At 43.6% G+C, this 461,373-nt stretch carries 387 protein-coding genes, 9 pseudogenes and 1 CRISPR repeat array (1 of these 397 only partly in view); of the genes and pseudogenes, 334 read left to right on the top strand and 62 right to left on the bottom strand.

All coding sequences use genetic code 11. The features are described 5' to 3' along the window. From DXB91_RS05265 to DXB91_RS05240, 6 genes are all read left to right on the top strand, one after another. On the top strand, positions 1–184 hold the 3' end of the coding sequence (locus tag DXB91_RS05265; RefSeq protein ID WP_117874380.1) for a DUF6734 family protein. 662 nt of this gene lie to the left of the window's left edge; 184 of the gene's 846 nt are visible here — the last part of the coding sequence; its start codon lies beyond the left edge, outside the window; its stop codon occupies positions 182–184. Beyond that, positions 171–596, top strand: coding sequence for a GtrA family protein (locus DXB91_RS05260; protein WP_118016995.1), 426 nt, complete (start codon positions 171–173; stop codon positions 594–596). The genes DXB91_RS05265 and DXB91_RS05260 overlap by 14 nt, the downstream gene beginning before the upstream one ends. Before the next feature lie 141 nt (positions 597–737). Next, entirely contained in the window at positions 738–1,976 is a 1,239-nt protein-coding gene (gene fabF, locus DXB91_RS05255; RefSeq protein WP_117550046.1) for a beta-ketoacyl-ACP synthase II, read from the top strand. A gap of 5 nt (positions 1,977–1,981) precedes the next feature. Next, the gene (locus DXB91_RS05250; protein ID WP_015534523.1) at positions 1,982–3,718 is read left to right on the top strand and encodes an acetyl-CoA carboxylase carboxyl transferase subunit; all 1,737 of its coding nucleotides are present in this window, start codon (positions 1,982–1,984) and stop codon (positions 3,716–3,718) included. Between the two features lie 154 nt (positions 3,719–3,872). Beyond that, positions 3,873–4,925 (top strand): glycoside hydrolase family 5 protein, encoded by a 1,053-nt coding sequence (locus tag DXB91_RS05245; RefSeq protein WP_118016994.1) that lies wholly within the window; start codon positions 3,873–3,875, stop codon positions 4,923–4,925. A 33-nt stretch (positions 4,926–4,958) separates the two neighbouring features. Then, positions 4,959–5,921, top strand: a complete 963-nt coding sequence (locus DXB91_RS05240) for a beta-ketoacyl-ACP synthase III (protein WP_117550048.1) — start codon at positions 4,959–4,961, stop codon at positions 5,919–5,921. A 5-nt stretch (positions 5,922–5,926) separates the two neighbouring features. Here the strand turns inward: DXB91_RS05240 and DXB91_RS05235 are convergent, their stop codons facing one another. Together DXB91_RS05235 and DXB91_RS05230 are read right to left on the bottom strand one after the other, a co-directional pair. Next, on the bottom strand, positions 5,927–6,487 hold the full coding sequence (locus tag DXB91_RS05235; protein WP_118016993.1) for a M48 family metallopeptidase: 561 nt from the start codon (positions 6,485–6,487) through the stop codon (positions 5,927–5,929). A 6-nt stretch (positions 6,488–6,493) separates the two neighbouring features. Continuing rightward, positions 6,494–7,849, bottom strand: a complete 1,356-nt coding sequence (locus tag DXB91_RS05230; RefSeq protein WP_118016992.1) for a citrate synthase — start codon at positions 7,847–7,849, stop codon at positions 6,494–6,496. A gap of 147 nt (positions 7,850–7,996) precedes the next feature. Between DXB91_RS05230 and DXB91_RS05225 the strand changes: the two genes are divergently transcribed. Then, the gene (locus tag DXB91_RS05225; RefSeq protein ID WP_118016991.1) at positions 7,997–8,914 is read left to right on the top strand and encodes a hypothetical protein; all 918 of its coding nucleotides are present in this window, start codon (positions 7,997–7,999) and stop codon (positions 8,912–8,914) included. A gap of 98 nt (positions 8,915–9,012) precedes the next feature. Here the strand turns inward: DXB91_RS05225 and DXB91_RS05220 are convergent, their stop codons facing one another. After that, on the bottom strand, positions 9,013–10,287 hold the full coding sequence (locus DXB91_RS05220; protein ID WP_118016990.1) for a transglutaminase domain-containing protein: 1,275 nt from the start codon (positions 10,285–10,287) through the stop codon (positions 9,013–9,015). A gap of 174 nt (positions 10,288–10,461) precedes the next feature. Between DXB91_RS05220 and DXB91_RS14265 the strand changes: the two genes are divergently transcribed. After that, positions 10,462–10,638: a DUF6472 family protein gene (locus tag DXB91_RS14265; protein WP_165852774.1), complete on the top strand. Its 177-nt coding sequence runs from the start codon at positions 10,462–10,464 to the stop codon at positions 10,636–10,638. Between the two features lie 67 nt (positions 10,639–10,705). Here DXB91_RS14265 and DXB91_RS05215 read toward each other — a convergent pair whose 3' ends face one another. Next, the gene (locus tag DXB91_RS05215; RefSeq protein WP_055222319.1) at positions 10,706–12,538 is read right to left on the bottom strand and encodes an ABC-F family ATP-binding cassette domain-containing protein; all 1,833 of its coding nucleotides are present in this window, start codon (positions 12,536–12,538) and stop codon (positions 10,706–10,708) included. A 377-nt stretch (positions 12,539–12,915) separates the two neighbouring features. Here DXB91_RS05215 and DXB91_RS05210 point away from each other — a divergent pair, with 377 nt between their 5' ends. From DXB91_RS05210 to udp, 3 genes are all read left to right on the top strand, one after another. Then, positions 12,916–13,161, top strand: coding sequence for an HPr family phosphocarrier protein (locus DXB91_RS05210; protein WP_243003523.1), 246 nt, complete (start codon positions 12,916–12,918; stop codon positions 13,159–13,161). Between the two features lie 118 nt (positions 13,162–13,279). Then, positions 13,280–13,513 (top strand): HPr family phosphocarrier protein, encoded by a 234-nt coding sequence (locus DXB91_RS05205; RefSeq protein WP_117550059.1) that lies wholly within the window; start codon positions 13,280–13,282, stop codon positions 13,511–13,513. Between the two features lie 95 nt (positions 13,514–13,608). Continuing rightward, positions 13,609–14,376 carry a uridine phosphorylase gene (gene udp / locus DXB91_RS05200; protein WP_442872007.1) on the top strand — a complete coding sequence of 256 codons (768 nt, stop codon included), beginning with the start codon at positions 13,609–13,611 and terminating at the stop codon, positions 14,374–14,376. On the opposite strand, the gene DXB91_RS05195 is transcribed toward udp, so the two are convergent. From DXB91_RS05195 to DXB91_RS05185, 3 genes are all read right to left on the bottom strand, one after another. Beyond that, positions 14,366–14,932, bottom strand: a complete 567-nt coding sequence (locus DXB91_RS05195) for a TIGR00730 family Rossman fold protein (protein WP_118016987.1) — start codon at positions 14,930–14,932, stop codon at positions 14,366–14,368. The genes udp and DXB91_RS05195 overlap by 11 nt on opposite strands. 186 nt (positions 14,933–15,118) lie before the next feature. Next, positions 15,119–16,162 carry a hypothetical protein gene (locus DXB91_RS05190; protein ID WP_117550065.1) on the bottom strand — a complete coding sequence of 348 codons (1,044 nt, stop codon included), beginning with the start codon at positions 16,160–16,162 and terminating at the stop codon, positions 15,119–15,121. A gap of 39 nt (positions 16,163–16,201) precedes the next feature. Next, positions 16,202–16,453: an acyl carrier protein gene (locus DXB91_RS05185; RefSeq protein ID WP_015534536.1), complete on the bottom strand. Its 252-nt coding sequence runs from the start codon at positions 16,451–16,453 to the stop codon at positions 16,202–16,204. 257 nt (positions 16,454–16,710) lie between these two features. Here DXB91_RS05185 and DXB91_RS05180 point away from each other — a divergent pair, with 257 nt between their 5' ends. From DXB91_RS05180 to DXB91_RS05170, 3 genes are all read left to right on the top strand, one after another. Next, positions 16,711–17,664, top strand: coding sequence for a D-2-hydroxyacid dehydrogenase (locus DXB91_RS05180; protein WP_118016986.1), 954 nt, complete (start codon positions 16,711–16,713; stop codon positions 17,662–17,664). A gap of 62 nt (positions 17,665–17,726) precedes the next feature. Further along, positions 17,727–18,527, top strand: coding sequence for a DNA alkylation repair protein (locus DXB91_RS05175; RefSeq protein WP_015534538.1), 801 nt, complete (start codon positions 17,727–17,729; stop codon positions 18,525–18,527). 39 nt (positions 18,528–18,566) lie between these two features. Further along, positions 18,567–19,586: a PTS transporter subunit EIIB gene (locus tag DXB91_RS05170; protein WP_118016985.1), complete on the top strand. Its 1,020-nt coding sequence runs from the start codon at positions 18,567–18,569 to the stop codon at positions 19,584–19,586. 20 nt (positions 19,587–19,606) lie between these two features. Here DXB91_RS05170 and DXB91_RS05165 read toward each other — a convergent pair whose 3' ends face one another. Next, a complete protein-coding gene (locus DXB91_RS05165) occupies positions 19,607–20,140 on the bottom strand; it encodes a TetR/AcrR family transcriptional regulator (RefSeq protein ID WP_022215975.1) in 534 nt (177 codons plus the stop codon). Positions 20,141–20,453: 313 nt separating this feature from the next. Here DXB91_RS05165 and glgB point away from each other — a divergent pair, with 313 nt between their 5' ends. Both glgB and DXB91_RS05155 read left to right on the top strand, forming a co-directional pair. Then, positions 20,454–22,331 carry a 1,4-alpha-glucan branching protein GlgB gene (glgB, locus tag DXB91_RS05160; RefSeq protein ID WP_118016984.1) on the top strand — a complete coding sequence of 626 codons (1,878 nt, stop codon included), beginning with the start codon at positions 20,454–20,456 and terminating at the stop codon, positions 22,329–22,331. A 12-nt stretch (positions 22,332–22,343) separates the two neighbouring features. After that, a complete protein-coding gene (locus tag DXB91_RS05155) occupies positions 22,344–23,903 on the top strand; it encodes an ABC-F family ATP-binding cassette domain-containing protein (RefSeq protein ID WP_118016983.1) in 1,560 nt (519 codons plus the stop codon). A gap of 60 nt (positions 23,904–23,963) precedes the next feature. Here DXB91_RS05155 and DXB91_RS05150 read toward each other — a convergent pair whose 3' ends face one another. Further along, positions 23,964–25,238, bottom strand: a complete 1,275-nt coding sequence (locus tag DXB91_RS05150; protein ID WP_118016982.1) for an ATP-binding protein — start codon at positions 25,236–25,238, stop codon at positions 23,964–23,966. A 335-nt stretch (positions 25,239–25,573) separates the two neighbouring features. Between DXB91_RS05150 and DXB91_RS05145 the strand changes: the two genes are divergently transcribed. From DXB91_RS05145 to DXB91_RS05130, 4 genes are all read left to right on the top strand, one after another. Beyond that, a complete protein-coding gene (locus tag DXB91_RS05145) occupies positions 25,574–27,451 on the top strand; it encodes a bifunctional homocysteine S-methyltransferase/methylenetetrahydrofolate reductase (RefSeq protein WP_118016981.1) in 1,878 nt (625 codons plus the stop codon). A gap of 140 nt (positions 27,452–27,591) precedes the next feature. Next, positions 27,592–28,761 (top strand): NAD(P)-dependent malic enzyme, encoded by a 1,170-nt coding sequence (locus DXB91_RS05140; protein WP_022215972.1) that lies wholly within the window; start codon positions 27,592–27,594, stop codon positions 28,759–28,761. A gap of 154 nt (positions 28,762–28,915) precedes the next feature. After that, entirely contained in the window at positions 28,916–29,215 is a 300-nt protein-coding gene (locus tag DXB91_RS05135; RefSeq protein ID WP_022215971.1) for a helix-turn-helix domain-containing protein, read from the top strand. Then, positions 29,209–29,895: a LytTR family transcriptional regulator DNA-binding domain-containing protein gene (locus DXB91_RS05130; RefSeq protein ID WP_055272066.1), complete on the top strand. Its 687-nt coding sequence runs from the start codon at positions 29,209–29,211 to the stop codon at positions 29,893–29,895. The genes DXB91_RS05135 and DXB91_RS05130 overlap by 7 nt, the downstream gene beginning before the upstream one ends. Positions 29,896–29,906: 11 nt before the next feature. On the opposite strand, the gene DXB91_RS05125 is transcribed toward DXB91_RS05130, so the two are convergent. Together DXB91_RS05125 and DXB91_RS05115 are read right to left on the bottom strand one after the other, a co-directional pair. Then, positions 29,907–30,686 (bottom strand): YlmH/Sll1252 family protein, encoded by a 780-nt coding sequence (locus tag DXB91_RS05125; protein WP_117550071.1) that lies wholly within the window; start codon positions 30,684–30,686, stop codon positions 29,907–29,909. 529 nt (positions 30,687–31,215) lie between these two features. Continuing rightward, complete coding sequence (locus DXB91_RS05115) at positions 31,216–32,043, bottom strand: hypothetical protein (RefSeq protein ID WP_015534547.1); 828 nt, start codon at positions 32,041–32,043, stop codon at positions 31,216–31,218. Positions 32,044–32,161: 118 nt separating this feature from the next. Between DXB91_RS05115 and DXB91_RS05110 the strand changes: the two genes are divergently transcribed. From DXB91_RS05110 to DXB91_RS05060, 11 genes are all read left to right on the top strand, one after another. After that, a complete protein-coding gene (locus DXB91_RS05110; protein WP_117550073.1) occupies positions 32,162–32,746 on the top strand; it encodes a helix-turn-helix domain-containing protein in 585 nt (194 codons plus the stop codon). Between the two features lie 186 nt (positions 32,747–32,932). Next, positions 32,933–33,943 carry a LacI family DNA-binding transcriptional regulator gene (locus DXB91_RS05105; RefSeq protein WP_022217055.1) on the top strand — a complete coding sequence of 337 codons (1,011 nt, stop codon included), beginning with the start codon at positions 32,933–32,935 and terminating at the stop codon, positions 33,941–33,943. Between the two features lie 513 nt (positions 33,944–34,456). After that, positions 34,457–35,764 carry an extracellular solute-binding protein gene (locus tag DXB91_RS05100; protein ID WP_117550075.1) on the top strand — a complete coding sequence of 436 codons (1,308 nt, stop codon included), beginning with the start codon at positions 34,457–34,459 and terminating at the stop codon, positions 35,762–35,764. A 104-nt stretch (positions 35,765–35,868) separates the two neighbouring features. Beyond that, complete coding sequence (locus tag DXB91_RS05095; protein ID WP_117550077.1) at positions 35,869–37,305, top strand: carbohydrate ABC transporter permease; 1,437 nt, start codon at positions 35,869–35,871, stop codon at positions 37,303–37,305. Beyond that, a complete protein-coding gene (locus tag DXB91_RS05090) occupies positions 37,305–38,147 on the top strand; it encodes a sugar ABC transporter permease (RefSeq protein ID WP_118016979.1) in 843 nt (280 codons plus the stop codon). The genes DXB91_RS05095 and DXB91_RS05090 overlap by 1 nt, the downstream gene beginning before the upstream one ends. A 211-nt stretch (positions 38,148–38,358) precedes the next feature. Then, a complete protein-coding gene (locus DXB91_RS05085; protein WP_117550081.1) occupies positions 38,359–40,200 on the top strand; it encodes a hypothetical protein in 1,842 nt (613 codons plus the stop codon). After that, the gene (locus tag DXB91_RS05080; RefSeq protein WP_015534553.1) at positions 40,173–40,385 is read left to right on the top strand and encodes a hypothetical protein; all 213 of its coding nucleotides are present in this window, start codon (positions 40,173–40,175) and stop codon (positions 40,383–40,385) included. The genes DXB91_RS05085 and DXB91_RS05080 overlap by 28 nt, the downstream gene beginning before the upstream one ends. A gap of 141 nt (positions 40,386–40,526) precedes the next feature. Then, on the top strand, positions 40,527–41,654 hold the full coding sequence (locus DXB91_RS05075; RefSeq protein WP_118017093.1) for a glycoside hydrolase family 53 protein: 1,128 nt from the start codon (positions 40,527–40,529) through the stop codon (positions 41,652–41,654). A 213-nt stretch (positions 41,655–41,867) separates the two neighbouring features. Then, positions 41,868–43,940 carry a diguanylate cyclase gene (locus DXB91_RS05070; RefSeq protein WP_118016978.1) on the top strand — a complete coding sequence of 691 codons (2,073 nt, stop codon included), beginning with the start codon at positions 41,868–41,870 and terminating at the stop codon, positions 43,938–43,940. Between the two features lie 186 nt (positions 43,941–44,126). Next, positions 44,127–45,284 carry an FprA family A-type flavoprotein gene (locus tag DXB91_RS05065; protein WP_118016977.1) on the top strand — a complete coding sequence of 386 codons (1,158 nt, stop codon included), beginning with the start codon at positions 44,127–44,129 and terminating at the stop codon, positions 45,282–45,284. A gap of 294 nt (positions 45,285–45,578) precedes the next feature. Continuing rightward, entirely contained in the window at positions 45,579–46,928 is a 1,350-nt protein-coding gene (locus tag DXB91_RS05060; RefSeq protein ID WP_118016976.1) for an MATE family efflux transporter, read from the top strand. An 89-nt stretch (positions 46,929–47,017) separates the two neighbouring features. On the opposite strand, the gene DXB91_RS14400 is transcribed toward DXB91_RS05060, so the two are convergent. The 3 genes from DXB91_RS14400 to DXB91_RS05050 are packed head-to-tail and all read right to left on the bottom strand — an operon-like array spanning position 47,018 to position 48,589. After that, positions 47,018–47,245: a hypothetical protein gene (locus DXB91_RS14400; RefSeq protein WP_243003522.1), complete on the bottom strand. Its 228-nt coding sequence runs from the start codon at positions 47,243–47,245 to the stop codon at positions 47,018–47,020. A 15-nt stretch (positions 47,246–47,260) separates the two neighbouring features. Then, the gene (locus DXB91_RS05055; protein ID WP_243003521.1) at positions 47,261–47,920 is read right to left on the bottom strand and encodes a BRO-N domain-containing protein; all 660 of its coding nucleotides are present in this window, start codon (positions 47,918–47,920) and stop codon (positions 47,261–47,263) included. An 18-nt stretch (positions 47,921–47,938) separates the two neighbouring features. Next, a complete protein-coding gene (locus DXB91_RS05050; protein WP_187115862.1) occupies positions 47,939–48,589 on the bottom strand; it encodes a LexA family protein in 651 nt (216 codons plus the stop codon). A gap of 297 nt (positions 48,590–48,886) precedes the next feature. On the opposite strand from DXB91_RS05050, the gene DXB91_RS05045 reads away from it, so the two are divergent. The 3 genes from DXB91_RS05045 to DXB91_RS05035 all read left to right on the top strand — a co-directional run bounded on the left by DXB91_RS05045 (position 48,887) and on the right by DXB91_RS05035 (position 51,506). Beyond that, complete coding sequence (locus DXB91_RS05045) at positions 48,887–49,435, top strand: DUF4342 domain-containing protein (protein WP_243003520.1); 549 nt, start codon at positions 48,887–48,889, stop codon at positions 49,433–49,435. 16 nt (positions 49,436–49,451) lie between these two features. Then, entirely contained in the window at positions 49,452–50,129 is a 678-nt protein-coding gene (locus DXB91_RS05040; RefSeq protein WP_055222256.1) for a response regulator transcription factor, read from the top strand. A gap of 123 nt (positions 50,130–50,252) precedes the next feature. After that, the gene (locus DXB91_RS05035; RefSeq protein WP_118016974.1) at positions 50,253–51,506 is read left to right on the top strand and encodes a sensor histidine kinase; all 1,254 of its coding nucleotides are present in this window, start codon (positions 50,253–50,255) and stop codon (positions 51,504–51,506) included. A gap of 19 nt (positions 51,507–51,525) precedes the next feature. Here DXB91_RS05035 and DXB91_RS05030 read toward each other — a convergent pair whose 3' ends face one another. Genes DXB91_RS05030 through DXB91_RS05020 form a run of 3 tightly spaced genes read right to left on the bottom strand, consistent with a single transcriptional unit; the run spans position 51,526 to position 54,710 of the window. Then, positions 51,526–52,155 (bottom strand): hypothetical protein, encoded by a 630-nt coding sequence (locus DXB91_RS05030; RefSeq protein ID WP_118016973.1) that lies wholly within the window; start codon positions 52,153–52,155, stop codon positions 51,526–51,528. Positions 52,156–52,157: 2 nt separating this feature from the next. Continuing rightward, positions 52,158–52,916 (bottom strand): ATP-binding cassette domain-containing protein, encoded by a 759-nt coding sequence (locus tag DXB91_RS05025; protein ID WP_022217041.1) that lies wholly within the window; start codon positions 52,914–52,916, stop codon positions 52,158–52,160. Between the two features lie 36 nt (positions 52,917–52,952). Beyond that, positions 52,953–54,710 carry a hypothetical protein gene (locus DXB91_RS05020; protein ID WP_118016972.1) on the bottom strand — a complete coding sequence of 586 codons (1,758 nt, stop codon included), beginning with the start codon at positions 54,708–54,710 and terminating at the stop codon, positions 52,953–52,955. Positions 54,711–54,844: 134 nt separating this feature from the next. Here DXB91_RS05020 and DXB91_RS05015 point away from each other — a divergent pair, with 134 nt between their 5' ends. From DXB91_RS05015 to DXB91_RS04995, 5 genes are all read left to right on the top strand, one after another. Beyond that, positions 54,845–55,588 (top strand): LytR/AlgR family response regulator transcription factor, encoded by a 744-nt coding sequence (locus tag DXB91_RS05015; protein WP_118016971.1) that lies wholly within the window; start codon positions 54,845–54,847, stop codon positions 55,586–55,588. Between the two features lie 3 nt (positions 55,589–55,591). Continuing rightward, positions 55,592–56,881, top strand: coding sequence for a sensor histidine kinase (locus DXB91_RS05010; RefSeq protein ID WP_147343973.1), 1,290 nt, complete (start codon positions 55,592–55,594; stop codon positions 56,879–56,881). A gap of 62 nt (positions 56,882–56,943) precedes the next feature. Next, positions 56,944–57,201: a sporulation transcriptional regulator SpoIIID gene (gene spoIIID, locus DXB91_RS05005; protein WP_055222251.1), complete on the top strand. Its 258-nt coding sequence runs from the start codon at positions 56,944–56,946 to the stop codon at positions 57,199–57,201. A 117-nt stretch (positions 57,202–57,318) separates the two neighbouring features. Next, positions 57,319–58,371 (top strand): metallophosphoesterase family protein, encoded by a 1,053-nt coding sequence (locus DXB91_RS05000; RefSeq protein ID WP_118016969.1) that lies wholly within the window; start codon positions 57,319–57,321, stop codon positions 58,369–58,371. Continuing rightward, the gene (locus DXB91_RS04995) at positions 58,371–60,080 is read left to right on the top strand and encodes an ATP-binding protein (RefSeq protein ID WP_118016968.1); all 1,710 of its coding nucleotides are present in this window, start codon (positions 58,371–58,373) and stop codon (positions 60,078–60,080) included. The genes DXB91_RS05000 and DXB91_RS04995 overlap by 1 nt, the downstream gene beginning before the upstream one ends. 105 nt (positions 60,081–60,185) lie before the next feature. Here DXB91_RS04995 and DXB91_RS04990 read toward each other — a convergent pair whose 3' ends face one another. From DXB91_RS04990 to murC, 4 genes are all read right to left on the bottom strand, one after another. Beyond that, positions 60,186–61,385 carry a ribose-phosphate pyrophosphokinase gene (locus tag DXB91_RS04990; protein WP_117550099.1) on the bottom strand — a complete coding sequence of 400 codons (1,200 nt, stop codon included), beginning with the start codon at positions 61,383–61,385 and terminating at the stop codon, positions 60,186–60,188. A 31-nt stretch (positions 61,386–61,416) separates the two neighbouring features. Then, positions 61,417–62,418, bottom strand: coding sequence for an ATP-binding protein (locus tag DXB91_RS04985; RefSeq protein WP_015534566.1), 1,002 nt, complete (start codon positions 62,416–62,418; stop codon positions 61,417–61,419). A gap of 12 nt (positions 62,419–62,430) precedes the next feature. Then, a complete protein-coding gene (locus DXB91_RS04980) occupies positions 62,431–63,570 on the bottom strand; it encodes a DnaD domain protein (RefSeq protein WP_118017091.1) in 1,140 nt (379 codons plus the stop codon). A gap of 282 nt (positions 63,571–63,852) precedes the next feature. Further along, positions 63,853–65,235: a UDP-N-acetylmuramate--L-alanine ligase gene (gene murC / locus DXB91_RS04975; RefSeq protein ID WP_015534568.1), complete on the bottom strand. Its 1,383-nt coding sequence runs from the start codon at positions 65,233–65,235 to the stop codon at positions 63,853–63,855. 117 nt (positions 65,236–65,352) lie between these two features. On the opposite strand from murC, the gene DXB91_RS14105 reads away from it, so the two are divergent. From DXB91_RS14105 to hydE, 12 genes are all read left to right on the top strand, one after another. Next, a complete protein-coding gene (locus tag DXB91_RS14105) occupies positions 65,353–65,508 on the top strand; it encodes a hypothetical protein (protein WP_158547595.1) in 156 nt (51 codons plus the stop codon). A gap of 91 nt (positions 65,509–65,599) precedes the next feature. Next, a complete protein-coding gene (locus DXB91_RS04970) occupies positions 65,600–67,054 on the top strand; it encodes a 4Fe-4S dicluster domain-containing protein (protein WP_015534570.1) in 1,455 nt (484 codons plus the stop codon). Positions 67,055–67,072: 18 nt separating this feature from the next. Then, complete coding sequence (locus DXB91_RS14260) at positions 67,073–67,231, top strand: hypothetical protein (protein ID WP_165852775.1); 159 nt, start codon at positions 67,073–67,075, stop codon at positions 67,229–67,231. 428 nt (positions 67,232–67,659) lie between these two features. Continuing rightward, a complete protein-coding gene (locus DXB91_RS04965; protein ID WP_118016967.1) occupies positions 67,660–69,336 on the top strand; it encodes an AMP-binding protein in 1,677 nt (558 codons plus the stop codon). A gap of 21 nt (positions 69,337–69,357) precedes the next feature. Beyond that, on the top strand, positions 69,358–69,816 hold the full coding sequence (locus DXB91_RS04960) for an acyl-CoA thioesterase (protein ID WP_118016966.1): 459 nt from the start codon (positions 69,358–69,360) through the stop codon (positions 69,814–69,816). Positions 69,817–70,037: 221 nt separating this feature from the next. After that, positions 70,038–73,049, top strand: a complete 3,012-nt coding sequence (locus tag DXB91_RS04955) for an EAL domain-containing protein (protein ID WP_147343972.1) — start codon at positions 70,038–70,040, stop codon at positions 73,047–73,049. Positions 73,050–73,735: 686 nt separating this feature from the next. Then, entirely contained in the window at positions 73,736–75,724 is a 1,989-nt protein-coding gene (locus tag DXB91_RS04950; RefSeq protein ID WP_118016964.1) for a fibronectin type III domain-containing protein, read from the top strand. Positions 75,725–75,728: 4 nt separating this feature from the next. Then, on the top strand, positions 75,729–76,682 hold the full coding sequence (locus DXB91_RS04945; RefSeq protein ID WP_055147424.1) for a DUF4430 domain-containing protein: 954 nt from the start codon (positions 75,729–75,731) through the stop codon (positions 76,680–76,682). A gap of 59 nt (positions 76,683–76,741) precedes the next feature. Beyond that, entirely contained in the window at positions 76,742–77,623 is an 882-nt protein-coding gene (locus DXB91_RS04940; RefSeq protein WP_242857353.1) for an energy-coupling factor transporter transmembrane component T, read from the top strand. Between the two features lie 13 nt (positions 77,624–77,636). Next, positions 77,637–80,474, top strand: coding sequence for an ATP-binding cassette domain-containing protein (locus tag DXB91_RS14395; protein WP_147343971.1), 2,838 nt, complete (start codon positions 77,637–77,639; stop codon positions 80,472–80,474). Positions 80,475–80,505: 31 nt separating this feature from the next. Beyond that, positions 80,506–81,180: a YkgJ family cysteine cluster protein gene (locus DXB91_RS04930; RefSeq protein ID WP_055222243.1), complete on the top strand. Its 675-nt coding sequence runs from the start codon at positions 80,506–80,508 to the stop codon at positions 81,178–81,180. Positions 81,181–81,283: 103 nt separating this feature from the next. Next, a complete protein-coding gene (gene hydE, locus DXB91_RS04925; protein WP_015534576.1) occupies positions 81,284–82,375 on the top strand; it encodes a [FeFe] hydrogenase H-cluster radical SAM maturase HydE in 1,092 nt (363 codons plus the stop codon). A 122-nt stretch (positions 82,376–82,497) separates the two neighbouring features. Here hydE and DXB91_RS04920 read toward each other — a convergent pair whose 3' ends face one another. The 3 genes from DXB91_RS04920 to DXB91_RS04910 all read right to left on the bottom strand — a co-directional run bounded on the left by DXB91_RS04920 (position 82,498) and on the right by DXB91_RS04910 (position 85,369). Next, positions 82,498–83,169 (bottom strand): YoaK family protein, encoded by a 672-nt coding sequence (locus DXB91_RS04920; protein WP_015534577.1) that lies wholly within the window; start codon positions 83,167–83,169, stop codon positions 82,498–82,500. An 84-nt stretch (positions 83,170–83,253) separates the two neighbouring features. Further along, positions 83,254–84,621, bottom strand: a complete 1,368-nt coding sequence (locus DXB91_RS04915) for a threonine/serine ThrE exporter family protein (protein WP_118016962.1) — start codon at positions 84,619–84,621, stop codon at positions 83,254–83,256. Beyond that, positions 84,608–85,369 carry a DUF4866 domain-containing protein gene (locus DXB91_RS04910; protein ID WP_118016961.1) on the bottom strand — a complete coding sequence of 254 codons (762 nt, stop codon included), beginning with the start codon at positions 85,367–85,369 and terminating at the stop codon, positions 84,608–84,610. The genes DXB91_RS04915 and DXB91_RS04910 overlap by 14 nt, the downstream gene beginning before the upstream one ends. 203 nt (positions 85,370–85,572) lie before the next feature. Here DXB91_RS04910 and DXB91_RS04905 point away from each other — a divergent pair, with 203 nt between their 5' ends. The 5 genes from DXB91_RS04905 (at position 85,573) to DXB91_RS04880 (ending at position 92,544) form a co-directional block, all read left to right on the top strand. After that, entirely contained in the window at positions 85,573–86,463 is an 891-nt protein-coding gene (locus DXB91_RS04905) for a LysR family transcriptional regulator (protein ID WP_117550120.1), read from the top strand. 4 nt (positions 86,464–86,467) lie between these two features. Then, on the top strand, positions 86,468–87,520 hold the full coding sequence (locus DXB91_RS04900; protein ID WP_118016960.1) for a LysR family transcriptional regulator: 1,053 nt from the start codon (positions 86,468–86,470) through the stop codon (positions 87,518–87,520). Positions 87,521–87,745: 225 nt separating this feature from the next. Beyond that, positions 87,746–90,010 (top strand): 5-methyltetrahydropteroyltriglutamate--homocysteine S-methyltransferase, encoded by a 2,265-nt coding sequence (gene metE / locus DXB91_RS04895; RefSeq protein WP_118016959.1) that lies wholly within the window; start codon positions 87,746–87,748, stop codon positions 90,008–90,010. Positions 90,011–90,483: 473 nt separating this feature from the next. Further along, positions 90,484–91,848 (top strand): ATP-binding protein, encoded by a 1,365-nt coding sequence (locus DXB91_RS04885; protein WP_118016958.1) that lies wholly within the window; start codon positions 90,484–90,486, stop codon positions 91,846–91,848. Between the two features lie 51 nt (positions 91,849–91,899). Further along, positions 91,900–92,544 carry a phosphoribosylanthranilate isomerase gene (locus DXB91_RS04880; protein ID WP_118016957.1) on the top strand — a complete coding sequence of 215 codons (645 nt, stop codon included), beginning with the start codon at positions 91,900–91,902 and terminating at the stop codon, positions 92,542–92,544. A gap of 137 nt (positions 92,545–92,681) precedes the next feature. On the opposite strand, the gene DXB91_RS04875 is transcribed toward DXB91_RS04880, so the two are convergent. Next, positions 92,682–96,134, bottom strand: a complete 3,453-nt coding sequence (locus tag DXB91_RS04875; RefSeq protein ID WP_118016956.1) for a glycoside hydrolase family 2 TIM barrel-domain containing protein — start codon at positions 96,132–96,134, stop codon at positions 92,682–92,684. 293 nt (positions 96,135–96,427) lie between these two features. Between DXB91_RS04875 and DXB91_RS04870 the strand changes: the two genes are divergently transcribed. The 3 genes from DXB91_RS04870 to DXB91_RS04860 all read left to right on the top strand — a co-directional run bounded on the left by DXB91_RS04870 (position 96,428) and on the right by DXB91_RS04860 (position 98,237). Next, entirely contained in the window at positions 96,428–97,282 is an 855-nt protein-coding gene (locus tag DXB91_RS04870; RefSeq protein ID WP_118016955.1) for a helix-turn-helix domain-containing protein, read from the top strand. A gap of 97 nt (positions 97,283–97,379) precedes the next feature. Continuing rightward, on the top strand, positions 97,380–97,565 hold the full coding sequence (locus tag DXB91_RS04865) for a hypothetical protein (RefSeq protein ID WP_055272143.1): 186 nt from the start codon (positions 97,380–97,382) through the stop codon (positions 97,563–97,565). Positions 97,566–97,613: 48 nt separating this feature from the next. Further along, entirely contained in the window at positions 97,614–98,237 is a 624-nt protein-coding gene (locus tag DXB91_RS04860; RefSeq protein ID WP_118016954.1) for a flavodoxin family protein, read from the top strand. A 321-nt stretch (positions 98,238–98,558) separates the two neighbouring features. On the opposite strand, the gene DXB91_RS04855 is transcribed toward DXB91_RS04860, so the two are convergent. Continuing rightward, complete coding sequence (locus tag DXB91_RS04855; protein ID WP_243003519.1) at positions 98,559–98,900, bottom strand: helix-turn-helix domain-containing protein; 342 nt, start codon at positions 98,898–98,900, stop codon at positions 98,559–98,561. Between the two features lie 321 nt (positions 98,901–99,221). On the opposite strand from DXB91_RS04855, the gene DXB91_RS04850 reads away from it, so the two are divergent. Further along, the gene (locus DXB91_RS04850) at positions 99,222–99,434 is read left to right on the top strand and encodes a hypothetical protein (protein WP_015534587.1); all 213 of its coding nucleotides are present in this window, start codon (positions 99,222–99,224) and stop codon (positions 99,432–99,434) included. A 13-nt stretch (positions 99,435–99,447) separates the two neighbouring features. Then, positions 99,448–99,699 (top strand): hypothetical protein, encoded by a 252-nt coding sequence (locus tag DXB91_RS04845; RefSeq protein ID WP_055222234.1) that lies wholly within the window; start codon positions 99,448–99,450, stop codon positions 99,697–99,699. Positions 99,700–99,884: 185 nt separating this feature from the next. On the opposite strand, the gene DXB91_RS04840 is transcribed toward DXB91_RS04845, so the two are convergent. Next, entirely contained in the window at positions 99,885–100,775 is an 891-nt protein-coding gene (locus tag DXB91_RS04840) for an AraC family transcriptional regulator (RefSeq protein ID WP_118016952.1), read from the bottom strand. Between the two features lie 416 nt (positions 100,776–101,191). Here DXB91_RS04840 and DXB91_RS04830 point away from each other — a divergent pair, with 416 nt between their 5' ends. From DXB91_RS04830 to proC, 15 genes are all read left to right on the top strand, one after another. Continuing rightward, complete coding sequence (locus tag DXB91_RS04830) at positions 101,192–102,481, top strand: galactokinase (protein ID WP_118016951.1); 1,290 nt, start codon at positions 101,192–101,194, stop codon at positions 102,479–102,481. A gap of 135 nt (positions 102,482–102,616) precedes the next feature. Beyond that, complete coding sequence (gene galT, locus DXB91_RS04825) at positions 102,617–104,125, top strand: UDP-glucose--hexose-1-phosphate uridylyltransferase (RefSeq protein ID WP_055280173.1); 1,509 nt, start codon at positions 102,617–102,619, stop codon at positions 104,123–104,125. A 254-nt stretch (positions 104,126–104,379) separates the two neighbouring features. Beyond that, complete coding sequence (gene galE / locus DXB91_RS04820; RefSeq protein ID WP_022217011.1) at positions 104,380–105,396, top strand: UDP-glucose 4-epimerase GalE; 1,017 nt, start codon at positions 104,380–104,382, stop codon at positions 105,394–105,396. A 199-nt stretch (positions 105,397–105,595) separates the two neighbouring features. Then, entirely contained in the window at positions 105,596–106,381 is a 786-nt protein-coding gene (locus tag DXB91_RS04815) for a glycosyltransferase family A protein (RefSeq protein WP_242849669.1), read from the top strand. After that, positions 106,378–107,409, top strand: coding sequence for a glycosyltransferase family 2 protein (locus DXB91_RS04810; RefSeq protein ID WP_117874410.1), 1,032 nt, complete (start codon positions 106,378–106,380; stop codon positions 107,407–107,409). Before DXB91_RS04815 ends, DXB91_RS04810 begins: the two co-directional genes overlap by 4 nt. A 25-nt stretch (positions 107,410–107,434) precedes the next feature. Next, on the top strand, positions 107,435–108,223 hold the full coding sequence (locus tag DXB91_RS04805) for an ABC transporter permease (RefSeq protein WP_015534593.1): 789 nt from the start codon (positions 107,435–107,437) through the stop codon (positions 108,221–108,223). 12 nt (positions 108,224–108,235) lie between these two features. After that, the gene (locus DXB91_RS04800) at positions 108,236–109,096 is read left to right on the top strand and encodes an ABC transporter ATP-binding protein (RefSeq protein WP_330416317.1); all 861 of its coding nucleotides are present in this window, start codon (positions 108,236–108,238) and stop codon (positions 109,094–109,096) included. A gap of 48 nt (positions 109,097–109,144) precedes the next feature. Next, positions 109,145–110,977 (top strand): glycosyltransferase family 2 protein, encoded by a 1,833-nt coding sequence (locus DXB91_RS04795; RefSeq protein ID WP_118016950.1) that lies wholly within the window; start codon positions 109,145–109,147, stop codon positions 110,975–110,977. Between the two features lie 28 nt (positions 110,978–111,005). After that, on the top strand, positions 111,006–113,576 hold the full coding sequence (locus tag DXB91_RS04790) for a polysaccharide pyruvyl transferase family protein (protein WP_118016949.1): 2,571 nt from the start codon (positions 111,006–111,008) through the stop codon (positions 113,574–113,576). 5 nt (positions 113,577–113,581) lie between these two features. Then, positions 113,582–114,682: a UDP-galactopyranose mutase gene (glf, locus tag DXB91_RS04785; RefSeq protein ID WP_015534596.1), complete on the top strand. Its 1,101-nt coding sequence runs from the start codon at positions 113,582–113,584 to the stop codon at positions 114,680–114,682. A gap of 227 nt (positions 114,683–114,909) precedes the next feature. Continuing rightward, positions 114,910–118,707: an EAL domain-containing protein gene (locus DXB91_RS04780; protein WP_243003518.1), complete on the top strand. Its 3,798-nt coding sequence runs from the start codon at positions 114,910–114,912 to the stop codon at positions 118,705–118,707. Between the two features lie 97 nt (positions 118,708–118,804). Further along, complete coding sequence (locus DXB91_RS04775; protein WP_117550149.1) at positions 118,805–120,235, top strand: MBOAT family O-acyltransferase; 1,431 nt, start codon at positions 118,805–118,807, stop codon at positions 120,233–120,235. A gap of 12 nt (positions 120,236–120,247) precedes the next feature. Beyond that, the gene (locus tag DXB91_RS04770) at positions 120,248–121,690 is read left to right on the top strand and encodes a DHHW family protein (RefSeq protein ID WP_055272150.1); all 1,443 of its coding nucleotides are present in this window, start codon (positions 120,248–120,250) and stop codon (positions 121,688–121,690) included. Between the two features lie 36 nt (positions 121,691–121,726). Then, complete coding sequence (locus DXB91_RS14100) at positions 121,727–121,894, top strand: hypothetical protein (RefSeq protein ID WP_158547596.1); 168 nt, start codon at positions 121,727–121,729, stop codon at positions 121,892–121,894. Between the two features lie 52 nt (positions 121,895–121,946). Beyond that, positions 121,947–122,729: a pyrroline-5-carboxylate reductase gene (gene proC / locus DXB91_RS04765; RefSeq protein WP_055272153.1), complete on the top strand. Its 783-nt coding sequence runs from the start codon at positions 121,947–121,949 to the stop codon at positions 122,727–122,729. Between the two features lie 62 nt (positions 122,730–122,791). On the opposite strand, the gene DXB91_RS04760 is transcribed toward proC, so the two are convergent. Continuing rightward, a complete protein-coding gene (locus DXB91_RS04760) occupies positions 122,792–125,371 on the bottom strand; it encodes a hybrid sensor histidine kinase/response regulator (RefSeq protein WP_117550155.1) in 2,580 nt (859 codons plus the stop codon). A gap of 220 nt (positions 125,372–125,591) precedes the next feature. Here DXB91_RS04760 and DXB91_RS04755 point away from each other — a divergent pair, with 220 nt between their 5' ends. The 18 genes from DXB91_RS04755 to DXB91_RS04670 all read left to right on the top strand — a co-directional run bounded on the left by DXB91_RS04755 (position 125,592) and on the right by DXB91_RS04670 (position 145,262). After that, the gene (locus tag DXB91_RS04755; RefSeq protein WP_117550157.1) at positions 125,592–126,701 is read left to right on the top strand and encodes an HD domain-containing phosphohydrolase; all 1,110 of its coding nucleotides are present in this window, start codon (positions 125,592–125,594) and stop codon (positions 126,699–126,701) included. After that, the gene (locus DXB91_RS04750) at positions 126,698–127,045 is read left to right on the top strand and encodes an Hpt domain-containing protein (RefSeq protein ID WP_117550159.1); all 348 of its coding nucleotides are present in this window, start codon (positions 126,698–126,700) and stop codon (positions 127,043–127,045) included. The genes DXB91_RS04755 and DXB91_RS04750 overlap by 4 nt, the downstream gene beginning before the upstream one ends. Before the next feature lie 37 nt (positions 127,046–127,082). Further along, positions 127,083–127,337 (top strand): hypothetical protein, encoded by a 255-nt coding sequence (locus DXB91_RS04745; RefSeq protein ID WP_117550161.1) that lies wholly within the window; start codon positions 127,083–127,085, stop codon positions 127,335–127,337. Between the two features lie 71 nt (positions 127,338–127,408). Beyond that, complete coding sequence (locus DXB91_RS04740; protein WP_118016947.1) at positions 127,409–129,283, top strand: hybrid sensor histidine kinase/response regulator; 1,875 nt, start codon at positions 127,409–127,411, stop codon at positions 129,281–129,283. Between the two features lie 69 nt (positions 129,284–129,352). Continuing rightward, the gene (gene spoVT / locus DXB91_RS04735; protein WP_117550165.1) at positions 129,353–129,898 is read left to right on the top strand and encodes a stage V sporulation protein T; all 546 of its coding nucleotides are present in this window, start codon (positions 129,353–129,355) and stop codon (positions 129,896–129,898) included. Positions 129,899–130,086: 188 nt separating this feature from the next. Then, positions 130,087–130,359 (top strand): HU family DNA-binding protein, encoded by a 273-nt coding sequence (locus DXB91_RS04730; protein ID WP_015534609.1) that lies wholly within the window; start codon positions 130,087–130,089, stop codon positions 130,357–130,359. 16 nt (positions 130,360–130,375) lie between these two features. Next, on the top strand, positions 130,376–130,615 hold the full coding sequence (locus DXB91_RS04725; protein WP_117550167.1) for an RNA-binding S4 domain-containing protein: 240 nt from the start codon (positions 130,376–130,378) through the stop codon (positions 130,613–130,615). Between the two features lie 89 nt (positions 130,616–130,704). Continuing rightward, positions 130,705–130,977 (top strand): YabP/YqfC family sporulation protein, encoded by a 273-nt coding sequence (locus tag DXB91_RS04720; RefSeq protein WP_055272159.1) that lies wholly within the window; start codon positions 130,705–130,707, stop codon positions 130,975–130,977. After that, positions 130,977–131,318 (top strand): spore cortex biosynthesis protein YabQ, encoded by a 342-nt coding sequence (gene yabQ, locus DXB91_RS14740; RefSeq protein WP_118016946.1) that lies wholly within the window; start codon positions 130,977–130,979, stop codon positions 131,316–131,318. The genes DXB91_RS04720 and yabQ overlap by 1 nt, the downstream gene beginning before the upstream one ends. Positions 131,319–131,448: 130 nt before the next feature. Beyond that, positions 131,449–131,769 (top strand): FtsB family cell division protein, encoded by a 321-nt coding sequence (locus DXB91_RS04710; RefSeq protein WP_055145071.1) that lies wholly within the window; start codon positions 131,449–131,451, stop codon positions 131,767–131,769. A 101-nt stretch (positions 131,770–131,870) separates the two neighbouring features. Continuing rightward, positions 131,871–133,988 carry a SpoIIE family protein phosphatase gene (locus tag DXB91_RS04705; protein ID WP_201859048.1) on the top strand — a complete coding sequence of 706 codons (2,118 nt, stop codon included), beginning with the start codon at positions 131,871–131,873 and terminating at the stop codon, positions 133,986–133,988. Positions 133,989–134,039: 51 nt separating this feature from the next. After that, positions 134,040–135,500 carry a tRNA lysidine(34) synthetase TilS gene (gene tilS / locus DXB91_RS04700; protein ID WP_117550171.1) on the top strand — a complete coding sequence of 487 codons (1,461 nt, stop codon included), beginning with the start codon at positions 134,040–134,042 and terminating at the stop codon, positions 135,498–135,500. Next, positions 135,497–136,018, top strand: coding sequence for a hypoxanthine phosphoribosyltransferase (gene hpt / locus DXB91_RS04695; RefSeq protein WP_118016944.1), 522 nt, complete (start codon positions 135,497–135,499; stop codon positions 136,016–136,018). The genes tilS and hpt overlap by 4 nt, the downstream gene beginning before the upstream one ends. Positions 136,019–136,041: 23 nt before the next feature. Next, a complete protein-coding gene (gene ftsH / locus DXB91_RS04690; RefSeq protein WP_118016943.1) occupies positions 136,042–138,084 on the top strand; it encodes an ATP-dependent zinc metalloprotease FtsH in 2,043 nt (680 codons plus the stop codon). A gap of 83 nt (positions 138,085–138,167) precedes the next feature. Continuing rightward, a complete protein-coding gene (locus DXB91_RS04685; protein WP_117550176.1) occupies positions 138,168–139,517 on the top strand; it encodes an esterase/lipase family protein in 1,350 nt (449 codons plus the stop codon). Between the two features lie 395 nt (positions 139,518–139,912). Continuing rightward, positions 139,913–142,006 carry a glycoside hydrolase family 13 protein gene (locus tag DXB91_RS04680; RefSeq protein ID WP_015534618.1) on the top strand — a complete coding sequence of 698 codons (2,094 nt, stop codon included), beginning with the start codon at positions 139,913–139,915 and terminating at the stop codon, positions 142,004–142,006. Between the two features lie 353 nt (positions 142,007–142,359). Next, entirely contained in the window at positions 142,360–144,576 is a 2,217-nt protein-coding gene (locus tag DXB91_RS04675; protein ID WP_118016942.1) for an RNA ligase, read from the top strand. 134 nt (positions 144,577–144,710) lie between these two features. After that, the gene (locus tag DXB91_RS04670; protein WP_022216994.1) at positions 144,711–145,262 is read left to right on the top strand and encodes a metallophosphoesterase family protein; all 552 of its coding nucleotides are present in this window, start codon (positions 144,711–144,713) and stop codon (positions 145,260–145,262) included. Positions 145,263–145,597: 335 nt separating this feature from the next. Here the strand turns inward: DXB91_RS04670 and DXB91_RS04665 are convergent, their stop codons facing one another. Next, positions 145,598–146,230: a TetR/AcrR family transcriptional regulator gene (locus DXB91_RS04665; protein WP_055145091.1), complete on the bottom strand. Its 633-nt coding sequence runs from the start codon at positions 146,228–146,230 to the stop codon at positions 145,598–145,600. A 182-nt stretch (positions 146,231–146,412) separates the two neighbouring features. Here DXB91_RS04665 and DXB91_RS04660 point away from each other — a divergent pair, with 182 nt between their 5' ends. The 5 genes from DXB91_RS04660 to fabG all read left to right on the top strand — a co-directional run bounded on the left by DXB91_RS04660 (position 146,413) and on the right by fabG (position 153,519). Next, positions 146,413–148,530 (top strand): efflux RND transporter permease subunit, encoded by a 2,118-nt coding sequence (locus DXB91_RS04660; protein WP_118017087.1) that lies wholly within the window; start codon positions 146,413–146,415, stop codon positions 148,528–148,530. 57 nt (positions 148,531–148,587) lie between these two features. Further along, positions 148,588–150,942 (top strand): hypothetical protein, encoded by a 2,355-nt coding sequence (locus DXB91_RS04655; RefSeq protein ID WP_118016941.1) that lies wholly within the window; start codon positions 148,588–148,590, stop codon positions 150,940–150,942. Between the two features lie 110 nt (positions 150,943–151,052). Beyond that, positions 151,053–151,286, top strand: coding sequence for an acyl carrier protein (gene acpP, locus DXB91_RS04650; RefSeq protein WP_022216990.1), 234 nt, complete (start codon positions 151,053–151,055; stop codon positions 151,284–151,286). 576 nt (positions 151,287–151,862) lie between these two features. Continuing rightward, positions 151,863–152,786, top strand: a complete 924-nt coding sequence (gene fabD, locus DXB91_RS04645) for an ACP S-malonyltransferase (RefSeq protein WP_015534623.1) — start codon at positions 151,863–151,865, stop codon at positions 152,784–152,786. Then, complete coding sequence (gene fabG, locus DXB91_RS04640) at positions 152,779–153,519, top strand: 3-oxoacyl-[acyl-carrier-protein] reductase (RefSeq protein WP_055224018.1); 741 nt, start codon at positions 152,779–152,781, stop codon at positions 153,517–153,519. Before fabD ends, fabG begins: the two co-directional genes overlap by 8 nt. Before the next feature lie 102 nt (positions 153,520–153,621). Here fabG and DXB91_RS04635 read toward each other — a convergent pair whose 3' ends face one another. Next, positions 153,622–153,915: a helix-turn-helix domain-containing protein gene (locus DXB91_RS04635; protein ID WP_015534624.1), complete on the bottom strand. Its 294-nt coding sequence runs from the start codon at positions 153,913–153,915 to the stop codon at positions 153,622–153,624. Between the two features lie 322 nt (positions 153,916–154,237). Here DXB91_RS04635 and DXB91_RS04630 point away from each other — a divergent pair, with 322 nt between their 5' ends. The 14 genes from DXB91_RS04630 (at position 154,238) to DXB91_RS04565 (ending at position 170,207) form a co-directional block, all read left to right on the top strand. Beyond that, positions 154,238–154,573 (top strand): cupin domain-containing protein, encoded by a 336-nt coding sequence (locus DXB91_RS04630; RefSeq protein ID WP_022216987.1) that lies wholly within the window; start codon positions 154,238–154,240, stop codon positions 154,571–154,573. A gap of 20 nt (positions 154,574–154,593) precedes the next feature. Then, a complete protein-coding gene (locus DXB91_RS04625) occupies positions 154,594–155,844 on the top strand; it encodes a glycoside hydrolase family 3 protein (RefSeq protein ID WP_117550190.1) in 1,251 nt (416 codons plus the stop codon). A gap of 123 nt (positions 155,845–155,967) precedes the next feature. Beyond that, a complete protein-coding gene (gene fabF, locus DXB91_RS04620; protein ID WP_022216985.1) occupies positions 155,968–157,203 on the top strand; it encodes a beta-ketoacyl-ACP synthase II in 1,236 nt (411 codons plus the stop codon). Positions 157,204–157,539: 336 nt separating this feature from the next. Then, positions 157,540–158,889: an aspartate aminotransferase family protein gene (locus DXB91_RS04615; RefSeq protein ID WP_118016940.1), complete on the top strand. Its 1,350-nt coding sequence runs from the start codon at positions 157,540–157,542 to the stop codon at positions 158,887–158,889. Between the two features lie 26 nt (positions 158,890–158,915). Further along, a complete protein-coding gene (locus DXB91_RS04610; RefSeq protein ID WP_015534629.1) occupies positions 158,916–160,490 on the top strand; it encodes an ABC transporter substrate-binding protein in 1,575 nt (524 codons plus the stop codon). Between the two features lie 88 nt (positions 160,491–160,578). Continuing rightward, positions 160,579–161,508, top strand: a complete 930-nt coding sequence (locus DXB91_RS04605) for an ABC transporter permease (RefSeq protein ID WP_055145097.1) — start codon at positions 160,579–160,581, stop codon at positions 161,506–161,508. 2 nt (positions 161,509–161,510) lie between these two features. Further along, a complete protein-coding gene (locus tag DXB91_RS04600) occupies positions 161,511–162,368 on the top strand; it encodes an ABC transporter permease (protein ID WP_117550193.1) in 858 nt (285 codons plus the stop codon). Positions 162,369–162,380: 12 nt separating this feature from the next. After that, positions 162,381–163,406 (top strand): ABC transporter ATP-binding protein, encoded by a 1,026-nt coding sequence (locus DXB91_RS04595; RefSeq protein WP_118016939.1) that lies wholly within the window; start codon positions 162,381–162,383, stop codon positions 163,404–163,406. A 4-nt stretch (positions 163,407–163,410) separates the two neighbouring features. Then, positions 163,411–164,394, top strand: coding sequence for an ABC transporter ATP-binding protein (locus tag DXB91_RS04590; protein WP_015534632.1), 984 nt, complete (start codon positions 163,411–163,413; stop codon positions 164,392–164,394). 22 nt (positions 164,395–164,416) lie between these two features. Beyond that, on the top strand, positions 164,417–166,111 hold the full coding sequence (locus DXB91_RS04585) for an ammonium transporter (RefSeq protein WP_118016938.1): 1,695 nt from the start codon (positions 164,417–164,419) through the stop codon (positions 166,109–166,111). A 16-nt stretch (positions 166,112–166,127) separates the two neighbouring features. Continuing rightward, complete coding sequence (locus tag DXB91_RS04580) at positions 166,128–167,057, top strand: choline kinase family protein (protein ID WP_158564583.1); 930 nt, start codon at positions 166,128–166,130, stop codon at positions 167,055–167,057. A 51-nt stretch (positions 167,058–167,108) separates the two neighbouring features. After that, the gene (locus tag DXB91_RS04575) at positions 167,109–168,344 is read left to right on the top strand and encodes a M20 family metallopeptidase (RefSeq protein WP_158564582.1); all 1,236 of its coding nucleotides are present in this window, start codon (positions 167,109–167,111) and stop codon (positions 168,342–168,344) included. A 91-nt stretch (positions 168,345–168,435) separates the two neighbouring features. Next, positions 168,436–169,200, top strand: a complete 765-nt coding sequence (locus DXB91_RS04570; protein ID WP_117550200.1) for a DeoR/GlpR family DNA-binding transcription regulator — start codon at positions 168,436–168,438, stop codon at positions 169,198–169,200. Positions 169,201–169,316: 116 nt separating this feature from the next. Beyond that, entirely contained in the window at positions 169,317–170,207 is an 891-nt protein-coding gene (locus DXB91_RS04565) for a hypothetical protein (protein ID WP_055145109.1), read from the top strand. 37 nt (positions 170,208–170,244) lie between these two features. Here DXB91_RS04565 and DXB91_RS04560 read toward each other — a convergent pair whose 3' ends face one another. Beyond that, entirely contained in the window at positions 170,245–170,991 is a 747-nt protein-coding gene (locus DXB91_RS04560; protein ID WP_118016935.1) for a helix-turn-helix domain-containing protein, read from the bottom strand. Positions 170,992–171,828: 837 nt separating this feature from the next. Between DXB91_RS04560 and DXB91_RS04555 the strand changes: the two genes are divergently transcribed. From DXB91_RS04555 to DXB91_RS04485, 15 genes are all read left to right on the top strand, one after another. Continuing rightward, on the top strand, positions 171,829–172,302 hold the full coding sequence (locus tag DXB91_RS04555; protein WP_118016934.1) for an HAD domain-containing protein: 474 nt from the start codon (positions 171,829–171,831) through the stop codon (positions 172,300–172,302). Between the two features lie 272 nt (positions 172,303–172,574). Further along, positions 172,575–173,252, top strand: coding sequence for a F0F1 ATP synthase subunit A (locus DXB91_RS04550; protein WP_071849465.1), 678 nt, complete (start codon positions 172,575–172,577; stop codon positions 173,250–173,252). Between the two features lie 44 nt (positions 173,253–173,296). Then, the gene (atpE, locus tag DXB91_RS04545; RefSeq protein WP_004852001.1) at positions 173,297–173,521 is read left to right on the top strand and encodes an ATP synthase F0 subunit C; all 225 of its coding nucleotides are present in this window, start codon (positions 173,297–173,299) and stop codon (positions 173,519–173,521) included. A 103-nt stretch (positions 173,522–173,624) separates the two neighbouring features. Further along, positions 173,625–174,131 carry a F0F1 ATP synthase subunit B gene (gene atpF, locus DXB91_RS04540; protein WP_022216974.1) on the top strand — a complete coding sequence of 169 codons (507 nt, stop codon included), beginning with the start codon at positions 173,625–173,627 and terminating at the stop codon, positions 174,129–174,131. Then, positions 174,112–174,627 (top strand): ATP synthase F1 subunit delta, encoded by a 516-nt coding sequence (gene atpH / locus DXB91_RS04535; protein WP_055145112.1) that lies wholly within the window; start codon positions 174,112–174,114, stop codon positions 174,625–174,627. Before atpF ends, atpH begins: the two co-directional genes overlap by 20 nt. Positions 174,628–174,631: 4 nt before the next feature. Continuing rightward, entirely contained in the window at positions 174,632–176,134 is a 1,503-nt protein-coding gene (gene atpA / locus DXB91_RS04530; protein WP_022216972.1) for a F0F1 ATP synthase subunit alpha, read from the top strand. Positions 176,135–176,175: 41 nt separating this feature from the next. Further along, positions 176,176–177,060, top strand: a complete 885-nt coding sequence (gene atpG, locus DXB91_RS04525) for an ATP synthase F1 subunit gamma (RefSeq protein WP_022216971.1) — start codon at positions 176,176–176,178, stop codon at positions 177,058–177,060. A gap of 37 nt (positions 177,061–177,097) precedes the next feature. After that, positions 177,098–178,486 (top strand): F0F1 ATP synthase subunit beta, encoded by a 1,389-nt coding sequence (gene atpD / locus DXB91_RS04520; RefSeq protein WP_022216970.1) that lies wholly within the window; start codon positions 177,098–177,100, stop codon positions 178,484–178,486. A 13-nt stretch (positions 178,487–178,499) separates the two neighbouring features. Next, positions 178,500–178,904, top strand: coding sequence for an ATP synthase F1 subunit epsilon (gene atpC / locus DXB91_RS04515; protein WP_117550214.1), 405 nt, complete (start codon positions 178,500–178,502; stop codon positions 178,902–178,904). Positions 178,905–179,470: 566 nt separating this feature from the next. After that, complete coding sequence (locus DXB91_RS04510) at positions 179,471–180,196, top strand: lysophospholipid acyltransferase family protein (protein ID WP_022216968.1); 726 nt, start codon at positions 179,471–179,473, stop codon at positions 180,194–180,196. Between the two features lie 151 nt (positions 180,197–180,347). After that, entirely contained in the window at positions 180,348–180,974 is a 627-nt protein-coding gene (locus DXB91_RS04505) for a hypothetical protein (RefSeq protein ID WP_022216967.1), read from the top strand. 58 nt (positions 180,975–181,032) lie between these two features. Next, positions 181,033–182,451, top strand: a complete 1,419-nt coding sequence (gene hydG / locus DXB91_RS04500; RefSeq protein WP_015534643.1) for a [FeFe] hydrogenase H-cluster radical SAM maturase HydG — start codon at positions 181,033–181,035, stop codon at positions 182,449–182,451. A gap of 19 nt (positions 182,452–182,470) precedes the next feature. Beyond that, entirely contained in the window at positions 182,471–183,706 is a 1,236-nt protein-coding gene (gene hydF, locus DXB91_RS04495) for a [FeFe] hydrogenase H-cluster maturation GTPase HydF (protein ID WP_118016933.1), read from the top strand. A gap of 24 nt (positions 183,707–183,730) precedes the next feature. After that, positions 183,731–184,657 carry a patatin-like phospholipase family protein gene (locus tag DXB91_RS04490; protein WP_118016932.1) on the top strand — a complete coding sequence of 309 codons (927 nt, stop codon included), beginning with the start codon at positions 183,731–183,733 and terminating at the stop codon, positions 184,655–184,657. Further along, the gene (locus DXB91_RS04485; protein WP_118016931.1) at positions 184,611–186,050 is read left to right on the top strand and encodes an MATE family efflux transporter; all 1,440 of its coding nucleotides are present in this window, start codon (positions 184,611–184,613) and stop codon (positions 186,048–186,050) included. The genes DXB91_RS04490 and DXB91_RS04485 overlap by 47 nt, the downstream gene beginning before the upstream one ends. Here DXB91_RS04485 and DXB91_RS04480 read toward each other — a convergent pair. Beyond that, entirely contained in the window at positions 186,023–188,128 is a 2,106-nt protein-coding gene (locus tag DXB91_RS04480) for an LTA synthase family protein (protein WP_118016930.1), read from the bottom strand. The two genes, DXB91_RS04485 and DXB91_RS04480, sit on opposite strands and share 28 nt — an antisense overlap. 11 nt (positions 188,129–188,139) lie before the next feature. Next, positions 188,140–188,742, bottom strand: a complete 603-nt coding sequence (locus DXB91_RS04475) for an HAD family hydrolase (protein ID WP_117550224.1) — start codon at positions 188,740–188,742, stop codon at positions 188,140–188,142. Between the two features lie 195 nt (positions 188,743–188,937). Between DXB91_RS04475 and DXB91_RS04470 the strand changes: the two genes are divergently transcribed. The 8 genes from DXB91_RS04470 to DXB91_RS04435 all read left to right on the top strand — a co-directional run bounded on the left by DXB91_RS04470 (position 188,938) and on the right by DXB91_RS04435 (position 196,951). Continuing rightward, positions 188,938–189,588 carry a 3'-5' exonuclease gene (locus tag DXB91_RS04470; RefSeq protein ID WP_055224054.1) on the top strand — a complete coding sequence of 217 codons (651 nt, stop codon included), beginning with the start codon at positions 188,938–188,940 and terminating at the stop codon, positions 189,586–189,588. A gap of 53 nt (positions 189,589–189,641) precedes the next feature. Then, positions 189,642–191,051, top strand: coding sequence for an AI-2E family transporter (locus DXB91_RS04465; protein ID WP_118016929.1), 1,410 nt, complete (start codon positions 189,642–189,644; stop codon positions 191,049–191,051). Between the two features lie 64 nt (positions 191,052–191,115). Next, complete coding sequence (locus DXB91_RS04460) at positions 191,116–192,420, top strand: ATP-binding protein (RefSeq protein WP_118016928.1); 1,305 nt, start codon at positions 191,116–191,118, stop codon at positions 192,418–192,420. A 223-nt stretch (positions 192,421–192,643) separates the two neighbouring features. Continuing rightward, positions 192,644–193,648 (top strand): AIR synthase family protein, encoded by a 1,005-nt coding sequence (locus DXB91_RS04455; protein WP_118016927.1) that lies wholly within the window; start codon positions 192,644–192,646, stop codon positions 193,646–193,648. A gap of 10 nt (positions 193,649–193,658) precedes the next feature. Further along, positions 193,659–194,156: a tRNA (uridine(34)/cytosine(34)/5-carboxymethylaminomethyluridine(34)-2'-O)-methyltransferase TrmL gene (trmL, locus tag DXB91_RS04450; RefSeq protein WP_022216959.1), complete on the top strand. Its 498-nt coding sequence runs from the start codon at positions 193,659–193,661 to the stop codon at positions 194,154–194,156. A gap of 19 nt (positions 194,157–194,175) precedes the next feature. Further along, positions 194,176–195,243 (top strand): WYL domain-containing protein, encoded by a 1,068-nt coding sequence (locus DXB91_RS04445; RefSeq protein ID WP_055224063.1) that lies wholly within the window; start codon positions 194,176–194,178, stop codon positions 195,241–195,243. A gap of 115 nt (positions 195,244–195,358) precedes the next feature. Then, positions 195,359–195,895 (top strand): sigma-70 family RNA polymerase sigma factor, encoded by a 537-nt coding sequence (locus DXB91_RS04440; protein ID WP_055224066.1) that lies wholly within the window; start codon positions 195,359–195,361, stop codon positions 195,893–195,895. 15 nt (positions 195,896–195,910) lie between these two features. Then, complete coding sequence (locus DXB91_RS04435) at positions 195,911–196,951, top strand: hypothetical protein (protein WP_118016926.1); 1,041 nt, start codon at positions 195,911–195,913, stop codon at positions 196,949–196,951. A 69-nt stretch (positions 196,952–197,020) separates the two neighbouring features. Here the strand turns inward: DXB91_RS04435 and DXB91_RS04430 are convergent, their stop codons facing one another. The 3 genes from DXB91_RS04430 to DXB91_RS04420 form a co-directional block, all read right to left on the bottom strand. Beyond that, positions 197,021–198,589 carry a sensor histidine kinase gene (locus DXB91_RS04430; RefSeq protein ID WP_243003517.1) on the bottom strand — a complete coding sequence of 523 codons (1,569 nt, stop codon included), beginning with the start codon at positions 198,587–198,589 and terminating at the stop codon, positions 197,021–197,023. Continuing rightward, entirely contained in the window at positions 198,589–199,323 is a 735-nt protein-coding gene (locus DXB91_RS04425) for a response regulator transcription factor (RefSeq protein WP_015534659.1), read from the bottom strand. The genes DXB91_RS04430 and DXB91_RS04425 overlap by 1 nt, the downstream gene beginning before the upstream one ends. Before the next feature lie 86 nt (positions 199,324–199,409). Continuing rightward, entirely contained in the window at positions 199,410–201,875 is a 2,466-nt protein-coding gene (locus DXB91_RS04420) for an endonuclease MutS2 (protein ID WP_118016924.1), read from the bottom strand. Between the two features lie 420 nt (positions 201,876–202,295). Between DXB91_RS04420 and DXB91_RS04415 the strand changes: the two genes are divergently transcribed. The 6 genes from DXB91_RS04415 (at position 202,296) to DXB91_RS14245 (ending at position 207,319) form a co-directional block, all read left to right on the top strand. Next, positions 202,296–202,733 (top strand): hypothetical protein, encoded by a 438-nt coding sequence (locus DXB91_RS04415; RefSeq protein WP_022216954.1) that lies wholly within the window; start codon positions 202,296–202,298, stop codon positions 202,731–202,733. A gap of 139 nt (positions 202,734–202,872) precedes the next feature. After that, positions 202,873–203,817: a 3'-5' exoribonuclease YhaM family protein gene (locus tag DXB91_RS04410; protein WP_022216953.1), complete on the top strand. Its 945-nt coding sequence runs from the start codon at positions 202,873–202,875 to the stop codon at positions 203,815–203,817. Between the two features lie 27 nt (positions 203,818–203,844). Further along, a complete protein-coding gene (rlmD, locus tag DXB91_RS04405; protein WP_118016923.1) occupies positions 203,845–205,368 on the top strand; it encodes a 23S rRNA (uracil(1939)-C(5))-methyltransferase RlmD in 1,524 nt (507 codons plus the stop codon). Positions 205,369–205,643: 275 nt separating this feature from the next. After that, the gene (locus DXB91_RS04400; RefSeq protein ID WP_004851946.1) at positions 205,644–206,573 is read left to right on the top strand and encodes a hypothetical protein; all 930 of its coding nucleotides are present in this window, start codon (positions 205,644–205,646) and stop codon (positions 206,571–206,573) included. A 20-nt stretch (positions 206,574–206,593) separates the two neighbouring features. Beyond that, positions 206,594–207,079 carry a hypothetical protein gene (locus DXB91_RS04395; protein WP_118016922.1) on the top strand — a complete coding sequence of 162 codons (486 nt, stop codon included), beginning with the start codon at positions 206,594–206,596 and terminating at the stop codon, positions 207,077–207,079. 102 nt (positions 207,080–207,181) lie between these two features. After that, complete coding sequence (locus tag DXB91_RS14245; RefSeq protein WP_167530861.1) at positions 207,182–207,319, top strand: hypothetical protein; 138 nt, start codon at positions 207,182–207,184, stop codon at positions 207,317–207,319. Between the two features lie 151 nt (positions 207,320–207,470). On the opposite strand, the pseudogene DXB91_RS14735 reads toward DXB91_RS14245, so the two are convergent. Beyond that, positions 207,471–207,901 (bottom strand): annotated as a pseudogene (locus DXB91_RS14735) (phage portal protein); the annotation flags it as partial. A gap of 120 nt (positions 207,902–208,021) precedes the next feature. Between DXB91_RS14735 and DXB91_RS04385 the strand changes: the two are divergent. Beyond that, on the top strand, positions 208,022–208,327 hold the full coding sequence (locus DXB91_RS04385; protein WP_044998115.1) for a type II toxin-antitoxin system RelB/DinJ family antitoxin: 306 nt from the start codon (positions 208,022–208,024) through the stop codon (positions 208,325–208,327). Beyond that, positions 208,324–208,653 (top strand): type II toxin-antitoxin system RelE/ParE family toxin, encoded by a 330-nt coding sequence (locus tag DXB91_RS04380; protein ID WP_004851931.1) that lies wholly within the window; start codon positions 208,324–208,326, stop codon positions 208,651–208,653. Before DXB91_RS04385 ends, DXB91_RS04380 begins: the two co-directional genes overlap by 4 nt. A gap of 41 nt (positions 208,654–208,694) precedes the next feature. Here the strand turns inward: DXB91_RS04380 and DXB91_RS14385 are convergent. The 5 genes and pseudogenes from DXB91_RS14385 to DXB91_RS04350 all read right to left on the bottom strand — a co-directional run. Continuing rightward, positions 208,695–208,999 (bottom strand): annotated as a pseudogene (locus tag DXB91_RS14385) (terminase TerL endonuclease subunit); the annotation flags it as partial. After that, a pseudogene (locus tag DXB91_RS14730) lies at positions 208,993–209,211 on the bottom strand (hypothetical protein); the annotation flags it as partial. The pseudogenes DXB91_RS14385 and DXB91_RS14730, both read right to left, overlap by 7 nt. A gap of 476 nt (positions 209,212–209,687) precedes the next feature. Continuing rightward, positions 209,688–210,206, bottom strand: coding sequence for a DUF2800 domain-containing protein (locus DXB91_RS04355; protein WP_330416313.1), 519 nt, complete (start codon positions 210,204–210,206; stop codon positions 209,688–209,690). Then, on the bottom strand, positions 210,184–210,348 hold the full coding sequence (locus DXB91_RS14615) for a DUF2800 domain-containing protein (protein WP_004851918.1): 165 nt from the start codon (positions 210,346–210,348) through the stop codon (positions 210,184–210,186). Before DXB91_RS14615 ends, DXB91_RS04355 begins: the two co-directional genes overlap by 23 nt. Positions 210,349–210,637: 289 nt before the next feature. Next, positions 210,638–211,156 (bottom strand): helix-turn-helix transcriptional regulator, encoded by a 519-nt coding sequence (locus tag DXB91_RS04350; RefSeq protein ID WP_118016921.1) that lies wholly within the window; start codon positions 211,154–211,156, stop codon positions 210,638–210,640. 547 nt (positions 211,157–211,703) lie between these two features. On the opposite strand from DXB91_RS04350, the gene DXB91_RS04345 reads away from it, so the two are divergent. From DXB91_RS04345 to DXB91_RS04255, 20 genes and pseudogenes are all read left to right on the top strand, one after another. Continuing rightward, positions 211,704–211,898 (top strand): helix-turn-helix domain-containing protein, encoded by a 195-nt coding sequence (locus DXB91_RS04345; RefSeq protein ID WP_004851913.1) that lies wholly within the window; start codon positions 211,704–211,706, stop codon positions 211,896–211,898. Positions 211,899–211,934: 36 nt separating this feature from the next. Continuing rightward, positions 211,935–214,604: a type I restriction-modification system subunit M gene (locus tag DXB91_RS04340; protein ID WP_004851911.1), complete on the top strand. Its 2,670-nt coding sequence runs from the start codon at positions 211,935–211,937 to the stop codon at positions 214,602–214,604. Then, entirely contained in the window at positions 214,598–215,848 is a 1,251-nt protein-coding gene (locus DXB91_RS04335; RefSeq protein ID WP_118016920.1) for a restriction endonuclease subunit S, read from the top strand. The genes DXB91_RS04340 and DXB91_RS04335 overlap by 7 nt, the downstream gene beginning before the upstream one ends. Positions 215,849–215,862: 14 nt before the next feature. Next, positions 215,863–219,003, top strand: coding sequence for a type I restriction endonuclease subunit R (locus DXB91_RS04330; RefSeq protein WP_118016919.1), 3,141 nt, complete (start codon positions 215,863–215,865; stop codon positions 219,001–219,003). A gap of 3 nt (positions 219,004–219,006) precedes the next feature. Continuing rightward, complete coding sequence (locus DXB91_RS04325) at positions 219,007–221,556, top strand: YgjP-like metallopeptidase domain-containing protein (RefSeq protein WP_118016918.1); 2,550 nt, start codon at positions 219,007–219,009, stop codon at positions 221,554–221,556. A gap of 23 nt (positions 221,557–221,579) precedes the next feature. Further along, positions 221,580–224,066, top strand: coding sequence for an AAA family ATPase (locus DXB91_RS04320; RefSeq protein WP_118016917.1), 2,487 nt, complete (start codon positions 221,580–221,582; stop codon positions 224,064–224,066). Continuing rightward, entirely contained in the window at positions 224,063–225,100 is a 1,038-nt protein-coding gene (mcrC, locus tag DXB91_RS04315; protein ID WP_004851900.1) for a 5-methylcytosine-specific restriction endonuclease system specificity protein McrC, read from the top strand. The genes DXB91_RS04320 and mcrC overlap by 4 nt, the downstream gene beginning before the upstream one ends. 14 nt (positions 225,101–225,114) lie before the next feature. Next, the gene (locus DXB91_RS04310) at positions 225,115–226,152 is read left to right on the top strand and encodes a virulence RhuM family protein (RefSeq protein ID WP_118016916.1); all 1,038 of its coding nucleotides are present in this window, start codon (positions 225,115–225,117) and stop codon (positions 226,150–226,152) included. Between the two features lie 650 nt (positions 226,153–226,802). Further along, entirely contained in the window at positions 226,803–227,048 is a 246-nt protein-coding gene (locus tag DXB91_RS04305) for a hypothetical protein (protein ID WP_008402103.1), read from the top strand. Positions 227,049–227,066: 18 nt separating this feature from the next. Beyond that, positions 227,067–227,195 (top strand): annotated as a pseudogene (locus DXB91_RS04300) (ParA family protein); the annotation flags it as partial. Next, positions 227,179–227,550: a hypothetical protein gene (locus DXB91_RS04295; protein WP_243003516.1), complete on the top strand. Its 372-nt coding sequence runs from the start codon at positions 227,179–227,181 to the stop codon at positions 227,548–227,550. The pseudogene DXB91_RS04300 and the gene DXB91_RS04295, both read left to right, overlap by 17 nt. Further along, positions 227,547–228,101, top strand: coding sequence for a hypothetical protein (locus DXB91_RS14380; RefSeq protein WP_243003515.1), 555 nt, complete (start codon positions 227,547–227,549; stop codon positions 228,099–228,101). The genes DXB91_RS04295 and DXB91_RS14380 overlap by 4 nt, the downstream gene beginning before the upstream one ends. A gap of 85 nt (positions 228,102–228,186) precedes the next feature. Continuing rightward, the gene (locus DXB91_RS14375) at positions 228,187–228,549 is read left to right on the top strand and encodes a DUF6017 domain-containing protein (protein ID WP_243003514.1); all 363 of its coding nucleotides are present in this window, start codon (positions 228,187–228,189) and stop codon (positions 228,547–228,549) included. A gap of 170 nt (positions 228,550–228,719) precedes the next feature. Continuing rightward, entirely contained in the window at positions 228,720–229,130 is a 411-nt protein-coding gene (locus tag DXB91_RS04285) for a VOC family protein (protein WP_008400135.1), read from the top strand. A gap of 83 nt (positions 229,131–229,213) precedes the next feature. After that, positions 229,214–229,630, top strand: coding sequence for a GNAT family N-acetyltransferase (locus DXB91_RS04280; protein WP_118016915.1), 417 nt, complete (start codon positions 229,214–229,216; stop codon positions 229,628–229,630). A gap of 355 nt (positions 229,631–229,985) precedes the next feature. Beyond that, on the top strand, positions 229,986–230,699 hold the full coding sequence (locus DXB91_RS04275; RefSeq protein ID WP_005609481.1) for a lantibiotic protection ABC transporter ATP-binding protein: 714 nt from the start codon (positions 229,986–229,988) through the stop codon (positions 230,697–230,699). Next, positions 230,692–231,423, top strand: a complete 732-nt coding sequence (locus DXB91_RS04270) for a lantibiotic immunity ABC transporter MutE/EpiE family permease subunit (RefSeq protein WP_004853398.1) — start codon at positions 230,692–230,694, stop codon at positions 231,421–231,423. The genes DXB91_RS04275 and DXB91_RS04270 overlap by 8 nt, the downstream gene beginning before the upstream one ends. A gap of 1 nt (position 231,424) precedes the next feature. After that, on the top strand, positions 231,425–232,165 hold the full coding sequence (locus DXB91_RS04265) for a lantibiotic immunity ABC transporter MutG family permease subunit (RefSeq protein WP_117550258.1): 741 nt from the start codon (positions 231,425–231,427) through the stop codon (positions 232,163–232,165). 14 nt (positions 232,166–232,179) lie between these two features. After that, positions 232,180–232,842, top strand: a complete 663-nt coding sequence (locus DXB91_RS04260) for a response regulator transcription factor (RefSeq protein ID WP_118016914.1) — start codon at positions 232,180–232,182, stop codon at positions 232,840–232,842. After that, positions 232,830–234,206: a sensor histidine kinase gene (locus tag DXB91_RS04255; RefSeq protein WP_118016913.1), complete on the top strand. Its 1,377-nt coding sequence runs from the start codon at positions 232,830–232,832 to the stop codon at positions 234,204–234,206. Before DXB91_RS04260 ends, DXB91_RS04255 begins: the two co-directional genes overlap by 13 nt. Before the next feature lie 420 nt (positions 234,207–234,626). Here DXB91_RS04255 and DXB91_RS04245 read toward each other — a convergent pair whose 3' ends face one another. Further along, the gene (locus DXB91_RS04245) at positions 234,627–235,922 is read right to left on the bottom strand and encodes a tyrosine-type recombinase/integrase (RefSeq protein ID WP_118016912.1); all 1,296 of its coding nucleotides are present in this window, start codon (positions 235,920–235,922) and stop codon (positions 234,627–234,629) included. A gap of 160 nt (positions 235,923–236,082) precedes the next feature. Continuing rightward, positions 236,083–236,700 carry a helix-turn-helix domain-containing protein gene (locus tag DXB91_RS04240; RefSeq protein ID WP_015568633.1) on the bottom strand — a complete coding sequence of 206 codons (618 nt, stop codon included), beginning with the start codon at positions 236,698–236,700 and terminating at the stop codon, positions 236,083–236,085. A gap of 185 nt (positions 236,701–236,885) precedes the next feature. Between DXB91_RS04240 and DXB91_RS04235 the strand changes: the two genes are divergently transcribed. The 3 genes from DXB91_RS04235 to DXB91_RS04225 all read left to right on the top strand — a co-directional run bounded on the left by DXB91_RS04235 (position 236,886) and on the right by DXB91_RS04225 (position 243,992). Next, positions 236,886–237,116, top strand: a complete 231-nt coding sequence (locus tag DXB91_RS04235; RefSeq protein WP_008121334.1) for a helix-turn-helix domain-containing protein — start codon at positions 236,886–236,888, stop codon at positions 237,114–237,116. A 198-nt stretch (positions 237,117–237,314) separates the two neighbouring features. Further along, positions 237,315–239,078: a MobA/MobL family protein gene (locus DXB91_RS04230; protein ID WP_118016911.1), complete on the top strand. Its 1,764-nt coding sequence runs from the start codon at positions 237,315–237,317 to the stop codon at positions 239,076–239,078. 420 nt (positions 239,079–239,498) lie between these two features. Further along, the gene (locus tag DXB91_RS04225) at positions 239,499–243,992 is read left to right on the top strand and encodes a DUF6273 domain-containing protein (RefSeq protein ID WP_118016910.1); all 4,494 of its coding nucleotides are present in this window, start codon (positions 239,499–239,501) and stop codon (positions 243,990–243,992) included. A 111-nt stretch (positions 243,993–244,103) separates the two neighbouring features. Here the strand turns inward: DXB91_RS04225 and DXB91_RS04220 are convergent, their stop codons facing one another. Continuing rightward, complete coding sequence (locus DXB91_RS04220) at positions 244,104–244,331, bottom strand: DUF6061 family protein (protein ID WP_008119346.1); 228 nt, start codon at positions 244,329–244,331, stop codon at positions 244,104–244,106. A 321-nt stretch (positions 244,332–244,652) separates the two neighbouring features. Here DXB91_RS04220 and DXB91_RS04210 point away from each other — a divergent pair, with 321 nt between their 5' ends. From DXB91_RS04210 to DXB91_RS04110, 17 genes and pseudogenes are all read left to right on the top strand, one after another. Further along, entirely contained in the window at positions 244,653–245,237 is a 585-nt protein-coding gene (locus DXB91_RS04210) for a hypothetical protein (protein ID WP_118016909.1), read from the top strand. Positions 245,238–245,614: 377 nt separating this feature from the next. Beyond that, positions 245,615–245,809 carry a hypothetical protein gene (locus DXB91_RS04200; RefSeq protein WP_243003512.1) on the top strand — a complete coding sequence of 65 codons (195 nt, stop codon included), beginning with the start codon at positions 245,615–245,617 and terminating at the stop codon, positions 245,807–245,809. A gap of 127 nt (positions 245,810–245,936) precedes the next feature. Next, positions 245,937–246,911 (top strand): DUF4365 domain-containing protein, encoded by a 975-nt coding sequence (locus tag DXB91_RS04195; protein WP_118016908.1) that lies wholly within the window; start codon positions 245,937–245,939, stop codon positions 246,909–246,911. Between the two features lie 437 nt (positions 246,912–247,348). Continuing rightward, positions 247,349–247,660: pseudogene (locus tag DXB91_RS04185) on the top strand (phospholipase D family protein); the annotation flags it as partial. 24 nt (positions 247,661–247,684) lie between these two features. Beyond that, positions 247,685–248,356: a response regulator transcription factor gene (locus tag DXB91_RS04180; RefSeq protein WP_004851516.1), complete on the top strand. Its 672-nt coding sequence runs from the start codon at positions 247,685–247,687 to the stop codon at positions 248,354–248,356. After that, complete coding sequence (locus DXB91_RS04175) at positions 248,356–249,399, top strand: HAMP domain-containing sensor histidine kinase (RefSeq protein ID WP_117550266.1); 1,044 nt, start codon at positions 248,356–248,358, stop codon at positions 249,397–249,399. Before DXB91_RS04180 ends, DXB91_RS04175 begins: the two co-directional genes overlap by 1 nt. A gap of 33 nt (positions 249,400–249,432) precedes the next feature. After that, positions 249,433–250,482, top strand: a complete 1,050-nt coding sequence (locus tag DXB91_RS04170) for an FUSC family protein (RefSeq protein WP_118016907.1) — start codon at positions 249,433–249,435, stop codon at positions 250,480–250,482. A 589-nt stretch (positions 250,483–251,071) separates the two neighbouring features. Further along, the gene (locus DXB91_RS04160) at positions 251,072–252,511 is read left to right on the top strand and encodes an ABC transporter substrate-binding protein (RefSeq protein WP_118016906.1); all 1,440 of its coding nucleotides are present in this window, start codon (positions 251,072–251,074) and stop codon (positions 252,509–252,511) included. A gap of 145 nt (positions 252,512–252,656) precedes the next feature. Continuing rightward, on the top strand, positions 252,657–254,801 hold the full coding sequence (locus DXB91_RS04155; RefSeq protein WP_199413790.1) for an ATP-binding protein: 2,145 nt from the start codon (positions 252,657–252,659) through the stop codon (positions 254,799–254,801). Between the two features lie 1,131 nt (positions 254,802–255,932). Further along, the gene (locus DXB91_RS04145; protein ID WP_118016904.1) at positions 255,933–256,979 is read left to right on the top strand and encodes a virulence RhuM family protein; all 1,047 of its coding nucleotides are present in this window, start codon (positions 255,933–255,935) and stop codon (positions 256,977–256,979) included. A gap of 219 nt (positions 256,980–257,198) precedes the next feature. Beyond that, entirely contained in the window at positions 257,199–258,107 is a 909-nt protein-coding gene (locus DXB91_RS04140; protein ID WP_055280245.1) for a hypothetical protein, read from the top strand. 212 nt (positions 258,108–258,319) lie between these two features. Next, positions 258,320–258,814 (top strand): hypothetical protein, encoded by a 495-nt coding sequence (locus DXB91_RS04135; protein ID WP_021984481.1) that lies wholly within the window; start codon positions 258,320–258,322, stop codon positions 258,812–258,814. 420 nt (positions 258,815–259,234) lie between these two features. After that, on the top strand, positions 259,235–260,152 hold the full coding sequence (locus DXB91_RS04130; protein ID WP_118016903.1) for a hypothetical protein: 918 nt from the start codon (positions 259,235–259,237) through the stop codon (positions 260,150–260,152). A gap of 53 nt (positions 260,153–260,205) precedes the next feature. Continuing rightward, the gene (locus tag DXB91_RS04125; protein WP_015534670.1) at positions 260,206–260,457 is read left to right on the top strand and encodes a hypothetical protein; all 252 of its coding nucleotides are present in this window, start codon (positions 260,206–260,208) and stop codon (positions 260,455–260,457) included. Between the two features lie 62 nt (positions 260,458–260,519). Beyond that, positions 260,520–260,870 (top strand): arsenate reductase family protein, encoded by a 351-nt coding sequence (locus DXB91_RS04120; protein ID WP_015534671.1) that lies wholly within the window; start codon positions 260,520–260,522, stop codon positions 260,868–260,870. Between the two features lie 24 nt (positions 260,871–260,894). Beyond that, positions 260,895–263,372 (top strand): annotated as a pseudogene (locus tag DXB91_RS04115) (beta-mannosidase). A gap of 79 nt (positions 263,373–263,451) precedes the next feature. Further along, positions 263,452–263,919 carry an HAD domain-containing protein gene (locus tag DXB91_RS04110; RefSeq protein WP_118016902.1) on the top strand — a complete coding sequence of 156 codons (468 nt, stop codon included), beginning with the start codon at positions 263,452–263,454 and terminating at the stop codon, positions 263,917–263,919. Here DXB91_RS04110 and DXB91_RS04105 read toward each other — a convergent pair. Next, positions 263,909–265,054 (bottom strand): YkvI family membrane protein, encoded by a 1,146-nt coding sequence (locus DXB91_RS04105; RefSeq protein WP_118016901.1) that lies wholly within the window; start codon positions 265,052–265,054, stop codon positions 263,909–263,911. The genes DXB91_RS04110 and DXB91_RS04105 overlap by 11 nt on opposite strands. 30 nt (positions 265,055–265,084) lie before the next feature. Beyond that, complete coding sequence (locus DXB91_RS04100; protein WP_118016900.1) at positions 265,085–266,179, bottom strand: iron-containing alcohol dehydrogenase family protein; 1,095 nt, start codon at positions 266,177–266,179, stop codon at positions 265,085–265,087. A gap of 219 nt (positions 266,180–266,398) precedes the next feature. Between DXB91_RS04100 and DXB91_RS04095 the strand changes: the two genes are divergently transcribed. From DXB91_RS04095 to DXB91_RS04045, 11 genes are all read left to right on the top strand, one after another. Then, the gene (locus DXB91_RS04095) at positions 266,399–267,277 is read left to right on the top strand and encodes a helix-turn-helix domain-containing protein (RefSeq protein ID WP_243003511.1); all 879 of its coding nucleotides are present in this window, start codon (positions 266,399–266,401) and stop codon (positions 267,275–267,277) included. 78 nt (positions 267,278–267,355) lie between these two features. Continuing rightward, positions 267,356–269,392, top strand: coding sequence for a RecQ family ATP-dependent DNA helicase (locus tag DXB91_RS04090; protein ID WP_118016898.1), 2,037 nt, complete (start codon positions 267,356–267,358; stop codon positions 269,390–269,392). Positions 269,393–269,490: 98 nt separating this feature from the next. Continuing rightward, positions 269,491–269,925 (top strand): hypothetical protein, encoded by a 435-nt coding sequence (locus DXB91_RS04085; protein WP_133300880.1) that lies wholly within the window; start codon positions 269,491–269,493, stop codon positions 269,923–269,925. 26 nt (positions 269,926–269,951) lie between these two features. Then, complete coding sequence (locus tag DXB91_RS04080) at positions 269,952–270,431, top strand: GNAT family N-acetyltransferase (protein WP_004851846.1); 480 nt, start codon at positions 269,952–269,954, stop codon at positions 270,429–270,431. Between the two features lie 129 nt (positions 270,432–270,560). Then, complete coding sequence (locus DXB91_RS04075) at positions 270,561–271,130, top strand: cytidylate kinase-like family protein (RefSeq protein WP_118016897.1); 570 nt, start codon at positions 270,561–270,563, stop codon at positions 271,128–271,130. Between the two features lie 73 nt (positions 271,131–271,203). Beyond that, positions 271,204–272,970: a MutS-related protein gene (locus DXB91_RS04070; protein ID WP_118016896.1), complete on the top strand. Its 1,767-nt coding sequence runs from the start codon at positions 271,204–271,206 to the stop codon at positions 272,968–272,970. A gap of 103 nt (positions 272,971–273,073) precedes the next feature. Further along, on the top strand, positions 273,074–273,793 hold the full coding sequence (locus tag DXB91_RS04065; protein WP_015534677.1) for a response regulator transcription factor: 720 nt from the start codon (positions 273,074–273,076) through the stop codon (positions 273,791–273,793). Between the two features lie 67 nt (positions 273,794–273,860). Continuing rightward, positions 273,861–275,078: a sensor histidine kinase gene (locus tag DXB91_RS04060; RefSeq protein ID WP_022216824.1), complete on the top strand. Its 1,218-nt coding sequence runs from the start codon at positions 273,861–273,863 to the stop codon at positions 275,076–275,078. A gap of 107 nt (positions 275,079–275,185) precedes the next feature. Next, positions 275,186–275,947, top strand: a complete 762-nt coding sequence (locus tag DXB91_RS04055; protein ID WP_015534679.1) for an ABC transporter ATP-binding protein — start codon at positions 275,186–275,188, stop codon at positions 275,945–275,947. A 10-nt stretch (positions 275,948–275,957) separates the two neighbouring features. After that, positions 275,958–278,414, top strand: a complete 2,457-nt coding sequence (locus DXB91_RS04050; protein WP_118016894.1) for an ABC transporter permease — start codon at positions 275,958–275,960, stop codon at positions 278,412–278,414. 59 nt (positions 278,415–278,473) lie between these two features. Continuing rightward, positions 278,474–279,052, top strand: a complete 579-nt coding sequence (locus tag DXB91_RS04045) for a DUF1294 domain-containing protein (protein WP_118016893.1) — start codon at positions 278,474–278,476, stop codon at positions 279,050–279,052. On the opposite strand, the gene DXB91_RS04040 is transcribed toward DXB91_RS04045, so the two are convergent. Next, positions 279,039–279,557, bottom strand: coding sequence for a DUF6512 family protein (locus tag DXB91_RS04040; RefSeq protein ID WP_118016892.1), 519 nt, complete (start codon positions 279,555–279,557; stop codon positions 279,039–279,041). The genes DXB91_RS04045 and DXB91_RS04040 overlap by 14 nt on opposite strands. A gap of 171 nt (positions 279,558–279,728) precedes the next feature. Here DXB91_RS04040 and DXB91_RS04035 point away from each other — a divergent pair, with 171 nt between their 5' ends. The 3 genes from DXB91_RS04035 (at position 279,729) to DXB91_RS04025 (ending at position 284,126) form a co-directional block, all read left to right on the top strand. Next, positions 279,729–280,031 (top strand): hypothetical protein, encoded by a 303-nt coding sequence (locus DXB91_RS04035; protein WP_118016891.1) that lies wholly within the window; start codon positions 279,729–279,731, stop codon positions 280,029–280,031. Positions 280,032–280,094: 63 nt separating this feature from the next. Then, complete coding sequence (locus DXB91_RS04030; RefSeq protein ID WP_118016890.1) at positions 280,095–281,267, top strand: exonuclease SbcCD subunit D; 1,173 nt, start codon at positions 280,095–280,097, stop codon at positions 281,265–281,267. Positions 281,268–281,354: 87 nt separating this feature from the next. Beyond that, positions 281,355–284,126, top strand: coding sequence for an AAA family ATPase (locus DXB91_RS04025; RefSeq protein WP_118016889.1), 2,772 nt, complete (start codon positions 281,355–281,357; stop codon positions 284,124–284,126). A gap of 5 nt (positions 284,127–284,131) precedes the next feature. Here DXB91_RS04025 and DXB91_RS14725 read toward each other — a convergent pair. Then, a pseudogene (locus DXB91_RS14725) lies at positions 284,132–284,549 on the bottom strand (type III toxin-antitoxin system ToxN/AbiQ family toxin). A gap of 445 nt (positions 284,550–284,994) precedes the next feature. Here DXB91_RS14725 and DXB91_RS04015 point away from each other — a divergent pair. The 11 genes from DXB91_RS04015 (at position 284,995) to DXB91_RS03965 (ending at position 294,687) form a co-directional block, all read left to right on the top strand. After that, positions 284,995–285,546: an NUDIX hydrolase gene (locus DXB91_RS04015; RefSeq protein WP_118016888.1), complete on the top strand. Its 552-nt coding sequence runs from the start codon at positions 284,995–284,997 to the stop codon at positions 285,544–285,546. A 59-nt stretch (positions 285,547–285,605) separates the two neighbouring features. Next, entirely contained in the window at positions 285,606–286,205 is a 600-nt protein-coding gene (locus tag DXB91_RS04010) for a TetR/AcrR family transcriptional regulator (protein ID WP_117875458.1), read from the top strand. Positions 286,206–286,561: 356 nt separating this feature from the next. Next, entirely contained in the window at positions 286,562–287,383 is an 822-nt protein-coding gene (locus DXB91_RS04005; RefSeq protein ID WP_118016887.1) for a class I SAM-dependent methyltransferase, read from the top strand. Between the two features lie 83 nt (positions 287,384–287,466). After that, positions 287,467–287,892: a Fur family transcriptional regulator gene (locus tag DXB91_RS04000; RefSeq protein WP_015534691.1), complete on the top strand. Its 426-nt coding sequence runs from the start codon at positions 287,467–287,469 to the stop codon at positions 287,890–287,892. Positions 287,893–287,987: 95 nt separating this feature from the next. Beyond that, a complete protein-coding gene (locus DXB91_RS03995; RefSeq protein WP_118016886.1) occupies positions 287,988–288,281 on the top strand; it encodes a hypothetical protein in 294 nt (97 codons plus the stop codon). Between the two features lie 174 nt (positions 288,282–288,455). Beyond that, positions 288,456–289,472 carry a metal ABC transporter substrate-binding protein gene (locus DXB91_RS03990; RefSeq protein WP_118016885.1) on the top strand — a complete coding sequence of 339 codons (1,017 nt, stop codon included), beginning with the start codon at positions 288,456–288,458 and terminating at the stop codon, positions 289,470–289,472. Positions 289,473–289,515: 43 nt separating this feature from the next. Beyond that, positions 289,516–290,241: a metal ABC transporter ATP-binding protein gene (locus DXB91_RS03985; protein ID WP_118016884.1), complete on the top strand. Its 726-nt coding sequence runs from the start codon at positions 289,516–289,518 to the stop codon at positions 290,239–290,241. Between the two features lie 16 nt (positions 290,242–290,257). Further along, complete coding sequence (locus DXB91_RS03980) at positions 290,258–291,070, top strand: metal ABC transporter permease (RefSeq protein WP_055224537.1); 813 nt, start codon at positions 290,258–290,260, stop codon at positions 291,068–291,070. Positions 291,071–291,080: 10 nt separating this feature from the next. Next, complete coding sequence (locus DXB91_RS03975) at positions 291,081–291,806, top strand: hypothetical protein (RefSeq protein ID WP_147343970.1); 726 nt, start codon at positions 291,081–291,083, stop codon at positions 291,804–291,806. Between the two features lie 448 nt (positions 291,807–292,254). After that, positions 292,255–292,866, top strand: coding sequence for an NUDIX hydrolase (locus DXB91_RS03970; protein ID WP_118016882.1), 612 nt, complete (start codon positions 292,255–292,257; stop codon positions 292,864–292,866). A gap of 84 nt (positions 292,867–292,950) precedes the next feature. Further along, complete coding sequence (locus tag DXB91_RS03965) at positions 292,951–294,687, top strand: phospho-sugar mutase (RefSeq protein ID WP_022216152.1); 1,737 nt, start codon at positions 292,951–292,953, stop codon at positions 294,685–294,687. Positions 294,688–294,758: 71 nt separating this feature from the next. Here DXB91_RS03965 and DXB91_RS03960 read toward each other — a convergent pair whose 3' ends face one another. Then, complete coding sequence (locus DXB91_RS03960; protein ID WP_243003510.1) at positions 294,759–295,259, bottom strand: sensor histidine kinase; 501 nt, start codon at positions 295,257–295,259, stop codon at positions 294,759–294,761. Positions 295,260–295,499: 240 nt separating this feature from the next. Between DXB91_RS03960 and DXB91_RS03955 the strand changes: the two genes are divergently transcribed. The 5 genes from DXB91_RS03955 (at position 295,500) to DXB91_RS03935 (ending at position 303,487) form a co-directional block, all read left to right on the top strand. Beyond that, positions 295,500–297,224 carry a phospho-sugar mutase gene (locus tag DXB91_RS03955; protein ID WP_118016880.1) on the top strand — a complete coding sequence of 575 codons (1,725 nt, stop codon included), beginning with the start codon at positions 295,500–295,502 and terminating at the stop codon, positions 297,222–297,224. A 110-nt stretch (positions 297,225–297,334) separates the two neighbouring features. Continuing rightward, positions 297,335–299,098, top strand: coding sequence for a phospho-sugar mutase (locus tag DXB91_RS03950; protein WP_118016879.1), 1,764 nt, complete (start codon positions 297,335–297,337; stop codon positions 299,096–299,098). A 262-nt stretch (positions 299,099–299,360) separates the two neighbouring features. Continuing rightward, the gene (locus tag DXB91_RS03945; RefSeq protein ID WP_118016878.1) at positions 299,361–300,164 is read left to right on the top strand and encodes a hypothetical protein; all 804 of its coding nucleotides are present in this window, start codon (positions 299,361–299,363) and stop codon (positions 300,162–300,164) included. Positions 300,165–300,199: 35 nt separating this feature from the next. Next, positions 300,200–302,401, top strand: coding sequence for an alpha-galactosidase (locus tag DXB91_RS03940; protein WP_118016877.1), 2,202 nt, complete (start codon positions 300,200–300,202; stop codon positions 302,399–302,401). A gap of 60 nt (positions 302,402–302,461) precedes the next feature. Continuing rightward, the gene (locus DXB91_RS03935) at positions 302,462–303,487 is read left to right on the top strand and encodes a LacI family DNA-binding transcriptional regulator (protein ID WP_022216158.1); all 1,026 of its coding nucleotides are present in this window, start codon (positions 302,462–302,464) and stop codon (positions 303,485–303,487) included. Positions 303,488–303,510: 23 nt separating this feature from the next. Here DXB91_RS03935 and DXB91_RS03930 read toward each other — a convergent pair whose 3' ends face one another. After that, entirely contained in the window at positions 303,511–304,431 is a 921-nt protein-coding gene (locus DXB91_RS03930; protein WP_118016876.1) for a helix-turn-helix transcriptional regulator, read from the bottom strand. Between the two features lie 290 nt (positions 304,432–304,721). Between DXB91_RS03930 and DXB91_RS03925 the strand changes: the two genes are divergently transcribed. The 29 genes from DXB91_RS03925 (at position 304,722) to DXB91_RS03785 (ending at position 339,830) form a co-directional block, all read left to right on the top strand. Next, entirely contained in the window at positions 304,722–306,167 is a 1,446-nt protein-coding gene (locus tag DXB91_RS03925) for an ABC transporter substrate-binding protein (RefSeq protein WP_118016875.1), read from the top strand. 148 nt (positions 306,168–306,315) lie between these two features. Beyond that, positions 306,316–307,347, top strand: coding sequence for a carbohydrate ABC transporter permease (locus DXB91_RS03920; RefSeq protein WP_117875444.1), 1,032 nt, complete (start codon positions 306,316–306,318; stop codon positions 307,345–307,347). Between the two features lies 1 nt (position 307,348). Continuing rightward, positions 307,349–308,233: a carbohydrate ABC transporter permease gene (locus DXB91_RS03915; RefSeq protein WP_022216162.1), complete on the top strand. Its 885-nt coding sequence runs from the start codon at positions 307,349–307,351 to the stop codon at positions 308,231–308,233. A gap of 24 nt (positions 308,234–308,257) precedes the next feature. Then, positions 308,258–309,433, top strand: a complete 1,176-nt coding sequence (locus DXB91_RS03910) for an AGE family epimerase/isomerase (RefSeq protein WP_117875443.1) — start codon at positions 308,258–308,260, stop codon at positions 309,431–309,433. Between the two features lie 41 nt (positions 309,434–309,474). Next, the gene (locus DXB91_RS03905; protein ID WP_118016874.1) at positions 309,475–310,653 is read left to right on the top strand and encodes a glycoside hydrolase family 130 protein; all 1,179 of its coding nucleotides are present in this window, start codon (positions 309,475–309,477) and stop codon (positions 310,651–310,653) included. Positions 310,654–310,782: 129 nt separating this feature from the next. Continuing rightward, positions 310,783–311,808, top strand: a complete 1,026-nt coding sequence (locus tag DXB91_RS03900; protein ID WP_022216164.1) for a glycoside hydrolase family 130 protein — start codon at positions 310,783–310,785, stop codon at positions 311,806–311,808. Between the two features lie 568 nt (positions 311,809–312,376). After that, positions 312,377–313,324 (top strand): type I phosphomannose isomerase catalytic subunit, encoded by a 948-nt coding sequence (locus DXB91_RS03895; protein WP_022216165.1) that lies wholly within the window; start codon positions 312,377–312,379, stop codon positions 313,322–313,324. Positions 313,325–313,362: 38 nt separating this feature from the next. Further along, on the top strand, positions 313,363–315,336 hold the full coding sequence (locus tag DXB91_RS03890; RefSeq protein ID WP_243003509.1) for a GGDEF domain-containing protein: 1,974 nt from the start codon (positions 313,363–313,365) through the stop codon (positions 315,334–315,336). Between the two features lie 170 nt (positions 315,337–315,506). Next, positions 315,507–316,370 carry a DegV family protein gene (locus DXB91_RS03885; RefSeq protein WP_118016872.1) on the top strand — a complete coding sequence of 288 codons (864 nt, stop codon included), beginning with the start codon at positions 315,507–315,509 and terminating at the stop codon, positions 316,368–316,370. Between the two features lie 254 nt (positions 316,371–316,624). After that, positions 316,625–317,035: an RrF2 family transcriptional regulator gene (locus DXB91_RS03880; protein WP_015534709.1), complete on the top strand. Its 411-nt coding sequence runs from the start codon at positions 316,625–316,627 to the stop codon at positions 317,033–317,035. 109 nt (positions 317,036–317,144) lie between these two features. Next, a complete protein-coding gene (gene sufC / locus DXB91_RS03875) occupies positions 317,145–317,894 on the top strand; it encodes a Fe-S cluster assembly ATPase SufC (protein WP_004851768.1) in 750 nt (249 codons plus the stop codon). Between the two features lie 3 nt (positions 317,895–317,897). Beyond that, positions 317,898–319,304, top strand: coding sequence for a Fe-S cluster assembly protein SufB (gene sufB, locus DXB91_RS03870; protein ID WP_117875438.1), 1,407 nt, complete (start codon positions 317,898–317,900; stop codon positions 319,302–319,304). A gap of 14 nt (positions 319,305–319,318) precedes the next feature. After that, positions 319,319–320,386, top strand: a complete 1,068-nt coding sequence (locus tag DXB91_RS03865) for a SufB/SufD family protein (RefSeq protein ID WP_117875437.1) — start codon at positions 319,319–319,321, stop codon at positions 320,384–320,386. Further along, positions 320,367–321,584 carry an aminotransferase class V-fold PLP-dependent enzyme gene (locus DXB91_RS03860; protein ID WP_117550342.1) on the top strand — a complete coding sequence of 406 codons (1,218 nt, stop codon included), beginning with the start codon at positions 320,367–320,369 and terminating at the stop codon, positions 321,582–321,584. Before DXB91_RS03865 ends, DXB91_RS03860 begins: the two co-directional genes overlap by 20 nt. Beyond that, a complete protein-coding gene (gene sufU / locus DXB91_RS03855; protein WP_004851759.1) occupies positions 321,574–322,014 on the top strand; it encodes a Fe-S cluster assembly sulfur transfer protein SufU in 441 nt (146 codons plus the stop codon). Before DXB91_RS03860 ends, sufU begins: the two co-directional genes overlap by 11 nt. A 165-nt stretch (positions 322,015–322,179) precedes the next feature. After that, on the top strand, positions 322,180–323,292 hold the full coding sequence (locus DXB91_RS03850; RefSeq protein ID WP_330416307.1) for a sensor histidine kinase: 1,113 nt from the start codon (positions 322,180–322,182) through the stop codon (positions 323,290–323,292). Beyond that, complete coding sequence (locus tag DXB91_RS03845; protein WP_117550346.1) at positions 323,282–324,010, top strand: response regulator transcription factor; 729 nt, start codon at positions 323,282–323,284, stop codon at positions 324,008–324,010. Before DXB91_RS03850 ends, DXB91_RS03845 begins: the two co-directional genes overlap by 11 nt. A gap of 79 nt (positions 324,011–324,089) precedes the next feature. Further along, the gene (locus DXB91_RS03840) at positions 324,090–326,600 is read left to right on the top strand and encodes an Ig-like domain-containing protein (protein WP_117875436.1); all 2,511 of its coding nucleotides are present in this window, start codon (positions 324,090–324,092) and stop codon (positions 326,598–326,600) included. Positions 326,601–326,738: 138 nt separating this feature from the next. Continuing rightward, a complete protein-coding gene (locus tag DXB91_RS03835) occupies positions 326,739–329,222 on the top strand; it encodes an Ig-like domain-containing protein (protein WP_118016871.1) in 2,484 nt (827 codons plus the stop codon). A 220-nt stretch (positions 329,223–329,442) separates the two neighbouring features. After that, positions 329,443–330,066, top strand: a complete 624-nt coding sequence (locus tag DXB91_RS03830) for a GDSL-type esterase/lipase family protein (protein ID WP_118016870.1) — start codon at positions 329,443–329,445, stop codon at positions 330,064–330,066. 99 nt (positions 330,067–330,165) lie between these two features. Then, a complete protein-coding gene (gene cysK / locus DXB91_RS03825) occupies positions 330,166–331,098 on the top strand; it encodes a cysteine synthase A (protein ID WP_118016869.1) in 933 nt (310 codons plus the stop codon). Between the two features lie 108 nt (positions 331,099–331,206). Beyond that, the gene (locus DXB91_RS03820; protein WP_118017081.1) at positions 331,207–332,217 is read left to right on the top strand and encodes a sulfate ABC transporter substrate-binding protein; all 1,011 of its coding nucleotides are present in this window, start codon (positions 331,207–331,209) and stop codon (positions 332,215–332,217) included. A gap of 18 nt (positions 332,218–332,235) precedes the next feature. Continuing rightward, complete coding sequence (gene cysT, locus DXB91_RS03815) at positions 332,236–333,105, top strand: sulfate ABC transporter permease subunit CysT (protein WP_118016868.1); 870 nt, start codon at positions 332,236–332,238, stop codon at positions 333,103–333,105. Positions 333,106–333,127: 22 nt separating this feature from the next. Continuing rightward, positions 333,128–334,000 carry a sulfate ABC transporter permease gene (locus tag DXB91_RS03810; RefSeq protein WP_004851742.1) on the top strand — a complete coding sequence of 291 codons (873 nt, stop codon included), beginning with the start codon at positions 333,128–333,130 and terminating at the stop codon, positions 333,998–334,000. A 97-nt stretch (positions 334,001–334,097) separates the two neighbouring features. Next, positions 334,098–335,159 (top strand): ABC transporter ATP-binding protein, encoded by a 1,062-nt coding sequence (locus DXB91_RS03805; protein WP_004851740.1) that lies wholly within the window; start codon positions 334,098–334,100, stop codon positions 335,157–335,159. Positions 335,160–335,184: 25 nt separating this feature from the next. Continuing rightward, the gene (locus DXB91_RS03800; RefSeq protein ID WP_117875191.1) at positions 335,185–336,963 is read left to right on the top strand and encodes an adenylyl-sulfate reductase subunit alpha; all 1,779 of its coding nucleotides are present in this window, start codon (positions 335,185–335,187) and stop codon (positions 336,961–336,963) included. Beyond that, the gene (locus DXB91_RS03795; protein WP_004851736.1) at positions 336,944–337,258 is read left to right on the top strand and encodes a 4Fe-4S dicluster domain-containing protein; all 315 of its coding nucleotides are present in this window, start codon (positions 336,944–336,946) and stop codon (positions 337,256–337,258) included. Before DXB91_RS03800 ends, DXB91_RS03795 begins: the two co-directional genes overlap by 20 nt. Before the next feature lie 30 nt (positions 337,259–337,288). Further along, positions 337,289–338,188 carry a sulfate adenylyltransferase subunit CysD gene (cysD, locus tag DXB91_RS03790; protein WP_015534724.1) on the top strand — a complete coding sequence of 300 codons (900 nt, stop codon included), beginning with the start codon at positions 337,289–337,291 and terminating at the stop codon, positions 338,186–338,188. 1 nt (position 338,189) lies between these two features. Further along, positions 338,190–339,830: a sulfate adenylyltransferase subunit 1 gene (locus DXB91_RS03785; RefSeq protein WP_118016867.1), complete on the top strand. Its 1,641-nt coding sequence runs from the start codon at positions 338,190–338,192 to the stop codon at positions 339,828–339,830. A gap of 96 nt (positions 339,831–339,926) precedes the next feature. On the opposite strand, the gene DXB91_RS03780 is transcribed toward DXB91_RS03785, so the two are convergent. Further along, complete coding sequence (locus tag DXB91_RS03780) at positions 339,927–340,865, bottom strand: hypothetical protein (protein WP_118016866.1); 939 nt, start codon at positions 340,863–340,865, stop codon at positions 339,927–339,929. Positions 340,866–341,252: 387 nt separating this feature from the next. Here DXB91_RS03780 and cas9 point away from each other — a divergent pair, with 387 nt between their 5' ends. The 23 genes from cas9 to DXB91_RS03665 all read left to right on the top strand — a co-directional run bounded on the left by cas9 (position 341,253) and on the right by DXB91_RS03665 (position 365,486). Beyond that, on the top strand, positions 341,253–344,549 hold the full coding sequence (cas9, locus tag DXB91_RS03775; RefSeq protein ID WP_118016865.1) for a type II CRISPR RNA-guided endonuclease Cas9: 3,297 nt from the start codon (positions 341,253–341,255) through the stop codon (positions 344,547–344,549). Continuing rightward, entirely contained in the window at positions 344,550–345,449 is a 900-nt protein-coding gene (cas1, locus tag DXB91_RS03770) for a type II CRISPR-associated endonuclease Cas1 (protein WP_118016864.1), read from the top strand. Further along, complete coding sequence (cas2, locus tag DXB91_RS03765; protein WP_243003508.1) at positions 345,442–345,759, top strand: CRISPR-associated endonuclease Cas2; 318 nt, start codon at positions 345,442–345,444, stop codon at positions 345,757–345,759. Before cas1 ends, cas2 begins: the two co-directional genes overlap by 8 nt. A 56-nt stretch (positions 345,760–345,815) precedes the next feature. Continuing rightward, a CRISPR array of direct repeats spans positions 345,816–346,638; the repeat unit is 36 nt; unit sequence ATTATAACATACCAAGAATAAAAAGGGAAATATGAC. Beyond that, positions 346,639–346,926 (top strand): immunoglobulin-like domain-containing protein, encoded by a 288-nt coding sequence (locus DXB91_RS14845; RefSeq protein ID WP_118016862.1) that lies wholly within the window; start codon positions 346,639–346,641, stop codon positions 346,924–346,926. It abuts the feature before it with no gap. A gap of 270 nt (positions 346,927–347,196) precedes the next feature. Next, positions 347,197–348,486: an ATP-binding protein gene (locus DXB91_RS03755; protein WP_118016861.1), complete on the top strand. Its 1,290-nt coding sequence runs from the start codon at positions 347,197–347,199 to the stop codon at positions 348,484–348,486. Positions 348,487–348,565: 79 nt separating this feature from the next. Then, positions 348,566–348,919 carry a hypothetical protein gene (locus DXB91_RS03750; RefSeq protein WP_118016860.1) on the top strand — a complete coding sequence of 118 codons (354 nt, stop codon included), beginning with the start codon at positions 348,566–348,568 and terminating at the stop codon, positions 348,917–348,919. A 154-nt stretch (positions 348,920–349,073) separates the two neighbouring features. Further along, positions 349,074–350,447, top strand: a complete 1,374-nt coding sequence (locus DXB91_RS03745; protein ID WP_118016859.1) for an MATE family efflux transporter — start codon at positions 349,074–349,076, stop codon at positions 350,445–350,447. A gap of 611 nt (positions 350,448–351,058) precedes the next feature. After that, positions 351,059–352,282: an O-acetylhomoserine aminocarboxypropyltransferase/cysteine synthase family protein gene (locus tag DXB91_RS03740; RefSeq protein WP_118016858.1), complete on the top strand. Its 1,224-nt coding sequence runs from the start codon at positions 351,059–351,061 to the stop codon at positions 352,280–352,282. A gap of 27 nt (positions 352,283–352,309) precedes the next feature. Beyond that, positions 352,310–353,170: a 4Fe-4S binding protein gene (locus tag DXB91_RS03735; protein WP_118016857.1), complete on the top strand. Its 861-nt coding sequence runs from the start codon at positions 352,310–352,312 to the stop codon at positions 353,168–353,170. Next, the gene (locus tag DXB91_RS03730) at positions 353,163–353,408 is read left to right on the top strand and encodes a sulfurtransferase TusA family protein (RefSeq protein ID WP_004851723.1); all 246 of its coding nucleotides are present in this window, start codon (positions 353,163–353,165) and stop codon (positions 353,406–353,408) included. Before DXB91_RS03735 ends, DXB91_RS03730 begins: the two co-directional genes overlap by 8 nt. A 19-nt stretch (positions 353,409–353,427) precedes the next feature. Beyond that, entirely contained in the window at positions 353,428–353,745 is a 318-nt protein-coding gene (locus DXB91_RS03725; protein ID WP_118016856.1) for a thioredoxin family protein, read from the top strand. Positions 353,746–353,909: 164 nt separating this feature from the next. Next, the gene (gene thiS / locus DXB91_RS03720) at positions 353,910–354,119 is read left to right on the top strand and encodes a sulfur carrier protein ThiS (protein ID WP_015534732.1); all 210 of its coding nucleotides are present in this window, start codon (positions 353,910–353,912) and stop codon (positions 354,117–354,119) included. Further along, positions 354,119–354,928, top strand: coding sequence for a thiazole biosynthesis adenylyltransferase ThiF (gene thiF, locus DXB91_RS03715; RefSeq protein ID WP_004851717.1), 810 nt, complete (start codon positions 354,119–354,121; stop codon positions 354,926–354,928). Before thiS ends, thiF begins: the two co-directional genes overlap by 1 nt. 115 nt (positions 354,929–355,043) lie before the next feature. After that, entirely contained in the window at positions 355,044–355,460 is a 417-nt protein-coding gene (locus DXB91_RS03710; protein WP_118016855.1) for a M67 family metallopeptidase, read from the top strand. A 98-nt stretch (positions 355,461–355,558) separates the two neighbouring features. Then, positions 355,559–356,854, top strand: a complete 1,296-nt coding sequence (locus DXB91_RS03705) for a hypothetical protein (protein WP_118016854.1) — start codon at positions 355,559–355,561, stop codon at positions 356,852–356,854. A gap of 119 nt (positions 356,855–356,973) precedes the next feature. Next, complete coding sequence (locus tag DXB91_RS03700) at positions 356,974–357,573, top strand: precorrin-2 dehydrogenase/sirohydrochlorin ferrochelatase family protein (RefSeq protein WP_243002945.1); 600 nt, start codon at positions 356,974–356,976, stop codon at positions 357,571–357,573. Continuing rightward, complete coding sequence (gene hemC / locus DXB91_RS03695; RefSeq protein ID WP_118016853.1) at positions 357,563–358,615, top strand: hydroxymethylbilane synthase; 1,053 nt, start codon at positions 357,563–357,565, stop codon at positions 358,613–358,615. Before DXB91_RS03700 ends, hemC begins: the two co-directional genes overlap by 11 nt. 32 nt (positions 358,616–358,647) lie before the next feature. Beyond that, the gene (gene cobA / locus DXB91_RS03690; protein WP_118016852.1) at positions 358,648–360,240 is read left to right on the top strand and encodes a uroporphyrinogen-III C-methyltransferase; all 1,593 of its coding nucleotides are present in this window, start codon (positions 358,648–358,650) and stop codon (positions 360,238–360,240) included. A 1-nt stretch (position 360,241) separates the two neighbouring features. Beyond that, positions 360,242–361,213, top strand: a complete 972-nt coding sequence (gene hemB, locus DXB91_RS03685; protein ID WP_044998093.1) for a porphobilinogen synthase — start codon at positions 360,242–360,244, stop codon at positions 361,211–361,213. 119 nt (positions 361,214–361,332) lie between these two features. Next, entirely contained in the window at positions 361,333–362,610 is a 1,278-nt protein-coding gene (gene hemL / locus DXB91_RS03680; protein WP_118016851.1) for a glutamate-1-semialdehyde 2,1-aminomutase, read from the top strand. A 416-nt stretch (positions 362,611–363,026) separates the two neighbouring features. Beyond that, complete coding sequence (locus DXB91_RS03675) at positions 363,027–363,974, top strand: NAD(P)/FAD-dependent oxidoreductase (RefSeq protein WP_117875213.1); 948 nt, start codon at positions 363,027–363,029, stop codon at positions 363,972–363,974. A gap of 202 nt (positions 363,975–364,176) precedes the next feature. Then, complete coding sequence (locus DXB91_RS03670) at positions 364,177–364,611, top strand: RrF2 family transcriptional regulator (protein WP_015534740.1); 435 nt, start codon at positions 364,177–364,179, stop codon at positions 364,609–364,611. A 119-nt stretch (positions 364,612–364,730) separates the two neighbouring features. Continuing rightward, positions 364,731–365,486: a tRNA threonylcarbamoyladenosine dehydratase gene (locus DXB91_RS03665; RefSeq protein ID WP_004851697.1), complete on the top strand. Its 756-nt coding sequence runs from the start codon at positions 364,731–364,733 to the stop codon at positions 365,484–365,486. Positions 365,487–365,506: 20 nt separating this feature from the next. On the opposite strand, the gene DXB91_RS03660 is transcribed toward DXB91_RS03665, so the two are convergent. Beyond that, positions 365,507–365,935 carry a DUF3592 domain-containing protein gene (locus DXB91_RS03660; protein ID WP_015534741.1) on the bottom strand — a complete coding sequence of 143 codons (429 nt, stop codon included), beginning with the start codon at positions 365,933–365,935 and terminating at the stop codon, positions 365,507–365,509. 290 nt (positions 365,936–366,225) lie between these two features. Here DXB91_RS03660 and DXB91_RS03655 point away from each other — a divergent pair, with 290 nt between their 5' ends. From DXB91_RS03655 to DXB91_RS14715, 38 genes and pseudogenes are all read left to right on the top strand, one after another. After that, positions 366,226–367,083 carry a DUF3737 family protein gene (locus tag DXB91_RS03655; protein WP_118016850.1) on the top strand — a complete coding sequence of 286 codons (858 nt, stop codon included), beginning with the start codon at positions 366,226–366,228 and terminating at the stop codon, positions 367,081–367,083. Positions 367,084–367,364: 281 nt separating this feature from the next. Beyond that, a complete protein-coding gene (locus DXB91_RS03650; protein ID WP_118016849.1) occupies positions 367,365–368,585 on the top strand; it encodes a MalY/PatB family protein in 1,221 nt (406 codons plus the stop codon). After that, positions 368,578–370,107, top strand: a complete 1,530-nt coding sequence (locus DXB91_RS03645; RefSeq protein WP_015534744.1) for an MATE family efflux transporter — start codon at positions 368,578–368,580, stop codon at positions 370,105–370,107. The genes DXB91_RS03650 and DXB91_RS03645 overlap by 8 nt, the downstream gene beginning before the upstream one ends. 69 nt (positions 370,108–370,176) lie before the next feature. After that, the gene (locus DXB91_RS03640; RefSeq protein WP_118016848.1) at positions 370,177–371,667 is read left to right on the top strand and encodes an AAA family ATPase; all 1,491 of its coding nucleotides are present in this window, start codon (positions 370,177–370,179) and stop codon (positions 371,665–371,667) included. A gap of 111 nt (positions 371,668–371,778) precedes the next feature. Further along, a complete protein-coding gene (locus tag DXB91_RS03635; RefSeq protein ID WP_055145491.1) occupies positions 371,779–372,840 on the top strand; it encodes a LacI family DNA-binding transcriptional regulator in 1,062 nt (353 codons plus the stop codon). A gap of 280 nt (positions 372,841–373,120) precedes the next feature. After that, positions 373,121–374,599: an ABC transporter substrate-binding protein gene (locus tag DXB91_RS03630; protein WP_118016847.1), complete on the top strand. Its 1,479-nt coding sequence runs from the start codon at positions 373,121–373,123 to the stop codon at positions 374,597–374,599. Between the two features lie 113 nt (positions 374,600–374,712). Beyond that, on the top strand, positions 374,713–375,609 hold the full coding sequence (locus DXB91_RS03625) for a carbohydrate ABC transporter permease (RefSeq protein WP_044998090.1): 897 nt from the start codon (positions 374,713–374,715) through the stop codon (positions 375,607–375,609). Next, the gene (locus DXB91_RS03620) at positions 375,609–376,445 is read left to right on the top strand and encodes a carbohydrate ABC transporter permease (RefSeq protein ID WP_015534748.1); all 837 of its coding nucleotides are present in this window, start codon (positions 375,609–375,611) and stop codon (positions 376,443–376,445) included. The genes DXB91_RS03625 and DXB91_RS03620 overlap by 1 nt, the downstream gene beginning before the upstream one ends. Positions 376,446–376,454: 9 nt before the next feature. Then, complete coding sequence (locus tag DXB91_RS03615; protein WP_118016846.1) at positions 376,455–378,152, top strand: alpha-glucosidase; 1,698 nt, start codon at positions 376,455–376,457, stop codon at positions 378,150–378,152. A gap of 386 nt (positions 378,153–378,538) precedes the next feature. Further along, positions 378,539–380,863: an alpha-galactosidase gene (locus DXB91_RS03610; RefSeq protein ID WP_118016845.1), complete on the top strand. Its 2,325-nt coding sequence runs from the start codon at positions 378,539–378,541 to the stop codon at positions 380,861–380,863. A 226-nt stretch (positions 380,864–381,089) separates the two neighbouring features. Beyond that, positions 381,090–381,182 (top strand): annotated as a pseudogene (locus DXB91_RS14840) (L-serine ammonia-lyase, iron-sulfur-dependent subunit beta); the annotation flags it as partial. Between the two features lie 202 nt (positions 381,183–381,384). Further along, a complete protein-coding gene (locus DXB91_RS03605) occupies positions 381,385–385,194 on the top strand; it encodes an EAL domain-containing protein (RefSeq protein ID WP_118016844.1) in 3,810 nt (1,269 codons plus the stop codon). A gap of 22 nt (positions 385,195–385,216) precedes the next feature. Then, entirely contained in the window at positions 385,217–386,497 is a 1,281-nt protein-coding gene (locus DXB91_RS03600; protein WP_015534752.1) for an O-acetylhomoserine aminocarboxypropyltransferase/cysteine synthase family protein, read from the top strand. Next, positions 386,494–387,351 carry a TrmH family RNA methyltransferase gene (locus DXB91_RS03595; RefSeq protein WP_117875235.1) on the top strand — a complete coding sequence of 286 codons (858 nt, stop codon included), beginning with the start codon at positions 386,494–386,496 and terminating at the stop codon, positions 387,349–387,351. Before DXB91_RS03600 ends, DXB91_RS03595 begins: the two co-directional genes overlap by 4 nt. Before the next feature lie 131 nt (positions 387,352–387,482). After that, positions 387,483–388,238, top strand: a complete 756-nt coding sequence (locus tag DXB91_RS03590) for a hypothetical protein (protein WP_015534754.1) — start codon at positions 387,483–387,485, stop codon at positions 388,236–388,238. A gap of 263 nt (positions 388,239–388,501) precedes the next feature. Continuing rightward, the gene (locus DXB91_RS03585) at positions 388,502–389,215 is read left to right on the top strand and encodes a CpsB/CapC family capsule biosynthesis tyrosine phosphatase (protein WP_118016843.1); all 714 of its coding nucleotides are present in this window, start codon (positions 388,502–388,504) and stop codon (positions 389,213–389,215) included. 55 nt (positions 389,216–389,270) lie between these two features. Then, positions 389,271–389,396, top strand: a complete 126-nt coding sequence (locus DXB91_RS14540) for a hypothetical protein (protein ID WP_015534756.1) — start codon at positions 389,271–389,273, stop codon at positions 389,394–389,396. 28 nt (positions 389,397–389,424) lie between these two features. Further along, positions 389,425–390,435, top strand: a complete 1,011-nt coding sequence (locus DXB91_RS03580; protein ID WP_055145509.1) for an LCP family protein — start codon at positions 389,425–389,427, stop codon at positions 390,433–390,435. A 54-nt stretch (positions 390,436–390,489) separates the two neighbouring features. Continuing rightward, a complete protein-coding gene (locus tag DXB91_RS03575; RefSeq protein WP_118016842.1) occupies positions 390,490–391,308 on the top strand; it encodes a YveK family protein in 819 nt (272 codons plus the stop codon). Further along, complete coding sequence (locus DXB91_RS03570) at positions 391,305–392,057, top strand: CpsD/CapB family tyrosine-protein kinase (protein ID WP_117550425.1); 753 nt, start codon at positions 391,305–391,307, stop codon at positions 392,055–392,057. The genes DXB91_RS03575 and DXB91_RS03570 overlap by 4 nt, the downstream gene beginning before the upstream one ends. 93 nt (positions 392,058–392,150) lie before the next feature. Then, positions 392,151–392,921: a hypothetical protein gene (locus DXB91_RS03565; protein WP_022217119.1), complete on the top strand. Its 771-nt coding sequence runs from the start codon at positions 392,151–392,153 to the stop codon at positions 392,919–392,921. 246 nt (positions 392,922–393,167) lie between these two features. Then, positions 393,168–394,619 (top strand): sugar transferase, encoded by a 1,452-nt coding sequence (locus tag DXB91_RS03560; protein WP_118016841.1) that lies wholly within the window; start codon positions 393,168–393,170, stop codon positions 394,617–394,619. 97 nt (positions 394,620–394,716) lie between these two features. Beyond that, positions 394,717–395,613: a glucose-1-phosphate thymidylyltransferase RfbA gene (rfbA, locus tag DXB91_RS03555; RefSeq protein ID WP_118016840.1), complete on the top strand. Its 897-nt coding sequence runs from the start codon at positions 394,717–394,719 to the stop codon at positions 395,611–395,613. Positions 395,614–395,689: 76 nt separating this feature from the next. Then, entirely contained in the window at positions 395,690–396,709 is a 1,020-nt protein-coding gene (rfbB, locus tag DXB91_RS03550) for a dTDP-glucose 4,6-dehydratase (protein ID WP_118016839.1), read from the top strand. Between the two features lie 84 nt (positions 396,710–396,793). Then, complete coding sequence (gene rfbD / locus DXB91_RS03545) at positions 396,794–397,705, top strand: dTDP-4-dehydrorhamnose reductase (RefSeq protein ID WP_118016838.1); 912 nt, start codon at positions 396,794–396,796, stop codon at positions 397,703–397,705. Between the two features lie 115 nt (positions 397,706–397,820). Next, the gene (gene rfbC, locus DXB91_RS03540; RefSeq protein ID WP_118016837.1) at positions 397,821–398,429 is read left to right on the top strand and encodes a dTDP-4-dehydrorhamnose 3,5-epimerase; all 609 of its coding nucleotides are present in this window, start codon (positions 397,821–397,823) and stop codon (positions 398,427–398,429) included. A 59-nt stretch (positions 398,430–398,488) separates the two neighbouring features. Next, positions 398,489–399,421 (top strand): NAD-dependent epimerase/dehydratase family protein, encoded by a 933-nt coding sequence (locus DXB91_RS03535; protein WP_118016836.1) that lies wholly within the window; start codon positions 398,489–398,491, stop codon positions 399,419–399,421. Then, complete coding sequence (locus DXB91_RS03530; protein WP_118016835.1) at positions 399,421–400,518, top strand: glycosyltransferase; 1,098 nt, start codon at positions 399,421–399,423, stop codon at positions 400,516–400,518. Before DXB91_RS03535 ends, DXB91_RS03530 begins: the two co-directional genes overlap by 1 nt. Beyond that, positions 400,515–401,393: a glycosyltransferase family 2 protein gene (locus tag DXB91_RS03525; protein WP_118016834.1), complete on the top strand. Its 879-nt coding sequence runs from the start codon at positions 400,515–400,517 to the stop codon at positions 401,391–401,393. The genes DXB91_RS03530 and DXB91_RS03525 overlap by 4 nt, the downstream gene beginning before the upstream one ends. A 34-nt stretch (positions 401,394–401,427) precedes the next feature. Continuing rightward, complete coding sequence (locus DXB91_RS03520; protein WP_118016833.1) at positions 401,428–402,798, top strand: O-antigen polymerase; 1,371 nt, start codon at positions 401,428–401,430, stop codon at positions 402,796–402,798. Positions 402,799–402,814: 16 nt separating this feature from the next. Beyond that, positions 402,815–403,720 (top strand): glycosyltransferase, encoded by a 906-nt coding sequence (locus DXB91_RS03515; protein ID WP_118016832.1) that lies wholly within the window; start codon positions 402,815–402,817, stop codon positions 403,718–403,720. Positions 403,721–403,731: 11 nt separating this feature from the next. Further along, positions 403,732–405,045 carry a polysaccharide pyruvyl transferase family protein gene (locus DXB91_RS03510; protein ID WP_158564580.1) on the top strand — a complete coding sequence of 438 codons (1,314 nt, stop codon included), beginning with the start codon at positions 403,732–403,734 and terminating at the stop codon, positions 405,043–405,045. 12 nt (positions 405,046–405,057) lie between these two features. Then, positions 405,058–406,470: a lipopolysaccharide biosynthesis protein gene (locus DXB91_RS03505; RefSeq protein WP_118016830.1), complete on the top strand. Its 1,413-nt coding sequence runs from the start codon at positions 405,058–405,060 to the stop codon at positions 406,468–406,470. A 213-nt stretch (positions 406,471–406,683) separates the two neighbouring features. Continuing rightward, positions 406,684–407,586, top strand: a complete 903-nt coding sequence (locus DXB91_RS03500; protein WP_118016829.1) for a sugar phosphate nucleotidyltransferase — start codon at positions 406,684–406,686, stop codon at positions 407,584–407,586. A gap of 263 nt (positions 407,587–407,849) precedes the next feature. Then, positions 407,850–407,996 (top strand): abortive infection family protein, encoded by a 147-nt coding sequence (locus DXB91_RS14720; RefSeq protein WP_118016828.1) that lies wholly within the window; start codon positions 407,850–407,852, stop codon positions 407,994–407,996. A 4-nt stretch (positions 407,997–408,000) separates the two neighbouring features. Then, positions 408,001–408,174 (top strand): hypothetical protein, encoded by a 174-nt coding sequence (locus tag DXB91_RS14090; RefSeq protein WP_158564579.1) that lies wholly within the window; start codon positions 408,001–408,003, stop codon positions 408,172–408,174. Positions 408,175–408,315: 141 nt separating this feature from the next. Next, positions 408,316–409,995, top strand: a complete 1,680-nt coding sequence (locus DXB91_RS03490) for an ATP-dependent nuclease (protein ID WP_118016827.1) — start codon at positions 408,316–408,318, stop codon at positions 409,993–409,995. Positions 409,996–411,729: 1,734 nt separating this feature from the next. Then, positions 411,730–411,825: pseudogene (locus tag DXB91_RS14715) on the top strand (SEC-C metal-binding domain-containing protein); the annotation flags it as partial. 508 nt (positions 411,826–412,333) lie between these two features. Here DXB91_RS14715 and DXB91_RS03480 read toward each other — a convergent pair. From DXB91_RS03480 to istA, 3 genes are read right to left on the bottom strand one after another with little or no spacing between them, the layout of a single operon-like run. Continuing rightward, a complete protein-coding gene (locus DXB91_RS03480; protein ID WP_117551230.1) occupies positions 412,334–412,513 on the bottom strand; it encodes a hypothetical protein in 180 nt (59 codons plus the stop codon). Next, positions 412,506–413,279, bottom strand: coding sequence for an IS21-like element helper ATPase IstB (gene istB, locus DXB91_RS03475; RefSeq protein ID WP_117551228.1), 774 nt, complete (start codon positions 413,277–413,279; stop codon positions 412,506–412,508). The genes DXB91_RS03480 and istB overlap by 8 nt, the downstream gene beginning before the upstream one ends. Then, positions 413,279–414,751, bottom strand: a complete 1,473-nt coding sequence (gene istA, locus DXB91_RS03470) for an IS21 family transposase (protein WP_117551226.1) — start codon at positions 414,749–414,751, stop codon at positions 413,279–413,281. The genes istB and istA overlap by 1 nt, the downstream gene beginning before the upstream one ends. Positions 414,752–414,969: 218 nt before the next feature. Here istA and DXB91_RS03465 point away from each other — a divergent pair, with 218 nt between their 5' ends. Continuing rightward, complete coding sequence (locus DXB91_RS03465) at positions 414,970–417,375, top strand: dCMP deaminase (protein ID WP_118016826.1); 2,406 nt, start codon at positions 414,970–414,972, stop codon at positions 417,373–417,375. 345 nt (positions 417,376–417,720) lie between these two features. Here the strand turns inward: DXB91_RS03465 and DXB91_RS03460 are convergent, their stop codons facing one another. After that, positions 417,721–418,965, bottom strand: a complete 1,245-nt coding sequence (locus DXB91_RS03460; protein WP_118016825.1) for an IS256 family transposase — start codon at positions 418,963–418,965, stop codon at positions 417,721–417,723. Between the two features lie 169 nt (positions 418,966–419,134). After that, a complete protein-coding gene (locus tag DXB91_RS03455; protein WP_118016824.1) occupies positions 419,135–419,641 on the bottom strand; it encodes a toll/interleukin-1 receptor domain-containing protein in 507 nt (168 codons plus the stop codon). Positions 419,642–419,966: 325 nt separating this feature from the next. Here DXB91_RS03455 and DXB91_RS03450 point away from each other — a divergent pair, with 325 nt between their 5' ends. The 6 genes from DXB91_RS03450 to DXB91_RS03425 all read left to right on the top strand — a co-directional run bounded on the left by DXB91_RS03450 (position 419,967) and on the right by DXB91_RS03425 (position 426,767). Next, complete coding sequence (locus tag DXB91_RS03450; protein ID WP_118016823.1) at positions 419,967–421,247, top strand: hypothetical protein; 1,281 nt, start codon at positions 419,967–419,969, stop codon at positions 421,245–421,247. Then, positions 421,228–421,530 (top strand): hypothetical protein, encoded by a 303-nt coding sequence (locus tag DXB91_RS03445; protein WP_118016822.1) that lies wholly within the window; start codon positions 421,228–421,230, stop codon positions 421,528–421,530. Before DXB91_RS03450 ends, DXB91_RS03445 begins: the two co-directional genes overlap by 20 nt. 10 nt (positions 421,531–421,540) lie before the next feature. Beyond that, positions 421,541–422,491, top strand: a complete 951-nt coding sequence (locus tag DXB91_RS03440; protein ID WP_118016821.1) for a hypothetical protein — start codon at positions 421,541–421,543, stop codon at positions 422,489–422,491. 224 nt (positions 422,492–422,715) lie between these two features. Next, a complete protein-coding gene (locus DXB91_RS03435; RefSeq protein WP_118016820.1) occupies positions 422,716–425,034 on the top strand; it encodes an ATP-binding protein in 2,319 nt (772 codons plus the stop codon). A gap of 95 nt (positions 425,035–425,129) precedes the next feature. After that, positions 425,130–425,636 carry a hypothetical protein gene (locus DXB91_RS03430; RefSeq protein WP_147343969.1) on the top strand — a complete coding sequence of 169 codons (507 nt, stop codon included), beginning with the start codon at positions 425,130–425,132 and terminating at the stop codon, positions 425,634–425,636. A gap of 210 nt (positions 425,637–425,846) precedes the next feature. Beyond that, positions 425,847–426,767: a hypothetical protein gene (locus DXB91_RS03425; RefSeq protein WP_055223542.1), complete on the top strand. Its 921-nt coding sequence runs from the start codon at positions 425,847–425,849 to the stop codon at positions 426,765–426,767. A 99-nt stretch (positions 426,768–426,866) separates the two neighbouring features. Here the strand turns inward: DXB91_RS03425 and DXB91_RS03420 are convergent, their stop codons facing one another. Both DXB91_RS03420 and DXB91_RS03415 read right to left on the bottom strand, forming a co-directional pair. Then, positions 426,867–428,348 carry a nucleotide sugar dehydrogenase gene (locus DXB91_RS03420; protein WP_022215939.1) on the bottom strand — a complete coding sequence of 494 codons (1,482 nt, stop codon included), beginning with the start codon at positions 428,346–428,348 and terminating at the stop codon, positions 426,867–426,869. Between the two features lie 209 nt (positions 428,349–428,557). After that, entirely contained in the window at positions 428,558–429,661 is a 1,104-nt protein-coding gene (locus DXB91_RS03415) for an endonuclease/exonuclease/phosphatase family protein (protein WP_118016818.1), read from the bottom strand. A gap of 392 nt (positions 429,662–430,053) precedes the next feature. Between DXB91_RS03415 and DXB91_RS03410 the strand changes: the two genes are divergently transcribed. Both DXB91_RS03410 and DXB91_RS03405 read left to right on the top strand, forming a co-directional pair. Further along, complete coding sequence (locus DXB91_RS03410; protein WP_118016817.1) at positions 430,054–430,626, top strand: VanZ family protein; 573 nt, start codon at positions 430,054–430,056, stop codon at positions 430,624–430,626. A 3-nt stretch (positions 430,627–430,629) separates the two neighbouring features. Then, on the top strand, positions 430,630–432,108 hold the full coding sequence (locus DXB91_RS03405; protein WP_118016816.1) for a C69 family dipeptidase: 1,479 nt from the start codon (positions 430,630–430,632) through the stop codon (positions 432,106–432,108). Positions 432,109–432,126: 18 nt separating this feature from the next. On the opposite strand, the gene DXB91_RS03400 is transcribed toward DXB91_RS03405, so the two are convergent. Next, positions 432,127–433,014, bottom strand: coding sequence for an AraC family transcriptional regulator (locus tag DXB91_RS03400; protein ID WP_055223552.1), 888 nt, complete (start codon positions 433,012–433,014; stop codon positions 432,127–432,129). Between the two features lie 171 nt (positions 433,015–433,185). On the opposite strand from DXB91_RS03400, the gene malQ reads away from it, so the two are divergent. The 14 genes from malQ to DXB91_RS03330 all read left to right on the top strand — a co-directional run bounded on the left by malQ (position 433,186) and on the right by DXB91_RS03330 (position 456,106). Then, positions 433,186–434,679 (top strand): 4-alpha-glucanotransferase, encoded by a 1,494-nt coding sequence (gene malQ, locus DXB91_RS14365; RefSeq protein ID WP_243003505.1) that lies wholly within the window; start codon positions 433,186–433,188, stop codon positions 434,677–434,679. Positions 434,680–434,796: 117 nt separating this feature from the next. After that, positions 434,797–437,046 carry a glycogen/starch/alpha-glucan phosphorylase gene (locus DXB91_RS14360; RefSeq protein WP_119201403.1) on the top strand — a complete coding sequence of 750 codons (2,250 nt, stop codon included), beginning with the start codon at positions 434,797–434,799 and terminating at the stop codon, positions 437,044–437,046. A 172-nt stretch (positions 437,047–437,218) separates the two neighbouring features. After that, positions 437,219–438,736, top strand: coding sequence for a response regulator transcription factor (locus DXB91_RS03390; RefSeq protein WP_118016815.1), 1,518 nt, complete (start codon positions 437,219–437,221; stop codon positions 438,734–438,736). Positions 438,737–438,794: 58 nt separating this feature from the next. After that, positions 438,795–440,507 carry a sensor histidine kinase gene (locus tag DXB91_RS03385; RefSeq protein ID WP_118016814.1) on the top strand — a complete coding sequence of 571 codons (1,713 nt, stop codon included), beginning with the start codon at positions 438,795–438,797 and terminating at the stop codon, positions 440,505–440,507. Between the two features lie 611 nt (positions 440,508–441,118). After that, positions 441,119–442,423: an extracellular solute-binding protein gene (locus DXB91_RS03380; RefSeq protein WP_022215948.1), complete on the top strand. Its 1,305-nt coding sequence runs from the start codon at positions 441,119–441,121 to the stop codon at positions 442,421–442,423. Positions 442,424–442,529: 106 nt separating this feature from the next. Further along, positions 442,530–443,924: a carbohydrate ABC transporter permease gene (locus DXB91_RS03375; RefSeq protein WP_118016813.1), complete on the top strand. Its 1,395-nt coding sequence runs from the start codon at positions 442,530–442,532 to the stop codon at positions 443,922–443,924. Then, positions 443,924–444,802, top strand: a complete 879-nt coding sequence (locus tag DXB91_RS03370) for a sugar ABC transporter permease (RefSeq protein ID WP_117550505.1) — start codon at positions 443,924–443,926, stop codon at positions 444,800–444,802. The genes DXB91_RS03375 and DXB91_RS03370 overlap by 1 nt, the downstream gene beginning before the upstream one ends. 50 nt (positions 444,803–444,852) lie before the next feature. Continuing rightward, complete coding sequence (locus DXB91_RS03365; RefSeq protein WP_118016812.1) at positions 444,853–446,562, top strand: extracellular solute-binding protein; 1,710 nt, start codon at positions 444,853–444,855, stop codon at positions 446,560–446,562. Positions 446,563–446,564: 2 nt separating this feature from the next. Continuing rightward, on the top strand, positions 446,565–447,263 hold the full coding sequence (locus DXB91_RS03360; protein WP_118016811.1) for an HAD family hydrolase: 699 nt from the start codon (positions 446,565–446,567) through the stop codon (positions 447,261–447,263). A 379-nt stretch (positions 447,264–447,642) separates the two neighbouring features. Next, a complete protein-coding gene (locus DXB91_RS03350; RefSeq protein ID WP_004851555.1) occupies positions 447,643–448,443 on the top strand; it encodes an SDR family NAD(P)-dependent oxidoreductase in 801 nt (266 codons plus the stop codon). Positions 448,444–448,773: 330 nt separating this feature from the next. Next, positions 448,774–451,263, top strand: coding sequence for a cation-translocating P-type ATPase (locus DXB91_RS03345; RefSeq protein ID WP_199414257.1), 2,490 nt, complete (start codon positions 448,774–448,776; stop codon positions 451,261–451,263). A 121-nt stretch (positions 451,264–451,384) separates the two neighbouring features. After that, a complete protein-coding gene (locus DXB91_RS03340; RefSeq protein ID WP_118016810.1) occupies positions 451,385–451,945 on the top strand; it encodes a TetR/AcrR family transcriptional regulator in 561 nt (186 codons plus the stop codon). Positions 451,946–452,006: 61 nt separating this feature from the next. Then, complete coding sequence (locus tag DXB91_RS03335; protein WP_118016809.1) at positions 452,007–453,857, top strand: GGDEF domain-containing protein; 1,851 nt, start codon at positions 452,007–452,009, stop codon at positions 453,855–453,857. Between the two features lie 284 nt (positions 453,858–454,141). After that, positions 454,142–456,106, top strand: a complete 1,965-nt coding sequence (locus DXB91_RS03330; RefSeq protein WP_118016808.1) for an oleate hydratase — start codon at positions 454,142–454,144, stop codon at positions 456,104–456,106. Between the two features lie 97 nt (positions 456,107–456,203). Here the strand turns inward: DXB91_RS03330 and DXB91_RS03325 are convergent, their stop codons facing one another. Then, entirely contained in the window at positions 456,204–456,905 is a 702-nt protein-coding gene (locus DXB91_RS03325) for a DUF6796 family protein (protein ID WP_004851544.1), read from the bottom strand. Positions 456,906–457,098: 193 nt separating this feature from the next. Between DXB91_RS03325 and DXB91_RS03320 the strand changes: the two genes are divergently transcribed. From DXB91_RS03320 to DXB91_RS03290, 7 genes are all read left to right on the top strand, one after another. Then, positions 457,099–457,872: a hypothetical protein gene (locus DXB91_RS03320; RefSeq protein ID WP_055272442.1), complete on the top strand. Its 774-nt coding sequence runs from the start codon at positions 457,099–457,101 to the stop codon at positions 457,870–457,872. Between the two features lie 53 nt (positions 457,873–457,925). After that, positions 457,926–458,849, top strand: coding sequence for a DMT family transporter (locus DXB91_RS03315; protein WP_118016807.1), 924 nt, complete (start codon positions 457,926–457,928; stop codon positions 458,847–458,849). Positions 458,850–458,870: 21 nt separating this feature from the next. Then, positions 458,871–459,332 carry an NUDIX hydrolase gene (locus DXB91_RS03310; RefSeq protein ID WP_055145633.1) on the top strand — a complete coding sequence of 154 codons (462 nt, stop codon included), beginning with the start codon at positions 458,871–458,873 and terminating at the stop codon, positions 459,330–459,332. 36 nt (positions 459,333–459,368) lie between these two features. Next, positions 459,369–459,995, top strand: a complete 627-nt coding sequence (locus DXB91_RS03305) for an alpha/beta fold hydrolase (protein WP_004853450.1) — start codon at positions 459,369–459,371, stop codon at positions 459,993–459,995. A gap of 45 nt (positions 459,996–460,040) precedes the next feature. Further along, positions 460,041–460,487 carry a hypothetical protein gene (locus tag DXB91_RS03300; protein WP_004853452.1) on the top strand — a complete coding sequence of 149 codons (447 nt, stop codon included), beginning with the start codon at positions 460,041–460,043 and terminating at the stop codon, positions 460,485–460,487. Next, positions 460,484–460,753, top strand: coding sequence for a hypothetical protein (locus tag DXB91_RS03295; RefSeq protein ID WP_022216317.1), 270 nt, complete (start codon positions 460,484–460,486; stop codon positions 460,751–460,753). Before DXB91_RS03300 ends, DXB91_RS03295 begins: the two co-directional genes overlap by 4 nt. 119 nt (positions 460,754–460,872) lie before the next feature. Continuing rightward, positions 460,873–461,289 carry a hypothetical protein gene (locus tag DXB91_RS03290; protein ID WP_022216316.1) on the top strand — a complete coding sequence of 139 codons (417 nt, stop codon included), beginning with the start codon at positions 460,873–460,875 and terminating at the stop codon, positions 461,287–461,289. Positions 461,290–461,373 lie beyond the last annotated feature (84 nt).

Below are 461,373 nucleotides of genomic sequence, written 5' to 3'. Positions count from 1 at the left end.
ATTTTTTCCTGAGGCGGCGGATATAGAGAGACAGGATGTGTTCACACATTTGTGGGGATATAAGAATATTCTGAAGTTTAACTATGGGAAAAGGGTTGAGTTTAACGGGCGTCTCTGCGAGCGGATAGAGCGGGAGTTTCCGGAAGAGGCGGATGTTATAAGGGAGTTACATGTTTGTAGATAAAGTGCTGAAGAAGATACCCAGGGAGATATACATATATATACTGTGGGGAATTGTCGTGGGAGCGGTAAATCTTGGCTCCGCCTGGATATTCATGTACAAATGCGGGATAGAACCTGTCAGGGCCAACTTCCTGGCATGGATACTGTACAATTTTGTGTCATTCATAACAAATAGAAAATCGGTGTTCCACACTGTCGCAGAGACTGCGTGGGAGTTCATAAAAGAACTGGTGTCATTCTACGTGAGCAGGGTGTTCACACTGGTGGTGGAGGAGGGCCTGATCTATATACTGGTTGACAGGCTTCACCTGTGGGCGATGGGCATAAAGACGTTTACATCAGTGCTGGTGATATTCCTCAATTATTATATAAGCAAGAAGTTTATATTCAGAAAGGTAAAGGAAAAACTGTAAGGGATATGTATAAATGCGAATGTTTATCGAAATTTTATAGAAAAACATGGACACAATTACTTCCAAACATTTGACAGTTGGAGTATAATTGAGTAGTTAAATATGTATAAAAAGCAGAATAAGTAATGCAAGGAGATAAGTATGAAGAAGAGAGTAGTAATAACAGGCATAGGAGCCATAACTCCAGTCGGCAATACAGTTGACGAGTATTGGGATTCACTTAAGGAAGGAAAGCATGGCTTCGGACCTATTACACAGTTTGACGCTTCAGCATACAAGTGCAAGCTTGTCGGCGAGGTTAAGAACTTTGTAGCAAAGGACTACATTGATCCAAAGTCTGCAAGACGTATGGCTAGATTCACACAGTTTGCTGTGAAGGCAACGCAGGAGGCTATGGCAGATTCAGGACTTGATATGACAAAGGAAGATGCTTACAGAGTTGGTACATGTATTGGTTCAGGTGTTGGTTCACTTCAGGAGCTTGAGAACGCATATGGAACCATACTTACAAAGGGACCACTTCGTGTAAGTCCATTCGTAGTTCCTATGATGATCAGCAACATCGCAGCAGGTAACGTTGCGATCCAGTTTGGTCTCAAGGGCAAGAGTATAGATGTTGTAACAGCATGTGCTTCAGGAACAAACAGTATCGGTGAGGCATTCAGAACTATCCAGTACGGAGACGCTGATGTCATGGTAGCCGGCGGATGTGAGGCAGCAGTTTCACCTATCGGTATATCAACATTTGATTCACTTACAGCACTTACATCATCAACAGATCCAGACAGATGTTCTATTCCATTTGATAAGGACAGAAGCGGATTCGTTCTCGGTGAGGGTGCAGGTATTGTTATTCTTGAGGAGCTTGAGCACGCAAAGGCAAGAGGTGCAAAGATCTACGCAGAGCTTTCAGGTTACGGATGTTCAAGTGATGCACACCACATCACAGCACCTGAGGAGTCAGGTGAGGGACCAGCAGTTGCCATGACCAATGCGGTTAAGGATGCAGGACTTCCACTTGATGCGGTTCAGTACATCAATGCTCATGGTACAAGCACACATCTGAACGATCTTGTTGAGACACGTGCTATCAAGAAGGCATTTGGCGATCACGCAAAGGACATCAAGATCAATTCAACAAAGTCTATGACAGGACATCTTCTCGGTGCAGCAGGAGCCATCGAGTGTATTGCCTGTGTCAAGAGTATAGAGGAAGGTTATATCCACAGAACAAGAGGCCTTGTGGAGAGCGAGGAGGAGCTTGATCTGGATTATTGTAAGGAGCCATGCGAGATGGACGTTGATGTTGCGATCAGCAACTCACTTGGATTTGGCGGACACAATGCATGTATCGTCTTACAGAAGTATAAGGAGCAGTAAATATCATGTTATTTATCAAAAAAAAGGCAAAGGATGCCGAGATAATTGCAGCAAAGGCTGCAGAGGAGGCAAAGGCTGCTGAGGGAATTCAGGAAGCACCAAAGGTGGAGCTTGTAAAGTGCCCTAAGTGCGGAAGAGAAGTTGAGAAGGAAAGAGTGAAGAACGCAAAGTACATTTGTTATGAGTGCGGTTCTTACTTCAGAGTTAAGACCAAGAATAGAATAAGAATGGTCACAGATCCAAAGTCATTTGAGCCATGGTTTGAGGATATGCCAAGCTCAAATCCTCTTGGAACAGAGGGCTATGAGGATAAGGTTGCGGCTGCACAGGCCAAGACAAACCTCAAGGAGGCTGTTACTATAGGAAAGGCAACCATCAATGGTGAGCCTGCTGTAGTTGGTGTATGTGATGCAAGATTCCTCATGAGCAGCATGGGATATGTTGTGGGTGAGAAGATTGCCAGAGCTGTCGAGAAGGCTACAGAGGAGAAGCTTCCGGTATTCATGTTCTGCTGTTCAGGCGGTGCACGTATGCAGGAGGGAATCATTTCTCTGATGCAGATGGCCAAGACATCCGCTGCATTCAAGAAACATTCTGATGCAGGACTTCTGTATGTATCTATTCTTACAGATCCTACAACAGGTGGTGTTACAGCCAGCTTTGCAATGCTTGGAGATATTATCCTTGGAGAGCCAGGTGCGCTCGTAGGATTTGCAGGACCACGAGTTATCAAGCAGACTATTGGTCAGGAGCTTCCAGAGGGCTTCCAGAGATCAGAGTTCCTTGTTGAGCATGGTATCATAGATGGCATAATCACAAGAGACAAGATGAAGGACACAATGTATGATCTCATCGTCACACATAAGCAGAGACAGGGCTATGCTAACTTTGACAGTGCTGTTGAAGATGAGAAATTTGACATAAGCGAGATCCTCAAGGAGAGACTCAAGGATGACGAGCCTAAGACTCCGTGGGAGAAGCTCAGAGGTGCTCGTCAGATGAGCAGACCTTCAGGTTTCGACTATGTGAAGTATATATGCGATGATTTCCGTGAGATCCACGGAGACAGAACCATGAATGATGACAGAGCCATTGTGGGTGGTATCGGTCATATAGATGGACAGCCTGTAACAGTTATATCACAGGTCAAGGGAGCTTCCATGGCAGAGTGCATGGAGAGAAACTTTGGTATGCCTCTTCCTGATGGCTACAGAAAGGCTCTTCGTCTGATGAAGCAGGCTGAGAAGTTCGGCAGACCTATCATTACATTTGTAAATACACCGGGTGCGTTCTGTGGACTTGAGGCTGAGGAGCGAGGAATGGGTGAAGCCATAGCGAGAAATCTCTATGAGATGTCATCACTCAAGGTTCCTGTACTCTGTATCCTTATCGGAGAAGGCGGAAGCGGTGGAGCACTTGCCCTTGCAGTCGGCAATGAGGTATGGATGCTTGAGAATGCGACATACTCAATCCTTTCACCTGAGGGATATGCGTCTATCCTCTGGAAGGACAGCAATAGAGCTGAGGAGGCTGCAGAAGTTATGCAGATTACAGCGCAGGATCTCAAGAGACTGAACGTTATCGAGCAGGTCGTACCTGAGTACGGCGGAGCAGATGAGCAGTCAGTTCCATATATAGGCAAGTACCTTAAGATGAACATTAAGGAATTCCTCAAGAAGTATTCAGACAAGACTCCTGAGGAGATTGCACAGGACAGATACGACAGATTCAGAAATCTGTAGATCACAGATATACTATAGATGAAAGGCATTTCTCAAGTGAGAAATTTATCTCACGGGGAATGCCTTTTATTCATGCATATGTTGAAGTGATGGTGTTTTTTTGGTAAACTTTATGTATATGGCTGAAGATACAGCTTGAATTGGAGGAGCGTTTATGAAGAAACAGATAAAGGTTACTTTGATAGTTATCGTGGCCGCCATCATTGCGGCAGCAATCATATGGTACGTGATGTACCTGCGGGGCAAGGAGCAGGATCTGCTGACACCTGTGGGAACACGTGCAGAATTTATCGGTGATACAGACAAATATCCTACCATGCTTACAGCGAAGGGGACTCAGATCCTGAATGCAGACGGAGAACAGGTTGTTCTCAAGGGTGTGATGGTTCCAGAGCCGCGCAGTCTGTATGAGGAGAAGAAGTTTAATGAGGATTTCTACAAGGATGTATTTGCCAAGGGTGGTAATGCCATAAGGGTGCCAATAAGCCCTGTGGAGTACAAGAATGACGATTACTATATGTGGAGATATCTTGACCGCATAGTTACCTGGGCCGGAGAGAACGATAACTATGTTATTCTCGACTGGGATTATACAGGTAACCCGATAGATGGTTCCGGGGATGAGATGCCGGATCTCGACGAGAATCCGCTGGATTATTCTGCTGAATTCTGGAAGAACATTGCGGATTATTTCAAGAACACTCCAAATGTTATATTTGAGATATACAATGAGCCGGTTGGCATGAGTGATTCAGAGTGGAAGAGATGCGCGGAGAGCCTTATAGGAGTTATAAGGGATGCCGGCGCAAAGCAGCTTATAATCGTTGGAAGTCCGGATTACTGTTATGATCTCGGATGGCTTGACGAGCTCGGCGTGAAGAATGACAATACTGCGTTCTCTGTTCATGTTTATCCGGACAAGGTGTTCTGGCAGAAGTTCCTGTCGGGCTATGTGACAAGTTATCCTCTTATAGTGACAGAGTGGGGATATGCAGACGATGATGTCGAGGTCAAGAATGAGAAGCTGAAGGGCACCAGAAATGTGTTTGGAATAAAATTTACCAGATATCTGGAAAAGCATGATATAGGATGGATTGCAGTTGGATATGACGATACGGTGGAGCCATCCATGTTTACTAAGGGATATAAGAAACTCACAAAATGGGGCGAGTATGTGACTGAGCTGCTTGGAGACAAGGAAGAATAAAGAGAATAACGGATAAAAGGGAGAAAATATATAATGGCAATCAGAATATTAGGAACAGGAAGCTACCTTGCGGAGAAAGAGGTATCAAATGATGAGCTTGCAAAGTATGTTGATACATCTGATGAGTGGATATCTTCAAGAACAGGTATAAAGAACAGAAGAATAGCTGTTAAGGAGACAACGACGAGCATGGCTGCTGAGGCTGCTGAGAGAGCACTTGAGATGGCAGGGAAGTCCGCAGAGAATGTGGAGCTTATAGTGCTTGCCACAGTCACTCCGGATTATTACACACCAAGCGGGGCGTGTCAGGTTCAGGCGGCTATAGGTGCGGATAAGGCGATTGCGTTTGATGTGAATGCGGCATGCTCGGGCTTTGTATTTGCCCTCAATGTTGCAAAGATGTATATAGAGACAGGGTTTGTGAAGAATGCTCTTGTAATAGGTTCGGAGACGCTGTCAAAGATACTTGACTGGAATGACAGAGGTACATGCGTATTGTTTGGAGATGGCGCAGGTGCCGCTTATATAGAGGAGTCTGACAAGGGAATCATAAGCATTGTCCAGGGTTCAATCGGCAAGAAGGGTATGGTGCTCAACTGCGAGAGCAGAAAGACCAACAATATATTTGTAAAAGATGAGATCAATCATGACTATCTGTATATGGATGGACAGGAGGTGTACAAGTTTGCGGTGAGACAGTGTCCTAAGTGCCTCCAGGAGGCTCTTGACAAGGCTGGAATGACCGTTGACGATGTGGATTACTTCGTACTCCACCAGGCAAATGTAAGAATTATTGAATCTGTTGCCAAGAGACTTAAGGCACCGCTTGAGAAGTTCCCTACGACTCTCGACTACACAGGAAATATGTCTGCGGCGAGTGTACCTGTACTTCTCGACCAGCTCGTGAGGGAGCACGGCCTGAAGCGCGGCGACAAGATCGCCATGTCGGCATTCGGCGCAGGGCTCACATACGGCGCTGTGGTTATGGAGTGGTAGAGGCTTTAACACCTGTAATTTTTGAGGGCGGAACGGAGCTCCTTGTAGTTTGGGAGTACTTTTTCTACCTCGGCCCAGAAAAGTGCGGAGTGGTTCATCTGCTTTCTGTGACACAGCTCGTGGACTACCACGTAGTCTATGATTTCGGGAGTGGTGTTCATCAGTGCACAGTTGAAATTCAGGTTACCGGAGGAGTTGCAGCTTCCCCAGCGAGTCTTCTGATGCCTGATGGTGATCCTTCCGTAGGTCACGCCTATTATCTGAGCAAAATGTTCTACACGTGAAGGAATATATATCCGAGCCTGTTCTGACAGTGCCTTTATATCGGCATCTGTCAGGGCAGTGCTTGGATTTTTTTCGTCTGACATATTGGAAATTCTTTTCTGCATGATTTCCAGATGGCTGCGGATCCAGTTTTGTCTGGAATCCACAAAGCTTTGGATCTGACTGTCGGTCATTCTGAGGGGCGCACGAACCTTTATGTTGAGGTCTCTGTCTATCTCGATACAGATAGATTTGCGCCTGCTCCTGACGACAGAATATTCGAATTTATCAGAATTGTTCATGGCATATTACCTGTCTTTGATAGGTACGTAGTCCTTAGGCTCTACAAGACTTGGATAAGCCGGACGCATTATCTTGTAGCTGTTGATCAGCTCCTCCATACGATGCGCACTCCATCCAACCACTCGGCCAATGGCAAATAGTGGTGTGTAGAGGGCGTAAGGGATCTTGAGCATCTTGTATAACAATCCGCAATAGTAATCTATGTTGATACACACACCCTTGTAGATCTTGCGCTCCTCGGCAATGACCTCAGGTGCGATGCGCTCTATGAGCTCGTATAATTTGAATTCGTCCTTCTCGTGCTTCTCCTCGGCGAGCTTTTCTACATACTCCTTGATAATGACAGCTCTTGGATCTGACAGAGAGTATACAGGCTGGCCCATTCCGTATACCACGCCCGATTTGTCAAATGCTTCGCCGCGCACGATCTTCCTGATGTACTCACGGATCTGCTCCTCGTCCGTAACATCCTCGACATTGCAGTGTATGTTCTTCATCATCTCCATGACCTTGAGGTCTCCACCGCCGTTGAGCGGGCCCTTGAGTGAGCAGAGTGCTGCTGCGACTGTGGCGTATGTATCTGAGCCGGATGATGTGACAACACGTGTTGTAAACGTAGAGTTGCTTCCGCCTCCGTGTTCCATGTGGAGAACAAGGGCAAGATCGAGAACCTTTGCCTCAAGCTGTGTGTACTTTCTGTCTGAACGGAGCATGCTCAGGATATTCTCCGCAAATGAAAGCTCAGGATTCGGCTTGTGTATATAACAGCTCTTGCCAAGCTCATAATGTCTGTATCCCTGGAAAGAATATACAGCGAGTCTTGGGAATACACTTATTATCATAAGACACTGCTGAAGAACGTTGTCCAGAGATATATCCGTCTCAGACTTATCGTATGATCCGAGGGCAAGGATACTCTTGGTCATATTTGAAATGATATCCTTGGTAGGGTTCTTCATTATGACATCTTGTATAAAGTTGTGTGGAAGGTCGTATGCAAGGTTGAGGACCTGTTTGAACTTGGCAAGCTCATTCTCGTCCGGAAGCTTTCCAAACAGTAACAGATATGTACACTCCTCGAAACCGAATCGTCCTTCCTTTGTAAATCCGTCTATCAACTGGCGGATCTCGTAACCTCTGTAATATAATTCACCGTCAGCAGGAGTATGCTTTCCGTCCTCCATTGTATACGCCCGGCTTAGTGAAATGTTGGTGATGCCGGCATTTATTCCTATTCCATTCAGATCACGAAGTCCACGCTTTACGCCGTATTCCTCGTAGAGGTTGTTATCTATGGTATCGTTTTCAATACAGAGACCAAGACGCTCCTTCGTAAATGAACTAAGATTATTGATTGACATATATAATACTCCTTTCAGGTAAGTCTTCATTGAATTATCTCACTTATTTACAACTATTGCAATCCGAAATGATTGTATGGGTGTAAAATATTATGTATAATGTACTGAGAATAAAGTTAAGACAAATGTTTTAGGAGGTAATATAAATTGGCAGACAGACAGGATATGGGGCAGAATAAAGGGAGCGCAGGAGCTCATAAGGGAACTGTGAGCCGTGCAACAACGAGCAGTGTGAAAAAGACACAGCCGGGCAAGGGAGTAGCGTCAGGCAGTCGGTCAGCATCAGGCAGCCGTCCTGTGTCGGGAAATCGTTCGGCATCGGGCAGCCACTTATCATCGGCGAGTCGTCCGAAAAGTGCAACTGCGCAGGACAAAAGGCGCACAAGTACGGGACGTCCACTTGAAAAGTCGGTGAAGTCCGTGTCTTCAGGAAGCAAGACCAGGAGACCGGCGAATAGCAGATCGTCAACAGGTTCCGGTAAAAAATCCGCGCAGAGCAGAAATAAAAAGAAGCGATATGAGCTGAATGCGAAAATGATGGCCGTGGCGGCTCTGGTGGTTGGAATAGTGCTTGCACTTGCGATCACGATGATCATGAGATCCAGCATGCTCAGGGTCAAGCAGATCCAGACGGATTATAATATGGGTGATATATTTGATATAACAAACTATATTGAGCCGGACAGCAATGATGCCAGGCTGGAATATGACAACTCAGAATTTGCACCGGATAAGCTTGGTAAGTACACCATCAAATATAAGGTCAGACGTGGAAAGTTAAGCAAGACAAAAAAGGCTGTGATAAATGTTGTTGACGAGGTAAATCCATATATAGACGGCCCGGACGAGATAGACGTTTCTATGGGAACGGATATAAACTGGAGTGATTATTACAATGTCACAGATGAGGATCCGGATGTGCAGGATTCGCTTAAAGCTTCTCAGGATGTGGACACAAGCAAGGAGAGAACCGTAACAGTGACTCTCACAGCGGAGGACTGGGCAGGCAACAAGGCGTCCAGACAGATCACCGTAAATGTACTCAAGAGTAACTTTGATGAGTAGGGTGTGAACGAAATAAAATATCTTGAAAAGTGACAGAAAAAAGCTCAATGCTGACGGGGATGAAATCCGAAAGCATTGAGCTTTTTGATTTTAGTATTTTATGAGATAGGCGGCTTTCTCAGCTCTGCATCCAGCTCTGAGTTGTCAACCACAGTTGTCTTGGTCTTTTTAACCTTTTCCTTTTTCTTCTTCGATCTGCTCTTGTGTATGTTCTTGATGAACATTACCACCAGAAGCAGGATAAGACCTATGCTTATGAGGACTACGGATAAACCGTATTTGTCCAGTATCTTGTCGATTATGTTGTAGCTTGACTTCTCCCACAGTCCATCCGCTTCAAGATCTGCCTGAACCTTTGAGAGGCAGTACTTTGTTCCGGTACACTTTGGTATACCCGGAAGTCTTGATGTGATGGCTGTAAGGTTGCTTGCCTGTTCGTCGGTTACATTGAAGTATGTATATGACAATGCCTCCTTACCTGTTGTGGTTATAGGATCGTCCAGACCGAGATTGATGAGATACCACTCTCCGCCGAGATAAACGGCATTCCATGCACAGTTGTTGATGTAACTCTCTTCTTTGAGCTGCTTCTGTGTGTCCATCGAGTCGTCCAGAAGATCTGAATTCTGTCCCTCAATGTACAGACATGGCACACCAACGTAATCCATAATGGCCTTGAAAGCCTTTGCATATCCGTAGGTGACTGCCGACTGATACTTGGAGTTGAACACGCCGTCTGCGGTGTATGCGTATATGTTGTCCTTGCTCTTGGATGTTGCATCTGAAGCATAATAAACTTTGTTGATGATCGAATTATGTATAAGATATACCTTCTCGTAATCCTTTGCGCTCTCATCCAGAGAAGCTGCATAATTCTTGACGGTCAGGTCAAAGTTGTTCTTGTATATGGAACGTGTATCTCCGTTGGCATACAGTGAATAGCACTCAATGGTGAGAGCTGTATATCTGAGTTCTCCCGAGGATTCCTGCTTGCACTGATAGCTGTCGGACATCCAGAAATACTCAGGATGATCGGCGAGCACAGCGTTGACGATCTGATCCATTCCATCGTTGCCGATAACTTCCCAGTCTTTGTTGCTGACCGACAATGTAAATGCTGTGTAATATCCGCCATCCTGATAAGAAGCATTGGATGTCGACTCGTTGAATTTCTGAGCTGCATCGTTGATCTGATTGTAGACGGTTCTGTACGCACTGTTGTCAAACTGGTCATAGAAATAAGTTCTGCCATCTATGGTATCGGTTTTGTTACTGCTGTCCGTATCATCTGTATCCGCCGCCTTTGCGACATATGGAGAAAATGATAATATCATGGTAAGCGTAAGCAGCAGTACAAGAAATTTTTTCTTCATAACTGGAACACACTCCTTCTTTTGCTTATGCAAAGCCCCTTTATATACTTCCTTCAATAATAACACATTATGGTTATTATTGCCAGAGAAAATGGGTTAAAGCGGTTGGATTTTGCTTCGCATATGTGTATAATAGTAAAAACCTGATGGTTAACGGATGGAAGGAGGAAACACATGGCTTCCAGTTGCGATATGTGTGCACACTATGTGTACGATGACGAAGATGATTTTTATGAGTGCCTGGTGAATATGGATGAGGATGACTTTGCCAGATTTGTGGCAAGAGGCTACGACAATTGTCCGTATTTTCAGTTGGATGATGAATACAGGATAGTGAGACATCAGATGTGACGATTGAAGAAAAACGGGAGATGTGCAGCAGCGCGTCTCCCGTTTTTCTGGCAAATGATCAATGTGATCAGTTCTTTTCAAATGACTCCGCCAGCTCCGTGAGATACACATACCTCTCCAGAAGCTGATCCAGCTCTGATTCAAGCTGTTCCTTTTTCTGCGTGAGTTCGTTAAGCTTCACGAAATCTGACACAGAGTTGTTGATATCGGTCTCCGTCTGCTCTATCTCAGCTTCTTTCCGGGCGATGGTGTCCTCTATGGTGTCATATTCCCTCTGCTCATTGAAGGAGAACTTTTTCTTCACGGATGGATTCTGCGTTTTCTTTTTCTGGGCAGGTTCCTTGTCCGCTGTGCTGACACGCTCCGGCTTTGTCTGGGTATTTGCCCCTGCCGATGCGCTGTTGGCAAATGAACCGTGGGTCAGATAATAATCGGTATAACCGCCCTCAAACTGTGAGATACCGCCGCAGCCGTCAAACACCAGAAGCTTTCTTATGACTCTGTCCAGAAAATATCTGTCGTGTGATACGACTATCAATATGCCCTGGAAGGAATCAAGATAGTCCTCAAGTATACACAGTGTGGAAATGTCCAGATCGTTGGTCGGCTCGTCAAGGATCAGTACATTTGGCGATGATACGAGAACCTTCAACAAATACAGTCTTCGCTTCTCGCCTCCTGAGAGCTTCTCTATGCGCTGGTGCTGCAGAGTGCCGTCAAATAAAAATCTCTCACACATGGTGGATGCTGACATGAGACCTTCGGTGGTCTGGATATACTCTGCGGTTTCTTTGACGTAGTCGAGTACCTTCATGTTGGGATCCAAGGCTTCATTTTCCTGAGAGAAATATCCTATCCTTACGGTGTCTCCGATCTCTATGGTTCCGCTGTCCGGCTTGGTGACACCGGTTATGAGCTTCATGAGCGTTGTCTTGCCACAGCCGTTTGGGCCAACAACACCTATCCTGTCAGTCCTCAGGAAGTTGTATGAGAAGTCCGTTATGACCGGACTTGGTCTGCCCGGCCAGGTCTTGGCTATATGGGAGAGCTCTATTGTTTTGTTTCCCAGCCGGCTCGCGATTGAGCTCATGGTAACCGACTGAGTTTCCTTTATAAGCTCCTCACTTGCAAGCTTCTCATATCTCTGGATATGGGCTTTTTGCTTTGTGCTTCTGGCTCTAGCACCTCTCTGCATCCATGCGATCTCCTTGCGCAGGATATTCTGATGTTTGTTCTGAGTGGCAAGTGCGATGTTCTCACGCTCTGCCTTCAGCATGAGATAGCCTTCGTAGTTGGTATTGTAGCTGTAGGTTTTGCCTTTGTCGATCTCTACTATGCGGTTGCACACCTTGTCAAGAAAGTATCTGTCGTGGGTGACCATGACCAGAGCGCCCTTGTAGTTGTTAAGGTAATCCTCCAGATATTCTGTCATATCGTTGTCGAGGTGGTTGGTGGGCTCGTCCAGAACAAGAATGTCACATCTTGACAGCAGTGCCGCAGCCAGAGCGACCTTTTTTCGCTGACCTCCTGAAAGTGTGCTCACCATGAGGCTGGTGTCGTCAAATCCAAGACGGTGAAGAAATGCCTTGGCATCACCCTCTATGCTCCATTTGTTCTCCTCGTCGACATTTGCAGTGATGACATAGTCGTATATGCTGACCTTCTCTGCGAAGTCGGGGGTCTGTGGAAGATATTTTATGACCACGTTGTTTCCCTTTGACAACTGTCCTGAATCACATTCGTCTATGCCGGCTATGATCTTGAGGAGTGTTGATTTACCCGTGCCGTTTACGCCTATGACACCGATCTTTTCTCCTGAATTTACTGAGAAGTCTGCGTCATCGAACAGAATCTTGTCAGTGTATGCTTTTGAAAATCCTTTTATTGTAAGTAGGTTCATATATGTTCTTATGGGGCTTTGTGCCCGCCCTTTCGTCAAAATGAGCCGTGAAAACGGCTTTGCATGTAAGTATTATTGTAATTGGGGAGAATTGACGAGTCAAGAAGCATATCATAATAGAAATACCATTTGAGAATAATTAAAAATAGACGAAAATATATAAGACCATGATCTCCACCCGACAGTATATTTGTAAAAAAACATTCCTGAATTTATACAACATGACTAAAAAGTAACCTTAAAAGGCGTTTTAGGTTAATAAAAACAAGCCATTTGCACAAATTGGTTTACAAAATTACAATTTTGTAATTTGCAAATTATTCCAAAAAGTAGTATAAATTGAACATTGATTACGGACAGGAATGGAGGTAATTATCATGGAATCAACAGATATCAAGGTTAAGCTCAATTCGGTAGAGCAGGTAAGACAGTTTGTAGAGACAATGAGAAAATATGATGGAGACGTTGATGTATATTCAACCAACAGGAATTATCTTGTAGATGGCAAATCAATACTGGGAGTTTTCAGTCTTGGACTTGATCAGGAACTCACAGTAAGGTTCTATAACGGAGCGACAGAGTCGTTTATAAATACATTACAGCCATTTATGTTGGCTGCATAAGGAGTATTTATTACAATAATTTCCATAGCTAATTCGTGGTCTGTATGCATTGACACATTCGTTGATGGAGTGTTAGAATGTCCTTATAAATATTAAGAGATATTAGGGGGCGCAGCCAATGCAGATTACAGAGATGAAAGCTAAAGTTAACACTATGGATGACATCAAGAAGTTTGTTGCATACCTGAATCAGTTTCCAAATGATGTTGACGTTTCATCAGCTCAGTACGTCGTAGATGGAAAGTCAATCTTAGGTGTGTTCAGTTTAAATCTTGAAAAGCCACTTACAGTGAAATTTCATGGAGAAGTTGCACCAGAGCTTCAGGAAAAGCTTGATGAGTTTAAGTGCTAATTCTATAGGATACATAAGAAAGCTTAGAAAAGCAGGCTGCAGATTTTCTGCAAGCCTGCTTTTCCTATGCTGTGAGACAAGTGTCAGGAGGGATGATTATGATATACGAAGCGGATCAGGGGTTGGAATACCATATAAAGGTAAATGAGGATATGATAGGCCGGTATGTTATCATGCCGGGGGATCCGAAGAGATGTAAGGCGATAGCAGCATATCTCGAAGATGCGGAGCTGGTGGCGGACAGCAGGGAATTTGTCACGTATACAGGCTATCTGGATGGAGAGAAGGTCAGTGTCACGTCCACAGGTATAGGCGGCCCGTCGGCGGCCATAGCCATGCAGGAGCTGGTGCACGCCGGTGCCCACACTTTTATCAGGGTTGGAACCTGTGGCGGTATGCAGACTGAGATCGTAGGCGGAGACGTGGTGATCGCCACGGGAGCTGTCAGGATGGAGGGCACGTCAAGAGAGTATGCGCCTATAGAGTACCCTGCGGTTGCGGATATAGATGTGGTGAATGCGCTCAGAGAGTCAGCAGGAGCACTTGGAGTGACGGTACACACAGGTGTGGTTCAGAGCAAGGACTCATTTTATGGACAGCACTCGCCGGGAATCATGCCGGTTGGATATGAGCTTATGAACAAATGGGAAGCGTGGAAGAAGATGGGCTGCAAGGCCTCTGAGATGGAATCTGCTGCATTGTTCATAGTTGGAGCGTTCCTGCGGGTTAGGGTCGGTGCGTGCTTCCTTGTGGTGGCGAATCAGGAGAGGGCTGCAGCCGGTCTCCCGAATCCTGAGGTACACGACACCGATAAAGCCATACGTGTGGCTATTGAAGCTGTGAAGAAGCTTATCAGAACTTGAATACACGACCTATGTCTGTCTTGTAGCTTTCAAGATAGTCAAGGATCTCATCTGAATTATCCATGACGGTATATATCTCGTTGGTCGCAGGCGTCATAAAGCCTTTGTCCGACGTCTCTTTGAGCATGGACAGAAGATGATCGTAGAATCCGTTCTGATTGAAAATTACGATTGCTTTGCCGTGACGTCCGAGCTGCTTGAGCGTGAGGATCTCAAAGAATTCCTCGAGAGTGCCAATTCCGCCGGGCGTTATGATGAAAGCGTCTGCCTTATCTTCCATGATCTGTTTGCGCTCTCTCATGGTCTCAGTGGTTATCAGCTCGGAGACATTCTCAAACAGTATTCCATCAACATTAAAGAATGAAGGAGTGACGCCTATTATGGTGCCATTTTCTTCGTATACACCCCTTGCCACTGCGCCCATGAGCCCATTTGCTCCAGCGCCGTACACAAGAGTGTGGCCTCTTTTGGCGATTTCCCTTCCTAAATATTCTGTTTCTTCTATATAAGATCTGTCAATGTCGTTGCTTGACGCGCCGTATACACATACATTCATAAAAACCTCCAATGTGACAATGCCAGGTATTCCTGAACTGCCGTAAAAATCATTTATTAAACAGTATATAGAAGTAAATGATAATTTGGAAGAAATTATTTATAAAATAATGTAAAATCGCAAAAAAATGCGGAGCAGCCATAGGACTGCCCCGCAAAGGGAAAACATGAAAAGAATGATATGAGATTACAGAAGCTCAACAACTTTGCCCAGAACTGCGATCTCTTTTTCTTTTGCACCCATAAGGTACTTCTCAAATCTGTCCATACAGTCAACCTTGCCTGTGATGGAGGTCTTGATGAGAAGGTTTCTGGCGGTGAGCATGGTGTTCTCAACCTCCATATAATCATTCAGGATATCACCGTTGAATTCAATATATCTGTGATCCATCATGTACTTGAGTCTCTCCATCATGAGAACCTTGTGGTCATACAGGATGTGAAGAGCACGTATATCAAAGTCTGGGTCCTCTGCTGAAAGCTGCTTGCCGATCTGCTTCAGAACCGCATCGTAGACATCAACCCCAAATACTGTGTCCTTAAAACGATTCCTCATCATACGGAAGTGATTCTTGGTATCCTTTGACTCAAGGTACTCGATGAGGGTATCCTTGATATACTGTGTGTCGAGTTCGTAGTATGTATCAGCCAGATTCTTCTGGATCACGTATATTCCACGGCGTCCCTTGTAGTCGTCCTTGAAAATATGATCCTCCTGGGCTGTGATGGTGTCGTAGCCGTTTCTCACATCTGAGTATGATACTTTTGAGTAGGAATAATGCTCGCCAAATGTGAAATCTCCAACATAGAACTGCTGCTCCTCGTCGTCATATCCGTAGATGAAGAGCTCATGTGGGAATTTGTAGTCGGCACCGGAATCGCAGAGGATCTTAGCCTCGTCAAATACTCCGTATACATATCCGCCCAGATTGATGGTCTTCTTGATGAAAGTGAGAATATCTCCGCAGTAGCTCTCTACCTGCTCCTTTGTCATGAGAGAGAAGAGAAGATAAGGGCATTCCTTAAGTGAACTGCTTCCCGGCATCATATCTGCAAGAAGCATCTCATCTCCTGTGAAGATCTCTTCGATGTTGTAACATCTTAACTGTATATAATTGCTGAATATCCAATTCTTGGCTTTCTCGTCGTCCCCTATGATCGAGAAAAGTGTGGCATGCCACTGCCAGGATGTTATCATTGGATAGCTTATTGGCAAAATCTTTTTGCTCATGTGCTTATTACCTCCATTTCATATTAAGATTACGTGATGTTAGCTGACCTTGGCTGCTACAGCCTTGACTACATCGTTCATGTCATAGTAGAGGCCAAGTGCAAGCTCAGAATCATCAAATTCAATGTTAAAAGCCTGCTCAAGTCCGACGATGAACTGAATGATGGAAACGGAATTCACGCCATATTCGGTGGTGAGTTCTGCAGTCATGTCCAGCTTGCCCGCATCTATGTCTGGAAGAATATCAGAAAAAACCTCCAATACTTTTTTTGTTAATGTGTCTTTGTCCATTTCAAACCTCCCATTCGTTTTGATATGTTACCAATGCACGTTACTTATATTTTAATGTGTTTGACAGTATTTTTCAATAAAATTATTCAATCCGTACAGAAATATTTGTGCATTTTTGCGTTAAATGTTAAAATTACCGTGAAGTATATGGTGTAAAATATGGTATAGTTCAATAAAATATTATAATTTTTTTTGAAAGATCAGACAGTTGATGTAAAATATAGAACAACAATATACGATAAGGCAGGGTGATGGACATGAAGATAGTTGTTCTGGATGGATGTGCAGCGAATTCCGGCGATATTAGCTGGGACAGTATTGGCAAGTATGGCGAGCTGACGGTGTATGACAGAACCGACAGGTCAGAGGTGGTCTCAAGGATAGGCGATGCGCAGATCATAACAACGAACAAGACGGTGATAGACAGGGCTGTGATCGAGGCCTGTCCGAACCTCAGATATATAGGTGTGCTTGCCACCGGCTACAATGTGGTCGATGTGGAGGCGGCACATGAGCACGGCATAGTGGTTACAAATGTTCCGGCATACAGTACGGATGCTGTGGCGCAGTTTACATTTGCACTGCTTCTGGAACTGGCAAACAGGGTCGGGGCGCATGATGCGTCAGTGAAGGACGGTGGCTGGGTGAGAAGTAAGGATTTCTCCTACAGTGTGATGCCGACCATGGAGCTTGCGGGCAAGACTATGGGTATCATAGGCTATGGCAGTATAGGTATGAAGGTGGCTGAGATCGCACATGCATTTGGCATGAGGGTGCTGGTGAACAGCCGGACGAGGAAAGCCCTGCCGGATGGCGATTGGATAAGCTGGGCTGAGAGGGATGAATTGTTCGCACAGTCGGATGTGATAAGCATACACTGTCCTTTGTTCCCTGAGACGGAGGGAATGATAGACAGGAGTGCGATAGGCCGGATGAAGAAGACTACATTCATCATAAACACTGCCAGAGGCGGCTGCATAGTGGAGAAGGATCTGGCAGATGCCCTGAACGAGGAACGTATAGCTGGAGCCGCGGTGGATGTCATAGCACAGGAGCCTATGGCGGCGGACAATCCGCTTCTCACGGCAAAGAATGTGATCATAACACCCCATATCGCCTGGGCACCGAAGGAGGTCAGGGAGAGACTTCTCAATATAGCGGGTGGCAATATAGAGGCGTTTCTTAATGGAAAGCCTGTAAATACAGTATAAAAAGAATAAGATTAGCTATTGAGCAGAAATTTAGCTGTAAGAAGAAAGGATAGATCAGGAAGATGGAGAGCAGTTCTTTTGAGGATGTGAACAGACTGGTTAGGTCTGAACTGTATGAGCACATGGATCCGGAATTTGGCAAATATCTGGCCATGAACCTTCCGGGCTGTGGCAATATAATAGGTGTGAGGCTGGATGACCTGAAGGAGATAGCCAGACAGATAGCCGACATAAACTGGAAGGAGTATCTGAAGCATGCGCCGGATGATACGCTGGAGGATGTGGTCATTCAGGGGCTTGTCCTTGGATTCGCACAGGGCAAGCTGGAGGAGATACTTGCATATGCCGATGAATTTGTTCCCAAGATAGACAACTGGTGGGTGTGTGACTCGTTCTGCAGTACATTTGTGGCGGCATCCATGTACCCGGAGATAGTGTGGGAATTCATCATGAAGTATATGGGAGATTCCGAGCTGAATCCTGCGTGGAGAAAGAAGGAGGAGGCAGAGATTCCAGAGGGACAGGGAGGCATCGCAGTAGGAACCTGGCAGGATATGTCCGATGACTTCAGACTCAGGTTCGTGGCTATCATGCTGAAGTGCTACTTTGTGAATGACAAGTATATCGACAAATGCCTTTATGCATTTGAACATATGCAGGATGGCGGCTACTATGCAAAGGACGGTGTAGCCTTTGGCCTGGCGGAGAGCTATTTCGTGTTCCCGGACAAGACGATTGAGTACATAAAAGGTGCACAGTTTGACAGGCAGATTCTGGAGATGACTAAGAACAAGATAGAGAAGATATACAGGCTGCCAGAGGCGGATGTGAACAGGTTTGCGGAAGTTATAAATGAATATTAAAATTAAGAGAAGGACATTATATTTGCAGGAGGAATTCTTATGAGAAATTTGAATGCGGATATGGATGTCCTTTTTGCTTTGGCTGGGATCAATAATATTGAAAATGAGTTTATGGTGGCAATGGTGCTGGTGATTGTCTGTTTGGCGGCTGCGGTATGTCTGACCGTATGGATAAGAAAATACGTCAGGGGAAATGCTTCAGGCAGTCTGGAAGATAGTCAGGATGAGCGGGGGGACAGGGAGTATTCATCGGAGGACAACTACATCGATGGTGATGCTGTAGCCATTGCCATTGCTGGAGCTTTGGGAGGAACAGCAAATATTTACAGTCTGAGGAGCAGTGATACAAGACTTAGAGTTACGGTGAACAACGGGGCGCTGGTGGACAGGAGAAGACTGAAAGCCACAGGAGCTCTGGGAATACTGGCAAAGGGCAGGCAGGTGCAGGTATTCTATGAGGATCAGGTGGAAAGAATATGCCGAGAACTTGGAAGATATATAGATGGACACAGGAAAGATAATATTGAACAGGAGGCTGAGATCGATTATGAAAGAGTGCTTAAGAAGGTGTATGTGCCTGTTGAAGGTGATGTTGTGCGCGTATCTGATATACATTGCCTACAGAACCTGGGAGACGGGAGTGTTGGCTTGTGTGCGATTCGAGCCACACGGGGAGAGATCAGAGCGCCGTTTGACTGCAAGGCTGGATATAGTAAAGCCGGAGAAGGTCAGATAGAGTGTACATCTGAGGAAGGATACGTAGTCAGGATATATCTGATATCAGAGATCGACACCGGATGGCAGAGGACACAGAGCTATGTAGATATAAGACTTACATGTGGTGATGGCGAGAAGGTGCGAAAAGGAAGGCTGCTTGCAGAGTATCCATATGAGACGCTTGCTGGCAGAGGCGAAACTGTATATGCTGTGCTGGAGGTACATTCCGATGAAAATGCTGATACAGGTCATCCTGGTGGTATAGATAAAGGATATCAGCTTAAGATAAACAGGAGAGAGAAAGTGAATTATGAATATGTGGCATGCGAGCTTGTCGTCTGAAAAGCTCACATGCCATTTATTTACGCTCTGGTTGCCCTGTCTATGATTCCAGCAAGGGTATCTATGACCATAGCGGCATCCTGATCTTTGTATTTCAGGAAAGTATAAGCACAGCCTTGTACGAACATTGACACCTCAACATTCTTGGCAAGGTCATCTCTGAACTCGGGACGGACGTCATATATCTTTTCCTTGATGAGGGCGTCGAGCTTGTTGGTCAGGACTCCGTAGCTTCTATTGTCATCAGGAAAGAGTATGGAGAACAAATGTCCCTGGTTGATAAATGCGTTGCATAACTGCCTGCTTGCTTCTGCAGGATTGGTAAGCATATATTCTGGATTTGGAATGTCACCGATGAGGGACAGAAGAGCATCATTTTCGAGGTATTCCGACAGATCATATATATCCTGAAAATGCAGATAGAAAGTCTGCTTGCTGATATTGGCCTTTTCTGTGAGTTCCTTCACTGTGATCTTCTCCACAGGTTTGGTGGCACGCAGTTCGATAAATGCGCTGAATAAGCTGTTGCGTGTACGCTGAATCCTTCTGTCCATAAAAGCTCCTTTCTGATCATACAAAAGCTGTACGCGGGTAATGATTATAAATGGCTGTAAGCGCCCTGATGATGCTCTATGCATTATAATATAGAATACAACAAAAGAAAGATATAGTCAAAAAAACGTATATACATATTAAATCTAATTGTCAATAATTGTCTGGAGTAAATTATTTTACTTTTATCAAAAAACGAATATTCATATAGCGGATGTGCAACGGTATACTGAAGGTAATTTACTACAGTCAAGAAATGACTGCGAGGGCTTGGGTGATGAGACTTGAATATTAACCTTGTATGGAGGAAAAGTTATGGATTTGTATGAGTTTTATTCAGGAAGGTGCTTTGATGCTTATAATGAGCTCGGCGCACACGTTGTGAAGGAGAATGTGGGCAAGAGCAGGAGGAAGACCGTGACAGGCGTGGATTTTGTGACATATGCGCCGAATGCGGAGTCGGTGACGGTCACAGGTGAGTTCAATTCCTGGGGAGAGACCACCATGAAGAGGTGCTACGACGGCAGCTTTTTCAAGTGTTTTGTGCCGGGGGCAAAGGCTGGACAGATGTATAAATATAAGATATACCAGAGAGATGGATATTGTGTGGATCACTGTGATCCGTATGGATTCGGCATGGAGCTGAGACCGGCATTTGCATCTATAATAAGAGATATGGATGAGTATACATTTGGCGATGCAAGATGGATGAGGACACGGAATGAGTGCAAGGGTGGTCCGCTCAATGTGTATGAGATGCACATGGGCTCATGGCACTGCAAGCCGGTGTATGATGAGAATGGAAAACAGCTGACACCGGAAGAAGTCATTGAGACTGACCGAGTTGCTGAGGGCTGGTATACATACAGAGAGATAGCACCGATGCTTGTGGAATATCTGAAAGAGCAGGGCTACAATTATGTGGAGTTTATGCCGCTTTCGGAGCATCCATGTGATGAGTCATGGGGCTACCAGAATACCGGATTCTTCAGTCCGACGGCTAGATACGGAACGGCGGATGACTTGAAGTTCCTCATCGACACGCTTCACAAGAACGGCATAGGTGCCATCATGGACTATGTGCCTGTGCATTTTGCACTGGATGGATATGGACTTGCAAAGTATGACGGAACCAATCTGTATGAGCATCCGACCGATGATGTGGGCTACAGCGAGTGGGGTAGTAAGAATTTCATCCATTCCAAGGGAGAAGTTCAGACATTTCTCAAGAGTGCGGCGAATTACTGGCTCACAGAGTATCATTTTGATGGCCTAAGAATGGATGCCATCAGCAGGATAATCTACTGGATGGGCGACGAGTCTAGAGGTGTAAATGACAGGGCGGTCGAGTTTATAAAGGGGCTTAACCAGGGACTTAAGGACAGACACCCGTCATGTATTCTCTGCGCCGAGGATTCCACGGACTACAAGGGAACCACCAAGGAAGTCGGATACGGCGGACTGGGATTTGACTACAAATGGGATATGGGTTGGATGAATGACACATTGAATTTCTTCAGGACTCTGCCGTTTTGTAGAGGCGACCAGTATCACAAGCTGACATTCTCCATGATGTATTTTTATAATGAGAGATACATACTGCCACTCTCGCATGACGAGGTTGTGCATGGCAAGGCAACCATAGCCCAGAAGATGGCGGGATCATATGAAGAGAAATTCCCAAATGCAAAGGCGCTCTACGCCTACATGTATGCGCATCCGGGCAAGAAGCTTAACTTCATGGGTAACGAGATAGCCCAGCTAAGAGAGTGGGACGAGAAGCGTGAGCAGGACTGGGATATACTGAAATACCCGAACCACGATTCATTTAACAGATTTATAAAAGATTTGAATAAGCTCTATCTGAAAGAGCCTGCGCTGTCAGGGTGGGATGATGATCCTCACGGGTTTGACTGGATACTCTGTGGCAAAGAGCAGGATGTTGTATATATATTCCAGAGAGTTATTGAGGAAAATAAGATAGTAGTAGTCATGAACTTATCAGGAAATACATACAGGGATTATCACTTCAGATACGGCGAGGGCAATTCCATGAAAGTCCTCATGAACACGGACTGGAATAAATACGGTGGAAACACTAAAGACACCGTAAAGAGTATCAAGGGCGTATGCGGTGACTTCGGCTTTGATCTTCCGGCTCTGTCTGTAATGTATTTAAAGCCGGTGGATTAGTAAAAAGGAGAGATTATGATATTAGATGTAAGCAACCTTAGCCATGGATTTGGTGACAGGGCAATATTTGAAAATGTGTCATTCAGACTTCTGGCAGGCGAGCACATAGGGCTTGTCGGCGCAAATGGTGAAGGTAAATCAACCTTCATGAATATAGTGACGGGCAGTCTCATGCCGGATGAGGGTACAGTGACCTGGGCGAAGAATGTGAAAGTCGGATATCTGGATCAGCACACGGTCCTTGAGCCGGGCATGACCATAGGCGGAGTGCTGAGGGATGCGTTCTCCAGACTTTTCGATATGGAGAAGAGGATAAATGAGATATGTGACAAGCTGGCGGAGGTCACTGACGAGGATGAGATGAACAATCTTCTTGAGGAGATGGGACTTCTTCAGGATCTTCTGGACAGCCATGACTTCTATATAATAGATTCGAAGGTTGAGGAGGTTGCCAGAGCATTTGACCTGTTGCAGCTTGGACTGGACAAGGATGTAACTGAGCTGTCGGGCGGACAGAGAACCAAGGTTCTGCTGGCGAAGCTTCTGCTTGAAAAGCCGGAGATACTTCTGCTCGACGAGCCTACGAATTATCTTGATGCACACCATATAGAGTGGCTCAAGAGATACCTTCAGGAATACGAGAATGCGTTTATTCTTATATCCCATGACATTCCGTTCCTGAATTCAGTTGTAAATATCATATACCATATGGAGAATTGTCAGCTCAACAGATATGTTGGCGATTATGACAAGTTCCAGGAGGTGTATGCGGTGAAGAAATCCCAGCTTGAGGCTGCGTACAGAAAGCAGCAGCAGGAGATATCTGAGCTGAAGGATTTTGTGGCGAGAAATAAAGCCCGGGTTGCCACAAGAAATATGGCTATGTCCAGACAGAAGAAACTTGACAAGATGGATGTCATTCAGCTTGAGCGTGAGAAACCGAAGCCTGAGTTCAACTTCAAGGAAGCGAGGACCTCTGGTAAGGTCATATTCGAGACCGATGATCTGGTGATAGGTTACAGCAAGGACAAGCCACTTTCCAAACCGATGAATCTCCGTATGGAGCGCGGTGACAAGATAGCCATCACAGGAACGAATGGTATAGGAAAGACGACATTCCTGAAGAGCGTGCTTGGACTTATCCCGGCTATATCCGGTAAGGCACAGCTTGGTGACTATCTGCACATTGGATACTTTGAGCAGGAGGTCAAGCCAAGTGAGAATACATGCCTGCAGGAAATCTGGGAGGAATTCCCGGGATATACCCAGTATGAGGTGCGTGCAGCCCTGGCCAAATGCGGACTTACCACCAAGCATATCGAGAGCAAGGTGAAGGTCCTCTCGGGTGGCGAGCAGGCGAAGGTGAGACTTTGCAAGCTAATCAACACTGATACAAATGTGCTTCTGCTTGACGAGCCGACAAACCATCTTGACGTTGATGCCAAGGATGAATTGAAGCGTGCTCTTTCCGAGTATAAGGGGTCTATACTTCTGGTATGTCATGAGCCTGAATTTTATGATGGTCTTGTGACAGATGTGTGGAATCTGGAGCAGTACACGCTCCTTCAGTGAGATAAACAGGCTCTGCTTTGATTATTGTCAAGGCGAGCCTGTTTTTAATCTGTTCAAGAACTAATTTCTCAATGCTGTAATGGGAACAACAAATACACCATCAGACCTTTGATATGCTGCGTTAGATAATCCACATATAACACATAATGAATCCGGACCCATTCCGCCATTGGATTCAATTGCTTTTTTTATTTTTATAAGATTTTCGGCAGCAGCATCTATTTGGTTTGCACCCAGTTTTATTTCAAATCCACACCATTTTCCGTTGGGCAGTGCTATAACTGCATCCATCTCGTTGTTATTATAATCCTGATAATGATATAATTCTGCATCGAAGGATTCTGCATATATTTTTAAATCTCTTTCACATAATGCTTCGAATAAGAATCCTAGTGTATTCAAATCATTCAATAGCATTTCAGGGGTTGCATTTAGCAAGGCAGCTGCTAAGGATGGGTCTGACAAATGTCTCTTTTCGGCCTGTTTGATGCGGATGGGTGATCGAAGCTTCGCTTCAAAAGGCTTTTGATTATCCGTTAGGAAGAGTCTGTGAAAAACATCCAGATAGGCGGCAACGGTTTCTACATCAATATCTTCGTTGTCGATTTCTTTAATATCATTTTTAAGTTTGTTGTTTGTTACAGTTGTAGCCTCATTTCTTGCAAGTGAGCGGAGAAGTAATTCCATTTTGTGTTTATCTCTTTTTATTTCATCTATTCGATATACATCATCATCCAATACAGCCTGGATATATTGCTTAGGAAGATATGCTGCCTGTTTTAATGGCGCATCCTGATTGGCAGGCCAGCCGCCTCTTATAATAAAATCAATAAGCCTTGACAGATTAACTTCTCCTAATATTTGAGGTTCTATCTTGCCGTTGCATATATCTTTAAGCGAGACGCTTCCGCTGGAATTGCCACTTTCAAATAATGACATTGGATGCATTCTTAATTTTGCAATCCTTCCAGCACCACTATGCAATATTCCTTTGTGATTTGGTGTTGCAGATCCTGTCAATATAAATTGTCCTTTAGTGCCGTTTTGATCAACCTTAAATCGGACAGCATCCCATAGTTGTGGAACTTCCTGCCATTCATCGATCAATCTTGGCGTTTCACCATCCAAAACCAATGATGGACTTAGCTGTGCCAATTGTCTGTTTTGAAAATTCCCATCTGGATTGCCAATCATTATCTCGCTTTTGCAATGGTATGACGATGTCCATGTTTTCCCGCACCATTTAGGACCTTCTACGCATACTGCGCCAAATGCTTCTAAGTAATTATCTAATATATTGTCTAAAAGTCTTGGCTTGTAATCTTTTCTTTTCATATGCTATATGCTCTCCGTTCTTATATGTCACTAATATTATTGACCTGAGTAGTTATATATATTTATAAATTATGATAATATAATGCAAGGGATTTTGCAATCTCAATCCGATTAATTTTGCAATCTCAATCCGATGGATTTTACAATCCCAATCCGATAGATTTAATGATTTCAATCCAGTAATAATTGACTATGAAGATGTATTATATTATTCTATGTAGGATGGTTCACCGATGTAAAGCAATAAAGATGAGAGTGCGGACAGGGCTGAAGTTAACATGTAAGGATCGGACTTAGACACAGGTAGAAAAATAATATTAGGATGGAGATGTTAGATGAATATACTTGAGAGTTTAAAGGATAAATTACTTGTTGCAGACGGGGCATTTGGAACCTGTTATGTGGGAATGTACGGAGAGCAGGGAACTGTCGCTCCTGAGCTTGCAAACATGCGTCACCCGGAGCGGGTACTTGAGATCCATAAAGAGTATGTGAAGGCGGGAGCCGGGCTTATAAGGACAAATACATTTGCGGCAAATACAGCGAGCCTTGATGCTGACACGGATTATGTCATTTCAAATGTGCGTGCGGCGGTAAAGCTTGCGAAGCAGGCTGCGGAAGAAGATGTGGAAGCAGCAGATTGTGTCAGGACGAGTGATGCAGTTGTGACAGAAGCCGATGAATCTGGAACATATCGAAAAAAGGTGTCCGTTGCTGGAGATATAGGTCCGATACCTGCGGATGCCGGTCTCACGTTGAATGAAAGGGTGTCACAGTACAAGCTGCTGGGTGAGGCGATGCAGGACATGGGAGTGGATATCATCTGGTTTGAGACATTTCCTGAGTTCAATGTGCTCGAGCCTGTGGTGAAGCACCTGAAGGCAAGAAAGAACACGCCGGTCATGGTGTCGTTCTGCGTGAACCAGTTTGGGTACAGCAACTGTGGATTTTCGGCAAGGGCATTGCTCTCCCAGGTGGCAGGAAATCAGGACGTGGACTGTGTTGGATTCAACTGCGGAGTTGGTCCGTACCATATGCTTCAGCTTCTGAAAAAGCTGGATATAGACTGCGGAAAGCCTGTATCAGTCATGCCGAATGCGGGATACCCGAAGTTTACACAGAGCAGACTGGTGTTCAATGACAACAAAGAGGGATTCATAGATAAGATCCAGGACATAGCGGCGCTTGGTGCAGATATCATAGGAGGATGCTGCGGAACAAATCCTGAATACATACATCAGATCATGGAGCGGGTGAAAACCGGAGATATTGCAAAGGCTGCCAAGGTTCATGTTGAAAAGGTACAGGCTGACAGTGCTGTAAAGGACAATTTCCTCAAAGGACGTCTGGAGCGTGGCGGGGCAGCCACAAAAAATGCCGACGGACACAAGCACAAGCTGATTGCTGTGGAGCTGGCACCTCCGGTGGATGTCAACGATCAGAAGCTGCTTGATGCAGCCCATATACTTAAGCAGTCACATGTGGATGTGGTGACATTCCCTGATTCGCCATCGGGAAGAACCAGAGCGGATTCCATACTCATGGCGGAGAAAGTGCATAAGGAGACAGGACTCAGGGTCATGCCGCATCTGTGCTGCCGTGATAAGAATGCCATAGCCATAAGGGGAAGCGTGCTCGGTTCACAGCTTAATGGCATAAAGGATTTTCTTGTCATAACAGGTGATCCGGTTCCGGTCATGTTCAGACAGACGACCAGGAGCGTGTTCAACTTTGATTCAGTCGGAATGATGAAGCTGCTGCAGTCTATGAACGAAGAGGTGTTCAGCGGGGATAAGATCACCTACGGCGGAGCGATCAACCAGAACAGACTTAACACAAAGTTTGAGATAGACAGAATAAAGAGAAAGATGGAAGCCGGGGCTGAATTCTTTCTGACACAGCCGGTGTTCTCCAGAGAGCAGGCGCAGATCCTCAGAGACATGAAGGCTGAGACCGGCGCGACAATACTTGTGGGAATCATGCCGCTTGTCAGCAGGAGAAATGCCTTGTTCATGAAAAATGAGATGTCAGGCATAGAGATCCCGGACGAGATCATAGAGAGATACAGTGAAAATGCCACAAGGCAGGAAGGCGAGGAGTGCGGCATACAGATTGCCAGAGATATACTTGAGTACACTTCGGATTTTGCAGATGGATATTACTTCTCGTTCCCATTCAACAGAGTACATATGCTGGCACATATCGTTGACTAAAATGTGAGTCAAGGTTATTATGGAATAAGCGGTGTTGCCGGGGAAAACAGGGATTCCGGAGCAGCGCTATATAGGAGAGGCGCTGTTATATATACAGTAGATAAAATACAGGATGCGCGGGTGCGCAGAAAGGAACAGACATGGATTACAATAGTTTAAGTCTTAAGATGCATGAGGAGCACAAGGGTAAGGTAGAGGTAGTGTCCAAGGTGGCAGTGAAGAACAGAGACGATCTGAGCACGGCTTACACACCGGGCGTTGCAGAGCCTTGCAGAAAGATCCGTGACAATAAGGCTGACGTATACAAATATACATGCAAGGGCAACATGGTTGCCGTGGTATCAGACGGAACAGCGGTTCTCGGCCTGGGAGATATAGGACCTGAGGCAGCTATACCTGTAATGGAAGGAAAGTCCATACTCTTCAAGGAGTTCGGCGGAGTTGACGCATTCCCTATCTGCCTTGACACAAAGGATGTGGATGAGATCGTTGAGACAGTAAAGCGCATTGCACCTGTATTTGGCGGAATCAATCTGGAGGATATATCAGCTCCAAGATGCTTCGAGATAGAGAAAAGACTTAAGGAAGAACTTGACATTCCTGTATTCCATGACGATCAGCATGGTACAGCTATCGTTGTGTCAGCAGGACTCATCAATGCGTTAAAGCTTGTCGGCAAGCCGTTTGACGAGGCAAATGTGGTTATCAACGGAGCAGGTTCTGCAGGTATATCAATATGTAAGCTTCTGCTTCAGCTCGGTATAGGCAATGTGGTTCTCGTGGACAGGCAGGGTGCTCTGTGTCCTGGACAGGACTGGATGAATCCGGCACAGGCAGAGATGGCAGAGATTACAAACAAGGACAGACAGACAGGTTCTCTTGCCGAGATAATGAAGGGTAAGGATGTATTTGTCGGAGTTTCAGCTCCAAATATCGTGACAGCAGAGATGGTTGCATCTATGGCAGCAGATCCTATAGTATTTGCCATGGCAAACCCTACACCTGAGATCATGCCTGAGGAAGCGGCAAAGGGCGGAGTAAGAGTAATGGCGACGGGCCGTTCGGATTATCCAAACCAGATTAATAACGTTCTAGTATTCCCGGGAATATTCAGAGGTGCCCTGGACGCCAAGGCAACAGGCATAACTGAAGAGATGAAGATGGCAGCAGCCAAGGCTATCGCATCCATTGTAACAGATGATGAGCTCAAGGAGGATTACATCATTCCTGGAGCATTTGACGAGAGAGTTGCTAAGGTGGTTGCCAAGGCTGTAGCTGACGAGGCAATAAAGCTTGGAATTACAAAATAAGAATAAAAATAAAGTTTTTCGAAATATTTAGTAAATAAGTGTACTAAAAATCGCATCTTATGTGGAAAGTCCGCATGGGATGCGGTTTTTTATTTTGTAATTTTATTGTAAAGTAATATTGTTGTCCACGGGGACGGATAGGGAGGAGAAAAAATTGAACAGTGTTATTATTGGGCAGAGAATAAAGGATGCCCGCAAGTCTATGAACCTCACACAGAAGGAGCTGGGGTATCTTATCTATGCAGATGGCAAATATATAAGCCGTCTTGAAAATGGCGGAAGTCTGCCGAGCCTGAAGCGGCTGGTGCTGCTGTCGAGGGTGCTTAACCGCACATGTGATTATTTCATATGGGATATCGATGTGATGGAGGAGGATGTGACTCCGAGGGAGGAAATCGTTATCCGGGATGAACAGGAGCGGAAGCTTCTGCAGCTTTGGAGGGAGATATGCTGAAGATTGCTGTGTACAGTGAGGAGAAAGTAATGAGCCCGTTGTTGCAGGAGTACATGGGTATATGGCAGAGAGATGCGGGATGTGTGTGCGCTGTGAGATATTATGACAATGTGCATGCGATCATGGTCGACATGGATCTTGAAGGAATTTACGATGTAGTGGTGGTGTATCGTTCCTGGGATGTGGCCGATGTCTTGAAAAAAGACCGCAGGGTAGGTAGTCTCGTGATGATAGCAGCAGGAATAAACCGGAGATTGTATGATATCCAACCGTGTTATATTCTGTATGAACCTGTTAATGCGGCAAATTTCAAAAAGGTGATGACGATGGCGGTTGAGGGGAGCCGGGATGAGAGAAGATTCACATTTGTATCCGGAAGGGTGAGATACAGTGTAGATACCCGGAGCATAATGTATTTTGAAAGCGAACTGCGTCGCATAAATCTGGTCACAACGGAACAAAAATATGTTTTTTATGGAAGTATTGGCGAGATGGAAAAGCGCATGAAGGTGGGCTACGGGGGATTTATCAGACCACATGAATCCTATCTTGTAAATCCGGATCATGTGAGCAGATGCACGGCTCATGAAATGATACTGACAAATGGTAAAAGTATACACATCAGCGCAACAAGACGCGCTGATGTGAAAAGATACTACAGTGAACTGATCAATTGCTAGTTGTTAGAAGATCAAATATATCTGAGTAATTCTATGTTCAGTCTGCCCTTCCGGGTTGCGCTGCCTGTCTCGACAAATTCATATTTGCCATATCCACGTATTGAAAATACGTCGCCCGGTTTTAACTGGTAGCTGCTGTTTTCGTACAACCTGTTGTTTAGTGAAAATTTCTTTTCCCTGAACAACAGGGATGTGCTGCTTCTTGAAAGGCCTGTTATTGTGGCGGTCACTGCGTCCGCTCTTGCAGATGCTGCGATTATGTGCAGAGGTTCCTTTTTTATCTGTATCTCATCAGTATCCTGGGTGCTGCAAAAAGTACATTTTACATTTGTGTGCCTTATCTTTGTCAGATTTTCAGCGATATAATCGGCAACAGTGTCCACACAGAATATATAGGCATTGTTGTGCTTGCCAGAATGAGTGGATTCGGTGATCAGTATATCGCCCACCATCTCCCTCTCAATGCCAAGATTCATAAGTGCCCCAAGGAAATCCCTGTGGTTCAGATCGTCTGAGAATTTGTCCGAAACAGCGGAAACCTTCATGGTGCAGATGGGAAAAGCCGGTGCGTAGCCGCAGTCGGCTTCATTTCCAAAGGCGATCATAACGCGGTCGCAGGATTCCCTGCCTCCAAAGATGGTATATCCTGCAAATGACAACTGTTCAAGATTGCTGTAAAATACTTCCATGTCTGCAGCACTCAGAAAATTAGTATATGTATATCTGTTCTGGCGGAAGGCGGCATTTGCCAGATCCTTTAACCGCCCCTTTAGAATATCGTTTTCATTCATAGCATGTCCTCCGAGATCATTGACTTCTTACTATTATATTACAACACTCCGATCTTCGCCAACAGTCAAACGAATTTGACAGCTTTGCACGATAATCTGAAATTTATTGTTGCGAAAAGTGATCATAATGAACAATAAACCGTTCAAACGTGAATAAAACAATCATTTTGCATTCAAAAATCTTCTAAAAACTATTGAAATGCGCAACTGTTGATAAATTACCACAAAAAAAAGCCTTCGTTTTATAAATTTTTGCGTATTTACAATTTCAAAGTGTTTTGATAGTATATGGGCATAACAAGGAGATGAGTTGTGATCAACAAGCCTTCTGGTTATAAAAAGACAATCACTTATATTTTGATAGACGGAGGGTTCCCTTAGCACGAAATTCGTAGAAATCCCTTTATACGATGTAATGTAACCCCATAACCCCAAACCCCAAAACATAGGAATCCTCCACTCCCCCCTTCTTAACAGCCTGTCGCATAAACGACGGGCTGTTTTTATGTTCTGAAAAACAGGGGGGGATTTAGAGTTTCATATTGGATGCACTTATGGCGTTACCGAGTTCTGTGAGACTTTCCACGAAGGCTGCGTATTTGCATATGTCAGTCATCTTAGATTTTCTTTTACTATTTCCGAGAATGCTATAGATATAATCTCTTGACTGGTCGATTATATATGTTGGCGTTGTGTCGTGCTCGTTGTTGAATAACATGGATTTGAAGTTTTGAAAAAAAGAATAAATTTCATAATCTATAGAATTGTCATTCCGCTGCATGTATTCGAGAAGCATATCGATATAGCGCAAAGCTGAGTGTACGTACAGGATAGAGTTTTCGTTTATGTACAGTACGGTTTCCGGCACAAAGAAAGATGGATGTGCGAAACCTTTTATGCTGTGCAGGGCTTCCATTTTCTGGGTGGCTGACTGGTTGAACGAGTAACGGTTTTTGTATTGTTCAATGATAGAGAGCGTGTCCGCTGAATTATTTTTTGCTATTACGCGCCGTCTCTCGTTGATGTACAGTTTTAACTCCAATAGAAGAAAATATATATCCGGGGATGAAAAACGCTGCGAGTTTTTGATATACGGAAATGAACCTGTCATTCTTCTGAAAAATGAGTCTGCTGTGGCATAATTGTTTATTATGCTGATGGCTGCATCTACATTGAAATTCTGGACAAATTCCCTGGTTGCGGGCTGATACACTGTCTCGTTGTCAATGCGGGATACATAGGAACTAAGAAAGATTATCTTCTCTTCTGCGGTGAGTTCGTATCCGTTGAGGTTACAATAATTGATGGCGGAACAGGGGGCATCGGTTTGTGTTTCGGCATTGTTTAAGTCTGTCATAATGATCTCCTTTGTTTTTGTATGGATAAAAATGTAGCACTTTAACGCGATAAGTGGTAGGATATTTATGGATACAAAATTGTACAATCTGTATAAATGTATACAATGGAGGAGAGAGATGAATAGAAGGAGAACAAAAAAGGGGGTGTCGGATTCTACAGAAATGGTAGATACGATAGGCTTCAATATGCGGGATATCCGCAAAAACAGCAGATCTTCGAAGTATACGGTAAAGTATATGGTTGCGGAGATAAATAAGCTCCTGCCGGAGAATCATAAGATAACAGAAGGGCTATATTACAAGTGGGAGAATGAGGAGAGGCTTCCGACAGTGCGGCACATTCCGGCTATAGCTAGTGCTCTCGGTGTGTCTGAGACTGCACTTTTTCACTGGCAGGGTATGAAGAATGGAACTGTCAACAGCAAATATAGTCAACTGGTTGAGAGCGTTAAAGCACTTGGAGATGACAAGACGGCTGATATAGCCTGGCTTGCATCGGGTTGGTCAGGTGACCTTAAAGCTCTGGTTGAATTTGACATGCTGTATGCAAGTCTGTTTGCGGAGGACAGACGGGATGTGGCATCTCTTGGAATAAGATTATATGATGTGTGCAGGAAAGAGGGCAGACTGAATCCGGATGTGCCATCTGTGGATTTCTCTTATTTGCAGCAGGCTCTCAGGGATCTGTGGGCATCAAAGTAAGATATAATTGCACAAATAAAAAAATATCTTTGTTCTTTTTGACAAAATAGCCAACTTGACATGGTAAAAATCAAAAAATTCTTGACTTGTGCACAAAAAAAGCTATGATAATATTAAGGGCAACCGATTGCGCATGGAGCGTTGCGCAAATGCGGTGATACGTGCTGAACAAAAGGAGACTTGAATATGGAGACAAAAGAGTCAGGCCAGAAGATGACCATTTCTGATGTGGCTGAGGCGTTAAATATATCTAAGACTACAGTATCGAGAGCGATTTCCGGAAAGGGAAGGATCGGTGCCGAGACAAGGCGGAGAGTTCTCGAGTATATAGAGGAGCATAATTATAAGCCAAGCGTTATAGCGAAGGGGCTGGCACAGTCAAAATCCTATAATATAGGGTGGGTCATGCCGAGCGACTACAGCGTGGTGGATCTGCCATTCTTTCAGAAGTGCCTGATGGGATTGCTGGAGATGGCTGCGCCAGTGGATTATGATGTGCTTGTGTGTACAGTGTCACCGGATGATATGAGCCAGCTGGAGAGAATTGTTGAGAATCATAAGGTGGATGGGGTTGTACTTGGAAGAACTCTTGTGAATGATGCCCCGGCAGAATATCTCAAGGAAAAAAAGATACCATTTGTTGTGGTTGGAAGTATGGATGATGACAATGTTGTCCAGGTTGATCATGATCACAGAAGTGCATGCCGTGAGCTTACATCTATACTGCTTGCCAAAGGAATGACTAAGGTAGCCCTCATGGGTGGTAATAAGAATCATGTGGTAACCCTCAACAGGTATAGAGGATATCTTGATGCGATGGAGGATATGGAGGTACCGGTAGATAACAGCCTGGTATACTTTGATATAGATAATTCAGTATTATGTGAACATGCCATTGAAGAGATAATGAAGCAGAAAGCAGAATGCATACTGTGTATGGATGATGGAATATGCCAGAATGTACTTAATATATTGGATAAGAAGGGCATAAAGGTGCCAACTGATGTGAGAGTTGCGTCATTCTACAACAGCTCACTTCTGAACAATTACCAGCCTGCGATCACATCGCTCCAGTTTGATCCGCGTGAGCTTGGAATGGTAGCATGTAAACTGCTGGTGGATTTTATAGAGGGCAACGAAGTTAAGAAGAAGACACATCTGGGTTATGAACTCAGATTAAAAGAGTCAACGAAGTAATTCATAGTTATATATCCTTCCCAGAGGGGCGTCAGTGTTTGGCTGACGCCCTGTTTTTATGTGAAAAGAGCCAGAATATGCGCAACATGCGCAAAAAAATGATGCGCGACGGGCATGAAAATACACCATAGAATATTGCTGTTATAGCAATATTCTATGGTGTAACAAAGAGAAAAGTAATGAAAAAACGGCCTAAATGAGTGTAATAATGGCTGGAAAAGGAAATGAAACATGAAAATCTTACATATGGGATAGCAGATGATTAACAAATATTACCATATATAGTGTGCAACGCAAACGGGTGCGCAAAATATAACGAACATGGAAACGTTTCCAAACAAAGTGACTTGTGCAAAATGTATATTTTTTTTATTTTGAAAGTTATATGAATTAGTAGTTGACAACAATAAACAGAACTGATAATATATAACCATAAAGAACAACCGATTGCGCACGGGAAACAAAAAGAGCAACTAATTTTCTTGTTATTTATTTAAAGAGGAGGACATAAGAATGAGAAAGAAAGTTTTATCATTAACACTTGTTGCTGCGATGATGGCAGGATGCCTTGCGGGATGTGGCAACGCAGATTCGAAGGACGAAGGAACAACAGCAGCTGCTGGCGACAGCACAACACAGGCTGCAGCATCAGATGATGCAATTCAGAACTTAATTGATGCAACAACAGGAACTGTAGATCTTTCGGTATGGGCTTCTGAGGAAGATCAGGATCTCACAACACAGGTTATTGAAGAATTCAAGAAAAAGTATTCAGATGTTGACTTCAACATCACACTCGGAGCCGAGTCTGAGTCAAAGGCAAAGGATGATATCCTGGTAGACGTTGAGGCTGCTCCTGATGTATTCGCATTTGCTGATGATCAGATCAATGAGCTGGTTAAGGCTGGTGCACTTCAGCCGGTACAGGCTACATACACTTTTGATGTTGCAAACGAGAATGTGGCAGCTTCTATAGAGGCAGCTTCTGTTGATGGAACATTATATGCATATCCAATGACAGCAGACAACGGATACTTCATGTTCTATGATTCATCAGTATTCACAGAGGATGATGTTCAGTCGATGGATGCCATGATCGAGGCAGCAAAGAAGGCAAACAAGAAGATCGCTATGAACGTATCAGATGCATGGTATGTATACTCATTCTTCCAGGGCGCAGGTCTTGACCTTACACTTAACGATGACGGACTTACAAATACATGTACTTGGAATCAGGCAGGCGGTACAGACGTAGCTCAGGCAATTCTTGATCTCTTTAAGACAGGCGTATTTGTAGATATGGATGATCCTACACAGGCAACAGCAATCGCTGAGGGTACGATCTGTGCAGCAGTTAACGGAACATGGAGAGCAGCAGACGCTGAGGCAGCATGGGGCGAGAACTATGCAGCAGCTAAGCTCCCTACATACACAGTTGCAGGCAAGCAGGTTCAGATGGCATCATTCTCAGGCTGCAAGCTTATCGGTGTAAACCCACATTCAAAGAACGTAGGCTGGTCAATGCTTCTTGCTGAGTATCTTACATCAGAGGATACACAGGTTACAAGATTTAAGCAGAGAGGTCTTGGTCCTTCAAACATCAACGCTTCAGAGTCAGAGGAAGTTAAGGCTAATCCAGCTATATCAGCTCTTGCAGCTCAGGCAGCATATGCAACACCACAGCGTGTAGGCGGTAACTACTGGACACCAGCAGAGACACTTGGTTCAATCCTTGCTCAGGGTAATCCGGACGGAACAGATCTTCAGAAGCTTCTCGACAACGCTGTAGAAGGAATTGAGGCACCTGTATCACAGGAGTAATTTTAAATAAGAAGTACTTTGAATAATATTTATAAGTTATAATGAGAATGCCTCATATGTCATTCGTGGCATATGGGGCATTTTAAAAAGAGAGGAGCTTTTTCATGAAGAAAATATCAGGATTCTTTAAAGCCATAGGAAGATATTTCAAGAATTTTGGTGTTGCTTTTGCAAAAGGTGATATATGGGTTAAGCTCTCAGCGGTTATCATGGGTGCAGGTTACTTCGCAAGAAAGCAGATCGTCAATGGTTTGATCATGCTCATCGTTGAGGCTGCGTTTGTGTTGATGTGCGTAGGCTATGCGGCACCAAACCTTGCCAAATTTGGAACTCTTGGAACTGTAAAGTTTGAGCAGGTATTTGATCCACTCACCATGCAGACAACTACTAATAATTACGACAATTCTTTCCAGATCCTTCTCAATTCGGTGGTTGCGTTGTTCATCATTCTTATATTCGTGCTTTTCTACATTCACAATATCAAGACAGTGTACAAGCTTCAGCAGATGAAGGAAAATGGAGAACATATAAATACATTCAAGGAAGATATGAAGTCACTCTTCAACGAGAAGTTCCACATAACACTTCTCACACTTCCGACAATTGGTGTAGTCATAATGAATATTCTGCCAATACTGATACTTATTGCAGTGGCATTTACCAATTATGATCAGCAGCACCTTCCACCAAACTCACTGTTTACATGGGTGGGCTTCAAGAACTTTGCAAGCCTGTTCTCAAACAGCATGACAGTAACATTTGGATATTCATTCAGAAAGGTTCTTGGCTGGACACTTGTATGGGCGGTCATGGCGACATTTACCACATTCATAGGCGGTATCCTTCTTGCCAAGGCGATCAATTCCAAGACAACCAAGCTGCCAAAGATGTGGAGAACACTTTTCATCATATCAATAGCAGTTCCACAGTTCGTAACACTGCTTTTGGTTAGAAACTTCTTCGCTGATTCCGGTATTGTGAACACTATCTGCTCAAATATCGGTATCACAGACCTGCTTAAGCATGCAGGACTTGTCGGTGAGCATCTTACATATATACCGTTCCTGACTGATCCTCACTGGGCAAAGGTAATGATCATTCTCATCAATATCTGGGTCGGTGTTCCATACCAGATGCTGATCGCAACAGGCGTTCTGATGAACATACCTACAGATCAGATCGAGAGTGCAAAGATCGATGGAGCAACAAATTTCCAGGTGTTCTGGAAGATCACAATGCCATATATCCTGTTCATCCAGGGCCCGGCACTTATAACAGACTTTGTAAAGAACATCAACAACTTCAACGTAATCTACCTGCTCACACAGGATGTATTCGTCACACAGAATCAGGCTCTCGCCAATTCGCATGCGAAGGAAGTTGACCTTCTTGTTACATGGCTGTTCAGACTTACAAATGAATACTACGACTACAAGATGGCATCTGTTATCGGTATCATAGTATTTATCATATGTGCAGCATTTACACTTATATCATTCTCAAGAATGATTGCAGGAGATAAAGAGGAGGAGTACCAGTAATGAAGAAAACAATAGGTTCAATCGTTAAACATATCGTATTACTTGTCCTCGCAGTTATCTGGCTGGTTCCGATCATCTGGCTGATTGTCACTTCATTCAGCGGATATAAGGGAATCAATACAGCGCATTTCTTCCCAACGAGCTGGTCTATGGACAATTTTGTTCAGCTGATTACAAGACCTGACTCGGTTGTGCAGTATGTGTCATGGTTCAAGAATACACTTATTATTGCAGTATTTACATGTATCATCTCTACTATATTTGTAATTATGGTCAGCTATGCGATGAGCTGCCTGAGATTCAACGGCAGAAAACAGATCATGAGTGCGTCACTGATACTGAACATGTTCCCTGGCCCACTTCTCATGATAGCAATTTACTTTATCCTGAAGATGCTGGGACTTACAAACAGCCATTTCGGTATGATCATAGTTTACTCAGCAGGATCAGGACTTGGATTCCTCATCATGAAGGGATTCATGGACACAATACCTATGTCACTTAAGGAGGCTGCCAGACTTGAGGGTGCTTCGGAGGCGAAGATATTTACGAAGGTAATCCTTCCTCTGTGTAAGCCAATCGTGGTGTATCAGGTAATCAGTTCATTCCTTATACCTTGGGGCGATTTTGTATTCGCAAAGCTTATGCTCAACTCAGGAGTTTCGAAGGACTGGACAGTAGCTATAGGTCTTTACAATATGCTTGAAAAATCACTCGTCAACAAATACTTCTCAGTATTCTGCGCCGGCGGTATCGTGGTAGCTATCCCTATCTCAATATTGTTCGTCATAATGCAGAAGTACTATGTAGAGGGTGTAACTGGCGGTTCTGTAAAGGGTTAAGGCGGACGGTCTGAGAGAAATGAGAAAATTTATTTTGGGCAGGTGTCTGCGTTGCCGGATGGACCACATATGGATGGTGGTGCGGATGCCTGCTATAATTAGCCCTAAAATAGGGCAGACAGGATGAAAAATGAGGATATTGTCGCTTATTTGGGGACGATTATCTTTAGATCAAAAGGTTACAACATATACGAAATAGGAGATTTAAGATATGGAGAATACATTTATTGTAAACATTATCCATCGTCCTGAGATGGTTCCTGAGTATGCCGAGAAGGTTACAGGCCATGGTCAGGCAGAGGATATCGGAAGAAAAGCTCTCCTCACAGAGTCACTGGACATATTCAAGTTCCAGCAGGAGACAGCTCACAAGAACGGACTCAAGACTACTATTCAGATGACATATGCCAGCCTTTTTAACGAGGAGGCTGTATCACTCGCCAAGGAGCATCATGAGAAGTATGGAGATGAGATAGCGCTCTCACTTCTCGGACTTCCCTGCACAGAGTTCAGAGAGAAGTACAAGACCAAGGACTTCTGTATCTGGATGTTCTCTATGGAGGACAAGAAGAATATCGTCGATGACGTATTTGGAAAGTTCCATGATATATTTGGCTTTTATCCAGTGTCTACAGGTTCATACTATATGGATGCTGAGCTTACAAACTACATCAAGGAGAAGTATCCATCAGTCAAGTGTGCAGTTGCAACATGCTGGGAGGAGGGCCCTAAGGCTTACCACACATGTAACAACTCATGGTACACACTGTTTGATGGCGGCCCATGGAATCCGTGGATACCTTCAAAGCAGAACACACATGCACCTGCAGCAAATGAGGCTGAGGACAGCGGAATCGTTGCCATCCCGCATCTTTCAAGAGATCTGCTGGCATGCTATGATGGAAATGGTTCTAACTTTGGTACACATCCACAGAACGTTCTCCGTGGAATGATCTATGACAGCAAGACATGGGAGTACCCATATCTGTACAACCTGATCGACCAGTATCGTCATCTGGCTAAGTTCAACAATGGATATTCATACAACATGATGTTCGTTGGACCAGGCTGGCTGAACAAGATGGGACGCTGGGAGGCTCCATACGAGCTGCTCAAGAAGAGCTACGAGGATGGAATGAAGTATTATGGCGACCTGAAGAAGGAAGGCAAATGTATCGACATGACAATGGCTGAATTTGCTGACTTCTACAGAGAGAACAAGACATACGAGGAGCCTGAGTGTGCTCTTTGGAAGGATATACTGTACGGATCAGACAAGCAGATATTCTGGTACTGCGATCCATACATGAGAGCCCAGATCAACATGGATCAGGGCGGTGCGATCGTTGACCTCAGACCATACGCTGCAAAGCTCAACTGGCCTGTAGGTATCGGAACTCCACATGTTCAGGATGCTTCATATCCATTCCTGATCCAGGAGAAGTACAGAGCAGGATATTTCACACACTATGCTGGAGAGGGTACTGTAAGAAGTGCCAAGATCAGCTACAAGGGTGAGGAGGTCGACCTCTGTCTGTGCAGAACAAAGGCAACATTCTCGCAGGAGGGAAGCACAAGAATCCTTACACTTGACCCGGTTGACATCGAGTTCTACGATCTGACAGTTAAACTTCAGACAAAGATATATTTTGAGGAGGGTTCATCCAAGATAAGACATGAAAGAACTATCCTCGAGATGAGCAACCCTGATGCAGAGGTTGAGATCAATGAGTACATGGTGGCATGCTACGGTACAACAGAGTACCCAGAGGACATGACAGGAATCACTCTCACAGCAAAGAATGCTTCAGAGAGCAAGTCACTCACATATGAGTACAAGTGCAGAGAAGAGGATCTCGCAGGCGCCGATGAGGTGTCAGCAGTTATACCTGCGATCGAGACAAAGGCTGCCATGGGAGCATCTGGCAGCGATGCAACAGGATATTTCAAAGAGGGATATGCGTTCTCGCCAATGTTCACTCTCGGGTTTACAAAGACACTTAAGGATAAGGAGGTATTTTCAACATGGCTCAGTCTGGAAAAGGCAAATTAAATTACAGATGTCCAATGTGTTTTATGAGAGATCTGGATATAGATATGTTCTATGATAAGGACAAGAAGGAATACTACTGTATCCGTTGTCAGTATGTTGGACCAGAGGAGGACGTTCTGGCAAAGAACGAGCTCATCAGAATAAAATATGGAAGAATGTATGACAGGATTACATTTGACGACTAGGTGACAGATGTCATCTTGATAGAAGGCCGCCGACAGATGAAGATGAACTGGTACATCAGGGGTATGCAGAACATTTTTCTTCGGCGGCTGTTCTTGGTTATAACAGGCAGTAAAATAAATGCAGGTGAAGGAGACAAAAATATGGCAGATTATATAAAGGGCGTGGATCTCTCCGCTGTTGTCGAGGTTGAAGAGCTGGGGGCGAAATATTATGACAATGGTGTGCAGGGAGATATATTTGACATACTTAAGAACTATGGTGTGAATTCTGTGAGACTTCGTCTGTGGAATGATCCGTACACGGAGGACGGCGTACCTTATGGTGCGGGCACAAATGACCTTGAGGTATACAAAAAACTCGCGAAGCGCGCTATGGATCATGGAATGAGCATTCTGCTTGATTATCACTACAGTGATTTCTGGGCTGACCCGGGCAAGCAGAGGGTGCCGAAGGCGTGGAGAGGCATGGATGCGGATCAGCTTGAGCAGGCTGTGTACGACTACACAAGGGAGACTCTTTTAGAGATGAAGGCTGCGGGCGTTCTCCCTCAGCTTGTTCAGGTTGGAAACGAGCTTACAAACGGACTGATGTGGCCGCTGGGACAGAAGCCGGAGTATGACAATATCGCGAAGTTTGTGAGCGCAGGAATAAGGGCGGTCAGATCGGTTGACTCTGATATTCCGGTCATGATACATCTCGACAATGGCGGCAACAATCCTATGTATGTGGATTGGTTTGACCACTACATGGAAAGAGGAGAAGATTTTGATATAATCGGAATGTCGTATTATCCGTTCTGGCATGGAACCATGAAGGAGCTAGAGGCAAATATGCGAGATATGGCGGTTAGATATGGCAAAAAGATAGTTATCGCTGAGGTTTCCATGGGATTTACCATGGAGGACTACGCAGAATATGAGAAACTGGGACCTGACGATAGAAAGGGCTATGCCACAAAGCCTTCACTGGTGGAGAATCTTGACTACCCTATGACACCTGAGGGACAGGCGGAATTTATGAACGACATAATGAAACTGATAGATGATGTTCCTGGTGGCGATGGCTTTTATTATTGGGAGGCAGGCTGGATACCAGTACCGGGAAGCGGCTGGGCTACGGAAGGTGCTCTGTCATACATAGAGGAGTCTGGACCATGCGGAAATGAATGGGCAAATCAGGCACTTTTTGATTATGACGGACATGCTCTGCCGGCACTTAAGACTATACGTGATTACAAGCCGGCGCATGACGACTATCCACTTAAGTAAATTATGGGGGACAGAGGGGACGGAGGTGCCTGTCCCCTCCGTCCCCGTGGTTTCTGATAGTAAAGTACATGTTTTTGATACATTTGGATATGTTTTGGTTGGGCGGGTCTGTGTATAATATATACAGATGCGCCCTTTTAATATATTTGGCAAATTTACAGATGGGGGACAGGACGGGTTGTTCTGATTGGTCAGGAGGTCAGGAGGTAAGGTATGAAAAAAGTAGCATTGTTCATGGATGGCTGGAAGAGGTATTTCACCTACGCCTGGCCGCTGGGATTTATGCAGAAGATAAAGGAAGCCAGGGCTGATGTTAATTTGTACATATTCAACAGCAACGGCAATTGGAACAGGGACGACGGTTACAGCTATGGAGAATACAATATATACAATCTTCCGGAGCTGACAGACTTTGATGGGATCATAATATCTGTCAACAATATCAAATATCCGGAAGTCACGGCGGAACTGCTGGACAGGATAAGGAAGAGCGGAGTTCCGGCTATAAGCCTCGAGACTGCTTTTGACGGTCTGCATTTTGTGGGTATAGACAATTATGATGCCATGTATGACATGACTCGGCATATGATAGAGGAACATGGTGCGAAGAAGGTGTGGTATCTTGCCGGACCGAAGGACAACTATGAGGCTCAGGAGAGATGCCGTGCATTCTGCGATTGTATGGATGTGTATGGACTCAAGGTTGAGGATGAGGATGTCCTGTTTGGAGATTTTGGTTTTAATGATGGCGTGACGGGATTCGAGGAGCTGCTCAGAGCACATGGACATACGTGTATAAAACATGAGAAGGACGGACCGGATTACGGTGGACCTGCGGAGGTGTACGGTGAGATAACCAGTGGCAGTTTTGCGGATTCTGCTCCGGATGCCGAGGCTTCGAATAATGAGGAGATGGATGAGAGAAGGCTGGAAGAACGGGAGATAGTGAAGAAGATTCTTCCGGATGTAATAATCTGTTCAAATGACAACCTGGCGGTGGGTGTGTGCAACAGAGCTGAAGCACTTGGACTTTCAGTGCCAAATGATTTTAAGGTTACGGGATTTGACAACTTTGATAAAGCAGCGTACTATACGCCGCGCATAACAACGGTGAGCAGGATCCGTGAGAAGATCGGAGCTGCGGCTGCAGAGATCATGCTGAATATCTGGGCGGGAAACAATCCGGATACCAGCTCTTATATAGATTATAATTGTATATTTACGGAGAGTTGTGGCTGTGGCACGGATGCTATGCTGAACGGCAGACAGTACCTGAAGAATTATATAATGGGAGTTGTGGAACGCGAGGAGATAGATGAGAGCACACTTGACTTCACGCATTTGCTCAGCAAATGTGGTGATTACAGTGGCCTTTATCCATGTGTACAGACGGCATATTCACAGGCAGAGTGTAAGAAATGCGTTATGGTTGTCGACAGATCCCTTGTGGAGATGGGGGGAGCTGGCCCGACACTATCGGCGGCGTACGATGAGGATGTATTTGCTGTGAAGGGCTATCCTCATAGAATGCAGATCGTGTACAGGCAGGGCATAGCGGATGGCGATAGCGATACATACCACAGTATGTTTCCTCTTCTGGATGATGAAGCCGGCGGCAATATATTTTTATTTGCGCCATTTCATTTCGGAGAAAAGGCAGTTGGGTTCTGCTGTGTCGAAAATGGATATTACCTCATGGATAAGCAGCTTTGGTCAACTGTAATGAGCGAAGTGAATGTAGCCATGATAAACCTGTTCAATAAATGGAGGCTGGAGCAGATCAATCAGGAGCTTACGGCAATATCCATAAAGGATCCGCTTACCCAGATATACAACAGGGAAGGCATGAGACAGATCGCCGCAAAGGCATTTGACAAGGCTGCGGGCCAGGGCAGGGCACTTCTCATAATGTTTGCTGATATGGACAGGCTTAAATATATAAACGATACATACGGTCATGAGTTTGGCGATAAGGCTATAAGAAATGCAGCCAGAGCTGTGGCGGGAGGCGGCGGAATAAGCAGTATTCCGGTTAGATACGGCGGAGATGAGTTCGTATCCATATCTATATACGATGAGGATGAGACTCCTGAGGAAAGAAAGGCGGCGATACTTGAGAAGGCCAGGGAGATAGCGGCGCAGGAGAAGCTTCCGTTTGAATTGGAGTTTAGTATAGGCTATGTTATAACAGACCCAGATGGTGATAAAACCCTTGAAGAGTATGTGAGGGAAGCGGATCACAGTATGTATCAGGAGAAGATGCAGAGAAGGATAAGCAGACAATGATAAAAAAATATCAAAAAATGGAGAATCAGGTCTTATGTGCTGATTCTCTATTTTCATTTAGTATGTTATAATTAACTGTCATTATGATAGTCTGCACAAGTGCAACTGTCGCAACGATCATTTTATCATGTGGACACAACGTGGATTATTTATATTAGATACTTAGGATCAAGAGGAGGATATACAATGCTTAAGAATGTAACTGACACAGTATTTTACGTAGGTGTGGATGACAAGGACATAGACCTGTTCGAGAATCAGTACATAGTGCCAAACGGAATAGCGTACAACTCATATGTCATCATGGATGAGAAGATAGCCATCATGGATATGGTGGATGCAAAGTGCGCAGACCAGTGGTTTGCAAATGTGGCAGAGGTGCTTGGCGACAGGCAGCCTGACTACCTCATAATCTCACATCTGGAGCCTGATCACTCGGCGAATCTTGGTGATGTGCTTGCAAAATACCCGGATATCAAGATTGTATCAAATGCAAAGCTTTTCGCAATGCTTCCAAACTTCTTTGAGGTTCCTGTGGCAGACAGAAGCGTGACCGTTGCAGAGGGACAGACACTCTCACTTGGAAGCCATACACTTCAGTTTTTTATGGCTCCTATGGTTCACTGGCCTGAGGTCATGGTCACATATGAGCAGAGCGAGAAGATACTCTTCTCAGCGGATGCATTTGGCAAGTTTGGAACATTGGATACAGATGAGGACTGGGCATGCGAGGCGAGAAGATATTACTTCAATATAGTTGGAAAGTATGGAATGCCTGCACAGGCACTTCTCAAGAAGGCAGCAGGACTTGACATACAGAAGATATGCGCACTTCACGGACCTATACTCACAGAGAATCTTGAATATTACATAGGCAAATATCAGCTGTGGTCAACCTACACACCTGAGGATGAGGGAATCTTCATCGCATACTGCAGTCTCCACGGCAACACAGAGAAGGCGGCAAAGAAGCTGGCGGAGATACTTGAGGCAAAGGGGGCGCCAAAGGTTGCGATATCAGACCTCTCAAGGGATGATATCGCAGAGTGTATAGAGGATGCATTCAGATACGACAGACTTGTGCTTGCAGCCCCAACATATGATGGCGGTGTGATGCCTGTCATGGCGGATTTCATCAACCACTTGAAGATGAAGGCATACCAGAAGAGAAAGGTCGCTTTCATTGAAAATGGTTCATGGGCACCAATGGCGGCGAAACTCATGAAAGAGCAGATGGCAGCGATGAAGGATATAGAGATCGTGGATGAGCATGTGACAATAAGGTCCGCGTTCAAGCAGTCGGATGTGGCAGCGCTCGAAGCTTTGGCTGGAAAACTGTTATAAGAGATAAGGATAATAAACATAAAGTAAGTCTGAAACCGACTTACATACGTAGTTATTATTCATCTAACAGGTGAGTTGTCACAATAAAGTTGTTACACAGAGTTGCTATACATATCGTGAGCAGGGAATTTGAGCCCGCCGGTTCTTAGGTGGCGATGTGAGGCGGCACCTTAGTACCGCTGCAGGGCGAAATAAGCGGAAGCAACCCAGCGAATGATATGTATAGCAACTCTGTGTTCAAAGAAAAAATTGGCAACTCATTGTCCTATCAATAATGTAAGGAAGGTGTAAGACATGGCTAAGTCCATGGTTTCCGGTAAGCCCCTCAGTCTGATGCTGCAGTTTGCCACCCCGCTCTTGCTCGGCAATCTGCTCCAGCAGACGTACAACATAATAGATGCGGCTATTGTGGGGCAGATACTGGGAGATAAGGCTCTGGCGGGAGTTGGAGCAAGCAGCAGTATACAGTTTCTGGTTCTGGGATTCTGTATGGGCTGTTGCGCAGGATTTGGTGTTCCTGTTGCAAAGTATTTTGGTGCAAATAATCTGCACAAGATGAGAAAGTATATATTTAACGGCGCGGTGCTGACGGGCATCATAGCGTTGATAGTCACGATTGTATGTTCGGTGTGCTGTAATCAGATACTTCATCTGCTTTCGGTTCCTCAGGATATATATGACAAGGCATATGCTTATCTTATAGTTATATTCCTGGGAATTCCGTTCACACTCATGTACAACTATCTGTCAAGTGTGCTCAGGTCTCTGGGAGACAGCAGAACGCCGTTCATGTTTCTGGCGTTCTCGGCAATACTCAACATATTCCTTGACCTGTTCTGCATAGTTGTCCTCAAATGGGACTGCGCCGGTGCGGCTATAGCAACCATCACGGCACAGGCGGTGAGTGGAATATTGTGTCTTGTATATATCTTCAAGAAGGTTCAGATCATGCATCTTGAGGCGGAGGACAGGGAGATAGAGGGATCTGCAGTGAAGGAACTTCTCGTCATGGGAATTCCGACAGGCCTGCAGTTTTCCATAACTGCCATAGGAAGTATGGTCATGCAGTCTGCAAATAACAAGCTGGGAAGTTTGTATGTGTCAGGCTTCACAGCCGGTATGAGGATAAAGCAGTTCACTATGTGTCCATTTGATGCATTTGCAACGGCGGCATCTGTGTTCTGCAGCCAGAACCTTGGCGCCGGACAGGCAAAACGTATAAAACAGGGCTTGTGGCAGGCGATAGCAGTCGCAGTGGGATATGGATTGATAGCAGGACTTATCATGATATTCTTTGGCAGGCCGCTCTCAATGATATTTGTAAAGAAGAGCGCAGTCGACGTACTTGATGCCTCTGCGAAATACCTCAGATGTATGGGATTCTTCTACTGGAGTCTCGGTATACTGAACGTGGCGCGTATGGTGACACAGGGACTTGGATATTCCGGTCGGGCTATATTCTCAGGTGTTACAGAGATGGCGGCCAGGATCATAGTGAGCCTGGGATTTGTCGGAACATTTGGATTCACGGCCATCTGCTTTGCTGATCAGACGGCATGGGTCACCGCGACCATCTACATATTGCCGACATGTCTCTACTGCGTGAAGAAGTCCACGGCGAAGATTGCTGCGGGAACGGTGTGATATGGAAAAGATAAAAATGCGTATGAATAACCGAGACTGTTGTCTGAGGATTCATACGCATTTTATAGTTGTGACATATTCGGGTTATATTACTTTTCCTTGCTGTCATCAAGCAGCTTGGGAGTGTTGGAGTTTAATGGGGATAGTATGCTGCGCCCTATCTGCTTTTCAAGGGATTCACGTGCATTTCTGGCAATATTGCCACCTTGGATGGTAACATCTGTGGCCTCGGTTATACCTTGAGGATTAGTTGCCTTTGATATCTCTGTTGTCGATATCTCTGCAAGAGCATTCAGGACAAGCTCTGTGTTAGTCATATTGTCTCTGAGATTTTATTTTTTCAGCCTTTTAAACTTTTTATATTCTTTCACTGTTTTTCCTGACCATGCGGCAGTAAGTATGTTTGTAAGAGAAGCATACTGTCTGGAATCGGTAATTCCGGCACGCCTCCACTCATTGGTCATATCTTTACGAATCTCTATCCCACGCATACGCTGGGCTATCCATTCTTCAGAATATCCTTTGTTGCGGTATGATTCTATAGCACGATCTATAGCAATCTGAGGATCAACTTCCTCGTCCAGACGTTGTTTGCCTACCATTGCCAGCCATTGCTTGAATGGCTCAGCCTTTTTTGACGGAATGGACTGGATAATTCTCAATAGCCCATGTGTGTTGGTTGCTTGGATTTTACGCATTTTACCATCAGCGGCTATCATTTGAATAGGGGTACAAATTGTACCCCAGTTAGCTGATAATTCTGGGTCGCGGGATCGTAACTTTTTTACATATTGTTTTGGGTCGGAACTATCGGTCAAAACGTCAATTACATCAATTATGGAAAAATACCATTCCTCCTCCTGTGAGTGCCATACTTTTCTGACTTTATCATCATATATAAATTCAAGTTCCTGTTCGCTTAACTCTGGTATATCTGATACCTCAACAGGAACAGTCGAGGAAGTATTCTCATCATATACATAAAAAAGCATAATAATCACTCCAATCCATTAAAATTTTGCCCTTAACTCCACTACCTTACCAATGATCTTGACAGGTTTATTTTTTATGGTTTCATCGTCAAAATAGAGCGGTGCATAGCTGGGGTTGGTGGAAATCAGTTCCAGTCCTTCTTTATATTTTCTCAGGCGTTTGCACACGGCGTCTTCACCAGCTATTGTAGCAATAACAGTGTCCCCTGTGTCTGCATCGTCCTGTTGACGGACAATTACAACGTCGCCGCTGCTGATCTTGGGTTCCATGCTATCCCCCTTTATTCTAAGAGCGTAGAATTCGCCAGTTTTAGCAAGACTTTCGGGTATTTCTTCTGTATCAATAATCTTTTCGGTTGAACAAAATGTTTTGTCACATGATATATAATCAAATACAGGAATTGCATATGCCTCTGATTTCTTTTGGCTTCTTATGATATCTTTTTCTTCCAGAAGATCAGACCTAGAGCAATTGAAAATAGCGCACATGTGGTCAATTTTGTCCATTCGGGGAGACTTTAGTCCGTTACACCAATTTGACACAGTTGCAGTGCTGACATTCATCTGCTTAGCAAAGGCAGCTTGAGTATATTGATATTTATTAAGAAAAAAGAAAAGATTCTTTGCAAATTGGTCATTCATTCTTCTTTCAAATTCTATATCGGACATAGTAATCAACCTCCTTTTGAACAAATTATACACTTAAAGCTAATTTAATACAATATAAAATAAATATAAGTTAACTTATAGTAAAAAATAGCAGCGAGATAAAAAGGGGAACAAACTTTGACATATCCTTCTATTCATTATAAAATTAACCTGATTTTAATCTTTCTCATATTTTAGATTAATCATCGGTTGGTATAGTAATAACATCAGTTGATGATATCAGCAGCAAACGATAAGAAAGATGACAGATCATCGGAAGACGATGAAACTAAGATAATGAGAAAGGGTGCAAAGATTATGGATAAACTGGAAAAGGTAGAAAGGTTAAGAGAAAAAACAGGCGTAAGTTACGAGGATGCAAAGAATGCGCTTGAGGCATGCGATTACGATCTGCTGGATGCGATCATTTATCTTGAGAAGCTTGATAAGGTGAAAGCCCCTGAGGTGGAGAGCTTTACCACAGGCGAGGAACAGAAGACATCAACAGAGTTCGAGCAGGCACAGCAGACATATACAAATGACTGCAATAAAGTGACGTTTGGACAGATGATGGACAAATTTTTCAAATGGTGCGGCAAGGTGTTAAAGAAGAGTGTGGATAGCACATTCATAGTAGAACGCAGAGGCCAGACCATGATAAACGTTCCGGTTCTGGTGCTTGTGATCGCACTCATACTTGCATTCTGGGTAGTGCTTCCACTTCTTGTTGTAGGTCTCTTCTGTGAGTGCAGATACCATTTTGAAGGAATTGGTGACATCAACGTAAACCTTAATAGCGCATGTGACAAAGTAGCCGACTCAGTAGACAACCTTAAGTCCGACGTCAATAACAAGCGTCCGTCATAAAAGAAAGGAAAAAGATATGGCACAGAAGATTCTCATTGTGGAGGATGAAGAGAAAATTGCAAGATTTGTGGAGCTGGAGCTGCTGCATGAGGGATACGAGGCGGAGAAGGTATTTGATGGAAGAACAGGGTTGGACAAAGCTCTGTCCGGTGGCTTCGACCTCGTGGTGCTGGATGTGATGCTTCCGGGACTCAACGGTCTGGAGGTGCTTCGAAGAATCCGCAAGGAGAGTGATGTGCCGGTCATCATGCTGACCGCGAGAGATGCGGTCATGGACAAGGTATCTGGTCTTGATGCCGGTGCAGACGATTATCTCACCAAGCCATTTGCCATAGAGGAGCTGCTTGCCAGGATAAGGGTTGCGTTGAAGAGACGCGGAGTTGCGGAGGTTCACACACACAGGATAGAGATCCGTGGAGTGTGCATGGACACCGACAGGCATGAGGTTACAGTGTGCGGCGAGATAGTTGAGCTGACAAACAGGGAATTTGAGCTGCTCAGGACGCTCATGGAAAACAAGGACATCGTTATGGACAGGGAAAAGCTGCTGAATGCGGTGTGCGGATATGATTACCTGGGAGAGACCAATATCATAGATGTGTATGTGAGGTATCTGAGAACAAAGATAGATGACAGATTTGGAGTTAAGCTGATCACCACCGTCAGAGGTGTCGGATATGTTATCAAAGAATGACCATTTTGGATGCCAGGATAGAGCAGATAGATATGTGACAAGCCGGATATCGTAGCAGAGCAGACAGATATGTGACAAGCCAGCAACGCATGACACGGATACGCATAGATAGAGAGAAAATACATGGGAAAGAAAACTAACGAAAACAAAAGAATGTCATCGATAGCCAGAAGGATCAACATGAGCTTCTGGCTCAAAGAACTGGGCAATGTGATACTTATAGATATCGTCATTGCCTTTCTTATTGTAAGTGTATTTGCTGTGTGGGGCAGGAAACAGCTGCCACAGGGCGTGGGTGGAATGAGATATTACGTTGAGAAAAATGAAGATGGCGGAGCGTATGAATATATAATAGAAGGGTCAGATGAGAAGAAGTACAGATATGACGTTAAGATCCTTTGGGATATCATAGAGATTCCGGGCGTTATATTGCTGGGGATGGAGACTATAGTATTGTTTGTTGCGTTGTTCAGGACAGCGGATGTCAGAAGAAGATTGAAACCGCTGAATGATCTGGCGGTGACGGCGGAAAAACTCAGCAAGGAGCCTATGGATCACAACAAGATAGACGATCTGGAGAAAGCCATATCCCATCTGTCCGCGGATGACGACGAGCAGGTTATACATACCGGAGACAAGGATCTTCAGAGTATAGAGATCGCGCTCAACAATCTGCTCAGGAATATGAAGGAGAATGAGAAACGTCAGATGAGATTCGTGTCGGATGCTTCCCACGAGCTCAGGACGCCTATCGCGGTGATCCAGGGATATGTGAATATGCTCGACCGTTGGGGGAAGGAGGATGAACAGGTTCTGGGAGAGTCCATAGAGGCGCTGAAAAATGAATCCCAGCACATGAAGGAGCTTGTGGAACAGTTGTTATTCCTTGCAAGGGGCGACAGTGGAAGGCAGCACCTGAACATGGAGAAAACCGATCTCAACCGCATGGTAAGTGAAGTGTGGGAGGAGTCCATGATGATAGACGAGAGCCACAGATATGAGTTCCGGGGCACTGAGAATGAGGCGTGTGTGCTCGGCGATGTGGCGATGATCAAGCAGTCCGTCAGGATATTTGTCCAGAACGCGGCGAAGTATTCTGAACCCGGCACGGCCATAATACTCGGTGTAAAAGAGGAGCCCGGTTATGTCAGTTATATGATAGAGGACGAGGGAACCGGAATGAATCCAGGTGATCTGGCCCACATATTTGACAGATTCTACCGCTCGGACGAGGCCCGGAATAATGAGACTGGGGGCTCGGGCCTTGGCCTGTCCATCGCCAAATGGATCGTGGATGCCCACGGAGGCACCATACAGGTAATATCCAGAGCGGATATAGGTTCGAGATTTATTGTGAGGTTCCCTAAAATTGCTTAAAAAGAGAGGTTGCATATATTTATTGGTAATCTGAGTATCTGTGGTTGCTGAACAATCCCAGAATACAGCCTGCACTTCCTAAAATTATGTATTCTTTCATAAAAGAGGCGAGAGTCTTAACTGAGTGAACATCAATATACCATGGTATGATAGCATTAAAGAGATTTCCTCCGCTAAGAGACAGGATGATCAGTGTAAATGATAAAATGATGGCTATGGTGATGTTCTTCGCTGTATATACTGTGCCGTAATATAAACCGCAGAAGCAATATATTATAATAAGATTTTTGGCTATAAATCTTTCTGGGTAGAGAATTGTCCTGAAGAACAACAACGATGTTATTGCACACATTAATAAAGACAGGTATAAAAATGGAATAATTGTTTCTACCCATTTTATTCTGTGGGCTATGTAAAAAAGTTCCCGGCTTGGGCTATATACAAACGGCATAAAGGTTATTGTATATAGCAGCATAACGCACACAGGATATGCTATGCAGTAACACTGCTGCAGTGCGTTTTCTTTATCCTGCAGATCAAGGGGTTTCATCATCATAAAGCCCGTAATAGCAGCTAAAACAGCTAAAATTACACAGAGTATCATTCCCTTACGCAATATAAATAGTGAGTTATGTATTCTTTGCACCATAGTTACACTCCGTTCCTGTAAGACTTAAGAATATACATGTATCCATCTTCCAAAGTGGGATCAGCTGATGCAGGCTCTGAGGTATCAATAGAAGGGGAAGCCAAAAGCCTGGTCATGGCTGTTTTGATTCCGTCTGTAGTGTCTTTTGCAATTATATAGCCTTGATCGATAATTTCTATATAATCACACAAAAACTCCGCATCGTCTACGATGTGTGTGGATATAATAATTATCTTGTCATCACAATTGGTTTGTTTTATAAGATCCCTGAATCTGAGTCTTTCCTCAGGATCAAGACCTGCTGTCGGTTCATCGCATATTATTATAGGGGGATTGCCAAGAAAAGCCTGGGCGATTCCAACACGTCTCACCATTCCGCCAGACAGAGTATGAGCCTTTTTGTCAATATAACTTGATAAATTGACACTTTCTATAACTGATTCGATGTCTTCATCAAGACTACATGATGAAATACCCTTGGAAAATGCAATATAACGCATACATTCTCTTACGGTCATTCCGGGAAAAAGGCCAAATTTCTGAGGCAGATACCCGATATCAACAGAATGTATATTTGCTCCGTTCAGGAGAATGCTTCCGGTAGCTGATGGATATAACCCAATAAGGGATCTCATGAATGTGGTTTTGCCGGCACCATTAGGACCGAGTAGTCCGTGTACTCCTGATTCAAAATTACAGTTTAAATTGTGAAGAATTGTGTTCCCTCCCAAAGTAGTTGTCATATTTTTTATTTCCAGCATAATAATCCCCCTTTATCTGAACGGATACAAGTTACTTTATTCTGTTGTTTCAGTGATGCCAAGTTCGTCGTATACATCTTCCTGAATCTTTTGAAGTTCCTCATCGGTGAGAATTGAATCAATATTGTACCAATTACCTGTCTGTATATAATTGGTGTAGTAAATATCCAAATTACCTGCAGCATCAAACATCACCATGTCAGAACCATACATATATGCATTTCTGTGTATTGGTTGTATCAGGATTGTTTTCCCGATAAGGGAATAATCAGTTGCCTTTTCTTCAGGTGTATAGTTTATATATTTTTTTATCTGGCTTGTTATGTAGTGGTTTCGACTCGGATCGGTGTCCGCGCCAATATATGGGAAAATGTATCGCACATTATCAATAATCTGTTCTCTCCAAAATATGCCGGAAACAATGCTTAGCTGATCACTGAAACCACTGAACGTGTCACCGGACAAGCTGAGATTGCTATACGTAGTAAAATCAGAGTATATGGATACTGTGAACCTGCTCAGATCCTTAGGAAGCCGGCAATATCCGTTTTGAAATAAGTCTCCATTTCCAGCAATTGGGTAATACGGGAAGTTCCCAGGAAGATATGCACCATTTTCCCCTGTGTAGCAAATATTGTAGGATTTTCCTGTATACTTTATGTATATGGATGAGAGATTGCCGGTTTCGTTGTATATGCATAGCTTATTCCCATTTCTGCTATAGCGGATAGCATTATTCTGATCATCTGCTATATAGTCGATATTGTAATCTTTACAGAGTATAAAATGGTATTCAGGGAGACTGGTGTCTGATAGCTGCATATACATATCTGCGATCAAATTCTTCCTTATGTCAAAATGTATGTTATACTCTGTAACATAAAAATCTATTTCCTTTGTTGGAGTAAGTAATTCCTGTTCATTTGCAAATAAATCCGAGGAATCGTCTGCGTATCCAGGGTTACTACCATTATATGGGATGTTGCAGATATAAATAAAGGAAAACGAGCATAACACTGAAAATATGGTGGCAAAAATCAAAGATAACTTCTTGTATCTGAAGAAATTTGTGATCAAATATACGGAGATCACGCCAAATACTATATACAAAGGTTTGGACAGAAAATGTATATTTACAGGAATTAAAGCTGCTTCATCTGGAATATAAGTAAGAGAAGCACAGAATATATTGGATATTTCCTGTATACTGCCGATTTTATCTTCCGCAGGAAAGGTGAACTTACCCGATTGCAATATGGCAACTATAGTGAACCCAAATAATGCAAGATAGGCAAGGATAGTATTGTTGATATACGATATGATGAGCCCAGTCATAACCGCACAAGTGTTAACCATAAATACATGTGTGAAAATAGCCTTAATTGTATATATATAAAAGTCTGCAGAGGAAGAACCTGACAGTATACAAAGGCATATACATAGAACTAACATGCACATACATAATAAGACATTTATGATAGAGAGAATAAGCAGCTGCAGTGATTCTCTTTTAATTGATGACATAGTGTATGTGCTTATGCTCTCTACCATATTGGTTTTTTTTACGATAGATGTGTATTCAAAGGACAAGTACAAAAACAGAATATAATAATATATGGAATTTCCAAGCATAATATCTGTATGTTCAACTATATCAATGTAGTTAAATTCTCTAAGCAGACTGTCTTCAATGAATTTGTATACTGAGTATAAAATACAAAATATGATAGCAGCGATGGAAGGCCAAAAGCATTGTGGAGTTTTCCTGAATAATATGTAATTCTGTTTAAGCATTACCTGATTCCTTTCAATATTTTAATAATAAGTATAACTACTTTACCTCCCATCATTAATAAATTATAATTAGTAAAGTTTAGTTGCTCTAAAATTTACGTAAGTTGTATTAATTGGTAAATGAAAGGCGGAAGATGTTAAAAGTTGCTATATGTGATGATGAGCAGAAGGATATAGACATTGCAGAAAAATGCATATTGGAGTATTCGTTTAAACACAATCTGGATATTGAATGCGCCAACTACAGGACGGGGCAGGAATTGCTGGACAAGATGGAATCTGGTGAACATTATGATTTTTTTGTCTTTGATGTGGAAATGGAGAAGGAGGATGGAATATATATCGCCTCAATTATCCGAAAAAGATACGACAAAAATGCAATTATCATTTTTGTAAGCAATTACCCGGGACATATGGGACGGAGCTTTTCTGTGCATGCATATAATTATATTCAGAAACCTCTTAAATATATAGAGTTGGAACAAGTATTATCTCAGGTTTTGCGTGAGATAAGGAACATGGAGTTTAACAAGTTGATTGTGCCAGCGGCAGATGGAGAAAGAGTTGTTAATATATCTGATATTATGTATATAGAAACCTCAAGAAAATTTCAAAAGAGTGTAGATATTCATTCTGCAAAAGAGATTATACAGGTTACAGGAAATTTAAAAAAATGGTTTAACTTGTTAAAGGACAAAAGGTTTGTATACAGCTTTAAGGGGTATATTGTAAATATAGATCACATAGTTACCTTGAGAGGCGGGGAGCTTGTTTTGGATAATAACGAGATTATTCCGTTGTCAAGGAAATATGAGGAAGAGGTAAGGAAGAGCCTTATTAATACGGTTATATCAGATGTGGGGAGCATCAGAGGTTAAAGGGTGAGTTATTTAGTATTAATTTTTATATCAGCAATTATGGATGCTGTGACTGTAAAAGTTTATGTAGAGAAATGGTTTGGGAAGCCTCCGCTTAGAATATCGACAATGGCATATTGGGGTATATTTATTTTAACAGAGCTGGCTTCAAGAGGCGGACAGCTTTTCATGATAGATGTGTCACAGGAGAAAGCAATGGTCAGCCAGGTGTCCGCGCATATAGTTATCATGCTCGTATTTATTTGCCTATATGATTCCCGTATAGCTGAATGTATATCTGCGTTTATTATATGGGTATTGGGTTATCTGGTGAGCATCGGTTTATCTGATGTAGTGGTAATTACAACGGATCAGATGCTGTATGACGGTGGAATAACTCATCTGATCTCGGTGATGGATATGTATGCACAGTTTATTATGCTGCCTGTCCTGATCATAATACTGGTAGTGAGAAATTATGTATCAGGTAGATATTCATTTAAACAGTTGGTCATAGTGCTTATAACTCCAATGATAAGTTGTTATCTATACTTGATAATACCAGAACAGATCGTGCTTTTGTCAGGGTACGGATTTATATTTGTGCTGATAATTGTGCTGGTCTTAAATGTTTTGAATTATTATCTGTTTGATAACATGGTGGATAATTATAAATTGAAAAATCAGGTAACAATGCTTGGTTATCAGTTGGAGCATCAGTCGGATAAATATGACCAATTGGTTCTTTCTTATAAGAAAATTGGCAGTATGGTTCATGATACCCAGAAGCATATAAGCTATATAAGGTCATGCATAGAAGAGAAAGAATATGACAGGATAAGAACAGTATGTGATAGATATGAGGAAGAATTAAAAAATAAATATGTTGTTTCAAAAACAGGAAATCTTGTTATTGATACATTTGTGAACAGTGCGTATACATTTGCCCAAAACAATGGCGTGAAATTTCATACGGATTTTAAGTTCGATAAAAATTCAATAATGGTCTCTGACTATGATATGTGTATAATAATAGGGAATCTGCTGGATAACAGTATCAATGCATGTAAGAAACAGAAGGAAAAAGAGGGGGTATATATAAAGCTGGCAATAGTGCAGACAGACCGGCATTTGGTAATAGATGTGAAAAATAGCAGTACACAGTCTGACGTGGGCGGCAGTAAGGATATGACTCATGGATATGGTATACAAAATGTGAAAAATACCATGGACAAGTACAATGGAATAATGGAGATAAAGAATACATATGGGGAATATGAAACACTTGTGCTGATCCCCATAAATCAGGATTAAATGTACATAAACCGCATGCCCCCGCATAGACTGTAAAAACAGAATATGCGGGGGCTTTTTCTTTGAAGGATTACATAGAAGAGCGGGCAATCGAAGCGGCAAATTATATCATAGACACAAGGGCGACTGTGAGACAGACAGCGGACAAGATGGGTATAAGCAAATCAACGGTGCACAAGGATATAACGGAACGGCTGGTCCGTATAAGACCCATGCTGGCGGCCCAGGCCAGGGTGGTGTTGGATGCCAACAAGGCGGAGAGACATATAAGAGGAGGGCTTGCAACGAGGGAGAAGTATCTGCATGTCACAAAGTTTTAACATAGCTTATGTTGTATTTTTCTCTGATTTGGGTTAAACTTTTGATGATTGTATAATAGTGGACTAAGTGTGGGCTATTAGAAAATGGCAGTTTAACTATAGATTAGAGGTTAGGATATGAGATTTATTCATGTTTCGGATGTGCACCTGGGAATGATGCCTGATGCGGGAAAGCCTTGGAGCGATGTCCGTGCGAAAGAGATAGAAGAGACATTTGACAGGATCCTGGATATTGCGGAGGAGAGAAAGGTAGATCTGCTCCTCATTGCCGGCAATCTGTATCACAGTGCGCCGAAGGCTGCGGATCTTGCAAAGCTTGATGCCAGACTTGCAAAACTTACAAATACAAGAACGGTGATCATTGCGGGCAGTAGTGATTACATTGAAAGTGGATCTCCATCGGAGAATTATGAGTTCACATCGAACACAGTGCTTCTTCCGGCTGGGGAGTTCAGCAATGCGTATTTTGAAGATATAAATACCTGTGTGACCGGTTTCAGCTATGGACAGGCGGAATACACGGAGGATTTTTCAGAGGGGATAGATGCCCAGACGGAAGGCGCTGTCAATATACTTCTCATGCATGGAGGAGATGCCAGCCACAGTCCATTTAATTTCCGAAAGCTGGCTGACACAGGATTTGACTATGTGGCACTCGGACACCTGAGAAAGCCGAAGCACATGGTGAAGAACCGTATGGCATATCCGGGATCGCCGGAGCCTTTGTCACCTTCTGACACAGGAAAGCATGGCTTTATTTATGGACAGATAATAAACGGAGAGACAAGGATAAAGTGGGAGCCTGTTGCCTGCAGGAATTACATCAACCTTGGACTTGAGATAAAGCCGGAATATACTGACAGACAGATCGAGCATGCTGTTCTGAAACAGATCGATAAGATGGGAACGCAGAACATATATCGGGTTATCCTGAAGGGCCAGAAGGGGCGCGGAGTGAGACCTCAGTTTGATGATGTGTCTCAGGATTACAAGATATATGAGGTTGTGGATAATACGATGTTCGAGTACAATGCTGATGGTCTCAAGAGGGACAATGAGCACAATGTACTTGGAAGATTTATCGCTGAGTTGTCCGGTGGGGATGACGAGGTCAGCAAAAAGGCACTTGAATATGGTCTTGAGGCGATCATAGCAACTGGAGAAAAGTAATGTATATAAATAAACTTTTTTTGAAAGAATTTGGAAAATTCAATAACAAAGAAATAAAGCTGGACAAAGGCTTGAATGTGCTCTATGGAGAGCCCGGAGCCGGCAAGAGTACGATCAGGGATTTTGTGTCCGGTATACTGTATGGTATGAATAAAACCAAGGGTCTTGGATCCCGGGGAGACAATTTTGCATTAAGAAAGCCATCCGGTGGAAATGGATATGCCGGAAAGGCACAGGTGACAAATGCTGGAAAGAGTCATCTTATGGAGAGAAATTTCAACATGTCCACGGACGGTGCAACGCTCACTGATATAGAGAGCGGGAAGGATGAGAGACTTGTGTCTAAGAATTCCTACAGAGGTGTCCTGTTTGATATGGACAAGAGCACATTTGTGGATGCAATGTGTGTTGATCCGCCGGAGGAGATGGGCGGAGATGACAAAGCTTTGTGTGACAGACTCGAGAAGTATCTTCAGAATATGAAGGAGACGGGCTGCAGCGGAATAAACAGAGCAGACGCAGTGGCGTATCTTGAGAATGAAAAGAAGAAATATGACAATCAGAAGTATCTGGTTCAGATAGAAGAGCTGGAAGCCCAGATGGATGAGCTGGGTGAAGTTGATAAGGAGCTTGAAGACATCCGAACTGCCAGACGTGAGGAGCTTGATGCTTATAATATGGAGATCGCACGTTTGAAGAGAGAGGCAAGGCAGCTTGTGAATGAAAAGGATGCTGAGATCCCTGACGAGGATGAGGACAGGGAGCGAAGCAGAATATTCCTTGAGGTTGAAGCTATAGATGATGAGGACGAGCTGAAGGAGAAAAAGAAGCAGGAGAAGAAGGACAAGAAGCTGACGGACAATATATTTGTCATAATGGCAACAGGAATACTGGTTGTTGCGGTGGTCATGCTGGTGGTTCACCTTGTTGGTTTTCAGAAGTCCATACAGCAGCTATTCACGATATGTACGATTGCGTTTGTTGCTATAACCATCATAGATGGATTGTTCAGGAAAGGTGCATTCGACAGTGATAAGCTTCCGTCAGAGGAAGAGTTCAGGAGAACCATATACGAGATGGGAAGAGCAACTGAGTCAAGGACGGTTCGAGTTGAGATAGACAGAGCTTTTCAGGAGGAGCATGACAGGAAGCTTGATATGTTCAAGTTCCAGGAGCATGATGCCATAGAGAAGAGGGATGCCTATTATGAACTCAAGGAGAAGAGAGACGCCATATTTGCGGACTATGATGTTCTTGAGACTGAGAAGAAGGCCATAGATAAGGCTATCAATACCATAATGGACATATCGGAGGAGTTCTCAGGACTGTTTGCCGGTATAGACGGCAGAGTATCGGATATTCTTAGCGCACTCTCCGGTGGACAGTATCAGGAGGCAAAGCTCGATGATGAGATGCATGTTGCAGTGAAAAAGGATGACCATTTCTTCAGGGCGGAATTCCTGGGACATGAGGTCGTTCGTCAGGTGTATCTGGCTGTGCGGCTGGCTGTTGCAGAGATACTTAACAACGAGAAAATGCCACTTGTGTTGGACGATGTGATAGATGTGACCGATGAGAGTCAGCTCATGGGAGTGCTCAAGGCGATGAGTATGGTGAACACGGAGCAGACGATATTGCTTACATCCGATAAGGATCTGGTTAACAGACTTGAGGATATTCATATAGCATGCAATGTGGTGACATTGTAGAAAGTTTCTAATAATAAATAATTAAAAGACCTGCGGAAGCTTGCGATACATGGTATGTATCAGGTGAGCTTCCGCAGGTCTTTTTTGTAAGTCTATAATTGTATATTAGTAATTCTCGTAGTTATCTGAGATAGTGTGCTTCTCCTTGTACTCAGCAATTCTCGCACTGATTCTCTCTGATGGATCAAGAAGATCGCTGAGAGATGCATCGTGGTTGAGGTGATCGATAATGAGTGCAATGTACTTGCTCATGTCGGCTGATACATACCAGTCGCGGTCTGCAAGCTCAGGAAGCTGATAAGTGAGGTTGGTTGTGATGACCTTCTCAATGAGACCTTCCTCGTGACACTTGTCAAATACCTCAAGACCCTTGGTGAAGAGACCAAATGTAGCAAGTGCAAATACTCTCTTAGCCTTTCTTGCCTTGAGCTGCTTGGCAACATCTATCATACTCTCGCCTGATGCGATCATGTCGTCGATGATTATAACATCCTTGCCTTCAACTGAATCACCGAGGAACTCATGGGCAACGATAGGATTACGTCCGTCCACAACTCTTGAGTAATCTCTTCTCTTGTAGAACATACCTACATCTACACCGAGAAGGTTAGCGAAGTAGATCGCTCTGTGCATAGCACCCTCGTCAGGTGATATGACCATCATGTGATCGTTGTTTATTTCAAGATCAGGAGTTGATCTGAGGAGTGCCTTTACAAACTGGTAAGTAGGCTTTACGTTCTCGAAACCGCTCTTTGGAATAGCATTTACAACACGTGGGTCATGAGCGTCAAATGTAACGATGTTGTCTACACCATACTGCTGAAGCTCCTGGAGCATAACTGCACAGTCGAGGGACTCGCGTCCTGATCTCTTGTGCTGACGGCTCTCATACAGGAAAGGCATGATGACAGTGATCTTTCTAGGCTTGTCTGTCATGGCAGAGATGATTCTCTTCAGATCAGCATAGTGATCGTCAGGAGACATTCTCTGAGTCTGGCCACCCATGGTGTATGTGCAGCTATAGTTTCCTACATCAAGCATGATATATATGTCTTTACCGCGGACTGACTCGTTGACAATACCCTTTGCCTCACCTGAACCAAATCTAGGGCAGTCTGCCTTGATAAGGTAAGAGTCCTTCTCGTAACCGTGGAATACGATGCTTGACTTGTTCTCGTTCTGACGGTTCTTTCTCCATTTTACGATATAAGAATCGACCTTCTCTCCGAGAGGTACAATGCTCTTATGAGCAATGATTCCTAAGCTTCCTACAGGTATTGTTTCCAACTTGCTATCGTCTGGCATAATAAAAATCCTCCTAATCTGCTTTCGTTGTCTACCTTTTGTTCCTGGCTATGCTTTTCATTCTTTTTACATAGCGGATGTTATCTCCGTAGAGATTGAAGATGAGATAGCTATCAACTATTCGTGACATGATACGCTCTGTATACCTGTTCTTGAATTCCTGCAGATCAAGATTGGTAGAAATGAGAGTAGACTGTCTCTTGATAGTTCTCGTATTTATAATCTCAAATAACTGAGACAGGACAAATGAGTTGGTGTACTCTGTGCCCAGATCGTCAATTATAAGAAAATCGCAGTTATATATGTAGTCATACAGCATCTTCTGATGCGGTTCATGACCCCCCTTTATTATAATGTCCTGTAAGATATTATCAAATAAATTTATCGCCGACAAGTATAAAACTGTATAACCTTTGTCTAAAAGTTCCTTAGCGATACAATTTGTCAGGAAGGTCTTGCCTGTTCCGGTCTCTCCATATATAAGAATGCCCGGTCTGCTGTCCTGAAAATTCTCTGTGAACTGTCTTGATGCAGACAATATGCTCTGTGCATTCTGGTAAGGAGTGTAATTGTAGCCAGCAATGTGTTCATCTCTGTAGAAATCAGGATTGAAGCTGGCAAAATTCTCCGTCTCCAGCACCTTCTCTATGGTGGACTGCTGGTACAACTGGCTGATGACCATGTGTTTCAGACATGAACATGGCTTACCATCTACATATCCGCTGTCTCTGCATGCGGGGCAGTTGTATATCGGTGCCAGATAATCGTCAGGGTATCCGGTCTGTGCCATGAGCTGATGCTTCTCATCGCGGAGAGCGTGGTTCTTCATGGAGAGTGCTTCTTCATCCACTTCCTGATGCAGTATCCTTGCCCTTGATGCCTGGACGGCACTGTGGGCGATGGCATCGTCGATCTCCTTTATACGAGGGATCCTGGCATATACCTCAGCTTTTCTGTTGTCCTGTCTGCGAAGATTGTCCTGTCTGATCCTGCTCAGCCGGGACAAAATATCATCATAATTTATATTGCCCATAATATGTATATATTACCTCTTGTCAAGATTGAGTTCATCTGCAAGCATCTGTTCCAGCTTGTCCAACTGGTTGGACATGTCTGTCTGCTTGAAGTTCGCAAATCCATTCGGATTCCTGGTGGCTGCAGGCTGCGCTGTGGCCGCTGATTTCTTCTTGAGGAACTCCTGATCGAGCAGTTCGACATCCCTAATGGATTGTACACCATTCTTATGCCAGTTTTCAAGAATTCCATTGACATATGCGAAGTTGGCGGACTGTGGCTTGGAGATTATGGCCTTCTCACATGCCAGAAGGATAAGATCCTCTGAGAAATTCATCTCACCTGTCCACGCGTCAATGTATGCGGTCTCTATGCTGGTAGGATTGCTTCTGCGTATTCCGAGTGCAGAGAAGACCTTTTTGTAAAATGGGTTGTAGGCGGAGCTGTCTGCCTTGGCCTTGTCAACCGTGTCGATTCCTTTTTCATACCATGCTATGGCTACGGTCTCCGCATATCTGAAGCTTGCCTTGCCCATGGTCAGACAGTATTCGATCAGATATTCGATGAGCTCCTGGGAGAAGCCAAGCTGGTCGTATATGTATATGAGACTTTCTGATTCAGGCATGGAAAGCGGTCTGCCAAAATATGCCTCTGTCTCAAACATAATATCAGAGAGAACCTCGTCCTCCTGTTTCTTCCTAAGAAATTCTGGTGTAACTGTTATCTTGTCAGGCAGAGTGCGCTCCGGCACCTCGGCCTTGTCTTCATCTGTGATCGTCGCCGTGATCTCGCTGTTGTTATCGTCATCCCCGGTGGAATAATCCATGCCGAGAATAGAGAGGTCGTCAACTCCGCTGTCGGAGGAGCTGCCCTTGTCGTGAAGAGGGAGAAGAGTTATTCCTGTAAGCTCCTTCTTCTTGTTGTAGTTGAGCTTCATAACATCCTGGCTTATCCAGTATTTTATGGCCCTGCAAATATCCTTCTCTGTGAGATTAAAATGATCTGCTATGTTGGCGACAGACACGGGTTTACTGGAAGACATAAGTCTGACCAGATACAGATATACCTTAACAAACTCTCCGCTGGCGGAGGTCATGTAATAGTCTATAAAAAAGTTTGATATAGAGGAATATGTTTCGTTTTTTTCTGTTGTAATAGTAATGTAGCTCATGTCAAAAAACTCCTTGATCATACTCCTGAAATAGCGCATTTCCCTTAGCGCAAATGCATTATAACATGAACTTTTTGGAATGCAAACAGAACATACAGTCGGTTGGGAAAAAGGGTGGGGGATGTGGATAATGTGGATAATGTGGACGAAAAAGTGACATAAAAATACAAAAGTCATAGTTTAACAGGGCTTTGTAATATTTCTGTAAAAATTATGTCAACAAAAAAATATAAGCTCTGTGGGGAAAACTTTCCCACAGAGCTGTGTGGATAATGTGGATAACTAATTTTTTATCAGGTCATTTCCGATAGAATAGACGTTTCCGGCGCCCATAGTTATCAACAAATCATTTTTTTTGCAATTTTTTAAGAGATAATTTTCTATATCGTCGAAAGATGGAAGATAGAACGCATCAGTACCCGTCTCGGCGATCTTCTCGGCGAGTTGCTTTGCTGAGACAAGTCCGGTATCCTTCTCTCGGGCTGCATAAATATCTGCCACGATGACGTGGTCACATACCTTGAGTGCGTCTACAAACTCATCGAACAGAGCGTAGGTTCTTGAGTAGGTGTGTGGCTGGAATACACACCACAGTTCGTTGTAGCTTGTGTTCTTTGCTGCCTTCAGTGTGGCTGCTATCTCAGTTGGATGGTGAGCGTAGTCATCCATGACTCTAACGTTGTCGAGGATGGTTCCCTTGTACTCAAAACGTCTCTCGGCACCGACACACTCTGACAGTCCCTGTTTGATGACATCTATGGAGATTCCAAGTTCAAGGGATGCCGCTATGGCTGACAGTGAGTTGTATACGTTGTGCTCACCGAATACCTTGAGTGTTATGTCAGTGATTTCTTTGCCGTCCACAACCAGTGTATAGGTTGGATGGCCGAAGTCATCGAATCGTATATTGTGTGCTGAATATTTGTTCTGTGCGCCCTTTCCAAATGTTACCACGCGGCACTCGAGGTCTCTGACAACGGTATCATAATACTTCATATCGCCGTTCACGATGACCAGGCCCTCCTTTGGAGTCTTGGTGGCAAATACATGGAATGACTCAGCGATCTCATCTATATCCTTGAAGAAATCAAGGTGGTCGGCATCCACGTTCAGTATGATACTGATAAAAGGCTTAAATGCGTGATAGCTGTTGGTGTACTCACATGCTTCTGTTACAAAGTATTCAGATTTGCCTACACGGATATTGCCGCCGATGCTGTCGAGGATTCCTCCGACTGATATGGTAGGATCGGTGTCCGCATCTATGAGGATGTAGGACAGCATGGAAGTCGTTGTTGTCTTGCCGTGGGTTCCACTGACGGCTATGGAATATTTGTAATTCTCCATGATCTGGCCGAGAAGCTGGGCTCTGGTGAGCATAGGAATGTTCTTCTCCACTGCGGCCTTGAACTCTTCATTGTCAGGATGTATGGCTGCTGTGTATACGACCAGATCTATGTTGTCTGTTATGTTAGATGCACACTGACCGATGTTGATAAGCGCTCCCATGTCGGCAAGCTGATCGGTGATCTCAGATGCTTTCATATCTGATCCGGTAACCTTGAATCCGGCCTTCAGAAGTATCTCTGCGAGACCGCTCATACTTATTCCGCCTATTCCCATGAAATGGACGTTGATTGGCTTTGAAAAATTGATCTTGTACATTTGTATTTCGCCTTCCTTATATAAAAGATTGATTACTATGATCCAAAGTGTTTTTTATTATAGCATAACTGCCATCAAATGAAAATAAATGGTTTTGGTCAATTGCATAGATTGTTATTGAACGAAAATTATGTTATAAATGGAGGTAGTGCGATAGATGCTGAGGAGAAAACTGCAAAACTCATGCGTATCGTAGAGGGCGTAGAAGAGGTAGAGAAGATGGATGCATTGTTCAGCCTGGCTATAACGGGTGGAGATTATAACTGGATCTGAATGGGAAGAGTGATACGATCAGCAACTGGATCATATGCGTAGTGATTGCTATGACAGAAGATCCACAATATATATAAGTAGAGGTTAACACATGATTACAAATGACGCTACATTATTAAAGGTAAAGCACGAGGTGCTTTATGAGGTGGCAAAGCTTGCGTATGAAGGCAGGCTGGATGATGAGAGGGACAATCTTCCATATAAGATGGTTCCCGGTCCACAGCCATTTTTCAGATGTTGTATATACAGAGAGAGGGAGGTCATCAGACAGAGGATCAGACTTGCCGAGGGCAAAGCCCCTGGAACAGAGGATGATGGGAATGTAGTCCAGATCATCAACTCTGCCTGTGAAGGATGTCCTATTTCACGTTACGTAGTAACCGATAACTGTCAGAAGTGTATGGGAAGGGCGTGTCAGCAGGCGTGCCGTTTCGGTGCCATCAGCATGGGACGTGACAAGTCCTACATCGACCCATCAAAGTGTAAGGAGTGTGGACAGTGTGCCAAGGCATGTCCGTACAATGCCATTGCAGATCTGATGCGTCCATGTATCAAGAGCTGCCCGGTTGGTGCCATATCTGTGGCTGAGAATGGAACAGGTATTGCGGTCATAGACAAGGACAAATGTATAGACTGTGGTTCATGTATCCACAAGTGCCCATTTGGTGCGATCGGATCAAAGTCTTATATAGTAGATATAATAAATGACATGAGAGCCGGCAAGAAGGTATTTGCCATGTTCGCACCTGCCACATACGGACAGTTCGGTGCGGATATCACCATGGCGAGCTGGAGAACAGCCATGAAGAAGATAGGCTTCTACGATGCGGTGGATGTGGGACTTGGTGCCGACATGACAGCCATGGCAGAGGCAAAGGAATGGATGGAGGCCAAGGCAGAGGGCAGGAAGAAGACAACCTCCTGCTGTCCTGCATTCAAGCTTCTTGTGGAGAAGCATTTCCCTGAGCTGGCAGACAGGGTATCTGAGACCGTATCACCTATGTGTGCAGTGTCGAGATATATCAAGGAGAATTATGAGGATGCCGTCACAGTATTCATCGGCCCTTGTATCGGCAAGAAAGCCGAGAGTGCAGCCGGAGAGAAGGAATCTGCGGACTATGCGCTGACATACGGAGAGATCAGAGCCATGCTGAGAGCAAAGGATGTCAAGCTTGAGCCTGAGGCTGAAGATAACGACCAGTCCACACTGTTCGGCAAGAAATTTGCAAATGCAGGCGGAGTCACAGCGGCAGTCATAGAGAGCATGAAGGAGCTCGGCTGCGAGGACGAGGTTAAGGTGTGCAAATGCGATGGAATAGATGCATGTAAGAAGGCACTGACCCTCATGAAGTTCAACAGATTCCAGGATGACTTCATGGAAGGTATGGCGTGTGAAGGTGGCTGCGTGGGCGGCCCTTCAAGACACAGGGATCCGAACATGGCGATGCGTGACAGAAAGGCAGCCCTTGATAATTCTACAGATATCAACATCACAGAGAATCTTGAGAAGCAGGGAGCAGACAAGATTGATATGGTGAGAGATTAGTGCATGGAGGACAAAGACATGACAACAGTTTTGATATTTGTGATATGTGTGCTTATATTTGTGTGCGTATCGGTGGTTACGGCGATACTTGTATACAAGTCGCAGATGCGTAAGAAGAAGCTTCAGTGGGACAGCCGGCAACAGACACAGGATTCCAAGCAGGTACAGGATCAGTAGAGACTGTGATATATAATGAAATAATAAGATAATTAAGGCGTGCAGCGATGGAGATGAAACTGGACTTATCCGGGGGAAATTCATTGCTGCACGCCTTATTTTTATGGATTGAGGGAAAAACCTGTGCAGTCAAAATGTAATACCAATATGTGAAAATAAATTAAAACTTTTATTTTCCTGTTGACATGACAAAGAGATATGATAATATATGGATGTAGTAATCGAAACTACGTGTAAAGTTAATTGAAAACGCACATTAAAGTAACGTTTATTTTGATTGCTAGATAGAAATACGAACTTAGAAGACTTTTTATACTAAGTTAATACATAATGTGATAAAAAACGGCATGTATCGCCGGCGTTAAAAGGCGGAAAAACCGTTTTACCATATATATTATCAGAACTTATAGTTTATGGAGGAAATTAACATGTCAACAGAAATGAGACCAGAGCAGGGAATAGCAGGAAAGTTTGTGAGGTCAGCTCTTGATGAGAATGGAGTTCTCAGCAAGATTGAGTTCACCAACAGCGAGAATTTCAACTTCGCATACGACGTAATGGATGCTCTGGCAGAGAAGGAGCCTGATCAGACAGCGCTCATCTATGTATCAAAGGATAGAACGATCGAGAAGAAATTCACATTCCAGGATATCAAGGATTATTCCAATAGGGCAGCCAATTACTTCAAGAGCCTGGACATCAGGAAGGGTGACAAGGTAATGCTCGTGTTAAAGAGACATTACCAGTATTGGTTCACCATGATGGCTCTCCACAAGATCGGTGCCATAGCTATACCGGCGACAAATATATTAAAGGCAACAGATTATCAGTATAGAATTGAGGCAGCAGGCGTATCAGCGGTTGTGTGTACATCAGATGACGGAATCACGGCGTCCATAGATACATTTGCTGATGACAAGCTGACAAAGATCGTTGTAAATCATCCAGTAGAAGGCTGGAACTTCTTCGATGAGGGAATCATGGAGTGCAGCACCGAGTTTCCAAGACCTACAGGCGAGGATGCCGTAGGAGGAAAGGATGATATACTGTTCGTCATGTTCACATCGGGAACAACAGAGCATCCAAAGATGGTTGCACACAATCATCTGTATCCACTTGGACATTACATCACAGCAAAATACTGGCACTGCAACAAACCTGGTGAGGTTCATCTCACAGTTTCAGATACAGGCTGGGGCAAGGCTCTCTGGGGCAAGCTCTACGGACAGTGGCTGTGCGAGGCATGCGTATTCGTATTTGACTTTGATACATTCAGTGCGGACACTATATTCAAGCTTATAGAGAAGTACAATATCTCAACATTCTGTGCACCTCCAACACTGTACAGAATCCTTATCCGTATGGATATGAGTAAGTACAACCTCTCATCCCTCAGATACTGTACAACAGCGGGTGAGGCACTTAACCCTGAGGTATTTGACGTATTCAAGGAGAAGACAGGATTCACTATATATGAAGGATTTGGTCAGACAGAGACGACTCTTACCATTGGTAACCTTGAGAATACTACTCCAAGACCGGGATCAATGGGTAAGGCAAGCCCAATGTATGACGTGAGGATCATGAAGGCAGACGGAACATTTGCTGCACCTGGTGAGACAGGTGAGATCGTCATCAACATCGCAGACGGTGCGCCGGACGGACTGTTCATGGAGTACTACAGAGATCCACAGAGAACAGCCGAGGTTATGCATGACGGCTTCTATCACACAGGTGATACGGCTTACCAGGATGAGGATGGATATTTCTGGTTCGTTGGACGTGTGGATGATATCATCAAGGTTGCAGGCTACAGAGTAGGACCTTTCGAGATAGAGAATGAGATCATGAGAATACCTTATGTCCTTGAGTGTGCAGTTACATCAGTACCTGACAGCACAAGAGGTCAGGCAATAAAGGCCACTATCGTTCTCACAGAGGGTACAGTTGGCGATGAGAACCTCAAGAAGGAGCTCAAGAGATACTTCAAGGAGAACATCGCAAGCTACAAGAGACCTAGAGTTATCGAGTTCGTTGATGAGATGCCAAAGACCATCAGCGGCAAGGTAAGACGTGTTGAGATCAAGGAAAAGGACTGGAAGTAAGTCAGAAATCAGGTGAAATAAATGATAGATATAGATATGAGTAAGATCAAGCCATATGATAGATCGGTTTATTATTATGAGACGGACAGGATGCAGATAGTACACCACTCCAATTACATCAGATGGATTGAGGAGGCAAGGCTGGACTGGATGACACAGATAGGCTGGGATTACAAGTCTGTAGAGGATGACGGATATATAATTCCTGTGCTTGGTGTAACGGCTGAGTATAAGAGCATGTGCCACTTTGGCGATGACGTGCTGATACATGTCAGCCTTTCGGAGTATACAGGTGTCCGTGTAGGCTTTTCATATGAGATCGTGGACAAGAAGACAGGCGAGCTCAGGACACTTTGCACAAGCTCACATTGTCTGCTGGATGGCAACAACAAGCTTGTGTTCATCAGAAAGGCATATCCTGAGCATGATAAGCTGTTTAAGGAGCTGCTTGAGGATTACAAGAAACGTCAGAGCAAATAAACAGAGCTGTTGTCTGGTGTATAAATAATTTAATATTGTATTAATTGATGGTTATTAATAGCTGGTAAAATTGTTTGTGTAACTTTTTTATCAGCTATTTTTATCTATTTAGACATGTAATTAGTTAAAACATCCTTTTTATATTATGGCGTAAATGCTATAATGGAAACGGTTGCGTGGGAATATATGGCAGGCCGGATGCTGCTGCAAGGAGGGATCTTTTGAAAGAAGTATCACTTGATAAACAATACTACAAAGAACATATACAGAACATATTATATGATAATTATGTGAAACTGGCGCTGGTCAACATTGATACTGGGGAGTATGTGAGTGTTATCAGTGTGGACAAGAATGCAGATAATTATAAAAGTACCTCTGACGTATCTTCCTATTTTAAGGATAATAAGGGACTGGACTGCTGTCATCCTGATGAAGTCAGAGAATTTGCATATATGTGTGATATGAAGCATGTCAAAGCACTCATAGAAGCCGGAGCCAGATCCATCGTGCGTAATTTCAGGTTCAGATTGAGACTTGGCGAGGACTATGAGTGGGTTTCCATGGATATAGAAGCTGAGAAAGAGCCGAGAGAGGACGGACAATGGGTTGTGTTCGGCATGAGGGCAGTCAGCCTTGACACCCTGGTGCTGGAGGATAGTCTCAGGACACTGACAAGGGTATACAGGCGTATATTCAGGATTGATGTGACGCACAATATTTGCGAGACATTGAGAGGCGGATATATAAGAAGCAGAGATGAGGTTAAGCATGACTGCCTTGGAGATTACATTAAAGACATGACTATGGGTGGTGAGATATTCCCTGACGATGTGGACAGGGTAAGAAAGTGCCTGTCTCCTGAGTTCCTCATAAAATATTTTGCAAATGGACATGACAGATTTACCATTAGATATAAGCGTAAAATGGATATGGTGTACAGATGGGTTATGACAGAGGTCATACCTACTGCTGACTATAGAGATGACAATAAGGTATTCTATCTTTATACGAGGGATATACATGAGGAGTATTCTGAGAGCATAGAGAAACAGGAGCTGTTGGAATTTTACAGTTACAAGGATGCACTCACTCGTCTCGGCAATAGAAATGCATTTAACATTCTGTGCGACGCGTATGCAGACCGAAAGGATAAGCGGTCGGTCGGATTCGTATTCAACGATGTGAACAAATTGAAGTATGTGAATGATCATTATGGACATAAAGAAGGAGATCTATATCTTCAGAGGGTATCGCAGATGCTGGCGCAGCATTTTGGCGAAAATGCATGTTACAGGATAAGCGGCGATGAATTTGTTGTCATCATTATGGATATTGCTGAGCAGTCGTTTAACTCAATGATCGCCAGATACAAAGAGGTAATTGACGAGCAGGAGGAGGCTCCGGTTGCGTTCGGCGCAGTCTGGAAGGCTGAGGCAGATTCCATAGACAAGATAATGAACGAAGCCGAAAGACTGATGTATGAGGATAAGAAGAGATTCTATTCGAAACATCCAGAGGTCAAGAGGCGCGAGAGCGTGGAGAACGAGGCGAATATAGCTGTAGGAACTACAGAGGATGGAGTTCCGCATTACAGGAATCTTGGGAAGACAGACAGGATATTTGACGCCCTTGCAGCTACAACACTCCGAAATTATATATTTATGAATGATCTCGATACGAATGTGACAAAATGGTCTGCAAGTGCTGTGGATTACTTTGGGCTTCCTGGGCAATACATATATGATACACAGAAAGTGTGGGAGAAGCTTATACATCCGGATGACAGAGCAATATTTGAACAGGATATTACAGAGGTGTTTGCGGGGCGCAAAAAGTTTCATGATGTAGAATATAGAATGAGAAACAAAAAGGGTGAATATGTGGTCTGTACCTGCAGAGGCTTCATCACCAAGAAGGAAAATGGTGATCCGGAGTTCTTTGTGGGAACGGTCATAAACCACGGAGTCATAGACGGGGTTGATCCGGTGACAAACCTGCACAATCAGCAAGAGTATACTAAGTATATATCTATACATTTGAGAAATAAGCAGACGATGAGCATTCTGGCAATAGGAATATCTATGTTTAACAGCATCAATATGATGTACGGATATGCATATGGCAATTCTGTTCTTAAGGATTTTGCCACAAAGCTCAAAAATGTCGTCGGTGGAAAGGGACTCGTGTTCAGACTCGATGGAGCGAAATTTGCAATCTGCTCAAATATGTATACTAAACAGGAGCTAAAAGAGGTATACAGACATGTACAGAATCTTGCACTTGACAATGTAGGCCTGAACGGCACGGCGATCCCGCTTAAATTATACGGTGGTGGTCTGATATATGACCACGTAGGAGCCGATGAGGACGTGATAAAGAGCAGTGTGGAATATGCCCTGGAGAGATCCAAGGAGGATCATCATGGCGAACTTGTATTTTTCAATGAGGAGATCAAGGACAATGATAGAATGAGACTGCAGCTTTACAGCACAATACACAAATGTGTGGCAAACAACATGGAAGGCTTTTTCATGTGCTATCAGCCTATAGCCAATTCCGAGACAGGACACATAGTTGGTATGGAGGCTCTTCTCAGATGGAAACACAAGGAATTTGGTGTGGTTCCACCGGGAATATTTATACCGTGGCTTGAGATGGAGCCTTGTTTCTTTGAGCTTGGCAACTGGATAATAGAGCAGGCACTCACGGATGGTATGGAGGTTCGCAAGATCAGACCTGATTTTGTGGTGAATGTCAATATATCAGCGACTCAGCTTGAGAATCATGGATTCAGGCAGGCTGTTGTGGATATATTAAAAAAGACGAAGTTCCCTCCTGAGTATTTGTGCATAGAGCTCACAGAGAGATGTAAGAATATGGATATAGCATTTCTGAAAAATGAGCTGGAATATTTCAGGAAACTTGGAATAAAGATCGCTATTGATGATTTTGGAACGGGAAATGCTACCCTAAATCTGCTCACGGAATTACCGATAGATGAGCTTAAGGTCGATATGTCATTTGTCAGGGGAATACAGGAGAGCAAGCCTAATCAGGTCCTTGTACAGGCGGTTGTGTCCTGTGCACATCAACTCGGATACAAGAGCTGCATTGAAGGTGTCGAGGACAAGGCACTGTTCGATTACCTTCATAGGTATGGTTCCACTTACTATCAGGGATATCATTTCTCCAGACCGGTTTGTCTGGAGGATTTTAAGAAGCTTTTGTGACAGACGACCCGCTTGGTAATATATACATCCGCAATCACGCTTGACTTACTGCACTTCGATTGGGTGCTATCTGCATGGTGCTCCGACCGCCAAAAGGGCGTCGGCGGATCTGCGCACCAGCAAGCACCATCGAAGCACAGACGTCTGCGCTACCGATTGTCGGATATATATATTACCAAGCGGGTCTTACGTTGTGGCCGGCTTTGAGGATTGCATTTTGAAAAAATTTAAAATTGTGTTCTTTTTGGTGGATTTTGGCTTGTTTGGGAGAAAATTGTATCTAAATGAGTTTTAAAATGGCTAAAAGATACAATTCCTGGAAATTTGTGTTATTTCAGGGATTTTTTTGCAAAAAAGATAAAAATTTGTGCTCTTTGACTTGCTTGCTTCAGGTTGACATAGAACATGGGCGTTGATAAGATTGGGGTAATTGTGACAATATAATATGTTGGGTGTATAGTCCCGGAGAATTCCGGCGAATGAGACATACCACACACATTGCGGACTGGGCGTATAAGGAAGCTTATGGTGCCTGGGAGGATGTTGTAAACGAGGTGTGCTCAGTAAGAAGAGAAGTGCGGTGAGAATCCGTCGCAACAGCCATTACTGTATGCAGAGCATAGACTCTGGCAAGTCAGATCGCTTGCTATATATCCACTCGGAATAATGTGAAAGGAGACACGATTATGAAGAGAAGAATTTTTGCTGTGTGTATGGCGATGTGCACGATGGCAATGGTTATGTTCACGGAAACAACAGGAAATGCTGTGAACGTGTATGCGGCGGCTGATGTAACGGATTCTACGATATATGCAGAGTCGGATGGTGTAACAGATTCTACGATATACACAGTGCCAGACGATATGACGAATCCAGCAGTATCTACAGCGACGAATGACGAGACGGATCCGGTGACAGGAACTGCGACAGAGGAAACTGCAGATGTGGCTATGGTTGATTACACACAGGCCCTTGGCAATACTCTTGTATATCTGAGGAAGACTGCGGATGATCCACAGTATGAGGCTGAGTGGAATGTGATGACTCTTGCCAGATGCGGTTATGAGGATGAGGCATGGTATGGAGAATACTATGACAATATTGTGAAATATGTTCAGTCATGTGTTGAGGAGACAGGTTCTCTGAAGCTCGATAAAAAGCAGTATAAGGGTACGGATAATTCCAGGGTAATACTGGCCTTAACTGCGATTGGCGCTGATGCCACAGATGTTGGTGGATACAATCTGCTTGAGCCATTGGCCGATATGAATTATGTAACAACACAGGGAATCAATGGCCCGGTGTTTGCGTTGATTGCATTTGACACGGTAGGTTATGATATTCCGAAGCTTCCGGATGGAAGTGACGGTGTTCAGACGACAAGAGAAGGACTTGTTGAATATATCCTTGGACGGGAGCTTTCTAGTGGTGGTTGGGCATTTTCTGGTAGTAATGCTGACCCGGATATGACAGGTATGACAATTCAGGCACTTGCGCCGTATTACAAGTCTAACACAGAGGTTAAGACGGCGGTTGACAGGGCGCTTGATGTAATGTCGGGGCTGCAGAAGGCTGATGGTGGATTTGCTTCATGGGGAACTGTGAATTCTGAGAGCTGTGCGCAGGTGATATGTGGATTGCTTGATATAGGCAAGGATGCCGGAACAGATGAGGCATTTGTCAAAAATGGACATTCTGTGCTGGATGCTTTGATGGAATTCTATGTTGCAAGTGCCGGTGGATTTGCGCATGCGGCAAATCAGAATGGAGAACTGGTTGTAAATGGAATGGCTTCGCAGCAGGCTGGATATGCTCTGGTTGCCTATGACAGATTCAAAAAAGGAAAGAACACACTGTATGATATGTCTGATGCAAAGTCATTATATATCCGATCCGTGGCGACAGCGGATGTGAAACTCAGCACCAGCACGTATGTGTACGACGGCAAGGCCAAGAAGCCGGGCGTGACGGTGAAGATTGGTGACAGAGTGCTTAAGGATGGCGTGGATTACACCATTTCATATCAGAACAATGTCAATATTGGCAATTCGGCAAAGGTAGTGGTGACCGGCAAGGGAATATTCAAGGGCTCAGCTAGCAAGACATTTGTCATAAAGATGGCTGCGCCGGCTAAGACGAGTGTGTCGGCGGGTAATGGAGCAGCAGGCATAACAGTAAAGTGGAAGAAAGCGGCACGGGCTGACAGATATGTGGTGCTCAGAAAGGTTGGAAATGCAAAGAATTGGACGACTGTGGCCACCACAAAATCTCTGAGCTACACTGACCGGAAGGTCGCAAATGGCAAGAAATATATCTATGCAGTTAAGCCTGTTGGAAGTGGCGGGGAGGCTGCGTATACGACCCAGACAATATACAGGGTCAATCAGGAAAAGATAACAAAGATAAAGTCAACGGTGAAGAAAAAGTGCACTGTGACTTATAAAAAAAATGCGAGTGCTTCGGGTTACAGGGTGATGTATTCCACGGATAAGACATTTAAAAAGAATGTCAAGGTGTACAGGGCATCGGTAAACAAGAAGACAAATGTGACGTTGAGCGGACTCAAGGCGGGAAAGCGGTATTATGTCAGAGTTCAGGGATTCAAGAAGGTTGGAAAGACTTATTATTACGGAGCATGGAGCAAGACTGTAAACGTTGTGATCCGAAAGAAGTAGGCATATGGATAAGATCAAAGAATTTGTAAAAAAATATAAGAAACACATAAGCGGAGCTGTGATTGTTCTGCTGATCCTGGTGTGGGCTTTCTGGTATGGGGGGAATGCGCCGGGAGCCAGAGGCTTCAAGCTGGAAAAGACCGAAGAGGGACTCACAACTGAAGCTGTAGGCGGTGCGGAACTGACGGAGACAACGAAGAGTGCGACAGAGGAAAATACTGATGCAGGGAATGACAGGAAAAAGAAATCAGACAGTTCTGTAACCGATATCTCCTCAGAGACTCATTCGGATTCTGATACATCGGAAACAGAATATCAGACTTCCGCTGAGAGCACATCGGAGAATGTGACGGAGCGAAATTCTGAGACTACCACGGAGAAGAAGACGGAGGCTACTACAAAGAAGAATACCACCACGGAGTCTCAAAAAACAACGGAGAATAAGCCGGGGACCACGGCGACTACGGAAAAGCGGAAACCGGATAAGACAACTGCTGATTCTTCTGCCACGACAAAGGCAACCACAGAGAATACAACTGAGGCGCCGAAGAAAACCTACAGTTGCACTATATCAATAGGATGTTCCACAATATTTGACAATCTGGAACTGCTAAGACCGGAGAAAAAGGACTATGTACCTGATGATGGTGTCATTCTGGGAACTGTGACTGCCACATTTGAGGAGGGGGACACAGTATTCGAAGTGCTTAAGTCGGTGTGCAGGGATTATGGTATACAGCTTGAATATTCATGGACGCCTATGTATGGAAGTTATTATATAGAAGGAATTCACAATCTGTATGAATTTGACTGTGGTGATGGCTCAGGCTGGATGTACTCGGTAAATGGCTGGTTCCCGAATTATGGCTGTTCAAGCTATGAACTCAAGCAGGGAGATGTGATAAAATGGCTCTATACATGTGACCTGGGAGCAGATGTTGGATCCGAGATGCATTGACAGATTCGCTGAGACATGGGTACTGGACATAGTGATTGATAGGAGATAAAAATATAATTGTGAAAAGACAGGATTCATTTTCCACATATCACCCTATAGTCAATCTGGTATACTTTATATTCACTATAGGATATGCCCTGGCATTTACCCATCCGGTTTGCCTGGGCATGTCTTTTATAGGGGCATTTGTGTATTCGGTATTGCTTAGGGGATATGATGGCTTCAGGACTAATATAAAATATATGATCCCACTTATATTGCTGACGGCGCTCATCAACCCGGCGTTCAGCCATCAGGGAGTGACGATACTCACATATTTTCCGTCTGGAAATCCGTTGACATTGGAGTCTATAATGTATGGAATCATGGCTGCGTTTATGCTGGTGACAGTGATATGCTGGTTTTCGTGCTTTAACTGTGTTATATCATCGGACAAGATGGTGTATCTGTTCGGCAAGGCGGCGCCAGTGTTGTCACTGATACTTTCCATGACACTGAGGTTTATTCCGGACATAGCAGGACAGTTTGGAAAGGTGTACAGAGCTCAGAGGGCATCTGGATACAAACCAAAAGATTCGTGTTTTGTGAGAATTAGAACGGGCTGCCATGTGTTTTCTGCCGTTGTAACCTGGGCTCTTGAACGGGCGCTTGTCACTGCAGACAGTATGAGATCAAGGGGATATGGACTTCCCGGAAGATCTGCATATTCACTGTATAGATTTAGAAAAAGTGATACTAAAGCGCTTGCATTTATACTTGTGTGTGGATTGTATGTGCTGGCAGGCAGTGTGCGCGGAGGATTTGCGTTCTGGTATTATCCGTCTATAAGAGGAAGTGTAAGTGGTACACTCACTGTAAGTATGTATGTAGTGTATGTATGTCTTATATGTGTTCCAATATATATGCAGGCAAAAGAAAATGTTAATATTCGAAAAATGTGACAAAGGAGAAGCCGTGAATATATTAGATATAAAAGAACTGACATTTGCATATCCCGATAACAATGATGATTCGGGCGAGAGATATTTGCTTGATGCATTGAAAAATGTGACGCTATCAGTGGGGCAGGGGGAATTCGTGGTCATATTGGGAAGTTCCGGATGTGGAAAGACCACACTTCTTAGGCAGTTGAAGACAAGTATTGCTCCTCACGGAAGATCGTCCGGGAAGATAGAGTTCAAAGGAAGAAGCCTGGAGGAGATGGATGACCGGACATCAGCAAGGCAGATCGGATTTGTACAGCAGGATGTCAATGCACAGCTTGTCACTGATAAAGTGTGGCATGAGCTGGCATTTGGATTGGAGAGTCTGGGATACGATAATGGATATATCAGACGACGCGTTGCGGAGATGTGTTCATTCTTCGGGTTGTCCGGGATATTCCACAGGCGTGTCGCAGAGCTGTCTGGCGGACAGAAGCAGATGGTGAATCTTGCGTCGGTCATGGCTCTGTCTCCGGAGGTGCTGATACTGGATGAACCGACCAGCCAGCTCGATCCGATAGCTGCGAATGAATTCATAGCATGTCTTGTGAGAATCAACAGGGAGCTTGGCACGACCATCATCATGACTGAGCATAGGCTGGAGGAGGTGCTTCCGGTGTGCAGCAGAGCGGTGGTCATGGATGAAGGCACAGTGCTGTGTCAGGGAACTGTCAAGGAGGTAGCTGCCACCCTGAAAAATGAAGGACAGAGGTTAAAGGAAAAAGGTATAAACAGAAATGGATTGTATCTCTCCATGCCGGCGGCTGTCCAGGTGTATCTGGGGCTTGATGGCTCGGATGAATCTCCGGTGACCGTAACGGAGGGGCGAAACTGGTTGTCACAGTTTGACAGTAAGTACAGGGAATCGGGGCATGAGGTTGCGCCTGGGTATGTGCTGGTGGATGAAGGGGATGCCAGGGAGGCAGATGGTCAGAAAACTGACCATGGTGCTGTAGAAACTACAAGAAAAATTGCGAATCGTCAGGACAAGTCCTGGGCAGTCAGGATAGATGAGGTTCACTTCAGATACGACAAGGGTTCGCAGGAAGTACTTCGCGGTCTGGATCTTGACATATACGATAATGAGATACTTATGATAAATGGAAGCAACGGATGCGGCAAGTCGACGTTGCTCTCCCTGATAGCGGGGGTAAATAAGCCGTACCGTGGAAGAATAAAGATAAAACAGGGTAAAAGTGTGGGCATGCTCCCACAGAACCCGGAGCTTCTTTTCACAAGACGTTCTGTACGGGAAGAACTGGTGGACGCAAGTGACAGAAAAAAGCTGGTGGACATAGTGAGGTTCTGTAAGTTGGAGCATTTGATGGACAGACATCCTTACGATCTGTCAGGAGGAGAGAAGCAGAGACTGGCACTTGCAAGGGTACTTCTGTATGATCCTGATATTCTGCTCATGGATGAGCCGACAAAGGGGCTTGATAATGGGTTTAAGGCAGAACTCAAGTGTATGCTCAGAGATCTGCAGCGACATGGCAAGACCATAGTGGTGGTGAGCCATGATGTGGAATTCTGCGCTGTGGCGGGAGACCGTATAGCGCTGCTGTTCGATGGGGAGCTTGCCACAGTGAACGGCGTACAGGAATATCTGGCGGGCAATAATTTCTTCACCACTGCGGCGGCAAGGATCTCCCAGGGGATACTTCATGGTGCTGTTACTGTGACCGACATATTGAGGGCATATGGCGTTTCTGACAGCGAAGCCGGAGGGGAAGGCAGCTCTGGTGGTGACTCACGTGAGCCCAGATGTGAAGATGCAGATGTGGATGATGATAACAGGATTCCTGACGCTGAAATAACCAGAGATATTGTGCTGACGAAGGAGCGGGAGACGGACCCCCTGAAATGGTGGCAGATACTCACGATATCTGTCACGTCGGTGATCATCATATTCTGCTTCTGGCAGACCATGGCTCAGTCCAATCTGGCAGATCTTGTGCAGAGAGGGATGACCATCACGTCAAAGGGATGGAAATATCTGGCTATGTATGGAGTGATGATATGTGCCATAGCGGGGCTGCTCCTTGCTATAAGACCTGTCACCAAAAAGAAGAACGAGGATATCGTCATGGAAGCTGCCGGTCACAGATCCGTCAGGAGAACGATATTAAGTATAGTGGCTATGCTCGTTGTGATTCCACTTACGATATGGTTTGGATGCGAGAGACTTGGAGACAAAAAATATTATTTTATATCTCTGCTGATTATAATAGAGGCAATGATCCCGTTCTTCGTATCATTTGAGGGAAGAAAGCCCAAGGTAAGGGATATAGTCATATTGGCGGTTATGTGTGCTCTGGCCGTCACGGGCAGGGTGGCATTCTTCATGCTCCCGAACTTCAGCCCGACCATGGCCATAGTGATCATATCCGGAGTGGCATTTGGCTGCGAAGGAGGATTTGTGGTCGGCGCAATGTCCATGTTCGTGTCTAATTTTCTGATGGGGCAGGGCCCGTGGACTCCGTGGCAGATGTTTGCCATGGGACTGGTGGGGTTCATGGCGGGACTCTTCTTCTCCAAAAGCGGAGTGCGGACAAAGAACACGACAAAGCTTGGACTGTGCATATTCGGTGCACTTATCTGTATCCTGATATACGGCGGAATAATGAATCCGGCGTCGGTGATAATCTGGCAGCCGGCTGTGAACAGGAGCATGATCATAGCGTCATATGTGACGGGATTCCCATTTGACGTGGTGCATGGAACTGCAACGGTGATATTCCTGTGGCTACTGGCAAGACCATTTCTTGAGAAGCTTGACAGGGTGCGGATCAAGTATGGTGTTCTGTAGACAAATAATAAAATGATTGAGGATTACTGCTATGATAAGAAATGAGAAACTGGAAGATATCTCAGATGGAAGATTATACGATGCAAATGATATGGTGAAGGCGTACTGCGATGAGTGCAAGGGGTGCCATGCCTGCTGCACAGGGATGGGGAGTTCCATCATCCTTGATCCACTGGACGTGATGAGACTTTGTAAGGAGACCGGAAAGAACTTTACACAGCTGCTTGAAAAGGAGCTTGAGGTCAATGTGGTGGATGGTCTGGTGCTTCCAAATATAAGGATGACGGCGGATAAGTGCCCATTCTTAAACGATGATGGCAGATGCAGCATCCATAGCGCGAGACCTGGCTTTTGCAGACTCTTTCCACTTGGCAGATATTACACCGATGACGGATTCAGATACATCCTGCAGATACATGAGTGTGAGCGCGCGGGCAGGACTAAGGTCAAGGTGTCGAAATGGATAGATACAGAGGACTTGCCGCGGTACACGAAATATATAAATGACTGGCACAAGTTCCAGAAGGACATGCAGAGAAACCTGATCGAGTATATGCGCGCTGGCGAGGATGAGACAGCGAGAAATCAGACCATGCTGGTGCTGCAGGTTATGTATGTGGGAATGTATGATGCGGAGAAGGATTTCTATGATCAGTTTGATGCCAGACTTGCGCACATTAGGAGTCTGCTGTGTATGACGGAGTAGAAAGGGATGGAATGGAGTATCTGGATGTAACTTTGTTTACCTTGTATCGGAAATCACTTGATCATACAGAGTTATAAATGTAAAAACAGGGTATAGAGTTTATATGGGAAAAGTTAGAGATATCATAGATAAGACATTTGAATATGGACAGGGCAGAGGTGAACTGCCGGGAGTCAATGAGCTGGGTGAAGCTATAAGAATTTTGTCGGATTCAGAGAACCCTCAGAGCTCTCAGGATGATCTCTCTGACTTTGAGTATCTCAGAAGGAAGGCTTACGATCTGGCTCATCAGAGTTTTGGCAACAGGATATATATAAGAGGACTTATCGAGTTTACGAACATTTGCAAGAATGATTGCTACTACTGCGGTATCAGGAAGAGCAACAGCCATGTGGACAGATATCGTCTGACAATGGATCAGATTCTGGCTTGTGCCGATGAGGGATATGTGTTGGGATTTCGCACATTTGTGCTTCAGGGAGGCGAGGACGGAGGCTTTTCGGATGAGGCTATAGCTGACATAGTGAGGTGCATCAAGGAGAGATATCCGGACTGTGCTGTCACGCTGTCATTTGGCGAGCATCCATATGAGACTTACAGGCTGTGGCGGATGGCCGGGGCGGACAGATATCTTCTGAGACATGAGACCGCGGACAGGGTGCATTATGAAAGATTACACCCGGATTCGATGAGCTATGACAACAGAGTCAGATGTCTGTATAATCTTAAAAGTCTTGGGTATCAGGTGGGAAGCGGATTCATGGTGGGATCGCCGTATCAGACGCCGGTGAATCTGGCCGAGGATCTGCATTTCCTTGCGAAGCTGCAACCACAGATGATAGGAATCGGGCCGTATGTTCCTCACAAGGAGACGCCATTTGCGAAGATGAAGCAGGGAACGGTCAGGCAGACGTTGGTGATGATAAGCCTGCTGAGACTGATGTTCCCGAAGGCACTCATACCATCCACCACATCTCTCGGAACGATAGCGGCGGATGGCAGGGAGCGTGGGTTTATGCACGGTGCGAATGTGGTCATGCCGAATCTGTCTCCTGTGTCTGTCCGAAAGAAATACGAGCTCTACGACAACAAGATATGCACGGGGGAGGAATCAGCTCAGTGCCGCGGCTGCCTTGACAGGCGCGCAGAGGCGTTCGGATTCCAGGTAGTTGTCGATAGAGGAGATCCCTTATGATGTCTGGAAGCGCACTGATGTGCGCGTAGGTCATCAAGCAAAGCTTGACGATATATCACGCAGACGCCGCGCGAAGCGCCTTTTCATGCGTCTGCTCCTTGAGGACTCGCGTAAGCTCATTTTTACTCTCTCTCTTCCTTGATGAACATGAACAGAAAGCTCACGAACAGCAGACAGCAGGAGAACCAGATGGTCCTCATATCAAATATACGGATGAAGTGACCGCCCACAGCGGCACCGATTCCGAATAGCAGGATGATCGCCCAGTAGCATAGGGATTTGAACAGTGTGTTCCTGTCCTTTGTTCTGAAGTATGCACACAGGGCATCTGTGCCGCTTCGGATATTTCCAATGCACATGGTGCTGGCAAATGCGTAGCCGTTGACCTTCCTGAATGCCTGAACCTGCATGGCACATGAAAATGAAACCATGGCATTTGCGAGAAGATTGAGTTTTATGGGAAGAAATCCCACGATAAGAAGCAGAAAAATCTCACACAATACAACGATCTGTCTCCAGTGAAACTGCTGCATATTCTGAAATTTCTGTTTTATACACTCGGCAGCAGCAATTCCAAGCGCAAAAAATAATAGAGGAACGGCATAGTGTACACACATTCTCCAGTTTCGGTCTACAAGATTCTGACCGAGAAGAACTATGTTGCCTGTCTGTGCATTTGCAAATACCTTTCCTCTGAATATATAGGTATATGCATCCTGCAGGCCTCCTGATACTGACAGGAAGGCCGCGGTGATGAAAGATTCTGACATTTGTCTATGTGGATAAAACTTCATGGTTCATATACTCCTTGGTTGTAGATTTGACATTCAGGCGCTGATCCCATCTGGGGGACGGAGGTGCCTGTCCCCATTTGGGGATCAGGTGCAGTACCTGAAGGTTTTGTCCGTCAGGATCCTTGCAAATATCAGTCCAAGTGGCAGGGCTATGATGATCATGATGGCAGCCGCAAACCAGGACACGGCATCGGAAAGTGACATGATTCCAAAGTTGTATATTGCACGATAAAGATAAAGCCCTGGAACCATGATGACTATGGATGGGACTGTCAGTGAGATTCGCGGATAACCGTTGGTGCTTTTGATGAATGAAGCGAGCAGTCCGGCCGTGAGGGCTCCGGCAAATGCGGCGGCAGCTGCAGGGATGCCGGCAAGATCTACCAGTTCAAGACGGAGAGTGTTGGCTATGGCACCGATGGCAGCGGCTGTGGCGGCCATGTGTATGGAGCTGTTGAACATGATGGAGAATCCGAACACACCACAGAAGCTGGCAATCAATCTGAATACCAGATGAAGTCCTGGTGTTATGTCGAGTGCTACAAAATCCTGTGGGTGAAGCTTCAGCAGAAGCGCCATGATCCATGCGAACATCGTTGCCACAAGCACAATGATGATCGAGTATGTAAGTCTCTCAAGTCCGGATCTCAGATCCAGCTTTGCAAGGTCTATACCGCTGGTAATGAATGGAAATCCCGGTATGATGAACAGCATTGAGCAGATATATCCGGCTTCGTGGAAGGCGGGTATATGAAATGCCAGCTCGGCGGCCTTTAGCAACAGTGCGTACACAAGACAAGCGGCTGACACGGATACAGCTATGTTCATATATAAAGTAAAATGGTGTTTGATAAGCTTTGTCCTTATGAGGTTTCCGATTCCGGCTGCGATAAATGCCAGCATCATTTCTACAGGCCCGCCGCCTAGGAGAAATGTGAAGGCACAGCAGGCGAGAGCAGAGGCAAGTCCGAGGCGGAGAGGAGAATACAAGGTATGTATTTTTTCTATCTCATCAAGTCTCTGATGGATTTCCTCGCCGGTCAAATGCGCCTCTTCATTTGGAAAATTGTCAACAAACTGCTCCATTCTATATAGCTTTGAGGTGTTCACGCCTGTATTGGCGATGCACAGGGACTGTGATACACAGTCGTGACCGTCAAAACAGTTGAATTCTATGGACATGAGTCCGACATCGACGGTACATGTGACTCCCAGTTCTTTGGAAAGCCTGTTCATGGAAGTACGGACACGCCATGCACCTGTTCCGCATGAGAGCATGATAAGACCGACTCTGCCTATGACAGAAGCCTTTTCAATCAGACTTGCCTTGCATATGAGTACATTGCTGTCGGCACTGGCGTAGTCATGCCATGGAATCTCCATGTGATTTTTTTCCATAATGTCTATGTATGATTCCGCATTTACGTTTTTTGCATTCTTACTTTTCCGCATATATGATCGCCTCGGCTTTCGCAACGTGTCTTTCCAGATTCTTCATGAGCAGTGAATCCGGCAGGAATATTCCAAGCTCGTCATATCGCATGCCTTGTTTGTTCAAAGTATCCTGACCGTAGAATACAAATGCCATGGGAAGATTCTTTTCCAGTTCAACCATGATATCCCACACAGCACAGTATGCTTCAGCTTCGGTCTCCTTGAGCTTTACCGTGTCCGGCAGTTCCCTGATGAGCAGGACTCCGGTGCACTCTTCAAGGATCTTCTGCCCGACTTCCATGTTGTCAGAAGTGTATTCATGGCTGTATCTGTACGCCTTTGCAAGATACATATTCTCGTTGTGTGTCATATGTGTGTATATATCGTGAAAGTGCTGATAATCCTTTTCTCTTACAGAGTTTCTGAATTCAGGCAGAAGTTCGCCGTGCTCACCGGTCATGATGACAGGATTGGTCTTGCCATCGGCGTTGAAGCGATATGGGATGAGGTAGGAATTCCTTAGCAGATCGAACATGGTATTGTTGCAGATGGACATGAGGAATGCCGACATATCTCTGTCCAGATAAGCTGAGAGCAGTGATTTTGTAAATTCTTCCGGTGAAAGATTGCAGTCGAAGTCATCATTGCAGAACAGGTAATTACAGAATGTGTCCATGAGCTTTTCACATGCCCAGGGATCCCTGAGGATCTTTTCAAATAATATTTCTGATTTTTCTTCCCTTGGGAAAATGGTATTTTCTTCCATAGATATGCGCATCCTTTCATATGATAAATGCTGTCTTGTCATTTAAATCTGGTTAGATTATACTATCGGAGTAGCAATAAGTGAAAATCATAATTGATATGGCAGTAATAACAAAATGATATGCTGGGGCTGCTACATGGAAAATAATTTTAAGAAAGGGAGTATAGCAGACATGTAATATAGTCTGTGGCTAACAATAGATTATGAACATTAATTTCGAGTATTATAAGATATTTTATTATGTTGCGAGATATCATAACTTTACCAAAGCCGCAAAGGTTCTTGGAAACAGTCAGCCAAATGTGACCAGGGCGATGAACTGCCTGGAGCAGCAGCTTGGAAGGATACTATTTGTCAGGACAAACAGGGGTGTACAGCTCACAAGAGACGGGGAACAGCTCTATTCATATGTGGAGGCTGCAATGTCACAGCTTCTGACGGCGGAGGATGAGCTGGCAGATGGTGAGAATCTCACTCACGGAAGTATAACGATAGGTGTCAGTGAGACGGCGTTAAATATATATCTGCTGGACAGACTGCGGGCATTTCACATGGCGTATCCGGGTATAAATCTCAAGATATACAACCATTCTACACCTCAGGCTGTGGAGGAAGTGAAGAATGGAAGTATAGACTTTGCAGTAGTTACAACTCCGGCTGATGTGGAGGCTCCTCTCAAGAAGATCGTGCTGCAGTCATATCGTGAGATACTTATCGGCGGAACGACATTTTCTTCACTTAAAAAGCAAAAACTGTCCATTGCGGAGATGAGGAACTATCCTATGATCTGTCTAGGCAGGGAGACTATGACATTCAGATTCTACGACAGAATATTCAGGGAGCATGGCGTGGAGCTTGCGCCGGACACGGAGGCGGCCACCACGGATCAGATACTGCCACTTGTGAAGTGTGAGCTTGGACTTGCATTTATACCGGAACTGATGGCGAGGGAGGCAGTAAAGAACAAAGAGGTTGTAAAGCTTTCACTTGAGGAAAAGCTTCCGGACAGGAATGTATGTCTTGTGTATGACTGCCTGCACCCGCTGAATGAGGCAGCAAAGCAGTTCAAGAAAATAATAGTAGAAAGCAGGTGAGAATATGACACTTCAGCAGCTTAGATATGTGGTGATGGTTGCGGATACGGGCACGATCACCGAGGCAGCGAACCGACTGTATATATCCCAGCCAAGCCTGACAAATGCCATCCATGAGCTGGAAAAAGAGATGGGGATAAATATATTCAACAGGTCAAATAAGGGAATAAGTCCGTCCATAGAGGGCGAGGTCTTCCTAGGCTATGCGAGACAGGTGCTTGAGCAGGCAAAGGTCCTTGAGGACAAATACAAGGGGGACGATGGCGGCAAGAAGAGCTTCTGCGTGTCCACCCAGCATTATTCATTTGCGGTAAATGCATTTGTTGACCTGATAAAGAGGTATGGACAGGACGAATATGATTTCAGCATAAGGGAGACACAGACCTATGAGATCATAGATGATGTCGCCAGGATGAGAAGCGAGATCGGAATATTGTTCATGAATGACTTCAATGAGAAGGTGCTGAACAAGATCCTCAGAGCAAATGACCTGGAATTTCATGAGCTGTTCGTGGCAAAGCCTCACGTGTTCATAAGCAGAAAGCATCCACTGGCGAAGAACGATATCATAACAAATGAAGAGCTGGAGGCGTATCCATATCTGTCATTTGAGCAGGGAGAGCACAACTCTTTTTACTTCTCGGAGGAAATATTCTCTACGACGGAGCGAAAGAAGAATATAAGAGTCAGGGATAGAGCGACACTGTTCAATCTGCTGATAGGTCTGAATGGATATACTGTGTGCAGCGGTGTCATAGATGAAAAGCTGAACGGCAAGGACATTATATCGGTGCCACTTGCGGATGAGAGCGATATGAGGATAGGGTATATCGTCCACAGGAAGGCGATCCTCAGCAGACTTGGAAACACCTATCTCGGTGCGTTGGCAAATTATCTCACGGCTGGCAGTGACGAGTCGGAAGATTCAGTAAAAATTCCTCAGAGAAAGCTCCAGCACAGGGGACGCTTCAACGAGATGAGGGATGACGGAGAGCCTGCCTGCGGAGATGTGAGGGAGAAGGCGGCGGAACATATGAGAAGGGTTAAAACCACATAGCTGACATAGAAAAAAAGACGTAGAAATAGCGTGGGTATAGCATAAAACTATATCCACGCTATATTTTTATGTATTATACAAGTGAGGGATGTCTTTATATAATGTGGAGCAGACGCATGAAAGGCGCTTCGCACGGCGTCTGCGTACTTCGCAAGGAATCTCCCGCAAGCGGGTCCTCCTTACGAAAATTTGTGGAGCAGACGCATGAAATTACAGGAGGATATGATGAAGACATCGGTTATAGGATTTCCAAGGGTGGGAACATTAAGAGAGTTAAAATTTGCATCTGAAAAATATTTCAGACATGAGATAACGGCGCAGGAGCTTACAGGAATTGCAGCGGATCTCAGACACAGACACTGGATGACACAGGTGGCAGCAGGGATAGGCTTTATTCCATGCAACGACTTTTCATTTTACGATATAGTGCTTGATACAGCAGTTCTTCTCGGAATTGTGCCAAAGAGATACAGAGAGCTAAATGTCTCAAAGCTTGACACGTACTTTGCCATGGCAAGGGGGTATCAGGGAGAATCCGGGGATGTGAAGGCTCTTGCGATGAAGAAGTGGTTTAACACAAACTATCATTACATAGTTCCGGAGATAGAGGATGACACGGTGATAAGCCTTGACTGCGAGAAACTTACAGGTGAATACGAGGAGGCCAAGGAGCTGGGGATCAAGACAAAGCCTGTGGTTATAGGACCATACACAATGCTTAAGCTCTGCAGATATGTGGGATCAAAGAATGCAGAAGACTTTGCTGATGATGTGGCAGAGGCTTACAGACAGCTCATCGCCGAGTGCGATGAAGAGAATGTGGAGTGGCTGCAATTTGATGAACCATCATTGGTGAGAGATATGGATGACGATGATAAGGCACTTTTCCACAGGGTGTATGACAGGGTATTTGCAGATCGTGCAGACTGTAAGATACTTCTCCAGACATACTTCGGTGATGTGAGGGATGTGTATGAAGATATCATAAATATGCCATTTGCCGGAATAGGCCTTGATTTTATAGAGGGCAAACAGACCGGTCAGCTTATAGACAGATACGGCTTCCCTGGGGATAAGGTACTTTTTGCCGGCCTGGTAAATGGCAAAAATATATGGAGAAATCATTACGACAAGACTCTCAATGTAGTAGGGCAGCTCCGCGATAAGAAGATAGATGTGGTTCTGTCTACATCATGCTCACTGCTTCATGTGCCATACACACTTAAGCAAGAGACGAAGCTGTCACAGGACTATCTGAGGTTCTTTGCATTTGCAGAGGAGAAACTTATTGAACTCTCGGAGCTTGCGGCACTTGCCGAGAGTTATAACTATACAGAGCTTGAGGCATACCACAAGAATCAGGAGTTATTTGCGGGAACAAGAGACTGCAACAGCGACGAGGTGAGACAGAGACTTGCGGCAGTGACTGAGGCAGATTATGTAAGACTTCCGAAGAGAAGTGAGAGGCAGGCACTTCAGAAGAAGGAATTTGGGCTTCCTGAGCTTCCGACAACCACTATAGGTTCATTCCCTCAGACTAAGGATGTGAAGTCACAGAGAGCACAGCTCAGAAAGGGAGAGATATCTGAGCAGGAATATGTGGACTTTGTAAAGGGAAAGATAAAGGAATGTGTAAAGTGGCAGGAGGACATCGGACTGGATGTGCTAGTGCATGGCGAGTATGAACGAAATGACATGGTTGAATATTTCGGTGAGGCACTTGGCGGATTCCTGTTCACTGAGAAAGCATGGGTACAGTCATATGGAACGAGATGCGTAAAGCCGCCTGTGATATGGGGTGACGTATACCGCAAAAAGCCGATCACGGTTGATTGGTCTGTATATGCGCAGTCGCTCACAGACAAGATCATGAAGGGAATGTTGACCGGTCCGGTGACGATACTCAACTGGTCATTCCCAAGGGAGGATATATCAATCAAGGAATCTATATCACAGATAGCGCTTGCAATCAGAGATGAGGTGCTGGATCTGGAGGCGCATGGAATAAAGATGATACAGATAGATGAGGCTGCACTCAGAGAAAAGCTTCCACTCAGAAAATCTGATTGGTATACGGAGTACCTTGATTTTGCGATACCTGCATTCCGTCTGACACACAGCGGTGTGAAGGCTGAGACACAGATACACACACATATGTGCTACAGTGAATTTACGGATATCATACCTGCCATAGATGATATGGACGCGGATGTGATCACATTTGAGGCGTCAAGATCCGATCTGCAGATCCTGGATTCTCTCAGGGAGAACAACTTCGAGACAGAGGTGGGACCTGGCGTATATGATATTCACTCTCCAAGAGTTCCGTCGGTGGCAGAGATCGTGAAGGCGGTAAATGTCATGCTCACGAAGATAGGCAGGGATAAGCTCTGGATCAATCCGGACTGCGGTCTTAAGACCAGAGGTGTGCCTGAGACTGACGCCAGCCTCAGAAATATGGTTGAGGCTGCCAGACAGGTAAGAAAATAATATATAAAATGCTTGACAAATTCACATAAATATTACGCAAGTCAGTCATAATGATGATCTGGTTATACGGCTGGAGAAAGCGGATTCAGACCGGCAAGCGAGTTTGGCATTCGCTATCATGGACTTGATGAGGGGGAGGATGCATCGTTTTTCCTCTGCAAGGAGCTGATTTCCGGATATCTTGATGGAGTCACGGGTGAGTACAGGATATTTCGTGGACGAAAAGGCTGTGGAAGAATTCGACAGGCAGTTTCCATATAAAGAGAAAAAGAAACTGCCCGGACAACTCTTTTCATAAGGGGGACCCGCCGTAAAATAAAAGAAAATTGTTACTAAAGCTCGCAAAGTTGCATAATCTGCCGAAAAAAAGGTTGGAAAAGTTGCAAAAATCACCGCGAAAAGGTTGGAAAAGTTGCAAAAAATTGATATCATAGGGATAGAAAAGTTGCAAATGCAGTATGTGGGGTGATTTTATGCTGGAAAGATCGGCAAAAAAATATATAGATTCATGGATTCAGAGCGGCAGAGACGCTTTGCTCATAACGGGAGCGAGACAGATCGGTAAGACATATCTTATAAAAGAATGCCTCAGGAAAAGTGGAGTGCCATATGTGGAATTAAATTTTATTGACCAGCCGGAGCTTGTCAAATTGTTTGATGGTGCCAGAGATGCAAAGGATCTGCTTATGAGACTTAGTCTGGTGACAAAACAGCCTCTTGAGAAAGACCGTACGATCATATTTCTGGATGAGGTGCAGGAGTTTAAAGATATAGTGACAAGAGTGAAGTTTCTGGTGGAAGATGGGAGCTACAGGTATATTATGAGCGGTTCGCTTTTGGGCGTAGAGCTGAATGACCTCAGATCTGCACCGGTTGGATATCTGCGTGTATGCGATATGTATCCGATGGATCTGTGCGAATTTATGGTTTCTGTTGGTGTGAATCAGAATGTGATCGACACACTGAAGGAATGCTTTACGCAGAGGCTGCCTGTTGATTCGTTTGTACATGAAAAAATGCTTGATGTATTCAATCTGTATCTTATCGTGGGCGGAATGCCGGAGGCGGTCAATACCTATGTGGAGACAAATGATCTTGCGAAGGTAGCGAAGGTACATGAAAAGATAGTTAGATTATATAAGAGTGATTTTACAAAGTATGAGACAAGATATAAGCTGAAACTGCAGGAGATATATGATGCTATGCCGGGACAGCTTGATCAGAAAAATAAACGATTCCAGATCAATAGTATAGGTAAAGGCCTCAGTTATGATAGGGTTGCAAATGATTTCATGTGGCTTAAGGATGCTGGGGTTGCGATACCGGTCTATAATATAAGTGAGCCGAAACTTCCACTTGTGATCAGCGAGAATAGGAATCTGTTTAAACTATTCTTCTCCGATGTAGGGCTGCTGACAAGCAGGTATTCGGATCAGGTAAAAATGGCGATACTGAATAAAGAAAAGTCTATAAACAATGGTGCGCTATTTGAAAATGTGGTTTCCCAGGAACTACTCAGCAAAGGTCATAAAGAATATTATTTTAACAGCAAAAAGCAGGGGGAGCTTGACTTTGTAATAGAACTGAATGGAAAAGTAGTTCCGCTGGAGATAAAATCGGGTAAGGATTACAAACGGCACTCTGCGTTGTGTAATGTCTTGGCTGATGAAAATTACGGAATAGAATATGCATATGTTTTTTCGGAGGGAAATGTAGAGGTCAGCGGCAAAAAAGTATATTTGCCGATATATATGATTGCGTTTCTGGAAAACGAAAAGATGGCTGACACGATATATAAACTTGACCTATCAGGGTTGACGTTCGATAAGGATATGTAGCATCAGTTTTCGCCTGTTGACGAGCCGATGTTAAAAAATAGGAGAGACAGCATGAAGATAAAGATGTGCGGAATCACGACCCCGGCCGATGTGGCCGCGGTGAATGAGGTGAGACCTGATTATATAGGAATGGTGATGTATTTCCCGAAATCAAAGAGAAATGTCAGTGTGGATACTGCGCGCAGATTACTTGAAGAACTGAGGGAAGATGTGAAGAAGGTTGCGGTGGTGGTATCCCCGGATGAGGAGCAGATAACAGAGATAGCAGAGCTGGGCTTTGATTTCATCCAGATTCATGGACAGGTCAGCGATGAGCTTATAGAGAGTGCACATTTGCCTGTGTGGAAGGCATTCAATGTAAAGGATATGGATATGTACCCACATTATCAAAGCCTTTCGAATATTGCAGGTTATGTGTTCGATGCCGGTGAACCTGGAAGTGGCAAGACATTTGACTGGAATAGTTTGAATGAAATAGAGCGTGATGGAAGGCTGTTTGTGCTTGCCGGAGGTCTCACGCCGGACAATGTGCGGCGGGCGATAGAGCAGGTACATCCCGACGTAGTCGATGTGTCATCTGGCATAGAGTACGATGTGGTAGGTGGCGTCCAAAAATCGGGCAAGGATCCGGAGAAGATGCGCCGGATGAAGAGGAATACCGCTGCTTGGCAGATTTCGGGTAAATCTGATAATTGATTCTCGCTAATCACAGTCAAAATGGTGAAAAAGATACAAAATTGTATCTAAATACTCATATAAGCGGAAAAAAGGACAAAGTTTGGAGACTTTGTCCTTTTTCATAAGATAAACTTAATTTAGCGATAATTTTGTATCTATTTCACATGCATGGTAAATCCAAATTCCCACTCATCCTCGTCAAATCTGTATTTCTCATCAAGCTCAGGACCGCAGCTGTTGGAGCCGATTCCGTTCTGGCGATAGTCTATGCACAGGACGGATTTGCCGCTCTCCGGCAGCTCGTAGTTGTGGGCTGCTTTGGTCAGTTCCTCTGCGGTGTAAGGCGAGGCGTTCATTGAAAATGGCACAGCGGATGTCACGGTTATGCTGTGGGCTGTTGTGGCTACGATCGTTTCGGCTGTCTGCGCATTGCAAATGCTCTGATATGATGAACCGTTGACAAAGTTATTTTTGTCGGAGCTATTCCTGTCAGACTCGTCGCTTGCTCCAGGGGCACTGACCTGAACAAGGCTACAGTCAAAGTGGCTTCCATTTTCCTGTGGCATGATATAGTCCTCGTGCATCTCGTCAATGGATGCAGAAAATGAGCCATGCCAGCTTGCATGGTGCTTGTCTGCGTAGCTTTCATATGGACCCATACCGATATAATTTACATTTCGCATATCTTCTCTCAAAATCATCCTCACGCCAAATCTTGGGAGCGTAGGGAATTCAGCATTTTTCTTTACATGCATTTTTGATTTTATAGTTCCTTCAGGTGTTATTATCCATTCAGCGTTTATCCTCAGAACAGGCTGTACCGTTGGTGCTGAGAGGCTTGACGTGCACGATATCACGGCACATCCATCTTTTATAATGCAGCCAGTCTCATATGTCCTCTCGGATATCATGTCATAGTGGGCTCTTAACCACTCGTTCTTGATATTTCTGTCGTTGTCTGTAGGCGCGCGCCAGATAGTCTTATCGCATGGAGCAGCGAGAAGTTCCTGACCGTCCATTGCAAAGCCTGTAAAGTTTCCTGTGTTCCTGTCAAATATATATTCAAAATTACTTCCGCTGACAACAAATTCTGTGTCGCTTTCCGATACATGAAGATGGGCAGAAGCTGTATCCTGAGTAGTCAGATATTGTTCCGCCAAATTCTGCGCCTTGTCCAAAGACGATGCTTTATCCAGGACCTTGTCTGCGTTCTGTTTTTGTGTGGCAAGTTCTATCTCGTCAAATCCCAACACATCACCTTTCTTTACGAATGCACTGTCACAAGCTGCCTTATATATCACACGGAGAAACATTCTGTGTGTAATAATATCTTTTGTGCAATCGGCGACATCTGAACATTCAACAACACTGGAACGATCAGTAACATCTGAGCTGCCAGAAATGTCAGCATGACTTGCTGCATATAAGTCTGACAATGATTTCTGTATATTTGTAGTAGGGTTCAGGCTGACAGTTCCATCGCCGTGAGGTGCCACGGAAGGAACATCAATATTTCCGGATGTAACCACCTGCCCATCACAAGTGACTTCATAGCTCATAGTGAGGTAGTCCCTGATGTCAGTGAAATCCATGTAGTTGTGCAGAGTCAAAACTCCATTTGTCTCATCATATCCAGTGATCCTTACCGGGCGGTTGATGTTCTTGAATTCAAGAAGTCCTGTGTGTGGTCTGCGGTCCGGATACACCAGACCGTCCATACAGAAGTTGCCGTCGTGGATAGTCTCACCGCTGTCTCCACCGTAGGCGTACATATCCTTGCCGTTTGCCGCCTTGCCCCTGTATATGGCGTGGTCGCACCACTCCCACACAAAACCGCCACAGGTGGTCTCGTGGCTGTCGAAGAACTGGAAGTAGTCCTCCAGATCTCCAGGGCCGTTGCCCATGGCATGACAATATTCGCACAGGATGTAAGGCTTGTCGCCATCACCATCTATATACTCAGCCATCTCGGATATGGATGGATACATTCTGCTGTAGAGATCCAGATTACTGTAATCGTATTTTCTCTTGCCGTCTGTATACTGGGCGCTCTCGTAGTGGGTGAGACGGGAGCTGTCATAGGACTTGACCCATGCCAGAGCCTCCTCAAATGTCACGCCGTAAGCACTTTCATTTCCCATGGACCAGATGACTACGCTGGCACGGTTCTTGTCCCTGATGACGCAGCGCCTGATGCGGTCAAGAATGGATTCACAGAATTCAGGATTGTTGGCGATCGGCTCATTCCACCTTGCTGCCTTGTTATCCCAATTATTATCAGAATAGAACAATTCACTTGGACCATGTGCCTCTATGTCAGCCTCGTCTATCACATAGAATCCATATTCGTCGCAGAGCTCATAGAAATAAGGAACATTTGGATAATGGCTGGTCCTTATGGCGTTGACATTGTGCTGCTTCATGAGAGACATATCCCTGATGACCTGTTCTCTGCTGATTGTAAAACCGGTCACAGGGTCAGAGTCGTGTCTGTTCACTCCGTGGAACTTGATAGGCATGCCGTTGATGTACACGATCTTATTCTCTATCGTTATCTCCCTGATTCCTATCCTGTCAGTGATGACCTCACCGGCGCATCTTATGATGACAGTGTAGAGGTATGGCTTTTCTGCATTCCACAGCACAGGGGAGTCGATCGACAAAGTAATGCTGCTGGAGCTGGCTGCGGTTTTGCCTTCGTCTGCATTGGTATTGGCATCGCTCTGAGCGGAAATTTCACATTTTACACAGCCTGATGAACATATGCTGCCATCGGCGTCCAGAATAGTAACTTCAATATCAACATTTGAATCAGCGCCTTTATCAACCACTGTTTCCGGTTTTGATGAAAAACGGTCTTCAACGCAGGAATATTCTGTAAATGCTGTGAAGTCTATGGTTACATCTGCCTTAGTTGGATCCTTTATATCGTCACAGCTGGTCTTTATGAAATAGTCGTATACAGCACCCTCAGAGCGTTTCAGGATATATACATCCCTGAAAATACCGCTCATGCGGAACTTATCCTGATCCTCAAGATAGCTTCCGTCGCACCATTTGAGGACCAGCACGCAGAGCCTGTTGGAGCCGTTTATTATGAATTCGGTTATGTCAAATTCACTGGTTGAGTGGGACACCTGGCTGTAGCCAACATACCTGCCGTTGAGCCATACATAGAAACAGGAATCTACACCCTCAAAGTTCAAGTGCGCGAGTGGCGCGTCCTCGTTCTGATCGTAGTCGAAGTCGGTCACATATGCTCCGCATGGGTTGTCCTTTGGAACATAAGGTGGGTCAAATGCAAATGGATACCTGACATTGGTGTACTGGTGATAGTCGTATCCGTGCATCTGCCATACTGATGGAACCGGAATATCATCGAAACCGGATATATCATATCCCTCACTGTGGAATTCGTCCTGAAGCTTATAAATGCTGTCATAGTAGCGGAACTTCCAGGTTCCATTCAGAAACTGTACTCTGTCCGAGTGATCCCTTGCATCAAGGGATGTGCTGTATGCCTTCCCAGCAGGAATATAGTAATTCCTATCCGGCATGGTGTTCTCGTGCAGAATATGCAGATTTTCGTAGTGACGCGGAATGATCATAACAATACCTCCTGTGGTTAATTTAATATATAAAACGTTGTATATTCGTCGTTTGTTAGATATATTATAAGATAACGGCACATGAAAAGTCCATACATATAATGAGACAAAATATGCACATTCTAGTTTTATAAGGCGGATACACCGCACCCTGCAAGTCCGCTTGCAGGGTGAAGTCTCTGAACAGACAAAAGAAAAAGTATAAAGCATACAGGATGTGTCTGCACACGCTTCAAAATAGTGTAAAAATAGTGAAATAATAGTGTGATTTGCCATATAGAAAGGAGCCACACATGTATACAAACTCAGCATATCTTCACAACTCACTGCTCGACATAGTGGACAAGAGCAGACCGCTCATAGTCACAAGCTGCGGAACGTACAAGCTGTATACACAGAAAGAGTTTACGACCTACAGACCTAAGGGGCGTAAGGATTATCAGCTCATATATGTGGCGGCGGGAAAGGCACATTTTGAGATAGATGGGCAGGATGTGATCGCCTGTCCCGGAAGCATGGTGATATACAGGCCGAGACAGATGCAACGGTATGTGTATTACGGAGACGAACACACGGAGGTGTTCTGGGTGCATTTTACCGGGGGAGAGGTGAAGCAGACACTCAGGCGATACGGAATAAATGACGATGTGAATATGTTCTATGGTGGAGACCATGCTGAGTACAGAATTTTGTTCAGGCAAATGATACAGGAGCTACAGCTCTGCCGGGATGACTATGAGGAGATGTTGGAATACATATTCAGACAGATGCTTATCTCAGCTCACAGGCAGCAGGGGCAGGATGATTCCAAAACTGTGTCGGCCATGGCAGAGGAGATGGACCGTGCGGCGGCATATTTTAGTGAGCATTATAACGAGGGAATACTTGTGGAGGACTATGCAAGCATGCACAACATGAGCGTGAGCTGGTTCATACGGAACTTTAGACAGCGCATCGGAACCACGCCCACACAGTACATCATGTCAAAGCGTATAGCTAACGCCCAGATGCTTCTCGAGAGCTCGGACTACAACATGACAGAGATAGCAAAGATAGTTGGATACGATAATCCGCTTTACTTTAGCCGGGTGTTTAAAAAAGAAAAAGGAATGTCTCCTATGGAGTACAGGAAGTCGATCAGGCGGTGATAAATAGCTGGAAAAAATTTATCATTAAGTGTATATATAATATAGAAGAAACTGCCATGTGTGTGTGGCGGTGGAAATTAACATGGAGGGATAAAACGTGAGCAGCAATTTATACAAATCAATATTATTTGTAATTTTGGCTATAGTATTTGTGGTGGCTAAGCTGATAAAAAAGTCAGTGTATTCCCTGGGCGTGACGGTATTCTGTGTCAGCGTTTTGCTTGTACTGGCGATAATATTTTTAGTCAAATATATAAAAGAAAAGAGAACTGCTGATAAGTAATCGACAGTTACATATAAATAGTGGTGTAAATGATTGGAGGAACTGAATATGAAGGTTTTAATGTTGAATGGAAGTGCGAAGCCGCAGGGCAATACATACCGCGCACTTTACGAGGTAGGCGAGCAGCTTAAGAAAGAGGGAATAGATTACGAGATATTCCAGATCGGAGCAGATCCGATAAGAGATTGTATAGGCTGTGGCCAGTGTGGTGCAAAGGGATGCTGTATATTTGATGATGACAAGGTGAATGAATTTGTGGAGAAGGCAACAGAGGCTGACGGATTCGTATTTGGATCACCTGTATACTATGCTCATCCAAGTGGAAGAATATTATCATTCCTGGACAGGGCATTTTATAGTGGCAAGAAAGCGTTTGAGTATAAGCCGGGCGCATCTGTGGCAGTAGCAAGACGTGGCGGAACATCAGCATCATTCGATGTGATGAATAAATACTTTGGAATATCACAGATGCCGGTGGCTGGCTCTACATACTGGAATCTTGTACACGGACGCGTGCCTGGAGAGGCTGAGCTGGATGCGGAGGGTATGCAGACCATGAGGAATCTTGCTAAGAACCTTGCATGGATGCTCAAATGCTTTGAAGCCGGCAAGGCAGCAGGTGTTGCACTCCCTGACACGGAGAGAGGCAACCAGACGAACTTTATAAGATAAATTAGTAAAGATTATAATATCGTGAAGCAAATGACAAAGATTGAGTTTAACCTAAATCAGAACATAGTGTTAATGGTAGAAAGAGAGATTACATATGTAATCTCTTGAACTATAGTCAAGGTATGGAAATGGTAAGTATTCTACTGCTAACACTTTTTAAAATATAAATGCGTTTGATTCAAAGGAGATTTGGTTTGTGTTTGTTATTGCTGATAATGTGGCATCCGACAATGATCTGGTGATTCATGTAATTGCGTTTATATTGTGCTTATGATAAATAGAATATGTCAAAATGATAAGCGAGCTGTGGTCTTGTAAAGATCACAGCTCGTCGTCCATCTCAATATAATCCGGCCTGTTGTTGTTCATGGTCTCCTGACTGGAGAGCGTTCTCTGGCGCTTTTCCTGCCGGTAGGCATTAGGCGACATTCCGGTGGGCTTGCGGAAGATCTTGTGGAAAGCCTCGGCGGACTGGTAGCCGCATGAAAATGCAATACTTTCTATAGAAAGCTCAGATATGGTAAGCATATGCTGGGCTTTTGTTATGCGGAAATTCTGCAGGTATTTCACAGGACTCATCCCGGTGTACTGCTTGAACAAGTCGGAGAAATAGCTTCTGTTGATTCCAACGTAGTCAGACAGCTCCTCCACCTTCATCGGCATATAGAGATGTCGTTGTAACTGAACATATTAGAAAAATATTTTGTTGACGTCAATATAGATATACTATATTATTGAATTGCAAACTAAGTTGATCTGAACTTATATATAATTAAAGAGGGGGATAAAACACAATGAAAAAATAAGACTAATTCTGGTAATGTTGGCTATACAAAGAAAAGGGGATTGCCAGTTAATAAAAATAATAACTTGGTGAAAAGGACGTGGCAAAAGGGATTTGGTTATTCTTCAGGCACTGGAAACAGTAACTATATGTGGACATATTCAACTTTGAAGAAACAAATTGACAGTGGAAATCCGTGTATGTTTTCTATTGCAAATGGATACTATTATAATCATACTGTTGCAGTGGTAGGTTATAAGGAATATAAGAATATGAGAACGGGAAAGGTGTATACGTTTTTGGTGGTCCACGATGGCTGGAGTACCACAACAAGATACATAGCAATGAAAAATACTGGTGCGAGCTATGTCGCGTGTCAAACATCGATAAAGGTTCCGTCAAAAAAGAAGTAGAGGAGAAGAAAATATGAATATGGCAATTGTTGTGGCTGCCATCGGAGTTGTGGCAGTCCTTGTATCAATAGTTGGTATAGCGACTAAAAAGATGCCTTTGGTGATTACGGCAATGGCATTATTAGGTATTTGCATAATAGTTACGGGGGTAGAATTGTATAATGCACAAATGTGGCAGGAAATAGCTGTTGGGGCATTTGCTGTAGGGGGATTGTGCGTATGTGCATCTATTATTATGATGATAATTAGGTGGAAAAGAAAGTAGGAATTTGTAATATGTGTCAGCACTTATATTCTGGAATATCACAGATGACGATCACAGGCTCACCATATTGGAGAATTTTGCACACAGACGCCTGCTGATTTTTAGAAGAATATGCTGATGGCATTGATTTACTTTTGGTTAGCATACAGTAATAATGTCTGGTGCCTTTGCCACTGGAGATAATTTTAAAAATCATCATCTGTATCAATATAATCCGGCCGGTTGTTGTTCATGGTTTCCTGGTTGGAGATGGTTCTCTGGCGTTTCTCCTGCCGGTAGGCATTGGGCGACATGCCGGTGGTCTTGCGGAAAATCTTGTGGAAAGCCTCGGCGGACTGGTAGCCGCATGAAAATGCAATACTTTCTATAGAAAGCTCAGATATGGTAAGCATATGCTGGGCTTTTGTTATGCGGAAATTCTGCAGGTATTTCACAGGACTCATCCCGGTGTACTGCTTGAACAGGTCAGAGAAATAGCTTCTGTTGATTCCAACGTAGTCAGACAGCTCCTCCACCTTCATTGGCATACTGTAGTGGTTCTGGATATATGATATGGCATGGTTCACATATGCGTTTCCGGATGGAGTCTCCAGCTTGTCTTTCTGTGCATTTGCGATGACAGACAGAGCGAGGTAGAGCATGCCCATGAGCCTGAAGTGGTCTGCGTGATCCGAGGTGTTGTGAGCAAGCATATCAAATACGTACTTTTTCAGTTTGTCGCCATCCTCGCAGGTGAATATAGGCTGGTTCTGGGTGAGCCCGATACTGCTCAGCGTGTCCTGGGCGCATCTGCCCGAGAAACCGAACCATACATAACGCCATGGATGGTGTTCGTCTGATATATATGTGGCAGGGGTGTCCGGCTCAATCAGAAATCCCTGACCCTTTTTCAGATGATAGTGTGCGTTCCCTACATAGAAGTCGCCCTCCCCCTCAAGTACAAAATGTATAAGGTAGAATGTTTTGACCGCAGGGCCTGCCTTGTGCAGCGGTTCGGTTATTGAGTGTCCGAACACATTCAGGTAGAGGTCTGTGTCATTTTCCTGGGGGAATTCCATTACGATCTTATTTTCCATTTTACAAACTCCGCATTTTCTTAATAAAGTAACTTCATAAATTGATCTGATCATCTTCAGGAGATTTTGGCAAAGTCCATATACAGATTCTCGTACTGTTCTAAATTTATAAGATCTGAACGTTTCTGTAATGAAGGCATATGAACTCGTTCTCTCATTATAATATATAAGAGTATAACATACATTCAACCGGATTATCCATACAATAATATGTTCCGCCAGAAAAAACAATCTAACAAATGGACATATATTTGCAACGCTATGCCATGTTCAAAATCTGTATATTGTTATAGAATTATATTCACAAAGCAAGAAGCGCAACGGCGTAGCGCAGAAAATGTGCGCAATATGGACAACAAAATAACGGACATTAAGAAAAAAATATAAAAAGATGGAGAAAGGTGGAGTTACAGACAATGAAGAAAATCGCAGAATTAAAGGAAATTATCGCAGGTGGAGAGTTTGACGAGAAGCTTGCACAGATCTATCTCGACAAGGATATGATCCCATACAACAGGGAAAGATATGTAAAAGCTCTTGATAAATTTACAGAGTTATTCGGAGATCAGGAGGTTGCTATCTACAGCGCTCCCGGAAGAAGCGAGGTGTGTGGAAACCATACAGACCATCAGAACGGACATGTACTTGCTACATCGATCAACCTTGATGCCATAGCAATTGTGGCACCTAGAGAGGACGGCGTGATCGAGCTTGTGTCAGACGATATGCCTAAGGAAGTTATCAATGTAAATGATATCGAGCAGGATCCTGCACTTGAGGGAACAACAACAGCGCTTATCAAGGGCGTTGTTGCAGGAATCAGAGACTACGGATTCAAGGTAGGCGGTTTCACAGCATTTGTGACAAGCGATGTGCTCATGGGAGCTGGAATGTCATCATCAGCAGCATTTGAGAGCCTTATAGGAACTATCCTTTCAGGCCTCTACAATGACATGAAGGTTTCATCAGTTGATGTTGCAAAGATAGGACAGTACGCAGAGAACGTATACTTCGGCAAGCCATGCGGACTTATGGATCAGATGGCATGTGCAGTCGGAGGACTTATATATATCGACTTCTTCGACAAGGCTAATCCTGTCATCAAGCAGGTCCCAGTTGACTTTGAGGCTCACCAGTACAGCCTGTGTATCGTTGACACAAAGGGTTCACATGCAGACCTCACAGACGACTACGCAGCAATCCCTGCAGAGATGAAGCAGGTTGCAAATTACTTCGGCGAGGAACTCCTCAGCAGAGTTTCAGAGGAGGATTTCATCAGCAAGGTTGGTGAGATGAGAGCCAGCGGCAAGGTGAATGACAGAGCAGTCCTTCGTGCGCTTCACTTCTACACAGAGCAGGACAGAGTTGCAGAGGGTGTTGCAGCACTTGAGAATCAGGAATTTGACCATTTCCTCGATGTTATAAAGAGAAGCGGAGATTCATCATTCAAGCTTCTTCAGAATATATACAGTGCAAAGGATCCGCTCACACAGAACGTATCAATAGCACTTGGATTCTCAGAGAAGTTCATCGGCGAGGATGGTGTGTGCAGAGTACACGGCGGCGGATTTGCCGGAACCATCCAGGCATTTGTCAAGAATGCGGTTGTTGCTGAGTACAAGAAGAACATCGAGTCGATCTTCGGAGAGGGCGCATGCCACGTCCTCAAGGTAAGACCTTACGGCGGAATCAAGGTAGTTGAGTAAATGTGATAATTTTTCGTAGAAAAATTATTATGTAGCACCAGCCTTCGCTGGAAGCGAACTTTAATGGCTGGTGTTCCCGTCTCGTTGCGGAGAAGAGAGTGTAGAAATAGATATAAGGAAAGAAGGGTTACAACCATGATAGATACAAATATCAAGCAGCTCGTTGAGTACGGAATTGCAAATGAGCTGATAGAGGAAGAGGATAGAATATATACGACCAACACCATCCTCGAGATGCTGAAGAAGGACAGCTACGAGGAGCCGGGTGAGGTGCCAGCTATAGATACACCGGAAAAACTTGAGGAGTGTCTCAAGGGGATTCTGGATTACGCAGTTGAGAATGGACTTATCGCAGAGAATTCAGTTGTCCTCAGAGATCTGTTCGACACGAAGATCATGAATGCGCTGGTTCCAAAGCCAAGCCAGATCATAAAGACGTTCAGAGAGAAGTATGCAAAGTCCCCAGAGGAGGCGACAGACTTCTATTATAAGCTCAGCAGAGCAACAGATTATATAAGAACATACAGAGTTGCAAGGGATATCAAGTGGGTAAAGCCTACAGAGTATGGTGATATCGACATCACCATCAACCTTTCAAAGCCTGAGAAGGATCCGAAGATGATTGCCCTTGCTAAGACCATGTCACAGTCATCATATCCAAAGTGCCAGCTGTGTATGGAGAACGAGGGATATGCGGGAAGGATCAACCATCCAGCAAGAGAGAATCACAGGATCATTCCTATAGAGGTAAATGGTAGCAAGTGGGGATTCCAGTATTCTCCATATGTATACTACAATGAGCACTGTATCGTGTTCAACGGACAGCACATCCCTATGAAGATAGAAAAGGCTACATTCCAGAAACTCTTTTCATTTGTTGGACAGTTCCCGCATTACTTCCTGGGATCAAATGCAGACCTTCCTATAGTAGGTGGATCTATCCTCACACACGATCACTTCCAGGGCGGACGTTATACATTTGCCATGACAAAGGCACCTGTTGAGACAAAGATTACATTTGCAGGATATGAGGATGTTGAGGCAGGAATCGTGAAGTGGCCTATGTCAGTCATCAGACTTGACGGAGAGGATCCAGACAAGATCATAGAGCTTGCCGACAAGATTCTCGGCGCATGGAGAGGCTACACAGATGAGGATGCGTACATATTCGCGGAGACAGACGGAGAGCCTCACAACACCATCACTCCGATCGCAAGAATGAGAGATGGCAAGTACGAGATGGACTTAGTCCTTCGTAACAACATCACCACAGAGGAGCATCCACTTGGTCTCTATCATCCATGGGAGCAGTATCACAACATCAAGAAGGAGAACATCGGACTCATCGAGGTGATGGGACTTGCGGTCCTTCCTGCAAGACTCAAGGGCGAGATGGAAGAGCTGGCAGAGGTTCTTGTGGCAGGTGGAGACATCAAGGCTCATGAGAATATAGCAAAGCATTACGACTGGGTACAGACTTTCATTGGAAAGTACGACATAAATGCAGACAACGTACACAAGATACTTCAGGATGAGATCGGCGATGTATTCGCAAAGATCCTTGAGTGTGCAGGCGTTTACAAGAGAGATGAGGCTGGAAAGGCTGCATTCCTCAAGTTCGTAGATTATGTGAATGCACAGTAATATAGTGTGCACTAAAAATGCAATAATATATGTGTATCTGTGACAGACGTATTCCATAACTAATATTTATTAATGCCACATTTTATTGTGCATAACAGGATGTAGTGGTATAGTGTTGGAGAAAACGTCATTGCAAAATAAAAATGTTTATAAACTGGTGATCGACATTTGCGCAAGACATTAACAGTGCCCCCAAAAGCACAGGTGTCTGGCAGATGGTTATGAGTCACAGTATCATAAAGGAGGAAAACATTATGAAAATTTTGGTAACAGGCGGAGCAGGTTATATAGGAAGTCATACATGTGTTGAGCTGCTTAATGCAGGCTACGAGGTAGTAATTCTCGACAACCTTTACAATGCCAGCGAGAAGGCAGTCGACAGAATCAAGGAGATAACAGGAAAGGATCTCACATTCTACAAGGCAGATATCCTTGACAAGGAAGCTATGGACAAGATATTTGCAGATGAGAAGCCTGACTGTGTAATACATTTTGCAGGACTCAAGGCAGTTGGTGAATCAGTTGTAAAGCCACTTGAGTACTATCAGAACAACATCACAGGAACTCTTAATCTGTGCGAGGTTATGAGAAAGAACGGATGCAAGAACATCATCTTCTCATCATCAGCTACAGTATACGGCAATCCTGCATTTATCCCTATCACGGAGGAGTGCCCAAAGGGAACACCTACGAACCCATATGGCTGGACAAAGTGGATGATCGAGCAGATTCTCACAGACCTCCACACAGCAGATCCAGAGTGGAATGTAATTCTTCTCCGTTACTTCAACCCAATCGGAGCTCATAAGAGCGGACTTATCGGAGAGGATCCAAAGGGTATTCCTAACAACCTTCTTCCATATGTTGCACAGGTTGCAATCGGAAAGCTTCAGAGCGTTGGCGTATTTGGCAATGATTACGACACACCGGATGGAACAGGTGTGAGAGATTACATCCATGTAGTAGACCTTGCAGTTGGACATGTAAAGGCTATCAACAAGATCAAGGAGAATCCTGGAGTTAAGGTATACAACCTTGGAACAGGAAATGGTTACAGTGTCCTTGATGTTATCAAGGCGTTCAGCAAGGCCTGTGGACATGACGTTCCATATGTGATCAAGGAGAGACGTCCTGGAGATATTGCAACATGCTACTCAGACGCTTCACTTGCCAAGAAGGAGCTTGGCTGGGAGGCTCAGTACGGAATCGACGAGATGTGTGCTGATTCATGGAAGTGGCAGTCGATGAATCCAAATGGATATAATGACTAATTCCAAAATATAAATAACATAAAGCGGCAGAGCACCGACAAATACTATATATAATCAGATGTAGATTTGCCGGTGCTCTTTTCTATGTATTGACTTTTTAAAAGAGACGTTGTATAAGTAAGTAAACTACGCTTTCTGCGGTCTTTGTTAATTATGCCCTTTTTTAGGGCTTTATCAGATAGAAATGGGTGTTTGACATATGAGACTAGAAATACTGCTTTCGTGTATGAACCTTCAGGATGAGGATATCATAACGAAATCCCATATAGAGTCCGACACGATCATAGTCAACCAGTGTGGATATGATGGGTACAATGAATATGACAGGAACGGACATAAGACAAGAATTTTTTCGGTGAATGACAAGGGTCTTACCAAGAGCAGGAACTATGCTATAAAGCATTCCGAGGCGGATGTGTGTCTGCTGTGTGATGACGATGAGGTGTTCAGCAGGAATTACGAAGAAGGGATACTGACTGCGTACAGAGATCTGCCAGAGGCGGATGTCATCATATTCAACATAGGCAACAGACCTGCCCATTGGGGCGACATGCCTAAGAAGCTTGGATATCTGGATCTCATGCATGTGGCATCCTGGCAGATATCATTCAAGAGAGAGAGCATAGTAAATAATAATGTATATTTTGATGAGCGCATGGGTGCGGGCTCGGGCAACGGAGCTGAAGAGGAATTCAGATTCCTCACGGATTGCCGGAAGAACGGACTTGCAATATATTATGTACCATTTGTCATAGCGGATGTTGCGCAGACAAAGTCAACATGGTTTAAGGGGTATAACGAAGAATTTTTCATAAACAGAGGTAATACGACAAGATACATCATGGGTTATGTACCGGCGGTATTGTACGCAGCGTATTACAGTATAAGGAAGAGACATCAGTTTGACAGTGATATATCATGGTTTAAGGCCTTCAGACTTATTATGAAGGGAATAGATGAGAACAGGTTAGGGAAGAAGAAATGAGTGAAAAAATATTAAGTGTGATAATTCCGTCCTACAACAGCAAGCCATATCTTGACAAATGTCTTGGATCACTTGTTGTTCCGGAGCTTATGGACAAAATAGACGTGATAGTGGTAAACGATGGCTCGACAGACGGCAGTGAGAGTATATGTGAGGAGTACATTGAGAAGTATCCTGACAGCTATTCACTTATTAATAAGGAGAACGGAGGACATGGCTCAGCGATAAATGCCGGAGCTGAGAAGGCCAGGGGCAGATACATGAAGGTGCTTGACGCCGACGACTGGTTTCTCACAGAGAGTATTCCTGAGTTTATAGGAAAGCTCGAGAATGCCAGTGCGGATGTTGTTCTGACATGTCACCACACCATCAATATAACAACAGGGGAGATAAAGAACTGGAGATGTTTCCCTGATGAATTCGACAGAGAATATACTATGGAAGAGGTCATGTCAGACTGGAAAAAATTTGACAGAAGCCTCACATTCCATGGAATAACATATAGAACACAGTTTTACCGTGAGAATGGAGTCAGACTTGCAGAAAAAGTATTCTACGAGGATCACGAATATGCGACATATCCATGCTGCTTGGCAAAATCCATACTGCCACTCGATATGTTCGTGTACGAGTACAGGATCGGGGATGTGTCCCAGAGCGTATCCGCGCAGAATCAGTTCAAGAGAATCGACCATACCAAGATGGTCATAGTAAAGATGCTCAAGAACAGAGAGGACATCTCGGAGCAGTGGGCTCTTGAATATTGCGACAAGAAGATACATCTTCTTCTGCTGAGCTTCATGGTAACTTCCATGCTATGCGATTCCGACAGAAAGAGAGGTGTTGCACGGGTAGATCAGCTTATGAGTTATATAGTCAAGAGAGACAGACACGTCGTTGATATGACATTGAAGCATTATAAGATACTTAAGCTTCTGAATGCTGCGCATGTGGGTCTGGAAGGCTACAACAAAATGCTTAATTCAAAGCTTTACAACAAGGTAAGGCACAATAAGAGTTTTGAATAGATTTACTATGGAGGATTAACGAAAAATGAAAGTAAAAAGCGGAAGCTTTTTAGAAGTTTTTAATTATAAAGATCTTTTAAATCAGCTTGTTTCAAGAGATATAAAGTTAAAGTATAGAAGAAGTTTTCTTGGATATGTGTGGAGTATCCTGAACCCATTGCTCATCATGATCGTAATGGTTATCGTATTCTCCAAGATGTTCAACAGATCGATACCACACTTCCCTGTGTACCTTTTTGCAGGACGTATACTGTACGAATTTGTAATAGGTGCATGTGGTAAGGCACTTGGAAGTATAACAGATAATTCGTCACTGCTTAAGAAAACGTATGTGTCAAAGTTTATGTTCCCGCTGGCAAAGATCACAAGCTCACTTGTTGACTGCCTGTTTTCACTGGGAGCGTTTCTTATCGTTATCATATTCACACGTTCACCATTTTACTGGACGATGCTGTTGTTCCCGTTCATATTCCTTCAGGCCTATATATTTGCCTGCGGATTGGGCTTTTTTCTTGCACAGCTCCATGTATTCTTCAGAGATACAAGATATATATGGAATGCGGTCACCACAGCGTGGATGTACTGTTCAGCGATATTCTATCCTATAGATATGCTGCCAGACTGGTTGAAGTTACTTGTGAATTACTTCAACCCACTGTATGTATATATCAAGCAGTTTAGATGCATAGCGCATCAGGGAGTGATGCCTGATCTCACTACTATCGGTCTCGGATTCCTCTATGCATTCTTTTTCTTTGGACTGGGAGTGCTGTGTTTCAAGAAGAATCAGGACAAGTTCATTCTGTATATTTAGGAGGTGTGGCAGTTGGCTAACGTAGAAGAGAAAAAGAACGAACTTGATGATAAGAAGATTTTCACCTCAAATGCACAGCGTACAACAACTGTGGCAAAGGGTGAGACCATTATAGAGCTCAAGGATGTGACCATAAGATTCAACAAGAACAATCTGAAGGTGGACAATCTGAAAGAGTATTTTATAAGACTTGTGACAAAACAGTTGATGTTCCAGGAGTTCATAGCGTTAAAGGACATCAATCTTGATATAAAGAAGGGCGAGGCGTGGGGCTTCCTTGGAACCAATGGTGCCGGAAAATCCACCCTGCTCAAGGTAGTCAGCAGAATATTGAAGCCTGCCAGCGGTACTGTTAAGGTATCGGGAACTGTGGCAGCCCTCATAGAGCTTGGAGCCGGAATCGATCCACAGCTCACGGCCCGTGAGAATATATTTCTCAACGGAACTCTGCTGGGATATTCAAAGGCATTTATAGAGTCAAAGTTTGACGATATAGTTGAGTTTTCAGAGTTGCAGGATTTCCTTGACTCTCCGGTCAAGAACTTTTCTTCAGGTATGAAGACAAGACTTGCATTCTCCATAGCGACGGCGGTTGAGCCGGATATTCTCATTGCGGATGAGATACTTGCTGTAGGTGATATGCGATTCAAGAAGAAGTGTGCGGCCAAGATGACTGCCATGCTGGAGGATGGAACGACCCTGCTGTATGTATCCCACAACATAGCTGCTGTCAAGAAGCAGTGTAACAAGGCTATGTGGCTGGATCATGGAAATGTAGTTATGGTGGGAGATGCCGATACGGTATGCGATGCATTCAAGGCCGAGATGGATGCACCTGCACCGGCAAAGACCCAGAGCAAGGACAAGAAATAACAAGAAATCAGGCAAGATGTTTGATATACAACACAGGAGGATTGGATAATGTTACAGAATGTGAAGTTGCAGAATGTGATGCTGCAGATGAATCTGGATGTGAACTTGATAGAGTATCCTGAATTCAGCGCCATTGGAAAGGGAGAGGAATCACCATTTATATACGACTCAGAGAAGAAATGTCATGTTGTTGAGAAGCTCACAAAGGTTAATTTCATGAGCTATTACAACTGCATTCAGGTAAAACGCTGGTCAGAGTATACAGGGGTAAAGAACTTCAAGCTCCACCTCACAATGAAGGGAAAAGCTACAATATCCGTATATGCAATATATTCAGCATCCGTTGCGGTTACCTACAATCCACTTGTATCACAGGTAGTTGAGAGTGATGAGGTTTCAGAGGTGGTTGTGAACATACCAGAGACAGATAAGGCTCTTGTAGGTTTCTATATGGATACCCTGGAAGATACAGAGATATACAGCGGATACTATTCTGCTGACATCGAGGAGGACAGAATAAGAGATGTAAATATCTCTCTTGTCACAACAACATTCAAGAAGCAGGAATATATCAAGCGTAATATAGACCTCATCAAGTCAAATGTACTCTATGATGGAAGCGACATCAAGGGACACATGTTCGTACATGTCATTGACAATGACAGAGAACTCGATCCATCAGAGCTCGACAGTGAGGATCTCAAGGTTTATATGAATAACAACGTAGGTGGAGCCGGCGGTTTCACCCGTGGAATGATAGAGGCACTGGAGCTTCCAAAGAAGCCTACACATGTACTCCTCATGGATGATGACGTTATGGTCATGCCAGAGAGTTTGTTCAGAACATATTATCTGCTCAGACTCCTCAAAGACGAGTACAAGAAGTGCTTCCTGAGTGGAGCCATGTTCGATTACGACATACGCCAGAAGCAGTATGAGGACGTGGGATTTGTCCACAAGGCAGACGGATCATACGGTCCGGTCAAGTCAGCTATGGATATGAGGCTTCTCAAGAACATAGTTGCAAATGAGAACTACAGTTTCAATGTCGATGATGCATATGCAGGCTGGTGGTACTGCTGTATACCTGTGGAGCACATCGAGGACAGAGGCTTACCACTTCCGGTATTTGTCAGAGGTGACGATGTAGAGTTCTCACTGAGAAATAAGCCGGGATTTATAGCACTTAATGGTATCTGTATATGGCATGTGGGATTTGCAGGCAAATTCAACGCCGCCATGGAGCTTTATCAGGTTCACAGAAACAGTTTTGTTATCCAGGCGGCAAGCGGAATATGCCAGGATGTGGATTTCCTTGCGAGAGTAAAGGGAATGTTCTGGAAGGATATAACCAGATTTGCATACAACAATGCTGAGCTGCTCATAGATTCCATTGAGGATTACCTCAAGGGACCAGAGTATATCATGCATCTTGACGGAGAGCAGAGCCTCAAGGAGCACAATGCTAAGAACGAGAAGCTTGTGCCGCTGGCAGAGCTTGGCTATGCAGGGGATCTTCCTACAGATCCATACAAGTATGAGAGTCTTAATCTGTTCCGCAAGGTAATGTATGTGCTCACGATAAACGGACATCTTCTTCCAAACTTCATGCTCAGAAGAACACCGTATATCATCGCGTACGACTGGTTCTTTGTTCCGGGAAAGAATTACATGAAGAAGACTCTCGTTGCCGTGAACAAGAACGGTGGAACAGGAGTCAGAAGAACAATCAACAGAAAGCATTGTTTTGCGCTTATAAAGAGATATAGAAAAGTATTGGCTAAATACAAGAAGACACATGTGGAAGTTGAGCAGGCTTACAGAAATGCATTTGACGAGATGAAGACAACTAAGTTCTGGAAGGAATATCTGCATATATAAAGTGATATGGAAGGAGTATCTTTAGGGTATGGCTACTATTAAAGGTATAAAAAACCGTTTGGCGGCTGCGGGAAGAGCACTGGGGGGAGATTACACCTCAGAGAAGAACGGTTCGAAGCCAAAGGATAAGCTCAAGGCGTCCCAGCGAGTAAATGCGGCGCAGAGGGCGATGAGCGGTGATTACGCTCTCAGAGACGGCAAAAAGCCTGTTGTAAAGGTCGAGCCTGCTGAGATCAGGATGAATAAGGTATTCACCACGAAGGAAAAAGCAGAGCCTGAGATCAAAGTGTTTGAGAAGCAGGAGAGTGCCAGACAGAGAGAAGAAGAGCGAGTAGAGTGGAGAAAGAAAGCGGTGAGACGAGACAGCGACAAGACAGTCGGATGCATACATCCTGATTACTGCTGTGGCTGCGGCGCGTGCTACAGTGTATGTCCGGTAAATGCTATAAGCATGAAGTATGATTCAGAGGGATTTCTTGCTCCTGTAGTGGATCGCAGCAAATGTACAAACTGCGGTCTGTGCAGAAAGATCTGTCCATCTATAAATCTTGAGTATAAGAACACTGTCGAGCCTGCATGCTATGCGGCATATGCAGACGATGAGATAAGGGCAAAGAGTTCGTCAGGTGGAATATTCACACTGCTGGCTGAGTATGCATTTGAGCAGGGTGGAGCTGTATGCGGAGCAGGATACACAGACGATTTTAAGGTTGAACACTTTATCATAGAGAGCCCGGATGATCTGGACAAGCTCAGAAAATCCAAGTATGTTCAGGCTGATGCATCGAAGGTGTATGCGGACGTTAAGAAGATACTCAAGGAAGGCAGAGTGGTAGTATTCTGCGGATGCGGATGTCAGGTCGCAGGACTTTACGCAACACTCAAGAATGTGGATATATCAAATCTCTACACAATAGATCTGATGTGCCACGGCGGCCCATCGCCAAAGCTGTTCGATGATTATCTGAACAAATACCACGGCAAGGATCAGGGCAAGGTTGCTGATGTTGGATTCAGAGACAAGGACTACTTCGGCTGGTCTACAGAGATGACTGTAAAGTACACTGACGGAACAGTTTATCACAGAACAAGGACACAGGATCCATATTACAGAGCATTCCTTCCTTGTATATCGACGAGAAAGTTCTGTGGACACTGCGCATATGCGAAGCTTCCGAGAACAGGTGATATAACACTTGCAGATTTCTGGGGAATCCAGAAGTACAACAGAGATTACACTGACGGCAAGGGAACATCCATTGTGTCAGTCAACAGTCCACAGGGTGAGAAGATATATGCAGCCATAGCGGACAAGCTGCTCCTGAACAAGGAGATTCCGCGTGATGATGTGCTTAAGACAGGACAGCCTTTTGACCACTGCTTCAAGAATCATCCTGCCAGACAGAGATATTTTGAGCAGATAAAGAATGGCTCATCCATGGAGAAGGCATACGATTATGCCATAAAGGACAAGTACGATGTAGGTATATATGGCGTGTGGTTCGGTGCAAACTACGGAAGTGTTGCTACCTATTACGCACTTCACGAGATCATCAGATCATTTGGTCTGTCAGTGCTCATGATAGACATGCCTGCAGCCAAGACCGGAGCCGGCAAGCCTGACACCCATGCGAGAAGATTTGCAAAGGCACATTACCATGAGAGCAAGAGATACACACTGAAGGATATGAGAGAGCTCAATTCCAAGGTCGATACATTCATCATGGGATCAGATCAGGTGTGGAACAGAGGTATAAGCAGAGGCTTCGGCTTCTCATTCTATTTCGATTTTGTTGAGCCGGATAAGAAGAAGATCGCATTCTCTGCATCATTTGGACATGACAGGGATTTCTGCAATGTACAGGACAGGGAGACGATATCTGAATACATGAGACAGTTTGATGGAATATCCATCAGAGAGACCAGTGGAGTTGAGATCTGTAAGGATGTGTATGGAATAGATGCGGTGAGAGTTCTCGATCCTGTATTTGTTGCAGACAGAAAGGTATTCGATTCACTGGCAGACAAGGCAAAGAAGAAGCACGATGGCAAATATATGCTTGCATATATACTTGATCCAACTCCGGAGAAGAGAGCCGCAGTGGTTGAGGTTTCAGAGAAGCTCGGCCTTGAGGTAGTTGTTCTTCTGGACGGACGTCCAAAGGACCCGGTGAAGAACCGTCAGATCATGGATATGGACGACAAGATCGTCGACGACATAACAGTCGAGGACTGGCTGAACTATTTCAGAAATGCAGATTTCGTTCTCACTGATTCATGCCACGGAATAAGCTTCTCACTTGTATTTGAGACAAACTTTATCGGACTTGCAAACAGTGCAAGAGGAATGACAAGATTTGAATCCCTCGTGGATGTATTCCAGGTGAGAGATCATTACGTTCAGGATGCGGCAGACATTCTTGGAAATGATGAGCTGTTGAAGCCTGTGGATTACGACAATGTCAATAAGATACTTATGTCAGAGAGGGAGAGATCCCTTGCATGGCTTAAGGAAGTATTGTTCAGACCTAAGGAGTTTGAGGGTTATAGAGCATATCCAATTATAGATAAGAGATTGGCGGAAGATAAGGAGGATTAAGTAACATGGCAAAGTATGATTACCTCATAGTAGGAGCCGGATTATTCGGCGCAGTATTTGCATACGAGGCAGGCAAGAGAGGCAAGAGCTGTCTGGTTATAGACAAGCGTCCACATATTGCCGGCAACATTTACACAGAGCAGGTGGAGGGTATAAACGTTCACAAGTATGGCGCACATATATTCCACACATCTGACAAGAAGATCTGGGAGTATGTAAACCAGTTTGCAGAGTTCAACAACTACATTAACTCACCTGTAGCTTCATACAAGGATGAGCTGTACAACCTTCCATTCAACATGAACACATTCAGCAAGATGTGGGGAATCAAGAAGCCTTCAGAGGCAAAGGCAATCATCGAGAAGCAGATCGCAGATCTGAACATTGGAGAGCCAAAGAACCTTGAGGAGCAGGCACTCAAGCTTGCCGGTACAGATGTGTATGAGAAGCTTGTCAAGGGATACACAGAGAAGCAGTGGGGAAGACCATGTACAGAGCTTCCTGCATTCATTATCAAGAGACTGCCTCTGAGATTCATATACGACAACAACTACTTCAATGACCGTTTCCAGGGAATCCCAATGGGCGGATACACACAGATCATTGAGAAGATGCTTGAGGGCGCTGAGGTCAAGACTGACACAGATTACTTCGATTTTATCAAGGAGAATCCTGACATCGCAGACAAGACTGTATACACAGGTATGATCGATGAGTTCTTCGGATTCCAGTACGGACCACTTGAGTACCGTTCAGTAAGATTCGAGACAGAGGTACTCGATGAGGAGAACTACCAGGGAAATGCTGTTGTGAACTACACACACAGAGATGTTCCATACACAAGAATAATCGAGCACAAGCACTTTGAGTTTGGAAAGCAGCCAAAGACAGTTATCAGCCGTGAGTATTCAGCAGAGTGGAAGCCGGGCGTAGAGCCATACTACCCTGTAAACAACGACAAGAACAATGCGCTTTATGAGAAGTACAAGGAGCTTGCAGAGACACGCAAGGATGTAATATTCGGCGGAAGACTTGGACAGTACAAGTATTATGATATGGACAAGGTAATCGCAGCAGCACTTGAGTGTGTTGAGGCAGAGTTCTAATCGTAAGATAGAGCATATTATAAAGCCATACAAAGGGACGCATACCGGAATACAGATTTTCCGTATATGCGTCCTTTTTGCGTGCCGGAAGCATGGGTGATACGGCAAAATAAAAAAGATATACACTTTCGACAGAACGTGATAGAATTATACTAATTATGGGCATGTTATTTGGTGGATATGGTGCCCAGGGGGTAAAAATTAAAAGGGTAAAGGGTGTATATGTTATGACAAGGAAGAGGATTGCGGTACTGACAGCCCAGGCTGATGAGTACACCCAGGGTAGATTCCTCTCGGGGTTTTTTGAGAAGGCATTTCAGCTTGATTATGATGTGTGCGTGTTCTCAATGTATCTGAAGTATCAGGATACAGCTAGCAGAGAAGTGGGGGACGCCAACATATTCAACCTGATAGAATTTGACAAATATGATGCGGTGGTCATATGTACTGACAGGATCAGGACGCCGGGAACAGAGGAGGGACTCCGGTGGCGTGTGGAGCATGAGTTTGATGGCCCGGTACTGATAGTCGGCGACGAGATAGAAGGATATAAATCCATAAATATTGATCACAGAAAGAATATATGCGGGCTTATGGATCATCTCATAGAAGAGCACGGATACCGTGATATAGTGCTGCTTGATGGCTGGGAGAATACTGCCAATTCCGAGCTGAAGAAGCAGGGATTCTTTGACAGCATGAAGAGTCATGGTATCGCTGTGGATGAATCGTCGGTCTACTATGGCAATAACTGGTTTGACTCAGGACGCCAGACCGCAATGGAGATAACAGAGAACAGAGACAGACTTCCACAGGCTGTGGTGTGTGCCAGTGATCACATGGCACTGGGGCTGGCGGCTGAGCTGGAACAGAGAGGCGTTAAGGTCCCTGAGGATATAGCGATAACGGGATATGACGCTGCGGAGACGAACGATGACAGAGTCATACCGCTGACATCGGTTGATATACCTGCAAAGGTTGACGGCGAGTACGCCGCAAAATGGATAGACGCAGAGATAAACGGAAGATCTCTGGAGAACTATAGGAGCAGTGCGTCTATACACTGGGGAAAAAGCTGTGGATGTGAGCAGTGTACGGAGAAGCCGGGAAAGAGAGACGTGACGGCATGGGATATGAACGCTCGGCCGGGAATCTATGGTTCATACTATAACCATATGATGGAGGATCTGTTATCCCAGAGAGATTACAGGGAATTCTACAATACCATATTCCAGTATGCCCACACGGATGGCAACATGAGCAGTTTCAGTCTCTGCCTGAATGAATATTGGAAGTTTCCTGAGGTCATGATGGGGTCAAATGCACTGAGAGTCGGATACACGAAGAATATATACAGGGTCATCAGAAGCTGCGGTGATGGAGACGGTGCGATAGATTTCGATGACTGTTTTGACGTGTCCAGACTGATACCTGAGCTGGATGCAGACAGGGACAGACCTGAGGCTTACATATTCACTCCACTCAATTTCGACGACAGATGTTTTGGATATGCGGTTGTGAGCTATGGAAGCGAGTGCAGGGCGTACGATATTTCATATAGCACATGGATCAAGCAGATCATGCAGGGCATGGAGGCGTTCTACAGACAGGCGAGTCTTCAGAAGCTTCTGGACAAGGTCAATGCATCGCAGATCCGTGATGATCTGACCGGAGTGTACAATTATAACGGATTTATGGCGAGGTGCAGGGATATGTGTAACGATGCCGTTGCACATGGCAGGAGCATTGAGCTGCTGGCTATAGATATAAAGGGACTGGGACAGATAAATGCAAGTCTCGGCAGAAAGGTTGGGGACGAGGCCATACAGGCACTTGCCAGAATGATCTCGGCATCCCTTGAGAAATCAGACGTATGTATGAGAATGTGTAACGATGAGTTCATCGTGGCATATCAGGTGATGGGAGATGCGGAGGATCACGCAGACGCCATAGTTAAGAGTGTGGAGAGCCGTACCAGGGAGTTTAACAGGACAAATGGCGACAATTTTGTCATGGAGATATGCTATGCGGTGGACAGACAGATGGTTGCGAATGCGGAGGCTCTGGACAACTATGTGAACGCACTCATAAGCAACAAGAACAATGCCAAGATGAAGGCGTACATTGAGAGCACGAGAAATGCAGAGCTGTCACAGGAGGATATAGAGAAGGACAAGCTTGCCACGGAGATTCTTGACAGGAATCTGCTCACATATCATTTCCAGCCTATAGTTAATGCCCGCACAGGTCAGATCTATGCCTATGAGGTGCTCATGAGATCGGCAGGAGAGCAGTACATGTCTCCTCTCGACATAATACAGAGTGCTGAGAGACTTGGACGTCTGAGCGATGTGGAGAGAGCCACATTTATCAATGTGTTGAGACTCGTTGAGGACAAGCGAGAGGAACTTGAGGGCAGAAAGATATTCTTTAACAGTATACCGGGCTGCAGGCTGTCGGAGGAGGACACCGCTGTCATAGAGAGCAAACTCAGGGAATTTGGTGGACAGGTGGTCGTGGAATTCACCGAGGAGGCTGAGATGAGCGACCAGCTACTGGATCAGATAAAGGACAAGTACGGCAGGATGAACATAGAGACCGCCATAGATGACTATGGCTCAGGTTATTCAAATGTCAACAATCTTCTCAGATATATGCCGCGTTACGTGAAGATAGACAGGATGCTCATGACAAATATACATGAGGATCCGCAGAAGCAGCATTTTGTTAAGGATATTATAGAATTTGCGCATGACAATGATATCGTCACTCTGGCGGAGGGCGTTGAGCTGGATGTTGAGCTCAAGGAGGTCATCAGACTTGGCGCAGATCTCATTCAGGGTTACTACACGGCGAAGCCTTCACCGGAGGCGATTGCCGAGATAGATAAGAGGATCATAAACGAGATAGTCCAGTACAATCAGAACGAGATCACAAAGTATGGCAAGAAGACCTATGTCATAACCGATGAAGACGAGATATCGATGGTTCAGCTTGCATTTAACAAATATACGGCGCTTGATTTCAAGAAGATAGATGACCAGTACAGGTATGTCAACATGACAGGTACACCGGGCTTCAAGTCCAACATGCTGATAACCATAGGAGACGGCTTCAGAGGCGAGCTCAGGGTGGACAGCATAAGCCTTGGAGGAGAGAAGGGCATACCTTGTATAAAGATAGAAGACAACTGCGATGTCAGGATAGTCCTCACCGGGGACAATGAGCTGCGCACAGGCGGTATACAGGTAGCCGAGTCGTCAAAGCTCGAGCTTGCCGGAGATGGAGATCTGAGGATCACACTTGCGGGTGGCAGATACTTTGGAATAGGAAACGATTTTGCGTCGAGACACGGAGATCTGTATTTCAATCAGGATGGAACGCTGTCCATAACGGCCACCGGAATGAGGGGCATTGGAATAGGATCCGGCCTTGGCGGTAATATATATATTGGACACGGACGATACGAGATAGATCAGAGAGGTCAGGAGGGTGTGATGATAGGCTGTATGGACAGCGACTGCACTCTTCACATAGAGAACTGCGACATGGAGATATACAATGGAATCGCCAGAAGTGTATCCATAGGCTCATATAACGGAAGCGCGGATATAGCTATTGACAATATATCCGGCAAGATATCCGGGGCATCCATATCGACAGCAGTCATAGGAACCATGAATGGAAAGTCCTGCAGGGTTGCCATGAAGAATATCAATATTACCATGAACATCAGGGCAAATGAATGTTATGGTATAGGCTGCCGTGAGGGCGATACGGACGTCAGCATACAGTACGCTTACGTCAAGGTGGTGGCACAGGGCAAGGATGCCTACGCCATGGGTAACAGCACCCACACCGCCAGACTGGAATTTTCCAACTCGGATATCAACACACAGGTGATCAACAGTGTGGGAACTGATATAGGTGCAGAGGAGAAAAATATCGTGATCGGTAACGGCAGAGTGAGCTTCATGGTGAACGGAACATCAAAGAACAGGGAAGTGCAGATGACCGATCTGTAGGCGCCTATTCCGAAGCGTACAGTTAATCATTATTAATATTGTGTTGTTGACTGTTGTGAAGTATAATACAGCCGATTGACATGATGGGAGAATATTTATGGTTTTTTCGAGTTTAATATTTTTGTTTGTTTTTCTCACTGCAAACCTGATAGCATATTTTGCGGTGAGCCCTGAGAAACGCAATAATGTATTGCTGATATTTTCACTGGTGTTCTATGCCTGGGGAGGCCCGAGATATCTTCTGCTCCTGGCGGGAGAGACTCTGGTGAGCTGGCTGTTTGCCATTCGCATAGATGAGGCACGTGCCGGATATACCAAGAGATCTGAGAAGTTTTATCTTGTGTGTGACCTTGTGATAATGCTCGGCTGTCTTGCGATATTCAAGTATCTGGGATTTTTCCTCGGCAACATAAAGGCAGTGTTCGGCGTGCCGAAGACCGTGCCTGGAATAGCTCTCCCAATAGGAATCTCTTTCTATACATTCCAGCTCATATCATATGTGGTGGATGTGTACAGGAACGAAGTCAGACCACAGAGAGAATACTGGAAGCTCCTTCTGTATTCAAGTCTGTTCCATCAGTGTATAGCGGGACCTATCGTCAGATATGAGACCGTTGCTGATCAGATAGACAACAGGAAGATAACAGCGAACGACATATACATGGGACTGAGAAGATTTTCAGTCGGACTGGCAAAGAAGGCGATACTGGCCAATTCCTGTGCCAGCATAGCCGACACCCTGCTCCCGGCGGGAGTGGCGAGCCTCAAGGCTCAGACGACACTTGAAATGTGGCTTGGAATGATAGCGTATATGCTTCAGATATACCTTGATTTCTCAGCATACTCAGACATGGCCATCGGAATGGGAAGGATGGTAGGTTTTCACTATGATGAGAACTTTAACTACCCATATATGGCTACATCGGTAAATAATTTCTGGAGGAGATGGCACATATCACTCAGCTCATTCTTCAGGGATTACGTATATATACCGCTTGGCGGCAACAGATGCAGCACAGCGAAGTACATCCGCAACATGGCTATCGTGTGGTTCCTCACGGGAATGTGGCACGGAGCAAGCTGGAATTATATATTCTGGGGAATTTATTATCTGGGCTTCCTCCTTCTGGAGAAGTTTTATCTGGGCGGAAGACTCGGCCCTGTGGCATCCAGAATATATACGCTGCTCGTTATCCTGTTCGGATGGACCATATTCAGATTTGAGAGCCTTCGTGAGCTTGGAACAGTGCTTGCGGGAATGTTTGGAATAGGAACATCGGGATTTGCAAATATGGCACTTGGAACAATATTTGTGAAGAACATATTCTTCCTGATATTTGCATGTATTGCGTGTACGGATCTGGGCAAGAGACTCAGAAAATGGGCTATAGAAGTTGGAAAGGTCAACCCACTTGTATTCAACGTGTTCAATGTAACTGAGATGATAACACCGGTACTTATGCTCGTGATCTCAGTGCTGGCGCTTGTGGGTGCAAGCTATAATCCTTTCCTGTATTTCCAGTTTTAATGGGTGATTTTTATGAAGAGAAGATATACCAGAAGTCAGAGACAACAATTAAAGAAATTCAGAACTCTGGGTGTTCTTATATTTGCCGCAGTCATGGCGATAGGAGCATTTATCGGTCTGCTGTTTTTTGTCAGACCTAAGAAATCCACGATGGAGAAGAGGACACTTGCAAAGTTTCCGTCATTCACCATAACGTCATTCCTCGACGGATCATACTTCGAGGACGTGTCACTGTGGTATTCTGACACATACCCTATGAGGGATAAGCTTGTGTCGGCTGACCAGAGCCTTAAGAAGCTGTACGGAATACAGCTCGGAACGCAGGTGGTTGGAGGAAATGCCAAGGGCGATGAGATACCTGAGGTGGACAAGAGTGCGGTGACCGCCACTCCTGATGATGCAGGCAAGGCGACAACTGAGAGTACCACGGAGGTTACGACAGAGGATCCTGAGATAGGACTTCCTGCGAGTCTGACATCGAAGAACAAGCAGGATGCGACAACTGAGAGCGGTTCGGTCCAGACGGTCGATCCACCAGATTCAAAGGCTATGGACAATGCGTTCCAGAAGCAGCTTCAGGACAACCTGTATGTGAAGGATGGTTCTGCGTACAGCCTGTACTATTTCGTTCAGGACTCCGCAACAGAATATATAGATGCTATCAACAATGCAGCGGCACAGCTCTCGGGCCAGACAAATGTGTACGATATTCTTGTGCCGAACAATTCAGGTGTCCTGCTATCGGATGACGAGCTGGATAAGCTTGGCGGTTCCGATCAGAAACAGGCGATAGAGTATTACTATGGCATGATGAATGGCGTGAAGACGGTCGATATATTTGACACGTTAAAGGCGCATAAGGATGAATATATATTCTTCAGGACAGATCACCACTGGACCGCGGATGGCGCGTACTATGCGTATGAGGATTTCTGCAAGACTAAGGGCATAACGGCCATTCCACGTGACAAGAGGAAGACGGATACCTTCAAGGGATTCCTCGGAAGCTTCTACAGCACCCTGCAGAACTCTGACATGAAGAATAATCCTGATACGATATACGCCTACGAACCGATAGGAACAAATGACATGACCTACTGGAACGAGGATGGCTCGGAGCAGAAGTGGAATGTCATAATGGATGTGAATGGATGGGATAAGGGAACCATGTATTCTACATTTGTGGGCGGTGACACGCCGATGGCAGTGATAGAGAACCCAAAGGTGACAGACGGTTCATCGTGTGTAGTAATGAAGGAGTCCTACGGAAATGCATTTATTCCATTTCTTGTGGATCACTACTCCAAAATATATATCATAGATTACAGATATTCACAGGTAAACATCCTTGACTTTGTGAAGAGCAAAAAGGTCAATGATTTTATCTGTATAAATAACATATCTCTCATAGGAGATAAAGATGTGGCGGCTACTATAAGCAGTCTGCTGCACTAGGGCATAATCGGAGGATTTGCAGACAGATGCCCGGAGATGGTCAACAGATATATGGAGACTGCTTCTGAAGGTACCAGAGGATTGTTCATGTTCTGCACCATAGATAATGACAAGGATGTGGACGTGTTCCAGGCGCTTGCAACTGTCGACAGACTTCTCTATCAGGAGAAGCGTGCAAAGAAGCTTCGCCGGATGGCTGAGTAAGACAGATATAAAAGACAAAATATATAAAGGCTTGAAAGAAGGAGAATGTATCATGGAGAGGTTAGGTTTCATAGGCATGGGTAATATGGCACAGGCACTCTGTGCAGGATTTGTGAATTCAGGGAAGATAGCGGCTGAGAGTGTATATGCATATGCACCACACTATGACAAGCTGGTGAAGAACTCAGAGAAGTATGGATTTACCCCGTGTAAGACACTTGCAGAGCTGGTGGATGCCGTGGATACGGTCATCATGGCATGCAAGCCTTATCAGATCAATGACGTTCTCGTTGAGATAGGAGAGAGACTTCACGGCAAGGCTCTTGTGTCGGTGGCAGCTGGCTGGGATTTTAAGAAGTACAGTGAGTATTTTGACAGTTCGGTGAGAGTGCAGTTTGTGATGCCGAATACTCCGGCAATGGTATATGAGGGAGTTATGCTCTTTGAAGCACAGAATTCCCTTGAGGAGGAAGAAAGGACACAAATCAAAGAGCTGTTCGCGGCTGTGGGAATTGTGGAGGAGCTTCCATCGAATCTCATGGGAATAGGAGGCGCAGTAACCGGCTGTGGTCCTGCATTTGTGGATCTGTTCATAGAGGGATATGCGGATGCAGCGGTTAAGTATGGTGTGCCTAGACAGACTGCGTACAGACTCATATCACAGATGATACTTGGTTCAGCAAAACTTCAGCTAGAGACAGGGGAGCATCCCGGCGTGTTGAAGGACAATGTATGTTCCCCTGCGGGAACAACCATATGCGGTGTTGCATCCCTCGAGGAGTCAGGCCTCAGGAGTGCATGCATTAAGTCTATAGATGCGATCATGAATAAGTAATAACGGCAAATCCCCTGTATGATTGAAATATCATACAGGGACTTTTTTATTTCTTGACTTTTTTATTTCTTGAATTTTGAGAGGATGCTTATAAGCTGCCTTATGTTCAGCGGCTTTGACAGGTGTTCGTTCATGCCTGCCAGACGGCATCTTTCGAGATCTTTAGCAAATGTGTTGGCGGTGATGGCGATGATAGGAATGTTCTGTGCATTCGGATGCTCGAGCTTTCTTATGGCGTAGGACGCCGAGATTCCATCCATCACAGGCATCTGAAGATCCATAAGGATACCGTCGTAGGTTCCGGCAGCAGATGTGGAGAACATGTCAACGCACACGGAGCCGTCCTCAGCGCGCTCACAGGAAATACCATTCACACCCAGAAGTTCAGACACGACCTCATAGTTGAGTTCGTTATCCTCTGCCACCAGAAGGTGCATTCCTACACACAGGGATTCTGCGTCGCTGCTATCACCGGATTGTCCAGACCACAGATCATCCTTTATGATATAAGGGACGTCGATGCTTACCTCGATGATAGTTCCACCACCCGGATTGCTCTGTACTGTGATGGTACCCTGCATTAGATCCACAAGCTCCTTTACTATGGCGAGCCCCAGACCGCTTCCGCGCACTTTGCTGATCCTGGTGTCTGTCTCGCGGGAGAATTTGTTGAACATGCTCGCCTGATATTCAGGCTTTATTCCAATTCCCGTGTCGCTTATTCTGGCGACGAGACGTATCTTATCGGAGCCTGGTATATTTTCCTCATATAATTCAAATCCAACGTCGCCATGACCAGGTGTGAACTTGATGGAGTTAGACAGCAGGTTAGAGTAGATCTGTTTCAGCTTGAGTCCATCGGCCAGGATGTAGTCGTGATATATATCGTGACAGTTGAAGGTTATATTGAGTCCGTCGTTCATGAGAGCCTGATCGAAAACCATGTTCAGAGTATGACACAGCTCGGATACAGATGTCTCACAAGGCTTGAGCTGCTGTCTGCCGTTTTCCAGATTCGTTATGTCAAGGATGTTGCTGACGAGCTGTTCTATATAAGCCCCGGACGTCCTGAGCTTGCCCAGACAGTCGTCTATCTTGCTTGGATCGCCTAGTGATCGCTTTGCTATGTCGGCAAATCCCATTACGGCATTCAGAGGTGTTCTTATATCGTGAGCCATCTTGGACAGGAACTCGGACTTTGCCTCATTGGCCTTGTTGGCTTCCTCTGCCAGGAGCATCCAGTTCTGTTCACGTCTCTTTTGTTCGCTGATAAGCCTTGTTGCATACAGTATGCTGGTCACGTTGCCGAGAGCATCTCGCTTTTTTACAATAAATCTTGCCGAGTGCCAGTTGCCGTCGTTGGCGAGATAATCCATGGCTATGGTCTCGTCTGTGTGGAGACGCTCTGCGATGGTCGACAGATCGAAGAAATCAAGTATCTTGTCCTGATATTCGGGAACGACGAAGCGGTGACACAGCTCCTTCATCTTGGAGGAAGCTCTTCCCATGCGGCCTGTAAGTTTGTGTACCTTGTTATCACTGGACACCTCCTCGTACATGTCCTGTGTAAGATCTATCCTGTATATTGAGAAGTAGATCTTGCTTATGGCGGATATGATCTCGTTGTTCAGGTTAGCCTCGTCAAGTGCCTCCTGCAGCTGTCTCCTCGAATTTTGTTCAAAGCTCACAAGCTCGTCTATCTGCTTGAAGCCAATCAGCACCCTTGAAGCTGAGGCCGCTGAAAAAGGGAATATCTCTGCCTCAAAGTTTTCCTGACCCGCTGCGTTCGGAGTCACCCGGTATCTGTAAGAGAGCTTAGGGTGAGAGGCAAGATGATTCTGTATATGCTCTGCGCTGAGGATTTCTGTGAAGTCTGGGGCAGATTCTTTGATGACATATTTTTCATAATACTGTCTGATCAGCTCTGAGTAGCAGAATGCTTTCCCGGCTTTGATGTCGTATATGTGGGCAGCGTTTGCCACCGGGTCAAGCTTTAAAGGCTCGAGGGAATCATTCTGAAGATCAACGCAGTAGACGGATATGTAGTCTGTGCACAGGACTGACATGAACATCCTTTCACGGTTCAGATCCGACAGGCTCTTTTCGAGTGAATTATTGCGCTGCTCAAGAAGCTCGGTCATTCTGAGAGTCTCCCGTACATTTCCGAGATGACCGCCCACAACCCCAAGCAGACTTATAAAGGATTCCGAACTCTCTATGTGGGGATTGTCCACACCGATAAAGCCTTTGAGCTGGTCCTTATAGAAGATAGGAAATGCTATCTCAGAGTGGATATTCTGCATGACCAGAAGCTGATACTCGGAAGGCATGAGATCCTTCACATCCTCCACGTTATCTATGATTATACTGTCGCCGCGCTCAAATGCTTCCAGCCAGTAAGGCATGTCGGCGGAATCCACGGACTGAAGATTGTCAATCCATGGCTGCACATTGTCACCGCACCACTCATATGAGTTGCGGAATACGTTGTCAGTCTCATCCCAGTCAAAAATATAAACTCGTTCTGACGAAGTGCAACTTCCGATGATACGGAGCAGAGTCTGTATGGATGCCCGGAGTTCAAAACGGTTCTGAGCTCTGTCAATGGCAACCATCTGCTGTAATATAACAAAATTATCCATAAAATACCCCCCCTTTATGTGTGTAGGTTTTTGATATATTAATATATAAAGCTCTGTTTTTAAGACAATTTTACCTATTTTGAGAGAAAAAATCTATATTAATGGCAATTAATTCCATAGACAATATTGTTTAGGAATTATAAAATTATTGTGGGTGGTTGTAAAGCTTTAACATATTTTTTCTGGGACATTAAAAATACTATGTTGAGGAGTTAATTAAATGAGAGAAAAAGTATTGATAGTCGATGACATTGAGCTGAATAGAGAGATACTTGCAGTTGCACTTGGTGATAAGTATGAAGTGATTCAGGCTGCTGATGGTATGCAGACCATAGACATACTGAAGTCAGAGAGTGAAGGGATAACAGCGATGCTCCTTGATCTGATCATGCCGATTGTCGATGGATATGCGGTGCTTGATTACATGAGAGAACACGAGCTGCTTGACAGGATACCGGTCATAGTCATAAGTGCGGAATCAGCCAGGGATGTTGAGGTAAAGTGCCTTGAAATGGGGGTTACGGATTTCGTCAGAAAGCCATTTGACAGTGTGACAGTCAGACGCAGGGTCAAGAATACCGTGGATCTGTTCATGTATAAGAATCATCTGGAGGATAAAGTCAGACTGCAGACAAGAGAGCTGGAGGAGAAGAACAAACTGTTTCAGGCTCAGGCAGAGCAGATACGTGAGACCAATGAGAAGATAGTGGACGTTTTAGGCACGGTTGTTGAATACAGAAATCTTGAGAGCGGTGAGCACATCAAGAGGGTAAAGGAATTTACCAATATACTTGCAGAGAAGGCTGCGGAGAAATATCCGGAGTACGGCCTTACACCGGAGAAGATAGCTGTAATAGTTGCAGCCAGTCCACTTCATGACATAGGCAAGATAGCCATCAAGGACAGTGTGCTCCTGAAGCCGGGCAGGCTTACAGATGAAGAGTTTGAATATATGAAGACCCACACGACAAAGGGCTGTGAGATACTTACACAGATTGCAGGCACGTGGAGTGAGGAATACGAGAAGATCAGCTATGAGATATGCCGCCACCATCATGAGAGATATGATGGAAAGGGCTATCCTGACGGACTGGCCGGTGAGGATATACCGATATCGGCACAGCTTGTGTCCATAGCGGATGTGTATGACGCTCTTGTGAGTGACAGGGTATACAAGAAGGCTATAGAGAAGGGCAAGGCATATCAGATGATACTTGATGGAGAGTGTGGAACATTTTCACCGAGACTTATAGAGTGCTTCAAGGAGTCCAGACAGGAATTTGAAGAGCTTGTGTGCAGATATGAGATGAAGAAGGAGAACCAGATATGAACATCAGAGAGTGTTATGATACAATAGGAGCAGATTTTGAGGATGTACTTGGCAGACTTGGCAGTGAGAGCCTTATACAGAGATTCGCACTTAAGTTTATAGATGATGGAAGCTACAATGAACTGACAGAGGCTATTACGGAGAAGAATGCTGAGAAGGCATTCAGGGCAGCACATACACTGAAGGGGATATGTCTGAACCTTGGACTTAAGAATCTGTATACAGTGAGCTCGGATCTGACAGAGAAGCTCAGGGGGAGAGAGCTTGATGGATATGAGGCTTTGTATGAGAAGGTCAGTGAGCAGTATAAGATAACTGTAAATGCTCTTAAGAGTGTTGAATAGATCATTGTAGTGTGAGAAAAGAGAGGGGACTTATAAGATGAAGAAGAGGACTATTGCCAGAATGATGGCGGCCGTTATGGTCGTGAGTATGCTTGCTGGTTGTGGTGACTCAGACGGCGATACAGCGAAGAATGTGAATCTTGATCCAGATCATCCGGTATCACTGAAGATATGGCATTACTACAATGGAACCCAGCAGGCAATATTTGACAATTTGGTTGATGAGTTCAATGCTACCAAGGGCAAGGATGAAGGGATATCTGTCCAAGCCGGTGAACATAGGAAAGTTTGAGGAAATGCTCTACGAGGTATGGAGCAGTCATAACAGAGAATTCAGCGTATTACGCTAAGGGGGGGATAAATATGACACAGCACTTGCAGACGATGATGTGTGAATACACCATACTGATAATCATGCTCTATATAGGTGTGAGATGTCTTAATCAAAGAAATAATAAGATCATAAGATTGTTTTCTCATTTTGTATTCGGAGTAATTGCTTTCCAGATAATAAATATACCTGTAAGAATGGTTGACGCAGGACTGGTGCGTATGCCGGCCGCGGTGGTTTTTGTGTTGAATTGCGGATTCATGATCGCAGAGACATTTGTGACATATGAATGGTTTTATTTTTTCGAGAGTATACAGAATTCATTATTTGTGGAAAAAAAGATAATACGGGTATTGCGCAGTATTCCGCTTGTTCTGATGATTGTGCTGTGTGTGGTCTCGTGGTGGACAGGCTGGCTTTTCTACGTGGATGATACGGGCATGTATCGCAGAGGAGTATTGTTTGCACTTCAGGTGGTGCTTCCGTATACCTATGTATTTGTGACACTCGTCAGTGCGATAGTATATTCCATTACCAGAAGAGAGAAGAGATCTGCTGTCATCATAACTATAGCACTCATACCTGCGCTTATATGTTCAGTGTTGCAGATTGTTGCGGGTGGTTCTTATGTTCTGGCTGGACTGACGCTTTCGGCGATGTTCGTGTATATAGAGCTTTGCATGGAGGATATCAGAAAGATTGAGAAGCTTGAGGTTATCGAGAAGGCCAACCACGATCTGGAGAATGCCCTGGATATGGCGAATAAGGCTAACAACGCCAAGACGGTGTTCCTCAACTCCATGTCTCATGATATAAGAACCCCTATGAACGCGATAATAGGCTTCACAGACCTTCTGAATGACAACCTGTCCGACCAGGACAAGGCGCGCGATTATATAGCCAAGATCAGATCATCAAGTGATTATCTGTTGTCTCTTATCAACAATGTATTGGAAATGGCGAGGATAGAGAGTGGCAAGACAGAACTGGACGAGAGCAGTATATCACTCAAAAGTCTTTATTCGGTGTACTGGCTGTTTGAGAGCCAGATGAAGGAGAAGAACATAGACTTTACATGGAATGTGAATGCCCAGCACAATAATATACAGTGTGATGTTGTGAAACTGAAAGAGATACTTATGAACATCATCAACAACGCATACAAATATTCTCTTCCGGGGGACAGCGTTACCGTGAATATAGACGAGCTTCCGTGCGACAGGGACGGCTATGTGAAGATCCGCACGATGGTGAGCGACACGGGAATCGGAATGTCAGAGGATTTCCTGGAGCACATATTTGAGGATTTCAGCAGGGAGCAGACATCTACGGAGAGTGGACAGTTCGGAACAGGACTCGGCATGGCGATAGTCAAGAAGATAGTCGATCTCATGGGCGGAGATATAGACGTACAGAGTGAGCCGGGCAAGGGAACCACATTTACCGTGACGCTCACACACAGAATATCGGAGGAGATAACTGACATAGGTGCGGTCTCGAAACGCAATGAAGATTATTCATTTGAGGGCAGAAGAATACTTCTGGCGGAGGATAACGACCTGAATGCGGAGATAGCCATGACCATACTTGCCGGCGCAGGCATGGAGGTCGACCACGCTGCAGACGGAATCCAGTGTATAGACATGCTGGAGAAAGCGGAGCCTGAATACTACGATCTCATTCTCATGGATATACAGATGCCGAACATGGACGGCTACAAGGCAACCATGCTCATACGAAAGCTTGACGACAAACGGCTTGCAGATATACCTATAATCGCCATGACCGCGAATGCGTTCAACGAAGACCGTAAGAAAGCATTTGAAGCGGGCATGAACGGACACATAGCAAAGCCGATAAGCGCAGCGGATCTAAAGATGACGCTGGCCGGGATCATGGAAGAATAATTTTGATGATTTTCCACATAATAACTCCAAAGCAATTATTTAACATGCAATGGAGGGTTGATACTGTTTATGAAGGCGACAGGAATAGTGAGAAGAATAGACGATCTCGGAAGGATAGTCGTCCCGAAGGAGATAAGAAAGGTCCTCAGGATAAGAGAGGGGGATCCACTGGAGATATTTACCGGCAAGGAGGGCGAGATCGTTCTCAAGAAGTATTCGCCCATGGCTGATCTGACTGCATTTGCACAGCAGTATGTGGAGGCCATATCCCAGAGCCTTGGGCTTCCCGTGGCTATCACGGATCGTGATTCTGTCATAGCGGTGGCGGGGATGCCTAAGAGGGAGCTGATGGGCAAGGAGCTTCACAGTGAGCTTGAGAGCGTGATAAACGACAGGAAAGCGATAGTTGCCCGCAAAGGCGATGCGAAGTTCATACACATAACCACAGACGACCTGGATTACGATGGACAGGTGGTGCAGACCATCATATCAGAGGGCGATGCAGTGGGCTCTGTCATCGTGATAGTGCGTGACAGCGGACACAGAATAGGAGAGATAGAGCAAAAAGCAGCGGTGATCGCGGCGGCATTTTTGGGCAAACAGATGGAAGGGTAGCCGGTAATGCAAGAATTTGGCAAAAAGTGAGTAAAATCAAGGGGTTTCGGCCTCGAAATCCCTTATTTTCCTTGACAAATATAACCATTTTAGGTATAACTATACATGTTGAGCTCAGAGTTTTCTGCTTTTGCGGGTAGCAGGCGGATGACAGAGAGCATTTATTTTTTTAAAGGAGGAATTATCTAATGAATAAGACAGAATTAGTTGCAGCAATCGCTGAGAAGACAGAATTATCAAAGAAGGACGCTGAGGCAGCATTAAAGGCTTTCACAGACGTTGTAGCAGATGAGTTAAAGAAAGGTGAGAAGATTCAGTTAGTTGGATTTGGTACATTCGAGGTATCAGAGAGACCAGCTAGAGAGGGTAGAAACCCAAGAACTGGCGAGACAATGACTATCGCTGCTTCAAAGGCACCTAAGTTCAAGGCTGGAAAGGCATTAAAGGATTCAATCAACTAATCTTTAAGGGTTTGATATGAGACTTGATAAATATCTTAAGGTATCCAGGATCATCAAGAGAAGAACCGTGGCGAACGAGGCATGCGATGCCGGAAGAGTCATGGTCAACGACAAAGTGGCTAAGGCCGGAACCGATGTCAAGGTTGGAGATGTTATCGAGATAGCATTTGGCAACAAGACGGTGAAGGTCAGAGTTACAATGATTGCAGATTCCACTAAAAAGGAAGATGCCAAGGATATGTTTGAGTATGTGTAAAAATATGCCGGAATATACATAGTGTATTCCGGCATATTTTTTTTGTGGGCTCATATAGTTTATTAAATAGCTTGAGAAGGTTTCTGAACATGGGGGAAGTTAATAAGGCAAAAACCCACAAGGTGGTCATGGACAACAGGAACAGTCTGTCCATGACAGGGATCAGCAAGGTCACATCCATAGATCCTGATCTGGTTCTGCTGGTGACCGAGCAGGGGAAACTCAAGATAATAGGCAAGAATATGCAGGCGACAAATCTGGACCTTGACAAGGGAATACTGGATCTCACAGGAAATATCAACTCCATGATATATTCGGGTGACAAGGAAGGTGCCTTTTCTATAAAGGGGTTGTTCAAGTGATGAGCGATATGGCGGCAGGGCAGCTCTGGGGATATGGGATATGTGTTGCAGCCGGAGTGTGCTCAGGTGTACTGGGATCGCTGTTCTGGTTCATCTCAAAGCTCTTTAGGAACAGCCGTGCGGTGGCGTGGATATGCGATATTACACTTTGGTTGATATTAAGTGTAGTAGTTATGGCGGTCAGTTACATATGCTGTGACGGAGATCTGAGACTATATATTTTTTTAGGATTTTTTTCAAGTTTTTTACTTGTATTTTTTACTATAAATTGGGCTGCTTCGAAAATTGCAAACCATATATTGTGTAAGAAAAAACAAGATTCAAAAAATGTGAAAATGTGACGGCGAAAAGTGCGTTGACATAATTAGTCTTAAATAGTAAAATTATGTCAATATGTTCGTTTGGCTACGAACTTTTTGTATATTATTACAAGAAAAGACAAGTAATAAAGTAATGAATGGGGAGTTTCTAATGAGTAAGACGGTCGGCAGATCAAAGTCAAAAAAGAATAACAAGATCACAACGAAGCTTGGAATGGTTCTGGTTGTGAGCTGTCTGATATTGCTGGCAGTGGTTGTACTGTACAAAGCACAGAGCCTGAAAGCACAGAAGGAGAGCCTGCAGGTTCAGGCGGCGGAGCTTCAGGAACAGCTTGACAGTGCGAAGGAAGATTATAAGAAGCTTGAAGAGCGTGAGAAATATATGCAGACAGATGAGTATGTTGAGGATGTGGCCAGATCACAGCTCGGTCTCATATATCCTGACGAAATCGTGGTAAAGCCGGAGGAATAAAGTCAGAACATAGCGGATGCTGATTTCAGCATTCGCTATTTTTTTGCGCATTTGACGGATATACTTCTTGTCACTATGAACAGGAAGGCGGGAAAGTGTTGATGAGAGAAAAGGTAAATGGGTTCGTCGGAGTGATGGCGGTGGCTATTCTGTGTATGGTCAGCGGCTTATGCATGGTCTGGGGGATAGCCCCGGTGGTTCTGGCTGTGTATGTGGCGGCCTGTGCGGTGTGTGGGAGATACATGATAACCTGCATCGGGTGTGCGGCGGGAGTCGCAGCCGGATCTATGGGCATAGCAGGGCTGTTGCACGCAGATGAGTATATGATACCGGGGCCTGTGTATTCCGGTGTGATGGTGACGGAGAAATATCTGGTGCTTCTGGGACTTGCGATGTGTCTTATGAAGATCGTGTACTCCAGAAATTCCAGATCGTATGTCAGGGTGATCGTCGTCATGTCGGCTGCCGTGCTTATGGGAAACATAGTGGTATATGCGGATAACATGCTTATGGCTGCCGCTTATGGAGTGGTGGAGGCTGCGATATTCATGTGTGCCAGTGTGATACTGAAACCGGGGATTGGACTTCTATATACATATATCTGCGGGGATGCCTCGGATGTGGAGAGGGATGAGAGCTGGAATGTAAGTCAGGGCATAGTGAGCCTCATGGCGCTGGCGGCGGTCGTTCTGTGGGTTGTTCCGGGTGAGGATATCTACAGTGTGAATCCGGCATTTATGCTGGCTCTAGTTCTGATATTGTACGCGGTGTATAGAACTGGAGCGGTGTACGGATGCGGAATGGCGGCGGTGGCGGGAAGCATCGTGTCGGTCAAGCTGAATGACAGCAGGTGGCTCATGTGGATGCTCCTTGTGACGCTGGTCATGCTCATAGGCCGGGCACTCACTGGGAGAAGAAAGGTGTCTGCAAGTCTGTTCTATGTTCTGGGATGCGTTCTTGCCTCCGTGGCGGATGGGACAGTGCTGTGGAACGGCTCTGGGCGGGAGATCGCATTTTACTATATAAATATCGCCGTTCCGGTCGTATTGTTCGCGTGTATACCTGGTGCTCTGCTGGGCGCCATGGACGAGGAGACAGATCCGGCGTGTCTTCAGGCGGCCGCTGCGGAGATTAACAGACTCACGGCCTGCAAGATAGAAGATATGGCAAATGTGTTTAGACGGCTCGATTATACATTTGCCGGGAGCGATGAGCCGGCGATAAGCTTGGGACAGATCGGCGAGCTCGTGGATGGCTTCAGGAGACAGATAGATCTGATAGGTGAGGCGAGGGAGATATCCGATGAAAAGCTGCTGGGGCAGATAAGATCGCTGGGGATGGACGAGGTCAGGGTCACGGCATCCATGGACAGTGGCAACAGGAGCCGATACTATGTGGCGGGAAAAACGTCAGGTCAGGGCATGGTGCTGTCAAGACAGGTGGCTGATGTACTGAGTGGGTACTTCAGGAAGAATATAAGGGCGGGCCTGGATTCGCCGAGCCTTTTCTTCGATGAGTACAGATCTGCCGTGTACGAGGAGGCGGCGCGTTACAAGGGGCGTTACCATGTCAGAAGGATAAAGAAATATGGCTCTCCGGTGTCGGGGGATAATTTCTCGGTGAAGGAGTATGAGGATGGCAGGCTGGTGATGATGCTGTCTGACGGCATGGGAAGCGGAAGCCTGGCCTCCTGCGAGAGCTGCATGATGCTGGACACAATGGAGGAGCTGCTGGAGGCGGGATTTACCCCGGAGTACAGCATTGCATTTGCCAATCGATGTATGTCCAGGAGAAATAAGGGCAGAATATTCACGACATTTGATATGGTGGTCATAGACATGTACGACGGCACCATGAGGAGCTTCAAGCAGGGGGCGTCGGTGACCTATGTGATACGCCCGGGCGATGATGGAAATGAGGTACGCCAGATAACGAGCACTACTCTTCCCGTGGGCGTGCTGGACGATGCCGAGTGCGACATGGCGGATGTGAAACTTGCGGCGGGGGATGCCGTGGTCATGGTGAGCGATGGGCTCTCGGATATGGATGTGTCCGATCACATGCAGGATGTGCTCAAGGGAATAAGAGTGGGTGACAGCAGACGGATGGTCGATGATATACTGGGCGCCATGATAGGACAGGGGGATGTGTCGCTTCGGGATGACGTGACGGTCATGGCGGCGGTGATATCAGGATCTGAGAAAAGTAGCGCAGCCTGAGTAACTCTATGCTATAATATGAAATTATGATATTTACAGAAGGATAAATGTATGGATGTATTTGAAAAAAATGTTCTTGAGTATATAAGAAAATACCACATGTTTGATGGTATAAGTCACTGCGTGTGCGGTGTGTCCGGCGGCGCGGATTCGGTGAGCCTGCTCACGGTGCTGGCAAGGCACAGGGCGGAGCTGGGAATAGATATACACGTTGTACACATAAATCACATGATACGCGGTGAGGCTGCGGATGGTGACCAGAGCTACGTTGAGACTTTGTGTGGTGAATATGGTGTCACATGCGACTCTTACAGGATCGATGTCAGGAAGCTTGCGGAGCAGGCCGGACAGACCGTGGAGGAGGCCGGACGCCATGCAAGATATGATGCATTTGACAGGATGCGTGCCAGATATGCGGATGAGGGCTGTGTGATCGCAGTCGCCCACAACCGCAACGATGTGGCTGAGACGGTTCTGTTCAACATGGCGAGGGGAACCGGAATGGGCGGCATAAAGGGTATAGCCCCGGTGAGGGATCACATAGTGAGACCGCTTCTTGGGAGCGACAGGAGCCACATAGAAGAATATCTTGACCGGCAGGGGATCAGATACTGTACGGATGCCACCAACAATGAGGATGATTACACCAGGAACAAGATAAGACACAGGATACTTCCTCTTATGAATGAGATAAATGGACAGGCCACGGAGCACATTTGCCAGATGGCCATGATGGCGGCTGATTACGAGCGGCTTGCTGCCGGACTGGTTGATGATTTCCTGACGGGACAGGGAATTGATGTCAGAAGTGAAGGCTGTGGCTGGACCGGAGACAGCACTGACCGGAGATATGAGCTGGACATGGCGGCTCTCAAGGAGCAGGACAGGCTCGTGCAGGAGCTTGTCATAAGAAAGCTCATCGGAATGGTGTGCGGAGGCCTGAAGGATATCGGCATGAGCCATGTGTCGGAGGTTACGAAGCTGTACTCGGCTGACACCGGGGCGGGGATCAATCTTCCTGCCGGTGCGAGGGTGTGGCTGGAGTACGGCAGACTGGTATTTGCCGGCGGTGAGAACCGCGCCGGTGACCAGAGCTGTCAGGATGGCGGGCTGCCGGGCTGCGTGGACATAGACATCACCTGTGATGGTGAGTATGAGCTGTGTGAGGGAAGGCTTACGGTCAGGATCTACGATAGACCTGAAGCCCTTGATCTTGCAAAAAAAGAGTGTACGAAGTTTCTTGATTATGGTAAAATAAAACAGTGTCTGCAGTTGCGGACATTTGAAAACGGGGATTATATAGTCGTTAATTCTGCGGGCTCGAGAAAGAAGCTCAACCGTCTGTATACTGACTGTAAGATACCGGTGGACAAGCGGCGTCATATTCCACTTGTGACATCCGGGCAGGAGGTCGTGTGGGCTGTGGGACTCAGGATTGGCGAGAATTATAAAGTGACAGAAGATACACAAAAGATAATTGAGTTGAATTTTAACAGGAGGAAACAGAGTTGAAAGAACAGATTGGTGTTATGCTCAGCAGCAGTGAGGTGGAAACCAGAATAAGCGAGATGGCAGCAGCCATAGATAAGGCATATGAGGGAAAGACGATACATTTGATCGGAATCCTTAAGGGAAGCGTGTTCTTCATGTGTGAGCTTGCGAAGAGAATGAAGAGTCCGGTCACCATGGACTTCATGTCTGTGAGCAGCTATGGCGATGGAACAAAGTCATCAGGTATTGTCAAGCTGAACAAGGACCTTGATGAGTCTATAGAGGGAAAGGATGTAATCATCGTGGAGGACATTCTTGATTCGGGAAGAACCCTTTCATACCTTGTGAAGCTTCTCGGCGAGAGAAAGCCTGCAAGCCTTGAGGTTGTGACCCTGCTTGACAAGCCGGACAGAAGAGTTATCCCGGTTGAGCTGTATATGACAGGTTTTGAGATCCCTGACAGATTTGTTGTGGGATACGGCCTTGACTGTGCCCAGAAGTACAGAAACCTTCCATATATAGGTGTCATAGAGCAGTAATATATTGATTAAGGAGCATATACATGGAAAATATGGATAAGAGAAAATTCAGGAATGGAATGATAATCTATCTGTTGATCCTGATAGTTGCTTTCATCCTCATAAACAGATGGATGCAGAGCGACAAGATTGAAGTGACCACCACTTACAGTTACACAGATCTGACAGAGGATTTGGATGATGGCAAGATATTGGCATTGTCGATACAGCCAAATGCAGAGATTCCTACGGCGATAGTTCAGGTGCAGTTCACCAACGGAAAGACTCTTGCATTTTATTCCACAGATGTCAATGATGTCGTGAAGATTTATAACGACTATCAGGCAAGTGTGGACAAGTATAATGCGACCGTAAGCTCGGATGACGATAAGAAGGTCGTTGCCAGATGCAGCCTGAACGATGTGGAGAAGACGAGCATATGGAGTGTGATAATTCCGTATGCCCTTGTCATGATCGTCATGTTCTTTGTCATGCTGCTGTTCGTGAGATCATCACAGGGCGGTGGAGGCCAGATGATGAACTTTGGCAAGAGCAGGGCGAAAATGACAGAGCCTGATGAGAAAGAGAAGGAAGATAAGAAAAATAATAAGAAGAAAATAACATTTGACGATGTTGCCGGTCTCAGTGAGGAGAAAGAGGATCTCGAAGAGATAGTGTGCTTCCTCAAGAACCCAGGCAGATTCATCAAGGTCGGTGCACGTATACCGAAGGGAGTTCTTCTTGTCGGCCCTCCTGGAACAGGTAAGACACTCATGGCAAAGGCCATAGCAGGAGAGGCGGGGGTTCCGTTCTTCAGTATTTCAGGATCAGACTTCGTGGAGATGTTCGTCGGTGTCGGTGCAGCGAGAGTGAGAGATCTTTTTGCACAGGCAAAGAAGAATGCACCATGTATCGTATTTATAGATGAGATCGATGCTGTTGCCAGACAGAGAGGTACAGGACTTGGCGGTGGACATGACGAGCGTGAGCAGACTCTGAACCAGCTCCTTGTAGAGATGGATGGATTCGGAGCGAATGAGGGAATCATAGTTCTTGCAGCTACCAACCGTGTGGACATACTGGATAAAGCGATCCTCCGTCCGGGACGTTTTGACAGAAAGATATCTGTCAATCCTCCTGATATCAAGGGCAGAGAGGAAATCCTCAAGCTTCATGTTGCGAACAAGCCTCTGGCAGAAGATGTTGATCTCAACGAGATCTCCAGAACAACAGCCGGATTTTCGGGAGCTGATCTTGAGAACCTGATGAATGAGGCTGCGATCTCTGCTGCGAAGGCCGGCAGGGAATATATCAATAAGGAAGATGTCGACAAATCATATATCAAGGTTGGAGTCGGTGGTGAGAAGAGGAGCCATGTGGTCTCCGAGGAAGATCGTAAAATCACGGCATATCACGAGTCGGGACATGCGATACTGTTCCATCTCCTTCCATATGTTGGCCCGGTGCATATTGTGTCTATCATACCTACAGGTACCGGAGCCGGAGGATATACCATGCCGCTTCCACAGGGTGATCAGGAATATCTTACTAAAGCGCATTTGCTCAACGAGATAAAAGTTAGCATGGGCGGAAGAATTGCAGAGAAGATCATATTTGGCAATTTTACCACGGGCGCTTCACAGGATATCAAGATGGCCAGCGGTTATGCAAGATCCATGGTTACGAAGTATGGAATGTCCGAAAATCTTGGATTTATCAACTATGAGAGCGATGATCAGGAGGAGGTATTCCTCGGGAAAAATCTTGGACATACCAAGCCATACAGCGAAAAGATAGCCGCCGTCATAGATGAGGAGGTTAAGCGAATCGTTGACGAGTGTTACAGGGAGGCTTATGAGATTCTGGAGCAGAATGTGGATGTTCTTCACAAGTCTGCAAAGCTTCTTCTTGAGAAGGAGAGAATAACAGGAGCTGAGTTTGAAGCACTGTTCGATAGAGACGATGCTAAGGATGCAGATGCAGATGTTCAGAGCAACGGTGCAGAGCAGAGTACAGCAGAGAATGTAAATGCAGCAGATAATGCTGTTGCAGAGCAGAAAGCTGAGACTCAGACAGACAAACAGTAATATATAAAGACAATACAGATGCCCGCAGTTTTCTTGCGGGCATTTGGCTTATGTTGGATATATGACGGAAGGGAGAACAAAGGATGAAGATAATAAAGAGAGGGATAAATGCGGTGATACCGTTCCTGCTGGCAAATGTATATCTGCTGACAAGATGTCCGGAGTGGAATATACCACTCATGCCGCTTATAGTTGTGGTGTTCATAGCAGTATATGTACTGCTGACCGCGATGCCGCTTCTCGGTCTGAAGAATATACAGTCTAAGGGTATCAGAAGGTGTCAGAGGGGATGCGAGAATCTGTATTCTTTCCTGGCGGCAACGGTCATGTCTGTGGCTGTGCTGATACTAATGTTGGTGCATGTGATAGATGCCAGGGCATGGACATGGAAGAACTGGGTTCTGTACATACTCACGGCGGTGGCTGTACTGGCGGTCACATTCTGGGTTGGAATAATAAGAATATATGTGTCATCCAGGCAGCTCGGTATCAAATGGAGAGTGATCGGTATACTGTGCGGATGGATACCGGTGGTACATCTGATAGTCCTTGGCAAGCTGATAAGTCTGGCATCCGGTGAGGCGGCCTTGGAGAACGAGAAGCTGATACGGGATAAGGCGAGACAGGCGGACCGGGTCTGCGCCACCAGATACCCGATATTGATGGTACACGGAGTGTTCTTCAGGGATTTCAGGTATCTGAATTACTGGGGCAGGATCCCTGCGGCGCTTGAGGCAAATGGAGCTACCATATTCTACGGAAACCATCAGTCCGCCGCATCTGTGGCAGACTCCGGACGGGAGATAGCTGACAGGATACAGCAGATATTGAAGGAAACAGGATGCGGAAAGGTGAATATCATAGCCCATTCCAAGGGAGGCCTTGACAGCAGATATGCCATATCGAAGCTCGGCATGGCCCCTTATGTAGCATCACTCACAACGATTAACACTCCGCACAGGGGATGCGAATTTGCGGATTATCTTCTGGGCAAGATACCGGAGAAACAGCAGCAGACCGTGGCAAATGCCTACAATTCTGCACTCAAGAAGCTGGGTGACACAAACCCGGACTTCATAGCTGCGGTGACGGATCTCACGGCATCAGCGTGTGAAAACCTGAACAGAGAGCTCCCTGATCCGCAGGGGGTATACATACAGAGCACGGGTTCATGTATGAAGAAGCCTTCCGGCGGACGCTTCCCGCTCAACACCACCAATGCATTCGTAAAGCAGTTTGATGGTGAGAACGATGGACTTGTCGGATATGAATCTTTCAAATGGGGCTCAAACTTCATATATCTGAAGCCTCAGGGCAGGCGTGGAATCTCCCACGGAGACGTGATAGACCTGAACAGGGAAAATATAGATACATTTGATGTGAGGGAATTTTATGTGGAGCTTGTGAGTGACCTGAAGAGACGCGGTTTTTAGAAAATGCCCGGCGTTTTGTCTAATGTGAACAATAAAAAGTAAAAATCAGGTAATATCCAGTAAATGTATTGTGATATTGCACAATGACATTTGCCAAATAAAAAAATGTTTGGGCAGACTTTTGTCGGGATTTGTATATAATAATACTTGTAACCCCCAATACATTATATAGTTTTGGCTACACCCCATAAAAGTAACAAAATACCTTCTCCAAAAGAGACAGTCGTTCGGTGACTGTCTCTTTTACTTTTGGTTAAAACAGAAATTGGGCAGGATGGTCTGATATGAGGCGATTCCTGCTGTATATTTGCAGCTAATATATGTTTTATCTTGTTGCCTAATCTCCCGAAAAGTATTAATATAAAAAAGAGTATGTGCAAGGGAGATTTTATTGTATGGTGGAAAAGAAGACCAATGGGCAGAAGATACATGATTATGTATATAATGTAAAGCCCATACTAAATAAAGGCGGACTGTTTGCGGACGGAAGCAAATATTATGTCAGCCCACAGGAGCCGGATGTGGATCAGGATGTGAATGTCAGATTCAGGACTACAGCCGATAATGTGGATGAAGTGTTCCTTATATATAATGAAGAAAAGATACAGATGACAAAGGAAAGCTCCAACAGAATATTTGACTTTTATACCGCAACGATACCTGGAGGTCTGCCATTCATAAGATATCATTTTGAGATACATTCGGGAAGGGTCACATGCTTTTATGACAAGCTGGGACCTACGAAGCAGAACGACAGAGAGTACGACTTTGAGATATGTCCGGGATTCAAGGTGCCGGAGTGGGCAAAGGGTGCGGTATTTTATCAGATATTTGTGGACAGGTTCTGCAACGGGGATACTTCCAATGATGTGCTGGATAATGAGTACGCATATATAGGTACCGGTTCAGTTCAGGTAAAGGACTGGAATCAGAGGCCGAGCACCATGGATGTGGGACGTTTCTATGGCGGAGATCTCCAGGGTGTCAAGGATAAGCTTGATTATCTGCAGGATCTGGGAGTGGATGTAATATATCTGAACCCTATATTCGTATCACCATCCAACCATAAGTATGATATACAGGATTACGACTACGTTGATCCCCACTATGGAAGAATAGTTGACGATGAGGGTGACTGCCTTCCGGGCGGATGCCTTGAGAACAAGCAGTCGTCGAGATATATCAACAGAGTTACAAATAAAAAGAATCTTGAGGCCAGCAATCAGCTCTTTGCCGAGCTGGTTGAGGAGATACACAAGCGTGGCATGAAGGTCATCCTGGATGGCGTGTTCAACCACTGTGGTTCATTCAACAAATGGATGGACAGGGAGTGTATATACGAGAATCAGGAGGGCTACGAGAAGGGTGCGTTTGTATCGAAGGATAGCCCTTACAACACTTTCTTCAAGTTTTACAATGACAATGCATGGCCGTACAATACAACATATGATGGCTGGTGGGGACATGACACTCTTCCAAAGCTCAACTATGAGGACTCGCCGAAGCTGGTTGAGTACATCATGAAGATAGCAAGGAAATGGGTGTCACCTCCGTATAATGCAGATGGATGGCGACTTGATGTGGCTGCGGATCTGGGGCATTCCCCTGAGTACAATCACCAGTTCTGGCGGGAGTTCAGGAGAAATGTAAAAGAGGCTAATCCGAATGCCATTATTCTGGCGGAGCACTATGGTGATCCTAAGAGCTGGCTGAAGGGAGATCAGTGGGATACTGTCATGAACTACGATGCGTTCATGGAGCCTATCACATGGTTCCTCTGCGGTGTTGAGAAGCACAGCGACGAGTTCCGCGGTGACCTTCTGGGTAATTATGACGCGTTCAAGGGCGCGATGAACTATCACATGTCCAGATTTCTTAGACCATCGATAGACGTGTCCATGAATGAGCTGTCCAACCACGACCATTCCAGATTCCTTACGAGAACCAACAGAAAGGTCGGACGTCTTCACACCATGGGAGCGGATGCCGCCGATCAGGGCGTGGACAAGGGTATATTCAGACAGGCTGTCGTATTCCAGATGACATGGCCGGGCGCTCCTACCATATACTATGGCGATGAGGCCGGTGTGTGCGGATGGACAGATCCAGACAACAGAAGAACTTACCCGTGGGGCCACGAGGACAAGGAGCTTATACAGTTCCACAAGGATATGATAAGAATACACAAGTCCTACGAGGCACTTAAGTCAGGTTCTGTATTATATCTCCACGGCGGACACAAGATACTCTGCTATGGAAGATTTACTGACAACAAGCAGGTGGTAGTCATCATGAACACCAACTATGAGGATGTGGATCTGAAGCTTCATATCCGTCAGATAGGTGTGTACAACCACTCGATACTCAGAAGAGTCATGCTGACAAATGAAGAGGGCTATACACTGGAGCCACAGGATTTCATGGTGGAGCACAACGTACTCACGATCAAAGCTCCGAAGATGAGTGCGATGGTGCTTGTTCGTGCCTGATGGCCGGAAGACAAAGATATACAAGACAAAGATATATGACATAAAAATATAAAAAAGTTCCTTTGGACGAATGATGTTATTGAAAGAATCATTTGCCGGGGAGCTTTTTTATTTGCAAGAGTAATGCTTGCACAGAAAATGGATTGAAAATGGAATTGCTTGCCCGTGTTATCGTCTAAATCTGCGGCGAGCCGAATTCTATGTTTGTCCATGACTTTGTAACGATCCAAGAAACACCATCCAAGAAACACAATTTAGAAAACAGATAGATTAAACTACAGGTTGGGTGAAAAATATAGGGAGATAGGGTATATTGGACAAAATAGTATTGTAAAGAAGGAGGCAGATAGAATATGAGAGTATTGCTTTTGCTTAGGGGATCTGCCGGTTGTGGCAAATCTACATGGATCGAGCAGAATGGATTAAAACCATACACACTTTCAGCGGACGACATCAGACTGCTTTGTCAGAGTCCGGTGCTGCAGGTGGATGGTACGAGAGGAATCAGTCAGAACAATGATGGTACGGTGTGGAAGACATTGTTCAGCCTTCTTGAGATCCGCATGCAGAAGGGCGAATTTACGGTGATAGATGCCACGAATTCCAAGACTTCGGAGATGAACAGATATAAGAATATGTGTGAGACGTACAGATACAGAATGTATTGTGTAGATTTTACAGATATACCTATAGAAGAGGTGAAGAGAAGAAATGCCGGGAGGGAGGAGTTCAAGAGGGTATCAGATGACGTTATTGACAAGATGTACTCCCGCTTTGCCACACAAAAGATCCCTTCGGGAATCACGGTCATAAAGCCGGACGAGCTTGACAGCATCTGGATGAAGAAGAGGGATTTCTCCCAGTATAAGAGGATCCATCACATCGGGGACGTTCACGGATGCTATACAGCGCTGATGAAGTATCTGGATGACAATGGCGGTATAAATGATGATGAGTTCTATATATTTACAGGTGATTATATCGACAGAGGCGTGGAGAATGCGGAGGTTGTAAATTTCCTGATATCTATCATGGACAGGAAGAATGTTCTCATGCTTGAGGGCAATCACGAGAGATGGCTGTGGCTGTGGGCAAATGACTGCACCGGCAGGTCGAAGGAGTTTGAGCTTGTGACAAGACCAATCCTCGATGCTTCCGGAATCGACAAGAAGGAGGTGCGGAAGCTTTACAGAAGGTTTGGACAGTGTGCTTACTATAGCTACGGTGATAATGTATATCTGGTGACCCATGCGGGACTCAGTGTGATTCCCGACAATCTCACATTTGTGGCAACTGATCAGATGATACATGGAGTCGGAGCTTACAATGATTTCGAGAAGATCGCAGAGACATTCTACGGGAAGATGCCGGCGAATTACTATCAGATCCATGGACACAGGAACACCAAGCTGCTCCCGGTGCGGGTGAATGACAGAGTGTTCAACCTTGAGGGCAGAGTCGAGTATGGCGGGGAACTCAGATGCGTTCGGGTGGATGCTGATGGAATCCATGAGGTGGAGATCCACAATGATGTGTTCAAGGCACCTGAGATACAGGAGGAACAGACCGTTACCACAAGCTCTGTTGCAGATGTGATCATCTCCTTGCGGGGGAACAGGTACATACAGGAGAAGACATTTGGCAATATTTCGTCATTCAACTTCACGAGCAAGGCATTCAATGACAGGGTGTGGGATGAGCAGACCACAAGAGCAAGGGGCTTGTACATTGACACATTCAAGGGAAGAGTCGCAGCGAGGGCGTATGACAAGTTCTTTAATATCAATGAGCGCCCTGAGACAAAGTTTGATATGCTGCAGAATAAGCTGCAGTTTCCGGTGACTGCCTATGTCAAGGAGAACGGTTTCCCGGGACTCGTGAGCTACGATGAGTACAACGACGATTTGTTGATAGCGAGCAAATCCACCATAGAGGGACCATTCGCCGGCTGGCTGAAGGATATGATATATGAGAAGGTGACACTGGAGAATATAGAGAATATGAAGCGGTTTGCGAAGGACAATAATGTGACATTTGTATTTGAGTGTGTTGATATGAAGCATGATCCTCACATCATAGAGTACCCGGAGAGCAATCTGTATCTGCTTGATATAGTTTACAACCAGATAAACTATGCAAAGTATGATTACGATGCGATGTGTGATACAGCCCACCGGTTCGGCCTGACACCAAAGAAGAAGGCTTGCGAGCTTGCAACCTGGCAGGAGTTCTATGACTGGTATTATGATATCCTTGAGGATGATTACGAGTATAACGGCAGAGTCATAGAGGGGTTTGTCATCGAGGACAGCGCCGGATATATGACAAAGCTCAAGCTTGCATACTACAATTTCTGGAAGTTTATGAGGACAATATCCCATGAGGCTATCAGAAACGGATATATCAAGAAGACATCGGCACTCACCACCCCTCTTGCAAATGAGTACTATGCGTGGGTGAGAAAGCTTCACGATACAGAGGATCCCGCAAATGTTCCGAGGGATATATGCACGCTTAGAAGATGGTTTTATAATGACATGAAGCAGGCGGAAGGCGATAGCCTGATATAGGTGATCATAAGAGATAACACGGTGAATGTTTGACGGGTTATGTTATATCATGGCAGCAGCCAGACATAGAAAATTATCCAGGCTGCTGCATATATTTACATGGTACGCTGAGTAGGAATGAGAGGTGATATTGTATGATATTTTATACGTCAGATCTTCATTTTGGACATGCAAATGCTATAAAATTTGATGAGAGACCATTTACAGATGTGGATGATATGGCTGATGGAATGATACATAACTGGAACAGCAGGGTAGGAAAGAATGATACAGTGTATATTCTCGGGGATTTCTGCTTTAAATTGAAAGATCCGGAGCCGATCCTTGCAAGACTTAAAGGACACAAGCGCCTCATCCTTGGCAATCACGATCAGGTAATAATGGGAAGTGAGAAGCTGCAGTCCTACTTCGACGATATACAGAAGATGGACTATGTGAGCGACAGAGGTAAGCTGATAGTTATGTGTCACTTTCCGATAGCTGAGTGGAATAAGAAGAAAAGCGGGGCATACCATTTCTATGGACATATCCACAAGAGCAGTCCTGAAGTGTACAGATTCATGACCGGCCAGGGACGTGCTTACAATGTAGGCTGCATGATCAACAACTACATGCCGTGCACCGCTGACGAGATCATCCGAAATAACGAGATATATCAAGCCAGATTACAGTCAGAGGCTAAATGATAAGAGGTATAAGGACGTATGTATATGTAACTGGCAACCTGTATTTTTAAGTTTTGTAATTCCACATGCTTCCAATAACTGCCGGAAGTAAAATCAGAATGCATCATGCAGCGAAAACATAGAAGTAAACGGAAAAGAAGGAATAAGGAGGAATTGTATAATTATGAAAATATTAAATGACATATAGTGTAATTTAATGCTATAAAAAACCAGCCCATAGGTGTTAACGAAAAAGTAGATTACCACCGTGTAGGCTTTTTGCGCTTTCCCGGATGGGCACAATCCCTCGTCAGCACCTATGGGCGTCCGTCTCAGCACCCATGGGCGTCCGGCAGTTAATTCTTGGAAGGCAGCGTAATGTAATTTCGATCCACCGCCTGGAACAGCTTTGGTCTGAAGTCCTCCTTGGTAAGTTCGAATATGGAGTGTGACACCAGGAAGTAATAAGCCTCCACAGCCTGATCCACGTTGATACTCGTGATCTCCGGGCTGTTCAGGTATCCCTTGATGGCAACGGTGAGACCCATTACCAGATACTTACATATAATAAGAGGAGACAGCATAGGATTGTCAGGAATCTGATCAGTGTCAAATATCTTCAGGTGTTCCTTGAAGAAACTGGTGAACTGTTCGATCATGACCTGCTCAAAGCTGTTCTGCCCGGTTGTCTCAAAAAGCTTTCTGTAAAGCTTCGCTTCATTAATAATGTGTGTGAAGAGATATTTTATGGCCTCAAGGATCATGTTGTGCTCAAGCAGTACCTCCAGTTCCTTGGTCACCTCATTGTAGAGCATGTAATCCATCAGCTCATATTTGTCTTTAAAATGTCTGTAGAATATAGGTCTTGATATTCCAACGTCTTCAGCGATCATCGTGACAGTGATCTTATCAAAGGAATATTCGTTTACAAGCTTTTTGAAGCTTTTGATAATTTTATCTTCAGTCTTTTCCTCGCTTGGATTAGGCACTTTCCCAAACCTCCCTCAGTTTATAATTTGTTTATAATCAATTTTGAATATGTGTTCAAACGTTTGTTACAGATTAGCATATTTGTAACAAAATGTAAACGTTTTCGTATTTTGGGTAGTTTATTTAAGAAATATCAGGTTGTATAATCCACCACAGAATAGAAAAAGGAGATGTTATGGCTATGTTAAAACTAGGAGAAAAGATAGTAAGTGCGAGGGTCGTAATACTGATTCTCAGCTTAGTTCTTCTCATACCAGCGGCATACGGTTATATCAAGACCAGGGTAAACTACGATATTCTGTCATATCTTCCGAAGGATATCGAGACCATGGAAGGTCAGGATATACTGGTTGACCAGTTCGGTACAGGAGCCTTCTCACTGTATGTGGTAGAGGGGATGGAAGACAAAGATGTATCCGCACTGAAATCAAAGATTGAAAAAGTAGACCATGTATCAAAGGTTATATGGTATGACAGCTTTGCAGACCTGTCAGTACCAAAGGATATGCTTCCTGAAAGCCTTTATGATGCATTTAACAATGACGAAAAGAATGCCACCATGATGGCCATCATATTTGATGATACCACATCGGCGGACGGCACAATGGATGCCATCGAGGAGATAAGAAGCATATCAAACAAGCAGTGCTTCCTGTCCGGTATGTCAGCGGTTGTCGTCGATACCAAGAAGCTGTCAGAGAAGGAGACCCCGATATACGTACTTATAGCGGTTATCCTGAGTAGTATCATCCTGGCGATCACAATGGACTCTATCATGATCCCGGTACTCTTCCTTACAAGTATAGGAATGGCGATCGTGTACAACCTTGGATCAAATATCTTCATGGGTCAGGTATCATACATAACAAAGGCGCTGGCTGCGGTACTTCAGCTCGGAGTTACAATGGATTACTCCATATTCCTGTGGCACAGCTACAAGGCACAGCAGAAGGAATACACGGATAAGAAAGAGGCTATGGCACACGCTATCGCAGAGACAATATCATCAGTTGTGGGAAGTTCCATAACAACAGTTGCCGGATTCGTTGCACTGTGCTTCATGAGCTTTACCCTCGGACTTGACCTTGGTATCGTCATGGCAAAGGGTGTCGTACTCGGAGTTATCGCATGTGTAACGATACTTCCATCACTCATCCTTGTATTTGACAAGGCGATAGAGAAGACAACACACAGAGTAATACTTCCAGAGTTCAAGGGAGTAGGAAAATTCATAGCTAAGCACTACAAAGTATTCCTTGTATTGTTCGTGATCATCCTGATCCCTGCAATATACGGATACAATCATACAAAGGTTTATTACAAGCTGGATTCATCACTTCCAGACAGCCTGGAGAGTGTTCAGGCCAACACAGAGCTGGCTGAGGCATTCAACATGAATTCAACACATATGATACTTGTCACAAATGATCAGAGTGACAAGGACACAAGAAACATGATGTCAGATATCGAGAACATCGATGGAGTTAAGTTCTGTCTCGGACTTGACAGCATCATTGGAGCAGGTATTCCAACCGACTTCATACCTTCAGATGTCACAGAGGCGCTCAAGAGCGATGACTGGCAGCTGATACTCGTCGGATCAGAGTACGAGGTTGCTTCAGATGAGGTTAACAATCAGTGTACAGAGATCGATAATACCATCGATTCATACAACGAGAAGAACATGCTGGTTGGTGAGGCTCCTTGTACAAAGGATCTTATCACTATAACAGATAAGGATTTCGCATCTGTAAGTACAGTATCCATCGGAGCGATATTCATTATCATCCTCTGTGTATTCGGTTCAATATCACTGCCAATCGTACTTGTGGCAGTCATAGAGTTTGCGATATTCATCAATATGGGTATCCCATGCTTCACCGGAACAGAGATACCGTTCATAGCTTCAATAGTTATCGGTACTATCCAGCTCGGCGCGACGGTTGATTACGCCATACTGATGACAACGAAGTACAAGAGAAACAGACTGAACGGATACAGAAAGTTTGACGCCGTGGCAACAGCATGCCAGGAGTCAGTACAGTCCATAGTTGTCAGTGCACTTTCATTCTTCGCTGCAACATTTGGCGTAGGTCTTTACTCAGATATAGATATGATCAGCGCGCTGTGTACACTTATGGCTCGTGGAGCACTAATAAGTATGTGTGCAGTTATCCTGATGCTTCCATCAGCACTGATGCTCTTCGATAAGGTCATCATGTTCAGATACAGGAAGAACCTGATGGATGGACCATCAGCGAAGGTTAGCGATGAGGACACTGCAGCCACTCAGGTATAGCAGTTATAAACAGATGTAACTACGGAACTTTTGTAATCTATGAAAAGAGGTAATAATATGATCAAATGGAAGAAATATATATGCGTTGCATTATCAGCAGTTATGATGGCATCACTGGCAACAGGATGCGGAGATACAAATGACAGCTCATCCTCAGACAAGGCCGAGGCTACAACCGAGAGCGAGTCAGACACACTTCAGGATGCACTTACATCTGAGATATCCAAGGATGGCGCATCTGACGCAGACAAGGAAGAGACAGTATATGTCCTTGCCGATGCAAATGGAAATGCAAATGACGTTACAGTCGGCACATGGCTGAAGAACTCAGACGGTGCAGAGGGACTCAACGACAAGACAAACCTCACAGACATCCAGAACGTGAAGGGCTATGAGGAATACAAGGACAACGGCGATGGCACTATAACATGGGCTGCAAATGGATCAGATATCTACTATCAGGGCAAGTCAAATGAGGAGCTCCCTGTAGATGTAAAGATAACATACAAGCTTGACGGCGAGGAGATAGAGCCTTCAGAGCTTGCAGGCAAGAGCGGTAAGGTCACCATCAGATTTGATTATACCAACAACACCAAGAAGACAGTCACAGTGGACAGCAAGAATACAGAGGTCATCTCACCATTTGTAATGCTCTCAGGAATGATCCTTCCTGTAGATAAGTTCTCAAACGTTCAGGTTGAGAATGGTAAGGTCATCTCAGAGGGAAGCAACCAGATCGTAGTCGGATATGCAGTTCCTGGATTCAAGCAGTGCTTACAGGATGGTATAAATGACAGCAAGATAGAGACAGCACTTGATAACATAGATGTACCTGATTATGTTGAGGTTACAGCGGATGTCACAGACTTCGAGCTCTCAATGACCATGACGGTTGCAGCAAGTGACCTTCTTGGATCAAGCGCAGAGGATGCCATAGACGAGGTTAAGGATAAGGCTGATGTCAGCTCACTCACAGACAGCGTAGATCAGCTCGGTGATTCTGCAGATCAGCTCGAGGAGGGTTCAGGAAAGATCACAAATGGTCTGGAGACTCTGAAGGATGGTACTTACTCATTAAAGAAGGGTGCTGACACACTGGCAGACGGTGCAGCTTCACTTGAGACATATACAAGCCAGCTGGCAGATGGTACTTCACAGATATCAACAGCCATGGGAACCCTGGACGATGGAATCAAGTCCATAAAGGATGGTTCTTCAGCACTTAATGACGGAGCTAAGACACTGGCAACTGGAGCTAAGACAGTAGATACAAGTGTTGGCACACTCAAGAGTGGTGCTGATAAGTTAAACAAGGGTGCAAATGAACTTCAGGCAGGCTTTGAGGGAACGGACAGCAATCCTGGACTTTCCAAGGGCGCAAGCTCACTGGCATCAGGAGCAAGCAATGCATATGCAGGTTCACAGGCACTTGCAAAGGGCGCTACAGAGCTCAATAATGGTGTGAACACATTGATCACCATGCTGACAGGAATGCCATCACAGATCGTAAGCCAGGCTCAGTCAAATGTATACAGCCAGCTCGGCGGTTCCATAACAAGCGAGGCCGGAATAGATGCGGCTATGTCACAGCTTGAAGGAGCACTTGCATTAGGTAAGACTACTCTGGATGCGGCAAAGGGCGATGGAACATACGATGCATATTTTGCACAGTACACAGGCCTTGCAAAGGCAAAGGGTGCTCTCAATGCGATCGATCAGATAGGAACGACCCTCACAGCTACTTTGACTTCAGAGGAGACAACAGCACAGATAACAGCATTACAGCAGGGTGCTGAGACACTGGATACCAAGATGGGCGAGTTGTCAACAGGACTCAAGACCATCAGTGACGGTGCTTCAAGCATTTCAACAGGAATCGATTCCGCATATGCAGGTGTCAAGGCAATCGCAAAGGGAACCGGAGATCTCTCAAGAGGTGCAGCAGCACTCAAGAAGGGTACAAAGACTCTCAGCGATGGAGCAGCTACAATATCAACAAATATGAACACACTGTATCAGGGAAGCTTAACACTGGCAAATGGAAGCAGCCAGTTAAAGACAGCGGCAGGAACTCTTGATTCAAGTGCAGGCCAGATCGCAGCAGGAGCAAAGACCCTCAGTGATGGAGCATCACAGCTTGACAGCGGAAGCAAGACTCTGGATGACGGAGCAAAGGAGCTTGTAACAGGTTCAAAGACTCTCAGCGATGGAATGAAGCAGTTCAACGAAGAGGGTATCAAGAAGATCACAAAGCTGTTTGCAGGCAACTATCAGGCAGACATTGATTATATAGAGGCACTCTTCTCAGACGATACAACTTACACAAGTTTCACAGGTACGATCGATGGTACAAAGAGCACAGTTAAGTTCATATATGAGACAGGTGCGATCAAGTCTGACGCTGAAAAATAAGCGAAAAAACAATGAAAATCTTCGTGTTGACTTTACTGTAGCCTTAGGTTATAGTATAAGCGTCCGTGAGGATAATGGTAACATTTACTATAGTTTAGGAGGATTAGAACATGTTTGATAAGGTTAAGGCAATATTCGAGGAGCAGTTAGGAGTTTCACAGGACGAGATGAAGCTTGACACAAACTTCAAGGATGATCTTGGTGTTGATTCACTTGATCTTTACGAGATCGTTATGAAGCTTGAGGATGAGTTCGATGTTGAGATCCCTGCTGAGGAGCTCGATGACGTAGCTACATTTGAGGACGTACTTAACTACCTTAAGAGCAAGGGTGTTGAGGAGTAATATTGCTAACTGAACAGATTGGACTGTTTTGAATACATTTGTTATTCAAAGTTGTCATGTATCGGACATGACATAACTTTGGTAGCCAGCCAGGACATGAGTCCTGACTGACCATCCAAGGTTATATATATTATATGAGAGTTGATTTACAGCAGATGCTTTGAGCCGTGGGGCTTGATGGCATGTGCTTTTTTTGTGCGTTAATACACCGCCAAGCGACACCGGCATCTCCGAGCTTGCTCGGTAGATGTCGGTGTCATTTGGCGGTTAAGCGGTACATGAAACACCGAAGGCCGGCAGGCCGGAGTGTGAATGTACTGCGTCAGGTTGCGGGAGCACGAAGTGCGGAGCAACCTGGGGTATTAACGCACATAGTATTCGTGAGCCGTGCGACACAATCATCTCCGAGCTTGCTCGGTAGATGATTGCGTCATTAAACGCACATGCGGCATCTTGACCTTGCGATTTTGCGAGGCATGGCATATAATAGCAAATGACTTGTGATTTCAAAAGCCTGCATAGTGGCAGGATAGATATAAATATAGAAAATAAAGGTTAAAAGAAAGGAAAAAAGAAATGGGTAAGACAGCAGTTATATTCCCAGGTCAGGGCGCACAGTATGTGGGCATGGCAAAGGATTTTTATGACAGTTTTGAGGACAGCAAGAAGGTATTTGACGAGGCAGATGACGTTCTGGATATAGAGCTTAAGAAGATCTGTTTCGAGGAGAACGATGACATCAACAAGACAGAGTACACACAGCCGGCCATGGTTGCTGCAGAGGTTGCCATATATGAGCACCTGAAGAACGCAGGTCTCAAGGCTGATGTATTTGCAGGACTCTCACTCGGTGAGTACAGCGCACTTGTTGCAGCAGGAGCCATGACTCTCGCTGACGGCATCAAGACAGTTAGAAGAAGAGGTATCCTCATGCAGAACGAAGTACCTCTCGGAATGGGCGGAATGGCAGCAGTCATAGCAATGGACGCTGACAAGATTGCCGAGATATGTGAGAACACACCTGGCAAGGTACAGATAGCAAACTACAACTGTCCTGGACAGATCGTTATATCAGGTGAGGCAGAGGCTGTTAAGGCAGCATCAGCAGCACTTGCAGAGGCTGGAGCCAAGAGAGTTATCCCACTCAACGTAAGTGGTCCTTTCCACTCACAGATGCTTGTTCCAGCAGGAGAGAAGCTTTATGACTTCCTTCAGGGCGTGGATGTTGCAGAGGGATTTGCTCCTTACTACTGCAATGCAGACGCAGAGGAGATCACAGACGCAGCCAAGGTAAAAGAGCTTCTGAAGAGACAGGTGTACTCATCAGTAAGATGGCAGCAGACAATAGAGAACATGATAGCTGACGGTGTTGACACATTTATCGAGGTCGGCCCGGGCAAGACTCTCACAGGCTTCATGAAGAAGATCAACAGAGAGGTAAAGAGTATAAATATTGCAACTGTAGACGATTTAGCGAAATTGGAGGAACTGAATGCTTAAGGACAAGGTAGCAGTGGTAACAGGTGCCGGAAGAGGTATCGGACGTGAGATAGCAAAGACATTTGCCGGATACGGCGCAAAGGTAGTAGTAAACTTCAATGGCTCAGAGGAGCGCGCAAACAGCCTGGTTGAGGAGGTCAAGGCAGCAGGCGGAGAGGCAGTTGCTTTCAAGGCAAATGTGGCAGATTTCGCTGAGGCTGAGGCACTCATGAAGTTCGCAGTTGCTACATATGGAAGAATAGATATTCTCGTGAACAATGCGGGAATCACAAGAGACAATCTTGTACTTGGAATGAAGGAGGCTGATTTCGACGATGTTATCAATATCAACCTCAAGGGTACATTCAACTGTATCAAGCATGTGTACAGAACCATGATGAAGCAGAAGTACGGACGTATCATCAACATGTCATCCGTAGTAGGTATAGAGGGAAATGCTGGACAGGTGAACTACGCAGCATCCAAGGCTGGTGTTATAGGTATCACCAAGTCTATAGCCAAGGAGCTCGGAAGCCGTGGAATCACAGCGAACGCCATCGCTCCTGGATTCATCAAGACAGACATGACAGATGCACTCTCAGACAAGGCAAAGGAGGCTATGCTTGACCATATCACAGTCAAGAGACTTGGTGAAGTATCAGACATCGCTGAGACAGCAGCATTCCTTGCTTCAGATAAGGCATCATACATAACAGGTCAGGTCATCAAGGTTGACGGTGGCATGAGCCTGTAGAATATACAGATCACGATCTGGAATAATACAAATAGAAAACAGGGTATCGCAACAATGTTGTGATACCCTGTATCTGTAATATGAACATTATAAAGTTATGTTTTATTTCTTGTTCAGTTTGGAGAATTCCTTTGCAAGCCCAAGAAGCTGTGCGTGCTGATGTTCTGTCAACTGGGTTGTATCAATATACTTGGCACTTGAATCATCCCCTTTGAGAAGATAATCAGTGGAGCAGTTGAAATATTCAGCGATGCGGAGAATCATGCTCACAGACGGGTCGATGGAATTGTTCTCCCAATTGCTTATAGTCTGGAATGCCACTGATAACTCCCCTGCAAGCTCTTTCTGTGTCATCTTGTTCGCGGTGCGCAGTGTTCTTAATTGTTCACCTATCATAATAATCAGAGCTCCTTTAAATCCAAAAAAACGTAGTGACCCTCACTAATTAATAATAGCTGAATGGTATTGGGTTTACAAAAGATAAAACTATACTTATAATAGAAAAATGGCTTTTTTTGTCATATTTTGGGCATTTGTTATTGATCAGATGTACTCTGATAGTAATGTGTGCATGCCAGGTTGTTTTGATTCGTACAAATGTCATAATAAATCATTACAACAATTCTAGTACGTTGATTTTTCAACATACTAGAATACTAAAAAGTGGAATAATACTATAAGCGAACAATATATCAGAATATATCAGGAGGTAACGAACATGGGAATCATGAAGAATATCGCACAGTCAGAGGTACTTAAGCTCAAGGATCAGGTGGCATATCAGGAGGGACAGGTCGTAAGTAAGACACTTGCCCAGAATGTATGCATGAGTATAACCTTATTTGCATTTGACAAGGATGAGGAGATCAGCACACACGAGTCTGACGGAGATGCATTTGTGACATGCCTTGACGGTGTGGGCGAGGTGACAATAGACGGTGTCAAGTATGAACTCCACGAGGGCGAGTCAATAGTAATGCCTGCAAAGCATCCACATGCCGTATACGGCAAGGAGCAGTTCAAGATGCTTCTGGTGGTTGTGTTCCAGTTGTAATTGAATCACGGAGAAAACCAATGAAAAAAGCAATTGTGTTATTGATCGTAATGGTGTGTCTGGCAGCCGGAATATGGGGAATCTTCATGCTGAGAGGCAGCGCGGGGAAAGCCGGGGACCACGTAGAAAATGACAATGGAAATACAGGCGTAGCTGCTGATGTCACGGAGAGCGGAACTACGACAGAAGAGCAGACCGCGGATAGCCAGGAAACGACGGAGGTGACCGAGGAGGAGAAGCCGAGTCTGGTGGATGAGACACTTGCTGGGATGACGCTTCATGAAAAGGTCTGTCAGATGATGTTTGTGACTCCGGAGGAGCTCACGGGAGAGGACGGCGTGACAGTGGCAGGGGATGCGACCAGACAGGCTCTGGAGAATTATCCTGTTGGCGGTATCGTGTACTTTGCGAAGAACCTTGAGAGTCAGGATCAGGTGAAGGAGATGATCGACAACTCCCAGAAGTACAGCAGTATAGGATTATTTGTGGCGACCGACGAGGAGGGCGGCGTGGTAAACCGCCTGATGGATACTGTCGGAACCACATATATAGGCTCCATGTACTATTACAAGGACGACGGAGACGAAACGGCATATGAGAACGCATACACCATAGCAAATGATATGTCGGCGCTTGGCTTCAATCTCGACTTTGCGCCGGTGGCGGACGTGTGGTCGAACCCAGACAATACGGTTATCGGCGAGCGCGCATACAGTGATGACTACGCTCAGGCGGCAGAGCTCGTTGGAAATGCAGTGAAGGGCTTCAACGACGGAGGAGTCATGTGCACCCTGAAGCATTTCCCGGGGCATGGAGACACGGCGGAGGACTCACATTATAGCAGTGCCTATGTGCATAGAACAAAGGAAGAGATTATGGCGGATGAGATGCAGCCGTTCAGGTCGGGTATAGAGGCGGGGGCAGAATTTGTCATGGTCGGACATCTGATCGTCCCGGATATAGACGAGGTTCCAGCCACTCTCTCATACAAGATAGCGACCGGTATTCTCAGGGATGAACTGAAGTTTGAAGGAGTTGCCATAACCGATTCATTTGAGATGGAATCCATAGCGGACAATTACAGTGTGGATGATGCGGTAGTGATGTCGGTAAAAGCCGGAATGGATATGATACTGCAGCCGAAGGATATGGCGTCGGCGGTGAATTCCATAGAACAGGCAGTGGCGGACGGCGAGCTGTCAGAGGACAGGATAGACGAGAGCGTCCGAAGGATACTCACCCTGAAGGAGAGCCGCGGACTGCTCAAATAGCAAACTATGTAGTAATCAAAACTATTTAACCTTGTTATATATATTACATTGTGGTAAAATTATTTTTATCTGGGGTGCAAAAATGCACTGTCAGCAGATAGAATGAAAAATACGAGGTATGAGATGAAAAGAGTAGTTGTAACAGGCATGGGTGCTGTGACACCTATAGGAAACAGTGTAGAAGAATTCTGGGATAATATAAAGAAGAATACAGTTGGTATCGGAGAGATCACAAAGTTTGATGTCAGCGATTACAAGTGCAAGCTTGCTGCTGAGGTGAAGAACTTTGATCCAAAGCAGTATATGGATCCAAAGGCGGCAAGACGTATGGAGCCATTTTGTCAGTATGCCATAGCAGCTACAGGCGAGGCGATCAAGGATGCAGGTCTTGACCTTGAGAAGGAAGACAGAACAAGGATCGGAACATGTATAGGAAACGGACTTGGCGGTGTGGCAACCATAGAGAAGGAGCACAAGAAGGTTGTAGAGGGCAAAGCGAACAGAGTCAGTGTAATGATGGTTCCTATGATGATATCCAACATGGCTGCGGGCAATGTTGCAATACAGTTTGGCCTTGAGGGCAAATGTACTGACATAGTTACAGCCTGTGCCACAGGAACAAACTCTATAGGAGAGGCTTACAGATATATACAGGCAGGAGAGGCCGATGTCATGGTTGCAGGTGGTGCAGAGTCACCTATCTGTGAGACAAATGTATCAGGATTTATCTCAATGACAGCACTTTCAAGTGCAGAGGATCCTATGAGAGCGTCCATACCATTTGACAAGGACAGATGTGGATTCGTAATAGCAGAGGGCGCAGGAGTTGTTGTACTTGAGTCACTTGAGCATGCTCAGGCGAGAGGTGCCCAGATCCTGGCTGAGGTAGTCGGATATGGTTCAACCTGTGATGCATATCACATCACATCCCCTAAGGAGGACGGAAGTGGTGCAGGACGTGCCATGAAGCTTGCCATGGAGGAGGCCGGAATCACACCTGCTGACGTTGACTACATCAACGCACATGGAACAAGTACCCATCACAATGACCTCTTTGAGACAAGAGCCATCAAGTATGCTATGGGCGATGACGCATACAACGTGAACATCAATTCCACAAAGTCCATGATAGGACATCTGTTTGGAGCTGCCGGAGCAGTTGAGTTCATAACATGTGTGAAGTCCATAGAGGATTCATACATCCATCCAACAGTTGGTCTCCGCGAGACAGAGGGTGAGATGGATCTCAACTACACCATGGGCGAGGGTGTACACAAGGATATTACATATGCGCTCAGCAACTCACTGGGATTTGGCGGACACAACGCAAGTATACTTGTGAAGAAGTTCGAGGCATAATACAGGCAGGATTACTGATAATTACATATAACAGGAAAACATCACTTCAGACACAGGGGTGATGTTTTTTTGTGCGCTGTCCCAGGTTAATAAAATAAATATTTGGGGGACATAAACTAATAAAACCACAAAACAACACAAAAAAACATGAAAAACAAATGAAAACCAGAAAAACCCACAAAATGTGTTGACAATCCCACATGGCGTGGCTATGATACAAAGCAAAACAGAAGCGCGTATCTGATTTTAGAGTGCAAAGGGGCACGGAGATAGAACTGTAAAGTTTCATCTCTGTGCCCCTTTTGTTTTAACAGGGAAATCTTTTGGAGGTGGAATATGGCTACTAAATCAAGCATTATGGACACTAACAGCTACAGTGATGACTACAGTTCACTGCTCAGTAACACGACAAGGGATATGATAAACCGCCGTGAGAAATGGATGGGTGGCGCATACAGACTTTTCTATAGAAAGCCGGTCAACCTTGTGAGAGGACAGGGACAGTACCTCTGGGATGCAGAGGGGAATAAATATCTGGACATGTACAACAATGTGGCAGGAATCGGTCATTGCCATCCTGCTGTGGTCGAGGCAGTTACAGAGCAGATGAAGCTTTTAAATACCCACACACGTTATCTGCATGAGAGGATCATTGATTACAGTGAGGATCTGCTGAAGATGATGCCGGACGAGATAGACAAGATAATGTTCATGTGTACCGGTTCTGAGGCAAATGACCTGGCACTTAGAGTGGCACAGGAATACACGGGCGGCACCGGAATCATAGTTTCAAGGGAGGCGTACCACGGAACAAGTGCTCTGACATCGGGATGTTCACCGGCTCTTGGAAGTGAGCAGCCACTGCTTCCGAATGTAAGACTCATTGAGACACCTGACTATTACAGACATGGCTGTACACCTGAGGAGTTCACCGCATGGTACTCAGGAGAGATGCAGAAGAAGATCGATGAGCTGGAGGCAGCAGGATATAAGTTCTCATGCTTCCTTGCAGATTCTATATTCTCATCAGATGGAGTACATCCGAATCCGGTCGGTTTCCTGAAGGTGGCCATCGACGTGGTTCATAAGAATGGCGGTGTGTTCATCGCCGATGAGGTACAGCCGGGATTTGCAAGAACGGGAGATGCGTTCTGGGGATTTGCCAGACATGGAATCATACCTGACATGGTGACAACAGGAAAGCCTATGGGTAACGGAATTCCGATCTCAGGACTTGCCGCCAAGCATGAGGTGCTCGCCGCATTCAGCGACAAACTTCCATATTTCAATACATTTGGAGGAAATCCAGTGGCTATCGCAGCCGCACAGGCTGTGCTTAATGTCATAAAAGAAGAAAAGCTGCAGGAGCATTGCAAGGTGGTCGGTGCAAAGCTTCTGAAAGCATTGCAGGAGGTAAAGGACAGACATCCTGATTCTGTGGGAGACGTCAGAGGCGCAGGCCTGTTCATTGGATTTGAGCTTGCGAAGAATGACGGCAAGAAGACTCCGGATCAGCAGAAGGCACTGGATGCCATCGAACTTCTGCGAGACAACAATGTACTGACTTCTGTTGCAGGCCCTTATGGAAATGTCTTAAAGCTTCGTCCGCCTATGGCATTCCAGGAGTGCGATATCGACTGGATAGCATCAACCCTCGATAAATGTCTGCATCAGCTTGAGTCATAGATAACACACGAAAAGGAGGAAGAATTATGAAAAAGAAGATTTGTTCAATACTTTTGGCAGCCGCGCTGGCACTTACGGTGACTGCGTGTGGAAGCTCTGGAGGAAGTACAGATGGGAGCACACAGGCAGTGACAACAAGCTCTGAGTCCAAGACGGACAAGGACACACTGGTGATCCTGGGAGCAGAGAACTGGCAGGCATCACTCAGCCCACTGAAGCACACTTCCACGATGATGCTTCACGCAGAGGCCATAGCTCTGGAACATCTACTGGTCATGGATGAGAAGACACAGGAGCCACAGCCTAATCTTGCTACTGAGTGGTCATATGACGACAGTCAGACAGTCCTGACGGTCAAGCTCCGTGAGGGCGTAAAGTTCCACGACGGTTCAGACTTTACCGCAGAGGATGCCGCAGCATCATGTGAGGCATATTCAAGCTCACAGAACGTATCCGGTTCATGGTGGGCAGATGAGTTAAAGTGTAAGGTCATCGACGATTATACATTTACCATAACTCCGGCATCGGGAAAGCCTCTTGGCTCTCTGGTCAACATGCTTTGTTCAACTCCGATAATGTCCGCTGACGATCTTGCAGATCCTGAGAACACTCTGGATAAGAGATACAACGGAACCGGCCCATACAAGATGGTAAGCTTTGAGAACGATACAGCGACATATGAGCTGTTCGACGATTACTGGGGAACTCTTCCTAAGATAAAGAAGATCGAGTACAAGTACGTTGCGGATGCCACAACACGTCTGTCAGCACTGCAGTCAGGTGAGGCCGATGTCATCGAGCGTGTTGATTCCGATGCGGTGTCTGTGCTTGAGTCAGACAGCAATATCGTGGTTGACAAGTTCCTCACCACAGAGTGTAAGCACCTTATTCCAAAGTTCAAGATGCCGCCTATGAATGAGAAGCTCGTCAGAAAGGCGATAGCCTACGCGATCGATTATGACGGAATCGTAAATGATATATTTGGCGGATATGCAGAGAAGGCAGACAGCTTTATCTCCTCAACTATATGGGGCTACAAGGCTGTAGGTGGTGTCGGCGAGTACGATCCTGAGAAGGCTGCAGAGTGCCTGAAGGAAGCCGGCTATGAGAATGGCGAGGGTCTTCCAGAGCTCAACATCTACACATCCGTTGGTTTTTACCCTAAGACAAAGGAATATTACGAGTACATTGCAGCTTGTTTACAGGCTGTCGGTATCAACTGTAAGGTCGTTCCACTTGATACTTCATCATGGGGCGATGTGTTATATGAAGAAACTCCTTGCTACATGATCGACTGTGGATGGCAGCCATCAGGTATCGAGCCTGAGCTGAAGCTGAATTCATGGTATGCAGCAGGTCGAATCAGCCACTATGAGCCTACGGCAGAGCTTCAGGACATCATGGACAGATTCGCAACTGAGACAGACCCAGATAAGAGAAAGCAGATCCTTCAGGACGAGTACCTTCCGGCCCTGGCAGAGGAGATGCCTGATATCCCTATCATCAAGTCCATGACTATCTTCGGAGTAAGATCAAATGTCAAAGGTCTTGAGTACACAAGTGGTGCAGATTATATCTTCACAAATGTCACAAAAGAGTAAGCGCATAGCAATATATTAGATTCACAAAAAGGGGCTGCATGTGTAAGGATACAGCATGTGGCCCTTTTTAAGAAGGGAGGAAATCAAAGTGCTGGGAACCGTTTTAAAAAGACTTGCACAGGGCATTTTTGTTACCTTTTGCGTTATATTTATCAGCTTTGTAATACTTCGAATGATACCGGGAGATCCGGCGAAGGTCATGGCTCCGACAGCAACAGTAGAACAGCAGCAGGCGATCAGAGACAGTATGGGACTGGAAAAGTCCATCCCAGAGCAGTTTAAAATGTACATGGTGAATCTGTTCCACGGAGATCTTGGAGAGTCCTATTTCAAGAGCGATACAGTCCTGAATGTTATGGAGCAGGCCACACCTTTATCATTGATACTGCTGATATCTTCAGTGGTCATATCGATCATATTATCCCTGATCCTGGGAACCATCGCAGGACTAAATGGAAATAAATGGGAAGATCGTCTCATCTCGAGTATTGCGGTACTGTTCCAGTCAATGCCTAACTACTGGGTATCCTCCGTGTTGATCATTATTTTCTCAGTCAGACTTGGACTGCTGCCGTCAATGGATTATTCAGGACCTGCATCCTGCGTGCTCCCGACAGTTGCACTGGCACTCCCGCTCACGGCGGTGCTTACCAAGGTGGTGCGTTCCTCACTGATAGACAGCTACAATCAGGAATTTGTCAAGGTTGCATATGCGAGAGGAATATCGACAGTGGCGATATATTTCAAATACGCACTCAGGAATTCACTTATCCCTGTACTGATATCCCTAGGAACACAGCTTGGCTTTCTGGTAGGAAGTATCGTTGTTGTCGAGTATGTATTTAACTTCCCGGGAATCGGATACACGGTGTTAAATGCGATCCTTCGAAGAGATTACAACCTGGTTCAGGGAATTATCATTCTGTTTTCCGTATTCTTTATTGTTTTGAATATTGCCATTGATCTTGGAAGTATCCGTCTTGATCCACGAATGAGAAAAGCACAGGGAGGACTGTAATTATGAAGAAAAAAAGTAAATTTAGATCAGTCCTTCAGTGGATTGGTAAAAACAAATTATTTACACTTGGAATCATTATTGTAGGAATCTATCTCCTTGCCGGAATCTTTGCGCCGCTCATCGCGCCGTCGGACCCGGGCAAGGCAAACCCATCCATCAGATTATTGAAACCGTTTCAGGATCCGGCACACTGGCTGGGAACTGATGCCATAGGACGTGATCTGTTCTCGAGACTTTTGTATGGGATCCGTACCTCAGTCATAATTGGTTTCTGCAGCGTTCTGCTGGCCGCCATCATAGGACTGATAGTCGGAATCATATCCGGTCTCACAAGTCCGGGACCTCTGGATTCAGTGCTGATGAGAATCACCGATGTACAGATGGGATTCCCATTTATCGTACTTGCCATGATCGCACTCACACTGTTCGCACCGAATGAGGTGTCGGTAACCATAGTGCTGAGTCTGGCACTGTGGCCGGCCTATGCGAGAACGGTGCGGTCAAATGTAATACCCCAGAAGAGCACAGATTATATCGCAGCGGCAAAGCTCATGGGGGCGAGCTCATGGAGGATATCCACGAAGTATATCGGCAAGAATCTGATCCCTGCCATGCTTCCTCTCATACCGCTTGATATCGCCGGAATGATCATCAACGAGAGCTTGCTCAGCTACATGTCACTCGGTATAAATCCGCCAAAGATATCCCTTGGAAACATAATGTCCGATGCCCGTGGCTATATTGCATCTGATGCATGGTATATCATGATCCCCGGCATCGTTCTTATCATCATGGTTCTCGGACTGAATTTTATCGGTGACAATCTTCAGGTTCATTTCGATCCAAAGCTTCGCAAATAGGAGGATAACAGTATGGATAATAATACAGAAAAAGATACAGATGTGATCCTTGAGGTAAAGGATTTAAAGACCTATTTCAAGACCGGTCCGCACAAAGTCGTGAAAGCAGTTGAGGGAGTCAACTTCTCACTGCGGAAGGGCAAGGTGCTTGGAATAATAGGAGAGAGTGGTTCCGGCAAGAGCGTGACGGCGAGATCGATACTGAGGATCGTGGAATCTCCGGGTTACATAGCAGGCGGCGAGATCAGGTTCAAAGGTCAGGATATACTGAAGCTCCCGGAGAAGGAGATGAAGAGCATCCGTGGAAATGAGATCTCCATGATATTCCAGGATCCTACTACATCGTTCAATCCCTACATGACAATTGGAGCACAGCTTGCCGAGGCCTATAACGCACATACCCCATCGGGTTCAGAAAAGGCAAAACAGGAGATAATGAGAGTTCTCAAGCTTGTCGGAATAACCAACGGCGAGGAGGTCATAAAGAAATACCCGTGTGAGTTCTCAGCGGGTTTCAGACAGAGGATATTCATAGCGATGTCAATGATATTGTACCCGGATCTGCTCATAGCGGACGAGCCTACAACAAGTCTTGGAATCACCATTCAGGCGGAGATCATCGAAGCCCTCAGTGAGGTGCAGAAGCAGACCGGCATCTCCATCATGATAATCACCCACGACTTTGGCGTGGTGTCCCAGTTCTCAGACGACATATTTGTCATGTATGCGGGAAGATGCGTGGAGTCGGCATCCAAGAAGAATCTGCTCAGAAATCCAAAGCATCCTTATACGGTTGGACTTATCCGTTCTGTTCCGCTTCTCGAGGCTCGTAAGACGAAGAGACTGAAATCCATTCCGGGATTCCCGCCGGATATGTCAAATGTCCCGGAGGGATGCCCATTTGCTTCCCGTTGTGAATATGCGAAAGATATATGTCATAAAGAGGTGCCGGCACTGAAACCGGTTGGAGAGGGACATATGTGTGCCTGCCATTTCCCACTGGATTATGACATTAACGAAGATACAGAATTGGGGTGATCATATGAAGGATATAGTATTATCTTGCGATAATCTGCTGAAGCAGTATCCGGTGAAAAAGGGAATGTTCAACAAGGTTGTCGGACAGAAGAACATAGTCGACCATGTCTCGCTGGAGCTGGAAAAGGGCAAGACACTTGCGATCGTCGGAGAGTCGGGCTGTGGCAAGACGGTGCTGACGAGAGTCCTGTTGGGAATTGAGGACAAGACGGACGGAAGTATCGTATTTGAAGGAAAATCCGTGGATGATATGACGCCCCAGGAAAAGAGCGATATGAAGGCAAAGATACAGATGATCTTTCAGGACACTCTGGGATCGCTGCATCCGAGAATGAGTATCCGTGAATCACTTGAGGAGCCATTGATCCTGAATGGAGTGAAGGACAAGGAGGAGAGGGAGAAGATCATTCTGGACACACTTTCACAGGTTGGAATGGCACCGATGTTCCTTGACAGATATCCGCATCAGTTATCCGGTGGACAGAGACAGAGGATAATCATAGCGCGGTGTCTGGTCGTCACACCGAAGATCATATTTGCCGATGAGCCTATATCGGCACTGGACGTGTCATTGCAGGCACAGGTCATAAATATGCTGATGGATCTGCAGGACAAATATAAGTTGTCCATGCTGCTGATCGCCCACGATCTGGCTGTGGTGAGACAGATCGCGGATCAGATAAAGATCATGTATTTCGGAGAGATAGTCGAGAGTGCACCGAGCAGCGAGATATACAAGAATGCGCAGCACCCATATACAAAGGTTCTGCTCAAGGCGGCTCCGAGTATAAGCAAGGGACTTGAGGATGCGGGATTTGACATAGACCTTAAGCCAGGTGATATACCTGATCCGGCAAAGCCGATGCCGGGATGTCCGTTCTGTACACGCTGTATATATGCGGATGAACGTTGTATGAAGGAGCGCCCGGAGGAGACAGAGGTATCACCGGGACATACGGTTCGCTGTCACAAGGCAGGACAGATATAACAGAGATTAAGGAGGAATCGTGATGGAATATAGTGCAGTCAGTACGATATGGATTATGGTAGGAACGGTACTCATTTTCTTCATGCAGGCGGGCTTTGCGATGCTTGAGACCGGCATGACGAGGGTAAAAAATGCAGGAAATATCGCCATGAAGAATCTGGTTGACTATTGTATCGGTTCGGTGACGTTCTGGTTGATAGGATTCGGAATTATGTATGGCGGCGACGGAGCTGTACTGGGTAAGATCAAAGGTGTGGCAATGGAATCGGTATATGGAGGCGGCATGCTTCCTGACGGGATCCCATTCTGGGCATTCCTGATATTTCAGACAGTATTCGCTGCGACGGCGGCGACCATCGTGTCGGGTGCCATGGCGGCGAGAACTAAATTTGCAGCATATTGTATCTACAGTCTGATGATAAGTCTGGTGATCTATCCTATATCGGGACACTGGATATGGGGAGACGGCTGGCTGGCACAGCTCGGATTCCATGATCTTGCCGGATCCACAGTTGTACATATGGTGGGCGGTGCCGCTGCATTTGCAGGAGCGTGGATGCTCGGCCCGCGTATCGGAAAGTATTCAAGAAGCGGAAAGTCGAAGAAGATACCGGGACACAGCATGCCGCTGTCAGTGCTTGGAATATTTATCCTGTGGTTTGGCTGGTTCGGCTTCAACGGAAGCTCGGTTCTGCCACTGACAGGAGATACGGTGTCGCTAGTTGGCAAGGTGTTCTGTAACACCAATCTATCCGCTGCGGCTGGAGCAGTCACAGCGATGTGTATAAGCTGGGCGTGGAAGAAGAAGCCGGATATCGCCATGACACTCAACGGCGCTCTGGCAGGCCTGGTTTCTATCACTGCGGGAGCCGACGTTATAAGTACACCACTTGCGGTGTTGGTCGGAATCGTGTCCGGAGCGATAGTAGTTGGGGGAATGCATTTCATAGAGAACGTGGTAAAGATAGATGATCCTGTGGGAGCCATCGCGGCACACGGATTCGGTGGCCTGTGGGGAACTGTAGCGGTTGGATTGTTCTCAGACGGAACCGCCACAAAGACAAAGGGCCTGCTGCTCGGCGGTGGTGGCTATCAGTGCGGAATCCAGATCCTTGGCGGAATAGTTGTGTTCCTGTATGTATTTGCAGCTTCGGCACTACTGTTCAAGATCGTTCAGAAGACCATCGGCCTTCGTGTATCGGCTGAGGATGAGATGGATGGACTGGATATCAGTGAGCACGGATTTTCAAATACTTACACAGAGGTGCTGTCCTCAGACGGAATAAGCGCGCCTATGATGAATGTGCCTAAGATCGATGGCAAGGCATTTGACAGCACAGAAAATGCGGAGAATCTTAACATATCCAAGGTGGTCATCATAGCGAGAAAGAACAAGCTTGACGCACTGCTTCACGCCATGAATGACATAAATGTAACTGGAGTTACGATCACGGATGTGACCGGATATGGTATACAGAAGGGAAATAATGACAAATATTACCGCAGTTCGGATGCGGATCTGAACCTGCTTCCTAAGGTGAAGGTCGAGGTCATAGTCAGCACTGTACCTGTGTCCAGGGTTGTGGAAACTGCGGAGAAGGTGCTGTACTCCGGCAACTATGGCGATGGCAAGATATTCGTATACGATGTGAAAAATGTTGTGAAGGTTAGAACCGGAGAGGTTGGAAGAGAAGCATTGATTGATGAGAGCAAGTAGGAGAGGAGGCTTTTTTATGCGCAAGACAACAATTGATGAGGCGATCGCAAGGATCGATGACTGGAAGGGCAAGGAGATCAGTTACAAGTCCGTTTCAGGAGGAATAACGAATCCGAATTTCAAAGTGGATGTGGAGGGAGAGCATTTCTTCCTCAAGATACCGGGAGCCGGCACGGATTACATAAACCGTGAAGTATGCCACGAGGCAAATGTGATCGCGGACGAGAGCAAGGCAGGCCCAAGAGTCTATTATTATTTCGAGGATACAGGTGTTGAGATATTCCAGTGGCTTGACGGCTACCGCCAGGTGACATTTGGCGATGTGTATGACAAAGATATATTCCAGTCGATATTCGAGAGGATCAGGGACTTCCACCATCTCGAGACAAAGCCGCTGAACCTGAAGCAGAGCATATTTGAACAGGCGTGGGATATGAACGCAAGGGCGAAGAAGGGCGGCTATATATCACCGTTTAATGACAAGATGGAGTATCTGCTCTCTGCTATTGAGAAGGCGCTGGCGGGCAGTGAGGAGCTGTGTCCGTGCCACAATGATTTCTGGACAAACAACCTGATGTACAACGAGGAGACAAATGATCTGAAGATCATAGATTATGAGTATGCGTCCATGAATGATCCTTATGTGGATCTGGGTCTGATATCTGCTGTGAACTATTTCACCGAGGATATGGACGTGGAGATGATGAAGATATACGGCGGAGGCAAGGTTGATGAGAGAGCATTTGCCAGAATGAAGCTGAACAAGATAGCCTGCGATATCAAGTGGGCGTATTGGGCACTGTATCAGGCGGCCAGCTCCAACGTGGAGTTTGATTACATGAACTGGTATGGACAGAAGATGGCGAGACTGCAGCATTTCTGGCTCGATTCAAGGCTGGATTACTGGCTCGACGTTGCGAGGGAGAAGAGTACCCGTATCAGTTGATGATCAGCAGATCGTATTATGAAACCGGTTCAGGAAAGGGAGATGTATATCATGAAAGATTATTATAAGAATATGGAAGATTCATGGGTAGAATTTGTCAGTAAGAATATACGCGCACAGGCATATTCCGGGGAGGAGAGAGCCACCTCGGAGGTGTTTATGCAGGCCATGGAGGAGCTTGGTATTGAGCATTTCCGCGATGAGTGCGGCAACGTGGTCGGAGTCATCCGCGGAGAGGGTGACGGTCCAAACGTGCTTCTGACTGGACATATGGATGTTGTGCCTGAGGGAAGCATAGATGCATGGAGTCCGTATTCGCCATTTGAGCCGAAGGTGGAGGATGGAAAGTTATACGGCAGAGGCATAAGCGATATGCTTGCTGGCCTGACTTCGGAATTCTTTGCATTTATGGAGATCAAAAAGCTGGTGGATGCCGGGGCGAAGATATCGGGCAATCTTATATTTGCTGCAGTCGTCTATGAGGAGCCGGCGGAGAGTATCGGAACGATTTATCTTATGGAGCACACTCTTCCGGAGCACGGCATTGATGTTGACCTGTGCTATCTGGGGGAGCCGTCAGACGGCAATCTTGCCATCGGACAGCGAGGCAAGATCGAGCTTGTCATAGAGGTGTACGGTAAGGTGGCGCACTCGTCCGCTCCGCAGGAGGGCATAAATGCTGTTGAGAAAGCTCTCCCTATAATGGATGCGATCATGCATAACTTTGGCAGGGAACCGCTCGTACATGAGATGGGTAAGACGTCCATGGTCATCACTGATGTGGTGGTAACACCGGGACAGAAGTATTCCTGTGTGCCGGACTATTGTGAGATCACAGTGGATCAGAGATATGTGCCACCTATGACCATAGAGGATACGGTGAGCAGGGTTCAGAAATTCCTGGATGAGCAGAAGAAAAAGGATCCTGAGCTCAGAGCTGTCGTTCATCCGAGAATGAATAAGAGGACGTGTTACACCGGTTATGAGGCGGAGGCGGCAAAGCAGCATCCGGCGTGGGTGACCGGCAAGGATAATGAGTATGTCGAGCTGACATACAGGACGCTTAAGGAGCTTGGTCAGGATGTTGAGAAGATATACTGGCAGTTTGGAACCGACGGAAGCGTTATATGCGGCAAATACAACATACCGACTATAGGATATTCGGGTGCGATGATGAGTCAGGCGCATCAGGCACAGGAGCATGTGGAGATCGACAGGATCCTCGACTGTATAGAGGGATATACTGCGGTTCTCTGCAGGCTGTATGGACTGGATATGTCGGAATAAAGGTTTACACGGCACCGCTTATTTTGATACAATCATGTTGCAGGTCAGAAAACATAGGGCTCAGTTTATAAGGAAGTAAGGGAGGGGACAGATGTTAGCAGATCAGCGTAAACAGATAATATTGGATCAGGTAAATCTTAATCATTCGGTTACTGTTGCCAGACTGGTTGAGCTGCTGGGCGTGTCGACCGAGACGGTGAGACGTGATCTTGAGGATCTTGAAAATAACAACATGCTCACGAGGGTACACGGCGGTGCGGTTTCTGTGAAGAAGAGATACCGGTTTGAGAATATGGATGTCAGGGGCACATCCAATATGGAACTCAAGGAGCAGATAGCCAGGAAAGCGCTTGAGTATGTGAAGGATGGAGACACCATAGCGATAGATTCAGGCAGCACGGCGTCATTGTTCGCCATGGCACTGAAGGCGCGCAATTTTGACTCACTATCCGTCATAACCTATTCCTCGGAGGTGTTCTCCATATTATCGGAATGTGAAAATTACAGGATAACCCTGCTGGGCGGTGAATATCTCCCGAAGGAGAAGTTGTTTTATGGCTTCCTGACACATGAGGCGATGCAGAAACTGTATTTTTCAAAGGCATTTGTAGTACCTTCGGCACTTTCGGTCGAGGATGGCGCACATGATTTTATAAGGGAGACCTATGAGAATCAGTGCATGCTGATAGGCCATGCTAGCGAGGTATTTCTGCTGGCGGACAGCACGAAATTCGAGACAAAGGGAGATTTCAAGCTCAGTGATCTCCAGCCGGAATTCACCATCATAACCGACGATAAGCTTCCGGAGTCTGTATACAATATGTATAGAGATCACAAGCTGAACGTGGTAAGTTGATGACAGTCAAAAAAGTGTCTGTTTGCCTCTCTTTGGGTGTACAGAAGATCGATAAAATAGTATAATAAATATGCTATATAAAAGATTGGACGGACAACTAAAGGAGGGTTATGGTTATGTACGAGAACAAGGATATGCTCAGTTGGCTTGGCTATTTTGCAGACATGATGAAGGTCAGTCCTGAGAAGATAAAGATGCTGAATATATGCGGAAAGCAGAAGAACGTTGTTCCGACTATAGACACACACAAGAGAGTTCTTATATTTGCAGATCAGAGTCATGAGGATCTGTTGTACACGCTTTGGGAGAAGGGCTTTGGCGAGTATGACATGTGGTATGCAGAGGGTGTGGAGCCCGGCGGCGAGGTTCACCATGACAAGCTGGAGAAGGTGCTGAACAGGAAGATAACAGGGCCTACAGTTATATTCATCATGAACGAGAAGACAAGGGAATCCGTCAGATACGGAATTGCAAATGATTTCTTCTCGGCTGGAACAGTACACTATGTCGGCAAGGAGATAAGAGCAGTCATCATGAGTCTGCTGGATGTGGATACGCATGACACCATCCTGGCACTCCAGGCCGAGAGTATAGTCATTGAGGCTGCGATCGTGGCAAGCGAGGGCAACATTATAGCCGTTGAGCCGGACGAGGGTTCGAGAAGATCCATGGAGGAGAATGTTGACAAGTTCGGAGTACATAATGTACAGATAATCCCAGATATGAGCGAGGAGACTCTGGCAGCCATACCTGTTCCGAGACTGGCATTCATAGTTGCAAATCATTATCTGGAGTCAGATATGGAGAGACTGCTCAAGATCAATCCGAATATGCAGTTTGTCATATACACACTTGATCTAGGAATACTTGCACAGGCAAAGCTCATATTTGACAAGCTCGGAATAAAGAATATGGAGGCTATTCAGATATCTGTATCCAAAACCAACAAGGACAACATGTTCGTTACCCAGCCGTCACCATGGCTTATCACCGGTGGAGCAGAGTAATCGACATCATAATATTTATATATAAGAAAAACCGCCTTTATGTAATAGGCGGTTTTCTTGTGTCTTCCAGACGGACGATTCCGAGGATCGTTCCCAGACAAATGATATCACTTGTGAGATACAGGGATCTATCACATCTGCTGACAGCTTCAAGGTATGGTGAGCCATCTTTTTCTGTATATTTTCTGATCATCTCGACTCCATTCTCGTTCAGGAATAACGCAATATCTCCGAAATGAGGAAAGTTTTGTTCCACGGCTATAATATCATCCTTAATATAGATAGGATGGAGCATATTGGTCGTGAGCCTCAGACAATAATCTGCGTTTGGAAAATAATCGGCGGGTATCTCTATAAATTCTGTCGCGTGTGTTGAGTAGTCTGAATTGGAAGCAAGCGTGTGAGTTGAGGAAATACACGGAATCCTGCGCGTTTTGGCGCAGTACGCATCCGCTGAAGGAAGCTTCTTCTGCATGTGATCTTCAGAGTCCGCCATTAGCATGACCATCCGCTTGCCGTGGATGTTGAGTGTTCTGTATTTTTGCAGGAGATACAATTCCTCGTCCGTAAGGCTGCGCCTGTGGAGAAATCCATCCATGGTACATCCAAGTGCGTCTGCGATGGATATCATAAGCTGTATTCCCGGGCTCTTGGTCTTGCCGCTCCTGATGGCTTTTATCGTATCCTCAGAGACATCTGTCATCTCAGCTAACTGACTGATCGTAACCCCGCGTTCAGCCATGACTTCCCTGAGTCTTTTCCCTATATCGTATTGTTGCTGCATGTAATTCACCTCAGTAACATTATATAATAGAAGAAACAGGCTTGTCCAGTTGAAAAGTGTAAGAATATACACTTTTGCGATTTGTGTGTGCGCAGAAAAGTGTATGAACTGCTCTTTAATATGAAATTAAATATGATATAATGAATTTATCTGTTACATCGAGAGATGACAAGGGGGTCATTTTCTACAATAGTCTGTCACAATGGGGGTGACGGATTACGGCAGAGGGAACAAGGCTATCACGTGTCGAGCGTTAGGGCGTCGAACACGAGATAGCCTTTTTTCGTGGGGGCGAAGGACGGACGGCTGGGTATTCTTCCGCGGGGCGGGTATATCATCTGCTATATATGTGGTATCACGCTCTACTTCCTTCGCTTCAGCTTAGCTTCTATATGCACTCGTTTCCGGCCGCGATAAGGGCGATGCGGCTTCCAACTCGGCAAGAAGCACCGAAGCTCAGTCGTATTCGCTACCGATACCACATATATAGCAGATGATATACAGCCGCGGAAGAATACCCAGCCTGTTTCTGGCGGAAGGGTGATGGGAGTGGCGAATTTTACTTTGATGATTTGGAAGAAAAGCTAATTATAAACGAAATGTTAAAATTATAAAAAAAGTATAAACTGGCGATACGTTAGATTTTATGCGGGTTTCTTGGGAAAACTGTGACAAAAAACTGTTTTTGTTACGAAAAATAATACAAAAATAAAAAATGATTAAAATTTGACTATAAGGGCAAATAAATGACTTTAAATTTGTTTTGAATGGTGATAAAATACGCAAGCAAGGAGCGAGAGTAGCTTTTTAGAAAAAAAGATAGGGGAGTATGACCGTATGAATGTAGTATTTTTTGATGTAGACGGCGTACTGAATTCGGAGAAATTCTTGTGTGAGAAGCATGGGGAGTTTATCAATCCTAAGAATGTGGCTAACCTCAAGATGGTTGTGGATGCCACAGGAGCGAAGCTGGTCATGACAAGTGACTGGAGAAAACAGGTGATTGATAAGGATATCAGTAAGGCACACGTAAGGGAACTGATAGACAGACTTGCGGATGCTGGAATGGAAGTATATGGGGCAACTTCTTCAGGGGATGAGCTCAGAAGCAAGTATGGAGATTATACCAGAGCCTGTGCAGTCAAGGATTATGTGACTGCGAATTCCGTAGAGGGATATGTCATACTGGATGATATGGATATGGACTGGGAGGCTCATGAACTCGATTCTCACTGGATCAACACAGAGAACGTACTTGTGGGGCTGTCTGAGGCAGATGCCAGGAATGCTATTTCTATAATAAACAAATAATAAATGAGAGAAGAAATAGTGTTTTGACATATAGGTGGTTGCGAAATAAGTAATTGAGAATGTGCCTGAGCTGTTTAGCTTTACCCACTCAGGGATATACGAAGCCGCCGGTCCTTAGATGGCGCGTTAGCGGCATCTTAGTACCGCAGCAGGCTGAGTTAAGCGGGAGCGCTCCCTGATGGGTATGCTAAAGCAGCTCAGACACTAGGATATTTGAATTTTCGCAAACACCTGATAGAAAACAGTGTGAAAGGAAGTGATGTCTTACGGATCTGGCAGAAGAGTTATCCAATGAACTCCAATGCAAAACAGTATTTACAATACCAATATTTGGTGGAATACCGGTAACAGAATCTGTGGTGGTAACATGGATCATTATGGCAGTGCTTGTGCTGTTGTCGATTATCCTTGTAAGGAATCTCAAAGTTGAGAATCCGGGTAAGAAACAGCTTGTGCTGGAGACCATAATAACTACTTTTAACAACCTGTTCAAAGGTGTTATCGGAGAGGCGGGCATGAAGTATGTTCCGTATCTGATAACGGTTATTCTGTACATCGGCATGGCCAACATCATGGGTGTATTTGGCTTTAAACCACCGACAAAGGATCTGAATGTGACAGCCTCACTGGCCATCATGAGTATCATACTCGTACAGGTGGCAGGAATACGAGGAAAGGGGACAAAAGGCTGGGTCAAGAGTTTTGCAGAGCCGGTAGCAATAGTTGCACCGCTTAATGTACTTGAGCTTGTCATCAAGCCGCTGTCGCTGTGTATGCGACTTTTTGGTAATGTTCTCGGAGCATTCGTCATCATGAAGCTGATAGAGGCAGTAGTTCCACTCATTGTCCCTATCCCACTCAGCCTGTACTTTGATTTCTTTGATGGATTTTTACAGGCATTTGTATTTACTTTCCTGACTACTCTTTACATGCAGGAAGCGATGGAGTAAAGATTATCTGATTTTAAAAATGAAAATAAGAAGGAGAAAATGATATGAACGGATTATTAGCAATTGGAGCAGGTATAGCAGCATTAGTAGGACTTGGCGCAGGACTTGGAATCGGTCTTGCAACATCAAAGGCAGTTGAGGCTGTAGCTAGACAGCCGGAGGCAGACGGAAAGATCACAAAGCTTCTTATCATCGGTTGTGCCCTTGCAGAGGCAACAGCTATCTACGGTTTCGTAATCGGACTTCTTGCAATCATTCTTCTTAAGTAATCAGATTTTTGGTCAGATGGATATTTTAATAGAAATATCTAATAGAAATCTGGAATTGCAGAAGAGATGCGGATAATAGAAACAGAAAGATAGGAGTGGCTATATGATTGATATAGAATTTTCTACAATAGCATTCACCATTATCAACTTAATAGTTCTGTTTCTTCTTTTGAAGAAGTTCTTGATAGGACCGCTCAACGATGTCATCAAGAAGAGAGAAGATATGATCGCTGGCACCATATCGGATGCCAACAATCAGAAGGCTGAAGCAATGAAACTCAAGTCTCAGTATGAGGATACCCTTGCAGGGGTTGATGCTGAGTGCAGGGATCTCCGTGAGAAATCCCGTGTGGAGGCCCAGAATGAGTACAGCCGTATCATAGATCAGGCTGATGCAAAGTCAGTCAAGATGATAAAGGATGCGGAGAAGACCATAGAGATCAAGCAGAACAAGGCACTTTCTGATATGCAGTCACAGATCGCAGAGCTTGCCATGGCAGCAGCCGGCAAGATCGTGGGCGGTGAAGGTGATGCGGAATCAGCAGGAGCTGCCATGTATGACGAGTTTTTGAATGAAGTAGGTGATTCAGGTGACACAGAAGGCAATTAATTACGGAATTGTCCTCTATCAGCTTGGAATCAGTCAGGACATGGTGGAGGAGATAAAGGCGCTTGTGGATGGTAGTCCGGAGCTGGTATATGCACTGGCAGATCCGGTGGTCAGCCACGCGGACAAGCGCAAGGTCGTTGACAGGGTATTTGACAGATTTGGCAATAAGGATCTGGTAAATTTCATGAAGACCCTGTGTGACAACGATGGATTTGACATGATACATGACATATTTGACGAGTATGAGAAGTATGCCAGAGAGCAGCAGGATATCCTTTCGGCAACTCTCTATTATGTCACACCGCCAACTGATAAGCAGAAGGCAGGTATCGAGAACTTCCTTATGAAAGAGTATGGAAGCAAGGCGGTACAGCTTTCTATGGTGGAGAAAAAAGAATTGATAGGTGGATTTGTCATAAGAACGGGAGACCGCGAGTACGACAGAAGCATTCTGGGCAGGTACAAATCCCTTAGACAGAAACTGGTTATGAGGTGATAAATTGAGTTCAATTAGTTCAGAGGATATTATTTCTATACTCAAAGAAGAGATAGAGAATTATGATTTTGACTCCAGGGACAAAGAAGTCGGTAAGGTCATCTATGTAGGTGATGGAATCGTAACCGTATACGGTATAGACAATGCCATGTACGGCGAGATCGTTGTTTTTGAGAATGGTGTCAAAGGTATGGTTCAGGATATCAGAAGAACAGAGATAGGATGTATTCTGTTCGGTCGTGATACAGGAATCAAAGAAGGAACAAAGGTCAGCAGAACGGGAAAGCGTGCAGGCATCCCTGTAGGCGATGCATTTATCGGACGTATAGTTGATGCCCTTGGAGCACCTATAGATGGAAAGGGCAGCATAGAGTCAACGGATTATCGTCCAATAGAGAATCCGGCTCCAAGCATAGTTGATCGTAAGTCGGTCAACCAGCCGCTTCAGACAGGAATCCTCTCGATAGATGCCATGTTCCCAATCGGAAGAGGACAGAGAGAGCTGATCATAGGAGACAGACAGACAGGTAAGACATCCATAGCGATAGATACCATTCTGAATCAGAAGGGCAAGGATGTCATCTGTGTATATGTGGCTATAGGCCAGAAGGCTTCAACAATAGCCAAGGTTGTAAATAACCTGAACAAATATGATGCCATGGACTACACGATAGTCGTTGCATCTACAGCAAGTGATTCAGCACCACTTCAGTATATTGCGCCTTATTCAGGTACAGCGATCGCTGAGTATTTCATGCATAAGGGCAAGGATGTGCTGATCGTGTACGATGATCTGTCAAAGCACGCTGTTGCTTACAGAACATTGTCACTGCTTCTCGGACGTTCACCAGGACGTGAGGCATATCCTGGAGATGTATTCTATCTCCATTCAAGACTTCTTGAGAGATCAAGTAAGCTTAAGGATGAGCTGGGCGGAGGCTCCATCACAGCCCTTCCTATTATCGAGACACAGGCAGGCGATGTATCTGCTTATATACCTACAAATGTTATATCTATCACAGATGGACAGATATTCCTCGAGAGCGATCTGTTCTTCTCAGGTATGAGACCTGCTGTCAACGTCGGTCTGTCGGTATCACGAGTTGGTGGTGCAGCGCAGACAAAGGCGATGAAGAAGGCCGCAGGAAGTATCCGTATCGATCTGGCACAGTACAGAGAGATGGAGGTGTTCACACAGTTCAGTTCAGATCTGGATGAGAACACCAAGGAGCAGCTGCAGTACGGCAAGGGACTTATGGAGCTTTTAAAGCAGCCTTTGTGCAATCCGCTGTCAATGGCAGAGGAGGTTATCATCCTGGTAGCAGCTACCAATAAGGTATTCCTTCCGGTAGAGGTTTCAGAGGTCAAGAAGAAGAAACTTGAGATGCTTGAATACTTCCACAGTGCCCACAAGGATATCGTGGATGAGATCGAGGAGAAGCAGGTGCTTACCGATGAGCTGAAGGACAAGATAGTCGCAGCTGCTAAGGAGTTTATCGAGAGATAGATTTCAGGAGAAATCAGAAGATTCGTTGAGAGGTGATTTGATTGGCAAATACCAAAGAAATCCAGAATAGAATAAAGAGTATCAAGGATACTCAGAAGATCACCAATGCAATGTATATGATCTCATCGTCCAAGCTGAAAAAGGCGAGGACAGATCTTGAGAACACGGAGCCTTACTTCTACACACTCCAGGTTGCTCTTGCCAGAATGCTCAGACATGTTCCTGAGATGGAGCATCTGTACTTCGACAGCAGAGAGGGAATCAAGGAAGAGGACAGAAGGCGAGGTTATCTGGTCATTACCGCCGACAAAGGTATGGCTGGTGCCTACAACCACAATGTAATCAAGATCGCTGAGCAGGAGCTTGCAGCCCACCCAAACAGTGAGCTGTATGTAGTCGGCCAGGTGGGAAGACACTACTTCGCAAAGAAGGGAGTGCCTATAGATATACATTTCCAGTATACAGCGCAGAATCCTAGTCTTCACAGAGCCAGAGTCATAGCGGACAAGATGCTTGAGAACTATGAGAATGGCGATATAGATGAGGTATACATCATATATACCAACATGAAGAGCAGTGTGGTCGTTGAACCGCAGATGATACAGCTCCTCCCTATGAAGAGGACTGACTTCGCAGGCGTTCCTGCGGATGTGTTCCACGAGGAGATTACCATGGAGCCTTCACCGAAGGCAGTGCTTGACCGGATCGTGCCAAACTGTGTCATGGGATATATATACGGCGCTCTGGTAGAGTCCTTCTGCAGTGAGCAGAACAGCCGAATGATGGCGATGGACTCAGCCACAAAGAGTGCCAAGGAGATGCTGGATGATCTCAATATCAAATACAACAGAGCAAGGCAGGCAGCCATAACGCAGGAGATCACAGAGATCGCGGGCGGCGCCAGAGCTCAGAGAGACAGGAGCTAATAAGCTCAATAAATAATTGTAAAGGAGGTCTGATGTTTTGAAAAATGGTAAGATAGTACAGGTCATGGGACCTGTCGTAGACGTAGAATTTCCAGACAACGATCTGCCATACATCAAGGATGCTCTTGAAGTAGATAATCATGGAAAAAAATGTGTTATGGAAGTAGCACAGCACGTAGGAAATAATACAGTAAGATGTATCATGCTGTCCGCCAGCGAGGGACTTTCAAGAGATATGGAAGTCGTTGCGACCGGATCAGGAATCAAAGTTCCAGTAGGAAATCAGACACTTGGACGTCTGTTCAACGTGCTTGGTGAGACAATAGATGGCAAGGAGGATCTCTCAGACACAGAGCACTGGGTAATCCACAGAGAGCCGCCAACATTTGAGAATCAGAGTCCTGTCATTGAGATACTTGAGACAGGTATCAAGGTCATAGATCTTCTTGCACCTTACTCAAAGGGTGGTAAGATCGGTCTGTTCGGCGGTGCCGGAGTTGGTAAGACAGTCCTTATCCAGGAGCTTATCCAGAATATCGCATCCGTACATGGTGGATACTCAATATTCACCGGTGTTGGAGAGCGTTCAAGAGAGGGAAATGATCTGTGGACAGAGATGAGCGAGTCAGGCGTTATCGACAAGACCGCCCTGGTGTTCGGACAGATGAATGAGCCACCTGGAGCCAGAATGAGAGTTGCAGAGACAGGACTTACAATGGCAGAGTATTTCCGTGATGTAAATCATCAGGATGTGCTTCTGTTCATCGACAATATATTCAGATTTACACAGGCAGGTTCAGAGGTTTCATCACTTCTCGGACGTATGCCATCAGCCGTTGGTTATCAGCCAACACTTGCAAATGAGATGGGTGAGCTTCAGGAGCGAATCGCATCTACCAAGGAAGGATCAGTCACGTCAGTCCAGGCCGTATATGTGCCAGCCGATGACCTTACAGATCCTGCCCCAGCCACAACATTTGCGCATCTGGATGCAAATACAGTTCTTTCAAGAAAGATTGTTGAGCAGGGTATCTATCCGGCAGTAGATCCGCTGGAGTCAAGCTCACGAATTCTTGAGGCTGATATAGTCGGCGAGGAGCATTATAATGTTGCAAGACGTGTACAGGAGATACTTCAGAAGTACAAGGAGCTGCAGGATATCATCGCAATCCTCGGTATGGAGGAGCTGTCAGATGAGGATAAGCTTACAGTTACCAGAGCCAGAAAGGTTCAGAGATTCCTGTCACAGCCATTCCATGTTGCTGAGAACTTCACAGGTATTCCTGGAAAGTATGTAAGTCTCAAGGATACGATCAAGGGCTTCAAGATGATCGTTGACGGTGAGATGGACGAGTATCCTGAGTGGGCATTCTTCAATGTAGGTACTATAGAGGAAGTAAAGGAAAAGGCCGAGAAAGGTCAGTAAAGGAAGTGCGTAGATGAATACATTTTATCTGAGAGTTATTTCCAGCAATAAGATATTCTTCGAAGGCCGAGTAGAGAAGATCATTCTTCCACTTGAAGATGGAGAGAAAGCGGTTCTTGCACATCACGAGAACATGGTCATAGCCACCAGCATAGGCGAGATCAGGATTACCACCAGCAAGGGTGAGCAGGTAGTCGGTGTTGTCGGTGAGGGCTTTGTTCAGATAGTAAATAACCGAGTTGTCCTTATCGTGGATTCCGCAGAGAAGCCGGAGGATATCGACAGGGTCAGAGCCAAGGAGGCAAAGATCAGAGCGGAAGAGAGACTCAGACAGAAAGAGAGTCTGAAGGAATACAAGCAGAGCGAGGCATCACTTGCCCGTGCACTCACAAGACTCAGAGTAACAGAGAAGATATAAAACCCAGCGCAGAAACCCCAAGCGCCTGCTTGCAGGCATTTGGGGGTTTCAAGCGGTTTTAACGAGAAGTCGTTCGGCGTAAGCCGAACATAGAGCGCGTTAGCGCGGGACTTCGAGTCTAGAAGAATCCCGTCAGTCGAAAGTGCAGCGGGACGAAGACAGAGCGCGTCAGCGCGGGACTTCGAGTCTAGAAGAATCCCGTCAGTCGAAAGTGCAGCGGGACGAAGACAGAGCGCGTCAGCGCGGGACTTCGAGTCTAGAAGAATCCCGTCAGTCGAAAGTGCAGCGGGACGAAGACAGAGCGCGTCAGCGCGGGACTTCGAGTCTATTATAAAAGGCAGTGCCAGCAGCGGGACGATGAAACCGATGTGGCGTTGCCTTTTTATGTGCAGACACAATAGATAAAATGTTACTTGACAACTTTTGCCTTTACTGAGAAAATTACTAGATAGTATATGGTTCACTGTATATACAGTGAACTATGTATATAAGAGTTTATGAAAAAGAGGACGTGTGCATGTATATGCACACATTTTTGAGTTAAAGGTATTTGGTTAGAGGTATTTATGTTAAGATTTATTTGGGTAATAGTTTCGTGCTTGTTTCTGATCATGTACTATGTGCCAAAGATGTCGTATTATGCTAGGCACCCGGAAAAATATGGTGAGGATATATGTTATCAGATGGCACAGGTTATGTGCAATCATGTGAGACGTCGTGCTTTTATCAAGACGGTTGCCACGGGTATGGAGAACCTTCCTAAGGAGGGCGGATATATCATGTATGCCAATCATCAGGGTAAGTATGATGTACTGGGAGTTATAGTTTCCCATGACAAACCGATTACGTATGTCATGGATGCCAAGAGGTCGAAGCTGTTCATAGCAGATCAGCTTACAGATCTTGTGAAGGCACAGAGACTTGACAAGGAAGACATAAAGCAGCAGGTACAGGTTATAAACGATGTATCCACGGAGATCAAGGCGGGAAGGAGATATATTTTATTCCCGGAGGGAGGATACGATCACAGTCACAATGAGCTCAAGGAGTTCATGCCGGGAAGCTTCAAGATCGCCAAGAAGGCGAAGTGTCCTATCGTTCCAGTCGTGCTGTATGATTCCTTCAAGCCATTTGAAGGATGGTCACTGAGGCGTGTGACGACACAGCTTGCATTTCTGGAGCCGATCCCATATGAGGTTATAGCGGATAAGACGACCACAGAGATCAGGGATATGGTCGTTGACAAGATCCAGAGGAAGCTTGATACGATGGAGACAATGAATTGTTGGTAACGATATATGGATAATTATTCTGAACGGGCAGGTCATGTTGATGATCTGCCCGTTCGGGGGTTACGGAAGCTAGGTGTTGACTATATCAAATCAGGTGAATACAATATAAAAGGGTATTTAACCACAAAAACAAGGATTGGGAAGTAGAGATATGGGACAGAGTAAAGAGAGAAACAGTAATGAAAAAAGCGGATTCCTCAAGAAGCTTATAATAGTTCTGGCAGTGGCGATCGTGGTAGTATTTGCGGTATTTTATGTGATCTATTACAGATTTTCATATCAGGCGGACAAGCTGGCAAAGGAGACCGCCCGCATATACGCATTTGGCGATGGCGGAGAGATGGCTGACATGATAGCCCCGGGATACGTGAAGAAGTTTGAGGATTCGTCAAAGGTTTTGTCGGTGAGTGACATACAGGACATATATATAAACAAGTTCAGAGCGTATACAGATGAGCAGGTCGGGGATATAGATACGATCGAGTGCAAGGTCACCGATATACAGGCGGTGAGCAATATAGAGGATGTGCAGCAGCAATTTGCGGACAACGGAGTTAAGGGCGTGTCCCAGTACAGAAGTGTGGAAGCCGACTGGATAGTGACAGGCAAGGATGGCGGCGAGGTCACGGTACACGTTCAGGAATGTATGTTGAAGTGCGACGATGGCTGGTATGTGGACTATGTCCGTATGCCGGATGAAATAGACAGCATGAGTACGCCGGTCGATTCCGGGGATGCTGACAGTGAGGAGACAACAGAGGCGGAGACCACTGAATAATATTGTGTGTATAAGATTGGAATGGCATACAGTATACAAGAAAGAAGGCTGACAAAAAATGTATGATGTGAGATCCATGAAGGCAGAGGACTTCATAGATGATGGCGAGATCCGTGAGACGCTGGACTATGCGGATCAGAACAAGGACAATGTGGAGCTTATCGACAGTATCATAGAGAAGGCAAAGCTCAGGAAGGGGCTTACCCACAGGGAGGCATCCGTGCTTCTTGCGTGTGAGATGCCGGACAAGATAAATGAGATATATGATCTGGCGGAGCAGATCAAGAAGGACTTCTACGGCAACAGAATAGTTATGTTCGCGCCGCTGTATCTGTCCAACTACTGTGTAAATGGGTGTGTGTATTGTCCGTATCACATCAAGAATAAGCATATAGCCAGAAAGAAGCTCACCCAGGAAGAGGTGAGACGGGAGGTCATAGCACTGCAGGATATGGGTCACAAGAGACTGGCCATTGAGGCCGGTGAGGATCCTCAGATGAATCCTATCGAGTACATCCTGGAGTGTATAGACACGATATACAGCATCAAGCACAAGAACGGTGCAATAAGGCGTGTAAATGTAAATATAGCGGCGACCACAGTGGAGAACTACAGGAAGCTGCACGAGGCAGGAATTGGAACGTACATCCTCTTCCAGGAGACCTACGATAAGGAAGCGTATGAGAAGCTTCATCCATATGGACCGAAGCATGACTATGCATATCACACAGAGGCTATGGACCGTGCTATGGAAGGTGGTATAGACGATGTGGGTCTGGGAGTGCTCTTTGGTCTGGACAAGTATAGGTACGAATTTGCGGGGCTGCTGATGCATGCGGAGCACCTTGAGGCTGTTCATGGAGTTGGTCCGCACACCATCAGTGTGCCAAGAGTCAAGAAGGCTGACGACATAGATCCTGAGGCATTTGACAACGGAATAAGCGACGATGTATTCTGCAAGATCGCAGCATGTATCAGAATCGCCGTTCCTTATACAGGAATGATAATCTCCACAAGGGAGAATCCAACGGTCAGGGATGAGATCATAAGGCTTGGAGTGTCGCAGATAAGCGGTGGTTCCAAGACCAGTGTGGGTGGCTACTATGAGCCGGAGCCAGAGGATGAGAAGTCGGAGCAGTTTGATGTCAGCGACACGAGAACTCTGGATCAGGTTGTGAACTGGCTGATGACCAAGGGCTATATACCATCGTTCTGTACGGCATGTTACAGAGAGGGCAGAACCGGCGACAGGTTCATGAGCCTGTGCAAGAGCGGACAGATACAGAACTGCTGTCATCCGAACGCACTCATGACGCTGGAGGAATATCTGGTGGATTATGCTTCGCCGGAGACCGCGGAGATAGGCCGGAGACTCATACAGGATGAGCTGAAGAATATTCCGAATGAGAAAGTCAGACAGATAGTGGTCGAGAGACTTGACAGGATAAAGCACGGAGACAGAGATTTTAGATTCTAACACATTGTGGAGGAGCAAAATGAGTTTAAACGATACACCGTCGGCAAACAGAGTGCATATAGGTTTCTTTGGATGCAGGAACGCAGGCAAGTCCAGTCTGGTAAATGCAGTGACGGGGCAGAGCCTTGCTGTTGTGTCGGATGTGGCGGGAACCACCACGGATCCGGTGTACAAGTCCATGGAGCTGCTTCCGCTTGGACCGGTGGTCATCATAGATACACCGGGAATAGACGATACCGGCGAGCTGGGTGAACTCAGGGTGTCGAAGACCAGGCAGGTGCTTGCGAAGATAGATGTCGCTGTGCTCGTAGTTGATGGTTCGGTTGGCCTTTCGGCGGCGGACAGGGAGCTCACAGAGCTTTTCAAAGAGAAGAATATAAATTATATAATTGCGTACAATAAGAGTGATCTCGTTAAAGATGATACAATGGTTCAGAATTCAGCGGAGAATTCCATATGGGTCAGCGCAGAGCGCAGACAGGGAATAGAGGAGCTGAAGGAATTGATAGGAAAGCTCACGGTGACAGACACCATGACCAGGAGACTGGTCGGAGATCTGATACAGCCTGGAGACATGGTGGTGCTGGTCATACCGATAGATTCTGCAGCTCCGAAGGGCAGGCTGATACTTCCGCAGCAGCAGGTCATAAGGGATGTTCTTGAGACCGGAGCTACGGCTGTGGTGTGCAGGGACACGGAGCTTGAGGATACTCTGAGACGGCTGGAGGGGAATGTATCTCTGGTGGTCACTGACTCCCAGGCATTTGCAAAGGTTATGAAGATCGTGCCGTATGACATATATCTGACGTCATTCTCAATACTGATGGCAAGATTTAAAGGGCAGCTTGATGCGGCGGTAAATGGCGCATATGTCCTGGACAGGCTGAGGGATGAAGGCCAGCGTACAGATGCGGACAGCAGACCTCCAAGGATACTCATAGCCGAGGGCTGCACCCATCACAGACAGTGTGATGATATAGGAACTGTGAAACTGCCGAGATGGATACGCAGATACACGGGACTTGAGCCTGAATTTACATTTGTCAGCGGAACGGAATTCCCGGAGGATCTGACAGGATATGATCTGGTGATACACTGCGGAGGCTGTATGCTGAATGAACGCGAGATGAAGAGTCGTCAGGGAAGGGCGGAGCAGCAGAGTATCCCGATGACGAATTATGGAACTGCTATAGCTCATATGAATGGGATTCTTGACAGGAGTCTGAGGATTTTTCAGACAAAGACGGATATATAAATATTTGGATGAAAGGTGATCGATATGGCAAAGACAGGTTTGGTACTTGAGGGCGGCGGCCAGAGAGGCATATATACCGCCGGAGTCCTGGATGTGTTCATGGACAATGATATAGAGGTCGACGGTGTCATAGGGGTGTCGGCGGGAGCCATACATGGACTCTCCTATGTGGCGAGACAGAGAGGGCGCAACATGCGTTACAATATGAAGTACAGGAACAACAAGCACTACATGAGCCTGTACTCCCTCATAACTACAGGAGATATCTGCAGTGAGCAGTTCTGCTACCACGATATCCCGGAGAAACTGGATCCACTTGACTACGATGCATTCCTTGCAAATCCTACGAAGCTCTATGTGGGATGTTCTAATCTGGATACAGGAGAGGCGGAGTATCTGGAGTGTACGGACATGAGAAAGCCTGAGGATGTGAATAAGGTGAGGGCTTCGGCATCCCTCCCACTGGTGTCCAATATTGTAGAGGTCGATGGAATGAAGCTGCTGGATGGAGGTGTATCCGACAGCATACCGATATTTGCATTCAGAAGGATGGGCTACAGGAGAAATATAGTAGTTCTGACAAGACCGGAGGGATACCGCAAGGGCCCGGACAAGATGCTCAGGCTGGAGGCCGGAAGGTACAGGGAGTACCCTGAGTTCGTTAAAAGATGTCACATGAGACACATGTATTACAACAAGACCCTGGACAAGCTGGAGGAGCTTGAAAAGGAGGGTGATACGTTGATAATCAGACCGAGTGAGACTATAGAGATATCAAGGCTTGAGAAGAAGCCGGAGATGATCGAGGCCATGTATGAGCTGGGTGTGTACGATGCAAAGGAGAAATTGCAGCAGGTTAAGAAATTCCTGCGTGAGAGTAAGGAAGAAAGCAGGGACTACACACATGGACAGGCGCAGCAACAGACGGCGGTTACACAGCAGACCCGATAATGGAATATATGACATATTGATACTTTCGGGAATGGACATTCCTGAGAGTGTGGATACACAGAAGAAGGCACAGGAGAATCACAGCAAAATGGCTGAGACTCCTGTGCCTTCTCTCATACTGTCACTTTCGGTATCTACAATATTCACCATGCTGGTGGCAACCTCCTACAATATTGTGGACACTTATTTTGTCTCAGATCTTGGAGAAAGCAGTGTGGCCGCAGTGGGGATCATGTTCTCTGTCATGGCATTGATACAGGCTGTGGGTTACACCTGGGGCATGGGAGCTGGAAGTGAGATAGCGAGACTCCTCGGTAAGCAGAAGAAGCGTGAGGCGGAGCAGACGCTTGCCACGGCACTGGCGGGAGGAATACTGTCGGGCGCGGTCATGGCGGTTATATTTGCCGTGTTCAGGGAGGATGTGGTAAGACTTCTGGGGGCCACGGACACAAGTCTTGCTCCTGCTGGGCAGTATGGAATATATATCATGCTCGCGGCTCCGGTCATGTGCGGTGCCTATGTTCTGAACAATGCCCTGCGGGCTGAGGGGCAGCCGTATCTTGCCCTGCTGGGTATTCTGGCAGGAGGACTGTCAAATGCGTTATTTGACTATATATTGGTGAGAGTGCTTGGACTTGGAATAGCCGGTGCAGGCATAGCGACCCTTGCCGGACAGGGGATAAGTCTTGCCATAATGTATATATGTGTCAGGTCAAGGTGCAGCGTGGTAAGGCTGCATATATCAGACTTGTGGAGCTTCAGATATGGGGTGCGTATAGTGAGAACAGGGCTGCCATCCTTCCTGAGACAGGGGCTCATGTGCCTTGCGGCGGTCATGATAAGCAGAAGCTGCAGGCAGTACGGAGATGGAGCCATGGCGGGCATCACAGTTGCAAATAAGATATTTGCAGTCATATTTGCGGTGTTGGTGGGCTATGGACAAGGATTTGCCCCGGTGTGCGGGTTTGCCTATGGTGCAGGACTTTCATCCAGGGTCAGGGCATCTCTGAGATTTACTATGATAACTGCGGTTATATTCATGTGTGCCATGGGTGCTGCGACCTGGGTGTGGGCATCCGAGGTGGCCGGTGTATTCTTGCATGAAGGTGGCACTCAAGCTATGCAGCTTGCGGCGCTGTCTCTCCGGGCGCATGCCATATCCATGCCGTTTGCAGCTGTGTGTCTGGTGACCGGAATGTACTATCAGGCTCTTGGAGCATATGGAAAAGCCACCCTCATATCCGCCCTGCGGCAGGGAGTATGTTTTATACCATTGGTATTCATACTGCCGCGCATGTATGGCGTAGATGGAGTGGCTTTTGTCCAGACCGCCGCCGATGTGCTGGCGGGGATTGTCTCGGCCTTTTATCTGCTATATACAAATGAAAAATAGTCCGTGTTTATCATCTCGTCCGATATATACAGCCGGTTTTCAACCTCCTCGATCATCTGATCCACGTATCCATCAGGGATCTGTGACTCAGGGACGAAGTAAGAGGTCTCCCCCGTGCTGGCATCGTACCTGACCTTGTCGGTCATAAAGCTTTGATCCGCGAAGATCACAAGCTCATCGGAATCGGACAAAATGTTGCGTCCTGCCAGGAGTCTTGAGTCAAAGTCGGCTCCGAGAAGGTTTAACACAGTTGGAAGTATGTCCACACTGGAGCAGAGCTTGTCGACAACTACTGGCTTCTCCATGGATGAGCTCCATATACCAAACTGGTTGTGGTGAAGCTCAAAGTCATCATTCTCTATGTCCTTGCCCGCAAGCTCGTTGTAGGTGCCGTCGCTGAGTCCGTAAGGATAGTGGTCAGGTGCCACGATGAACAGAGTGTTGTCCAGCTTGCCAGTCTCTTCCAGCTTATCCATCAGGAATTCCAGAGCCTTGTCAAGCTCCATCTGGGCTGCAACATAGGCTATGGCCTCATCTGAGTACCCTTTTCCGGAGAGGACATTCTCGGCTCCCTCCCTGTTAATCATGCATATATACTGATTGTCGTAATTGTAAGGCAGATGGCCGGAGAAACTCATAAAATACATGTTAAATTTGTCATCCTGAATGAAATCCCCATACACAGCCTCCATACATTCGAGATCGGAATACATAACGTGGTCAGGAATATCCAATCCTGCGCCGATGGCCTTGAAGGTGGTGTAGCCCATATTCGGATGGGTTCTTGTTCTGTCGTAGTATGTGGCATCAAAGTCGTGGTAGCCGTAGCTCTTGTAGCCCTGTGCGTTCAACATATTGCCGAGGGCGTATGGCTGATAGGTGTCCGCGGATGCCTCAAAGCTCCATTTGGAGGATGCCGGATACTGGCTAAGGCAGTTGGTATATTCGCCGTCTATGGTGCTGTGATACCACAGTGGGTTGTAGAAGTTAGTAAATTCAAAGCCTTCGTGATAAATCTTGTACAGTGTCGGTGTGGCCTCCCTGGATATTCCATATGTACTGAGACTTTCAGCGGTGACAAATACCACATTGTACCCCTCGAACATGCCGGTGTATTCGTCCGTGTAAGTTGGCTGTACCCCCGAGAAATATGCCGTCAGGTTTTTAAGCTCCTCGTCGTCGGTCTGGTTGTACAGACCTTTGAAGTCTATGCTCTCATCAATCTGTGGAACATATGCCGGCTCACCGGCCTCGGTTGATCCTGCCGCCTGATCTGAGCCGCCGGTCTGAGAAGCTGATGAAAAATCTGTCCCGTCCGCAGATGCGGCATTGATATCTAATGCGGCAGTCTGTGCATCTGACTGATTATCTCCAATATCTGCAAGCTCAAATGTCTTGCTCTGGCTGCTCTGAGTCACCATGGTCACACAGTCTCTTCCCGTGGTGACCATGACTCCAAGCTTGTTCATGGACAGTTCAAGTACATAGCGTCCGTGGAACAGCGCATATGGAGTATAGGCCGCAGTCCCGTGCACTGCCAGAATACAGATGGCAAGTACCCATGCAGCTACGGAGATACCCAGCTGCACCAGCACTGCCCTGAGCACACCAGGCTTCTGCCCGATGCGGCATCTGCCAAATGAGAACCAGAACCTGTTCATGATGATAAGACATATAAGTGGAAGCAGGAACAGCACTATGATATACCAGTTGGATCGCAATGCTGAAAAAAGCACAGTCCTGAAGTTCATAGCATCCTGGGCACCGCCGATGGACACCAGACTCAAAAATGTTCTGAATATCTTATAGTATACAAATTGTGCAATATAGTAGATCGTAAATATACTCCACAGCAGGTAGGCTATGGCTGCATTTGCATATCTGTGCCAGAAGGAGGTCAGTGCTGACAGGGTAAGTCCGCATGCCAGCGCAAATGTCAGGGGATGTAGTATGCTGCTGCCTGCAGATCCATAAATTGCAATGTGAAACAGGAGCTCCATATAAATAAAGGCCAGCGGAAAGAATATGGAACGCCACAGCAGACCACTGTGTCTGCTTTGAGTTGTATCTGTTTTCATCGGGCATCTCCTTATTCGCGTGTGAGTATGTCGTCAAGTGCGCCCCTCACTCCTATAGGATCTGTGACCAGAAGAGTGTGGAAACCAAGCTTTGCGGCGGCATCGAGATTCGCCTGCCTGTCATCAAGAAAAATGGATTCCTCAGGGACAAGGTTATATTTGTTGCAGAGATGCTCATAGATGGCGGCGTCTGGCTTGGTCACGTGGTATTCATAGGAGACCACTCTTCCGTCCGTGTAAGGCAGGAAGTGGAATCTAGGCGTGTGGAGTGCAAACAGTCTTCTTGGGTAGTTGGACAGGAGGTAGATGTTGTAACCTCTGGACTTGAGATCCTTGAGCCACATGTCGGCTCCCGGGAACATATCCACCACTTCATCGAGATTGTTCATGAACAGGTCTATGTAGCTGCTGCATTCCGGGCTGAGTTCCTTGAAACGTTTGATGAGCTCTGGCTCAGGCATATCGTCCAGGTCAAAATGATTCCACATAGGGTGGTTTATCATGTTGTGATCAAGAGTATCTATCACGTCCGCTGGTATGCCAAGCTTCTCCATGGTGCTTTTCCAGTGGAAGTCTACGAGGACCATGCCAATATCAAAGATTATATTTTTCATATGTATATTCCTTTCGTGTCGTATGCTGCCGTATAAGTGCATATTATGTCGTCACAGAAATTTTAACTCATAATAGGACAAAAATATACTCAAATATTTGCGGAAATGCTGACAAATACCTAATATGCTTGTTTACAGTTTTCCGGTCACAGTGTTACAATGATTAAATCGGCAATGTAAGGGGAAATACAGTGTATGATATACGTATTTGTGGACTTTGAAATGAATATGATAGATTCAGAGTATAAGAAGGAAAAGAAAATATGTAAGAGCGAGATCATAGAGATCGGTGCGGTTAAACTGGATGAAGATTATAATGAGATAGATTCGTTTAAGAGTTATGTGAAGCCGGCATATGGAACCATGGCTTCGCGTATAATAAAGCTCACAGGAATAACAGATGATATGGTGGAGAATGCTCCTTCATATGCTTTTGCCATGGGGAGCTTTATAGAGTGGTGTGCTGATGCCGATGTGATATACGCATGGAGTGAGAATGACCTGAGACAGCTCCGCAAGGAGGCCAGGCTGAAGGAATACACGCACCCCGGGCTGGAAAGTATCATATCAAGGTGGAAGGATTTCCAGAAGGAATATGCCAAGCTCATAGGAACGTCAAGAAGGATATCACTGTCGGACGCTGTGTTTTATCTGGGAGAAAACTTTCAGGGGGCAGAGCATGATGCCCTGTGGGATGCCAGGAATACCGCTGAGGTGTTCAAGCTCTCAAAGGATGAGGAGAATTTTTTCAGGATCATGGCCCCGGTCATCGATGTGTACAAGCCCAAGAAGAATCTGACATATTCCCTGTCCGAGGCATTTGGAGATATACATCTGGGTGAATAGATATGTAATTGATGACTACATAGAATAATAATGTGGATTATTAGGAGGACTTCATGAACTGGAATAAGAGGGATACAGTGAGGACCGTGATTATATTGTGCGGTGTGGTGCTGTTTGCATATGTACTGTTTAATTTTGATAAGGTGTCCAGTATGTTCAGCTGGCTCATCAATATACTCATGCCATTTGTCATAGGATTTGCCATAGCATTTGTGGTGAATGTACCTATGAAGGGACTTGAAAAGGTATTGTTTAAGAATAAAGACAGCAGACTGTACAGGTTCAGGAGACCAGTGTGCCTCATACTGTCGTTTCTGTGCATAATAGCTGTTCTCACGTTTGCAATAACTATGATCATACCTGAGATGTCCAAGACTATAACTATGTTTGCAGAGAAGCTGCCATCGGCCATGGATGATATACAGAGGAAGGCAATCAAGCTGATGAAGGACCAGCCGGAGATAGTGGATAAGATAAAGAGTATCAATATTAATTGGGATGCACTTATATCAAATGTGGTTGGTATTGTGAAGAACGGCGGCAGCAGTGTATTGTCTTCCACGTTCTCCATTGCCAGCAGTGTGGTAGGCGCCGTGGTCGATGTTCTGGTGGGACTGTTCTTTGCGTGCTACATACTGGCTCAGAAGGAGACTCTGGAGAAGCAGGTAAAGGGTGTATTGTATGCGGTGTTCAGGGAAGAAAAGGCGGACCGATTCATTCAGACTTGTGTTCTTGCGGATAAGACCTTCTCCAAGTTCATCTCAGGTCAGTGCCTTGAGGCGTGCATACTTGGACTTATGTTTTTCATTACGATGACCATATTCCGTATTCCGTATGCGCTTACGGTCAGCATCATAATAGCAGTATTTGCACTGATCCCGGTTGTTGGAGCATTTGTCGGATGTTTTGCCGGAACGATTATGATCCTGGTAGAGGATCCGAAGCGTGCCATAGTGTTTCTGATCATATTTGTCGTGTTGCAGCAGATAGAGGGAAACTTCATATATCCTCATGTTGTTGGCGGTTCGGTGGGACTTCCATCTATATGGGTACTTGTGGCGGTCATGCTTGGAGGTGATATGTTGGGCATTCTGGGTATGCTCATATTTGTACCGCTTTTCTCCGTCCTGTATGCGATGTCTGAAGAATATGTGGTTAAGAGACTCAGAGACAAGGGCATATCGTGGAAGAAATATAATCTGGCATGCAACATCCCCGAGGGGCGATGGAATGGAAGGCTGGATGAGGAATGTGCGTCTGATGTCAGCAAGGTGGACGCCGGGCAGACCGGGACGAATGAGTCAAATGCACCGGGCAGTACAGCCGGAAGCGGCAATTCTGGGAAAAACAACACAAGCAGAAACAATACGGGAAGAAATAGCTCGGAAAGAAATAACATAGAAAGAAACAATACAGTCAGAAACAGTAGCAGAAATAAAAACTACAAGAAGAGAAAGAAATAACGGCTCATATATGGCATCATCTGTGTGGTGATACATATAGCCGTTCAGAAAGAAGGATATACACATGTACAGAGACATAGCGAAATTGGTTTTATACAGAGATCTTGGAGAGGACAGTATACTTATGAAGCTGTCTGGAATATTTGAGGATTTTAATCTCAAGAGGTGTGAGAATGCGGAGCTGTGTGCCCGCATATACGATCAGATCAAGAGACTTCTGGATCTTGCTACCAGTTATGGATTCGATAAGAATCTGTGGCACAACTATCTGGCATTTATACTCATCACCAATGAGAACTCATTCAGTATAACCAGTGAGAAGGTAGGAGCAAATGACGGAACCGTTAATTATTTCGCCAAGAATGATTTCAGGATATTCAAGAAGCTGTTCGACTTTGATTTCTCAGAGATAGAGAGCGCACTTGGAATAGACTGTTTCTCAACTATCAACAACTATAGGTCCATAGGCAAGAAGGAGAGAATGTACAATAAGAATGTCAGTGAGAAGGTTCAGGCTGTCAGCAATGCCATAGAGCAGGCAGAGAACGAGGACCAGATATTTGATATAGTTACATCATTCTACAAGGCTTATGGTGTGGGTATGTTCGGACTTAACAAGGCGTTCAGGATCACCCGTGAGCACGGAGATCTGGAGTTTGTACCTATAAATAACACAGAGGATGTCATGCTGGATGACCTCATCGGATATGAGATCCAGAAGAAGAAGATCGTGGACAACACTGAGGCATTTGTGGAGGGACGCAAGGCGAACAATGCACTTCTCTTTGGTGACAGTGGAACAGGAAAGTCAACCACGATCAAGGCGATCATCAACGAGTACTATGACAGAGGACTTCGTATGATAGAGATATACAAGCATCAGTTCCAGGATCTGTCGCAGGTCATATCGCTTATCAAGAACAGAAATTACAGATTTATCATATACATGGATGATCTTTCATTTGAGGAATTTGAGATAGAGTACAAGTACCTCAAGGCTGTCATCGAGGGTGGACTTGAGATCAGACCTGACAATGTGCTCATATATGCCACATCCAACCGCCGTCATCTCATCAAGGAGACATGGAACGACAGGAATGATATGGAGAATAACAATGGTATTCACAGAAGTGATACCATTCAGGAGAAGCTGTCACTGGTCAACAGATTCGGAGTCACGATCAGCTACAGCGCACCTTCACAGAAGGAATACTTTGAGATCGTCAAGGGACTTGCTGAGAAGGAGCACATCACCATGGACGAGAAGGAGCTCTGCGCAGAGGCAAACAAGTGGGAGCTTGCACATGGCGGCATAAGCGGACGTACTGCACAGCAGTTTATCAACTACCTTAAGGGGCAGGGATTGTAAAAATAATTGCTGTTGAACTACGGTTTATATTTTGTTATTATTAAGTTAATTTTGTAGAGCAAGATACTTTGATAAGGAGTGTGGAAAGATGATAGATCTTAGCAGCAAGAAAGGTAAGACACTGGTATCCAGAATAATTGTTGTGGTTCTGTGTATCGCAATGGTTGTTACACTTTTAGTTTCAGCATTCTAATAGGAAAACAGGTCGAATTGGAGAGTAGATATGAGAGGAAAGTTTGGAGAGCACCAGACGGTGCGATCGATACTTAAGAGTCTGCCACGTACTGTCCACGACGATGTGACGAGAGCCGGAATAGGAGATGACTATGCCCGGCTCTTGTTGCGTGATGGGGGTAGCGGAGACACCGGCGCAGCTAAAAGCGTGAATGTTGCGGCTGGTGTGTGCTGTGACAGCGGGTATATGGGACTCAGACTTGATATAGTGAGACTTTACAACAGTATAAGGATTGGCGGATATATGCCATGGGCGGCAGTAGATACCATAGTTATGCCTAATGACGATGAACGACGCATGAAGAAACTGCTCAGAAAGCTTGCGGGCATATGTGCGGAGTACGGCGTTGACATAGTGACGGGACATACTGAGGTGAACAGTTCTGTTGCCGAGCCAATTATAAGTTTGACAATGATGGGAATATCTGTAGGTCAGGAACATGCAGGATATGATGATTTAGACCTGTGTGGATCAAAACGACTGGCCGGTATGGACATTGTTATGTGTGGACAGACTGGTGTTGGTGGAACCCTGAAGATCTATTATGATAATCAGAAGGAGCTTTTTGAGAGGTATTCGGAGAGCTATCTGAGACCTGTGGAGCAGCTCGAGCAGCTTATACTGCTTGGCGGCCAGGTTGACATAGCATTAGATCATGGCTGTATATATTCACACGATATATCGAGGGGCGGCGTATTTGCAGCTCTCTGGGAGATGGGAGATGCGCTGAAGTGCGGGCTTGAGGTATGTCATGACAATATACCGATACTTCAGGAGACAATAGAGATATGTGAGCACACCGGGGATAATCCGTATATGATAGATGGTTGTGGTTCTGCACTCTTCGTAGTTCCGGATGGAAAATTGCTGGCTGATAAGCTCTATGAGGCAGGATATGAGGCTTCAGTCATAGGCCATCTTACGGAAAAAAGCGATAGGGTTGTAGTGCACGACGACGAGAGGAGATTTCTTACACCGCCAAGGTTTTTATAGGAGGAGTAGTATGCTAAATATAGTATTACATGAGCCGGAGATCCCGGCCAATACAGGCAACATAGGAAGAACATGTGTGGCAGCAGGCGCAAGACTGCATCTCATAGAGCCGCTGGGCTTCCAGATAAATGAGAAACAGCTGAAGCGTGCCGGGCTTGATTACTGGGACAAGCTGGATGTGACAACATATGTGAATTTCGAGGATTTCCTTGCAAAGAATCCCGGAGCAAAGATATACATGGCGACAACCAAAGCCAGGAAGAAGTATACAGATGTGAAGTTTGAGGATGACGCATACATCATGTTCGGCAAGGAGAGTGCGGGTATACCTGAGGAGATCCTGGTTGATTATAAGGATACATCTATCAGGATTCCAATGTTCCCGGACATTCGTTCACTGAATCTGGGCAACTCTGTGGCAATAGTGCTGTATGAAGCACTCAGACAGAATGATTTCCCAGGTCTAGAGGAAGCAGGAAATCTACATCGCCTTAGTTGGGACATGTAGTGATAGAGGGGGAATATACATGGCGTATCCTACAAGTGGAAAAAAGATGCTGAACATATGCATTCTGGACATACTGAAGAAATACACGGACTGTGACCACACCATGGATCAGAAGGATATCATAGCGAAGCTCAAAGAGGACTATGATATCACCGTGGACAGAAAATCCGTAAAGGCAAATCTCAACTGTCTGGTGGATTATGGCTATGACATTGAGTACACCGAGACTGAGCGAGAAAAGAAGGATGGCACAAAGGAGATACTCACGTCGAACTGGTATTACAACCACGAGTTTGACGATGCAGAGCTTCGAATGATGATAGACAGTATCCTGTTCTCCAAGACCATACCGGCTGGTCAGGCAAGCCAGCTCATAGACAAGATAGCAGGTCTGTCAAATATATATTTTACAAACAAGATGACGCATGTGAGCAGTCTTCCGGGTCTCGAGCACACCAGCAACAAGCAGACACTGTTCAACGTGGGAATGATAGACGATGCCATATCTGAGAAGAAGCAGATATCATTTGTGTACAATAATTATGGTGAGGACAAGAAGCTTCATCCGAGGCGGGAGGAGCCGTACGTAGTCAATCCGTATCAGATGGTGGCGAATGACGGAAAGTATTACCTCATCTGCAATTACGACAAGTATGACAATCTGTCGAATTACAGAGTGGATAAGATGACACAGGTCCAGATAGTTGACAGGCCTGTGAAGAACCGCACAGAGGTAAAGGGAATGGAGCATGGACTCAACCTTCCAAAGCATATGGCTGAGCATATCTATATGTTTGCCGATGAGCCGGTGACCATAGTGATGCGTGTCAGAAAGGCTGCCATATCGGATGTGGTGGATTGGTTTGGAAGAAACTTTGATGTGGTCGATGAAAATATAGCCAGACAGTACGAAGGCTTCAGGGAGACTGAGGATGATGTAACTTACGTGCGGCTTGTGTGCAGCCGTCAGGCGATGGCGCACTGGGCGATGCAGTATGGAACCTCGGTGGAGGTCATTTATCCCACAGAGCTCAGAGCCCAGATCGGTGAGGCTGTAAAGGAAATGAATAACAAATATAATAATTAAAGAGATGGCTGTCAGTATAATTCAAAAAACTGGCAGCTTTTTTATAAAAAAAATTGCTTTTACTGCAAGAAAACACAGATTTTGATCGGAATATATATTAGAAACACACGGGGAGGTGAATGATATAGTAACCAGGAACAATTATATATCGAAGCTGAAACGGCATAATGAGAAAGCTCTGGAGTTTGTGGTTCAGGAATATGGCGGGCAGGTGAAAGCCGCTGTGTACAAGAATCTTTCGGGCATGCCGGAGGAAATTGAAGAGTGCATGGACGATGTGTTTCTGGATGTATGGAACAATATAGACAGATTTGACGAGAGCAAAGGCTCGTTCAGAAGCTGGATAACGGCAATTGCAAGATTCAGATCCATAGATTATCTGAGAAGATACAGCAGAAGATGTTCGGAGGAAGACATAGCAGACTATGAGAACAAGCTTGCAAATGACAACCTGCTGGAGATACTCAATGAGGAGATATCGGACAGCATGGAAAAGCTGCTGAGTGGTTTGTCGGACGAAGACAGGGACATCATTCTGAGGTACTACTGGGATGACCAGTGTGTAGATGAGATAGCGGAAGATTATGGGGTATCTTCATCATCTATCTACAGCAGAATGTCCAGAGCAAGAAGTCGATTGAAACAAGTGTAAAGGCGGTGAATGATCATGAAAAACGGAAAAGACAGAAATGTATATGATGTTATGAACGATGTAAATGTGGACATTGAGACCATGGATATGTCGGATGAAGAGAAGGATGCCTGTGTGAAGAGGCTCAGGCACAAGGTGAAGGTGAGGGAAACCGGAAGAAATCATGGATGGAAGACGGTGGCAGCGGCAGTGGCGGCTGTTCTGATCCTGTCGGGAGGCGGACTGACATATGCGGCAGAGAACGGCTCGCTGGCATGGTTTTTTGATAGTCTGAGCAGGGAGACAGGAAGTGTTATTCCATCAAAATATGTGGACGAGAGCTACATAAATAACGAGTATAAGGGCAGTGTAAAGGTGATAACCGAGTCCGATGCAAAAGTAAGCTTTGATCTGAAGAAGGTAGCAGTGGATGGCGATCAGGTCAACATTGCGATGGTGATCACATACGATGACTTTGACACAGAAAAATATGAGAGCTTTGATGCTCAGATGCAGATAATAGAAGGCGGTGCGAACATCGTCAGTGAATATGCGGGCAGCACGGCTCCTGGCGATGGAATCTCGCTCACGAACAAGCAGACAATGTCTGATATTGTATACAAGTTAAAAAAGAAAAATGCATACAAGGTGGGGGATGTCATCACCATGAGATGTAACAGCATTACCCTGTTCAACAAAAATAAATCAAGTGATGGCGCGGTCACCTATGTAGCAGACGAAGTGGATGGCCCTTGGACCTTACAGTTTAAGGTTCAGGATGATATGCAGGGACATAGTGTGGATGTATCCGGCATAGATGGCATTGAAAAATGTACAATAAATACAAAGGGCATAACCATTGACATTGTTGAAAATGCGGCGGTCGATGATGACTCGCTGGAGAATATAATACTTGAGATGACAGACAATAAAGAATTGAAAGATGTAGTATATGGAATCGGCAAGACCGGTGATGGCGACAGCATACAGAGAATGGAGTTGAACTTCACTAAGCCGATAGATGTTTCACAGGTGAAAAATGTGTGGATAGATGGTAGGAAATGTAAAGTGAAATAAATAGAGCCGGGGTATTACAACAGAGACATTCTCTGGGGTAATACCCCGGCTTTAATATTCTGCGATATGTTATGAGTCCTTGATCCTGAATTTGCCATTGCTCTTCACGCCAGACGATGATATGTCTGTATCGGAGTGGTGTTCAGTGTGCTCGACATGCACAGGCTTGATAGGCACCTGCATATCCTTCTCCTTAGGAAGAGAGAAGATAAATTCGCTTCCCTCGCCCTCCTCGGATGTAAGGGTGATCTGCTCGCCGTGAGCCTTGATGATCTCCTTGGTTATTGCCAGTCCCAGTCCGGTTCCGGTCTTGTCCTTGCCACGGCTCGGATCCGTCTTGTAGAATCTCTCAAATACCTTCTTCTGGGCATCCTTTGGAATTCCCACACCCTCATCCTTGACACTTGTAAATATCTTGTTGTCCTTCTCGGTCACCTGAACTCTGATCTGACGTCCCTCAGGTGTGAACTTTATGGCGTTGTCAACCAGATTGTATATAACCTGCTGTATCTTGGTCCTGTCGGCATATACCACGGTGTTGTCCGTGAGAAAGACGCTGTCCAGGAAAATTCCCCTGTCATTACATCTCTTTTCAAATGTATTGATGGTTGGCGTGATGATATCCCTGATATCGAAGTTGGACTTGTCAAGCTGCAGGTCAAATGAGTCAAAGTTGTTCAGCTCCAGAAGTCCCTGTGTCAGCTTGGTCAGTCTCTGTGCCTCATTTAACACTATGCCGAGGTACTTCTCATGCTTTTCCAGTGGAATAGTGCCGTCCAGCATGGCCTCTATGTAACCCTTGATGGATGTGAGTGGCGATCTGAAGTCATGGGATATATTTGATATAAATGACTTCCTGTACTCATTTGAACGGCTCAGCTCATCTGCCATCTCCTCCATGTATCTCGCAAGTTCGCCGAATTCGTTCTTCGCGGTCACATTTACCCTGGCATTGAAGTTACCCTGGGCGTATGACTTGGACGTCTTGATGATCTCACGTATAGGCTTGAGCAGGCTGTTTGACATGAGCATAAGCGCGATCATGGCTATCAGCATGAGAATCAGGAATGGCACAAATGTCGTTGAAAGCATCCTGCTCTTTATATCCTGCTTGAATGTCATAGGTGATGTCAGGATGATAGTTCCCATGTAATTGTTCCACGAGTAGAGAGGCTGGCCGATCACCAGAGTGTCCTCCGAGAAATAGCCGCCAAATGTATTCTCGAAGCAGAATGATGCAAACAATTCATCCGGTTCCACATAATTCTTGAGGTTGTCATTTGTGCTGCTGTGTGAATCTGAATCCTTGGAAGACCCACCGGATTCACTGCTTCCTGAAGAGCTTCCCGACCTGAAAATAATGTTGCTGCGTTCATCGGTGAGCCAGATTCCCATGTCCAGGGTATCCGCCGCATGTTGAAGCTCCTTGTATAATTCCTTGCTGTCAATGGTTCCGTTGCTGTAATCAGTCATGGCGCCATCGGCAAGCATTGTGATCTCGTTCTTCATGGTGGATTTGCGCTCTGAGAGAACAGAATTCTGTGCTGTTGATATACTGTACACCATGAGCAGTGCAAATATGATCACAACCAGCACTACGAATCCGACCACGATCTTGTCAAATGCTGTTTTCTTCATTATGATCTCCATTCAAACTTGTAGCCTATGCCCCATACAGTGGCAATGCTCCAGTTATGATTGTTGTTCAGCTTCTCACGAAGTCTCTTGATATGTACATCCACGGTTCTAGTGTCGCCCACATACTCGTATCCCCACAGCTTGTCCAGAAGCTGCTCCCTGGTGAATACCTGATTTGGTCTGCTGGCGAGGAAGTAGAGGATCTCCAGCTCCTTTGGCGGCATCTCGAGATTGTGTCCCTCAAAGGTTACTGTGTAGTTGGAGATATTTACGACCAGCCCGTCATACTCCACAAATGTACCTACATGGTCTGCACTTGTGACATCGTAAGCTGCGCTCTGTGGCTGCTTCTGTGCACTCTCAGTCATGGCTGACCTTCTGAGAAGGGCGCCGACCCTTGCCACCAGCTCATTGGAGTCAAATGGCTTGACGATATAATCATCTGCACCGATCTTAAGCCCCAGCACCTTGTCAAATACCTCACCCTTGGCCGAGAGCATGATGATAGGTGTATTCGATGTCTTCCTTATCTCTGTGCACACCTGATAGCCGTCCATTCCCGGAAGCATGACATCCAGGAGAACCAGATCAGGTGAATATTCTTCAAATAACTGTAGAGCTTCCGTTCCGCTTGCGGCTATCTCGGTCTCATAACACTCTTTGTTGAGGTAGAGTGATATAAGCTCTGCGATGTTCTCGTCGTCGTCAACGATGAGAATATTATTTTTGCTCATATATATAAACCTCCCAGTAAATTTATAATAATATAGTTTGTAAAAAATCCGAAGGCGTACACCGATTTCATTGTTGAAGCATTATTTTAAAGTTCCACTATGGTGACTCCCGCATCACCCTCTCCGAATTCGCCAAGTCTGAAGGATTTGACATGTGGCTGTGATTTCAGGAACTGATGTATTCCCTTTCGAAGAGCACCGGTGCCCTTGCCATGGATGATAGTGACTCTGTGCAGATGTGCCATAAGGGCATCATCAAGGAATCTGTCCACAAGTGATGTGGCTTCGTCGACCGTCATTCCGAGAACATTTATCTCAGGCTTGATATTCATCATCCTGTTCATGCTCTTGCCACCTGTGACTGTGGCCTTCTGCGGTTTCTTCTTCTCATGCTCAACCAGCAGAAGATCAGTAGGTGGAAGAGCCGCGCTGATTATACCCATCTGGACCTTCAGCTTACCCTTGGAGTCAGCCAGTGCCATGATGGTTCCCTCGGAATCCATGCTGATAACATGTACGGTATCGCCAACCTTGAAGTCGGATGCCTTGTGGTCTGACTTTACAGTTTTGCGCTTCTCCTCGTTCATCTTGCCGAGGTCGTTGATCTTCGCGCGGAGTTTCTGTCTCTCGGCCTCCATCGCCTTGGCATCGGCCTTTGCCGGGTTAGTGGTCCATTTGTTGTATTTCCTTATAGCGGCATCGGCCTCAGCCTTCGCCTCCTCTATGATCTCGGATGCCTCCTGGCGCGCCTTTGCCAGAATCTCGGCTTTCTTGTCTGAGAGCTCTGTATCCTTCATCTGTGCACGTTCCTGAAGCTGCTTTGCATCCTCCTTGAGTCTTGCAATGTCGGCTTTGTCCTGTTCAATCTCCCTCTTGCTTCTCTCGAGATCCGCGATCAGGGTCTCAAAGTCAACTGTATCGCTGTCGATATTGGCCTTGGCGCTCTCGATGATGCTATCGTCGATGCCAAGCTTCTTCGCTATGGCGAAAGCATTTGACTTTCCCGGAATACCAATCATAAGCTTGTAAGTTGGCTGGAGTGTTGCCACGTCAAATTCGCAGCTTGCATTTTCGACACCCGGTGTGCTCATGGCAAATGTCTTGAGCTCACTGTAGTGTGTGGTTGCCATACATCTGACACCCATGTCGTTCAGATGTGACAGGATGGCGATGGCAAGTGCTGCACCCTCTATAGGGTCCGTACCGCCGCCCAGCTCGTCGAAGAGAACCAGACTGCCGGGGGTGACATGATCCAGTATGTACACGATGTTGCTCATGTGGGATGAGAATGTGGACAGATTCTGCTCTATACTCTGCTCATCTCCGATATCGGCAAATACGTCGTCAAATACATTCAGTCTTGAACCGTCAAGTGCCGGAATATGAAGTCCGGACTGTCCCATGAGTGAGAAGAGTCCCAGAGTCTTAAGTGATACCGTCTTACCACCGGTGTTAGGACCGGTCACGATGAGGAGGTTGTAGTCCTCACCCAGTTTGATGTCCACAGGTACGACGGTGTGCTTCTCCAGCAGCGGATGTCTCCCCTGCTTTATATCGACGATCCCATCGGTGTTGAATACCGGTTCGGTTCCCTTGTAGCTTCTTGCAAATGAAGCTCTTGCAAAGATGAAATCCAGTTCAGCCAGAGTGTCGAAGTCGTATTTTATGTATTCGATCTCCGCTGCGGTCTGCGCTGACAGAGATTCAAGTATCTTCTCAATCTCGGCAAGCTCCTGATTGTCCAGCTCCTTCAGCTCGTTGTTCAGGTTCACGATGGCCATAGGCTCGATGAACACTGTTGCTCCGGTCGACGACTGGTCGTGTATCATACCAGGAAAATGGTTCTTGTACTCGGCCTTGACCGGGATACAGTATCTGCCGTTTCTCATGGTTACCAGGTTATCCTGGAACATGGTCTGCTTGCTGGTATCGCTGACAAGCTTTGCAAGCTGGTTGTGCAGCTTTTCATTTGTCAGACGCTTGTTCCTTCGTACGGCCTTGAGCCCTGATGAAGCGTCATCGGCAAATTCGTTCTCGGAAATTATGCATCTGTGGATCTCCCTGGACAGATGCTCCAGAGGCATGAGCTCCAGAAATCTCGTGCGCAGGCTGTCCGGACATGTGGTGCCATCCGGGTTCATGCTGAGCCCGAGCATCTTGTTGGAAGCCTTCTCTTCCTCAATCTGCTCCTTGCTGCGCCTTCTCGTATCTGTCATGCTTGTGCCTTCGTTCTCACCATATCTTTTGGCGGTGAGTGCGAGGTCCAGCATGCTTGCCACATCAAGCAGTTCTGCGGTGGTGAGGATTCCCTCAACCTCAAGTCTCTTTAGAGATGCCCCGATATCTTTAAGTCCTGCAAATGATAGATTGCCCTGGGTGTTCAGACGACGAAGAGCATCCCTTGTCTCCTGCTGGAGCGTCTCGATCATGGCGAGATCCTTGCGGGGCTTTATGCGCTGACACTTCCTCTTCGCCATGGGTGATGAGGCAAATGTTGTCAGCATCTCAACTATTTTGTTGTATTCTATAACTCTTAATGTTCTTAGATTCATTTTCTGTGTTCCTTATTATTTAACTTTTTATTTTATAGTGCTTATGTAAATTCGTTTATATAAATATGTTCATACAAATGCAGATTTGTAAAATTCATATGCACGGGCATGAATCTTGTGATCATATGATGAATAGGATCAGTGTTTAACTCGATAAGTGCATGAAAAGCATAATTAAATATACATAAAGTCTCTAATTCTACACATACATAATTGATTATACCCCTTATAATTATAGAGCGTCAACATATTGCAGGTGTAGAAATAGGCACATTTTCCCTGATTAATTCAGCGGCTGTGGTTGCGGGAGAAACACAAAGCTGATATTATAAAATACAGTTTGATCTGGGAAAAATAAAGCGATATATGACTTAAGACAAAGAGAGTTACGTATTACAAAAGGAAGAGGAGAAAAAGCGGATGAAAGAGTTATTGCAGTTTTTGTTGGGGATAGTATTGATGATAGCAGGCGGTGTGATGTTTCTTAAGAATGTCGTCGTGTCCGACTGGGGACTTTTAAGTTCACTGTTTCGTATAGGTGGTGGTGTGAATATTGGAGGAATCTTTATTGTCCTGCTGGTCATCGCATTTATCGCACTTTTGGTTAAGCCGAACATGGGAACAGGACTTGTGTTCACAGGACTTTGTATAGCATTCTTTGTATGCATCATAATATCATTGAATGTTTCACTGAGATATATGTCAGGACTTGAGCTTACACTTATTCTTGGAACACTTTGCGTGGGAATAGCATTTGTCATCAAGGGGCTGTTTGGAGTGAGAAAGCTTGACAGGGAAGAATCACGGAAGAATGGGAAGGCTGCTTCAGATAAGCTTCATGAGTATGATAAGATGTGATGTGGGGGGATATGGTAATATAGGCGGTTGTGGAAATGTTCAGTAAATACTGGATTTTCACAACCGCCTATTGTATTCTTATATATGATTAAAATGTAAATAACATATTAATAATTAAGCATAGAAAGAGGAAAGAAAAATGGTATTTATAACAGATTTCAATGAAGGCGACATGATATCAAATGTCTATCTCTGCAAGAACAAGCAGACAGGAACTACAAAATCAGGAAAGACATATTACAACCTGGAGCTTGTGGATAAGACAGGAAGTATAGCCGGAAAGGTCTGGGAGCTGAGCAATGCGATAGGACACTTTGAGTCAAAGAACTTTATCAAGGTGGATGGTCAGGTCACATCATTTAACAATGAGCTTCAGCTCAATATCAAGAAGATTCGTATTGCAGATGAGGGAGAATACTCAGAGGCTGATTATATGCCGTGTACCAAGAAAGATATAGAGCAGATGTACAAGGATCTTATGGCTCTCGTGGAATCACTCGACAAGGATTATTACAAGGTGCTTCTGAAGAAATTCTTCGCCGAGGATCCTGCATTTGTCAAGGAATTCAAGAATCATTCAGCGGCAAAATCTATACACCATGGATACATAGGAGGCCTCTTGGAGCACTCGCTGGCAGTTGCCAAGATGTGCGACTACTACACTACATATTATCCGGTGCTCAACAGAGATCTGCTGATCACAGCGGCACTTCTCCACGACATTGGCAAGGTCTACGAGATCTCCAAGTTCCCTGAGAACGACTACACAGACGCAGGTCAGCTTCTGGGACACATAGTCATGGGAACGATGATGATCCGCGATAAGATCAATACCATAGACAATTTCCCTGCCAAGGCGGCAAATGAGCTGGAGCACTGCATACTGGCTCACCACGGGGAGCTTGAGTACGGCTCACCAAAGAAGCCGGCACTCATCGAGGCTCTGGCACTGTCCATGGCGGACAACACAGACGCCAAGATCCAGACATTTATCCAGGAGCTGGATGCGGCAAAGGACAACAATGGCTGGCTGGGCTTCAACAGAGCTCTCCAGTCCAACATCCGAAAGACGTCGGATAATTAATAACGGCAATAGGAAGAGAGATAGTATATGTCAGATATTAGGAACAATAGGAGACCTAAGAACAATAGACGAGTAAATGGTATGCAGAGAAAAAATACCATGGAGGCAGTGAATAGTGCAAGTTCAGTTGTTAGAACATCCGGAACGGATGCGGCAAATACTGGTGAAGTCACACTTGTCAAAAATGAGGATTATCAGGTGCTCATCGAGGACATGGGCAATGACGGAGAGGGCATTGGACACGTTCAGGGCATGACTGTATTTGTCAAGGATGCCGTGGTGGGCGATCTGGCGGAGGTGAAGATCGTCAAGGTGAAGAAGAACATAGCCTACGGAAGATTGATGAAGCTCATCACACCATCGCCATACCGTGTGGAGCCGGTGTGCGACAAGGCGAAACGATGCGGTGGATGCACCATGCAGCAGGTTTCCTATGAGCAGCAGCTCGAATACAAGTGGAACAAGGTGAAGAACTGTCTGCAGAGGATCGGCAAGATGGAGAACGTGGAAGCCATCATGGAAAAGCCAGCCTACGGCATGGATGATCCATTTCACTACAGGAATAAAGCACAGTTCCCTGTCGGTAGGGACAAGAACGGCAATGTGGTCATCGGATTCTACGCAGGAAGAAGCCACGACATCATAGACACAGAGAGCTGTGCCATCGGTGCGCCAGTGAATGACAAAATAGTTGCTATCGTCAGAAGCTTCATTGAGGACAATCACATATCGACCTACGACGAGGAGACTGGAAGAGGTCTGGTCAGACATATCCTTATCAGAGTTGGATTTACCACCAAGGAGATCATGGTGTGTCTGGTGACAAATGGCAACAAGCTTCCGCACAGTGAGATTTTGATAGATGAACTGGTTAAGATAGACGGCATGACATCCATTTGCCTGAATGTCAACATGGAGAATACGAACCGTATACTCGGTGATAAGTGCATAACCCTCTGGGGACAGTCATACATCACGGACTATATCGGTGACATCAAATATCAGATATCCCCATTGTCCTTCTATCAGGTAAATCCTGTCCAGACAAATGTCCTGTACAACAAGGCTTTGGAGTATGCGGACCTGTCCGGTGACGAGACCGTGTGGGACATGTACTGCGGAATAGGAACCATATCCTTGTTCCTCGCGCAGAAGGCAAAGAAGGTATACGGAGTGGAGATCGTTCCACAGGCTATAGATGATGCAAGACACAACGCCGAGATCAACGGGATCACAAATGCCGAGTTCTTTGTCGGTAAGGCAGAGGAAGTCGTTCCCGACATATACAAGAAGGGCGGCGACGGCTCCCACGCGGACGTCGTGGTCGTAGACCCGCCACGAAAGGGCTGTGATCAGGTTCTTCTGGATACTCTGGTCCATATGGCACCGGAGCGTATCGTCTACGTGAGCTGCGACCCGGCAACCTTGGCAAGGGATGTGAAGATACTTCAGGAGAAGGGGTATGTGGCGAATAAGGTGGCGGTTGTTGATCAGTTTTGTCACAGCGGGCATGTGGAGAGCGTGTGCTTGCTGTCAAGGAAAGATAAATAAAGGCTGAAAAGTAGCGTATTTCCGGGCTTTTTGCGAGGTTAGCATCATCAGAGAAGCCTTGCGGAAAGCTCGGTTTTCTTGTATGGAAACATATCTACTTTTTAGCCTGACCGGAGAAAAAGTCGATGATCGGAAAAATGCGGTAGGGTTTAGGCTGTGGATTAGATGTCATAGGTTGTGGCACTGGGATTGTTGTCAGAAACGACCGCAGTTCAAGCCACTTGATATTAAGAGGCAGACTTGGCAGTGAAATAGATAACAGGAGGTGGCTATGTATGATTTGTGCTTATTGTGGAAAAGAAGCTAAAGGGACTAAAGAGCATATAATATCAAGTGGAATACTTGGATTATTTCCGGAATGCTTCGCAACAATAGACGGAGAGAGAAGTATCGTGCATCAAGGGGACCCTATGGTGAAGGATGTTTGTGCAGACTGTAATAACAATAGGATTTCGTACATCGATTCTTATGCAAAAGAATTTATTGAGAAGTATTTTTTAGTGAAGTACAAAAAAGATGACACTCTTTCTGTAGAATATGACTATACAATGATTCAAAAAATGTGTTTGAAGTTTGCGTTCAATGACTTGAGGGCTAGGAAGAAGGATGTATCTTTTTTTGATGATGAAGTAAAAGAATTCTTGTTGAATGAAGAAAAAAGTAGTCCGCTAGGGAATATTACAATCTTGGCGGGACTTGCAGTAAACACTTCGCCTGCACCGGATTATATGTTTGGAAATATGAAACTCCGCTGGGGAGATTCGCCACTATTACTGGCGAATAGTATTGTCACAAACATTGATTATAATACCGGGCAGATCACCTTGCGAGAGGAGAGGGAAATACAAGAGTTTGAGAATTATGCATTATCGTATGTATTTAGGTTCAATAGTTTACAACTTCTTATACTTTGTTGGGACAGAGATATTAAGGAAGATGTACTCAATAAGAACAACATAATCTTGAAGTATCAATATCCGTACTCCATTTTGGATGCTTCAGGAAATACGGTGTTGTCCAGATGTACTAGTGAAGCAACATATCATCATGAACAGCTAATCGACGTAACATGGGGACAAGGCCTGATGGATGAAATCAGCTATATGCGTGGCACATTTTCTGAACAAAGTGAAAAATATTTTGAAGAAGTTCAGAAACGATGGGATGAAGAAGAACGAAAACTGGCAGAAGAACATCCAAGATAAATAACGCAGGAGGACGATACATGACATTATCAGCAAAACGATTAGGAGAAAGGTGTGGCTTGACAGCAGAGGAAATGAACATCTTATTAAAAGAAGAAGGATTCCTTTCTGGTGAGCCCGGAAATTATTATCCAACAGAGAAAGGAAAACTATTCGTAGTTGAAAAAGGCGATGACAACGGGTACGGTGGTTATGCATTTCGAGGTTGGAATTGGTTCGAATGGGATGAAAGAATCTTAGAAGAAATTGATACGTCAATGGAACGCAAGCGCTACATAAGAGAGAAAACTTCTGAAGAGCGTCGACGCCGCAGAGCAGAGAAGGCTGCTGAATCGGAAGCATACTGGAATAAAGTTAATAGCCAAAACGAAAATCCTATGGGAGGAACTACTACTGAACCAAATGATAGTTCAGCAGGGAAAATAGTTTTAGGAGTACTTGCGTTGGTAGGTTACGGAGCATACATGGCTATAACTCATTTTACAAAAAAGAAGGAGGGAAGTTGATAATAAAATGATTTAAATGTCGTGGAATGAAGTGCCATGTATTCTGAGTGAGTCGTGAACATGAATGGTATTTGCTAAAGGATGATTAAGGAGGAAGGACAAATGGTTAGAGAAGAATTAAAAGCACAGATTGATGAATTAATGAGACAGTATGCTGACGAAGAAATTGACGGAGTTACTTATCAACAAAAGATGATGGAATTAACCACATTGGCTCAGAAAGAAAAAGAGGAAGATTGATAGTCAACTTGTAAGTAAGGGCTCTCCATCACTGGAATTTATCTAGTAATGGAGAGTCTTTTTATGCCTACGAAATTATGAATCTACATTGATACTAACGTCAGATTTAAGTTGGATGGTGATGTGGGCATCCCAGATGATTATCTGGTCATCCCTTATCGTCACGATCCACACTCATTCGATTAGCCATCAGCGGATAGAGAGCGATGACTTCACCTTTGCCATTTCGTATAATTTGCACATAGGCATTTCCATAAAGGAGAAGATGCGTCATCAAGGTCTCTCGGAAGACAAAAGATGTCATTTCCGGATTTGGCTCATCGTGAATCAGTCGATACAGAGGATGCTTGATTGCCTTTTTTTACTACCGGAGTCAGTATACTTATAAATATGAACCGGCAGTCCTGCAATAGACTCCGAAAGAATTCTGACACAGGCGTAGACTGAAGTCATCTGCATGGCACTTCGTTCATTGACGGCTTTGCCAGAGTTGCTTCCACCAAAGAGAAAACGATAGGCACTGCCATTGGTACTGTTGATAGGCTTGTCTCTGGAATGAAATAGCCCCGATAAAAATCCCATAAATATTCCTTTATGCTTTAAGAGGCGTATAAAATTCAAAGTTACATCACAAAATAATTTGCGCAAATGCTTGCAATTGCAAGCAAAAACAAATATAATGAAGAAAAAGGAGGCGATACTATGGCAAATACATCCGCTGTTTATGCAAGAATAGATACTAATCTCAAGGATAATGCTGAGAGCATTCTTTCTCAGCTTGGCATTTCTCCATCCAGTGCAATTCAGATGCTTTATAGTCAGATCGTACTGAAAAAAGGTATGCCGTTTGAATTGAAACTTCCTTCTTCTAAGCCATCAGCTGTTGGTGCAATGACCAGAGAGGAACTTGATGCAGAACTCCAGAAGGGTGTTGATTCCATCAAAGCAGGAAAGGTATATTCTGCAGATGAAGTCGATGCGGTACTTGCAAAGGAGTTTGGCATATGACGGATAGCTATAATGTCGGCTATTCTGTAGATGCACTTGGTGATTTGCGTGAAATCTATTCGTACATTGCGAATGAACTCCTTGTTCCGGAGACAGCCGCAGCTCAGCTGGGGCGCATACGAAAGGAAGTTCGTTCATTGGATTTCATGCCAGCTCGTTATACCTTAGTTGAATGGGAGCCTTGGCATTCGATGAAAATGCATCAGCTTCCGGTAGACAATTTTATTGTGTATTATCTTGTCGATGACAAGGAGAGGACAGTCACAGTAGCACGAATATTCTACGGTGGTCGTGATATCGAAGGAATCATAAATTCAAATAAATAAACAGAAGTGGAGCTTTTTGTGTAAAAACAAAAGTTCCATTTTTATATGAATAAAATTCCTCTGTCATCATAGATAGAAGCGCCTGTATTATTTCCACAGCGGATTGCACGGTCAAGTCCCATAATAGTGGCGACGGCTCCATCGATTTTCTCTGTGGATTTTTCTTAGTCAGCCTTTATATTGCCTGCTGGGTCGGTGCGGATATAGATATTATCCATCATCCAACGGAGTACCGGATGACCACCGTGAGCCAGCTTTTGCTCCAGCGTTAGCTTCATAAGTTCCTTTGCCGGTGGGACATATCCTTAAATCCCTGACCGAAAGGAACAACAGTAAAGCCCATGCCCACTTGATGACAAATTCATCTTCCAGGGCAAGAAAGACTTCTTTGGGAATCTGTTCTCCACAAGCAGGGTCAATCACCTGAACGGGTTGGTTGTCTGTGCTATAGGCAAAGAGTAAGATTTCAAAATTGGGGGACTCCACATAACGATAGGCGCCTGTTTTCTGAAGAGGCACATCACTGTATGTCTCAATATCAATGCTAAGTGTTTTCACGAGATTGTCCTTTCTACAAAACAGGCAGCAGAGAAATCTCTGCCACCTGCCGTGTTACTGTTTATCTTTATTATTGGATTTGTATTTACTAATGTCACGTCGGATGTGGTATACCGCATAGCGGATAAGATAGAGAATGATTTTCCCTATGTTATAAATGATGAAGTCACATACCGCTACAAAAAAGGGGTATGCGATGGCGTTAGCAATAAATAGATTTAAGATTTCTGCAAAGCCATTCATAGATTGTCTCCTTTTGTTGAAAGATGTACTGGCGGCAGCAAAATCACCGCCAGCAGGTTAATAGATTACTTAGAGTCCTTCATGCGTTTTTCGTGGTATTCGAGATCACGCTTGTCATTTCCCTGTTCGCGCTTTTCGCGTTTGTGGTCATTGATGATACTCTGAATCATAGAGATTGCAGTAGTAAGGCCACACACGCGAAGTAGCCGATACAGATGTTTACAAGAATTGTGCTAATCATAATTGTTTTCATAGTTTGTCACCTCAATATAATCATTTTTTGCTGTGTTCTTTGCCGGGCGTTTATCGCTCTCCGGCACAAGAGTAGGTTTGCCTTGTGGCTTTTCAATGTAGGCTGCAAGGAGCTCTTCAAAGCGAGACTTACCGAGCAGCTTTTGCATGGCTGTGATACCAAGCAGCTTCTTTTCGTAAGGGTCAAAACCAGCAGCTTCGACAGCTTTCGATACGTCGTCTTCACTGGTGTATCTGCGGTTGGAACGACCCTCGACCAGCTTCCAGCTGGTCCATTCTTTACCGCTGATTGCCTGCTGGATTGCATACTCCTTGATGTCGTTGGCCCAAGAGATCAGTTCGTCGACACGGGAAAGGATGACTTCAATTTCCGAATCCTCCAACAGTGGCGGCAACTTGAAATCGTGCTGTGCGAGTAGAAGATTGGCTTCAGCTCTGGCTCGGCATTTATGATTTGCTTTACAGAATCCGCACCATTCACCGCACAGGAAGTTTTCCATCACCGGAAAAGCCTAAGTCAGCAGTAGGTTTCAGAACTTCATCGACCCATTGATACAGGTCATCCTTGCTGACCTCATAGGTGGAAACGTTCTGGTGTATGGGCTGGTAGATGGTCATAGCCATATCGTTCATTTTTGACATTTACTGTTTCTCCTTCCTCGGATTGTCTGTGTGCGGCGATGATTCTGAGATTCTTCGCCATTCTTGCGGATACCTGGCTGGTTGCAGTGAGAGTAGCAATCACTTCTGCGTCAGTGCCGCTTCTGTTGTGAAAAGTTCGATTCACGATGTTCACCTCGCTTTCTGTAGGTCGCTTTGTTTCGTCTTACACTACTCAATGGAGGTGAGATTGCCGTTTGGCCGAAAAATATAAGAAACTTTTTTGAAAAGAAAAATCGTCCCCTGAAGAAGCAGAGGACGACCATTCATATTAGATGTAGTCCTTAAGCTCGGAACGGAGCTTCTTGAACAGCTTGTCCCTACGATATACAAAGGTATTGCGAGAGAGTCCCATTTCCTTGCCGCAGTCACGTTCAGATTTTCCCTGCATAATAAGCTGACAGATAAGTCGACCTTCCGGGTCCAGTTCATTCAGCTTTGCATAGAGAGCGTGAAGAAGTTCTGCATCCTCCAATACTTCAGCGATAGCTGCAGATTCATCTGGCATATCATCAAGCCAGCTCTTTTCGTTTCCGTCAGAGTCACTTACAGTATTGTCGAGAGAAAGCTGATCGCCAGCTTTGGCATAAGGACAGGTTAAACAATCCATGTCACATAAGTAGCGTTTGCTTGCAGGGCAGACACAGCGGCCATGTTCCTGCTGACGCTTGCGATAGGCGTTGATGTCACGGTAGTAGTTCGTGTAGAACTCCTTGTTGACATCCACCCAGCTTTTGGATTCCTTGATGTAGATACGATACTCTTTACTCTGATTGTCTTTGTTTGCCATTCGATTTTCTCCTTTCGGCATTTGAACCGAAGCGGAGATAACCGATATGGCTGCCAGTGTTTTTCATAAGATGGTCACCTCATGCGGATAACTCCGCTTCTTTCCGGTGACCAGCCGTTCGTAAGCTGGCAACTCTATTAATAATGTTCTCTTGTTCATCAACTACGAACACACCACGTGGCCACGAAGATGGTGAGTTGATGAACAAGTCAGACTGGTTAACGTCTTGTCCGAGACGAGTTTTTAATAACTATCTTAAATATGCCAGATTTCAAAATAAAAACCTCAGACATGCCTATGTCCGTTTTTAGGAATAATGAGATGATTGATGGAACGGATAATGATTGAAAATCCTGGATTTACAAAAGAAAAGACCGGACATATACATGTCCGGCTACCTAAAAACAAATATGAACGAATAGTAAATTTTCTAAGAAAAATAATAACAAATATAAGCAAATAACAAGAAACTGCTTGTTTTTGCTGGCGAAAATGACTATAATATTATTGGGTAATTATATCTATACGTAACTTCGAGAGGTGAAATATGGAAGATAAGTTGAATGATAAATGGATAAACATTGAAGAAGCTGCTGAATACCTAGGTGTCAAGCCGGTGACGCTCCGAGGATGGATACGTAATGATAAAGGAATACCAGCACACAAAATCGGGAAGCAATGGAAGTTTAAATGTTCTGAACTTGATGTGTGGGTTAAAAGTGGAAAAAGCGCTATCGAGTAATTGAGACAGTAAATAAAATACAAGGAGATTCTGGCAATGGCAGTAAAGAAAACAGAGCTATATAGCTCCCTTTGGGCGAGCTGCGATGCATTGCGCGGAGGCATGGATGCATCACAATATAAGGATTACATACTTACACTTTTATTTATGAAGTATGTAACTGATAAATACAAAGGACAGAAATACGGAGATTTGACGGTTTTTGATAAGGCAAATGATCCGAATCCTGACCCTGAGAAAAGAACAGGCTGTTCTTTTGATGATTTTATAGCACTTAAAAATAAGAAGAACATTGGTGAAGGTATAGATAAGATTATAGCTCGCCTAGCTGAAGTAAACGAAGGGTTGAAGGGCGTTATAGATATTGCTCATTTTAATGATGAAGCAAAAATAGGTAAAGACAAAGAGATGGTTGATAAGCTTACTAAGCTTATTGCAATTTTTCAGCGTCCTGAACTTGATTTTTCAAAGAACAAAGTAGAAGGCGACGATATTATTGGTGACGCTTACGAATATTTGATGCGTAACTTTGCGTCTGAAAGTGGAAAGAGTAAGGGACAATTCTACACTCCGGCAGAGGTATCTCGAATTCTTGCAAAAATTATCGGTATCGATAAGTGTACAGACCATGATGCAACCGTATGCGATCCGGCTTGTGGAAGTGGATCTTTGTTAATCAGAGCATTAGCAGAAGCTCCTTTTGAAATTTCAGGCTATGGTCAGGAAAAAGATGGTTCTACAGCTGGTTTGGCAAAGATGAATGCGGTTCTTCATAATAAAGCTACAATTAGAATTATGGCAGGAAACACATTCTCAGATCCGCAGTTTATGAAAACTGATAATCCATCAGAACTTGAGCGATTTAATTATATTGTGGCAAACCCTCCATTCTCTCTTAAAAACTGGTCCGATGGGTTAAAAGAGTTTGGGCGATTTTCTGGATATGGGGATAGACCACCTGAAAAGAATGGTGATTACGCTTGGTTAATGCACATTTTGAAAACCCTGAAGTCTACTGGTAAAGCAGCAGTAATTCTTCCTCATGGAGTATTGTTTAGAGGAAATGCTGAAGCAACTATCAGACAGACAATTGTTGATAAAGGCTGGATTAAAGGAATTATCAGCTTGCCTCCAAACTTATTTTACGGAACGGGTATTCCTGCTTGCATTCTCGTAATTGATAAAGAAGGTGCGGAAAACCGCGCTGGTATATTTATGATTGATGCAGGCAAGGGCTATGTAAAAGATGGAAGCAAGAACAGACTCCGTGAACAGGATATTTATCGTATTGTAACTACTTTTAATGAGCAGATTACAACAGATCCTAAATATGCTCGTTTTGTACCAAACAAAGAAATTAAGGAAAAGAATGGGTACAACTTAAATATTTCTCGTTACATTGATTCTTCTGCCCCGGAGGATATTCAGGATATCTATGCGCATATTCATGGTGGTATACCAGCAGCGGATATTGATGCACTAGAACGTTTCTGGACTGCATTCCCGACTCTGAAGAATGAACTTTTTGGTGTGTTTAGTGAAGGATACTATAAGCTGAATGTAGAAGAAGATGTGATTCGTCAGACAACATACTCTAACGCAGAATTTGCTGTTTATGGAGAAATGATTGATGAAGTATTCGCAAATTGGAAGTCTTACGCAGATTCTAAACTTAAGAATTTGAAGGCTGGCGTGTCTGCAAAAGAACTGATTATTGAATTGGCTCAAGCTATATTGAAAGAGTTTGAGAGCCTTTCACTTATTAATAAATATGATGTATATCAGGTACTTCTTGCTTACTGGAATGAAGTGCTTAGTGATGATGTTTCTATGATTATCTCCGACGAAGCTGGTTATGGCGTTGCAAGAGAAACAGAAAACATTATGAAAGAAACAAAGAAAAAAGATGATGATGGAAATCAGGAATTGAAAGTTGCAGGATGGGAAGGAAAACTTATTCCCAAAGCGCTTATTATTTCCGAACTTTTCCCGGAAGAGAAAAAAGCGATGGATGACCTTGTTGATTTTGTTGTAGAAACAGATTCTCGTCTTATGTCTTTAGTTGAAGAATCTGCAGAGGATTCCGTTTTGTCCGATGTGGCTGAAGGTGGAAAAGTTAAGAGCAAGGATATCCAAGAAAAGATGGATGAAATCATGAGCCATGTTCATACTCCACTGATTGATGGACTAGTCAAATTACAGGGCATGCTTCCTATGAAGAAAAAGGAGTATGTGGATTATATTAGTAACAATATTATTCTTGAAGTGGCTTATACAGAAAAAGGTACTGTGACAAAGACATCCGTTTCATATGCATTGGCAATGGCACGCGCAGAAGCACCAGCTCCGGAAGCATATGCAGATGATTATGCAGAGTTGAAAGCTGCGTTTGAATTAGCTAAGAAGTCCGAAGAATCAACAAAGCTTATCAAGGAGATGGATAAAGAACTTGACGAGAAGGCTCGTGAGAGATATGCAACTTTAACAGACGATGAAATCATAGATTTACTGGTAAATAAAAAATGGTATTACACCATCGGTACAGGTATTAATGATTTGTATGCAGCAATCTCCCATCAGCTTGCAGACCGCATTATTGAACTTTCTAAACGTTATGAAAATACTCTTCCTGATCTTATGAAGCAGACTGCTGACTATGAGGCAAAGGTCAAGAGTCATCTGGAGAGGATGGGCTTCAAATGGTAAAAGAATTAAAACATACGGAGATTGGTGATATTCCAGTAGACTGGGAACTCCAAACATTTGACGAAACGTTTAGGGTGATATCCAATAATACTCTGTCACGTGAAAATTTAAATAATCGTGGTGGAGCTGTAAGAAATATTCATTATGGTGATATTTTAACAAAGTTTCCGGAAGTATTGGATTGTAACGAAGAAGAAATTCCATACGTAAATGAGTTATCTCTGTTATCCTCATCGACTCAATTACTTCAGGACGGTGACATTGTTGTTGCAGATACGGCAGAGGACGAAACTGTTGGAAAAGTTATTGAGGTACAGAATCTCGGTGATAGTAAACTTGTTGCAGGACTTCATACCATTCCATGTAGAGTTAAAAAAGGTGATTTTGCTCCGGGGTGGTTAGGATATTACATGAATTCTGATTTATTTCACAATCAAATATTGCCATATATAACAGGTATAAAAGTGTCATCAATATCAAAAGGAGCTATTTCAGAGACATTGATATTGGTACCTCCATTTGATGAACAGGAGAAAATAGTACAATCATTAAATAAAATACAGTTATTAATGACATCAGAAACAAAAGTTGTAAATAAGATAAAGCTTGTTAAAAATGGATGTTTATCGAAAATGTTTCCACAAAAGGATGACACAGTTCCAGAAATGCGTTTGCCAGGATTTACTGAAGCTTGGGAACAGCGTAAGTTCAGTGATATTGCAGCAAGAGAGTCTTTCGTTTCTACATCTGCGTCAGATGTTCCAAGTGTAGAGTATGAAGATGTAGTAGCAGAAGAAGGACGGTTGAATAAAGATATCCGCTTAAAAGAAGCGGTAAAGTCTGGAATTACATTTGATGGCTCGCAGGTACTTTATGGAAAGCTTCGTCCATATCTGCATAACTGGTTAAATCCAGATTTTAAGGGCATTGCAGTCGGCGATTGGTGGGTATTAAAGCCTATTAATATGGAAAAAAACTTCCTTTATCGCCTTATTCAAACACAGCAATTTGATAATATTGCAAACCAGTCATCGGGCTCAAAAATGCCACGTGCAGATTGGAATTTAATCTCCAATTCGCAATTTGTGGTTCCATTTTCAAAAGAGGAACAGAGTAAGATTGGTGGATATTTTGATAACATCGACCACCTCATCACTCTTCATCAGTGTAAGTGTGATAAATATTCGAATATTAAAAAAGGTATGATGAGCGACTTGCTTACAGGAAAAATACGATTAGTTTAAGGAGGAATGTACGCATGAGTATTGGCGACACTGAAAGAGCTACCCAAGATCGTGTAGTTAGCTTCTTTAAGGATAGAGATATCCTTGATTATGAATATTTAGGCAATTTAAAAGACGCCGCAAATAAGAACATCCGTGAAGACCGTCTTCGTGCGTACTTACGCCTTAGCGGATACAGCCAGAAGTTAATTGACGGTGCTGTTTCTGAACTAGTAAAAGCAGCAGATGATATGACACATGGTTTGTATGATGCAAATCATAAAGTCTATTCCCTTTTGAAATACGGTGCAAAGGTAAAGGAAACAGCCGACGGAGCACCGAAGACAGTTTACTTTATGGATATTGAAACACCTACTAATAACGACTTTGCGATTGCGGAGGAAGTTACAGTAGTTGACCGTCAGGAAAAGAGACCAGACATCGTAATTTATGTGAATGGTATTGCTATGGCTGTCATTGAATTGAAGAAAAGTAGTGTCTCTGTTTCTAATGGTATTCGTCAAAATCTGACAAACCAGAAAGATGGATTCATTGCGCCGTTCTTTACGACGATGCAATTCTGTATGGCCGGTAATGAAATAGAGGGTCTTCGCTATGGAACAATACTGACCGGTGAAAAATATTATATGGAATGGAAGCCAGATGGATTTCATGAAAATGAAGATGAGCGTGCTCCAGAGGACGCACGCATCATGGCTTATTGCGAAAAACTGGACAACCTGCTTTTACAGCAAATTTACCAGATGTTTGATAAAAAACGTTTTATTGACCTTATTGAAAACTTTGTTGTGTATGACAAAGGAATCAAAAAGGTATGTCGATACAATCAGTTTTATGGCATCAAGCGTACGCAGAACAGATTGGCAAAGCAGCGTGGCGGTATTATTTGGCATACTCAGGGTAGTGGTAAAACACTTACTATGGTTTGGCTTTCAAAATGGATTCTTGCGAATTGTCAAGAAGAAAATCCTCGCGTGCTTATTGTAACAGACAGAGATGAGCTGGATGAACAGATTGAAAAGACTTATATCGGCGTCGATGAAAAAATCACCAGAACCAAGAGTTGTGATGACTTGCTTCAAAAATTGAATTCTTATGATGATTCATTGTTGTGTTCATTGGTGCATAAGTTTGGCCGTCGTGGTGGTGAAGCCACAGAATCTGATTATGATAAGTATATTGATGAGTTAAAAAAAGCGCTTCCTGCAGATTTTAAAGCAAAGGGTAAAATCTTTGTATTTGTTGATGAGTGTCACAGAACTCAGTCTGGTAAATTACATGCAGCAATGCAGGCAATTATGCCGGAAGCAATCTTTATTGGTTTCACAGGTACACCGTTATTAAAGAAAGATAAGAAAACAAGTATCGAAGTTTTCGGAACATACATTCACAGCTACAAATACAATGAAGCGGTTAGAGATGGTGTTGTACTTGATTTGAGATACGAATATAGAGATATTCCACAGGATATTACAGCCCATGACAGGATTGACCAGTGGTTTGATGTAAAGACTCGTACTCTTTCAAGCAGAGCAAAGGCAAAGTTGAAAGAAAAATGGGCAAGCATGCAGAAGATTTATAGTTCACGTTCAAGACTTGAGCGTGTTGCATGGGACATTATTCAGGATTTTGATTTGAAGCCTCGTTTGATGGATGGTAATGGAAATGCAATTCTTGTAGCGGATTCTATCTATTCAGCATGCAAATATTATGAAATTTTTCAGCAGCGTGGGTTTAAGAAATGTGCAATCATTTCATCATATACACCACAGGCAGGAGATCTCAGAACAGATACTGTAAGTGCAGATGAGGAAACAGAGACTTTTGAAAAATATGAGATTTATCTTCGTATGTTAGGATTTAATCCTGACAATCTTCCGGAGAAAGTTTCTATTCAAAAGAAAGTGGAGGAATTTGAAAAAGAGGCAAAGGAAAAGTTTATCAATGAGCCTGCAAATATGAAGTTACTTATTGTAGTTGATAAGCTTCTCACAGGATTTGATGCACCTCCTTGTACATATCTTTACATTGATAAGAGCATGCAAGACCACGGTTTATTCCAAGCTATTTGTCGTGTAAATAGATTAGATGGTGATACCAAGGAATTTGGTTATATTGTGGATTACAAGCAGCTTTTTGGAAATTTAAAAAATGCTATGGATAAGTACACATCTGGAGCATTTGAGAACTATGCCCCTGAAGATGTAGATGGACTTCTTAAAGATAGAGGTGATGAGGCTATTAAACATTTCAAAGATATTTACGAAGAGCTAGAAGAATTATGCGAGGGTGTCGAAGCTCCGAAAGAAGATTTGCAGTATCTTCACTATTTCTGCGGCGTTTCCGGCATGAGCGAAGACATGGATGAAATCTATGCTCGCCTTCGTGAAAAATTATATAAACTCGTAAGCAGTTTAGTTCGTGCTTATGCTGAAGCAAAGCAGTATATGGTTGATATTTGTTCTGCAACAGAACTTAATGCTTATGAGAATAAAGTACATTTCTATATTGAGTTAAAGCAAACTATCGGAAATAAGAGCGGCGACTTCTTAGATTTTAAGGCATATGAACCGGATATGCGAAAGCTTATTGATAATTACATCATGGCTTCTGATAGTATCAAAATTGGTGAATTTGATGACCTAACACTTCTCGATTTCGTAATGGATCAAGGTGAAACGATGACCGGAGAAGATACGCCTTCAGGTCAGAAAGAAGGTGCGGCGGAAGCAATTGAAAACAATATCCGTCGTAAAATGGTAGAAAAGGTAACTGTAAATCCAAAATACTATGAAAAGATGTCAGCGATTTTGGATAAACTGATTCAAGATAGACAGAAGGGCGTTTTGTCCTATAAGGAACTTCTTGATGAATATATTAAACTCGCAAAGAATGTTGACCATCCGGAAGAAAATGAAGACTATCCTGAAAGCGTGAGATATAGTAAGGCCATGCAAGCATTATATGATAATGTTGGCGGGGATGAAGTGTTGGCTATTGAACTTCATAAAGCTGTTATGAATAGTAAAATGAGTGGTTTTCGTGGGGATTCAATCAAGGAAAGAAGAATCAAGAGAGCGTTGTTTGCAATTCTCAATGATGATGCAGAGGTTGAACGTTTGTATAAGATTATTGAGAAGCAGGAGGAATATTAATAGATGAGAATTGTGATTTCGGGCATACCGATCGATATTCAAAAAAAGAATATTAAGAATATGCACCTTCAGATAAAACCGCCTGATGGACATGTTGTTATTTCGGCACCATTATCAATGGATGATAAGGCAATCGAGGTGTATGCTCGAACCAATCTCAGTTGGATAAAAAAACAAATTGAGAAGTTCCAGCAACAACCAAGAAGTGCTAAGCGACAGTATGTTAGCGGTGAAACTATGTACATCTGGGGCAAACAGTATTACTTATCCTTTGTACCAGATGCTCAAAAGAACAGCTTTGAAATTCAAGGAGATAAAGTAATTCTCTCAATGAGAGAAGATAGTACGGTTAAGCAACGAGAAAACTATGTGCGTGAACAGTATCGTAGCTTACTAAAAGTTGAGATAGAAAGACTTCTTCCTAAATGGGAACAAATTACTGAGCTTCACTGTGAGTCGTGGCAAACAAAATATATGGTTACGCGTTGGGGAACCTGTAACACTGAAAAAAAGAAGCTGTGGTTTAATCTGCAGTTGGCCCAGAAACCTATTGAATGTTTAGAATATGTTATTTTACATGAATTGATTCATCTGAGGGAACGTACACATAATTCGACATTTATTGCATATATGGACATGTATATGAAAAACTGGAGAGCAGTACGAAAAGAATTGAATGATTCAAGACTAGACTATTATGATGCTCAGGATGAGAGTCCTTTGCAAAAATTGATCGACCAAAGAAGATATGATGAGATAAAAGACGCTGTTCTTGATTATATGACGGAAAAAGTGAAAGAGAATAAAGCTACACTATCAGACATCGAAATCCAAAATGTAGTCCATATTGAACAGGTAGATGATGGTGCGATTAGCTTTTCTGTAATCGTTAGTTGTGATATCGAACATTCTATATCTTCAACGGGTAGGGTTTCGTTTACTGAAAAATGGCTTGATGTAAGGTGTAAAGTTCTTTTAGGCGTGGAACTAACAGATTTTGAAATTATAAATATTAATGAATGTGAGCAACAGGAAGATTCAGATAATGACAAGTATTCCGGTGAATTGGTACCGATTATTTCAAGAGATGCTTTTGAAAATGAAGCTACAAAATTCCTGGAGAAATATTATCCTTTGGCTTTACAGGAACCGGTAGCTGTTCCTATTAGAAAGATTGCAGAGGACATGGGTCTTTCGATTATAGAAGATTCGTTGCTTTCATCAGAACTTGATATTTTTGGTTTGGTTGTTTTTGAAGACGGAAATATTAAGGATAAAAACAAGAATATTGTTATCAGAAATGCCAAACGTGGAACAGTTTTGATAGATCCTCGTGTATATTATGAACGAACCTTAGGTACTGTGAACTTTACCATTGCGCATGAGTGCTTCCATTGGTATAGGCATCAACCGTATCATGCTTTGATGAAGATGCTTGGAGCAAATGATGAATTAGGGAAAATAATACAGTGTTCTATAGGTAGCAATGCAAAAGATTCAGAAAAGTGGAAGGCTGTGGATTGGATGGAGTGGCAAGCTAATGGAGTTGCTCCACATATCTTGATGCCAACAAATACAGCAAAAATAAAAATTTCAGAACTCATAGAAAAATACCATATTCATTTTGATGGTACAGATGGTTATCAAATCGAGGAAATGATTTCAGAATTAGCTGATTTCTATGGATTATCAAAACAGGCAGTTAAGATGCGCATAAGAGAAATGGGCTTTGCAAAAGTTGATGGTGCATTTACATATGTTAATGGACAATATGTTACTCCATTTTCATTTGATGCATCAGCCTTGACGGATAATCAATCGTTCACAATATCCTCAGCTGATTTATTTAAGGCGTATTGTTTAAATAAAGACTTTAGAAAAGCCATTGATACAGGAAAGTTTGTTTATGTTGAGGGCCATGTTTGCCTTGATGATGAGAAGTATATCATACATTCAGAGGGGCGAGTAAAACTTACACAGTATGCTTTATCTCACATGGATGAATGCTGTCTTGCTTTTGATAAGGGATATAGTTATCAGTCGAAGTATCAGGGACAAAAATACTATGTCCAAATGATGTACAAGACGCCGAGTCAGGTGGCAGCACAAGAATACTCATTTGAGATGAATGCTCACAACAGAACATTGTTATCTCAAATCCAGAGAGCAAGTCGAAGCGCTGATGCAATGAGATTATATCCGGGAGCCTTCTCTGAAACATTGGTACAGCTTATGAAAGAGAAAAAGCTTTCTAATAAGAAATTAGCAGATGCCTCATTGGTGGGCGAACGTACAATACAGAGATTAAGAAATGAGGAAGAATATCCCACAACAGTTCAAACGGTTTTGGGATTGTGTTACGGATTACAGCTTTCAGTGCCTGAAGCAGAAATGTTGGTCGGGAAAACCGATTTCAATATAAAGCCAACTAATCCACAAAATAATGCTTATAGATGCGTATTAAGCTCATGTGCCGAGAATAGCATATATGAGGTTAATGAGATGTTAGAATCTTGTGGATTTGAGCCACTTGGTAGTTCAAAAATGGGATAATGCATAAGGAGGTACTTTATTAAATGCAATACGATTGGATAGATTTTTACACAGAGTTTGCTACTAAGCTTCTTCCTTTTAAAACTGATAGAAAGACCCTTATTCAGAAAATATATGCGGTGTATGACGCAGCTGGAATTAGTGTTCCGAAACTTGAAAGTGGCGATGTGATTATTGATGTTGATCCGTTCACCATCTTTGGCACATTCAACAAGGGAATAACAAATGCTAATAGAATTGCTATTCTTAACGGGATAGCATCAGAGTTTGGGATTGCTACACATGTTCCGAGTATTTTTGATGGAATTCCGGTTCTCAATAATCTGAAAGCAACATTCTATGGATTTAAAGATGATAGAAAAGCAGGTGATATTGATAATTTGTGGAGCTTGTTTGAAACTGCTCTTGTACTTGCCGATAATGACACAGCAGATAACCGCCGGAAATTTTCTGACGTTTATGATATGGTACATGATCAGCTTTGCATTCGCTGGAATATTACGATGGGTCTGTATTGGATTCGTCCTTATTCATTTATTAACCTGGATTCCAGAAATCGCTGGTTTATAGCTAATGCTCAGAATATGCCGGGTGAATTTGTTGTGGCCGCTGAGAAGAAGTTGAAGAAAGTTCCATATGCAGCAGATTATCTTGAAATAAAGGATTTGTGTAAAAAAGTTCTGGATGCGGGTCAATATGAATACAAGAGCTTCCCGGATTTATCCTATACGGCATGGATTGTCTCTGAGAAAGTAAATCAAGAGAAGTCTGTTGAAAAAGGCAAAAAGACTTCCAAAGCAGAATTTCTCAAATGGTTTATGCCATTATTACAGGCGCTGCGTGATCTGGGAGGATCTGCGACACCAGCAGAGGCAAGAAAGAAAATCATAGAAAACGAGCACTTGTCGGACGAGGTAATAAATGAAACCAGAGGCAAAACACAAGTTAACAAATTTGAAAATGAAGTTGCTTTTGCAAGAAATTATCTCGTCGGAGCGGGCTATATCGATAAGAGCGTAAGAGGCGTGTGGACACTTACTGAGGCAGGAAAGACAGTGGAATTAACAGCGGAGATGGCATCAGATATTTTCAAAAAAGGCGTCTCTGATGCAAAGAGCAATAAAACGAATGATAGCGATGCTCTTGCAGACAACGATATCGATACCGTTCGTTATTGGCTCTATGCCCCGGGGCAAGGTGCTGATAAATGGGAAGAGTGCTATAAAAATGGCTATATGCTGTTGGGCTGGGGAGAAATTGGAGATCTTGGAGTATTCAGCTCTAAAGATGAAATGAAACAGCAGATGAAGCAGGAATATGGCGATAGTAGCTCTTATAAGAATTCAGCTCATGCTACATGGCAGTTCGTCCATGATATAAGGGTTGGTGATGTTGTATTTGTGAAGAAAGGCAACAATGGCATTCTTGGTAAAGGAATCGTTGAGTCTGACTACGAATACGATGCTGATCGTGCAGATGAGTATTCAAATGTCAGAAAAGTTAACTGGACCAATAAGGGTAATTGGACAATTAACCATCAGGCACCGCAGAAAACTTTGACTGATATTACTCCATATAGTGATTTTGTGCAGGAAATTAAAGACTTATTTGAAGACGATGATATAGTTGACGACGAGCAGGAAGTTACCTATCCAGAGTACACTGTGGAGAATTTCCTAGATGATGTCTATATGTCTGAAGAAGACTATTCTAGATTAGTTGGCTTGCTTAGAAACAAGAAAAACATTATTTTGCAGGGCGCTCCAGGGGTGGGAAAAACTTATGCTGCTAAGCGTTTGGCATATTCCATGATGGGTGTAAAAGATGTAGAGCGTGTGATGATGGTGCAGTTCCATCAGAGTTATTCCTATGAAGATTTTATTATGGGTTTTCGTCCATCTGCTACAGGATTTGAACTGAAGAAAGGTGCATTCTATAATTTCTGTAAGAAGGCTGAGATAGACAGTGATAACGAATATTTCTTTATTATAGATGAAATCAATCGTGGAAATCTGAGTAAGATCTTCGGTGAACTGTTTATGCTGATTGAAAATGATAAACGAGGAAATGCGCTGCAGCTTCTGTATTCGGATGAAAAGTTTGCAGTTCCGAAGAATGTCTATATTATTGGCATGATGAATACTGCAGACAGAAGCCTTGCTATGCTGGATTATGCACTTCGTAGAAGGTTTGCTTTCTTTGATATCAAGCCAGGGTTTGAGACTTCGGGGTTCCGTGAGTATCGTATGGCATTAGATAATGAGAAGTTCAACAAACTGATCAGTTGCGTCGAGAGTTTAAATAGAGAGATTTCTGTCGACGAATCTCTGGGCGAAGGGTTCTGCATTGGTCACAGCTACTTCTGCAATTTACAACCTGATGCAATTGACGATAGTTGGCTTTATGGTGTTGTGGAATATGAGTTGATACCTTTGTTGAAAGAATATTGGTTTGATGAACCTATGAAGGTGAAAGATTGGAGCGAAAATCTAAGGAGTACGATTAAGTGATACCAATTCAAAACATCTATTATATGCTGTCCTATGCATTTCAGATATTGAATGAGCAAGGTTATAAGAATATAGCCACAGAACAATTTAATAATACTGCTGAGCTGATGGCGGCTATCTTAGAAAAAGGTATCGCGATTCAGCTAAAGCGAGGACTGGGTAAAGAATATATTCCGCAGACAGAGGCGCTCTCTTCACTGCGAGGAAAGATTGATATTGCAGAGTCCATCAAGACACAGTCAATGCTACGGAAACAGCTAATCTGTACATATGATGAGTTTTCGGTTAACAGTATCATGAATCGGATCATCAAATCTACAGTTGAGATCCTCCTGCGCTCGAATATATCGAAACAGCGAAAGAAAAATCTTAGAAAGTTAATGCTGTATTTCAGTGAGGTGGATTTTATTGATTTGTATACGGTAAATTGGAATGTTCAGTATAATCGAAACAATCAGACCTATCGTATGCTGATCTCGATATGTTATTTGGTAGTAAAGGGTCTGTTGCAGACTCAATCAGATGGAAGCACCAAACTGATGGATTTTCTGGATGAGCAGCGTATGTGTCGATTGTATGAAAAGTTCATTCTGGAATACTACAGGAGAGAGTTTAAAAATCAGATTACCGCAAATGCATCACAGATTCCGTGGCAATTGGACAACGACGAGAATTCTATGCTGCCGGTGATGCAAAGTGATATTATGCTCCAGCGTGATGATAGAGTTCTTATCATTGATGCAAAGTACTATGAGCATAGTATGCAGGTACAGTTTAACAAGCATACACTTCACTCGGCTAACCTTTATCAGATTTTTACTTATGTGAAGAATAAGGAATACGAATTGAGAGAGAAGGACCATACGGTTTCGGGAATGCTTTTGTATGCGAAGACTGATGAAGAAATATATCCGAATAATGTATATCAGATGAGTGGTAACCAGATCACAGTCAGGACTCTGGATTTGAATTTACCATTTACAGAAATAGCAGAGCAGCTAGATACAATAGCAAAATTGCATTTCAGTTTATAAAGGAGGCCTCCTATTTGAAAAAGAAAAAAGACGAAATAACCATCCGTTCCAGTGCAGCAGAATACTTAACCTATGTTGCCTCTGTCGGTGATCAGCAGGACAGCATAGAGATGCGCTATGAGGATGAAAATATATGGCTGACACAGAAAATGATGGCCACATTGTACGATGTCGGCACTAACACTATAAATTATCATATTAAGAAAATCTTTGAGGACAGTGAGTTACAAGAGGATTCAGTTATTCGAAAATTTCGAATAACTGCCGCCGACGGAAAAAGCTACAGCACAAATCACTATTCCTTAGAGATGATCATTGCAGTAGGATTTAAGGTAAATTCTGAGCGTGCGGTGCAGTTCCGTAAATGGGTCAATCAAATTGCAAAGGACTATACCATCAAAGGCTGGGTTATGGATGACGAACGTCTAAAAAATGGTGGTTCCGTGCTCACAACAGAATACTTTGATCGTTTGCTTGAGCAGATTCGTGAGATCCGTTTGTCTGAGCGTAGATTCTATCAGAAGATAACGGACATTTATGCTACAGCTCTTGATTATGACCGCACAGCAAAAACGACAAAGCAGTTTTTTGCCAAGGTGCAGAACAAGATGCATTATGCAGTTCACGGACATACGGCAGCAGAGTTGATTTATGAGCGAGCAGATGCTGATAAGCCACATATGGGGCTGACCACGTGGGCAGCAGCACCGGAAGGAAAGATTGTAAAAAGTGATGTGAGTGTTGCAAAAAATTATCTTTCTGATCAGGAAATGCGTTCATTAGAGCGTATCGTTTCGGCATACCTGGATCTGGCAGAGGATCGTGCAGAGCGTCACATTCCGATGACAATGGAGGACTGGGCAAAGCGTCTGGATTTATTCCTGATGGCTGATGACAGAGAGGTCCTTCAGGATGCAGGAAAGATCACGGCAGAGATTGCCAAGGCTAAAGCCGAGACTGAATTTGAAAAGTATCGTGTTATTCAGGACAGATTGTTCATGTCTGACTTTGATAAGTACATGCTGGAATTGGAAGAAAATGCGAAGAAGTAATAAGATTGCTTATGCCGGATTTTCAGGCATAACAAGGTCGAGTGCATGGAAAACTGAACATCAGTTAGGTCTAAAAATAGCCGTTGACCTGTTTTTGTAGGAAGAACGGACAAGGTTGAAGCGATGGCGGTTCCTCGCAAGATTTGACTTTTATGTTGGAATCACTATAATAGTAGAAACGATTAAAAAAGTTGAACTTTTTCCGTGGACGAACGAGGTTCAGGCTGTGATATGGATAGCGGAATGTATCAAGATATTTTTGATATAGAATTTGTAGATATGTTTCCGCAAACAAGCGGAGACATTTTGGTACATACCATATTAGCCTGAATAGGTTCCCGATGACCGACATCAATCCGGACCTATCGAGCCATGTAGAGACTATAATAGGGCTACGTCGTACAGATTCGTGAAAATCCTTGAATTTACGCACTTTTGCAGCTTTTTCAATTTCGGCAGAACCGATGTGAAAAGGAATAAAAAGCAGATAGTGGACAGAATTCATGTCGTTGTCGACTATAGAGTCGACACGAGGGACACAATATTCTTTGATGAATAAAAGTGAATAAAATAGCCAATTTGGCAGGGATATTTAATTACAAAATATTGAATATCCCTGCCTTTTATTTTCTATTCAAGGAGGTGTCAATATGTTAAAGATAAGGCTTCAAGGGACAAAAAATGACATACGCTGGTTTGTACGTTTACTTCAGAGAGATAAGCGATTTGACGTGAATAATGTTTCAACTTTTTTCGATAATGTTGGAACAGATAAATATAAACGTGTGTATGCAGAAGTATCAAGAAAGAAAAAGGATTCTGGTAAGAAACCAAGTAACGTTATGCAGGTAGAAGAAAAATGTCACTATGTAGGAAGTGGCATGGTGATTCGATAGGAATGGAGGTACAACGGTATGTGTAAGGTAATAGCAATCGTGAATCAAAAAGGTGGAGTAGCAAAGACTACGACAACAGTGAACTTAGGTATAGGTTTGGTAAGAGAAGGCAAGAAGGTACTACTTATAGATGCGGATAGTCAGGGATGAACTGCTTGACTTTGTTGACAGGAAAAAGATTGGTTTTATTCAGGGTGTTGATCTTTCGTATCTGAACGAGGAGCAGCAGCAGTGGGTACTCGATATAATACTCGACAGGAATATATTCCCTAATATAGAGCAGTCGGCAAGACTAAAGGCATCCTGCCGGGAAAATATGCTTACACAGGAAGAAGTGAGGAACATCATGCTTCCGGAACAGGTGTTAGCAAAGCCGAGAAAGGTAACGTTCAAGGCAGACAGATTGGATGACTACTTTGATGAAGGATATACGGAAGAAAAGATTACAGAGGTTATAATAAACCTCTTAGATGAATGGAAGAAAAGAGGTGAGAGGGCATGACTAATATTGTAAATACCGGTAATGCGTCGGTGGATGCGCTGGCAGAGATGAGCATTAGTGGCAATGTTACACCGGTAAATTGGTATAAAACAATTTTGCGTGAAAATGGCAAGCCATACCTTCTCGCTATCTGTGTGTTGTCGGAAATCGTGTATTGGTATCGTCCTGTGGAAGTACGGGACGAGCATAGCGGCATGACAATTGGTTACAGAAAAAAGTTTCGGGAGGATTTGCTACAGAAAACCTACAATAATTTTGCCGAGCAGTTTGGAGAATCACGGAGAAGTGTGAAGGCAGCGTTTGACAGATTAGAGGAAATCGGTGTGGTCCGTCGTGAATTCTGTAACATAGAAACAAATAGCGGAATGATCTTAAATAATGTCATGTATATTGATCTATGCGTTGATAGACTTTACACATGTACATATCTGAACATACCAGGAGATGACGAAGATGTAGAAAACACAGGGGAAGAAATACAAAAACAGGCTGAAAACCAAGCAAATAAGCCTGTTACAAAATTTTGTACCACCTCATACAAAGTTTTGTAAGACAAATACAGAGAATACTACAGAGAATACGGAGGAGATTACCTATCCTATCATTCCATCAGGCACAGGCGTGAAAACTGATACGATGGATAGGATGGATGAAGTGCGCTCATTTATCAAAGACAATATTGATTATGACGTATTGCTTCAGTGCCATCCTACAGAGAAGATGGACATAAACGAATTGGTGGAGCTGATGGTTGAGACCATAGCGGTTAAACAGCCAGTAATCCGTATCAATAAATATGATTTCCCATATGATGTTGTTCGGAGCAGATTGGAGAAGATAGATTTTCATACGATGGAGTATGTGCTGGAATGCCTTCGCAACAATACTACAAAGGTACGCAACATACGAAGCTATATGCTCACGACACTGTATAATGCTCCGGTAACATGTAGTAATTACTATAAAGCAGAAGTAAACCATGACTTTTATGGTAAGTAACGATTCATAGCTGCTGGAAACAGCAGTTGACTATATATTTTTCACCTTCCCTTCCTTTTGAGGGGCAGGAGGGCACACCTGCCTCTCGTTTTAAGGAGATTGCTGCAAGCATGATTCTTTGATATAATCAATGCAACAGTTTTACAAATTGGAATATACGGAGGTGGATTATGAGATTAGATGGATTTGGATTATTTGTTGAAGATATGGCGAAAATGATTCGCTTTTATAGAGATGTTCTTGGCTTTGAGATTAAAGAAAGCGAAGACACATCAAATGTTTATCTTGTTAAGGATGGAACATTGTTTTTGCTATATGGAAGAAAAGATTTTGAAAACATGACACACAGAAGGTATGAATATATAAAAGGTCTAAATGGTCATAGCGAAATTGCGCTCTATGTTGATACTTTTGAAGAAGTTGATATGGCATACAACAATGCTATAAAAAATGGGGCAACGTCTGTATTAGAACCAGAGCTTGAACCGTGGGGACAAAGAACTTGTTATATCGCCGATCCAGAAGGTAATTTGATTGAGATTGGTTCTTGGAATAAGGTATACGAGCAAAAAGATTTATAACTTCCAGTTTGTCGAACACATGAAAATTTGAATTTGTAAATCTGATTGATTTTATAATACAAAGTATTGGAGAGAAATAATATATGTTAGATTTAAAAATCAAATACAACGAACTAACAGCAGAGCAATTTATTGAATTATGGGAAACAGTATGGGGAGATGGACCATCTCTTGAGCAAACAAGACTAGCAATGAAACATACCATATTTAGAGTTTCTATATGGGACGGAGATTGCATTGTTGCTATGGCAAGAATGAATGGTGATATGGGACTTAATTATTATATTAAAGATGTTGTTGTCAGACCTGAATATCAGGGAAAAGGTATTGGAAGAATATTAATAGATGAATTAAGAAGGTTTATAAATAACAATGGAGTAAAAGGAACAGATATTTTTGTGGAGCTATGTGCGGTTCCAGATAAGATACCTTTTTATGAAAAATTTGGATTTGAAGCAAATGAGGCACAAAGATTAAAAATTTTTCATCATGTCGAGTAATATTAAAATTCCAGTTTGCCAACTTGCCCTTTGAGAGAGGAGAAATCCTTTTCTCAAAGGGTTTTTTCTATTTATACGGATATTCGCAAACTACAAGATAAAGCCAAAACTTCATATACTCTAAGCACAAGGAGGTTGAGGTTTATATAGTTTGGATGAAATCACGGAGATATTCTGTAAATTAGGACTTCGTATTTGTAACAGCTTTGCTGATTTCAGTGGAAAGCCGAGTTCTGATAATGATATTCAATTGATGGTTTATTCCATACGGGAATAAATCTTCATCAAATCTTTATTTTTTTCTGTTAGGTTATATTTCAGTAAGAAATGAAATATAGAAGGAAGGATAGTAAAGATGGAAATGATGTTACAGACACAAAATCTATGTAAATATTTTAGAAAACAGAAAGCGGTAAATAATGTTTCACTTAATATCGAAAAGGGACAGATTTATGGACTGCTTGGACCGAATGGCGCTGGTAAATCTACCACATTGAAAATGCTGACCGGTATGATGAAACCAACTGCAGGAAAGATTTACTTTGATGGAAAACTTTTGGATAGGAAAGATTTATCAAAAATAGGAGCGTTAATTGAAAATCCGCCTATTTATGAAAATCTTTCCGCCAGAGAGAATTTGAAGGTAAGACAATTATTGCTTGGTACAGATGAAAACAGAATTGATGAGGTCTTGCAGATTGTATCACTTACAAACACCGGAAAGAAGAAAGCAGGACAGTTTTCTTTGGGGATGAAGCAAAGACTAGGCATTGCAATGGCATTGCTTGGAGAACCGGAACTTTTGATATTGGATGAACCTACGAATGGATTAGATCCAATAGGCATCGAGGAATTACGAGAGCTGATCCGGTCTTTTCCGGAACAGGGAATCACTGTAATTCTCTCCAGTCATATTCTCTCAGAGGTACAGTTACTTGCAGATAAAGTCGGGATTATTTCAGGTGGAATCTTAGGATACGAAGGAGCATTAAAGCAGGGAGATAATCTTGAAGATTTGTTTATGAATGTGGTAAGAAAAAACCAGAAAGCAGGTGAAATCCATGGTTAATATTATAAAAGCAGAACATCAAAAAGCCAAAAGAACCATGCGAAAAAAGTTTATCTGGGGATTTCCTCTTCTTACATTTGTCATGGCATTTATATTTACTCTTGGGATGACAAATGCTTATGCAGAAAGTGTTTGGAACTGGTGGTATACACTTTTGCTGCCGGGGATGATTGCTCTATTTTGTTATCTTTCTGTGGCGCAGGAGAAAAAGATAAAATACTATCATTTAATGACTATTCCCACAGACAGAAGAAAATTGTTGCTGGGGAAAATTATTTATATTGGGTACATGATTTTGTTTTCTAATGTGATTGTGTTTGCAGGAGCAACGCTTGGAGGCTTTCTTCTAACGACACATGTTCCAGTTGGAGGAGCGTTGATTGCAGTATTGTTTCTGACGGTTTCTGAGTTATGGGAGATTCCGGTAGCTTTATTTTTAAGTGAACGATTTGGAATGATTGTAAACCTGTTCGTCTGCCTATTTATTACCGTCAGCGGTGTGGTAATATCACAAACCAGAATCTGGTATGTACTTGTTTCTGCAATCCCTATGCGAATGATGTGCCCGTTGCTTCATGTTTTACCAAATGGACTTGCCGCAGAAGCAGGGAATCCTCTTCTGGATACGGGAGTCATTGTTCCGGGAATGTGTCTCTCAATCATCTGGTTTGTTTTTGTAACGGTTCTGTTTTTGAAATGGTTTGAGAGAAGAGAGGTGAAATAAGATGATTGGAAGATCTCTTAATGCAGACTTGCGAAAGATGAAAGGAACATCTGTGATTCTGGCACACTTACTGATTCCGATTATAACCAGCGTTATATTTTTAATATATTACTTTTTTTCACCATGGAATGAAAATATGAAAGTGATTGCATTTTATCAGGCAATAGGAGCAGGACTTCCGGTACTTATTGGAATTTTTACAGCAAGTGTGATGGAACAGGAACAAAATGCAGGTGATTTTCAAAATCTGTTGTCTTTACCGGATAAACCTGCAGCATTTTTATCGAAACTGTTGATGCTACTGGTTTTGTGTCTGTGCTCTATCCTATTGACAGCAATCATATTCGGAATTGGATTTGGAAGAATCGCATCAAGCGATATCGAAATCATGAAAGGATGTATATTTGCAGCATTGCTGCTGTGGGGAAGCAGTGTTCCACTTTATCTGTTTCAGCTGATTCTGGCTTTTCAGTTTGGAAAAGGGGTATCCATTGGAGCAGGGATTATATCAGGACTAATTAGTGCATTGATGCTTACCGGACTTGGAGATTATGTGTGGAAATATGTATTTGTCTGCTGGACGGGTAGAGTACCATATACTTATCTGCAATCTGTATTGGGAGAAACTAGTGTAGGTGAATGGTTGTCATTCATACCAGGTTGCTTAATATTTACAGGGATTAGTATGGTATACTATTTTTGGTGGGTAAACCACTGGGAAGGAAACAGAATATCGGAATAGAATCGAGGGAAACTATGGCAAACATACTGGCAGTTGATGATGAACCGGCAATTTTGGAAATGATAGAAAGCATTTTGAATAAGGATGGACATCTGGTTACCAAAGTAAGTAATCCGCTGAAACTTAATATGGAAGAATTACATCGTTATGACCTGATTTTACTTGACATTATGATGCCTGGAATGGACGGCTTTGAATTATGCAAAAGAATCAGGGCACTTGTGGATTGTCCGATTTTGTTTCTTACCGCAAAAACGGAGGAAAAAAGTCTGGTGAACGGACTTTCGTTGGGAGCAGATGATTATATTTCAAAGCCATTTGGAGTGATGGAACTTCGGGCAAGGATCAATGCACATCTTAGAAGAGAGCACAGGGAACATTCTGTCCGGATGGTTTTGGGGAGGGCCTGTATTCAAATATCTCAAAAGAAACTATTGGTTGATGATAAGGAACTTCCTCTTACGAAAGCGGAGTACGAAATTTGTGAATTCCTGGCTAAAAACAGGGGACAGGTTTTCTCGAAAGAACAGATTTTAGAAGAGGTCTTTGGTTTTGACAGTGAGAGTAATGACAGTACCGTTATCACGCATATCAAAAATATAAGAGCAAAATTTGCGGATTATGATTATACACCGATAAAAACAGTCTGGGGGATTGGATATAAATGGGAAGAGTAAAGAGAAGCAATGCACTCAGCTGGATTTTTATGAGATATGTACTGGTCATGCTTGGATCATTAGTAGGTTTGGTGATTGTTGCTTGGCTGCTGCTGTACCTTTTGATTAGTGTGGGCTGTATCTATCCGGCGAATTATGCAGAGCAAAAGATTAATGAAGCATATGATACGATTTTACGTGCGGATAAAGTAACTGCTGAGATGATTCCTGCACTTTGTGATTATGTAATCTTTTCAGAGAATGGAGAGAAAATAGGTGGAGATCTGTCAGAACAATACGAACAGATAGCATGGAATGTTGCAAAGTACGGAAACGCATCCGGGAAATATTTTTATAAAGTAATTGTAAGGGAAAATGAATATGTTGTATTGCAATATCGCCTGACACCTCAATATCATTCAGCTTTTTTGAGGGAGCATTTTATAGAACCACAGAATGTGATGAGTATTATGTCAGTGATTGGAGCGGTAGCGATTATCATCATTCCGTCCATACGTTTTGGAAAAAGAATCAAAAAGCAGATGCAGCCTGTATTAGACGCAATCAGACAAATAAAGGATCAAAATCTGGAATATGAGACATCCTGTTCCGGTATCAAAGAGTTTGATGACTGTTTATCGGCAATCGATGATATGCGAGATGCATTGCGAGAATCTTTAGAAAAGCAGTGGAAAACAGAGCAGGAAAAGAAACAACAGATGTCTGCTTTGGCGCATGATATTAAAACACCTCTTACGATTGTACGGGGAAATGCAGAACTACTTTCAGAGACTGAACTGACCACAGAACAGAAGAATAATATCACTTATGTTTTGAACGGCACAACACAGATACAAAGTTATGTAAAACAGTTGATAGATGTCACAAAATCATGGAATTGCAGTGATGTTACCTATACAACGGTGAGGTTAGAAGATTTTTTCGCAGATATAAAGGAACAGGCACTCGGACTGGCAGAAATCTATCACCAGAAAATAGATTGGAAGGCGGGACAAAGTGATAAAAAAGTAACAATTGCTTATGATCCAATGTTTCGAGCCGTAATGAATGTGATTCAGAATGCAGTGGAGCATACAAAAGAAAATGGAATCATTTATATTGATGCAAAGGAGCAGGATGACCGGCTGACATTCATTGTGGAGGATAGCGGATCAGGATTTACAAAAGAAGCATTATTGCATGGCACAGAGCAGTTTTTTATGGATGACACAAGTAGAAATGGCGAAGCCCATTATGGGATGGGGCTATTTTTTGCAAAAACTGTGGCTGAAAAATATGGTGGAGGTATTAAACTTTCAAATTCTGAAAATACAGGTGGGGCGAGGGTAGAAATATTTTTCCTGAGTAGTCAAGAAACAAGCTAAATAGACCGCAATTAAGCTATGTAAAAGAAATTTTACATGCTTTTATCTAATATGTAAAAGCCTTTTGATAGACATTACTACTACGTTTGCTGTAATCTCATGGAAGAAGGAGGCATGACTTCTATGGTAAGTAACGATTCATAGCTGCTGGAAAAAGCAGTTGACTATATATTTTTCACCTTCCCTTCCTTTTTTAGGGGCAGGAGGACAAACCTGCCTCTCGTTTTAAGTGGATTGCTGCAAGCATGATTCTTTGATATAATCAATGCAACAGTTTTACAAATCGGGATTTGTGGAGAGATTTCCTGAACTTTCCGTGTTTTTCAAGGCATGCAGAGCCTTGTATGATGAAATGATATGTATTTTCCCTTATTTTTGCCCTTGTGAGATAATCGTGAGGGAAATAAGGGAAATTTCTTTTTAGTCATTGCCTGCCACTTTGTCGAGAAGCCTTGCCGAATCTCGCTTAGCTTTTCTGGTGGAGTGAGCATAGACATTCATAGTGGTACTGACATCTGAGTGTCCTAACAGTTCCTGCACATCCTTTGGAGCAGCTCCGTTTGAAAGCAAGTTGCTTGTATAGGTGTGTCTTAACTGGTGAAAATGAAATCCTTCAAATCCCTCCAGCCTATTGGAAACTGACCGGCACACAAGACCAAGTGTGCTTGGTAATTCAAGGCAACCATCCGGTCTTAAGCAGACAAATGATATTTCCTTATATTCTTCAGGAACAGCCTGTGTTCCATCCAGATGATAATATTCATAATACACTCTGTTTTTGTCCTGTACTTCTTTGTAGTAATTGCGGTGATAGAGTTCACCATACTGCATCCGGTTTTTAAGCTGTTCTTTTCTTGCTTCTTTCAGTATGCCTGCTAGCGTATCTCCGAAATCAACAATTCTTACTTTTTTTCGTTTGGTAGGTCCAATGATGTTCTTGTGTCTAGCTCCATCATAACGGATACTTCTCTTGATAGTCAGGTATTGTTCCTCAAGATTAATATCCTGCCATGTAAGACCACAAACCTCACCGATGCGAAGCCCTGCGTAATATGCTATCTGAATTGGCAGTATTGCTGGGGGATTCTTTTCTTCAAGGTATTTTATTAACCTCTGGTAATCTTCGTGTGAAATTGGCTGAACACCTTCTTCAATGTCATCATCCGAAAATAAATCCACATCCTCCGCCTGTTTTTTCAGCTTGATATACTGCATTGGATTGAAAGTAATAAACTGCTTTGGAAATACTGCAAATCGGAAAGCCTGCTGTAATACAGCAGAAAATGAATGGATATAATCCTTGCTGTATCCCTTTTTGACAGTTCCATCCGGATATTCGCCACCAAATGTCAGTAAATCAAAGAATGACTGTAAATGTTCCGCAGTAACATTTTTTAACTTTCTGTCAGCAATAGGATGTTTCTTGATAACCCTTATTGCACCGAGATAGTTTTCAACAGTTCCATTGCTTAATGTCCCTGTCTTTAGTTCTTCCTCAGACCATAAATTAAGTAAATCACCTACAGTGAGATTATCTGTCTTAGCAACAAACTTTTTATTATCATAATCATCCATTGCCTGACGGAGCAGTTTTTCCGTTTCACTCTTGCTTTCTGTTCCAGCGTATTCTTTCTGAACCAGATTGCCGCTTTGATCTTCTACATAGAAGCGGTAGTACCATTTTTTTCCTTTTTTTCTGACAGATCCTTTTGCCATAATCGTGTTTCTCCTTTCGATATTCGACAATCGGAACTGATGAAATGCTTCTTGCGTGTAGGCATCTTATGGACAAGTCCATAAGCCAATTCGCCGCTCGTCAAATCTGTAAACAGCTTGACTCGCTTGTGCTCATTGTATCATAACTCCGGTTGTCGTTCTATACCGAATCGGAATTATCTTCTAAGAGATTGGATAGTCTCTGTGCCGCCACATCCGGATTCTTGGAATATGTTCTTATGATGTCAGCTATATCATTGAATGCGTTTACTGAGTGAGTAATCTCTCTCAGAAACATTATTTCGTTATATTCCTGATTGGATTCAAACCCCATCTTTGCTGCTACATCTGCATATTCTGTATTTCCCTTGAAATTATTGCAGGCATTGGTAAATGAATCAGCAAAGAGCTTGTATTCGTTTAATACTGCCAGCAACAGGTTCTTGGCAAAATCTCCTTCTGCGTTATCAAGGTTTGTTGGAAGGTTTTCGATAATACCTGTCATTGCGTCTTTTATAAGAAGTTCTTTCTTATCTGTTATATCTGTTTCGTAGCTGTCAGTTTCACCTTTGAGCCATTCCACAGATACATGAAGTGCTTCGGAAAGTCCTTCCAGTACCATCTTCTTGGTATTGTCGATTGTTCCGGCTTCATAACGCTGTATGGTGGAAGCGGTGACTCCCATCTTGTCTGCAACATAAGGTTGTGTAAGGTTTAATTCTGTTCTTCGGCTTTTAGCCCTCTCGCCGATAATCCGGCGAAGTTCCTTATCCTTCATGTTGTCTGCCTCCTTTTTGATTATTCCTTTCGGTATGTTCATACTATATCATATAAAAATTAAAATTGCAATATGCAATACCATAATCATCTTTACAATTTCGTAACGCTTGACAATAAAATATAAATGCGATATACTGACAGAAAAAATAAATTGCATAATGCAATTTTAAAGGAGGCGGTTAAATGACGGAAAGAAAGATAGCTCTATCTATAGAAGATGCTGCCGACTATACAGGAATTGGAAGAAACACTCTGAGAAAACTTGTTGAGTGGGAAAAGCTTCCTGTTCTAAATGTCGGAAGAAAAGTTCTTATAAAAACGGATATGCTTGAAAAGTTCATGGAAGTAAACGAAGGTAGAGACTTGAGAGATAAGAGCAGCGTAAAACCGGTCACAAGAAAAGTGACAACTTAAGAGAGGCGGCTTCTAATGAAACCGCCTCTGATATATCAGACCGAAGCCATGATATACCTACACGCAAGAGGATTATAACATGTGCTTCTTCTGATATGCAACAACCAATTATTGGAATGGAAGGACAGGAAAATCACAAGATATCAAAGCCCTCGGCGTTTGAGAGCGAAATACACCCCTAGCACAAACCTGCGGTTTATGCTCAGCGTATTTCGCCCTTGCAGGGAGCAAAGCCACGCAGGCGTGACTTATACAAATGCTGTCGCATTTGGTTATGCCGGATACGGCAATAAGCCAACAACAATACCACTTATATTGTCTGTTCGTACTCCATTCCCACTAGCAGAGGAAGGAGAAGAAAGCATATTGACAACAAGACATTCATTTATACAGATGACCAAGCTGTCGAATGTCCGGGGAAGAATAACCTATATATCAAGCCATGCAAAGCAGGAACATCTGTATGCTGTCTATGAAACTACGGAAAGAAGTTACTGGACAGAACTTGCACGATGCAGCCAGCAGGAATTTAAGAAAAGCGGTGTTGAGGGAAATTGTATCGAGGCAAGAGAACTTATCATTGCCCTGCCTGAATCATTTTATGAACAGGAAATGTCCGATATGCTGCTAAAATCGTTTACGGATAAATTCAAAGAAAAGTATGGCGTGGAATGTGTTGCAGCACTTCACCACAATAAGCGTATGACAAATTTCCATATCCATCTTATCTTTTCCGAAAGGCAGTTATTAGCGGAGCCTGTTATAAAGATTGCCACAAGAAATATGTTCTATGATGAGCATGGTAATCATGTAAGGACTAAGAAAGAAATCCTTGATGAAGCTGGCAATATCCGCAAAAGATGTAAGGTTATAGGGAAAGGCGAGGTTTATGAGAAGAAGCTGTTTACCTCAAAGAATACGAGGTTCAAGCAGGAAGATTTTCTGGATGAGGTAAAACTATTCTATACCAGAATGATAAACCATTGGGTAACGGACGAAAAAGACAGATTAACAGTATTTGACCGCAATGGTCCATATCTTGCTACCAAGAAGATTGGTAGGAATAATCCAAAGGCAGAACAGATTGAGCAGGATAATAAGTTGCGGATGGACTGGAATCGGGAGGTTGACAGGGCAATCATAAGCAATGTTCCTATGGATGATATTTTACAGATAAAAAGGGAACATATCACAGAACCGATAAAAAGGTCGATTGAAATATATGGGAACAAACCTCAACGATTAGCATTGATACTTAATATGGCGATTACGGAACTGGTACTGCTGATATCGAAGGTGCTTGAAGCAGCCAGAGCTATTCGGAATAAGATACTGCATACAGATGTTACAAATGCCGAAAAAACAGATTTTACAAGCAATATAGTGGTAGATAACACAGATAATATTTCTGCTATTGAAGAATCTACAAAAGTTGAGAATAAAATAACAACGCAAGAAGAAACAATCAAGGAAGTTAATGTTACAAAACCAGACAAGCCTGTAATGACACCAGAGGCAGCCACATATCCAAAGCTTAAAAAAATAAAAGCAGAGCTTGATAATCAGAATAATCTTATCTTTCAGGCTGAACAGCAACGGGGTAATCTTGAGATTGAATTATCTGATTTGAAGGGATTGGCAAAGCTTACAAGAAAAGCTGAATTACAGAGAAAGATTGATGAAAAGACTGATTATATCAATCGATTGAAGATAGGACTTTCAAATATGGTTCGTAACTACGGATTTGAGAACATGAATGAATTTTATCTAAGCTACAAGGAATCTCAAAATGCATATGCAGAGTATCAGCAGGAAGTTGATGACTGGAAGAAATCCAATGACAATGCAGAAACACCAATGAATAAGACAGAAATGATGTCAGAGAAACTTGCCCGATTGCAGAAAGATGTTGGAAAGTTTAGACAAAACAATAGAAGAACATTTGACAAAGAGATGAGGTAATACTCCGCTTCTTTAGAAATGATGTCCAGCCAATATTACTATAATATCAGATTTAAATGATTGATAAATCCTGACATTTTTGCTATTCTAATTATTATAGAAATATTGCAACGGAGGTAGACAGGCATGGCGGTCAGAGAGATAATCTTAACAGCACAGCACAGCACAGCACAGCACAGCACAGCACAGCACAGCACAGCACTCTGACTGCGCCTTTTTTTCGACTGTTCATATTCATAAAAGGAAACGGATAAAAGCATCAATAAATATGTACATGGATAAGATGTATGTATTTAGTGGTGCTTTTTCTGTCTGATAAGGGGGGATCATTTGATTTGAATTTAAAGCATGGTCATACATGGAAATTAAGAAAACGTATCTATTTTAATACTATATTTACAAAAACAAAGGAGGATTCAGATGAGAAGATTAAAGCATAATTTTAAGAAAGGAATGGCGTTTGTTCTTACCTTTGCCATGATAGCAGGACTGGTTCCTGCTATGTCAGGCGGAGCAAATAAGGTGCAGGCAGCATCCGGTTCGGGAACGGAACCAAGTGTGTCAGCCTATGCCACAAAGACACAGTTGATGGATAATACATTTGCCCCGAATGCAGATGGAACTGCAGAAAATTATGGAATGATTGTATTTGGTAAAAAATCAGATGGAATAACAGCACAGGAATGGTATATCTTAGGAGAGGATAAGGGTGTATCAGGGGATAATACCATCATCTTTGCCACAAGCCCCATAGCAACAGGGCAGAAGTTTAATTCAAGCTATGACAATAAGTCTTTTGCTTCAAGTTTTGGTGTATATGCAAGTAATCCATCAGAAGTATATGCAAACCACTACGGAGCAAGTGAACTTCGAGTGGCATTGCAGGGTATGGCTACGAATACAAACTATTTCACCACAGCCGAGCAGGGCTTGATGAATGCTACCACAGTGAAAACGAAGGACACGAAGAACAGTAATGTGACCTATACCACCACAGACAAGCTGTATGCATTACAGGGAAATAATTATGGTGATAAAAAACTGTTGGCAGGAACCAGTGACAGTACAGTACTTGCCGTGTATAGTTACTGGGACGGCTATTCTTGGAGCAACGATTCTGTGTTCTGGCTGCGCTCGCCTTACGCTGATGATGCTAACATTGCGTCGCTCGGTTTTACGGGCTCTGGTGTCGGCAGCCGCAATGTTGACTACGATTACGCTGTTCGGCCCGCTTCCAATCTGAATCTGTCATCTGTTCTCTTCGCATCTGCTGCGACAGCAGCATCATCTGATACAAAATCGGAAAAGATAACAGACAGTGCGGCGATGACTTTAAGACTGGACGGAACAGGTAAGGATATTGGTACAGTAACATATAACACCACAACAGGTGATATTAAGGTGGTGAAGGGCAGTACATCACAAACAGTGGCACTTGTAGTGCAGGGCAAGGACGGAACAAATGACTGGTATTACAGTAAACAGATTACAGGAACAGAGACGATAAATGTATCTGCTATTGAGGCAGAATCAAATACACCGGCATCAATCAATTTATCAGCCTGCAAAATCTGGCTGGAAATAACCGAGGATAATGTTTCATATGCAGTAAACGCAGAAAAAGAGATTGAAAAAATCAATACCACCTATGTAACCAAAGAACAGTTGATGAATTCATTTAAACCATACAGTAATGGAACTGCAGTAAATTACGGCAAGCTGGTATTTGGTAAAAAATCAGATGGAACAACAGCACAGGAATGGTACATTTTAGGAAAGGATACAGGTGTATCAGGGGATAATACCATCATCGTTGCCGCAAGCCCGATTGCAAGAGGGCAGAAGTTTAATTCAGACATAAGCAATAAGAATGATGAAAATCTATGGTCAGATTGTGTTTATAGTGAAGCGACTATAACAGAAGTATACGCAAATCACTACGGAGCAAGTGAACTTCGTGATACACTGCAGGGTATGGCTACGAATACATCCTACTTCACCTCAGCCGAGCAGGGCTTGATGAATGCCACCACAGTGAAAACGAAGGATACGAAGAATAGTAGTGTAACCTATACCACCACAGACAAACTGTATGCGTTACAGGGAGATTATGATAATGACCAATACTTGTGGGCAGGAACCGATGACAGTACAGTACTTGCCATGAGTAGTTACTTGAGGAACGGAGAGTGGTTCTGGCTGCGCTCGCCTTACGGTGGTAGTGGTGACTTTGCGTTGTGCGCGGATCGGGGCTATTATGTCATCCTCGGCCGTGTCGACATCGACTCCGGGAGCCCTGTTCAGCCCGCTTCCAATCTGGATCTGTCATCTGTTCTCTTCGCATCTGCTGCGACAGCAGCATCATCTGATACAAAATCGGAAAAGATAACAGACAGTGCGGCGATGACTTTAAGACTGGACGGAACAGGTAAGGATATTGGTACAGTAACATATAACACCACAACAGGTGATATTAAGGTGGTGAAGGGTACCACATCACAAACCGTGGCACTTGTCGTACAGGGCAATGACGGAACAAATGACTGGTATTACAGTAAACAGATTACAGGAACAGATGTTGTGAACGTATCTGCTATTGAGGCAGAATCATATACACCGGCATCAATCGATTTATCAACCTGCAAAATTTGGCTGGAAATAACCGAGGATAATGTGGCTTATGCGGTCAATGCAACTGAGACAAATATTAAAATAATTCATTCAATAGCAATTACAGATATTGATACTCCGATGCCTGATACTGCATTGGATACCGAAGCATCATGTACAACAGAAGGTGTAAAAAGCACCACACCACAGATTACATGGACACCAAGTGATACCACAGCGGGATATAATATGAGATACACGGCAAGCATTACACTTACAGCAGATACAGGCTATGAATTTGCAGATAATGTGACAGCTACCGTATCAGGCAATACTGCAACGAGCGTTACACAGAATGCTGCAGATGGTACATTGACAGTAACCAAAGAATTTACAACAGACAAGAGAAAGATAGAAAGTGTAGCTGCGCCGACAGTACCGGCAAATAATACATTTACAACTTACTATGGCTATGACGGATATGATGAAACTCCTATAAGCGGAACTAACACGGAGCTTGGCAAGACGGCAACAGTAACATTTGAAGGAACAACGTTACCAACTACAGCAGATATGGCTGTGACATGGACCATTGAGAGTAACGGAGGAGTTTATGACAAAACGCCGGGAGCAGAGAACACCTTTAGGTGGACAATCCCTGAATCTGCATTGACAAATTATAATGCTGTTTACTGTCAGGGCTATGATACAATTACAGACAATATCACAGGCACGATTAAGCTTAAGAATAAAGCCGCAACCCCTGTCACCATCACCGGAACAGACAGCAGTATATCATATACAGGTGCAACCATTGATGTATCAAAGTATTTTAGCATCGACACGAATGCAGGAACTGCAACATATACACTTGTTGGCGGAACCGGAGAAGGCATGCTTTCGGATAAAACACTTACCGTAACCCATACAGGAACCTTTAAGATTAAGGTAAGTACTGCAGCAAACGGAATCTATGCGGCAGGAGAGAAAACAGTTACTCTTACGGTAGATAACGGAACTATCCTGTATACGGCAACTGATTCCAGCACAACCTATGACGGACAGCCACACAGCATCAGCGTGAGCGTGACTAATCCTGAAGGAACAGATGTAACCTACAGCACCGATGGCGTAACCTACGGCAGTGATAATCCTTCTTTTAGCAATGAAGGTACGCATACCGTATACTATCGGATTACGAAGGATAACTATATCACCGTTGAGGCATCAAAGACAGTAACCATAAATAAGAAGCCTGTTACCATAACAGCACATGAACAGAATATTATCTGGGGTAATGATATTAACCAAAGTCTGTATACCGTATCAGAGGATGGACTCATTACAGGTGACAGCATTAAAGAAATAACCCTTACACCAAGCACAACAGCTCGTACAGAGAATGGAACGATCTCCGTAAGTGGTGTGAAGATTGAAAATGCTGCAGGTGCGGATGTGACAGCCAACTATGATATTACAATGGCTAATGGTAATTTGAAGATTACCCACAATACAGCCCTTGCTCCTGAGCGGATTGAAGCATCAAAGACAAAGACCACGTATACAGCAGGCGATACCCTGAATGTGGATGACCTTGCAGTCACTGTGTACTATGCAGACGGATACAGTGAACCTGTGCAGGATTATACAACCAATGTATTCGCAATAGATATGTCAGCGGATGGAGATAAGATACTGACAGTATCATATACTAAGAATGGCGTAACAAAGACAAAGGATATTACAATAAAGGTAAATGCAGCTCTGGCATCTTATAAAATTATATCTGGTGCAGACAGTGAGTGGAAGCAGAATACAGACAGAACCATCACTATCGGAGGAAATGGAGAATTTTCTAAATTTGAAAGCGTAAAAGTTGATGGAAGCATAATTGATGCAAAGAACTACACCGCAAAAGAAGGTTCAACGATTATTATCTTAAAGGCAGATTACCTGAAAACACTTTCTGTCGGAACACATTCATTTGAAATCGTATGGGCAGATGGCTCAGCAGTTACAAGCTTTAAGGTAAGCAAGAATACATCAGATAATGAAGGTAGTAAAGACAACAACGGTAATAAGGACAACAGCAATGATAATCCAAATAGTAATCCGGCAGCTGTACCTGATGACAAGAAAACTAATGACAGTAACAGTGGAAATAATACAGACGACAGCCAGCAGATAACAGCACCTCAGACTGGCGATAACAGCCATCTAATGCTCTGGGTGACATTATTGGCTGCTTCACTTGCAGGTCTGCTTGCATTGTTAAGTGTACGCATGAAAAAAGATGATGAATAATATGCAGCGTTAAGACTTACGGCATATATATTCAGTAAAGGGGATAGTTTGCACGAAAGAAATGCTGGCTATCCCCTCTGTATATATGGTGGTATATGCAGAGTGTTATTCTTATGCGTCTTCTGCATCTACCCACATCTGCATAGTTCCATCAAGATATAGCTTAACATACTCTAGTGGCTCATCAATCGCAAGAGCATTTAACGAACATTGTGAGCAGGGAGTAGTTTTTAGTCCATCCTCTGCCTTATTACAGTCAATGCGTAACATATATCCGGCAGATGTGTAGATATCAATGCTGTTGTGATACATATTGTATTCTGCGTAAATGGTATTCATGTTGTGTCTCCTTAAAATCAAAAAATATTGAAGCATTTCAATCAGTTCACCATGTCAGTTTTATTTTGTGTTATACTGTTTTATAAGATTTTCTTTCCCTTACTTTTTCCCTTATCAGAGTTCGTAAAAACCTGTGGGAAGATATAACACAAGGGAAAGTCTAAGGGAAAGTTCACCTACCACAAACTTAGTGTTTTCAATGGCTCGTGAGAAATTTAGTAACAAAATATAACAGTTATTAAATTCCTTAGAATAGGTGAAATCTCAATCGGTATTTGTCGACTTGTTAATTTCCAATTTTTAGTGATAGGAAGATACGCAATGAATGGTTTGATTATAAAGGTACTCAGCATAAGTATTGCGGTAGTAACCGTAGTATACTTGATTATTTATAAAGGAAATACCATGATTACAAAGATATTTAGCGTGTGTATTATAGCAGCAATGGTAATATACTGGATTGTTTATGAAAGAAATACAAGAAAGCGAAAAAAACAGGAATTACAGCGTGATGACTATTTATTTGCGAAAGAAAACGATTTGCCGTTACAGATAAATTGGAATGAGATAAATGACTTTTTGTCAGATTCCGGATATGGTGTAAATATGCCAATGGAGAATTGGTTTATGATGGATTGGGCGAGACAGCCCTGTGTGGAGAATGGTATAAAAGAAGGAAAGTTTTCAATGAAAGGGTTTCGAGTGTTACAAGCTTTAAGTAACGATATGAAACACATTTTTTATGATGTGTGGTTTAATTATGACCGTGGTCCGGATATAGAAGATAAAAATAGGAAGTACGAAGCCGTAAAAAAGGTGTTGGATACAAAATACGCCGGTTTGTCAGAAGAAGTACGGAAGAATATATATGACCAATTTGTTAAGATATATGAAAGAAAAATCTAATTATAATACAAAGGATGAAGCTGTTGAGTTTTTAATGAATGAAACTAATCTTACATATGAAGAATGTTCTAAAGCCAACGATTTCCATATTAGACTAAATAAGAAAAATTAATATACAATTCAAGTTTGTAGGGAACAACAGCTAAGACAATTTTATAATAAAACAGCGTCAGAGCATTTATGTGTAAAAGCATGAATGCTCTTTTTTTGTCCTTTCCTGGACAAAGAACAAGAAAGCAGCTTTTGGACAAATTGTCCAGAAGTTCAAATAAAAAAGAAGGAGGATACCTGATGTATAGCAAAAATGGTATTCCGTGGGTAAGACCACCCACACAGGACAGGCAGCATAGAGAAAATAATATAGGGAGGACAGAACAATGGCCGATGAATTGACGCAGGAGTCGTTCCAGACAGGAAAGGCGATTGTGACTGTCAGCGTAGATCTGATTACTGCCATTGCAGATGCGTGCAAGCGGTCTGAACAACAGAATCCGGGTATGAGCGAGGAACAGAAGGAGACATTGCTCGGCAAGGTTGTCGATGGGGTAATGTCGAATTATACTATGCAATGAAACATCAGAGTATTAAGGGCGACAGGAGGACATGCCTGCCTCTCGTTTTAAGGGGATTGTTGCAAGCATGATTCTTTGATATAATCAATGAAACAGTTTAACGAATCGGGATTTGTGGAGGAATAGTATGAAAGAAAAATTACCAACATTCACATTAAATCAATCAGTGGGTAATAGAGCTGCTTCGGAACTTCAAGCAGTAATGCAGAAGTTTAGTGTGTTTCAAGAAATTGATACAAGTCAGGATTTGGGAATTGATTTTATAGGAACAATTATAGAGAACTGCCATCCAACAAAATATAATTTTAATGCCCAATGTAAAGGAACTGATGATAGCGAAATTAAGATGAACGCAGGTAAAACAGAATTTACCTATTCAATAAAGACGCAAACCATAAACTATTGGAGACAAAAGAAAGATGTTACTTTTTTGTTTTTGGTAGATATAAAAAAAGAAATTATATTTTGGACTGCACCTCTAAGAGAAGTTGAAAATCGTGATTTATCGAAACAAGATTCTGTGACAATCCATATTCCGGTAAATAATTGTATCAGTTCTAAAACAGATTGTTTAAGTTCAACTTTTAAGTTTGAAATAATAAGATATTATGCATGCTTTGGTCAAGATATTGTTTCGCAATTAAACCAAATACAACATATAAATGATAATAATGATATAGCAAATATGCTAGAGCTAATGGCTGTATTAGAAAAAAATATGACGCTTGTAAAAAATAAGTATGATGAAATAATCGATGAGTTAAATAATAAAATCGAAGAAGATCTAAAATGTACACTTAACTATTGTGTAAGACTTGATCAGATGGATGATGTTGTCCGACAATACTGTCCAAATGGGATTTTTAATACTAAATTTTCTAGTGGAGCTAACAAAAAAACAATAAAAGAATGCAAACTTGAGTTAGAACAATATGTGGAAAGTGACACAATTTCATATGAAAAACTGTATGAGCTTTCCAAAGAAATATATGAGATTAGATGTAATATTTTAGGATTTTTAAGAGAAATGGTATATGAAGATATGCCATTTACAAATCATGCAGATATCGATGAGGAGTGTATTAGGGTTTTAGGTTATTAGTTATAGGTTTGAACTACATGATAGAAACCAACACACATAGTTATTGTTAAATTCCAGTTTGTAGGGAACAACAGCTAAGACAATTTTATAATAAAACAGCGTCAGAGCATTTATGTGTAAAAGCATGAATGCTCTTTTTTTGTCCTTTCCTGGACAAAGAACAAGAAAGCAGCTTTTGGACAAATTGTCCAGAAGTTCAAATAAAAAAGAAGGAGGATACCTGATGTATAGCAAAAATGGTATTCCGTGGGTAAGACCACCCACACAGGACAGGAAGCATAGAGAAAATAATATCGGGAGGACAGAACAATGGTCGATGAATTGACGCAGGAGTCGTTCCAGACAGGAAAGGCGATTGTGACTGTCAGCGTAGATCTGATTACTGGATGAAAAATAAATTTTGTTGAGGTTAAATTGAGATTGACTTTGTATTGTATAAGGAAAGAATCTGCGAGACCGATTATACGGACGAAACTTTTGAGACAGAAAAGATTACATTAGTGTCAAATCCTATTCACACAGGTTCCAAAGAACCAGTAGTGTGGTATCAGTTGGGAGAATTGATGAAAAATGCAAAAAATCGTGTGAAGATCCACACGCCATATATTATCTGTAATGATATGATGTATAATACATGGGAGGAGATTGCAGAGAACGTTTCAGATTTTTCTATCATGACAAATTCAGTTGCAAATAATAGGAATCCATTTGGGTCTGCCGATTATGCGAAAAACAGAAATAGAATCCTGTTCTGATAAAGGAGGAAGAAGATCGTGTTTCAAATATTAATTGTAGAAGATGATAAAGAATTAAGCCAGCTATTCCAAAAAGTGCTTGAGAAGAATGGATATCAGGTCAAAAGTGCATCGGATGGAGCACTGGCATTAGAAATATTGGATAAAGAGTATATTGATCTGATCATTTCCGATATTATGATGCCGGTTATGGATGGCTATGAACTGGTGTCGGAACTCCGTTCAGCAGGATATCAGATACCGGTACTTATGATCACTGCGAAAGGTTCCTTTGATGATATGCGCCAGGGTTTTCTTTCGGGAAGTGACGATTATATGGTAAAACCGGTAAATGTGAATGAAATGGTTTTAAGAGTCGGAGCACTGCTTCGCCGTGCACAGATACTGAATGAACACAAAATTGTGATCGGTTCAACAGAGTTTGATTATGATGCAATGACGGTTACAACTGATAAGGAAAGTCTTGTTTTGCCTAAAAAAGAATTCCTGCTTTTATATAAGCTTGCAGCTTCGCCAGGCAGAACATTTACAAAACAACAGTTGATGGATGAAGTATGGGGATACGAGACGGAGGCAGACCCACATACGATAGAGGTACATATAGGAAGAATCAGAGAGCGTTTTAAAGATAACCCTGATTTTGAAATCGTAACAATGCGTGGAATTGGATACAAGGTGGTGAAAAAATAATGGAACAAAAGAAAGAAAAAGGATTGCGGATCCGATCCTGTCTGACTGGTGCAATCTGGCTGGCACTTGTATTTTCAACAGTCATATCTGCTTTATTATTTGCTTTTTTGAATCATTTTTTTAATCTGCCGGGCAGCATACCTGTGCTTGGCTGGCTTTTGATTTTCAATACATTGATTGCAGGGCTGATCACTTCCTTTATTAATGCAAAGTTACTGGAACCAATTACCAGACTTAGTAAAGCAATGAAGGAAGTTTCTCAGGGAGATTTTGAACAGCATTTGGAAACGAACAGCCGTATAGCAGAAGTTGGAGAATCTTATCAAAGTTTTAACGTTATGACAAAAGAACTTCGTGCAACAGAGGTGTTGCAGATGGATTTTGTATCTAATGTTTCTCATGAGTTTAAGACCCCGATTAATGCCATTGAAGGATATACAATGCTGCTTCAGGGAGAAGAACTGTCTCCGGATCAAGAGGAATATGTAGAAAAAATCTTATTTAACACCCAAAGACTTTCCGGATTGGTTGGTAATATTTTGCTGTTATCCAAGTTAGAGAATCAGAATATACCAATGAAAAAAACAGAATATCGTCTGGATGAACAGATCCGCCAGGCATTTCTTTCATTGGAAACAAAATGGACAGAAAAAGAAATTGGTTTTCAGGTAGAATTGGAGGAAGTTAAATATACTGGGAATGAAGGACTTTTTATGCATATCTGGTTAAATCTTTTGGATAATGCGATTAAGTTCAGCCCTTCAAAGGGGACAATTATGATGTTTCTGAAACAAGAACAGGATTCTGTTAAGTTCATTCTGGAAGATGAAGGACCAGGAATAGAGGATGATGTAAAATCCAGAATATTTGACAAGTTCTATCAGGTAGATGGATCTCATAAAGCAGAAGGAAATGGTCTAGGTCTTGCACTTGTAAAACGGATTGTAGATAGTGCCGGAGGAACAATCAAAGCAGAAAACCGTGAATATGGTGGATGCAGATTTGTTATAGAGCTGCCAAAGCAGAAAGATGAGATTATATAGTTTTAAGATAAATTAGAAGATGGGAGAATTTATATGACATTTTATCAGGAGTTGCAGTTAAATCAGGCAGGTTCTAAAAACCTGTTGAAAAAGAGTGAAACACTAAAAGAAAAATTATATCATATGTGGGTATATCTGGTGAAGATAGCTGTTACAATGGCATTTTGTTTTTCCTTTGTTAGTATTTTCAGCATCCTATTTGGAAATGAGAACAGCATTGTAGGTGTAGTAGTCTTATTATGTCTCATGGTGTTTAGAAATGCGGATCTGGGGATCCGCATCGGACAATCTACGATGCTTTTGGCTTTGTTCTTTGTAATTATGACTGTATGTCCGCATTTAGCAAATCAGTTTTCACCGGTATCGGGAATGCTGTTAAATATTGCGGCACTGGCTGTGTTGATTCTGTTCGGATGCCATAATCCATTCATGTTTAATCAATCTACATTGGTTCTTGGGTATCTGCTGTTATATGGTTATGATGTTACGGGAAAAAGCTATCAGATGCGATTAGTCGGAATGGCTTTAGGTGCAGCACTTACCTGCTTCGTATTTTATCGAAATCATAAAAACAGAACTTATAAAAGAAATCTGAAAGATCTGGTACAAGAATTTGATATCACTTCTTCCAGAACAAAATGGCAGATATGTCAGATTTTATGCGTACCGATTGTCATTTGCATTGCAGAACTTTGTAATATGCCACGTGCAATGTGGGCTGGTATTGCGGCCATGTCCGTGATTTTGCCGTTTATGGAAGATATGCACTACAGAGTCCGTAAAAGGATTGTCGGAAATATTGCAGGTGTTATATGTTTTACAGTATTATATTTTCTGCTTCCTTCGTCAATATATGCATATATAGGAATTCTTGGTGGAATCGGTGTAGGATTTTCAGCACAATATGGCTGGCAGGCAGTATTTAACACATTTGGTGCTTTAGCCATTGCTGCAGAGACTTATGGACTACAAGGAGCGGTTAGTCTTAGAGTGATTCAAAATGTTTTTGGTGTTGTGTTTGCTTTAGCATTTTGTGTTATATTTTATTGGTTTATGTCTAAAAAAGATAGATATAAACAGTAAGTCAAACACACAAACTATGGAGTCTTTAGTCGGTTTAATAAAATTTTAGATAGAAAATAAATCATTATAAAAAGATCCTGTTCATACTATGATATATAGAACAGGATCTTTATTTACTTTATTTCGCCAGGAAATTGCTCTGAATCTCCATCGGCATATGATAAGCCTGGCCTCGTTCTGAACCATATCTTCGATTTCCTCATCTTCAATCAGCAGATCGGCAGCAAACAGATTGGCCTGGTATTTTGTATTATCTGTCATATTGTAGAGTGTATCGTCTTGCAGCTCATAAAACAATATCCTTTCAGTGTCTTATATCTGGAAGTTTCCCCGACAACAATGTTCATCTGATCCATGATCTCAAATGGATCTCGGGTTCCATATTTCTTGATTAATTTCTTTGTTTCTGTATATATGTAAGTGTTTCATTTTTTTACATTAACGTGAAAAATATGGACGTGAAAAAATAAAATGCTATAATAAAAAGAATTGAGACAAAGCAGATGAAAATCTGTGACACAAAGCTAAAGGGCTTGTAAAACGAAAATATTGAAATGTGTTTTAATCGAAAGAATAAGGAATTTGACGTATGCAAAAAACAAAATGTTATCTGGCCGCATTGGTGTCTGGTGTACTTTTAGTAACTGGTATTTTGGCTGGATATGGACAATCTAAAAAAAACGATCACCTTACCGTGTATCTGTGGGAAAATCGTTTAATGAAAAATATTGCTCCTTATATCCATGAGCAGTTTCCAGATCAGGATATTGAATTTATTATTGGAAATAATGACACTGATTTATATAGCTATTTTAAAGAGCATGGTGAGTTGCCGGACATCATGACAGTACGTCGATTCTCTGGAACGGATGCGCAGGATTTACAGCCATATCTAATGGATTTTGCTTCTTATGATGTGGTTTCTAAGTACTATTCCTATGCAGTGGAATATTATAAAGATACAGATGATGAAATTCAGTGGTTGCCAATCTGTGCAATTCCGCAGACGATTATTGCCAACAAGACACTGTTTGATCAGTATGGAATCAAAGTTCCGGAAAATTATGAAGAATACGTACAGGTTTGCCAGCAATTTTATGATAAGGGTATAAAACCTTACTCGATGGACCTTGCAGAAGACTGGTCAAATCAAGAAATAATTCAGGCGGCAGCGATTGGTGAATTTACAAGTTTGGATGGTATTGACTGGCGAAACAAAGCCGAAACTTCAGCTGGTGAAATAAAATTTGACGACGTACTATGGAAAAGAATTTTTTCGGAAACAAGTCAGTTCCTTAAAGATTCGCATTTTAGTAAAGAGGATATTAATGTTAATATTAATACAGGAACTCAGATGTTTGTTGAAGGAAAATCAGCAATGTTTCATGGACAGCCTACAGATATGCAAAAATTACAAGATCAGATGGATGCGGAACTAATTCGTATTCCTTATTTTTCACAGACTTCAGATAGTTCTTTTGTGTATATGTTCCCATCCTTAAATATTGCATTCAATAAAGAATTGGAAAAAAACCAGGAAAAACTGGATACAGCATTAGATGTGTTGGATTGTATGATTTCGGAACAGGGACAAAAACTGATTGCAGATGGAAGTGGTGTGATTTCGCTTAACACAGATGTTTCATCAATGATGCAGAATGTACCAGGCTTGGAAGAAGAAATTAAAGATACTTCTATTTATATCCGATATTCTGCTCAAAAATCATTCGATGCCAGTCTTGAAGCTGTTCACGGATTATTATCAGGAAAAATGGATGAAATGCAGGCTTATAATGCTTTTCGTAGTGAAATGAATAGTAAAGATTCAAAAGAAAAAAGTACAGTGAATTTTGAAAACGAGTATTCCATTCTTCTTACAGATACGACAAAATCTATTTTGAAAAAAATTAATCCAAAATGTGCTGTTGAGCAAATAGGGGATACAACATTATCTAGTGCATGGATTGCGGCCATGTCAAATGGGCAGCAACCGTCAGCACCAGAAGACTATATAGAGGTTGAAAAATAAAGTGCAAATAGAACAAGAGATAATTAAGAGAAAAAAAATAATAATGCCATTGTTTGTCATAATTTTCATTCTTTCAAGTTTTGTTTTTGTAAAGTTTCTGTTGAATAGGATGAATACATATATTGAGGTAAATGGAGAAATCAGTATGGAAGCTGTTGTCGAACAGATTCAACAGACCTATGATATGCAAGTGAGTGGATACTATAGACAGTTACATTTTGTTGAGGGCTATCTGTGTAAAGAGAAGAAAATATCCCTTGAAACAGAAAATAACCGAATCTTTTTTAATGCATGGGAAAAAGAATCTGAGAGTACACTTTTATTTCTACAGGAAAATGGAAAAGCTATAACCTCAGATGGAACAAAACTGAAAGTTGATATGCCTAGTAAGCTTTTGCTGGATTTGAGAAACGGATCTAATATTGGAAAATTGGTCGCTTTGGAATTTGAACAAGTGAAAAAAGACGGTTATTTGGTAGCAATTCCATGTCAGGAATATATGATTAATGGGGAAACTTATACAGCGATTGGAACAGTGTATGATCATTCGAAATTAGACTCCATGTTAAATCTTGGAGGATATGATGGAAGTGCATATCTCTTCATGTTGGATGATGATGGAAATATTACTTATACGAACCAGAAGGATGACATTTTTTTTCGAAATTATTCATTACTGAAACATTTGAAAAGTGATCATGCTATAACAGAAAAAGAGTTTGATTCTCTGAATAAAAAGATTGCGGGGGGAAAAAAGGGAGTAGAACTTATGGGGAAAGATGAGCCTTATTATTTGGGATATTGTCCGATAGAAAGCAACAATACGATGTTGATTTGTATTGTAAAAAAAGCGACAGTAGATAATGTGTTGAAAGAATACCAGAAAACGATTGGGCTTACTACAATGCTCATGACAGGATTTATACTCTTGCTTTTTGCTGGATTATTCTACAGTGTTTCCAGATTCAGTATTGCAAATCAAAAAGTTAAATTTGAAAAAAGAAACAATGAGCTTCAGGCAATGGCTATAAGCGAAATGGAAGAAGCTAATAAAAATCTGAAAAAGGCTAAGAACATTGCTATTGAGGCTCTACAAACCGCTGAAAATGCAAATAAGGCAAAAACAGATTTTTTATCCAATATGTCGCATGATATTCGCACACCTATGAACGCAATCATTGGTATTATATCATTAATCAGACATAATGCCGGCGACAAAGAAAAAGTTATAGAGTATGCAGATAAAATAGCTATTTCTTCTCAGCATCTATTAGGAATTATTAATGATGTTTTGGATATGAGCAAGATTGAAGCTGGAAAAACAGTTTTCAAATATTCTGATTTTTCTATTCTGGATGCTATAGAAGAACTCAATACAATATTTCATTCACAGGCAAACGAAAAAAATCAGAGTTTTATAATCACAAAAGAAAACCTTAAACATGAGTGGGTAAATGGCGACAAGGTTCATCTGATGCAGATTTTCAGTAATCTGTTGTCTAATGCAATAAAGTACACACAGGAAGGTGGAATAATCCAGTTTATAGCAGAAGAAAGTGAGACAAACTCTTCTACATATGGAAAATATCATTTTATAGTCAGTGACAATGGTATGGGAATGTCTGCTGATTTTAAAGAAACTATCTTTGACGCGTTTACTCGTGCAGAAAGTTCCGTAACAAACAAAATACAGGGAACTGGACTGGGAATGGCAATCACTAAAAATCTGGTTGAATCGATGGGGGGAACGATTGAGGTTGAAAGCGAACCAAATCGCGGAAGTAGTTTTGAAGTAATCTTAAATCTAAAAATTGTGGAGAACAGAGTAGTTTCTTCGACAGAACAGATAGAAATGCATGAGACAGATAGTGATATTCTGGATGGAATGCGCATCCTTTGTGCAGAGGATAATGAGTTGAATGCAGAAATCCTAATGGAATTATTAAAGCTTGAAGGTGCAGAGTGTACTATTTGTGAAAATGGCAAAAGGATTTTGGAAGCATTTGAACAGTCCGTGCCCGGTGAGTATGATATGATCTTGATGGATGTACAAATGCCTGTTATGAATGGTTATGAGGCAACGGAGGCAATCCGTAGAAGTTCACATGAACAGGCAAAGACGATCCCGATTATTGCCATGACTGCCAATGCATTTTCAGAGGATATGCAGCACTCTCTCGCTGCTGGAATGAATGCTCATATTTCAAAACCAGTTGATATGAAGTTGCTGAAGAAAACCATAAGAAATATAAAACTTGGGAGGGAGGAAGCCCAATTTATTGATCAATAATCACTAAAGAGAAATAAGAAGGACAAGAAACAAAAAATACTCATTGTAGATGATTCAAAATTTAACACTTTTGGATATCAATACTCTGTGCAGATAAAAGCGAAGGTGGAAAATGATAGCCAGATGTATAGTCTGAAACTGCATACATTGTGGTCTCCTATGAAGAAAGACGGATATATAGGAATCATTGGATATTTTGATGCTGTAAATTAAATATGTAGATTATTAATCATAGAGTGTATGGATTCAATCAATTCCATATATGCATTTTATAGGTGAAAGAGATTATTATACAAACATACTTGAACGTTTTAAAAATTGTTTTCGATAAGTCGGATTGTAAATTTTTGTGTTAATAAATTATGTGGAAAAGATACTCCGAGAATGACGTTTGGTAAATTGGTTTAACATGGTGGGATAAAGTAAAATATAATAATACATCTTTTGTTTACGTTTGAATGTATTGACAACACCCTATAGTGGATATAAAAAGGCATGTAGTCTTATTTAGCATTATAAGGATAATGAAAAGTGTCAACACTGTTGACATAATTATGATGGATGAACTATCTTAGAATTGTTTCCGCATGTACTATAATTAAGATGTCTTTAAAGATGAAGTCACAAGGGGGTAGGTGCATCTAGTACCGTGTTAATGTGCGCCTGATACTTTGAACTTGCAGAAAATACTTGGTCACTCCCAAATTGACACTACCATGCAGTACGCAATGGTGAATCAGATGAAAAAGTGGTTGTTGCAAAAATTGCAACAACCACGAGGCATGGAGCAATAGAAGGAAAGCGGACGTTGGATTATAGTTGATGAGAATATGAAGAAAGATTACTAATGAGACCAAGTGGACAGAAAAACCGAAGTCCTAAACTACCTGAAACAATACCCCAAGATGGCGAAATGGATGAATATATGCATTTGCTGTGGCTCAATGGGTTATAACCCGGATATGCCAGACAAGATTACTTCGAGAGATGGCAATGGGGAATATAATACTGTATTTTCAAGAAACATAAAGAAGTATTTTTCTCCACTGAGAGTAAATGACATGGGGATGTGCGCCATTTGCCAGAAATATTGGAGAAATAAATAAGTATTTGCAAAAGGAGACCTCTTATTTGAAAAAGAAAAAGGATGAAATAACCATCCGTTCCAGTGCAGCAGAATATTTAACCTATGTTGCCTCTATCGGTGGTCAGCAGGACAGTATTGAGATGCGCTATGAGGATGAGAATATATGGCTGACACAGAAGATGATGGCCACATTGTATGATGTGGATGTTCGTACAATCAATGAGCATATTAAGAAGATTTATTCCGACTCAGAGCTTGAGGAAGATTCAACTATCCGGAATTCCCGGATAGTTCAAACGGAAGGTTCCCGTCAGGTGACTCGTGATACAAAGCATTATAATCTTCAAATGATTATTGCGGTCGGATTCAAGGTTAATAATGAGCGAGCGGTGCAGTTCCGCAAGTGGGCCAATGGTATCGTGAAAGACTACACTATTAAAGGCTGGGTCATGGATGACGAACGTCTGAAAAATGGTGGCTCTGTGCTTACAGTAGAATACTTTGACCGCCTGCTTGAGCAGATTCGTGAGATCCGTCTCTCTGAGCGGAGATTTTATCAGAAAATAACGGACATCTATGCTACAGCTCTTGATTATGACCGAACAGCAAAAACAACAAAGCAGTTCTTTGCAAAGGTTCAAAACAAGATGCATTATGCAGTTCACGGACATACAGCAGCAGAGTTGATTTATGAGCGGGCTGATGCAGATAAGCCACACATGGGATTAACTACTTGGGCAGCAGCGCCGGAAGGCAAGATTGTAAAAAGTGATGTGAGTGTTGCGAAGAATTATCTTTCAGAGAAGGAAATGCGTTCATTAGAGCGTATTGTATCTGCTTATCTGGATTTGGCAGAGGATCGGGCGGAACGTCATATTCCAATGACGATGGAGGATTGGGCAAAGCGTTTGGATTTATTCTTGACGGCCGACGACAGAGATGTTCTTCAGGATGCAGGCAAAATCACTGCTGAGATTGCCAAGGCAAAAGCTGAAACTGAATTTGAAAAATATCGTGTTATTCAGGATAGGCTGTTCATGTCTGATTTTGATAAGTACATGTTGGAATTGGAAGAGAATGCGAAGAAGTAGCATGAAACCAGTGATGATGTGGATGGGTTCGGATGAGTAACTTCCAGACACAAATCGGTAATTCATAGAGTGCTGTCTTTTCATGTGAAGACCGTCTGCTTGCTAAGCAAGAAACCTTGAGTTTATGCGGTATTTAGGTGGTTCTGACGGATAATGTGTACGCGAATAGTTGTACCCATTGTTGTGAAATGAGTTCGTAGTTGGAGAAAATAGAATTATATGAGAAAAAATGACAAATTTCCATTCGCTATGACAAAGAAATCATTGGTTGTGTATATTGTTTTTACAGTTCTTCTGGGACTATTTCTGTTTTTGGTCATAGGAGATATGGTTGGAAAATGTGCGGCATGCATTGTTTGTCCGATGCTCATTGCATATTTGCTCTATGCGTATTGCAAGGAAAGTAAAGCAGATACGAAAGCTCGTGAGATGAAAGCACAATATATGAATGGCAGTTATTTTGAAAGCCCTGAGTGGCATGAGAAATATGTAGCCTATCTCAATGAGCACCCTTTTGAGAAACCTAAATATCAAAGCATGAAACTGGATTTATTAAAAAGATTTCAAAGACGGGAATATCTTGTTAATATGATATTGCCATTGTTCCTGATGTTTTGTACCTTGTGTCTTATTCCTTTAGGGCGTTATTATATGGCCATCATAGGATTTTGCCTATTCGGATTCTTTTTTTGGCTAGAGTTTTCACTGTATATAGGAATGCCGGTACGGAAGTGGTTGAAGGGCGATATTGATTATGAGGAGCTTGAAGCGTCATATTTAAAAAGTAAGATGCTTTTCTATAAAACAAATGCATTAGCATTTGGAACTACACATTTACATGGATTTACAGAGAAAAAAATATATGCAATAGATTATCGGTTGGTGGAAGGAATATCAAGAAAAATAGTACGTCTTAAGAAGTATGAGGATGGAATTTATAATACGGAGGAGTATCAGCATTTTGCAGTTATTCATGTCAGACTGCCAAGAAGCGGAAACATTTACGATGTTGAGATCGAACTAAATGAGTTTCAGGTTCAAATGGCAATTGATAAGTTATCCACTTGCAAAATTGGTGAAGATTTGATAGGAAATCTTTCTGTAAACGAGCATAAAGAAAATGAATAAAAAAAGAAACGAGTGAGCCGCTTGAGTAAAAACTGTACGGTTGTAAAACTCATTTTCTAGATACATTTTATAACAGAATTAGATGATTTGTCAATCCGAGTATTTGAAAACTTGTCCGCCGGAATATCGGATGTTCCGCGCAAATGCACAGATGGAAGAGAAATCCGCAGACTACCAACAAAAGAAGATTTGGAATAATTAGGAACAAAGTTATGACGAAATATTATTTGACAAAAATTATTTATAATGGATTAACTTATTTTTTTATATGGTATAGCAACGATGAAGATGGTTTCTTGCTTTTTAATCAACGGCTGTTAGTTTTTTCTAGTGTCGAAGAAGCAAATATATTTGCGGATAAGGAACATATTATTTTTGAAAAAGGAATAACAGTCTTTTATCTATCTAAAATTACCGAGTTAATAGATAATGTAGAAATATCGCAAAATTGTCAAAGTTTAATAGATACATGGCATTTATTTAGTGATTTATCAAAATCACTAAATGAAGAATTTGTAGGAGATTATAATGATGAAGAAATTGTTGATATTTATAATAAGTTATTCTATGGAAGTAATTTGAAACTTCTAAAAAATGAAGAATATCATCCTAGTTTTAATGTTGATGAAAAAAATAAATGTTTGGAGATTTTTCAAAGTGGGTTATCAATACTAAACAAATATCTTAATTATGATTTTCGTAAATAAAGATATTATTTTGTTAAATAAAGAATATTGTGGTGACGTAGCTTTTGTCATGAAGAAGAGTCCCTCTGAAAATGAGAGATACGTTACAACCTGTACCTGTGGCACACCGAGACGCAAGCGGATGTATCAAGTGGAGAAAATCGCGCTTGTGGATTTATTTCCGTGGACGGAACACACAGAAATGGTCTGCTTACTGTCGCGTAAAGTCCTAGTTTAAGTGGACTAGAGGGCTTTTTTGAAGATTATGTAACTGTGTTTTTGGCAGGAAAAAATGTTTATAGAATAAAGAAATTAAAGAAGGGGCAAAAATTTGTAGATGCAGCGATTGTCTGTTGGAATAGTATCGGTGATATTTGGTTGTCTGCGAACAGATGGACTCTTTGTTGGAAATGAGTTTGTAGTTGGAGGAAATAGAATTATATGGGGAGAAATGACAAATTTCCGTTTGCCATGACCAAGAAATCATTGGTTGTGTATATTGCTTCTATAGTGCTTATAGGACCGCTCCTGTTTTTTGTCAGAGGAGATATGGCTGGAAAATATGCGGCATGTATTGCTTGTCCGATGATCATTGTATATTTAATCTATGCCTATTGCAAGGAAAGCAAAGCAGATATGAAAGCCCAGGAGACGAAAGTGCAATATATGGATGGCAGCTATTTTGAAAGCTCTGAGTGGCATGAGAAATATGTGATCTATCTCAATGAGCACCATTTTGAGAAACCTAAATATCAAAGCATGGAAATGGATTTATTAAAAAGATTTCAAAGACGGGAATATCTTGTCAAAATGATATTGCCATTGTTTCTAATGTTTTGTACCTTGTGCCTTATTCCTTTAGGGCGTTATTATATGGCTATTATAGGACTTTGCCTGTTCGGATTCCTGTTTTGGCTGGAGTTTTCACTGTATATAGGAATGCCGGTACGGAAGTGGTTGAAGGGTGATATTGATTATGAAGAGCTTGAAGCGTCATATTTAAAAAGTCAGATGCTTTTCTATAAAACAAATGCATTAGCATTTGAAACTACACATTTACACGGGTTCACAGAGAAAAAAATATATGCAATAGATTATCGGTTGGTCGAGGGAATATCAAGAAAAATAGTACGCCTTAAGAAGTACGAGGAGGGAATTTATAATACGGAGGAGTATCAGCATTTTGCAGTTATTCATGTCAGACTGCCAAGAAGCGGAAATATTTACGATGTTGAGATCGAATTAAATGAGTTTCAGGTTCAAATGGCAATCGATAAGTTATCCACTTACAAGATTGGTGAGGACTTGACAGGAAATATTTCTGTAAATGAGCACAAAGAAAATGAGGCTGTAATATAGCCAATGCAGTATTTAGCATTGCCTAAAAAGGATAAAGAAGATAAGGAGACTCCATGGACAGAAAAACCGAAGCCCTAAACTACCTGAAACAATACCCTAAGATGACAAAATGGATGAATACCTGCATTTGCTGTGGCACAATGGGTTATAACCCTGATATGCCAGAAAAGATTACTTCGAGAGATGGCAATGGAGAATATAACACTGTATTTTCAAGAAACATAAAGAAGTATTTTTTCCCACTTAGAGTAAATGACATGGGGATGTGTGACATTTGTCAGAAATATTGGAGAGAAAATCACTAAGTAACTTGATATGATGAAATTGAGGCTTGCATCAATAAGCTAAATAGAAAAGGAGGATAATCATGGAATTTATATGTTACCCAAAGTGTTCAACCTGCCAGAAGGCAAAGAAATGGCTGGACGAGAATAAGATCGAATACACGGAGCGCCACATTGTGGATGATAATCCTACATATGATGAGCTTAAGAAATGGTATGGTAGGAGTGGACTTCCGCTCAAGAGATTCTTCAATACGAGCGGCATGCTGTATAAGGAGATGAAACTGAAGGACAAGCTTCCGGACATGAGCGAGGATGAGCAGTTGCAGCTTCTTGCGACAAATGGCATGTTGGTGAAGAGACCGCTTGTCGTTGCTGAAGGTTTCATGCTGACTGGATTTAAAGAAAAAGAGTGGACAGAGAAGATGCTGTAGTAGGAACGTCCCCGTGGAGAAAAAATGAAAAAAATTGATGTAAACAACAGTTGGGAAATGCATCGCGTAGGCGATGACGATTGGATCATTGCGACAGTGCCGGGATCGGTGTATGGGGATCTGCTGCAGGCGGGCAAGATGGAAGATCCATTCTAGAAGGACAATGAGATAGAAGCACTGAAGCTGATGGATTACGATTATGAGTACCGCACCAGCTTTTCGTGTGATGATGAGCTGCTGGGATCGGATGAGGTTATCCTTCGGTTTGAAGGGCTGGACACCATTGCGGATATCACGCTAAATGGTGTGAAGCTTGGACACGCCGACAATATGCACAGGACATGGGAGTATTCGGTAAAGGATACCCTGAAGCAGTCGGATAATATATTAAGTGTATATTTTTATTCGCCGACAAAGTTCATCGCAGATGCATTTGCGAAGGCTCCAACACGGGGAACCGAGGATGCCATGAACGGATTTGTACATATCAGAAAAGCTCACTGCATGTTTGGCTGGGACTGGGGCGCTCACCTTCCAGATGCAGGAATATGGCGGCCGGTCAGCTTGCTTGGAATTGATACCGCACGGATAGATTCTGTTGAAATCCTGCAGCATCATGATCAGGACTCAGTGGAACTTGATATAAAGCCGGAGATAGAATTTGCCCGGAAGTATATTGGTTCTGGATCAGAGACGGGACAGCTGAGTGCAAACGTTAGAGTAGTAGATCCGGTTGGAAACGAAATTATAAATAGAATATTAAATGAAGATATCACGAAGAATATACATATAGACAACCCACAGCTCTGGTGGCCTCGTGGGTATGGTGAGCAGAACCTTTACACTGTTTCCGTTGACCTTGTGAAAGATGATGGTACGGTGGTTGACAACTGGACGAGAAAGATCGGCCTGCGGACAATAACCATGGACCGCACAAAGGACAAATGGGGTGAGAGCTTTGCCACCTGCGTAAACGACGTAAATATATTTGCCATGGGTGCCGATTACATTCCGGAGGATCATCTTCTTGGACGTGTGACACCTGAGACTACAAGGACTCTGCTTGAGAAGGCGGTATTTGCGAACTTCAATTCTATAAGAGTGTGGGGCGGTGGATATTATCCTGACGATTGGTTCTATGATATGTGTGATGAGATGGGACTTGTGGTGTGGCAGGATTTCATGTTTGCGTGTGCTGTCTACGATCTCACACCAGAATTTGAGGCAAATATCACCGCGGAATTTATTGACAACTTAAAGAGGATCCGTCATCATGCGTCACTCGGACTTATGTGTGGAAATAATGAGATGGAGCAGTTTGTTAAGGAGAGAAAATGGGTGAGCAAGGACAGCGAGGTTCGGGACTATATTATTATGTACGAGCGAATTCTCCCGCAGATCATGAAGCAGTATGCTCCACAGGTATTTTATTGGCCAGCGAGCCCGTCCTCAGGTGGTTCATTTGATGATCCGAGAGACGAGAACCGCGGAGATGTGCATTATTGGGCTGTGTGGCATGGTGATAAGCCATTTTCTGAGTACAGAAAGTTTTGCTTCAGATATCTTTCCGAATTCGGTTTCCAGTCATTTCCTTCAAAGAAGACTGTTGAGACATTTACGGATGATGAGCGTGATATGAATATCTTTTCATACATTATGGAGCGGCATCAGAGAAATGGCTCGGCAAATGGAAAGATAATGAATTATATGCAACAGACATATAGATATCCATCTGATTTCGAGACGGTTATCTACGCATCGCAGCTTCTGCAGGCGGATGCTATCAGGTATGGCGTCGAGCATTTTCGAAGAAACAGAAATGATGACAGGTGCATGGGAGCAGTGTACTGGCAGTTCAACGACTGCTGGCCGGTTGCATCCTGGTCCAGTGTGGATTACTGCCAGCGCTTAAAGGCACTTCACTACTATGCAAGACGTTTCTTTGCTCCGATCATGATCTCCTGTGAAGAGGAGGGCATGCTTGGAAGCGGACAGGAGCTGGTGAGACTCCCATTTGAATTCCCGAAGTCCATACGCCTCTGTGTGGCAAATGAAACCATGAACACAGAGAAAATACTTGTGTCCTGGCAGTTGAGGGATGCATCAGCTCGTGTTCTTGAATCCCACGAGGAGGAGATCACTGCGCCAGCGCTGACGAGCGTATGGCTTGACAAGGTTGAACTTCCTGGTATCGACATTTACCATCAGTATGTGAGCTATCAGGCAAGCATGAAAGGACAGGTAATATCAGAGGGGACTGTCATATTCTCATATCCGAAGTATTTCTGCTACGAGGAGCCTCATTTGCAGGCGACAGTGGATGGCGACTATATCACAGTCAGTGCGGATGCTTATGCGAAGAGTGTGGAGATCCTGAACCAGAATGAGGATCTGATCCTGTCGGATAATTATTTTGACCTGAATGCAGATTCAAAGACTGTAAAGGTTATAAGTGGAAGTGTGGATAAGCTGAGGCTTAGAAGTGTATATGATATAAGTTGATCTTGATAAGAGAGATTTATAAATGGTAAATGCCAGCGCATTATATATGTGCCGGCATTCACAAGAAAGGAGAAGCCATATGAGTTTTGCATTGTTTCTGGACATAGATGGTGTATTGAATACCCGGACGACAGTTGTGGGGGCGCCCAGTGGGAGAACAGGGATCGATGAGTCCAGAGTGAGGCTGCTGAAAAAGGCGTTAAAACAGTTTGGCGATGCAGCAATCGTTCTGACTTCTGATTGGAAGCTTATGAGAGAAGACGGGGATGACTTCTCATATCTTGTATCTATGCTGGGCAAATTTGGACTAAGCCTGTCTGGAAAGACAACCGATGTCTGGGTTGGCAGAGGAGAGGGTATCCAGAGCTATCTGGCGGAGCATCCTGAGATAGATGAATACGTGATACTGGATGACAATACATTTGATTTAGCAAATTATCCTAAACTATGGGAACGACTGTTGCTTACCAATGGCATAGAAAATGCCGAATATGCTTCAAAGACACCGGCGATTGAGGCAATGCTTTTTCTGGAGGCTATTTCTTAGTCCTTTCCCATATCATCCTGACTACATAAGGAATCAGAATAACAGGAATTGCCAGATAGGCTAGGAAACTGTAAGCCTTCTGGATGAGTGTCAGCAGGCCGAACTGCGCAATTCCAAAGTCGGCAAGGCAGCAGATCAGCGCAGCTATGATCTCTTTGCGGGTTATTCGGGCTGAGCCTGCAGCAGGACTGATGGCAGGTTTAGCAGGTTTTTTATTGCAAATTCTTGCGACCATTGCGGCTACCATATTCACCGCAGTGGACACGGCACCTAGTATTATAAGAACGGAGATGAGCGGTGTCAGGAATCGACTGCCCACGCCGCTTTGAACCATGAACAGAGTAGGCACACTCTGTTTTGCCATGTCAGGATTTGATGCCACAGTCATTATTCCAAGAACGACAACGGTCATCATGATTATATTTATCACGCATCCTATTCCCACGCTTTTTACCGCGTCCTTCGGTTTGTCAAATGATCTGGCATGCTGCACGAATACAGCTACATTTGCAAGCTGGAAAGTCCCGTACAGGAATGCGGAGTAAAGTGCCTTGCCAAGAGGAAATGCGTCGGAGTTCATGGTCGATGCGGTCTGGCTGATCTCATGTGAGCTCGCGATGATATTCGGAATGTACACGATGAGCAGTCCGACGATGATGCATATGGATAAAACGGATGCAACTCTGCGCACCAGGTCAGTTCCGAATATGGCAACTATGAATATAAATACGCCTATGACGAGTGTACAGACAAGATATGGCAGACCTGTCAGAGTGCTCAAGGTCGCGCCGCCTGTAGCAAATGCCACTGCAGGCGCGACACACATGACACAGATGTACAGCACTTCGAAGAGATTTGAGAATACAGGGGCAAATCTGCCATAGAGGGCATTGTTGTATGAACGGTAGTCATAGACTTCGTGTTTTCTTGCAAAATACAGGCAGTATGCGAAGAATACCGCATTGTAGATCATGGCGATGGCTGGCGTGATGAGACACCAGACTCCATAGCGTACATAGTAGCTGTATATCTGGGCGCCTGATGCGAAGCCGCCGCCAAAGTGGGTGGTGAACCACACAAAGGCAACTCCTAATATTATGGAATATTTACTTTTCGACTGCGTTGATTTCTCCATTATGTGATTCTCCTGTCATTGAATATCAGCTTATTCTTTGTTCCTCATATCAAGTTCGTTCATAGCCTTGACCAGCATATCTCTTGTCACCTTGTATGGATAATGTGCCACATCGGACATATCCGGTATGCGATTCATGGTTTCTTCCCACTCTTCTTCCGTGATCTCTATGTCATTCAGGCATACCGGGAGATGTATGGCTTTGTTGAGCTCGTATACTTTCTCGAATTCATCCATTTGTCCATCAACAATAAGTGCGATCAGGACGCCAAATCCTACAACTTCACCGTGAAGATGATTTTTCTCTATGACAGGGTAATTGGTCAGCGCATAGAATATGGCGTGGGCCAGACCGCTGTTGTAGTCCGGGGTGCAGTCCTTTGTGAGGAAGATAGAGGCAATGCCGGTGGTCACCACTATGGAGAGGATGACCTGTTCAACGTCATACGTGCACAGCCCTTTCTGATGATCGGCAAATGCTTTGGGCCCGTAGGACAGTAGTGGATCCCGGCACATACGGCTTACGGCAACTCCAATCGATGTGAAATGTTCCAGGCGTTCATCCCTGGAGGATATGGTCGATTCGTAGTATTTCGCATAGGTGTCACCTATGCCGGCCCACATATAGCAGCTTGGCGCCTTGGCGATTATCTCGGTGTCTATGAACGCATGCATGGCCGGTCTTATAAAGAAGTGCGGCTTCAAAAATGTGCCATCCGGATTGTACATGATGGATACCGATGTACAGGCAGAGCAGTTGGATGCGATGGTTGGAAATGTAAATACGGGTTTGTCGTCAGTTATGCACAGGCATTTGACTGTGTCCAGTGCCTTGCCGCCACCGACTCCAAATACCATGTCGGCCTGCTGATAGACAGGGAGTGCGCGAAGACGCTCCACATTGTCGTAGGTACAGTCTGCTCCGAACAGTTCCTTTCCAATTATAGTAAGTTTTGTCTTGGCGACAGCCGCAGCTATCTTTTGGTAGGCGGCAGCTAGAGCTTTTTCCCCGCCGATTACCAGCACGGTGCGACCGTAAGATTCACATACAGGTCCGATCTTGCTGTAGATAGTGCTGCCTATCGAGTAGCTAGGCAGATGTACTTCATAATTTTCAAGTTTCATATCTGTAATCCCTTTCATTTGCTACATACATATTTGTAATTCCTAAAAGACATAAAAAAGGCGTACTGCTCCGTGGGGAGCTTGTGCGCCTTTGTACAATCACTCTTTTACTGAGATCAGTATATCACAGAGATAGTGAAAATCAAACCTTAGATATTGCAGCAAGGGTGAATATATGATACAATGTCCGAAAAGTCGGAAGAAGCAGGGGGACATATTTTGAAGGTATATGAGAAGATATTTGCAAGGCTTGACGAACTGAGTATGAGCCAGTCAGAGCTTTCGAGGCGAACGGGGATTTCAACCAGCACGATAAATGACTGGAAAAAGAAGAAGATCAATCCACAGGCGGACAAGCTGGTTGTTATCTGTAAGGCACTTGACATGTCATTGGCAGAGCTTCTTGGAGAAGACGGGGCTGAGAACAGCAGCGTCGATTATAGTGCTGATGAGAAATATCTCATTGAGTGTTATCGCAGATCGGATAATTATGTGAGAAAGCATATGCTCAGATATATGGAGCTTATTGACAAGACAGAGAGAAAAGCGACCGGGACACCACAGAGAAATGTTGCCGTTATACAGGATGTGGATGGGAATAATATTGTGTTTATCAATGATATTATTTTTATGGGTAAGCAATCAATAAAGTGGAACGATGTGGAAGCATATTTAAAAAGATTTGTTGGAGAATTTTATTTGATTTCAGATACGGAAGATGAGATTTATATAGGGGCTGATTTGCCGGATGAGTATGCACATTCAGAATATACCAGAGTATTGAAAGGTGCAAATGCTAAGGCAAAAGCGAATGCCGCCCAGGGAATACCAGAGCTTATTGAAATTGCAACAGAAAAACGGCATACAGAAAATTCGAAGAAAAAGCACGAAAAAGATGCAAAATATGGTTGGTATAGGTATGAATCCCGCTTTGCTTTGCCTGTGTACAGTGAGCGTAGAGAAGTAATAAGATATAATGTTTATCATGTGGCAATGATTATAAGGCATAGCGAGGATGGAAAAAAATATTTATACGATATTATGAATATAAAAAAAGAAACGGGTAGCCTTTTCCAGTCAGATGACATTACTCAGTAGAAAACCCATTTCTTAATGGAATAAGAATAAAACATGCTACAGGAAAAGTCAACAGTTATATTGCGGAAAGGACATAGATTGGATTTACAGGAGACATTAAAACACTATTTTGGATATGACAGTCTGAGATCAGGACAGCAGGAGCTTATAGATGGAATACTTGCAGGAAGGGATGTGCTTGGAATTATGCCAACCGGAGCCGGTAAGTCGCTTTGTTATCAGTTGCCGGCTTTGTTGATGGGAGCTGCCGGTAGGGGAGTGACAATAGTTATCTCACCGCTCATATCACTCATGGTGGATCAGGTTAAGGCACTGAACCAGGCGGGAGTTCACGCTGCGTATATCAATAGTACATTGACAGAAGGACAGATCAGAAAAGCTTTGGAATATGCCGGACAGGGCAGATATACACTCATGTATGTTACCCCGGAGAGACTTGGCACTGCGCAGTTTCTGGATTTTGCCGGCAAGGCAAGTCTTGCAATGGTGACAGTTGATGAGGCTCATTGCATATCCCAGTGGGGACAGGATTTCAGACCAAGCTATCTGGAAATAGCGGATTTTATAGATAAGCTGCCAGTGCGCCCTGTTGTGAGTGCGTTTACCGCTACAGCAACAGATATAGTAAGGCGGGATATCGTCCAGAATCTTAGACTTGAATCTCCTGTCACGATTGTCACAGGATTTGACAGACCGAATCTGTTCTTCAAGGTTGTGAACAGGAAAGGCGGACGTGAGACGGACAACAGTGTATTGAACTATGTCAAGAGACATGAGGGAGAGAGCGGGATCATATATTGTGCTACCAAGAAGAATGTGGAGAAGGTACACGAATTGCTGGTGGCACATGGAATATCTGCCGGTCGGTATCATGCCGGATTATCGATGGAGGAGCGCAAGAGGAGTCAGGAGGATTTTACATATGACAGGCTCAGTGTGATGGTGGCGACAAATGCATTTGGCATGGGTATTGATAAGTCAAATGTGAGGTATGTGCTTCATTATAATATGCCGCAGAGCCTTGAGTATTACTATCAGGAGGCTGGAAGAGCCGGACGTGATGGTGAGGAAGCGGAGTGCGTACTGTTCTTCTCAAAGCAGGATATCATGATAAACAAGCGTTTGCTGGAACATAAGGTCAGTTCTGCAAATGCAGGCATAGACGATGATGAACTGCGGGCAAATGACCAGCGGAAGCTGAATCAAATGATACGTTATTGTGAAACGGATCAGTGCCTGAGACAGTATATACTGAGGTATTTTGGAGATGAAAGCCCTTGCACATGTGACAAATGCAGTAATTGTGTTGTGACGGAGGAAGAGACTGAGCAGTCATACATAACAGACAAACGCGCTGTGAAAAAGATGGCGGTGATGGCTGATCTGACAGATGAGGGAATGGAACTGTTTGAACTTCTCCGGGCTGGACGCCTGGAGCTCGCAAGGAAGCAGAATGTGCCGCCATTTATCATTTGTTCGGATAAGACTCTCAAGGATATGTGCATTAAGTTGCCGAGAAACAGTGAGGATATGAAGAACGTATATGGTATGGGAGTGCAGAAGACGGAGAGTTATGGAGAGACATTTGCAGAGATTATAGACGAATTCTGCCTTGCACATACGGAATATGTGGAGAGCATGAAAGCGGAAGCTTTGGATTCTGACAATCCTGGTGACTTAGGGACACAAGGTGTGGAATCGGAAAAGCAGCGCAGAAAAGAGAAAACAGTCAGGAAGAAAGAGTTCTATATTGATCCGAACATGCTTGATGATGTGGAGATCGTCGATGAATGTATTGTTTCTGAGCTGGCGAATCGTATAAATGAACTGAATCAGAAACAGGGAATCACAGGCATGAAAAAGCTGACAGCGGCATTTATCAATGGTCTGCTACAGCAAAATGGCTACATTGAAGAACTGGACATGGATGATGGCAGCAAGACGAAGCGGGTTACCTCAAAAGGGGCGGAGATTGGAATTCGTGAGGAAGAGCGGAAAGCGAAGTTTGGCAGAAGATACTATGCAATCACACATAGCAGGGAGAGCCAGAAGGTGATAATAACTCTGCTTAAGGAGTATTTTTTCACAGGATACGGTGAGGGAATAGTGGAGTGAGAAAAATATTATTCATCTTAAAGGGACCGAAATCGATACGTTTAAAAAGAAAGTGATAGATTACTTTATGATTAACAATAGATTGACAATAATGAGGTATGAAGATAATGGTATTTGAAACTATATACAGTTTGTATGAAAAAGAAGTAGTAAACGAGATTAAGAAATTAAAAACGGATGAAGAAATAAAATTTATTGAAAGAAAAGGAATTATACGAGATATTGTGTTGAAAAGGTTGGCAAAAGCATTAAGTGTGGCTGTATACAGAAATGGAAAGATAGAGGATGTACATGCGGGGGAATGCGAAGGGGAAGACTATTTTAGAGGTATACCGGATAGTTGTATGAAAGCAATTAATATTGATGTTTGTAATAAAATATATACGATGTTAAAACTATTGCTTAGTACAGATGAGGATGATTTTAAGATAGCTAATGCAGTTCTAAGATTCTCAGAGATGTGTGCGTCAGATTGGAATGAACCAGAACTGGATGATAGTATATACAATAAAGAACTGCTTGATTTGTTGTAATCATTTTTAGAAAGAGGATCAGACATATGAAGATAATAAATGCAACACCAAAAGACAAAGAAGAACTGCTCTCACTCTATCACGCCATGATAGGCGGACCGTGTGAGTGGAGCGAGAATTATCCTGACGAGAATACCATAGCATTTGACCTGAAGAACGAGGATCTGTTTGTTATGAAGAATGACAAAGAAGAGATTGTAGCCACAATATCCATAGATCACGACGATGCTGTTGAGGCACTTACGTGCTGGAGAGCAGATCTGGCTCCATCGGGAGAACTTTCAAGACTGTGCGTCAGGAAGGATATGCAGGGACAGGGAATTGCGAAGACTATGATGAACTATGCCTGTGATGTCCTGAAAAGCAGAGGCATGAAGGGCGTTCATATACTTGTCAGAGAGGGACATGTGGTGGCGCTTTCGACATACGCCAAGATTGGCTTTGAAACGGTTGGAGAGTGTGATCTTTTTGATAAGCATTTCGTATGTATGGAACGGGGATTCTAAAGAGGTAGATATTGCAAGTTATAGGATGCAGCTGCAGCTATATTGTAATATAATGGTGGTGTATTGTTTGATGAGTTATAGAGATGAGACATTTCTATTATATAAGAGTGACGAGTGGAGGTGCACAGAATGATAATTACAATAGGCAGAGAGTGTGGATGTGACGGCGATGAGGTGGCAGCAAGACTTGCCTCAAAATATGGTATAGCCTGTTACACAAAGAAAGAGATAATAAGGCTGGCAAAGGAGAAGGGTGTGTATGACAAATATCCGTTTTTCTTTGGAGAGAAGGCTATAGATTCTATGATGCAGTCGGTGTCAGATGACTTTGTCGTGAAGAGAAGAAAGACCCCGGAGGAGGTACTTGAGAGATTGCTTGACGGACAGGATGGCGTTGTAGTGGGAAGAGCCTCGGACTTTGCATTCAAGAACAGGAACGATGCAGTGAGAATATTCCTGTGCGGAGATAAAGACAGCAGAATAAAGAGGATAATGGACAAGCATGGCATATCAGAATCAAAGGCAAAGAGTCTTGTGGAGGAGACTGATGCCAAGCGAAGAAGCTATCATGACTATTACGCAGGAGAGAACTGGGGATATTCAGGACATTATGACCTATGCCTTGATGAGGCGAAGCTCGGCGTGGACGGCGTAGTGGAGATGGTTTCAGCGTATATGAAGGTGATAGGCAGAAATTAGAATTGAGCTTGGCGGAAGATATATGGTATGAGCTGGATTGACAGGCTTTAGGCATTACTTGAAAGGTGTAGATATGGGGAAAAATACAACAGGAAAATACAGTCTTCTGGTACCGGATGGTGAGTATTCATTTAGGGCACTGAGCCCTGTGGTCATGCATGACCTTGGGCTTGATATGATATGCAGACAACTGTCGGCAAATGAGTCTGAACAGAATTATATAATGGGAGTTATGTCACGGATATATGCAGATCCATCTGTTACAAAGTACAGAGGTGGTGTGTTTGACGACATAATTGGAAATAAAAAACTCAGAGACGACATGATGGAGATTCTTGGGAAGATAAGCTTTCTCAAGGATTACGGCAGCTTTAAACGCGATTATGATGAGAATTCAGGTATATGGGATCTTATGCACAGACTTGATGAGATAGGCGATTACATAGAATGCGTAGATTCGTTATATTCCTGCCTGAAGGATAAAAACTTGCATTCCGAGGGATTTACAGGTCTTAAGGAGTATGTTCAGAATATATATGAGGACAACGGTTTCAGTGAGCTGAAGAAGGACATATCAGAGCTGAAAAAGGTGAGTGGTGAGGTTCGAAGTATAACTATAGGAGTTAATCTGAACAGCAGATATGAGGCTGATGGCGTTGGCTTGATATCTGTAAATAGTAAGCAATTTACGAGGGGCGGTGTGCTGAGCAATTTCTACGGTCATTTGATGTCCAGAGATAAGATAAGTGACAACCTCGACGCTAAGAGTGACTTCAGATTTCAGCCGTTAGATGCGGTAAATGAAGCATTATCCAAATTTCAGCAGGAACTTCAGGGAAGAGTGGTAACTGGAGGTGCAAATAACTTGGCGGCAGGAATGGTTGGTATTCCTGATTCTGACAAATCCAAAGATATTACGCGGTATACAGACAGGGTAGTCACCAAGCTCATAACAAGAATTGTCAAGAGGATGAGGGAGACGTTAAATAAGTATGTGTCGATTACCATAACTGATATGACGGATCTCATACCTGAGCTCACTTACTATATAAGATGGGCTGAGTACATAGAAAAACTGCAGAAACGCGGCGCAGCATTTTCCAAGGCAAAGGTTGTGAACTCTGCATATCAGCCGAATGCAGATATTTCCGAGGAGGACGATTCAAAGAGCAGATATTATATGAAGGCTCGTGGCATATACAATATCAAGCTTGCGGCATTTGACACGGAGGAGTCGGAGCACATAGTGACCAATGATCTGGACTTTGACAGCGAGCACAGAGTGTATATTCTGACAGGAGCAAATAGGGGTGGAAAGACGACCATAACCCAGACGATAGGTCAGCTTTTTGTACTGGCTCAGGGTGGTATATATATCCCAGGTGATGAATTTGAATTTGCTCCAGTGGACTGCGTATTTACACATTTCCCTGCTGACGAAGACAAGACCCTGGATCTTGGAAGACTTGGTGAGGAGTGCAAGAGATTCAGGGAGATATTTGACGGTGCGAATAATCGCAGTCTCATACTTCTCAATGAGACGTTTTCAACTACGTCATTTGAGGAGGGCTATTATATAGCCAGAGATTCCGTGAGAGCGATTCTGACAAAGGGAACGAGAACGATATACAACACCCATATGCATAAGCTGGGCTTTGATGTGGATGAGATGAATGAAGGGTGTACAGAGGGCAAGGTATATTCGCTGATCGTACACAACGAGGGCTCACAAAGATCTTACAAGATCGAGATAGCGCCACCTGCTGGTAAATCATATGCCAGTGACATAGCGGAGAAATATGGTGTTACATATGACATGCTGGTGAATAAAGAAAAATAGTTGGCTGTATGCACTGCTTGTGGATGATATTACAGACGATATGTGGGCAGTTTAGAGTCATATAATATGAATTGTCTACAGTGAAGACATTGGAGGGTATAGGATGACAGAAAAGCATACAGACAAGAGAACAATACTTATAGTGGATGATGACGCTGATCTGTCTATGCTGATACAGGATATGCTGGAGGACAACGGCTATGCTTTTCTGTACGCAGCCAGCATAGACGATGCATATGAAGTGCTGACAGATAACAAATGTGATCTCATACTTCTGGATATCAATCTTCCCGATGGTACAGGTTTCTCATTCTGTAAAGAACTCAGGCATACTTCGCAGGTGCCAATCATATTTGCAAGTGCAAGGACGAGTGAGGATGACAAGGTGAATGGCCTTGATATGGGTGGAGATGACTATATCGCAAAGCCGTATTCACTGAAAGAGCTTATGTCCCGTATCCGTTCGATACTCAGGAGAACTTATGGTGTTGATGACAATAAGTCTGAGATGTTGACCCTGAACACAGACGGGAACGAGATAGAGATCAACAGGCACGCACGGACTGTGAACAGAAACAAAAGTAATGTGGATATGAAGCCGAAGGAATTTGACCTGCTTGTATACATGGCGGAGAACAGAGGCAGGGTATTGACCAAGGAACAGATCATGAGTGCCGTGTGGGGGCTGTACAGCGATGTGGAGCCATCCACGGTTGCGGTGCATGTAAGGTGGCTCAGGGAAAAGCTTGAGACAGATCCTTCACATCCGCAGCTTATCCGTACGGTATGGGGAACGGGATATGTGCTGGGAGATAGTGAATAGACAAAGACGGTGAGGATAATATGAGCTTGTAAGGTGGATGTCCACTTGGCAGCTATAGGGAGTTTATATGAAGCGACATTCAGTAAGAAGCAATATAATAAAAATGCTGATCGTGTTCATGTGCGCTATAACCATAGTTTTTGGTTGGCTGTTCTACAGGGAGAAGCAGGACGAGACACGGCGGATAAAAGATGATGAATATGGGCAGTATATAGTGGAACTGAATGAAGTGAAACAACTGTATGATTCGGGATCCACAGATGCTGACGAAAAGCTTGACGCTGTAATGAATGAACTCAGGGAACAAAAGATAGATACCGGCAAGTCAGGACTTAGGAATATAGTGATCATGTATATCGTTGTCTTGTGTGTTGTGATTGTATTATTCCTGTACATATACGTGTGTGTTCTCAGGCCATTTGACGAGCTGGAGGATTATGCATCACATCTGGCAACAGGGGATATGGACACCGAACTTAAGTACAGACGGGTAAATATGTTCGGAAGCTTCACGTGGGCATTTGACCATATGAGAACGGAGATAGTGCATGCAAGGCGTAGAGAGCAGGAAGCGATAGAGAACAACAAGACAGTTATAGCCACGCTGTCACATGATATAAAGACTCCGATCGCATCTATAAGAGGATATGCGGAGGCATTGGTCATGAATATGGATGCCACCCAGGAGCGCAGGGAGAGGTATGCGTCGGTCATCATGAAGAAATGTGATGAGGTTACGTCCATAACGAATGACATGTTTATTCATTCCTTGCATGATCTGGACAGACTGGTGGTGAAGAGTGATAAGGTTGAGATAAAACCTCTGCTGGAACAGGTCCTGTCAGATATAGGTCTCGGAATGGATATCGTGGTGAATGGAGATATAACCGAGGCAGTGCTTGAGCATTCAGATTCGGGAAGAGTGGTTCAGGTGATAGAAAATATACTGTCAAATGCCGCTAAGTATGCCAGAGACACAGAGATAAGTATTGTTACGGAATGTATATCGCCCGAAAAACTTCCAAGGAATGTCCATGTGAGCGGCGCTGATATGGTATACAGGCTGTCCATAAAGGATCATGGAACAGGAATTCCGGATAAGGATATGCCGTTCATATATGAGAAGTTTTATCGAGGGGAAAACTCCGGTGATGAACCTGGAGCGGGCCTTGGACTATTTATTGTCCATTATCTCATGGACAGAATGGGCGGAGATGTGGAACTTGTAAATCATGCTGATGGCCTGGAGGCAGTGTTATATTTTGCAGCAAGAAAGGTTTGTTAAGGACTTGTTAATAAATAGGGTGATATGGTTGTAGCACGGTGGCGAGGTGAAGATCTGTAGAGGATGTCTGAATGCCCCCGTGCTACAACTATAAAAAGGAGAGAAAAATGGCAGATATAATACTTCAGGCAAGAGATCTTTGCAAAAGCTTTTCCAGTGAGGGCGTGCAGAATCATGTGCTCAACAACATGGATCTGGATATCTATAAGGGAGATTTTACAGTCATCATGGGAGCGTCAGGCTCGGGAAAATCCACACTGCTTTACAGTCTGTCCGGGATGGACAGACCGACTTCGGGAAAGGTCATATATGATGGCGAGGATATAACAGAATACAATGAGAAGCGCATGGCAGAACTCAGGGTGTATGAGTTTGGATTTGTGTTTCAGCAGATACATCTTGTTAGTAACCTCAGCATTAGAGAGAACATACTTGTGCCGGGTTATATGAATAAGGATACGAGAACAAAAGAGACTGAAAACAGGGCTGATGAACTCATAAAAAAGATGAATATAGAAAGTGCTGCTGACCGACTTCCGGCACAGGTGTCCGGCGGAGAGGCACAGAGGGGCGCTATTGCCAGAGCGGTCATCAACAGTCCGGGTATCCTTTTCGCGGATGAGCCGACAGGCGCATTAAACCGCAGGAATACCCAGGATGTGCTGGACCTTCTCACCGAGCTCAACGTGGAGGGACAGAGCATACTCATGGTTACCCACGATGTGAGGGCTGCTATCAGGGCGAACAGGATCATCTACATAGAGGACGGAAGGATCATAGGTGAGCTGAAGCTGTCACAATATATTGAAGAAGATCGCAAGAGCCGTGAGAGCCAGATAGATGCATGGCTTGGTTCCATGCAGTGGTAGGAGGTAAAGGATGAGATATATCATGATGGTGCTTCGAGGAAATATGAGAAGAAACAAGGGCGTGCATATAAGTGTGTTCGTGCTCATGCTTATCATTTCTCTGGCATTCTGTTCAGTGCTTTCTTACTACACGAATTCCATAAGGCATGATTCGAAAGCTATGGAAGAGGTTGGTTATGGAGGTATGCTTGCCGCACTTTACGGGGAGAACAGGCTGGATGCCTATGGAACAAGTGCAGACAAGATAATAAAGAATATTGGCAAATGTGATGCAGTGCAGGAAGTGAAAGCAACTGATGTTGTATATCTGCTGCTTAAGGACTGCAATGGAAAAGGCGGAAACAGCAGCTTCGTTTTGAATGATACAGACAGCGTGCTCACATATGATCAGTATGATGTGGATAACAAAATGACAGATCGCCGGCTTGAAAAAGGTGAGGTAAGTGTGCCGTTCAGTTTCATAGGTATGTATGACTGCAAGATTGGTGATACAGTCGAGCTGGGCAATGATAACGGTTCTTATACCTTCAAAGTTGCGTCATTTTTCGAGGATCCATATATGGGATCTTCGGTCATGGGAATAAAGACGATATTGATCTCAGATGAGGATTTTGCGGATCTCAAGGCAAAGGCTGCGGAAGATAATAGAAGCGGACTGGAAGATGACAAGAGATCCTTTGAATTGTCAAAGCTTATCATAATAGATAAAAAGCCGGGCCTGGACCTCACGGAGATGGAGTTTGAGAGAGAACTGAATAATGTGAGTGATTTCGCGTCATATTGCTGGATAACTTTATCAAAGGAGCAGGCGGGAAATTACATGCTTCTTATGACAAAGGTATTCTCCGCGGTGCTGCTTATATTTGTTGTGCTGCTTCTGGTGGCGGCTATGATAGTTCTAGGACACAACATCGGCAGCAGCATAGACATGGATTTTGTTAACATAGGAATACTCAAAGCGGTCGGAATGACAAATGCATCGGTGAAGCTGGCGTTGCTTGCCGGGTATATGTGCACTGTGGCGGCTGGACTGTTTGCTGGAATACCACTGGCCATTCCGATACTAAAAATCATAAATAGTGCCACAAGATCTTCTTCAGGACTTGAAGTTCCGTTTGATATTAATGTAGGACTTGTGCTGTGTGTCATATTGGCGATACTGCTTCTGGTAGCAGCATTTATCATGTTGAAGACAAGGAGAATATCCGAGGCCACACCTATAAAGGCGATAAGAGGTGGACGGGACAGTGTGCATTTCTCAAGCGTTCTGAAGCTTCCGGTCTCAGGCAAGAAACTTGGTGTGAGTCTTGCATACAGACAGTTTATATCTGAGAAGAAACAGTATGCCGCAGCCATCATAGTGACTGCTATACTTGCCATGTTCATGATACTTATGAACGATATGATGCGCTGGTTTAATTCACAGAATATGCTGGTGGATATGTTTTCAGTCACGAAGTATGACCTGACTGCTTCGTTTGTCGATGAGGATACACAGAAGGATATAGAGAATGTTATATCAGAACACACAGCGTATAGAAAATATCAAATGTCCAGCGAGTACATTCTGTTCGATGATGTGCAGATGTATTGTTATATAGTGGAGGCTCCTGATATGATCAACACGATAAGAAAGGGAAGAACTTGTACATATGACAATGAGGTGCTGATAACCCAGTATGTGGCTGATGGATTTCACCTGAACATAGGCGACACAGTCACGGTCAAGCGCGGCGGCGTGGCAAGGAAGATGGTTATCTCCGGCATATATGATTCGGCAAATGATGTGGGCAAGAACTTTGCAATCAGTAAGGCTGCATATAGTAAGTTTGCCAGCGGAGAGATCGTAAGTGAGCCTGGTGTCAGTGGAGCTGCCAAAAGCAGTTCAGATGAAGAGGAATGGAGCGGCAAAGGAATATGTTATGATCTTGACAATACTGATGAATGTGATGCGATAATCCAGGAGATAGATAAGAGATATGGCGATAATCAGGGCATCACGTATTCAATACATTCAGCAAAGGATGATTTTGAAGGAGTGGCGGGTACAGTCAACATTGCAATACAGGGACTCACATTGCTCACATATATGTTGGGGGCTGTATTCGTGATAGTCACGGTCATAATCGTGTGTGGCAAGGTTCTCATGCGTGAGCAGAAGGATATCGGAATATACAAGGCACTTGGATTTACATCCTTCAGACTCAGATGCCAGCTTGCGGTCCGCTTTATCGTGACGGCAGTTGTGGGTTCGCTGCTTGGTATAGTTCTTGCACTTATCGTCAGCAAGCCATTCTTCAAGGCAGGATTTGAATCATTTGGAATATACAGTTTTAATTTAAGTACAAGCGTGATATCACTGGTTATACCATTGGTATTTATGAGCGTGTTATTCTCTGTGGTAGCATTTATCAGAGCGGGGAACATCAGAAAGGTTCAGCCGCAGGTGCTCATCGCAGATCAGTAGAAGTATATAGGAGAGTGGAACTATGTATACAATGTCAGTAGACAAGGTGGGTATATATAATGGATAAGTTGATCATATATCTGATATGTATAAATATACTGGGAGCTGTCCTTGATGGAGTGACGGCTGCGAGACGCAGGAGAACAAGCCATAAGGCGCTCAGTGTTCTGCTGGGGATCATAGCCATTGCCGGTGGTGCCCCTGGCATGATAATAGCATTTGCGTTGTGTGACAGGACTGCATCCAAGACGAATATGATGCTGAGAGTGTTCACAGTGTGCGTGTGTGTAATAGAGCTTGCGGTGTTCATGACTTGGAAGCTCAGACCGGCGGGCAAATGGAACTTTGCATTCTGGGATGTGTTTGTGGAATACAGATGGACACTTTGGTTCGTTGCGGCAGTGAGTGTTGTAACATTTGTCATGTTCGGAATTGACAAATACAGAGCGGTCAAGGGCGGATACAGGATACCTATAGCGGTCCTTCTCGGTATGGCATTTGCCGGTGGAAGTATAGGTGCTCTGCTTGGAATGGTGGTGTTTAGGCACAAGATAAGGAAGAATTATTTCTCGGTTGGAGTGCCACTTATACTTGTAATGCAGGTGGTGCTTTTGATGTGTGTGGTTAATCTGCTGTAGGATCCGCAAATATCCCAAGTTCAGGCGGATAGTTGGTAAATGCGAAGAAGGCAACCGCGAGAATAGCCAGGATGGTCATGGCAACGTAGTCGTTTATGCACATTTGCCTGGATTCTGATCTGTTCTCGGTTCGCAGTGCATATACAACCCCGGCGAAATAAAGTGCGATATTCAGAAACTCATAATTCCTGCCCAGTACACCGTTTAGTGTGTAGAACACGACCACAATGAATGCCATACCTGACAGGATACCGCTAGTCCTTGCCGGAAGAAAATTTTCCGGCAGGGGCTTTTCTTGTATATGCGCCCAGAGAGATTCGGTCAGAGTCAGGAGGAGCATTGGAAAGAATATAAGTTTCAGGTGTTCCCAGGTTGATTCGTTCACTGCTGAGAATAGTCCGACAGCGGGATTGTCATTTGACCACTCGTAGGTGAAATGCAGCAGCACTCCGAGGATCGATATGAAGAAAAAACGAAAAAAATTGAGTTTGTTAGTAGTTGCCATAGAGAGTTCTCCGATGAAAACTAGTGCTATATTACATAGTATATGACGAATATGGTATTTCATGTAGCGGAGAAACCGAAATCAACGAAATTAAGATAAACATAATTGGGATATATTGTCGGTGATGTTATAATTATTTCAACGAATGTTTTGTTTAAAGGGGGGGGACATATGAGTAGCTTGTATGAACATTATCCAATTGTAATGTGGGTAATAGATGGTGTCTTTTGGATGATAGGAGTGTTGTGCTGGATCATTACCTACATTGGGGCACCTCTTGAAAGTAGGAAACTGGGACATCATGTTTCCGGAGTGCCTGGAGTAGCTTTTGTATTCTTTTTGATAGCAGGTTATTTCTCACCGAATAAATGGCTGATGCTGACTGCGTTGCTTGATTTTAGTCTTACATACCTGCCTGTATTTTTGTTGAAAGAACAATTAAAAAAACATTTAAAAAAGGCAAAAGATGAGTAATTGTAGGACTAAGTGCCAATCAATATGGGAAAAAGCCGGGAGAGTAAGAAAGGGGAAGTACATATGCGTTTGATCCATTTATCTGATCTTCACATAGGAAAGCGTGTAAATGAATTTTCTATGTTGGAGGATCAGGAGTATATATTAAAAGAAATATTGGGCATCATCGATGATGAGCAGCCGGATGGAGTCATCATAGCCGGGGATGTATATGATAAGTCTGTGCCGAGCGAGGAGGCGGTGAAACTGCTGGACAGCTTCCTGACTTCGCTTGCAAAGAGAAAGCGGCAAGTATATATCATCAGCGGCAACCATGATTCGGCGGCCAAGCTGGCATTTGCATCAAGTCTGATTGATCTCAGTGGAATCCATATATCGCCGGTATATGATTCGGCACAGATAGCCATGATGGGAGATGGGTTGGTCAGACCATATAAGCTGGAGGATGGAAAAGGACAGATGGTGAACATATACATGCTGCCATTTGTGAAGCCGGCAATGGTCAGAGCGGTATTCCCTGATGAGGCGGATGATATAAAGGATTACACGGATGCCTGCCGTGCGGCGGTGGAGCACATGGATGTTGATGAGAAGGTTACAAATATCCTTGTGGCCCACCAGTTCGTGACCGGGGCTGTGCGCTCGGAGTCGGAGGAGAATGTGGGCGGTCTGGACAATGTGGATGTGTCGGTATTCGACTCATTTGACTATGTGGCGCTGGGGCATATACATGGGCCGCAGAAGGTGGGCAGGGAGACTGTCAGATATTGCGGAACACCGCTTAAGTATTCACTTTCGGAGGCTAACCACACCAAATCGGTGACGGTTGTTGACATCCCTGAGAACAAGAAAATAGAGATAAGGACTGTTCCGCTTGTTCCGATGCATGAGCTGCGCGAGGTAAAGGGAACATTTGACGAGCTGATGGACAGGCGAAACTATGAGGGGACGGCTGTGGATGATTATCTGTATGTGGTTCTCACGGACGAGGATGACGTGCCGGATGCTTTGGGAAAACTCAGAACGGTCTATCCAAATGTGATGAAGCTTGGATACGACAACACCAGAACCCGTGTGACACAGACGATAGACGATGGCGCTGTACTTGAAGGGAAAAAGCCTATAGATCTGTTTGGAGAGTTGTATGAGAAGCAGAACAACCAGGAAATGAGCGATGAACAGAGGAGTTTTGTTCAGGATATTATAGACTCTATATGGAAGGAGGAGCGCTTATGAGCGAAGCGAATAACTCAAATGCGCTCCGACGACCTGCCCCGCTCGCGGAGGCGAGAGGGGCGATACATTGTGAAAGGAGGCCTGGTGATGAGACCCATAAATCTTACGATGTCGGCATTTGGACCATATGCGGGAGTCCAGATGCTTGACATGGCCCAGCTTGGGGCTGAAGGCTTGTATCTTGTGACTGGGGATACAGGTGCGGGAAAGACCACGATATTCGATGCCATCTGTTATGCGCTGTATGATGAGCCGAGCGGAGCGAGCCGTGATGCGAGGATGATGAGATCAACGTATGCCGATGTGGACACAGATACCTACGTTGAACTGACATTTGATCATATGGGGAAGACTTACAGAGTTAAAAGAAATCCTTCCTATGAGAGACGTAAGAAAAAAGGTGAGGGAACTACCCTGCAGGATGCGGCTGCAGAACTGTATCTGCCGGATGACTTGGTCATTGCCAACAGAACGAAGGTAAATTCATATCTTCAGGAATTGTTGGGCGTGGACAGAGAGCAGTTTTCACAGATATCCATGCTTGCCCAGGGTGAGTTCAAGGAACTGTTGGTGGCGGAGTCCGGGGACAGACAGAAGATATTCAGCAAGCTTTTTCACACATCAAGGTATTTTGTTCTGCAGAAGCGTCTTCAGGATGAGACGAGAAAGCTTCAGAGTGAACGGGACGATATGAAGAAGAGTATAGAGCAGTATATATCCGGGATAGTCTTCGGAGAGGATGACCCGCTGGGGATCGGTGTCCAGAAAGCAAAGGACGGCCAGATGCCAATTGATGAGGTGATCACACTCATCGGAAAGCTTATTGTAACGGAGAAGGCAAGAACAGATTCATATGAAAAGCAGATAGGTACACTTGAGACCCGGGTCGGGGAACTTGACACGCTGATAGGCAAGGCACAGCAGACAGAGAAAGCCAGAGTGCAGCTTGAAAAGGCACATTTGGAGCTTGCAAATGTACAGAATGACAGAACTGCTGCTGAGGCAGAGTTAAACAGGACAAAGGAAGCGCGCCCAGAAACGGAAGAGCTCCAAAGGCAGGCAGCAGTTATAAATAACGAGCTTCCAAACTATGAGAAACTGGACGAGAAGCGAAAAAATATTGCAGACGAGGAACAGCTCCTACAAAGGCAAAATGAACAGGCAGAGAAGGGCAGAATGCTTGTGACAGACAAACAGAAGAGCATAGAAAAGCTGAGACTGGAACAGACACAGCTTGCGGATGCGGGGGAGAAAATAGTTGCAATCACGGCATCGAGGGAGAAGATGGCTGACGCTGTTGACTATCTGAATGACATAAGTAGACTGCTCATGGAATACAGCAGAAGAAAACAGGCGGTGGACAAAGCACAGAAGCAGTATCTGTTTGATAATGATATGTATACCAGAAAGCAGGATATGTATGAGCATATGAGCACGCTCTACAGGAATGCCCAGGCGGGAATCCTAGCAAAGGATCTGAAGGAGGGACAGGCGTGCCCTGTGTGCGGTGCGACGGAGCACAAACTCCTTGCATCGCTGCCAAAGGAGGCTCCGACAGATGCACAGTTAGATGATGCGAAGAAGGATGCTGACAAAGCCCGCGACAGGGCAAATGCCAGTGCTACGGATGCAAAGGTAAAACTTGCCAGCGTCATGGAGATCAGAAACAGCATTATTGAGCAGGCTGGAAGGAAATTTGACGATCCGGAGGATATAGATGTTCTGCCGGAAAAGGTTGAGAAGAATATTGGATACTATAATGAGAAGATTGCGGAGGCTGACAGACAGATCGAGGCTGAACGCAAAAGGGTCAGCAGAAGGGATGAGCTTGCTGCAAAACTTCCTCAGGAAGAAGAAACATTTGCCGGGATGCAGGTTAAGCTGGCGGAGCTTGAGAGAAATATATCGGCGCTCACGGCAAAGGTTGTCTCAGACAGAGAACAGGCGACAGAACTGGCCGCGGGGCTCAGATTCAGGAATCGGAGTGAGGCGGAAACGAAGATGAACGAGATTCTTGGCAGAGCAAAGAAACTGCAGGATTCATTTGACAGCGCTGAGAAGAGATATAATGCTGTGATCCAGGATATTAAGACGCTGGAGGGGCAGATAAAGGCTCTGACAGACACGCTGGAATCAGCAGAGAAGCTCGAACTTGCTAAGCTTGAGGAAGATAAAACCGCAGTGAGAGATGAGCTGGGAAGGATCAGACTTCTCATGCAGGATGGGAACAGCCGCATCCGTGCAAATGAAACGGCGATGGCGAATATCGGCAGAAAGTCCGATGAGCTTTTGGCAAAAGAAAAGGAATACGTCAGTGTGAAGTCGCTCTATGACACTGCCTCAGGGAATGTATCCGGCAAGAATAAGATAAACCTAGAGGCATACATACAGATGTCGTATTTTGACAGGATAATTCAGCGTGCAAATCTGAGATTCCTGAAGATGTCAGATGGTCAGTATGAGCTGGGGCGTGTGACGGACAGCAGTGACAGGCGAAGCCAGATCGGCCTTGACCTCTGTGTTGTGGATCATTACAACGGCAGCAGACGAGACGTTAAGTCTCTTTCTGGGGGCGAGTCATTCATGGCTTCACTTTCCCTTGCGCTTGGACTTTCCGATGAGGTGCAGGCCTCGGCTGGCGGAATTCAGATAGATACCATGTTTGTGGATGAGGGCTTTGGATCCCTTGATACAGAAAAGACTCTGCCACAGGCATACAAAGCGCTGGTCAGCGTGACCGAGGGACGCAAGCTGGTGGGAATAATATCGCACGTGACTGAACTCAAGGAGAAGATTGACAAGCAGATCGTGGTGGAAAAGGACAGAACCGGCAGGGCGAAGGCGAGGCTGGTGGTGTAGGGATTTTAGTCATCTGAGTATTTAGATAAAATTTGCTCAAGTTTATTAAAGTCTACACATCTTTTTGTAAGGTTGCGATTTTTGTCGGGAAAATCAGTTATGAGAGAGTAGACTTTATTGGCTCTGTTGATTATAGTATCGGAATGATCCCGACACCAGGATAATTGTTTCTGCATAAGAATCTTTCCTGCTGTTGTGGTCAAATATTTTGATGAAATCAATCTGACTTTTCATATTTTCAAATTTCTTTTTGGGTGAGGTAAGGGGGATGCAATATTTCTGACCACCTATAAGAATGATTATTCCAAGAAATGGTCGATTCTCCTTACCTACCTGAGGGGAGACTGACATTACGTTGTCATCTGCACGAGACAGATTTCTTATGTATTTTAAATCAATATAGTAAAAATTTAGGATATCCATTATCGCCTTTCTGAGAATATAAAAGAGCTGTGCTAAAATGCACAGCTCTTAAAAACCTTTTTGCATGGTAGGGCTCCCATAAAATTGTTCCATTTTGTATGATAGAACATCCATATTAAAATTGTTCATTTGTTTTATATGGTAGAACACCCATCTCTTAAAGTTCCCATTTCGCATGGTAAGGTTACCATAATCATATCATACAAGAATTCTAACATTCAATAATGTTAGTGTCAATTAGAGCTGACTTATTTAGTAACTTATAGTGATCTGAGAATATCCTAAAAAGTGATCAATATCAAGTGTAATTACTGATATTTTATAAAACGTTTATAAAAGTATACAAAGTGTAGAATAGTAGAAAAATGTTAGCTGTTTGCTTTACAAATCGGAGTTGATAAACAATAATGGTTCATGTATGAATGAATAAGGACGGTACAAAATAATGGAACTTTTTGATATATGCGACGAACAGGGCAACCCTACCGGAGACAAAGTGGAGAGGAGCGAGGCACATGCAAAAGGCATATGTCACAGGACTGCCCATATCTGGATAGCGAAGCAAGAGAATGGAAGGTATAAGGTTCTTCTGCAGAAGAGGTCGATGGATAAGGATTCTTTTCCTGGAAGGTATGACACTTCCTCTGCCGGACATATACAGGCAGGCGATGAACCGATGGAGTCGGCACTCAGGGAACTCGGAGAGGAGCTTGGCATCAAAGCTGAGGCCGCAGATCTTGATTTCGCGGGAACATTCAGGATCCGGTATGAGAAGGAATTTCACGGCAAAATGTTCAGGGACAATGAGGTGGCATTTGTGTTCGTGTATCAGAAAACGGTGGACATAGCAGACCTGACGATCCAGAAGGAAGAGCTGGACGGCGTGAGCTGGTTTGATCTGGATGAAACCTATGAGGCATGTAAGAACCATGACCAGAAGTTCTGCGTGCCACTCGGCGGCCTTGAGACGGTGCGAAGATACCTGGATGGCAAATAGAGATAACTTTCAAAAATATGTTGCCAGACTAGTTAGTTTGTGCTAACATAACATATGTTATGGAAAACGACAAGCGTAGTGAAACGATAGAAAAACTGAAAAAAGCAGGTAAAGAGGAATTCCTTAAAAATGGTTACCAGAGGGCAAGTCTTAGAATGATATGCAATAGTGCGGGAGTTACCACCGGAGCCTTCTACTTTTCATTTGAGAGTAAGGAGGCATTGTTCAAGGCGATACTTGAACCGCTTGTGAACCAATATGAAGCCATGCTTGGAGAACTTATGAAGGGGGAGATTGAGAACCCCGCCACGGGCGTAGATGCAGATAAGATCATGATGCAATTCCTTCTGGCACACAGGGAAGAGGTAATGATCATCATGCATGGCGCTGACGGCAGTTGCTATGAGAATTATCACCAGAGGGTTGAGGAGTTCATGAGACATTCATTTGCGGCATATTACAGGTCACAGCTTGGATGCGAGCCGGATGAGACTTTGGTTCGCGTGCTGGCTAAGATGCGGCTTGAGGGAGCCATGGCGATACTGAACGAGGATGTAGATGTGGAGAAGAAAATGTATCTGACAGAAAAGATTGGCATTCATGCCACCGGCGGTACAGAAAAGTTGATAGAGAGTTTAAAGAAAGAGGTTCATCGATGATGAACCTCTTATTTTTATGAACATAACAAAACATGACAAATGTTATATTTCATAAGGAGGGGCCCACGTAAGTGGGAGGATTCCGACAGAGGAAGAGCACTGATGTGCGCGCAGGTCATCAAGCTACGCTTGACGACATGTTGTGAAGCACGCAAACGCCGCGCGCAGCGCCTCTCATGCGTTTGCTCCATTATAAGGAGGGGCCCACGTAAGTGGGAGGATTCCGGCAGAGGAAGCGCACTGATGTGCGCGCAGGTCATCAAGCTGCGCTTGACGACATGTTGTGAAGCACGCAAACGCCGCGCGCAGCGCCTCTCATGCGTTTGCACAATTAAAAAGCAGGAGGAAATGAGAAAATGGTTAGCACACAGAACAATACAGTAAGCAGATCAAAGGTAGACATAACGGGAGTCCCGGAGACGATGCTCCAGACACTCTATGCCAGAGCGAAAGAATCAAGAAAACCGGATCATGCCATATACGATGGCAAGGCCATAGAGATAGTTGACAGCCTGGATTATGACTTTTCACTGGCGGACAAGGATCTGGCAATGGGAAGCGGAGTTATAGCGAGAACCATAGTGCTTGATAAGCTTGTATCAGAATTCCTGAAGAAGCACAAGGGTGCTGTGGTTGTGAATATCGCCTGTGGTCTTGACACCCGTTGCTATAGAAATGAGGGTAGATATAAAGGCTGGTACAACATTGATCTCCCGGAGACCATGACTGTAAGGGCAAAGTTCCTGCAGGAGGATGGACCGGTGTACCAGATAGCGGAATCCGCCATGGACGGCAAATGGGCAGACATGGTAGAGTATGCAGGCGAACCTGTGCTGGTCATCATAGAGGGGCTTACGATGTATCTCACAGAAGCTGATGTGAAGAAAATATTCGACATAATAGACAGGAAATTTACTCATGCTACGGTGCTCGTAGAGACTATGGCTCCGTTCATGGCAAAGCATATCAAGGAGAAATCCATCCATGGAAGCCATGCCAGGTTTTCCTGGGGCGTGTCAAATGGAAAGAAGCTGGCGGAGATCATACCGAAATACAGATACATAGAACAGCACAGTCTTGTAGAAGGAATGGCTGAGTTCATACCGGTATATAAAGTCATTGGCAAAATACCATTTGTCAGCAATATATCAAACAAGATAGTAGTGATGGAAAAGTGATAAAAAGTGTTGACATAAAGTTAAAAGCCATTTATGATACAGTAAAATGCAAATGACTTGCAAATTCGAAAAAGAGGAATACTATGGCGAGGGAGTATAAAACGAGAATAAGTCAGGCTATAGAGGCATTTGCTGCAGAGAGGCAGGACAGAGGGTTTTGCGCGGCTGATGTAAGTGTGTATTTGGATGAGAATGGCATAGATGCGAATACAACAACTGTATATCGCAATCTTGACCGCATGGTTACCCAGGACAAATTGATAAAGTATCAGAGTGCTGATGGTGGTTCAAGTATGTATAGAATGGAAAAGGCTGATCATAGTTGTCACGAACACCTTCATATGCAGTGTGTTAAGTGCGGAAGAGTCATACATATTGACCGCGATACCATGAATCACATAGCTAAAGGAGTTCAGGAGAGGTATGGATTTATGATCGACTGTGACAGATCGTCGATATGTGGTATTTGCAAAGATTGTCAGAGGCGTTGTGGAGTCGCTGTAGTCTAAACTAAACGTGATTGTTACAGATGGGATTGTATCGTTACGGTCACAACGAAAACTATATATCCCCAAATTCCTACAATGAAAAGGAGGTGTGCAGAATGAGTAAAAAGAGAATAATGTCATGGATTCTTATAGTGTTCTTTGTATCGGAAGTACTTTTCTCTTACGGCTATATTGCGCGCAATGTGGAGCATGACTGTACGGGGCAGGAATGTCCTATATGTATGCATTTGCAGCAGGCTGCACAGTTCCTTTCAAATATAAAGACAATGTCAACTACGCCAGTGTTCCTGGCGTTCTTAAGTGTGTTCACACTTGGAGTTGTATTGGTGTATACCCACGAGTATTGTACCGATACGCTCGTTTCCCTGAAGGTGGAATTGCTGAATTGATTTAAAGTACGGATATTGACTGAGAATTGCGTCTGGAAATACATCTAAAGATAAGGGCGAATACTTATTATTGGTGTTTTTTGATCTAGAGGCAGTTTATTAAATTTACCCAATTATAGGCATCAAAATATGCCTGTCAATTTTATCAATCAATTCGGAGGTTTATTGATCATTATGAAAAATAGAATATTTGGCCTTGTTATGGCATCGGTACTTACTGTTTCAGCATTTTGTGGCTGCGGAGCATCAATGACGGCAGCAGATTCTGATCAGAAAGGGGGCAGTGTGCCTGAAAATACGGCAAATGCTGCGGCGTACAGCATTGTATGTACGACTTTTCCTCAGTATGACTGGATCCGCAATATTATAGGCGGTGATTCCGACAAGTTTCAGCTTACTATGCTGCTCGATCAGGGGATGGATCTTCACAGTTATCAGCCAACTGCAGAGGATATAGCAAAGATAGCTGACGCAGATATGTTTGTGTATGTTGGCGGTGAGTCTGATGGCTGGGTGGATAGTGCCCTGAAAGAAGCAACTAATAAGAATATGAAGGTTGTAAATATGCTTGACGCTTTGGGAACTGCAGTCAAAGAGGAAGAGGTAGTTCCAGGCATGCAGGCAGAGGAAGAAGAGGGAGGAGAGGAAGACCCGGAGTATGATGAACATGTATGGCTTTCACTCAAGAACGCAGTGGCGTTGACGAATGTGTTGGCGGATAATATCCAGGCACTTGATCCAGATAATAAATCTGATTACATGGAGAATGCAGGCAAGTACGTTGATGAACTCAATGATCTTGATGGAAGGTATGAACTAACAGTTTCTAAGGGAAAACGTCAGGCAATTCTGTTTGGCGACAGATTCCCTTTCCGATATATGGCGGATGATTATGGGCTTACCTACTATGCTGCATTTGTGGGATGCAGTGCTGAGTCGGAGGCAAGTTTTGAGACGATAACATTCCTTGCGCAGAAGGTGGATGAGTTAAAGCTTCCGGTTATTCTGACGATAGAGGGTGCAGATCACAGTATAGCAGAGTCGATAAAGAAGACAACAGATTCGAAAAATCAGGAGATCCTGACGATGAATTCGATGCAGTCTGTGACTGCAAAGGCTGTAGCTGATGGTGAGACGTATCTGAACGTAATGGAAGATAACTTGAACGTACTTTCTCAGGCATTGAATTAATTGCTGAACAATAAAACAAATTTAGATTTATAGGAGAAAACAAATGTCATATATAACGTGCAAAGACCTGACAGTGGGATATGATGGACGTGCAGTTGCGTCAGGCATTAATTTCAGTATAGATAAGGGAGACTATCTCTGTATAGTTGGAGAGAACGGAGCGGGAAAGAGTACCTTGGTAAAAACTCTGCTTGGCCTGTTGAAACCGGTTTCAGGAGAGATAAAGTTTGGCGATGATCTGACATCGCGTGATATAGGCTATCTGCCGCAGCAGACACCTGTGCAGAAGGATTTCCCTGCGACTGTATGGGAGGTGGCTTTGTCGGGAACGCTGCCTAAGTGCGGAGCACGTCCTTTTTATGGCAGAAAGGAAAAGCAGCTTGCGCAATCTCAGCTTGAACGACTTGGAATGTGGGATATACGCAGGAAATGTTACAGGCATTTGTCGGGAGGACAGCAGCAGCGCGTCCTTCTGGCGAGAGCCCTGTGTGCAACTGAGAACCTTCTTCTGCTTGATGAACCGGTAACTGGCCTTGATCCTGTCGCAACGGCACAGTTCTATCAGATGATACAGCAGTTAAATGAAAATGGTGTGGCAGTGATCATGATATCGCATGATCTGAGGGCAATAGATTGCGCCAGACATGTGCTTCATATGAATCATGGGGGCTCGTTCTGGGGCAGCAGAGAGGAATATAAGAACAGCAGATATTGGAACATCATTTCGGTAGAATACGAGAAAGGTGGTGGACAGAGTGCAGCTTGTTGATAAGTTAATTTACTATATGCAGTATCCATTTGTTAAGTATGCTCTTGTGGTTGGTATTCTTATAGCTTTGTGTTCGTCACTTTTTGGTGCAACATTGGTTCTTAAAAGATTTTCATTTATCGGCGATGGACTTTCGCATGTTGCATTTGGAGCAATGGCGGTAGGATCTGTTCTGAAACTGACAAACAACACGATTATAGTGATGCCGGTGACTGTGGCTGCTGCAATTCTCATACTTATGTCGGGACAAAATGCGAAGCTTAAGGGAGATGCCGCGATAGCTATGATGTCTGTCGGTGCTTTAGCCGTAGGTTATCTGATAATGAATGTATTTTCCACGTCGGCAAATGTATCTGGCGACGTGTGCTCAACGTTGTTTGGTTCAACCTCAATACTTACATTGACAATGGGAGAAGTGTGGCTGTGTATAGTGATGTCAATATGTGTAATAGCGTTTTTCTGTTTGTTCTACAACAGGATATTTGCAGTCACATTTGACGAGAGTTTTACCAGGGCAATCGGGAAAAATGCAGGGGCATATAATCTGGCTCTGGCGGTGATAATCGCTGTGATAATAGTGCTTGCAATGAATCTGGTGGGCTCCCTGCTCATCACGGCGCTTCTGGTATTCCCTGCACTTTCGGCAATGCGAGTTATGTATAGCTTCAGGTCGGTGGTATTATATTCAGCTGTTCTCTCGGTTGTGGGAACTTTGGCTGGAATGTTGGTATCCATATTATTTTCAACACCGGTAGGATCTACGATCGTTGCATGCGATATGGTTATATTTGCATTTAACAGTATAGCAGGGAAAGTGATGAGGAGATAAGAATATGTATATGAATAGAAATAGAAGAATGCATGGATGCAGACACAGATTTAAGCGATTGATTATGTCAATATTGGTGCTGAGTATGTTGCTGACTGTCACAGGCTGTGGTGGAGCATCTCAGACTGCGGGCAGTCGTTTGAACACACAGAATGCAGTGGATAAGGTGCTTAATCAGAAAACAGGCGATGGTGATGTGGAAAGTAAGTCGTCAGTGGGAGCCACAACAGAGACGACGATCACAACAGAGATGCAAACCACGATAGAGACAGAATCCGCATCTGTAACTGAGGCGACATCAGAACCAACATATGGGCAGGTCGTGAATGGAGACAGCTCAGTTATAGCGCAATACAAGTCTGAGGGTGTGGATGTGGACCTCACTCTTATGGGAAAAGATCTTATATATGCAACTGTATATCAGATGATGTCAAAGCCTGAGGAATATGAGGGCAAGACGATAAGAATAGAAGGAAAGTATTATGCATCCTATTATCCAATAACAGACAAATATTATAATTATTGTCTCATAGCTGACGCTCTGGCATGCTGCAGTCAGGGGCTTGAATTTGAACTTGGTGGAGGTGCAGTATATCCAGGCGATTACCCGGCGGACCAGAGTGAGGTGATCGTTACGGGAGTATTTGAAACCTACACAGAGGAGGCTGGACAGACATTTTATTACTGCAGGTTGAGAGATGCAGAATATCAACTGGTATCGACAGAGAATCAGTAGAGTATAAATTGCATAACATTTTTGGAATCCGGGCAGATCAAAGTGTCCGGATTTTTTGAGTAAAAAATATTCAGAATCAGGAGAAATATAGCTGCATCAAAACCAGGAATCACATAGAAAAATATGGCAAAATGACGCAAATATACTAAAAAACATTAAAAATAGCTAAAAAATGATAAAATTACTTAAAAAAGAATTTGATATATTGTAAAAACTATGCTAATTTTAAATAAAGGTAAATATTCAGCCGTGCAGGGTAAGAACAGCGGATTCGACATGCTTGCATGTAAGAATCAGGTGTTCTTATCCTGTGGTGACTCGAATAGAGTCACCGCCCCATACAATGAGCAAAATAGCTGCGCAGCAGCGAAAGAGCACGGGAACCGTGCGGTTTTGCGAATGTATGGTCGGCTGAATACATTAAAATACACAGAAGGGATGTGATGAAGTGAAAGAGAAATACAAAGGTGTACAAAAACTCACAGACAATCCGTTCCTCAACCTCTATCATATAGATGCGGTTGACACGGCTGGAAAAGACTTCAATTATTACTTTGCTTCAAGGAATAAAGAGAACGACATCAAGATAAAGACCCACGATATAAAACCGGAAGGAATAGTTATATATGGAGTTAAGCTGGAAGATGAGCCGAAGCTGGTGCTCATAAGGCAGTACAGATACCCACTCGATACATATATATATGAACTTCCTGCAGGACTGGTGGATGGAGATGAGACTCCGGCGCAGGCAGCAGTCAGGGAGATGAAGGAAGAGACAGGGCTTATCCTTGATGTATATGAGGGCGGAGAAGAACTCTACAGAAGACCATTCTATATGGGCCCGGGATTTACGGATGAGATGAGCAGTGCTGTATTTGGAACAGTTACAGGAACACCAAATCTCGACAGCAAGGAGAGCACAGAGGACATACAGGTCATACTCGCAGACCGAGGTGAGGTCAGAAGAATCCTGTCAGAGGAACAGGTGTCGCTCAGAGGAGCATACCTAATGACACATTTTCTGGCTGAGGGAGATCCACTAGAATTCCTGAGAAAATAGGAAGCGCTGAGCAGTGATTGCTCAAACAGCAGAACGTTCATAAAAGGGCATGCTAAATGAGAAAAAAGAAGGAGAAGTAGAAAGATGAGTTACAGAGACACATATGATTTTTGGATGACAGATGATTATTTCGATGAGGACACCAAGAAGGAGCTTGCAGCCATAGCCGATGATGAGGCTGAGATCGAGGACAGATTCTATCGTGATCTTGTATTTGGAACTGGTGGACTCAGAGGTGTGATAGGCGCGGGAACCAACAGAATGAACTTCTACACCGTCCGCAAGGCTACACAGGGTCTTGCAAACTTCATTGTGAAGCAGAATGCGCAGGACAAGGGCGTGGCAATAGCATACGATTCAAGAAAGTATTCTCCAGAGTTTGCAGCAGAAGCAGCTCTCTGCCTGTGTGCAAATGGAATCAAGTCATATCTCTTTGAGTCACTCAGACCTACACCTGAGCTTTCATATGCAGTCAGAAAGCTTGGATGTACAGCAGGTATAGTTATAACAGCCAGCCACAATCCACCAGAGTACAACGGTTACAAGGTATACTGGGAGGATGGCGCGCAGATCACGGCTCCAAAGGACAGAGAGATCATCGCAGAGGTTAAGGCTGTAACAGATTTCCATACAGTAAAGACCATGGATAAGCAGGAGGCACTTGACAAGGGCCTTCTCACTATCATAGGTGCCGAGATAGATGACGCGTATATGGAGGAACTCAAGAAGCAGATCATTCATCCTGAGATCATCAAGGAGCAGTCAGAGAACATCAAGATCGTATACACACCGTTCCACGGAACCGGTCTTGTACCTGTAAAGAGAGTCCTGTCCGAGCTTGGTTTCAAAAACGTATACATTGTTCCTGAGCAGGAGCTTCCAGACCCTGAGTTCACAACGCTTGAGTATCCAAACCCAGAGGATCCAAAGGCATTTGAGCTTGCCCTCAAGCTGGCAAAGGAGAAGAATGCGGACATAGTTCTCGCTACAGATCCTGATGCAGACCGTCTTGGAATATACGCACTCGATACAAAGACAGGCAAGTATATGCCATTTACAGGAAATATGTCAGGACTTATAATCGCTGAATACCAGTTCAGAGAGAGAACAAAATGCGGTCTCATGCCAAAGAATCCGGCCATGGTCAAGACTATTGTAACCACAAATATGGCTGATCCACTGGCTGCAGATTACAATGTCAACCTCATCGAGGTTCTAACAGGCTTCAAGTTCATCGGTGAGCAGATCAAGTTCTTCGAGCAGAATAATTCATACAATTTCGTAATGGGTATGGAGGAGAGCTACGGATGTCTCGTTGGAACATACGCAAGAGACAAGGATGCTCCGGTTGCAGTTATGTGTCTCTGCGAGGCTGCTGCATACTGCAAGAGCCAGGGAATCACTCTGTGGGATCACATGCTTGATCTCTATGAGAAGTACGGATATTACAAGGAAGGCCTCTACACAATAACGCTCAAGGGTGTTACAGGAGCAGAGAAGATCCGCAAGATCATGTCCTCACTCAGAGCTGAGTCACTTACTCAGATCGATACACTCAAGGTTCTCAAGGTTCGTGATTACGAGAAGAACACGATCACAGATCTTGCCACCGGAGAGGTCACAGAGTCAGGACTTCCACAGTCCAACGTTCTCTACTACGACCTTGAGGATGGCGCATGGGCATGTGTACGTCCATCAGGAACAGAGCCAAAGATCAAGCTGTACTACGGAATCAAGGGAACAAGCCTTGATGATGCAGATGCAAAGCTTGAAGCTCTCCAGACAGCACTTGTTGAGAAGCTCAACAAGCTGGCAGAGTAGCATAAGTATAATATATAGCAAATACAAAAAAGCGCCGTCTGGTCTGGTGACCGGACGGCGCTTTGCTGTCCTTATACGATGACGTCGAACTGTATGTAGTCTCCCTGATCGGTATTTACCGTGTCGAGATATATTTTACCATTGTACTTGTCGGTCAGTTTTTTCAGGTTGTAGAGACCGTAACCATGGCCATGTCTGTCTCCGGTTTTGGTGGTATATCCCGGTGAGAACATATTCTGGCGGAATTCGTTGGTTTTGACGGAACCCTTGTTTCTTGTTCTTATTTCTATCTGGTTCTGCCTGCTGTCCAGGTACAGATATGCAGTGCCAAATGGGGCGGTCGATTTAAGCGCATTATCGATCAGTATACCGATGATCCTGATCAGTTCATACTCCGGCATTCGGCTCTTCAGATCCCTGGATGCCACCTGGACTACGAGCTCCTTCTGATCCTTCTGTGCCTCCGTGATCTTGCTGTACACAAATCCGGCTACAACGCTCAGGTTGATCTTGAGCAGATCACAAATGGCCTCTGTAAAGGAATAAAAAAGGTCGGTTATATTACAAGTCAATTGCAGAAAATATAATTCTTTTAGTTAATACCGCCATAATAAAACGGCTGCAATATACATCTGCGCAACAAAGTGATATAAATTGCAAGATTAAATATTGAATTTAAAAACTGCTTAATATATTATACAAATAACAATAAATTAGCTAAAAATAGCCTAATAAAATGAACGGAAGATAAATTGTGGATAGATAAAAAGGAAAAATCTGTGTGGCCTGTGAGGTCAGGAAAGGGGTAGAAGATGGACGCAAAGCAGAGATACGAGATGTGGCTTGGCAGCGATCAGGTAGATGATGTTACGAAGCAGGAGCTCGTAAACATAAAGGATAATGAAGCGGAGATTGAAGATAGATTTTACACAAACCTTGAGTTTGGAACAGGTGGACTTCGAGGCGTGATGGGAGCGGGAACGAACCGCATGAACATTTACACGGTTCGCATGGCAACACAGGGAATTGCTAACTACCTGGCGAAGATCGGAATATCAAAGCCATCGGCAGCGATAGCATTTGACAACAGGAATAATGCTTCTCTGTATGCTTTTGAGACTGCACTCTGCCTGTGCGCAAATGGCGTGAAGGTGTATCTGTTTGATGCGCTCCGCCCGACACCGGAGCTTTCATTTGCAGTGAGACATCTGCACTGCAATATCGGCGTGAATATAACGGCAAGCCACAATCCAAAGGAATACAACGGATATAAGGTTTACTGGGATGATGGAGCTCAGATAGTATCTCCGCAGGATAAGGAAATCATTGCAGAGGTCAACAAGATAGAAGATTTCTCCGTGGTTAAGACTATGGACAAGGGCGCTGCAATAGATGCAGGACTGTTGAATGTGATCGGTCAGGAGATTGACGACGCATATATAGGAGAGCTTCACAAGCTTGTCATGAATCCGGAGGAGATTCAGAAGGCGGGAGATCTGAAGATCGTATATTCTCCGCTTCACGGAACAGGCCTTAAGCCTGTTACAAGAGTTCTCAGCGAACTTGGTTTCAAGGATGTACATGTCGTTGAGGAACAGGCTGTTCAGGATGGTAATTTCCCAACTGTAAAGTCCCCAAATCCTGAGGGCGCAGAGGCGTATGCCCTGAGTCTTGAGCTGGCGAAGAAGGTCGGCGGAGAGCTGATTCTTGTCACAGATCCTGATGCGGATAGGCTTGGAATGTATGGATATGACAGCAAGAATAATGAGTATAAAGAATTTACGGGCAATATGTTCGGTGCGATCCTCTGTGATTACGTGCTGATGCAGAGATCCCAGAGCGGAAGACTGCCTGAGAATCCGGCGATTGTAACTACGGTTGTTATCACCAATATGGTCAAGGAGATATGTAAGAAGTACGACACTTTCTGTGACTGCAACAACCTGATCGGATTTAAGAATATAGCATCGAGAATGAGGGCTTATGAGCAGACTGGTGAACACAATTATGTGTTCGGGCTTGAAGATACATTTGGATGTCTGCCTGGTACATATGCAAGGGACAAGGACTCGGTTGGAACGCTGATGCTTCTCTGTGAGGCTGCGGCATACTACAAGAACCGTGGCATGACTCTGTGGGACAGAATGGTTGAATTGTGGCAGGAATATGGTTACTACAAAGAGAAGGTTCAGACCATGAAGTTTGATGGACGCGAGGGTGCTGCAAAGATACAGTCTATGATACAGACGCTGAGAGATAATCCGGTGCAGAAGGTCGGAACTTACAGCGTGGAGAAAATCTACGACTACAAGCTTGGAACAGAGACAGACGCAGCGACAGGCAAGTCCGAGGCGGCGGAGCTTCCAAAGTCCAACATGATATATTATCAGCTTGCGGATGGCGCATGGTTCCTTGTGAGACCTTCAGGCACAGAACCGAAGATTAAGTTCTACCTCGGGGTAAAGGGAAGCTCTCAGGAGGATGCGGCAGAGCAGCTTGACGAGCTTGCGGTAAATGTGAAGGCGATGTTCTCGTAAAACGGGATGACTGGTAAGAAACGGAATGGCTGGCAAATAAATGTCAGCAGAAAATAGGTTAGAAGATCGCGGTAGCTACTAAAAATAATTACAAGGTGGAGGTAAAAAAGATGGGTTACATGGACGAATACAAGTTCTGGCTTGAGTCAGACTGCTTTGATGAGAAGACCAAGGAAGAACTTAGAAGTATCGCAGATGATGACAAAGAGATCCAGGACAGATTCTACAAGAATCTGAAATTTGGAACCGGCGGAATGCGCGGAATCATGGGTGCTGGAACCAACAGAATGAATATATATACAGTTACAAAGGCAACACAGGGACTTGCAGATTACATACTTGAGGTCGGCGCGGATGCTGCGGGGAGAGGTGTTGTTATAGCACATGACTGCCGAAATATGTCAGCAGAGTTCACAGAGGCATCAGCTCTGTGCCTCAATGCAAATGGCATAAAGACTTATGTGTTTGATGCACTCCGCCCTACACCGGAGCTTTCATTTGCAGTGAGAGAGCTTGGATGTATAGCCGGAATCGTGGTAACAGCAAGCCACAATCCACCTGAGTACAACGGCTACAAGGTGTACTGGGAGGACGGCAGTCAGATCGTATCTCCTCAGGATCAGGATATCCTGAAACATGTGGCGAATGTTGAGAGATACGAGGATGTCAAGACCATGGATAAGGACAAGGCTATCGCAGACGGCCTGTTCTGTATGGTTCCTACGAGTGTTGATGAGAATTACTATCAGGCACTCATAAAACAGACCATCCACGGCGATATCATTCCGAAGGTTGCAGACGATATCAAGATAGTATACACACCACTTCACGGAACAGGAAATGTACCTGTAAGGGAAGTGCTAAAGAGACTTGGCTTCAAGCACGTATATGTTGTAGAGGAGCAGACTGTTCCTGACGGAGACTTCAGCACGGTCAAGTCACCAAATCCAGAGGAACCATCAGCATTTGCCATGGGAATAGACCTGGCAAAGAAGGTGGATGCGGACGTTATCATGGCCACAGATCCTGATGCAGACAGACTTGGAATATACGTCAAGGACAGTACGGGAATTTGGAAAGACACGGAATTTGCAGATGATCCTGCATATCCATATGTCCGCTTTAATGCCAATATGACAGGAGCCTTGATCGCAGAGTATGTCTGCCGTGAACAGAAGGCAGTCGGCAAACTGCCGGAAAATGGTGCTATCTGTAATACAGTAGTCAGCACCAATCTTACAAAGGCGATAGCAGAGAATTACAATCTGAAATATATAGAGACACTCACCGGATTCAAGTACATAGGTGAGCAGATCCTTCTCTTTGAGAAGAACAACACATACAAGTTCATCTTCGGAATGGAGGAGAGCTTTGGATGTTTAGTAGGAGACTACACTCGTGACAAGGACGCTTGCGCAGCCGTTGTCATTTTATGTGAAATAGCAGCATTTTATAAGCTGCAGGGAGAAACCATCTGTAATGCCATGGAAGAGGTTTATCACAAATATGGCTATTACTTTGAAGGTTCGTTTGGGATAACTCTAAAGGGTGTAGATGGTGCAGCACAGATTAAGGAGATGATGGAGAACTTCAGGAACCATCCACTTACGAACTTTGCAGGTATCAAAGTTACCGGCATGAGGGATTATGTGAGCGGAATCCGCAAGCCGTTTGATGGCGAAGAGGAGCACATGGGCCTTCCAAAATCAAACGTGCTGTACTATGAGCTGGAAAATAATGCGTGGTTCGCGGTTAGGCCTTCCGGAAACGAACCAAAGATCAAATTCTACTTTGGCGTGAATGAAAACAGCCTAAAAAATGCCATGTCAAAGATAGACGAGATGAAAGCATGTGTGCAGGAGCTTGTTAAATAAACAATCACAAAGTATGGCAGAATTTACTGCCGAAAAATAAAAACATTCCTTCCATATACTACAAAAATTAACATACAAATGCACTTTCCAGCCAATGCGCTGAACAAGAGGGATCTCGGCTTTGAGGCTGAGGTCCCTTTTGTAAAAGTAAAATATAGTTAAAAATACTAAAAACTGTTTAAGAATTAACTAAAAAATGTTATAATATATAAAGTAACGGCAGTGTGTGGCAAACGCGTACAGGAGTAGTATAGGAGATTATATGCCAGAAAAAGAAATAGAAAAAGAAATAAAAAAAGAGAAAGAAATAGAAAAGAAAAATATAAAAAGTATCGCTGGACATATCATCGATGAGAAAACCGATGAAAAAGAGAAACGAGAGCCGGAGAGCGTCTTGGATGTGGATGAGCATATGTCTGAGAAACAGAAACTCAGCCTTATGAACAAACAGCAGAAAAAGGAATACATACTGGAGTATTATGCTCCGAAGGCTCTATTTGCACTTGTTGTTGTGGGCATAGTTGTATTCCTTGTTGTAAAACATTTTACGGCGGAATCTGCGGCACTCAACATCCTTGCGGTCAACACTACACAACAGGAATCCGCGGCGAATGACAAGGCGTATTATGAGGAATTCCTCAGTGAAAATGGTCTTGATGCGGAGAAGGAATATGTCAGTATAAGTACAGGAATCGGCGTGTCAACTGATCCGAATGATGCCATGAGTCAGGATAGTCTACAGCTTATACAGAACAAATTTATGGCGAATGCGGTGGACGTGTTCTTTGCCGACACAGACCTTGTCATGAGTTTTGGAGAGTTCGGATATATGCAGGATCTTGATAAGGTGCTGACTGATGAACTGAAAGAAAAGTATAAAGATTCGTTTGTGTATGCAACGGTTATTGAAACGGGTGAGAAGATACCTGTCGGAATAAAGATCGGTGATAATTCCTGGGTGAAGGATACCGGCTGGTATGAAATGGATGCTGCAGTGGGATTTGGCGAGAATGCCAAGAATATGGATCTTGCACTTGAATTTCTTGAATACATAAGCAGAGAGTGATACCCATAAATAAAACGAGGAGACTATAGATACATATGAGCATAAGATATGATGAGGCAAACAGAATATTTGAACTTGATACGAGAAACACGAGTTATCGTATCGGAATCGCCGATGAAGAGGGATTTGTCGGACATATATATTATGGACAGAAGATCCGTCCGCAGAAATGTGATCAGTTTTTGAGAACGTGTGAGGCTCCTTTTGTTCCGTCCAAGAATAACAGGGAGAGATGTTCATTTATGGACACATTTCCGACAGAGTATTCCGGAAATGGAATAGGAGACTACAGGGAGAGTTGTATTGCGGTAAAGACCGCAAATGGCAGCAGAACCGTTGATCTGAAATTTGTGGATTACGATATTGTAAATGGAAAGCCGGGGATTAGTGGCCTTCCGGCATCATTTGCGGGAGAAGAGGAGGTTCAGACTCTCGTTGTCCATATGATGGATGGGGGATGTGGCATTGATGTTGACCTGATATATTCTGTGTTTGAGGATGAGGATGTTATAACCAGAAGTGTGAGCGTGAAAAATGCAGGTGATAGGGATATCAGGCTCACAAAGGTATATTCTGCATGTATAGACATGGATGACGAGGATTTTGAGATGCTCACTCTTCATGGCTCATGGGCCAGGGAGAGACAGATTGAGAGACGCCCGATAGCTTATGGCAAGCAGAGTGTAAGCTCTCTCCGAGGTGAGTCATCCCACCAGGACCATCCGTTTATGGCATGGATGACAAAGGGTACAGATCAGACTACGGGTGATGTATATGGAATGCATTTTGTGTACTCGGGTAACTTCATCGCACAGATAGAGAAATCACAGTTTGATTCCATACGCGCAGTCATGGGCATACATTCAGAGGGATTTGAGTGGTGGCTCACGCCTGGAGAGACGTTTACAGCGCCTGAGGTTGTGCTTACATACAGCCATGATGGACTTGGACAGATGACTAGAAATCTTCATGATTTTTACAGATGCCACATGATAAGGAGCAGATATCTTCATCAGAAGAGACCTGTCCTCATCAACAACTGGGAGGCTACATATTTTGACTTTGATACCGATAAGCTCCTTGCGATAGCGAAGAGTGCGGCAGAACATGGAATAGAGATGCTGGTCATGGATGATGGCTGGTTTGGACATAGAAATGATGACGCCACAAGTCTTGGAGACTGGTTTGTAAATGAAAACAAGATCAAGGGCGGTTTGAAACATCTTGTTGATGAGGTGAATAAGCTGGGGCTGAAATTTGGAATATGGATGGAGCCTGAAATGATTTCTCCTGATTCTGAACTTTACAGAAAGCATCCTGACTGGGCGTTTGCGGTTCCGGAGAGAACGGCTACATTATCGCGAAATCAGTACGTGCTTGATCTCTCGAGAAAAGAAGTTAGAGACTACGTGTATGAATGTGTGCATAACGTGATATCATCCGCAAATATTGAGTATGTTAAGTGGGATATGAACAGACAGCTCACGGATATCGGCAGCGTAGAATTCACCGAAGACAGGCAGGGAGAATTGGCTCACAGGTATGTGCTTGGAGTATATGAGCTGCAAGAGCGCCTTGTTAACGATTTCCCAGATCTTTTGCTTGAGAACTGCTCGGGCGGTGGTGCAAGATTTGACCCTGGCATGCTTTACTACAGTCCGCAGATATGGTGCTCCGATGACACGGATGCCATAGAGAGACTTTCTATACAGGAGGGAACGGAACTGATATATCCGCTTTCGACCATGGGCGCCCATGTGTCGGATTGCCCTAATCACACAGTTGGAAGGAGTACACCTTTTATGACCAGGGCACATGTGGCTCTGGCGGGAACATTTGGCTATGAACTCGATATCACAAAAATAAGTGAAGAAGAACGTGCGATGATCCCTGAGCAGGTGTCTATGTATCATAAATATAATGACCTTGTAAGGGAGGGTGATTATTATAGGGTTGCATCGTACAGGGAAAATGGACTGTATGATTGCTGGATGGTTGTTGCAAAGGATAAGAGTGAGGCGTTGGTGACTTACGTTCAGGTGCTTGGAAGACCTAACGTACACAGTAGAAAGATAAAACTTTTAGGGCTTGACGTGACTGCTGGTTACAGACTTGACGGAACGGAGAAAGTGTATGGGGGAGATCTCCTCATGAATGCCGGAATGCTCATTGAAACTATGCGTGGAGATTATATGAGCAGACTGTATCACTTTGTACTTGACAATAGTTTAACTTAAAAATAAAATAAAAATTAAGTTATTTAACCACGTGAAAAAATAAAGTGAGAAGGACTAGTTATGGCAAAATCAGTAAAATTGGGAGACATAGCTGCCATTGTTGGCGTGAGTACCGTGACGGTCTCAAAGGCACTTTCAGATCAGAAGGGTGTCAGCGAGGAACTCAGAGCACAGATCAAACAGTTGGCAGATGAGATGGGATACCAGTCACCATCTGAGATCAGAAAGAAGACGGCAAAGAAAAAGTATAATATTGGTGTTCTCATTCAAGAGATATACCTTGGAAAGTATCCGTCGTTCTATTGGCAGTTATATCAGGTGCTTAACAAAAAGGCGGTGGCAAGAGGCTGCTTTACTATGCTGGAGTTTGTTTCCAGAGATAGTGTATTGAATGCTGAGATGCCTATGCTCTTGGAGGATGACAAGGTTGATGGAATAGTTGTTGTAGGTTCCATGGGTAAGGAATACCTGGAAAAACTGGAGAAGACAGCCAAGGTTCCTGTAGAATATGTGGATTACTATGACAATTCGAGACCGATAGACACGGTTATAGCAAATAGTTTCTATGGAAGCTATATGCTGACTAATTATCTGTATGATATGGGACATAGAGATATTGCATATGTTGGCACGATAGGTTCAACGAACAGTATAACTGACAGATATTTGGGCTATATAAAGTCTTTGTTGGAGCATGATATTCCGCTCAGAGAAGACTGGGTTATTCCGGACAGAGATGTGAAGACGGGTCAGTTTGACGAGGAGAACTGTTTTAAACTTCCAAAGAATATGCCTACAGCGTTTGTGTGCAACTGTGATCTTGCGGCAGCTACGCTCATAAAGATACTCAATGCTGCGGGCTACAGAGTTCCTGAGGATGTGTCCGTTGTGGGGTTTGATAATTACATGTATCCTGGAAGCTGCGATATAGGCGTGACCACATACGAGATCAATATGCAGGAGATGGCAGAGAGAACCATGCATAAGATTATAAAAAAGATATCCAACGAAAAATATACTGATGGCATATTTGTCGTGGATGGACGAATCGTGGTAAAAGATAGCGTTGCCAGAATAGAACGATAATGGAACGATAATAAAACTACATATCAATTGTAATGCAAATCGGAAATAGACACCGGTGCAGCCTGCTTGAAAGACAGCGGAGTTGTACCGGTGTCTTTTTTGAACAGATTTATAAAATGGTTTGTGTTCTCGATTCCAACCTGGGATCCGACCTCGTGGACGGACAGATCTGTTGTGAGAAGGAGCCTTTTGGCAGCATCGATCCTGCGACTGTTGAGATAGCGCATAGGTGATTCACCGAAGTGAAGTGAAAATTCTCTGCATATCCTGTATCTGCTGATCCTGTAAGTTGCCTCGAGGTCATCAAGCGACATCGGTTCGGCGTAGTTTGTATCCATCTGATTCTTTATCGATAAAAGATAAGAAGGCACACAATCCATCTTCTTGGATGAGTTTTCAATAAATACACATAATTCGGTCAGGATATCATTGAACCATTTGGAAATTCTGAAAATATCGGTGGCAGACAACTCCCCCTGGAGTCTGCTTATCAGTGAAAGATGGCTCCAGAGTACAGAGGCTCCGGCAGAGTCCTTTTTATAATATATGGATTCGGGGAGAAACTCGTGATACAGGCGAAGCGGAGCTCCGAAGATGAATGCCTCGTAGAAACGACACTTGCCGTTCGTGGCGTATGTTATTTCTGATCCTGCCTCAAAAAGCGCGGCTGTATTCTTGGAATATGATGATTTGCTGCTACCCGATGTTACTGTAAGAGTTCCTTCATATATATAGAAGAAATGGTAACACGGAATGAAAGAGAAGGTATAACTGCATGAATAAGCAAAAGAAATATCGCCGTTGGCCAGAAGATGAATCAGGCCATCGCTTGCCATTGATTCTTCATATGTAAAGAACGCACTGTGGAATCTTGCGTTCTCAATATCTTTCTGAATATTGTAACCTGACAGTACAGTGCAGGAAATTAATTCTTTAGCTAACATGCAAACCACCTCCTATCCATAATAATACAATTATTAAACAATCATCACAAGCTAAAAGCGATATAAATTAGTGGCTAATTAGCTAAAAAAACAATAAAATGCTAATTAAAGATAAAAATATATAGATAAAATGTCTATATGATATTGAAAAATAATAATGATAATGGTAAAATTAACGAAAAGTACAAAATACTGTGATTAAAAACAAAATTGAGTGATGACTAAAAAGTAAATTAATGTATACTTAATATAAAGTTAAAAACAAAGAAGGTTTTAAGGAGGACAAAACTATGAAATCAAAGCGTATTGCATGTATCGCAATGGCTGGTCTTATGGCAGCATCACTTGCAGGTTGTGGAGGCTCAGACAGCGATAACAAGGACACAACAGAGGCAACAAAGGCTGCCACAGAGGCAGCAGGAAGTGATTCAGCAGATGACACAACAGCTGATGCTGAGGGAATCAAGTCATATGCAGACATCCAGTTAGGAACAGACTTCACAGATCTTTCAGCGGAGATCAAGTTCTACAACAACAGAACTGATATGGACTCAGATGACTACGGCGGAAAGAACTGGAAGCAGTATCTTGAGGACTTCAACAAGGAGTACCCAAATATCAAGGTTGATGTTATCACAGATACAAACTATGCAGAAGATGCTCTTACACATCTTCAGTCAGGAAACTACGAGACAGTAATGTGTATCCCGGCAGTTGACATGGCAGACCTTTCAACATATTTCATGTCATATGGCGATTATGATACAATGAGCAGTCTTGTAAATTACTCAAACAGATGGCTGTATCAGGGTCAGGTATATGGTGTACCTCTTGCAGCTACAACACAGGGTATCGTATACAACAAGAAGGTATTTGCTGATGCAGGTGTGACAGACGTACCTAAGACACCAGAGGAGTTCATCGCAGCTCTCAAGGCCATCAAGGAGAAGAATCCAAAGTGCATCCCACTTTACACAAACTATGCAGCAGGCTGGACAATGGGAGCCTGGGATGATTATATCTCAATCACAGCAACAGGCGATGCTACATACAAGAACCAGAAGTTAGCCCATACAAAGGATCCATTCAAGAACTATGGCGACGATACACATGCTTATGCAGTATATAAGATTCTTTACGATGCAGTATCACAGGGACTTACAGAGGATGATTACTCAACAACAGATTGGGAGTCATGTAAGGGAATGATCAACAACGGCGAGATCGGATGTATGGTACTTGGTTCATGGGCATACCCACAGATGGAAGCAGGCGGACCTAACGCAGACGATATAGGATACATTCCTTTCCCTATCTCAGTAAATGGTAAGCAGTACGCTTCATCAGGTGCAGATTACTGCTACGGTATCAACGTAAACGCTTCAGATGATGAGAAACAGGCAGCTCTTGTATTTGTTAAGTGGATGACAGAGAAGTCAGGATATGCTTACAACGAGGATTCACTTGCACTTGTTCCTGGTTCAGAGTCAAAGATCTCATTCGACGGTGTTGACTTCGTTGCAGACGAGGCAGCTCTTGAGGGCGAGGAGGATTACCTCAACCAGCTCAACTCAGAGTCAGAGCTTAACGTAAGCAATGGTGGTAACGACAAGATCCAGGCCATCATCGAGCATGCTGCAAACGGCGACATGTCATTCGACGATATCATGGCTGAGTGGAACCAGAAGTGGTCAGATGCTCAGGAGTCATTAGGAATCGAAGTTACTGAGAAGTAATAAAGATTTCAATATAAATAAGTAAGAATAAGCTACAGACCGGGGCGGGGGTTGCCCGCCCCGGTTTATTTTGAGAAAAATGTCATCAAACGAGTATTTGATGACAGGCTACCAGCAGTGTAGCTCATGATTATAAAAAGGCGGTGGAATGAGTATGGCTAACAAAAAACAATCCGGCTTTGGTAAATGGGCGTCAAGCAGGAAGGGGCAGCAGGTTATAATATGCGCAGCCTTCGCAATTATCCCATTGCTTTTGCTATTAGTATTTACATATATACCATTCGGAGAGATGGTTAAATTTAGTTTCTACAAGATGAAATATACGACGCCTGTAGAAAAGAGAGAATTCGTAGGATTAGAAAATTATATCGATGTGTTCACAAGAAAAGACTGTTTCGGTGCATTAAAGCTCAGTTTGTATTACATCGTAGGAGCACTTGTACAGTTAGTGCTTGCACTTTTTCTTGCAACTCTTCTGAGTTTCAAAGTAAAAGGTGGTAACCTTTTCAAGGGATTTATTTTCTTCCCTTATCTTATCAGTGGTATCGCTGTAGGTTTCATTTTCAAATTCTTCTTCACAAGAGGATTCGTGTTTGACTCAATCCTTCAGTTGTGTGGATTTAGCTTAGACAACCTTCCATACTGGCTCAAAGACCAGAGTGTCAACAACTGGACACTGGTTTCAACCTCGGTCTGGAGATACCTTGGACAGATGATGGTTCTCTTCATTGGAGCTATCATGTCGGTAGATGCAGAACTTTATGAGGCGGCAGAGCTTGATGGTGCAAATAAATTCCAGCAGTTTAAATATATCATACTGCCAAGTATCAAGACAATCGTTACATTAAATGTAATTTTAGCAATAACAGGATCACTCAGTGCTTTCGAGCAGCCTTTCGTTATCACAACAGGTGCAAACGGAACAGGTACTTACTTCATCATCATGAACAAGATAGCACATACAAGCCAGAAGGTCGGTCTTGCTTCAGCAATGGCCGTTGTACTTCTCCTTATCATACTTATATGTGCTGCGCTTCAGAAGCTGTTCTTTGAGTACATCTTCAAGGATTCAAGCTCAGATGATGAGAGTTATAAGGCAAAGAAGCTTCGCAAGAAACAGGAGAGAGATACCAAGAAATACATGAAGCAGATGACTGCTTCTGCGAAGGGAGGCAAGTAACATGGCAAGAGGAAAGACAGATGTGCCAGGCATAGCACCAATAAAAGAAAAACGAACCGTTGGATATTATGTAAGAGGTTTCCTCAAGTACTTTGTACTCATATTCTTCTCACTGTGTGCGGTTGTACCTCTTATATCATGTGTTACAACAGCCTTCAAGACAACAGATGAGTATAAGGCTACTTCAGTAATGGAACTTCCTGAAAGCTTTCTGAACTTCAGCAACTTTGTAAAGGCATTCACGACTGCCAACATGGGACGTGCATTCCTCAACTCAGTAATAGTCATGGTATGCGTACTTATCGTGTCAGTTGTAATAGGAACACAGCTTGCATATGTGCTTAATAGATTCAAGTTCCCGGGAAACGGCTTTATCAGAACACTTTTCCTTGTGGCATCATTGCTCCCTGCAGTTGCTATGCAGGTTACAGTCTACAACATCATGGGTGATCTGAGATTCATAGATCACTTATATGGTTACATCATCATGAGCTGTGGTACAGATGTTATCTCGATCTACATCTTTATACAGTTCATGGAGAACATATCAGTATCTCTTGACGAGTCAGCTATCGTGGATGGTGCATCATACTGGACCATCTACTGGAAGATCATACTTCCACTTCTCAAGCCGGCTATCGTTACTGCTTGTATACTGAAAGGCGTTGTAATCTATAACGAGTACTACGCTGCAAACCTTTACCTCATAAGCCCGGAGATCAAGACAATGGCTATCTCACTTTACAAGTTCGTAGGACCTATGGGCAGCCAGTACAACCTGATATGTGCAGGTGTTATCATATCGATCATACCGGCACTTATAGTATTCATCTGCTGTCAGAAACAGATCTACAGTGGTATTACACAGGGTGCTGTAAAGGGTTAATAATTTATTAGAAGAAGAGAGTTCATGAATATGAGAAATGAAATTCAAAAAGAATTAATAGATGCTATCATCCCATTCTGGGAGGCCCTGAGGGATGATGAGTACGGCGGATTTTATGGGTATATGGATTATGACCTCAACCTTGATAAAAAGGCTGAGAAGGGTTGTATTCTTAACAGTAGAATTACCTGGTTCTTCGCAAGTGCGTATAAGGCACTCAAGGACCCGAAGCTTCTAGATGAGGCTGCTCATGGATATGAATTTCTGAAAGAATATTGTATAGACAGGGAATATGGCGGAATATATTGGTCCATGAATTACGATGGTTCACCCAAAGATACGACAAAACACACCTACAATCAGGCATTTAGTATATATGCCTTATCCGCCTATTACGAAGCTTCCGGCGATTCGGAAGCTTTGGACCTGGCCCTGCAGCTTTTCCATACAATAGAAGAGAAATGTACTGACGAAGGTGGCTATCTCGAGGCATTTACAAGAGAGTTCAAGCCAGAGTCAAATGATAAGCTTTCTGAGAATGGTGTTCTCGCAGAGAGAACAATGAACACACTGCTCCATGCACTTGAGGCTTACACAGAACTTTATAAGGTATCCAAGGATTCCAAGGTAAAGGAGCGCCTGAAATGGCTGCTCGATGTATTTGCTGATAAGGTATACAATCCGGAGCTTAAGAGACAGGAAGTGTTCTTTGATAAGGATTATAACTCTCTGATCGATCTGTACTCATACGGACATGACATTGAGACATCATGGCTCCTGGATAGGGCGACCGAGGTGCTTGGAGAGACAGAGTACACAGAGAAGATTACAAAGATAACAGATATCCTTGCAGAGCAGATATATGAGCTTGCTTTCGATGGACATTCAGTTCTGACAGAATGTGAAAAGGGCGTGCCATACACGGTAAGAGTATGGTGGGTTCAGGCGGAATCAATAGTAGGATTTATAAATGCTTATCAAAAGTCGGGTGATAAAAAGTATTACGAGGCTGCCGAGAAAGTCTGGGAGTACATAAAGGAATATTTTATCGACAAGAGACCGGGATCAGAGTGGTTCTGGGATCTGAATGCAGATGGAACACCGAGAGTCGGACGTCCTATAGTTGAGCCATGGAAGTGCCCATACCACAACGGCAGAATGTGCCTTGAGATTATGAGCAGACTCGCTGACGGCAAGTAGATAGCGTTCAATTGCTTTCAAATTATAAGGAGAATGCCTAAATGATGAATGAGAAATATTATGTAGAGCTTGACAAACTGAACAAGCTTCTTGAGAGAAAGAATAAGAAGACAGATTTCTATAATGGAATCTATGACAGATATGAGTACCCTGTACTCACAAGAGAGATGATACCTCTCACATGGAGATATGACTTAAACCCTGAGACAAATCCATACTTCATTGAGCGTCTCGGAGTTAACGCTGTCATGAACTCAGGTGCTATCTACCTGAACGGCAAGTATTATCTTGTCGCAAGAATAGAGGGAAATGACAGAAAGTCATTCTTCGGCGTAGCTGAGAGTGACAACGGTATCGATGGATTCCGTTTCTGGGATTATCCAATCCTTCTGGATGATGTATGTCCTGAGGAAACAAATGTATATGATATGAGACTGACACAGCACGAGGATGGATGGATCTACGGTGTGTTCTGTTCAGAGAGCAAGGATACAACTGTAAATGACCTCTCAGCAGCAGTTGCAGCAGCAGGTATCGTGAGAACAAAGGATTTAAAGCACTGGGAGCGCCTTGACAACCTCAAGACTCTGCGTTCCCCACAGCAGAGAAATGTTGTACTTCACCCTGAATTTGTGGATGGCAAGTACGCATTCTATACACGTCCAATGGATGATTTCATCGAGACAGGAAGCGGCAGCGGAATAGGATTCGGTCTCTGTGATGATATAGAGCATGCGGTTATAGACGAGGAGAAGATGACAAGTCTTCGTAAGTACCACACTATAACAGAGGCAAAGAACGGTGCAGGTGCACCTCCAATAAAGACAGACAAGGGCTGGATCCACATCGCACATGGTGTGAGAAACACAGCTGCCGGTCTTAGATATGTACTCTACGCATTTGCAACAGACCTCAATGATCCTTCAAAGGTTATCGCTGAGCCATCAGGAATGCTCATCGGACCTCGTGGTGAGGAGAGAGTCGGCGATGTATCCAACGTTGTATTCACAAATGGCGCCATCGTAAACGAGAACAACGAAGTGTTCATCTACTACGCATCAAGCGATACAAGAATGCATGTTGCAACAACAACAGTTGACAGACTCATCGACTATGTATTCAACACACCTGCTGATCCGGGAAGAAGCGTTGAGTGTGTAGCGCAGAGATGTGAGCTGATCAGGAAGAACCTTGAGTTCCTTAAGAATACAGACAAGTAAGAAAGTATAATATATGGGCTGCCAGATGAAACAGCACGTTGGTTAGTATGCCCTTTGCCTGTGCAGATACCATATAACGTGATAATAAAATAAAAAATCCGGCTAAAATGCCGGAAGAAAGAGGTACTTATGTCAGAAGTAAAAATGTTCAGCGAGCCTGTGCCAAACGTGCCATGGCAGGACAGACCGGCAAATGACAATCATGACGCTCCAATCTGGAGATATACAGAGAATCCTATAATAGGAAGAAATCCGGCAAAGGGTGTTGCAAGAATATTCAATAGTGCAGTAGTTCCATTTGATGGAAAGTTTGTTGGAGTATTCAGAGGTGAGCAGGTGAATGGAATTCCATACATCTACCTCGGAGAGAGCGAGGATGCTATCCACTGGAATATCAGCGAGGAGAAGATCAAGTTTGTTGATGAGAACGGTGAAGAGTTCATGCCTATATACGCATATGATCCAAGACTTGTAAAGGTAGAGGATACATATTATGCAATCTGGTGCCAGGATTTCTATGGTGCAGCGATAGGCATCGCAAAGTCAAAGGATCTCAAGACATTTGTGAGAATCGAGAACCCATTCCTTCCATTTAACAGAAATGCAGTTCTCTTCCCAAGAAAGATCAACGGTAATTTCGTGATGCTGTCACGCCCAAGTGACAGTGGACACACACCATTTGGTGATATATTCGTAAGTGAGAGTCCTGATATGGTTTACTGGGGTAAGCACAGACATGTCATGGGCAAGAGCAGCGAGTGGTGGGAGTCACTCAAGATTGGCGGCGGTGCAGCCCCTATTGAGACTTCTGAAGGATGGCTGTTATTTTACCATGGAGTAGCGGGAACATGTAACGGTTATGTATACTCAATCGGTGGAGCAATCCTTGATATCGACAACCCATCGATCGTTAAGTATCGTTGTGAGAACTTCCTTCTCACACCAGAAGAGTGGTACGAGGAGCGTGGATTTGTTCCTAATGTATGCTTCCCATGTGCTACTATTCACGACAGCGAGTCTGGAAAGATCGCCATTTACTACGGTGCAGCTGACAGCTATGTTGGCCTTGCATTCACAAAGCTTGATGAGATCGTAGATTACATCAAGTCGCACAGTGTGGTAACAACTTCTGATACCGAGATCGGTAGAAGATAGTTAGTTATAGATCGCTATGAGCCCCTACTCATACGCGGCAATTGTATTATTTTTTTCTCATTTCCCAAGGCGGTGCCCGCCGCCTTCGGGGCCCCTCTAAAAAGAAATGTAATGGCAGGTGATTGCCAAAACTTTTAGACTATGACAGCCTGGCAGTAAGCCGGGCTGAATTTGATTCTGAGGGTTTTGGCAATCATAAAAACTAAAAAGGCAGAAAAAAGACTGTAATATGTAGAAAAAAGACAACAGACGCAATAAAATAGCAGTTACATACATTATCATGGAAATGACGAGTGAAGAAGTCATGGTCAGTGTAAAAATGTGATTTCTTCACCGTCTTATATAGAACAGGCAATTGGGGAATGGTGTAATCAGTAACAGGTGTACATATTCGACATTGTCATGGTTCGGACATTTGAGCCCGCCGGTACTTAGATGGCGCGTTAGCGGCATCTTAGTATCCGCTGCAGGGCGAAACGAGCGGGAGCGTTCCGAGCCCGACAAGTCGGATGTGTACACCGTACGGATATGCACACAATTGCCGTACGTCAAAAGGAGGAAAATGACAATGAACAAGGAAATACTTTTTTTAAATCCCGTGTTTACGCACAATATCTGGGGCGGTACAAAGCTCAGAGAAGAATACGGATATGATGTTGAGGGCGATGATATAGGTGAGTGCTGGGGAGTTGCGGCACATGAGAATGGCAACTGTACAGTGAAAAATGGCGAGTTTGCAGGTCAGACGCTTGCCGACTTATGGGACAGCCACAGAGAGCTGTTTGGCGGTATAGACGGTGTCAGATTCCCACTGCTTATCAAGATAATCGATGCAAAAGATGATCTGAGTATTCAGGTGCATCCGGACGATGCATACGCAGCAGAACATGAGAATGGTTCATTTGGCAAGATGGAGTGCTGGTATATTCTTGACTGCAAGGAAGATTCAACACTTGTAATTGGTCATAATGCAAGGACAAAGGAAGAATTGTGTGATATGATCGAAGGTAAGAAATGGAAGGAATTTATCAGAGAGATCCCTGTTAAGAAGGGGGATTTCATTCAGATAGATCCCGGTACAGTACACGCGATCAAAGGAGGAATTACACTTCTTGAGACACAGCAGAACAGTGACATCACATACAGAGTTTATGATTATGACAGACTGAGCAATGGAAAGCCTAGAGATCTGCACGTAAAGCAGAGCATAGATGTTATAACAGTTCCTGCAAAGCCGGTTGAGGACAGCGTTATAAGTGTCAAGGCAGATAAGGCAAATGAACTCTGTGAGCTTATAAGCTGTAAGTATTACACAGTATACAAGCTGGATGTTGAGGGAAAGGCAGAGCTGAATGTGGGCGACAAGCCATTCCTCATCATGTCTGTAGTTGCGGGAAGTGGAACAGTGGATGGAAACGCTATAAAGAAGGGTGATCACTTTATCCTGCCAAACGGATACAGCAACCCAGTGTTTGAGGGCAATATGGAGATCGTAGCATCCACAGTCAGCAAGTAAGATCCTGCCTTTGGAAGAGAATGTCAAGGGGGATAGTTATGAAGAGAAAGACGATAGGTGTTCTGGTAGGCGGAATCACGGATGATTTTACGAGGCTGCTCTGTCATGGGGTTATAGAGAGAGCAAAGACACTTGATGTCGATATAGTTGTTATTCCGGGTAAGTTTCTTGACCGGGAATACCCAGAAACGTCAGATATATATTATGAATATCAGTATCAGACACTGTTTTCCTATGCTACAAAGGAGAATCTGGACGGCGTTATTGTTGCATCGAGTTGTATTGGCTGCTTTGCAACCAAGGAGCGTATCAGCGAATTTATGAAAAGATATCTGAAGATGCCGTGCGTGATAGTGGCTGCAGATGAGCCGGATCAGATTTGTGTCAGATATGACAATGGAGCAGGCATAAGAGAAGGACTCAATTACATGATCGAGGAACTTGGTTATACAAGAATAGGCATGATAGGCGGTCCGGACTCCAATTATGATGCAAAGGAGAGAAGGAGAACCTACATTGAGGTGCTTGAGGCTCATGGAATAGAGTTTGATCCGGGACTTTATGTGGAGGGCAATCTTACATCGGAATCAAAAGAGGTTTTCAGAGATATTCTGGACAGAAATCCGGATATGCAGGGAGTGTTCTGTGTGAATGATTCCTGTGCATCTGGTTTTTATGAAGAACTTAAGGCGAGGGGCATTCTGCCGGGAAGAGATATATCAGTCATGGGTTACGATGATATTGAGTGGGCTACACAGATATATCCGACGCTCTCGACTGTGCGTGCAGACGCGGGAAAACTTGGCTCAGAGGCTGTAAATCTTATGGTCAGGCTTATTGATGGCAAGCAGGTTGAGAGTAAGATACTTCCTACTGAGTTTATCAGAAGGGATTCATTCTGTAAAAAAGGCGGATCAAGAAAACGTAGTAAGAATGTCATTGAGGGATATCTCTCAATGAACCATATGCTCTCAGAGCAGTGGGAAGAGCGGAATAAAACTCAGTTCAAGATGAAGACATTTATCCAGAAGGTCTTGAGCTTTGACAGAGGCAACGACAGAAGTTATGGAGAGATTCTTGGCACCATGGACTGGCTGGACATAGAGAATGCATTTATATTCTTATATAAAGAGCCAATAATACATCTGATCGGTGAGCCATTTGAACTGCCTGACCAGTTATATCTCAAGACTAAGGATCTTAAAGAGAAGGTCAGCAGTGTGATCACTGTGAACCAGAAGGTGTCATCATCAAATCTTTATGATTTTGAGAGCCTCGGTGTGGAAGGAGCTGGAATATATGTACTCTTGCCGCTGTATTCCAACGAAATACTCTATGGAGTTCTTCTGTGTGATCTCACGGAAGGAGTTCTGGTGAATGGGGAGTTTCTTGGAAACCAGGTCTCAGCTGCTGTCAAGATGATCAATCTGCTCAAGACGAACGAGGAGATCATGAAGCGCCTTGAGGAGAGTATGGCGATCTTGCAAAAAAATAACATTATGCTTGACAATCTGTCAAAACAGGATCCCCTTACAGGAATCATGAACAGACGAGGTTTCTTTGACAGATCATTACAGCTGCTCAAGGAATGTGAGGAGCAGAAAAGGACGGCTACGGTATTCTACGCTGATATGAACAGTCTCAAGATCATCAATGACAGATATGGACATGATGAGGGTGATTTCTCTCTTAAAACCATAGGAGATATTCTGATCAAATCTGTAGGCGATAATGGAATCGTAGGCAGAATAGGTGGAGACGAGTATTGCTGTCTTGTACTCGGCCTTAAGGACTCTGACGCTGCAGATGCATTTGCTGAGGAAGTATACAGTTCATTTGAGAAGTTTAATGAGCACTGTGATAAGCCTTATAAAGTGAGTGTATCGCTTGGAAACTGTCAGATCGTAGAATATAACAAGAAAGGTCTTCAGAATGCCATGACTATGGCAGATGAGAAGCTGTATGAGGTGAAGAAGTACAGGAAGAAGGATGTTGTTAAGGTTAAAAATTGATAATTTATATAATAAATAAAAGGTATGATCAGGTTGCGTTGAGTGCAGCTTGATCATACCTTTTTTTGTAAAATCTATGCTCCCAGAAAAAATGTCTAAAATGTATAAATACAGAAAAAATATCTAATAATACTCGTGTGATGCATATTGTGCATGGAGGTGTTGTTGAGATGAAAAGAAATGATCATGGATGGAAACTGGTTTCGGATTCTGGCTGCAGTCTGCTTGTGCCGGATGGAACGGATGGACTGGCTGGAATAGATTATGCTGAGGTTCCGTTTGTAATATCTGTTGATAACACAGATTATATAGACGAACCGGGTATAGATATAGAGAAGATGCTTGAACATATTGCAAATTGCCGGTCAGGCGGAAGAACTAGCTGCCCTTCACCCCATGCGTGGCTTGAGGCGTGGGGGGATGCGGAAAATGTTATCGCATTTACGTTGTCAGCTGCATTGTCGGGAAGTTACAACAGCGCCATAGCTGCAAGACATATGGCGCTTGAGAAATATCCGGACAGGAATATTGCGGTGATAAACACATGTGGTGCCGGGGGGCTCCCGGAACAGCTGACAAATATAATATATGAAGGTATTCATGAAGGTGATTCATTTGATGCCATAGTAAGTGCTGCCGACAAAGCAGTGAGGGAGACGCAGGTAATGTTTGCCTTGGGGAGTCTGGACAACCTGATAAAGGCGGGCAGATTAAATAAGCTTGTGGGTTATGCGGCTCATAGATTCAATATATCCGCAATAGGTGTGGCATCACCTGGTGGACGAATTGAACTCAGACACAAATTCAGAGGTATGAAGAAGACATATGATAAGCTGATAGATACTCTCCGGGAGACGGGATTTGCAGGGGGAGAGCTGGTCATAAGCCACTGTATGAATGAGGAGGGAGCAGAAAAGCTGGGGCATCTTATCAAGGCTGAATGGCTCGACACGGATGTGAGCGTCGTACCTGCAAGCGGGCTGTGCAGCTATTATATGGGAAAAGACGGGATGATAATAACATATCATGAGTAGACTGCTGCACGGATAAATTATATAAAATGCTTGAAATAGACAAAATAATGAAAAATAATGGAAGGCTGCCGCACCTTCTATTATTTTTTGTGTATTAACCTATTGACATAGTAGGTAAATGGGAATATCCTATTTTTGCGAGTCAGATATTGACTTATTACGCCAAAAAATGGCGGATGAGGGTGATGACTGGAATGACCGTGTATTTGCGGCTGGAATGTGATCACACTCATATGTAAGGAGGATTTACAGATATGGTGATTTCTTCAAAGGGAGAATATGCCCTGAGGGTCATGGCAGACCTTGCCATAAATCACGACGGCAGATTCATTCCGTTAAAAGAAATAGTTCAGAAAGAGGAACTGTCCCAGAAGTATCTGGAGAGTATAATGCGCATGCTGTCCAAGGCAAATCTGATAGAGGCAGCCAGCGGACATGGCGGAGGCTACAGACTCAAAAAGGCTCCTGAGGAATATACGCTTTGGGAGATACTTGAACTCACGGAAGGTGGACTTGCTCCGGTGGCATGCATGAAGAACAGCGCAATGACCTGTGACAGATCCGGACAGTGCTACACTTTGCCGATATGGCAGGGACTGGCGGAGTTGATACAGGATTATTTCCAGGGTAAGACATTGGCGGATATAGCCAGAAATGTGGAATGAGCAGAGTGATTTGATACAAGCAAAAAGATAATTAAAGCGGGACAATTGAATCGCCGGATATAGAAGTGATAAAGCAATTGTCGGGCTTGGTATAAAAGGAGGCAGACTGATGTCAGATAAAAAATTATTGGAAGTTAAGAATTTACATGTTGATGTTGAGGATAAACAGATCCTTCACGGTGTGAACCTGGAGATCGGCAAGGGTGAGACACATGTACTTATGGGACCTAATGGAACCGGAAAGTCAACCCTTGGATATGCACTTATGGGCAATCCTAGATATACAGTCAGAGAGGGCGAGATATGGTTTGATGGTAAGAACATCACAGAAGAGGCTGTCAATGAGCGTGCAAAGGCAGGAATATTCCTCTCATTCCAGAATCCTCTAGAGGTGCCTGGTGTGACACTCAGCTCATTTATAAGAAATGCCCTTGAGCAGAAGACCGGCAAGAGAATCCGTCTCTGGGATTTCAAGAAGGAGCTTGAGAGAACCATGGAGATCCTTCAGATGGATCCTTCATATGCGGAGAGAGACCTGAATGTGGGATTTTCAGGTGGTGAGAAGAAGAAGGCAGAGATACTTCAGCTTCTGATGCTCAAGCCATCACTGGCAATCCTTGACGAGACAGATTCAGGACTTGACGTTGATGCAGTCCGTACAGTATCAGCAGGTATCGAGGAATACCAGAAGAACTGCAAGGGAAGTCTGCTGATCATTACACACAGCACCAAGATCCTTGAGTCGCTCACCGTTGACTACACACATGTCATGGTTGAGGGTAAGATCATAGAGACTGGTGACGCATCACTTGTGGACAAAATCAACGAGTCTGGATTTGCAGAGTATGAAAGGATATAGAAGATGAAGGAAAAGACATATGTAGAGGACATAGACAGAAATATATATGACTTCAAGTATGACGACAAAGATGCCTATAAGCTTAAAGCTGGTCTCACACCTGAGATAGTTGAGCAGCTTTCAAAGGAGAAACATGATCCGGCATGGATGCAGAATTTCAGACTTGAGTCTTTACAGATATACAACAATATGCAGGTGCCTGACTGGGGGCCATCCATCGAGGGTCTGGATATTGACAATATAGTTACTTACGTAAGACCAAATACCAAGATGAAGGGCAGCTGGGATGAAGTTCCTGAGGATATCAAGGATACATTTGAGAGACTTGGAATCCCTCAGGCTGAGAGAAAATCCCTTGCGGGAGTTGGTGCACAGTACGACTCAGAGCTCGTATATCACAATGTCCGTCAGGAGGTTGCGGACATGGGCGTTGTGTACACTGATATGGAGAGTGCACTCACAGGTGAGTATGCAGACATGGTGCAGAAGCATTTCATGAAGCTTGTCACCCCTCATGATCACAAATTTGCAGCACTTCACGGAGCTGTGTGGTCAGGCGGTTCATTTGTATATGTGCCACCTGGAGTAAAGGTTGAGATCCCACTTCAGTCATACTTCAGACTTAATGCAGCGGGCGCGGGTCAGTTTGAGCACACACTCATCATAGTAGATGAGGGAGCAGACCTCCACTTTATAGAGGGCTGTTCAGCACCGAAGTACAATGTGGCGAACCTTCACGCAGGCTGTGTGGAGTTGTTTGTCGGCAAGAACGCAAAGCTCAGATATTCAACCATAGAGAACTGGTCCAAGAACATGTACAACCTGAACACCAAGAGAGCTCGAGTTGAAGAGGGTGGAACCATCGAGTGGGTATCGGGTTCATTTGGATCACATGTGTCATACCTTTACCCGATGAGCGTGCTCAAGGGCAAGGGCGCCAGGATGGAGTTCACCGGAGTTACATTTGCCGGTAAGGGACAGAACCTTGACACAGGAGCGAAGGTAGTTCATGCGGCACCTGACACAAGCTCATATATCAACACAAAGTCTATCTCCAAGGACGGGGGTATAAGCACATTCCGTTCATCAGTTGTAGTGACAAAGGAGGCTGAGGACTCCAAGGCAGCAGTTTCCTGCCAGTCACTTATGCTTGATTCGCTATCACGTTCGGACACCATACCGGCCATGGATATTAGAACCAAGAAGGTAAATGTGGGACATGAGGCACAGATAGGAAGCATCAGTGACGAGGCTGTGTTCTACCTGATGTCCAGAGGAATGAGTGAAGAAGACGCGAGAGCATGTATCGTCAGTGGATTTGCAGACAATGTATCGAAGGAGCTGCCGCTTGAGTATGCTCTTGAGATGAACAACCTCATCCGTCTTGAGATGAAGGGCAGCATAGGTTAAGGAGGTGCGGTGACATGGAGAACAATAACGAGATGAAGATCAACAAGCTCCCGGCAAAGACATGGTACTGGCTTCGCATGAACGACACAGCACTTAACTGGAATCCGGACATGGCGGGATGCAGTGTGAAGATAGATGGCGGCAAGGAAGCTGATAAGCAGGCTTCTGATTTCGATGGAATAGAGACTGGTGCAGGAAGAGATGCGGACGTACTCTTCGCACAGCAGGCAGCAGGAAGTGTACTCGTTGCGGACGAGACCAATAAAGGTCAGACAGTGCACGTGCTGATAAATGGAACCAGGGCAAATGGCAGCAGCGGTTATGCTTACGTGCAGGCAGATGCAGGCTCAGACATGACAGTCATAGAGACATTTGGCGAGAATGCGGAGGGCGGCAGTCTGGCATTCCGTACGCGTTTTAATATAGAGAAGGACGCACACATACGTCTTGTACAGATATTTATGCAGGATGAGAACACGACCATACTCAACGACGTGGGAAGTGAGTGTGCGGAGAATGGGCAGCTAGATGTGCTTCAGATATTTATCGGCAAGGGCAATCTGTACAACGGCGTGAGAACTGAGCTCATTGGTAAGCGTGCTTCAACCAACATGGATATAGGTTACCTTGGCCAGAAGAAGCAGGTCATAGATATCAACCTTGTGGTTAACCATATAGGCAAGAAGACCAACTGCAACATACAGGTGGATGGAACACTTAAGGATGCTGCGGAGAAGATATTCAGAGGTTCGATAGATTTCAAGACAGGTTCATCGGATTCGAAGGGCGCTGAGACTGAGAATGTACTGCTGCTCGGCGATGATGTGGTGAACAAGACTATACCGCTTATCCTCTGTGCAGAGGAAAATGTGGAGGGATCACATGGAGCGACCATCGGTGAGCTTGACGAGGATACTTTATTCTACTTCGCGTCAAGGGGAATCGATATGGAGACAGCCGAGGACATGATGACCAAGGGCAAGATGGAGGTCCTCTACCGCAAGATCCAGGACGAGAACACAGAGAAGCTGGTGGAGAAGCAGCTTGCGGAGGTAATGGAATATGACAGACAGGAATTATAGAGAGGATTTTCCTCTGTTGAGAAACAATGACACAGCTTATATAGACAATGCGGCCACAGCGCAGAAGCCACAGGTGGTCATAGACGCTGAGAGAGAGTTCTATGAGAAGAGCAATGCGAATCCACTCAGAGGATTCTATCCGCTCAGCCTTGAGGCGACAGAGAAGTATGAGAGTGCCAGAAAGGTAGTCAGGGACTTCATTCACGCTGACTCTGAGAAGGAGATAATCTTCACCAGGAATACCACAGAGAGCCTTAACCTTGTGGCATACAGCTACGCGCTGAATAACCTTAAGGCTGGTGACGAGATAGCAGTTACGATCATGGAGCACCACAGCAACATGCTTCCATGGCAGATGGCGGCCAGAGTCACAGGTGCAACTCTCAGATATCTCGACTGCGAGAAGGATGGAACGCTGACTGACGAGACCATCAATGCGGGAATCAACGAGCACACAAAGCTGCTTGCTGTCGGACATGTGTCAAATGTCCTCGGATGTGTGAATCCGGTCAGAAAGATGGCTGACAGGGCGCACAGCTTTGGCGCGGTTGTCGTTGTCGATGGCGCACAGAGTACACCGCATATGGCTATAGATGTGCATGAGCTTGGCGCTGATTTCTTTGCATTTTCAGGCCACAAGCTGATGGGACCTATGGGAATAGGAGTGTTATACGGAAGACAGGAACTGCTTGACGCGATGCCTCCATTTATGTCAGGTGGAGAGATGATAGATTCGGTTTCAAGAGATGGTGCGGTATATGCGGAATTGCCTCACAAGTTTGAGGCTGGTACAGTCAATGCGGCAGGAGCTGCGGGACTTGCGGCTGCTATAGGCTACATCAAAGAGGTTGGATTTGACTATATAGAAAAGAGAGAGCTGGAGCTCACGACCCGTGCCATGGAGGGACTTGCAAAGCTTCCTCATGTGCATGTCATCGGTTCAGATAAGCCGGAGAACCACACCGGAATAGTGGCGTTCACCATAGACAATGTACATCCGCATGATGTCAGCGAGATCATGGCTGCGGATGGAATAGATGTGAGGGCTGGACATCACTGCGCACAGCCACTGCTTGTACACCTTGGCGTGTACAACACGACAAGGGCAAGTTTTATGTTCTACAATACAGATGAAGAGGTAGATGCATTTGTGGAGAGTGTCGCAAATGTGAGAAGGAGAATGGGATATGCAGAATAATATTCAAAACAGGAATTTTTATAATGAGATCCTTACAGAGCACAATATGAGACCTGAATTCAAATATGATCTTCCTGCAGCAAATGTTGTGCTGGAGGGTGTAAATCCCAACTGTGGTGATGACATCTGGCTTAAACTGAAGGTTGAGAACGGAGTCATCGAGGATGGATCATTCGTGGGAGACGGATGTGCTATATCCCAGGCGTCGGCAGATATAATGCTTGGAATGATCATAGGAAAGACCAAGGAGGAGGCCTTGAAGCTTGGGCAGCTCTTTCTGAAGATGATACAGGGAGAGGCGACAGATGAGGAGATAGACCAGCTTGAGGAGGCGTCTGCGCTTAAGGATATAGCGCATATGCCGGCCAGAGTAAAGTGTGCGGTCCTCGGATGGCACACCCTTGAGGAAGCGTTGAAGAATATATCATAAGGGTGGATTCCTTATGATATATTCTTTATCTGCATCTTAACTATAGGCATGATATACTTCACTTGAATGTGTGAAAGCGGGCGCCGCTGGTAAGATCTATGTCGTTTGTGACATGAGGTGTACTGGTGGCGCTTTCTTTAAAATAATCCAAAGGGATTGATACATATGAAAAAAATAAATATACAAAAAAGCATAAATAATACGGAGTGTAAATGTAAGGATGTTATAAAAAATGTGCTGTTGATGCTGGTTGTGATAGCCATAGGGGTTGGACTGTGTCTGATAATAAAGACAACATTTACTACAGACATATTGATACCGGCCGTTATGGTGTTTTCGGTATTTTTGATATCGGTGTTTACTGACGGGTATGTATATGGAATACTGGCATCTATAGTCAGTGTGATAATAGTGAATTTTGCATTTACATTTCCGTATTTCAAGATAGATTTCCTTATACCTGAAAATATCACATCGGCGATAATCATGATAGCCATAGCGTTTATCACCTGTGGATTTACAAGCAAGATAAAGTATCAGGAAATGCTCAAGAAAGAGAGTGAGATGGAGAAAATGAGAGCGAACCTGCTCAGGGCGGTATCCCACGATTTCAGGACTCCGCTCACAACTATATATGGTGCGAGCTCGGCCCTCATAGAGAACGGAAGGGAGTTCACGGATGAACAGAGGGAGAAGATGCTCAGGGGAATACAACAGGACTCCCAGTGGCTTTACCGTATGGTTGAGAATCTGTTGTCCATCACCAGACTGGATGGTGATATCAAACTTATAAAGACGCCCATAGCACTGGATGAACTTATAGATTCTGTGCTCATCAAATTTGCAAAGAGATATCCTGATCAGGAGGTGGAAGTCAATCTGCCCGATGAGCTGGTCATCATACCGATGGATGCCATTCTCATAGAACAGGTTATCATAAATATCCTCGAGAATGCAGTACAGCATGCGAAGGGAATGAAGAATCTGGCATTGAATGTGAAATGCGATGGCGACAGGGTTGTGTTTGAGATCCAGGATGATGGCGATGGAATACCGGAGGATAGGTTGAAACACCTGTTTGATGGCAGTCTTTTAGGAGACAGCTCCAATGAGGTGTCCGCGGACTGCAGGCAGAGAAAGAATGCCGGAATAGGTCTGTCGGTATGTGCGACCATCATAAAAGCACATGGCGGAGATATAAGCGCATACAATTCCGTGGAAGGCGGTGCAGTATTCAGATTTACATTGAAGATAGAGGAGGTTACGGATGAGCAATAACAAATATAAAGTCCTGATAATAGAAGATGAGCAGAATATCAATAATCTGCTGGATACTTTAATGCAGGCAAATGGCTATCAGACGATCATAGCCACATCCTGCGGAAGCGGTCTTATGATGTATGCGTCCCACAGACCTGACATAGTGATACTTGATCTGGGACTTCCAGATAAGGATGGAATAGCATTTCTCACGGAGATAAGAAAGACGGATTTCACGCCGGTCATAGTGCTCTCGGCGAGATCTGATGAGAAGGATAAGGTGGAGGCGCTCAACCTGGGGGCAAATGATTATGTGACCAAGCCGTTTGGCTCTGAGGAGCTGGTTGCCAGGGTCAGATCTGCGCTCCGCACAGTGCTTTACCAAGCGCATGACAGTGAACTGCCGACAGGGAAATTCCAGACTGGGGATTTGCTCATAGACTACGAAGCCAGACGAGTGTTCATAGGGGATGAGGAGATCAAGCTGACTCAGACTGAGTACAACATAGTCGATCTTCTGTCCAGACATCCGGGCAAGATGCTTACATACAGTTTCATCGTAAAAGAGGTATGGGGCTACAATGACATGGGAAGCACCAAGAGACTTCAGGTAAATATGGCGAATATAAGAAAGAAGTTCGGAGTGAAGCCGGGCAAGAAGAGTTTTATCATCAATGAGCTGGGCGTGGGATACAGGATGTGTGATGACAGCGAAAAACTCATTGATAGTATTTGATTGTAGATTAATAAAATAAAGTCCGCTATACTGATTTTATGAAGTATAGCGGATTTTTTATTAAATCAGGAGGAGTGTTATGAAAGGGTACAGAAAAATCATGAAGGCTGTGGCGGTCATTCTTGCATTTGCACTGATATTTTCAGGTATGAATGTTCCGGGAACTGCGCTGGCAGCTACAACGGCGGCTACGGCAAAAAACACGGTTGTAAAGAGCATCACTGTGAGCAATCTGCCAGCCGGCACACTTACGCTCAAGGCGGGAAAGTCATTTGCTCTTAAGACAAATGTGGCGGCGAAAGAGCTGAAATTCGTAACCAGCAACAGAAGGATAGCAACCGTGACAACTGCGGGAGTGATCAAAGCAGGAAATGTAAAAAATGGGACAGCTAAGATTACAATGTCGCTGAAGGCTGATCCTAAGGTAAAGAAGGTTATTACGGTAACTGCAGGACAGCCTGTCACGAGTGTAAAGCTTACTAAAAGCAAGCTGACGCTGGTAAAAGGAAAAAGTGCTGTGGTAAAGGCTTCTGTTGGAACAAGCAAGGCAAGCAATAAGAAGGTCGTATGGAAGAGCAGCAATATAAAGGTTGCTAAGGTTAATTCCAGAGGACGGATAACAGCAGCCGGAGGCGGTTCAGCAGTCATCACAGCAGTAGCTGCAGATGGTTCCGGCAAGAAGGCAAGTTGTAAGGTATCAGTCAAGGCGTATGTAACTTCTATAAAGTTCAAAAAGGGCAGCGGTAAGATGTATGTGGGAAAAACAGAACAGTTAAACCCAGTCATTGCACCGGCAGATGCAACAAACAAGAAGTGTACCTGGAAGTCTTCGAATGATAAGGTCGCTATGGTAAGTTCATCCGGACTCGTTGTGGCTGTTGGCGCTGGAACCACAGTGATTACAGCAACAACTACAGACGGAACAAAAAAGACAGTAAAATATAAGCTGACAGTTCTAAATGCTGTGAAGATTGCTTCGGCGCAGGTGGATAACAGGCAGACAATAAATGTTACATTGTCATCTGCACAGAAGCTGACAGCATCAAATTTTGCTGTTAAAGTAAAGACCACATTAAATGGCGGCATATACAACAAGAGCATTCCGATTGAAAGTGTGTCTACAGGAGACAATAAAAAATACACGATCAGGTTTAACAAGGAGAACAGGCTTTCATCTTCGGACAGAATATGTGTGTACGTAAGTGGACTTACAGGAACAGGAACCGGTAAGGTGGAGACATATTATTCTGACGGAAAGTATAATAAGACATATTATGAAGCCAGAGCAATTGAGCAGAATGCGAATGTGAATACAGACGTTAATTTATCTGGCAGTGGCTACCTCAAGGTTTCTGTAAAGGACGTTCCGGCTGGAATGAGGTATACAATAGGTGGAATGCGTTCCAACTGTATTACTTTCACAGGGAAAATAACCAAGTCTGGCACATCAGTCACGACAATTACAGCAGTTGATGAGTATGGTAATACAATGACAACTATCGTAACATGGTGTGTATACAACAGCTCCGTGATATCAGCTTATTACAGCCCAAGGTATTATCGCACTCGTGGTGAAAGTGGAGCGGCTGTGCATGTAGCTGCTGATATAAATTCTGTAGCTGGTGGCTCAGGAAATTATATCTATGATATAGTTGGCAATACTTATGGTCTTGATATTTATAGTAATGGTAAATTGGAGGGTTACATCAATAAGGCTGGTACTTATAATATAAAAGTCAGGATAACGGATTCCGATAATGCCGGAGTCAGCACAACTGTAGACTGTGTGATAAATGTTGCACAGGGAATTACAGTATCGGGATATATCAGGGATGTGGCAGGAGAAGTATTGTCAAATGCATATATTATATTTACGAATAGGGACAAATCCACAGAGTATACATATTACTGTTATTCTGATGTAAAAAGAGATGGATCGTATTCTGTAGATATTGTTCCTGGGACATATGATATAGCTATATATTCGGGTTCGGACACAACATACATATATTCACAGCGGTTTACCGGAAACATTTCGGGAAGAAATTATTCGTCGGATGTAAAAAAGATATCCGTTAGATCAAAGGATAACGGATATAATATAGAGAATATCGGCACATGGTATGACGAGGATGGCAACAGCGTTGGAGCTGGTGCATACGTTTATCTGGCGCCTGGTACTTACAGACTTACAGGTCGCGGGGTTGCTTTAGCCGGAACTATAACCGCAACGATAAACAGCAAGACTTCATATGTTGTAGCAGATATTAAGACAGACTATGAGGAGATTGGTGATAGAACCTCTATAAATGCATCAGTGGGAACATACTATAGATTTGTTCCAAAGATGACGGCAGCATACTATATCTATTCAAGCTCTGGATCGAGTAATAATCCATATGGACATCTTTATGATGCAGATGGAGAAGTGCTTACAATTAATGATGATGACAAGCAGGAGCATATCAGCACAGGAAATGACCACGATTTCTATATGTCATATAATTGTGAAGCAGGAAAAGTCTACTATATTAATGTTACACGAAACAGCAGTATGGTATATATAACCACAGAGTATCCTGGAAATTAAGTGGATACCCGTACGTCTTTTTATGTGGATATGAATAATGCTCAATAGCATGTGCGAGATTGACAAGCATAGTATATAATTTTTAATATATGATATGGTGTAATAAAAGGGAATGTTACATAAAAAAGGAGGAAATTTATGAAAAAAGGGAACAGGTTTATGGCTCTCGTTGCGCTGATCCTTGTGTTTGCGCTGACATTTACAGGTGTCAGCATTCCGGCAAAAGCAGCGACCACAACAACCATCAGTAGTATTACGGTGAAAAATCTTCCAAGTAATACACTAACACTCAAGGCAGGGAAAACATTTACTCTGAGGACAAATACGACTTCAGGCAATCTGAAATTCTCAACAAGCAATAAAAAGATCGTGACAGTATCTTCTGCAGGCAAGATAAAAGCAGTGAAAAAGGGTAGTGCAAATATCACGATCTCTCTCAAGTCAAATGCGAAGATCAAGAAGGTGGTGAAGGTCACAGTCGGACAGCCGGCCACAAGAGTCAAGGTGAACAAATCTGCGCTGACGATCAAGAAGGGCAGGTCGGCAGTGATAAAGGCGACAGTAGGACCTAACACAGCCAGCAATAAGAAGGTTATCTGGAAAAGCAGCAATTCAAAGATCGCAAAGGTAAGCGTATCAGGCAGGGTCACAGCAGTAAGAGGCGGTAGAGCGACGATCACAGCGATTGCTGCTGATGGTTCAGGAAAGAAAGCGATCTGCAGGGTGACTGTAAGGGCCTCAGTATCATCGATAAGTTTCAGCAAAACAAATGGAAAGATGTATGTTGGCAGAACGATGCAGCTAAGCCCGGTGATAAAGCCGGCAGATGCAACAAATAAAAAATGTGCATGGAGTTCTTCAAATGATAAGGTAGCAGTGGTAAATTCTGCAGGAAATGTATATGCAGCAGCTACAGGAACAGCGGTGATAACAGCGAAGGCTACAGATGGCACCGGCAAGAAGGCTTCGTACAAAATAACGGTCGAAAAACCAGTCACAATTGTATCGGCAATGATGAGTAACCCTCGTACAGTTAAACTTACGCTGTCATCTGAACAGAAACTGACGTCCTCAAGTTTTTCAATCAAGGCGAGTACAGTGATGAATGGTAATTATAATTACAATATTCCATTTGACAGTGTTACAACAAAAGACAATAAGAACTATACGATTGCACTGAGAAGAGGCTATACATTGTCAAGAAAGGCAAGAATCTGCATATATATAAAGGGACTTACGGGTACAGGTAATTCTAAAATTGAGACATATTATTCTGGAGACGTGAATAATAGAACGATTTATGTATCCTATAAGTGTGAGCAGAATGTTGGTATGAATAAGACTCTGGATGTAAATAGCATTGAAGGTTATAAGGGCATATGTGTGATCAATGTAGTGGGCCTCCCTGCCGGCGTGAAATACAAGGTGGATCCAGGAGATGCCAATAAGGTTTATTTCAGTGGAAAACCGACTAAGGCGGGAACGACTGTGACAACTGTTAAAGCAGTCGATGAACTGGGAAATGTGGACACTTATGAAATTTCATGGAATATATACAGCCAGACAACGATTGCAGGAAATTATGAACCAGTATTTAAAATTATGGGACGTAACAGCCATATCTGTAGGATCAACAATAGTATTGCAGCTGTGGCTGGCGGTTCCGGAAGTTATACATACAGTTTTGTCGGAGAAAGTTATAATCTCAGCATTGATTCAAAAGGAAAAATAACCGGTAAATTAGAAGAAGAAGGTACATATAATCTCAAAGTAAAAATAACAGATGCCAACAACGAAAAAATAAGTACCATAGTTGGTTGTGTGATAAAAACTATACTTGGATCAACTCTTATGGGGTATGTCAGAGATAAAAATGGCAATATACTGGATGGGGCAAGTGTTATTATCATAAACAAAGATAATTCAGTCCAATACGAACTTAACAGTGAATTTGCTACAGTAGATCGTAATGGACAATATTATATGTCAATTATTCCTGGAACATATGATGTGAAAATTAAAATTGGGGACGATGTGACTTATATCGGCAATCGTACATTTGGCGTTGGGGAGAATAAAGTGGATCTTGCGGCGGATGTAACAAAGATTGCGGTCAAATCTAACAATGAAAAGTGCACGGTTGACGATCTGGGCAGATGGACAGATGAATATGGTAGAATATGTGGCTGGAACGGATATGTGTATCTTGTTCCTGGAACATATGAGCTGACAGCGGAAGGTTCAGGTAAGCGTGGTGTGATATCAGCAAAAGTGACCAGTAAGACGACCACGTTAACTGCGGATGTGAATGAATTTGCTATTGACTTTGGCAATTTTAACGATGTATATGCAGAAGTTGGAATGTATTACAGGTATGTGCCAAAGAAAACAGGAACATATTATTTTTATTCTGTTTCATACGGTGATCCAAAGGGATACTTATATGATGAGAACAAAAATCTGCTCATGGAAGTGGACGATGCAGAGCATAGCAAGACAACAAATAAAAAAGATTTTTACATGAGCTATAACTGTGAAGCTGGAAAGTCATATTACATAAAAGTAAGCGGTAGTTCGGTTGATGTGTATGTAAGAGATTGTGATCCTAATGCAGAGGATTAACGGCTGGATATGTGCTTTATAAAGGAGTGGAGATGATATTTTTTACATCTTCACTCTTTTTTTAAACAATAAAAGCACATAATCCCTATTGACATAGTAGGAAATAAGTTGTATACTCCAACATGTTGATAGATAATTACTACATATCAGATAGGATATATGTGGATTGACGATGAAATTCATTGAACAGAGCGAGGTTCAATAGACGGGAGGTGGACAGATGCAACAGGTGTTGTGCTTTGGAGATTCCAATACATGGGGATACAATCCTGAGAATGGTGAGAGATTTCCCTGGGGGATCAGATGGACCAGTATATTGCAGCAGAAGCTGGCAAATAAAGATATAAGGATCATAGAGGAAGGTCTCTGTGGAAGAACAACAGTGTTCGAGGATCCACTGAGACAGGGAAGAAAGGGCGTGTCGCTGTTCCCTACTCTGCTGGAGACACACAAACCGGAGAATATAGTGATCATGCTTGGAACAAATGACTGTAAGACGGTGTTCTCGGCATCACCGGATGTGATAGGCAAGGGAATACGGAGACTGCTCATTCAGGCGAGGCAGTATTCAGCAGACAGCAGGATACTTCTCGTATCGCCGATACACTTAGGCGAGCAGGTGTGGAAGGATGAATTTGATCCTGAGTTCTCACCGGAATCCGTTGAGGTGTCAAGAAAACTCACAGATGTGTACAGGAATATAGCCGATGAGTTTGGTGTGGAATTCCTGGCGGCATCATCCGTGGCGGACAGCAGCGAGGCAGATCAGGAACACATGAATCCTGAGGGCCATGCAGCACTGGCAGGAGCAATAGAGGAAAAGATTTATCAGATGGCCTGTTAAGAATTATATAGAAAATAATGTACAGTATATAAAGATAGTAAAGAATCAAGAAAGAACATAGAGACTTCAAAAAAGTAAAAAAAGAAAGGAAACAAAATCATGGCAAAGATAGCATCACAGTTAACAGAACTTATAGGAAATACTCCACTTCTGGAGCTCACAAATTATGAGAAGGAGCTTGGCCTCAAGGTACACATCGTTGCAAAGCTTGAGTATTTCAACCCGCTTGGCTCAGTGAAGGATCGTGTGGCAGCAGCCATGATCGAGCAGGGAATAAAGGATGGCCTCATCAATCAGGAGACAGTCATCATCGAGCCTACATCAGGCAATACAGGAATCGGACTTGCATTTGTATCAGCAGCAAAGGGCCTTCACCTGATACTCACCATGCCGGACACCATGAGCGTTGAGCGTAGAAAGATCGTGTCAGCTCTCGGTGCTGAGATCGTGTTAACACCGGGCAGAGAGGGAATGAAGGGAGCCATCGCCAAGGCAAATGAGCTCAAAGAGCAGTACGGCAATGCATTCATCCCACAGCAGTTTGAGAACAAGGCAAATCCTGCTATCCACAAGAAGACAACGGCGGAGGAGATCTGGAGAGATACAGACGGAAAGGTTGATGCATTTGTATCAGCAGTAGGAACAGGCGGAACAGCTACAGGAACAGGAAGCGGACTCAAGGAGCACAATCCAAATGTCAAGCTGATTGCAGTTGAGCCTGCTGATTCACCGGTTCTCTCAGGCGGAGCACCTGGCCCACACAAGATCCAGGGAATCGGAGCCGGATTTATACCTGGCGTCATGGATCTGAGCATCGTGGACGAGATCATCAGGATCCAGAACGATGACGCATTTGACACAGCGAGAAAAATAGCAAAGACAGATGGTGTATTGGTTGGAATATCCGCAGGTGCGGCACTCTATGCGGCAACTGAGCTTGCAAAGAGACCTGAGTACGAGGGCAAGACCATCGTGGTTCTCTTCCCGGATACAGGAGAGAGATACCTCTCAACATCACTGTTTAACCTGTAGACCGCAATAATTGCCTAGAGGTTGTGAACTGTATAGCAGAAGTTAATATCGTTGCAGCAATTATTGCTCATTGGATGAATTGACCTATTTATGAGAAAGAGAAAAGATATGAGACTTGGAAAAAGAGTATTGCTTCTGTCCATGGTGGCGGTGCTGGCGATAGGCGCGGCCGGCTGTGGCGGGAAGAAGGACGATGTTATCACAATTACAAATGTTTCGTATGACCCGACGAGGGAGCTGTATGAGCGATACAATGACATGTTCGAACAGTATTACAAAGAGCAGTACGGACAGGACATCAAGGTCATCCAGTCTCATGGAGGCTCCGGTTCACAGGCGAGGTCGGTGGTGGAGGGCTGTAATGCAGATGTTGTCACACTGGCACTTGAGCATGACATTGACCTCATATCGGCAAATGGTCTGATAGATCCGGGCTGGATAGATGAATTTGACAAGGATTCAGCACCCTACACATCTACTATCGTGTTCCTGGTGAGAAAGGGAAATGCTAAGGATATAAAGGACTGGAACGATCTGGTGAAGGACGATGTGGAAGTCATAACACCTGATCCGAAGAGCAGCGGTGGTGCCTGTTGGAATTTCCTTGCGGCACTTGCGTATGCGAGGGAGACGTACAGTGATGAAAATGATATATGGCAGTTTATGAAGAAGCTTTATCAGAATGTGTCGGTCATGGATTCGGGAGCCAGAGGTTCGACGACCACATTTGTGGAGAATGGCAAGGGTGATGTACTGATTGCCTGGGAGAATGAGGCGATAGCAACCCTGAGGGAATACCCGGAGGATTACGAGATAGTTAATCCGTCGGTGAGTATACTGGCTCAGCCGAGTGTGGCGGTTGTCGATGACAACGCAAAGCACAATGGAACAGAGTCGGTCAGCACAGAGTATCTGAAGTACCTGTACAGCGATGACGCTCAGAGGCTTGAGGCTGAGAGCGGCTATCGCCCGACAAATGAGAAGATACTTGCAGAGTATGCAGACGTATTTGATCTGGACATCAAGCAGTGGACCATAGATGATTTCGGAGGCTGGGACAAAGCCTATGAGGATTTCTTCGATGACGGTGCAAAGTTTGACGAGATATATGATTATTAAAATGGATTGGAAGACGAGATGGCAGCAGAGGAAAATGGCAAGAAGGATAAACTTAATAACGCAAAGAAGACCAGAGTTATCCCGGGATATCATCTGACGCTTGGAATAGTCATTGCAATGCTGTCGCTGATAGTTCTGATCCCACTGGCATCGGTGCTGGTGTCATCGCTGAAGCTCTCACCGGGTGAATTTTGGCATCTGCTTCTGAAGAAGAATGTGCTGAATGCATTTAAGACCAGCATCGGCTGTTCGTTCATAGCGGCGATAGTTAACACGGTGTTTGGTCTGATAATAGCGTGGACACTGGTCAAATACGATTTTCCCGGCAAGAAGATACTGGACGGATTCATAGAACTTCCATTCTGTCTGCCAACGGCGGTTGCAGGTATAACGCTGTCGAGACTGTACAGTGAGGATGGATTCCTTGGAAATCCGCTTGCGGCTCTTGGAATAGATGTTGCATACACAAAGATCGGACTTACCATCGCCCTTGTATTTGTGGGGATACCATTTGTCATAAGGGCGGTGCAGCCGATACTTGAGAAGATGGACAACCAGTACGAGGAGGCGGCCTACATGCTGGGAGCCACACCGAGAAGAACATTCTTCAAGGTTATTCTTCCGGAGCTCAGGCCGGCACTGCTTACAGGATTTGGATTGGCATTTGCCAGAGGGATCGGAGAGTACGGCAGTGTCATCTACATATCGGGCAACAGCGCAAAGGAGCAGACGCAAGTCATATCATACGTGATCATGCAGAAGCTTAGCTACATAGACTATGCCAGCGCAACAGCGATAGCACTGGTGATGCTGGTAATATCATTTGTACTGTTGTTCGCGATCAACATAGTACAGCTGAGACAGTCTAGAAGGACTAACTTACTTTAATTTAGAAAAAGGAGGAAACACAATGAGCGAACAGGAAAAGCTGCAGCGCGGCAAGCGCAGGACAAAGATAATACTGATAACCGTGACGGTGCTTTTCATAGTGCTCATGCTTGTTGTTCCTCTTATATCGGTGATAACCAGTGCACTGAAGGAAGGATTTAAGTTCTACCTTCAGTCGATCACAACAGAGTATGTGATAAGTGCACTTGGTGTCACACTGATCGCCACTGTCATAGCTGTGGTGGTAAACACATTTTTCGGAATATGTGCGGCATGGCTGCTGACGAAGTTCTCCTTCAAAGGCAAGCAGGTGCTGGCGACACTGATAGACATTCCGTTTTCCATATCACCTGTCATCGTAGGTCTTGCCTACCTCATGACATTTGGAAGACTCGGATGGACGTATCCGGCGATCAGATGGATCAATGATATGCTGGGAACAAATATCAGGATAACTTTTGCAGTTCCGGGCGTTGTGCTTGCTACCATATTCGTGACATTCCCATTTGTGTCAAGGGAGCTTATCCCGGTGCTGAACGCGCAGGGTAAGGACGAGGAGGAGGCTGCGGCGCTCATGGGAGCGAAAGGCTTCACGATATTCAGAAGGATAACACTTCCCCAGATGAAATGGGGACTCATATACGGAATAATTCTCTGTACCGCCAGAGCACTCGGCGAGTTCGGTGCGGTAAATGCACTGTCCAAGACAAGGGGCGGGACATTTACACTTCCACTTGAGATCGATGCGCTGTATATGTCGGGAACGGAGGAATCCATCACAGCAGCATTTGCTGTATCGTCCATACTGGTGATCATAGCGGTCATAATATTGTTCCTGAGAAATCTGCTTGAGTACAGAGCAAAGAGGAAACGCGCTTATGAACGAAGTTCATAACTCTCATGCGCGTGACGACCTGCCGCTGAGCGGAGGCGAGGGGGCGATACCCGAGAAAGGGCGAGGTAAGGTAATTAATAATAAGGAGGCTGACGACATGTACGTCGAGATGAAAAATATATACAAAAAATATGGAGACTTCCTGGCGTCCAACAATGTCAGTTTCGGTGTGGAGAAAGGCAAGCTGGTGGCACTTCTGGGACCGTCGGGAAGCGGAAAGACGACACTTCTCCGAATGATAGCCGGACTTGAAAATCCAAATTCCGGTGACATATACATAGACGGCAGGCGTGTAAATGATATACCAGCTGCGAAGAGAGGAATAGGATTTGTATTCCAGAATTATGCACTGTTCCGTTACATGACGGTATTTGACAATGTGGCATTTGGACTTGAACTCATGAAGGTTCCAAAGAAGGAGATCAAGAAGAGAGTTATGGAGCTTCTGGAGCTTACAGGGCTGTCGGGCATGGAGAAGAGATATCCGAATCAGCTCTCAGGCGGACAACGGCAGAGAGTGGCATTTGCCAGGGCGCTGGCACCGAATCCACAGGTGTTGCTGCTGGACGAGCCATTTGCCGCGATAGATGCAAAGGTCAGGACGGAGCTTAGAACCTGGCTCAAGGAGATGGTTGAAAAGCTTGGCATAACGAGCATATTTGTCACTCACGATCAGGATGAGGCTGTGGAGGTTGCGGATGAGATCATCATCACCAACCACGGACAGATAGAGCAGATGGGATCGCCGATGGAGATATACAAGACGCCGTCCACACCGTTTGTGGCACAGTTCATCGGAAGGTCAACTGTTGTGGAGGACTACGAGAAGCTCAAGGGTTTTGACAGGGTGCCGGGAGCGGACAGAGCGGTCATCAGACCGGAGTTTGTCAAGATATCCAAGAGCGGCAGGCTGGATCAGTACCAGAGTGCGGCGGAGTCGGGGATAGTCAAGGATGTGCTGTTTCGCGGAAGCCATCTGGACGTCACAGTTGATGTCAACGGTGTGGAGATCGTAGCCGAGAGATCTATGGAGAAGGATGTCGTAAAGCCGGGGGAGCAGGTCCACGTTCTTATCTACAGGCTGTATGTATTTGATGAGAATCAGACATATCTGCTGGAGAACAAGGCAATGCAGGACAACGATGTATTCTACATCTAATTATAAAAGTGATTGGAGAGAAAATATGGGTATTGCAAACAGGAAAATACTTCATACGGACATTTTGATAATCGGTGGTGGTACGGCTGGCTGCTATGCAGCGCTGACTGTCAGAGAGCATTCTGATTATTCCATCGTCATCGCGGAGAAGGCAAATATAAAGAGAAGTGGATGTCTGGCGGCGGGAGTGAACGCCATCAACGCATACATAGTGAAGGGCAGGAAGCCTGAGGACTATGTGGACTACTGCAGGAAAGACGCTGACGGGATCGTCAGAGAAGATCTTTTGCTTTCTATGTCACAGGGGCTGAACCGTGTAACAGACAAGATGGAGAAGCTGGGGCTGGTTATCCTCAAGGATGAGAATGGAGAGTATGTTGCAAGGGGCAACAGAAATATCAAGATAAATGGTGAGAACATGAAGCCGCTGCTTGCAAAGGCGGTGGAGGAGCTTGACAACTGTCAGATACTTAACAGAGTTAACATCACGGACTATATAGTTGAAAATAATCAGATCCTCGGGGCATTTGGATTCTCCATAGAGGATAATACAGCCTACGAGATCAGAGCAAAGAAAGTGCTTTGTGCTACAGGCGGTGCGGCGGGACTTTACAGACCGAACAATCCGGGATTTTCGAGGCATAAGATGTGGTATCCGCCGTTCAACACCGGAGCGGGATACGCAATGGGAATAAATGCCGGAGCGGAGATGACGACATTTGAGATGAGATTCATAGCACTCAGATGTAAGGACACCATAGCACCTACGGGAACCATAGCCCAGGGTGTCGGCGCCAAGCAGGTCAACTCACTCGGCGAGGTATACGAGAACAAATACGGACTCACCACATCCCAGAGAGTGTACGGAACGGTGAGAGAGAATATAGAGGGAAGAGGTCCATGTTACCTGAGAACAGAGGGCATCACCTCTGAGCAGGATGACTCACTGAAGAGAGCATACCTCAATATGGCTCCGAGCCAGACACTCAAATGGCTTGAGTCCGGCAAGAATCCGAGTGAGCAGAATGTGGAGATAGAGGGCACAGAGCCTTATATAGTCGGCGGCCACACAGCGAGCGGTTACTGGGTGGACAACGACAGAGAGTCCACAATACGCGGACTGTTCGCAGCCGGAGATGTGGCGGGCGGATGTCCACAGAAGTATGTGACCGGAGCGATGGTTGAGGGAGAGATAGCAGCCATTGCCATGGTAAAGCAGCTTGACGAGGGATACACCGAGCCGGAGCTTGACGAGGAGGCTGCATTTGACAGAAAGATAGAAGAGTATGACCATTTCCTCGACACTGACGAGAAGATGTTCACGTACGAGGCGATAGAGGAGGCCATGCAGAAGGTCATGGACAACTACGCCGGAGGAATATCCACCCACTACCAGTTCAATGAGAAACAGCTTGAGCTGGCAAAGGAGAAGATAGAGCAGCTCCAGAAACTTGTATGGCACATAAGTGCCCACGACATGCACGAGCTCATGTTTGTGTATGAGGTGAGGGAGAGACTCACAGTTGCACTCTCTGTAATCGCACACCTGAAGGACAGGAAGGAGACGAGATGGCACAGCTTTGCTGAGAACCTGGACTACCCGGAGAAGAGCAAAGACTGGGAGATATTTGTCAACTCCAAGATGGTGGACGGCGAGCTTAAGATGATACACAGAGAGCTGGTTAATTTGTGCCAGGTTCCCGCAGGGAATATGGCATGCAGCGTCAGCCCCTCGCCGGAGGCGACTTCAAATGGGCTGATGTTCCAAGGAAAGGGGGAAGCATATGAGCATAGTGATAAATAAAGAGCTTTGCAAAAACTGTGGCAAATGTGCAAATGTCTGCCCGGGTTCCCTCATAAAGAGAGATGAGGATGGACAGATATTCATGAAATACCCAAAGGATTGTTGGGGATGCTCATCCTGTATCAAGGAGTGTGCATTTGACGCCATCTCATTATATCTCGGAGCTGACATCGGCGGAATGGGAAGCCAGATGTCGGTGGAGAACAAAGGAGATCTGCTTCTGTGGAATATCCGCAAGATGGATGGCACCACAGACCAGATCGTGATAGATAAGAAGGAAGCAAATAAATATTAAAATATATAAAGAAGAAAGGTTGGTATAGATATGGGTACATTATCACATCTTGACGAACTGGAGGCAGAGGCGATATACATCATCCGCGAAGTTGCTGCGGAGTGTGAGAAGCCTGTTATGCTTTACTCCATAGGAAAGGACAGCTCGGTAATGCTTCATCTGGCACTCAAGGCATTCTATCCTGAGAAGCCGCCATTTCCATTTTTACATGTAAATACAACATGGAAGTTCAAGGAAATGATCGAGTTCAGAGACAAGACAGCGAAGAAATATGGACTGGACATGATCGAGTACATCAACGAGGAGGGTGTCAAGAAGGGCATCAACCCATTTGACCACGGCTCAGCATACACAGATATCATGAAGACACAGGCGCTCAAGCAGGCTCTTGACAAATACGGTTTCACAGCAGCATTTGGCGGCGGACGCAGAGACGAGGAGAAGTCCCGTGCGAAGGAGAGGATACTCTCATTCAGAAATGCACAGCATGCCTGGGATCCAAAGAACCAGAGACCGGAGATGTGGAAGTTGTTCAACACCAAGATCCAGAAGGGCGAGGAGGTCAGAGTGTTCCCACTTTCCAACTGGACAGAGGCTGATATATGGGAGTACATAGAGCGTGAGAACATAGAGATCCCATCACTGTACTTTGCAAAGGAGAGACCTGTTGTATACCGTGACGGCAATATCATCATGGTCGATGATGACAGAATGAAACTCAGACCTGGTGAGAAGATAGAGATGAAGAGTGTTCGTTTCAGAACTCTCGGATGCTATCCACTGACAGGCGGCGTGGAGTCCACAGCGGACACACTCCCTGAGATTATCGAGGAGACGCTCAGTGCGGTATCCTCAGAGAGAACCACCAGAGTTATTGACAACGAGGCAGCAGGCAGCATGGAGCGTAGAAAGAGGGAGGGATACTTCTAAGATGAGTGGATTACTTAAATTTATAACATGCGGAAGTGTAGATGACGGAAAGTCAACACTTATAGGACATATATTATATGATTCAAAGCTTTTATATGCAGATCAGGAGAAGGCTCTGGAGCTTGATTCCAAGGTAGGAAGCCGTGGCGGTGCCATCGACTATTCACTTCTTCTGGACGGACTGATGGCAGAGCGTGAGCAGGGTATCACCATCGACGTTGCATACAGATATTTTACAACGGACAAGAGAAGCTTCATCGTGGCAGATACACCGGGCCATGAGGAGTACACAAGGAACATGGCGGTTGGAGCTTCATTTGCCGACCTGGCAGTCATCCTCATAGATGCAAAGCAGGGCGTGCTGGTGCAGACCAGAAGACACGCAAGGATCTGCGCGCTGATGGGAATCAGATACTTTGTATTTGCAGTAAATAAGATGGATCTTGTCGGATACGATGAGAAGCGTTTCAACGAGATAGTTGAGCAGATAAATGAGCTGTCATCAGAGCTCAGCCTGCCAAATATCACTATCATCCCAGTGTCAGCTACAGAGGGTGACAACGTGACAAAGAAGTCAGAGAACATACCTTGGTATGAGGGTCCCGCACTCCTTACATACCTTGAGGATATAGATATCGCAGAGGATAACACAGAGGCAGGATTCTATATGCCTGTTCAGAGAGTGTGCCGTCCTGACCACACATTCAGAGGTTTCCAAGGTCAGATCGAGGATGGTGAGATCCACGTTGGAGACGAGATCAACACACTCCCAAGCAACGAGACCGCAAAGGTCAAGAGCATCCATGTGGGATTTGACACAGTGGACTCAGCACAGAAGGGACAGCCTGTAACAATACAGCTTGACCGTGAGGTTGACGTGTCAAGAGGATGTGTGCTCACAGTTGATTCAGGTGCAAAGGTTGCATCTTCGATCACCGCAACACTTCTCTGGATGGATGACGATGAGCTGTACAATGGCAAGAACTTCTTCGTGAAGCTCGGAACAAAAATGATCCCTGGTACAGTTACACACATCGATTACACCATAGATGTAAATACAGGTGAGCAGAAATCAGCAGACACCCTTTCCAAGAATGGTATCGCAGTCTGCAGAATCGCATTTGCCGACAGGATCGTGGTTGACGAGTTCAAGAAGCATAAGACTCTCGGAGAACTCATACTCATCGATCGTGTAACAGACATGACAAGTGCCTGCGGTGTTGTCGAGGAGGTTCACACTGAGGAGACCGGACTTTACGAGGGACGCATAGACAGAAATGTGCGTGCAGCGATCAAGGGACAGAAGGCTGTCATAGTTCCATTTGCAGCAGGCAATGTCACAAGAGATTTCGTTGAGTCTGTAGAGAAGAAGCTCAGCATCGATGGACGTCATACATATCTGTACGCTCCAGATATCCGCGAGGATGTAAATGCTGTATTAAAGCATCTTCATCATGCCGGAATCATCGTGCTTCTCTTCGCAAGCGATCAGCAGATCGCAGGAATCAAGGTAGAAGGTGCCGAGGTTTACAATGGCGACTGGAATGCTGACGGCGAGCTCGACGCAGACGAGATTGCAGATGAGATCCGCAAGGAGTCTGTATACGATGCGGCTCAGGTTCACGATGGAAATTACATCTAAAAAAGATCACGTAGTAATATAATAATAAAGCGAAGGACGGAGGTGTTTTATGCCTTCGTCCTTCGCTTTTGTATAGAAAGTAGTAATATGAAATATTTATTTGTCAGAACCTTTAAGTCTGGCTATTTCTGCCCTTAATTCGGCAAGCTCGTTGTCCTTGTCGGCGAGCTTCTTGTCTTTGTCGGCAATCTCCTTATCCATCTCAGCCATACGTTTTTCCATCCTGGCTTTCTCTTCCCGAAAAACATCCACAAATGTAATAATCGACTGTTCCACCATATCCGTAACCTCCTCGGTCTCTTCAAACTGGGAATATAGGCGAGTATAAAGCATCTGAGTAAATCTGTATAGTTGTGCTCCATCCTCAGCTGTTATATTCCCAAGTTCCACGTTCTTGTCTATGCTACCCATTATATCTGTTTTGATGAGGCTTTTCAATGAGGCTATATTCTCTGGTGTACGTGCTTTCTTATTCCTCAGCTTTTCGCGGAGTTTCAGAATGTAGAATGGAATCAGGATGATCATTTTCCTGTCGTTTATTTCCTTTACGGAGCAGGACGTGAGTTTTGTAACAGGGACGTTATAGGTTATGTTCTGGGTATGCCCGAATCCCACCTGCAACGAATATGTATCAGGTACTGATTTTGGTACATTGCTCAGATATATCACACAGGGTTCAGGAAAATGAATTCGATATACCTGACAGCCCTCTTCGTCCTGCAGTATCTTCTTAGTCTGATCTGCATATCCCGCTCCATATGAAAATACACGGAATACAATAGAATCATCCTTTTTCATCTGCGCTTCCATATGATATGCATCGGAATTGTTGATTACGAGTATGGTGTCGGCCAGAGTTGTGGTCATAGAATTCTGATTATCGTGAACATTTTCAGTCCAGTGATAAGATACTGTTGAGTTTTCCGGATCGTAAAACATGTTGAACAGGCCGTTAATCATGTTGATCACAGCTTTCGAGGACAGCGTGAGAATCTTCTTGAAGATGCTGTCATAAAGTTTTCTTGTTGTTGGCAAGAGTGTTCCTCCTTAGTATTTTATCCGGCCGGTAGGCACACTTTAGACCATTCAAATCGCTGTGTCAATAGGTTTTGGCAAATGCGTTTATAAAGCGCAGAGTGACACTGAGAGTGGAAAAATAAGGGGGAAATGGGAGGTGATTTTACTATTTGTATAGTAGACGAGGAAATATGTTTTGCTACTGTTTTGTTTGATTTTCTTTGATTGACATGGTGCTCTATGTTAGATTATAATAATATATGTCATAATAACTATTATAACATACCAAGAATAAAAAGGTTAATGTGACAAGGCTGCGCATTCGTGCGTATGCCGAACCTATCCCATTCATTCGTTATGAGTGAATGGGATTTTTTGCAATAATGACAGAGGGAGGAGAAAAGTATGCGAAAGAAAATTAGATATGTATTGGGGCTGGATATTGGAATTGCGTCTGTTGGATGGGCAGTTCTTTTGCTGGATGGAGAAGACAATGTATGCGGGATTGTGCGTGCTGGAGTACACACGTTTGATGAGGTTACTGTAGGGAAAGAAAAAATAACGGCGACAGCAAATAGAAGAGGGTATAGATCTGGAAGAAGGCTTGTACGTAGAAAGGCACATAGAATACAGCGAGTGAAAAGCCTATTGCAGGAAATGAATATAGTCTCAAAAAAGGATATGGATGAGTATTACTCAGGAGCAGTTGAGGATGTGTATTTCCTCAGGTGGGCTGCAATTCAGGATGAACCAGTATATATACTGAATAATAGAGAACTGGCACAGCTTCTTATATATTTTGCCAAACATCGTGGGTATAAGAGTACTGCAGTGCATGAGCAGGAGGATGAAGACGACAAAAAAGTTTTATCAGCAATTTCTGAAAACAAAAAATATATGCATGAGCATGGATATCGTACAGCCGGGGAAATGATATATAAGGATGCTAAATTTAGACAAAAAAGGTGTGGAAGCAGTGAAGAAAATGAATTGCTAGTGGCACGAAATTCGGAGGGAAACTATAGTAATTCGATTAGCAGAGATTTGCTTGTTGAAGAGGTTCGGATAATATTTGAAAAGCAGAGGGAATTAGGTAATACTCTCGCGACAAAAGAATTAGAAGAACGATTTTTAAGCATTATGCAGAGTCAGAGGAATTATGATGAAGGACCAGGTGAAGGAAGTCCATATGGAGGTAATCTGATTGAAAAGATGGTTGGTGAATGTACATTCGAGAAGGGAGAGAAACGAGCATGTAAAGCCTCGTATACATCGGAGCGATTCGTACTGCTTGAAAAAATAAATCATCTGCGAATTTGTACTGCCGATGGGAATGAGAGACCACTTAATGAGGATGAAAAGAGTGCAGTAATAAAGCTTGCATATAAGACTAAGGTGGTAAAATATAATGCTATACGAAAAGAACTAAAGCTTGATTTGGAAGAACGATTTGGAGGCTTGACATATTCTAAGGTTAATAATGGTGACTTTAAGCAAAGGATATTGGATACAGAAAAAAAGAGCGACTTTATTTCGCTTAAATATTGGCATGAAGTAAAAGATATTTTGAATTTATCTTATAAGGATTTGACGGAAGAGCAAAAACAGCTGATGGATTCTGTGGGTAAGGTGTTGACATATTACAAATCGGAAGAAAAAAGACGAGAAGAATTATCAGATCTATCGCTAAATCAAGCGCAGATAGAAAAAATGTTAAAGCTGAATTATGCAAAATTTCATAACTTGTCGTTTAAGGCAATGAAGAAGCTGATGCCTGAAATGGAAGCTGGTTATTCATATATGGAATCATGTTTACGGGTGGGATATGACAGCTTAAGTACAGACGGCGTGAAGACAAAATATATTTCAAAAGAATTATTGAATGAGGCAGTGGACAAAATAATGAATCCCACGGTCAAACGTGCTGTTCGTAGAACTGTACGGATTCTAAATGAAATAGTTAAGCTATATGGTAGCCCGGTAGAAATTCACATTGAAATGGCAAGGGATTTGCCACATTCCGGGGAGGTAAAAAAGAAAATTGCCACTGCTCAAAAAAATAATAATAAAGAGAAGAAAGAGGCAATAAAGTTCATAAGTGAGAATTTTGGAAAGACTGAAAGTGATATACGTCGGAAAGATATACTGAGGTATCGTCTTTGGAAGAATCAGAGTCAGATGGATCTGTATTCGGAAAAATTAATACCAGTTGAGGATATACTGGATTATGAAAAATATGAGGTGGATCATATTATCCCATATAGCCGTTCGTTCAACGACAGCTTTAATAATAAGGTGCTCGTAAAAAAGAAGGATAATCAGGACAAGAAAAACCATACACCGCATGAATATATTGGACATGACGATGAGGCATGGAACAAATTCGTAAAAATGGTTAATAATTATGTGTTAAGTCCTGGAAAAAGAAAAAATGCGCTTACAAAGTCATCTGATTCTGATGAATGGCGATCTAGAAACTTAAATGATACGAGATATACAACTAAGGTGGTTGCAGATTTGATTCGCAGACATTTGGTATTTGAACCATATTTTAATGGGGCTAGAAATAAACATGTATATCCTCTAAACGGAGGTGTAACAGCCAGACTTAGACATGAATGGGGGCTCGAAAAGGATAGAGAGAAAAGTGATAAACACCATGCTCAGGATGCAATTGTGATTGCGTGTTGCACGGAAAAAATGATCTGGAAAATGAGTAATATATATAAGCAAGAAGAGTTGGGTGGCGTTGTTCGAAAAGGGAATAAGCTTGTTGATAGGAGAACCGGCGAAATATTAGAAACAACAGCACTGCCGTGGAAATGGTTTCGAGAGGAAGTAGAGATGGTTATGGCAGATCATCCAGAAGATTATATCGAGAGGGCAAAAGATAGAGGCTACATGGGTGATATACCTAAGCCGATTTTTGTATCACGACTTCCAGTGAAGAAAAAGACAGGGGTAATAAGCGAGAATACTATTCGGGTTGTTGATGAGGCGAGTTCAAGAACTGTAGAAAAAACAAGCCTTGACAAGCTAAAGCTGATAGAGGTGAATGGCAAAAAGCAGATTAAAGATTATTATCGACCAGAAGACGACGTGCTACTATATAATAAATTACTTGATAGACTAATTCGATATGGAAATGCAAAAGATGCATTTGCAGAGCCATTTTATAAACCTAAGAAGGATGGATCTGATGGCCCGATTGTAAAAAAAGTTAAACTCTATGTAGGAGTAGCTGATGATCAGGTTAAGGTTAGAGGAAGAGGTGAAGATATAGATAGAGAAGGAGTCAAAGATAGAGGAGGGATGTACCGATGCGATATATTCAGGAAAGATGGAAAATATTATATGGTTCCGGTATATTATAAAGATTTATATTTGCACAGGATGCCAACAAAGGCTGTAGTTGCCCATAAGGAGACTGCGGATTGGAAGGAAATGGATGATAAAGATTTCCTGTTTAGCTTATATCCGGATGACCTTATAAAAGTACAAAAGAAAAATAAAGAAATAGAAAATGGTTATTATAAAACCAGTGATCGCTATTCTGCAGGGATAAGCTATGTACAACATGATCTCGGCGCGAAGTCTTATGTTAGGTTGTGTATACAAAATCTAGCAATTTTTGAAAAATTAAATGTTGATATACTTGGAAATATATATTCTTGTTCCAAAGAAGAAAGAGAGTGGTTATAGGTGGCATATCGTAATATCATTGTGACTAGGAATATAGGGATTTCTGTTCATAACTATCAATTGGTAATCGGAAATGAAGATATGTGTGTGCCGCTTGAGGATATAAACTGTCTTGTGCTTGAGCATGCGGGAATTATGATTTCAAGTGGAGTCTTGCAGCGGTTAAGTGAGAATGGATGTCTGGTTTATATATGCGATGAAAAGCATCTACCATCTACAGTTGTTCTTCCTATGGCAAGACATAGCAGACATTTTAAGATGCTCACTGCGCAGCTTGCGGTAACAAAACCAAGACAAAACAGGATATGGCAGCAAATTGTAAAACAAAAGATAGCTAATCAGGCGATGTGCTTAAAATTGTGCGGCAAAAAGAATGCCGATCAATTATACAATATGACAAAAAAGGTGCAGTCTGGTGATAAGACAAATGTAGAAGCGCAGGCAGCAGCATTGTACTTTAAAAGCTTATTTGGCAACGACTTTACTCGGGGAGATGACAACGGAATAAATGCGGCACTTAACTATGGATATAGTATATTGCGAGGTCATATATCTAGGTCAATAGTATGTTATGGGTTTGAGCCTTCTCTTGGAATTAATCATCATAGCCAGCTGAACAATTTCAATCTTGCAGATGATTTTATTGAACCGTATCGAGCAATTGTTGATTATTTTGTTTATACACAGCTACATATGGAAGAAGGGAAAGAGCTAAGCAAAGAGATGCGGTATCAATTGGTGGATATTGTGAATTATGACATGGATATACATGGAGAAAAACATGTAATACATCATGCCATAGATAAAATGGTAGCAAGTTATAATTCTATTTTGATGGGTAATAAGGATGAACTTGAAATCCCAGAATTGATAGAGCTGGAAAGACATAATTATGAGTAAATTTATGAGATTGATTGTATTTTTTGATATTCCAACAAAGACGAAGAAGGATAGAAGATGCGCATACAGTTTCCGCAAATTTCTGTTGAATGATGGATATTGTATGTTGCAATATTCGGTATATGTTCGTGTGTGCAATGGGATGGATGCGGAAAGAAAACATGAAGGGCGTCTGAATGAAAATCTTCCAGAAACGGGTTCTGTAAGAATGTTGGTTCTCACGGATAAACAGTATTCTTCGATGAAAATACTGGTGGGAACAACAAAAAAAGAAGAAAAAGGTAGCATAAATTTGCTGGATATCATATGATTTTTTAATGTGAAAAAGCTAGGATTTGTTGAAAATCCTAGCTTTTTTGCTACCCTATTATAACATACCAAGAATAAAAAGGGAAATATGACAGATAGGCCTCATGCTTGATGATGACAGTATTATAACATACCAAGAATAAAAAGGGAAATATGACTATAGTGGTTTCAAGCACTTTGATGTAGTCATTATAACATACCAAGAATAAAAAGGGAAATATGACGGATTGCAATAAAACTTAATGCCCCTGTTTATTATAACATACCAAGAATAAAAAGGGAAATATGACCTGTGGGTAGCATATGCGTGCAGTCCACTAATTATAACATACCAAGAATAAAAAGGGAAATATGACTTATGCGCATGTATGTGCTAGCGTCTGCATATTATAACATACCAAGAATAAAAAGGGAAATATGACATCGCGCCGTAGCATATATTAACACGGCGTATTATAACATACCAAGAATAAAAAGGGAAATATGACATAATGTGTTCGTTGATCTCGTTGATTGCCATTATAACATACCAAGAATAAAAAGGGAAATATGACCCACGAATTTGATTTATTTGATAACCAATATTATAACATACCAAGAATAAAAAGGGAAATATGACCATAAAGCTTTCAACCTTTTCCACAGCCTATTATAACATACCAAGAATAAAAAGGGAAATATGACTCGGTAGCAAAGACTTTCTGCAGGTGTGCCATTATAACATACCAAGAATAAAAAGGGAAATATGACAATTGGAAGTATAATAGCTGTCCAAATAAATTATAACATACCAAGAATAAAAAGGGAAATATGACCTGCCCACCACCACCATAATGTATGCCCTATTATAACATACCAAGAATAAAAAGGGAAATATGACATCGTTCACAATGCAATAGATACAAAGAAAGCCGGAACTTATGAAGTGACATATCAGGTAACAGATAGTCAGGGTGCTACTGCTACAAAGACGGTTAAAGTAACTGTTAAGCCTGCACCGGTTAATCCAGATACAGATAAACCGAATACCAATAAGCCAAGTAATGATAAAGGCAGTGTAGAAACAGGCGATAGAAATAATCTTCTATTGTGGGAAGTCATGTTGATTGGTTCAAGTATCCTTCTGTTATACAGTCTGTATCGTAAAAAACGAAAAACAAATCAATAACAACTTATGAGGGTAGTTGCCTAAATACAGGCACTGCCCTCTTTTCACAAGAAAGCCTTTTTGAGTTAATTGGAGAAAGTGTTGTTCATGGGGCCAGGCACCAATGGTGCTGAGTTAATTGGAGAAAGAAAAAAATATTTACACTGAATATTTTAGCCTTTTGGGGCTATAATTTTCAATGGCAACTTGAAAACCTGATAGAAAACACATATAATATTGATTGAAAAAGCCTAAATAGGCAGAAATTTTCAATGAAATGGAGTGGGATTTATGGAAATTAAGCGCGATAGTTACCTTGAGCAGTTGATTTCATATCGTTTTGATGGATTAGTGAAAGTAATTACCGGTATCAGGAGATGTGGAAAATCCTATCTTCTTAAAAATATATACCGAGATTACTTAATAGAAAATGGTGTAAAAGAAGAACAGATTATCACGATTGAGCTTGACCTTGCGAAAGACATTAAATATCGTAATCCGCTTATTCTTTCATCATATGTAAGAGAAGAAGTGGAAAAGAGCAAAGATGAGTATTATCTTTTCGTTGATGAAATTCAAATGTCTGATGAGGTGGCTAATCCATATAATCCGGACGGTAAGAAAATTACTTTTTACGATGCTCTTAATGATTTGAGAGGTTTATCGAATTTAGATGTTTATGTGACAGGAAGCAATTCAAAAATGCTTTCCAGTGATATCCTTACTGAGTTTAGAGGACGAAGTGATGAGATAAGAGTACATCCGCTTAGTTTTGCAGAATATTATTCTGCTGTTGGTGGGGATAAAAATGAAGCATTTGATGAATACGCATTTTATGGCGGTATGCCACTTATCCTGTCAAGACCTAATGATACGGCTAAGATGAATTATCTGAAATCACTTTTCTCAGAAGTGTATATTAAGGATATTGTTGAACGTAAGAGAATTGAAAGGCAAGATGTTCTGGAACGGATTTTAGATTTGCTTTGCTCATCAGTTGGCTCATTAACAAATCCGACCAAAATTGCGAATGCTCTGAAGTCAAAGCAAGGGGGCGGTGTGGCTGCTAACACGATTCGGGCATATATCGGACATTTGGAAGATGCGTTTCTTTTTTCAGAAAGTAAGCGATATGATGTAAAAGGAAAATCCTATTTTGACTCGCCAAATAAATATTATTGCGAAGATATTGGACTTAGAAATGCAAGGATAGGTTTCCGCCAGCAGGAAATGACGCATATAATGGAAAACATCATATATAATGAGTTGAATATCAGGCAGTTTTCCGTTGATGTTGGTGTTGTTTATGCAAGGACGCTCAGCGAAAAAGGCAATTCAATTCGCACTCCAAGGGAAATTGATTTTGTCGTAAATTCAGGAGGAAAACGAACTTATATTCAGTCAGCGTATGCGATGCCTACTGATGAAAAAGCAGAAGCAGAACTCAGACCATTTGCGCTCACAGGAGATTCTTTCCCTAAAATTGTGGTAAGGAAAGATATTGGAAAGCGTTGGTATGATGATAACGGCATTTTGAATATCAACGTGATTGATTTCCTTTTGGATAAGGAGCTTATTTAAAAAGAGCATGTATGAGCAGAAGAGTGAACATAAGCATTGCCGTGTGTAAAAGCAGTGGGGACAATGCGTTGGGAAAAATATGGTAGTCAAAGAAAATGCAAAAGATGGTGATAGTGTATCCATAAAGGCATATAATGGAAGTGATCCGATAGTTGTCATACCGGAGCAGATAGACGGGAAGGATGTTATATCCATAATTAACGGGCCTTTTAGCAATGACAGTTTAAAATATGTAGACCTGGGCTACAATCTTAAAGAATTTGATAATGCTTATTTTTCGGATACATTAGAAGTGATTCATCTTCCAGCAGGGGTAGAGAATCTCGATAAGGTAGTCTTCTTTGACGAAGATACCTTGACAATTGTTGGCAAAGCCGGTTCGTTTGCAGAAACATTTGCAAAGGAAGAGGGAATAAAATTCGAGGCAGAATGATAAAGGCTGTGTGAAAGAGGCAGGACGAGAAAGTCCTGTCTTTTTTATGTGTAAATAAACGACATAGACATAAAAGTTGACATAATCAGGTAAAGTGTATAACCTTATGTACATAAAGAAAATGATATTATGTATAAAGAGTCTGAGGAAAATTATGAGTTCTACAATAAAACAAAATAAATATGAAATTGATATGTGCAACGGGACGATCATGGATAAGCTGATCTCGTTTTCGTTACCGCTTATGCTGTCGGGAATTTTGCAGCTTATGTTCAACGCAGTAGATATCATCGTTGTCGGAAGATTCAGTGGAAGTCAGGCTCTGGCGGCGGTCGGTTCAACCACAGCACTTATCAATGTATTTACCAATTTGTTCATAGGGATATCCCTTGGGGCAAATGTGCTTGCGGCAAGATTTTATGCCGCAGGAAAAGATAAAGAAATGTCAGAGACAGTACATACCGCGATCACGTTAGCGCTGATCAGCGGTATTATTATGGCCTTTGTCGGACTGATATGTGCAAAACCGGCGTTAGCGCTTATGGATACACCGGATGATGTAATTGATCTTTCGTCTGTATACATGCGGATTTACTTTCTGGGAATGCCGTTTTTTATGCTGTACAATTACGGCGCGGCCATACTAAGAGCGGTGGGAGATACAAAGAGACCGCTCCTTTTCCTGGTTATTTCAGGAATTGCAAATACAGGTCTAAACCTATGCTTTGTGATCATTTTCAAGCTTGGAGTTGCCGGTGTGGCAATCGGAACTGTTATCTCACAGCTGATATCCTGCGTGCTTGTGCTCCGCTGTCTGTATATGTCGGAGACAAGCTATCAGCTTAGATTTTCAAAGCTTACCATCAAGGGGGCATATGTAAAGCAGATCTTTTCGGTCGGAGTTCCGGCGGGAATTCAGAGCACGGTCATCAACTTTTCGAATGTGCTGCTTCAGTCGTCAGTCAACTCATTTGGCTCGGTTGCCATGGCGGGCTACACGGCGGCAAATAATATATTTGGATTTCTGTATGTGACGGTGAATGCTGTAACGCAGGCGTGCATGAGTTTTACGAGCCAGAACTACGGTGTCGGCAAATGGAAACGTATGGAGAGAGTTCTGATCGACTGTCTGATATTGTCATTTGTGGCAATGATGGTTCTGGGCAATGGAGCGTATTTCTTTGGACCGCAGCTGCTGCATATATATACGAGCAGCGACGCGGTTATAAAGTGCGGAATGGAGATTCTGCTGTATACGACAGTCACATATTTCCTTTGCGGATTTATGGACTTGTTCCCGGGGGCGCTTCGTGGGATGGGACATTCCGGAGTTCCGATGCTCCTCTCGATCATAGGAACGGTGGGAACCCGAATCGTGTGGATATACTGGATTTTCCCGAGACACAGATCCCTGGCGGTTCTGTTCATCTCATATCCGGCATCCTGGATCATAACCCTCGCTATGCAGATAGTATGTTATTTCTATGTGAGGAATATGCTGTATAAGAAAATTGCAAATAAGAAATGAGTGAAAACGTATGGGGAAGCTGCCAGAGAAATGGGGCTGATCCATACGTTTTTATTTGCTGTTGTTTAAGAAGATAGAGATGTCGTATAAGAATAGGCCCGTCCGAATTAAAATAAGCCATGCTTTCCCTCGCCACTGATGTGGCTCGTGAGGAGGGGCTGCATGAACGAAGTTCATATTTAATCAGCCCCGATGACCTGCCGTCTGGCGAAGGCGAGGGGGCATTACCTGAGAATGGCATGCGCCGTGGATACCGTACGGAATTATAAAATAAGCAATGCGCCCCTCGCCGCTAACGCGGCCCTGAGGATGGCATGCGCCGTATAGATAACAAAAAAACACCAGTTGATTGTGAGCAAGCTCCCGATGACTACCACTACAAAATAAGCCATGCTCCCCTCGCTGCTAACGCAGCTCGTGGAATGGCATGCGCCATATACATAACCTCAAAAGATGATCTGAATGTGAGTAAACTCCCATCAGATCATTTTTTTCGATTATGTGCATGGCTTATTTTATAATTCCTATTGACATAGTAGGGTATAAGAGCTATAATCCTATCATGTTCGTAGGAATTATAGGATTTATTATTTAGTGAGGCATAGAAGATCATGAGATTTAACACAGCATTATTACACAGCGCAAAGCTTGGTGATGAGAATACAGGCGCCACACTTACACCGATCTATCAATCCAGTGCATTCTATCAGCCTTCAGCGGAGCAGCATGAGAAGCTCTTCCACAACAAGGCGACGGGTTATTCTTATACGAGGATCAACAACCCGACGATAGTTGCATTTGAGGAGCGGATGACAAATCTTGAAAAGGGAGTGGGTTCTGTAGCTTGTTCCTCAGGCATGGCGGCACTCACAAATGCACTCTTAAATATAGTAGGAGCTGGCGGAGAGATAGTGTCCAGCACAGGACTCTACGGGGGAACGATAGATCTGTTCCACGATCTGGAGGCATTTGGGATCAAGACGACATTTGTGGAGATATCGGATAAGGAAGCGGTTGAGGCAGCGATAAATGAGAATACCAGAGTGATATTTGCTGAGACAATCGGCAATCCGAAGCTGGATGTGGTGGATATAAAGGCACTTTCGGAGCTGGCACATTCACACAGGCTTCCGCTCCTAATAGACAATACAGTGGCAACTGCATATCTGGTCACACCACTGACACTTGGAGCGGATATAGTCATCAATTCCACATCCAAGTACATCAATGGCAACAGCGATGCCATAAGCGGAGTCATCACCGACAGCGGCAATTTCAAATGGGACGCAGAGCGTTATCCGCTTCTGCAGCAGTACAAGATGTTCGGAAAGTTCGCCTACATAGCAAAACTCAGGAACGGACTTTTTAGAAATACAGGAGCCTGCATAGCTCCACAGACAGCATTTTACAATATGCTGGGCATGGAGACATTGGGACTTCGAATGGAGCGATGCTCACACAATGCACTTGCCCTTGCTCAGTTTCTGGAAAGTCAGGAGGGTGTAAAGGTCAACTATCCGGGACTTACCTCAAGCCCATGGCATGACATAGCGGATAAGCAGCTGCACGGAGGCTACGGCGCTATTATTACTATCAGAGTCGGCAGCAAGGAGAAGGCATTTGCGGTGATGAATAAGCTCACAATACCGCAGATAGTGTCGAACATAGGAGACACAAAGACGCTCATCGTGCATCCTGAATCGACACTGAATGCGCACAGCACAGAGCAGGAAAAGCTTGACGCTAACGTATATGATGATATGATTCGTATTAGTGTCGGAATCGAGGATGTGGAGGATCTGATAGAAGATTTCCAGAAGGCCCTTGTCGACTAATACACAAATGATTTGGAGGAACTACATATGGCAGTAGATTACGCAGCTCTGAAAAAGGGCGGATTCATGAGACAGAAGCAGAAGAATAACTTTTCTCTGAGACTTCAGGTGGTGGGAGGAAATCTTACCGCAGAGAATCTCAAGAAGATAGCAGAGGTTGCCGAGAAATACGGAGATGGACATGTACATCTCACATCGAGACAGAGTGTTGAGATCCCATTTGTCAAGCTTGACGATGTGGAAGAGGTGAAGGAGGAATTGGCAAAGGGAGGCTGTAAGCCGGGTGTGTGTGGCCCGAGAGTAAGAACAGTCACAGCGTGCCAGGGAAATCAGATCTGTCCGAGCGGCAATATAGACACTTATGACATAGCCAAGAAGCTTGATGCGAGATATTACGCAAGGGAGCTTCCTCACAAGTTCAAGTTCGGTGTCACGGGATGCCAGAACAACTGTCTGAAGGCAGAAGAGAACGACGTGGGAATCAAGGGCGCGATGGTGGTAGAGTGGGATGAGCCATCATGTATCATGTGTGGCGTGTGCGTCAAGGCATGCCGTGAGGGCGCGATCACCATGGCGGACGGCAAGATCATCCTAGACACAGACAAATGTAACTACTGCGGACGATGCGCAAAGGCATGTCCTACAGATGCATGGAAGGGCGAGACAGGATACCTTGTATCATTCGGAGGATTATTTGGTAACACGATCCACCGCGGCGAGGAGTTACTTCCGGTTGTTAAATCTGAGGAGCAGCTTTTCCGTATCACAGATGCGGCAATACAGTTCTTTGCAGACAATGCAAAGCCAAGCGAGCGTTTCCAGTTCACCCTGGAGCGTGTGGGCTTAGACAAATTCAAAGAAGTATTAAAGGAGGCTTACAATGGCTGATTACGAAATTGATGACAGAGTAGATATAACTGATGTGGTGTGCCCGATGACATTTGTCAAGGCGAAGGTAGCCATGGAGGAGCTTGAGATAGGACAGGTGCTTGCGGTTACCATGAACGACGGCGAGCCTGTACAGAACGTACCAAGAAGCTTCAAGGAGGAAGGACAGCAGATCCTGAAGCTCATCGACAACGAGAATGGCACTTATGATCTTATAGTTAAAAAACTGGAGGATTGATCAGAAAAGGAGAAAATGAATGGCAGTAAGAGTCAGTGCAGAGGATTTCGATGCGAAGGTTCTTCAGTCGGAGCTTCCGGTCATCGTGGAATTCTATTCGGACAGCTGCATACCATGCAAGCAGCTCTCACCTATCCTTGGCGGCATCGAGGATGACTACAAGGACAAGGTAAATGTGTACAAGGTAAATGTAAACTTCGACGCAGAGCTTGCTGAGAAGTACGCAGTCATGGCATCACCAACCATACTCTTCTTCAAGGGTGGTGAGGAGGTTTCCCGCATCCGCGGTCTTGTGAAGAGAAATGCGCTGGAGGAGGAAGTTGGCAAATTATTGTAGAAATTCGTTGGTAAAGTGACACGATGGAGTATTTGACTGTAGTCAATTACTTTCGGTGTACAGAAGAATGAAACTATATAATTAAAATTATAAAGTATATAATCACATTTTATGTTAGTCTGGCAACGCCGGACAGGCAAATGAATCGTCAGGAGGAAAGAAAAATGACAGTCACAATAGCAGGAAAGAAGAAAGAGATAGCAGAGAAGACAACAATAGCTCAGATCATCGTGTCAGAGAACGTTGAGAATCCGGACTATGTCACAGTAACAGTGAACGATGAGTTTGTTGACTCAGATGCATTTGCAACAACAGAGCTCAAGGACGGCGATACAGTAGAGTTCCTCTACTTCATGGGAGGTGGCAGCTTCTAATGGCATTCACAAACGAACAGATGGAACGTTACTCACGTCACATCATCCTTCAGGAAGTTGGCGTGAAGGGACAGAAGAAATTGTTAAATGGCAAGGTGCTGATCATAGGCGCAGGTGGACTTGGAGCACCAGCCGCTATGTACCTGGCAGCAGCCGGAGTAGGAACCATCGGTATAGTTGATGCCGATGAGGTAGATCTGTCAAATCTTCAGAGACAGATCATTCACGGAACAGCAGATGTGGGCAAGGCAAAGGTCAAATCCGCAAAGGAGACCATGAACGCCATGAACCCTGATGTAAATGTGATTACATACAGAGAGTTCGTGACATCAGAGAACATCATGGATCTCATCAAGGACTATGATTTCATCATCGATGGAACAGACAACTTCCCTGCAAAATTCCTTATCAACGATGCCTGTGTTATGGCTAAGAAGCCATTTTCACATGCAGGAATCATCAGATTCAAGGGTCAGCTTATGACATATGTTCCAGATGAGGGACCATGCTACAGATGTGTATTCAAGGATCCACCTCCAAAGGATGCGGTTCCTACATGTAAGCAGGCCGGAGTCATCGGAGCAATGGGCGGTGTTATCGGAAGTCTTCAGGCTATGGAGGCAATCAAATATCTCATTGGAGTTGGCGATCTTCTGACAGGAAGACTCCTTACATTTGACGCACTTAAGATGGAGTTCCACACAGTAAAGCTCCCTCACAAGAAGGGCTGTGGATGTGCTGTATGTGGACCAAATCCAACCATCACCAAGCTCATCGACTACGAGCAGGTGGAGTGTGACGGTAAGTAATTTTCATAAGGAGGACCCGCTTGCGGGAGATTCCTTATGAAGCACGCAGACGCCGCGCGAAGCGCCTTTTCATGCGTCTGCTCAATGCTTGATAATAAGGAGGATATGAAGTAAGATGTTGTACATGACAAAGTCTGATTACGAGAAGATACTTGCACACTGCAAGGAAGGCCTTCCAAATGAGTCCTGTGGTCTGATCGGCGGTGTTAGAGAGGGCGATAAGAAGTACATCAGGAAGGTGTATCTCCTGACAAATATTGACGCCAGCAACGAGCATTTCTCCATGGCCCCAAGAGAGCAGCTTGCGGCAGTTAAGGATATGCGTGCAAATGGATACGAGCTTCTTGGCAACTTCCATTCCCATCCAGAGTCTCCATCCAGACCTTCGGAGGAGGATAAGAGACTTGCATATGATTCCAAGGTGAATTATCTGATTCTCTCCCTCATGGAGATAGACAATCCGGTACTCAAGGCCTTCAACATAGATGAGGAAAAGAATGTGACGATAGAGGAGCTTGTTATAGAATCATGATAGATAGCAGGCATTTGAAAGAACAGGGCGGGCTTTGATACCCGCCCTTGTTCTTTACGTGGGCTTGTCATAAATTTTCATTTGGAGTTACTGAAGATATGTTTTGCATAAGTATAAATCATAAAAATACACCGGCCGATGTCAGGGAGAGCTTTGCATTTTCGACAAAAGGACAGAGACAGTTCACCGAGCGGCTAAAGGCTGCGGTGGGTGGATGTGTCGTGTTGTCGACCTGCAATAGGATGGAAATATACTTTACGGATAAATGTGAGCCATGTGGGCCTGTTATAACAGGAAAAATGAGCAGCGGTGAAGCTTCCGGTGGGCGAGGTGGCCTGCTTGAACAGGTAGAAATGCTTCTGGCTAATGATAGGGATGTCCCTGTCAGCCTCATAAGAAGATATAGCATGAATTATGAGGGATTCCAGTGTATGTTACATCTGTGCAGAGTGGCGTGTGGTATGGATTCCATGGTGCTCGGCGAGGTGGAGATCATACATCAGGTGAAGAGCGCATATCTTGTGGCAAAGAAGCTTGGAGCCTGTGACGGCGAGCTGAATATAGCATTTCAGGGAGCACTTGCGGCGGCAAAGGCGGTGGCGACGGAGAGTGACACTACGAGACTTCCGGTATCCGTCGGAACCTTGTCAGCACGGGAGGCAGTGAATTTTACAAGAAATGGCGGCATTGAAAACACGTGCAGAGATGTTCGAAGTGATGTGGTAAGCAGCAGTCAAGTTGAGAGTGTGGATGCTGAAAAGGCAAATACCGGGCATATCCTAGTCGTAGGAGCCACAGGCAAGATAGGCAGCATAGTTGTCAAGGATATTGCAGATCTTGCACCAGATATAGAGATAACAGGCACAAGCAGAAGTCACCACAGTGCAGATAGCATATTTGACAGACATCAGCAGATCAGGATAGAGGACTACAGCAGAAGATATGAGCTGGCAGCCTGGGCGGATGTCATCATCAGTGCGACATCAAGCCCGCATTATACATTTGTCAGGGATGAGCTGGCGGAGGCTGTGAAAATGCAGCCGAAGCGGAGATTGCTCCTTGATCTGGCAATGCCAAAGGACATTGACCCGTCAGTCTCAGAGGTGGACGGATGTGTATTGCGTGACATAGACTATATCAGGACACTTTCCAGAGAGAACAATGAAAACAGGGCAAAGACAATCACAGAGATGGAGCCGTGGCTCATATCACAGGTTGACGAGATCATGAAGAACATAGCATTTTCGAGGTTCAACAGGGAGCACGGAGACGTGATGGCGAAGCTTAAGACTATAGATGGCGCAAAGCTGGTATATAAACTCAAAGGACAGCTTGAGTATGAGGCATTTGAGAAAATGCTGGACAGTATTGTGACTGCCGGATGTGAGAACTGAATACTGCTTGTTTGCCTGAGGTTATGATGTATCATCGGCTGATGATGGTTATGTCAGATAATTGGAACAACTTTTTGTGCTTTTTAATAGAGACTCAATAATAGAAATTAGAGGTAGTGATGTCGTATTTCCCATTTATGATAGAATTGAATAATGAGAGATGCCTGATCGCAGGAGGCGGAACTGTTGCATACAGAAAGGTGTGCAGCATGCTGGAATTTGGCGCGGTGGTCACGGTGGTGTCCCCGGAGTTCTGCCCGGAGCTTTTAGAACTGGCGGAGCGATTGTGTGTATCGGATAAATATAGTTCAGGACATCTCACACTTGTGAAAAGATGCGTGCAGCCGCAGGATATTGACGGTGCATTTGTCGTCATAATGGCGACGGACGATGAGAAGGTCAACCACGACATGGCTGAGCTCTGCAGGCAGCAGCGCATACTGGTAAATGTGGTGGATGTGAAATCGGATTGTGGATTCTACTTTCCGGCGATCATAAAGGATAAAGAGGTCGTGATAAGCGTTTCCACCGGAGGACAGAGTCCGGTGCTTGCGGGAACGATCAAGAGAAATATAGAGAGCCATTTAGGCAGGAGTTATGGCGACATAGCGGAGCGGATGGGTGAGCTCCGGGAACAGATCAAAGCACAGATAGACGGTGAGGAAGAGCGAAAGAAGGCATTTCAGCAAATGGTTAGGAGTCTGTTAGATGAGAGTTGAGAATGGACATGGTAAAAATAAACCGAATATTCGTAAATTTGCGGAGAATGACATGGCAGATGGATTCAATAGTGACGGCTTGGATTGCGAAAGCGGAGGACAGAAAAAAACAGTAAAGGTTGGAACCCGCGGTAGCATGCTTGCTCTTGCTCAGACTGAACTGGTGATAAAGGCACTCAAGGAGAGATTTCCCCAGATTGATTTTCAGATGATTACAATGAGTACCCGGGGGGATCGGGACACCAGTAGAGCGCTTCTGGAATTCGGAGGCAAAGCGGTATTTGTCGAGGAGTTCGAGGAAGCTATACTTAAAGGAGACATAGACATAGCGGTACACAGTGCCAAGGATATGCCGATGGAGATCATGGAAGGTCTTACTATATCGGGTACACTTCCGAGGGCCTGTCCGCAGGACGTTCTCATATATAAAAGCGGCAGAATATTTGACAGAAACGAGAGTTTCGTGGTGGGAACCAGCAGCCTGAGAAGGCAATACCAGATAAAAGACATGTATCGAAATGCTGTGTGCAAGAACCTGAGAGGAAATGTCGGCACCCGCATACAGAAGCTGGAAGATGGCGAATACGATGCCATCATTCTTGCAGCGGCAGGGCTTGAGCGCCTGGGAGTTATTGAAGACAAAGGCAATGACGGCACAGAATGCTTTGAAGTGCACAAGGACGAACTTACATTCAGATACATCAGCACAGAGTCCATGCTTCCGGCAGCATGTCAGGGAATCATAGCCATAGAGACGCGAACATCTGGCGAAGCATACGACATGGTGAGGACGATAAATGATACCGAGGCATACACACAGCTCACATGCGAGCGCGCAGTTCTGAATCGCCTGAACGCCGGCTGTCACGAACCGATAGGCGTGTACTCAGAACTTCATGGCGACCACATGAAGCTAAGCCTGATGAAAGCAGATGCGGCTTTATCGGACAAAGAGAAAGATGAAGAAATCCAGATACACAGAAAGACGGTAGAAGGAAACACCGCAGAATGGGAACAGCTGGTAGAGGTGTTGATAAAGTAGGTTATAGCACACCCAGCGTATTGGAGAACAAAATGGTATATTTAATAGGCGCAGGCCCCGGCGATCCGGGACTAATCACGGTGAAGGGCCTGGAATTCATAAAACAATGCGATACAATCATATATGACAGGCTTGGCACCTACCAGCTTCTGGAGATGGTGAAGCCGGACTGCCGCAGGATATACGTCGGCAAACAGGCGGGCAGCCACTACAAGAAGCAGCCTGAGATAAACGAGATACTTGTTGAGGAAGGCCGCAAAGGCAACATGGTGGTGCGCCTCAAAGGTGGCGATCCATTTGTATTTGGAAGAGGCGGCGAGGAAGTGACCGCACTTCTAGAAGCGGGGATCCCATTTCAGGTGATACCGGGAATAACGTCCGCCGTGGCGGTTCCGGAGGTGTGCGGCATACCGGTGACCCACCGCGGAACGAGCAGAAGCTTTCACGTGATAACAGGACACAAGCGGGCGGACATACACAGATCTGATGAAGGTGGTTTAGATGACTACGACTACATCAGAAATCAGGAAGGGACAAGCGTGTTCCTGATGGGGCTGAACAGACTGCCACAGATCATGGAGAGACTTGTTCAGACTGGGGCGGAGGAACATACTCCGGTCGCGGTCATTTCCAAGGGAACCATGCCAGGGCAGAGGATAGTCCGCGGCGATATACAGACAATTGCGGACAAGGTGAACGAGGCAAAGCTTGAATCTCCTGCGATCATAGTTGTGGGTGAAAATGCAGCGTTGGATTTTACAGCACCAAACAGAGGACCGCTTCAGAATGTCCACGTTGGACTTATTGGAACGCCAAAGCTTCGCGAGAAGATGAGAGTTGCAATAGATGCACTTGGCGGCCAATCCTACAGCATAGTGGATATGAGCGTGGAGCAGACAGAGGAGAAGAACAGGCTGCGCATGGCTCTGGAACATATAGAAGATTACAGCTGGCTGGCATTTACCAGTCAGAACACCATAACCCTGTTTTTCAAATGGCTCAGGGAGTGGAATATAGATGTCAGAAAACTGGCTCATCTGAAACTTGCAGTGGTCGGCGCCGGAACAAGGGACGCACTTAAGGTTGAGGGATATATAGCGGATTACGTGCCGGACGAGTACACCACAAGCGCCCTTGCTATGGGACTTGCAAATGTGATGAATGACGGAGAGAAACTTCTCCTTCCGAGGGCAGTCCAGGGCAGCGAGACGATGCTTGACATACTTGATCAGGGCGGTGTGGTATATGAGGAGATCCCAGTTTATGATGTGGTTGGACGCAGGATGGAGAGCATACAGTATCTGAAGGATCTGGATGTGATAACATTTGTCAGCGCATCAGGAGTCAGAGGATTTCTAGATGTTCTTGATGCAGAGGAAAAAAACTGCGGTGTGGCTCATATGTTGAATGATATAGATTCATGTGGGGATCATACGGACAATACAGACGGCAGTTTTAAAATACATGATATAATGAAGAATATCCGCATAGCGGCACTTGGAAATGTGACCGAGAAGGCTTTGGAGAAGGCTGGTTATCATGCGGATATAGTTCCGGAGGTTGGTGATATCGAGCACCTTATATCAGCCATCGGTGATTATTATTTTAGAGAAAAGAGGCAGTAACATGATAAGACTCAGAAGACTTCGCGGAAGCGAGGCCATCAGAAATATGGTTAGAGAGAACAGGGTTAACAAGGAGGATCTTGTATACCCGATGTTTGTGGCGGAGGGCACAGGGATCAAGAATCCTGTTGATTCCATGCCAGGCATATATCAGTATTCACTCGACACATTTGAGGAGGAGCTTCGCAGAGTGGCGGACGCCGGAATCAGCGCGGTTCTCCTGTTCGGAATACCGGCTCACAAAGATGAGGTTGGAAGCAGTGCATATGATGATCAGGGAATCATGCAGAAGGCGGTCAGAAGGATAAAAGAGCTGTATCCGGATATGATAGTCATAGCGGACATTTGTCTGTGCGAGTACACATCACACGGTCACTGCGGAATTATCCATGACGGCAAGATACTCAACGATGAGACTCTTCCATATCTGGGCAAGATGGCTGTATCACTTGCAAAGGCTGGCGCAGACATGGTGGCTCCGTCGGATATGATGGATGGACACACCGCATACATCAGAAAGGCACTTGACGACAACGGGCTGACGGATGTACTGATCATGGGTTATAGTGCGAAATTTGCATCTGGTTACTATGCACCATTTCGCGATGCGGCACATTCTGCACCACAGTTTGGAGACAGAAGGACATACCAGATGGATCCCGCAAATGGCAGGGAGGCTCTGAGAGAGTGCGAGGCGGATATCGCCGAGGGAGCAGACATAATCATGGTCAAGCCGGCACTTGCTTATCTGGATGTAGTCAAGGATGTGAGAAACCACACGGACTATCCGATAGCGGTGTACAATGTCAGCGGCGAGTACTCCATGGTCAAGGCAGCTGCGGCAAATGGCTGGATAGACGAGAAGAGGATCGTCATGGAAAACATGACAGCCATGAAGAGAGCCGGCGCAGGGATCATCATAACTTATCATGCTATAGACGTGGCACACTGGCTTGAGTCGGAATCAATATGACGGAGTCATATTTCGGAATGATTCCGACGATCTGCCCCACTCGACGGAGGAGAGAGAGGCGTTTCCAAAGAGTCGGAATCATAAAAATTCACACAGGACGATAAATTATAGAAAGAAGAATGGCAATGACAAATTCACAGGATCTATTTGAGAAATCACAGAAGGTAATTCCGGGCGGCGTCAATTCACCGGTCAGGGCATTTGGCTCGGTGGGACGGACACCTGTATTTATGAAGAAAGCAAAAGGTTCACATATATTTGACGAGGATGGCAATTCCTACGTGGATTATGTTTGTTCCTGGGGCCCGGGAATTCTGGGGCATGCCGATGACAGAGTCATAGATGCGGTGAAGGCGGCTTGTGATGACGGACTTACATTCGGCGCACCGACAAGGAAAGAGCTTGAGATCGCGGAGCTGATAAATGAGCTCATGCCGTCAATGGAGCTGACACGAATGGTCAACTCGGGAACAGAGGCGGTGATGAGTGCCCTCAGAGTGGCGAGGGGATTTACAGGCAGAGACAAGATTGTAAAGTTCCGCGGCTGCTATCACGGACACAGTGATGGACTTCTGGTCAAGGCGGGCTCGGCGGCACTCACACAGTCAGTTCCGGACAGCCTGGGAGTTCCAAAGTCGTATACACAGCATACAATCATAGCAGAGTATAACAACGAGGACAGCGTAAAGAAGTTATTTGAGGCGGAGGGCAAAGACATTGCCGCAATCGTGGTCGAGCCGGTTGCCGCAAATATGGGAGTCGTTCCACCACATGATGGATTCCTTCAGTTCCTCAGGGACATAACAAATGAGTACGGCGCACTTCTTATATTTGATGAGGTCATCACAGGTTTCAGACTCAGCCTTGGCGGTGCCCAGGAATACTTCGGGGTAAAGCCTGATCTCACAACACTTGGCAAGATAGTCGGAGGCGGAATGCCGGTGGGAGCATACGGCGGACGCCGCGATGTCATGAGCATGGTGGCACCACTTGGCGGAGTATACCAGGCGGGAACTCTGTCGGGCAATCCGATAGCCATGACAGCCGGACTCACAACGCTCCGCATACTCCAGAAGGAAAAGGATACAATATATCCGGCGATAGAAAAGAGCACAAGGCAGATAGCCGACACAGTCAGAAGCACATTTGGCGACACAGTCCATGTCAACCAGATAGGCTCACTGATGAGCGTATTCTTCACAGATCAGGAAGTGGTGGATATGGACACGTCAATATCCAGCGACACCGCAAGGTATGCAAAGTATTTCTCATACATGCTGGACAACGGAATCTACCTTGCACCATCACAGTTCGAGGCAATGTTCGTATCTTACGCACACAGCAAGGAAGACGTATCCAAAACCTGTGAGCTGATAAAGAAATACAAAGAGAACTAGAGAGACTTAGTAGGTCAGAAGATGTCTCATTAAAAAGGAATTTATATTCCTATATTGTAGAAATAATTAGATAAGTATTAAAAGAGTGGTTTGGAAATAACATAATAAAACTAACGGTTATCGAAGAGTAAGCTGTCATGTTTATGTGATGCTCCAAAGGCGAGTAGCACATAGACGACGGAAGCTTGTCGCTCCTTGCTGAGCGGGAGCCCCCCTGCCCTTATAGGGGGCGGGAGCGAATGCAAATAATGTGTCAAGTTTTCTGTGAAAACTTGACATGTAGCGTCAGCCCTCGCCGAAGGCGACTTTTGATGGGCTGATGTTCAATTCAGGAGTTAAGACAAGGTGACAGAGTCGTGCGTAGCCTTGGAGCATCACATAAACATGACAGCAACCTTCTTCGACAAGGAGGAAATATGAGAGATTTGGTTATTGTGGGCAGCGGCCCTGCGGGTCTGTCCGCCGCAGTCTACGCCAAGAGGGCGATGCTGGACGTGGTGGTACTGGAGAAGGAGGCATTCTCCGGCGGGCAGATCGTGAATACAGAGCAGGTTGACAACTACCTTGGACTGCCGGGCATAAGCGGCTTTGACATGGGTATGAAGTTCAGAGAACACGCGGATACATTTGGCGTGGAGTTTGATGACAGAGAGGTGACAGCCATCGAGGATTACGGTGATCACAAAAAGGTCAGCCTGGAGGATGGCAGCAACATAGAGACAAAGGCGGTTCTGATAGCCACGGGTGCAAAGCACAGAAAGCTTGGCGTTCCCGGTGAGGAGGAATTCACAGGGGCAGGAGTTTCTTACTGTGCCACATGTGATGGAGCGTTCTTTAGGAACAAAGAAGTCGCAGTTGTGGGCGGAGGTAATATAGCTCTTGAGGATGCCCTGTATCTGTCAAAGATGTGCAGCAAGGTACATCTGATCCACAGAAGAGATGAGTTCAGAGGCGAGAAAATACTCGGAGCGCAGGTGCTTGAGACTGAGAATATAGAATTCCACCCATTTGCGCAGGTGACAGAGATAGGCGGAACGCCGGGCAAGCTGGAACTCAAGGTCGCTGTTAAGACACCGAAAACAGTGGACGGACAGGCAGACAGCAATTTCACGCTTCCGGTAGCCGGTGTATTTATTGCCATAGGAACAAGCCCTATCACAGACTTCCTCGGTGACGTTGTGGAGCTTGATGACGCTGGTTATGTTGCAGCGGGCGAGACCGGACAGACCAGCACACCGGGAATATTTGCTGCGGGAGATGTGAGGACCAAGGCAGTGCGCCAGGTGGCGACAGCAGTTGGAGATGGTGCAGCAGTTATCCATTATGTTGAGGAATACCTGAACGGATTAAAAAAGAAGGTATAACTTGAGTATCTGATCAGCAACATATGGTAGGCAGTATAGAAACATAATCATAAAAATCAAGTGAATTAAACGGAAAATAATTGGCACGGAGATAAGGTAAGAACATCAATGATATAACTGCTTTTTCTCCCTGCCAAAAAAAATAAAACTAATTCATAGTAATTCTATAGGTAAAATATAACAATGAACAGGAGGCGGAAAAATGTTAATATCATCAAAGGGACAATATGCACTGAGACTCATGGTAGATATATCGATAAACAGCGGCAGCACGGTTACTGTCAAAGCCGTAGCCAGAAGATGTGGATTGTCTGACAAATATCTTGAGCAGGTTACATCTTCTCTGCTAAAGGCAGGATATTTAAGGAGCGTGAGAGGTCCGAGAGGTGGTTACCGTCTGAACATGCCGGCGGAGGAGATCACGGTTGGGATGGTGCTAAGGGCGATAGAGGGCAGGATATCACCAATCGATAACAGAGTTGATGAGGATGGCGACACCAACATGGTCATGAACGATGTCATTGGAGAGGTGTGGGATGATCTTGAGTCTGCCATCAACAATGTCCTTGACAACAAAACCATCGCCGATCTCACCCGGGAGTACAGTGACCGGATCGGATACATGTACTCAATATAAATCAGGGACGGAGGGGACAGGTACCTCCGTCCCCGGAGGGGCAATAAGATTTCAGTTGAAAAAAAACTTATTTTGTATATAGTTGTAGTGGGATATATATCATATTAGGAGAATAAGAGATGTTAACACAGTTTTCGAGAACGGAGCTGCTATTTGGCAAGGAAGCCATGGACAAGCTGGCAGGCTCTAAGGTAGCGGTATTTGGAATAGGCGGAGTTGGCGGTTATGTATGCGAGGCGCTGGTCAGAAGCGGTGTCGGAGCATTTGACCTGATAGATGACGACAAGGTGTGTCTGACAAATCTCAACAGACAGATCATAGCGACAAGGAGCACAGTTGGAAAGTATAAGACCGATGTTATGAGGGACAGGATGCTTGACATCAATCCAAATGTGGAGGTTGAGGTACACAAATGTTTCTTCCTTCCGGAGAATGCGGATGACTTCCCTTGGGACAGCTACGACTACGTAGTCGACGCGGTGGACACCGTGACAGCCAAGATCGCTCTTGTCATGAAGTGTAAGGAGAAGAACATTCCGATCATCAGCAGCATGGGTGCGGGAAACAAGCTTGACGGAAGCCAGTTCAAGGTTGCAGATATATACAAGACAAAGGTGTGCCCTCTTGCGAAGGTCATGAGAAGAGAACTGAAGAAGAGGGGCGTCAAGAAACTCAAGGTCGTATACTCTGAAGAGATTCCGACAAGGCCGATCGAAGATATGGCGATAAGCTGCAGAAACAACTGCATTTGTCCTCCGGGTGCAGAACACAAATGTACAGAGCGCAGAGACATCCCGGGCAGCGTGGCATTTGTGCCATCAGTCGCAGGGCTTATAATAGCCGGTGAGGTGGCAAAGGATCTCATCAGGAGGTAATAAAAAAGGACGCTGAGAAATCAGCGCCTTCTCCATAAAAATACCAGAGTTCCAAGCAGAACCGCACCACCATAGATGAATGGTGCATTTTTGTCACTGTTCATAGTTCTTTCCGTATAAGATACGGATGGATTATTCGGGTTGTAATATATTGCGATGGACGACATGGAGTTGTAATTTGTTATACCGCGGACGGAAAGAAAACCATTGTGCAATACTCCGGACTGGTCGCGGTATTCATAGTTGATATGGGTTCTTTTACTGAATCTTCTGACAGATGTGATATCGGCGGATGTTCTGGTATAGTCCCGCTCGATACGGCATGCCTTACCCCGTATGGAAAGACCGATGACCACAGCTATGATGAATGATGCTATTGGAATAATGTAAGTCGTATAAGGTAATAGTCTGAAAAAAATACTGATAGAATCCCCTGATGTTAAAATCATAATATACCCCCTGAAATTGTTGTTTCCCCAAAATGTCAGACATGAGATCCCTATTTACATGCCGGACTTGTATGTGTAGATTATAATATAAAGAAGACTGGTTGAGAATCCATTAATTTAAGCGGATAAGTCTGTTAATATAGCAAAATTCAGGTAATAAATATATTACTGTTTGCACTGCCACTCATGGTGGTCATAAGCTCAGTCATATTCGCATTTGCCAGAAGTGATAACATGGTGATAATAGGCCAATAATATAATAGAGAATATACAAAAGGAAGATGAACGAGATGGATAATAAAGAAGAAAAGAAGATTATAAGACAGGAGTTTCTGACAGGTGAGAGAGCTCTTTTCATGGAAAAAAATCTCGATATATATGATACGATATTTGACGACGGCGAGTCTCCGCTTAAGGAGAGCCGCGGCATAAATCTGTACGGCAGCATGTTCAAATGGAAGTATCCGCTGTGGTACAGCAAGAACATTGTTGCGGAGGATTGCCACTGGTTTGAGATGGCGAGAGCCGGAGTCTGGTACACTGATAATATCGCGGTGAGGCGTGCACTCATCCAGGCGCCAAAGAACTTCCGCAGATGTAAAGGGCTGGAGCTTACGGATGTGACATTCACCAATGCGGAGGAGACACTGTGGAGCTGCGATGACGTGACAATGGATCACGTGACAGCAAAGGGCGACTATTTTGCCATGAACAGCAATAATATGAAGATAGACGACCTGAAGCTTGACGGCAACTATTCATTTGACGGATGCAGGAATGTAGAGATAAGAAACTCCAATCTGCTTTCAAAGGATGCATTCTGGAATACCGAGAACGTGACCGTATATGATTCATTCATATCGGGCGAGTATCTTGGCTGGAACGCAAAGAACCTCACCCTGGTGAACTGCACCATCGAGAGCCTTCAGGGCATGTGCTACATCGACAACCTTGTGATGAAGAACTGCAAGCTCATCAACACAACACTTGCATTTGAATATTCAACAGTGGATGCCGACATCTGCAGCAAGATAGACAGTGTCATGAATCCGACGTCAGGGACCATCAAAGCCCAGCACATCGACAACCTGATAATAGAAAAAGACAAAGTAGATCCGTCAAAGACAAAAATAATAGTACAGGACTAAACGAGTTTAAGATTTGGTGATATATCATAACGTAAATGAGATTCCGCGGCTGCTGTGGTGAAACGAGTTGGCACATATAGAGTGCTCAATCGGTAGTGAAGTCGACTGAGCATTGCTGCTTCTTGCCGGAGCGGCGCAAGCAACGCCCTTATCGCTTGCAGAGCGCAGTGCAGATAGAAGCAAAGCAAGGCGAGGGAAGACGAACGTGATGGAGCACTCTATATGTGCCAGCCGTTTGCCACAGCAGCCGCGGAATCTCTCCATGAAGTGGAGGGACAAACATGAAGTTTGATTTTGACAAGGTTATAGACAGACGCGGCACAGGCTCCCTGAAGTGGGACGTGCCGGAAAACGAACTGCCAATGTGGGTGGCAGACATGGACTTTCAGACGGCTCCATGCATCAGGGAGGCACTGGCAGCCCGGGTGGAGCACGGAATATTCGGATATTCCATCATCCCGGACGAGTGGGCAGATGCCTACGTGAACTGGTGGGGCAACAGACACGGATTTGCGATAGATAGGGATTGGCTGGTGTTCTGCTCCGGAGTCATCCCAGCCATATCAACGGCGGTGAGAAAGCTCACCACACCCGCAGAGAATGTTGTAGTGCAGACCCCTGTCTACAATATTTTCTTTAATTCTATATACAACAATGGGCGAAATATATTGGAAAGCCCTCTGAAATACGACGGCGATGGATATGCCATGGACTTTGAGGATCTTGAGGCAAAGCTTGCAGATCCACAGACCAGCCTCATGATACTCTGCAATCCACAGAATCCTGCGGGGAAGATCTGGGATAAGGAGACACTTGCCCATGTGGGAGAGCTATGCGCAAAGTATGGTGTGACGGTCATCTCGGATGAGATACACTGCGATCTCACCGATCCTGACAAGGAGTATGTGCCATTTGCCACGGCATCCGACACATGCAGGGATATAAGTGTGACCTGTATTGCGCCGACAAAGACCTTCAACATAGCTGGAATACAGACCGCAGCAATTGTGGTTCCGGATAAATTCCTGAGACACAAGATGTGGAGAGGACTGAACACAGACGAGGTAGCCGAGCCAAATGTATTTGCGGTGGATGCGGCTATAGCAGCATTTACAGATGGTGGCGAGTGGCTGGACAGTCTCAGGCAGTATCTGTATGAGAACAAGCAGTATGTGAGAAAATTTGTATCTGAGAATATCCCTGACATGAAGGTGGTGTACTCGGAGGCAACATACCTTCTCTGGCTTGACTGCAGTAAGATAACTGACAACGCAAAACAGCTTTCAGCATTTATCAGGAAGAACACCGGACTCTATATGTCGCCGGGACTTTCATATGGTAAGAACGGAAAGGCATTTATCAGACTTAACATCGCATGTCCAAGGTCGATCATGGAAGAGGGCATGAAGAGACTTGCCGAGGGAACCACGGCATTCAGAAAAATGAACGCAGAGACGGTAAACATAGACAATGCGGCTAAAAAAGGAGATATAGATGAGTAGCAGTGAAAACTTGCTGAAGGACATGATATCTGGAAAGTCGATGACCGCATCCCAGCAGATAGGACTTACGGTCAGGCTCAGCATCCCGGCGATCCTTGCCCAGATCTCGTCCATTGTCATGCAGTACATCGATGCATCCATGGTGGGGCGTCTTGGTGCAAATGCATCGGGAGCCATCGGACTTGTTTCGTCCACGACATGGCTGTTTGGCGGGCTATGCATTGCGGTGACTACAGGATTTACTGTGCAGATAGCCCAGGCTGTGGGGGCCGGTGAGGATAAATCTGCCAGAAATATCATGAAACAGGGACTCATAATAGCCCTGTGCATAAGCGTCATACTCGCACTCATTGCAGCAGTGATAAGCACACCGCTTCCGAGCTGGCTCGGCGGTGAAGCTGCTATACAGAAGATGGCAAGCCAGTATTTCCTTGTGTATATGCTGGGACTTCCTGCTCTGCAGATGAACAGCATAGCGGGCGGTATGCACCAGAGCTCCGGAAATATGAGACTCCCAGGTATACTTAATGTCATGTGCTGTGTGATGGATGTGATTTTTAATTTGTTCTTTATATTTCCGACAAGAATTGTAAATTTAAGTATTCCGTTTTTATCCAGCGTAAGGCTGGCTGGTTCTCAGATGGCAGGAACGGTTCAGGCAGGAGCCTTTGGTTCCCATTTGTCAACACTTGTGCAGTCTGAAACCTCGATGAATGGACTGACATTTACCATGCCGGGACTTGGACTTGGCGTTGCTGGGGCGGCACTTGGAACCATCACTGCTGAAGCAGTTACCTGTGCCATCATGGTCACTGCACTTCTTTGGAAGAACAGGACACTCCATTTAAGAAAGGGAGAACGTTTAAGATTTCACAGGGATACCCTTGCCAAGGCGGTGAAGATTGGAGCACCTGTGGGTCTTGAGCAGATGGTCATGTGCTCAGCGTATGTCATGTCCACAAAGATCGTGTCACCGCTTGGAACGATAGCCATCGCAGCCAACTCATTTGCGGTTACTGCGGAGAGCTTCTGTTACATGCCGGGGTACGGAGTACAGGCGGCATCAACCACACTTGTGGGACAATGCGTGGGAGCAGGACAAAAACAGTTGTCCAGAAGAATGGCATGGATTACAATGGGATTAGGTGTGTCGGTTATGACCATTGGCGGAGTCCTCATGTACATAGCAGCTCCGTCCATGATAGGTGTGCTGACACCGAACGAAGAGATAAGAAATCTTGGGGCGGCAGTGCTGAGGATAGAGGCATTTGCCGAACCATTTTATGCCGCATCCATAGTTGCATCGGGAGCACTCAGGGGAGCCGGGGACACTTTGGTTCCTAGCTGCATGAACTTTGCAAGTATGTGGTGTGTGCGGATACCGCTTGCAGCCATACTTGCACCTAGAGTCGGTCTCTACGGTGTATGGATCGCCATGTGCGTGGAGCTCTGTTTCAGAGGAATCCTGTTCACCACAAGGCTTAAACGGGAAAGATGGATGCGGGTGTTTGACGAACATTAAATATGATGTTTTATAATTGCAAGGCATGATTAAACTTGCAATAAAACATCGTTAAACAGGGAGGAAAATATGCCAGTATTTGATTTCAGCGGAAGTGACAACAAGAATAAGAACATAGTTACATATGAGACATTTCAGTCATCGGAAAGAACAGCCACAGCAGAGAAACCGATAATGCTCCTGGAGAACTCGACCAGGAAGTGGGCGCACCACTCCGGCGGAAAGTTCACAAATCCGATCAAAAGGACAGCATTTGAATTTGACGAGGTGGACGGAGTTCAGTCTGCCGACATATTGAAGATAGATGCGAGATTTGTAAGCCTTCTCAAATGGCTCGGCGAAAATCATATCAACGTCCGTCTGTCAGGAGAGAACAGACCGGAAGGCTATGCAGTATATAAGATAAGGGAGACCGAGTTCGGCGGCGGGGCAAAGCTGTCGGCAAATGACGGATTCCTCCAGTTCATGATAGAGCGACTTCTTGCAAGTGATGCCCCTTCAGAAGAGGAGAAATCCGAGGAGGAAGAAGAGGAGGAGGCACTTGGCGACGACATGAAACTCACAAGCATGCAGAGTATCATTGATTTCATGCACTGTGCCGGAAGAACGCTCCCTGACAATATAAGACTGTGGGCGAGAAGAAATCTTGCGGTTGCGAGATCCAGCGAGGTATCACCGGAGGAGAGACGCCACGCCCAGAGAGCACTTTCCATGGCGATGAACATCAGATGGAAGAGCAATTACTTTGAGGCGATAGATCCGGAAGAGGCCAGAAGGATACTGGACGAGGAACTCTACGGAATGGAGAAGGTAAAGCAGAGGATCATCGAGACAATCATCCAGATCAACCGTACACATACACTTCCTGCATACGGACTTCTGCTCTGCGGACCTGCCGGAACAGGAAAGTCACAGATAGCCTATGCGGTTGCGAGAATACTCAGACTTCCATGGACGACCCTTGACATGAGTTCCATCAACGATCCGGAGCAGCTTACAGGAAGTTCAAGAGTATATTCCAATGCCAAGCCGGGAATCATCATGGAGGCATTTTCACAGGCTGGAGAATCTAACCTCGTATTCATCATCAATGAGCTGGACAAGGCAAATTCCGGCAAGGGCAACGGCAATCCTGCCGATGTACTGCTGACACTCCTGGATAACCTGGGATTTACCGACAACTACATGGAGTGCATGATCCCGACAAATGGCGTGTATCCTATAGCGACGGCAAATGACAAGGAGAACATCAGCAAGCCGATCATGTCGAGATTTGCTGTTATAGACATACCGGATTACACCCCGGATGAGAAGAAGGAGATATTCAACAAATTTGTTCTGCCGAAGGTGCTCAAGCGCATTGGACTTGAAGGGAGCGAGTGCATCATCCTTCCAGACGGCGTGGATGCTGTCATCAAGAAGTGCGATGGCGTGACTGGAATCAGAGATATAGAGCAGGCTGCAGAGCACATAGTTGCACATGCGCTTTACCAGATTGAAGTAAATCACGTTCAGAGCGTGACATTTGACGGAGCTATGATAGAGGAGCTTTTGAGCTGATTATCGTCATATTACACAATTTACATTACGGAAAGTATTATGGTATACTCTTCTTATGAAACAAGTTTCATGGACTACAGTCTGAAATTCATAAGGAGAGTATATTTATATATGGCAAGTATAAGAGACGTTGCGAAGGAGGCGGGGGTCGCCATCTGCACGGTGTCGAGACTTATCAACGGCACGGCAAATGTTGAACCTGAGACTCAGAAGAAGATAGAAGATGCGATGAAGAAACTGGATTATGTTCCAAATGAGCTTGCGCGAGGCATGTTCAAGGGCAGATCAAACTCCATTGCGATGTTGGTTCCAAATATCCAGCACCCATGGTTCTCATCACTGGCATCGGAGATAGAAAAGATACTTTATGAGAAGAAATACAAGTTTATGCTGTTTTCAACATCCGATGACAAGCAGAGGGAGAAGGAGTGTTTCAAGCTGTTAAAGTCCAACATCGTGGATGGGATCATATGCGGAACGTCGGCATGTACGGCGAAGGAATACCAGAAGATAGATAAGCCGATGGTCATGCTGGATTATAAGGTTGGCAGCAAATTTCCTGTCGTAGTGTCGGATCACAAGATGGGCGGACAGCTTGCTGCCCAGGAATTTATAAACAGTGGATGCAAATATGTCATCCACATATCAGGAATCAAGGTAGATAAGAATATCATGTCATTTGAGTGCCATGAGGAACTAGATAGAGTCCTTGCCGAGAATGGGATAAAATCCAGACGAGTTCCAATACAGTGGAACGACTTTGATTTTCATGGATATTTTGAGATGGCAAAATGCATACTGGAGGAGTATCCTGACGTGGATGGGATATTTGCCGCAGACATGCCAGCGATAGCATTCCTTAAGGCGGCACTTGCCATAGGCAAAAAGATTCCTGATGACCTGGCGATCGTGGCATACGACGGAACGTACATAACCAACGCCAGCACGACAAGGCTCACATCGATACATCAGCCGTACAAGGAGATCGCCCAGGAGGCAGTACGCCAGCTTATGGAGATGATCGACGGACCGGAGGAGGAAGATGATGCCGAAGGACAGGTTGAAAGTGCAACCGCAGATCAGATCGACAGCGCAAAAGAGAGAAACACACATATAGACGGAAATCTTATACTACTTCCGGTGAGCGTAGAAAAAGGCGATACAACTTTATAGTATGATTACGAAAAGAAGTTCATGAAGAGAAAATGAGGTGCCACTCAAAAATCATGAACTTCTTTTTTGTGTGGGTACAAAACATAAAAAACTTACTAAGAGCACAAAATACAAAAATCTATAAATCCCCTATTGACGAAACATGTTTCATATGATAATCTTAATGCAAATGAAACATGTTTCATTTAAGCGCTTATGAAATGTGTTTTATCGGAACAATATGAATGATAGCGAGAATTAACAAGAGGGAAAATTCAAAGCAAGAAAAGGAGAAAAGGTTATGAGAGCAAAGAAATTAGTAGCATGTGCACTTTCAGCAGCTATGATGCTGGGACTTGCATCCATGACAGGATGTGGTTCAGCAAAGAAGGATTACGATCTGTATATTTACAACACAAAGTCCGAGATCGCAGACAGTATCCAGGATCTGTGCAAGGATTATGAGACAGAGACAGGAGTTAAGGTTAAGGTTTACACATGTGGTACACAGGAGACCATGGAGACACTCAGATCTGAGATGAATTCCAAGAACTATCCTACACTGTACGCGATAAATCAGGCACAGTTCACAGAGTGGAACGAGGGCGGATTTGTACTTCCATCAACATCAGTAAAGAATGAGGAGTTAAAGTCAATCTACGATTCAATTCCAGAGAGCATGCAGCTCGCAGATGAGAGCGGAGCAAGCTGCGGAATCCCTTACAACGTAGAGGGTTACGGACTTATCGCAGATACGCAGATGATATGTGATGTATTTGGACTTGACAGCGCAGACGCATTTGTCGCTGATTACAGAAGTGCCGATTATGAAGAGTTCACAGGCATGATCAAGGCAATCGATGATTACATAAACGGCAAGGGTGGTGAGAAGGTTACACTTTCAGGCAATGCATACACCACGGCAAAGGACAAGACAGCCACAACAGAGAACATGAACGGAGTATTTGCAATCGCAGGCGCAGAGAAGTGGACATATGCAAACCACTATACAAACTACGCACTGAATGCAGTATTCCCTAACTACAATGCAACGGCAGCAGCTACAAAGGAAGATGTTGATAAGCTTGAGGAGCCACTTGTAAAGATGGTTCAGGAGCTTGACATGCTTTCAAGCTACACAGCAGGACCAAGCGGCAAGGTAGAGCGTGGATCAGAGTACATCAACTCAACAGTGACAGGATATGATCAGGCAGTTCAGACATTTGCCGAGGGTAAGGCAATGTTCATCAAGCAGGGTAACTGGGTATACGGAACCATCGCAGGTGTGGATGCAGACAAGGCATCAAGACTTACGATGCTCCCAATGAAGGTCAACCTTGAGCAGAGTGACATCTCAGCTGAGGGCGTTACAGTTGACAAGATGAACAGCTCAATCCCTGAGTTCGTTTCACAGTATTACGTTATCAACAAGAAGGATTCAGAAGAGGAGCAGAAGGCCGCTGAGGACTTCCTTGTATGGCTCTACACATCAGATACAGGAAAAGATTACATCACAAACAAATTCGCATTTGTCCCATTCAACGCAGACGAGAGCGAGAAGCTTGAGAATCCGCTCAGCAATTCACTTGTATACTATATGAGCAATGACCTTGTGATGGGCAATGACTTCGATGCTTTCCCTGAGTCATGGGGACTCAACACCATCGGTGCAACTATTCAGGAGCAGTTGTTTACAAATCCTGATCAGTGGGATGAGAACACTATAAGAACAGGTGTGGAAGATGCACTGACAAAGTGGAAGGACAGCATCAAAGAGTAATCGGTGCTAAATGGGATGTGTCAGGTTTTCTATGAAAACCTGACATGTAGCGCCAGCCATTTGCCGAAGGCAAATTTTGTATGGCTGGTGTTCAATGTAGGAAAGGAAAAACTATGAAAAGATTTTACAAGAGAAAATTCTGGTTTATGGTTCTGCCTTCTATAGTGTTGTTTCTGCTGGTTATCATAGTTCCTTTTATAGAGGGTGTGATCTACTCCTTCACCGAGTGGAGAGGTTCCTACTTCGTAGGTGGGGAGCACTGGTGGAATGCACTGGTGGGACTTAAGAATTATACAAGCATATTCAAGTCGAAGGATTTCCTTCAGTCACTTGGATACACGGCCATATATGCTGTACTCGCAGTAATAGCACAGAATGTTGTCAGTCTTCTTCTGGCACTCATGATCAAGAAGCTTACCAAGGGCAAGGGACTTTTCAGAACGGTATTGTTCCTTCCATATGTACTTGGAATGCTCGCCATGGGTTATGTATGGCGTTTCATATTTGAAAATGTATTTTCACAGACGCTGTTCGGAACAGACGGTGTGGTACACGTAGAGGTGCTCAACAACATGCTTCAGAATCAGTGGAAAGCACTTCTGGCATATGCGATCGTTGGTGTATGGCAGGTTGCAGGTTATTACCTGATAATCTACCTCAACGGACTCAACAATATTTCAGAGGATATTTATGAGGCTGCCAGAATAGATGGGGCTACGGGCTGGACAAGCTTCAGGAAGATCACACTTCCGCTTCTCATGCCTTCATTTACGATAGTGCTCTTCATGTCACTGGCAAACAGCTTCAAGATGCTTGACCTCAATGTTTCACTGACAGAGGGCAATTTCGGAACGACCATGATATCCTACATGATACTGAAAACAGTAAGAGAGAGCTCTCCTCCGGCATACGGAGAGGCGCAGGCACAGGCAGTTATATTCTTCGTTATCATTGCAGTTATATCTATAGCTCAGGTAATGATCACTAAGAGAAAGGAGATTGAATCATAATGGGAGTAAAAGGCAAGATCAAAAGAGCACTCATAGTGGTTATACTCGCTGTATTGGCAATCGTGACCATATTCCCGATATGGTTCCTGATCGTCAACTCATTCAAGGGACAGCAGGAGATAGTAGCATCTCCAATAGCTCTCCCGAAATCATGGAATCTGGACTATCTGAAGAATGCAGCTGAGCAGATAAATCTCGGCAGCAGCCTGCTTCAGACAGTACTCATAACAGTTGCGGCAGTGGCACTTATCGTGGTCATATCTTCATTTGCCGCATGGGCAATTGCCAGGACAGATTCCAAGGTGGCAAATATACTCTTCATAGCATACACAGCAGCCATGCTCATACCTTTCCAGTCAGTTATGTACCCGTTGGTATCGCTGATGGACAAGCTGGGACTCAAGAACACACCGGGTCTGATCCTCATGTACGGAGGATTTGGAATCAGTATGTCGGTTCTGCTGTACAGAGGATTCATCAAGAGCATCCCGTTGTCACTTGAGGAGGCAGCCATGCTCGATGGAGCAAATATATTCCAGATATACAGATATGTGGTCATGCCGCTCTTAAAGCCGACGACCATGACAGTTGTCATCACAAATGCAGTGTGGATATGGAACGATTACCTTCTTCCATTCCTCGTAATAGGAAATAACGACAAAAAGACGCTCACGCTGAGCTTATATTATGCAAAGAGTCTGTCAGGACAGTACGGAAATCCATGGGAGCTCATCTTCCCTGCAGTACTTCTCTGTATCATCCCTATTGTGATCATATTCATCATTCTTCAGAAGAATATCATCGAGGGAATTTCAGCCGGAGCTGTGAAAGGATAAACATAAAATATGGACAAAAAATGGTGGAAAGAGGCGGTATTTTACCAGATATACCCTAGAAGCTTCTATGATAGCAACGGAGACGGCATAGGAGATCTGAAGGGGATAACCGAGAAATTGCCGTACCTCAAAGAACTTGGCGTGACCGCTGTGTGGATATGTCCATTCTTCAAGTCGCCTATGAAGGACAACGGATATGACATATCGGATTACTACGATGTGAATCCTGAGTTTGGAACCATAGAGGATGCGGATGAACTTATAAGATGTGCAAATGAAAATGGCATCAAGATCATCATGGACATGGTCATCAATCACACATCAGACCAGCACAGATGGTTCCAGGAGGCGTGCCGGGACAGACACAGCAAATACAGAAATTACTATATATTTAAGAACAACATAGATGGACTTGCAGATCTCAGATCTAATTTCGGTGGAAGCACATGGACACAGATTGAGGATGGCAGCTGGTATTTCCATTCATTTGCGAAGGAGCAGCCGGATCTCAACTGGGAATGTGAGGAGATGAGACAGGAGCTCTACGACATGATGAACTGGTGGCTCGACAAGGGAGTTACCGGATTCCGAATGGATGCCATCACATTTATCAAGAAAGACCTCTCATTCCCGCCTATGCCGTCAGACGGCGAGGACGGCAGATGCGATGTTGGCAAATGCTGCCTCAACAGGCCGGGAATAGATGAGTTCCTTCACGAGTTAAAGCTTAACACATATGGCAGAGGAGACTTTGTGACTGTCGCAGAGACTCCTGGAGTTCCAAGTAAGGATTTGGACAAATACATTGGAAGAGATGGACATTTCTCCATGATATTTGACTTCAGCTACACAGACATAGATATCAATCCGGGCGATCTCTGGCTGCACCAGAGAGACTGGACGATAGAGGAGTTCAAGGACAAGCTGTTCACCAATCAGAGACTCGTGAAAAAGATTGGATGGGCGGCGAATTACCTGGAAAACCACGATCAGCCTAGAAGTATAGGCAAATACTTCCCAGCCGGTGATATACCTGAATACAGGACACAGATGGCAAAGGCGCTGGGCGCGTTGTTCTTCTTCCTGAAGGGCACGCCATTTGTATATCAGGGACAGGAGCTTGGAATGATCAACACTCATTTTGACAATATAGATGAGCTCGACGATATCAATTCCAAGGGACAGTATGCGAGATGCCTTGAAGCCGGATACAGTGAGACTGAGGCGATGGAATCCGTAAATATAAGGAGTCGTGATCAGTCAAGACTTCCAATGCAGTGGAACAGCGAAAAAAACTTTGGATTTTCAGCGCATGAGCCATGGCTGGCATGCAACAATCAGTGTGACCTCCAGACGGTGGAGCTTGAGAGCGTTGATAAGAATTCTGTGCTTAACTTTTATAAGGCGATGATACAGCTCAGAAATCACTCAGAGTACACACAGACTCTCATCTACGGAGACCTGGAGGATGTGGAGACGGATAATGCAGGAATCATAGTGTACAGGCGCAAGCCGGTTCAGATTGAGTGTGCATGTGGAACTGGAGCAAATGCAGAAAGCACAGACAGAACGGTATATGTTGTTGTCAACATGACCGGTGAGGATGTGGGCTATGCAATTCCTGAGACTGCGGATGTGCTTATGGGTAATTATGCGGATTATGATGGTACGCTCAGACCTTATGAGACTGTGGTGTACGCGGTGTAGGCCGGAGCTGGCAGAAAAAGCCTGAATATTGGTGGAGACTGATTGAAAATTACAGTTGGTCTGGTATCAGTATTCAGGCTTTTTTCGTTGTCTGTATACTTTTGGGATACTTTGCTCAAATCTATAGACAAAGTGAATGGATCATTAAATGCAAGATATGTCTTAATGTTCAAAGCGTATTCACAGTTCAGAATAATCACCCAACTTAACCATCAGCAGTACCATATTTGGTCAACTTTTTTCCATATAAAATATAATACCCAGATATTAAAATAGCTGTATAAAAAGCAGTCAGACATGAGATTTAAGAGCAGAGGGTGCGCAGTGTACAGGCGTAACGGAGGTTGTCTGCTCAGACAAATAAATGGAGAAAAGGAGATACACTTATGGGTATTATATTTCACGAAGAGACACAGACATTTCACCTTACAAATGGTGAGATAAGCTACATCATGACGGTGCTCCCGAACGGACATCTGGGAAATCTGTACTATGGTAAGGCGATAAGGGACAGAGAGGATTTCTCACATCTGTTGGAGCTCGTCCAGAGACCTATGTTCCAGTATGTATATGACGATGACAGACTGTTCTCACTTGAGTCAGTGAAGCAGGAGCTTCCTGTGTACGGAACCACAGACTACAGAGCACCGATGGTTGAAGTCCTTCAGTCAAATGGCAGCAGGATATCAGATTTTGTATATGTATCACATGAGGTAAATGCGGACAAGCCAAAGCTTGAGGCACTGCCGGCAACATACACAGAGAATGATGACGAGGCAGAGACATTGATCGTCACATTGAAGGATTCACTCACAGGCATAAAGGCGAGAATGCTTTATACAATATGGAGCGACAGACCAGTCATAGCAAAGAGCGTAGAGTATGTAAATGAAGGCACAGAGGCGGTACATCTCACCACTGCTTACAGCATGTGCCTGGATCTCCCTGATCCTGATTACCAGTGGATGCAGCTCTCGGGCGCATGGGCAAGGGAGCGCCACATAATAACAAGAGACCTCGAGCAGGGCTTACAGTCGATAGGCAGCAACCGTGGTCATTCATCCCATGAGCACAATCCGTTCATCGCATTGAAGAGAGAGACAACGGACGAGAACCAGGGAGAGGCGATTGGAATAAGCCTTGTATACAGCGGCAATTTTAAGATACAGGCAGAGGTTGACACGAGAAATACAGCCCGTATTCTGGCCGGAATAAATCCGGATACATTTGACTGGAAGCTCGATGCAGGAGAGCATTTCCAGACTCCTGAGGCAGTTATTGTGTATTCAGACCAGGGACTCAACAAGATGAGCCAGACATTCCACAAGCTGTACCAGAAGAGACTTGCGAGAGGCGAGTGGAGAGACAAGCCAAGACCAATCCTTATCAATAACTGGGAGGCGACATATTTTGATTTCACCAGAGAGAAGCTCATAGCCATCGCACAGAAGGCAAAGGAGTGCGGAGTTGAGCTGTTCGTTCTTGACGACGGCTGGTTTGGAGCCAGAACCACAGACCATGCAGGGCTTGGAGACTGGGTTGCAAATCCAGACAGACTCCCGGAGGGAATCACAGGAATTGCAGAGGATATAGAGAAGGTAGGTCTGAAGTTCGGACTGTGGTTCGAGCCTGAGATGACAAATAAAGACTCAGACCTCTACAGAGAGCACCCAGACTGGATACTTTCAGTTCCAGGAAGACATGACTCACACGGAAGATTCCAGTACGTTCTGGATTTCTCCAGAAAAGAGGTCGTTGACAGAATATATGAGATGATGGCAAAGATACTCAGCACGGCAAAGGTGTCATATGTGAAGTGGGATATGAACAGAAGTATCACCGAGTGTTATAGTGCGGCTCTTCCGGCTGACAGACAGGGTGAGGTGTTCCACAGATACATACTTGGTGTGTATGATCTGTATGAGAGACTTACGAGCACATTTCCACATGTACTCTTTGAGTCATGTGCCAGCGGCGGCGGACGTTTTGATCCGGGTATCCTCTACTATGCACCACAGGGCTGGACAAGCGATGACACGGATGCCATAGAGAGAGTCAAGATCCAGTATGGAACGTCCATGTGTTACCCGATCAGCAGCATGGGAAGCCACGTGTCGGTTGTGCCAAATCACCAGACAAGGCGAGAGGCTCCGCTGAGAACCCGTGCAAATGCTGCATACTTCGGAACATTTGGCTATGAGCTGGATCTAGGCAAGCTTACCGCTGATGAGATAGAGGAAGTCAAGGAGCAGGTCAGGTTCATGAAGGTATACCGTGAGCTGATCCAGTACGGAACATTCTACAGACTTGCAAGTCCATTTGAAGATGAGGAGTGTGGCTGGCTGGTCGTGTCAGACGATAAGAAGACCGCCATAGTTGCGTGGTTCAGAACGCTCTACACACCTAACAAATGTTTTACAAGAATGAAGCTTCACGGTCTTGATCCGGATGCGTTATATAGCTGCAATGTGCTCGGAGGACAGGCACTCACAGTGAGCAAGACACCGGATGGAAAGCTGATATATGAGAAAGTGTCAGAAGACAAAGGAGAGGATTCTGCAGTCAATGTCATCGCAGGCCCATCATGCTATGGCGATGAGCTGATGAACCTCGGACTCATCACCAGCGACACATCGGCGGGAGAGATAGTCGGAGAGGATATGCCTTGCGGAGACTATGATTCCAGACTCTATGTGCTCAAGGCAGAGTAAGCGGGTTTGCGAAAAAATTTTCCTGAATATAGTCCAAAATAATAGAAAGCGTACAAGATTTTCGGATTTTGTACGCTTTCCTGTCTTTTCGGGCAGAAAAAGAAAAAAGACAGTATATCCGAGTCAAAAAACTAAGATAATAAATTCCAAATAACCGCACTCGTGGTCTATAATTGAAATAAGGCAGTTAAGATGTGCCTGCGTAAATCGGAGGAGAAAACACAGTATGAATATATTTGACATAATGGGGCCTGTAATGGTTGGACCGTCGAGCTCACACACGGCAGGGGGTGAAGGTGTGAACAAGGTGACGCATCGGTGCAGACATGTCCGATACACTGAAGGAGACTGCGCGTGGAGGCCTTGCAACCACTCGCACGGCGCTTGAGGTGAAAAATAGACTAAAAATGTAGATAGAAACTATGGCATTTGTCAAATTGCATAAATAAGGTTTTTTTTAGCCTGCAAACATGATATAATTGCATAAAGAATGTTTTAAAAATGCAGTTGGGGATGATCAGATGAGCAACAGGAAGAGAATATGCGTTATAACAGCACAGGTTGAAGAGAGTACACAGAATCGCTTCATGCAGGGATTTCTGAAGCAGGCATATGATATGAATTACGATGTCTGCATATTTTCCATGTTTTTGAAGTACCAGGATTCAACAGACAGGGAGGTTGGAGATTCAAACATCTACAACCTTATTAATTTTAACCTTTTTGATGCTGTGGTATTGTGTCAGGACACCATACAGACTCCGGGAGTCGTAGAAAAGCTGGAGAAGCGCCTGCAGTCAGAATTTGCAAATGGTGTGGTAGTGGTAGTCGACAAAGAGAATAACATATTCCCAACGGTCATGATGGATCATTATACCCCTATAGTAAAACTCGTGGATCACCTTATAGAGGTTCACGGCCACAAGAACATATATTTCCTGGGCGGACTCAAAGAGCACATACACTCCAAGCAGCGACTCGCCGGTTACATAGACAGCATGAAGGCGCACAACCTGCCGGTTACGGACGACATGATATATTATGGAACATACTGGTACGACAGCGGCGACTACATGGTGGACGAGCTTGTGAAGGATATGGAGCATCTGCCGGATGCCATCGTATGTGCAAATGACTGTATGGCCATCGGAGTGTGCACCGCATTTGACAGATATGGAATAAGAGTTCCCGAGGACATAGCCGTGGTGGGCTATGACTCCATAGAAGACGGAAGAAACAGTCCTGTTCCGATCACATCTGCGGACATACCGGCGGATGACTGCGGGCACTACTGTATGAAATATATAGATGCAAAGCTCAACGGACATGACGTACCGGAATTCAAGTCCAATGTGGAGCTGTACATAGGTGGAACCTGTGGCTGTGAGGGCTGGGAACGAGAGACAGTCAGAATCAGAAGAGACAAATGGGAGACAGACCTCTCAGAGACCGGCTTCTACTCTTGCTTCAACAACATGGCGGATGACCTTGTGGCGCAGACGAGCGTGGAGTCATTCTTTGACACCGTGTCGGAATACGTGTACCAGATAAGACCATTTGAGAGCTTCCATCTGTGCCTGAACGACTACTGGAGAAATCCGGAGGTCATGACCGGTGATGAGGCACTTCGCCATGGTTACACAGATCATGTATACAGACTAATAAAGTGCGGCCCGGATGAAAAAGAAGAGAGACACATACGCTACGACGACGTATTCGAGTCTGCGAAGCTGTTGCCGGAGCTGTACGAGGACAGGGATTATCCTACAGCGTTCATATTTACACCATTGTTCTTCCAGGACAGAAGCTTTGGCTATGCAGTGGTGAACTACGGTGCAGAGCCGAGGGTGTACGAAGATGTATACAGATCCTGGATCAAGACGGTTGCCAGGGACATGGAGTCATTTGCAAGACATCAGGGACTCAATGTACTTCTAAACAAGCTTGAGGCGGATCAGATAAGAGACGGTCTCACCGGAATGTACAACTACAGAGGCTTCATAGGCAGGGCAAATGACATGATAATCCAGGCCGCTGAAGAGAAGTCTGAGATACTTGTGTTGGCGGTGGATCTGAAGAATACACGCCAGATAAACAGCAATTACGGAAGAACAGAGGGTGACAGAGTCCTAAGCTATGTTGCCCAGTCGATAAATGAGATACTTACCCCATACGAGATATCCATGAGGATGGGAAATGACGAGTTCGTCATAGCCACAGTGGCAAAGAGTGGCGATATCTCAAGGGGAGAATATATAGCCGAGGAACTCAAGAAGAAGCTTGAGGCGGCAAACAGTGGCGGAAAGGACGATTACGAGCTCGGTATATATTACGGATGTAAGAAGGCTCTGGTCAAGTCATCTGCCGAGCTGGAGACCCTCATCAACGATACGGTCAACCAGAAGAACCGCATAAAAGAACAGAACAATGCCAAGGGACGCAACAAAGCGACGATAACGAACAGGGATCTGGAGAGAGATGAGATAGTAGCTATGATACTGGACAACAACATGCTCACATATCATTTCCAGCCTATAGTAAGTGCCCGTGACGGAGGCATATTTGCATACGAGGCACTTATGAGGATACTGGTTCCTATGAGAATGTCACCCCCTGAGCTTCTGGAGAGTGCAGAGAGACTGAACAGACTGTACGATGTGGAAAAACTCACACTGTTCAACGTCGTGGAGATCGTGGCATCGAATCCTGAGATGTTCAGGGGCAAGAAGGTATTTATCAACAGCATGCCGGGGCATATGCTCAACGCACAGGACAGAAAAGAATTCCTTTCAAAGGTGAAGATGCTCCAGTGTGCAGGTATAGTCATAGAATTTACCGAGGGAGCAGAGCTGTCGGATGCGGAACTGAATGATCTCGAGGCATTCCTCAGAGGAAATGGCATGGAGATCGCTATAGACGACTACGGCGCAGGCTATTCAAATGTAAACAATCTTCTCAGGTATATGCCTGAGTATGTGAAGATAGACAGAATGCTTCTGACAGGGATCGATGCAGACCCACACAGACAGCATTTCGTCAAGGATATAATAGAATTCACCTCGACCAACGACATCAAGGCGCTGGCGGAGGGCGTTGAGACCACGAAGGAGATGAAGACCGTCATCCAGCTCGGTGCGGATCTCATTCAGGGATACTATACCGCCCATCCGAACGCGGAGGTAGTACAGCTCATATCCCCACAGGTTGTGAATGAGATAGTTCAGTACAACCAACAGGAAGAGGTGGCTGAGAACAGCAGCATATTTGTCATGGAGCATGAGAGAAATGCATCACTTCTGAAGCTCGCATCCCAGGGAATCAGGGAGATAGTTGTGGCACAGAGAGCCGGTGGCGACAACAATGTCCGCATAGTCGGCGCACAGGGCTTCAAGTCAGATATGACACTCAAGATAAAGGATGGTTTCACCGGAACCATAGTGCTGCAGAACGTAAGCTTCTCGGGCGACCGCGACAAGCCTTGTATAGACTGCGGTGAGAATACGGATCTGCACATCGTGCTTGAGGGTAAGAATTTCTGCAGGAATGGCGGAATAAAGATACCGGAGTCGTCCAGAGTGACATTTATCGGAGATGGTGATATAATGGTCCGCGTCAACGGTAACAGCTATTACGGAATAGGCAATGACATTCATTCAAAGCATGGAGTCATGAAGTTCAAGCAGGAGGGCGCCATTAATATAGAAACAAACGGTGTGAACGGAGTGGCAATAGGCGCCGGACTCGGAGGAGATATACGTATAGAGAAGGGACGATACGACCTGTATATCAACGGCGAGAACGGAGTTGCTATTGGAAGCATAAGCACCCCGGTGAATCTGAATCTCCTGCAGGCGGACATAGACATAACCTATGAGGCTGCAAATGGAGTCGCCATCGGCTCGGTGAGCCAGCACGCAGATATCGCGATAAAGAACACATCCATATCGCTCAGAGGATCGGGCAACAGATACGTGGCGGTCGGAACCCTGGACGGAGATGGATGCAGCGTAGATATAAGCAGAGCACATGTGGACATGAACCTTAAGGGCAATTCGTGCATAGCCATGGGATCTGACCATGGAATAGCAGACATACGCATGACGGACGCCAACTCAAGGCTGGCGGTTCAGGGCGAGGCGTGCTTCGCACTTGGAAGCAGAGACGGCACAGGCATGCTGTCCAGCAATAATGCAGATCTGAATGTGGTTGTCAGGAATTCACTGAACATAGATATATCCGCGGCAGAGCAGGACATACGTCTGGTGAATGGAAGATACATGTTCATTCTGAACAATGAGAATATAGAGCGCAAGGTAGTAGAGCGATATTAATTCAAAGGAGTATAAAGGAATAATGGAAAGAGAAACTATGTGTATACAGGCTGGATACCAGCCTAAGAATGGGGAGTCAAGAATGATACCGATTGTACAGAGCACAACGTTCAAGTACGACACGAGCGAGGATATGGGTAAGCTGTTTGACCTTGAGGAGAGCGGCTATTTCTACACCAGACTTGCAAATCCGACAAATGACTATGTGGCAGCCAAGATATGTGCCCTGGAGGGGGGATCGGCAGCAGTGCTCACATCGTCAGGACAGGCAGCAACATTCTTCTCGGTATTCAACATTGCCGGAGTGGGAGATCACGTTGTGGCATCATCCACCATATACGGAGGAAGCTTCAACCTTTTTGCTGTGACCATGAAGAGAATGGGTGTGGAATTCACATTTGTGGATCCTGACTGCTCGGACGAGGAACTTGAGGCAGCGTTCAGACCGAACACCAAGGCCGTGTTTGGCGAGACCATAGCCAATCCGGCACTCATAGTATTCGATATAGAGAGATTTGCAAATGCGGCACATGCACACGGAGTACCACTCATCGTGGACAACACATTTGCCACACCGATCAACTGCAGACCTATAGAGTGGGGCGCAGACATAGTTACACACTCCACCACGAAGTACATGGACGGACATGATGCAACCGTGGGTGGGGCGATCGTGGATTCAGGCAAATTCGACTGGATGGCACACGCAGACAAGTTCCCAGGACTCACCACACCTGATGAGTCATATCACGGAGTGGTATACGCAGAGAAGTTCGGCCAGGGCGGCGCATATATCAACAAGATCGTGGCACAGCTTATGAGAGATCTCGGCCCGATACCTGCACCTATGAATTCGTACATGCTCAATCTTGGACTGGAGTCGCTTCACGTGCGTATGCCACGTCACTGTGAGAACGCACTGGCGGTTGCGAAGTTCCTCGAGGCACACGATAAGATAGCCTGGGTAAATTATCCTGGACTTGAGAGCAGCAAGTATTACGAGCGTGCTAAGAAGTATATGCCGGACGGCACATGTGGAGTTGTGTCATTTGGCGTCAAGGGAGGAAGAGCTGCTGCGGAGGCCTTCATGAAGGAACTCAAGGTTGCGATGATAGCAACACATGTGGCGGATGCACATACATGCGTTCTTCATCCTGCATCAGCTACACACAGACAGATGAATGACGAGGAGCTTCTGGCGGCAGGAGTAAGTCCTGATCTTGTGAGACTGTCGGTGGGCATTGAGAATGTAAAAGACATAATAGCAGATCTTGAAAATGCACTGGATAAGGTACAGATATGAGAATAATAAATATAACCGACCTTTCGGCACCCGAGCTTGATATATATGCGCGCATGTCAGAGAATCAACTGGCGCACATATATGAACCGGCTTCCGGGCTGTTCATAGCTGAGAGTCCAAAGGTCATAGAGAGGGCACTGGATGCGGGTTACGAGCCAGTGTCCATTCTATTGGAAGACAGGCACGTGGAAGGACAGTGCGCGGATATAATAAAGCGGTGCGGAGATATACCGATATACACAGCACCATTTGATGTCCTCACGAAGCTCACGGGATTTGCCCTGACAAGGGGGATGCTGTGCGCCATGAGGAGGGCAGAGCTGCCGTCTGTTGAGAGCGTGTGTGAACATGCCGCCAGAATAGCGGTGCTTGAGGAAGTGATGAACCCGACAAATGTGGGAGCGATATTTAGAAGTGCGGCGGCACTCGGGATGGATGCTGTACTGCTCACGCCGGGCTGCAGTGACCCGCTCTACAGGAGGGCGGCAAGGGTCAGCATGGGAACGGTGTTCCAGATACCGTGGACATATATTACATTTGACACCCTGGGTCTTGCACACAATAAAGCAGATCATGGCATATGGCCGGAGTTTGGGATGGAACAACTTCACAGTATGGGCTTCAGGACGACATCCATGGCGCTAAGAAATGACACGATAGACATACACGACCCGGAGCTGAAGCAGATCGACAGACTTGCAGTAATACTGGGAACCGAGGGAGAAGGCCTCAAGACAGAGACCATAGATTCCAGCGACTACACAGTGAAGATACCAATGTATCACGGAGCGGACAGCCTGAATGTGGCTGCAGCCAGTGCCGTGGCATTCTGGGAACTTGGCAGACGCTCGTAAAACGTCGAAAAACATCCCTCAAAAAATACGCATACATATCTACAGGATATGGAAAATATGTTATAATAGTCAGGACGTGAACAGACAGGCTCATAGTCGGCAGAAGGAAAAGACTTAGGAGGATGATAGACATGTTTTATGCTATTTCAGGAATTAACGGGGATTATGAGGCATACAAGAGAGCACTCAAGAAACTTAAGTTTCAGAACCTTGACGATATAAAGGAAGAGGACATCATGAACGAGGAGGCAGTCATCAGCACCCTTGAGGGCGAGGATGTCCTGTATGTCCTTGGCAATATAATCGGAGCAGGCGGCGGATCCATGAAGATACTTCAGGATATGATGAGCAGAGATAATGTCATCGCAGTTGTCGGTGAGAACGAGTACAAGATCACACAGGCACTCAAGGCACTGAATGACCATATCCAGTCCACAGGTGAGGTGCCACCACAGATGCTGGTAGACAAGATAACATCCATGCTTGGAGAAGAACTCTCAGGTGCGGTGGAGGAGTTCCTGCAGCTTGACGATGAAGAGCGTGAGGATGTCATAGAGTATATAGATGAGATTTCTGAGGAAGCGTTCCTCGAAGTGATGATGGCGAGAAAGAAATTTGTGCTGGTTCACGCCGGAATAAGAAACTTCGATCCGAAGAAGGAACTGGATGAGTACGACACAGAGGACTTCATCACAGAGCCAGCAGACCTGGACAAGACATATTACAAGAACAGAACACTCGTCGTTGGACATGTGCCAACCACAGAGCTCGGCGGTGAGGGCAAGATCGTTAAGAAGAACAACAACGTTGCCATCGACTGCGGGTGCGGCAAGGGCGGACAGCTTGGAATATACTGCCTGGGCAACGGCTCGGAGATGTATGTATAATAGAATAAAGAAGAGATTGACACGGCGGGATATGAAATATCATATTCCGCTTTTTTATTATGGAAGAAATTGGATTAAGAAAATAAAGTGGTTTATACAAATTGTATAGTTAAGCAAAAAATCAACGAGGATTTTTGTCGATTTTAAATCGCAAATGGAATTGAAAAATTGTGAAGAAACTGTTAAATTAGTGGGTGAGCATGTATAAAGAAATTTCCTATATAAATATTTATAGTTTTTTATAAAGAAAACAGGAGGAAAACATGGGTGTTATAGATTTTCATTCACACATACTGCCGGGTATAGACGACGGCAGCAGGAATGTCGAGACATCTATAGGCATGCTTCGGATGTGCAAAGAGCACGGCGTTGATATTATGATAGCGACGCCGCACTTTTATGCTGATTCAAATACTGTGGAGAGGTTCATTGATTCAAGACAGAAAGCATATGATAAAGTCATGGCTGAGAATATGGACATACCGCAGATTATAATGGGGGCAGAGGTCGCGTTTTTTGCAGGAATAAGCAGAGCGGAGAAAACGGACGCACTAAAAGTAGAAGGAACTGATATCATGTTGCTGGAGATGCCGTTTGTGACATGGAGTGATTCGGTAGTGCAGGAAGTACGAGACTTAATTGAGAAGAGACATTTCCATATCATACTAGCTCATATAGAGCGATTCTTACAGATACCAGGCAACAAGCCATATGTGAGACAGATCCTTGAACTGCCAGTTACGGTGCAGGTGAATGCGGCGACACTTCTGGATTTCAGACAGAAGGGCAAAATGCTCAAGATGTTCAAGAAAGGACAGGTACACATCATAGGAAGCGACTGCCATGGTATGCATCACAGGGTGCCGAACTTGTGGCTTGGCCGCGAGGTGCTGGAGAAGAAGCTGGGACATGAATTCCTGGAGAACATGGACAGCTACGGAACAAAGCTCCTGAAAGAACATCAGATACACCCATAATCAGCAATAACAACGAAACATGTAAAAGATAAACAGATAGATGGAGGACAACAACATGTCTAAGAAGACAGCGATAATCATCAGTATTGTGCTGTTCATAATACTGTGTGGTCTTATTGTGTGCGAGAAGAAGTGGCCTACAGCGGGAACAGACCTGCTTATGCTGAACGTTCTGAGATAGCACATTACATTCCGACGAGGTGATACATATGTCATACAGGAACAGAACACTATCAGAAAAAAAGAGAATATACAAGAAGCTTGGACTTGTGATTGCAGCCATACTGGTCGTATGCATTGCACTGGCGATAGCACTCAGACCGACAAAAGGAAATGCATCACACAATGCATCGGGCACACAGGCGGTCGAAGGCATGATCGAGGTGGACGGAGTCAAATACGTTCCCAAGAAGAATATAGAAACATATCTTTTTATGGGAATCGACAACATGGGCAAGGTTCAGAAAGTCACCGATTATGAGGGGGCAGGCCGATGCGATGTGGTCATGCTGATGGTCAGAGACCTGACAGATGGAACATACAAGACGCTGAGCATAGACAGAAATACCATAGTGGAGCAGGATACACTGGATCCCGACGGAACCTACGTTGCAACGAGCCCGGCACAGCTTGCTCTGGCACATGAGAATGGTGACGGAATGGAGATAAGCTGCGAGAACGTGGTCAAGGCGGTGTCAAACTTCCTTGGCGGCCAGAAGATAGACGGATACGCAGCGGTGAATATGGGGGCCATAGGAACCATCAACAATCTGGCTGGCGGAGTCACGGTTACCATAGAGGATGATTTCTCCAAGGTGGATAAGACCATGAAGCAGGGAGAGACCATCACACTGACCGATGAGCAGGCAGTACATTTTATCCATGACAGATTCGATGTGGGAGATGAATCCAACACCCAGCGAATGAAGCGTCAGGAGGTGTACAAGGCAGGACTCAAGGATAACCTGGCGGCAAAGTGCAGCGAGGATAACACATATCCACTGACCATATATGACGCCCTGGGAGATTACATGGTGACTGACATCAGCTCACAGAAGTTCTCCAAGCTGGCACTCCTTGTTCTCAAGGAAAAGGACGCCGGAACGGTGTCGATAGCTGGAACAGAGACCGTAGATGATCTCGGATTTGTCGAGGTGGAGCCGGATGCGGATAGCCTTCAGCAGGCAATCGTAGAGCTGTTCTACAAGGAATATAACTAGCATCACACATTTGATGCAGGGGATATAGATACAAAAAACGGATGGAGGGAATATATGAATTCCAACAAGAAAATGGCTGCTGTGCAGGATAAGACCACACAGATAGCCGCAGTGAACACATACAAGAATACAGAGGATGATGAAAACGAGATCGATCTCCTGGACATGGGAATGGCGCTTCTTGAGAAGCTCCCATACATCATACTGTGCTTCCTGATCGGTGCGGTGCTGTTCAACGCATTTGCATACTTCCTGATCAAGCCGACATACCAGTCGACAGCCAAGCTGTACGTGGTATCAGCATCAGATGATTCCATAGTAAATCTCCAGGATCTGAACATCGGTTCATCCCTGACCAAGGATTACGAAGACCTGATACTCAGCTATCCGGTTCTCGACCAGGTCATCGAAAAGCTCGGCCTTGACATGGACTCAGAGGGGCTTGCCAAGATGATAACCCTTGAGAATCCTTCAGACACACGAGTCCTGAAGATCACGGTCACAAGCACTGACAAGCAGCAGGCATGTGACATTGCAAATACACTGGCAAACGTGTCGATAGAGTATCTCCCGGATACCATGAGCACAAGCGCACCTAACATAGCCCAGGTTGCAAGGGTAGCAGACCAGAAGGTCGGACCAAGCTACCTTAAGTACACCGCCATAGGTGCATTGCTTGGAGCACTCATCTACTGCCTGATCGTCATTGTGGGATACCTGATGGATGACACGATCCACTCAGCAGACGACATGGAGAAGTATTTCGGAATAGTACCGCTCACGACAATACCTGAGAGTGACCAGTTCAGAACAGACGATTCAGATGAAGAGCCTGGAAAGAAACATAACAGGAAAGAGAGGGTCAGAGCATGAAGAAGCTTAACATAGAGTTTCAGGAACTCCCATATGCAGTGGAGGAGGCGATGAACCGTCTCAGGATCAACATAAAGTTCTGTGGCAAGAACACAAGAAAGATACTCATAACCAGCAGCATGCCAAATGAGGGCAAGAGCAGCGTGGCGATCAACCTGTGGAAGATGCTCGCCGAGGCAGGATTCCCTGCTGTGCTGGTGGATGTGGATCTTCGTAAGTCAGTCATAAAGGACAGACATCACATAAAGGATGCTGACAAGCTTCCGGATCTTGGATATTTCCTTTCGGGACAGTCCGAGATGGAGGATGTCATCTATGAAACACAGGTAGAAAATGCATACATCGTACCTTGTATGAACCTTCTGGAGAATCCATCGGCTCTTCTGGAGGATGCTAGATTTGCAGAGCTTCTTGACAAGCTGGCAGAGACATATAGGTATGTCATTATAGACTCGCCACCGCTTGGCAGTGTGGCGGATGCCGCTCAGATCGCATCACTGTGCGATGGCGCAGCTCTGGTAGTCAGAGCAGGTGAGACATCAAGAAGTCTCATCAAACAGTCATTCCAGCAGCTTGACCAGGTAGGTTGTACGCTGCTTGGAGTCATACTCAACAGAGCCCAGACAACGGGGAGAGCATACAAGAAATACTACGGCAAGTATGGCAAATACTATAGCCAGTACGGCTATGGTTATGGCACTTACGGCAAAGAGGCTGCAGCCTCCAGCGACGGCACCCCGTCAAAATAATTCACTTTGGATATAACGCCATGTATAGTGGCGTGCAGGGCGTTTTATCATATATTCAATACAATAGAACTTTTTGGGAAGGAGGAATTTATTGTGAAGAATTTAAAGAAGCTTTTGGCTATAGTTGTATGTATCGCAATGATGGTGCCAACAGTTGCATTTGCAGCTACATCATCACCAGCTAAGGTAGACGTTAAGTCTGCTACAGCAAAGTCTCTTACATACAATGCAAAGAGCCAGACAACAACAATTGTTGTTAACGGTAAGACACTTACCCTGAACAAGGATTTCAAAGTCGTTTCAGGAAGCCTTAAGGCAACAAAGGCTGGTACATACACAGTTAAGATCAAGGGAATAGGTAACTATTCAGGCGATACAACAGTTAAGTACACAGTTAACGCACAGCAGAGCTACAAGGCTACTGCTGCTGCAAAGACATACAATGCTAAGAATCAGACAACCAAGGTTACAGTTAAGTATGGTAACACAGTTCTCAAGAGAGGTACTGATTACAAGATTACTGGTGTAACTAAGGCTAAGAACGCTGGCAAGTATAAGATTACCGTAAAGGGTATCAACAACTACAAGGGTACAAAGACAATTTACTACACAATTAACAAGGCTGCTCAGAAGTCTGTTAAGGTTAAGGTAAATGCTTCTAAGAAGAAGATCACTGTATCTGGTGTTAAGGCAAAGGCAAAGGTTACTTACAAGTCAGCCAATAAGAAGGTCAAGGTTAAGAATGGCAAGATTACTGTTGGTAAGGGTGTCAAGAAGGGCACAAAGGTAAGAATCACTGTTAAGGTTGCTGCAACAAAGAACTACAAGGCATACAGCAAGTCAATTATTTACAAGGTTAAATAATCATCCTGCTATGTTAAATAGTTCCAAGCCCTAGCCGGTGGCGCAAAACGAATGTCCATGCCACAGGACGTTCTGCGCCGCCAGTGTGGGTGATAAATAACAGGCAATTTAATGCGTATCATGGTTTACAGATGAAAAGGTTCAGCCGACAATCACACGGGCTGAGTCATTTCATGTATGAATCAACAGACCGGGTCATGCGGGCACAAATATGACCCTGACGACAGAGAATGAGGAGAGAAAATTATGTATCAGAAAGGCGCAAAAGGGTGGCTGAAGCACTTTGACTTCATGCTGCTGGATCTTATAGTACTTCAATTATCATTTCTTGCGGCATTCCAGATCAGACACGGCATGGTAAATCCGTATGCGAACAGAGACTATCTCGCGCTGGCTATCATCACGGAGCTGGCGGATATAGTAGCCATGATATTTCTGAATACATATGAGGGCGTCATCAGAAGAGGATACTTCAAGGAATTCATATCCAGCTTCAAGAACGGTTTCGTGATAGTTGCACTGCTCCTTCTGTATGTGTTTGTCCTCAAGGATACATCTATATATTCCAGAACTACTATACTGCTCATGTGGGCCATATACGTATATGCTACATTTGCAGTGAGGAGCCTGTGGAAGAAGCATCTTGCGAAATATGCAGAGCATGGCAAGGGCAAGAAGCTCCTGGTCATGACCACCAGACATGTAGCAGATGAAGTGGTGGCAGGCCTCAAGGAGAAGAACTACTCCGGGTTTGATATAGTAGGAGTCATGGTGATAGATGCCAATCTCATCGGTCAGGAGATCCAGGGAGTGCCGGTGGTGGCGGATTACAACAGTGCAGTTGATTATGTGAGAACCGCATGGGTGGACGAGATATACGTGGATGTGCGTGGAGCATACGGATATGCGAACACCCTGATAGACGCATTTATCGAGGGCGGCATCACAGTTCACATGTGCATATCATCCATCGTGAGGACCCACGGCGACAAGCAGCTCATCCAGAAGATAAATGGTGAGACCGTGGTCACGACCATGATGAACTACGCAACACCAAAGCAGATGTTGCTCAAGAGAACGGCAGATATAATAGGTGGTCTGGTAGGTAGCGTATTCACGCTCATCCTCACCATATTCATAGGACCTATCATATACATCAAGTCCCCGGGACCGATCTTCTTCAAGCAGGAGAGAGTGGGACTGAACGGCAAGATATTCAAGATGTACAAGTTCCGAAGCATGTACATGGACGCTGAGGAGCGCAAGAAGGAACTCATGGCGCAGAACACCATGAGCGATTCTAAGATGTTCAAGATGGACTTTGATCCGAGAGTCATAGGCAACAAGATCCTGTCGGACGGCACCAAGAAGAAGGGAATCGGCCAGTATATCAGGGACTTCTCCATAGACGAGTTCCCACAGTTCTTCAATGTGCTAAAAGGGGATCTGTCACTGGTTGGAACCAGGCCGCCTCTCATCTCTGAGGTGGAGCAGTACGAGATGCACCACAAGAGCCGTCTTGCTACGAAACCGGGTATCACTGGAATGTGGCAGGTGAGCGGCAGAAGTGACATCACGGACTTCGAGGAGGTCGTGAGACTGGATACGGAGTATATAGAGAACTGGAGCTTTGGACTTGATATGAAGATTATACTTAAGACGATTAAGGTGGTGCTTGGTAGGGAAGGGTCGAAGTAGGAGGCACATACTGGAATGACATCGATGATATGTCACAGGCGCGTCAGCGAGTGTGGCTACAACATTAGCAAAAATAGATAATGAGGAGGATATGAGATTGAAAGGAATAATACTCGCCGGAGGTTCCGGCACAAGATTGTACCCACTTACGATGGTGACGAGCAAACAGCTCTTGCCGATATATGACAAGCCGATGATATACTATCCACTGTCTGTACTTATGAATGCGGGAATAAGGGAGATTCTTATCATCTCAACTCCAGCGGATACGCCGAGATTTGAAGCACTTCTAGGCGATGGACATCAGTTCGGAATAGAACTGTCATATGCAGTACAGCCATCACCTGACGGACTTGCGCAGGCGTTCATAATCGGTGCGGATTTCATCGGAGGTGACAGTGTGGCTATGGTGCTGGGAGATAACATATTCGCGGGTCACGGACTCAAGAAGAGGCTCAATGAAGCTGTGGCAAATGCTGAAGGTGGCAATGGTGCTACAGTGTTCGGATATTATGTGGACGACCCGGAGAGGTTTGGCATAGTTGAGTTTGATGAGAACGGCAAGGCCATATCCATAGAGGAGAAACCGGAGAAGCCGAAGAGCAACTACTGTGTGACCGGACTTTACTTCTATGACAACAGAGTTGTGGAGTATGCGAAGGGGCTTAAGCCATCGGCCAGAGGAGAGCTGGAGATCACTGATCTGAACAGGATATATCTAGAGAATGGTGATCTGAACGTGGAACTCCTAGGACAGGGGTTCACATGGCTTGATACAGGAACACATGAGAGTCTGGTGGATGCTACTAATTTCGTAAAGACTGTGGAGCAGCATCAGCACAGAAAGATAGCATGCCTTGAGGAGATAGCATACCTGAATGGCTGGATCAGCAGGGAAGAGGTTCTTAAGGTATATGAAGTGCTGAAGAAGAATCAGTATGGACAATATCTTAAAGATGTCCTTGATGGCAAGTATCAGGAGCACCTTTATTAGAATATAGATACATTGAGCATTTGCTCAGGTACAAAGATAGAAAAAGAAGTAAGAGGCAAATGCGAGGAGGAGAATTATGACAATTATAGTAACAGGTGGAGCAGGATTTATAGGAAGCAACTTCGTATTCCACATGCTTAAGAAGTATCCGGATTATAGAATCGTATGTCTTGACAAGCTTACATATGCGGGCAATTTGTCAACTCTTGAGCCGGTGATGGACAATCAAAACTTCAGATTCGTGAAGCTTGATATATGTGATAGAGAGGGCGTATATAAGCTGTTCGAAGAGGAACATCCAGATATGGTTGTGAACTTCGCTGCTGAGTCCCATGTGGACAGATCCATAGAGAACCCAGAGATATTCCTTCAGACAAATATCATAGGAACAGCCACACTGATGGATGCATGTAGAAAGTATGGTATACAGAGATATCATCAGGTAAGTACCGATGAAGTATATGGTGACCTTCCACTTGACAGACCAGATCTCTTCTTCACAGAGGAGACTCCAATACATACAAGCTCACCATACAGCAGCTCCAAGGCTGGAGCAGACCTGCTTGTTCTTGCATATCACAGAACATATGGACTTCCTGTTACTATCAGCAGATGTTCGAATAACTATGGTCCATATCACTTTCCAGAGAAGCTTATACCACTTATGATAGCCAATGCTTTGGCAGATAAGCCGCTTCCAGTATATGGAGAGGGATTAAACGTGCGCGACTGGCTCTATGTGGAGGATCACTGCAAGGCGATAGACCTTATCATCCATAAGGGACGAGTAGGAGAGGTCTACAACGTAGGTGGACACAATGAGAAGAAGAATATAGATATAGTGAAGATCATATGTAAAGAGCTTGGCAAGCCAGAAAGCCTTATCACCCATGTGGGAGACAGGAAGGGACATGACATGAGATATGCCATAGACCCTACAAAGATCCACAACGAGCTTGGATGGCTTCCAGAGACGAAGTTCGAGGACGGAATCAAGAAGACAATACAGTGGTATCTGGACAACCGTGAGTGGTGGGAGACCATCATCAGTGGCGAGTACCAGAACTACTATGAGAAGATGTATAGCAATAGATAATTGACTTATATTCATATTACAATACCACCGCAGAGCGTATATGTAATATGAAATAATAAAAGTCAATTATCATGGAGGTTTAGAATGAGATTTTTCGTAACAGGTGTTGGCGGCCAACTTGGGCATGACGTGATGAATGAACTTCTGAAGCGCGGATACGAGGGGGTTGGTTCGGATATACAGCCTAAATATAGCGGCGTGGATGACGGATCACTAGTGACTAAGGCTGACTATGTGCAGCTCGACATCACTGACAAGGCTGCTGTAGAAAAGATAGTAACAGAGATTAAGCCTGATGCAGTTATCCACTGTGCGGCGTGGACTGCGGTGGATGCTGCAGAAGACGAAGAGAATATAGACAAGGTTCGTGCTATCAATGCCGGTGGAACAAGAAATATTGCAGAGGTGTGTAAAAAGCTTTCCTGCAAGATGACATATACCAGTACGGATTATGTGTTTGATGGTCAGGGAGATATACCATGGGAGCCGGACTGTAAGGACTATGCACCGCTCAATGTGTATGGACAGACAAAGCTTGAGGGTGAACTTGCGGTATCTGAATTGCTTGATAAGTATTTCATAGTGAGAATAGCCTGGGTGTTCGGTCTCAATGGAAAGAACTTCATCAAGACAATGCTCTCTGTAGGGAAGACTCATGATGAGGTGAGAGTAGTATGTGACCAGATAGGAACACCTACTTATACGCTGGATCTAGCGAGGCTTCTTGTGGATATGAATGAGACTGAGAAGTATGGCTACTATCATGCAACCAATGAAGGTGGGTATATCAGCTGGTATGATTTCACATGTGAGATATATAGACAGGCTGGATACAGCACAAAGGTGACACCTGTTACAACAGAGGAGTATGGACTTTCAAAAGCGGCAAGGCCGTACAACAGCAGACTTGACAAGAAGAAACTTGCAGAGACTGGGTTTACGCCACTTCCTACATGGCAGGATGCGGTTAGCAGATATATTAAAGATTTATCATGAGGAGGGACCCGCGTTAGCGGGAGGAGTCCTGATGATTACGCAGACGCCACGCGCAAGCGTCTTAAATGCGTCTGCTCCATAATAGAGTATTAAGGAAATAAGAGGTATAGATACAATGGGACAGATAAAGGTTGAAAAGAATGTAGGCGGTATAGAAGGTCTGTGTGTCATCGAACCGGCAGTACATGGCGACAGCAGAGGATACTTCATGGAGACTTATAATGAGAGAGATATGAAGGAAGCTGGAATAGATGTGAAGTTTGTACAGGACAATCAGTCTATGTCAACCAAGGGTGTTCTCAGAGGGCTTCACTTCCAAAAGAACTATCCACAGTGTAAGCTGGTAAGAGCTGTGCGTGGAGAAGTGTTCGATGTGGCTGTGGATCTCAGAAGTAATTCTGAAACTTATGGTAAATGGTATGGTGTACGACTTTCCGCTGAGAATAAGAAACAGTTCCTCATACCTGAGGGATTCGCACATGGATTCCTTGTGCTTTCTGATGAAGCAGAGTTCTGTTATAAGGTGAATGATTTCTGGCATCCAAACGATGAGGGCGGTATGGCATGGAATGATCCGGAGATAGAAATTGAATGGCCAGAGGTTGTTGGTGAGTATAAGGGCAGTGCCAGTGCTGAAGGCTATGCGTTGAAGGATGGTACTAGACTTAATTTGAGTGATAAGGATCAGATGTGGAGTGGTATGAAGGATACGTTTAAATTCTAGGAAGATATAGTGGTTATATATATTTATGCGATTAAAGTCATAGAAATGGAGATCTGACAATGAATATACTCATTTTGGGCGCGGCTGGATTTATAGGAACCAATTTAACCTTCAATCTTTCAAAGAACAAGGATGATAAAATTACACTTGTTGATAAAAACAAAGAGTATTTTGTTAATATAGAAAAAAAATGTCTTGAAAATGTAACTATTAAAGAAGCATCATTGGATGAGAAGATGGATTTTAGTATCCTTGATGGTCAAGATATAGTATATCATCTTGTAAGTTCAAATGTTCCAACAACATCAAATCAACATATTAGCCTTGATATTCAGGCCAATGTTTTATTTTCATCATATTTATTTGATGCATGTGTTGAACATAGTGTAAAAAAAGTTGTTTTTATTTCCTCTGGAGGAACTGTATATGGTAAAGAGGCAACATGTCCTTTATCAGAGGAAACCCCGACAAATCCCATATCATCTTATGGTATTCAAAAGATAACTATAGAGAAATTATTATATTTATATAATTATATGTATGGTTTAGACTATAGAATTATAAGATTGGCAAACCCGTATGGTCCATATCAACGTCCTAATGGGGTTCTTGGGGCTGTGACGACATTTACATATAAGGCAATTAAGAGAGAAGAAATTCAGGTATATGGTGACGGTTCTGTTGTACGAGATTATATATATATTGATGATGCTATAAATGCGATAATCAAAGTTGTTAATGGAGAAAACAAGCACCATACATTTAATTTGGGATGTGGTTATGGAACATCTATTAAAGAATTGCTCTTAACGATAGAGAAAGCATTAGGAATAGAATTGAAAATTGTATATAGAGCGGGAAGAACGGTAGATGTTCCTGTTAATTATTTAGATATAAGTAGGTATGAAAAATACTATGGAAAACTAAATCCGATTAGCTTAGAAGAAGGAATTAAAAGAACCGCAAAGTTTATGAAAGAGGAATTATTGTAATGGAAAGAATAGCTGTTATTATGGGCAAGATGCATTCTGGGGGGAAAAAAAATCTGGTCATGGAATATTATAGGCATATAGACAGAGACAAGATTCAGTTTGATTTTATTTGCGATGATGACTCAAATGCTATTCCAACGGAAGAAATAGAAGAATTAGGCGGAAGAGTCTTTATAGTGCCAAGATATCAAAATATATTTGCAAACATACGTGAAATTAAAAGAATATGCAAGGATAATAACTATAAAATTGCACACGGCTATAATGGAACTATGAATGTCTTTGGGTTATATGCAGCATGGCGAGCTGGCGTGAAAGTGCGTATTAATGAGAGTATATCCATGGCGCATAAGGCAGATAAAAAAACAATTCTTAAAAATATTCTAAAACCTTTTTCAAGGTGTTTTTCAACACACTATATGGCAAATGGAGACGTGTGCGGAAAATGGCAGTTTGGAAAGTTATATGATGAAGGAAAAGTAGCTGTTTTTAAAACAGTTATAAATGCCGACGAAAATAGATTTGCCCCAGAACTTAGAGAAAAATGCAGAGAAGAGTTTGGATTAAAGAATAATGTTGTGATTGGACATATTGGCAGATTGACGGCTCAAAAAAATACACTTTTTATAATTGATATATTTAATGAGATCACTAAACTTGAGGGAAAAGCAAAACTTGTAATTATTGGCGATGGTGATTTGCGAGAAGAAATGCTCTCTAAAATAAAAGAATATGGAATAGATGATAAAGTTCTTTACTTAGGGAGAAGAGAGGATATTAGACAATTTTATAATGCAATGGACTGTTTTTTATTGCCTTCACTATATGAAGGATTGCCAGTTGTTGGTGTTGAGGCTGAATGCTGTGGATTGCCAATGTTTTTTTCAAGTGAAATTCCTAAAGAATCGAGTCCATGTGATGATTTAGGAGAATTTATTTCGCTAGAAAAGAAACCTATGTATTGGGCAGAAAGGGTTATAAATAGGATTGAAAAAATACAAAGAGCAGATCATAGCAAAGAGATAAGGGTTGCAGGATTTGATTCGGTTACAGAAGCAAAAAAGTTACTTACTTATTATGAGGAGTTATTAAAATGAAAAAAGTTCAAGTCTTGTTATCAACATACAATGGTGAAAAATATCTAAAAGAGCAGCTTGATAGCATAATAGCACAAGAAGGTGTAGATGTTCATATTTTGGTCCGAGATGATGGTTCTAAGGATGACACTATAAAAATATTAGAGGGGTATGAAAATATTGATATAATAAAAGGCTCAAATATAGGTGTTTGTAAAAGCTTTTTTGAGTTGATAAATAAATCAGGGGAATATGATTACTATTCATTTGCGGATCAAGATGATGTTTGGGATTGTGATAAGTTGGTAATCGCAATAAATAAATTAGAAAAGTGCGATTCTAAACCAGCAGTTTATGCATCAAATACAAGACTGGTAGATGCAAATTTAGCATTTTTAAAATGTGAGGATGATAATCCAAAGACAACTCTAGGGTCGGCGTTTGTAAAAAATTATTGTACGGGATGCACAATGGTGTTTAATAAACAATTGATGAAATATCTTAAAAATAATTTGCCAGAGTATGCTCCGATGCATGATTGGTGGGTTAATTTAGTTTGTTTATCGATTGGTGGAGTTTCTTTATATGATCAAAAGCCTCATATGAATTATCGCCAGCACGGAAATAATGTATTGGGAGCAGAAAAAAATCCAATCTTAAAAGCTCAAAATAGATGGAGTAAGTTTAGAAATGAATCATATCATAGAGATATCATGGCAAAGGAACTTGCTAGTATGTATTCAACCGTAATGACGAGAGAGGCCTTAGAAGTAGTCAATGTGTTAGGAGACGAAAAAAGAAGGTTAATAAATATTATAAAAAATAAATGCATTAAAACAGGTTGTTTGTCAGTAGATTTTCTTTTCATAATATTAGTAATCTTTAAGAAAATATAGAAGTGACCAATAATTAAAAGGAGTTTATATACAAATGATTTGGATAGTGATAATTATTTCAATTATAATGTTTATTCCATTTTATTGTATATTGGGTAAGGAATGGTATGGACCTTATGGATTGTTTTATATACCATTTCTTATTTGCTATATAATAGCAGGTTTAAATTCTAACAAGTGGAATTTTGAGTTGGGAATGAAAACAAGTGGTATTCTTATATTAGGTGAGCTTGCTTTTCTATTAGGTTGTTTAGTTGCAAAAAAAATTGTATGTGTAAAGAGACATGAAAAAACCCAAAGAGTGTTATTTAGTTTAGGGGGAGGGAGCAATAGAGTAAATAACAGAAAATTAGCTTTTTTAGTGTTATTGGAAACGGTTTTTTTCGCTATATATTTAGTTATGGTATATTTGTGGGGGGTTAGGCATGGATGCTCGGTTATTGAGGCAATTAATCATATTATGTTAAATGGTAAATTTGATGGAGATGGAGATCCGTTGGGGTTGCCATTTTGGTTACAGTTGTTGTTACAAATGAACTATATTGCAGGGTATTTTTTTGCATATTTAATTGCAAGAAAAATTCTACTTAAGGAGCATATAAGCACAGTATTATTAATAATAGGTTATGTCGTCTCAATATTAACAAACTTTTTAGGCGGTTCAAGAGGCCCTATCTTAGAAATATTGGCTTCATTGTTGATTAGCTTTGGAATAGTTTACTTTTTTAAAACTGATAGGAAAATATTTTCGATGTCAAAGATAATAAAGGTTGCAATTATAATTGTTATAGTGGGTATTACATTTTTTGCAGTATTACCTTTGATGGGACGAAATCAGACTGCAGTAGATGAAAGTGATGTGTTTACACAATACATAGGTTCACAGATATATAATTTGAATTATTATGTTGAAAATATAGATAAACGAAGTACATTTTTCTGTGCAGAAACATTAAAGAGTTTATATAATGATATAGAATCTATATTAGGTATACAATTGGGATATAAAAATGGTATGGTTGGAAACTTTTTTGTCTTTACAAATAAAGGGCATAATTTAGGTAATGTTTTCACGACTTATTATAATTTTTATATAGATTTTGGAATAATTGGAGTTTTTATTTTCACTTTTTTTATAGGATGGATTTCTGAAAAATACTTTATGAGCATAAAATACAACCAAAGTATGGTTAATTATAAGTTAGTTATATATATATATATGGGGGCATCTATAGCTTTCAGCTTTTTTGCATCAAGATTTTTTCAAAATGTGATACAGTTAAAAATGATCTTAAAAGTATTATGGATAATGATAATGTATTTATATTTGGTTGAAGATTCTTACATTAGAGTGAATTTAGGAGGAAAAAGAAAACTGATATTTCACAAGGTTAGACGCGAATAAAGGAGAAAATCGATATATGAAGATTATATGTGTTTTAGTTACATACAATAGAATTGACAAATTAAAGACTGCACTGAAGTCGTATGTCAACCAAACAACCCTGCCAGATAAAATGATAGTAGTAGACAACCATTCAAATGACGGTACAATAGAATTTTTAAATGAATGGTGTGAAATAAATCATGGATTTGAAAAGGAACTAATATTTTTGCCAAATAATACAGGTGGATCTGGTGGTTTTTATGCTGGATTAAAGAAAGCTTTAGAATATGATTCTGACTGGATTTATATTTCTGATGATGATGCGTATTTAGATGATGATGTGATAGAGAAAATCAAAAGATATGCAACATCAACAGACGACAACGTAGGGGCGATTTGTGCTACTGTAAAAGAAAATGATGGGTTAGGCTATTATCACAGAAGAGTGATAAAAGAAGGTGTATTGGGAATTAAGGAAAAAAATCTGCCTGATACTGATTATAATAGAAAATGTGTTGAATTATCAACATATTCATTTGTGGGAACAGCAATAAGGACAAGCTCATTGTGGAATATCGGATTACCCAATAAGGACTTTTTCTTGTGGTATGATGACACAGAGCATGGAATTAGAATGGGAAAAAGATATAAAATTTTGTTTTACCCAGACATTATTGTGAAGCATGATGTTGATAGCGCAAATACAGGTGTAAATTGGAAAAAGTATTATGGATATAGAAATAATTTGTTATCAATAAAGTATAACTATAATATTCGATATTTTAAAAATAAGATAATGATGTTAAGGATATCTATGTTGAGGGATTACTTAATTCCTGCGCGACGACCACTTATAGAAATGAAAAAGCAGGCAATTAAAGATGCAAAAAATAATAAATTGGGGATATCAGAGGTTTATTATCCAGGAGCGAAACTTTAAAGGAGAATATGATGAAGGTTGTATATGTAGGTGATAATAGAAATCGTGGAAATTTTGGCTGTAGAGCAACAAGCACGGCATTATCACAATTAATTTCTAAGAAAAATGAAATAGTAGGTGTTGTGTCTGGTAAATACACAAACTTTGATAATGGTGAGCTTTTTTTTCACAAAATTTATACAAAGAAATTTTATGAAAAATTAGGAAGAATAAAAAACTGGGATTCATTAAAAACAGGATTTTATCTGTTTGCAAGAATGATAAAAAGACATAAATATTTTTTTAGCAATTTTGATTTTATTGGATATGATTTGGATAAGTCTATAGATAATCTACTTAGATGCTTGCCTGCTAATCCGAATTTAAAGGAATTTGATTTAACGCAATATGATTTTGATGCATTGGTGGTAAACGGTGAAGGTTCGTTTATTTTTGCAACACCGCCATGGAGAGAATGCCTAGTTGAAATGATGTTAATGCATTGGGCTTTAAAAATGGGAAAAAAAGTTTACTATTTAAATGGAATGTTGTCAGATGATCCATATACAGCAACTAATATGAAGACAATTGAGATTGCTAAAGAATTATTTGCAAAATGTGAAGTCGTACAGATTAGAGAATACGAGTCATTGGATTATGCGAAAAAATATTTTCCCAATTCACATATCGAATTGAGACCAGATGCATTATTTACTTGGTATAAATACATAAATGATGGTTTTAATATAAATAATGGTAGGTATTTTATGGGACCGTCAGGTGCTACAGATAGTACATTTAATAGCTATGATTTTACTAAAGAGTATATTTGCGTGGCTGGTTCGTCATCTCTTAGCCTTGAAACAAAGGATAAAGATAAAATAGTAATGACATACTGTAATTTAGTTAATAAATTAAAAACACTAAAAAAGGAAATATACGTTGTTGAGGTTTGTGAAGGGGATTATTTTTTAAGGGAGGTAGCAGAGAAAACAAATACAAAATTGATTCCCATAGACACGCCTATTATTGCAGCAGGAAAAATTTTGGCAAATGCAAGAGCCTTTGTTTCAGGTCGATATCATCCGGCTATTTTAGCCTCATTGGGTGGAACTCCATGTGTATTTATGGCTTCCAATTCACATAAAACAAAAAGTCTTCAGGAATTATTAAAATACGAGAATGTTGTTGAATATCCTGTTTTGCCGTCTGATGAAGAAATTATGAGTATTGTTCAGGACACAAGTATTGTTATCCAAGGCGGAGATGAGACCAGAGATAAAATTCGGAATAGAGCAAAGGAATTGTGTGATAATGCTCAAACTATAAGTGAATTGATTAAATAAGAGGAATAGATTATGAAAGATAGAAATGGTGAGTTGCTAAAAAGTACGTTGATATTATCAATTGGGCAAATCGTTCCTAAGTTTTTGGCCTTTATTATATTACCTATTTTAACAACATATTTGACACAGAGAGATTATGGATTGTATGAGCTCACCATAAGTGTTGCAAGTTTTTGTATACCGATGTTTAGTCTCCAGATTCAGCAAGGAGTATTTAGATACCTGATAGAGAATAAAATAAATAAAGAAAATATTATCACAGATAGTTTTTATTTCTTAATATTGATATTCGTAATTTTTTCATTGCCTGTAGTGGGGTGTTGGTACTTATATACAAAAAGTATCTATCTGTCAACAATTTTTTTCCTTGCATATTTCTTTGAAATGCTATTGACTTGGGCTGGGCAAACAGTGAGAGGGTTAGGAGACAATGTTTCGTACTCTATGGCATATATATGTTATTCAGTATGTTTTTTGGCTGTTTTAGTGTGCGAATTATTATTGAATAAGACACTAAGTATATATAATGTTGTTGTGTCAATGATTATCTCCTATGTCTTATCAGCAGTTTTTTTGCTAGTAAAGGATAAGTTGTATTCATATATATGTTTAGCCAGTTTTGATAAAAAAGTATTGAAGGTATTATTAGCATATTCCATACCAATGGTTATAAGCTCCGCTGCTTTGTGGATTGTTAATTTGTCAGATAGATTTTTTGTTTCGGGAATGCTTGGAGTAGAAGTGACTGCGGTATATGCTGTTGCGAATAAGGTTCCTAATTTGTTTAATTCTTTTTATGGCATTTTTAATTTAGCATGGACTGAGAATACATCAAAACTTACAAAGGATGAGAAAAGTAGTGATTATTATTCGCTTTTTTTTAAAAGCTTTTATAATGTTATGGTAGGACTTATGTTGTTACTTATATGTGTAGGTCCAATTATCTTTAAGATTTTAATAAATAGCAAGTATAATAATGCATACTCACTTATGCCTTGGCTATATATAGGTGTTTTTTTTAGTAGTTTAGTATCTTTTTTAGGATCAATTTATATAGGTGAAAAAAGAACAAAAGATGTAGGCGTTTCTTCGGCAGTAGGTGCGGTGATCAATGTGTTAATAAATTTATTTTTTATGAAACAATTTGGTGTTATAGTAGCTGCGCTATCTACAATAATATCTTATGCAATTATATTCGTATATAGAGCTATTGATATAAAAAAATATGTCACAATAAAATACAATTTAAAATCTATTGTTGGAGGGCTGATTACAATAATTTTTGTATCTATTTTTAATATGGAATTTTCTATAATAAGATGGATGATATCGCTTATAATTATGACTACTTATAATTGGGTGTTTAATAGAAATACAGTTGTAGCCCTTGGGAAAAAGGTGATGGGTAAGTTTGCTAGAAAGTAGAATAGATGCCTGAGGTGCCAGGTGCAAGTGAACATTCTGTGAATAATGTTAAGCTAAGTTTCATGCGTATATATTTATTTAAATATGCCAGTGCTGTACTAAAACAATTGGGGCAGTTGCGATAGTAACAAATAGTATATATCATTATTTGAGTTTATTTGTAGATAATAAAGATGAACATAAACTTATTACTTACTAATGAGGAGAAAACAAATGGAGACAACTTTACTTATAATGGCGGCAGGAATCGGCTCAAGATTTGGAACCGGAATCAAACAGCTGGAGCCTGTAGATGATGGTCAGCACATTATCATGGATTATTCAATCCATGATGCCATAGAGGCAGGATTTAATCATGTTGTATTTATTATCCGCAAGGATATTGAGAGAGAATTTAGATCTGTTATAGGTGATCGGATTGCTGCCATTTGCGGGAAATCTGGTGTTACGGTTGATTATGCATTTCAGGATATTGAGGATATTCCGGGGGAGCTGCCGGCAGGCAGAACTAAGCCATGGGGAACAGGACAGGCCGTGCTTGCTGCTAAAGCCGTGCTGAAGACACCATTTGTCGTGATAAATGCAGATGATTATTATGGCAAGGAAGGCTTCAGACTGGTTCATGAGTATCTGGAGAACGGAGGACAGTCATGTATGGCTGGATTCGTACTCAAGAATACATTGTCTGATAATGGTGGTGTGACCAGAGGCATTTGCAAGATGGACGATCAGAATAATCTGACAGAGGTGGTGGAGACCAAGAATATCGTCAAGACTGCGGATGGTGCAGCTGCGGACGGCATAGCCATTGATACGGAGTCTCTAGTGTCCATGAACATGTGGGGACTGACACCGGAATTCCTGGATATGTTGGAGGCAGAATTCGCGGAGTTCTTTGAGACGGAGGTTCCTGGTGATCCACTTAAGGCAGAGTTTCTTATTCCTACATTCATAGGAGAGCTTCTGGATGAGAAGAAGATGACGGTTAAGGTTCTCCGGACGAATGATACCTGGTATGGTATGACGTATAAGGAAGATGTTGAGGCTGTTAAGGAGAGCTTTAAGGGGATGATTGAGGACGGTGTGTATGAGAAGGATTTGTTTGGGGATTTGTAGATAGGATGTTTATATGGATGTGATGTGATATGATTGCCAGCCCGGGAGGGCTGGCAATTGGTGGTTATAGGTAATATTATAGACCTGTTGCGATTTGCTATACAATGTGGATTGAAAAAAGAATGTATGTTATAATGTTTAATACCAAAGTATGTAATAAAACAAGTGACTGATGATAATTTTACGAAAAACAAAGTGGGGAAGGATATAATATGGATGATTTATTCGAATCAATTCGTAATAAAAAATAATAGAGATCTTCAATTGCTGAAATAAGAAACAAGGACAGTGATGTGCATGGAGTTGGGGCTAATAGGATAGCAATTGATGAACATCATGCAAGACTGTTTGTAAATGCGGCAATGACAATGTCAGATTTTATATTATCTGTTTATATTAAGGAGGCATGACGATATGATTCATAGAGTGACTTGTGATAAATGTGGTTCCATTTCGGAATATGATGATAGATCTATATGGGAGGGCAACCGTGAACGTGAAGAGGTAGAATGCCCTGTGTGTGGGAATATTATTGGGAGCGTTTTTACAGACCTTGTACCTGTAGCAAGGCTTATAAGTAAAGGATAAATTATGTATAGAAAAGTAATGTTTTCATTGATGTTGCTGTCATTGATACTATTATCTCTAATTGCATGGAAAGTTGGTGTGTTTACGACGATCGTAGGTCTGTCATTTTACCGTTAGTAAGAGAGGAGCAAAGAATACTAAATGAGTGGTGGATATATTTCAAAAATAACATTCAACAATAATCAGAGTGTAGAGATAAATGCAAATGATATAGTTGTATTTGTAGGTGCTAATAACGTAGGGAAAAGTCAAACATTAAAAGATATATATAAACTGTGTGATAGAAAAGTTCCTACGATGGTAGTTGAAGATATAGATATCGTTAAGTACGATGTTGATCTTGATAAATTTTTACCCACAATATCGCATATAAAAAACATGGGGGCTTATAAAGAATTTTCGGGAATGGGCTTCTATTTTAATTCGTATAGTGTGCAGGATTATGCTAAAGAAAAGCGGTATGGACAAATAAGAGATATATTTGTTGCTTATTTAGACACTATGAACAGATTATCCATTTGTAATCCTCCTGAATTGATTTCGAGAAATGCGGAAAAAAGGCATCCAATTCATTATGCTGCTTTTAATGGAAAATATAGAATTTGGCTAAGTGAAAATTTTAAAAAGGCGTTCGGTAAAGATTTAATCCCTTTTACACAGAATGGTAGTAATATACCATTGTGTATAGGCGATGTTGTGAAATTCGATACGGAATTTGATGATGAACAACTACGTCAGGAAGCATATTCAGAAATTTTAGAAACATATAAACAGGTTCAGGATCAAGGGGATGGGATAAAAAGTTTTACAGGAATATTATTGTATTTAATGTTGGATTATTATTCTACTTTTTTAATAGATGAACCTGAATCGTTTCTACATCCTCCTCAGGCGAATATAATGGGGCGTATAATAGGTGAGACATTGCAGGCGGATCAGCAAGCGTTTATTTCAACTCACAGTGAAGAAATTATTAAAGGGTTACTAGAAGTTTGTCCAGATAGGATAAAAATAGTGAGAATAAAAAGGGAGGGAGATTATAATTCGATTTCTGTTTTGGATAATGAAAAGTTCTCTGAGATATGGAATGATCCACTATTAAAGTATTCCAATATCATGACGAGTTTATTTCATAAAGAAGTTATGTTGTGTGAGAGCGATTCTGACTGCAAGATGTACTCTGTTATAGAACATCATCTTAAATACAAAGTTGGAAAATATTCAGAAACATTATTTATTCATTGTGGTGGAAAACATAGAATGGCAAAAATCGCTAGTGCCTTGCGGTCATTAGATATAGATGTAAAGTTAATCCCTGATCTGGATGTGTTGAATGATGAATGCATTTTTAAGGGTATTGCGACATCTTTTGATGTAGATTGGGAGAGTATAAAAAAAGACTATAATATAATAGCATCAAATTTACATAGCTCCAAGGAAGCAGTGGATAAAAATAAATTATTGGGTATGGTTTCTCAAATTGTTAATGAATCTGAAAATCCAAATTTATCGTTAAAAGAAATAAATACAATAAAGGCAGAACTGAAAACAGAGTCAAAGTGGGAAGCTTTGAAAAGAAATGGAATAACAGCATTGCCAAGTGGTGATGCAACGGTAGCATTTCAGAGACTGGATCAGGTGTTAAGGAATGCTGGAATATTTATTGTCCCGGTAGGAGAATTAGAATGCTTTGTTAAACAAGTAGGAGGGCATGGGCCTGATTGGGTGAATAAGGTGTTAGAGACGTATCCAGATTTAGATAATGAAGTATATGATGAAATTAAGAAATTTATAACTCAAGTATGTTGTGAGCATTTATAAACAGTGGGTTAGATAGAGTTAGGCAATACTTATTGTATATACAAGTTGTTAACTGGAATAATATTTAAGCGGTAAATCGCTCATATATAGTTAATAGCAACACTTTAGAAGGGGGCAAATATGGCAGAATACATTCGTGAAGTTGAGAAAATTATTGATGCCTACCATAAACAAGATCCGTTATTTTCTTTAAATAGAAAAACAGCATTATATAATGCATTAATCGTCTTTGAGGATGCTTGCCGCTTGGGTGGCACAACGAATCTTGCACTGATAGGTGATAACTTGGAGTATTCAATGCTAATCCGAGAACAATTAGATTCATTAAATGTTTTAATTCAATGGATATTCCAAGACTGTTCGCATAAAGACACTGATACTTTGGATATGAATATTATACCCGAGCGATATATAGATGCTGCAAAGCTATTGCAGTTTCAAGCAAAGCAATATTCACCCATTTATAGTGCGTATACCAGCTATTCGAGAGGCCATTTTTCTGCAAGTGTAAATGAAATACAAAGTAAGATAACTTTCTTAGACAATCCCCAAAATAGGAATATTATAATATCTGATATGGCAGAATCAATATTTAGAGATCAGGTAATGGGAACTAAGTTTATGACTGGTCAGGATTTGTCATTGGCAAACAGTAAACTTATAGATTCTATTAAGTTTCAAGATGGATGCATTTCCTATAGTTCCGATGAAAAAATATGGAATCCTTTTTATGAAATGATGGAGCGGCAATGGATTAATACTAGTGAATTACCAGAAGAATGGGAATTTGACAAGTTTTCAGTAAAAGATTTCAAGCAGTTTTGGATAGCGATAGCGACACTTTGTTTTATTCATATGGTAGCTTGCTTGAAAAGCGGAGTTCCTGGCGCTGCTGTTCAAGAAGCAGTTCTTATAAAATCATCGACTGAATTTGTGCAAGTCATTGCAGATAAAACTAAACTCTCTAAAGATAGAATATCTGCCATATTAAAATTACTAACATATAATAGTGGCTTGAAAAACAACGATATTGTATATCAACCTTTTGTCGAAATTGACAAGGATAGATTAGCCCTTGCTCCTCATTTGATTTTAGCAAGCAGACCAGAAAGAAACCTAATCTCACTTATCCATAAACTGAGAGATAAATCATACTTTGACTTGACAAATTTACGGGAAGGAATTATGCAAGATGAACTTGATGCTGTCACGGAAAAAATATCTACTGTATTAGTGGCAAAGAATAAATCACTTCCCGGTACCCTTCCAGATGTAGATTATGCTATATGGGATAAAGAATACAATTACATTCTTATATGTGAATTAAAATGGCTTGTTGAAGCGGATTCAACATCCGAGGTATTTGCAAGGGTTCAGGATTTGGAGCACGGGTGTAAACAGGTGTCGGATATGCTAACATATGCACAAAAAAATTGCTTTGAATTCTGTAACAAAGTGTTCGGATTTGTTACATCGGATAACTTGCCAGTAGTTATGGGATGTGTTGTTTCAAAAAAGGGGATTAGAGTATACAATTCAGATATTCCTGTAATTAGTTTACAAACACTATTGGACTTGCTAAAGAGTAATAGCGTCAATCATACTTTTGAGGTGATTAAAGAAAAAAACTATTTGTTTCCAACTCCCCCCCATTTTGAATTTGGATTACAAGCAATTTCGTATGCAGGGTATACTTTTGAAATCCCTGCGTTGATAAAAGATCAGCCCAATATTTCTGGAACATATAGGCGTATTGCCCCTAAAATAGGAAGAAATGCTCCTTGTCCGTGTGGGTCAGGTAAAAAATATAAAAAGTGTTGTGGATGTTAAAATTAGGCAGTGAAGCAAGCCAATAAAGATGATGTGGCTAAGAGATGTCATCTAAGAGGTAATGCCATTAAGCTAAGTGTTCGATAAAGTGTTCTGTGTAAAAAATACTTGTGTGTAGAGTGAATAATTACAAGTCAAAAGCATAAAGCAGAGTTTTTATGTATGACAAATAGAATGAATATTGTCTGCATGAAGAAGCTATTCAATTGTAAGTAAATGCTCCACAGTGGGGATCCCCACTGTGGAGCATTTATTTAGAATCATAAAATACAAAATAATATTGAAATATTATAATAGATTATTATAATATTTCAATATAGAGATTGTATGGTAATAAGATGATACGGAATGATGATGTATGTAAATGTCAATGAAAAAGTTTACCAGTCGCTAGCGAAAAAGTTTACCACTCCGCTAACGAATTAGTTTACCATCTGCTATTGAATAAGTTTACCACTTTGGTTCAAATATAAGGGAATGCCCGTGGTAATTGACATTCCCCCAGATGTTAGCCGTAAAGCTTATCAGCTACACCCTCGTATGCATCAAGCATAAGTTCATAGTTGTCATCCAGTTCCTTTACGGTTTGCTGTAGGAGCCAGATATCTTCTATGAGATTGTTGTATTTTTGGATCAGTTCTGACTTCGTCAGATCTGTGTTTTCATCAAGAAAGTGGTACTCATTCATCTGAGACGGCCTCCTTTCCTGAAGTGATCACAGCTGCGTGTTCGTCCCGATAAGGGTTGGACGAGTTCATGTTGAGTACGTGAGACATAAATGTCAGACGCCCAACCAGAGCAGCTACCATTGTTTTATTTTCAAACATAGTTGTCCATTCAGAGAACTTGAGATTAGTTGATACTATAACGCTTTGTCTCTCTGCCCGATCAGATATGATCTTGAATAACAGCTCAGACTGATGAAGGTTGAATGTCAGATAGCTGAGCTCGTCAATTATAAGAAGTTCGGCTTTATCCAGCTGGCGCTCAAGCTTCATGAGGCTTCGATTGTCCTGCGCTTCAATCAGCGAGTTAGCAAGATTTGCTGCAGTGTAGAATTTAACCTTCATGCCCAGGTTGCAGGCCTTGATGCCGAGTGCAATAGACAGATGTGTTTTGCCGGTACCGGGATTCCCGATCATGACTATGTTTTTACGTTTTTTGATAAAGTCACATGTTGCCAGTTCATTAAGATAAGCTTCATCCAGATGTTCAAATCTGTGCAGATCAAGCTCATCAAAAGTTTTCAGATATGGAAAATGGGCCGCTTTAATGTGCCTTTGTCTTGTTGCAGCTTGTCTGGTATCATACTCATTCTTCATAAGTTTGATCAGGAAGTCTGCATAACTGGAATCGTCATTCAGATGCTGTATTATATCGTTGCAATGCTTGAAAGTTGGCAGTTTTAAAAGTTTAGAGTAGAACTCTATTGTCTGCTGTTTTAATTCATCCATCAGCTCACCCCGCATTTCTTATCAAACCTTACGAGATCCGGGTCAGCTACTTCAATGTCATTACTCATGTGAATGATGTTTGTTTCTACCGGTTTGTGCAGATTTGAGCGTATGATATCAACCGTAGGTACTATTCCTGATGGAAGGCTGTGTTTGACAGCAAGGATTTTTTCTTCACCATAATCCACACACAGTCTGAGAAGCTTAACCATTTCGGCATTACCACCGGGAAGCTTTTTGCCCCAGTCGATGAGTTCTTCAGCAACCGTGTCACGTACTGGTTTTGCCTGAAATACGCCTCTTGACTTGCGTTCCAGCAGATCAATGTAGTGCTCAAGGCGGTAAGAAGTTTTTCCTGAACCAAAGAGCCTGTCATGTGTTGCAATAAGTTTTCCATTATACATGATGAGGACTTTATCAGCGTATCCTTTTACGGTTACTGTACGGCGTAGATATCTTACCGGTACTGAGTAGTTATTCTTTTCAAATCTGGCCGTAGAATAATCACCTATCTCAGGAGTTGCAGTGCGGCTTGTATCATACCTATATATAGGAACAGAATGAAGATACAACTGCTCCTCATGGTATGCTTCATTTACACTTATCGTTCTTGACTGAACTTTGTGAGTTTTGCGGTAATTCAGACAATCCTCTATGAGCTTTGCGTTAAGCTCCTCAAGAGACTTGGCTTTTGGTACTGGCACCATAAAATTTCTTCGTGAATAACCGACTAGATTTTCAACCAGACCTTTTTCGTTACCGCTTGCTATGTTACAGAAATCAGTCTGAAATGCATAATGAGCTGCAAATGCCGCATAGCCATCGGTTGCTATAGCATGTTTGCCAAAGCCCTCCCTAACGGCAACTTTGGCATTGTCAAAAATCAATCGATTGGGCACGCCGCCAAAGTGATCAAACATACGTTGCTGGGCTTCGAGAAACGATTCAAGGTTCTGCGTATAAAACAACTGGACAAATATGTCACAGCTGTAACATAATCGCCCGCAGAAGCTGTATAGCTTTTGCTTGACACCATTTAGATAAACAGTGCATTCACCCCAGTCTATCTGTATGGCATCTCCGGGATCATACTCAAGCGGTATGTCTGCCTGTGGATGTACAGAATGCTCTTTTCTAAGATCGTTTACGGCCTTTCTGATAGTGGATTCTCCTCCGGCGAATCCCTTCTCAGCGACAAGACGATCATAAATACGTTTTGCCGTGTGCCGTTGCTTGGCGAGCCCCTCCCGTTCATCTTCTCTGAAACAAGAGAGAATGAATTCGCGAGTCTCGTCGGTGATGATTGTTGAATCCCTGTGGTACTCTTTCCGATTACCCGGGATAGTAGTTCCATCACAATACTTTTTGACTGTCTGCCTGGATATGCCAAGTGTTTTGGCTATGGCACGGATCGACATTCCGTCATTGTGATAGGAACGGATAAGGTAATACATGTCCATTTCTACTTTCACACCTTTCGTCTCCTTCGTAAGATTTTGAACATAAAAATCTTACAGGATGTATTCCAGGTGGTAAACTTATTCAGTAGCGAAATGGACTAAAGTGGTCAACTATTATAATAGCGTTTACAGATGTATGCGATTTAAGAAAGAAATTATAAAAAGATAAGTGCCTCATTGAGGATTGGTTTTGTGATGGAAAGCATAGTGGAAAAGAAAGGGGAGATAAGATGAAAGATGCAATTTCGCAGGTGTACGAGAGTAAAGAAAAACTAATTATTATAGGCTTAACAGGTAGAACAGGTTCGGGATGTAGTAAGGTTGCGGAGATACTTGAAACTAGTAAATTTGAAGATTTACACATGAAATCAGCAAAAAGTTATGATTATAAAAGTAGTGATGAACGTAAGTTTAGTATAATATATGATTATATGAAAGAACCCGGTAGGTGGTTCCCATTTTCTGTTATTGAAGTGAGTTCATTAATCTTTGCAAGTGCTTTCGAGTCTGGAATTGAAGAATTTATAAAATTTATAGATGGAATAACCGATGATTCCATGATAGAAAGTCTACATATCGGTGAAAAGGACAAATTTATAGATCAAATACGTATGATGAGTTACGTTTTTGTAGAAGCTAAAAAGTATAGTTTAAGTCTAGATAATAAAAATGTTGAAGAACTGTCTGATATACAAGTTGAAGAATACTATAACTATTATATGATGCAAGTAAAGAAGGAGAAAAAAAGGTTTAGAGACGTTCTAGATGAACATACTTGTTATTATGTGTATAATGATGAAACGAGAGGAAAACAACAATCGAAGTATCATTTGTATACATATTTAATGCAGAAATTTGGAAATAACATAAGATGTTCTGGTGATCCTTTTGTATCTCAATTTGATGAGAAAAAGTATAATTTTTTTGCCCATAGAATAGATAATTTAATAAAAATAATAAGCAAATATAATGAGATTAAAGGAAATTCTTCTACGAGAATATGTATTGATGCAATAAGAAATCCATATGAATCTATTTTTTTGAGAGATAAATACAGAGCATTTTATTTAATGGCGGTAGGTACAGATGATAGTGATCGTAGAAATAGATTGAGTTATCTTACGTTAGAAGAACAGAAAAATTTGGATAATATAGAGTATCCTGAAAAAACAAAAGAACCTGAAGGTGTATTTTATCACCAAAGTATAGAAAAGTGTATTGAATATGCAGGTATTCATGTGTATAACCCTTCTGTTACAGGCAATAAGTATTATGAGCTTACAGAACAATTGATAAAGTATATTGCACTGATAATACATCCGGGATTGGTAACACCATCACATATTGAACGATGTATGCAATTGGCATATAACACTAAATTTAATTCTGGATGTTTGTCTCGCCAGGTGGGTGCCGTGGTTACAAGAGCGGATTATTCAGTTCAGTCTGTCGGATGGAATGACGTACCCAAAGGGCAGATCCCATGCATGTTACGAGATGTGCAGGGATATTGTAAAAATAGAGATGGAGAATCGTTTAGTAAATTTGAACTAGAGGATAATAGATTTTCGGAAGTAATGCAAAAAATTGATAATAAAGTAGAAAATAAACTTTGTGGAAGAAAAATGACATATTGTTTCAAGGATGTATATAATGGCATGACTGGAGATAAGAATCAAGTGTATACCAGAGCTTTACATGCTGAAGAAAATGCCTTTTTACAGATTTCTAAGTATGGCGGATCCCCGGTTATGGGAGGAAATTTGTTTACCACGGCAAGTCCGTGTGAATTGTGTGCAAAAAAGGCATATCAACTTGGGATAAAGAATATATACTATATAAATCCGTATCCGGGAATATCATATACGCATATTTTATCATTTGGTAAGAAAAACAATCCATGTATGAATTTGTTTTTTGGGGCTATTGGTCAAACCTATTTGGAATTATATGAGCCTCGTATAGCGGTAAAGGATGAATTGGAATTATTGACAGAAGAAAGTATAAAAAAGATTGCACAGGGTGAGGAACAAGAGCAAACGGTAGAGTATGGAGATATTGAATATGAATCAGTTTGTATTGATTTCCAATTCGCAAACAATAGAAGTGAGATAGAGTGTTACAGATCTGTTGAGGCAAAGATATTGGCAGAGGAATTATGTGATGTGAAAAAGAGTATTGTTTGGACAGGAAGTTCTTATGATGGAACCGAATTAGTACCGGAAGAAAGTGATGAAGATATAAGAATTGAACAAACTACAGATTTTTTACCATATACCTATACAATAAAAGCAGATAGAAAGCAAGACAATAAACTAAAATACAAAGTGGTTACAAAAGTTAAAGATGAAAAACAAGTCATGTCTCCATATCTAGCGCATAAAGTACGGAATAAGACTCGTTATTTGGAATTGAAAATATCAAGCAAGCACACAAATGATATCTTTGAAAATGTTACGTATAATGTGTATGCAGATTTGGAAATGAAGACACTTATAGAATCTAAAGAATTAGAGATAAAGGATGTGAACGATGTATATGTGGCTGAAGTAAAAATTGATTCACCAAATGTGAATTACACATATGCTATTAATTGGAAATTTAAAAAAAACAGTCTTGAAAAATTTCTTTTGTAATATATGATAAAGGTAGTGGAGGTGAATATTATGGAAGGTGATTGACATAATAAAAGAATTGTTAGTGTTTGTAAATTTCAATTCTAAATTTCAATAACAAGTTGGACACTGGCTATACAACATCCGCTTGATAGATTTTAGTTTTTTCAAGTAAAGTGTGTAAGTTGGGGATTTTTATAGAGAGACTATGAAGAAAAGTCTGTAAATAATAATCTTCTATGATAATGATTGAGCTGGAAGCACTAAATTGGAGCTTCCAGCTCTTGTTATATATATACGACATGATTTCGGGCATGTCAAGAGTGGACGTCAAAAACGTCCTTCTCATCATGTATACAGATTCTGTTATTCTGGGAGTCTTCCCTCGTACATAATACTGAGTTCACCGTAGACCTGTCCCCAGTTTCGAATGCTCATAGTCCATTTTTTAGTAGCTTCGAAAGTTGCCAGATACAGGGCTTTCAGGAGCACTGTATCACTTGGAAATACGCTTCTCTGACGGTTGAGCTTACGGTAGGTAGAATTCAGACTTTCAATTGCATTGGTCGTGTAAATAACCTTTCTGACATCCGGTGAGAACTTGAAAATCGGCGTTATTGCATCCCAGTTATCATACCAGCGTTTCATAGAATTCGGGTATTTTGCGGTCCATTTTTCAGTAACGCGATCCAGAGCCAGTCTAGCTTTCTCTTCATCGGAAGCATGGTAAATCGTTTTTAGGTCGGAAGCAAACGCTTTTCTGTCCTTATCGGGAACATATTTTAACGTGTTTCTTACCTGATGTACAATACATCTCTGATACTCCGTTTTGGGGAATGCAGCGGCAATTGCCTCTTTAATACCGCTAAGACCATCAGCGCAGATAATCAAGATATCCTTTACACCACGATTCTTCAGCTCATTCAGGACGGACAGCCAGTATTTTGAACTTTCATTATCACCGACCGTGATTGAAAGAACCTCTTTTTTTCCTTCTGTGTTGATGCCAAGAATGACGTTGGCAGCCAGTTTTCTGATCACTCCATTATCTCGTACGGAATAATGGATGGCATCTATATAGAGAATTGGATATACCTCATCCAGCGGTCGATTTTGCCAGTCTTCAATCTGAGGCAGGATTTTATCTGTAACGTCTGAAATAAAGCCTTCTGATGTTTCAAAACCGTAGATATCTCCGATGGTTTCGGATATTTGCCGGGGCGTCATCCCTTTGGCATACATGGAGATAATCTTCTGATCGATATCAGAAATATCCTTCTGACGTTTCTTTACAATCTGTGGCTCAAATGTTGATTTACGGTCCTGTGGAACATCGATATCCATGCTGCCATAGCTGCTGTTTACACGCTTTGATTTATATCCATTGCGGTAATCATCGCTATCAGATCTTTCAGATTTCTGGTAGCCAAGATGATCATCCATTTCTGCTTCCATCATCTCTTTGATGGTGCCGCCAAGCAGATCCTTAAGAGCATCCTGGATATCTTCAGCGGTTTCAATATCATACTCCTGAAGAAGTTGCTGAATGATGTTTCGCTTTCCCTCTGTCATTACTACTTTGTGTACAGGTTTCTTTTCTCTTCTTGCCATAATAAAAGGCCTCCTATGATTTATATTTTACCATAGAAGGCCTTGCTGTTATTAGCTATTTACAGAAAAAGTTTCACACACTCTTTATAAGAGGTCATATTTTATAAGTATGAGGTGACCCCTCAAAGTTAGATTTTTTACTAGACGACTTCGGTCGTCTCGTTTTTCTTTATGCAGCTAGAAGATGGAGTCTGTATTGAACAGGACTCATCCATCCTAACTTTTCTTTTATTCGTTTCTCATTATAGTATTTTATAAAACGTTCTATATCTTCCAAATATTTAGCTGATATTTGAGTTGCAACATCTAATGTTTCTTTTTCTGTTGTTATTTCGGTATATATAATATCATTTATCCATTGAAATTTTTCTGGGACATCTTTAGCAGTAATATTATATAATACCGGAATTACAACGATTTTTTTATTTTTTAGCAATTCATATATTTGCTCCAACTCTGAAATTGCGCAGGGGCTTTCAAATAATGCATGGGATATAATTACTACTACATATCTTGATTTATATAACCCTCTTTCAAAGTTGAGATAGTCACCATCATCTCCAATAAAAAGCTCATCATAATCATACCATATTTTATATCCATAATTTTTCAAATGATAGGATAAAGATTGCGCAACAATATATCTTTCAACATGTGAAAGACAAATAAATATCATAGAGAGACCTCATTGTTATGTAGTTAAATGCAAATTCTTTAATAATATTGTGGCAACAATAGTATAATTGATTGATAACTAATAATTATCTGTTACAAAATTTATAGATTTTTTAATGAGTTCAGACATGTAATTCGAAGCGGCAGATAGAAAAAATGAAACCTAAGAATAAATATATATTTTAATGAAAATGTATAGTGTAAAAAATGTTAAGAATTGCTATATTGTATAACAATATTCATAGTCATGTGATATAATATTCTTGTTTGAAAATAAGAATTGATATAAAGAGAAGAAAATGAGTGGAGATAAAATAGGATAAAATATGGAATGGCTGAAGGAAGATAAACTGCTTATTGAAAATAATAATGATAAGAGTTATGCGAATAAAAAGAAGAGTGAAGTAGTTTATGGAAATTTATTATTATATAAACTGGAAAAAGTAAAACAAGTAGAACTGCCACCTGATTATTCAGTTGATTTTGGGTACTATAAATTACTTTTTTTTACTTTAGAAACATTGAGAGAAATAATTTCTATATTAGAGAGAATTCGTCAAAAAGGAATTAAAAAGGCAATAGTATTTTTTTCTAGTGATATACTGGTTTTTTCTGATGATTTAACAGTGTCTATGACTGAGTATGTTATTTATTATTATTATGCGAAATATGGAATACATGCATATATTGATCATGCTGAAAAAAAAGGAAAAGATATGGAGATTGGACTATCTATAAGAGAAAAAAGAATTCGAAATGGATTTTATTATGGAGAGGCGGGAAGAGGTTTTTTTAGTAATTCGTTTCTTGCGGTAAAAGATTTGTTATGTGATGAAATCACAGAAGATGATTATTTTGCACGATACGATAGATCAAGTAGGTTTAAAAAAATAGTTGGAGAAGGCCCGTGGGATTCTTCGGTAGCTATAAGTGAGTGCAGTACTTTTTTAAGTAATGCCAATGTCAGTAAAAAAGCGATAGATGCGGTGGCAGATGTTATAGGAGAGTTGGCGCCAAATGCGATTGAACACGGAAAAACAAATTGTATGATTGACGTTTGTTTTGAAAGATCCACATCTTTAACGGGAAAAGATTATACAAGTATATCATTGGTCGTATATGATTTTTCAGAAAAGTTATTGTGGAGTGACTTATATACTAAAATTTTTCTGTCCTCAGATGAAATAATACAAAAGCGTCAAAGAATTGGTACAGTAAGAAAAGCATGGAATGAACATAAAAAATATTTTTCTAATGAATATTCTGAGAAAGATTTTTATAATCTTATGGCATTTCAAAGAATATCTGGTAGAGCAGGAGATCGGTATGATGGTGGGCTTGGAATAAGTACATTGGTTGAAAAAGTACGTAATTATAGTGAAAAAGATGAGTGCTATGCTTTATCAGGAAATGGTGCGATGCATTTACAGAGAGAATTAACTGTTCCGGATAGTGACGGTTTTATTGCATTTAATTCAGAACGGCAGTTTGTATACAAAATACCTGATAAAGATGGAGTTTTAAAAACGAAATTTTACATGCCAGGAGTTGCATATAATATGATTTTTTATTTTGAGGAGGTTAATGATGGTGAATATAGAGATTAGAATAGACGTGCCTGATAATGTGAGTATTGTTGCAGGTCCTGGTCCAGGGAGAGACGCATACAAAAGGAATAAACATGTAATAGACATTGACTGTATGAATATTATAAGCTTCCCTGCACATGTAAACAGGATAATAGGTTCTTTTTTTACTGGATTCTTTGAAGAATTGAGAAAAAATATGACGCCAGGAGAAATAAAAGAACATTTTGCGTTTGAGGAATCAATGCAGTGTTATGAAAGTGCAATGCAAGCCTTTAATAAATATATAGCTGATAACGAGTAAGGAGACTTGAATGGGCGATTTCCTTAAGGGTTTTTTAGAACTACTTGAATATGCGGATGAACATGATGGCATTTTGGCAATGTTAGGAATTGCGGTAACAATTATTATTTTTCGTAGAGAAGTTGCTAACAATTTTTACACTTTAGAAAAGGAAAATTTTAATAAAGTGTTTGAGCCGGCTTATAAGATTATACCTCAAAAAATAAAGCAACTTGAGAATGCGGGAATTGAGCAGTGGAATCAATGCTTTGAAGAATTGTTAGGTGAATTTTCAAAAATGTTAGATGGAGCAAATTATTTTCGATATACGATGCCATATTTGTATAAACTTATAGAGATGTATGTTGATGAAATTGAGGATCTTTCAAGGCATGATAATTGGAGATTATATAGATGTTCTGAAAGACAACTACAATTAGTTACAAAAAAATCGCGTAGGATAATAAGATCGATTGACAATGCATCTAAAGGTAAAGTATTTATAATAAAATTAAGTGGATTAAAGTGGATTCGAAAAATAAAAGATGTAGTTATGAGATTAATTGTGGATCAACCGTACGACAGAATTGCGAGTCAGGTAAAAAAGTTGTCTTGTTATGAAGCTGTTACATTCAATGACACAAGAGGAGAAATATATTCAGAAGAGGAACTTGATAGACTTAAGTGGGGGCATATACAGATTTGTTCTAAAACAGGTTACAATGTGGTTAAGGTAGTTCCAATTCAAAAAACAGGAATAGTTCGTTTTGGATATTCATTTAATTTTCGAATTGGGAGAAGAATCGGAAGAATTACAATAAAAACCCCAAAAGATAGGAGTGTGAAAATTCGCCAATTACATCATATTGTAAAATTAGATCTAGTAGATACATGGGCTCATAAATTGGTGATAATATGGAAAAAGGAAGATGATAATTGTTTGTATTATGATGTGGTAAAAATTAGACGTTACATAGCTTAATATCAAAAATAGTGATTGCCAGCCGAAATGGCTGGCAATTGGTGTATACATGCAAATTTGGTTAGTGGTCAGGGGCTTATTCTGTAAAAAACGCCATAGCCTCTGTGCATATAATCATTCATATCAAAAATTTTTTACATCTAAGACAAGTGTTATGAGTAGTTAAAATAAAACAAATATTGTATGTTGTCAAAATGTGTAATGGATTTTATTGGAGATAAAAGATGTTTAATTACAAAAACCTGTGTGACTACGAATTTGAAATATTGTGCAAAGATATAATGCAGAAGAAGCTGGGTGTTCCACTTCAGATATTTGCGAGGGGCCGTGATGGAGGCATTGATATAACTGATGATACTGTGAGCAAAAATGTTGTTATACAGGTCAAGCATTATATCAATAGCAAATACAGTGATCTTATATCAAGCCTGAAGAAGGAGGTTTCGAAGGTTGCTGAGCTGAAACCGGAGAAATATTATGTGTGCAGCGCATTGGAGCTTACCCCTGCAAATAAGACGGAGATTTTCAATTTGTTTGCGGGATACATGGAAGGTTCATGTAATATATTGTCGTTGAATGATATAGATGAGTATCTGCAGGATCCGGCAAATATGGATATAGTGCGCAAGCATTACAAATTGTGGCTTGAATCCGCAAATATATTGGAAGAGATTGATAGCAGAGATATTTTTATAGATTGCGAAACGCTTCTCTACAACATAAAAGAGGAACAGAGAGAATTTGTTGAAACATTGAGCTACAGACAGTGTATAGATGTCCTTGAGCGTAATCGTTTGTTGATGATTCTTGGAATGCCGGGAACTGGAAAGACCATGACGACCAAGATGCTTGCTTTGTATTACGCAGCACTGGGTTACCGGATTATTTATACGACAAATGGGGATCTGCAGAGCATAAAGAAAGCTTTGTCAGTTGATAAGGAATCTAAAGAGATTATTCTGTTGGATGACTGCCTTGGACAGTATTACTTCAGAATGAAGGACACCCAGGAAAATGAACTGATGTCTTTGATCAAATATGTGTTGATGCATAAGAACAAGAAACTCATCATGAACTCCAGGGTGACGATATTTCAGCATGCGAAGGAAGCTTACATAGAGCTGAACAGTTTTATAGACACGGAGAAGGTGCGGCTCCAGTATATTGATATGGATTCTATGACCATTGAAGACAAGGGAAGGATATTCAAGAATCATTTGTATTTCAGAAATATACCATCGGATCATTATGTTCAGATCCTGAAAAATAATAATTATCGTTGGATAGTCAAACACAGGAATTATACACCGCGTATCATAGAGTATGTTACGCGGCAAAATGTATCCAACAAGATTGCTGCTGGCGAATATTGTGAATTTATAAGGAGATGCCTGGATAATCCTACTGAAATCTGGAGAGATGAGTTTAACAACAGGCTCAAGGCAGAAGACAGGATTTTCCTTACCTCACTGTTTTCGTTGACGGAAGTTGGTGTGGAGGACAAGGTACTGCGCAGAGTATTCAATGCTCGTATTACGAAAAGAACTGATATAGACACAACCCGAAATGTGTGGGAAACAGTATTGAAGCGGATGGAGGGAACATTTGTCAAGATCATAGAGAACAAAGGCGTGCGGCAAATTGGAGCTATCAACCCATCTGTAAATGATTTTTTGAAGAATTATCTGGACGAGAATGAACCTGAGGTTGAAGAAATCGGGAGAAACGCCACGGAATATATTCAGATTGTCAGAGGATTCGGCCCGGACATAGTGGATATTGTTAGATCTGGAGATGCAAGTAAATACAATTTCAAAAGCGATGTTGAAAGGCAGCTTGTCATATTGTCGAATATATGTGAGCTGGGTATATGCATGGAGCAATACAGAGATATTGTCAGGACATTTGTGGAGTCTTTGCCATATGCGTTTTATAACAAAGCAAGTACATTTACTGTAGTGCCTTCTTTGCTTTCAGAGCCGCTGGCATCATATTATGGTACACGTGAACATTTGTCGTCAGAGGCGTTGGATGACCTGCTGGATTCGATGGATTTTGACGATTTTTGTGTATTTGAAGAAAATCTGAAGAATAATGGACTGGAACTGTGTGAACTGGTGGACAGTGATGTTGTTCTGGAAAAGCTGGACAAGGCCATGCGGGATTACATAGATGGATATGACAGATCCGAAAGTTATACAAATCAGGATACATATGAACTTTTTAAGGAGAATACGATATACAACGGAGTGTATCATGAGGTTGATGTAGATAAGGTTGTAAATATTTTAGCGGATTGCGTGCGGGATGATATATATGACGATGTGACAGGTAAATTGGCAGTATTCCCTTGTGCGATAACAGATGACATTGACTTATCCAGATATGATATCTGGGCGAATGCTGGTGAGATTGAGAGTTATGTGTGCGATGTGCTGGCTGATCCTGGTGACAGAGATTATGGCGATTTTTATGATGGTGATAGTTCTTATTCGGGGCATTTGGATGGGATGGATGAGTTGGATTTTATATTTGCGGAGTGATGACTTTAGGCATACTAAGCAATGAGTTAATATCATTGCTAACATGGACAGAAAAAATATATACATGTTTACTAATTAAGATAAGGGAAAAGATTATGAATAAGGGTAAAGAAAGAAAAAAATGTTATGTTGATTTAAAAAAAGAATTTACTATTTACAAATATGTATGTCGTAGACGTATAAAATTTAATGAGAGAAAAAGTTTGAACGATCTAGTTAAATTCGATACCCATAATGAATGGATACACTATGTAGTATGTTCAAATAAAGTCTATTCAAAAGATGAACTAGAGGAATTTAGAGCATATCTCATACAAAGACAAAGAAATATTAATCCGAGTAAGGAGTATTGGTCACTATCGGTGCCGGTTTGTATGACTATAATCCTCGATAGAGCGATGAATATGTTGGATGTTTTGGGAAAAATTCAAAAGAAATCAGTGGGAATAATAATGGTTATAATTATAGGAGTGTTTGTTATTGAAGTATTTATAGTAGGAGTACTGGTGTTTCTTATAAAAAATATAGGAGATTATGAAGATAGAATAAATTTTTATAAAGATTATATATCTATAATTGAGAACATGATAAAAAAATTATAGTAAAATTCTATGTTGTACAATACTAAGAGTTAAATCAAATTTTTATTTGTTCACAATAATTTCGGGGGGATATAACCAGCAAAACTAAGTCAAAAATGCTCCTTGAAATACCCCACCCGCTTCTATATAATTAAGATATATTTGTTACGGAAAATGAACTATTTAGCCCGGTTTTACAGGGCTGAAGTTCAATACCAGGGAGGATTTACTATGAGGTTGGTTACAAGATCGGATTTTGATGGACTTGCGTGTGGCGCACTGCTGAAGGAAGCGGGAATTATTGATCATTGGAAGTTTGCGCATCCGAAGGATCTTCAGGACGGATTGATCGAGGTTACGGAGGATGACTGCCTTGCAAATGTGCCATTTGTTGAGGGCTGTGGACTTTGGTTCGATCATCATTCAAGTGAGCATGAGAGACTGGCGCTTGAGGGTAAATACAAGGGGGAGAGTCGTATAACTCCATCGTGCGCTAGAATAATCTATGAGTATTATGGAGGCAGAGAGAGATTTCCGCAGTTTGACGATATGATGGAGGCTGTTGATAAGGTTGATTCAGGTAATCTTACCATCGATGAGGTACAGAATCCAAAGGGATGGATACTTATTGGATTCCTGATGGATCCTAGAACCGGACTTGGAAGATTCAGGAATTTCACCATATCAAACTACCAGCTTATGGAGAAGCTTATAGATGCATGTCGTACCATGACCACTGATGAGATACTTGCCATGCCGGATATACAGGAGAGAATAGTTCTGTATAATGAGCAGACAGAGAAGTTCAAGGAGATGGTCAAGGCACATACCATAGTGGACGGTAATCTTATCATAAGCGATCTTCGCGGAGTGGATCCGATATACACCGGCAATCGTTTCATGATATACAGTATGTATCCTGAACAGAATGTGTCAGCGTGGATAGTAAGCGGACGTGGTGGACAGGGATGTTCGGCAGCAGTTGGATACAGTATCCTGAACCGCACAGCGACCATGGATGTTGGAAGCCTTATGCTCAAGTATGGTGGCGGTGGACACAGGAAGGTTGGTACGTGTCAGTTCAAGGATGACGAGATGGATACAAGACTTCCTCAGATGCTTGAGGAGCTCAAGGCTCAGGCTAATTCATAAGAAATATTGACAAAAAATAACCGAATGATACAAGTTTTAATTCGTATCATTCGGTTATTTTTTATGTTATAAAAATGTTCTTAAAGGTCTTCTTAAAGATTAGTCTCTCTGGAACAGATCTCTTGTGTATACCTTGTCTTTGATGTCGTCGAGGCATGAATTGTACCTGTTGGCGATGACAGCGTCGGACATGGATTTGAATTTGTCTAGGTCATTTACAACTTTGCTTCCGAAGAATGTGGTTCCGTCTTCAAGGGTTGGCTCGTATACAACGACGGTTGCGCCCTTGGCTTTGATACGCTTCATGACACCCTGTATACTGCTCTGGCGGAAGTTGTCGGAGTTGCTCTTCATCGTCAGTCTGTATACACCTATGACACATTCCTTCTCCTGGGCTGCTGAGTAATCCCCGTTATTGTTGTAGTCGTAGTAGCCTGCGATGGAGAGAACGCGGTCTGCGATGAAGTCCTTTCTCGTTCTGTTGCTCTCAACGATGGCGCTCATCATATTCTGGGGCACGTCGTTGTAGTTGGCAAGGAGCTGCTTTGTATCCTTTGGCAGACAGTATCCGCCGTATCCAAATGATGGGTTGTTGTAGTGTGTTCCGATTCTTGGGTCGAGACATACGCCGTTTATGATGTCCTGTGTGTTAAGTCCCTTCATCTCTGCGTATGTGTCAAGCTCGTTGAAGTAGGACACGCGGAGTGCGAGATAGGTATTTGCAAATAACTTTACAGCCTCAGCTTCGGTGAAGCCCATGAACAGAGTGTCTATATCTTCCTTGAGGGCACCCTCCTGAAGCAGTGCGGCAAATGTATGGGATGCCTTAACTATCTTCTCGTCATTCTTGTCTGTGCTGACAATTATCCTTGATGGATAGAGGTTGTCGTACAGTGCCTTTGATTCACGAAGAAACTCTGGGCTGAAAATGATATTTGACGTGTTGTATTTCTTCCTTACGGACTCGGTATATCCAACTGGTATAGTTGATTTGATGACCATGATGGCATCCGGGTTGACCTTGAGGACGAGCTCGATAACGGCCTCAACGGCTGATGTGTCGAAATAGTTCTTGTTGCTGTCGTAGTTTGTCGGAGCAGCTATGATTACGAAATCTGCATCCTTGTATGCTGATTTGCCATCGAGAGTTGCTGTGAGATCAAGCTCCTTCTCGGCGAGATATTTCTCAATATAGTCGTCCTGTATAGGGGATTTCTTGTTGTTGATGAGATCAACCTTTTCAGGGATGATGTCAACTGCCGTTACATGGTTGTGCTGTGCCAGCAGGGTCGCAATGGACAGACCAACGTAACCGGTTCCTGCCACTGCAATGTTCAGTGGGGATGGAGACTCGAGCTTGTGTGCGCCAGCATTGATGAACATTTCTGTGAGGTCGAAGTTCAAAACCTCTGACAAACTTTCGAGCTGCTCTATAGAAGGAACAAAATCCTTCTGCTCTATTCTGGAAATGAGTGCTCTGTTGATACCGGTTGCATCGGCGAGCTGAGCCTGGGTCATACCCTTTTCTTTTCTTCCGTTCATGACAGTGTCAGCGAGACGTGACTGTGATAATTTCTTCATGATCAAAATTCCTTTCTCTGATGAGTATTCTCTATTATTCTTAGAAGTATTATTCAAAACTAGCAACAAATGTTAATATTTATAACATTTACAATGCCATAATACATGTAAAAACGGCATAAATCAAGAGAAAAATGTATTTTAAACATAAAGCCATACACAATTAATGTTAATTAAAATAACATGCATAAAACAACTGAAAATATAGTTTATTTCAACGCAACATCGAGTCTTATCGGATTGTGATCGCTGTTTTTAAAATCCAGATCTATGGTCTCTGTGGAGTTGATCTGCAAATTGCTCGATACTATGAATCCGTCGATGACATAATATTGGAAACTCTCGTGGTCGCTTCCTTCGTATGGTTTGTCCAGGGATCGGCATGTCGGAGCTGAGGAATCGGTGATGCAGGTGAAGGAATCTCCAAATTCAGATACATCTATACTCCCTGGTGCCCACAGGTCAGCGGATTGCTGAGGGTATGCGGACAGATTCACATTTGAAAATGTCTGGTTGAAGTCGCCTCCTGCGATAACGTAGTTCCCTGCTGCCGCCTCATTTTGGAGAATGTCGGCGAGCATCCTGGTCTGGGCGGCTTTGCCCTCGCCTGAGTCATAAGCCTCCAGGTGTAGATTTACTATGACGAGTTCGTGTTCACTTCCGGCGATCGGTATTCTGGACACGATCAGGCATCTTTTCAGGTTGCACAGTCTGATCGGATAGGTAAATGGACATGGAAGTTGTATTCTTTCTGCATCCGATACTTCAAATGTGCTGAGAGTCATTATCCCCGATGTCACTCTGCCGATCGGTGGAAGTGGATATGGAACCATGAGTGTTTTGTAGTTGTAGGCGTATGAGCTTGTGTATGACGGCAGCTTTTCCCTCAAAATATCGGCTTCGTTTATCTTGTGGCTTCTGGATGATCGTTCATCGACCTCCTGGAGAAGAAAGATGTCAGCGGCAAGTGAATTCAGCTCTGATGTGATGGCCTCCATATTGTCATTTACCTGCTTTGCGGTGGAAGTGTACACACTGTCTCCTCCGTCCATGAAAAAGTCAGCATTTGCACCGAGGGATCCGTAGCCGAGATTCCATGTCACGATGGATATGGAGTCGCCGACAGATGGTGAAAGCTTGGCTGAGTCGGTTGCATTTTTGCCAAATGTGCTTCCGGATGTGACCTCAAGGGATTCGGAATCGTCTGGCTTGTATTCTGTTATAGTGAGAACTCCTACAAATATTATGGCGGCCGCAAGGATTACGCCGAGGACGATACAAGTTATTTTTAGAATCTTTTTTGCTATTATCATGTTGGATATTTCCTGTTCTATATTTGTTCAGCCCGTCCAAATGGTTAGTTGGACTGACATGTAAAGTATATCAGACGCGGTGGGTGTAAACAATGTGTAAAATGACACATGTTGGGAATCGTGGTATAATGTAGCACGCTGATGCGTGCGCAGGTCATCGTGATGACACATGACGACATATGATATAATGTAGCATGCTGATGAGGCGTAGGTCATCGCGCATATGTGAGACGTATGATATAATGAGCACAAGTGAGCCAACATGCTTGCATGATTGGCGAGCGGCGAATTGGATCATGATAGTTGCGACAGCAACGGAAAGCACCGTAGGTGCGAATCATGATATAATGAGCAACGAGACATAGTATAGTATAAATTTTTGAGGGGAATTTATGTTTGAACTTATTATAAAAGATATAATGGAGGTCGCGGGCTACCTTCCGATAGGTATTTTGTGCGGGTGCATAGCAGTCGTTACTTATCTCGTGTATACAGTGAGTCCTGCAGGAAAAAAGGTCAGTGCCGGCGGACGTGTGAAGAAGTCAATAGTGTGGTTCCTGCTGGTGGTGTATCTGGCGGTGATGGCAGTTACTGTGTTCCTGTCCAGAGAGCCGGGCTCAAGGCAAGGCATTGACATGACGCTGTTTCAGACGTGGGGAGTGACGCCCCAGGAGCACGCATTTGTCATAGAGAATATATTGCTCTTTGTGCCGTTCGGCGTGCTTTTCCCGCTTGCGGTGGCTGGAAGTAAGAATGGCGATGGCAGGGCGGTAGACAGGTTGTCCAAATGCACTGTACTGTTTGGATTTCTGTGCAGTGTCTGCATAGAGACGGTTCAGCTTATAACGGAGCGCGGTTACTGCCAGCTCGATGATGTAGTTATGAATACCCTCGGAAGCCTTGCGGGATATATTATATTTTTAATTATAAAAAAGATGAAAAATATAAAAAAAATGGAGGAATAGATCATGCCATGTACAACAATATTGGTAGGAAAAAATGCGTCTTATGACGGTTCAACAATAATAGCGAGAAATGACGATTCGGGTGCCGGTTCGTACACGCCGAAGAAATATGTGGTTGTGAAGCCGGAGGAGCAGCCAAGAATATACAAGTCGGAGATATCCCATGTGGAGATTGAACTTCCGGATGATCCGATGCGTTACACCTGTGTTCCAAATGCGCTGGCGGGCGAAGGAATCTGGGCGGCAAGCGGAGTGAATTCTGCAAATGTGGCTATGACGGCGACGGAGACCATAACCTCAAATCCAAGAGTGCTCGGCGCGGATCCACTGGTGTGCTATGAGCCTGCGGAGGGAGATAAGCCTGAGAAGACTGGAGGTATCGGCGAGGAGGATATAGTCAGCATTACACTTCCATATATAAAGAGCGCAAGAGAGGGCGTGAAGAGGCTTGGCAGCCTGCTTGAACGATATGGAACCTATGAGATGAACGGAATTGCATTTCAGGATGTAGACGAGATCTGGTGGCTTGAGACCATCGGAGGACATCATTGGATTGCGAGAAAAGTTCCTGATGATGTGTATGTTGTCATGCCAAACCAGTTTGGTATGGACGAATTTGATATGGCAGATGCAATGGGAGCGCAGAGCGAGTTCATGTGCTCGGCAGATCTTCCAGCATTTATAGAGAAGTATCATCTGAACGTGGAGAATATGGAGGACACGATCTGTCCACGGGATATATTCGGCAGTCACGACGATGCGGATCACATGTACAACACCCCGAGGGCATGGTTCATGGAGCGGACGCTCAACCCGAATTCGGCAGTCTGGGACGGACCGGATGCGGACTTTACGCCGGTTTCGGATGACATTCCATGGTGCATGATACCAGAGAAGAAGATAACCATGGAGGATGTGAAGTATGTGCTTTCTTCGCATTATCAGGGAACTCAGTATGATCCGTACGGCAATTACGGCGACAATAAGATGCGCGGGGCATATAGATCGATAGGTGTGAACAGGACGGATTTCATGTCGGCGATCCAGATGAGACCATATGTTGGAGAGGAGATCTGCGCTGTACAGTGGATAGCATTTGCATCGAATGCATTCAATGTCATGGTTCCTTTCTATGCAAATGTAGACACGACTCCTGAGTATCTAGCAAATACAGGGGCGGATATTTCCACGGACAACTTCTACTGGACCAGCCGTATGATCGCGGCGATGGCGGATGCATCTTATGCGAAGTCGGTGTTCCATATCGAAAGGTACGAGGAGAAAGTCATGTCCAAGGCACATGAGATAATATACAGATATGATGATATTATGAATGAACAGCCATTGGGCGAGAAACTCCGCCAGCAGGCCAACCAGGAGACCACAGACATGGTGAGACGTGAGGCAAATGCAACCCTTGGCAGGGTTCTCTATGAACTCAGCAATCAGATGAAGAACTCGTATTCAAGATCTGATGCGTAGTAGGCAATGAGTGGCCGCTTACAGGTTATGATTATCCCTGTATTTACCCGGAGTCATGCCGTATTTCTTCTTAAACATCCTGTTGAAGTAGGACAGGTTGAAGAAGCCGCAGTTCTCCGCGACGGAGAGTATGCTCTCGTCATTGGAGGAGAGAAGTCTTGCGGCAACATTCAGCCTGAAGTCGTTCAGATATGATACAAATGACACCCCCATGGTGTTCTTGAAAAATCGCATAAAATGGGATTCAGAGAATCCACAGTAGGAGGCTATATCCGTTATGGATATGGCCTCTTTGTAATTTTCGTCTATGTAGGAGAGGATGAGTTTTGTTCTCTCCAGATCCCTGGCTCGGTTCTTCCTGTCTGCCTCATCCCTTGCGGTGGAGTTGGCATAGAGAATGTAGAAGAATTCAAAATAGCATCCCTTAAGTGCAAGGTGGTATCCCTTTGGCGTCTCTGAGCAGAGCTTGTCTACCCTGTTAAGACACGCGGAAAGAGACGGATATAATGGATCGTCCCTGTCATAAATACTCTTGATATCCACGTCGCCCGCCAGCAGAGGCAGGAAAAACTCGCTGTCCAGTGAGTCGTGATTTCTGGATCTGAACATGTCGACGGAGAAAAGAATATTCTCATATTCCATTGAATAGCCTTCGTGCTGGGAGATTCCGTGAATGTGTCCTGGCAGGATAATGACTATGTCACCCTCCTCAACATAGTGAGTTGTGAAGTCCACAGTCACATTTCCCTTGCCTTTTTTGATATAGATAATCTCCATAAATTCATGCCAGTGCAGAGACACAGAATTGAAGTCAAGTGGTATGGAGCACAGGTAAGTATTGTACGGAAACATTGGGTCCGCATGGGTCTTATTCTCCAGAAGATTTTCGTATTCAAGACTGTTCATATAACCATGTGCCTCCTTTTTGTTAATTCGACGATTTTTTACAGTTTTTACATATTGTACATCATCAAGATGATAGAATTGTACAATTAATTGCTTATATAATGCAAGCATAAAAGGGGAAATGCTAATAAAATACAAGCCATAACAGGAACTGTTCAGGAGGTATCATATATGAGTAAAGCGTTGGAGCGTGGCGCAGGAATACTCCTGCCGATAAGCAGCCTCCCATCACCATATGGAATTGGAACCATGGGAAGAGATGCTTATGATTTTGTTGATATGTTGAAAAGAGCAGGGCAGAAGTACTGGCAGGTGCTTCCGATAGGACCAACAAGCTTCGGTGACAGTCCTTATCAGTCGTTTTCAGCATTTGCGGGCAATCCGTATTTTATCGATCTGGATACATTGATAGCTGAAGGGCTTCTCAAGAAAGAGGAGGTAGAATCCTACAAATGGGCTGACAGTGATGACGAGATCGACTACGCCAGAATATACAGACAGAGATTTGAAGTTCTCAGAAAAGCATTTGGCAGATCAGAGCACAAAGACAGCAGGGATTACGTAGATTTCATAGAGGAAAATGAACAGTGGATAGATGACTATGCGCTGTATATGGCGATCAAGGCTGATCATAACAATAGAGAATGGCTTGCGTGGGAACCGGCGATCAAGAAGAGAAAGCCGGAGGCTATGGCAGCTTACAGAGAAAAGCTTGGTGAAGACGTGGAATTCTACAAATTCCTTCAGTTCAAGTTCTACGAGCAGTGGATGCCATTAAAAGAGTATGCCAACAGAAACGGCATAAGCATCATTGGAGATATTCCAATCTATGTGGCACTGGACAGTGCTGATGTGTGGGCTAACACAGACCAGTTCCAGCTGTCCGGAAGCCTTGCACCGGCGGTTGTGGCAGGATGCCCACCAGACATGTTCTCAAGCTACGGACAGAAGTGGGGTAACCCGATTTATGACTGGGATGTCATGGAGAAGGATGATTTTGCGTGGTGGAAGAAGAGAATTGCTGCATCTGCAAAGCTCTACGACGTGATCCGTATAGATCATTTTATCGGAATAGTCAGATACTACAGCATCCCGGCAAATGGCGAGCCGAAGGATGGCTACTACAGACAGGGACCGGGAAAGAAACTCATCGATGCTATAGACAGTGCCATAGGCTCATCCAAGGTTATAGCTGAGGACCTCGGCGTGGTCGTGCCAGAGGTTCAGAAGCTGGTGAAGGAATCCGGTTATCCGGGCATGAAGGTGTTGGAATTTGCATTTGACGGCAATACGGCAAATGAATATCTGCCGCACAATCACGCAAAGAACTACGTAGCGTATATCGGAACCCACGATAATGATATGCTGAAAAGTTATATCAGCGGACAGAGTGAGGAGCTTCAGGAATATATGATGAAGTACCTCATGGCGAACAGCCTGGATGATGTGGCAGAGAAGATGATACATGCACTTTACATGAGCTCAGCGGACACGGTCATACTTCAGATGCAGGATATTCTGGGCAAGGACAACAGTGCCAGAATGAACTATCCATCAACGCTTGGCGGCAACTGGAAGTGGAGGCTTACCAAGGGCGCAACATGGGAATTTACACAGGAACATATAGATAAATTAAGGGATCTCACCAGACTGTATGGAAGATAATGTGTCAAGTTTTCTGTGAAAACTTGACATGTAGCATCAGCTCTCGCCGAAGGCGACTCAGAATGAGCTGATGTTCAAGCAAACAGGGTGAAGACGTATATTTGTAAGGAGGATATTATGTTAAAGGACATTTGCATGAAGAAATACAACAAGGAGATCAAGGATTGTACAAATGAGGAGATATACTTCGCACTCCTTGATATGACAAAGAAGCTCGCAGACGGAAAGGTTTCAGAGGAGGGACAGAAGAAGGTTTATTACATCTCAGCAGAGTTCCTCATAGGAAAGCTTCTCTCGAACAATCTCATCAACCTTGGTGTATTTGACGAGGTTAAACAGGTGCTTGCTGAGAATGGCAAGAGCATCTATGACATAGAGGAGGTTGAACCGGAGCCATCACTTGGAAATGGCGGTCTTGGAAGACTTGCAGCATGTTTCCTCGACTCCATGGCAACCCTCGGACTTCACGGAGATGGAATTGGACTTAATTACCACATGGGTCTGTTCAAGCAGGTATTTGAGAACAACTACCAGAAGGAGACTGCAAATCCTTGGATTGAGGCAGACAGCTGGCTCGAGAAGACAGACGTTACCAACACGATCACATTTGGCAATCTGAAAGTCCAGTCAAGAATGTACGATATAGATGTAACCGGATACGAGAACAGAACAAATAAGCTCCACCTCTTCGATATCGAGAGCGTTGACGAGTCCATCATGGAGCCGGGTGGAATTAACTTCGACAAGACAGACATTGCAAAGAACCTGACACTCTGCCTGTACCCGGACGACAGCGATGAGGCTGGAAATCTTCTCCGTATCTACCAGCAGTATTTCATGGTGGCAAATGGTGCAAAGCTCATTCTTGATGAGGCTAAGGCAAAGGGTTCAAATCTTCACGACCTGGCTGATTATGCAGCAGTTCAGATCAATGATACACATCCTTCAATGGTGATTCCTGAGTTCATCAGACTTCTTACCGCCGAGGGCATCTCATTTGACGAGGCTACAGAGATCGTGACAGAGGTGTGCGCATACACCAACCACACTATCCTTGCAGAGGCTCTTGAGAAGTGGCCGCTTGCTTACCTTGAGAAGGTTGTTCCACAGCTTGTTCCTATCATCAAGAAGCTGGACGAGAAGGTTCGTAACAGATACAAGGATGAGAGCGTATATATCATTGACAAGGATCAGAGAGTGCACATGGCACACATCGATATACATTATAGCCACAGTGTAAACGGTGTTGCATACCTTCACACAGAGATCCTCAAGGATTCTGAGCTGAACAACTTCTACAAGATCTATCCTGAGAAGTTCAACAACAAGACAAATGGTATCACATTCAGAAGATGGCTTCTCCACTGCAACGAGCAGCTTGCAGCTTATATCACAGAGCTCATCGGTGACGGCTACAAGAAGGATGCAGAGAAACTGAGTGACCTCGCTAAGTTCTATGATGATGATGCAGTCCTTGGCAGGATCATGGATATCAAGAAGCAGAACAAGGTCGTTCTCAAGGATTACCTTAAGGAGACACAGAACATTGACATAGATGAGAATTCTATCTTTGACATACAGGTTAAGAGACTTCATGAGTACAAGCGTCAGCAGATGAACGCACTCTGGGTTATCCACAAGTACTTCGATATCAAGGCAGGAAATCTTCCAAAGACTCCTGTGACTGTAATATTTGGCGCAAAGGCAGCTCCTGCATACACCATCGCAAAGGATATCATTCATCTCATCCTCTGCCTGCAGCAGCTCATCGATAATGACCCAGAGGTAAGTCCATACCTCAAGGTTGTCATGATCGAGAACTACAATGTGTCAAAGGCAGCAAAGATCATACCTGCATGTGACATTTCAGAGCAGATCTCACTTGCATCAAAGGAGGCATCAGGTACCGGAAACATGAAGTTCATGCTGAATGGCGCGCTTACACTCGGAACAAGAGATGGTGCAAATGTTGAGATTGGTGAGCTTGTCGGCGAGGATAACATTTACTTCTTCGGCGAGTCAAGCGAGGCAGTCATCGACCACTATGCAAAGGCTGATTATGTGTCAAAGGATTACTACGAGCAGCCTGAGATCAAGCAGCTTGTTGATTTTATCGTGAGCGATGAACTCCTTGAGATCGGACAGAAGGAAAGCCTTGAGAGACTTCACAACGAGCTTATCGTAAAGGATTGGTTCATGACACTCCTCGATGTTGAGGATTATATCAAGACCAAGGAAGGCGTACTTGTAGACTACGAGGACCGTAAGACTTGGGCAAAGAAGGCACTTGTCAACATCAGCAAGGCTGGATTCTTCTCATCAGACAGAACCATCGCTGAGTACAACAAGGACATTTGGAGATTATAATATAAAACTTAGTTTATTTCACAGCAGGGGACGGAGGGGTCAGGCACCTCCGTCCCCTTTTGATTTAGGTTTTGGTGGCGAACAGGAAGTAAGTCGGTTATAATTAAATATACTAAAGTTGTAATGTGATGCGAAAACAGTTCACATCAAGAAAAAGGAAGGCGGTGGAGAGATGTATAGAATACTGATCGTTGATGACGAGAGAATAGAGAGAAACGGGATAAGATTCCTCCTGAAAAAGCTGAATATGGAATTTGATATCGACGAGGCGGTAAACGGTCTTGATGCATTGGAGAAGATGCGTCAGGAGAATTATGATATCCTCCTCACCGATGTGAAGATGCCTTTCATGGACGGTATAGAACTCATTGACAATGTGGTAAATGAGAAGAAGAAAATGAGATGTGTGATATTCAGCGGCTGCAATGAATTTGACTATGCAAAGAGAGCAATAAGGCTGGGAGTTGTGGATTATATATTGAAACCGGTCGACCCGAAGGAGTTTAAGGAGACGTTGGAGAAGGTTGTGGATGAGCTAGAGGCGGCTAAAGCCTCGGATGAGCTCAAGAGCAAGAGCATGGAATTCCTTTATGAGCATGCGCTATATATGCTTGTAAATGGCGAAGATATAGAGAGTATACGCAGAGAGTACAACGGTCTGAACCTGAATTTCGCCAGATTTAAGAGAATTCTGCTGGTTGAATTTAATCACGATTTCTTTGGAAGACGAGATGTAGATTTCAAGAAAAATGAGAAGATATTGGCACTTGGAATACAGAGATATCTCAATCTGAATCAACAGCAGGAACTTATTTTTCTGGGCGATGAAACAGATGCGGTTTACACGGCCCAGGAGCTTGCCAGGATAATTAAAAGTGATTACGATGAGGAATGCTTTATAGCGGTTTCATCGGATATAGAGAACCCTGAGGACATGAAACAGAAGGTTGATGAGCTTGATGAGCTTATGGACAATAAGTTTTATCATCCGGAGATAAAGGTGTTCTACCCAAATATGGAGAGCGATTCGTCAGGAATGATCCAGTTTGATGATGACACTCTCATGAAACAGATGAAACAGGACATCAAGATGAAGGATGTGGAGGCACTCAGGGAACATTTTGACAAATTCTGTGAAAAGTACAGGCACAAGAATGAGTGTTCACAGATATATATAAAGTTTCTCTACTCAAATCTTTTGAAGGACATATATGGCAGTATAGATGGGACCAGTGAGGCGGATCTTAACAAAGATGTTGAAAAGATGTATATGACGACGGATTTTCAGAGCCTTACAGGTCTCGTTGAGGTTGCGATAGACAGACTGGCGGCCTGCTTTGAGGACAAGAGTCAGACCGGACATAAGGAAGTGGAGATAGTAAAGCAGTATATTTACAGAAATTACGGGAGCGAGCTTGGCATAGATATGCTTGCGGATATGGTATATCTTGCCCCAAGTTATCTCAGCACAGTGTTTAAGAAAGAGACGGGACAGAACCTGAGCAAATTTATCAAGTCATACAGAATGGAGCGGGCAAGGGATATGCTTGAGAATAGTATGGCGAAGATTGTAGATATAGGTGCGATGTGTGGTTATCAGAATGTATCCTATTTTTGCTCGAGTTTCAGGGAGTTTTATGGAGTGAGCCCTCAGAAATTCAGGGAGAGCGGTGTTGCAGGCGGTGAGTAGACATACAGCAGACTTGGAAAAGGACGATTGCAGAACTCGTTAAGCAGGGGGATCGTAGATGAACAAAGGTGGAGTCAAGAAGAGATTTCGTGATATGAAGCTGACTGGCAAAATGGTTGTTATTTATCTGCTGGCCGGACTTGTGCCTGTTATGATAATACTGGGTATAACATATATGGAGATGAAAAAGATCCTGTGGGCCCGGGAGACAACGATCTTGGAATCTTATGTCAGCCAGACCACGGATTCCATGGACAATGAATTGGAGATATATAACAACCTCTCTAAATATATATCGTATAACCAGTCGATTGCAAAGATACTGAGCGCAGATCAATCGGCATATCAGAATTATGAGCAGTTCAGTACGGTGATCGATCCTCTGCTGGCATCAATCATGTATTTCCATGAGGATGTAAACCAGGTCACGATATATACTGATGCCAGTGATGTGAAACATGGGTCAACAGTTGCACCGTTAAAAGATCTGGCGGATGGAACGCATGCATATGATGATCTGGATAACAATATACACTGGCATATTGATCTGGAAAGCCGAACTGCATTTTCAGTCAGCCGGATGGCTATGCTGGAGCAGAAAGGTGCCAAGGGCGTTTTGTATGTAGGCGTGGATTATGACAGTGTATTTCAACCGTTTTATACAGAGACAATGTTTGATAATTATGGGCTTATCATAGAGGATGAGTATGGACATATGATATTCAACAAGAATACATTTGCCGATGAGCAGTCAGCATATGAATTGGATGTGGATAAATTCGATGTTCTGAGAGAGATGGAAAATTCAGGGTATCAGTTCATAGATAAGACGTCCAAGGCGACCGGCTGGAACATATGTGTATACAAACCGAACAAACTTATAATCTCATCGGTTCGTCCGATACTTATAATAGCGGTGGCGGCACTTCTGGTAAGTATGCTCGCAGGTATATTATGTATAAATATGGTATCAGAATTTATAACGAAGCGAATCAAAAATCTTCAGAAGACTATGAAGGCCACCGAGACAGGAAATCTGGGCATGGTTATAGAAAATGACAGTACAGATGAGATTGGTGATCTTATAAATGGCTACAACAGCATGAGTAAGCGCCTTGATGAGACTGTCAATGAGGTATATCAGAGCAAGATCAAGGAAAAAGAATACGAGATGAGGGCACTTCAGGCCCAGATCAATCCGCATTTCCTGTACAATTCTCTGTCTATGATCAATTGGAAAGCTCTTGAGGCAGAGCAGGATGACATAAGCCGGATCACCTTGTCTCTGTCCACATTCTACAGGACAGCCCTGAACAAAGGAAAAAACATCCTGCTTGTCAAAGATGAGATAGCAAATATCAAGTCGTATCTTGATATCCAGCTTGCCATGCATGACAACAGCTTTGATGTGGTGTACGACATAGATGACAGTATCTTAAAATACGAAACATTGAATCTGATACTCCAGCCGCTGCTTGAAAATGCGATAGGGCATGGAATTGACGTCAAGACTGACGGCAGAGGAGAGATACGCATAGAGGGAAAGGAGAATGGAGATTTCATTGACTTTACCGTATCTGACAACGGTATCGGAATGACAAAGACCCAGGCCGCCCTGATCCTGTCGAAGTCGTCCAATGGCTACGGTGTGTCAAATGTAAACGAGAGGATCAAGCTATATTATGGAGAGAAGTACGCGGTGAAGATCGAAAGCACCCCAGGAGCCGGCACGAAGGTAATGCTCCACTTCCCAAAGAGAGTAGAAAACTAGAAAATTATACAAAAATTATACCTTTTCATAGAAATTCTACGAAAAGGCGAGAATACGAAGAGAGGATGTACCTTTTGAAGCTTATTAAAGCTCAAAAGGTACATTTTTTTATACTTTATAATAACAAAACCAGTTATCGGCGAAAAATAAAACAAAATCTATATATGTAATAAAATCTATATATGAGAGACATAATAACATTGCTAACATTCTTTTGGCTAAATCAGGGTATATCTTATATAGCCGTCCGTGTGATATAGGAGATCCGCCACTGTATATGCGGTCGGAGCGGTAGCACAGTCGCCTGCTCTTCGACGTTTCTTGCCGGAGCGGCGCCCGCAGCGCCCTTATCGCGGGCAGAGCGCAGTGCAGATAGAAGCCAGTCGAAGGGCGGGCAGACAAGCGTGCTACGGCGGCATATACAGTGGCGGATCTCCGCGGCACACGCCCGCCCATCAAAAAAACAACATATCTAAAAAATCCAACATGTTTCTAAAATCATTGATATATACGGATTGGAAACGTTTTCTTATAATAATGACATAAGGTAAAGGTACTGCAAAGGTGTTAAAAACATTCAATCAAAACTATATTTTTAAGGAGGAACGGTTATGAGAGTTAAGAGATTTGCAGCAGTTGCACTTGCGGGTGTAATGGGAATGTCAATGCTGGCAGGATGTGGAGATTCAGGAAAGGACGAGTCAACAACAGCAGCAGCAAAGAGTGATGCATCAGAGGCTACAGATGCAACAGAGGCAGCTTCAGAGGAAGAGGCGATCAAGACAACACTTACAGTTTGGGGACCAGCTGAGGATCAGTCACCTGATTACGGCGAGTGGTTACAGACAACATGTGAGGCATTCAAGAAAGAGCATCCAAACTGGGATATCACATTTGAGTATGGTACATGTAGTGAGGGTGATGCTGGAAAGACTGTTACACAGGATGTTTCAGCGTCAGCAGATGTATACATGTTCGCAAATGACCAGTTACAGACTCTGATCGATGCAGGTGCTATCTCAGAGCTCGGCGGAAGCACAGCAGATTATGTTAAGTCAACAAATTCACAGGCGATCGTAGATTCTATCACAGTTGATGGAGGTATCTATGGTGTGCCATTTACAACAAATACATGGTTTATGTACTACAACAAGAAGACATTTACAGAGGATGATGTAAAGAGCCTTGACACAATGCTTGAGAAGGGTAAGGTTTCATTCCCACTCTCAAACTCATGGTACATCGCAGCATTCTACCTTGCAAATGGCGGAACATTATTCGGTGATGGTACAGACAATGATGCAGGAATCAACTTCGGTGGTGACAACGGCAAGGCTGTTACAGACTACCTGGTAGATCTTGTAAACAACAAGAACTTTGTAAACGATGAGTCAGGTGTTGGTATCTCAGGTATGACAGATGGTTCAATATCAGCAATGTTCTCAGGCTCATGGGACTACGCAGCATTACACGATGCACTTGGAGATGATCTCGGAATCGCAGTTATGCCAACAGCCAAGATCGGCGGTGCGGACAAGCAGCTCCTCTCATTTGCAGGATCAAAGGCAATCGCTGTAAATCCTAACTGTGAGTATCCACAGGTTGCAGTTGCACTTGCACTCTACCTTGGAAATGAGGCATCACAGGAGTCACACTACACAGCAAGAAACATCGTTCCATGTAACACAAGCCTTCTTGAGAGCGATGCAGTTAAGGGCGATGCACTTGTAACAGCTCAGAATGCAACATTCGATACAACAGCATTCATCCAGCCATTTGTTCCTAAGATGAGCAACTACTGGACACCAGCAGAAAACTTTGGTAAGTCTCTCGTAAATGGTGAGGTTACACACGACAACGCAGCAGATATGACAGAGTCATTCAACACATCACTTAACACTGATGTAGCACAGTAAAAATACTAGTTATATATTTCAAAAACAGGTGCTCCATTCATCTACAGGTGATGGGGCACTTGTAATAAGAAGAGATAATAATTTACTTTGAGACGGAGGTGTTAGGATGGCTCAGGCTATAACAAATAAAAAAAGTAAAATGAAGAAAATACGAAGATCTGATTACCCATATACCGTTGCACAGGCAGCGGCAAATGGAGACATAGCTACCAGAATTTCATTTCTGATCTTGGGGTTTGGAAGCATAGTCAGAAAACAGTTTGTAAAGGGATTTTCGTACCTGGTACTTGAGGTACTGTTTATATGGTTTATGATAAAGCACGGAGCATCACTCCTGGTGGATCTCTTCCATCTGGGTGGTCAGGAACAGCAGAAGGTCTGGAATGATGCAAAGGGTGTATTTGAATATACACAGGGTGACAACTCTCTGCTCATGCTCCTGTACGGTGTGGCAACACTGTTTATAATTTTCGCATTCATCTGCCTTTGGGTAGTAAGTATAGAGAGCGCATACAAAGCGTATTGCCTGTGGGATAAAGGCAAAAAGGTTCCAAAGTTCAAGGACGATGTGAAGAGTCTGTTTGACAGCAATCTTCATGCTTTTCTTCTTCCTCTTCCTGTACTTGGAGTTGTTGTATTTACGATATTGCCATTGGTTTTCATGATCTTTATGGCATTTACGAATTACAGCAAGCTTGATTCACATACAGTTATATTCAACTGGGTTGGACTGAAGAATTTTGCAAAGATATTGAACTTTAGTGATGCAATAGGAAGTACATTCTGGTCAGTGCTTGGCTGGACGCTTGTTTGGGCTGTGGCAGCCACATTCAGTAACTACTTCCTTGGAATGATACTCGCAATGGTGATCAACAGAAAGGGAACCAGGGCAAAAGGTATGTGGAGAGCGATTTTCATGCTCTCAGCAGCGGTTCCGCAGTTTGTATCACTTCTTCTGATGAGGACTATCTTCAGTCAGAATGGTATCGTCAATACATTACTTATAAATAACGGAATAATCGACAATGCTATTCCATTCTGGAGCAATGCAACACTTGCCAGAGTCATGGTAATTGTCATCAATATCTGGATAGGAATTCCATTTACCGTCATGCAGGTCACAGGAATTCTCCAGAGCATACCGGAGGAGATATACGAGGCTGCGAGAGTTGACGGCGCAGGCCCGGTAAAGATCTTCTTCAAGATCACTCTTCCTTATATGTTGTTTGTCACAGCACCATATCTGATAACAACATTTGCAGGAAATATCAATAACTTCAACGTTATCTACCTTCTGTCAAATGGAGCGCCTACTCCGGTTGGAAAGACTGCCGGAAAGACAGACCTTCTTGTCACATGGCTCTATAAGCTGACGGTTGATAACCAGTACTATAACTTAGGTGCTGTTATAGGTATCATGACATTCATAGTTCTCGCTGTTGTGTCACTGGTAACTTACCACAACACCGCATCATATAAAGATGAGGAGGGATTTCAGTAATGGCTAAATCAAATAATAATGAGATTAAAGCAAGAAGCAAATGGACACTGGGAGACATCGTGGTTCATATCATACTGGTAATCCTTTCGGTTATCTGGGTACTGCCGATCGCATGGATAATCATGATAAGCTTCAGAGGAGAGAAAGGACAGTATGTTTCAACTCTGTTGCCAAAGTCTTTGACTCTGGCGAACTACACAAAGCTTTTTACAGACACAGGTATCCTGAACTTTATGCAGATGTTCAAGAATACTTTGATAATAGCAATTTTCTCATGTATAATATCAACAGCGTTCGTGCTTGCAGTTTCATACTGTATGTCAAGAATGCGTTTCAGACTGAGAAAGCCATTTATGAATGTGGCACTTATACTTGGAATGTTCCCGGGATTCATGGCTATGATAGCAGTGTATTACATCCTTAAGGTTCTGGGACTTTCAGAAGGCTCACTCATCAGGGTTGCTCTGGTACTCGTATATTCAGGCGGTTCAGGACTTGGATTCTATATCGCCAAAGGATTCTTTGATACTATACCAAAGTCGCTGGAAGAAGCAGCATACCTTGATGGTGCTACAAGATGGCAGTCATTTACAAGGATAATCATACCACTCAGCCGTCCGATCATAGTTTATACGGTTCTGAATTCGTTCCTTGCACCATGGATTGATTTCGTGTTTGCCAAGGTTATATGCAGAGCCAACAAGGACTATTACACAGTATCCATCGGACTTTGGAACATGCTCGAGAAAGAGTATGTGTACAACTGGTTCAACTCATTTGCGGCTGGCGCAGTGCTGATATCCGTACCGATTATCATTCTCTTTATGTTAATGCAGAAGTGCTACAAGGACAGCATGTCCGGAGGCGTAAAGGGTTAAGGATAATATATGAAATTATTTGCAAAACCTAAGTGGAATGAGGAAAGCATATGCCAGCAGAGAGATATAAATTCAAGTATCTGAAAAAAATAATAACATGTGTGCTAACAATTACCCTTATAATAATATGTGGCTGCCAGGACAATAATACCCCCTCCAACCCGTCTAAGGCGACCACAGATGCAGAATATGAGTCTGCCATGCATATTGCGGAGACAACGCCGCTTGGAAGGTATCCGGAACAGCTCACCTATACCCTGGGCAAGCTGTCCGGTGCAAATAATTCAAATCTCCCACAGGGAGAAACGTATGAAAATAACGCATACACACAGATATTAAATGAAATCTTAAATGTGCAGAACCAGGATATATTTGAGGCTGCTGATGATCAGTATGATGACAATGTATCCATGGTGATAGCACAGAAGGATCTTCCGGATGTGATGATCGTCCAAGATATGGATGAGCTGCAGTATCTGGTGGAAAATGACATGATCGAGGATCTCACAGACAGTTATAACAACTGCATGAGTGAAACGGTAAAGAACATATATAAGAGTTATGGCAGCAGTATCATGGATGTGGTCACATTTGATGACCGTATCATGGCCATACCTGAGACAAATATATCAGATGGACCAAATCTGATATGGCTTAGAAAAGACTGGATGGATAAGCTGGGACTTGAGGCTCCGAGAACACTTTCGGATGCGGAGGAGATCATCAGGCAGTTTATTGAGAAGGATCCGGGAAATAATGGTGAAGGAAATACCGTAGGGCTGGTGGCAGACACAAGTCTCTGCGGCGGTTGTGGTTATAGCAGCGAGTACACGCTCGACATTGTATTTGCCGCATATGGGGCATTTCCAAAACAGTGGATAAAGGATGAGGACGGAAATGTTGTGTATGGTTCTGTACAGCCGGAGGCGAAGAAGGCTCTGGAGCATATACATGAGATGTACGAGGAAGGGATTCTGGATCAGAATTTCCTCATGCGGACAAGCAGCAACATAATAGAACTCATAGTGAATGGACAGTGTGGTTCGTTCTTCGGACCATGGTGGGCTCCAAATAATCCTCTCATGGACGCTGTAGCGGCCGATCCAACAGCAAAGTGGGAACCATATCTGCTTGCCACAGAGGAAAACGGCTCAACGAGTTATCACACTCAGGTTCCGTATGGCAACTTCGTGGTTGTCAAAAAGGGATATGAGCACCCGGAGATAGTGTGCAAGATAATAAGTGTGCTGTTTGACTATGTAAGATATGAGGATAAAGACAATCAGGCTATAAAGGATTACTACAAACTCAATGTGGATCCTACCGCAAGACCACTTGCGATGAACGTGGATTACAACAATGCACTTCAGATATGTTATGGCGAGCTGAACCATGTGTTCTCTGGCGTAAGGCAGCCAGATGATCTGAATCTGCTGGAACAGTCTTATTATGAAGCATGTGATTCATATCTTAAGAATGAAGACAATGCGTCATCGGAGGACTGGGCGGCATATACATCCCGTATAACTGCGTGCAAGATCCTCAATGATGCGCGTACAAATAAAGTCGAATCTCTGTACTTCGGGGAGACCGAGACCATGGTGTCAGACTGGTGGTACCTTGAGAATCTGGAGAGCGACACTTACCTGAAGATAGTTACAGGTGAAGCTGATCTGGATGAATTTGACAGTTTTGTGGACAATTGGTACAAGACCGGTGGAACAACGATCACCAAGGAAGTTCGAAGGGAGTGTCAGTAGATATGATAAGAGCAATAGTATTTGATTTAGATGATACATTATACGACTGCCTTCACGAGAATGATAAGGCAGTGGAAGACACTGTGAGATATGTGGCAAATGAACTTCTTCATATAGATGAAGTGACAGTGATGAAAGCCTTTGAAGAAGGCAGAGACATGGTAAAGGATCAGCTCTCTGCCTGGGATATGGCGGCGCAGCACAACAGGGTGCTGTACTTCCAGAAGATGCTGGAGATCCTGGGGGTATCACCATTTAGATATGACCTGCAGGTGTACAACTATTTCTGGAACAATTTCCTGAACAAGATATCCATATTCCCCGGGGCATTGGAGTTTATAGATGATATGAAAGCCAGAGGAATAAAGATTGGTATCTGTACAGATATGACTGCGCATATCCAGTTTAGGAAGATAGACAGACTTGGACTTACGGGCAGACTTGACGCAATGATAACAAGCGAGGAGGCTGGTATAGAAAAGCCGAACCGCAGGATGTTTGATATGATAGCTACAAAGCTGGGCGTAAAGAACGATGAGGTCATCTATGTGGGTGATAGCTACAAGAAGGATGTCATGGGAGCGAAAAATGCCGGAATGACACCAGTGTGGTATTTGTCACTGCAGAACAAGACGGACGAGGATGTACTGGCTGTGTCCAGCTATCCGGAACTTAAGAACATAGTGAATAGGGCGATATAAAAATGCCGGAGTGCGTGATAATTAACAATCACATACTCCGGCTTATTTTGTTTAATATCCGTATTTCTTTTAATTCCATACAAGGAAGGTGATAGTTATGACAAGGGTCACAGCCTCCGCCACAGCCACTGCACACCAGATTCCATTGATGCCAAACACCATAGGAAGCAATAAAACTGCTGCAAGCTGTATCACCAGTGTTCTGAGGAACGATATGCATAAATATTTTCGTTTAAAGGTATGTGAAGGAGTTGTTTTGGGGCGGCCGTGTGGCTATAATAATAGACATGGGCTATGAAATTATAGATATATGTTATGGTTGACAGAAATCTATGCGGTGTGAAGAAAGTAGTCATGGCCAGGAAAGGAGTATATACTTATGGGGTTTTTAACAGGTAAGACAGCGATAATAACAGGAGGCGGACGTGCAGTTCTCAGCGATGGAAGCTGTGGATCCATCGGATACGGAATAGCGACAGCATATGCCAAGGAAGGTGCCAATCTGGTGCTTACAGGTCGTAATGTCCAGAAGCTTGAGGATGCAAAGGCAGAGCTTGAGAGCAAATATGGGATCAAGGTTCTTGCAGTCCAGGCTGATGTAAACGCAGGTGCGGACAACGAGAGCGTCGTCAAGAACGTTGTGGAGCAGGCAGTTAAGGAATTTGGAAGAATAGATGTGCTCATCAACAATGCGCAGGCATCTGCATCAGGCGTTACCATCGCAGATCACACAACAGCACAGTTTGACCTTGCCATATATTCAGGTCTTTACGCTGCATTTTACTATATGCAGGCATGCTATCCATATCTGAAGGAGACAAAGGGTTCAGTCATCAACTTTGCATCAGGTGCAGGCCTCTTTGGAAATTACGGACAGTGCGCATATGCGGCAGCGAAGGAAGGCATCAGGGGCCTTACAAGAGTTGCAGCTACAGAGTGGGCAGCTGATGGAATAAATGTCAATATAGTATGTCCTCTCGCATGGACATCTCAGCTTGAGAACTTCGAGAAGGCATATCCGGACGCGTTCAAGGCAAATGTAAAGATGCCGCCAATGGGACACTTCGGAGACGTAGAGAAGGAGATTGGACGTGCGTGCGTGGCACTCGCATCACCGGATTTCAAGTACATGAGTGGTGAGACGATCACACTTGAGGGAGCGATGGGACAGAGACCATAGAGCAGTCAATATATCAAATATGGCTTATGCTATGATAATAGAATATGATGCAGATGCGAAGCCTGGTTCGCGGCTTGCATAAAAAATGAGCGTAACACAATAATACCCAGATGGGAAATGTGTTATGCTCATTTTGTTTAGCTGACTCAGTCATCAACTATATCTCAAAACAGATGGTTGTCCGCTTGTCGTTAATAAGACACAAGGTTTCTTAAAAAAATATGAAATATCTGCCATCATCCTTGAATAACCTTACTTGGAGTACTTATAATAGAACTTTGTTAAAGAAATCATGAGATGTCATGGGCAGTCGGTGCAAAATACTGCTCGATGCATAACATTTGCCGACCATATACACAGGAAGAGGTGTTTTATTTGGATACAAACTCAGAAAACAATCTGGATACACGGGGAGTCCCGATCATTGGCCTTACATCGGAGGAAGTAAGGGAACGGATCGACAAGGGACTTACCAATCACACGGATATAAGTACGCAGAAGACAGTGGGGCAGATAGTCAAGTCCAATCTGCTCACATACTTCAATCTTATATTCCTCATACTTACGGTGCTGCTATGTATCGTTGGCTCATTCAGGAATCTGACTTTCCTGCCGGTCATCATAGGCAACACGGTTATAGGAATATTTCAGGAGCTGCGTGCCAAAAAGACTCTTGACAAGATGAGTATGTTAAATGCGCCGCATTCGATAGTTGTGAGAGACGGAGAACAGCAGCAGATACAATCAGAGGAACTGGTTAAGGACGATATCATCATTCTGTCGGCAGGCAATCAGATATGTGCTGACGCTACGGTGCTCAGCGGCAGTATATCGGTAAATGAAGCCCTGCTCACCGGTGAGTCGGATGAGATCAAGAAGAAATCAGGTGATCGACTCATGTCCGGAAGCTTTGTGGTGTCCGGACAGTGCTATGCCAAGCTTGACAAGGTGGGCAATGAGTCATACATATCACAGCTCACAGCCCAGGCGAAGGCCATGGGTGACGGCGAACAGTCAGAGATGATCAGGTACATCAACAAGCTTGTAAAATGGGTTGGAATCATCATCATACCAGTGGGAATCATATTGTTCTGCCAGGCGTATATCATGAATGGAGAGACATTCAAGAAGAGTGTTGTATCGATGGTTGCGGCGGTTCTCGGAATGATCCCTGAAGGACTTTATCTGCTCACAACTGTTGCGCTTGCGCTCAGCACAATAAGACTTGCGAAGAAACAAGTGTTACTGCATGACATGAAGAGTATAGAGACACTCGCGAGAGTCGATGTACTCTGTGTGGATAAGACCGGAACCATCACTGAGCCGGGTATGCAGGTTACAGAGCTGGTGATAAGCGGCAGATGCGGCGATGCCGAGATGGACAAGAGAGCATTTGCGCACTTGTTGGCGGATTACTCGGCGGTCATTGAGGACAACAATGCCACAATGGAGGCAATCAGAGCCTATGTGGCTAAGAATGAGATAGAGAAGGGCAGCAGGACACTGCTCAAGACACAGCCTTTCACATCGGCGAACAAATACAGTAAGGTGTCATTTGTCGAGGGAGACTATATGCTTGGTGCTCCGGAGTTTATAATGAAGGATAGGTATGAGGAGATATCCGAAGAGATAGAGGAGTACCAGAGCAAGGGATACAGAGTCCTTCTTATGGCGGAGTCAGGAGAGGATTCTATTGGTTCGGTAAGACCATTAGGAGGCATATCTCCTATTGGTTATATAGTGCTTTCAAATCCAATAAGGGAAAATGCAGAGAGCACATTTACATATTTCAAAGAGCAGGGCGTTGCCATAAAAGTCATATCCGGAGATAACCCTGCCACAGTATCAGAGGTGGCAAAGCGGGCAGGCATAGATGGAGCGGAGAACTATGTGGATGCTTCCACTTTGGCGTCTGAGAAGGATATAACTGAGGCTGTGGATAAATATACAGTATTTGGAAGAGTTACGCCTAAACAGAAGCAGCTCATAGTCAGGGCGCTCCAGAAACAGAAACACACGGTTGCCATGACTGGTGATGGTGTAAATGATATACTCGCAATGAAGGATGCTGATTGCAGTATTGCAATGGCATCTGGAAGTGAAGCGGCTGCGCAGGCGGCACAGACGGTGCTTCTGGATTCGGATTTCGGACGTATGCCATATGTGGTGTTTGAGGGAAGACAGGTGGTCAACAATATACAGAGATCAGCAAGCCTCTTCCTTGTTAAGAATATATTCTCACTGCTGATGGCCATATTCTCAGCGATATTTGCAATCACATATCCGCTGGAGCCATCACAGATATCGCTCATAAGCATGTTCACCATAGGATTGCCGGGATTCCTGCTGGCACTTGAGCCGAACAGGAATCGTATAGAGGGAAACTTTATGGTAAATGTCATGTTAAAAGCATTGCCTGCAGGACTCACGGATGTGTTGTCGGTCGGAGCACTTGTAATCTGCGGACAGGTCTTCAACCTCCCGAGTGAGGACATAGCCACAGCCGGCACAATGCTTCTTGCGGTTGTCGGATTCATGATAATAATCAAGATCAGCCATCCGTTCAACAAGATGAAGTATGGTGTACTTCTTATCAACATAATCGGACTGCTGTTCTGTGGCCTTTTCCTCGGCAGGCTGTTTGCCATAGAGTCGATATCCAACATATGTTTCCTGCTCATGGTTGTATTTGCATTTGCGGCGGAATCTATGTTCAGGTATTTGACATTGTTTGTTGAAAAGCTCAGCAGCTTCTTTGGAGACGAGAAGAACAGACGTAAGATCAGAAGAAAGATAAGGAAATATAACATTTTTAAGTAGAGAATTGTCGAAAAAAGAATATAATAAACATAAAGATATACTCATAAGAAGCAATATTGTTTTTTATGAGTATGTTTGTTTATAAGGATGATATGTACAACTTGGATAACAGGAGGTAAGCATGGCAAATTCAACTAAAAAAGCACTTGAGGTATCTCTGAAAAAGCTTCTTAAGGACAAGCCATTTGACAAGATAACGATAGCGGATCTCACCGGAGACTGCGGGATAAGCAGGATGACATTCTATTATCATTTTCAGGATATATATGAGCTTGCCGAGTGGGTGTGCATAGAGGATGGCAAGCAGGCACTGAAGGATAAGAAGACCTACGATACCTGGCAGGAGGGCATGATACAGGTGTTTGAGGCTGTGCTGGAGAACAAGCCATTTATCGCAAATATATACAGGTCGGTGGATAAGGCTAAGATAGAAAACTATCTGTATAAGCTGTCGTATCAGCTCATAGCGGATGTAGTAGAAGAGAAATGCGAAGGGGATAACCTCTCGGAGGCTGATAAGCAGTTCATAGCAGACTTTTACAAGTATGGATTTGTGGGGATTATGCTTGACTGGGTAGACAAGGGGATGAAGGACGACTATCATAAAATAGTGGAGCAGCTTAGCACCACGCTTCGTGGAAATATAGCAAATTCCATTCATAACTTTGAAAGCGAGATGTAAAAGCAGAGGACGGATCAGGATAAAGGAATCTATTACTGTGAGATATGCGGGGAGAGCGCTTATGAGTCAAACATCAGATATGAAAAAGAGATTGCCAGGGATAATATTGATAACAGGGGGGATCGTGCTGGTTGCGATGGTCATCCAGGCGGTCATACTGAGCTTTATCAATAACAGGAGTTTTGACAGGACCTCGCAGGTGCTGCTGGATCAGGTCAGCAATGTAATTGAGAAGAATAAGGCAAGTGAGGAAGATCTGATAGACTCCCTCAAGGAAGATTATATGGTCAGGGCTAAGGCTGTGGCGTATATAGTTGATGCAAAGCCTGAGGTGGCAAATGATGTGGATGAGCTCCGCAAGATTGCTGCACTTATATCTGTTGATGAGGTGCATTTGTTTAATACGGATGGCGTGATATATGCTGGTACCAATCCCGAATATTTTGGATATAGCTTTGATTCCGGGGAGCAGATGGCGTATTTCAAGCCGATGCTTGATGACAAGAATCTTACCATGTGTCAGGATGTCACTCCGAACACATCAAATGGTAAGAAGATGATGTATGCAATAACATGGAACGACGATGGAACCAAGATGATACAGGTTGGAATCGAGCCGAGAAGACTTCTGAATGAAGTAAAACAGAATGAGATATCCACGGTGGTTGCCAATATGCCTATGTATGATGGACTGAGTGTTGTAGTGGCAGATGGCGAATCGGGAGAAATATATGGATGTTCATATGAACCGGTAGTAGGGCTTACTCTTGATGAGATCGGCATTTCGGTGACTGATGATATGCTGCCGGACGATGAAGACAGTTTTACAGGCATAAGAAGGATTAATGGATTTAGAAACAGATGTGTATTCCGAAGATCCGGAGAGTATGTGATCGGGGTCATATATAGAATGGATGTGAATAGCCGGAGTAATATGGCAATCATGGTTATCATGGCACTGTATCTGTGTTTTGCCGCCGGCCTGGTGGTAAACATGGTGATGAAGGTGATCCGTGCGAACCGGGAGAGAAATGAACAGCTGTCAATATTGACATCCATGTCGGGGATGTATTACAGCATGCATATGCTTGATCTTCAACATGATACATTTGCACTCTATACCGCAGGAGACCTGATATTGAGGGCTGGTGAGCGGGCAGCAGGGGCGAAGGAACTTATGAGGAAGATCGTTCATAAGGTGGTTGTGGATGAACATCAGGCAAGTGCCCAGAAATTCATGGATCTTGATAGTCTTGGGGACAGGCTGATCAAGAAAAAGATTGTATCAGGTGAGTTCATGGTGAAGGATCTTGGATGGTTCAGACTGTCATTTATATCGATAGATGTTGACGAGGACGGACGTCCTTTAAAAGTCATATTTACCACCAGAAACATAGATGAAGATAAGAAACGGGAGCAGAAGCTGATAAGAAGGTCTTATACAGATGAGCTCACAAAATGTTATAACAGGAGTGCATATATAGATGATGTCAGGGAGCTGCCGGGAGATTCTGTATATGTGTATGTGTCCATGGATGTAAATGGGCTTAAGCCAGTGAATGATACCCTGGGACATGCGGCTGGAGATGAACTGCTTCAGGGTGCTGCCGAGTGTATGGAGCAGTGTTTTGGAAACTATGGTAAGGTGTACAGGATGGGCGGTGATGAATTTGCAGCCATCATCTTTGTAAATACCAGAAGGCTGAAGAGAGTGCAGCAGGAGTTTGATGACGTTGTGCGTGGATGGTCTGGACAGCTGGTGAAATCCGTATCGATATCATGTGGCTATGTGTCAAGTGATGAGAAGGACTGGGAGTCATTTGACGAGATGGTCAAGGCTGCAGATGAGAGAATGTACGAGAACAAGGCGGCATATTACAGGCAGGAGGGCGTCGATAGAAGGTATCGCTAGAGTACATATGCAATATAGATTTATACAAAATGAGTGGAATGATAAAATTTTTATCATTCCACTTTTTTTGTAAATATGAAATAAAAATTGGGTAAGCTATTATAGGGGCATGAGATAGAAATAGACAAATATATTATATGCGACAGATCAAATTCGTAGCTGTCAAGTTTATATTTTGATGTGAAAGAGGAGGTGCTATGTGCCCTGCGGGCACATATTGGAATGCACCGACGAACTGCCACCGACCGCAAGGGAGGGGGCGATACAAGAAAGGAGAATTGCTTATGTCAAAGAAGAAATTGGGAATCGGGATAGCAGCGGTGGCAGCAGCCGGCGCAGGAGCAGCAGCTCTCACAGTTAAAAATCATAATAAGGCAAAAGTTCAGAAGGATAAGGCTGCGGCTGAACATGCTGAGTACCGCAATACGGAGCGCGGAAAGCATGAGAAGAACAGGAAGGGAATCTATTATACAAATGGTAACTACGAGGCATTTGCCAGACCGAGAAAGCCAGAGGGTGTGGATGACAAGAACGCATATATAGTGGGAAGTGGTCTTGCATCACTGGCAGCAGCTTGCTTCCTTGTACGTGACGGACAGATGCCGGGCTCACATATCCATATTCTTGAGGCCATGGATATAGCGGGCGGTGCGTGCGATGGAATATTTGATCCTGCCAGAGGCTACGTCATGAGAGGTGGACGTGAGATGGAGAACCATTTCGAGTGCCTGTGGGATCTGTTCAGAAGTATACCTTCCATAGAGACACCAGGGGCATCGGTTCTTGACGAGTATTACTGGCTGAACAAGGAGGATCCAAATTACTCACTGTGCAGAGCAACAGTGAACAGAGGCAAGGATGCCCACACAGATGGCAAATTCAATCTGAGCCAGAAGGGCTGTATGGAAATCATGAAGCTCTTCATGACAAAGGATGAGGATCTGTATGACAAGACGATAGAGGATGTATTTGACGATGAGGTATTTGATTCAACATTCTGGCTGTACTGGAGGACGATGTTCGCATTTGAGAACTGGCACAGCGCGCTGGAGATGAAACTTTACTTCCAGAGATTCATACATCACATCTCAGGACTTCCAGATTTCTCGGCCCTCAAGTTCACAAAGTACAACCAGTATGAGTCGCTGATCCTTCCGATGGTGAAGTATCTTGAGGCGGCGGGCGTGACATTCCAGTACAACACAGAGGTCACAAATGTCATATTTGACATGAGAGATGGCAAGAAGATAGCAAAGACCATCGAGTGCAGGGTAAACGGAACTGAGAAGGGGATCCCGCTCACTGAGAACGATCTTGTATTTGTCACAAATGGAAGCTGCACGGAGGGAACTATCTACGGTGATCAGAATCATGCGCCAAATGGTGACGCAGAGGTGAGAACAAGCGGCTGCTGGAGTCTGTGGAAGAACATAGCTGCACAGGATCCTTCATTTGGACATCCTGAGAAGTTCTGCTCTGATATATCTAAGACAAACTGGGAGTCAGCCACAGTAACAACGCTTGACGACAAGATCATCCCATACATCGTAGATATCTGCAAGCGTGATCCGAGAACAGGAAAGGTTGTCACTGGTGGTATCGTGAGCTGTCAGGATTCAAGCTGGCTGATGAGCTGGACCATCAACAGACAGGGACAGTTCAAGAGCCAGGACAAGGATAAGGTGTGTGTATGGGTATATGGCCTGTTCACAGATGTTCCGGGCGATTATATCAAGAAACCTATGAAGGATTGTACCGGTAAGGAGATCACAGAGGAGTGGCTCTACCATCTGGGTGTGCCAGAAGAGGAGATCGAGGAGCTGGCCACAAACAGCGCAGTCTGTGTGCCAACTATGATGCCATATATCACCGCGTTCTTCATGCCTAGAGCAAAGGGCGACAGACCAGACGTAATTCCGGACGGATGCACCAACTTTGCATTCCTCGGACAGTTCGCCGACACTCCTCGCGACACAGTGTTCACCACAGAGTATTCAGTGAGAACTGCTATGGAGGCTGTGTATGGACTCCTCGGTGTGGACAGAGGTGTTCCAGAGGTGTGGGGAAGTGTGTACGATATCCGTGAACTGCTGGACAGCAGCGTGAAGCTCATGGATGGCAAATCTCCGCTTGAGATAAATCTCGGACCACTGAACAAGCTCAAGAGACCTATACTTAGGAAGATTCAGGGCACGGTGATCGAAAAGGTACTGAGAGACCACGACATCATCAAAGAGGGGATGCTGTAGGTTGAAGTTAATATAGAGTAATAAGAAAATTCCATGTGTCTGCACGGTGCAGATGCATGGAACTTTTTATATGTTTGAATTAGTTTGGAGACGGTTGTTAATTGCTGTTTCTTTTAGAATATACAAAGCTGGCAACTAGCCAGATGAGGCAGGCGGTGTTTCCTGATGCCTGACTGAATACATAATCCAGTGTGGATATGTCGGCGCCCATGGCCTGTCTGATGTCAGGAATGAGCACAAATATAAGCTGCCATGTGATGATGTGAAATACGATCATGCTCCTCTTCATGACAGTTCTGCCTGCCAGCAGCGATATAAGACTTGTGAGCATGAGCAGTGCCGTAGGTATGTACACTATGCTGACGGCTGGAAAGAGCAGATTGTAGTAGTCGTCAACATATGCGATGGCCTGTTCTCTTCCAATGTGTTCAGACAGATAGGTTACCCAGTAAGCGAGTGTTCCCACGAGAAAATGCAGTGTCGCGGCGGACGCGACATACATGAGCCCTGCGTATTTGACGAGTGCCCTCGTCTTGCGGTACTTGGGAAGTATCTGCTCCGATATGGCGTCTATGCCAAATGCATAGAAGAACATACCGACAAGACCTGTCACAAGCAGCAGAGCCACTCTCCACAGCTGGAAATCCCCGTTCAGATATGCCCCCCTCACATAAAGTCCTTTGTCCGCGGGTGATGCGGGTACTATGCTGATACACAGATCCCCCACGATCAGGAGCGCTGCGCCGAGCGCGCCCAGCAGGCAGTTCCTTTGGTATTTAATTTTTTCTTTCTGTTCCATGTAATCCCCCTTGTAAATAATCTATATGGTTAGCATAAACTAACTAGAGCATATCATATACGAGGAGATAATTGAAGAAATATTTGCCAAAAACAAGTCGCGCCAATGGGGAAAGAAAATTGACTTTTTTCGTGTATAAAAATATACTTTCCATATATATACAATAAAAGATGCTTAAGAATGGAGGTACATTATGAGGGGAAGATGGAAAAAGGAGATTTTGTTATTTGTGATAGGTGCAGTATGGGGATTCATATATTGGGGCAATACGGTGTGGAATCCTGATGTGCAGTACCTCTTGCAAGATATAAAACATATAAAATTGCCGCTTAACTGGCATTGGATATTTGACTCAGGTGTGCATCTTGGCATAGCGGCTCTTGTGTTGGCGGTTGGCACACTGTTGATTCTATGGATACTGCGCTTTTTATCAGATTCACGTAACACACATGGGCTGATCATAGCCGGCCAGTGGTTCACAGATCTGATCTTATGTTCATTTCTGACTGGCGTGATCCTGTTCTATTTTAATAAATGGTTCCTATACAAGATTATTGGCGATAAAGGTGATGTCGTATTTTCCATAGCATATTTGTTTGTATACATATTGATATATATGATACTGTGTTCATGGTTTGATATATCCATTGAGAGGGTACAGAGAAAACCAAAGATGAATTGCAGTCTGCTTATATGTCAGGTTCAGAATCGTGAGACATTTATGGATGTCAAGGAACTAGTAAAGAATTGCAAGTACACAGAGTGCTATACGTTGATGAAAAATAATCAGGAGAGATTGTCTCCAAAACAGTTCTGGGTCATAAGGGAGACGAACTTTACAGGGAAAAAGATGACAGCCGAGTGGAGATATTATGCAAATGGTGACTATGTAGAACTGGATGATGAAGAGCTTGCGACCAGGTTGCTGCTTGCTGAGAATGCAAAGAATATAGACTGGCAGTTATAATCGTATATAATGTTGTTAGTCTATGATATAAAAGACACGAGAGAGAAGTAAATATGAAAAAGATAGAGATAAACGACAAATGGATGCAGAAGACCAGTGTTGTGTGGCTCGGTGCCATGCTGTGCTGCCTGCTGTGGGGAAGTGCATTTCCGTGTATAAAGATAGGTTATGGACTGTGGAATATAGAGAGTGCGGATACATCGTCACAGATACTGTTCGCAGGTATGCGATTCGTGCTGGCGGGTATTCTTGCCGTGATATTTGGAAGTCTGCTGGAAGGAAGATTCATCAGGCCGGAGAAGGGCTGCGCCGGCAAGATAGCGTGGCTGGCGATGTTGCAGACAGTCATACAATACCTGTTCTTTTATATAGGTCTCGCACATACAAGCGGAGTCAAGGCGTCCATCATAGAGGCAGTAAATGTATTCGTTGCCATCATAGTGTCAGGATTCATATTCCATCAGGAAAATGTCACTGCAAAGAAGATGCTTGGCTGTCTGGTTGGATTTGCGGGAGTTGTACTTATAAACATGAATGGAATGAATTTCCATATGAGCTTGTCAGGTGAGGGTGCGATATTTCTGTCGACAGTGGCTTATGCATTTTCATCGGTGTTCCTGAAGCGATATTCGGTAAAACACAATCCGGTTATGCTCAGTGGCTACCAGTTTATAGTTGGCGGAATTATTCTGTCGGCTGCCGGTTTTGCCATGGGAGGCAGACTCAGCACCGTATCCACAGGTGGAGTTTTGATGCTCATATATCTGGCTCTTGTATCGGCGGTGGCATATTCTCTGTGGGGAATGCTGCTCAAGTATAATCCTATATCAAGGGTTGCAGTATTTGGATTTATGAATCCGGTGTTCGGCGTGATACTGTCGGCATGGCTGCTCCGCGAGGGCGCGCAGGCGCTTGGTCCGATAAGCCTGGTGTCGCTGGTTTTGGTGTGCGCAGGAATATACATAGTGAATAAGTAGGGACGTTCCTGGGAGGTTAATATGAAGATGACAACACTTTGTTACATAGAGAAAGATGGAAGATACCTGATGCTCCACAGGACAAAGAAGGAGAAGGACATCAATAAGGGCAAATGGATCGGTGTGGGTGGACATGCCGAGGAGGGTGAGAGTCCTGAAGACTGCCTTCTGAGGGAGATAAAGGAGGAGACGGGACTTACGCTTACATCATATCGATTCAGAGGTCTGGTGACATTTATAAGCAATGAGTGCGAGAATGAGCTTATGTGCCTGTTCACCGCAGATGGATTTGAGGGGGATGTCCAGATATGCGATGAGGGTGATCTTCAATGGATAGATAAAGAGATCGTGCCAACACTTCCGACGTGGAGCGGGGATGCGATATTTCTGAAGCTGTTGCTTGAAGGGGAGGAGAGATTTTTCTCACTCAAGCTCGTATATGAGGGAAGTGAGCTGGTGGAGCACAGGCTGGAATTCTATTGAGAAGGAACGTCCCCACATGAGGAGGAGCAACAATATATGAAGTATTTATATTTGCATGGACTAGGACAAAAGCCAGACAGTTGGAATAGAGTAATAAAAGAAACGAAGGTATCGGAAAGTAGTGTCAAATTAAGTTTGGCAGAGATGTTAGAAGGAAAATCTGCTACATATAAGGAATTATATTCGGCATTCTCATCAGAATGTGACAAGGTGAACGATGAAATTGTCTTATGTGGGCTTTCTCTAGGCGCTGTTTTGGCACTTAATTATGCGATAGACCACCCAGATAAAGTAAAGTCGCTCGTATTAATTGCAGCACAGTATAAAATGCCTCAAAAATTATTGAAAGTTCAGAATATGTTGTTTCATCTTATGCCGAATTCGGCATTCAGTAAAATGGGTTTCAAAAAAGCGGATGTTATCAGCCTGTGCGGGACGATGGCTGAATTGGATTTCAGTGACTCCCTGCATAAGGTGTCTTGTCCGGTATTGCTCATTTGTGGGGAAAAGGACGCTGCAAACAAAAAAACTTCAAAAGAACTTTGCCAATATTTTAACAACGCCTGTTTCCATGAACTTGCGAAAACAGGTCATGAAGCAAACATAGAAGCTCCGGAAGAGTTGGCGATCGTGTTGCAGAGATTTTATGATAATATCAGATAAAATTCAGTGGTGCGTCCAGACAAGGGCATGTGGTGATGTGAATTTATGGAGAAAGTTATGGACTGGTTAAATATATTCGGACTGATAATGATTGCAGTTATTATGATACCCAATATTATTTTTGCAGTTAGATGCAAAGAGGGATTTCAAAACAAATGGAGCAATAAATTTGTTGAGGTTGCAGAACAGATAGGAAGGTTTGGCTGCTTTGGTTTTATGATAATTAACATTCCTGGAACATGGTTCGGGTGGTGGTCTGACGAAGCATTTGCCATATACCTTATTGTGGACGCGATATTAGTAGTGTTGTATTGTGCAATTTGGATAATTTGCTTTAAGAAGAGCAGCATATTCAGAGCACTGGCGCTATCTGTTATTCCCTCAGTTTTGTTCTTGTTTAGTGGAATTATGAGCAGATCAATTCTGTTGCTTATCGCAGCAATATTGTTTGCGCCAAGCCATATTTTGCTTTCGTATAAGAACGCAAAATGATATTGGTCAACAGTCCTTTATCTTCGCTGACGCCTAATGAGCGAAAAGAAAATGCTGCATGGAAGAAAAATACGAAATATAGAAGCCGAGTATCTTTTTGGAAAAATAATCATTATGTTCGTGTTAAAATCACTGAAGATAATCAGTATATAATACATTCGATGAAAAAATCACATAAAAGACAATATACATATGATGAAATCATCAAAGAATTTATATTATTTGCTGATGCAGATGCTGAGGAAATAGGCAAGGCGGTTATTTAGTCTTTTATGGAATCAGAACGATATTACAACATGGGTTAGAGTTTGGTTGTAATAATATATCACACATGATATTGGGAGCTTATGCTGAGCCTATAAGTACAAATTACAGGAGGGTTCAAATGGGATTATTTGATAGATTTAAGAAGATATCAAAGGAAAGTTTATTAGGATATTTGCAAAATAGCATTTCAGATAATTCTAGCCTGGAACACATAGTAAGCGTGTTCGAAGAGATGTGTAATATGCCACTTAAAGAAGATATGATTTTATTTGAAACAGGAACCTATTCTTTTACAGGAAAACCTATGTTTAACTTTTCTTTGGTTAGACAATTTCCTAATGATGAGGAAGAGTATTATCAAATTCATGTGGATGTGTTATATATTCCAACGGAAGAAAATAAAGATTTTCAACGAACTATATGGAATGAGGATATTGAAGAAGATATATTCAGCTATATCAAAAAGACTCCTGAGTTTGATTTCTGTAAAGATAAGGTATTCAGCAAAATAGAAATATATTTGGATGAAACCTAACGTGAAAATCGGAAGTTTCACATGGGTTATTAGGAGACCAGCTATGAAAAGTCAACCATAGATTAGCTGGAAATTATTAAATCA

The organism is Coprococcus sp. OM06-34AC (assembly GCF_003462545.1).
Lineage (GTDB): Bacteria > Bacillota > Clostridia > Lachnospirales > Lachnospiraceae > Coprococcus > Coprococcus aceti.
Note: the sequence above shows the minus strand (reverse complement) of the source record. Positions and strands in the feature narration are given on the sequence as shown.

Bases quoted from the DNA above. Each gene is read 5' to 3' on its own strand.
- DXB91_RS05050 (WP_187115862.1), bottom strand. From the start codon at position 48,589: ATGTCCGATATAGAATTTGAAAGAAGAATGAATGACCAATTTGCAAAG.
- DXB91_RS04745 (WP_117550161.1), top strand. From the start codon at position 127,083: ATGAAGAAGAGGACTATTGCCAGAATGATGGCGGCCGTTATGGTCGTG.
- DXB91_RS03880 (WP_015534709.1), top strand. From the start codon at position 316,625: ATGGTGATTTCTTCAAAGGGAGAATATGCCCTGAGGGTCATGGCAGAC.
- DXB91_RS03650 (WP_118016849.1), top strand. From the start codon at position 367,365: ATGAAGTTTGATTTTGACAAGGTTATAGACAGACGCGGCACAGGCTCC.
- DXB91_RS04920 (WP_015534577.1), bottom strand. From the start codon at position 83,169: ATGAAGTTTTATCCACATAGACAAATGTCAGAATCTTTCATCACCGCG.
- DXB91_RS04860 (WP_118016954.1), top strand. From the start codon at position 97,614: ATGAAGGTTTTAATGTTGAATGGAAGTGCGAAGCCGCAGGGCAATACA.
- DXB91_RS04505 (WP_022216967.1), top strand. From the start codon at position 180,348: ATGGGACAGAGTAAAGAGAGAAACAGTAATGAAAAAAGCGGATTCCTC.
- DXB91_RS03725 (WP_118016856.1), top strand. From the start codon at position 353,428: ATGGCAGTAAGAGTCAGTGCAGAGGATTTCGATGCGAAGGTTCTTCAG.
- hemC (WP_118016853.1), top strand. From the start codon at position 357,563: ATGAGAGTTGAGAATGGACATGGTAAAAATAAACCGAATATTCGTAAA.
- DXB91_RS03600 (WP_015534752.1), top strand. From the start codon at position 385,217: ATGGAAAGAGAAACTATGTGTATACAGGCTGGATACCAGCCTAAGAAT.
- DXB91_RS05020 (WP_118016972.1), bottom strand. From the start codon at position 54,710: ATGCTTAAACAGAATTACATATTATTCAGGAAAACTCCACAATGCTTT.
- DXB91_RS03530 (WP_118016835.1), top strand. From the start codon at position 399,421: ATGGAAAGAATAGCTGTTATTATGGGCAAGATGCATTCTGGGGGGAAA.
- DXB91_RS03995 (WP_118016886.1), top strand. From the start codon at position 287,988: ATGAGTAAAAAGAGAATAATGTCATGGATTCTTATAGTGTTCTTTGTA.
- DXB91_RS03570 (WP_117550425.1), top strand. From the start codon at position 391,305: ATGAAGAAGCTTAACATAGAGTTTCAGGAACTCCCATATGCAGTGGAG.
- DXB91_RS03620 (WP_015534748.1), top strand. From the start codon at position 375,609: ATGGGAGTAAAAGGCAAGATCAAAAGAGCACTCATAGTGGTTATACTC.
- DXB91_RS04970 (WP_015534570.1), top strand. From the start codon at position 65,600: ATGATTACAAATGACGCTACATTATTAAAGGTAAAGCACGAGGTGCTT.
- DXB91_RS04870 (WP_118016955.1), top strand. From the start codon at position 96,428: ATGTATACAAACTCAGCATATCTTCACAACTCACTGCTCGACATAGTG.
- DXB91_RS04760 (WP_117550155.1), bottom strand. From the start codon at position 125,371: ATGGATAATTTTGTTATATTACAGCAGATGGTTGCCATTGACAGAGCT.
- DXB91_RS03795 (WP_004851736.1), top strand. From the start codon at position 336,944: ATGAGCATAGTGATAAATAAAGAGCTTTGCAAAAACTGTGGCAAATGT.
- DXB91_RS04255 (WP_118016913.1), top strand. From the start codon at position 232,830: ATGGGAAGAGTAAAGAGAAGCAATGCACTCAGCTGGATTTTTATGAGA.
- rfbD (WP_118016838.1), top strand. From the start codon at position 396,794: ATGAGATTTTTCGTAACAGGTGTTGGCGGCCAACTTGGGCATGACGTG.
- DXB91_RS05060 (WP_118016976.1), top strand. From the start codon at position 45,579: ATGGCTAAGTCCATGGTTTCCGGTAAGCCCCTCAGTCTGATGCTGCAG.
- fabG (WP_055224018.1), top strand. From the start codon at position 152,779: ATGCTTAAGGACAAGGTAGCAGTGGTAACAGGTGCCGGAAGAGGTATC.
- DXB91_RS05100 (WP_117550075.1), top strand. From the start codon at position 34,457: ATGAGAAAGAAAGTTTTATCATTAACACTTGTTGCTGCGATGATGGCA.
- DXB91_RS04855 (WP_243003519.1), bottom strand. From the start codon at position 98,900: ATGCCGATGAAGGTGGAGGAGCTGTCTGACTACGTTGGAATCAACAGA.
- DXB91_RS05090 (WP_118016979.1), top strand. From the start codon at position 37,305: ATGAAGAAAACAATAGGTTCAATCGTTAAACATATCGTATTACTTGTC.
- DXB91_RS03940 (WP_118016877.1), top strand. From the start codon at position 300,200: ATGAGCATAAGATATGATGAGGCAAACAGAATATTTGAACTTGATACG.
- DXB91_RS03575 (WP_118016842.1), top strand. From the start codon at position 390,490: ATGAATTCCAACAAGAAAATGGCTGCTGTGCAGGATAAGACCACACAG.
- DXB91_RS04685 (WP_117550176.1), top strand. From the start codon at position 138,168: ATGAAGATAATAAAGAGAGGGATAAATGCGGTGATACCGTTCCTGCTG.
- DXB91_RS04330 (WP_118016919.1), top strand. From the start codon at position 215,863: ATGAGTATTGGCGACACTGAAAGAGCTACCCAAGATCGTGTAGTTAGC.
- DXB91_RS05035 (WP_118016974.1), top strand. From the start codon at position 50,253: ATGGGAAAGAAAACTAACGAAAACAAAAGAATGTCATCGATAGCCAGA.
- DXB91_RS05195 (WP_118016987.1), bottom strand. From the start codon at position 14,932: ATGAATGTATGTGTATACGGCGCGTCAAGCAACGACATTGACAGATCT.
- DXB91_RS04125 (WP_015534670.1), top strand. From the start codon at position 260,206: ATGGACAGAAAAACCGAAGCCCTAAACTACCTGAAACAATACCCTAAG.
- DXB91_RS03955 (WP_118016880.1), top strand. From the start codon at position 295,500: ATGGACGCAAAGCAGAGATACGAGATGTGGCTTGGCAGCGATCAGGTA.
- DXB91_RS05220 (WP_118016990.1), bottom strand. From the start codon at position 10,287: ATGAAGAAAAAATTTCTTGTACTGCTGCTTACGCTTACCATGATATTA.
- proC (WP_055272153.1), top strand. From the start codon at position 121,947: ATGGAGAGGTTAGGTTTCATAGGCATGGGTAATATGGCACAGGCACTC.
- DXB91_RS04555 (WP_118016934.1), top strand. From the start codon at position 171,829: ATGAATGTAGTATTTTTTGATGTAGACGGCGTACTGAATTCGGAGAAA.
- DXB91_RS03325 (WP_004851544.1), bottom strand. From the start codon at position 456,905: ATGGAACAGAAAGAAAAAATTAAATACCAAAGGAACTGCCTGCTGGGC.
- DXB91_RS03890 (WP_243003509.1), top strand. From the start codon at position 313,363: ATGAAGAGAAAGACGATAGGTGTTCTGGTAGGCGGAATCACGGATGAT.
- DXB91_RS04945 (WP_055147424.1), top strand. From the start codon at position 75,729: ATGGATAAGATCAAAGAATTTGTAAAAAAATATAAGAAACACATAAGC.
- DXB91_RS04000 (WP_015534691.1), top strand. From the start codon at position 287,467: ATGGCGAGGGAGTATAAAACGAGAATAAGTCAGGCTATAGAGGCATTT.
- DXB91_RS04750 (WP_117550159.1), top strand. From the start codon at position 126,698: ATGAACATCAGAGAGTGTTATGATACAATAGGAGCAGATTTTGAGGAT.
- DXB91_RS03840 (WP_117875436.1), top strand. From the start codon at position 324,090: ATGAAAGGGTACAGAAAAATCATGAAGGCTGTGGCGGTCATTCTTGCA.
- DXB91_RS03310 (WP_055145633.1), top strand. From the start codon at position 458,871: ATGAAGATGACAACACTTTGTTACATAGAGAAAGATGGAAGATACCTG.
- DXB91_RS04135 (WP_021984481.1), top strand. From the start codon at position 258,320: ATGACGAAATATTATTTGACAAAAATTATTTATAATGGATTAACTTAT.
- DXB91_RS03710 (WP_118016855.1), top strand. From the start codon at position 355,044: ATGTTGTACATGACAAAGTCTGATTACGAGAAGATACTTGCACACTGC.
- DXB91_RS05190 (WP_117550065.1), bottom strand. From the start codon at position 16,162: ATGAGCAAAAAGATTTTGCCAATAAGCTATCCAATGATAACATCCTGG.
- DXB91_RS04885 (WP_118016958.1), top strand. From the start codon at position 90,484: ATGCTGGAAAGATCGGCAAAAAAATATATAGATTCATGGATTCAGAGC.
- DXB91_RS04990 (WP_117550099.1), bottom strand. From the start codon at position 61,385: ATGCCAGACGATAGCAAGTTGGAAACAATACCTGTAGGAAGCTTAGGA.
- DXB91_RS03990 (WP_118016885.1), top strand. From the start codon at position 288,456: ATGAAAAATAGAATATTTGGCCTTGTTATGGCATCGGTACTTACTGTT.
- DXB91_RS03835 (WP_118016871.1), top strand. From the start codon at position 326,739: ATGAAAAAAGGGAACAGGTTTATGGCTCTCGTTGCGCTGATCCTTGTG.
- DXB91_RS04660 (WP_118017087.1), top strand. From the start codon at position 146,413: ATGTTAAAACTAGGAGAAAAGATAGTAAGTGCGAGGGTCGTAATACTG.
- DXB91_RS04630 (WP_022216987.1), top strand. From the start codon at position 154,238: ATGGGAATCATGAAGAATATCGCACAGTCAGAGGTACTTAAGCTCAAG.
- DXB91_RS04435 (WP_118016926.1), top strand. From the start codon at position 195,911: ATGAAAAACGGAAAAGACAGAAATGTATATGATGTTATGAACGATGTA.
- DXB91_RS04030 (WP_118016890.1), top strand. From the start codon at position 280,095: ATGCGTTTGATCCATTTATCTGATCTTCACATAGGAAAGCGTGTAAAT.
- DXB91_RS04560 (WP_118016935.1), bottom strand. From the start codon at position 170,991: ATGCAGCAACAATACGATATAGGGAAAAGACTCAGGGAAGTCATGGCT.
- DXB91_RS05260 (WP_118016995.1), top strand. From the start codon at position 171: ATGTTTGTAGATAAAGTGCTGAAGAAGATACCCAGGGAGATATACATA.
- DXB91_RS04595 (WP_118016939.1), top strand. From the start codon at position 162,381: ATGGATAATAATACAGAAAAAGATACAGATGTGATCCTTGAGGTAAAG.
- DXB91_RS04100 (WP_118016900.1), bottom strand. From the start codon at position 266,179: ATGAAACTTGAAAATTATGAAGTACATCTGCCTAGCTACTCGATAGGC.
- metE (WP_118016959.1), top strand. From the start codon at position 87,746: ATGAAGACATCGGTTATAGGATTTCCAAGGGTGGGAACATTAAGAGAG.
- DXB91_RS04230 (WP_118016911.1), top strand. From the start codon at position 237,315: ATGCTCAGCGTATTTCGCCCTTGCAGGGAGCAAAGCCACGCAGGCGTG.
- DXB91_RS14615 (WP_004851918.1), bottom strand. From the start codon at position 210,348: ATGTCAAAAATGAACGATATGGCTATGACCATCTACCAGCCCATACAC.
- DXB91_RS04080 (WP_004851846.1), top strand. From the start codon at position 269,952: ATGAAGATAATAAATGCAACACCAAAAGACAAAGAAGAACTGCTCTCA.
- DXB91_RS05130 (WP_055272066.1), top strand. From the start codon at position 29,209: ATGCTGAAGATTGCTGTGTACAGTGAGGAGAAAGTAATGAGCCCGTTG.
- atpE (WP_004852001.1), top strand. From the start codon at position 173,297: ATGAACGGATTATTAGCAATTGGAGCAGGTATAGCAGCATTAGTAGGA.
- DXB91_RS03920 (WP_117875444.1), top strand. From the start codon at position 306,316: ATGAGTATGGCTAACAAAAAACAATCCGGCTTTGGTAAATGGGCGTCA.
- DXB91_RS04730 (WP_015534609.1), top strand. From the start codon at position 130,087: ATGAATAAGACAGAATTAGTTGCAGCAATCGCTGAGAAGACAGAATTA.
- DXB91_RS03405 (WP_118016816.1), top strand. From the start codon at position 430,630: ATGCCATGTACAACAATATTGGTAGGAAAAAATGCGTCTTATGACGGT.
- DXB91_RS04900 (WP_118016960.1), top strand. From the start codon at position 86,468: ATGACACTTCAGCAGCTTAGATATGTGGTGATGGTTGCGGATACGGGC.
- DXB91_RS05145 (WP_118016981.1), top strand. From the start codon at position 25,574: ATGAATATACTTGAGAGTTTAAAGGATAAATTACTTGTTGCAGACGGG.
- DXB91_RS04460 (WP_118016928.1), top strand. From the start codon at position 191,116: ATGTACAGAGACATAGCGAAATTGGTTTTATACAGAGATCTTGGAGAG.
- DXB91_RS04385 (WP_044998115.1), top strand. From the start codon at position 208,022: ATGGCAAATACATCCGCTGTTTATGCAAGAATAGATACTAATCTCAAG.
- atpF (WP_022216974.1), top strand. From the start codon at position 173,625: ATGATTGATATAGAATTTTCTACAATAGCATTCACCATTATCAACTTA.
- DXB91_RS03330 (WP_118016808.1), top strand. From the start codon at position 454,142: ATGTCAAAGAAGAAATTGGGAATCGGGATAGCAGCGGTGGCAGCAGCC.
- DXB91_RS04275 (WP_005609481.1), top strand. From the start codon at position 229,986: ATGGAAATGATGTTACAGACACAAAATCTATGTAAATATTTTAGAAAA.
- DXB91_RS03505 (WP_118016830.1), top strand. From the start codon at position 405,058: ATGAAAGATAGAAATGGTGAGTTGCTAAAAAGTACGTTGATATTATCA.
- DXB91_RS03935 (WP_022216158.1), top strand. From the start codon at position 302,462: ATGGCAAAATCAGTAAAATTGGGAGACATAGCTGCCATTGTTGGCGTG.
- DXB91_RS04965 (WP_118016967.1), top strand. From the start codon at position 67,660: ATGTCAACAGAAATGAGACCAGAGCAGGGAATAGCAGGAAAGTTTGTG.
- DXB91_RS05205 (WP_117550059.1), top strand. From the start codon at position 13,280: ATGCAGATTACAGAGATGAAAGCTAAAGTTAACACTATGGATGACATC.
- DXB91_RS04065 (WP_015534677.1), top strand. From the start codon at position 273,074: ATGACAGAAAAGCATACAGACAAGAGAACAATACTTATAGTGGATGAT.
- DXB91_RS04740 (WP_118016947.1), top strand. From the start codon at position 127,409: ATGACACAGCACTTGCAGACGATGATGTGTGAATACACCATACTGATA.
- DXB91_RS04060 (WP_022216824.1), top strand. From the start codon at position 273,861: ATGAAGCGACATTCAGTAAGAAGCAATATAATAAAAATGCTGATCGTG.
- DXB91_RS03500 (WP_118016829.1), top strand. From the start codon at position 406,684: ATGGAGACAACTTTACTTATAATGGCGGCAGGAATCGGCTCAAGATTT.
- DXB91_RS04565 (WP_055145109.1), top strand. From the start codon at position 169,317: ATGTACGAGAACAAGGATATGCTCAGTTGGCTTGGCTATTTTGCAGAC.
- DXB91_RS04345 (WP_004851913.1), top strand. From the start codon at position 211,704: ATGGAAGATAAGTTGAATGATAAATGGATAAACATTGAAGAAGCTGCT.
- DXB91_RS05210 (WP_243003523.1), top strand. From the start codon at position 12,916: ATGGAATCAACAGATATCAAGGTTAAGCTCAATTCGGTAGAGCAGGTA.
- DXB91_RS04175 (WP_117550266.1), top strand. From the start codon at position 248,356: ATGGAACAAAAGAAAGAAAAAGGATTGCGGATCCGATCCTGTCTGACT.
- atpC (WP_117550214.1), top strand. From the start codon at position 178,500: ATGAATACATTTTATCTGAGAGTTATTTCCAGCAATAAGATATTCTTC.
- DXB91_RS04950 (WP_118016964.1), top strand. From the start codon at position 73,736: ATGAAGAGAAGAATTTTTGCTGTGTGTATGGCGATGTGCACGATGGCA.
- DXB91_RS04110 (WP_118016902.1), top strand. From the start codon at position 263,452: ATGAGTTTTGCATTGTTTCTGGACATAGATGGTGTATTGAATACCCGG.
- DXB91_RS05065 (WP_118016977.1), top strand. From the start codon at position 44,127: ATGCTTAAGAATGTAACTGACACAGTATTTTACGTAGGTGTGGATGAC.
- DXB91_RS04655 (WP_118016941.1), top strand. From the start codon at position 148,588: ATGATCAAATGGAAGAAATATATATGCGTTGCATTATCAGCAGTTATG.
- DXB91_RS04430 (WP_243003517.1), bottom strand. From the start codon at position 198,589: ATGAAGAAAACAGCATTTGACAAGATCGTGGTCGGATTCGTAGTGCTG.
- DXB91_RS03370 (WP_117550505.1), top strand. From the start codon at position 443,924: ATGGCTAAATCAAATAATAATGAGATTAAAGCAAGAAGCAAATGGACA.
- DXB91_RS04245 (WP_118016912.1), bottom strand. From the start codon at position 235,922: ATGGCAAAAGGATCTGTCAGAAAAAAAGGAAAAAAATGGTACTACCGC.
- cysK (WP_118016869.1), top strand. From the start codon at position 330,166: ATGGCAAAGATAGCATCACAGTTAACAGAACTTATAGGAAATACTCCA.
- DXB91_RS04410 (WP_022216953.1), top strand. From the start codon at position 202,873: ATGGTATTTATAACAGATTTCAATGAAGGCGACATGATATCAAATGTC.
- DXB91_RS03700 (WP_243002945.1), top strand. From the start codon at position 356,974: ATGTCGTATTTCCCATTTATGATAGAATTGAATAATGAGAGATGCCTG.
- DXB91_RS04040 (WP_118016892.1), bottom strand. From the start codon at position 279,557: ATGGCAACTACTAACAAACTCAATTTTTTTCGTTTTTTCTTCATATCG.
- DXB91_RS03415 (WP_118016818.1), bottom strand. From the start codon at position 429,661: ATGATAATAGCAAAAAAGATTCTAAAAATAACTTGTATCGTCCTCGGC.
- DXB91_RS03785 (WP_118016867.1), top strand. From the start codon at position 338,190: ATGAGTGGATTACTTAAATTTATAACATGCGGAAGTGTAGATGACGGA.
- DXB91_RS04905 (WP_117550120.1), top strand. From the start codon at position 85,573: ATGAACATTAATTTCGAGTATTATAAGATATTTTATTATGTTGCGAGA.
- DXB91_RS03510 (WP_158564580.1), top strand. From the start codon at position 403,732: ATGAAGGTTGTATATGTAGGTGATAATAGAAATCGTGGAAATTTTGGC.
- DXB91_RS04585 (WP_118016938.1), top strand. From the start codon at position 164,417: ATGGAATATAGTGCAGTCAGTACGATATGGATTATGGTAGGAACGGTA.
- DXB91_RS03360 (WP_118016811.1), top strand. From the start codon at position 446,565: ATGATAAGAGCAATAGTATTTGATTTAGATGATACATTATACGACTGC.
- DXB91_RS03295 (WP_022216317.1), top strand. From the start codon at position 460,484: ATGATATTGGTCAACAGTCCTTTATCTTCGCTGACGCCTAATGAGCGA.
- DXB91_RS05245 (WP_118016994.1), top strand. From the start codon at position 3,873: ATGAAGAAACAGATAAAGGTTACTTTGATAGTTATCGTGGCCGCCATC.
- DXB91_RS04395 (WP_118016922.1), top strand. From the start codon at position 206,594: ATGACATTATCAGCAAAACGATTAGGAGAAAGGTGTGGCTTGACAGCA.
- DXB91_RS04295 (WP_243003516.1), top strand. From the start codon at position 227,179: ATGCGGATAGTCAGGGATGAACTGCTTGACTTTGTTGACAGGAAAAAG.
- DXB91_RS03345 (WP_199414257.1), top strand. From the start codon at position 448,774: ATGCATAACATTTGCCGACCATATACACAGGAAGAGGTGTTTTATTTG.
- DXB91_RS04780 (WP_243003518.1), top strand. From the start codon at position 114,910: ATGACAAGGAAGAGGATTGCGGTACTGACAGCCCAGGCTGATGAGTAC.
- DXB91_RS03860 (WP_117550342.1), top strand. From the start codon at position 320,367: ATGACAGACAGGAATTATAGAGAGGATTTTCCTCTGTTGAGAAACAAT.
- DXB91_RS03595 (WP_117875235.1), top strand. From the start codon at position 386,494: ATGAGAATAATAAATATAACCGACCTTTCGGCACCCGAGCTTGATATA.
- DXB91_RS05055 (WP_243003521.1), bottom strand. From the start codon at position 47,920: ATGCTTTTTTATGTATATGATGAGAATACTTCCTCGACTGTTCCTGTT.
- DXB91_RS03615 (WP_118016846.1), top strand. From the start codon at position 376,455: ATGGACAAAAAATGGTGGAAAGAGGCGGTATTTTACCAGATATACCCT.
- DXB91_RS05085 (WP_117550081.1), top strand. From the start codon at position 38,359: ATGGAGAATACATTTATTGTAAACATTATCCATCGTCCTGAGATGGTT.
- DXB91_RS05185 (WP_015534536.1), bottom strand. From the start codon at position 16,453: ATGGACAAAGACACATTAACAAAAAAAGTATTGGAGGTTTTTTCTGAT.
- rfbB (WP_118016839.1), top strand. From the start codon at position 395,690: ATGACAATTATAGTAACAGGTGGAGCAGGATTTATAGGAAGCAACTTC.
- DXB91_RS04075 (WP_118016897.1), top strand. From the start codon at position 270,561: ATGATAATTACAATAGGCAGAGAGTGTGGATGTGACGGCGATGAGGTG.
- DXB91_RS03590 (WP_015534754.1), top strand. From the start codon at position 387,483: ATGTTTTATGCTATTTCAGGAATTAACGGGGATTATGAGGCATACAAG.
- DXB91_RS04465 (WP_118016929.1), top strand. From the start codon at position 189,642: ATGAACTGGAATAAGAGGGATACAGTGAGGACCGTGATTATATTGTGC.
- DXB91_RS04350 (WP_118016921.1), bottom strand. From the start codon at position 211,156: ATGGCAAACAAAGACAATCAGAGTAAAGAGTATCGTATCTACATCAAG.
- thiS (WP_015534732.1), top strand. From the start codon at position 353,910: ATGACAGTCACAATAGCAGGAAAGAAGAAAGAGATAGCAGAGAAGACA.
- DXB91_RS03335 (WP_118016809.1), top strand. From the start codon at position 452,007: ATGAGTCAAACATCAGATATGAAAAAGAGATTGCCAGGGATAATATTG.
- DXB91_RS05115 (WP_015534547.1), bottom strand. From the start codon at position 32,043: ATGACAGACTTAAACAATGCCGAAACACAAACCGATGCCCCCTGTTCC.
- DXB91_RS03465 (WP_118016826.1), top strand. From the start codon at position 414,970: ATGAAAGATGCAATTTCGCAGGTGTACGAGAGTAAAGAAAAACTAATT.
- DXB91_RS04240 (WP_015568633.1), bottom strand. From the start codon at position 236,700: ATGAAGGATAAGGAACTTCGCCGGATTATCGGCGAGAGGGCTAAAAGC.
- DXB91_RS04490 (WP_118016932.1), top strand. From the start codon at position 183,731: ATGGCAAAGACAGGTTTGGTACTTGAGGGCGGCGGCCAGAGAGGCATA.
- malQ (WP_243003505.1), top strand. From the start codon at position 433,186: ATGAGTAAAGCGTTGGAGCGTGGCGCAGGAATACTCCTGCCGATAAGC.
- DXB91_RS03810 (WP_004851742.1), top strand. From the start codon at position 333,128: ATGAGCGAACAGGAAAAGCTGCAGCGCGGCAAGCGCAGGACAAAGATA.
- DXB91_RS04810 (WP_117874410.1), top strand. From the start codon at position 106,378: ATGAGTGAAAAAATATTAAGTGTGATAATTCCGTCCTACAACAGCAAG.
- DXB91_RS04235 (WP_008121334.1), top strand. From the start codon at position 236,886: ATGACGGAAAGAAAGATAGCTCTATCTATAGAAGATGCTGCCGACTAT.
- DXB91_RS03430 (WP_147343969.1), top strand. From the start codon at position 425,130: ATGAATAAGGGTAAAGAAAGAAAAAAATGTTATGTTGATTTAAAAAAA.
- DXB91_RS04845 (WP_055222234.1), top strand. From the start codon at position 99,448: ATGAATATGGCAATTGTTGTGGCTGCCATCGGAGTTGTGGCAGTCCTT.
- DXB91_RS04455 (WP_118016927.1), top strand. From the start codon at position 192,644: ATGAGAGGAAAGTTTGGAGAGCACCAGACGGTGCGATCGATACTTAAG.
- DXB91_RS04600 (WP_117550193.1), top strand. From the start codon at position 161,511: ATGAAGAAAAAAAGTAAATTTAGATCAGTCCTTCAGTGGATTGGTAAA.
- DXB91_RS04270 (WP_004853398.1), top strand. From the start codon at position 230,692: ATGGTTAATATTATAAAAGCAGAACATCAAAAAGCCAAAAGAACCATG.
- DXB91_RS04380 (WP_004851931.1), top strand. From the start codon at position 208,324: ATGACGGATAGCTATAATGTCGGCTATTCTGTAGATGCACTTGGTGAT.
- DXB91_RS03945 (WP_118016878.1), top strand. From the start codon at position 299,361: ATGCCAGAAAAAGAAATAGAAAAAGAAATAAAAAAAGAGAAAGAAATA.
- DXB91_RS04140 (WP_055280245.1), top strand. From the start codon at position 257,199: ATGAGAAAAAATGACAAATTTCCATTCGCTATGACAAAGAAATCATTG.
- DXB91_RS14375 (WP_243003514.1), top strand. From the start codon at position 228,187: ATGGATAGGATGGATGAAGTGCGCTCATTTATCAAAGACAATATTGAT.
- DXB91_RS03800 (WP_117875191.1), top strand. From the start codon at position 335,185: ATGGGTATTGCAAACAGGAAAATACTTCATACGGACATTTTGATAATC.
- DXB91_RS03425 (WP_055223542.1), top strand. From the start codon at position 425,847: ATGAGGTTGGTTACAAGATCGGATTTTGATGGACTTGCGTGTGGCGCA.
- fabF (WP_022216985.1), top strand. From the start codon at position 155,968: ATGAAAAGAGTAGTTGTAACAGGCATGGGTGCTGTGACACCTATAGGA.
- DXB91_RS03640 (WP_118016848.1), top strand. From the start codon at position 370,177: ATGCCAGTATTTGATTTCAGCGGAAGTGACAACAAGAATAAGAACATA.
- DXB91_RS03635 (WP_055145491.1), top strand. From the start codon at position 371,779: ATGGCAAGTATAAGAGACGTTGCGAAGGAGGCGGGGGTCGCCATCTGC.
- sufU (WP_004851759.1), top strand. From the start codon at position 321,574: ATGCAGAATAATATTCAAAACAGGAATTTTTATAATGAGATCCTTACA.
- DXB91_RS03670 (WP_015534740.1), top strand. From the start codon at position 364,177: ATGTTAATATCATCAAAGGGACAATATGCACTGAGACTCATGGTAGAT.
- galE (WP_022217011.1), top strand. From the start codon at position 104,380: ATGAAAATTTTGGTAACAGGCGGAGCAGGTTATATAGGAAGTCATACA.
- DXB91_RS05045 (WP_243003520.1), top strand. From the start codon at position 48,887: ATGGATAAACTGGAAAAGGTAGAAAGGTTAAGAGAAAAAACAGGCGTA.
- DXB91_RS04915 (WP_118016962.1), bottom strand. From the start codon at position 84,621: ATGCGGAAAAGTAAGAATGCAAAAAACGTAAATGCGGAATCATACATA.
- DXB91_RS03410 (WP_118016817.1), top strand. From the start codon at position 430,054: ATGTTTGAACTTATTATAAAAGATATAATGGAGGTCGCGGGCTACCTT.
- DXB91_RS04625 (WP_117550190.1), top strand. From the start codon at position 154,594: ATGAAAAAAGCAATTGTGTTATTGATCGTAATGGTGTGTCTGGCAGCC.
- DXB91_RS03820 (WP_118017081.1), top strand. From the start codon at position 331,207: ATGAGACTTGGAAAAAGAGTATTGCTTCTGTCCATGGTGGCGGTGCTG.
- rlmD (WP_118016923.1), top strand. From the start codon at position 203,845: ATGTCAGATATTAGGAACAATAGGAGACCTAAGAACAATAGACGAGTA.
- DXB91_RS03655 (WP_118016850.1), top strand. From the start codon at position 366,226: ATGGATAATAAAGAAGAAAAGAAGATTATAAGACAGGAGTTTCTGACA.
- DXB91_RS14360 (WP_119201403.1), top strand. From the start codon at position 434,797: ATGTTAAAGGACATTTGCATGAAGAAATACAACAAGGAGATCAAGGAT.
- DXB91_RS04035 (WP_118016891.1), top strand. From the start codon at position 279,729: ATGAGTAGCTTGTATGAACATTATCCAATTGTAATGTGGGTAATAGAT.
- DXB91_RS03930 (WP_118016876.1), bottom strand. From the start codon at position 304,431: ATGTTAGCTAAAGAATTAATTTCCTGCACTGTACTGTCAGGTTACAAT.
- hydE (WP_015534576.1), top strand. From the start codon at position 81,284: ATGGGAAAAGTTAGAGATATCATAGATAAGACATTTGAATATGGACAG.
- DXB91_RS03910 (WP_117875443.1), top strand. From the start codon at position 308,258: ATGAATATGAGAAATGAAATTCAAAAAGAATTAATAGATGCTATCATC.
- DXB91_RS04840 (WP_118016952.1), bottom strand. From the start codon at position 100,775: ATGGAAAATAAGATCGTAATGGAATTCCCCCAGGAAAATGACACAGAC.
- DXB91_RS03445 (WP_118016822.1), top strand. From the start codon at position 421,228: ATGGTGAATATAGAGATTAGAATAGACGTGCCTGATAATGTGAGTATT.
- DXB91_RS04265 (WP_117550258.1), top strand. From the start codon at position 231,425: ATGATTGGAAGATCTCTTAATGCAGACTTGCGAAAGATGAAAGGAACA.
- DXB91_RS05240 (WP_117550048.1), top strand. From the start codon at position 4,959: ATGGCAATCAGAATATTAGGAACAGGAAGCTACCTTGCGGAGAAAGAG.
- DXB91_RS04930 (WP_055222243.1), top strand. From the start codon at position 80,506: ATGATAAGAAATGAGAAACTGGAAGATATCTCAGATGGAAGATTATAC.
- DXB91_RS03585 (WP_118016843.1), top strand. From the start codon at position 388,502: ATGGGTGTTATAGATTTTCATTCACACATACTGCCGGGTATAGACGAC.
- DXB91_RS03420 (WP_022215939.1), bottom strand. From the start codon at position 428,348: ATGAAGAAATTATCACAGTCACGTCTCGCTGACACTGTCATGAACGGA.
- DXB91_RS04725 (WP_117550167.1), top strand. From the start codon at position 130,376: ATGAGACTTGATAAATATCTTAAGGTATCCAGGATCATCAAGAGAAGA.
- DXB91_RS03605 (WP_118016844.1), top strand. From the start codon at position 381,385: ATGAGCAACAGGAAGAGAATATGCGTTATAACAGCACAGGTTGAAGAG.
- DXB91_RS05105 (WP_022217055.1), top strand. From the start codon at position 32,933: ATGGAGACAAAAGAGTCAGGCCAGAAGATGACCATTTCTGATGTGGCT.
- DXB91_RS04305 (WP_008402103.1), top strand. From the start codon at position 226,803: ATGTTAAAGATAAGGCTTCAAGGGACAAAAAATGACATACGCTGGTTT.
- DXB91_RS14260 (WP_165852775.1), top strand. From the start codon at position 67,073: ATGACAACAGTTTTGATATTTGTGATATGTGTGCTTATATTTGTGTGC.
- DXB91_RS05025 (WP_022217041.1), bottom strand. From the start codon at position 52,916: ATGCTGGAAATAAAAAATATGACAACTACTTTGGGAGGGAACACAATT.
- hydF (WP_118016933.1), top strand. From the start codon at position 182,471: ATGAGTTTAAACGATACACCGTCGGCAAACAGAGTGCATATAGGTTTC.
- DXB91_RS05030 (WP_118016973.1), bottom strand. From the start codon at position 52,155: ATGGTGCAAAGAATACATAACTCACTATTTATATTGCGTAAGGGAATG.
- DXB91_RS04875 (WP_118016956.1), bottom strand. From the start codon at position 96,134: ATGATCATTCCGCGTCACTACGAAAATCTGCATATTCTGCACGAGAAC.
- DXB91_RS04170 (WP_118016907.1), top strand. From the start codon at position 249,433: ATGACATTTTATCAGGAGTTGCAGTTAAATCAGGCAGGTTCTAAAAAC.
- DXB91_RS04415 (WP_022216954.1), top strand. From the start codon at position 202,296: ATGAAAGAGTTATTGCAGTTTTTGTTGGGGATAGTATTGATGATAGCA.
- DXB91_RS03305 (WP_004853450.1), top strand. From the start codon at position 459,369: ATGAAGTATTTATATTTGCATGGACTAGGACAAAAGCCAGACAGTTGG.
- cas9 (WP_118016865.1), top strand. From the start codon at position 341,253: ATGCGAAAGAAAATTAGATATGTATTGGGGCTGGATATTGGAATTGCG.
- DXB91_RS04995 (WP_118016968.1), top strand. From the start codon at position 58,371: ATGTATATAAATAAACTTTTTTTGAAAGAATTTGGAAAATTCAATAAC.
- DXB91_RS05040 (WP_055222256.1), top strand. From the start codon at position 49,452: ATGGCACAGAAGATTCTCATTGTGGAGGATGAAGAGAAAATTGCAAGA.
- DXB91_RS04015 (WP_118016888.1), top strand. From the start codon at position 284,995: ATGGAACTTTTTGATATATGCGACGAACAGGGCAACCCTACCGGAGAC.
- DXB91_RS03900 (WP_022216164.1), top strand. From the start codon at position 310,783: ATGTCAGAAGTAAAAATGTTCAGCGAGCCTGTGCCAAACGTGCCATGG.
- DXB91_RS04055 (WP_015534679.1), top strand. From the start codon at position 275,186: ATGGCAGATATAATACTTCAGGCAAGAGATCTTTGCAAAAGCTTTTCC.
- DXB91_RS04705 (WP_201859048.1), top strand. From the start codon at position 131,871: ATGAGAGAAAAGGTAAATGGGTTCGTCGGAGTGATGGCGGTGGCTATT.
- DXB91_RS04045 (WP_118016893.1), top strand. From the start codon at position 278,474: ATGGATAAGTTGATCATATATCTGATATGTATAAATATACTGGGAGCT.
- DXB91_RS14540 (WP_015534756.1), top strand. From the start codon at position 389,271: ATGTCTAAGAAGACAGCGATAATCATCAGTATTGTGCTGTTCATAATA.
- DXB91_RS03525 (WP_118016834.1), top strand. From the start codon at position 400,515: ATGAAAAAAGTTCAAGTCTTGTTATCAACATACAATGGTGAAAAATAT.
- DXB91_RS05140 (WP_022215972.1), top strand. From the start codon at position 27,592: ATGGATTACAATAGTTTAAGTCTTAAGATGCATGAGGAGCACAAGGGT.
- DXB91_RS04675 (WP_118016942.1), top strand. From the start codon at position 142,360: ATGAGAGTATTGCTTTTGCTTAGGGGATCTGCCGGTTGTGGCAAATCT.
- DXB91_RS04025 (WP_118016889.1), top strand. From the start codon at position 281,355: ATGAGACCCATAAATCTTACGATGTCGGCATTTGGACCATATGCGGGA.
- DXB91_RS04220 (WP_008119346.1), bottom strand. From the start codon at position 244,331: ATGAATACCATTTACGCAGAATACAATATGTATCACAACAGCATTGAT.
- rfbC (WP_118016837.1), top strand. From the start codon at position 397,821: ATGGGACAGATAAAGGTTGAAAAGAATGTAGGCGGTATAGAAGGTCTG.
- DXB91_RS03580 (WP_055145509.1), top strand. From the start codon at position 389,425: ATGTCATACAGGAACAGAACACTATCAGAAAAAAAGAGAATATACAAG.
- DXB91_RS05175 (WP_015534538.1), top strand. From the start codon at position 17,727: ATGGAGAGCAGTTCTTTTGAGGATGTGAACAGACTGGTTAGGTCTGAA.
- DXB91_RS03455 (WP_118016824.1), bottom strand. From the start codon at position 419,641: ATGATATTTATTTGTCTTTCACATGTTGAAAGATATATTGTTGCGCAA.
- sufB (WP_117875438.1), top strand. From the start codon at position 317,898: ATGAAGGAAAAGACATATGTAGAGGACATAGACAGAAATATATATGAC.
- DXB91_RS05215 (WP_055222319.1), bottom strand. From the start codon at position 12,538: ATGAACCTACTTACAATAAAAGGATTTTCAAAAGCATACACTGACAAG.
- DXB91_RS04720 (WP_055272159.1), top strand. From the start codon at position 130,705: ATGGGGGAAGTTAATAAGGCAAAAACCCACAAGGTGGTCATGGACAAC.
- DXB91_RS04755 (WP_117550157.1), top strand. From the start codon at position 125,592: ATGAGAGAAAAAGTATTGATAGTCGATGACATTGAGCTGAATAGAGAG.
- DXB91_RS03905 (WP_118016874.1), top strand. From the start codon at position 309,475: ATGATGAATGAGAAATATTATGTAGAGCTTGACAAACTGAACAAGCTT.
- DXB91_RS03400 (WP_055223552.1), bottom strand. From the start codon at position 433,014: ATGAACAGTCTTGAATACGAAAATCTTCTGGAGAATAAGACCCATGCG.
- DXB91_RS03365 (WP_118016812.1), top strand. From the start codon at position 444,853: ATGCCAGCAGAGAGATATAAATTCAAGTATCTGAAAAAAATAATAACA.
- DXB91_RS05165 (WP_022215975.1), bottom strand. From the start codon at position 20,140: ATGGACAGAAGGATTCAGCGTACACGCAACAGCTTATTCAGCGCATTT.
- DXB91_RS05150 (WP_118016982.1), bottom strand. From the start codon at position 25,238: ATGAAAAGAAAAGATTACAAGCCAAGACTTTTAGACAATATATTAGAT.
- acpP (WP_022216990.1), top strand. From the start codon at position 151,053: ATGTTTGATAAGGTTAAGGCAATATTCGAGGAGCAGTTAGGAGTTTCA.
- murC (WP_015534568.1), bottom strand. From the start codon at position 65,235: ATGTACAAGATCAATTTTTCAAAGCCAATCAACGTCCATTTCATGGGA.
- DXB91_RS04280 (WP_118016915.1), top strand. From the start codon at position 229,214: ATGTTAGATTTAAAAATCAAATACAACGAACTAACAGCAGAGCAATTT.
- hemL (WP_118016851.1), top strand. From the start codon at position 361,333: ATGGCAATGACAAATTCACAGGATCTATTTGAGAAATCACAGAAGGTA.
- fabF (WP_117550046.1), top strand. From the start codon at position 738: ATGAAGAAGAGAGTAGTAATAACAGGCATAGGAGCCATAACTCCAGTC.
- DXB91_RS03895 (WP_022216165.1), top strand. From the start codon at position 312,377: ATGAACAAGGAAATACTTTTTTTAAATCCCGTGTTTACGCACAATATC.
- DXB91_RS04050 (WP_118016894.1), top strand. From the start codon at position 275,958: ATGAGATATATCATGATGGTGCTTCGAGGAAATATGAGAAGAAACAAG.
- DXB91_RS04770 (WP_055272150.1), top strand. From the start codon at position 120,248: ATGAAGAGAAGATATACCAGAAGTCAGAGACAACAATTAAAGAAATTC.
- DXB91_RS04850 (WP_015534587.1), top strand. From the start codon at position 99,222: ATGTTTTCTATTGCAAATGGATACTATTATAATCATACTGTTGCAGTG.
- DXB91_RS04120 (WP_015534671.1), top strand. From the start codon at position 260,520: ATGGAATTTATATGTTACCCAAAGTGTTCAACCTGCCAGAAGGCAAAG.
- DXB91_RS03625 (WP_044998090.1), top strand. From the start codon at position 374,713: ATGAAAAGATTTTACAAGAGAAAATTCTGGTTTATGGTTCTGCCTTCT.
- DXB91_RS03730 (WP_004851723.1), top strand. From the start codon at position 353,163: ATGGCTGATTACGAAATTGATGACAGAGTAGATATAACTGATGTGGTG.
- DXB91_RS05170 (WP_118016985.1), top strand. From the start codon at position 18,567: ATGAGAAATTTGAATGCGGATATGGATGTCCTTTTTGCTTTGGCTGGG.
- cysD (WP_015534724.1), top strand. From the start codon at position 337,289: ATGGGTACATTATCACATCTTGACGAACTGGAGGCAGAGGCGATATAC.
- DXB91_RS03850 (WP_330416307.1), top strand. From the start codon at position 322,180: ATGAAAAAAATAAATATACAAAAAAGCATAAATAATACGGAGTGTAAA.
- DXB91_RS03385 (WP_118016814.1), top strand. From the start codon at position 438,795: ATGAACAAAGGTGGAGTCAAGAAGAGATTTCGTGATATGAAGCTGACT.
- DXB91_RS03740 (WP_118016858.1), top strand. From the start codon at position 351,059: ATGAGATTTAACACAGCATTATTACACAGCGCAAAGCTTGGTGATGAG.
- DXB91_RS04485 (WP_118016931.1), top strand. From the start codon at position 184,611: ATGGACAGGCGCAGCAACAGACGGCGGTTACACAGCAGACCCGATAAT.
- DXB91_RS04670 (WP_022216994.1), top strand. From the start codon at position 144,711: ATGATATTTTATACGTCAGATCTTCATTTTGGACATGCAAATGCTATA.
- DXB91_RS04790 (WP_118016949.1), top strand. From the start codon at position 111,006: ATGGCTACTATTAAAGGTATAAAAAACCGTTTGGCGGCTGCGGGAAGA.
- DXB91_RS14100 (WP_158547596.1), top strand. From the start codon at position 121,727: ATGGTCAACAGATATATGGAGACTGCTTCTGAAGGTACCAGAGGATTG.
- DXB91_RS03975 (WP_147343970.1), top strand. From the start codon at position 291,081: ATGAATAGAAATAGAAGAATGCATGGATGCAGACACAGATTTAAGCGA.
- DXB91_RS03300 (WP_004853452.1), top strand. From the start codon at position 460,041: ATGGAGAAAGTTATGGACTGGTTAAATATATTCGGACTGATAATGATT.
- DXB91_RS05235 (WP_118016993.1), bottom strand. From the start codon at position 6,487: ATGAACAATTCTGATAAATTCGAATATTCTGTCGTCAGGAGCAGGCGC.
- DXB91_RS04085 (WP_133300880.1), top strand. From the start codon at position 269,491: ATGAAGATAATGGTATTTGAAACTATATACAGTTTGTATGAAAAAGAA.
- DXB91_RS03520 (WP_118016833.1), top strand. From the start codon at position 401,428: ATGATTTGGATAGTGATAATTATTTCAATTATAATGTTTATTCCATTT.
- DXB91_RS04340 (WP_004851911.1), top strand. From the start codon at position 211,935: ATGGCAGTAAAGAAAACAGAGCTATATAGCTCCCTTTGGGCGAGCTGC.
- DXB91_RS04355 (WP_330416313.1), bottom strand. From the start codon at position 210,206: ATGGAAAACTTCCTGTGCGGTGAATGGTGCGGATTCTGTAAAGCAAAT.
- DXB91_RS04480 (WP_118016930.1), bottom strand. From the start codon at position 188,128: ATGAAAACAGATACAACTCAAAGCAGACACAGTGGTCTGCTGTGGCGT.
- DXB91_RS03745 (WP_118016859.1), top strand. From the start codon at position 349,074: ATGAGTTCTACAATAAAACAAAATAAATATGAAATTGATATGTGCAAC.
- DXB91_RS03290 (WP_022216316.1), top strand. From the start codon at position 460,873: ATGGGATTATTTGATAGATTTAAGAAGATATCAAAGGAAAGTTTATTA.
- thiF (WP_004851717.1), top strand. From the start codon at position 354,119: ATGGCATTCACAAACGAACAGATGGAACGTTACTCACGTCACATCATC.
- DXB91_RS05075 (WP_118017093.1), top strand. From the start codon at position 40,527: ATGGCAGATTATATAAAGGGCGTGGATCTCTCCGCTGTTGTCGAGGTT.
- DXB91_RS14400 (WP_243003522.1), bottom strand. From the start codon at position 47,245: ATGACTAACACAGAGCTTGTCCTGAATGCTCTTGCAGAGATATCGACA.
- DXB91_RS04445 (WP_055224063.1), top strand. From the start codon at position 194,176: ATGGCGTATCCTACAAGTGGAAAAAAGATGCTGAACATATGCATTCTG.
- DXB91_RS04980 (WP_118017091.1), bottom strand. From the start codon at position 63,570: ATGAGCTACATTACTATTACAACAGAAAAAAACGAAACATATTCCTCT.
- DXB91_RS04400 (WP_004851946.1), top strand. From the start codon at position 205,644: ATGATTTGTGCTTATTGTGGAAAAGAAGCTAAAGGGACTAAAGAGCAT.
- DXB91_RS04985 (WP_015534566.1), bottom strand. From the start codon at position 62,418: ATGGGCAATATAAATTATGATGATATTTTGTCCCGGCTGAGCAGGATC.
- DXB91_RS04260 (WP_118016914.1), top strand. From the start codon at position 232,180: ATGGCAAACATACTGGCAGTTGATGATGAACCGGCAATTTTGGAAATG.
- DXB91_RS04635 (WP_015534624.1), bottom strand. From the start codon at position 153,915: ATGATAGGTGAACAATTAAGAACACTGCGCACCGCGAACAAGATGACA.
- DXB91_RS04510 (WP_022216968.1), top strand. From the start codon at position 179,471: ATGTTAAGATTTATTTGGGTAATAGTTTCGTGCTTGTTTCTGATCATG.
- DXB91_RS03535 (WP_118016836.1), top strand. From the start codon at position 398,489: ATGAATATACTCATTTTGGGCGCGGCTGGATTTATAGGAACCAATTTA.
- DXB91_RS03610 (WP_118016845.1), top strand. From the start codon at position 378,539: ATGGGTATTATATTTCACGAAGAGACACAGACATTTCACCTTACAAAT.
- DXB91_RS14265 (WP_165852774.1), top strand. From the start codon at position 10,462: ATGGCTTCCAGTTGCGATATGTGTGCACACTATGTGTACGATGACGAA.
- DXB91_RS05070 (WP_118016978.1), top strand. From the start codon at position 41,868: ATGAAAAAAGTAGCATTGTTCATGGATGGCTGGAAGAGGTATTTCACC.
- DXB91_RS14090 (WP_158564579.1), top strand. From the start codon at position 408,001: ATGATTCATAGAGTGACTTGTGATAAATGTGGTTCCATTTCGGAATAT.
- DXB91_RS04615 (WP_118016940.1), top strand. From the start codon at position 157,540: ATGGCTACTAAATCAAGCATTATGGACACTAACAGCTACAGTGATGAC.
- DXB91_RS03750 (WP_118016860.1), top strand. From the start codon at position 348,566: ATGGTAGTCAAAGAAAATGCAAAAGATGGTGATAGTGTATCCATAAAG.
- DXB91_RS04070 (WP_118016896.1), top strand. From the start codon at position 271,204: ATGGGGAAAAATACAACAGGAAAATACAGTCTTCTGGTACCGGATGGT.
- DXB91_RS04325 (WP_118016918.1), top strand. From the start codon at position 219,007: ATGAGAATTGTGATTTCGGGCATACCGATCGATATTCAAAAAAAGAAT.
- DXB91_RS04830 (WP_118016951.1), top strand. From the start codon at position 101,192: ATGAAGAAAATCGCAGAATTAAAGGAAATTATCGCAGGTGGAGAGTTT.
- DXB91_RS04420 (WP_118016924.1), bottom strand. From the start codon at position 201,875: ATGAATCTAAGAACATTAAGAGTTATAGAATACAACAAAATAGTTGAG.
- hemB (WP_044998093.1), top strand. From the start codon at position 360,242: ATGATAAGACTCAGAAGACTTCGCGGAAGCGAGGCCATCAGAAATATG.
- DXB91_RS04580 (WP_158564583.1), top strand. From the start codon at position 166,128: ATGCGCAAGACAACAATTGATGAGGCGATCGCAAGGATCGATGACTGG.
- DXB91_RS04005 (WP_118016887.1), top strand. From the start codon at position 286,562: ATGGTTAGCACACAGAACAATACAGTAAGCAGATCAAAGGTAGACATA.
- DXB91_RS04320 (WP_118016917.1), top strand. From the start codon at position 221,580: ATGCAATACGATTGGATAGATTTTTACACAGAGTTTGCTACTAAGCTT.
- DXB91_RS04200 (WP_243003512.1), top strand. From the start codon at position 245,615: ATGGCCGATGAATTGACGCAGGAGTCGTTCCAGACAGGAAAGGCGATT.
- DXB91_RS03315 (WP_118016807.1), top strand. From the start codon at position 457,926: ATGAAAAAGATAGAGATAAACGACAAATGGATGCAGAAGACCAGTGTT.
- DXB91_RS03490 (WP_118016827.1), top strand. From the start codon at position 408,316: ATGAGTGGTGGATATATTTCAAAAATAACATTCAACAATAATCAGAGT.
- DXB91_RS14380 (WP_243003515.1), top strand. From the start codon at position 227,547: ATGACTAATATTGTAAATACCGGTAATGCGTCGGTGGATGCGCTGGCA.
- DXB91_RS04285 (WP_008400135.1), top strand. From the start codon at position 228,720: ATGAGATTAGATGGATTTGGATTATTTGTTGAAGATATGGCGAAAATG.
- DXB91_RS04570 (WP_117550200.1), top strand. From the start codon at position 168,436: ATGTTAGCAGATCAGCGTAAACAGATAATATTGGATCAGGTAAATCTT.
- DXB91_RS04590 (WP_015534632.1), top strand. From the start codon at position 163,411: ATGAAGGATATAGTATTATCTTGCGATAATCTGCTGAAGCAGTATCCG.
- glgB (WP_118016984.1), top strand. From the start codon at position 20,454: ATGGATTTGTATGAGTTTTATTCAGGAAGGTGCTTTGATGCTTATAAT.
- spoVT (WP_117550165.1), top strand. From the start codon at position 129,353: ATGAAGGCGACAGGAATAGTGAGAAGAATAGACGATCTCGGAAGGATA.
- DXB91_RS04805 (WP_015534593.1), top strand. From the start codon at position 107,435: ATGAAAGTAAAAAGCGGAAGCTTTTTAGAAGTTTTTAATTATAAAGAT.
- DXB91_RS03460 (WP_118016825.1), bottom strand. From the start codon at position 418,965: ATGGCAAGAAGAGAAAAGAAACCTGTACACAAAGTAGTAATGACAGAG.
- DXB91_RS04225 (WP_118016910.1), top strand. From the start codon at position 239,499: ATGAGAAGATTAAAGCATAATTTTAAGAAAGGAATGGCGTTTGTTCTT.
- DXB91_RS03985 (WP_118016884.1), top strand. From the start codon at position 289,516: ATGTCATATATAACGTGCAAAGACCTGACAGTGGGATATGATGGACGT.
- DXB91_RS04775 (WP_117550149.1), top strand. From the start codon at position 118,805: ATGGTTTTTTCGAGTTTAATATTTTTGTTTGTTTTTCTCACTGCAAAC.
- yabQ (WP_118016946.1), top strand. From the start codon at position 130,977: ATGAGCGATATGGCGGCAGGGCAGCTCTGGGGATATGGGATATGTGTT.
- DXB91_RS05250 (WP_015534523.1), top strand. From the start codon at position 1,982: ATGTTATTTATCAAAAAAAAGGCAAAGGATGCCGAGATAATTGCAGCA.
- DXB91_RS04470 (WP_055224054.1), top strand. From the start codon at position 188,938: ATGATATACGTATTTGTGGACTTTGAAATGAATATGATAGATTCAGAG.
- DXB91_RS03950 (WP_118016879.1), top strand. From the start codon at position 297,335: ATGGGTTACATGGACGAATACAAGTTCTGGCTTGAGTCAGACTGCTTT.
- hydG (WP_015534643.1), top strand. From the start codon at position 181,033: ATGTATGATGTGAGATCCATGAAGGCAGAGGACTTCATAGATGATGGC.
- DXB91_RS05230 (WP_118016992.1), bottom strand. From the start codon at position 7,849: ATGTCAATCAATAATCTTAGTTCATTTACGAAGGAGCGTCTTGGTCTC.
- DXB91_RS03645 (WP_015534744.1), top strand. From the start codon at position 368,578: ATGAGTAGCAGTGAAAACTTGCTGAAGGACATGATATCTGGAAAGTCG.
- DXB91_RS04210 (WP_118016909.1), top strand. From the start codon at position 244,653: ATGAATGGTTTGATTATAAAGGTACTCAGCATAAGTATTGCGGTAGTA.
- istB (WP_117551228.1), bottom strand. From the start codon at position 413,279: ATGGATGAATTAAAACAGCAGACAATAGAGTTCTACTCTAAACTTTTA.
- DXB91_RS03915 (WP_022216162.1), top strand. From the start codon at position 307,349: ATGGCAAGAGGAAAGACAGATGTGCCAGGCATAGCACCAATAAAAGAA.
- DXB91_RS04960 (WP_118016966.1), top strand. From the start codon at position 69,358: ATGATAGATATAGATATGAGTAAGATCAAGCCATATGATAGATCGGTT.
- DXB91_RS03965 (WP_022216152.1), top strand. From the start codon at position 292,951: ATGAGTTACAGAGACACATATGATTTTTGGATGACAGATGATTATTTC.
- DXB91_RS05000 (WP_118016969.1), top strand. From the start codon at position 57,319: ATGAGATTTATTCATGTTTCGGATGTGCACCTGGGAATGATGCCTGAT.
- cysT (WP_118016868.1), top strand. From the start codon at position 332,236: ATGGCAGCAGAGGAAAATGGCAAGAAGGATAAACTTAATAACGCAAAG.
- DXB91_RS04155 (WP_199413790.1), top strand. From the start codon at position 252,657: ATGGAAGCTGTTGTCGAACAGATTCAACAGACCTATGATATGCAAGTG.
- DXB91_RS03440 (WP_118016821.1), top strand. From the start codon at position 421,541: ATGGGCGATTTCCTTAAGGGTTTTTTAGAACTACTTGAATATGCGGAT.
- DXB91_RS05110 (WP_117550073.1), top strand. From the start codon at position 32,162: ATGAATAGAAGGAGAACAAAAAAGGGGGTGTCGGATTCTACAGAAATG.
- DXB91_RS03660 (WP_015534741.1), bottom strand. From the start codon at position 365,935: ATGATTTTAACATCAGGGGATTCTATCAGTATTTTTTTCAGACTATTA.
- DXB91_RS04195 (WP_118016908.1), top strand. From the start codon at position 245,937: ATGAAAGAAAAATTACCAACATTCACATTAAATCAATCAGTGGGTAAT.
- DXB91_RS03980 (WP_055224537.1), top strand. From the start codon at position 290,258: ATGCAGTATCCATTTGTTAAGTATGCTCTTGTGGTTGGTATTCTTATA.
- trmL (WP_022216959.1), top strand. From the start codon at position 193,659: ATGCTAAATATAGTATTACATGAGCCGGAGATCCCGGCCAATACAGGC.
- DXB91_RS05180 (WP_118016986.1), top strand. From the start codon at position 16,711: ATGAAGATAGTTGTTCTGGATGGATGTGCAGCGAATTCCGGCGATATT.
- DXB91_RS03925 (WP_118016875.1), top strand. From the start codon at position 304,722: ATGAAATCAAAGCGTATTGCATGTATCGCAATGGCTGGTCTTATGGCA.
- DXB91_RS03705 (WP_118016854.1), top strand. From the start codon at position 355,559: ATGTTTTGCATAAGTATAAATCATAAAAATACACCGGCCGATGTCAGG.
- DXB91_RS03675 (WP_117875213.1), top strand. From the start codon at position 363,027: ATGAGAGATTTGGTTATTGTGGGCAGCGGCCCTGCGGGTCTGTCCGCC.
- DXB91_RS05125 (WP_117550071.1), bottom strand. From the start codon at position 30,686: ATGAATGAAAACGATATTCTAAAGGGGCGGTTAAAGGATCTGGCAAAT.
- DXB91_RS03630 (WP_118016847.1), top strand. From the start codon at position 373,121: ATGAGAGCAAAGAAATTAGTAGCATGTGCACTTTCAGCAGCTATGATG.
- DXB91_RS04680 (WP_015534618.1), top strand. From the start codon at position 139,913: ATGGTGGAAAAGAAGACCAATGGGCAGAAGATACATGATTATGTATAT.
- cas2 (WP_243003508.1), top strand. From the start codon at position 345,442: ATGAGTAAATTTATGAGATTGATTGTATTTTTTGATATTCCAACAAAG.
- DXB91_RS03755 (WP_118016861.1), top strand. From the start codon at position 347,197: ATGGAAATTAAGCGCGATAGTTACCTTGAGCAGTTGATTTCATATCGT.
- DXB91_RS03830 (WP_118016870.1), top strand. From the start codon at position 329,443: ATGCAACAGGTGTTGTGCTTTGGAGATTCCAATACATGGGGATACAAT.
- fabD (WP_015534623.1), top strand. From the start codon at position 151,863: ATGGGTAAGACAGCAGTTATATTCCCAGGTCAGGGCGCACAGTATGTG.
- DXB91_RS03515 (WP_118016832.1), top strand. From the start codon at position 402,815: ATGAAGATTATATGTGTTTTAGTTACATACAATAGAATTGACAAATTA.
- DXB91_RS03340 (WP_118016810.1), top strand. From the start codon at position 451,385: ATGGCAAATTCAACTAAAAAAGCACTTGAGGTATCTCTGAAAAAGCTT.
- DXB91_RS03350 (WP_004851555.1), top strand. From the start codon at position 447,643: ATGGGGTTTTTAACAGGTAAGACAGCGATAATAACAGGAGGCGGACGT.
- DXB91_RS05015 (WP_118016971.1), top strand. From the start codon at position 54,845: ATGTTAAAAGTTGCTATATGTGATGATGAGCAGAAGGATATAGACATT.
- DXB91_RS03845 (WP_117550346.1), top strand. From the start codon at position 323,282: ATGAGCAATAACAAATATAAAGTCCTGATAATAGAAGATGAGCAGAAT.
- cobA (WP_118016852.1), top strand. From the start codon at position 358,648: ATGGTATATTTAATAGGCGCAGGCCCCGGCGATCCGGGACTAATCACG.
- DXB91_RS03480 (WP_117551230.1), bottom strand. From the start codon at position 412,513: ATGAATGAGTACCACTTTCTTGATGAAAACACAGATCTGACGAAGTCA.
- DXB91_RS04105 (WP_118016901.1), bottom strand. From the start codon at position 265,054: ATGGAGAAATCAACGCAGTCGAAAAGTAAATATTCCATAATATTAGGA.
- DXB91_RS04795 (WP_118016950.1), top strand. From the start codon at position 109,145: ATGTTACAGAATGTGAAGTTGCAGAATGTGATGCTGCAGATGAATCTG.
- ftsH (WP_118016943.1), top strand. From the start codon at position 136,042: ATGGAAAATATGGATAAGAGAAAATTCAGGAATGGAATGATAATCTAT.
- DXB91_RS03665 (WP_004851697.1), top strand. From the start codon at position 364,731: ATGTTAACACAGTTTTCGAGAACGGAGCTGCTATTTGGCAAGGAAGCC.
- DXB91_RS05080 (WP_015534553.1), top strand. From the start codon at position 40,173: ATGGCTCAGTCTGGAAAAGGCAAATTAAATTACAGATGTCCAATGTGT.
- tilS (WP_117550171.1), top strand. From the start codon at position 134,040: ATGGATGTATTTGAAAAAAATGTTCTTGAGTATATAAGAAAATACCAC.
- DXB91_RS04815 (WP_242849669.1), top strand. From the start codon at position 105,596: ATGAGACTAGAAATACTGCTTTCGTGTATGAACCTTCAGGATGAGGAT.
- DXB91_RS04610 (WP_015534629.1), top strand. From the start codon at position 158,916: ATGAAAAAGAAGATTTGTTCAATACTTTTGGCAGCCGCGCTGGCACTT.
- DXB91_RS03560 (WP_118016841.1), top strand. From the start codon at position 393,168: ATGTATCAGAAAGGCGCAAAAGGGTGGCTGAAGCACTTTGACTTCATG.
- DXB91_RS04010 (WP_117875458.1), top strand. From the start codon at position 285,606: ATGGAAAACGACAAGCGTAGTGAAACGATAGAAAAACTGAAAAAAGCA.
- DXB91_RS14245 (WP_167530861.1), top strand. From the start codon at position 207,182: ATGGTTAGAGAAGAATTAAAAGCACAGATTGATGAATTAATGAGACAG.
- DXB91_RS03450 (WP_118016823.1), top strand. From the start codon at position 419,967: ATGGAATGGCTGAAGGAAGATAAACTGCTTATTGAAAATAATAATGAT.
- DXB91_RS04475 (WP_117550224.1), bottom strand. From the start codon at position 188,742: ATGAAAAATATAATCTTTGATATTGGCATGGTCCTCGTAGACTTCCAC.
- DXB91_RS03435 (WP_118016820.1), top strand. From the start codon at position 422,716: ATGTTTAATTACAAAAACCTGTGTGACTACGAATTTGAAATATTGTGC.
- DXB91_RS03885 (WP_118016872.1), top strand. From the start codon at position 315,507: ATGAAAAGAAATGATCATGGATGGAAACTGGTTTCGGATTCTGGCTGC.
- DXB91_RS03865 (WP_117875437.1), top strand. From the start codon at position 319,319: ATGGAGAACAATAACGAGATGAAGATCAACAAGCTCCCGGCAAAGACA.
- DXB91_RS03805 (WP_004851740.1), top strand. From the start codon at position 334,098: ATGTACGTCGAGATGAAAAATATATACAAAAAATATGGAGACTTCCTG.
- DXB91_RS04425 (WP_015534659.1), bottom strand. From the start codon at position 199,323: ATGAGCAAAAATAATATTCTCATCGTTGACGACGACGAGAACATCGCA.
- DXB91_RS03375 (WP_118016813.1), top strand. From the start codon at position 442,530: ATGGCTCAGGCTATAACAAATAAAAAAAGTAAAATGAAGAAAATACGA.
- DXB91_RS03380 (WP_022215948.1), top strand. From the start codon at position 441,119: ATGAGAGTTAAGAGATTTGCAGCAGTTGCACTTGCGGGTGTAATGGGA.
- DXB91_RS04575 (WP_158564582.1), top strand. From the start codon at position 167,109: ATGAAAGATTATTATAAGAATATGGAAGATTCATGGGTAGAATTTGTC.
- glf (WP_015534596.1), top strand. From the start codon at position 113,582: ATGGCAAAGTATGATTACCTCATAGTAGGAGCCGGATTATTCGGCGCA.
- DXB91_RS04880 (WP_118016957.1), top strand. From the start codon at position 91,900: ATGAAGATAAAGATGTGCGGAATCACGACCCCGGCCGATGTGGCCGCG.
- DXB91_RS04710 (WP_055145071.1), top strand. From the start codon at position 131,449: ATGAGTAAGACGGTCGGCAGATCAAAGTCAAAAAAGAATAACAAGATC.
- sufC (WP_004851768.1), top strand. From the start codon at position 317,145: ATGTCAGATAAAAAATTATTGGAAGTTAAGAATTTACATGTTGATGTT.
- DXB91_RS04335 (WP_118016920.1), top strand. From the start codon at position 214,598: ATGGTAAAAGAATTAAAACATACGGAGATTGGTGATATTCCAGTAGAC.
- DXB91_RS03390 (WP_118016815.1), top strand. From the start codon at position 437,219: ATGTATAGAATACTGATCGTTGATGACGAGAGAATAGAGAGAAACGGG.
- DXB91_RS05095 (WP_117550077.1), top strand. From the start codon at position 35,869: ATGAAGAAAATATCAGGATTCTTTAAAGCCATAGGAAGATATTTCAAG.
- DXB91_RS04160 (WP_118016906.1), top strand. From the start codon at position 251,072: ATGCAAAAAACAAAATGTTATCTGGCCGCATTGGTGTCTGGTGTACTT.
- galT (WP_055280173.1), top strand. From the start codon at position 102,617: ATGATAGATACAAATATCAAGCAGCTCGTTGAGTACGGAATTGCAAAT.
- DXB91_RS04130 (WP_118016903.1), top strand. From the start codon at position 259,235: ATGGGGAGAAATGACAAATTTCCGTTTGCCATGACCAAGAAATCATTG.
- DXB91_RS04910 (WP_118016961.1), bottom strand. From the start codon at position 85,369: ATGGAAGAAAATACCATTTTCCCAAGGGAAGAAAAATCAGAAATATTA.
- DXB91_RS03735 (WP_118016857.1), top strand. From the start codon at position 352,310: ATGGCAGTAGATTACGCAGCTCTGAAAAAGGGCGGATTCATGAGACAG.
- DXB91_RS03320 (WP_055272442.1), top strand. From the start codon at position 457,099: ATGAGGGGAAGATGGAAAAAGGAGATTTTGTTATTTGTGATAGGTGCA.